The following is a 461,373-nucleotide window of genomic DNA, read 5'->3' on the forward strand; positions in this document are numbered from 1 at the left end:
TGCCGCTAACGTCGAATCGACGTTTTACTAGCGACTAAAGTAGTGCCTTTTAAGCAGATCTTAAGCACTAAGAGAGGGCTTTATTTAAGGTAGCAAACATTGCTTTTAAGCGAGCCATAGACCATCGTCCCATCCCTCCTGAGCGAACATCAAAAGATCATAAAAAAACTAGAAAAAATAAGCATTTCCGCGTATAAAAACCTATGAATTGCTGCTTACATAGCGGCCTGATACCAAAGTCTGGGATTTATTTTTTGCATTTATTGACCAGTATTACCTGTGAAACAGTCAGGGTAATCAAATTCACTAGCCAAATGCTTTACCAGATACCAATAAGCCTTCTTTGCTTTGCTCAACTCGGTCACTCTTGGTTAGCATTTAAACAGGTTAACGCTGTAAAAATAACACGGTAAGCAGCGCGTAAAATGACGCACTGACTTACACATAAAGCGGTATCCATCGTGCGATTGCCTTGATGAATCACACGCTACTTTGAGTTCACTTTCCAACCCTAAAAATCACAAGTGGAGAGCAACACAATGGCAGACGACAAAACCAATGCTGCTGAGTACTGGAAAGCCAACGTCCGTTTAATATTTGGATGCCTAGCGGTTTGGGCATTCGTTTCTTATGGATGCGCTATCCTCTTTCGCCCACTACTGGCGGGAATTCCGGTTGGTGGAACCGACCTGGGGTTCTGGTTTGCACAACAGGGCTCAATTTTGACCTTCATTGTTTTGATCTTCTTCTATGCATGGAAGATGAACAAACTTGATGAAAAATTTGGCCTTGGGGAGTAAGCCAGCATGAGCCAGTTTGCAATTAACTTATTATTTGTTGGCGCCTCCTTTGCGCTCTATATCGGGATTGCGATATGGGCGCGTGCCGGCTCCACAAAAGACTTCTATGTCGCCGGCGGCGGCGTTCACCCAATTACTAACGGTATGGCAACGGCTGCCGACTGGATGTCAGCGGCATCGTTTATCTCTATGGCGGGTCTGCTCGCCTCCGGCGGTTATGCTAACTCTACCTTCTTGATGGGTTGGACCGGCGGCTACGTTATCCTTGCGATGCTACTCGCCCCGTACCTGCGTAAGTTCGGTAAGTTTACCGTTCCCGACTTCATTGGCGACCGCTTCTACAGCAACACCGCCCGGTTTGTGGCGATTGTCTGCTTAATCGTGGCATCGGTAACGTACGTTATCGGTCAGATGACCGGTGCCGGCGTTGCGTTCTCACGCTTCTTGGAAGTCAGCAATACTTGGGGCATCTGGATCGCCGCGCTGATTGTTTTCCTATACGCCGTATTTGGCGGCATGAAAGGCATCACGTATACCCAGGTAGCGCAGTACGTCGTACTGATTATTGCCTACACCATCCCTGCGGTCTTTATCGCCATGCAGCTTACCGGCAACCCGATCCCAATGTTCGGTATGTTTAGCACGCACACGGAATCTGGCCTTCCCCTATTAACTAAGCTAGACGAAGTGGTCAACGCGTTAGGCTTCCGCGACTACACCGCCGATGTGGATAACAAGCTGAACATGGTACTGTTTACCCTCTCGCTCATGGTGGGTACTGCGGGCTTACCCCACGTTATCATTCGCTTCTTCACGGTGCCGAAAGTTGCTGATGCACGCTGGTCTGCAGGCTGGGCGCTGGTGTTTATCGCACTGCTGTACCTCACCGCTCCTGCGGTAGGGTCTATGGCACGTCTGAACCTTGCCACCACCGTCTTTCCTGACATGGCGGGTCAAGTTGAAAACTACGACGAAGCTCTTGATAACCCGATTCTCTACGAAGATCGTCCTGAGTGGTTCCGCACCTGGGAAGAAACAGGCCTCATCGTTCATAATGATCTAAACAACGATGGTCGTATCCAGATGTACAACAACGCTGCTGACTTCTCTGACCGTGGTTGGGCAGGTAATGAGCTTGAAGTTAACAACGACATCTTGGTACTCGCTAACCCTGAAATTGCGAACTTACCAGGCTGGGTTATTGGTTTGATTGCAGCGGGCGGTATTGCGGCAGCACTCTCAACGGCTGCGGGTCTACTGCTGGCCATCTCGTCTGCGATTAGCCACGACTTGATCAAAACCATGATCAATCCAAAGATCTCTGAAAAAGGAGAAATGCTCGCGGCGCGTATTTCCATGGGTGGTGCGATTCTGCTAGCAACCTACCTGGGGCTGAATCCACCAGGGTTTGCGGCACAAACCGTGGCACTTGCCTTTGGTATCGCGGGTGCCTCCCTGTTCCCAGCGCTGATGATGGGTATCTTCTCTAAGCGTATGAATAGCAAGGGTGCTATTGCCGGCATGCTGGCAGGCCTGATCTGTACGCTGCTTTACATCTTCACCTACCTTGGCTGGCTGTTTATTCCAGGCACCAATATGCTGGCTAACACACCAGACAACTGGATCCTAGGTATCTCTCCGCTCTCCTTCGGTGCAGTAGGTGCGATGATCAACTTTGCAGTTGCGTTTGCAGTCTCCAGCGCAACGGAAGAGCCTCCTCAGGAGATTCAAGACCTGGTGGAAAGCGTTCGCTATCCGAAAGGTGCTGGTGTAGCAGTTGATCACTAAGTCATAATCATTCCTTCTATCAGGCATACGGCCAATAGAGACGTGGAATGACAGCTTACCATCGGGCTTCCTCAGGGAAGCCCGATGGCTTTTAGAAAGGATATTGTATGATTTGGCACTTAGTAGCCGCCGTATTTGCCGGACTTGCCGCCGCGGGTATTGGCTTGATACTCAGAACCCTCAGCGGCAAGCGCCTTCCCAAGTGGATTGTTCCTGTCTGCGGTGGATTAGGCATGCTGGGTTACCAGATTCAGGTGGAGTACTCCTGGTTTGACCATAAGCAGGCACAGCTGCCGGAAACGGCCATCGTGATTTCCAGCGATACGTCCAGTGCGGTTTGGCGTCCATGGACCTTCGCCTTTCCAATGACGACCAAGTTTAGCGTGGTCGATAGCAGTAACGTGCTTGGAACCAACACTGACGACGGGCTGGTGGCTGAATTTATTCTCTACCAATTCGAACGACAGCACACCGACATCCTGACCACTCAGCCCTACGTGCTGAACTGCACAAACCGTGAGCTGGCACCTATCCACCCCGACACCCAAGACGTGGAACTTAGCCAGCTGCGTAGGCTGCGTGAATCTTCGCCGCTATTGGAGCGTGTTTGCCAACTCGCTTTGGAACAGCAGACGTAACCTCTTCCTTCGCCTAGAATAGGGCACTTTGCACGCGTTAAACGCTAAGCGCAGCACTCTACATGGGGAGAGATTATGTTTCATGGCGGGCTGCTGATCGCGGTATCACTGCTCTATATTGCGATTTTATTTGGGATTGCCTGGCACGGGGATCGGCGCGCCCGCACTCACGGTGCCAGCCGCCGTCGGCCAATCATCTACAGCTTAGCGCTAGCGATTTACTGCACTTCCTGGACGTTTTATGGCGCGGTAGGTCAAGCAGCCACCGCTGGCTGGTCATTTGCCAGCATTTTCGTCGGCCCTATCCTAACCTTCCTGCTGTTCTGGCCAGTGCTGGCTAAGATGATTCGCGTGGCGAAGCACCAGAACGTTACATCGATCGCCGACTTTATTGCGTCTCGCTACGGTAAAACCCAATCCCTTGCCGCCTTTGCCAGCCTCGTCGCGCTAATTGGTACCCTGCCCTATATCGCGCTTCAGCTTAAAGCCGTCTCCACTACCTTTGGTGTACTGACGGACGCCTCGGATATGACCCATACGCCGCTGTTTGGCGACACGGCTTTTTACGTTGCCATTGTGATGGCGATTTTTGCCATCCTCTTTGGTACCCGGCACACCGATGCCACTGAGCACCATGAAGGACTTATTCACGCCGTTGCCTTTGAGTCGCTGATAAAACTGCTCGCCTTCATCATCCTGGGGATCTTCGTTACCTGGGGAATGTTTGATGGCCTTGGTGAACTGATGGGTCATGCGGAAAGCCAGCTAGAGCTTCAGCGCCAGCTCGCCAACCAGGATTTCGGCCAAAGCTTTTGGGCACAAACCCTGCTCGCCATGCTGGCGATTCTCTGCCTACCGCGCCAATTTCACGTCGCAGTTGTCGAAAACATCCACCCAGACGATGCCAATAAGGCCCGCTGGCTGTTCCCGCTCTATTTGCTGGCCATTGCGTTTTTCGTAGTACCGCTAGCCGCCGCGGGCCTGCTGCTTTTCTCTGAAAGCGGCGTAGAACCTGATACCTATGTATTAGCGCTTTCTATGGCATCAGGGCACGAATGGTTGATGCTACTCACGTTTATCGGCGGCTTCTCCGCTGCTACCGGCATGGTCATTGTCGCGGCAGTGGCCGTTTCTATTATGATCTCAAACGAGATCGTGATTCCGGCGCTCTTCAGGTTGCGCTGGTTTGATACCAAAGCCCGTGATTATGGCCGCCTCGTACTGCGAGCACGCCGCTTAACCATTGTGGCTGTACTGGCGATGGCGTACGGCTTTTACCAACTGATTGCTGAATTCACGTCGCTGGCGTCTATCGGCATGCTCTCCTTTGCCGCCGCAGCTCAATTTGCCCCCGCGCTGATTGGTGGGCTTTACTGGAAGCGCGGCAACCGCTTAGGCGTTATTGTCGGGATGAACGCGGGCTTCGGCATTTGGGCCTATAGCCTTCTGATGCCCGCCATGATTAATGCGGGTGTATTGCCCTCGGAATGGCTAGCAGGCGGCCCCTTAGGGCTTGCCTGGTTATCGCCCACGGCGCTGTTTGGCCTCAACCTAGGCGACACTTTTACGCATGGCGTTATGCTCTCACTGGGCCTTAACCTGTTTTGTTACATCTTTGTTTCCCAGATCACCTCCCAGCGCGTGGTCGAGCGCATCCAGGCATCGCTGTTTGTCGATAGCGTCGAAACCCGTCAAACCTCGGTTAACCGCCCTTGGACGGGGGCCACCACGGTGGGCGACTTAAAAGTACTCTGCGAACGATTTCTGGGTGCTGGCCAAGTAGATCGTGCCTTTGAAGACTATGCACGCCGGGCAGGTAAGCCGCTAGACGACGGCACCCGTGCCTCCATTGACGTTATCCAGTTTACCGAGCGTTTTTTGGCCTCAGTCTTAGGTGCCTCCTCCGCGCGGATCGTCGTCAACTCGGCTCTTCAAGGGCGCGGCATTGGCATTTCAGATGTTATCTCCATCGTCGATGAAGCCTCCCAGGTACTGGAGTTTAACCGCGCCCTGCTCCAAGCCACGATTGAAAATATTAACCAAGGCATTAGCGTTGTTGACCAAAACCTCAGGCTCGTAGTGTGGAACCAGCGCTATTTGGAGCTATTTCGCTTCCCTGACCATTTAATTCGGGTGGGTGCGCCCATGAATCGCATCTTCCGCTATAACGCCCACAACGGCGAGTACGGCCCAGGAGACCCCGAAGAGCACGTCCAACTTCTGTTGGATAACATTCGCGATGGTCAGCCCCATCGCTACGTACGCTATCGTCAGGATGGCAGCGTACTGGAAGTTCAAGGCAACCCGATGCCCGGCGGCGGCTTTGTCTATACCTACCAAGACATTACCCAGCAAAAGCGCATCGAAGAGGCGCTGATTCGCTCTGAAAACAATATCCGCATTTACACCGACAATGTGCCAGCGTTAATCGCTTACTTCGATAAAGAGTGTCGCTACCTATTTACCAACCGCGCGTATGAGCAGGCGTTTAACATCGATCGAAATGCTGTCATTGGGCGGCGTTACGAAGAGGTTCTTCCCGTAAAGCAAGCTGAAGAGCGCCTGCCCTGGGCCAAGCGTGCGCTAACAGGGGAGCGCGTCAGTTTTGAAGTCTCGATGCGCGTGAACGAAGCAATGCGCTATATGCTGGTGACCTACACGCCCCACTTTGGCGATAGCCAGTCAATACTGGGCTTTTTTGCGCTTTATCAGGATATTACCGAGCGCCGCCAAGCTGAAATTGCGCTTAAAGAGACCAACGAAACCCTTGAAGAGCGTGTCCGAGAGCGCACTCAGGCACTCTCTGAAGCCAATGCGGCACTACGCCAAGAAAACCGTGTGCGTGCAGAGGCCGAACAGGCGCTGCGCCAAGCCAAACAGCTAGCCGAAGATGCCAATGCCTCCAAAACGCGCTTCTTGGCTGCCGCCAGCCACGACCTGCTGCAACCGCTCAACGCTGCGCGCCTGTTTACCTCTGCGTTAATGCAAAACGTCACGACGAGCGATACCCAGCGCATTGTCGGGCACATTGATAACTCCCTTCAGGCCGCCGAAGAGCTGCTCGGCACCTTGCTGGATATTTCCAAACTGGATGCCGGCGCACTCACCCCGCGGCGCAGCCACTTTGCACTGGCAGATATTATCCGCCCGCTACGCGCTGAGTTTGAAGTAATGGCTGATGATCGCGGCCTGGATCTCAACGTCGTGCCGACAAAGCAGTGGGTCGACTCTGACCCACAAATGCTGCGACGTATTGTGCAAAACTTCCTTTCCAACGCGATTCGCTATACCCAGGAAGGGCGCGTGCTGCTGGGCTGCCGTCGTTACGGAGACCGCCTCTCCATTGAAGTTTGGGACAGCGGCCCCGGCATTCCTGAATCGAAACTATCGGAAATCTTCCAAGAGTTTCGCCGCTTGGATCAGGTATCGCGCCATAAAGAGAGCGAAAAGGGATTAGGGCTAGGGCTCTCTATTGCCGACCGCATGAGCCGGGTACTGGACCACCCCATTAAGGTACGCTCCTGGGAAGGCGTGGGTACCGTGTTTGCGGTAAGTGTACCTGTCGTGGCAGCACGTGAAACTTTGCCCACCGACCAAGAACCTCAAGGGCGCCGTGGTGGCAATAAGCTGTCGGGCACGCGAATAGTATGTATCGACAACGAAACGCTGATTCTTGAAGGCATGACTGCCATGCTAAGCGGGTGGGGGTGCGAGGTGTTTACGGCCACCAGTATTGGCGGGGCTAAATCGATCCTGCGCAATATGGATGGCGACCCGGACGCTATTTTAGCGGATTACCATTTGGACAACGAAGTAACGGGCTTAATGGCTCTGGAAGCCCTCAGCGATCGGCTCACAAACGCTGTACCCGGCATTGTGATTACGGCTGACCGAACCGAAGCCGTGGCCGAAGAGATTAAACGGGCGGGTTATCAACTGCTATTGAAGCCGGTTAAGCCTGCAGCGCTGCGTGCCCTGTTAACACGCACGCTTCAAGCTAGCCGAGCCGCTAACTAAGTGCATAGCAAGAAGTAGCCAATGATAGCTCTCTTTATAAACGACAGCGCCGCGCTTACGTTCCCATAAGCGCGGCGCCAACCCGCAATCTAAAGCGCGTTACGACTCGACTTTAGGCGGTTCTACTTCCAGTTTTTGCGCAGCAATAACTGCTTGAGTACGCGAGTGTACGCCCAGCTTGCGCAAAATCGCGGTAACGTGGGCTTTAATCGTTGCCTCAGAGACGCTCAGCTCATAAGCGATCTGCTTATTTAACAGGCCTTCGGTCAACATATTGAGCACGCGAAACTGCTGTGGCGTTAGCGAAGCAATCGCTTCTGCAAAACGCGACTCCTCTTCACTGGTCTCTTCCAATACGTTGGCTAACGCTTCAGGTAGCCATACCTCACCCTGCAGAATTTCTCCAACTGCTTCAGCGATTAACTGTAGGGAGGAAGACTTAGGAATAAACCCGGACGCACCATAGTCGATGGCGCGACGCACCACGTAGGGCTCATCGCTACCGGATACAACGGCGACCGGGATATCCGGCATCTGGCCGCGCAGCTGAATCAAGCCCGAGAAGCCGTGGGCACCGGGCATATGTAAATCCAGCAAAATCAAATCGGCATCAGGATGACGATTCACAACGTCATTAGTGGCGGCCATCGTGTCAGCTTCGACAATCTCAGCCTGAGGGGCCAACTGGCGTAACGCCTGGGTGAGCGCTGCACGAAACAGTGGATGGTCGTCAGCGACGATAAACTTATGGGCTACTGCCATGGATATTCCTCCGGTTCCTCGAGCAGCGGGGTTGCCTGCCGCCGCGACGCTAGGCTCTTACGGTTGAAGCATGGTACCCCATGGGCTTCGTCATGCCCAAGCATCACATGCACAATTTGTTATCTATAGGTTATCCGATTAAAAACAGCAGTGCCGGCTCCACGGCCGGCACTGCTACGAATTAGCGTAATGTGACAGATACAACATAGCAATCGCTTAACTCGTTCGTTCAAAATAAGTGTGTTGAAAAGCAGCCCCTGCGACCCACCAGCAGGGGCACGCAGCGCTACTGATTAGCGCGATGCTCAATCAGCTCATCCACCACCGATGGGTCGGCCAAGGTGCTGGTGTCTCCTAAGCCATCGCACTCATTCGCGGCGATCTTGCGCAGAATACGGCGCATGATTTTACCAGAGCGCGTTTTGGGCAATCCAGGCGCCCATTGGATCACGTCCGGCGAGGCAATCGGCCCGATATCTTTACGCACCCACTGGGTCAGCTCTTTTTTCAGCTCGTCGCTTGGGTCGATGCCATCATTGAGAGTGACATAGATATAGATGCCCTGCCCTTTGATATCATGAGGGAAACCAACCACCGCCGCTTCAGCTACGGCAGAGTGTGCCACGAGCGAGGACTCGATCTCTGCAGTACCCATGCGGTGGCCAGAAACGTTGAGAACGTCGTCCACACGGCCGGTGATCCAGTAGTAGCCATCCTCATCACGGCGGCAGCCATCGCCCGTAAAGTACATGCCATCATAGGTAGAAAAATAGGTCTGTACGAAGCGCTCGTGATCCCCCCAGATAGAGCGCGCCTGACCTGGCCAGGAGTCTAGGATAACTAGGTTCCCCTCAGCAGCCCCTTCCAACTGATGGCCTTCGTTATCGACCAGTGCGGGCTTAACGCCGAAGAAAGGCACCGTGGCAGAGCCTGGCTTAAGGTCAATGGCGCCAGGCAGCGGCGCAATCATGAAGCCACCGGTTTCTGTCTGCCACCAGGTATCCACAATGGGACACTTCTCGTTACCAATGACGCGATAGAACCACTCCCAAGCCTCAGGGTTGATTGGCTCGCCCACAGAACCCAACAGGCGTAGCGAATCACGTTTACTGGAATCCATAACGCTATCGCCATGGGCCATTAGGGCACGCACAGCGGTAGGCGCGGTGTAAAGAATGTTGACGTTGTGCTTATCGACGATTTCGCCCATACGGCCATGGGTGGGATAGCTAGGCACCCCTTCAAACATCAACGTAGTCGCACCGTTAGCCAGCGGCCCGTAGACAATATAGCTGTGGCCTGTCACCCAGCCTACATCAGCGGTACACCAGTAGATCTCGCCTTCTTGGTAGTCGAAGACATATTGGTGGGTCATTGCCGCATACGTGAGATAGCCACCGGTCGTGTGCTTTAAGCCCTTTGGCGCGCCGGTAGAGCCGGAGGTATACAGAATAAAGAGAGGATCTTCAGCGCCCATCGCTTCTGCAGGGCATTCGGTGGACTGTTTGTCGACCAACTCATCAAACCAGAGATCGCGACCATCCTGCCACTCAATATCGCCGCCGGTGCGTTTCACCACGAGGACGTTTTTACATACGTCCGTTCCTTCACGCTTGAGCGCTGAGTCAACGTTCTCTTTCAGCGGCACATGCTTGCCACCACGTACCGACTCATCAGCAGTGATCACCAGCTTGGAGTCGGCGCCAATCACCCGTTGAGCAACCGCATCTGGCGAGAAACCGCCAAAAATGACCGAGTGAACGGCACCAATGCGGGCGCAGGCAAGCATTGCCACCGCCGCTTCCGGAATCATGGGCATATACAGCGTAACAGTGTCGCCTTTCTTGATACCCAGCGACTTCAACCCGTTGGCTAACTGGTTAGTCCGCTCATAAAGCTCACGGTAGCTAATATGCTTTGAATCATTGGGATTATCACCTTCCCAGATGATGGCGGTTTGGTCACCACGCTTTTCTAAATGGCGATCCAGACAGTTAGCACTAACATTCAGTTGGCCATCTTCGAACCAGCGAATATCAACGTTATCGCGTGCAAACGATGTATTTTTAATTTTGGTGGGCGTTTTGATCCAGTCGAGACGTTTAGCCTGCTCGGCCCAGAAACCATCCGGGTCATCCATCGACTGTTGATACATGGCTGCATATTTATCTTTATCTGCCCACGCACTGGCGGCGATGCTATCGCGTACCGGGTAGACGTTTTTATGTTCGCTCATGAAATTGCCTCTATCCGTGAAAATGCACTCTCTGGAAAATGGTGTCGGCATTATTATTGGTCGCACCGACTCGTTTAATATTTACCTAGCATAAACCTACCTGAGCCGGCTTCCTCTTAGACATTGGTATTAACATTTTTAATATAAAAAACAAAAGGTTAAAACTGTTTCAAGGTTTACTAATAGTGCAGTAGACCAAGGTCTGATCACATTCACGGCAGCGGTAACGACGCCCCCTTACCACTAAAGAGTGACGCCGCTTGGTAAAATAGTGTATCTGGCAGTCACACCGATATGCGTAAGGCCGTGACTGCGCCTGCTGAATATCAAATTGGTGAGTTACTTTGGGCGCTAAACCAAACAAATCGCGCATCACCGACTGCCACTCGCGCCCATGAGGTTTTAAACGCGATCCGTTTGCCAAGTGAAATACTAGCCAATGGGCCATTTCATGAGGGATGACCTCATCAAAATATGCGCTGCGATTACCCTCTAACAGCACTGGATTAAAGCGCAGCCCTCCTTTACCAAGGTGCGCTTGGCCTGCAGAGGCCCCTTTTAGGTCAAACCATACCCTGGGTGCTGGCAGTTCTGGATACACTTCTTGGCAGCGCGCTAACGCTTCGTGTACCCGTGACCGGGCCGCTTTATGCAACGCTTGAGTCGATAACGCTGCTAATTGCTCAGGTGGCCAAGTGGGCAGTGGTGAGGTCTTCATTAGTGATAAACTAGCCGTTAATAACGTTGCGAACGATTGTTACCGATCAGCATCCGTTTCACAAAGACGACTTTATAAAACGAGGCTCCCCATGGCAGAGCGCAATAACGTGCCAGCAGAAAATTCGTCCGAAAACGTCCCACCTCAACCGCTGCTGGAGGATGAGCAGCTGGATAGGCTGGATGACTTTTTAGATTCCGAGCAGGTGGGGGAAGATGCTCTCGACCTCATTTCTGCGCATGGCTTTTTAGTCGCGTTGGCAGTCGCGCCTAGCGAGCAGCCTACCGCACAGTGGCTCGAAGAGCTGTTTCAGGGTGAGCCTAGCTACCGCAATGACGCCGAACGCGATGACATTATTCATCTGCTCACCCTGCTGCGGGACAACGCGATGGCAGTGCTGGAGCAAGGCGGCTTACCCGAGCTGCCCTTTGAGCTCACCTTGGATGGCCTACCCGCTGAAGAGACGCCGATTGGCGATTGGTGCGCGGGCTTTATGGAAGGCGTCTTCAGCGATGAGAGCGCCTGGTTCCAAGATGACGAAGAAGCGGCGGCCACTCTGCTGCTACCCTTCATGCTGCTGTCCGGGCTATTCGAAGACGAGCCAGACATGGCGGAAATGGCCCAGGATCAAGCTAACCAGGAGAGCTTGGTTGCTCAGCTGCCTGAGCTAGTGCTTGACCTCTACTTGCACTACCGTGTACCGCCGGAAACCGCCAAACCCAAACCGCGTAAGAAAACGCCGGCGAAAGGCAAAAAACGCAGGTAAGCGCCTGCAAGGCAGCTATTTAAGACGGGTAACCATCGCGTCCATCAAACCATAGATCCACTCTCTAGCGCGCTGCCCCCAGGGGCGCGCAGCCCAGGCGGCAGGATCGACCTCCTGGCTGACGGCAAAATTTCGCTCAAACAGCGCACGCACGTCGTCGGCCACGGTTTCAGACTCCAACTCTTGGTTCGCTTCAAGATTCCAATGCAAATTCCAGTGGTCGAAATTACATGACCCCACGCTGACCCAATTATCTACCAGTACAAATTTGGCGTGGATAAAGGTAGGTTGGAATTCAAAAATGCGCACGCCCGCTTTAAGCTGCGCCTGATAGTAACGCTGTCCGGCGTAGCGCACGCCGGGGTGGTCATGCTCGCAGCCTGGCAACAGCAGACGCACATCAACTCCCCGCCGGGCCGCCTTGATCAACCGACGCCGCAGCGAAAAGGTAGGTACAAAATAGGGGGTGCACAGCCACAGGCGATCATTCGCTTGGTTGATACGTCCATACAGTGAGTGACGAATAGCCTGGTAGCGATACCCTCTAGCGGATACCACCCGCCCCGACACACCATCAGGATAGCGTTCAGGCGGTCGCTGCGTAGCGAGCCCTGTTGTCGTTAAATTACCTTTCTCAGCACGGGTTAACCGTGAGCGCCACAGGCGACGGAACAACGTTTCCCAATCCGCCACTACCGGGCCTTCCATTCGCACCGCAACTTCGTACCACGCATCCAGGAACTCATCCACCGCCCCAAAGCCACCGGTAAAGGCAACCTTGCCATCTACTACGACAATTTTGCGATGATCACGGCTTAAATTACGGGCCAGTGAATGAAAACCAATCGGATTGAAAAGTCGTAACTGAATGCCCGCCTGCTGCAGCCGGTTACGCTCAGCGCTGCCCAAGCCCATCGCGCCATAGCCATCCAGCAATAGATAAACGTTTACCCCACGCCGAGCGGCACTCATCAGCACATCGCACACTTGGTCCGCAAGCTTGCCCGACTCCATTAGATACAGCTCGACCAGCACGTAGTACCTGGCCTGACTGACCGCCTCAAACATGGCCGGCAGAAAGCACGACGCTTCTGGCAGCAGAGTAACGCGATTCCCTTCTCGCCACGCATGCTGCATACAGGCTCCTTTTTGCGTTGAGAAACGTTAACGGGTTAGCGAACGATGCACGTAAAGATCGTAGCGGCTCGTTTTCCCCTCAAGGGTATGCTGGGGAGCAGGCCCGGCAATGGGCGGCGCCTTACGAGGCCGCTTAACCACAACGCGATGCGTTGCCACATCCAACGCTGCCTCCAGCAGCCTAGGAGCGTCATTATCGTCGCCGGCCAGCTCTCGAAACAGGCGCATCTCTTTTTTCACTAGTGCAGACTTTTCGCGATGGGGAAACATCGGGTCAAGATGAATAACCTGGGGGGCAAATTGCGCATCGGCCACCAGCTCAGCCAGGGCATTGGCGGCATCACCATGGCGCAACTGCATACGTGCCGCAATCGCGGCTGTCTCTTCCGCTTGCGCCGCTCTAGAAAGGCCATCGTTTAGCAGCGCAGCAATGGCCGCTACGCGCTCTATTAACAGTACCTTTGCGCCTAAACTTGCCAGCACAAACGCATCGCGTCCTAGCCCTGCAGTAGCATCCACGATGCTTGGCGTTGCCCCTTTAGCTAAGCCACAGGCTTTGGCCACCAACTGCCCTCGGCCGCCCCCAAACTGGCGTCGATGAGCCGCCTTTCCCGCGACAAAATCAACGCTTAGCGGCTTACCATACTGCTGCTCGCTTCCGACAAGGGCTAGCTGGCCTTCATGCTGGGCCAAGGTAAGCCCAGCAGGCAGCACTAACGCTTCAGGCAGTGTGCGCCACGTGCTATCGCTCATGCGGGCTTTTTCCACGCCACATCGTTACGTAGGTACACCGGCTGGGCGTCATGGGCCGCCTGTCCCAAACCAGTCTCCAAATCACGCAAGCCAAGCCACGCCATCTCTTCGGCCCTCGGTTCAAGGTCACTAAGGTACTGAGTCATGTTGGCTTGCACATCGGCAGTAAACTGCTCCCATAAGCTAAACCCTGAACCAACGCCCACCCAGTCGGTTTCATCTGAGGGCAGATGCAACCTTTCCGGTGCCATCACGACCTCATTGCTTTGGCGGCTAACGCTATCGTTTAAACAGTGCCACGTCGCCACGTAGATTTCCCCCATACGCGCATCCAACGCGGTGACGACATGGCGAAAATGGTAGCGCCGGTGAACCTGAAGCGCGAGTGCTTCCAACGTGGAAATGCCCAGCAAGGGACGATCCAACCCAAATGCCAAGCCTTGGGCCGTACCTGCTGCGATGCGCAGGCCCGTAAACGAGCCAGGGCCACGCCCAAACGCCACCGCGTCTAACTGCTGGGGAGAGACTTGCGCCTCTGCCAGCACGTCATCCACCATGGGCATCAGTCGGCGCGTGTGGGCGCGCGGGGTTAGCTCAAAACGCGCAATACACTCACGCTCTGCTCCCTCTTGACGTATTAGCGCGGCTGAACAGGCGCTGGAAGAGGCGTCCAGCGCGAGTAAGAGTGATGGCATAGCAGTTTCATACTCAGGAGAAATAGAGAGGCATTATACCGCTGCAGAGCCTTAACGACGATGGCCCGCACAAGGCGGGCCATCGTCGTTAATACAGGGCACATATCGCTTAATTTAGCGCTTCTTTTACCTGACGAGTAATATCAGCAACGCTGCCGATCCCCTCAACGCGATGGTACTGGGGAGCGGTTTGCGGATCTTCTTTAGCCCACTGCTGATAGTAATCAACTAACGGGGCGGTCTGGTCGTGGTACACCGATAAACGATTACGCACGGTAGACTCTTGATCATCTTCACGCTGAATCAGCGCTTCACCGGTCACGTCATCTTTACCCGGCTCTTTAGGCGGATTGTGTTCAACGTGATACACGCGACCTGACGCCGGATGCACGCGGCGACCCGCTAAACGGTTAACAATTTCTTCATCAGGGACGGCTATTTCCAGCACATGGTCAAGCTTTACGCCGCCCTCTTTCATGGCATCCGCTTGCGGGATCGTGCGGGGAAAACCATCGAATAGAAAACCATTGGCGCAGTCTGGCTGGCTAATGCGCTCTTTCACCAAGTCAATAATGATGTCATCGGAAACAAGACCACCGCTATTCATGATCTCTTTTACTTTTAGGCCCAGCTCAGTGCCATCTTTGATTGCCGTGCGCAGCATATCCCCAGTGGAAATTTGGGGAATCTTATACTGCTCACAAATAAACTGAGCTTGAGTTCCCTTCCCCGCCCCTGGGGCACCCAATAGGATTAAACGCATGGCACTGCTCCTTGAATGATCGCAATAGAATAAAATAATGAGTCGACAATAACCGTGCCGTAAAGACGACACAACTCTCCAAAAGCCTGAAAGACGCTTTTTTTAGTACTTTTTTAAGTTAAAACAGCAAAGTGGCCGTTTCTTGTACTTTGGTCACCCCTGTTTTGGGGCGCTAATAGGCTACAAACACACACGGCGCCCCAATGGGCGCCGTGTGTCGTTCTGCTTTATAACGGTTTACAGCAACAACCGTCGAATGTCGGTTAGCACATCCGCCAGGAAAGCGGTAAAGCGCGCCGCATCGGCACCGTTAATCGCCCGGTGATCGTAGGAGAGCGAGAGCGGCATCATCAAACGCGGCTGGAAGGCACTGCCATCCCACACCGGTTTCATTTGCGCTTTCGATACGCCCAAGATCGCCACTTCCGGCGCATTAACAATCGGCGTAAATGCCGTGCCACCAATCGAACCCAGGCTCGAAATCGTGAAGCAGCCGCCGGTCATCTCGTCACGCTTGAGCTTCTTGGTTTGCGCTTTCTTGCCCAGCTCCGCCATCTCCTTGGCAATCTCAATCAAGGATTTTTGGTCGGCGTTGCGCACTACCGGCACCATCAGGCCCTCCGGCGTATCCACCGCGATACCGATATGCACGTAGTTTTTCCAGACCAGCGTATCGCCATCGCCTTTCAGGCTGACGTTAAACTGGGGGAACTTACGCAGCGCAAAGGCACACGCTTTGACCATAAACGGCAGCGGCGTGAGTTTTGCGCCCTGCGCTTCCGCTTCGGCCTTCATGGCTTTGCGGAAGGCTTCAAGCTCAGTGATATCCGCTTCGTCGAACTGGGTCACGTGGGGGACGTTGAGCCAGCTGCGGTGCAGGTTGGTCGCGCCCATCTTGAGCAGGCGGCCCATGGGCTTCTCTTCCACCTCACCAAACTGGCTGAAGTCGACCTCGGGAATCGCAGGAATACCCGCCCCGCCCGTTGCTGCCGGCGCGGCTGCTGACGCGCTGCCTTGGTTAGCAATCGCTTGCTTGACGTACGCCTGCACGTCCTCTTTCAGCACGCGGTCCTTCGGGCCACTGGGCTTCACTAGGCCAAGATCAACGCCCAGTTCGCGGGCTAACATACGTACCGCCGGGCCTGCGTGAACCAGCTTGCCATCACGTGGCTTATGCGCGGCCATTTGGGCTTCAGGGCTTGGCGTACCGCCGCTGGCGGCAGGCTTAGCACTGGATGGGCTACTAGCGCTGCTTTGCGGTGCCTTTTCAGGCGCCGCTTTTTTCGGCGCCGCCTTTTCGGTACCGGCGACTTCGATATAGCCGATCACGTCGCCTTCAGAGACGGTGTCGCCCTCTTTCACGGTCAGCTCTAGGAGCTTGCCTTTATAAGGGCTTGGCACGTCCATCGACGCTTTGTCAGATTCTAAGGTGATCAGCGGATCTTCTTCGTTGATCTCGTCACCGGCAGCCACACCGATTTCAATGATCGGCACATCAGAAGAGCCTGACAGATCCGGGACGCGAATCTCTTTACGCTCGGGTTCGCCGCTGCCGCTCGCTTCTTCGGCACTCTCTTCCTCAACCGCTTCTTGCGGCGCACTGCTGGCGGCGGATTCAGCTTCCTGGGCAGGCGCCTCGTCTTCGTCACCACCGTCGCCCGCGATCTCCATCTGGCCGATGACGTCGCCTTCCGACACCGTGTCGCCCTCTTTGACGGTCAGCGCCACGATCTTGCCGCTATGGGGGCTGGGCACGTCCATGGAGGCTTTGTCCGACTCTAGCGTGATCAGGGTGTCTTCGGCTTCGACCTCATCGCCTTCGCCTACGGCCACCTCGATGATCTCGACGCTGTCCGAGCCGCCAAGATCGGGCACTGTGATATCTACCGTCTGCTTACCACCGGCGGACTTTTTAGCCGCAGGCTTCTGCTCTTGCGGTTGCTCTTTAGACTGTTCTTGAGAAGGCTCTTTGGGTGTTGCTTGCTTGGCTGGAGCCTCTTCAGGCTGGCTGTCAGACGAGCTCTCTTGCTGCTCGTCGCCGCCACCCTCGACTTCCAGCTCAACGATGTCGTCGCCTTCGGAGACGCTGTCGCCTTCTTTGACCAGCACTTTGAGCACCTTGCCGCCTTTCGGGGCGGGGACGTCCATGCTGGCTTTGTCGGATTCCAGGGTGATTAGGGTGTCTTCCGCTTCAATGACGTCGCCTTCTGACACCGCAATCTCGATGATTTCGACATCGGTATCGCCACCGATGTCGGGAACTTTGATAATTTCGCTACTCAAGGTCGCGCTCCTTCCAAATCGGATCGAGCCGGCGGGCACCTGCCCGCCGGGCAGCGTTTAGCTGGTCAGCGGGTTGGGCTTGTTGGCATCGATGCCGTACTTCTTCAGCGCCTCGCCGACGTGCTTGCGGTCAAGCTCGCCCCGGTCGGCCAGCGCTTTCAGCGCGGCCACGGTGACGAAGTAGCGGTCGACTTCGAAGAAGTAACGCAGCTTCTCACGGGTGTCGGAGCGGCCAAAGCCGTCGGTGCCGAGCACGGTGTAGTCATTCGGTACCCAGGCACGCACCTGATCCGCGTAGAGTTTCATGTAGTCGGTGGAAGCAATCACCGGCCCATCGCGGCCTTCCAGGCATTTCGTGACGTGGGGCTTGTTGGCCTCGGCGTCCGGGTTTAAGAAGCCTTCACGCTCGAGCAGCAGCGCTTCGCGGCGCAGCTCGTTAAAGCTGGTGACGCTCCAGATGTCGGCGCCAATGCCCCAGTCGTTGGCCAGAAGCTCGGCAGCGGCTTCGACTTCGCGCAGGATGGTGCCGGAGCCCATCAGCTGCACGCGGCCGTTGTCGCCCTTCGTTTCGTTGAGCAGGTACATGCCTTTGATGATGTCGTCCGCGGGCACCGTCTCCAGGGCGGGCTGCTCGTAGTTTTCGTTCATGACGGTGAGGTAGTAGAAGCAGTTCTCTTTGTCGGTGAACATGCGCTTCAGACCGTCTTGAATAATCACCGCGACTTCGTGGGCGTAGGTCGGGTCGTAGCTGCGGCAGTTGGGGATGGTGGAGGCCTGAATCAGGCTGTGGCCATCCTGGTGCTGCAGGCCTTCGCCGTTGAGCGTGGTGCGCCCGGCGGTGCCGCCGACCATAAAGCCGCGGGCTTGCAGGTCACCGGCGGCCCAGGCTAAGTCACCAATCCGCTGGAAGCCGAACATCGAGTAGTAAATGTAGAACGGCAGCAGGGTGACGTTGTTGTTGCTGTAGGACGTCGCCGCGGCAATCCACGCGGACATGGCGCCGGCTTCACTGATCCCCTCTTCGAGAATCTGGCCTTTCTGATCCTCGCGGTAGAACATGATCTGGCCTTTATCGACCGGCTCATACTTCTGCCCTTCGGAGGTGTAGATGCCGAGCTGGCGGAACATGCCCTCCATGCCGAAGGTACGCGCTTCGTCGGGGATAATCGGGACGACGTGCTTACCGAGTTTCTTATCCTTCACCAGGCCGTTGAGCACGCGCACAAACGCCATGGTGGTGGAGACTTCACGGCCTTTGGAGCCGCCCATTTGCGAGGCAAAGGTTTTGTCTTCGAGGCTGGGGATCTCTAGCGCCTCAAAGTCGCTGCGCCGGCTCGGCAGGTAGCCGTTTAAGCGCTCGCGCTGCAGGTGCATGTACTTAAGCTCGGGGGAGTCCTCTTCCGGCTTGTAGTAGGGCACCTCTTTGAGCTGTTCGTCGGTGAGCGGAATGCCGAAGCGGTCGCGGAATTTACGCAGCGCTTCGTACTCCATGCTCTTGACCTGGTGGGACTCGTTGGCGGCTTCGCCGTCGCCGCTGCCCATGCCGTAGCCTTTGACGGTGTGCGCCAGGATGACCGTGGGCTTGCCGTTGGTTTGGTTAACGGCTTCGTGGTAGGCCGCGTAGACCTTGAACGGGTCGTGGCCGCCGCGGTTGAGCTTCCAGATATCCTCGTCGGAGAGGTCTTTGACCATCTCTTCGGTTTCGGGGTACTTACCGAAGAAGTGCTCGCGGGTGTAGGAGCCGCCGTTGGCCTTGTAGTTCTGGTACTCGCCGTCGACCGCTTCGTCCATGCGCTTTTGCAGGACGCCCTTCTTGTCTTTCTCGAACAGCGGGTCCCAATGACGGCCCCAGACCACCTTGATGACGTTCCAACCGGCGCCGCGGAACACGCCTTCGAACTCGTCCATGACACGGGAGTTGCCGCGTACCGGGCCGTCCAGGCGCTGCAGGTTGCAGTTGATCACGAAGATCAGGTTGTCGAGGTTCTCACGACCGGCCAGGGAAATCGCGCCCAGGGATTCCGGCTCGTCGCACTCGCCGTCGCCCATAAAGCACCAGATCTTACGGTCGTGCATGTCTTTGAGCTCACGGTGATGCAGGTACTTCATCACGTGGGCTTGATAGATCGCCTGAATCGGGCCCAGGCCCATGGAGACGGTGGGGAACTGCCAGTAATCCGGCATCAGCCACGGGTGCGGGTAGGACGAGAGACCATCGCCGTCGACTTCGCGACGGAAGCGGTCCATCTGGTCTTCGGACAGGCGGCCTTCCAAATAAGAGCGCGCGTAGATACCCGGCGCGACGTGGCCCTGGATGTAGATCAGGTCGCCTTCAAAGTCGCCCTTGGGGGCGCGGAAGAAGTGGTTAAAGCCCACGTCATACAGCGTGGCGGACGACATGAAGCTGGCAATGTGACCACCGAGCCCTGGGTTCGCGCGGTTGTTGCGAATCACCTGGGCGATGGCGTTGTAGCGAATCAAGGAGCGAATGCGACGCTCCATAAACAGATCGCCGGGCATGGGGGCTTCGCGGTGAACCGGAATGGTATTACGGTGCGGGGTTGTCACCGAGAAGGGTACCTTCATCCCATCCCGACGCAGGCGATCCGCCAGGCGGGTCATCAGGTAACGGGCACGATCTTCGCCCTCACGATCCAGTACCGATTCCAGGGAGTCCAGCCACTCCGTGGTTTCGACCGTATCGAGATCTTCTCTTGTCTCCAGACTCATAGAGGTCTCTCCGAATGACGATAAATGACAATGAGCCCCGCTAACCCATGGGGCCTGGGGCAGCTGCGGTGTTTAGCCACCACAAGCCAATAAACAGCCGACGCATGTGCGCCGTGCAGGGGTTTTCGTTCTACATTCAATGAGCTACATGCTTTTAAATGTAGTAAAGCTACAAAAATGTCGTAAAAGTTAGCCTTTTGTATATGCGAAGATACCGCAAAGTCGTCACTCTGCCAATTCCAACACGCGGGAAAAGTCTATCGAAAACAAACTACTGCACCGCAACATAAGAAAAATTCTATGCTTTAGTCGCAGCTAATTGGCGCGCAAAAATGTAGCCAAACTACCGTTTGTTTTACTTGCAGGTGAAGTACTTAATTAATTTTCCAACGTTCCTAAGCCTATTTATAAAACAACATTACAGCACGCTCTTTGGCTCTAGCTGCTGGTAAAAATAAGCCCAATCAAACGTTGGACCGGGGTCCGTTTTTCTTAGTGGGGCGACATGCGCATGACTGGTAATGCGCGATCTATCCAATAATGGGTAGCGCAACATCAGCCAATGGGACACAGCCACCAACGTTTGATACTGCGCCTGAGTGAAAGGTGTTAAGTCATCACCTTCCAGCTCTATGCCCACTGAGAAATCATTTAATGCGGTTCGCCATTCGTGTTGGCGCCTGTCCCACCAGCGTGAACGCCCAGAATGCCAAGCGCGATGATCCGTATCAACAAACTGTACACAATGTCCATCGCGACGAATTAAAAAGTGCGCGGAAACGCGCAGGTGAGCAATCTCCGCAAAAAAAGGGTGCTCGTCCGGTACTAATTGATTGGTGAACAGCGCTTCAATCGCACCACCGCTAAACTGGCCTGGCGGAAGGCTAATCGCATGAATCAACAGCAGCGATACCTCATTGGTTGGCCTGCGATCGTAGTTTGGCGATGCCACCTGTCTCGCCGTTTCCCAGCCACCAGTGGTTTCATTATTCATCACGGGCACACGCTCCTCTACGTTGACGCTGACTTTCACTATAATGCGGTTCACACTTGATGACGCCCAGAGACCCCCATGCATTATCAAAACGCACTTGCCGAAGAGATCCGTTCCAGCGCCGCGCACCTGTTGGCCGAAGACGTTGGCCCAGGCGATATTACCGCGCAGTTAATTCCTGAGAACCAGTGGGCCACCGCTAAAGTGATATCCCGAGAGACAGCGGTGCTGTGCGGCGTCGCCTGGGTGGATGAAATATTTCGCCGCTTGGATAGTCGTGTCACCCTGCGCTGGCAAGCGGCAGATGGGGACACGCTCGTTGCAGAGCAATGCTTTTTAGAGCTGGAAGGCCCCGCCCGCAGTCTGCTCACCGGCGAACGCGCCGCGCTTAACGTCCTGCAAACGCTCTCCGCCACGGCAACGGCAACACGCCGTTACGTCGACTTAATTGAAGGCACCGGTGTCCGTTTACTCGATACCCGTAAAACGCTACCCGGCATGCGACTTGCCCAGAAGTATGCGGTTACCTGTGGCGGCGGCCATAACCACCGTCTCGGTTTATGGGATGCGTTTTTAATCAAAGAGAATCACATTGCTGCTTGCGGGGGCATCCAAGCTGCCGTTGCACAGGCCCGCAAGCTGGCAAGCGATATTCCCGTTGAGGTGGAAGTGGAGACCTTTGAAGAACTCGATCAGGCATTGGCCGCCGGCGCCGATATTATTATGCTCGACAACTTCGCCTTGGAAGATTTGCATGTTGCAGTGGAAATTAACGGCGGCCGCGCAACGCTGGAAGCATCTGGCAATGTGGATGCGACGACCTTAAAAGCCATTGCTGACACAGGCGTAAACTGCATTTCCAGCGGCGCCCTGACCAAAGACGTGCAGTCCATCGACCTCTCCATGCGGATTACCCAAACCTTTAACGTCTAACCCGCTTAGGTTTCCACCGCGTTTAACGGTTTTGTCATGCGGTAACGTTTTAGCCGCTCACCGCTACGCTCAACCCACTGCTCGCCGTGGTCGTTAAACCCTCGGCGAAGCAACCGCTCATAGAGCACCAAGCTGGCTTCAATTTCCACATGGGATTGGCCCTGCTCCAACAGGAGGCGCTCGGCGTGAATCAGCAGCGTCGTGCCAATCCCCCGCCCGCTCAGCGAAGGCCAAACGTAGAGCGTTTCGATACGCCCGGTGGTTAAACCCAGCTCTAAAAAGCCCACACAGCGTCCGTCGCAGGTTGCCACCAAGGTGGTATAAAGTGCCTGGCGAGCAGCCCAAGCGCTCGCTTCCCGTGGCAGCGCATTCGCCCAGGCACGGCGCTCGCTCAGGTCATAATGCGTGGCGGCTCCCTGCATCACTGCGTGATAAAACACCTCAGCTTGATCGGCAGCGTCTCGCGCTAAACCCGCGCGATATACGATACGCGTCTTCGAGGCAGGCGCTTTAGACTCTTCCATTTTCGTCATGCGTTACCTCTGAGCTGTTGAGCTATCGTTCGGTGCATCATTCAAGCAGGCTTAGGCCATTGAGCTGCTTTATACTACGCCCACTACTTCTCAATCTACCCTTACAAAAGGCAATCATGATGGATGACGGCCCGCACGGCGAACACTTTTCGATCACGCCCATTGGCTATATCGAAAGTGACTACCCCGATAAATTCGGTGTTCCCCGCCAGCCAGGGCTAGCGCCCGACGCTCATGCTAGCCTCGTACTGATGCCACCTTACAACGACCCGCTTACTGTGCGCGGCTTAGAAGACTTTAGCCACCTATGGGTCTCGTTTATTTTCCACCAAAGCCCGACACGTTGGACGCCATTAGTGCGTCCACCCCGCTTGGGCGGCAATCGTAAAGTGGGCGTGTTTGCCAGCCGCAGCACCCACCGGCCGAATCGGTTAGGCCTTTCGCTGATCGAACTAGGTAACGTCGACACATCTGACGGGGTGCGCCTGCAGCTTGTAGGCTGCGATTTAATCAGCGGCACCCCCGTGGTCGATATTAAACCCTACCTACCTTGGGCAGAGGCAAAACTCGATGCAAAAGCAGGCTTTGCGCCGCATGCTCCCGACCGGCTTTCCGTGTGTTTCAGCCAAGCCGCCCAGATAAGCCTCGCCGCCCGGACCGACGGCATATCACTCCACGCGCTCATCGAGCAGGTGCTGGGGCAAGACCCACGCCCTGCCTACCAGCGCAATGGCGCCAGCGAGCGTACTTACGGCGTACGGCTGCGGGATGTCGATGTAAAGTTTCGCGCTATTATAAAACCAGGTGCTAAAAACAGTGCCACCACCTTAGAGGTGGTGGCAATCGACCCATTTTAGGCATAGCTATCGCTATGCGGGAAAGGTAATCCCCAAGCGGCGACCCACTTCTTCGTAGGCTTCAATAACGCCCCCCAACCCCTGGCGGAAGCGGTCTTTATCCAGCTTCTCGCGGGTGTTGGCATCCCACAAGCGGCAGCCATCTGGGGAGAACTCGTCACCCAACACCACCTCACCTTTGAACACACCAAACTCAAGCTTGTAATCCACCAGGAGCATATCGCCCTCAGCAAACAGCTGTTTGAGGATGTGGTTCACTTTAAAGGTTAGCGCTTTCATTTTTGCCAGCTGCTCGGGAGTCGCCCAGCCAAAGGTTTCCGCCAGCGACTCGTTAATCATCGGGTCGCCCTTCTCATCGTTTTTCAAAAACAGTTCAAAGGTCGGCGGGGTCAGGGCAATGCCCTCTTCAACGCCTAAACGCTTAACCAGGCTGCCAGCAGCGATATTACGTACAACACACTCAACCGGGATCATCTGCATTTTTTTAACTAAGCTTTCGTTGTCAGAAAGCTGCTTTTCAAAATGCGTAGGGATTCCCCCCTCTTCCAAGCGCTGCATAATGAACGCATTGAAAATGTTGTTCACCATCCCCTTACGGGCTAACGCCTCTTTCTTTTTGCCGTCAAAAGCGCTGGTATCATCACGAAAGTGCAGTACCAGTACGTCAGGGTCGTCAGTGGTGTAAACAGATTTTGCCTTACCGGCATAGAGCTCTTGGCGCTTTTCCATGGGGACTCCGAAAAGGGTGCAGCATTAAAAATTAACGTAAATAGCCGGAGACACGCTCAAGCAACTCGCGCTGATCATCGGCACTCAAGCGACGCTCGCTGGCATTGATCGCACGTAGTATGGTCTGGTCACCATTCGGCTGCAGAGCTAGGCGAATTTCCTGAGACATACGGCGCACATCTGGGCTAAAGACGATTTGCAGCGGGTTGCGACCACGCTCGCTTTCCGTCATATATTCAACTAAGAACTCATAGTTTTCCGCAGAGGTGTCAAGTAAATCACGCTGGCCTTCAACGCTAAAATCGAGCGCCAAATAGTGATTTAGCTCGGCCCAAACACGGTCAACAGGCTGGGGTATCACTACTTGCCACTCGTCGTCTTGCTGACGTATCTGTAGCGTTTGCTGACTGGCCAAGCGCTGAGCTGTCCACGAGGAGGATGCACTGGCGCTCGCGCTGCGCGCACCTAAGTACTGCTCTAACGCGTCAAGGCAGTTGGCCTGGGTTTGCCCGCCTTGCTCGCAGCGGACTTCACTGCTGCCAGCACGTAACGCGCTTTGCAAACGCAGCGTCGCCTGAGAGGTTTCAATAACGCCTTGGTTGGCATTACTCTGCTGCACGCCTAGCTGGCGGCTGCGTGCAAAAGCTTCTAACTGCGGCCACACGGCACCGGTTTCAGCGGCGATGACTAGCCACGACTGATTACCTACCTGACGGCGCTCCACGTAATCGGGCTCTAAACCGCTCCCCACCGTCAACGACTGCGGTGGCGCGATGTCGGCCGCGCTCTCAATCCGCGTGCCTTGGGTCGCGGCTTGTGGCACTGGCATGACATCACGATAACGCTGGGTATTACGAGTTTCAGGCAGCACTAAGGGCGGGGCAGGGGCAGCTTCGGTGTAATCCAGGTTACGATCGTGGTAGTAACCATCTCGCGCGCAGCCAGCAAGCGCAACCGCCGTTGCCAGTGCCAGCGGTATCCATTTAAGCACGCGTTTCTCAAGCACAGGTTTTTTAAGCACAGGGCTCATCAAGCCACCTTAACAGTCAACAAATTAGATACTCGGCGGGCCAAGGCAACGCCGAGTAGCAAGGGGTATCGCGCCGTGTTACTCCTCTACAACGCCCGCAAGCTGCAGCGCCTCGCTGACGGTGCCATGGTACTTCTCCGACAGCCATGTCAGCGGCAGGCGAATACCCGCGTCCATATAGCCCATACGATGCAACGCCCACTTTACTGGAATCGGGTTGGACTCGATCCCCAAATTCGTATGCAGCGGCATCAGGCGCGTGTTGAGCTGGTGCGCTTTATCGGCATCACCCGCAATGGCTGCTGCACATAAATCGTGCATCGCTTGCGGGGCAACGTTGGCGGTCACGGAGATATCACCATGCCCCCCCATCAACATAAAGTCACACGCCGTCGCATCATCGCCTGAGTAGAGCATAAAGCCACTGCCTTTCAAGCGATTGATTAGATCTTCGGCACGCTCAAGGTTCCCGGTGGCATCTTTTAGACCGATGATATTATCCACCTCGGCCAAGCGCAAAACGGTCTCGTTGTAGAGATCCGAGCAGGTGCGGCTGGGCACATTGTAAAGAATTACCGGCAGCTTGCTGCCCTCAGCCACTGCCTTGAAGTGCTGGTAGAGGCCTTCCTGGGTGGGCTTATTGTAGTAGGGGCAAACCGACAAGCAGTAGTCAGCGCCCACTTCACCGGCGTAGCGCGCCAGCTCAACCGCTTCAGATGTAGCGTTGGCACCGGTGCCTGCAATGACAGGAATCCGGCCATTCACCTCTTCAACCACGCTACGAATCACGTCAAAGTGTTCAGCAAATGACATGGTAGTTGGTTCACCCGTGGTGCCCGCTGCGACAATGGCATCGGTACCGTTGTCGAGGTGGAAATTCACCAGACGACGAAGCGCCTCCCAGTCGATGTCACCATTGACCTTCATCGGCGTCGCCAGGGCGACAATGCTACCTGTGATCATCCGTTTTTCCTCACCTGCAAAATGTTGAAATCAACCAACCGCATGCGACGCGATAACGTACATAGCGCTAAAACGCAGCATTGACACGTTTAGGAGCATGGTCAGCCCCGCCCATAAACACCAAATGGTACTCAGGCGACCCAAGCCTGTACAGCGTAAAGCACAGTGAGTTTGCTTACCCTGGGCAATCAGCTTTGACAGGCGGGCTGCACTTGCGTGTAATTCTTATTGAACGTTACCCCACATCAGGAGCTTATATGTCAATTGAACTTGGCCAACCCGTCACCAACTTTTCCGCCACTGCCACGGGCGACACCACCATTACGCTTTCAGAGCTTAAAGGCAAGCAAGTCGTCATCTACTTTTATCCTAAAGCCAGCACGCCGGGTTGCACGACGGAAGGAGGTGATTTTCGCGACCGTAAACACCAGTTTGATGCGGCTAACACGGTCATTATCGGTGTTTCCCGGGACGGCATACGTGCCCAAGAGAACTTCAAAGCCAAGCAAAACTTTAACTTCGAACTCATTTCCGACAAAGATGAACAGGTTTGCCAGCTGTTTGACGTCATCAAGTTAAAGAAAATGTACGGCAAGGAGCATTTGGGCATTGAGCGCAGTACGTTCTTAATCGATAGCGAAGGTAAACTCGCCAAAGCGTGGCGTGGTGTCAAAGTGCCGGGCCATGTTGATGAGGTGTTAGCCGCTGCTGAGACTTTGCACGCCGAGCACTGAGAAGACGTTTCCTAGCTAGCATATGCGCCCCTCTCTCTTAGCGGGCAGGGGCGCCAGCCTTCCGTCAAGGCAGCTCTTGTTCCGAGCGATTTATGTGTCCCGAATGTTGCAACAAGCGGTTCTCCTCTTGCTCCTTGATGCCTCTTGGCCAAGCATACACCAATGCCTTAAGCAGCGTGGCTAGCGGTATCGCAAAAAAGATACCCCAAAACCCCCATATACCACCGAAAAACAGCACGGCAACAATAATCGAAACCGGGTGGATATTGTTGGTTTCTGAAAACAGTACAGGCGCCAGAACGTTACCGTCCAACGCTTGAATCACTCCGTAAGCTACCAGTACGTAAGCAAACTGTTCGCTGATTCCAAAATGAAAGCCCGCAACGGCAGCCACCGGAAGCGTGGCAACCGCCGCACCAATGTAAGGAACCAATACCGAAAGCCCCACTAACACCGCCAGCAGCGCCGTATATGGCAAGCCAAAGAAAGCAAAGGTAAAAAAAGCCACACTGCCCACAATGATAATTTCGATAAATTTACCGCGGATGTAGTTGGCAATCTGAGTGTCCATCTCATGCCAAATGCGTGTCAGCAGCGTACGCTTTTGCGGCAGTAATGAAAGCGTAAAACCCACTAACGTTTCGCGGTCCTTAAGCATAAAGAACACCAAGATGGGCACCAAGACCAAGTAGATAATCAGTGCCATTACGTTGCCCAGCGACGCCAACGAAAGCGTTAACGCACGCTGCCCAAGCTGGCTGATCTCACGCCCAGCAACGCCAATCCAGCTCTGCATTTGGTCAGGGGTAATTAAATTTGGATAGCGAGCCTGCAGTTCATCCAGCCACCCTTGGCCGCTGGCAAACATGCGCGGTATCTCCTGAACAAGCCCAACCAGCTGGTTCCAAATCAGCGGCATTAAGATAAATGCCAGCGTTAGCAGCACACTGATAAAACCTAAAAACACAATAATCACAGATAAAAGATGCGGCACGCTTCGTCGGGTTAATCCGTTCACCACGCCTTGCAGCAGAAATGCCAGCACGAGCGCCGTAAAAAACGGTGCCAGCATGCGGCCAAACCAGATGATGGCCGCAAAGCCCGCCACTAGAACCAACAGAAGAATTAACGCCTCTTCGTCTGAAAAGTAACGCTCAACCCAACTTTTCAGAATCGTGCGCATGGTCATGAGTGTGTATTCCCTGCTTTACGTATCCAAAAAATGTACACATCGTCTCGCTGTTCACGCTGCTCAAGCACGTGGGCGCTTTGCTCGGTAAAGGATGCCATATCCCGCCAGGCACCTGCATCGGTCGCACGCACCTCTAACAGCTGACCCGGCGCAAGCCCTGAAAGCGCCTGTTTTGCCTTCAATAACGGTAGCGGACAATGCAGTCCACTTGCATCCAGTATTAAATCAGGGGTTTGCCCAGCCATAACCTCTCCCTCAAAATGCTGCCGAAATATGGCATTGTTACATAAACTATTTTTTCGTGATGCCCGCCGTGGAGTTGATTTAACGGCACTTCCCTGCCTGAATCAATGTCACAGGCTGTTAGCTGCGCCTAATACATGACGCCAGATTCACTAATGAGGATGCCATGCCGCACCTTCGCACGATTTATCCACGCTGGGCCTTAGCACTTTTTTTTGCGCTCAGCACAGCGGCTGTTACCCCACCGGGGCATGCCATTGATGACTACCAACTGCCTAGCTTGGGCGGTGCCTCCACCTCAGTAAGTAACGAAGAGTACCGTTTAGGTCGGGCGTGGTTACGCCAGTTCCGTGCCCAGGCCCCTCAGTGGCAGGACCCTATCGTTAATGACTATGTGCAGGGCCTCATTGCCCGCCTCGCGCCCCACAGCCAACTCGGCAACCTGCAAACGACGATTGTCATGGTCGACAACCGCTCACTGAATGCGTTTGCGGTTCCCGGTGGCGTGGTAGGCATCAACTCGGGGCTGTTTGCTTTTGCTGAAGATGAAGGCGCTTTCGTGTCAGTACTCGCCCACGAGCTTGGTCACTTATCTCAGCGCCATTATGCACGGGGCAGTGCCCGTGCCGAGCAGACTCAACTGCCCGCCATGGCCGCTATGCTTGCCGGCATGTTAATAGCCGCAAGCGGCGGTGGCGATGCAGGCCTTGCCGCCGCGATGGGTTCCCAAGCAGCACTGATTCAAGACCAGCTTAGCTACTCCCGCCGTTTTGAGCAGGAAGCCGACCGGATTGGCCTTCAAGCCATGGCCAATGCAGGCTACGACCCGGAGGCGATGGTGCGTATGTTTGGCGCCATGCAACGCATGGCGCGCTTGCAAGGAGGCACGCCGCCTGAGTTTCTGTTGAGCCACCCGGTCTCCGATAGTCGCTTAAGCGACGCCCAGGTTCGCGCATCACAGCTCCGCGTTGCTGACACTTACACTAGCAACACGTTGTACGACATGATGCGCGCCCGAGCACTGCTGAGCATTTACCACAACACGCCTCAGCAGGCCGCCTCCCGCCTTGATCAGGAGAACGCCGGAGAACCAGCACAGCGCTATCTAGGCGCACTCATCGCGGCACATAACGGACAAACAGATAGCGCCCTTAATACTCTCGACCAGTTAGCCCGTGAGCTGCCAGATTACAGCATGCTGCCCGCATCGGCCGCTAGCATAGCGCTTGACGCTCAGCGCTACGACGACGCCATTACCCGTAGCCAACGGCTGCTACGGCTATCGCCCAACTACTTACCTGCTCAGTTAGTGCTGGCTGAAGCTCAACTCCAGAGAAACCCAGAGGCCGCTTACAATCTGCTCAGAGAGATAACCGCACGCCACCCAGAAAATCCCCAAGGGTTTAGCCTACTGGCAGAAGCCGCAGGCCGCAGTGGCGATAACGGCTGGGGGCACCTAGCGCGAGCAGAGCACTTACAGCTAACAGGAAGAATTGATAGCGGCATTCGCCAGCTGAGCATTGCAAAAGATGCCGCTCGGCAGGAGAACGATCAGCAGGCACTGGCACGTATCGAACAGCGCCGTGAAGCGTTCTTAGAATACCGTGAGGCACTAGAGAAATTTTAAGGCCGCTAACAACACAGCCCGAATGCTTATCGCATTCGGGCTGTAATATTCAAACGGTCATAATCAGCTAAACGTTAGGCGTTAAAATTCAGCATACGCTCCAGCGGCTTTAACGCCTGCTGACGCAGCGCTTCATCTACAAAGATTTCCCCACTGCCATGGCGCAGCGCACCGGCTAAGTTATCCAGGGCGTTCATTGCCATCCACGGGCAGTGAGCGCAGCTACGGCATGTCGCACCATTGCCAGCAGTAGGTGCTTCAAACAGCGTTTTGCCCGGCACTGCTTGCTGCATCTTGAAGAAAATACCGCGATCAGTGGCCACAATTAGCTGCTCATTGGGCAGCGTTTGGGCGGCTTTGATCAGCTGAGAGGTCGACCCGGCCACATCCGCCAGCTTGACGACCGCATCCGGAGATTCGGGATGTACCAGCACGGCAGCATCAGGGTAGAGGCGCTTCAGATCCTCGATACCTTTGGCCTTGAACTCTTCATGGACGATACAGGCGCCGTCCCACATCAGCATATCGGCGCCAGTTTTCTTCTGAATGTAGCCACCCAGGTGCTTATCTGGCGCCCAAAGAATCTTCTCGCCCTTCGCCTGCAGGTGTTCAATCACCTCCACGGCAATGGACGATGTAACCACCCAGTCGGCGCGCGCTTTTACAGCGGCGGACGTGTTGGCGTACACCACCACCGTGCGGTCTGGGTGCGCATCGCAAAAAGCGCTGAACTCATCGATGGGGCAGCCAATATCCAGCGAGCAGGTGGCTTCCAGCGTGGGCATTAACACGCGTTTTTCTGGGGAAAGAATTTTTGCCGTCTCGCCCATGAAGCGAACGCCTGCGACGACTAACGTAGTAGCATCATGGCGAGCGCCAAAGCGGGCCATTTCCAAGGAGTCAGCGACACAGCCGCCGGTCTCTTCTGCTAACTGCTGAATGGCGTCATCGGTATAGTAATGAGCAACTAACACGGCGTTATTCGCTTTAAGCAGTTGCTTAATTTCATCAACCCGGACCTCGTCTTCCGCAGGAATACGAGTGGGGCAGTATGGGCTGGGGAGCGGAGCATCAAGCTCAGCTTGGGAAGTCATAATAGTCATCGTGTCTACCACTGTGACGAACAGGGAATCCCCCTGTTAAACATCAGTCGCGGCGTATGCACTCCGCACGCGCCGCTCTCGATGCGACGGGCCGCTGTGTCTCTCACGGTGGCACGCCGCTCTGGTCTTAGTAATGTGACCAGCGCTACCGTGGTGTCGCCGGCAGCTGAAGCTTTGACTATTGTGGTGGACAATTGTTGCCCACTGCAAGCAGAAAGTTCGTTTCGCACGCTACCCCTCTGCATAGCAAAACGCCCCTGACAATAAGCTGCCAGGGGCGTTGAATTTGGTGGGTCGTGTAGGATTCGAACCTACGACCAATTGATTAAAAGTCAACTGCTCTACCAACTGAGCTAACGACCCAAATTTTTGCTGCGTAACGGCGTTTAACTTAACGCTATATCTGTGTTCGAATGGTGGGTCGTGTAGGATTCGAACCTACGACCAATTGATTAAAAGTCAACTGCTCTACCAACTGAGCTAACGACCCCCTCGAACGGATGCATATAGTACGGATACAGTGCTTCGATGGCAAGCGTTTTTTATCTTTGGTCTATAAACATCCGTTACTTAAACGCGACTAACGACGCTTGGGCTTGCGCATGGCCTGCACCGGGCGACGCTTATGCTTGTCACGGCTCCAACGATTTTTCTCATCCGGGGTTAACTCCGGCACTTTGCGCGTTTCTAAATTCGCCAGTGTTGCCAGATCATCCACTTCATCCTGAGAAAGCTCTACCCACTCACCGGCTTTCGCCCGCTTATCCAGGAAGATATTGCCGTATCGCACGCGCTTTAGGCGGCTCACCGTCAGCTCCTGGGATTCCCAAAGGCGGCGCACTTCGCGGTTGCGGCCTTCTAGAATGACCACGTGGAACCAGGTATTAATGCCTTCGCCGCCGAACTCCTGCACGTCGGTGAAGCGAGCGGGGCCATCTTCCAGCATCACACCGTCAACCATCGCCACAATGTGTTCGCGCTTAACGTCGCCCATCACGCGCACTGCGTACTCACGCTCTACCTGGGTGGAGGGGTGCATCAGGCGGTTGGCCAGCTCACCGTCGGTGGTGAACAGCAGCAAACCGCTGGTGTTGATGTCCAAGCGGCCAATGGCAATCCAGCGTTCGCCTTTTAAACGCGGTAGGCGCTCGAAGACCGTGCGGCGTCCCTCAGGGTCTTTACGGGTACACAGCTCACCTTCCGGCTTGTTGTACATAATAACCCTGCGCGGCACTTCCTCTTCCGGGCGCAGCGTGACCGGTCGGTCATCAAAGCTGACTTTATCTCGCGCCTCTACCCGATCGCCAAGCTTCGCTACTTTACTATTGACCTTCACACGGCCATCGGAAATAGCGGTTTCCATTTCACGGCGGGAGCCAAGGCCTGCGCGGGCGAGGACTTTCTGCAGCTTTTCGCTGGTAGGGGGCGTGGTGTTGTTACTCTGACTCATGGTCGTCTGACCTCACATCGTTGGTCTGCGTGCGTGCGTCATGTTGGCGCTGCGCACGTGCCGCAAGCCGTGCCTCTAAATCGGCAAAACTCAGCGGCTGGGTTAACGCCGTCTCGGCGTGGGGGTCGGCTGATTCAGCCGAGGTAGTGTCTTTACTCTGGGGTGGCGCATCCTGCACGCTTTGCGCCGTTTCGTCCAGTGCGGATGGCAGATTTTGTTCGGCTGACGCCTCCTCCAGAGGCAGCGCTTCGTGGTCTTCGCCATTGATTAAGGTATGCATGGGCGGCAGCGCATCCAGCGTTTTCAGGCCGAAGTCATCCAGGAAGCTGCGCGTGGTGGCATACACGGCGGGGCGACCTGGCACGTCCCGGTGGCCCACTACACGTATCCAGCCGCGCTCCATGAGCGTGCGCACAATCGAGCTACTAACGCTCACACCGCGCACTTCTTCAATATCACCCCGCGTGACCGGCTGGCGATAGGCAATCAGCGCCAGCGTTTCCAGCAGCGCCCGGGAGTAGCGCTGAGGGCGCTCGTCCCACAGCCGCGACACCCAGTGAGCCAGGCGGGGGCGAATGCGTAGCTGGAAGCCAGAGGCGGTCTCTACCAGTTCCAGCGCGCCGTTATCGTGGCGCAGCGCCAGCCGCGACAGCGCTTCTCGTAGTGCTTTTCTCGATGGGCACTCATCGGCCAAAAACAGTGTTTCAAGGCGTTCCACGGGCAGCGGCTCTCCCGCGGCCAGCAGCGCCGCTTCAATAATATCGTCTAACGTGGTGTCTCTCACCGCGACTCCTCGTCAGGTTCAAACGCAGACTCTTCGAATGCCGAGGCGGCATTGCCCTGGTCCTCTTGCGCGCGCTCGAAAGCATCCTCTTCCTCATCGGTCAGCGCCGCTTGGCGGGCGCGCACGTGAATGGGCGACAGCGGCGCGTTTTGAACAATCTCAATCATGGCTTCTTTCGCTAGCTCTAAAATGGCCATAAAGGTCACCACCACACCGGCCCGGCCCTCTTCCAGGGTGAACAGCGCTTCAAAGGGGGTGTAACGCCCGCTCGCACTATCTTGGCTAAGCTGCTCCATGATATGCAGCATCCGTTCGCGGGTAGAGAGCACTTCTCGGCTGATCTGATGAGCCTGGGCCAGCTCTGCGCGCTTGAGAATATCGGAGAGCGCACCCAGCAGCTCATCCAGCTCCACATCGGGATGAATCATCCGGGTTTCCAACGGCGGCAGGCCCGCCTGCACGCTAAACCAGTCCCGCCCTACCCTGGGCAGCGTGTCCAGCGCTTCAGCAGCTTCTTTAAGGCGCTCGTACTCTTGCAAGCGGCGAATCAGCTCGGCACGGGGGTCTTCTTCCTCCTCGTCCTCCGCTTTTGGCGGGCGCGGCAGTAGCGTGCGGGATTTAATCTCTGCCAGCATAGCCGCCATCAGCAGATACTCTCCGGCCAGCTCAATCTCCATGGCTTTCATTAATTCCACGTACTCGATGTACTGGTGGGTAATGGTCGCCACGTTGATGGTCAGAATATCCAGGTTCTGGCGTCGAATTAAATATAGCAGCAGGTCCAGCGGCCCTTCGAAAGCCTCCAGAAAGACCCGCAGCGCTTCGGGCGGAATGTAGAGGTCTTCAGGCAGTTGCGTGATGGGCTCATCGAACAGACGCCCAAGCGCCTCCACTACCGGCTCGGCGGTCGATTGCACGTCTTGGTCTGGCGCTGCGCTAGGCGTCTCGCTCACGCGGGTCGTATCCTTGGTTGATGGCTCAGTGGTTGACTTAGTTGATGACTCAAAAAATGGCAGTGTAGCAGCGCATCCAGGGCGCGGCATCTAGCCAGCATCGGCAGCTTTGCGATAGCGTCCTTGATAGTCGAACAGCTTATCGCGGATTTGAAAGTGGCGACCCACCTTTCGGCCCACCACAAAGTCCGGATGACGCAGGCGGCGCTGCTCGCCCGCTACCTCATCAGGCGTCGTCGGCTGCCATTGGCCGCCTGGCGCTCGAAGGTGGGCACGCAGAAACACGGCATAAAACGCACGGCGCTGGGCCGGGGTTTCCAGCGCAAACCACTCGCTAAGGCTGGCACCATCTTCGTCGTAATAGGTCGCTTTCAGGCGCGGCAGGCCGCGACCGTTGGTGGTCGCCTCTAACTGCATACCGCTGACCCGCAACACTTTTGCGTCTTTTAGCTTCAGTGCATCTTTGAGCTTGTCATCGGCGTCCACCAGCAGCGTCTCGCAACCGTGGCAGCGGCGGGCGGCAATATCGTTTTCAGCGCCGCACTCGTCACACACTTTAAAGCGAAAACGAAATTCGCACTGACTGCGTCGCACTGTGTCATCCTCAATCAGCCCCTGGCAGCGGCGGCCAAAGTGCTCAATGACCAGCTCGCCGTCGCGCTTGCCCCAAAACAGGTTGGCGTGACAGCAGTCCGGGCAGGCTACCTGCACCGGTTCGCTGTCGCTATCCGGCTTGGGCTCGCCCACTTCCGGGGCATAGAGATCCCACGGGTTGCCCGCGTAGTCGAGGATCAAACACTCCTCTTTGCCGGGCGAAAGCCGCAGCCCGCGACCCACAATCTGCTGATAGAGGCTGACCGACTCTGTGGGGCGCAAGATCGCAATCAGATCAACATGGGGAGCATCAAAACCTGTCGTCAACACCGCAACGTTCACTAGAAACTTCAATTGACGCGCTTTAAAGGTATTGATGAGCGCAGTGCGCTCGGCAGAGGGCGTCGCGCCGGTAATCAGCGCCGCCTGCTCGGCGGGCAAATAGCCCATGATCTCTTCGGCATGGGCCACCGTGGCGGCAAAAATCATCACTCCTTGGCGATTGTCAGCATGCTCAACCACCTGGGCAATAATACCCGGCGTCGCACGACTCCCAGCCACCACGCGATTAAGCTCCTCCTCCCGAAACAGCCCGCTGGAGGCGGGCGCAAGCGTTGAGAAGTCGTAACCCTCGATGGCCATATCCAGCCGTTTAGGCGCGGCCAAAAAGCCCTGTTTGACCATCAGGCGCAGCGGCTGCTCAAACACACAGTCGGCAAAGAAACTCTCTTCCGAGCCACGCACCATGCCGTGGTGGTGGCGATGGTAGATAAAGCCCTGCCCCAAACGAAATGGGGTGGCGGTTAAGCCGAGGATTTTGAGCTGCGGGTTCTGACTTCGCAGGTGCTCGATCACCTTCCGGTAGCTGGAGTCCTCCTCCAACGACACGCGATGGCACTCATCGATTACCAGCAGGGTGAAGCTGGCATCGTTGAACTGCTCCAGGTTACGAACCACCGACTGCACCGAACCAAATACCACTTGGCGACTGGCTTCTTTGCGCTTTAACCCCGCGCTGAAGATATCCGCCTTAAGCCCGTAGGCTTGGTATTTAGCATGGTTTTGCTCCACCAGCTCGCGCACGTGAGCCAGCACCAGCACGCGCCCACGGGCTAGCCGGGCCAGCTCAGCAATCACCAGCGACTTGCCGCTGCCGGTGGGCAGCACCACCACACCTGGGTCGCTGGTGGCCCGAAAGTGGCTGACCACCCGCTTTACCGCCTCCGTTTGATAGGGGCGCAAGCGGGGTGGTGAGCCAGAGCCAGAGCCAGAGCCAGAGCCAGAACCCGTACCGGCGGAAGCGTTTAAGTGAGGCATATTAGTCAAAACGCGGCGCGCGACGCTCCATGCGTGCGCTCACCGCCTCGCGCTGCTCAGCGCTGGCCAATAGCTGCCGCTGCAAATGGGCTTCAAGCGCCAGCCGATCACGGAGATCCAAGGCTGGACCACGGGTAAATAGCTCACGCGCCGCCGCTACGGCTTGAGGCGAGCGTGACGCAATTAGCGCGGCGGTCTCCCGCGCCGTCGCCAGCGGCGTTTCGCTCAGGCGAGTGCCAAGCCCAAGCTGGTAAGCCTCATCTCCTGACACCTTGCGCCCGCTGATCGCCAGTTCATACAGCACATCCTGACGCAGCCACTCTCCGGTCACGCTTATTGCCATATCGGGGATGATGCCCCAATCAATCTCCAGCAGCCCCAGACGTGCGCCCGGGTGGAGAATGCGTATATCGGCGCCCAGGGCTATCTGCAGGCCGCCACCGTAGACATGCCCGTGCAGGGCAGCCACCACGGGGACACCCGCCTCACGCCACCCCAGGGCCAGACGCTGAACCGGATTGACACCCGTAGCGTCGGGTGCCAGCAGAGTAGGCAACCGCTCTGCCTCACCCATGATCGACGCCATATCAAGACCGGCGCAAAAGCTGTCGCCATCGCCGCGCAAGATCACAGCACGTAACCCCGCAAGCTCGGCTAGGTGCTGCTGTGCCGCCAGTAGACCGTCGATCATGGCCCAATCCAAGCCGTTGAGGTGATCGGGTCTCGACAACGCCACCTCCGCCACATGGTCGGCAAACGACAGCGTCACGCGCTCATTGAAGGTTTGATGCATTCCAGCTCCCAGAATTTTTGGCTCGCCACCGATTGGCGACCGCTGCACTTGTGAACTGAGTGTGGCGCGAGGACGGCCCATTTTCAAACAAACGTTTCATCTCACCCAAACCATCACCGCAACCACTTCTCTGTCATAAGCAAAAAGCGGCCCGCAGGCCGCTTTTCATTCGCAATGGCAGGTCTTAACCCAACCACACACGAGCGTTACGGAATAAGCGCAACCAAGCGCCATCTTCGGTCCACTCAGCGGGGCGCCAGGAGTTGGTAACTGCGCGAGTCACTCGCTCCGGGTGAGGCATCATGATGGTGACGCGGCCATCCGGCGTGGTTAAACCGGTAATGCCCGACGGCGAGCCGTTGGGGTTAGCCGGGTAGCGGGTAGTCACCTGACCGTAGTTATCAATATAACGCAGCGCAATCTGGCTGCTGGACTGCATGGTACGAAGGTGCGCTGTATCACGGAACTCGGCGCGGCCTTCACCGTGGGCCACGGCAATCGGCAGCTTGGAGCCTTCCATACCCGCTAACAGAATCGAGGGGCTTTTCTCTACCCGCGCCATGGCCACGCGAGCTTCGAACTGCTCGGACTCGTTGCGTACAAACGCAGGCCACTCTTCGGCCCCTGGAATGAGAGACTTCAGCTGCGAGAGCATCTGGCAGCCGTTACACACACCCAGGGAGAAACTATCGTCGCGGGAGAAGAACGCGGCAAACTGCTCGCGGGCGCGCTCGTTAAACAGCACCGACTTCGCCCAGCCGCCGCCGGCACCTAGCACATCGCCGTAGGAGAAACCGCCACAGGCGACTAGCCCTTTGAACTCCTCCAGGGAGACACGGCCTTCCAGGATGTCGCTCATGTGCACATCCACCGCGTCGAAGCCCGCTTTATGGAACGCCCAAGCCATCTCGACCTGACCATTAACGCCCTGTTCGCGCAGGACGGCCACTGCTGGCTTCGTCGTATTGATATACGGCGCGCTGATGTCGTCATTAATATCAAAGCTGGGCGCGGCACTCAGGCCAGGATCGCGCACGTCGAGCAGGTTATCGAATTCGTTTTTGGCGCACTCGGGATTGTCCCGCAGCGCCTGCATGCGGTAGCTGGTTTCCGCCCAGGTGCGCTGAGTCAGCTGGCGCGTGGTTTCCAACAGCGGCTCTTCAAACAGCGTCACGCGTACCTGGTCGTCGTAGCGCGGGCGCGCAATAACGCCACAGGTCTCGATCCCTGCCATAGCAAATTGGGTTAGCACTTCTTCAGTGTCGGCCCGGTTCACCTGAATCACCGCGCCCAGCTCTTCTGAGAACAGCGCGTTAAAAGCTTCTACCGGCTCATCAATCAGCCAATCGAGTTTGATCTCAAGACCGGCGTGGGCGGCAAAGGCCATTTCCAGCAGCGTCACCAGCAGGCCACCGTCACTGCGGTCGTGATAGGCCAACAGCTTGCCATCACGGTTTAGGCCTTGAATAACTTCAAAAAACGCTTTCAGGTCTTCGGGGTCGTCTACATCCGGGCAGTCGTTGCCTACCTGGCCATATACCTGCGCCAGCGCCGAGCCACCTAAGCGGTTTTGACCGTTACCCAGATCAATCAGAATCAGGTCAGACTCCTCTTGCTCCAGGTTGATCTGCGGCGTCAGCGTCGCTAGCGCATCGGTTACCGGCGCAAACCCGGTCACCACCAGGGAGAGCGGCGAGGTGATGCTCTTCTCTTCAGCGTCGTCGCCTTCTTGCCATGCGGTGCGCATGGACATGGAGTCCTTGCCCACCGGTATGGCAATGCCGAGCGCCGGACAGAGCTCCATTCCCACTGCGTGTACAGCGTCATAAAGCGCTTGGTTTTCACCGGGGTGATCGGCGGCGCTCATCCAGTTAGCCGAGAGCTTAATATCCGAGAGCTTGGCAATGGGCGCGGCGGCTAAGTTGGTAATCGCTTCGGCAACGGCCAAACGGGCACTGGCCGCAGGGTTAATCAGCGCGACCGGCGGGCGCTCGCCCATGGCCATCGCTTCACCGGCATGGGTGTCGAAGCTTGCGGTGGTCACCGCCACGTCTGCCACGGGCACCTGCCAGGGGCCCACCATCTGATCACGGGCCACTTGACCAGTAATCGAGCGGTCGCCAATGGTAATCAAGAAGCTTTTAGACGCTACCGCGGGCAACCTCAGCACGCGATCAAGCGCTTCACGAAGGTCTAAGTTGTCGAGCATCACACCGGAAAGCTCAAGCGTTTGGCGCTCAAACGTGCGGGTCATCTTAGGCGCTTTACCAAACAGTACGCTCATCGGCAAATCGACAGGCTTGGTGTCAAAATGACCGTCACGCACTTCCAGATGATGATGCTCCAGGGCTTCACCTACCACCGCGTAGGGGCAGCGCTCGCGCTTACACAGCGCGTCGAAGGTCTCTAAATCTTCCGGCGCCACCGCCAGTACATAGCGTTCCTGGGCTTCGTTACACCAGATTTCCAGCGGGCTCATGCCGGGTTCAGCGTTGGGCACGGCGCGCAGGTTGAACAGGCCACCACGATTGCCGTCTTTGACCAGCTCTGGCAGCGCGTTGGACAGCCCGCCTGCACCTACATCGTGAATAAAGCGGATGGGGTTTTGTAGGCCCAGCGTCCAGCAGCGGTCGATCACCTCTTGCGCACGACGCTCAATCTCGGGGTTTTCCCGCTGCACCGAGGCAAAGTCCAAATCGGCACTTGAAACACCTGATGCCATGCTGGATGCCGCACCGCCGCCCAACCCAATCAGCATCGCCGGACCGCCCATGACAATCAGCTTACCGCCAACGGGAATCTCGCCCTTTTGCACGTGCTGCGCGCGAATATTGCCATAGCCACCGGCCAGCATAATCGGCTTATGGAAACCACGACGCTCGATGCCACCCTCACTCAGCGTATCCTGCTCGTAGGTGCGGAAGTAGCCGGTTAGGTTGGGGCGGCCAAACTCGTTGTTAAACGCGGCGCCGCCAATCGGGCCATCCAGCATGATGTTCAGCGCCGACTGCATACGCTCGGGCTTGCCGTAATCAAAGGCTTCCCAGGGCTGAACAAATTCAGGAATCCGCAGGTTAGACACGGTAAAGCCTGATAGGCCTGCTTTGGGCTTGCCGCCGATGCCAGTGGCCCCTTCATCACGAATTTCACCGCCGGAGCCTGTAGCGGCACCGGGGAACGGCGCAATTGCCGTGGGGTGGTTGTGGGTCTCCACCTTCATCAGAATATGGATGGGTTCTTGGTGGGCGTCGTAGCTGGCGCGCTCGTCATCGGCACCTGTCAACGGCGTGGGAAAGAAACGTCCGCCGTGGCTGCCCTTAATCACCGCCGCGTTGTCGCTGTAAGCGGAAAGCACGTTATCCGGCGACGTCGCGAAGGTGTTCTTAATCATCTTAAACAGCGAATAGGGTTGCGCTTCGCCATCAATCACCCAGTCCGCGTTAAAGATTTTATGGCGGCAGTGCTCCGAGTTTGCTTGGGCAAACATCATCAGCTCGACATCGCTGGGGTTGCGGCCAAGCTCAATAAACGCAGCCACCAAGTAATCAATCTCATCGTCCGCCAGCGCCAGGCCCAGCTCACGGTTCGCCGTCACGAGGGCGTCGCGGCCACCGTCTAAAACATCCACACTGCCCAGCGGTGCAGGAGTATGGTGGGCAAACAGTTTGGCGGCATCAGCCACATCATCCAGCACGGTTTCAATCATGCGATCATGCAGCAGTGCGGCGATGGCCTGCAGGGTGTCGGCGCTAGCCTCTCCACGCAGCCCTACCCGATAATCAATCCCGCGCTCGATGCGGCTAATTTGACCCAGCCCACAGTTATGGGCGATATCGGTTGCTTTAGAGGACCAGGGAGACTGAGTGCCTAAGCGCGGCACCACCAGAAAACGCTGGGCGTTTTCCGGGGCGTCTTGGCTTTCGTGGCTACCATAGTCGAGCAGCTGAGCTAAACGCTCTTGAGCGGCGTTATCGAGCTCTTCGTGGTGATCAATGAAGTGGACGTAATGGGCGGATAGCGCCTCCACCTCCGGAACACGTTCACGCAACACCGTTAGCAGCCGTTCATGGCGGAAGGCAGAAAGGGCGGGTGCGCCTCGCAGTTCGAGCATATCTGGGAGCCTCTAAAGCAGGAAGAGTTCGAGCAGGAAATCACCAGGCCGCAATGCGACCCCTCTTTATGATACCAATAAGCGCCTATGATACTGGAAAGCGTCGGCCACACGAAATCAACAAGGTGACAGCTTCTACAAGCCTGGGTATCGTAACAACATGTTTCACGTTGAACAGACGCTATGCTAACGCCTATTTACCGACACATTGCTACCTATTCAAGCACCTACAGGGCGTTAGCCATCACTGTTTTACTGGTCATGCTGACGCCGCCTGCCTGGGTACCGCCCAGCGAGCATTTAACCCATATACAAGCAAAAGACTTTATTACGATTCATACCCGTAATACGCCAACAACCTATTATGAGGGCCGCCAAGGCCCAACCGGGTTTGAATACGAGCTAATGCAGCGGTTTGCTGACCACCTGGGGGTCAGCTTAAACCTCAACGCCAGCCATCACCCTGAAAGCGTACTCCCCGCCGTGCGCGAGCAAGGCGATTTAGGCGCGGCGGCCTTGCCGTTACTGCCCAACACCCCAGGCATCCACTACACCCGATCCATTATTCAGATGCAGCCGCTGGTCGTCTATCGACGCGGCTTGCACGGGATTGCTGCTCCAAAGGACTTGGTCGGCCTTGAACTTGGCACGTTAAGTGGCGCGGGTACCAGCCAAGCCCTGCTCGCCCTTCAGCGCGACTATCCGCAGCTGAGCTGGAAAGAGTCCCATGAGCTCGAAGTGGCCGAACTGCTGGCACGAGTCGAAAACGACACGCTGGATGCAGCGATCATTTTTGACCATCAGTTCCGGCTTAACCGGCTGTTTTTTCCTAATGTAGAACGGGGTTTTTTCCTGGGCGAGCCTCTCTCCATGGCATGGGCCGTGCCCAGCCAACGTGGCTTAGGGTTACTGGAAGCCGCCAATCAATTTCTCCAAACGCTGCAAGAAGACGGCACGTTAGCGCAACTGGTTAACCGCTATTTTGGCCACGATGATTACCTGGAGTATGTGGGAACGCGCACCTTTTTAGCCCATTTAGACGAACGACTGCCCACCTACACCGGGCTCTTCAAACAGGCAGCGCTTGAAACAGGCTTTGACTGGAAGCTGCTGGCGGCCGTGGGCTACCAAGAGTCTCACTGGGACCCTGATGCCGTATCACCGACCGGCGTGCGCGGCTTAATGATGCTCACTAACCCAACGGCCAGTGAGATGGGCGTCGCTGACCGCACCGACCCAGCGCAGAGCATCGACGGTGGTGCCCGCTACCTGCGCAGCATTAAAGACCGCTTGCCAGAAAGCATTACCGGCGATGACCGGCTCTATATGGCCATGGCGGCCTACAATGTCGGTCTTGGGCATCTTTACGATGCCCGCAAAATCGCAGAAACACGCGGCGGAGACCCCGATAGCTGGCAAGATGTGCGTACCGCCCTGCCGCTTCTCCAGCAGCGCGAATGGCACAGCCAAACCCGACACGGCTATGCCCGAGGCGGCGAACCGGTTATTTATGTGCGCAACATTCGCCGCTACTACGAGATGATTGAGTATGTGGAGCGCAGCCGGCAGCAGTTTTTTCAACTGTCCCAAACGCCTATGGACGATGAGTCCTTGCTACTATTCGAGCTAATACCGCCGCTTAATTGAAGGAATCAGTCTTTATGCCCATTGCACGAGCTAAGCACTGGTTACCCATAGCGGCTGCCTGCTTGGCTATCGCGCTGGTGGTCATGCATCCCAGCGCCACCTCTGTAGGGCTCGTACTGTTAGCGCTCGGCTCGCTATGCGCTCAAAAGGAGCACTGGCTATTTGCGCGCCTGCTAAGCGTGGTGACGATTGGCCTCTTACTACCGGGCCTGATCAGCTATCTACTACCAGAAAGCTGGGTAACAACGGCCCGCTGGGAAACCCTGGCGGCTTGGATATACCCTGGCAGCATTGAGCGCTTCCGGGCACCGCTGCTGATGACGTTGGCTCTGCAACTAAGTGCATTAGCGCTTCTGCTGGGTCACCGAGCTCGCTTAGGCGCGCCGCTGCTTCTGGTCATGGCCCTCCTGCTGTCCGGTTTACAACTCATCTATCATTACTCGACGTTTACCCCCCTTATTCGCTACGCGGCCTCCTGGCCTAGCCTGATAATCTTTAGCATCGTTCTACTTGGGCAATATCTTTCCTCAGCACCATACTGGCGAGGCCGCCGCTACCGGTCGCGCGCGCTTTGGCCAGCCTGTGGACTCCTAATGTTGGCACTACTGCTTTGGGGACAGGTACATCATGAAGCGGAACAAAATTTGCACCGCCAAGTTGAAGCGCGCGCCTGGCAAGCAACAATGCGGCTCTCTCATGAAATCGATAACCATTTAAATACCATGCGTCGCTTTGCGGGCATATGGCAGCTACAAACAGCACCGCCAAACCATCAACAGTGGACCGACCAAGCCGCGAGCTATCATCAAGATTTTAGGTATTTGATTAATATCGCATTTATTTCGCCGGATAGCGGCATACGCCACGTCTACCCGTTCACAGAAACTAATTTAATCAACATTGGGCTACGGCTTTTCGACGTCCAGCCAGAAGGACGCACCGCCCTTGAGCCAGCGTTAATGGGGCAGCAGGAAGGCAACACAGATATCATTGAGCTACTGCAAGGCGGTCCAGGTATCGTGCACTACTTCCCCGTATTCAATGCGGATGGCGTTTCGTTAGGCGCCTCGGCAATGGTGGTCAGCCTCCCCTTATTTGCTGCAGAGCTATTTGCCCAACAGCCTGCGAGCCAAGGGGTAATACAGTGGCACGATGGCGCCCATATATTAGCTAAGCACGGCGATACGACTGACCCAGGCCCCTGGGCTTACCACCACCCCATCTATTTACTCGACAAAACACTGACGCTTTCTTATCAACCACGGCGTCAATACCTCATTAGCCAATTACCGCGCTTACCCTCTATCAGCTTAGTCACGGGCTTAACCCTTGCTTACCTGCTCTACCTCGTGCTTTACACGTTTCAGCGCATCGGACAACAACATAGCGCGATGCAAAAAAGTAACATCGCGCTGCAGCAAGAGATCAAAAAGCGCAGCAAACTACAGCAAGAAGTTGAGTGGCTAGCGCGCCACGATGAGCTCACAGGCATTGCCAACCGTCGCTACTTCCTGGAACAAATGGAGGCTTCCCAGGCGGTTCGTCCTACTAGCTTAATCCTATTCGACATCGACCATTTCAAGCGGGTTAATGACCAAATGGGGCACCTAGTCGGTGATGAGTACTTATTTACTTTCGCCAAGCTGGGTGAGGCTGCCATCGAGACGCACGGCGGCATCTTTGCGCGTTACGGTGGAGAAGAGTTTGTTGCATGGCTACCCGGCCACACCCTCTCTTCGGCTTTTAACGTAGCGGATGAACTACGCCAACGACTAGCCGCATCCAATCTCACCCATGCCGATGACACCCCGATCACGCTCAGCGCAGGCGTGGTCACGCTGAATCATCCCGAAAATCCAGATATGGCACGCATGATGCAAGCTGCTGACGAAGCGCTATATAACGCTAAAAACAACGGCCGCAATCGTATTGAGCGTGGCGCGCTTAATGCTCGTGAAGATGTTTAACGCCTACTTATTACTAGGTCTTATCACCAAGTCATAGCCGTCGATCGCTGAAAAAGCGTTTTAGCAGCTTTTTTGCAGGCGTCGCCAGCACACCGGATGTCACCGCCACTTGGTGATTAAACCAGGGCTGGGCCAGCAGGTTAGCTTTTGATTCGACCATGCCGGTGCGCGGTTCAGCGGCGCCGTAGACTAAGCGGCTTAAGCGTGCGTGCACCATGGCACCCGCACACATCATGCAGGGCTCTAACGTCACAAACAGCGTACAGCCTTCTAAACGATAGTTACCCAGCTGCTGTCCCGCCTCACGCAGCGCGCGAATTTCGGCATGGCTACTGGGGTCACAGCTCGCCACTGGCGCATTACAGCCCATCCCAATAATATTACCCTGAGCGTCAATCACCACGGCACCCACCGGCACTTCACCCGCTGCATAGGCCAGATGCGCTTGGTCTAGCGCCCGGTGCATATAAAATTCATCGCTGCGTATCAAGGCAAACTCCGCTAAGGTAGCAAAACGATCGTTTTAATCATTGGATAGCCGCACCAGGTACGCTTTCGGCCATCGGCGGCATAACAGACAGCACCAAGGACACTGAGCATGAATGATGCGCTGAATACGCTGGTAAGTTTACTAGAGTTGGAGCCCCTCGAAGAGACGCTCTTCCGAGGCCAAAGCCAAGACTTGGGCTTCCCCCAGCTTTACGGCGGCCAAGTATTAGGCCAAGCACTAGCAGCGGCGGCTCGAACGGTACCCAATGAACGCCGCCCCCACTCCCAGCACGGCTACTTTCTTCGCCCAGGCGACCCCCATCGCCCGGTTGTCTACCAAGTAGATACCATTCGTGATGGCGGCAGCTTTACCACTAGGCGGGTAACGGCGATTCAAAAAGGCCGGCCTATCTTCTTCTGCAGTGCCTCGTTTCAAAGCGAGGAAGCCGGGATCAGCCACCAGCGGACTATGCCAACAGTACCGACACCCGAAGCGCTGATTGAAAGCGGCGACGTTAAGCATGCCCGCTTTCCTGGCCACCCCATTGAATTTTTACACTTACCGGAAAATCCGGATAATGGTGCGCCTGCAGGTCAGTGCCTGTGGTTTCGTTTAGCGGGTGGCACGCTGCCTAACGACCCGGCACTGCATCGCCACCTGCTCTCCTATGCGTCTGATTTCAACCTGCTCACCACGGGGCTAATCCCCCACGGCATTAAATACACCGACCCGAAGCTGCGCATCGCCAGCCTCGATCATGCGCTATGGTTGCATGAGGATACACGGCTGGACGAATGGCTGCTTTACGTCATTGACTCCCCCTGGGCAGGTGGCGCCCGCGGCTTGGCACGTGGCCATATTTACCAGCGCGATGGCCGCTTAGTGGCCTCTACCGCCCAAGAAGGGCTGACACGCTACCCGCAAGCCTAGACACTCTCCTTCACACTTTCCTCTGCCCTAAAAACAACTACGCCCGCTGGTTAGCGGGCGTAGGCTTAACGCGTATAGCGCAGCAGCTTACGGTTACTTAGTTGCCGTAAACATCGTTAATGGTTTTCAGCGGGTAGTGAGCCGGGTAAGGCTTACGCGCCACACCGGAATCAACGGCTGCCTGGGCGACAGCAGAGGAAATACGCGCTAGCAGGCGAATATCCACCGGTGTGGGAATAATGTACTCACGACCAAAGCTCATTTCAGTGCGCTCGTAGGCATCCAATACTTCCTGGGGTACCGGCTCGCGGGCCAGGTCTTTCAGAGCGTGCACGGCAGCCAGCTTCATCGCTTCGTTAATACGCGTAGCGCGAACATCCAAGGCGCCGCGGAAAATAAACGGGAAGCCCAGCACGTTGTTTACTTGGTTGGGGTAGTCTGAGCGGCCAGTGGCCATAATCACATCTGGCCGTGCTTCGCGGGCAACGTCCGGGTGAATTTCCGGATCAGGGTTGGTGCAAGCAAAAATAACCGGGTCGGCGGCCATTTTCTTCACCTGCTCGGCGGAGAGTAAGCCAGGCCCAGAAAGACCGATAAACACATCAGCCCCGTCGATAGCATCATCTAGCGTGCGCATATCAGTGTCGAGGGCAAACTCAGCCTTATACTCATTGATACCGTCGCGGTGAGTGTGGATAACCCCACGACGATCCAGCATGACTAAGTTCTCTTTTTTGGCACCACAGGATACCAACAACCGCATACAGGCAATCGCAGCGGCACCTGCACCCATGCAAACGATCTTCACGTTATCAATCGACTTGCCCGCGATATCTAAGGCATTCAGCATGCCCGCCGCAGTCACAATCGCAGTACCGTGCTGATCATCATGGAAAACAGGAATGTTACAGCGCTCGATCAAGGCCTTTTCGATCTCAAAGCACTCCGGCGCTTTGATATCTTCCAGGTTAATGCCACCCCAGGTATCGGCAATACGGGCAACCGTATCAATAAACGCCTGCGGGCTTTCGGCATCGACTTCGATATCAACAGAGTTAATACCAGCAAAGCACTTAAACAGCACGCCCTTGCCTTCCATTACCGGCTTACTCGCCAGCGGCCCAAGATTCCCCAGACCCAATATCGCAGTACCGTCGGAAATAACGGCGACGAGATTCCCTTTACCGGTATAGCGGTACGCATTTTCCGCATCGCGGGCAATTTCACGCACCGGCTCAGCAACGCCCGGGCTGTACGCCAGCGCCAGATCCCGTGCCGTCGCGGTCGGTTTAGTTAACTCCACAGAAAGCTTACCGGGAATCGGTTTAGCGTGATAATCCAGAGCCGCTTGCTTGTTTGCATCCGTCATGGTCAGGGTCCAATTAGCCTAAAGTAGTTAAGTCACTTCAGAATATAGAAAAAACCCAAGGGTCTCAAGCGCATAGTCAACCTGCCGGGAAAACGGCCGTTTTAGCGAATTTTAACTCACGTTCGAAACTTTTATCAGCCATTTGCTGCAACTTATACATCAGGCAACCAGCCATAAAGGTTTACTTATTGATGCACCGCAGCATCTCAATGACCTTTTTGCGCGCCTCATCACTACCATCTTTTTAACAGCCAACAAAAAAGCCCACGCCAAGGCGTGGGCTTTTGCGCAAAGCACATAACGTGCCTGCGAAGCGCAAATCCGTTAGGATTAGCCGCGCTTAACAGCAGCACCAAAGCGCTTGTTGAAGCGCTCTACACGGCCACCAGTGGTCGCTTGCTTCTGCTTGCCGGTATAGAACGGGTGGCAGTTGGAGCACACGTCCAGAGAGAAGTCCTGACCAGAGGTAGAACCAACCTGGAAGTTTGCACCGCAAGAACAAGTAGCGGTGACCGTGTTGTAATTCGGGTGGATACCTTGTTTCATCTTGAGCCTCATGAGCGGTATGCCGCCACCTGATCCGTTGCCAGGCACCGCATACGGGTGTGAAAAACTACTAACCGGTTAGTCGCTCGATCCGATAGATTCAAAGCGGCCGCGCATTTTAGCAAACTTAACGCCGGAGGCCAATTGCCCGATTCTGTTTCTTATCAGGGAGGCTCACAAAAGCCACCTCAAGCCTCCTGCTGCCAGGTGCTTAAAGTTGCCCTGCCATCTCCCTTGCGACGCTTATTTGATTATCTACCCGGCCGCGAAACGCCAACATCCGGCTGGCAGCCGGGGTTAAGAGTGCGCGTACCCTTTGGTCACCGAAACGTCGTTGGCGTTGTTGTGGCACTCGCCACTGACAGCGAACTACCGCGCGCGCAGCTGCGTACGATTAGTGACGTACTGGATGACGCGCCGCTGCCCAACGACTGGCAGTGGCTGTGCCACTTTACCGCTCGTTACTACCAGCACAGCCTGGGCGACACCATGCAACTTGCGATGCCCGCCAGGCTGCGCCAAGGCCACTCTATGGCCGGGCGAACGCAAACGCTGTGGCTTCCCATCGAAACGCCTGATGCATCCCCCCTGCAGCGCGCGCCTAAACAAGCCGAGCTTTATGCCCTACTTCGCCAGCATCCGCACGGCCTGGCCGCGCGCGCAATCAGCGCCCATGGCTTTACCCGCGACCAGCTGTTAGCGCTGCAAAAAAAAGGCTTTACCCACGCTGAAGAGCGGATTTTAACGGCCCCCAAACCGACGGGCGGTAGCCTGCTGGCCTCGCCCTCACTGCCGCTGAACCGTGAGCAAGCCGCCTGCCTTGCGGCACTGCATGAAAAACTCGACAGCTATCACCCATGCTTGTTAGAAGGTGTCACCGGTAGCGGCAAAACCGAAATTTATCTACAGCTCATCGAAGCGCTGGCCGCCAAAGGGAAGCAGTCTTTAGTGCTGGTACCGGAAATCGGCCTAACGCCGCAAACCCTAGCGCGCTTTAGAAGCCGCTTTCGCGTGCCGGTGGTGGCACTGCACTCCGGGTTAACGGACCCCGAGCGCCTGGATGTTTGGGAAGCCGCCGCCAGCGGCCGGGCATTGGTCATCATTGGCACCCGCTCAGCGATTTTCACCCCGCTCGCCAATCCGGGGGTGATTATCGTCGATGAGGAGCATGATGGTTCTTATAAACAGCACGACGGCCTGCGCTACCACGCCCGCGACCTCGCCGTTGCCAGGGCACATTACCACGATATTCCGCTGCTGCTGGGCAGCGCCACCCCTTCGCTTGAGAGCTTACAGCAGGCGCTTTGCGGCACGTATCGTCATTTGCGGCTGACCCAACGTCCCAGCCGCCACCCACCTGCCAAGTTAGAGCTTATTGACCTACGCCACCAGCGCCGTCAGGGCGGGCTACTGCCAGGCGCCATCAAAGCCATCAAGAGCACCCTTAATGCAGGTAAGCAGGTACTGGTCTTTATTAATCGTCGAGGCTTCGCACCCACGCTTGCCTGCCACGCCTGCGGCTGGATAGCCGATTGCCACCAGTGCGACGCCCGTATGACGCTGCACCGCCAGCCACCGCTGCTGGCCTGCCACCACTGCGATAGCCGCCGCGCACTGCCGGACGCTTGCCCAGAGTGCGGCAGCGGCGACCTGCGCGCACTAGGCAGCGGCACCGAACGTACCGAGGAAACCCTGCAAGGGCTTTTCCCAAGCGTTACCGTTCACCGCATTGATCGCGACAGCACGCGTAAAAAAGAGAGCTTTGAGCAGATACTTAAAGAGATTCAGCGCGGAGAGCCTTGCCTGTTAGTGGGTACCCAGATGCTCGCCAAAGGCCACCACCTTCCCCATGTCACCCTCGTGGTCGTGGTCAATGCAGATGGCGGCCTTTATGCCGCTGACTTCCGCGCTCTGGAACACAGCGCTCAACTACTGGAACAGGTTGCCGGTCGTGCTGGTCGCGCCGCTCACCCGGGTCGGGTGTTAGTTCAAACCCTGCACCCGGATGACCCACACTTGGGCCAACTTGCCGAACACGGCTACAGCGCATTGGCACGCAGTCTGCTAGAAGAGCGCCGCATCGCTAAGCTGCCACCGTTCTGCTTTATGGCGCTACTGCGCTTTGAGAGCCCTAAAGAAGAGGCGGCCCTTGCCTTGGCGCAACAGGCTACCCAGGCACTTCGCCAGTGGTTAAAGGAAGCAGAGGTGCCGGTACGCTGTTTAGGCCCAGTGCCCGCCCCTATGGAGCGGCGCCAAAACCGTTACCACCTTCACGTAATGCTGGCGGCCGATAAACGCAGCCAGCGGCACGCCGCTGCCAACTGGCTGGTACAGTGGCTTGAAGCTAACCGCGAGGCGCGTAAAGTACGCTGGTCGATTGATATCGATCCGCAAACCCTCGCTTAACAGCGCCGCACCCGTTACCGTCTGCGCTACCCTACTCAGCAATACGGCTTTGAAACTGCGCGCCAATTGCCGATAATGGCCGCCTTGACGCCGCAAAACTGCGCGCATGCACACGCCGCGATCGACGACACCCGGATATTTAAATGAAAGATACGATTATTTCTCTGCTCGAAGGCGCGGTAGACGCGCTTAAGCACCAAGGCGTGCTGCCCAATGATTTAACGCCCGCGATCAAAGTGGACCCCACCAAAGATAAAGCCCACGGCGACTACGCCACTAATTTGGCGCTGATGCTGGCCAAGCCCGCAGGCATGAAGCCCCGCGAGCTGGCCGACACCCTGGTGGCAGCCCTGCCCGCCAGCGACGCGATTCAAAAAACCGAGATTGCAGGCCCTGGGTTTATCAACTTTTTCGCCGCCGCCGATGCCGCTGCGCAAATCGTCGCCCAAGCGCTGGATAGCGGCGACGCCTTTGGCCGCAGCCTGATTGGTAAAGGCGAAAAAGTGCAGGTGGAGTTTGTTTCCGCCAACCCCACTGGCCCGCTGCATGTGGGCCACGGCCGGGGGGCAGCGATTGGCGACTGCCTATGCCGCTTGCTCGAAGCGACGGGTTATGACGTGACCCGTGAGTTCTACTACAACGACGCGGGCGCCCAGATCAAAAACCTCGCGCTTTCCGTGCAGGCGCGCGCGAAAGGGCTAGGGCCTGATGATGCTAGCTGGCCGGCAGACGGCTACCGTGGCGAGTACATTACCGATGTGGCCAACGACTACATGGCCGGTAAAACCGTCACCGCCGACGACCGTGAAGTCACCGCCAAAGGCGATGCGAATGACTTGGACGCCATCCAGGCCTTTGCCGTTGCCTGGCTGCGTCGGGAGCAGGATCTAGACCTCAAAGCCTTCGGCGTTGAATTTGACGTCTACTTCTTAGAATCATCGCTTTATGAAGATGGCAAAGTCGACGCCACCGTCGAGAAACTGGTCGCCAACGGCCACACTTATGAAGAAGATGGCGCCATGTGGCTGCGCACCACCGACTTTGGCGACGACAAAGACCGCGTCATGCGCAAGCGCGAAGGGGGCTATACCTACTTTCTGCCCGATGTGGCCTACCACCTCAACAAGTGGCAGCGCGGCTTTAAAACTGTGATTAACGAGCAAGGTGCTGATCACCACTCCACCGTCACCCGTGTACGCGCTGGCCTGCAAGCCCTGGAAGTGGGGATACCTAAGGGCTGGCCCGACTACGTACTGCATCAGATGGTCATGGTGACTCGCTCAGGCGTTGAGGTAAAACTCTCCAAGCGCGCCGGTAGCTATGTGACGGTGCGCGACCTGATTGATGAAGTAGGCCGCGATGCCACGCGCTTCTTCTTGGCGGCGCGCAAAGCTGATTCACAGCTGACGTTTGATATCGACCTCGCCCGCTCCCAGTCAAATGACAACCCGGTTTACTACATCCAGTACGCCCATGCCCGTGTGTGCAGCATGCTGCGCAAAGCCGAAGATGCAGGTCAGCCTTTTGATCATGGCCTCGCCATGGCTAACTTAGCGCTACTGGATAGCGACCAGGAGAAAGCCGTTCTTAACCGCCTGGCTCGCTACCCGGAAGTAGTTGAAAACGCCTCTAAAAATCGCGAGCCTCAGCAAGTCGCTCAATACCTGCTGGATTTAGCCGGTGACTTCCACACCTGCTACAACGCCGTCAAAGTGATGGTGGATGACGACACCCTGCGCAACACGCGCTTAGCGCTTGGCTTAGCCACTCGCCAAGTGCTGCGGAACGGGCTTGATCTCATGGGGGTTAGCGCCCCAGAGGAGATGTAAACAATGGCAAGCCCACGCAAAAAGCCTACTCGCCGTGGCGCCACCACGCAGCGCAAGCCTGCCCGTCGTGGTGGCGGGTGGCGCGTCCCCGGCTGGCTGTGGGGGCTAGCTGGGGTGGCCGTCGGTTTTTTCCTAGCGCAGCACCAACACGGCACCGCCCCCTGGCAGGAGCCGAGCACCACCCCGCCTCAAGCGACCGTGCTCCCCAAGCCGCCGGGAAGCGATGAACGCAGTGCCGCCCGCCAAACAGAGAGCGCAGCAGAACCCTCAATGCCTACTTTTGAGTTCTATACACTGCTGCCTGAAACCGAGGTCATTGCGCCCGGAGTCACACTCCCCTCTACGGTGACGCGACCAGACGTTAGCGAACAGTCTGCCGACAGCGCCACGGACAGCAGCGCCAGTAACGACCCCATCGCACAGGTTATCGCGGCTAATACGCGCCCCAGCGACCAAGCGGCGGCGGTTCAGCAGGTGCCCGCTAGCGCAGCCAACCGCTACATGCTCCAGGCGGCGTCATTCCGTGAATTTAGCGATGCCGAGCAGCTGCGCAGCCGCCTGCGTAACTTGAGCCTGCTGGCGCAAATCAGCGAAGTGCAGGCCGGGGGCGACACCTGGCACCGCGTCCAAGTCGGCCCCTATGAAGATACTCGGGAACTAAACCGCGCTCAGGATTTGATGAGCACTCAAGGTATTGAGCCGCTGCTGATTCAACTGCAAAACTAGCGGTCGCGGCGCCTCAAAACGACCCAAACACGCTTTATCTAACGGCTTTATCATGCGGGCGGTTGATTTTTTATCTGCCGCCCGCATTTTGTTGGGAATCGCTTTTTGTGCGGCCGCTGTAGCCGGCCCATCAGTCATCGGGAGCACGCCTCCCCCCAAGGAGTTATCTCCATGACCACGATTGTTTCCGTACGCCGCGGTAACCACGTTGCACTCGCTGGCGACGGCCAGGTTTCGTTGGGTAATACCGTTATGAAAGGCAATGCCAGCAAAGTACGCCGCCTCTACCGCGGCAAAGTGCTGGCAGGGTTTGCCGGTGGCACCGCTGATGCGTTTACGCTGTTTGAGCGTTTTGAAGCACAGTTAGAAAAGTACCAAGGCCACCTCACCAAAGCCGCCGTTGAGCTTGCCAAAGATTGGCGCACCGACCGCGCACTGCGCCGCCTTGAAGCGCTGTTGGCCGTCGCCGACCACAGCGCCTCGCTGATCATTACCGGCAACGGCGATGTCGTCGAACCTGAGCGCGGCATTATTGCGATTGGCTCTGGCGGTAACTACGCCCAAGCCAGCGCCCGGGCGCTGCTCGAAAACACTGAGCTTTCCGCCCGCGAAATTACCGAAAAATCCCTGCAAATCGCCGGTGACATCTGCGTATTTACCAATCATCACGTGACGCTTGAAGAGCTGAACATCAACGACCGTTGAGGCCAACTTTATGACCCAGATGACACCCCGCGAAATTGTTCACGCCCTGGATCAATACATTATTGGCCAGCAAGACGCTAAACGCGCCGTCGCCATCGCGCTGCGTAACCGCTGGCGTCGCATGCAGCTCGATGACGACCTGCGCCCCGAAGTGACGCCCAAAAACATTCTAATGATTGGCCCTACCGGCGTGGGTAAAACCGAAATCGCCCGCCGCTTGGCCAAGTTGGCGCGCGCGCCGTTCATCAAAGTAGAAGCCACTAAGTTCACTGAGGTGGGCTACGTGGGCCGCGACGTTGAGTCGATTATTCGCGACCTAATGGAAGCCGCCATTAAAATGGTGCGCGAGTACGCCAAAGAAGAAGTCGGCCATCGCGCCGAAGACGCCGCCGAAGACCGCGTACTCGATGCGCTGCTGCCGCCGCCCCGCGGTCAGGAAGATAAACCTCGCGAAGATAGCGGCACTCGCCAAACCTTCCGTAAAAAGCTGCGTGAAGGCCAGCTTGACGATAAAGAGATCGACATTGAGGTCTCCTCCCAGGGCCAGGGCATCGACATCATGACCCCGCCGGGCATGGAAGAGATGACCAGCCAGCTGCAGAGCCTGTTCTCCAATATGGGCCAGCAAAAACGCGAGCAGCGCCGTGTGACGGTGAAAGAAGCGCTGGTACTGCTGCGCGACGAAGAAGCCAGCAAACTGGTCAACGAAGAAGAGATTAAAGCCCGCGCCGTTGAAGCCGTTGAACAGCACGGCATTGTGTTCCTGGATGAGATTGACAAAGTCGCCAAGGGCAGCGGCCAGTCCAGCGGCGGCGAAGTCTCCCGCGAAGGCGTACAGCGCGACCTGCTGCCGCTGATTGAAGGCTCTACCGTTTCTACCAAGTACGGCATGGTAAAAACCGATCACATTCTATTTATTGCCTCCGGTGCTTTCCACCTGTCGCGCCCTTCAGACTTGATTCCTGAGCTGCAGGGACGCCTGCCGATTCGCGTTGAGCTAGACGCGCTGACACCGGGCGACTTCCAGCGGATTCTCACCGAGCCATCCGCTTCGCTGACCAAGCAGTATCAAGCGCTACTGGCGACGGAAGGACTGGATATCGAGTTCACGCCAGACGGTATCGAACGCATTGCCGAGATTTCGTGGCAGGTCAACGAAGGTACCGAAAATATCGGCGCGCGCCGCCTGCACACCGTGTTGGAACGCTTGCTGGAAGAAGCCTCGTTTAAAGGTGGCGACATGGATAGCCCCCTGGTCATCGATGCTGATTACGTCAATGCCCAGCTAGGCGAACTGGCGGTCGACGAAGACCTGTCGCGCTATATTCTGTAAGCGCTACTCTCTGTAAGCGATACAATTAAAATAGCCACCGGCAGCTTGCTCGCGTTTCCGCGGGCAGGCTGTTTTTGCTACTTATCGTCACGAGGTCTCCGTATTCATGAACGCTCCAACGCCCATACGAGTGCACTACCATAAGCAGGCCCGCGAGCTGGAGCTTGGTTATGCTAACGGCGAAAACTACCGCCTCCCGGTCGAATTTTTACGGGTCTACTCCCCCTCGGCTGAAGTGCGCGGCCACGGCGGCGACACAGCGGTGCTTCAAGTTGGCAAAAAGGATGTTGGCCTACAAAACATTACCCAAGCGGGTAATTACGCGCTGAAGCTACACTTTGACGACGGGCATGATAGCGGCCTTTACAGCTGGAACTACCTGTTTGACCTTGCCCAGCATCAGGATGCCTACTGGCAAAACTACCTCCAGCGATTAGAGGAAGCAGGCGCCTCCCGCGAACCAGCCAGCATCCAATTTAAACAGCTGTGACGCTGCGCCCCAGGTGAAGCGCAGACAAATTGGGGCAGAGAAGGCTACAATATCGCCAATCTTTTTAATGCGACGACCACTCGGTCGATTATTACCGCCTCGAACTCGGGAGCTACCGCCCCATGAGCCCCACGGATAAACGCACGACCCACTTTGGCTACCAAGAAGTGCCCGTTGACGAGAAAGCCTCTCGCGTGGCCGACGTGTTTCACTCGGTTGCCGCTCGTTACGATGTGATGAATGACCTGATGTCCATGGGCATTCACCGCGTTTGGAAGCGCCTCACCATTGAGCGCGCAGGCGTTCGCCCTGGCCATCAGGTCTTGGATATTGCTGGCGGCACCGGCGATTTAACGCTTAAGTTTTCACGCTTAGTTGGCCCTAGCGGCAAAGTCGTGCTCGCGGATATCAACGCTTCCATGCTAAAAGTAGGCCGCGACAAGCTGATGGATAACGGCGTTGGCGGTAACGTTGAGTACGTTCAGGCGAATGCCGAGTGCCTGCCGTTTCCTGATAACAGCTTTGACTGCATTACCATTGCCTTTGGCCTGCGTAACGTCACCGATAAAGACGCTGCGCTTCGCTCCATGGCGCGGGTACTGAAACCCGGCGGCCGGTTATTAGTGCTTGAGTTTTCCAAACCCAGCAACCCGCTGCTTTCCAAAGCCTACGACGAGTACTCCTTCCGCCTGTTACCCAAAATGGGCGAGCTAGTAGCAGGCGACGGCGAAAGCTACCGCTATCTAGCGGAGTCAATCCGCATGCATCCAGACCAGGAAACCCTGAAAGGGATGATGGAAGCCGCAGGCCTTGAACGGGTTGAATATACCAACCTGACCGGTGGTATTGTTGCCCTTCACCGTGGCATCAAATTATGAAGTCACTGTAAACCATGATGTTACTGAACAAGAGGTCAGCATGCTGGTAACCCCAACCCTACTGCTGGCCGGATGTGAACGCACGTTGAACGCCCTCCTCGCTCGCGACCCAGCGGCTCCTCATCGGCTTGCTCAGCTAGCGGGAAGCCGTTTGCTGGTACGCCTAGAGAAGCCTCATTTAGCGCTGCTGCTGTGCTACCACGCTGCGGGTATTGACCTGCAGTATGGCGATGAGGTGGCGGAGAGTGATGTCGATGCCGTGGTGGAGCTTACCCCTGAAACCCTCTCCGAGTGGCTTAGCGGCGCCTCTATAGAGCGGCTGATGTTTGACGGCAAACTGGCTGTACGAGGCCGTATCCATCTATTAGAAGCCACCCGCGACCTGCTCTTTGACCTGGATATCGACTGGGAGGGCGAACTAGCTGGCTGGCTGGGCGATCTACCGGCACACTCGCTGGCGGAGGGCATACGCCGTGCTGCCCGCTGGGGGCTTCGGACCAAAGACGAGCTACTTCAAGACGTTTCAGAGTATGTGTTTGAAGAAGCCCGTCTGCTCCCGGGCCGTCAACAGCGCAACGTATTGCGTGACCACTTAACGGAACTTGAGGTGGCCACCGACCGCCTTGAGGCGCGCCTAAACCGTTTACAACGCCGTTTGCATCAGCTAGCGACGCCAACGAATGTGCCTGTGAATACCAAGGAGCAGCGCCCATGAGCCTGCGGCTGTTCAAAATTGTCTGGGTGGTGGCACGCCACCGTCTGGACACCTTGATCCCCATTGAACGACTGCCGCTATGGCTACGCACGCTAATGTGGTTTTCCCCGCTGCGCTTAGTCCCGGTAGGGAATCGCTCCCGAGGCGAGCGATTACGGCTGGCGCTTGAAGCGCTTGGGCCTATTTTTATCAAGTTTGGTCAAATGCTCTCCACACGGCGCGACTTGCTGCCTGAAGACATTGCCGATGAATTGAAGCGTCTGCAAGACCAAGTACCCCCCTTCCCCGGCGAAAAGGCGGCGGCAAGGGTGGAAAAAGCGCTAGACATGTCGCTAACCGAAGCGTTTGCGGCATTTGACAGGGCGCCGCTCGCCTCCGCTTCGATTGCTCAAGTACACGCTGCAACGCTGCATACCGGTGAAGACGTCGTGGTGAAAATCATCCGTCCCGGCATTGATCGAATTATGCGCCAGGATATGGCGCTCATGTATCACGTCGCTAGGCTATTCGCTAAAGTGCCCGAAGCCAAGCGACTGCGCCCGGTGGAAGTCATCCGCGATTATGAAGCCACGCTGTTTGACGAACTCGACCTCTACAAAGAAGCCGCCAACACCTCACAGCTAAAGCGTAATTTTAAAGACTCACCGTTGCTGTTTGTGCCGACCATTTATTGGCCCTTCACTCGTCGGCATGTCATGGTACAAGAACGCATTCGCGGCGTACCGGTCGCTGACCTCGACACCCTGATAGCCCGGGGCACTAACCTGAAAAAACTGGCCGAACGCGGGGTAGAGCTATTTTTCACCCAGGTGTTCCGCGATAATTTTTTCCATGCCGATATGCACCCCGGCAATATTTTTGTTAACTGTGATAACCCTGAGGATCCGCAATATATCGCCATCGATTGCGGTATTGTGGGTAGCTTAACCCGGGAAGACCAAGACTACTTGGCACGCAACCTTCTGGCGTTTTTCCATCAGGATTACTACGAAGTGGCGGCGCTGCACATTGAATCCGGTTGGGTAGGCGAAAATACCCGCGCCAATGAGTTTGCCGCCGCTATTCGTACCGTTTGCGAACCAATTCTAGAGAAGCCGCTAAAAGATATTTCTTTCGGGCAGGTGCTGTTGGGGCTGTTTCAAACCGCACGGCGTTTTAATATGGAAGTGCAACCCCAGCTGGTGCTACTGCAGAAAACATTGCTTAACATCGAGGGCCTAGGCCGCCAGCTCTATCCAGACCTGGATTTATGGAGCACCGCAAAACCCTACCTTGAGCAGTGGATGAAAGACCGAGCCGGGGTAAGCGGCCTTTGGGAGTCCTTAAAGCGCCAAGCGCCTGAACTTTCCCATCAGTTACCGGAGCTTCCGGTATTGGCGCACCAGGCGCTCAGCCGCATGGAGCATGAGCATCGCCAGCGCCACCAACAGGTCAGCGCGCTAAGCAACATGCGCAGCCAGTTAACGCGCCAAGGCAAACGTCAGTACCGGCTACGAGTAGGTTTAATTTTGGTGGCCATAGCGCTGGCATGGCAGCCGCTCAGCAGCTGGGCGGCCACCCAAGAGTGGCCCGTCTTAGCAGCGGCTGGCCTGGGGCTACTGCTACTGTTATGGCAATAACCCCTTACGAACGCCTGCGCGAAACGTAAACGCTCTGCCGATCAACAAAGGAACACCATGAGTACAACCGCTAACCCAACGCCTGTCCTGGATGCATTAGCCGAGGTATTGAAGCAGCGCCGCCACGCGTCAGCAGAAGATTCTTATGTTGCCTCCTTGCATCATAAGGGTTTGAACAAGATACTCGAGAAAGTCGGCGAAGAAGCGACCGAAACGCTGCTCGCAGCAAAGGACGCCGAACACGGCGACGCTCAAGCGCGTCAAGCGCTGATCGCTGAAACCGCCGACCTGTGGTTTCATAGCCTGGTGATGCTGTCGCACCTCGACCTGGATCACCACTGCGTACTCGATGAGCTGGCACAGCGGTTGGGTATTTCTGGTCACGATGAAAAAGCGTCTCGCACACAACGTTAACCTGCACCGATGAGGAAATGCATATGTTAGGTGGTATCAGTATTTGGCAGCTGCTGATTGTTCTGGGCATTATCATCCTGATTTTCGGCACTAAAAAGCTGCGTAATGTGGGCACCGACCTAGGCGGTGCAGTCAAAGGCTTCAAAAAAGCGATGCACGAAGAAGAGAAAGACGGCGATAAAAAAGACGCAGACCAGCCCCAGGCAAAAGTAAGCCATGAAGAGGCTGGCAATACCTACGATGTGCAGGCCGAAGAGAAGCGTTCGGCACACGAGGAAGAGAGCCGCCCTGCCGACAGCCACCAAGAGCGCAAATAACCCATGCTGGATATCGGCTTCCTTGAACTCATGCTTATTGGCATCGTTGCGCTGTTGGTTCTTGGCCCTGAGCGCTTGCCCAAAGCAGCGCGTACTGCGGGTATGTGGATTGGCAAGATCAAGCGCACGGTATCCGGTATGCAGCGTGAAATTAGCGCCCAGCTGGAGGCAGAAGAGCTGCGCCAAAAGTTAAACGAACAGCAGCAAAAGCTTGATGACAGCTTAAAGAAAGCTAAGCAGGACGTTGAGAGCATTGCTGATGCACCGTCGGCAAGTACCTCAACGCCCGCCGCGCAGCACGAAACCAAACAGCGAGCCGTCAGCGCCAGCGCACGATTAGACGATGCCCTGCAAACGGTACGCGAAGACGCTAGTACCGTTGATCCAAACGCTGGCACGGTCGCTGAAAACGCCGACGCCAAACAGACTAATGGTAAAAAGGCCGATCTTAAAAAGGATAGCAATCCCCAATGAGCATGTCTGGCGATTCACAGGAGCCGCGAAACGAGCAAAGCCAAGCCCCGCTTATTGAGCACCTGATAGAGCTACGAACGCGCCTCATGAAAGCCGTGGTCGTCATTCTGGTGATCTTCCTCGGCCTTTATGCCTTTGCTAACGACATTTATACCTTTGTCGCCGATCCATTAATGGCCCTGCTACCTGAAGGGTCACAGATGATTGCCACCGAGGTAGCGTCTCCTTTCCTTGCCCCCTTTAAACTGACCTTAGTGGTGGCGGTGTTTATCGCAATCCCCTTTGTGCTCCACCAGGCATGGGCGTTTGTGGCACCGGGGCTGTACGACAATGAGAAAGCGCTGGCGATTCCTATCTTGGTGTCTAGCGTTGCGCTTTTTTACGCGGGCGCGGCGTTTGCTTATTACGTGGTGTTTCCGCTGCTGTTTGAGTTCTTCACCCAAACAGGCCCAGAAAACGTCGCGGTAATGACGGATATCAATCAGTACCTTAACTTTGTGCTGAAGCTGTTTTTTGCATTCGGCGTGGCGTTTGAAATTCCCATCGCTACCTTCTTGCTGATTCTTTCAGGGGCGACCACCGTTGAAAGCCTCTCCAAAAAACGCCCTTATATTGTGCTGGGCTGCTTTGTCGTGGGGATGCTATTAACGCCCCCCGACATTATTTCCCAGAGCCTTCTCGCTATCCCCATGTACCTACTCTATGAAGTGGGGCTACTGTTTGGCCGCTTAGTGCGCAAGCGCAGCCACGAAGCAGCCGATGAAGAGAATGAATAGCGATTACGCACTAGCAAACGCTTACTAAAAAGCCCCTGCCATCTTAGATAGCAGGGGCTTTTTGCTCTATTTGCCCAACCGAGGAGAGCGTTCGTTTAACCCATCATTTCATCAATACGATCCACCAATTTAAAGATACCCGTGGCGGCTTCGCTAATCCGCGTGGCAAGCATATAGGCAGGCGTTGTCACAACGCGATGTTCTAAGTCCACGACAATGTCTTCAACACTACAGCTACGATGTAACCCACCCATCGCACTGATCGCACCCGACACGCTAGGCTCATTACCTATAGTGACCGCAATACCATCACCTAACAGGCGAGGCACCATCACCGGTGCAATACACATCAAGCCGATGGGTTTCGCTTCTTGCTTAAATCCCGCCAACGCGTCTTTTAAGCTCTCTAACACCTGCATGTTATCGCCTTGTGTCGCGAAGTCAGACAGGTTCTTGGCGACGCCAAAGCCACCGGGCACAATAACCGCGTCAAACTCATCGGCGTTTAGTTCAGTGATCGGACTGATCTCACCACGGGCTAGACGGGCCGACTCTTGCAGTACATTGCGCTGCTCTCCTTCAACAGGAGTCTGGGTGATATGGTTAATCACATGATGCTGCTCTACATCCGGCGCAAAACAGCGGTAACCAATGCCTAACTGATCCAGGCGCAGCAGGGTTAGCGTGGTTTCATAAATTTCTGAACCATCAAAAACGCCGCAGCCCGCTAGTACGATTGCTACCTGTTTGGTCATGCCTATCTCCTTATGGTCGCTATTATTTTCACCACTTGCGTAGCGACTTAGCAAACATTCTACTTTAGTCAGTCCGCCTAACCGCCACAAGGCGGCTTTCGCCGCAGGTGATGGCTGATATACTCACGGTAAGCCTACGGGCACCCCCTATTAAGCGTTTTGCGGAGAACTCCTTTGAGCACACCAAGTCCCCGTCACTTCCCCGCCACCCGTATGCGCCGCATGCGCCGTAACGACTTCTCTCGCCGACTCATGCAGGAGACAACGTTAACGCCTGCCGACCTTATTTTACCGGTGTTCGTCCTGGAGGGTGAAAACCAGCGTGAAGCGGTGGCCTCGATGCCCGGCGTTGAGCGCTTATCCATCGACCTGCTCATTGAGCAGGCCTGCGAAGCACACGCACTCGGCATCCCAGCGCTTGCACTGTTCCCCGTAGTGGGCAAAGAACAGAAGAGCGAACTGGCGGAAGAAGCCTACAACGCAAACGGTCTCGTACAGCGCTGCGTACGCGCGCTCAAAGAAGCGCTACCAGAGCTGGGTATTATTACCGATGTTGCCCTTGACCCTTATACTATCCACGGTCAGGACGGCATTATTGATGAACAGGGCTACGTACAGAATGACCGCACCGTCGACACGCTGCTCAAGCAAGCACTCTCTCATGCTGAAGCCGGTGCTGATGTCGTAGCGCCTTCCGATATGATGGATGGCCGTATTGGCGCCATCCGCCAGGTGCTAGAGCAGGAGCACCTGCATAATGTGCGCATTATGGCCTACAGCGCCAAATATGCCTCACACTACTACGGGCCCTTCCGTGATGCTGTTGGCTCTGCTGCCAACCTGGGCAAAGCAGATAAACGCACGTACCAGATGGATCCTGCCAACAGCGATGAGGCACTCCATGAAGTTGCCATGGATATTGCTGAAGGTGCTGACATGGTCATGGTCAAGCCCGGCATGCCTTACCTAGATGTAGTACGTCGCGTCAAAAGTGAGCTGCAAGTGCCTACATTTGCCTATCAGGTGAGCGGTGAGTACGCGATGCATCGCGCCGCTTTCGATAACGGCTGGTTAGAGGCAGAGCCCGTGATACTTGAATCGCTGATGTGCTTTAAGCGCGCGGGTGCCGACGGCATTTTAACTTACTTCGCCCTTGAAGCTGCCAGACTGCTTCAGCGTTAGCCCCTACCGTTTCGTTGTTACGCTGCCAAGATGACAAACAGGTGACACTTGTTTGTCATCTTCTTTCTGCATACTGCCGCTCATCAGCATTATCACGCTATGCTTAAAAACAAGTCATTGATGCGGGGCAGCCATGGACAATCAATCTTCAGACTCAACGCCATTAGCACTAAGCGATTCGTACAGTGGCGAAGGGGAAAATTTGCCACTGCGCATCAACCGAACGCTTACCGGCATACAGGCACGCGAGGCCCATTCAGAAACGAACCTGGACGACCCGCAGCTCTACTTCAACCGCGAACTCTCACACCTACAGTTTAATATTCGGGTATTAGAGCAAGCGTTAGATGATGCCCACCCCATTCTTAACCGCCTGATGTTTTTGCTGATTTTCTCATCCAATATGGATGAGTTTTTTGAAATTCGCGTGGCCGGCCTAAAGCATCAGCTAGCACTGGGTGACGACACCACCGCTGCTGACGGCCGTCTGCCCAAGGCTGTGCTCGCTGAAATCTCCGAGACGGCCCATCAGCAAATTGAGCGCCAGTACCACATCTTAAACGAGACGCTGCTGCCAGCGCTTGAGGCCCAGGGACTACGTTTTCGCCGCCGAGATCAGTGGACAGAGGCTCAAAAGGAGTGGGTTCGCGAATTTTTCGAGCGTGAAATTATGCCGGTGATTAGTCCTATCGGCTTAGACCCCTCTCACCCCTTTCCCCGCTTAGTGAACAAAAGCCTAAATTTTATCGTAGAGCTAGAGGGCAAAGATGCGTTTGGTCGCGCAGGGGGCATGGCCATCCTGCCCGCCCCGCGTTCACTGCCTCGGCTCATGGCGCTACCTAAAGAGCTCAGTGCAGAGGGCTTTTCAGAGTATGTGTTTTTATCCTCCATGATACACGCCCACGCTGAGGAGCTTTTCCCTGGCATGCGCGTACGTGGCTGTTACCAGTTCCGGCTGACGCGCAATGCGGATATGACCGTTGACCCGGAAGAAGTCTCTGACCTTGCCTCGGCGCTGCGCGGTGAGCTCTTGGCCCGGCGTTACGGTAACGGCGTTCGTTTAGAAGTGGCCGATAACTGCCCTGATGATCTAAGCAGTTTTTTACTGCGTCAGTTTGAGCTGGAACCCAGCGACCTTTACCGCGTACAAGGCCCCGTTAACTTAACCCGTATGATGGCAGTGCTAGGCGATGTAGACCGTCCGGAACTGCTGTATCGGCCCTTTACACCCAGCGTACCGAAAGTGCTCAAAGGCGGCAGCCTGTTTAACGCGATCGCTAAAAGCGATATTTTACTGCATCACCCGTTTCAAGCTTTTTCACCGATTGAAGATCTGCTGCGCGAAGCTGCCAGAGACCCTGATGTGCTAGCCATCAAGCAAACGCTTTACCGCACAGGGGCGGACTCCTCTATTGTTAATGCCTTGGTAGACGCCGCCAGTCACGGTAAGGAAGTGACGGTCGTTATAGAGCTGCGGGCGCGCTTTGACGAGGCGGACAATCTTCAGCTAGCAGCAAGGCTACAAGAAGCTGGAGCCATTGTGATTTACGGCATTATGGCCTATAAAACTCACGCCAAAATGCTGCATATCGTACGCCGAGAAAAAAACGAGCTACGCTACTACGCTCACTTAGGAACCGGTAACTACCACGCTAAAACCGCCAAACTGTATACCGACTACAGCCTGCTCACTTCGAACACAGCGCTGTGCGCCGACGTGCACAAAGTCTTTCAGCAGCTTTCCGGTATGGGCCGCGCGCGCAAAATCGACACCCTGCTCCACGCACCGTTTACGCTGCATGAGCGTTTGATAGAAATGATCGAACGAGAAGCCCTGTTAGCTCGCAAAGGGAAACGCGGGCATATCATTATCAAATGCAATTCATTGACAGAGCCTAAGCTGATTAAAGCACTGTACCGCGCGTCCCAGGCAGGCGTGGAGTGCGACCTGATTATTCGTGGGATGTGCTGCCTTAAACCAGGCATTGAAGGTGTTTCAGAGAATATCCGCGTGCGTTCTATTATTGGCCGCTTTTTGGAGCACACCCGCGTATTCCACTTCCACAACGACGGCAAGTCAGAAACCTGGTGCTCAAGCGCTGATTTTATGTCGCGCAATATGTTCCACCGAGTTGAAACCTGCTTCCCGCTGCTGGATAAGAAGCTTGCTAACCGGGTCCGCAAAGATCTTGAAACCTATCTAGTAGATAACTGCCAAAGCTGGCTGCTGCAAAGTGACGGCAGCTATCAGCTACAAAGCCCTGGCAACAGCGACGCCATTAGCGCTCAGGAAACACTGCTTTACGCCTACGCGTCAAAAAGCTAGCTCTATATCCACAAACCCCATCAAAAACCCCCGCTGCCTAGTGCAGCGGGGTAATGCATCAACACTCACTCTTCACCAATGCTCGCTCTTTACGCGTAGCGCTGTCTTAATATCTTGGCGGCCTCTACCATGTTTGCCAAAGCCGGCTCTACTTCTGCCCACCCACGGGTTTTTAAACCGCAGTCGGGATTCACCCACAGCCGTTCAGCGGGGACCTTTTCCAACGCTTTCTCCATTAAATCAACCATCCAGCTTACTTCAGGAGTGTTCGGGGTATGAATATCATACACACCCGGCCCAATTTCGTTTGGATACGCAAAATCCTGGAACGCATTCAATAACTGCATATCTGAGCGAGAGGTTTCAATGGTGATCACATCAGCGTCGAGAGCCGCAATCGCACCGATGATGTCATTGAACTCCGAATAGCACATATGGGTGTGAATCTGTGTGCTATCGGCGACGCCCGCAGCGCTGAGCTGAAAACTTTCGACCGCCCAATCCAGGTACCCTTGCCATTCGTGCTGCCGCAGCGGTAACCCTTCACGCAGCGCGGGCTCGTCGATTTGAATCACTTGAATACCGGCTTTTTCCAAATCCACCACCTCATCGCGTAGCGCCAGAGCAATTTGACGGCAGGTGGTGGCACGAGGCTGGTCATCACGCACAAAGGACCACTGCAGAATCGTCACCGGCCCGGTTAGCATGCCTTTCATCGGCTTTTGGGTCAGGGTCTGGGCGAACTCGCTCCAGCGTACGGTCATCGGCGTCGGACGCGTGACGTCACCAAAAATAATCGGCGGCTTAACACAGCGGGTACCGTAACTTTGCACCCAACCAAAGCGGGTAAAGGCAAAGCCCTCTAGCTGCTCACCAAAATACTCCACCATGTCATTACGCTCGGCTTCGCCGTGCACCGGCACATCCAGCCCTAACGCCTCCTGCCGCTCAACGGCGTAGACGATCTCTTCACGCATACGCGCTTCGTAGTCAGCTTGGCCAAGCTCACCTGCTTTAAACGCCCGTCGTGCCGCGCGAATATCATTGGTTTGTGGAAAAGAGCCAATCGTGGTGGTGGGAAATAGCGGCAGAGAAAGCGAACGACGCTGAGCCACAGCGCGCTGCGCGTACGGCGAACGGCGCTGACTATCGTGATCGGTAATCGCTGCTAGGCGCTGGCTAACCGCCGGCTGGTGAATGCGCGAGGACTCCCGGCGGGCATCTAAGGCACGTGTTGCTTCGCTCACCCTCTGCTCGTCTACGGCGGTGGCACGATTGTCGACGAGGCGTGCCAGCGTGACGACCTCATCCAGTTTTTGTCGGGCAAAGGCCAGCCAGCTCACCAAGTCGCTATCCAGCTCGGTTTCTTGGTTCAGATCTACCGGCACATGGAGCAGTGAGCAACTGGGCGCTAGCCATAAACGCTGCCCAAGTCGGACTTTGAGCGGCAATAAACGCTCACGCAACGCGGCTAAGTCAGCGCGCCAAATATTACGTCCATCCACAAAACCAATGGAGAGCACCTGATGGGGGCTTAAACGGTCAATGACGCTCTCAACCTGCTGGGGCGCACGCACCGCATCAATATGCAGGCCAGCCACAGGCAAGCGGGTGGCTAACGAAAGATTGTCACCCAGCGCACCAAAATACGTAGCGACCAGTATTTTAACCGGGGCCGACTGAAGGCGATGGTAAGCGCGCTCGAACGCTTGCTGCCAAGCAAGAGGTAGATCTTGCACTAACGCAGGCTCATCCAACTGAACCCACTCAATGCCCTGGGTTGCCAAACGGGCGAGAATATCGCTATAGACATCCAGAACGCGATCCAACAGCGTTAAACGGTCGAAATCGCTGCCTTTGGTTTTACCCAGCCATAACCAGGTCAGCGGCCCCGTCAGCGTTACTTTGGGGGTAAAGCCCGCTTGTAACGCTTCGTCGACTTCATCAAAGAGACGCTTAGACGCTAGCGTAAACGATTGCCCTTCGTGTAACTCTGGCACCAAGTAGTGGTAGTTAGTATCAAAGTATTTGGTCATTTCACAGGCGGCAGCGGGCTCACCGCTGGGCGCGCGGCCACGTGCCATGCGAAATGCAGTATCCAACGCTATATCTCCTGCAGAAATCTCTTGCTGAGCGCTAAATCGTCTTGGTACGGCGCCGAGCATCACTGAAACGTTAAGCACCTGATCATAAAAAGCGAAATCACCCACGCTGACAACATCCAGGCCTGCATCTTGCTGCGTCTGCCAGTGTTGTAAACGCAACGTCTTACCGGCTGCTTCCAGCTCTTCACGGGTGACTGAGCCACTCCAGTAGGCTTCGGTGACTTTCTTGAGTTCGCGCTGGGCGCCAATGCGGGGATAGCCGAGAATATGAGAAACTGTCATGATGAATCCTTCCAACGTGAATGATTTCACACAGTCTGACCACCCCCGAAAGGTGAATCAAACTAAAGTTTCTAATACCCAACATGAAATAAAATCACAATGATTGAATTACGCCACTTACGCACGCTGCTTGCCCTGCGGGAAACAGGCTCCCTGGTGGAAGCCGCCGAGCGCGTACACCTTACCCAGTCCGCGCTCTCGCACCAGCTGAAAGACTTGGAAAGCCGAGTCGATAGCCCGTTGTTCGCGCGCAAAACCCGTCCTGTTGAATTTACCCGGGCAGGGCTGCGCCTACTGTCACTAGCCGATGAGATTTTGCCCGCAGTGCGCAAAGCCGAGCGCGACTTGGCCCGCTTGGCGGGCACCGAGCAGGGAAGGCTGCATATGGCCATTGAGTGCCATAGCTGTTTTCAGTGGCTGATGCCCACGGTGGATTATTTTCGCGATCACTGGCCGGAAGTGGAAATTGACATTCCCAGTGGCCACCACTTCGATCCGCTACCCGCCCTCGCTCGCGAGCAGCTGGACTTAGTGATTACCGCCGACCCGCAGCCGCTAGAGGGCATTCACTATGCGCCACTATTTCGCTACGAGGGGCTGCTGGCCGTTGCCCGGCAGCATGCGTTTGCGGGGCAGGCGTTTATCGAACCCCAAGCGCTGGCCGAAGAGACGCTGATCACCTACCCGGTGGAACATACGCGGCTCGATGTGTTTAGCCAGTTTTTGTCGCCCGCTAACGTACGGCCGAAAGAGATCCGTACTGCAGAGCTAACCATCATGATGATGCAGTTGGTGGCCAGCGGGCGCGGCGTCTGTGCGCTGCCAAACTGGGCGCTGACAGAGTATTTAGAGCGTGATTACGTATGCGCCGTGAAATTAGGCGAAAATGGTATTTGGAGCACGCTATACGCCGCTATTCGTGAAGACACCCTAGAAGCACCGTGGATGCAGGACTTTTTACGCACTGCGCGCGAAACCTCCTTTGCCGTGCTAACCGGTATTAAGCCGGCAAGTCGCGACGAGGAATCAGCAGCGTAAAGCGTGCGCCCCCGAGCGTAGGGCTGGTATCAACAGTGACGCTCCCCCCGTGCCCGGCCATTATTTTTTGAACAATGGACAGCCCCAGCCCATAGCCACCGGAGCTACGGGCACGGCTATCGTCTAGGCGTGAGAAAGGTTTAAAAATATCGCTACGCGCTTCAACAGGAATACCTGGACCATCATCTTCAACATCAATACGCACAAGGTTCGGTTCATCGCACAGGCGAATCACCACCTGGGATTTACCATAGCGGCACGCGTTCCCCACTAGATTTTGCAGCGCTCTTTGCAGGTAACGGGGCTCAGCATACAGCTCAATCTCCGCACCAGGCGCTAGCGTTAAGCTTAGCCCTTTATGCAGTGGCGAGAGCGTATCAATGACGCGCTCAGCCATGGCCCGACACTCCACCAGCGCCATCTCTAACTCAGCGCCGTTAATGGTTTCGCCGCCCAAACGCGCATAGGTGAGAATCTCATCGACAAGTTCATCAAGCTCTGAGATGTCGGCATCAATTCCCTGAAGCTGGCGCCGAATCGCAGGTTGGTCGGTCATATCTTCGACCATTTGCACCGCAAAACGAATACGCGCGACAGGGGTGCGCAGCTCATGGGAAACGGCGCGGATCATCTCCTGCTGCCCACGCAATAAGGTTTGCACTTGATTAGCCATGCCGTTAAACGCCATACCGACACGGCCTAAAAAGTCGCCGCTCTCTACCTTCACGCGGGTTTCTAAACGTCCGCTTGCAATCCGCGTGGCCGCTAACTCCAGTCGCGCCATGCGGGCTTCAATGCTGCGCATAATTAGGTAGATAATCAGGCTCAAAATGATCATTAAGCCCACTAGCAGCGGCAAATGTAAGTTCACGGGCAGCGTATCCCCACGTGAAATAGGCCCTGCCTGAACCCACTGGCTTTCCCCGTGAAGCTGATAGAGCAAAGTAATCGCCAGCTTGTCAGTCGCAAGCCGGGTGAGCACCCCACCCAGCGTAAGCTGAAACTGCTGCTCGATAGTGAGATCTTCAGGCAGCGTGGAAAGCAATGTCAGAGGCCAGCTGCCTACTCTCAACGCTGCAATAGTGGTTGCCCGTTCATTCGCGGGTGTATCGGCAAGCCACTCACCTAACAGCACGAGGCTGCCCTGCCACTGGCGCTCGCTCCAGGTCGCCATGGTGGCCTCTAGCATCCAGCTATCATCGTTCTCGCCCGCGGGAAGCCGCTGACGAAGCAGCCAAGGCGACTCAGTCACAACGACGTTGCCTCGCTCCAGGCGGCTTCGCTCAAAATAACCCAGCTGCGCCTCTTGCAGTGGGCGTAACGATAGCTGCATCCCTAACGCTTCGGAAAAGCGGTTAAGGCGCTCTTCACGCTGGTCTGCGGGTACATTGGCCAGCTGCTGGGTCATTAATGACATGGGCAGGGCGGCGAGCTGCTCCCGATAATCCTCTCGGCGAAGTTGCTCAATAAACGAGCGCCCGCCTAACGCAATCAGGAATACTACGCATAATGCCAGCCCCAGCAGTACATAGAACCTTAAAAAAGAGCCGTGGCTGAGCACTCGCCGCATAAGGCGAACCTCTCTCGTTAACTGTCTTTAACAAATAGATAGCCCTTACTGCGCACCGTTTTGATACGGTGGGGCTGATTAGGATCATCGCCAATTTTAGGCCGGATACGCGACACACGAACATCAATGGAACGGTCTTGACCGTCGTATTTAATGCCACGCAGGTCACTAAAGATCTCTTCTCGGGTGAGTACACGGCCAGCGTTACGGGCCAATAACCAGAGAAGATCAAATTCAGCGCTGGTGAGGTCGATGCGCTCGCCGGATAACCACGCCTCACGGGTCGCATTATCGATTTCCAAATGCTCAAACTTCAGGCGCATTTCGCCATCAGCGGTAGGTCCATCAGCGCGCCGTAACAGCGCCCGCATACGCGCTAACAGTACACGCGGCTGAACCGGCTTGGGCACATAATCATCTGCCCCCATCTCCAACCCTAACACCTGGTCTAAATCATCGGTACGGGCGGTTAACATCATGATAGGACCAGCAAAATTGGGCCTTACACGCCGACAAATAGCTAACCCATCTTCCCCTGGCAACATCAAGTCGAGAATGACGAGGTCAGGCTGTAAGGTCAAAATACGATCAACACCTTTAGCACCGTCGGATTCTAACGTGACTTGAAAGCCGTTAGCTTCCAGATAATCGCGCGTCAGTTCTGCCAAGCGCTGGTCATCTTCAATAATGAGCACATGGTCTTGATCGGGATAGTCCGGCACCGCTGGCTCTTGTGACCCAAGTGCTTGAAATTGCTGCTCCAAGTGATCTGCCATCCTTTTTCTTCACTCCGCTTAGGTCGTTTGTATTAGCACCCGCTTCCCTTTGCTAAAAGCAGGTTGTGATAGCCACCAGGATACCTCAAAACCACGCCAACGCCTGCTTCTTCCTACTTATCTTGTTGAACCTTTGAGAGCATCTTGATTATTCCATCGTCAAGCGCTAATGTGAATTCAGGCTAACTGTCGACAACTTGACAGGAGGAGAGAGCGATGGACAGTGGCAAAGCTAAAAGTGTCATCAAGCGTGTTTATGTGCCTACTCAAGTGCGCGACTTGCCCAACGGGGAGCGATTAAAAATCCCTGGGCATTACCGGGCACCCTCCAACGGCAAGACTACATAACCTCATTGTATTTCTGAGACTCCTCTTTTTAACCTACTGTTTCGTATAAAAAACAGCTAAAGAAAAGGCAGGCTTCAGTAAGCCTGCCTTTTTATGTTTTTATGCTCAAACACTTAATTTCGCTACCCTTTGGGGCCAAGCAAAAACCAGGCAATTAATCCAACCAATGGAAAGAACAGTAAGACTAAAATCCACAGCAGCTTTGCCAAGCCGCCCGCCGAACTTTTGGCGACCTTAACAATGGCCCAAATCACAATAATGAGCCAAATAAGACCTAATAAACCACCGACTTCAATACCCATAGCAACTCCTTAGCATGTTGGCATCCATGAGTTTCCAGCTAATCACAACCGATCGTCACTGACAAGGTTGTTCCACTGTCAAGGTAGTCTCAGCACCATTTCACCACCCCGTATTTCAATGTCTAGCAGGTTTAGAAAACTCATGCCCAGCAACACCGTATCGCGCTCCATCCCTGGGCTAATCGACCCCTGTACGTTGTTTGCGCGTATGCCACCTAGGGTGACTTCCTCTAACATCGTTAAACTGCCTTCGACCCGTCCATTCGCGGTATTAAACCAAGCGCTGCGATCAGGCTCTAAGCCTAAACTGGCGGCTAAATCTCGGGGAACTGCCACATAGGTAGCGCCGGTATCCAACAGAAACGTAACCGGTTCACCGTTAATCTGGCCTGGCGCTTCAAAGTGTCCCGAGCGGCTTCGCTTTAGAACGACGGGGCCATCATCAAGAGCGGTGTTCATAATATGCGCATTGGGCGTCATGATGTTGTCAAAACCGCCGTCAACGAGCCACGTGCCCGCACCAATCAGCAACACCCAAAAAAGCAGCATCATGACGATACCACCGCGCTGCGCTGTGTATGGAGTCATGTGCCTCCTTAGGCCTTACGCATCTCTATGTGCTTTTCCATGCGAGCGCGGCTTCGCGTCCACGCCGCTCATTAACGCCCGCACAAATCAGCATGGCGATCATAAATAGCCCTACACACAATAGAATAGACGCTTGCAGGCCAATGAGCGTTTGTAAAACACCCAGCATGACGATCCCCAATACGCCAGCCAGTTTGTTGGCTAACCCCCAGAAGCCAAAAAACTCGGCTGACTTCTCAAGCGGCGAAAACAACCCTACAAGCGCTCGGCTCGCAGACTGGCTAGAACCCAAACTAAGGCCTGCTAAACAGCCCACCACTAAAAACACATGCTGTGCCTGCCAGTGCCAGCCAAAGCGGCTATTGGCCCACACGGTTAACTCGGGCGTTCCCCAAATAGCCACTATCGCCGTTACCCATAGCGCCAGGGTCATTTGATACGTGCGCTTTGCACCCAGCTTATCCTGAAGAAACCCAAACCCAAGCGCCCCCACTGCTGCGGTAATTTGCACGATGATAAACATGATATTGCGAACGCTTTCATCCCAGCCAATTACCTGGGCGCCATAGATAAAGGCAAAGGCGATAATGATGTAAACCCCCGCCATCGAAAACAGCAGCGACACCAGAAAAATGCTCAAATCCTTGAAATAGCGAAGCTCATGAAACGTCGTCAGTACACGCTGCTGAGCGATGTGCCGGTAGGCAACACCACTCGGCTGGGGTGTACCTCGCTCCTTCAGCCATAAAAACGTAGGAATCGCTGCCAATAGGAAAAAACCGGCAGCAAAAGGCCCCACCCAGCGAATACGCTCAAAATTATCCGCCGTTGCCTCACCGAGCACGACCAGCGTAAACCCCGCTGCGAAAAGCCCCCCTATGTAGCCTAGCGCCCAGCCAAAACCAGAAATTTTACCCAGTGCGCTCGGCGGCCCCAGTTCCGGTAAAAACGCGGCAATAAAGGACTCCCCCATTGAGTACGCATAGTTTGAGAGCACAATTAACAGTAACCCCACCACCACAAAACCTGGCTCCACAAAATAGAGCATCGCGGTTGTGGCCACCGTGGCCAGATAACTGATCAGTAAAAAGCGCTTTTTTTCAGCACGGTAGTCCATGACTGCGCCACACAATGGGGCTGTTACGACCACCATCAAATAGCTAGTGGCCAGCGCCAAGCTCCATAGAAAGTTGGCCAGCCGGAAACCATCTCCTCTATCCCCTACAATGACGGTGGTAAAGAGCTCACCGAACACAACGGTGATGATCAGTAAGGTGTAGGCCTGATTGGCAAAATCGAACATCGCCCAGCCAAAAATCTCACGGCGCGATGCGTAGGTAGCAACCGGTGTGGCAGAAGCAGGCAGCATTAATGAATCTCTCTAAAAGGGTGGCAGTCAACGGGCAGCCGGTTGGCCCTTAATCAACGACGAACGCCCGGCAAAGCCGGGCGTTCGCGTAGTGACGTGGTGCAGTTACAGCAGCCAGTGCGCAACAACGGCCGACAGCCCCACCACGATAGCGGTCACAACGGCGACGGTGACAACACGATCTAGCCAGCGGTCAAACGCCGCATGTTTAGACGACCGTCGCGTCGCACCGTGACGTCCCTGCCGGGCCATTAGCACGCTCGTTCCATGTGTGCGCTCTCCCACAAATGAGGCTGGTAGTAGCGTAAGGCTAGCTATTGATACGCCGGTTAATAACGCTCGGTGAGCGCCGTAAACGCTCTTCTTCACCTAGTTGTTCGGCTTCAAACGCGTCTGCGCCAACGGGCGTATCGCCATGACGGCGATAGAGCTGTGTCAGCATTGCCTTTCGATCTGCTCGTAGTTCGCGTATTAGTACAAAAATCATCATATACAGAATAAACGTGAACGGAAGTGCCGAAAGCACCGCAGCTGACTGTAAGCCCGACAAGCCCCCGGCCACAATGAGTGTGAAGCAGATAGCCGCAATTAACACCCCCCAGATCACCCGTTTGTAGAGGGGTGGGTTGATCGAACCGTTATCGGTCATTTGTGCCACGATATAGGAGGCCGAGTCCGCCGAGGTGACCAGGAACACAAAAATCAGCAGCATTGCGACGACCGATAGCACATTTGAGAAAGGCATAAGCTCAAACATCTCAAACAGGGCAACGGTGATGTTGGCTTGCGTCGCCGCAGCGAGCCCTACGTTATCGCCATTTAGCTCCATATGAAGTGCCGCACCGCCAAAGACTCCCATCCATAGGCAGGCTAGCAGCGGCGGCACTAACAAAACGCCAAACACATACTCTTTGATGGTACGGCCGCGGGATACTCGCGCAACGAAGGTACCGACAAACGGTGACCACGCAATGACCCACGCCCAGTAAAAAATCGTCCAGCTACTAGCCCACTCATTATCGCTATACGGTGAAATACGCAGGCTCATACCGATGAAATTTTGTAGATAGTCACCAATCCCCAGCGTGATGGTTTCGAGAATGGCAATGGTCGGCCCCGTTACCAGTACATAGAGCATTAAGCCAATACACAGGATCATATTTAAGTTCGACAGGCGCTTAATCCCTTTATCAAGCCCCGACCACGTGGACAACATATAGGCGCAGAACATCACAAACAGAATAATAAACTGCCACAAGCCATTCTCTGGCAGGCCGAAGACCGCGTTAAGCCCACCGTTCATCTGCAAAACACCTAGCCCCAAAGAGGTCGCCACCCCCATGACGGTGGCAACAACGGCAAATACATCTAACCAGGATGCGTAAGGGCGAATCTGGGGATTTTTTGCGGTAACCGATGACAGCACCGAAGAGACAAGCCCCGCTTGGCCTTTGCGAAATTGAAAGTAGGCAATGATTAACCCCACCACGGAGAAAGCAGCCCACTGATGGATGCCCCAATTAAAGTAGCTGTACTGGATGGCATAGCGCGCGGCGGCCTCGGTTTCTGCGGGCATATCCCTATAAGGCGGGTCAATATAGTGGCTCATGGGTTCGGCCATGCCGTAAAACACCAAGCCCACACCAAACCCCGCAGCCAGCAGCATGCTTATCCAGGAGAAAAACGTATAGTTCGGCGTACTGTCTTGTGGGCCTAGGCGCACTTTGCCGTATTTGCTCAGCGCTAGGCCGAATAAAAAAACGACAAAACCAAAAACTGAAAAGAGATAAAACCAGCCAAATAGCCTAGTAACCGTGGCTAGTGCGGCTTCCGCTGCGCCACCAAAGCCAATAGGAAACGCCGCCCCCACTATGACCAGAGCGAAAATAATAATCGTTGACGCAATAAAGACTGATTTTCCTCCATGGCTTGCCATAGAACCTCCGTGTTAGATAAGCATTATGCGCAGCAAGATTGCCTGTACAGAGAAACCCTAACATTTGCCCATACTCATCGCATTGTGCTGCCCGCATAGATACGTCTTCAAATGAACTTGCTAGCGCCACTATGTTCCAATGGGGCAAATGAACGATGGAGATCTGTATGCCACACATGAATCGTGACCAACGCAATGCCGCTTGGCAGGCTGCCAACCAGTGGCGTGCGAGGGCAACTCAAGCACAGCCTACCGGACTGCTCGGCAGTTTTAAGCTGCTGTTGACTTGGCTGGCCTTTGGCGCCTTGATGGTTGTTGGCGTCGTACTCGGCCTATTTTTCTTACTGATTGGCTGGGCCATGATGCCGTTTGTACGCCATAAGATGAAAAAGCGTATGGAACAAATGCGCGCCGAACAAGCGCAAGATATTGGAGGCGGCTATGCGGGTTCGCCGCACCAGCGTCACCAACACGATGCGCTAGAAGGGAGTTACGAAGTTAAAGATGACGCTCCCCGCCGTTAACTCTTTATTCATACTCTTCTACGTCGGCGCATAAATCCAGGCAAACGCAGCAGCCAGCGTTAGTGGCATAACCACGAGGCTTCCCAAATTGCCTATAAGCACCAGCGATGCCACCTTCTGAGGCTCCAGGTGGTACTGCTCGGCAACGAGATAGTTAAGCACCGCTGGTGGCAACGCTGCAAACACCAACAGAACCGCCGTTTGCAGTGGGTTAATGGGTAACAACCACATAAAGGGTAAGGCAATGACAATGCCGGAGAGCGGACAAAGCAGCGCCCCCAACAACCCCGTTCGCCAATCGCTAAAGTCAATTTCCAGCAAACGCACACCTAACGCAAACAGCATCAGCGGGATACACACCCCTCCTAACGTATGCATCGCTTCCAACAGCCAGCCGGGAAGCGGTAATCCACCGACATTAACCACTAAACCCGCGATACTCGCCGCGACTATCGGCATGCGCAGAAGGCGCCATAGCGACGTGCGCGGGTCGAGCATGTAAAGCCCCACCGAAAAATGGAGCAGCATTTCGACGATAAACACCACGACTGCTGCAGGCAGTGCTTCTGGCCCAAAGGCAAGCACCAGCAGCGGTACCCCCATGTTGCCCGAGTTGTTAAACATCATCGGGGGCAAGAAAACTTTTACATCCAGCGACAGCCATTTAGCCACGGGCCACAGCAGCAAACCAGAGCCTAAAACAACCGCCACTGCGGCGGTGGCAAGCCACGCATAGTCGGCTAACGGGGCCTGGCGGTCGGCGAGTACCGCAAACACTAAAAGCGGTACAAAAAGCTCCATATTTAGGGTATTGAGGCTTCTAATATCCGGCGTGCGGAAGTGCCCATACGCCGCGCCACACCCCGCAATAAGAAACACTGGCAGTAGCGTTGCCAGGATTTGTCCGATCATCGCCGCGTGACTTCCACACGCACGGCAGCATCATGCAACACCAGCAACATCTTGCATATCCTTATGGTTATTCTGAATGATTTGTTATCAGGCTATCTTCCCTGTCGATGCTACTGAAAAAGTGCCAAGCCGCCAATCACGACTCAAGAAAACGCTGCCAAAGTGCAATAACAACGTCACGCTGCGCTTTGAACTCGTCTACTTTCACCGTGTTTTTTTCACCGGTGAGCGCGACGCGATGGGTGCGGCTGCGATACGCTAAGTAGGCATCTCGCAGCTGATCAGCTTCTGACGGGGACAGGTGCCCACTCTCAGCCAGCGTTTCTAAAATGCGGATATTATCGCTGTAAGTCATCAGCGACGGGGTTTGGTGCGCCAGCGCCAGCACGGCGTACTGGCAGATAAATTCAATATCGACCATGCCGCCAGCATCTTGTTTTAAATTAAACTGTGCTGTTTCATTCTCACTATCCGCCCCTGCACTCACCTGCCCTCGTGCGCCGGGCCCTTTGGTGCCTAAATGGTCGCGCATTTTATGGCGCATTGTGACCACATCGTGACGCAGGCTTTCACGGTCACGTTCACGACACAAAATATCACCACGTAGTGCATCAAACTTGTCCGCCAGCACCTGGCTACCTGCTACCACCCGGGCACGCACCAAGGCTTGATGCTCCCAGGTCCAAGCATTTTGCTGCTGGTACTCGGCAAACGCCGCCAGAGAGGTGACCAGCAGGCCAGCGTTGCCCGAAGGACGCAAGCGCATGTCCACTTCATAAAGGCTGCCTGCGGGTGTAACGGCAGTTAATAGGTGAATAATGCGCTGGCCTAAGCGGGTAAAGAATACCGGCGTATCCACTGGCCTGGGGCCATCGGTACTGCCTTTGCCATCGCTATCGTGAAGAAACACCAGATCCAAGTCAGAGCTGTAGCCAAGCTCGATCCCTCCCAACTTGCCGTAACCCACAATAACAAACGCCGGTGTTTGGGCATCCAAGCCTGCAGGCACGCCATGCTTACGGGTCACATGCTTCCAGGCCATCGCCAGCACTGCATCTAGAATCACTTCGGCAATGTAGGTTAAGTAATCGCTGACTTTCATAAGATGCCGAGTACCTGCCACATCAGAAGCGGCAACGTGCAACATTTGCGCGTGTTTGAATACCCGCAGGGCTTCCAATTGCGCTTCATCGTCATCTTCTGGTAGCCGGTTGAGCGTTTGACGCAACTCATCGGCAAGGCGTGCTTTGTCTGCAGGGGTATAGAGCGTTTCTGGAGTAAGCAGCTCATCCAGCAGAATCGGGTAGCGGGCCAGCTGCTCGGCAATCCAAGGGCTTGCCGAACACAGGCGCATTAAATGCTCAAGCGCGTGGGGGTTTTCACGCAGCAGTGCCAGGTAAGCCGTGCGGCGCAACACCGACTCAATCAACGGCTGCACTCTGGCAAGCGCAGTATCCGGCGTTTCGCTCTCCGCCACGGCATCCAGCAGTAGCGGCATTAGGGCGTCTAACCGCTCAAAGCCGATGCGCTGCATACTTTGTACTTGGCGGGAGTGATAGAGGCTATGCAGCCGCTTGAGCGCCTGTTCAGGCGCATTAAAACCAGCCTCAGTCAGATGCGCCAACGCCTCTTCCTGCTCTAGCTCGCCCCGCCACATTAAGCGCCACTCTTCTAGGCTAAGACTCGCGTCATCATTGCCCTCTTCAACATCGTCCTCTGGGTCTGCAATCACCGCGTCAAAGTGTTGGCGCACCCGCTGGCGCACTTCATCTAGCTGCGCCACTAACCCTGACCAGTCTTCATGCCCCATAGCAAACGCAACGCGCTCACGGTCGATATCATCGATTGGCAGCGTTTGGGTTTGGCGGTCTTCCAGCGCCTGGAGAACGTGCTCCACATCGCGCAAGAAGGCATAATCCGGCAGGAGTTCATCGACTACGCGTTGGGGTAACAAGCCCAATGCCGGAAGACAGTTAAGCGCTGTTTTTAGCGAGCTCACCTGGAGTTCGGTATCCCGGCCACCACGAATGAGCTGAAACGCCTGAACAACGAACTCCACTTCCCGGATACCGCCAGGGCCCAGTTTGATATTGCTCTGCATCCCTTTGCGCTTAACTTCGCGATTAATCATCGCTTTTAGCTCACGCAGCGACTCAATCGCGCCAAAATCGAGGTAGCGGCGATAAACAAACGGACGAAGACTGGCTAAAAGCTCATGGCCTGCCTCGACGTCGCCGGCAACAGGCCGCGCTTTCAGCATGGCGTAGCGTTCCCATTCTCGCCCCTGATCTTGATAGTAACTAGAAAGCATCGCGAAACTACCCACCAAGGGTCCACCATCGCCTAAGGGCCTTAGGCGCATGTCTACCCGAAAGGCAAAGCCATCGGCGGTCATGGCATCTAACGCGGCAATTAAACGCTGCCCTAGTTTGGTGAAATACTCCTGATGCTCTAGGGGTTTACGCCCACCTTCGGTGTCGCCTTTTTCTGGAAATGCGAAAATCAGATCAATATCCGAGGATAAATTCAGCTCGCCGGCCCCCAGCTTACCCATTCCCAACACCACCAGCCGCTGGGGGTCGCCGTCATTACGTGGAGCTGGAAGCCCCCACCGTGGGGCATAGAAATGTTCAAGCCACGTCAATGCAGCCTCAATACAGACTTCGGCTAACCACGAGACGGATTGAGCGGTATCCCACATGCTGTAGCCAGCAGGCCGGTTGAGGTCGCGCCACACGATACCCAGCATACGGGCACGACGAAAGCGGCGAATAACGCGCTGCATAGCCTCCTCATCGTCAGCGCTTTCCAGCGCTTCTTCCAGCCAGCACGACTGGTCATCTTTACTGGGTGCCGCGTCTAACTCACCGGCAACATCCAGATCCACCAGCCAGTGAGGGAAGCGCGTCAAGGTGTCTAACGCAAAGGTCGATACGCTCAGCACCTTGGTAAGCGCTTCTCGACGCGATTCGGAAAGCGCCTCCCAACTGCTCGAGGGCAGCGGTTGCTTGGCCATCTCAGCCACATTATCGGCTTGGCTAAGCGCTTCACTCAGCCGTTGCCACGCTTTTTTTGCCACCGGCTTCAGCGATAACGGCAGCACTTCCCTCGGTAAAAACGCATCGTTCAATTGCATAACCACCTCGCTAACCAAAGAACTTCTGCCAACCCAGCAGGCCCCATGTCAGACCCGCCATCATCAGCGCAAGCATCACCGCCGCCGAGCCAATATCCTTGGCCCGCCCGGAAAGCTCGTGGTGCTCCGTGCCAATGCGATCGACCACGTTTTCAACGGCGCTGTTAAGCAGCTCCACTATTAGCACCAGAAACAGACTGCCTACCAGTAGCAGCCAGCTGATTGATGTCTCGGCAATCCACCAGGCTAAAGGTAGCAAAATAGCGGTAATCACGACCTCTTGGCGAAAGGCGGTTTCGTTTCTAAACGCTGCTTTCAGGCCTTTCCACGAATAGCGTGTGGAGTGCACTAAATGGGTTAGACCGGTATGTCTTGGCTTCATGCACGTTTCCCACCCTGCAAATTGTTCTTCATTAGTTAGCCAGTATCATGGCGTCTAGATCCAGCGACAGCGGGTCAAGCACTTCCGACCAGCTAAGATAAGGCGTGCTGCCACTGCCGTTTACTAACACGGTAAACACACCCCACCGCCCCTGAGCGGTACGGAAATACCCCGCGATAGCGCGCACCGCAAAGGGTTGATTGAGTGTGCCGGTTTTCACCATGACATTGTTCTGAAAGGTAGGCGAGCCACGGCGTATAAATCGCATGACACCGTTGGCCGGGGACTGGAAAGACGCCACAAAGCTTGGAAACAGCGCACTTTGGCGAAACATCCCTTCCAGCATTACGTTCACACCTTGGGCAGACGTGCGGTTGTCCGTGGTTAAACCGCTGCCGCTGGACAGTGTCAGCGGGCCGTGCCCTGGCAAGCTCTGGGCGTAGGCTTCAATGGCTTGACCCGCTTGGCGCAGCTGTGCCTGAGGGGTTTCCACCAGGTTCAGTGCCAGCACATCGGCCATGTAGTTATTGGAGTAGTTCATGGTGCGCAGCAACAGCTCTTGCAGCGGCATGCTATCCACCGCGGCTAGCCGCTTGGCGCCTGCTGGGCGGGTACTGCTGACTCGCCACGGGTCGCGTACGGCAATACCCGCCTGGTTGAGCATACTTAGCAGCACTTGGGCGGTTTTTTCGGCAGCATCCCCTGCGCCGCGATAAACGTCTCGGGCGGATGCATTGGTCGAAATTTGCCCCGTCAGGCGCATCACATCGCCACGCTCATCGGTAATACGCTCAGCACTAATTTCCGTGCCGCTATTGGCTGGCTGAGTCACCACCTGATTATCGATCGCAATCAACGGTTGCGGGCTGTCACATAGCCCCACCCGGGCGGGCTCTCCCGCGACGTTAGCAGGCGCTACGTTGACACACCAGGTACCAAAGTTGACCCCCGCCGAGGTAAGCGGCGCGCTATAGGCATTGGCTACCCGATTGCGTGCATTACAGCGATCGGTCGTAAGACACTCCACCGGGCCAAAGCGCCACTGACTAATCACTAAAGCGCCATCGACCTCGCGCACCCCGGAAAGCTGAAGACGCTGTACAAGGCGCCATAAATCTTCGGTGGTCAGGCCCGGGTCTCCGCCGCCTTCAAACACCAAGTCACCGCGCAGCACGCCGCTATCCACAGCGCCCGCGCTCACCAGTTGGCTGGTAAAGCGATGCTGAGGGCCATAGCGATTAAGCGCCGCCGCTGCTAAATACGCCTTGGTAACCGAAGCAGGAGAGAGCTGCCGCTCGGGATTAAGGCTGCCCAACAGAGCATTACTGCCAGTGTCTGCATCCAGCAAGCGCGCTTCAGCACTGATCGAAAAGCCTTTATTTTGTAGCTGGCTTAAGCGGCTAAAGTCGGCGAACAGCGTGGTGCTGACGCTCAACGTCGCTACGGCGACGCTAGCCACCATTATCCCCCGCAGCCAGCCTGCGGGAGAGACCAACAAGCGCTTAGCTCGGCCGTTAACACGGTAGTTACCCATCCAGTAGGTCACGTTCAGCTACCTCAATGCACGTTCATTTTGGAGAACACTTGCAGCGTGACAACGCCCGCTACAATCAGGCTAATCCCAATAACGGCAGGCACGTCAGGCTTTTCACCGAAGGCCACTATGCCCACAAGCGTCACCAATACAATACCCAACCCCGCCCAAATGGCGTAAGCAATGCCCACTGGCAGTGTGCGTAGCACTAAGCTCAGTAGATAAAACGCCACGCCATAGCCTACCACTACGAGTAAGCTAGGCAGGGGGCGTGTAAACCCCATTGAGGCTTTTAGCGCGCTGGTTGCCATCACCTCAGCCATAATAGCCAAGGTTAGAAAAATAAAGGTCATGTCCGCTCCAGTTCAATGCATAAACGCCATAGCGTTTGGCCACTTTGATGGTACTTCGCTTCAAAGGGGGTCAAATAATCGCTGTTGGGTGAAAAAACACTCACCGCAGCTTGCCGCCCTGTTACTTGCGCTACTGCCAACGCAAACTCCTCCACATAGAGCCGCCAGTTAGAGCGCACTTCTAATACGCCTCCTAATGCCAACACGGTGGGCAGCACGGGGTGCCCATGCCAGCGCATTTTTAAGTGCGCCCCTTTTGGGTAGGGGTTGGGGTAAAGCAAATAGTGGCGCTCAGGCGCCCAGCCTGCTTGCTCGGCTAGGCGCCAAAAATCGACGAGATCCGCTCGCACCAACCGTGCGTTAGCCGGCAAGTCACCATGATCACGCCCTAAACGATCCTCGCTACGGTCAACGCCAATAACAGCATGCTGAGGATAGCGTTCTGCCAAGCGGCGAGTAGATAATCCAACGCCACAACCGGCATCTAATATCAGCGGCGATTGGCGCTGCTGATACCAAGCCTGCACATCTTCGAACGCCTGATGGGTATGCGCTGCAATCGGCTTGCGCAGCGGATTCTCCAGCGCACGGGCCACCCGACGCGCCAAATCGTGATGCGGGCCTGGCTGATTGGAAATCACTGGTCGCGAATTGTGCTGCATGCCATCCCCTGCTGGAAAAAGGCGTGATTCTACCAGTCTGCAACGCATGCGGCATGACGCCGTTGCACGCCCGGTGCTATGATCACGTCTGAGATATCTAATTAAGCGCGGATGAACAGCCTGTTTCGGTGTGCATCTGCCAATAACTGTTACTACAAACCACCGCACCACGAGGAATCCGGCTTGTCACACTTACCGGTGATTGTCGGCATGGGCGGCATCAATCCCGCCGGCAGAACCTCGGGCCACCAGGCCTTTCGCCGCACCGTGCTTGATGCTCTTCCAGCTGACCAGCAGCGCAACACATTGGAAGGCTTAGCCGCGCTTATGCGCCTTGCTGAGCATTCTGAAAACGGCTGGCAAGACAGTACAGGCCAGCCCCTAGACGATCCGGCGCTCACGTTGCGAGAACAGGTGCTTAACCACACCCTCATCCGGCGCAATGAAGACCCGCGTTTTCTCGCACCCGGCTTGCCTGCCAACCGTCAGGCAAGCATGATGTTAGCAGAGCCGCTGCGCTTCTCATTACGCCGTCGCCAGCTACCCGAACACCTGCCGTCCCATTGGCAAGTCACGGAGTTGGATGCCCGGAGAGTCGACGTGACCGTGCCGGCAGGAACGCTTGACGTACTGCTGCCCGATGCCCATGAACCCAAAGTGCGCGCCGCCGCGCAGCTGCCCAGTGGCTTTGAACCCGCGAGCCTCTACCGTAGCGTACACCACCCGCGTGGGCTATCGATGGCGGTATTTGGCGCCAGCGATTGCCTGGGCGCCAGTGGCCTCTCTTGGGAAGACCTTCGCCAACAGCTAAACCCGGACCATATTGCGGTTTACGCGGGCAATTCCATCGGCCAGCTGGATGAACCAGGCTGGGGAGGGTTGCTAAAAAGTTTGGTAAGCGGCCAGCGCGCCACCTCCAAGCAGATGCCCCTTGGCTATGGTCAGATGCCCGCCGACTTCCTTAATGCCTATGTGCTGGGCAGCGTCGGCAGTACCGGCGCGGCGCTCGGCGCCTGCGCCAGCTTTCTTTACAATCTGCGCTTGGGTGTTGACGACATTCGCTCAGGGCGCCGTCGAGTAGTGATGGTAGGCACTGCCGATGCACCGATTACGCCCGAAATCATTGAAGGGTTCCGCGCCATGGGGGCGCTGGCCGACGATGCCAGCCTCAAAGCACTGGATGCGCTGGAGCTACTCACCGACGCCGACTATCAGCGTGCTTGCCGCCCTTTTGCCCGCAACTGCGGCTTTACCATGGCGGAAGCCAGCCAGTTTGTGCTGCTGATGGACGACACGCTAGCCCTAGAACTGGGGGCTGACATTTTAGGCGCGGTGCCGGATGTCTTCGTTAATGCAGACGGCTTTAAGCGCTCTATCTCTGCGCCCGGCATTGGTAACTACATCACCCTCGGCAAAGCCGCCGCGCTAGTCAGTGACATGCTAGGCGATAAGGCGCTCAAAGAGCGCACTTTTCTGCATGCCCACGGCACCAGCACGCCGAAAAACCGCGTGACCGAATCCCACGTATTTGATGAAATTGCGCGGGCTAATGGCATTCGCGACTGGCCAGTGGTCGCGATTAAAGCGTTTATTGGCCACTCCCAGGGCTCTGCTGCAGGTGACCAGTTGGTAAGCGCACTCGGCAGCTTTGCCCACGACTTGCTACCGGGCATTCCGACGCTGGATGCAGTGGCCGACGATGTTTACGCCGAACGGCTGCGGCTCTCTGCTTCCCCTCAAGCGTTTAAGGCGGATGCCGCCTTCATTAATGCCAAAGGGTTTGGTGGCAACAATGCCACCGGCGTTGTGCTATCGCCCAAGGTGACCGAGCGGCTACTCACCCAGCGCCATGGCAAAGCGGCCATTGATGCCTGGAAAACCCGCCGCGAAACGGTAAGAGCCAACGCCGCGGCCTATTTAGCCGAGGCAGATAAGGGACACTATGCCCCCCGCTACCAATTTGGCGAGGCCGTATTGGAAGGCCCGGAGCTTGAGATTCACGCCGACCGCATTCACATCCCCGGCTATGCCCGGGCGGTCTCGCTGACCGCTGACAACCCTTTTGGCCAGCTTGACGAGGAGGCACCGGAATGATCGCCCAACGCGTTAATATCGCGGTCTACCCAGGCACCTTTGACCCCATTACTAATGGCCACTTTGACTTAATTGAACGCGGCGCGCGGATGTTCGATAAAGTGGTAATCGCCGTGGCCGAAAGCCCCGGCAAACGCCCTAGCCTCGACCTTGAGACCCGCATTGCGCTGGCCCGAACCGTTTGTGCGTCGCTCCCCAACGTGGAGGTCATCGGCTTTTCATCGCTGTTGACCACCATGATGCACGAGCAGGGCGCAACGATTATTCTACGCGGCCTCCGCGCGGTCTCGGATTTCGAGTACGAGCTGCAGCTAGCGAACATGAACCGCGCCCAAAACCCTGAGCTTGAAAGCGTATTCCTCACCCCGGCGGTAGAGAACTCATACATCTCGTCGACCATTGTGCGGGAAATTGCCAAGCTGGGCGGCGATATTTCTCCGTTGGTTCATCCGCAGGTCGCAGAGGCGCTTCGCAAGCACTACACTACCTAACTACTGACATTGTTGAGTAAAACACTCGGGTATTGGCCTACCCGAGTGAATTGCCATTCGTGAGGTATGCCCATGGCCCTGATGATCACCGACGAATGCATTAACTGCGACGTCTGCGAACCCGAATGCCCTAATGACGCGATTTCTCAAGGTGAAGAGATTTACGTCATCGACCCGAACTTATGCACCGAGTGCGTGGGGCACTTTGATGAGCCACAGTGCCAGCAAGTCTGCCCGGTAGACTGTATTCCCCTGGATCCAGAACGCCCTGAAACCCAAGAGCAGCTCATGGAGAAGTACCGCATTATTACCGCTGCCTAACGCCACCTCGTGCGTATTTGGACCCTCGCTTGGCCCATCATTCTCTCCAATATCACTGTTCCCTTACTGGGGCTGGTGGATACCGCCGTGGTGGGGCACCTGCCCGACTCCCGCTATCTCGCCGGGGTTACCCTCGGCGCTACGCTGTTTAGCTTCCTCTATTGGGGCTTTGGGTTTCTGCGCATGGGCACCACCGGCCTTGTGGCCCAAGCGATTGGCCGCGAAAGCGACAGCGATGTGCGCAACCTACTAGGCCAATCGCTGATCATGGCGGGTGTTATTGGCACACTACTTATCGTGCTGGGTTCACCGCTGATTTCCCTGGGGCTTTGGCTACTCGATGGGAGTGACGCAGCCACGCCTCTGGCGCGTGAGTATGCTGAGATCCGCCTGTGGTCGGCGCCAGCAGTGCTGGCTAACTACGCGATTCTGGGCTGGTTTTTGGGCCAGCAAAACTCGCGAGTCACGCTGATGATCTTGCTGCTCACCAATAGCGTTAATATCGTGCTCGACCTGTGGTTTGTGATCGGGCTGGGCATGACCAGCAACGGTGTTGCGCTGGCCAGCGTGATTGCCGATTACAGCGCCCTCGCCTTTGGCGCCGCTTTGGTGCTGAACCAGCTTGGCCATTTAGAAGGCGCCTTTCAGCGCCAGCGGTTGTTGGTGCTGTCAGCGTACTCGGCGCTATTCAACGTTAATGCCAACCTCTTTGTGCGCACCCTGGGCCTTTTATTTGCTATGGCGTTTTTTACCGCTCAAGGTGCCCGCCAGGGCGATACGGTACTCGCCGCCAACGCTGTATTGCTGCAATTTATTATGCTCACCAGCTATGCGCTGGATGGTTTTGCCCACGCTGCAGAGTCACTAGTGGGCCGCGCCTATGGGCGGCGTAACTGGCAAGAATTTGCCAACACGGTGCGCGCAACCGCCCGGTTCTCGTTCTGGACGGCTGCGGCGGCCGCGCTGGTCTTCGCCTTCGGCGGCAATAGCCTTATTGCACTGCTCACCGGGCTAGAGGAGGTACGCGCCACCGCGGCTAGGTACCTGCCCTGGATGGTGGTCATGCCGCTGCTGGCAGTCTGGAGTTATCTACTTGACGGGGTGTTCATTGGCACGTCTGCCGTGCGTGAAATGCGCAATAGTATTTTCATTGGCCTAGCGATTTATCTGCCTACTTGGTGGCTTACCCTAGGCTTAGGCAATCACGGGCTATGGCTCGCTTTTACCCTTTTCACCCTGGCTCGTTCTGCTGTACTCATTGGCTACTATCGCCACTACCGCCATACCCGCTGGCGCTCTGAATCTGCTTAATTAACCGACCGTTGAAGCCTGCAACGTTTGGTTTGCTCTGGCTGCGCTAACGTAACGTTAGGCGTCTGTATATGCTACCTGACGATAGATGAAAAATACGGCACGCCCCCGTATATTAGCATCGCACTTCCTAATAACGATTATAGCGAGCACTCCATGTTAAAATTTATCTCCAAGCCAGCGGTGAAACTGGTCGAGCGCTATTTGCCCGACCCCTATATCTTTGTCCTTCTACTAACGCTGATCGCAGCGATTGCCGCCATCGCCGTGGAACGCCAAACGCCTCTGGCCGTTCTGCGCATGTGGGGTGACGGTTTCTGGAACCTGCTCACCTTCTCTATGCAGATGCTGCTAGTGTTGGTCACCGGCTTTATGCTGGCTAGCTCCCCCCCGATCAAACGCTTCCTGCAAAAAATTGCCAGCACCGCCAAAAGCCCGGGCGGCGCAATTATCTTGGTGACGCTGGTATCGCTTGCGGCTAGCTGGATCAACTGGGGCTTCGGGCTGGTGGTTGGCGCCCTATTCGCCAAAGAATTGGCCCGCGTGATTCGCGTCGACTACCGCCTACTGGTTGCCAGTGCGTACTCAGGCTTTGTGGTATGGCACGGCGGTTTAGCCGGCTCGGTACCTCTCACCATTGCCACCGAGGGTCATTTTTCGGCTGACCAAATTGGCATTATCGGTACCGGCTCGACTATTTTTGCCTTTTTTAACTTAGCCATTGTGCTTTGCTTGTTTATCGCGGTTCCGCTGGTCAACCGTATGATGCTGCCCGATGAAAAAGACAGCGTTTATATCGATACCAAGCTGCTTGATGATGAACCAGAGACGCAGGGCCGTATTACCCGCCCGGCAGAAAAACTTGAAAACAGTATGCCGCTTGCCCTCATGGTAGGCGTCCCTGGTTTGCTATTTCTGCTGGATCACTTTTTATTACGTGACGGCGGCTTAAACTTAAACGTTGTTAACTTCCTGTTTCTCTTCTTAGCGATTGTGCTTCACCGCACGCCGCGCAACTTGCTTAACAGCCTGAATGAAGCGATTAAAGGCGGGGCAGGTATCGTCATTCAGTTCCCGTTCTACGCGGGCATCATGGCGATTATGGTGCAGTCCGGTTTAGCACAAAGCATGTCTGAGTGGTTGGTCTCCTTTGCTACTGCTACCTCGCTGCCCTTCTGGTCGTTCCTAAGCGCTGGCATTGTGAACCTGTTCGTCCCTTCCGGTGGTGGCCAGTGGGCGGTGCAAGCTCCGGTGATGCTGCCCGCGGCAGAAGCGCTAGGCGCTGATATTCCACGTATTGCCATGGCAGTGGCCTGGGGCGATGCTTGGACCAACCTGCTGCAACCTTTCTGGGCCCTACCGGTACTGGCGATTGCGGGATTGAAGGCCAAGGACATCATGGGCTTCTGCCTGGTTCAGCTATTGATTACCGGCATTATCATCTCGGTTGGCTTAGTCTGGTTCTAAGCTCTATACCTTTAAAGGCCCCTTTCACTATCATGCCCGCCCACTCATGGGCGGGCATTTTCAACTGATAAGGCTCTACCATGTCGACAACACCGAACTCAGAACACAGCGCCCTACCCGGCCAGCATGAGCTCTCTATGACGGTGCTTATGACACCCGATATGGCAAACTTCAGCGGGAAAGTGCATGGCGGTGCTATCCTTAAAAAGCTTGATGAAGTGGCCTACGCTTGTGCCAGCCGCTACTCTGGTCATTATGTCGTTACGCTCTCGGTGGATCAGGTGCTGTTTAAACAGCCTATTCACGTCGGCGAGTTAGTGACCTTTCTCGCTAGCGTTAACCACGTGGGACGCTCCTCCATGGAGATAGGCGTTAAGGTCGTAGCTGAAGATATACGCCAAAAGCTGATTCGCCACACCAATAGCTGCTACCTCACCATGGTAGCGGTCAATGCCGACGGGAAACCCGCTAAAGTACCGCCTTTAGCGCTGGAAACCTCATTACAGAAACTACGCTTTGACAAGGCAGCCCTGCGTAAGAAGCTGCGCAAACAGGCAGAAAAGGAAGAGCTACTAACCCAACAGCATCATCATCAGCTGAATTCCTAGCCCCTTGTTCACTCCCTTAATGTTATGACAAGGAGTCTCTATGCCTGCCAAGGAGCGCTACCCAAACCTGCCTAAAGCCGTTGAATATGCGCATATCGGCTGGGATTTTTTAATTCTTGCAGCGGTTATTATTAATTTAAGCCTACTGTTATTCGACTCACTGTTCCTACTTGATCCCATCAACCAAACCATTGCTTCTATTGCGCCAGGTTTCCACACTTTTTACGATACGGCGATTCACAGTCGCTTTATTGCGATTGACCTCTATTTTGTGGCTTTTTTCGTCGCCGACGTGCTGCTGGGCTGGGCAGTCGCCATTGCCGAGCGACGCTATCATCGCTGGTTCTTTTACCCCTTCATTCATTGGTATGACGTACTTGGATGCATCCCGTTAAGTGGCTTCCGCTGGCTGCGTGTCCTGCGTGTGGTATCGCTACTGAATAGGTTGCACCGCCTGCGGATCATCGATGTTACGCGCTGGACGAGCTACCAGTTTGTCGCTAAGTATTACGATATCTTGTTAGAAGAGCTTTCCGATCGCATTGCACTGCGTCTACTGGGTAACGTTCAGCATCAGATTGTCGCCAGCGACTCGCTGACCGAGCAAGTCATCGACCGAGTTGTAATGCCCCGCAAAGACCAACTCATTCGCGAAATTTCCCAACGGCTGGAAAGCACTGTCGGCCAAGCCTACCAACAGAACCGCACCGCCATTATGAAGGCCATCGATGAGCTGGTGAGCCGCACACTGCGGGAGAGTCCCGAAATCCAGAAACTGCACCGCCTGCCCATGGGGCAAACGGCGTCCAACGCCATGCAGGCATCACTCAGCGGGGTTGCCCAACGCCTCGTGGATGAGCTGGCCTTGGGCATTCACTCGCCGGAATTCCGCCAGCTTATCGAACAAACCGCAGAGAGCGGCTTTGAGAGCTGGCTAACCGTCGATGAAGGCAGCGCCCATGTCACCGAGCAAGTGCTTTACGACATGATCGAAATGCTCAAAGAACAGGTCCGTCTCCAACGCTGGAAGGGACGCTATGAGTAACGAATGGCTGATTCTTGGCCCTGCAGCGCTTTATATGATGTCGATGACCCTAACGCCCGGGCCTAACAACATCATGCTTACCGCCTCGGGCGCTAACTTTGGCTTTCGACGTACACTGCCGCATATGTGGGGAATTTTGGGGGGCTGCTTTTTACTGTTTGCCAGCATTGCACTTGGGCTTGGCGTACTGTTTGAACGCTTTCCGGTGGTACAAACTACGCTTCGCTGGGTGGGTAGCGCCTACTTGCTCTACTTAGCGTGGAAAATTGCCACGGCGCCACCGCCCAACTTACAGAGCAGCCTTCACGCCGTGCCACTGACGTTTTGGCAGGCGGCCATGTTCCAGTTTGCCAACCCAAAAGCGTGGGTAATGGGGCTGGCACTAATGGCAGGCTTCCTACCGGAGAGCGGCCAGCCAGTGCTCAACGCGCTCGTACTGGCCGGTTTCGCGGAACTGGTGGCCCTGCCCTGCATTGCCCTATGGGCCGCCTTTGGCAGCGCCATCGGGCAATGGATCAGAAGTGACAGGGCATGGCGCGGGTTTAACATCACGATGGGCGTACTCACCGCCGCCTGCGTGTGGCTGATACTGCGTTAGCCACAACGTAGCGCTTCAATAGTATCGTCGCTGCCTAAATGGATATTTAGGCGATCTTCCCGGTAGTCCAAGGTGGCAGCGCTGCCGGGGCGAAGCACTCGCACTTGGCGAGCACCGCTCTCGCTTTGTAGCAGAGAGGCACTGGCTTCATTAAATGGTTCGCCCAGGGCATGCGCAACGGCACTGGCATCGCATGCCTGGGAGCCCGGCGCGGTTTGCTCTACCGAGGGTGGCTGTGGTGCGGCAACGTCATTGGGTGCGCTGGTACAGCCAGCCAACAGCAGTATGCCTAGCGCCCCACCTAAGCGTTTCATATGGCGTCGCATGATTGCCGTTAAGGCGTATCTTGACTTCATTCGTGATCTACCTCATGTGTCTCTTGTCTAATAGCAATGTGGGCTAGGCATTGCTGCCTAGCCCACATGCTTCATAGCAAACCGCTAGACCGAATCTTAGCTTGCGGCGTCCTGTACCGCTTTGCCACCCTCTTGAACATCCTGTCCTGCTCCTGCAATAGTATTACAGCCTGCTAGAGCGCCCGCAGTCATAAGCAGAATAAAGCTCGTCGCCAGTAATTTTTTCATCATGTTCTCCTTAACAGGTTATTCAACATCGGGAAGCTCCGACGGCAGCCTTATCGCCTAGGAGTGTTTTCAGCGTAACAGATTTTGATAGTTTCGCTTGTTTTCCCTGAGTTATCCGCTGCCTGCTATGATGGTAACCATATCGGTTAGCTTAGGAGCACTAAACTTGGCAAGCTTTGAACTCGACGCACGCTTAGCAGCAGACACCCTGCCCATCGCAGACCTGCCGCTCTGCCGAGCGCTGTTGATGAACGATGCCCGTTATCCCTGGGTCGTGCTCGTACCGAGAGTAATCTCGGTCAGTGAAGTGTTTGAACTCAGTCCAGAGGAGCAGGCACAGCTCTGGCAGGAAGCTACTCAGCTGGGAGCCGCTATGAAAAAAGTCTTCCACGGTGACAAACTCAACATTGCCACGCTGGGCAACGTAGTCCGTCAGCTACATATCCATTTAGTTGTGCGCTATACCGATGATGCAAGCTGGCCCGCGCCGGTGTGGGGCAACGGCGCGCCAGAGCCTTATGAGTTAGACCAGCAAGGGGAGCGCCGGGAGCAGCTACTTGCCCAGATTGAGGGGCTGGCGCTACCCACTTAGCCGCCCAGCAGCGAGCCACGCGCAGGAGGCTCATTGAGCAACGGCCCGCTAGCTGGCTGGGCAGCCCCAGCGAGGGAAAGCGACACCCCAAGCGCAATGATCAGTGCCCCGCCTGTCAGTGCTACCCACCCAGCTACTTTCTCGACTAACTGCTGACTGCGCTGCTTCTGTAGACGCTTCGCCGCCCAGCCTCTGGCCACAATGCTGGCAATCGCTAGAAAAGAAACCGTTATTCCCGTGCCCAGGGACATCGCCATCACTGACGCCACCCCCACATAAAACTGTCCTAGCAAGCTTGCCGCCCCCAGCATAAGCACCGCTCCCGTGCAGGGACGCATGCCAATCGCTCCTACGGTCATCAGCGCAGTGCGCCAGTCAAGTGCCTGCTGTGGTTCGATATGGTGGGCACCGCCGCAGCAGTGGGCATGGTCGTGGCTGTGGTGCTCATGGCTGTGGTGGTCATGGCTGTAGTCGTGCCGGTGATTAGCAGAGCGAGGCTGCATGTCCTCTGGCGAATGGGGAGCAGCGTAAACATGGCGCAGCTGTTTCACCGCCCGCCAGCAGAGCCAAGCACCTAACAGCGCTACCAGCAGAAAGCTGGCCTGCTCGACCCACACCACGCTGCCCATGGCTTGCCGCGTCACCCAGCCCAACCCATGCACCAGCACGGCCACCATGGCAATGGCCGTCACGCCCTGCAGTAACGATGCCGCGAAGGAGAGCCCTAGTGCCCGACGGGTGGCCCCACCATGCGAGGCTAAATACGTCGCAAGCACCGCTTTGCCATGCCCCGGCCCCGCCGCGTGGAACACACCGTACGCAAAGCTCACACCTAACAGTGTTAGCCAAGTCCCTGCGGTAGGTGTGCGGGAAAGTTCGGTAATGGCCAGCGTCAAGCTACGGTGTAAATCCCGCTGCCAGGCCAGCAGTTGAAAGCTTGCGCTCTGTAGGTTGGCCTGAACGACAAACACAACTAGCGCTGCGCCGAATACGGCAATCGCGCCCCAGACCATTTGGTGCCGCGTTAGTGGCATCATCCCCTCCGCCAAAAGTTATACAGTAACACTTTATACACGACTCCCCCCGGCATCTGCTAGAGGCACGCGACGCGTCCTGTTTCAGCGAAGTGTCTTCCTAAACCTGGCTCGCCCTGCTCATCAACGTCTAATAACGCCGCCTGCATAACCAGCTCTGGATCAGGATCGGCGGGCAAAATAGTGAGCTCGCAGCTCGGCTCACCGTGAAGAATAAGTGCCTGCTCAGAAGGTGAACCGTCAACGTCCTCATGCACGACTTCGAGGTAGTAGGTAGGATCAAACACTTGATACTCAAGCGTGCGGCCTGCTAGCGGCTCGGGGGTCGATAAGGGCAAAATGAACATAAAGGTTAAGCGGCCATCGCGCTCCATCGCTGTATATTCAGTCACTTCGCCTAGTGCTTGCCGCTGCCCATCGAGACGCACTTCAGTGAAATAGTGCTGTTGAGACAAGTTCTGACGAATCTCACTCCCCAACTGATCAAGCCCCTGGGCAAGATCCGCTCCCGGCACCTGCTGAAGCTCTTCAAATACCACTAGGCTGTAAAAAGGATCCATTTGCCAAGTTTGGTGCAAACCGCTCACCACGCCCTCATCATCGGTGATTACCCGCACATTTAAATCTATCCAGCCGTGAGGGTGGGCTAACACGCCAGGGCTTATCAATAGGCCCGTAAGGCCAAGGACAAAGGCGCCACTCCAGGCACACGCCTTATTTTTCAAACTGGCCCAAAAGGGGGTTACTGCTGTCACGGTGCTTCTCCCAACGTATGTTGCAGCTCGACTAGCCATGGGTCTAACACATAGGGCGGCAGCGGTTGATTGCCACGCAAGGCTGAAACCCTTACGCGACTGCCGCCACCCTCTTCGCTCACCTGAAGCCGCAAACGGTACTCCGGCCAGCGTGCCAGGGCTGCTTCTGCGCGTCCTAAGGCTAAATCCGCATGCCTGACCACATACCCTTGAGCGATCATCAGTTCAACAGCGTGACGAAACGTTTGCTCTGCTGGCGCGGCGTAACGAAGCTCACGGGATTCAAGTGGCTCTCGGGTAGCGCAGCCTGCCAGCACCATCAGGGCACTGACGACCAACATATAGCGAAGTACTTTCATAGCGCACTCTCACCGGAAATAGGTAACAGCGCTGCCTGAAAGCGCTGGCAAAAATCCTCATTACTGGCACTGTAGGACTCACGTAGATCTCTCAAGTGATCAAAACGGCGAATATCCCGCGAGATGCGAACATAGCCGTCGTTGACGAATAGCGAAACCCGTTCAACCTCCACTGGTTGCTGACCAACGCCGCCACCGAATCCTCCCCCAATCCCTAAACCGACGCTAGAACCGCCGCGGCCCAAACCAATACCTCCAAACACTCGCATTCCCTGCCCATATCCGTAAGCGTTATCGTAAGGATCATAGTAGCCAATCAGATCCCGCTGGCGGCTAGCGCTGACAAGTCCCAAACGCGTATCTGTCGACACCAGCTCAAATCCCCACGCTTCCAACACCGCAACACTTTGGGTCAGCACGTCTTGCGCTAGCGCGTCTGGGGTGGTCACTGCTACGGTTGTCGACGCGCCTATGGGGAAGTAGCACGAGGCAGCCGGAGCGGGTTCGGCTTGAGGCAGCCTGTCGGGTACCGTCTGGCAGCCCATCAAGAGCAGCAGACAACTCATACCTAGCGGTACTGTTTTCATGTTCGATCCTCTAACCGTCATCATGGCCGAACTGGCACCTGGCAGCGTATTAAGCCCCCGTAAAGATCACTATATAGCGGCCAGCAAGGACGATATTCTAAATCACGTATGCAATAGACCGTCATTAACGGAGGTTGTGCGATGAACGTACTGCTTTGCCCCGATAGTTTCAAAGATGCACTGAGCGCCGAACAGGCGGCTCAGGCAATGGCCTGCGGCGTTAAGCGCGCAACACCCTCTGCCACATTAACAGTGTGCCCGCTGGCCGATGGCGGAGAAGGCAGCCTTGAGGCCCTGGTCGCGGCCACCGGCGCCGAGCGCCGCCAGCTAACCGTCCAAGACGCCTTGGGACGGCCACGCCAGGCTTTTTGGGGCTGGCATCGTGAACAGCGTACCGCGTTTATCGAATTGGCAGAAGCCAGCGGGTTACAACACCTGTCGGCTCAAGAGCGCAACGCCCTTCATACCTCCACTTACGGCGTGGGCGAACTGTTTAAAGCCGCCTTAGATGCGGGCGCCGAAAAGGCCCTGCTGCTGCTCGGCGGAAGCGCCACCAATGATGCCGGTGCGGGCATGCTTCAAGCCTTAGGCGCCCAACTGTTGGATCAGCAAGGTGCCCCGCTACCGCCTGGCGGCGCAGCGCTTCAGGAACTGGCTACCTTAGACCTTGCGGCGCTAGACCCACGCCTTGCCAAACTCCAGGTCGAAGCAGCGGTCGATGTGGACAACCCGCTGCTGGGCGAACGAGGCGCCAGTGCGGTGTTTGGCCCGCAAAAAGGTGCTTCTCGTGACGACGTCGCTCAGCTAGATCGCGCCCTAAGTCACTTTGCTGATCTGTGTGCAGACGCGCTTGGCCGCGATGACCGGGAGCATGCTGGAGCCGGCGCGGCGGGTGGCATGGGGTTTGCGGCGCGCACGTTTTTAAACGCCACGCTTACGCCGGGTATTGACATTATTATGCAGCAAGCCAAGCTGCCTGACCTGCTAGCCGAGGCTGACTTGGTCATTACCGGTGAAGGCCGCTTAGACGGCCAAAGCCTCGCTGGCAAAACGCCGATTGGCGTGGCCCGCGCCGCCCACCAACAGGGTAAACCCGTCATTATTCTAGCCGGTAGTTTAGGCGAAGGTTGGCAGGCCTGTTTTCAAGAGGGCGTTACCGCTGCCTTTGCCCTTGCAGATGGCCCTATGAGTCTTGAGCAAGCCTTGCCACGCACAGCGGAATTGCTAGCGGCACGCTGCGAGAGCATTGCCCGGCTATGGATAGCCAGCGCTAAGCAGTGAATAGGCAGTTACTAAAGAGCTGGGCGTTAGCCCTTGAAAAACACCGTAAGTGCCTGCATCTCTTAGTTAGACATAAACCATTTCAGCTTACTGCCAGCGTTATATCATGGCGCTATGGCTACGATGCAGAAAACTTGTTTTGCCGCTTCCAAAAAGCGTTTTAAGCTAAATCAAATGATTTGATGGCCGCTCAACGTTAACGCGGCTCCAACCATGGAGGAGCACCACATGACCGATATGAACAGCATTGGCCTACACGAAGGCAGCGCTAGCCAACTGGCCGAAAAACTCAACCACCTGCTGGCCAACTACCAAATTTTTTACATGAACGTCCGTGGCTACCACTGGAACGTAAAAGGCAGCGACTTTTTTGAGCTTCACGCGAAATTCGAAGAGCTCTACACCGACCTGCTGACCAAAGTAGACGAAGTCGCTGAACGTATTCTCACCCTGGGTCACAAGCCGGTTCACGCTTATAGCGACTACATCACGCTGTCGCACATCAAAGAAGATAAAGATGTGCACGACGGCAATACCTGCGTGAAAGGGGTGCTTGCCGGTTTCCAAACGCTCATTGAGCTACAGCGTGAGCTACTGTCCCTTGCCTCGGATGCTGACGATGAAGGCACGGCCTCCCAGGCAGGCGACTACATTCGCGAGCAGGAAAAAACCGTCTGGATGCTCAATGCCTATTTGGGTAAGTAAGCGTTAATCGAAAGCCCAAACACAAAAACGGCACCTACACGGTGCCGTTTTTGATGGCTAGCGAACAAGGCCGTTAACGCGGCGTCGCCAGTTGCTCAATCAACGCCCGCAGCATGTCCCAAAACTCCCCTACCGAATCAAGCTCGACGCGCTCGTCCGGTGAGTGGGCACCGCGAATCAGCGGACCAAACGAAATCATATCTAAATGCGGATATTTACTGCCTAAAATACCGCATTCAAGCCCCGCATGAATCACCTTAACCTCAGGCTCACGGCCAAGCAGCTCGGTGTGGCGCTGTTTAAACGTCGCCAGTAGCTCGCTTTCGGGGTTAGGCGCCCAGCCAGGGTAGCCATTTTCTACCTTCACCCGTGCGCCCATCAGCCCAAACAGCGCTTGAAAGCGGTCGGCCATCGCGTCAGTCGCACTATCATGCAGCGATCGCACTAGCGCGCACAGATGAAAACGCCCGGCTTCCAGGCTCAACACCCCTAGGTTGTTCGAAGTTTCCACCACGCCCGGCACATCGGCGCTCATACGCTCGACACCACAAGGAGCCGCATGGAGTGTCGCGAGCAGCATAGCGCTGGTGTCACGGGTGAGTGGCTCTGTTCCGCTGGGCGGAGTGATACGTTCGGCCGTTAGCGTTAGGCCGCTGTCACCACTGCCAAGCTCTGCTTTTAAGGTACCCTCTAGGCTTGCCACGGTGGCGAGCGCTGCCTCTACGTCGTCAGAAGGCAGTGCCACCTGGGCAAATGCCTCGCGAGGGATCGCATTGCGTAAGGTGCCGCCTTGATAGCGGATGAGACGCGCATCAAAGATTTCCAGCGCGCGGAGTACCCGCACCAGCAAGCGGTTGGCATTGCCCAACGGCTTATGAATATCCATACCCGAGTGGCCGCCCTTCAGGCCAGTCAGCGATAGCGATACGACTTGCTCATCTTCATGCAGTTCGGCGCTAGGCAGCTGGGCATCGACGACTACATCGGCACCGCCTGCGCAGCCGATATACACCTGGCCACGGTCTTCGCTGTCCAAGTTAAGCAGTAACGACCCTTCTAACCAATTGTCGGCCAGATTTAACGCGCCCCCCATGGACGTTTCTTCTTCCAAGGTAAATAGCGCCTCAAGCGGCCCGTGGGTAAGCGCGGGATCTTCCAACACGGCAAGAATCGCCGCGACGCCCAGTCCATTATCAGCCCCTAGGGTGGTGCCATCGGCATGCAGCCAGCCTTCTTTAATGTAGGTGCCGATCGGGTCGCGGGTAAAGTCGTGATCCTTATCCGCATTTGCCTGGGCCACCATATCCAAATGCCCCTGTAACACCACGCCAGGCGCCTGCTCGCAGCCCGGCGAGGCCGGTTTGCGAAGCCGCAGATTACCAAAGGCATCACGATCATGGGTTAGCCCTTGGGCGTCGGCCCAAGCTTCTAGAGTCGCCACCAGCGCGGCTTCATGGCCCGATGGGCGCGGCGTGTTGCATAGCGTACGGAAATGGCGCCAAACAAGGTTTGGTGCGAGCGCTTCTAAATGTGCGTTCATGGTAACTCTTCAGTATCGATAACCGCACTATCCTAACGCTCAGAACCACGCCGGGAAAGCGCGTGCTTGCCATCTCTACATCCGTTTGACTATCTACTTACCTCCTGGCGCTTGGCGGAGTATGCATTGAATAGCCTGTCGCAGTCGGCTAATCGCCTTGCTGTGGGCGCTTGCCAATGGCTGATTTTGAAACGCCCACGCGGCCAGCTGCTGGTGAGCTAAGCGTGCCTGTTCATCCAACGGCCAGTGGCTGGCTTCCCGGGCCAGCGACTGAAGCGCCGCCCGAGCAAGCGCAGGGTCGCGGTGAGCGTACGCCACATCATCAACCGCCTGCCGCTCCGACGTGCTGAGTGGCGCGCTAGGTAGCGAAGGCAGCATCAGCACCAGTACCGCAGCGGGCAGTGCGTGCAATTCAAACGCCAAGAGGCCTGGAAGTGACGCTGCAAACTGACGCCGCAGCGCCTCAAGCACCACTTTGCCCTCGGCATTTAACGCCTGCGCCACCATCACCGCATACTCGCCGGTGGCGGTTTCGCGGGTAACGCCCAGGCGCACCGGTACAAACCCCAGCGCCAGCCAGAAGCGCAGCAGTGACGCCTCGGCGCCAAAGGTGGCGCCATAAAGGGCGACCCCTTGCTGGGCAGCACACGCAACATCCTCGTTTACCAGCCGCCGCGCGAGCCCCTCGCGACGCCGTTCAGGGTGAGTCGCGATTCGTGATACCCGACGCCAGCGGGCGGTCAGCGCTTCCCTGCTCCCGCTGTGCGCGGCTAGCGACTGAGCCAGCAGATGCCCCTGAGGACGCCGCTCGCCACGCGCCACCTGCTCGGCAAGCTCCGCTGTAAAACCGCCCTCTTCACGGGTCACTAAGACTGCCTGGGGCTCATCGTCATGGATGATGATACGCAGCCCGGTGCTGGGGCCATCCAACAGCTGACGTAGATCGCTCGGCGTGGTGCGGTAGTGTGACTGCACCAAGAGACCAAACAATTTTTCAAGCAGCGTTTCTTGCTGGGCCAGCTGGGCTTGGGCCAAAAGCACGCTTCTCCCGGCGCCCTGCTTGGCCTGAGGCAGCGGCGCCTTTAGCAGCAGCAGTTGTTGAATGGCCGCTTCAAGGGGGTCATCTGGCGACCAGCGGACAGGCTCGGTGAGTTCAAGGGCTCGCCACTGTGGCGCTTGGCGATCGAGCACGTCACGAAAGCGCAATGCGAAACCTCGCCCTGAACCCTCATAACCATGCACCGTGGTCGCAAAGGCAATGCGCGGAAACGCCGCTAACCACTGCCCCAGCAGCCCGGCTGGCATGGCGGCCGCTTCATCCACCAGCAAATAGCTACCGTCACCGCCCACCCGCTGGTCATTCACATACTCCGTGAGCAGGTCTGGCGGCAAAAAATCCAACGCGGCGCCATCGGGCATTACAAAGCGTCCTGGCGTTTCTTGCTGCCCCAAGGGGCATAGTGCGACTAACCGGGCAAAAAAGCTTTCCAGGGCGCTTAACCGAGGGGCGGTTACCACAATACGACTGATGCCTTTAGTTAGCAGCCGCGCGCAGGCGATCCCCAACGCGGCACTTTTACCGCGCCCGCGGTCAGCGGTGATAACCAGCGGCCGACGTCGTTTAAGCCCCACCAACCCGGCAACCGCCTTGGCCTGGTCGCGCGTCAGGCAGTCTGCATCATCAACATACGCAGCCCGCTGAGGGCGCATAGGTAGCTTGGGAAGCGTCAAGGCACCCTTGGCTGACCAATGGATAATGCTGGGAGACGACAGCAAGCGCGCCATACGCGCTAAGTAGTGCGCAGTGAGCGACTCCCAGCGCCAGGGATGATCGGCAAAACGGGCGTAGTCGGGGTCAGGGTGGGCACCAACGCGCTCAGGCGTAATCACGATGCATAGCCCGCCGGCGGTCACGGTGCCTGCGAGGGCGCCTAGGGCATCTGGGTCTAGTCCTTGGGCGCCGCTGGCATCGATCACCATCAGCTGATGTTCAGCGCCTAACCGGGTACGCGCTTTGCGCGCCGTTAAGCACGCGGCAACCGGCGCTTCCTCTGCATCGCCTATCCATAGGGGTGATTGCCAACACGCCGCTTGCCAAAGCTCCAGGGCCTGCTCGCGGCACTCGCTGGGCGGCCCAACTAACCACACTAGCTGCCGCCAGCGGCGACGCTGCAAACGCGCTGCGTGCCAAACCAGCGCATTAACATGACGCGTGCGCGTCGTACACGATGAGGCCATATCAGCTCCCAGACGAGCATTGTGCTTACAACTTTGGTATGGGAAATACTGCTTTTCAACGGTCAACCGTGACTTGCTTTCGCCATAAAAAAGTCATAACTATTTGTTAAAATTAACAATAACAACTAAACCGTTAATACGCGTGTGGCTAGTTTCCGCTAAACACTGATATTGCGCCGCAGCGGGTAGATTATGATAGCTTAAGTCTGTAGCGGAACGGGAACATCGCTTACGTAAACGTCACCTACCGCTCGTTACTTTCCTGTCTCAAGGTAACAAACACTAATAAATTCGTACGCCAAACCAGGAAATCATCATGAAAAAAATGGCAAAATTCGCCCTTACAGGCCTCGCGGCTGGCGTTGCCCTCGCCGCACTCACCACCACCGCTCAGGCCCAAGAACAGTGGACAATGACCTCCACTTGGCCCGACAACCTGGACCTTATTAAAATCGATCAGCACTGGGCTGATTTAGTCAACCAACTGGCCGGGGATGAGCTGCAAATCAATTTCCGTGCTGGCGGCACGCTGATGCCTGGCACAGAAGTATTCGATGCCACTGAGACAGGTGCTATCCAAGCCTCAGGCGACTGGCCCGGCTACTGGGCTGGTTTGAATCCTGCCTTCTCGCCTCTGGCCACCACCACGAGCCTGTTCAACGGCGTGGATTATCTAAACTGGATCCAGCAATGGGGCGGTTTTGAGCTCTACCAAGAGATTTACGGCCAGTACAATATGGTCTATTTGCCTTACGGCATTACCAACAACGAATCAGGCTTTATGGGCCGCACGCCCATCGAGAGCATTGCCGACTTAGAGGGCAAGCGCTTACGCCTTTCTGGTCGTGACCAAGGGCGCGTGCTGGAAGAGCTAGGCGGCTCACAAGTCACCCTCGCCGGTGGCGAAGTGTACCAAGCGATTGAACGTGGCGTTATTGACGCTGGCGAATTCTCAACGCCCGGCGTTGACTTCAAGGCAGGCTTCGCAGAAGTAGCTGATTACTGGGCGACCCCCGGCTGGCACCAGTCGGCGAGCGTTTTTGGCGTCATGATCAACAAAGATTCATGGGACGCCCTCTCAGAAGAGACGCAGGCGAAGCTAAGAATTGCGGCTGAAGCTACCATGGCTTGGTCACTCTCTTGGTCAGAGCGTGAATCCACTGAAGCCACCCAGAACTTTATTGATGCGGGTGTCACCATCAACCAGTTCTCCGAAGAGGATCTGGCGCGCATTCAAGAAATCACTAACGACGTGATTGTGCGCGGTGCCTGTGAGCATGCCGACCACGCGAAGGTCTACCACTCCATGATCTCCTACCTCCAAGAGTACGCTGCATGGCGTGATGTCACCGTGCCGTTCAACATGAGCCGTACGATGGACAACCTGCCCTCACTGGAAGAGATTGAAGCCTGCCTGTAAGGCGCTTCTGTGCCGCCCCGGTTCGCCGGGGCGGTTTTTTGTGCTGACCGCGGAGATCTTCCATGAATGCGATTGCCAAGGCGATCGATGCGATTAACGAGCTATTCGGGCGAATTATTGCCCCGTTAATTGCCATCATTACCCTGATTGTTCTTTATGACATTGCGTCACGTTTTTTCTTTGGCCGCCCCAGTGACTGGGCGTTCGATGTGACCAAAATGCTGTTTGGCGCCCACTTCATGCTGATGGCCGCTTACGGGCTTCGTCACCATGCCCACGTAGAAGTTGACGTTATAAAGCGCTTGTTATCGCGTAAAAAGCAGGCGGTACTCGATCTGCTCGGCTACCTGATCTTCTTTGTTCCCTTCATTTGGTTACTGTTGACCTACGGTTGGCGTTTCTTTGAGCGCTCATTCAGCCGTGGAGAAACCACCTACGGCATGGTCTCAATTCCGGTATACCCGGTAAAAGGCGTTATCGTAGTAGCCGCCGTACTTATCTTATTGCAGGCGATTGCTATCGTTCTGCGCGCTGTTATGCAGCTGCGTGAGGAGAAATCCGCATGAGTGCAGAACTACTAACGCTGGTGATGTTTGGCGGGCTTCTGGTGGGCCTGTTTATGGGGCATCCGCTGGCCTTTGTACTGGGCGGCATGGCCGTCATCGGCGCCTACCTAGGGCCAGGCATCAATACGCTGGGCATTATTATTAATAATGTCTATGGCAACGCCATGGATAACTACGTACTGGTCGCCATTCCACTCTTTATATTGATGGCGCGCTTTCTTAACGATTCGGGCGTCACTGAAAAAATGTTTGATGCCATGCGGCTGCTATTGGCGAACCTTCGCGGCGGCCTGGCACTCACCGTTGTGGTTGTATCGGTTCTGCTGGCAGCCACCACGGGCATTGTGGGTGCGTCCATTGCGGTAATGGGCATGATCGCGTTAGTGCCAATGCTCAAGTATGGCTACAACAAAGAGTTAAGTGCTGGCGTGATTATGGCCAGCGGCTGTCTGGGTATTTTGATCCCCCCTAGCATTATGCTGATCCTAATGGCCAGCTATTCACCTGTGTCAGTCGGCGCACTCTTTGCTGGCGCATTGGTGCCAGGCCTGATGCTAGGGGTGATGTATGCGGTATACGTTTTGGTTATCTGCTGGCTAAAGCCGAGCTATGGCCCGCGGGTACCTGCAGCAGAGCGTGCAGAAGTCAGTACCAAACAGCTGCTGATCATGCTCGCCAAGTACGTCGTACCTCCGATGTCCTTGATACTGGGCGTGCTGGGTGCTCTGTTCACCGGCGTCGCCACGGCGACAGAAGCGTCAGCGATAGGTGTCTTCATTGCTTTCCTGCTGTTTCTAATCTTTGGTGATCGCAAAATTTCAACCTGTTACAACACGCTGATCGAAGCGGGCAAAACGACCACGATGGTGATGTTAGTACTGGTAGGCGCCACGGCGTTTACGGGCGTGTTCTCGATTGGCGGCGGTATGACGGTGATCAGCGACTTTGTATTGGCCGTGCCGGGTGGCACCGTGGGTGCGCTGCTGCTGATGCTCTTCCTGGTCTTTATCCTCGGTATGTTCCTCGACTGGACCGGTATCGTGTTACTGAGCTTCCCAATTATGCTGCCGATTATTGCGCAGATGGACGTGGACGTACTGTGGTTCGTCGTCATGGTGGCCGTTGTGCTTCAAACGTCGTTCCTCACCCCGCCATTTGGCTATGCGCTGTTCTATTTAAAAGGCGTGGCGCCGCCAGGGGTAGAGATCGTCGACCTTTACAAAGCGGTTATCCCCTTTGTTGCCATCATCATTTTTGCCTGCATACTGATGGCCATATTCCCCGGATTAATAACCGGGCTGCCCAGCATGATGGTGGGCTATTAGAGATCGTACCTTTCTCACGCTAAACACCTTCTCCCCCCGCTATGCGGGGGGATTTTTTTTAACGCTGTTATGTTGGCTGCAGCCAACATGCGCAAGTGATACTATTTGCACCCGTTACTTTTTCGCATTGACGTTCGCATTTGCAATGCCGTCACTGCCCGCCTCGACCTAGGAGACAACGACGTGTCGCTATCTGCTCGCCGTTCACCGCAGGCTCTATTTTCAGATTTGGCCTCGCGTTTTAGGCTGTCGCTGAACCCTTGGTCGATTGCGCTATTCTTGATAGCCCTGTCGGTAGCGCTACCTATCTTGGTGGTGTTTGGACATATCGTGGTTCCCACCGAGGGCGTGTGGCAACACCTCGCCAGCACGGTGCTTCCACGCTATCTATCCAATACCTTTTGGCTAGTGCTATGGGTGGGGCTGGGTACGCTGATTATCGGCGCAAGCTCTGCCTGGCTGGTGGTGATGTGCCGTTTCCCCGGCAAGCGGATCTTTGAGTGGGCGTTATTATTACCCTTAGCGGTGCCAACCTACGTGATCGCCTACGCCTATACCGATTTTTTACAGGTTGCCGGGCCGTTGCAAAGCGCGCTGCGGGAGTGGTTTGGCTGGCAATTTGGCGATTACTACTTTCCAAATATACGCTCCCTCGGTGGAGCAGCGACGCTCATTACTTTTGTACTCTACCCTTATGTCTACCTGCTCGCTCGCGCCTCGTTTCTTGAGCAGTCGGTGTGCGTGCTGGATGTGGGCCGCACGCTAGGCCGTGGGCCGTGGCACCTGTTTAGTAGCGTTGCCCTACCGCTCGCTCGCCCCGCATTAGTGGGCGGGGTGTCGTTGGTACTGATGGAAACACTCAATGAATTTGGCGCCGTGCAGTTTTTCGGCGTGGATACCTTTACCACCGGCATCTACCGAACATGGTTTGGCTTAGGCGAGCCGGTGGCCGCCGCTCAGCTTGCGGCTTGCCTACTGACCTTTGTGATTGTGTTGGTACTGCTAGAACGCTATTCCCGGGGTAAACGGCGCTATTTTCACACCACCAACCGTTATCAACAGCTGCCAGAGTACCGCCTCCACGGCTGGCGGGCATTCGGCGCTACGATGGTATGCTTTTTGCCCATCTTAGTTGGCTTTTTACTGCCCAGCGGCATTTTGCTGGAAATGGCCATTACCACTGGCGACAGCCTGTTTGGCACGCGCTTTGTCGGCTTTGCAATCAATAGTTTAAGCCTAGCTGCGATAGCCGCGCTGATTGCCGTGGGGATGGCCGTGCTGCTGAGCTACGGCGTGCGGCTGCATAACTCGCCGAGCGCGCGGCTGTTTACCCGCATTGCAGCCATGGGCTACGCGATTCCTGGCTCGGTGGTAGCCGTAGGGATTTTAATTCCCTTCGCTTGGCTGGATAACACCCTTAACACCTGGCTACATGAGCACTACGGAAAAATCATTGGCCTGGTGTTTAGCGGCTCGGCATTTATTTTAATTTATGCCTACGTGGTGCGTTTTTTGGCGGTTTCCTTCAACGCGGTTGAAGCAAGCCTGGGAAAAGTCACTCCCAGTATGGACGCCGCTTCACGCACCTTGGGCCAAACCGCAGGGGGCACGCTGCGTAAAATACACACGCCATTAATGCGTAGCAGTTTGCTGGCGGCTGGTATTTTGGTCTTTGTAGACGTCATGAAAGAGCTACCCGCCACGATGATTCTACGACCGTTTAACTTTGATACGCTGGCAGTGCGTGCCCACAGCCTGGCCTCAGACGAGCGTTTGGCCGAAGCATCAACAGCCTCACTGACGATTGTGGTGGTAGGCATATTGCCGGTCATACTACTCAGCTTGGCAATGCGCCGGGCGCGGCCCGGCAGCCAAGCGGAGTAGCCTGCCGTAGGAAGGGTTAGCGCGGAAAAATGAACACCTGGGAGTGGTCCAAGTCGATATCGATCGGCTGGCCCTCCTCGGGAAGAAACACACCGGGCACACGGGCGTGCAGGTGCGCTTCCTGACCATCCTCTCCGTGGGCACACAGGTGGATGAGGCTCGTCCGACCTAACAATTTCGCCATGATCACGTGGCTATGGCTATGCGCCTGCGCCGGCAAATCGCGCTCTTTAATGCGCAGCGCCTCGGGGCGAATCATGATTTGCGCCTCACTCCCCTCCTCTAGCCAACTGGCATCTACCGCGCCGACCGGAGTCTGCACTTTGCCATTGTGCACCGTGCCGCTAAGTTCGTTAACCTCGCCAAAAAAGGTCACCACAAAAGGGTCTATCGGAGCGCAGTAAAGCTCACGTGGGGTGCCCGTCTGGATGATTTTGCCATCGCGCATTAGCGCAATACGATCCGCCATAAACATAGCTTCTTCAGGATCGTGGGTAACCAGCAAGGTGGCGGACCCAAGCTTCTTAAGCACGTGGAGGGTATCGTCGCGAATGCGATCTCGCAGTCGTGCATCCAAACTAGAGAACGGCTCATCCAGCAGCATTAACTTTGGCGTGGGCGCCAAGGCACGCGCCAACGCCACACGCTGCTGTTGCCCACCCGACAGCATATGCGGGTAAGTGTCAATATAGTTCGCCATGCCTAGCTGGGTGAGAAGCCCAACTGCACGCTCGCGACGCTCTTTGCTCGGCAGGTGTTTGAGGCCAAAGGTCACATTTTCCAGCACGCTTAAATGGGGAAACAGCGCAGAGTCTTGAAAGGCGAGGCCGACGTTACGCTTCTCGGGTGGCACGTGGCGCTTACCGGGCGCCGCGATAGGCTTGCCATCCAGGCTCACCGCGCCATCCTGTAATACCTCCAACCCCGCCGCAATGCGTAACAAGGTGGTTTTACCACAGCCCGACGGCCCCAACAGGCAAACCACCTCTCCGGGCGCGATGTTTAAATCTATCCCCTTGACCACGTGGTTAGCCGCAAACGTATGGTGGACATCACGTAGAGCCAAGGCCGGTGCGGGTGCCGCAACGTCGGTAAGTGACACAGTTGCCGTCATTTTTTCACCATTGTTTCGTTCGACGATAGCACTGCTAACGCAATACAGTTACGAACACGGTTGAAAGTTATTTGCATTCTAATTTCTATTGCAGCGAGATGCACGTCTCATCCATACGTTGAATGATTTTAGTTACCATTTGGCTTGACGTCGGCACAAAGAAACGCTTGAATATCCACCACGATAATGCAACTTATTATCATACACATTTAGGGGATATTTTAATGAACAAAACACGTCTTGCTCTATCCGTTGCGGCCATCATGGCGGGTTCTGCCTTTGCTAGCAGCACCTTGGCTAATGAGGTCAACATTTACTCTGCGCGCCACTACGACTCAGATGAAATCCTCTACAGCGCATTCACCGAAGAAACCGGTATTAAAGTGAACGTGTTGGAAGGCGACGCAAACCAGTTGATGGAGCGCATGCAACGTGAAGGCGTGGCGAGCCCTGCCGACGTCATGTTAACCGTGGATGCGGGCAACCTGTGGCGCGCTGAACAAGATGGCCTGTTCCAGAGCGTCGAGTCGGACGTTCTCAATGAGCGCCTGCCAGAATCCATGCGTCATCCAGAAGGCATGTGGTTTGGTTTTAGCCAGCGTGCGCGGGTCATCTACTACAACCGCGAGAACTTCGACCCCAGCCAAATCTCTACCTACGAAGACCTGGCCGACCCGCAGTTCGAAGGCCAAGTGTGCATTCGCTCCTCCAACAACATCTATAACCAGTCCCTGTTGGCTTCGATGATTGAACACCATGGCGAAGAAGGCGCGCAAGAGTGGGCCCAAGGCGTTGTGAATAACATGGCTCGCAACCCCGAAGGTGGTGATACCGACCAAATTCTTGGCGTGGCGAGCGGCGAGTGCGACCTTGCTGTGGCCAATCACTACTACTATGTACGCCTACTGCACTCTGACGATGCCGCAGATCGTGAAGCCGCACGTAAAGTTGGCGTGATTTTCCCCAACCAAGATGACCGTGGCACACACGTAAACGTGGGTGGTGCTGGCCTCGTTTCTAACGCACAGAACCCGGAGAACGGCATTCGCTTCCTGGAGTTCCTGGCGTCTGACGAAGCGCAAGAAGTGCTGGCTGAGCGTAACTACGAGTTCCCAGTGGTAGCAGGCGTTAAGCAAAATCCGGTGCTAGAGTCTTGGGGCGATTTCGCCAAAGATGACATCAACATCAGCATCCTGGGTGAGAACAACCCAGAAGCGGTACGTATTTTCGACCGCGTTAGCTGGCGTTAAGCCTAGCGGCCTAGGAGTAGGCTTAAAGGTAATACGGCTTTAAACAATCACCCGCAGCTTGGCTGCGGGTGATTTGCGTTATGGCGTGGAAAACATAAAGTAACTTTGCGGCCGGCACCCAGCGCTAGTGCGCTTCATCCCAGTTAGCACCGCTTTGAGCCTCTACAATCAGCGGCACACTGAGCGAAGCAGCTGCCTGCATGCGTTGTTGCACTTGCTCGATAAACGCCTCGACCTGCTTTTCGGCCACTTCAAACACCAGCTCATCGTGCACCTGCATCACCATTAGGGCATCGAACTCGCTCTCTGCCAGCCACGCATCCACATCAATCATCGCCTGTTTAATGATATCCGCCGCCGTGCCTTGCATGGGTGCGTTGATCGCGGTGCGCTCAGCGCCCTGGCGACGGTTGCGGTTTTGCGAGTGAATTTCTGGCAGATAAAGGCGCCGCCCCAAAACCGTTTCCACAAAGCCATCTTCCGCCGCCTGGGTGCGGATACGATCCATATAGCGGGCAACACCGGGGTAGCGATCAAAGTAACGGTCGATGTAGGTTTGCGCTTGATTGCGATCAATATGCAACTGACGCGATAACCCCCAAGCGCTCATGCCATAAATCAGGCCAAAATTAATCGCTTTCGCGCTGCGCCGCTGGTCGCTCGACACCTTGTCTAACGACGTACCGAAGACTTCCGCCGCCGTAGCGGTATGGATATCGCGCCCGGCGGCAAACGCATCTAACAGCCCTTTATCTTCAGAAAGATGCGCCATAATGCGCAGCTCAATTTGCGAGTAGTCGGCCGCGACAATACGGTAGCCAGGGCGAGCGATAAACGCCTGACGAATTTTGCGCCCCTCTTCGGTACGAATAGGGATGTTTTGTAAGTTCGGATCAGATGAGGACAGCCGCCCGGTGGCGGTCACCGCCTGATGGTAGCTAGTGTGCACCCGGCCAGTGGCTTTATTGAGCAAGCGCGGTAGCTTGTCAGTGTAAGTAGATTTTAACTTGGCAAGTCCTCGGTGCTGCATAATGACTTTAGGCAGCGGGTAATCCAGCGCCAGCTCTTCCAGCACCGCTTCCGCCGTGGAAGGCGCGCCTTTCGGGGTTTTTTTAATCACCGGAATCTTCTGCTCTTCAAACAGAATCTGCCCCAACTGCTTGGGCGAGCCAAGGTTAAACTCCCGGCCTGCCAGCTCAAATGCTTCACTTTCAAGTTCACGAATACGGCGTTCAAGCTGCTGGCTGTGCGCGTAAAGAAGCTCGGCATCCAGCGCTACACCGTTGCGCTCAATGCGCGACAGCACGTTGATTAAAGGCAATTCAAGGTGATCTAACACCTCGGCAAGGCGCCCTTCCCGTTCGACCTGGGGCCGCAGGGTTTCCTGAAGCCGCAGCGTAATATCGACATCTTCACAGGCGTAAGGGGCCGCTTGCTCTAAGGCAATTTGGTTAAAGGTGAGCTGCTTGGCACCTTTACCAGCGATCTCTTCAAACGAGATGGTTTTCTCGCCCAAGTACTTAAGCGCCAGCGAATCCATATCGTGGCGCGTAGCCGTTGAATTCAATACATAAGAGGCCAGCATGGTATCGGCCAACGGCCCCACCACAGCAATGTCATAATTGGCCAGCACAGAAATATCGTACTTCAGATTTTGACCAATTTTAGTTTTGCGAGGGTCTTCCAGCAGTGGTTTTAGCGCTGCCAGCACGGTTTTGCGATCCAACTGCTTGGGGGCATCCAAGTAATCATGGGCCAGCGGAATATACGCTGCTTCACCGGCTTGCAACGCAACACCAATGCCCACAATGTCGGCATCCATGTAGTTGAGGCTGGTGGTTTCCAGGTCAAAACAGAAACGCTTGGCGCAGTTTAAACGATCAAGCCACGCCTCAAATTCGCTCTGTTCGAAAATAACGCGATCGTGACGTTCAGAAGGCGCAGCGGCGGGGCTATCCCCAGCCGTATCGTCAGGCTTATTTTCAGGTACGGGCGCGCCACCTTTTACATCATCCACGCCTTCGTCGTTACCTTCCAGCAGCTCGGCTAGCCACTGCTTAAACTCCATCTCTTTATACAGCTCAACCAGCGCTTCCCGGTTGGGGTGGGCAATATACAGGTCATCTAAACCTACCGGAAGCTCACAGTCTGTTTTGATGGTGGCTAATTGATAGGAAAGAAACGCCTGCTCGCGATGCTCTTCAAGCTTTTTCGGCAGCGTTTTCGCGCCTCTAAAGGTCAGGGTTTTTACCCGCTCTAAGTCGCCGTAGATAGTCTCTAATCCACCGCCCATGCCTTGCAGCAAACCAATGGCGGTTTTTTCACCGACCCCCGGCACACCGGGGATGTTGTCCACTTTATCGCCCATCAACGCCAGGTAGTCGATAATCAGCTCCGGCGGTAAGCCGAACTTAGCTTCTACGCCCGCTTCGTCCAAGGTTTCATCTTTCATGGTATTGACGAGTGTGATGTGGCGATTAACCAACTGCGCCATGTCTTTGTCGCCGGTTGAAATCACCGCATCGCGCCCGGCTTGCGTTGCGTGGTGCGCCAGCGTGCCGATGACGTCATCCGCCTCAACGCCTTCAATACACAACAGCGGCAACCCCAGGGCTTCGACACACGCATGCAGCGGTTTGATTTGGCTGCGCAGGTCGTCGGGCATGGGCGGCCGGTGTGCTTTGTAATCGCTGTACATCTCATCGCGAAACGTTTTCCCCGGCGCATCAAACACCACCGCCATGGGGCTTTCAGGATAGTCCTTGATTAGCCGCTTTAGCATATTGATAACGCCTTTCACCGCACCGGTCGGCTGTCCGTTAGAGGTGGTTAGCGGCGGCAGCGCATGAAACGCGCGATACAAGTAGGAAGAGCCATCGACAAGCACGATAGGGGCACGGGCCATAACCAAATTCCATTGTTAGCAAAACAGGTAAACGTCTAGTGAGATGATACGCGTTCATTGCCGCCGCTGCAGAAACAACCGCTGCTAATAACCGCTTTGAAAGCGTTACAACGCTGCCAACTAGGCCAGCAAGCCGCTACAATAACGGGCTTAGCAACCTGGGCGAGACTCTAATGGCTGTATTCACCCCGCTTAGCGACGCACAGGTCGCTGCGTTTTTAGAAAAGTTTGATGTAGGTAGCTTCGTTTCCCTTCAAGGGGTGGCGGGCGGCACAGAGAATTCCACATTTTTTGTAACGACCGACCACCGCGAACTGGTGTTAACGCTGTTTGAACAGGGCGAACATGAAGAGCTGCCGTTTTTTGTTGAGTTACTTGATTATCTAGACGAGCACCGCCTGCCGGTGCCTGGCACCATTCATGACCGTGAAGGTATTGCGCTACACAGCTTGGCGGGCAAGCCGGCGCTGCTGTTTCCGCGACTGCCAGGCCGTCATCCTGAAGCGCCCAATGTGACGCAATGCAGCGTGCTAGGTGAAACACTTGGCCGCCTGCACGTAGTTTCTCAGCGTTTTCAAGGGCACCGCCCCAACCCACGCGACCTGCATTGGCTGCGGGCAGTACATCACAAGGTACTCACCTACCTAAGCCCGGAAGACCAGGCACTGATGAAGAATGAAGTGGATGACTTCGAAAGTGCCTTTAGTCAGTATGGCGAGCTGCCCCAAGGCGCGCTGCACGGTGATCTATTCCGTGATAACACCTTGTATGACGGCGACCAGCTGGGCGGCATCATTGACTTTTACAATGGCTGCACGGGGGATTTGCTGTTCGACCTAGCCATCGTTATTAATGATTGGGCAACGAACGAAGATGGTTCACTCAATGAGCAGCGCCATGACGCCATTCTTAGCGCCTATCAAACACGCAGACCCCTCACTGCCGACGAAAAAGCATTATGGCCAACAATGCTACGCATGACGGCGCTGCGTTACTGGCTTTCACGCTTACTGGTGGTTTACGTGGATCCGCCAGCCCACGACTTAACGCCCCACGATCCTGAGCGTTTTCGAACTATTTTAAAGGCGCGCATCTTATTGGGTGCGTTACCGCTTCCAGAGGCTTCTTAATGAGCGAATCGGTTACCAGCAGCAGTCCTGCGCTTCGCGCACGCCGCACGTGGAATATTGACCAGTGGGGCAGCGGCTACTTCGATGTAGATGATCACGGCCAAGCGTTAGTACGTCCGCTTGGTAAGGATGCCGACGGCCCTGCGCTGCCCATTAGCGGCTTGGTGCGACAGCTTCAGCAAGCCGGGCTACGTTTACCCGTATTGGTGCGCTTTAGCGATATTCTCCACGACCGGGTAGAACAGCTTTGCGGCGCCTTTGACGCCGCTATGCAGGACGCCGAGTATCAGGGTGGCTACACGGCGGTTTACCCCATTAAGGTCAACCAGCAGCGCCGCGTGGTAGAAGAAATTCTCGCCACGGCAGAGCGCGGCAATGGCCGCGTAGGGCTGGAAGCAGGCAGCAAGCCGGAGCTTCTGGCCGTGCTCGCCCTATCAGACGGCGGCTCTTCGCTGATTGTGTGCAACGGCTACAAAGACCGTGAATACGTCCGCCTTGCCCTGTTAGGTGAAAAGCTTGGGCACCGCGTTTACCTCGTGGTCGAAAAACTCTCTGAGTTAACGGTCATTCTTGAAGAAGCCCGCGAACTAGATGTGATGCCGCGTATTGGCCTGCGCGCACGGCTTGCCTCGGTGGGCAAAGGCAAGTGGCAAAATACCGGCGGCGAAAAGTCTAAATTCGGCCTAACTGCGAGCCAGATTCTTGAGGTTGTGGAAACGCTTCGCGCCCAGGATGCCCTGGCAAGCTTACAGCTAGTGCACTTTCATCTTGGCTCTCAGATTGCCAATATCCGCGATATTCAACGCGGCCTGCGGGAATGCGCACGCTTTTACCAAAACCTGATTACCCTCGGCGCGCCCATTGACACCGTCGACGTGGGCGGCGGTTTGGGTATCGACTACGAAGGCACCCGCTCGCGCAGCTACTGCTCCGCCAACTACTCCATGCGTGAATATGCGCGCAACGTCGTCAGCGCGTTTGCTCAGCTCTGCCAAGAGGCCAACCTGCCCCAGCCTCACTTGATCAGTGAGTCTGGCCGTGCGCTAACGGCGCACCATGCGGTTCTAGTGACCAATGTCATTGGCGAAGAGCGTATTGATGATACCCCCCCAGAGCATATCCCTCAGGAAGACCCGCAGGTAGAAGCACTGTGGCGGGTTTTCGAGCAGTTGGCCGAAGTCCAAGAGCCGCGGGTGCTAGTGGAAGCATGGCACGATTTACTCCAAGCCGTAAGCGAGCTGCAAGATCGTTTTGTACTAGGGCTAAGCGATATTAATGCCCGCGCCATAGGCGAGCGGCTCTACATGGCCGCCTGTGCAAGACTTCGGGGCCAGCTAGACACCCGCAATCGCGCTCACCGTGAAATCCTGGATGAGTTAGCCGAAAAGCTCGCCGACAAACTGTTTGTGAACTTCTCGCTCTTTCAGTCGGTGCCTGACGTGTGGGGAATTGAGCAAATCTTCCCCGTACTACCACTCAGCGGGCTAGACCAGGCGCCGACGAGACGCGCCGTTATTCAGGATATTACCTGCGACTCCGATGGCCGTATCGACAGCTATGTGGATGGTCAAGGCGTGGAAAGCACGTTACCGCTACCCGAGTGGAAAAGTGAGGATGAGCGCTGGATCGGCTTTTTCCTGGTAGGTGCGTATCAGGAAATTCTTGGCGACTTACACAACTTGTTTGGCGATACCGACTCAGTAGACGCCGCCCTCGATGCCGATGGCAACTGGGTAATCTCCAACGCCCAGGCCGGTGATTCGGTGGCTGATGTGCTGGCTTACGTCAATTTTGACGCCAAGGTGCTTCAGCAAAAGCTGTTTGCACAGCTTGAAGCGAGCGGCTTCTCCTCCCAAGAGCAGGAGCACTTTGCTGCAAGCTTAAATGAGGGCCTTGAGGGCTATACGTATTTAGAGTAAAGCAACGCTCCTACAGGGCGCTGCAACGCGTTCTCAAGCACTATTTTACGAACCATCTTCACAACCATCTTCAAAAACGCTATTCAAGAACGCTCTTTTAATAACCACCCTACACAAAAAATGCCCCGGTACTGGATATGCACCGGGGCATTTTTTTATCGCTAATTGAAGGAGTAGCTCAATTAGCTAGGTAGCCAAGGGTATACGGCCCACCTGTTCACTTATTGGCTCACTCTACCACGCTCGTCGTGATGTCCAGCCCGCCGGTCAGCGTTAAACGTAGCTTGGCACCCCGTGGCAATACCCCCACACCAGCAGGCGTGCCGGTGAGAACAATATCGCCAGGCTCTAAGGTAAAATGACGGCTCATTTCCGCTACCAAGGTGGGGATAGCAAAAATCATGTCAGCGCCTTCACCATGCTGGCGCTCTTCCCCATCAAGCTCAAGCGTAAAGCTCAGCGCATTCCAGTTAGGCACGCGGCTTAGCCGAAGAAACGGCGACAGCGGGCAAGCGCCATCGAACGCTTTAGCGATTTCCCAAGGGTGGCCTTTCTCTTTTAACTGGGTTTGCACATCACGAAGCGTGAGATCCATAGCAAGTCCGATACCGGTAATCGCACGCTCTGCCTCGTCTTGCGTCGCATGGGTAAGCGTTTCACCGACGAGAAGTGCTAACTCAACTTCATAGTGCACATCGCCCCTAGAAAAAGGCGGGGCCAGCGGTTTGGTTAAATCGACAACACTCGTCGCTGGTTTGATAAATAGCAGTGGCTCACTGGGAACAGGGTTATCCAGCTCTTTGGCATGGTCGGCATAGTTGCGGCCGACGCAAACGACTTTGCCCAGCGTGTGGGGAAACTCCTGCCCATCGGTAAATTGTGGAACAAAACGCATGGCGGGTGCTCTCCTTCTCATTATGCGTGCCGCATTCGCAACGACAGGCGCAATAGTCTACCCCACCTATACCTATGTTCCACAACCTAACGCAGGCTTTTTACTCTATGGCGGACTTTCCGCCTAAACAACTACCCCTGCTCCGGACCGTGGGCTAGAAAATCTGGACGCTGTTTGGGCGCCGCAAACGGCTTAACGCAGCGGTTATCAGGACGATTAAACACGAAAAACACGTTGCTACGCGGATCGGGTGAAAGATTTGCGTTTGACGCATGCAACGTATTGCAATCAAACAGTAACAGCCCACCCGCTTTCCCCTTCGGCGCTTTAATGCCGTGCTTCTCCACCAGCGTTGTTAACACTTCGGGGCTTGGGACACCTACTTCTTGCGCTTTGAGCGAGCTTTTGTGGTTATCCTCGGGGGTTTCCCCCAAGCAAGGCACAAACTCTAAGTGCGAGCCGGGAATTAGCATCAACGGCCCGTTAAACTCATGATTATCCGTAAGAATCAACGATGCGCTGACGGCGTGCATATGTGGCATGCCATCTTCTGCATGCCACGTTTCAAAATCAGAGTGCCAGTTAAACCCTTTACCAGCGAAACCAGGCTTATAGTTAATCCGCGACTGGTGCACATAAGGGTCATCACCAATAATCTGCCGTGCGGCACCGGCTAAGCGCTCATCCTTTGCCAGCTTTTCAAACCGTTTAGACAGCTTATGAACCGCAAAGAGCGAGCGTATCTCGTGGCTTGCGGGCTCCGTGACGCTAAACTCTTTATCCCGGTAGGTATCATTATTCATCAGCTCGCTCATCTCTTGGCACAAAGCACTTAGCTCTTCGCCACTAATGAGGTTAGGAATAAATAGAAACCCGTTACGCTCAAACTCATTGAGCTGCTCTTGAGATAGCGGACCTGATAAATCACGTCCTTTGACCACCGCGTCACGTCGTGGTTGGGTAAGAGCGACTGGCGCTGTTGCTAAGCGAGTAGGGTACATGTCGTCTACCTTCGCACGCTGGGCAGACGGCATATCGGTCATTTCGCTGTATTGCTTATGTGCGGTGACCATATTGAAAGGGGTACTTTTGACTGTCATCTAATCCACTCCTTGTATGATTAGGTTTCAGATCTACGCCATGGCAATTTCAACCGCGAAGGGCCAAACCACCATGCAGTAGAGAAGATAGACAATCTAGGCAGGCCTGCAAGCAATAACCAATCGCATCATAACGTGTGTTATCACAAAAGCGTTCAGCTGAGCTTTTTTACAAAAACTGGAAATAACACTCTGCTTCTCACTCGGCAGGAGCAGCAATGAAAAAGACATATCCGCTGTGTAGACACTTTGTTGACACATACGAAAAAGCCGCCCCGAGGGACGGCTTTAACATGTTCTCTAACGCTTTGCTTTATAACCACTTTAAGTGGTGCCGACACCAGGAGTCGAACCCGGGACCTACTGATTACAAGTCAGTTGCTCTACCAACTGAGCTATGTCGGCGCTTCGCATTTTCTTGAGAATTTGATGGGCTTGCTATTACACTAGCCGATCAACAAGAAATCTTGTTGGCAATGGCTGGGGTACCAGGATTCGAACCTGGGAATGCCGATACCAAAAACCGGTGCCTTACCACTTGGCGATACCCCAACGTTTGGTGGCCAGAGACGGAATCGAACCGCCGACACGGGGATTTTCAATCCCCTGCTCTACCAACTGAGCTATCTGGCCGCTGCCAACGGTGCGTATTAAACTAAAAAAGCCGCTTTTCGTCAACACCTTTGTGAAACTTTCTTTCTAGTCACACGGTTAGGGCTGTCTTGTGGCTGAGCCAAAAAGGCTAAAAGCCACGCCATTCGTGGCTTTTAAGGCCTTACGTTACCGTGGCATTGATCGTATTAGGCTTGTGAGGGCGGTACGTAGCCTTCTGCTTGGTCGGTTGTTTCGTTATTCAGGTAGCGCTGCATTTGATCCATTAAGTAAGCACGCGATTCGGGTTCTAACATATTCAGGTGCTTTTCGTTGATGAGGCGCGTCTGTAGCGCCTGCCACTCTTCCCACGCTTGTTTGGAAACCGTGGCCTGGATCTCTTGGCCCTGTTTACCTGGGAGCGGTGGGAATGGCAGCGCGGGCAGCTCTTTTTGATACTTGCGGCAGAAAACCATCTGGCTCATTGCGTGCTCCTATAGAGAAGTAGAGAAATGAAGGTCATAACACAACGCAAACGCGAGGGGCATTAGCGTGACGGCCCTGGCGTTGGGTCTAGCGTAAACGGAGCGAGCTGGCTAAGCAGCGCTTTTACCGGTGCCGCTAAGCCTAGCGAAGGCGGATCGTTAACGTCATACCATACGCCTTTTTCTCTTATACCCCCTAGCCTATCGCAAGTGACCGGCTGTGGCGTAATAGCTAGCCGAAAATGGCTAAAGGTATGTGTAAAAGAGGGAAGCGCTGAGTGACGTGTTGGTGCAACCACATTATCGTCCAGCCAGTCATTCAGTGCTTGTGGGTGCTCAAACTGCGGCAGACTCCATAACCCTCCCCACAAACCGCTCGGTGGCCGCTGTTCTAACCATACCCGCCCCTCTCTATCGCGCAACATCAGCATAATGGTGTCACGCTGGGGCAGGGCTTTTTTAGGCTTGGACTCTGGAAAGCGCTGCGGCTCGCCTTGAGCGTAGGCACGGCAAACGTCGTTAAAGGGGCAGATTAAGCAGTCTGGCTTGCTGCGCTTACACAGCGTTGCGCCAAAATCCATCATTGCCTGGGTGAAATCAGCCAGTCGCGTATCTGGCGTGTAGTACTCGGCAAGTGACCACAACTGACGCTCTACCGCAGGCTTGCCCGGCCATCCGGAAAGGGCATGAAGGCGAGTCAGTGAGCGCTTTACATTACCGTCTAAAATGGCTGCTCGCTGACCGGTGCTTTGAGCAATGATGGCACCTGCCGTAGAGCGTCCGATGCCGGGCAGCGCCATCAGCGTTTCAACACTGTCAGTAGGCAGCGCACTGCCATGTTCTTCCATCGCCACCTGGGCAGCTTTGTGCAAGTTGCGCGCACGCGCGTAGTAGCCAAGCCCCGTCCAAAGATGCAGCACCTCATCTTGGGGTGCTGTGGCTAACGCTTCCAGGGTGGGAAAACGGGCCATAAAACGTTCGAAATAGGGAATCACCGTCGCCACTTGGGTTTGCTGCAGCATAATCTCAGAAACCCATACGCGGTAAGCGCTACGTGGCGACTGCCACGGCAAGTCATGACGGCCGTGCTGGTCGAACCAGTTGAGCAGACGGCGTTGAAACGTTTCTGCCGCTAGGCACGGCGTCGGTGCATCAGCCATACAAATTCCTTGGAGCAATAACGATGAAAAACGCCGGCAGGGTTAGGGCCGGCGCGGTATAGGTTGCTTTCCTACTAAGGCTCGTTTGAAAGCTTAATCAAACAGACGGCGAATACCGTCACGAAGCTCCTGGCCTGCCCCCTCCCCTAGGCGCTGGTCAATACGATCAAGGGAGTCGCCTAGCCGCTCTTCTAGCTCTTCCGACACTCGGCCGCTGGCTTCATCACGCAGTAGGCCGGCTATCGAGGACTGGAAGGCGTCACGGTCAAAGCGGCACCATTGAGCTTTATCATCGCCTACGTGGCCTTCACATAGCACCGGCAGAGGCAACTCTGTTAAACGCGGGTTCACTTGGCAGGCGGCGTCGGCAGTGTCGACCAAACGAGCATTCGCTCGGGTAACGAAATCCATGCTAGTAAGGTTGAACTCACCTTCACCTTGGACGTTAATCCCCGGCAGCGTGACCAGCAGGTCATCGCTGGTGATCAGGCCATTACGCACGTGCAAGGTGGCGTCAAAGCGCTCAAAACGCGTATCGGGATGCCAATCGCGTAGCGTTCCTTCGCCCTCTAACTGAGCGACCAGCTCGCACATTTCCTGTGAAACGTTGGTGTCTAAAATGGCACCGTCGTTTAGCCTTGCAGTTAACTGACCGTTGAGATTGCTTGTCAATGTTTCGTGGGTGTTGCCTTGAGTGGTCAGCGCGCCCTCCAATGTAAACCGCCCGCGCAGCGGTGAATCCTCTTCGCTAAAGGTTTCAATAAGCGGTGCAACCTGCACGTTGCTCACCTGGGGGGAGAGCTGCCACTGGAGAATGCTTTCGCTGGCATCAATACGCCCGGTGGCGTTAAGTTCTCCTCCGTAAAAGCGCGATTCGAACGCCGATAGCTGATGGACGCCATCGGCACCACGTAGCTGTAGACGCGGCTCATCAAACGTGAGCCCTGCCAGTTGAAGCTGGTCAAGCTGCAAATCACCTTCTAAAGACAGCGTGCTTAACCATTCTTGCGGCAGCAGCGCACCCTCGGTTTGCGCAAAGGCGTTACGTAGCAAACCACGGCTGGCCTGCTGGGCGGTCACCCGTCCTGGCAGGTAGTGATCCAGGTTGAGCTGGTCGCCTTCTAAATTGAAGTTTAGCTGCGTGCCGTCAAGCGCCGCAGATGCCGCGCCTGTAAAGGTGCTGCTATCCACCACCAAAGAGAGCCGTGGCAGAGAAATTTGTTGCCTATCACCCTCAACCGGGCTTGTCATTGCCACATCGCTGAGCGCCGCTTCATTGGTGGTATTTAGCGCTATACCAGCCCGCGACAACCAGGGCCGCAGAGTGAAAGGCGCCGCGTTAAGCTGGCCGCGGTACTGCGGGGCATCCAAAAATTGTTCGACATTTAGATGGCCACTCACTCGCAAGCCATCAGGGCCGGTCAGCTGAGCATCTTTTATTTGGGCCGTCTGTGCGCCCCAGTTACTCTCCAGGCCAAAAGCGAGCGAAAGCGCTAGGCTGCCTTGCCAGTGTTCTGGGTGACGCAGCCCTGTCTCTAACACGCCGTCTTTAATCGTGAGCTGCTGCTCACCTATGCGGGCCACCATTTCCGACGCTTTGAGACTTAACTGCTGAGGGTCACTCTCGCCTAGGCGTTGCGTTCGCGTCGTCAGCTGAGTGCCTTCAAACACTAATTGCTCGTCCTGCAAACCTAAACGGAGACGCGTTTCAAGATTCACTTCGCTGGTCAGATCCGGCGCGCGCTCCAATGCCTCTGCATCTAAGCGATTATGCTTCGTCAGGGTAAACATCGTTTTTAAGGGGAAAGAGCGCACGGGGTTCACGTTACTTCCGGAAACATTCAGTGGCTGCAAACGCCAAACCGCTTGGCTTTGCTCATCCCGGAAGCGTATATCGGCACCTTTAACGTCTACGTTTGCAATATTAAGCACCACGGATAGGCTGCCCGCATCGGCATGAGGGCCAGCGCTTGCCGGCGCCAGCACCGTTTCAGCAGCGTCGTTATCTTGCTCGGCCAAGCGCTCCAACAGCGGCTGCCAGTTACCCTCGCCGTCTGCATTGCGCTCAAGGTTGAGCCGCATACCGTCAAGCGTTAACCCGTCGACGGCAATCTCACCTCTTAGCAACGGCGCAAAGGCAACACTCACTTCCGCTCGTTCAATGGCGGCAAAGGCAGCATCATCGGGCAACTGCTCTGGCAGCCACGCCCGCGCGCGCTCAACGCTCACGCCAATACGAGGGTAGAACGACCAGGTAATCGGGCCTTCAAGCGAGAGGTTAAGCCCGGTCTGCTCTTCCACAACAGCGGTCAACCGAGGCTTGAAGTCCTCTGGATCAAGAAAAGTCGTGACATACACCACGGCAGCCACTGCAGCGATGGCGAGAATACCAATCGCGGCCAGTAAAATACGTAATAGCTGTCTCATTTACCCTTTTCCTTGTGGGTCTAGCTCAACAAAATCACTGGTGGCCGGGGCGCCTAGCTCAGTGGCCTGATCATTAGCCACTGGTCGGTAGCCCATCTTGGAGAGCAGCACACGGTCAGCAAGTGGAAGCGTTGTGGTCGCAATACGCAACACCATGCCCTGCTGTTTGGCTTGCTCGCCTAACAAAGCCATCAAGCGTGTACCTACACCTCGACGCCGAGTCGTTTTGCGTACACACAGCTCGGACAGCCACCACGCACGGTCCGCCGCCTCTTGTACAGCGACTGCCCCTAACAGGCGGTCGTTGAAGTGTGCGCAGGCAAAAAAACGCGGCTCTTTTAAATACTGTTCTATAAAAGGCATGACCGATGGGGCGGGCATACGCTCTTTGGGGGCATCTTCATAAATCCGCACCAAGTCGATCCGCACCTGCTCTTCAGCTTCCCAACGGGCCTGGTCGACATACTTCAGTGTCACCGGCATGGTGAAATCCTCTTTGCCATTGCAGCAAGGCTGCTATTCTACCGCCGTGAAAAGCGGTTACATTTCGCGCATTGTAGCGGATGGGGCCGCCGATTCTCTATAATGCTCGCTTTGGCCGCAGGTTATGCCTTGATTATATGGCGGTGAAGTCGCCTACTAGCCACTAATTACCCCTTCAGAGTGCGCCCCAGCGCAGGAGATGCAACATGTCAGCGCGTATTGCCACGGTAAGCCGTGACACCAACGAAACGCAGATTACGGTCAGCGTCAACCTTGACGGTGAAGGCCGCCTCCGCTGTGAAACAGGCGTCCCGTTTCTTGACCACATGCTTGACCAAGTGGCGCGGCATGGAATGGTAGATCTCGATATTCAGGCCAACGGGGATCTGCATATTGATGATCACCATACCGTTGAAGACCTGGGCATTACCCTAGGCCAAGCCTTTCACCAAGCAATCGGTGATAAGCGTGGCATTTATCGCTACGGACACGCCTATGTGCCGTTAGATGAAGCACTTTCGCGGGTGGTGATCGATTTTTCTGGCCGACCAGGCCTTTTCATGAATGTCGACTTTACTCGAGATACCATTGGCCGCATGGAGACCCAGCTCTTCTGGGAGTTCTTCCAAGGCTTCGTCAACCATGCTCGTGTCACGCTGCATATCGACAATCTAAAAGGCTTTAATGCTCACCACCAGGCTGAAACTATTTTCAAAGCCTTTGGGCGAGCGCTGCGTATGGCGGTGGCAGAAGACCCACGCATGGCGGGCCAAATGCCGTCGACCAAGGGAAGTTTATAAGGAGCGCTTCATGACCATTGCGGTAATCGATTATGGAATGGGCAACCTGCACTCGGTGGCCAAGGCGCTTGAACACGTCACCCACGAAAATGTCGTTATCACTCGCGACCCGCGGCGGATTCTTGGCGCCACTCGCTTGGTACTCCCCGGCCAGGGCGCGATTCGCGACTGTGTGGGCGAGCTTGAGCGCACTGAACTGCGCGGTTTAGTTGACGATATTCTAAGCCGCCAAGCCAAACCTTTACTGGGCATCTGCGTGGGCCAGCAGATGTTGATGGAGCGCAGCGAAGAGAACGGCGGCGTAGACTGCCTGGGCTTTTTTCAAGGTAGCGTTGACCGTTTCCCCGCCAATATGCGCGACGAGCATGATCAGCGCTTGAAAGTGCCTCATATGGGCTGGAACCTGGTGGCCCAGCATCATGAGCACCCACTGTGGGAAGGTATTGACGATAACGAGCACTTCTATTTTGTACACAGCTACTACGTCAATGCGGCGGACGATGCACAAGTGTTCGGTACCACCCAGTACGGTAAGGTTAATGCCCACGTAGCGATTGGCCGCGATACTACCTTTGCCGTGCAGTTCCACCCGGAAAAAAGCTCCCGTGCAGGCCTTCGTCTGTTGGAAAATTTTGTCACCTGGACGCCCTAAGAGGTTTCATTATGTTGGTAATTCCCGCGATTGATCTCAAAGACGGCCAGTGTGTGCGCTTAAAGCAAGGCCGTATGGAGGACTCAACCTCCTACGGCGACGACCCCGTAGCAATGGCTGCCCGCTGGGTGGAAGCGGGGGCACGACGCCTGCACTTGGTTGACCTAAACGGTGCCTTTGAAGGCAAACCGGTTAACGGCGATGCGGTGACGGCCATTGCCCGCGCCTACCCCCAGCTGTCTATTCAAATTGGCGGTGGTATTCGCACGGCAGAGACCATTGAGCACTACCTGAGCGCCGGTGTTTCTTACGTAATTATCGGCACCAAGGCGGTCAAAGAGCCTGCGTTTGTCAGCGAGATGTGCCGAGCCTTCCCCGGCCATATTATTGTGGGCTTAGATGCAAAAGATGGCTATGTGGCCACCGACGGCTGGGCGGAAGTCTCCACTATTAAAGCGACAGAGCTGGCCAAACGCTTTGCCAACGACGGCGTTTCCAGCATCGTCTATACCGATATTGCGCGTGACGGCATGATGCAAGGCGTTAACGTTGAAGCGACCGCCGCACTTGCCCGCGACGGTGGCTTACCAGTCATTGCGTCTGGTGGCGTGACTAACCTGGATGACATTCACGCGCTGTGCAACGTGGCCGATAGCGGTATCTTAGGCGCCATCACTGGCCGTGCCATTTATGAGGGCAGCCTGGATGTAGCCGAGGCTCAGCGCTTAAGTGATCAACTGACGGGAGGCCACCAATGAGTTTAGCCAAGCGCATCATTCCCTGCCTGGATGTGGATGCCGGGCGCGTGGTGAAAGGCGTGAACTTTATTGGCATTCGCGATGCAGGTGACCCCGTTGAGATTGCTCAGCGCTACAACCTGCAAGGCGCTGATGAAATTACGTTTTTAGACATTACCGCCAGCCATGAAGATCGTGCCACCACGGTAGATATGGTGGAGCGTATCGCAGGCGAGGTATTTATCCCCCTCACTGTCGGCGGCGGCATCCGTACCTGTGACGATATTCGCACCATGCTGAACGCAGGCGCCGACAAAGTCTCAATCAATACCGCCGCGGTGACCAACCCAGAATTTGTTCGCGAAGCCGCCGAGCGCTTTGGCAGCCAGTGCATTGTGGTGGCGATTGATGCCAAAAAGGTCTCCAAAGACGGCGAACCGGACCGTTGGGAAATTTTTACCCATGGCGGACGGCGACCTACTGGGCTGGATGCCGTTGAGTGGGCCAAAAAGATGGTCGACTTTGGCGCAGGCGAACTGTTGCTCACTAGCATGGATCGCGATGGCACCAAGATTGGCTTTGACCTGGGCGTTACTCATGCGATTTCCGAAGCGGTGAGCGTTCCGGTGATTGCGTCAGGCGGGGTAGGCAATTTAGATCATCTCGTAGACGGCGTGCTCAAAGGCGGTGCTGATGCGGTACTCGCAGCCAGCATTTTTCACTTTGGCGAGCACACTATTCCAGAAGCAAAACGCTATATGGCGGAACGCGGCATCGAAATGCGGCTCTAGGAGTTTGTCATGCCCCGCGTTTATCCATGGATAGGAGGATGGGTAGGGATTTGGTTGAGCGCATCTGCTTCCGCCTTTTCTCTGCCCGACTGGCCCCCCGAACTGGAGCTTGATCACACCCTGGTACAAACCAGTCTATTAACCCGCCATTTTTCTCCCGACCCAGAGCATACGAATCAGCAAAACTTAGTCAGTATTGAACTGCATAACCCGGATGATTGGCTCGTCGGAGCCGCCTGGTTTAAAAACTCCTTCGACCAGCCAACGTGGTATTTTTATGCGGGTCGAGAATTTCCCCTAGGGCAGCTAGAGGACGCTATCAATGTGCGCGCTAAACTTACAGGCGGATTACTACGCGGCTATAAGGGCGAATATCGCGATAAAATCCCCTTTAACCAATATGGAGTTGCGCCCGCTTTGTTGCCTAGCATTGGCCTGCAGTGGGGGCCTTTTGAGTCGGATCTTATCGTTTTTGGCACGGCTGGTATGATGATAACGGCAGGCTGGCGCTTTTAGTGAACCGGCTACTCGTCCTCTTCATCAAGCGACAGTCCTAGGTTACTGATGCCGCCGTTGCGGCCCAACTGGCGAATCTCTTTCAATGAGGCTTTGGTGATGGGTTCGCTTACGGCATCGAGCACCGCATCCTGATAGTCGTTCTCGTCGGCCATTAGCGGGTGGTCACGAGTAATCAGTGCAAGCGCCTGGGCATCCTCTTCACCTTCAGTAAGCTCTATAAAGGCGCGCACCCCAGCCCGCGAGGTACGGCTAACATCCAGTACGGCCTCAACGGATTCGCCCTGCAGGGTATCCAGCAGTGCAGACACCGAGACGACAGCGTCTAGCGCACGTCGTGCACCAAAGCTATCGTCCTCTTCGGGAGGCTCACATTCGGCGAGCTTCTCTGCTTGGCGGGCGAAGTCGATACTCGCATTAGGCACACTGAGCCGCTCCCATACTAAACTAAGCACTGTACGCAAGGTGTGGCTATCGCCATGGCCCGTGGTTTGCTCGTACAGCGCATAATTGGGCAATAGCCGTTCACAAAGTGCGGCCATAAAAGCTTGTTGAGCGGGCAGCGGCAAGAGTTGCAGACGCTGATAAAATCCAAGAGGTTTAGCCACCATGCTGATTTCCTGATTCACTATATTGGTGAAATGAACGCGATACGTTATCGTCATATAGTTGCGGTGGAAAAACTCACCGCCGTTGATTTGCCGGCCGTCGAGGAGATTATCATGCATATTCATCTGCTACAGCACGGCCCTGAACACGGTCCCGCCCGTTTAACCGACTGGCTAGAGAGCATGGGCCATAGTTACACCGTTTTTCATCTCTATGAAGGCGAGCTTACGCCTCGTTTAGGTGAATGCGATGCGCTAATTGTACTCGATGGCCCAGAGCAGTTGTTAAATGAGCCTCCCCGTTGGTTTAAAGCTGAGAATAAACTGATCAATCGCTATTTGGATGGCCAAAAGCCCCTGTTAGGGATCGGCTTGGGAGCGCTTTGGACAGCAGAGGCGCTAGGAGCGGTAGTGGCGCCAGGCACCTACCCTGAAACGGGTTGGCACCAGATCACTCTGGCGCCAGAGAGTAGCATTGACTTGCCTGATCAGTTCGAGGCGTTTCTGTGGCATCGCTATGTATTCAGCCTGCCGGATGAGGCGCTGCCCTTAGGGGGTAGCGCGGCGGCACCGCTACAGGGGTTCTCATGGGATGCCGGTCGGGTGGTGGGTCTGCTCTGCCATTTAGAGGTCACACGCGCCAGCGTAGAAGCACTGCTTGAACATGCTCAGCGCCCACAGCCAAGAAGCGGAGCGACTGGCTATTTTATCCAAACTGACCAACAAATATTTGAAGATCCCACCCGCTTTCTACGCTTAGCACCTCTGCTTGATCGCGTCATGACGCAGTGGCTGAAAGCCGCCTAATCACTCGTTTCAACCGACTCAGCACCTTACTACGCTACTCCCCACTGCTTAGCGGCTTCTAAACAGCTCTCCCAGTCCCCCACATGCAGCTCGACAGGAGAGCTGCCGCGTTTTTTTTCAAGGTGATAACGATAAAGGGGGTCGTAATACTCGGTGAGCAGTGGGGCCAACCACGCTTCGTGCGCCTGAATATTGCCGGCGGCATGGGCTTGGAAGGCCATGGCCTGCAGGCGCTGTAGGCGCTGCAAGCGGGCATTTCCCAGACGCTTTGCCAGCCGATCTAAGGCATTAGCTAGCTGGCGCTGCATGCGCTGCCAGCCCTCCTGCGGGCCAAATCGGTCGGCGTAGCCCTGCTCTAGCGCTTCAATATAATCGCGGCGCAGTTGATCAAGCCGCCAATCCAACGGCATTTCGATGCGAATACGCGGCGCACGCTGTAACGCATGCCAAAAATCGAGCGGAATGTTGGCATGGCCTATCTGGCGAGACTCATCTTCCAGCACAAGCTTACCCATCTGGCCTATCAAGCGTTGGCCCAGCGCGTGCTCAAAGTCGATTTGTGTGGTGGGATCATCCGGCTGACGTCCAAACGCAGAGCCTTTATGATTGGCGCAGGCTTCTAAATCAATCCCATTAGGCAGTTGGCTAATCAGCTGCGTTTTAGCGCAGCCTGTCAGCCCTGCCACCACCAACATGGGTTGACGAGCGGCGTCATCAATCCGCTGGCAAAGCCGCTGGCGCAACGCTTTCCAACCGCCCTCAATACGCGGCCGATGCAGCCCCGCATCGGCAAGCCACTGCTGAGCAATTTGTGAGCGCAGGCCACCACGAAAGCAGTAAATAATTGCATCCGGGTACTGAGCTAAATATCGCTGCCACGCGGCAACACGCGCTTGCTTTACGTTACCGCTGACTAATTGCTCACCGAGTGCGATGGCAGCCTGCTGTCCTCGCTGCTTGTAGGCAATGCCCACCTGGTGGCGCTCTTCATCCACCATTAACGGTAAGTTGACGGCCCCTGGCAGGCTGCCTTGGGCAAACTCTACAGGGGCGCGCACATCAATCAGCGGCGTTTGTGCTGCAATCATTTCAAGAGAGGCAGGCGTGGTCGGCAGGGTCATCCAATCATCTCTATCAGCGCTTCGCCTTGCGTCGCTTTCATTTCACCAAAGGGAGTCAGCGTTAGGCCATACTCACGGCCAATGCGCTCCACATCATCCTCCCAAGCGGGGTCGACGCTAATCAATAGCCCGCCGGAGGTTTGCGGGTCGCACAGCCACTGCCAGTGAGCTTCGTCCATCGCGGGTAGCATGGCACCTAAGGCGTCACGGTTACGCAGCGTGCCGCCGGGCACTGCCCCCTGGCGGCGATAGCCTTCCGCCTCAGCAAGCCGTGGCAAGCGGCGAAAATCAACATGGGCCATCACGCCGCTGGCACTGCACATCTCGGTTAAATGGCCGGCTAAGCCAAAGCCTGTGACATCGGTCATCGCATTGACGCCCTTCACCTTGGCTAAATCAATGCCAATGCTGTTGGCCTTGAGCATCGTTTTGCGGGCGAGCCCGTGGTGCCCTGCTTCTAACAAGCCGCGCTTTTCAGCGGTGGTCAATAGTCCAACGCCCAACGGCTTGGTGAGAAACAGCAGATCGCCGGGTTTGGCTTGGCTATTGAGCTTTAAGTGCTCAAGATCAATCAGCCCATTAACGGCTAGGCCAAACATTGGCTCTGGAGCATCGATGGAATGGCCTCCTGCCAGGGCAACCCCTAGCTCTCGGCAGACGGCCTGGGCACCCGCTATGACATCTCCGGCAATTTCGGGGCTGAGCTTATCCAAGGGCCAGCCTAAAATACCCAGTGCCATGACCGGCGTACCGCCCATGGCGTACACATCACTAATGGCGTTGGTCGCGGCGATACGACCAAAATCAAAGGGATCATCAACAATAGGCATAAAGAAGTCGGTCGTTGCAATCATGCCTCGACCATCCCCCAAGTCATACACGGCGGCATCTTCACGTCCTTGGTTACCTACAATGAGTCGCTTATTGCAAGCCCCTGGCCCAGCCTTCGCCAGGATACTATCCAGTACATCAGGAGCGATTTTGCAGCCGCAGCCTGCTCCGTGGCTATATTGGGTTAACCGAATCGTACTCATGATGCCTCTCCTTATTCTTTTGCTTAATCCGTATCTTACTGAAGGCCACTACTAATAAGGCTGTCACATTTAGCATAGCTTACGCTACAGCGCTTCTAGGGCATCGCTCAATTTATCGACAGGGATTACCTCCATACCTTTAGGTGCCTGCTTAGGTGCATTCGCCCGTGGGACAATAGCGCGCAAAAAGCCGTGCTTGGCAGCCTCTGCAATACGCTCTTGGCCGCTGGGCACTGGGCGTATCTCACCGGAAAGGCCCACTTCACCAAACACGACTAGCTCTTTGGGCAGCGCACGGTTCTGCAAACTGGAAACTACCGCCAGTAGAACAGCAAGGTCGGCACTGGTTTCCAATACTTTGACACCACCCACCACGTTGAGAAAGACGTCTTGGTCGCCCGTAAACAGCCCGCCATGACGATTAAGAACGGCTAACAGCATGGCTAAACGGTTTTGATCCACCCCTACGGCAACTCGGCGGGGATTGCCCAAGGCCGACTCGTCCACCAGCGCCTGTACTTCAACCAAAATAGGCCGGGTGCCTTCCCACACCACCATCACCAAGCTACCCGGCGCTTGCTGCTCCGGGCGAGAAAGAAAGATTGCACTGGGGTTTTTTACTTCTTTTAGGCCTTGCTCAAGCATGGCGAACACACCCAGCTCGTTCACTGCACCAAAACGGTTTTTTTGCCCCCTCAGAGTCCGAAAGCGTGAGTCGGCACCGCCTTCCAGCAGCAGCGAAGCATCAATCATATGCTCAAGTACTTTGGGCCCAGCGAGCGTGCCATCCTTGGTGACGTGGCCCACGAGTAGCAGTACGGTATTAGTTTGCTTAGCAAAGCGAGTAAGCGCAGCAGCGGATTCACGCACCTGGGCCACGCCACCCGGCGCTGAACTAATATCTTCCAGATGCATGGTTTGAATGGAGTCGATCACTAATATTTCGGGCTTTTCACGACCGGCAACGGCCAAAATCGTTTCGACGCTAGTTTCAGCCAGCATTTGCAGCCCGTTAGTAGGTAACTGCAGACGGTGTGCCCGCATGGCCACCTGGGAAAGTGACTCTTCCCCTGTGACATATAAAATACGGCGCTGTTGAGCCAGTTTGCAGGCCGTTTGAAGCAGCAGTGTGGATTTACCCGCCCCAGGATTGCCCCCCAGCAGCACTGCAGAGCCAGGCACCAAACCACCGCCCAAGACACGATCAAACTCGGCAAAGGTTGATGACAAGCGAGGCACTTCGCTGAGATCCACATTGCTTAGATCGACGACGTCTCGGGATAAGTCACCCGCGTAACCGCTTCTGCCTGTGGCAGCACCGCTACCAGGCCGCGCGCTGGCCAAACGAATCTCGCTTAGCGTATTCCACTCCTGGCAGCTGCTGCATTGGCCCTGCCACTTTCGATACTCAGCACCGCACTCGGTGCATACAAAGGCACTTTTCGCTTTCGCCACCGCCTCGTTGCTCCCATCGCATTCATTACAAGCAGAAAAACAAAAGGCGGCCAGTGGCCGCCTTTGCGCGTTACGAGTGTGTTATTGACGCTGCAGTTGCAGCATCTCGCCGTTTTCAAAACGACGGCGCTCAGGATCGATCAGCTCAAGCGTGCGCTCATCGATACGCTGGAAGTAGTAGATCTGACCGTCGCCGTTTGGCGTTAGCTCATATACCGTGGCATCTGGGTCAGAGGGGGTTCCGGTCAGCACTTCCCAGTTACCGGCATAGTTTTCATCTGGCGGTGTTTGAGGGTGATTACGGTAAGTGGCATCCAGCGTGAATGTACGCTCTTCGGGGGCGCTCATTTCTTCGCCTACCAACGTGACATCCAGGTCAATACCGTCACAGTTACGACAAGGCAGGGTGCCCTGATAGTTAGCCTGTGATGCGGTCATGCCTGCATCTTCGCGCTGATCTGTTGGGCCAGCGGCACAGCCCGCCAACAGTGCCAACATAGCCGAGCCGGCTAGCAAACTCCTGAATTGCATGGGGTGTCTCCTTATCGTGTTGGACATACTTTTTTCGCGCGCTTATGACAGCATAACCGCTACAAGGTGCAACGCACACCCCCGGCCAGGTTAGATAAGAGGCTGCGGTGCTTCCAAGAGCAGAATACTTGCGCTCTGACAGCCGTCAGGCGACCATGGTGTTATCACCGCTAGGATAATCAGGTTACCCTTATGAGCCAATACTGGAGTCCTGCCGTTAGGGCTTTAACCCCTTACGTGCCAGGCGAGCAGCCCCGTGAACGCGTTATTAAACTCAACACCAACGAGAACCCTTACCCACCTGCTCCCGGCGTCAGCCAGGCACTGCGCGAGTATGCCACTGATCACCTGCGCCTTTATCCTGATCCCACCTCAAAAGCGCTGCGCGAAGTCCTCGCTACGACCTATGGCGTAAGTCTAGAGGAAACATTCGTTGGTAATGGCTCGGATGAAGTACTGGCCTTTGCCTTCCAAGCTTTTTTCTGCCATGACGCACCACTGGACGTGCCCTCCATTACTTATAGTTTTTATCCAGTGTATGCCAATCTGTACGGCGTGGCATTGCGCAAGCATTCGCTCAATGACCAATGGGAAGTCGATATAGAAGCACTTGGCAACGCTTCTGAGCGTAGCGGCGTTATTTTTGCCAATCCCAATGCTCCCACAGGCCATGCTCACTCGTTAGCGAGCATCGAGGCACTGCTGCAGCGTGTGACGGATCGCGTGGTGTTAGTGGATGAGGCGTACGTGGACTTTGGCGCTGAGAGCGCGGTGGCACTGGTTGGCCGCTACCCGAATTTGCTGGTCACGGGCACCTTTTCTAAATCCCGAAGCCTGGCTGGCCTGCGTTTAGGCTATGCCATTGGCTCACCTGAGCTAATTGAAGGTCTGCAGCGGGTGAAGGACTCGTTTAACTCCTACCCGGTAGATAGCCTAGCCAGTGTGGTCGGCATAGAAGCACTCAAAGATACGCAGCACTTTAATGCCTGCCGAGATAACGTCATTACCACCCGAGAGCGCACCCGCCAGCGCCTGGAAGGGTTAGGTTTTGAGGTACTGCCCTCTAAAGCCAACTTTCTGCTGGCTCAACATCCACAGTTTGCAGGAGCCCAGCTGTTTGCAGGCCTGCGTGAACGCGGCATCTTAGTGCGCCACTTCAATACCGACCTCCTCAACAACTTCCTGCGCATTTCTATTGGCACTGATGACGAGATGGATAGCTTTATTGAAGCCTTAGAAGCCCTGTGCGGCTGATGGCTCATTCAGCTCTCTAAAGCCTAAAAGTAAAAACCCAGCCATTTGACTGGGTTTTTGTTAGATACAACTTTGTCTGTTGTTCTTTTAGGCTATCAGTCTTTCAAACAATACTGATAGCGCGCCTTTTCGAGCACGCAACAAAAAACCCAGCCGGTTGGCTGGGTTCTTTGCGGTATAAGTGCCTGACGATGACCTACTCTCGCATGGGGAGACCCCACACTACCATCGGCGCTAAGCGGTTTCACTGCTGAGTTCGGCAAGGGATCAGGTGGTTCACGCTCGCTATGGTCGTCAGGCGTAACTTGTCATGTACATCATGCTGTGTCGTCGTTGACGTGTTTTGTGATCGTCTCTTGTCAGCAAGCGGCGTGGCTTGCCGCTGCGTATCCGGTGTTCGTTATCACTGCGACCAGACCCCTTGGGTGTTATAGGGTCAAGCCTCACGGGCCATTAGTACACGTTAGCTCAACGCCTTGCAGCGCTTCCACACCGTGCCTATCAACCAGCTGGTCTCGCTGGGCCCTTTAGGAGGCTCAAGGCCTCGGGGATGTCTCATCTTGAAGGGGGCTTCCCGCTTAGATGCTTTCAGCGGTTATCCTGTCCGACCATAGCTACCCGGCAATGCCACTGGCGTGACAACCGGAACACCAGAGGGTCGTCCACTCCGGTCCTCTCGTACTAGGAGCAGCTCTTCTCAAACATCCAACGCCCACGGCAGATAGGGACCGAACTGTCTCACGACGTTCTAAACCCAGCTCGCGTACCACTTTAAATGGCGAACAGCCATACCCTTGGGACCGACTTCAGCCCCAGGATGTGATGAGCCGACATCGAGGTGCCAAACACCGCCGTCGATGTGAACTCTTGGGCGGTATCAGCCTGTTATCCCCGGAGTACCTTTTATCCGTTGAGCGATGGCCCTTCCATACAGAACCACCGGATCACTAGAACCTGCTTTCGCACCTGCTCGACGTGTCTGTCTCGCAGTCAAGCACCCTTATGCTCTTGCACTCACTGCACGATGTCCGACCGTGCTGAGGGTACCTTCGTGCTCCTCCGTTACTCTTTGGGAGGAGACCGCCCCAGTCAAACTACCCACCACACACTGTCCTCGATCCGGATAACGGACCTGAGTGAGAACGCCAATGATGCCAGGCTGGTATTTCAAGGTTGGCTCCACTCGAACTGGCGTCCGGGTTTCAAAGCCTCCCAGCTATCCTACACAGGCAACATCAGCGTCCAGTGTGAAGCTATAGTAAAGGTTCACGGGGTCTTTCCGTCTAGCCGCGGGTACACCGCATCTTCACGGCGATTTCAATTTCACTGAGTCTCGGGTGGAGACAGCGTGGCCATCATTACGCCATTCGTGCAGGTCGGAACTTACCCGACAAGGAATTTCGCTACCTTAGGACCGTTATAGTTACGGCCGCCGTTTACCGGGGCTTCAATCAAGAGCTTCGCCTTACGGCTAACACCATCATTTAACCTTCCGGCACCGGGCAGGCGTCACACCCTATACGTCCTCTTACGAGTTAGCAGAGTGCTGTGTTTTTACTAAACAGTTGCAGCCACCTGGTATCTTCGACCGGTTCGGGCTGAGAGAGCAAGTCTCGTCACCCTACGCCGGCGTGCCTTCTCCCGAAGTTACGGCACCATTTTGCCTAGTTCCTTCACCCGAGTTCTCTCAAGCGCCTTGGGATTCTCACCCTGACCACCTGTGTCGGTTTGGGGTACGGTCGCACATGATCTGAAGCTTAGAGGCTTTTCCTGGAAGCGTGGCATTGATGACTTCGACACCGTGGTGTCTTCGTCTCGTGTCTCGGCCTTAAAGGGTCCCGGATTTACCTAAGACCCCAGCCTACTCACTTTCACCAGGACAACCAACGCCTGGCTCACCTAGCCTTCTCCGTCCCCCCATCGCAATCATGTCCGGTACGGGAATATTGACCCGTTTCCCATCGACTACGCCTTTCGGCCTCGCCTTAGGGGCCGACTCACTCTGCTCCGATTAGCGTCGAACAGAAACCCTTGGTCTTCCGGCGAGGGAGTTTTTCACTCCCTTTATCGTTACTCATGTCAGCATTCGCACTCGTGATACCTCCAGCGAACTTCTCAATTCACCTTCATCGGCTTACACGACGCTCCTCTACCGCGCATTCCTAAGAATGCACCCGTAGCTTCGGTACCTGGTTTAGCCCCGTTACATCTTCCGCGCAGGCCGACTCGACTAGTGAGCTATTACGCTTTCTTTAAAGGATGGCTGCTTCTAAGCCAACCTCCTAGCTGTCTGAGCCTTCCCACATCGTTTCCCACTTAACCAGGATTTGGGGACCTTAGCTGACGGTCTGGGTTGTTTCCCTTTTCACGACGGACGTTAGCACCCGCCGTGTGTCTCCCACGCTCGCACTCACCGGTATTCGGAGTTTGCCTCGGGTTGGTAAGTCGGGATGACCCCCTAGCCGAAACAGTGCTCTACCCCCGGCGGTGATACGTGAGGCGCTACCTAAATAGCTTTCGAGGAGAACCAGCTATCTCCGAGCTTGATTAGCCTTTCACTCCGATCCACAAGTCATCCAAATCTTTTTCAACAGATCCTGGTTCGGGCCTCCAATTGATGTTACTCAATCTTCACCCTGCTCATGGATAGATCGCTCGGTTTCGGGTCTATATCCAGCGACTGTGTCGCCCAGTTAAGACTCGGTTTCCCTACGGCTCCCCTAAACGGTTAACCTCGCCACTGAATATAAGTCGCTGACCCATTATACAAAAGGTACGCAGTCACAGAACAAGTCTGCTCCTACTGCTTGTACGCACACGGTTTCAGGATCTATTTCACTCCCCTCTCCGGGGTTCTTTTCGCCTTTCCCTCACGGTACTGGTTCACTATCGGTCAGCCAGGAGTATTTAGCCTTGGAGGATGGTCCCCCCGTCTTCAGTCAAGGTTTCTCGTGCCCCGACCTACTCGATTTCACATGATCAGATTTTCGACTACGGGGCTATCACCCGCTACGGCCACGCTTCCCAGCGTGTTCGCCTAATCAGTCTCATGCTTAAGGGCTGGTCCCCGTTCGCTCGCCGCTACTAGGGGAATCTCGGTTGATTTCTTTTCCTCAGGGTACTTAGATGTTTCAGTTCCCCTGGTTCGCCTCTTACGCCTATGTATTCAGCGCAAGATACTCAGCTTATGCTGAGTGGGTTTCCCCATTCAGAAATGCCCGGGTCACAGGTTGTTTGCCACCTCGCCGAGCCTTATCGCAGGCTACCACGTCTTTCATCGCCTCTGGCTGCCTAGGCATCCACCGTGTGCGCTTCATTGCTTGACCCTATAACCCGAAGGAGTCTGGGATTCACAATGATAACGATTGCCGGATACGCTTGAGACGTATCACAAAACAATTTACGTATAAACACTTCTTAGAAGTGTTTATGTCAGCATGATATACATTGTTAAAGAGCAGCTGTTCAATGAACAGTGATAAAGCAGTGCGTTAAAACACAGTGACTTATCAGTGGTCACAAAACATTCACAAACGGTCGTTAAGGTACTATAAAACGATACATATAAAACAGTACGTAATGGTGGAGCCAAGCGGGATCGAACCGCTGACCTCCTGCGTGCAAGGCAGGCGCTCTCCCAGCTGAGCTATGGCCCCATCGTTTTTGCTGACCTTACCTCTTGCCATTAATTTCTGTGAGACAAGGTAAAATGCAATGACGTATAGCCTGCTATACGAGGAGCATTTTAACGTAGTATCGCAGGAATTTGGTGGGTCTGGGCAGACTTGAACTGCCGACCTCACCCTTATCAGGGGTGCGCTCTAACCAACTGAGCTACAGACCCAAGAGGGGATCGTGCTTAAACCGTTTGCTCTACTATCTGATCAGGTAATTCATTGTGAGCGCTTACCGCGAGGATGATGCATCGTTTAAGGAGGTGATCCAGCCGCAGGTTCCCCTACGGCTACCTTGTTACGACTTCACCCCAGTCATGAACCACACCGTGGTGATCGCCCTCTTGCGTTAGGCTAACCACTTCTGGTGCAGTCCACTCCCATGGTGTGACGGGCGGTGTGTACAAGGCCCGGGAACGTATTCACCGTGACATTCTGATTCACGATTACTAGCGATTCCGACTTCACGGAGTCGAGTTGCAGACTCCGATCCGGACTGAGACCGGCTTTTCGGGATTAGCTCACTCTCGCGAGTTGGCAACCCTTTGTACCGGCCATTGTAGCACGTGTGTAGCCCTACTCGTAAGGGCCATGATGACTTGACGTCGTCCCCACCTTCCTCCGGTTTGTCACCGGCAGTCTCCTTAGAGTTCCCGGCATTACCCGCTGGCAAATAAGGACAAGGGTTGCGCTCGTTACGGGACTTAACCCAACATTTCACAACACGAGCTGACGACAGCCATGCAGCACCTGTCTCTGCGTTCCCGAAGGCACCAAGTGATCTCTCACAAGTTCGCAGGATGTCAAGAGTAGGTAAGGTTCTTCGCGTTGCATCGAATTAAACCACATGCTCCACCGCTTGTGCGGGCCCCCGTCAATTCATTTGAGTTTTAACCTTGCGGCCGTACTCCCCAGGCGGTCGACTTATCGCGTTAACTTCGCCACAAAGTGCGCTAGGCACCCAACGGCTGGTCGACATCGTTTACGGCGTGGACTACCAGGGTATCTAATCCTGTTTGCTACCCACGCTTTCGCACCTCAGTGTCAGTGTCAGTCCAGAAGGCCGCCTTCGCCACTGGTATTCCTCCCGATCTCTACGCATTTCACCGCTACACCGGGAATTCTACCTTCCTCTCCTGCACTCTAGCTTGACAGTTCCGGATGCCGTTCCCAGGTTGAGCCCGGGGCTTTCACAACCGGCTTATCAAGCCACCTACGCGCGCTTTACGCCCAGTAATTCCGATTAACGCTTGCACCCTCCGTATTACCGCGGCTGCTGGCACGGAGTTAGCCGGTGCTTCTTCTGCGAGTGATGTCTTTCCTAGGGGGTATTAACCCCTAGGCGTTCTTCCTCGCTGAAAGTGCTTTACAACCCGAGGGCCTTCTTCACACACGCGGCATGGCTGGATCAGGGTTGCCCCCATTGTCCAATATTCCCCACTGCTGCCTCCCGTAGGAGTTCGGGCCGTGTCTCAGTCCCGATGTGGCTGATCATCCTCTCAGACCAGCTACGGATCGTTGCCTTGGTGAGCCATTACCTCACCAACTAGCTAATCCGACATAGGCTCATCCAATAGCGGGAGCCGAAGCCCCCTTTCTCCCGTAGGACGTATGCGGTATTAGCCTGGGTTTCCCCAGGTTATCCCCCACTACCGGGCAGATTCCTATGCATTACTCACCCGTCCGCCGCTCGTCAGCATCTAGCAAGCTAGATCTGTTACCGCTCGACTTGCATGTGTTAGGCCTGCCGCCAGCGTTCAATCTGAGCCATGATCAAACTCTTCAGTTTAAAATCATTGTGATGCTTACCTGTCACTCGAAAGCAACAGAAGCGCATCAAACTTGGCTCAAGGTTCAAACGAATTCAAAAGATGTGAACATCTTTCTTGTGCGCCTGCCTTGATATTTGGTGATTTATCACCCTCATCGGCAAGCGCCCACATGAATTACCTGATCAAATTGTTAAAGAGCTGTTTCGCTGTGCTGGCTCGATGACCTGAACCGTGTTGCCTCAGCGAGGAAGGCGTATTCTACGCATTTCCTGGTGATTGTCAACCGCTGTTTTCAGTGACTGAATTCAGCGAACGAGGCGAGCCAAACAACTGCTCTAACCTACTGACAAACCGAAGGTTTTCACCTTCATGCACCGCTGGTAACGCTTGGCGTCCCCGGCAGCGGATGCGTACTTTACGGATTCGCGGCCGGGTTGGCAAGGGCTAATGTGAAAAAGTTTTAAAAGGTTCAGGGCTTAGGTTTTGCCTTACGCATAACGGCGAGTACCGGTCCGGAACATACATAAGCTGCAAACAGCAGCAGCAGCATCACTGAAGGCTCTACTGAAATCATTACGAACCCTAAGACAACCGCCAGCAAAACCACAAAAGGTACGGGTTTCTTGAAGTCCAGATCCTTGAAACTGTAGTAACGGATATTGCTTACCATCAAAATACCGGCAGCTCCTACTACGACTAGCATTAGCAGCTTAAAGCCGAACGCATCGGCATCAAAACTATGAAAGGTCCAAACACTGGCAGCGACTAAGGCAGCCGCGGAGGGGCTTGGCAAACCAATGAACCATTTTTTATCAGCACTGCCGATTTGTACATTGAAACGCGCTAGGCGCAATGCCGCGCAGGCAACGTAAAGAAACGCCACAACCCAGCCTGTTTTGCCGATATCTTGCAAAATCCAAGTGAAAGCGACCAGCGCAGGGGCCATCCCAAACGAGATCATGTCCGCAAGGCTGTCGTACTCCGCGCCAAATTCGCTTTGCGTATTGGTCATGCGCGCAACACGCCCATCTAGGCCGTCCAGCACCATGGCAATGAAAATAGCCACTGCGGCTGACGTGAACTCACCGTTTATCCCGGCTACCACGGCAAAAAAGCCAGAAAAGAGTGCGGAAGTCGTGAACAGATTAGGTAATAGATAGATCCCCTTACGGCGAATCTTCTTGCCATCTTCGACGGCCTCCTCAACAACCTCGGTTTCACGCAAAAATGCGGCAGCGAGATCTTCATTGCCGACAACATCGTCTTTTGACGATGTTTGCTGAGAGGACTCACCGCTGGCCGACGTTTCGGAAAGCTGCGTATTTTCGTGCTCTTGGTCGCGAGCATCCTGGGTCATAAGTGTCATCCATTTGAAGTGAAGTCACATAAACAGTGATCTCTTCTCATTCTACACGGTGACGCCCAGGCAGCCAGCCAATTGCCATGGACGACGAAAAACGCCCCGAGGTAGAACCTCAGGGCGTTAGCAGCTCAGTGAACCGATTAGTTTTTGGACTTATCAACCAACTGATTGGCCGCAATCCAAGGCATCATGCCACGCAGCTTGGCGCCTACCTGCTCGATTTCGTGCTCGGCATTTAGGCGACGACGCGCCGTCATGGACGGATAGTTGGTGTTGCCTTCCTGGATGAACATCTTGGCGTATTCACCGGTCTGGATGCGCTTGAGTGCGTTACGCATGGCAGCACGGGACTCATCATTGATCACTTCAGGGCCGGTCACGTACTCACCATACTCTGCGTTGTTAGAGATGGAGTAGTTCATGTTGGCGATGCCGCCTTCGTACATCAGGTCGACGATCAGCTTAAGCTCGTGAAGACACTCGAAGTACGCCATTTCCGGTGCATAACCCGCTTCCGTCAGGGTTTCAAAACCGGCTTTTACTAGCTCAACCGCACCACCGCAAAGTACCGCTTGCTCGCCAAACAGGTCGGTCTCAGTCTCATCTTTGAAAGTCGTTTCGATGATGCCACTGCGGCCACCACCTACACCGGCAGCATAAGAGAGCGCCAGCTCTTTGGCACTGCCAGACGCATCCTGGTGGATGGCGATCAGATCAGGAATACCACCGCCTTTCACGAACTCAGAGCGAACTGTGTGGCCCGGCGCTTTTGGCGCGATCATGATCACGTCGAGATCTTTACGCGGCTCGATCTGGTTGTAGTGAATGTTGAAGCCATGGGCGAACGCCAGTGTCGCGCCCTCTTTAAGGTTCGGCTCGACTTCTTGCTCGTAGATAGCCTTTTGGTTTTCGTCCGGCGCCAGAATCATGACCACGTCAGCGGTTTTGCACGCTTCCGGTACGCTAGCCACTTTTAAACCAGCCGCTTCTGCTTTGGCAGCGGAAGAGGAGCCTTTGCGCAGCGCGACGGTGACGTCAACGCCAGACTCTTTCAAGTTATTGGCGTGGGCATGACCTTGAGAGCCGTAACCAACGATGGTGACTTTTTTGGCTTGGATCAGGGACAGGTCGCAATCTTTATCGTAATAAACGTGCATGGCGAGACTCCAGAAGTCGGTAATAACAAATTTTTATAGCGTATAGGTCAGCGTTGATGGCCACCCGTGCCGTCTTTTGCAGCACTGGGATTCGGCATTGAGGTAACTCTACGACAGCGCGCCTGTTGCGTAAAACGCTATGTTTGCAACATACTATTTCATATTATGAAATTACGACCGACTTGAAGGTTACTATGGACTTCCGCCTACTTAAACACGTGGTCACCCTGTCCGAGACGCTACATTTTGGCCGCGCTAGCGAGCTTTGCCATATCAGCCCTTCGACGCTTAGCCGCTCTATTCAGCAGGTGGAAACTGAGCTAGGCACTCGCCTGTTTGAGCGGGACAACCGGCATGTGACGCTCACTTCTCAAGGCAGTACGTTCCAACACTACGCCAGAGAGACGCTAGAGCAGTGGGAAACGCAAAAGCGCACACTGGCAGCCACCACGGCGCAGCTGAGCGGCGACATCAGCATTTACTGCTCGGTGACAGCCAGCTACAGCTTTTTGTATGAATTATTAAGCGATGTACGCACACGCCATCCCGGCATTGAACTCAAACTGCATACCGGCGACCCCGCTGACGCCATGTCACGGGTACTAGAAGGCGCAGACGATATGGCGATTACCCCTCGCCCGCGCATTCCGCCTAGCGCATTGGCTTTCAAGTCGCTGACCCGCTCACCGCTGCTGTTTATTGCCCCCACTGCCCCTCATCCGTGGCTCCCGCCTCAACCCGAAAGCTCGACCGCCGCGCAGTGGCAGCACGTGCCGATGATTTTGTCGGAAGCGGGGCTTTCCAGAGAGTTCGCTAATACGTGGTTCAAAGCGATGGGCATTTCACCGCGCATTTATGCCCAGGTAGCAGGACACGAAGCGATCGTGAGCATGGTTGGACTGGGGTTTGGCGTAGGGGTAGTTCCGAAGATAGTGCTAGATAACAGCCCGCTGGCCGAACGCGTGCAAGTGCTCAGTGTAAAGCCCGAGTTACCCCACTACGATGTAGGGCTTTGCGTACTCAATCGGCGGTTAAAAAACCCGATCATTGATGCTTTTTGGGCAGCGGTAAACGCGCGTTAACGCGCTTGATGGCAGGGCATTACGCATAAAAAAGCCGCCCGACAAAGGGCGGCTTCTCACTGGTACAACGGACAACGACAGCGGCAAAGCGCGGCTTACAGCGACAGCACTTTATCGCCCCGGGCAATACCAGAGACCCCGGTACGCGCCACTTCCAGAATGCCTACCGGCGCCATGGCCTGCAGGAAAGCATCCAGCTTGCCCGCATCGCCGGTAATTTGCACCGTGTAGAGACTTGGCGTGACATCGACAATCTGCGCACGGAAGATATCCACCGTGCGCTTCACTTCATCGCGGGCAGCGCCTAACGCTTTTACCTTCACCAACATCAGCTCGCGCTCAATGTGGTTACCTTCGGTGAGATCCACCAGTTTGACCACATCGATCAGCTTATTAAGATGTTTAGTGATCTGCTCGATCACTCGATCATCGCCAATGGTAGTGACCGTTAAGCGAGACAGCGACGGATCTTCCGTCGGTGCCACGTTCAACGTTTCGATGTTGAAGTTACGCTGGGAGAACAGCCCGACCACACGTGACAGCGCACCCGGTTCGTTTTCCATCAGAATCGAGATGATATGACGCATCAGGTACGCTCCGTTTTAGACAGCAGCATGTCACGCATAGCACCTAACGGCACCTGCATCGGATAGACGTGCTCAAAGGGATCAACCTTCACATCCAGGAATACCAGCTCATGCTTGTTGGCAAAGGCGCGCTCTAGCGCCGGCTCCAACTCATCCAGAGTATTCACGGTGATCGCGGTAAATCCGTAAGCCTCAATGAGCATATGGAAATCCGGCAGCGACTCCATGTAGGAGTGCGCATGGCGGGATTTATAGTTCAAATCCTGCCACTGCCGCACCATACCCAACGATGCGTTGTTGAGATTTACAATCTTGACGCCTATGCCGTACTGCTTACAGGTCGAGAGCTCCTGCATCATCATCTGGAAGCTGCCTTCACCGGTCACACACACGACGTCGTCATCCGGGAAGTTCTGCTTGATGCCCATGGCGGCCGGGAAACCAAAGCCCATGGTACCTAGCCCGCCAGAGGTAATCAGGCGGTTCGGCTTATCGAACTTGTAGTACTGCGCCGCAAACATCTGATGCTGACCAACATCCGTAGTGACGTACGCTTCGCCTCGGGTGACACGACATAGCGCTTCGATGACTTCTTGCGGTTTCAGCACCTCGCCCTGCTTGGAAGGCTCGTAGAGCTTCCCTTCGCGCTCGGCGCGCCAGCCATCGATCTTTTGCCACCACTCGCTCAGCGCTTCTGGCTGCGCAATTGATTGGCCTTGGACCAGGCTGATCATTTCATTAATGACGCTAGAGGCTGGCCCAACAATAGGCACATCAGCCCGCACAGTTTTAGAGACTGAGCTTGGGTCCACATCCACGTGAATAATTTTTGCCGTGGGGCAGAATTTCGACGTGTTGTTGGTCACTCGGTCATCAAAACGCGCGCCAATGGCGATAATTAAATCTGCATGGTGCATGGCCATATTGGATTCATACGAGCCGTGCATCCCTAACCAACCCAGGCACTGCCGATCACTTTGCGGGTAGGCACCAATGCCCATCAGCGTTGTAGTAATGGGGAAGCCGAGCTGTTTGACCAGATCGGTCAGCCCTTCACTCGCCTTGCCCAACACCACGCCGCCGCCGGTATAGAATACTGGGCGCTTGGCTTTCAGCATCAGCTCAACGGCTTTTTTGATTTGGCCGGTGTGTCCCCGAGTCACCGGGTTGTAGGAGCGCATCTTGACCTTTTTCGGGTAGACGTACTCATAACGCTCGGTGGGCGCGGTCATGTCCTTAGGTATATCGACGACCACGGGGCCAGGACGACCGGTAGCGGCCAGATAGTAGGCCTTTTTAAGCACTTCTGGAATTTCAGACGGATGCCGTATTGAGAAGCTGTGCTTCACAATCGGACGCGTCACACCGACAATATCGGTCTCCTGGAAGGCGTCGTCGCCAATTAGGTGGCTCATTACTTGGCCGCATAGCACCACCAATGGAATCGAATCCATGTAGGCGGTTGCAATGCCGGTGACCGCATTAGTAGCACCAGGACCAGAGGTCACCAGCACGGTTCCAGGCTTGCCGGAAGCGCGGGCGTAACCGTCAGCCGCGTGGGTTGCTGCCTGTTCGTGACGCACAAGAATGTGCTTCACCTTGTCTTGACGGAACAGCGCATCGTAAATGTGCAGCGCCGCGCCGCCAGGATAACCATAAATGTACTCTACGCCCTCATCTTGTAAGAAGCGGGCGATCATATCTGCGCCGGAAAGCAGTTCCACTGTATTTCTCCCCTAGAGGTCTCGAGTGCGATCGCAGGACATCCTGCGGTGTCGAGTGCGGCGGTATGCCGCTGCCGGCCCAAGCCGGCACCTGATGCCAAACCCTGGCATATGGCCCGGTTAGGGCCTGCACTCTCATCGGAAGCACTCATTTATTGCGATATAAATCAGTGGCTCCCTCACACGGCGGTTTGCCGTGTCGGGGCGTTGGCCAGGTTGGGCGGTTAGCCCAAGCCCGGAAGTCCTTCGGCGGGTAAAGGCCGTTGCCTACCCTTCGCGCGGGGATTAGGGGTTGCCCGTTGGTTCCGCGCCCGCAAATCAGGAACCCACAAGATTCCATTAGCGCCCTCGGCCTGTCAACCTCCGATCAAGACAAACGCAACAAACGTTGCAGGAAGCCATTAAAAAAGCCCCGCTAGCCGAGCTAACGGGGCTTTTGCCCTATTCAATTGCACAGCATACCGCTTGCGCTCACGCACTAAATTACCACTAGGTTACCAAGCTTGGATCATTCAAAAACCAATTTCCCTTCGCTTGCACTCACATGGATAGTGTCGCCAGGGGCATACTTGCCTGCCAGCAGGTCTTGCGCCAGCGGGTTCTCGATACGGCTTTGAATCGCCCGCTTGAGCGGCCTTGCCCCATACACTGGATCGAAACCGACGACCGCCAGCTGGGCCATGGCGTCATCGCTGATCTCAAGGCTCAAATCATGTTCCGCTAAGCGCGCTTTCAAACGCTCCAACTGAATACCGGCAATGGCCTGAATTTGCGTTTGACCCAGCGCGTGAAACACCACCACTTCGTCAATACGGTTAATCAGCTCAGGGCGGAAGTGATTGCCCACCACCTCCATGACCATGCTCTTCATGACCTCATAGTCGTTATCGTCCCCGCCCATACGCTGGATAATATCCGAGCCCATGTTGGAGGTCATGACGATCACGGTATTACGGAAATCGACCGTACGGCCTTGCCCATCGGTCAAGCGGCCATCTTCGAGCACTTGCAGCAGGATATTAAACACATCCGGATGCGCCTTTTCCACTTCATCTAGTAACAGCACCGAGTAGGGCTTACGGCGCACCGCTTCGGTTAAGTAGCCACCCTCTTCGTAACCCACGTAGCCTGGGGGTGCACCAATCAAACGCGCCACGGAGTGCTTCTCCATAAACTCCGACATGTCGATACGTACCATCGCTTCTTCCGTATCGAACAGGAAGTTAGCCAGCGATTTACATAGTTCTGTTTTACCCACCCCGGTGGGGCCGAGGAACAAGAACGAGCCGTTGGGTCGATTGGGGTCGGCAAGACCCGCCCGGGAACGGCGTACGGCGTTAGCCACCGCCTCTACCGCTTCATGCTGGCCAATCACCCGCTCATGCAGCGCCTCTTCCATGCGCAACAGCTTATCCCGCTCGCCTTCCAACATTTTGGAGACGGGAATACCTGTCCAGCGGGAGACCACTTCGGCAATTTCCTCTTCGGTGACGTTAGAGCGCAGCAGCTGATGGCTGGCCGTATCTGCCTCGCCCTCCCCCGCTTCGCTAATCTTTTTCTCAAGCGCTGGAATTTTGCCGTATTGAATCTCGGACATACGCCCTAGATCGCCCTGACGACGCGCTTGTTCAAGGTCAATGCGCGCCTGCTCCAGCTCCGCCTTAAACTGGGCAGCCCCCTGGATACTGGCTTTTTCGGCTTTCCAGATTTCATCCAAGTCAGCGTATTCACGCTCTAACTCGTGAATCTGATTGTTCAGCGCTTCAAGGCGTTTCTTAGTCGCCTCGTCGGTCTCTTTCTTAAGCGCTTCGCGCTCCATTTTCAGCTGGATTAAGCGACGATCCAATCGATCCATCTCTTCAGGCTTGGAGTCCAGTTCCATGCGGATACGTGACGCCGCCTCGTCGATCAAGTCGATCGCTTTGTCGGGCAGTTGCCGATCCGTGATGTAGCGGGTAGAGAGTTTCGCAGCCGCAATAATCGCCGAGTCGGTGATATCCACACCGTGGTGGACTTCGTAACGCTCTTTTAAGCCGCGCAAAATGGCCACCGTATCTTCTTCAGATGGTTCATCGACCAGCACTTTCTGGAAGCGACGCTCTAGCGCAGCATCTTTCTCGATGTACTTACGGTACTCATCCAGCGTTGTGGCGCCTACGCAGTGCAACTCGCCACGGGCCAACGCAGGTTTAAGCATGTTGCCCGCATCCATCGCGCCTTCGGCCTTGCCCGCACCCACCATGGTATGCAGCTCATCAATAAACAGGATGACCCGGCCTTCTTCCTGGGAAAGCTCTTTAAGCACGGCTTTCAGACGCTCTTCAAACTCGCCGCGGAACTTAGCGCCTGCCAGCAGCGAGCCCATATCCAGCGAGAGGACGCGCTTATCTTTGAGGCCTTCGGGCACTTCGCCGTTTACAATACGCTGCGCCAGCCCTTCAACAATGGCGGTTTTCCCCACCCCTGGCTCACCGATCAGTACCGGGTTGTTTTTGGTGCGCCGCTGCAGCACCTGGATCGTGCGGCGGATTTCGTCGTCGCGACCAATCACCGGGTCCAGCTTGCCGTCTAGCGCACGCTGGGTAAGGTCCATGGTGTATTTGTTAAGCGCTTCACGCTGGTCTTCGGCGTTAGCATCGTCGACGGTAGCACCGCCGCGCAGGCTGTTAATCGCCGATTCAAGAGATTTGCGGTTAATTCCTGCCTCTTTAAGCAGTTTGGTAATCGCTGAGTTCATTTCCAGCGCCGCCAGGAGTACCAGCTCAGAGGCGATGAACTGGTCACCACGCTTCTGCGCCTCCCGGTCGGTTAAGTTGAATAGCTTGATGAAGTCACGGGAGGGCTGAACATCCCCGTCGAACTGGCTGACCTTGGGCAAGTTGTCTAACTGCTGCACCAAACCTTCGCGCAGGCGCGAACTGCTGCCCTCGGCTTTTTCAACCAGGGCTTTAACGCCGGTGTCTTTGGTATCCAGCAGTGCCAGCAGCAAGTGCGCAGGATCAAGCTGATTATGGCCGTGCCCAACTGCAAGGGACTGCGCCTCAGAAATAGCGGCCTGTAACTTGGCAGTAAATTTATCGAATCGCATGGAATGCCTCCTGGGGGTGCCGAGCGTTTGGACGCACGGTATTTCCCAATAACTTGTCTTAAATGTGCTAAAAACGTTTAGCTTGACAAGTTAAATGGCGTCAGTTCCACACATTTCAAGAGGTACGCATCACAAGCACAAAAGAATAGCGCTACTTAGTTGATCCAGATCACACTGGCCATGCGCCCGGTGTTGCCGTTGTCACGGCGGTGGGAGTAAAAGCGCGACTCGCAGGCAGTGCAGAAGTGACCGCCGCTGATGTGGTGAATCCCCAGCGCCTCTAAACGAAAGCGGGCTAACCGATATAGGTCTGCCATATAGTGGCCCAAGCGATAAGGGCTGTGATCAAACGCGTCGGCCGTATCAGGGTGCACAGCGACAAACGCGCCATATACCTCAGGACCTACCTCGAACTGTGCATTTGAAATAGCGGGGCCTAGCCACACTAAAATATCGTCGGGGTCACAGTTCATCGCAGCAACGGTAGCTTCCAGCACACCACCTGCCAACCCTCGCCAGCCCGCGTGGGCCACCCCCACTTGCGTGCCTTGGCGGTTACACAACAGTACCGGTAAGCAATCGGCCGTCAGTACCACACAGGCGTAGTCGTTGCTGCTGGCAACCGCCGCGTCGGCTTCCGGTGTGTCGCCTTGATACGCCTGTAAGACACGTGCGCCATGGGTTTGGTTGAGCCACAGCAGTGGGCGATCGTCGCCGATCTCTTTGTGCATCAACCGACGGCACAGCGCGACGTGATCTGCGTTGTCGCCTACGTGGGTCGCTGGATTGAACGCTGCAAAATCATCTTGGCTTGGCCCTGTTTCCCGAGTGGTGACAAACGCCCGCACATTAGCAGGCGCGGGCCAATCAGGCAGCAGCAGCGTGGGCTTTAGATCAATGGCATCGCTCATCGCATAGTCTCGTTGTCTTCGCGCAGGTAGTCCAACAACATTAGCAGATCGTCGGGTAGATCAATTTGAAAAGTAGCCGTTTCACCGCTCACTGGATGCACAAAACTGAGTTTGCGTGCATGTAGTGCCTGACGCGGAAATTCACGCAGAATCTCTTTTAACGGCTCGGCAGCGCCCGGTGGCAGCTTGGCACGACCGCTGTAGAGCGGATCACCAATCAGCGGGTAACGCGCGTGGGCCATATGGACACGAATTTGGTGAGTACGCCCAGTTTCAAGCGTACAACGCACGTGCGTATGGGCACGAAAACGCTCCACTACTCGATAGTGCGTCACCGCTGGTTTTCCTGACGCCGTGACCGCTTGGCGCTTGCGGTCTTTCGGATGCCGACCAATAGGTGCATCAATCTTGCTGCCCGCTACCGGCTTACCAATCACCACGGCATCGTACTGACGCGATACGCTGCGCGCCTGGAGCTGTTCGACCAGCGCCGTTTGAGCAGGCAGGGTTTTGGCGACCATCATCAACCCAGTGGTGTCTTTATCCAAGCGATGGACGATCCCCGCTCGCGGCACCTCCGCTAACGCCGGATGATGATGCAGCAGCGCATTCAACAAGGTGCCATCGGGATTCCCCGCCGCAGGATGCACCACCATCCCTGCCGCTTTGTTGATCACCATCACCGCCTCGTCTTCGTACACGATATCGAGGGCAATATCTTGGGGTTCAAAGCGCGTATCTTCCTCAATGGTCGCTTTAAGCACCAGCATTTCGTGGCCGTGCAGCTTCGCTTTGGGTTTTAGTTTTGCGCCATCGACCGTTAATTCACCGGCGTTGATCCACGCTTTTAGGCGTTCGCGAGAGTAGTCACTGAACAACTCTGCTGCGACTTGGTCAAAGCGTGCGCCGGCTAACGTGGCTGGCACCCGCTGCGTAGCTTCAACGATACGAGACATTCAGCACCTCTTCGATACGCAAAAAACCTAGCCGTGGCATGAAAACGTTTCCTTTGACTGCACCCGACAAAACGTTACTTAGGCGTCGCTAAGCCTGCGTTTTGCGCCGAGGTGATTTATAGTGGGCTAACTGCGACCTATTCTACCATTTCTACTTATGGCCATCGTCGCTTTTCGGTGATTGAGGCTTGTTTGCAACGAGGATGATGATGCGCGTTTTTTCCGCTGCCAACCGCTTTGGCGCCCTAGCCTTGAGCCTTGCCCTGTTAGCAGGCTGTGCCAGTAATGACACGACCCCTGATGAGGATGATGAGTTCGCGGGCGTACAAGAGCGCGAACTCTACGAGTTAGCGCGCACGGCGCTAGATAGCAACCGCTTCCCTATCGCTATTGAGCGCTTAGAAGCACTCGACACGCGCTACCCCTTCGGGCCGCATGCCGAGCAGGCGCAACTTGAGTTGATATACGCCTATTACGAAAACAGCAACTGGGAAGAAGCCCGGGCCGCGGCCAGCCGTTTTATCCGCCTGCATCCGGATCACCCTCAAGTGGATTACGCCTACTATCTGCGCGGCCTTTCCGCCTGGCAAGCCGGGCGCTTTAGCCTGGAGCGGCTTCGTCTAATCGATATCTCCAAGCGCGACCTGGGCGCGTCACGGGATGCCTACAACGACTTCCGCGAGCTAATCCAGCGTTTCCCGCAAAGCCAATACGCTCCCGATGCTCAACAACGCATCGTTTACCTGCGCGAGCTGCTCGCCCAGCATGAGCTTCACGTTGCCGATTACTACCTGCGCCGCGGCGCTTACTTAGCCGCCGTCGAGCGGGGGCGCTGGGTCGTGGAAAACTACCCTGAAGCGACTGCCACCCGCGACGCCCTCGCCACGATGATTGAGGGTTACCAGGGGCTGGGGATGAATGACCGCGCCAATGAAGTGCTCGACGTGCTGCGCGAGAACGCACCCAACCACGCGCAATTGCAAGGTAGTCGCTTCATACCCAAACACGGCGGCAACTAAGCGCTGTCGTCCTTTGCAGGTATTTTAGACGACTAGGCTGTACAAGCCGTATAGCTTCAAAAACCACGCTCCGGCGTGGTTTTTTATTTTCTACAAAAACAACTTAATTAACAAAATCTTAAATAAATAACTCTCAAGATATCTCAAAAAATTATTTACACAAAACCTGTACAATTAGCGAACCGCAAACCTATACTCCTCAACACTACATGATAAAGCGCCTTCACGGCGCCTAAGGAGCAGGCCCAATGTTGTCTTCAGCATCTCGTTTTAGCGCCATGAAAATTAGCACCCGCCTTACTCTCGCCTTTTCAGCACTGCTGGCACTGCTAGTGATCCTAACGGGTGCGGGTATTTACCAAGTGAACAAAATTGACCGTAGCCTAACGGCCATTAACGATGTAAACGGCACTAAACAACGGTTTGCGGTGGACTGGCGTGGCAGCGTGCATGACCGCGCGATTGTGCTTCGCGATGTAGTCATTACCGGCGGTGACGGCAACCTCAGTGCGCTAGAAGGCGAGATTGAGCGTTTGCGCGATGCCTACGACGCAGCGTCAGCCGGCATGACACAGGTGACTAATGAACACGCGGGAAGTACACAAGAGCAGAATCTGCTTAGTCGCATTAGCGAACAAGCAACGGTCACTCACGCCCTAAGCGATCAGGTGGTTAACGCTCGCCAAGCGGGCAATTATGAGCGCGCTCAACAGCTAATGCTGGAACAGGCAGGTCCCGCTTATACGGAGTGGTTGAGCCGTATTAATCAATTTATTGACCTACAAGAACAGATTAATAACACCACGACGGCAGACGCTCGTGATACCGCATCAGGCTTTCAGCTACAGATGCTAGGGTTAACGCTATTCGCACTGTTAGTAGGCGGTCTCATTGCAGTGTTCTTGTCACGCCAGCTATTACGCGAGCTGGGTGCCGAGCCGCAGGAAGTCAAAGCCTTTGCCGAAGCCATTGGCCGCGGCGAGCTCGCCACCAAAGGCCAGCTTAAGAAAGGCGACACCCGCAGCATCATGGCGTCTCAGGTCGTGATGGCCAAACAGTTGCAGGATATCGTGACCCAGGTGCGCACTTCTGCCGAAGCGGTTGCCTCCAATAGCGAGCAAATTGCCGAAGGCAACAACGATTTAGCTTCGCGTACCGAACAGCAAGCCAGTGCGCTAGCAGAAACGGCCTCGGCGATGGAAGAGCTAAACAGTACCGTAAAACTCAATGCGGATAACTCTGCTCAAGCCAGTCAAGAAGCATCGAGCGCTTCTAAAACGGCCACCCAGGGTGGCGAAGCGGTGCATCAGGTTGTTGCCACCATGAATGACCTGAACAAAAGCTCACAGGAAATAGCGGGCATTATTTCTACCATTGATTCGATTGCTTTTCAGACCAACATACTGGCGCTGAACGCTTCGGTAGAAGCAGCGCGTGCCGGCGAGCATGGCCGCGGCTTTGCGGTAGTCGCCGAAGAGGTGCGAAAGCTCGCTCAACGTAGCGCCGACGCCGCACGCGAAATTAACCAGCTAATTTCCAGCAACTTAGAGCGTGTGAATCACGGCAACGAACGCGCCGAAGAGGCCAGTAAATCTACCGAAGAAATTGTGGCGGCCATTGCACGCGTCACCAGCATTATGCAGGAGATCAGTCACGCCAGCGCCGAACAGAGCGCCGGGGTTCAAGAAGTTGGCCAAGCCGTCACAGAAATGGATCAAGTTACCCAGCAAAACGCCGCGCTGGTAGAGGAGAGTGCGACGGCTGCCAACAACCTACGCCAAAATGCCCACCAGCTGCTTAACGCTATGGAAATCTTCAAATTACCCAGCACTCAACGTCAGGCGTCTATCGCTCAGAGCAGTCGCTCCTCTTCTCCGCGTCAGACAACCAACCCCGCGCCCGCAGCGCTGCCATCGACTAAGAGCCGTGCGGTTGAGCCTGAATGGGAAAGCTTCTAAATACAGACGTCTCATTTGTCGTTCACTATTTAGGAAGGCCGTGGCGTGACCCGCTACGGCCCGCTGCCTTTCCCTGAGGTTGCTATGAAACCTTCGCAAAGCCTGTTCATGGTGTTCTTACTCCCCATCCTGATGGTGGTACTGCCCGTTCTGTTGCTGCTGGGTCTCGCCACTCAAGCAATTAAAGCCCAGTCGCTGCAAAACTATCAGCTTCAGTCCAACGACCTGGATATCCTCGTTCAGATGGCAACCTTTGATCGCCAGTTAGGCGATCTCCATCAGCGTATGAGCAAGGTGTTCACCCGAGCGGAAGAGACCGATCTTGGCGCCATGCAACGCTACTCCGAATACGGCCTCATTAACCAAGAGTTGTCACGCATTGGTGAAAGTATCGATCAGCTGGCCACCTCTCCGCTGATCTTTGATCTGAGCCAGGAGAGCGCCGATACCCTGCAACGCGCTTTTCACGCGTATCGCCGGTTTGTCAGCATGGCGAACGAGGCAGCCACGCTGAACCAGGGAGACCCAGGATTTTATCTGCAAGAAGCCCAGCGCCACTTCACGACGTTCAACCTCTTCTCGCAGCAGATTTTTGAAGCACTTACTCAGCGCGCTAGCGACCGTCATCAGGAGTCCTACGCCGACCTTACCCAAGCACGCAACTCCACGCTGTGGCTAAGCCTTGGGCTCCTTACTCTGTTGATCGGCGCGGCTTTTCTGGCAGCGTGGCGCATCAATCGGCGACTCGTCACCGTGGGAGACGCCATTCTGGCCCTGTCAGATAACCGTCAAGCGCTACCTGACATGCAGGCGGTCGAACGCTTAAGTCAGCAGCATAACGGCCCGCTACAGCGCATTGCGCTCTCGTTGCTCTCTTTCCGCGACGCCGAGCAACAGCGCCGTGAGGCAGAGCGCCAAGTACATCAACTGGCCTACTACGACACGCTCACCGACCTGCCCAATTGGCGGTTAATGAAGGAGCACTTACAGCACTCTCTGGAAACCAATAGCCAAACCAACACCTTTGGTGCGCTGGTGTACGTAGATGTGGACGAGTTCAAGCGCATTAACGATGGCATCGGCCACCGGGCGGGAGATAACCTGCTTAAACAGATGGCTACGCGGCTGCAAACACTGGAGCCGCAAAGCTGCACCATTGGCCGTCTGAGCGGCGATGAATTTGTATTAATCGTTGACGGTTTGGATAGCGATAAGCTAAAAGCCGCTGAAAAGGCCGAGTTCTTTGCCCAACAGATTAACCATGCGCTCACCCAGCCCTACTGCTTGGACGGGCATTACCAATATTTGAATGTCAGTCAGGGGCTGGTGCTGTTCAAGGGCGTCGACGATAGCGTGGACCAGCTCTTCCAGTACGCCAACTCGGCCGTTCACCTCGCCAAACGCGATGGCCAGAATACGATTCGCTTTTATGACCCAGTAGTGCAAGCGCAGTTAGAGGCCCGCACCGAGCTAGAGCGGGATCTGCGGCTGGCCATCGAGCGGAAAGAGTTTGTGCTGGTGTATCAGATGCAGGTGGATTGTAAAGGGCGCGCCATTGGGGCAGAAGCACTCATTCGTTGGCAGCATCCCACCCGTGGGTTTGTGTCGCCCGGTACGTTCATTCCACTGGCTGAAGAGACAGGGCTCATCGTTCCCATCGGCACCTGGGTACTGCAGGCTGCCTGTGAGCAGCTGGTGATGTGGCAAACGGCAGCGCATACCAATGACCTGGTACTGGCCGTGAATGTTAGCGCGAAACAGTTTCAGCAGCCGAATTTTGTTGAAGAAGTGGCAAACGCCCTGGCGCTAAGCGGTGCCTCGCCCCATAAGCTAAAGCTTGAACTCACCGAAAGCACGGTGATCGGCAAAGTAGAGGATACCATCGCCCGCATGCACCAGTTGAAGATGCTGGGCGTTAGTTTTGCCATGGACGACTTCGGCACGGGCTACTCATCGCTACAGTACCTGAAGCGTTTGCCGCTGGATCAGATCAAAATCGATCAATCCTTCGTGCGAGACCTTCACCAGGATGAGGAGGATATGGCCATCGTTGAAACGATTATTGCCATGGGACACTCGCTGGGACTTAACGTCATTGCGGAGGGAGTGGAGACCGTGGAGCACTGGCGTTATCTCAACGAGCACCAGTGCCACGCCTACCAGGGCTATTACTTCTGCAAACCCGTTGCACCGGAGGAGATGGCCAAGCACTGCCTAGCCCCTCCCCCGGTGTTGTCCTAAAGAAGCGTAATCGTAAAACGCGCTTTCTTAGGCCCGGTTGCGCCATTAGTCACCGGGCTGCCAACCATTGACGATGGGGTAGCGCCGGTCACGCCCGAAACCTCGTGGCGTGACCCGCACCCCTACCGGTGCTTGGCGACGTTTATATTCACAGCGGTCAACAAGCTTGACGACTTTATACACGTCTTCATGGTCAAAACCTGCCGCAATAATCGCCTCAGCGCTCATATCACCTTCAATGTAGCGCACTAAAATAGCGTCCAGCACGTCGTAATCGGGCAGCGAATCGCTGTCCTGCTGATCCGGCGCCAGCTCAGCGCTGGGCGGGCGCTCAATCACACGCTCAGGAATCGCCGGTGATTGAGTATTGCGCCAGCGCGACAAGCGATACACCCACGTTTTATACACATCTTTAATCGCGTTATAGCCGCCGACCATATCGCCATAAAGCGTCGCATAGCCCACTGCCATTTCGCTTTTATTACCCGTGGTTAATACCATTAAGCCTTTTTTATTGGAGATGGCCATCAACAGCACACCGCGGCAGCGTGACTGCAGGTTCTCTTCGGTGGTATCTCGTTCGGTGCCCGCAAAGCTTTCCGCCAGCGTCCCCATAAACGCTTCGACCATTGGCTCAATAGGCATGACATCGTAATGCACGCCCAGCATCTCAGCCTGCTCTGCGGCGTCCTGCTTCGAAATATCCGCTGTATAGTGATACGGCATCATCACCGCCTGCACCCGCTGCGGGCCAAGCGCATCGACAGCAATCGCTAGCGAGAGCGCTGAATCAATGCCGCCGGAAAGTCCCAGCACCACCCCTTTAAAGCCACTTTTATTGACGTAATCCCGTAGGCCAGTGACCAGTGCGCAGTAGAGGCTCTCTTCTGGCTCCACATCGGGTTCAATCTCTCCCGCCTGGGGTTCCCAAGTGGTCGTGCTGGTTTGCAACAGCTGAACTGGCATCAGCCCCACCTGCCAGTAGGGGGCAAGCACCTTTAACTGACCTTGCGCATCCACACAACTGGAGCCGCCGTCGAATACCAGCTCATCCTGGCCACCGATGGTGTTCACATAAATAATCGGGCGCTGAATATCCTGGGCACGCTGCTCTAATAACCGTAAACGCTCTGCGGGCTTATCCTGATGATAAGGCGAGGCGTTTAAGCTGATCAGCACCTCAGCGCCTGCGTCTCGCGCGGCCTGAAGCGGCGAGCCTTCCCATAGGTCTTCACAAATTAACAGCCCAAGCTTGGCGCCCTTATGCTCATACACCAAGGGTTGGGAGCCCGAAGTGAAGTAGCGCTGCTCGTCAAACACTTGATAGTTGGGCAGCGCCTGCTTGGCGTACTCCGCTTCCCACTGGCCGTTATACAGCACACCCGCTAAGTTGTAGCACTTACCTTCCCGCACGCCGGGGTAACCGATAATCACTAGCACATCGCGGGAGATCTTTTCCGCCATTTTAGCTCGCGCTTCTCGCAGGCGGGTTTCCATGGAGGGGCGCAGCAGCAAATCTTCCGGCGGGTAGCCGGATAAAAACAATTCTGGAAAAACGACAATATCCGCCCCATGCTCGATCCTCGCTTCACGCACGGCTTCGATTGCACGGGCAGCATTGCCGGGAATATCTCCCACCAAGGGGTCGAGTTGGGCCATAACCAGCGTTAAGTCTTGCATGGGCGTTAAAATCTCTTGAGAATCTTTAAGACAGAGTGGCACCTTACTAGGTGCATTGTCCCGCAAGGCTCGCCAACTGGCAAAGGCCGCGCGGTGTAGGTATGTTGCATGCCCTTGTCACATCCCACCACGGGAGCAGAAAAAGGATGAACCTTTTGATCATTCGGCTGATTATTTTTGCCGTTATTTTTTACGCAGGTTTAAAACTTTATGGCCTCTACCGCGAACGGCGGCTCTCCCACGAGCAAAGCTCCCTAAAGCGTCATGAGGGGGGGCAAATGGTGCGCTGCCGCTGGTGCGAAGTACATGTGCCAGAGGATGAGGCGCTACGCGACAAGGAGCAGTGGTTTTGCTCCAGCGCCCATCGTGACCGCTTCCTGCAAGAGCAACAGGACAAAGAGAGCCGCGACTAGCGCGGCAAAAATAGCGTTGACGGTTTAAACCGTTAACCGCTCAGCGGTGGGCTGAAAGGGCGTTGGATCGATCAAGGCGTCGCGCCCCAGTAGCTGGTCAACCAGCAGATGGGTCGATGCGGGGGCAAGCACCAAGCCGTTACGGTAATGCCCCGCATTCACGTAAACATTGGGCCAGCCGGGTAACGCACCGATAAAGGGTAGCCCCTCGGGCGAACCTGGCCGTAGGCCTGCCCAGTGGTGGGCCACGGGAAGCTTGGCAAGCGCGGGCACGATGCCTTCGGCACTTTGCTTCAGTGAGGCCAATGCCTCGGCATCAGTGGTTTTATCAAACCCAGCTTCTTCCAGGGTCGACCCTACCAAGATCAAGCCATCACTGCGCGGAATGACGTAGCGGCCATCCTTTAAAATAACCCGCTGTACTAACCCGGGCGGTGCTTGATACGCAATCATTTGCCCCTTCACCGGGCGCACCGGTATCTGAACGCCTAGCTCAGCTAATAAGTGGGCCGTCCAAGCACCGCCGCACACCACCAATCGCTCGGCTCGCCTATCGCCCTGACGAGTGGCCACGCCGACTACGTTGCCTTCGTGCTTAATGAACCCGCTTACCGCACACTGCTCAACGAGCGTTACGCCGGGCATTGCGGCTAAACGCGCCCGCAGCGCCTGCCCCAAGCGCGGATTACGCACGCTACCCAGGGTCGGCATCCAGAGTGCATTCCCCTTAGGTGCGGCTGCCTGAGGCTCTTTTTGGCGAACAAAAGCAGCGTCGACGCGCTCAAGGGGCTTGCCTAGCTGACGCGCCCAGCGCAGCGCGGCGTCATCGTCGTCCACATTCAGGTACAGCAGCCCTTTTTGGCGATATTCGGGGTCAATGCCCGTCTCTTCTAGTAAACGCAGCGCTAGTGTTGGATAGACCCCTTCCGACCACCGCGACAGTTGGGAAACCGGCGGTGCATAACGCCAGGGGTACAGCGGTGATACAATACCGCCACCGGCCCAGGAGGATTCTTGGCCACAGGTACCCCGCTCGACTAAGGTTACTTTTTGGCCCGCATCTGCCAACTGCAGCGCGGTCATCATACCGATGACCCCGCCACCAATAATAAGAAAATCACTCACGCGCGTTGCCCGTTATTATTAGAATGAAGCCAGCTCTTAGCCAGCCAAGGAAAGCCAGCATAACGACGGGAACCATTAGGTCAAGCCACTGAGAGACGTCATGCCGCATATTCGATCCCAATTACACGCTAAAACAGCAGGGTTTACGCTCATAGAGCTACTCATCACATTAGCTTTAATGGGAATACTGGCAGCTTGGGGGCTACCCAATTTTCAGGCATTAGGTGAACGCTCAGCGGTCGCCAGTGAAGTAAACCGCTTACAAACAGCGTTAACGCTGGCGCGTAATACAGCCATTACGCAGCGTGGCGATGCTACTTTGTGCCCTATCAACAGCGATAGAAGCGCTTGTTTATCAGGTACAGACGACTGGAGTGGCGAATTGGTAGTATTTGCAGGAAAACCCTCAGAAAGCATACCAACTCAAGATATCGTACGCTTTTTCCCGGCTACATCGGGCGCCACGTCAATTAGCAAAACAAACGCTAGCATAAGCTATCTTTACTATACATATTTGGGAAGAGTTGGCTACGGGGCACGGACACTCGATATTTGTCCTGCTAATGAATCGACACAAACATCAGGTAAAAGCTTAGTAATTAATCCCCCCGGCCGAGCTAGGGTGGATGAAGATCCCATTAGCTGCGCTGACTAATGGAACCTTCCCCATCGCGCATATGATCGGTTAAGCAATACCGTCCAGATAGCGTTCAGCATCCAAGGCCGCCATACAGCCGCTGCCTGCCGAGGTAATTGCCTGACGATAGATATGATCCATCACATCGCCACAGGCAAACACGCCGGGGACGCTGGTGGCAGTCGCATTGCCTTCCAGGCCAGAGTTCACCTTGATATAGCCGCCATTCATCTCCAGCTGGCCTTCAAAAATGCCGGTATTGGGGCTATGACCAATCGCGATAAACAGCCCAGGCGCGTGAATCTCTTTGGTAGCACCATCTTGGGTCGATTTTACCCGCACACCGGTCACGCCGCTGTTATCCCCCAGCACCTCTTCCACTTCATAAAACCATTCGAGGGCAATTTTGCCAGCTTCCGCTTTCTCAAATAGCTTATCCTGAAGGATTTTTTCTGCCCGTAGCGTATCGCGGCGATGTACCAAGGTGACCTTTGAAGCGATGTTGGAAAGGTATAATGCTTCCTCAACGGCGGTATTGCCGCCACCCACCACAATCACTTCTTGGTTACGATAGAAGAAGCCATCGCAGGTTGCGCAAGCAGAAACGCCTTGCCCCATAAACTGCTGCTCAGTGGGCAAGCCGAGGTAACGCGCGCTGGCACCTGTGGCAATAATCAGCGCATCGCAGGTGTAAATACCGCTGTCACCTTTCAAGGTGTACGGTTTTTCACCTAAGCTGACCTCATTGATATGATCAAACAGCACCTCGGTATTAAAGCGCTCGGCGTGCTGCTTCATACGCTCCATCAGCTCTGGCCCTTGCACACCCTGGGCATCGCCAGGCCAATTATCCACGTCAGTGGTGGTCGTCAACTGGCCGCCCGCCTGCAAGCCGGTAATCAACAGCGGCTTTAAGTTAGCGCGCGCTGCATACACTGCCGCAGTATAACCAGCAGGGCCGGAGCCTAAAATAATCAAACGTTCATGACGCGTTTCCATGACACCACCTTTAGTCACAATTGAGCAGAGTTCGTTGCCAGAATTTGTTGAAAGAGAGTCTGCCTGAAATGGCGTCAAGTACAAGCAATTACAAGGGTTAACCTAGGCCATTAGGCGAAGATGGCTTGAAAGGCATGGATGAAACACCATGTACTGGGGATAGGAGAAGACACCAATGAAAACACTATTATTAAGGTGAGCCATACTTTATGTGAGCCATACTGGGAAAAGTAGAGACCGTCGCGCATCGTCAGTGTGAAGGCGCTACGCTAAGCAATCAGAGGAGAAGGCAATGAGCAAGATACCCGATACGCAACATACGTTAGAGGTGGGCAGCCAGACGTACCACTATTACAGCCTGCCCAAAGCCGCTGAAGCCCTCGGCAATATCGACCGGCTTCCCAAAACGCTCAAGATTCTACTCGAAAACCAGCTACGCTTTGCCGACGATGAAAGCGTCAACGCTGACGACATGCAGGCGCTAGTAGATTGGCAAAAAGAGGGTAAATCAAGCCGTGAAATTGGCTACCGCCCGGCCCGGGTATTAATGCAGGATTTCACCGGCGTCCCTGGCGTGGTGGATTTAGCCTCTATGCGCGCGGCCGTTGAAAAGCTTGGTGAAGACCCGGCTCGCATCAACCCCCTTTCCCCCGTCGACTTGGTGATCGATCACTCCGTCATGGTCGACAAGTTTGGCAACCCCGCCGCCTTCCAACAGAACGTCGACATTGAAATGCAGCGCAACCGCGAGCGCTACGAATTTCTGCGCTGGGGTCAGCAGGCGTTCGACAACTTCAGCGTTGTGCCCCCCGGCACCGGCATTTGTCACCAGGTTAACCTAGAGTATCTGGGTCGCACCGTCTGGACTAAAGAGGAAGACGGCAACACCGTCGCCTACCCGGACACCCTCGTGGGTACCGACTCCCACACCACCATGATTAACGGCCTAGGCGTGCTCGGCTGGGGTGTGGGTGGCATTGAAGCTGAAGCCGCCATGCTGGGCCAACCGGTCTCCATGCTGATTCCTGAGGTTATTGGCTTTAAGCTGACCGGCAAACTGCGCGAAGGCATTACCGCCACGGACCTAGTACTCACCGTGACCGAAATGCTGCGCAAAAAAGGCGTGGTCGGTAAATTTGTCGAGTTTTATGGCGACGGCCTAAAAGACCTGCCGCTGGCCGACCGCGCGACGATCGCTAATATGGCTCCCGAATACGGTGCTACCTGCGGCTTCTTCCCGGTAGATGAAGAAACACTCAACTATCTGCGCCTAACCGGCCGTGAAGATCAGCAGGTCGATTTGGTAGAGGCGTACAGCAAAGCACAGGGCTTATGGCGCGAGCCAGACGATGAGCCAATCTTCACCGACACACTTAGCCTGGACATGAACGAGGTGGAAGCAAGCCTCGCAGGCCCTAAACGCCCCCAAGACCGGGTGGCTTTAAAAGATATGGCAGCAACCTTTGATAAGTTCATGCAAGAGGACAGCAAGGCAGACTCAACGGCCAAAGGAAAGCTCTCCTCAGAGGGCGGCCAAACCGCAGTGGGCGCTGCACGTAGCTTTAAGCACGACACCAGCCAAGACGTTAAGCTCAATGACCAAGATTTCCACCTTGATCCGGGCGCGGTCGTGATTGCCGCTATCACCTCCTGTACTAACACCTCTAATCCCAGCGTGATGATGGCGGCGGGGCTTCTGGCCCGCAACGCGCGAGAAAAAGGCTTAACCACGAAACCTTGGGTAAAAACCTCGCTCGCGCCCGGCTCTAAAGTGGTCACCGACTATTTAGCCGCTGCCGAGTTAAGTGATGACCTAAACGCGCTAGGCTTTAACCTGGTGGGCTACGGCTGTACAACCTGTATCGGCAACTCCGGGCCGCTGCCCGATGAGATTGAAACCGCCATTAACGACGGTGACTTAGCCGTCGCATCGGTGCTTTCTGGCAACCGCAACTTTGAAGGCCGCGTTCACCCGCTAGTTAAAACCAACTGGCTGGCCTCACCGCCCCTGGTGGTTGCCTACGCGCTGGCAGGCAACGTACAGTGCAACTTAACCACCGATCCGCTGGGCCAGGATAGCGACGGCAACCCGGTCTACTTAAAAGATATTTGGCCCTCCCAGGCCGATATCGCCAGCGCCGTTGAGAAAGTCAATACCGAGATGTTCCGTAAAGAGTACGGCGAAGTCTTTGAAGGCGACGATACCTGGAAAGCCATCAAGGTACCCGAAAGCAAGGTCTACCAGTGGCCGGAGTCAACCTACATCCAGCACCCGCCCTTCTTTGAAGGCATGCAGCGTGAGCCAGACGCTATTGAGGATGTGAAAGACGCGCGTGTACTCGCCATGCTCGGCGACTCCGTGACTACCGACCACATCTCACCTGCCGGTTCTATCAAGCCTGACAGCCCTGCAGGCCGCTATCTACAAGAGCACGGCGTGAAGCCCGTCGACTTTAACTCCTACGGTTCGCGTCGTGGTAATCATGAAGTGATGATGCGCGGCACCTTCGCCAACGTACGGATTAAAAACGAGATGCTGGACGGCGTGGTAGGCGGCGAAACCCGCCACGTGCCCAGCGGCGAGCAGATGGCAATTTACGACGCCGCCATGCAATACAAAGAGGAAGGTGTTCCGTTAGTGGTGATCGCCGGTAAAGAGTACGGAACCGGCTCCTCGCGGGATTGGGCGGCCAAAGGCACGCGCTTATTAGGCGTGCGCGCGGTGATTGCCGAATCCTTTGAGCGTATTCACCGCTCTAACCTAATCGGCATGGGTGTCGTACCGCTGCAGTTCCCAGAAGGAGAAAGCCGCGAAACGCTAGGTCTGACCGGTGATGAAGAGGTTTCTATCGCCGGATTAAGCGATTTGAGTCCCGGCGGCACCGTGCAAGTAGTGATCAAAAACGGTGATAGCGAGCGTACCGTTGATGCCAAGTGCCGAATTGATACGGTCAACGAACTGGCTTACTACCGCCACGGTGGTATCCTTCACTACGTGCTGCGCAAAATGATCGGCGCAGCCTAAGGGTAAAACCTACCAATGCTTGCATGCCCCCACCTCGGTGGGGGCTTTTTTTGTGCTCAGGCTTAGTGAGTTGACTCAGAATGCACGACGGCGGTAAGTACGATACTCCGGCGACCAGCTCGCGCTTTCAATACGCTCACGCAGCACCGTACCGCTAGTTTTCAGCGCCACGCCGTTTTGCTGTGCTTGCGCTGCCACCTCAAAGGCAATCGATTTACTGATCTCGCGGATACGCGACAGCGGCGGCAACAGAGCACCTTTCCCCTCTTTTACCAACGGCGCCTCGCGGGCCAGCGCACGGGATGCACTCATTAACATCTCATCGGTCACGCGATTTGCTCCCGCCGCTACCACGCCTAGACCAATACCCGGGAAGATATACGCATTATTGCACTGGGCAATAGGATAGGTGCGGCCATTGTGCACTACCGGTGCAAAAGGGCTACCTGTTGCAACCAGCGCTTGGCCATCGGTCCAGCGAATAATATCTTCCGGCACCGCTTCCGCCTGGGAGGTGGGGTTCGAGAGCGGCATAATCACCGGGTGCTCGCACCCTGCGTGCATGGTGCGCACCACCTGCTCAGTAAAGATACCGCGCTGACCACATACACCAATCAAAATAGTGGGCTTAATGTGCGCAATGGTCTCTTCCAAACCTTGATCACTCCACTCGGCCACCAGTGCTGGGTCGTGGGCTAGGCGGCGTTGGAAATCCCGCTGCCAAGGCTGATCCGACGTCATTAAGCCTTCACGATCAACGACAAAAATGCGTGCGCGCGCCTCGCTTTCCGTCAAGCCTTCGGCTTGCATTGACACAATTACCTGTTCAGCAATGCCGCAGCCCGCTGAACCACCGCCGACAAACACCACACGCTGCTGAGCGATTGTTTCTTCACGGGCTTGGCAGGCCGCCATGAGCGTACCCACCACAACGGAGGCGGTGCCCTGCACATCATCGTTAAAACAGCACAGCTCATCACGGTAGCGCTCAAGTAACGGCACCGCGTTTGCTTGAGCAAAATCTTCAAACTGAAGCAACACGTTAGGCCACCGACGCTTCACCGCCGTAATAAACTCTGCCATAAAGGCATCGTACTCGTCTTGACCTACCCGCTCATGACGCCAACCCATGTACATCGGGTCATCCAGCAGCGCTTTATTATTAGTGCCCACATCAATCATGATCGGCAGCGTATACGCCGGGCTTATGCCACCGCAGGCGGTGTATAGCGCCAGCTTACCAATGGGGATCCCCATACCACCGATTCCCTGATCACCTAAGCCTAGAATCCGCTCGCCATCGGTCACCACGATAACTTTCACGTTATCTTTGGTGGCACTGCGCAGGATATCGTCCATATGCTCGCGATCCGGGTAGCTGATAAACAGCCCCCGGTGGTTGCGGTAAATATTAGAGAACTCCTGGCATGCCTTGCCCACCGTCGGCGTGTAGATAATCGGCAGCATCTCTTCTAGATGCTGAGAAACCAAACGAAAATACAGCGTTTCATTATCGTCTTGGATAGCGCGCAGATGAATATGCTTTTCAAGATCACTATTACACTGACGGTATTGGCGGTAAGCCCGCTCTAGCTGGTCATCAATGGTTTCTACTTTTTGGGGCAACAAACCAATCAAATTAAATGCTAGCCGCTCCTCATGGGTAAAGGCACTACCTTTATTCAATAGCGGCATTTCAAGCAGTGAGGGGCCAGCATAGGGAATATAAAGGGGACGTTTCTCTTGGGGGATCATGGCACTCTCTACTTTTATATCAATACACTGTTTTCGTGTTTTATCTGAGCGCTCTTTTAGGCGCCCTTTCGCACATACGGTTGGCACATATTTCTGACACATACTGTTGGCGCCCTATGGCGAACAGATGCTGCGCCGCAACAATGTCAAGCGCCTACAGAATATGTAGTAATGTAACACGGAGCGACTATAAACGTAGGTCATGTTGTGTTTTTACAACAGGGCTACGAATAAAATCTGCCGTTTTTCGAGTATCTCTCAGCCGGCCATATAACGTGATGTGGTGAACGAAAAAGCCCCAGCACTGTGGATACAGCGCTGGGGCTTGGCGATTAAGGCATAACCGCCTTTAGCAGGTTTTTGCCACGGGCTTACGCGCAGCCTCGCCGGTAAAGAAGAAAGGCCGAAGTTGGACCCCTACCATATTCCCCGCAAAGGCCGCGACCATCCATACCCAGCCGTGTAAGCTGCCGGAAGCAATACCGCTGAAGTACGCCCCGATGTTGCAGCCAAATGCTAAGCGTGCGCCGTAGCCAAGCAGGATACCGCCGATCACAGCCGCCAGCAGGGACTTAAAAGGAATACGGAAGTTAGGCGCAAAACGACCTGCCAAACTTGCCGCTGCCAATGCGCCTAACATAATGCCCACATTCATTACCGTGGTGATGTCACTCCATACGCTTGCGTCTAACGCAGCTGCATTACCCGGTGACTGCCAGTAGCCCCACTGGCTAACATCACCACCCACTAGTTCAAAGCCTTTGGCTCCCCACAGCGCAAACGCTGCCGTGATACCCCAAGGACGGCCGGCCAACGCCAACGTAGCAAAGTTAAGCAGCGCGAGGGCTACCGCACCCGCTACGAGCGGCCACGGGCCAGTCAGCCATCGCTCTACGCCGGGCTTGTCTACTCTGGGGGCCTGCTCTAGATGGCCGTGGCGGCGTTTTTCCATGATCACGGTAAACACGGTAATAGCGGTGAACAGCACCAAGCTAATACCAATACCCCCGCCTACCCCTGCCACATTCACTAGCGATACCGGTTGAAATGCGGGCAGGCTTTGCCACCAGGTAAAGTGCGCTGAGCCAATCACCGAGCCGACAATAAAGAACAGTAGCGTGACCAGCATACGGGCATTACCACCACCGGCGGTAAACAGCGTGCCCGACGCACAGCCGCCGCCTAGCTGCATACCCACGCCAAAAATAAACGCCCCAAACAGCACTGAAATGCCAATAGGCGCTACAAACCCTCTTACATCGGTACCAAACAGCGACCCCGCACCGAGTGCCGGGAAAAACAGCACCACCGCAATCGCCAACATAATCATCTGCGCGCGCAAACCACGCCCACGCCTTTCAGTGATAAACACCCGCCATGCAGAGGTAAAACCAAATGCCGCATGGTAGAGCACCATGCCAAACAGGCCACCGACAATCATCAGCAACCCAGTATTAGCGCTGAACACCACGCCAATGATCAACGCGCCCAGCACAATGGCCGCCGTGGCGAGTATTGGTACGCGATAGTTCATGGGATTCGCAGCAGAGGTTATAGCCATAACTCACCTTTTTAAAACGCCAAAAGCGCCTGCTAAAAGCAGACGCTTGACCGGAGGGTACAATGGATAAAGCCTACCGTTGGCGGTAAAGCGCTGGAAATTCTTTATTTAGCAGTTAATATACCAAAAATGCATATAAAGCATATTGACACCACATAGACATTACGCCAAATGCCTCTAGAACGCTTTGCGTGATGTTAGCTATTAAACTCTACCATCAAACGTATAGGCCACTAGGCGGCCAAATGGCTACCTGGTGGAAAGACAAGCACGTCATCCTCAACATCTTCGTAACGGCTAATCTAAAATGAAAGATGGGTATACTCAGTATTACCTTTTACGCCCCAACTGAGCATCCAGCGCATCGAACTGCTGGGTAAGATAGCTACTCATACTATTCATCTGTGCGATCATGCCATCTAGCTGGCTGAACTGTTTGCGGTATCGAGCAATGGTGCCCTCAATACTTTTTTCCATACGTTCAAATCGATCGTCTAGACTTTTGACGCGATTTTCAGCACCGCTAATCGCCAGCTTAACCACGCCATTGTTGCCCAGCATCTGCTCTATGCTAGTAGTTAGCTTGCCTGCTAAACCGTTGGCTTTTGTATCGCCAGCAAAGAAGTCTTTAAGCGCCTGGGGGTTGTTAGCAACCAAGTCATTTAACTTATCGTCATCTACTTTTAGCTTACCGTCCCGCTGCAGAGTAATGCCTAGCTGGTTGAGAGTGGAAAGCTCGCCACCCTCTGCCCCCCCGGTCAGCACGCTGCGCAGGCGTGATTCAATGGTGCGCACGGTGTTATCGCCGACTAGTTCACCTGCGGTTTCACTGTCGCCACTGAAGCTCGTCAACTTACTGATGGTGCCTTTTAAGTCGTTATACGCTTTTACAAAGCCGTTAATCGCTTCGCGCTGCTTTAGCGTATCGCGCTCTACGTTAATGGTGCTGGCGGCGGCTTCACCTTCGGCAATGCTTAACTCGGCCAAGTTGAGGGTGACGCCCTGAATGGCCCCTTCAATCTGATTTTTGGCACTGGTAATGGTAATGCCGTTTACTTTTAGCTCGGCGTCTTTACCACTGTTCTGGGTGCCAGCACCTTCTGTGAAGGGGCCTGCCACCGCTGCCACAGGGTCTTGGCTAGCATCAATAAAACTAAAGCCATCAATAGAAGCTTTTTCCCCCGTCTCTTTAGAACTTAGCGCCAGTCGGTAGCCTTGGCCGTCGTTGATAATAGTGGCGTTAACACCAGACTCTTTGTTGGCGTTAATGGCATCACGAATCGCGGAAAGGCTGCTGCCGGGGGCAATGTCGATATCGACAGAATCGCCGCTACCAAAATTGAGCCGCATCGCGGTGGCGCCTTGCAGGTCTAGCGCTTCATCTTTTCCTTCAGTAATCCTGCTAGAGGCTAGCGTGCCGGAGGTAGCAAGTTGCGAGACTTCCACCCGGTAGCTGCCAGGCAAGGCACTAGCCGTGGTCGTCGCTTTAACAGCATCACCCCGCACGCTGGCAGAAAGGCTTTGGTAAAGCTTAGGGTCGTTGATTTTCGCAACCGAATCTTGAAACGCATTCAGCGAGGTTTGCAGCTGTCCAAAGGCAGAAATTTTCGCCTGCTGCTGTTTTTTCTGAAGTGTTATCGGCGCGAGTTTGCCCCGCTCAGCCGCTTGAAGCTGATCAAGCAGCCCTGTTAGATCAAGGCCAGAACCAACGCCAAGAGAGGTTATTGTCGCCATGCAGGGTTTCCTCAGTGCAAAAGCTAAACCACGGCTAAGTCAAAAAGCCATTTTCAACAACTAAAACGGCGCACGCTGTCATATTGCGTGCGCACCAGAAAGGCAGATAGTATCTCTATCGACCGAAACGCGTACACCTTTAGCGCTTTTTCAGGCTTTCAAAGAAAGAGTTAAGTCTATCAAATAAAAACGCCTGCTTAGCGCAGGCGTTTCAGATGATGGCTAGCCGCGATTAACGACGGCCCAACTGCGCATCTAGGGCGTCAAACTGTTGAGTGAGGTAATCACTGGTTTGATTCATTTGGGCAATCATGCCATCCAACTGACCAAACTGAGTACGGTAGCGTGAAATGGTCTGCTCGATGGATTGCTCCATACGCGTGTAACGCTCTACCAACGACTCCGAACGGTTTTCAGCGCCAGAAATAGCGCCTGTCACCGTTCCGTTAGAGCTTAACAACTGCTCAAGGGTTTGGTTAACCTGGCCTGCCATGCCCTCATTATCCGCACTACCTGCAAAGAAGGCCGAGAGAGCATCCTGATTGTTAGCAATGGCATCGTCTAGCTTGCCGCTATCAATTTCCAGCGTGCCGTCTCGCTGCAGCGAAATACCGATATCAGTGAGCATGGAGAACTGGCCTTCTACACCGCCACTCAGCACGCTACGTAAACGAGACTCTACCGTGCGCACGGCACTATCACCTAAAAGCTCGCCTGCAGCACCTGTTTCTGCGTTAAAGCTGGTGAGTTCGCCCATGGTGCCTTTCAGATCATTGTAGGCATCGACAAAGCCGGTAATCGCTTCACGCACAGCGCGAGTATCTTGCTCTACCGCTACGGTGCTATCACCTTCAGCCTGAAGATTGAGCGTCACGCCTTGAATCGCTCCGTCAACTTGGTTGGTGGGGCTTGTGATAGTAATGCCGTTAACATTTAATGAGGCATTTTGGCCAGTCTGAATGACCTCAGTATCAGTGGGGGTAACATTGATAACATCATTGAAATTGCTGCTTGAAATCGATGCATCAGCACCGGTTTCAGACGAACTAAGAGTCAAGCGATAACCTTCACCATCATTGATCACTGACGCCAAAACGCCACTGCCCTCCTTGGCATTAATGGCATCGCGGATATCTTCCAGACTATCGCCCTGTTTAACGTTGATATTGACGCTATCTTGCTCTTGGCCTGTGAAATTCAATGTCAGAATGGTGTCAGCATCAACTAACTGAACATCTGATGCATTGATACGCCCCGTGGCTAATGTGCCCGCCGTCGCTAATTGATCGACCGTTACGTTGTAGCTGCCGGGCTGCGCTTCACCATCTGCTGTGGCGGTAATGGCTTCTCCGCCTACATTGGTAGAGAGGCTCTCATAGAGCGAGCTATCATTTAGCGCCGCTGAGGCCGTTTGAAACTGTGAGAGCGCGCTCTTTAGCTGCCCATAGGCAGAAATTTTCGTTTGCTGGGTTTCCAGTTGACGCTCTATGGGTTCCAGCTTGCCCCGCTCAGCCTCCTGCAACTGATCCAGTAAACCATTTAGGTCTAGCCCTGAGCCAATGCCAAGTGATGAAATGGAAGCCATACGATATCGTCCTTTTTTTAACGCCCTCTACTGCTTTGACGCTACTTATATGTTGAAGTCGAGTAATAACTTAATATATCGGCTATTAAACCCTAAACTTAAGCAGTAAAGGCAAATTTTAAGCATTTAATAGTTACCGTATGTAAAGCACAGCCTTGCAGCCTGCTATTTTTAGACCTTGGTCTAACACTCTGATTGCTTTATAATGCACTGCAGCAAGCCCGTTTTGGTTCTGTTTGCAGGAGAAAACTATGTCCTCCCCGGTGTTTCAGCCCGCCCCCCCAGTGGCAACAGCCGCTTACCATGTGCAGCGCAGCCTTCGCCATTGTCTCTCCACCGTTGCCGAACTGCTTTACGACAACGGCTATGTGCTTGAGACCCTCACTTTACCTCAACGCGGCCTCACTCAGCGCGAGCTTAATCAACTGAGCGCGCAGCATGATAACTGGCAAACTTGCCAGCAGGTGCTGACAGAGAGCGAAGCAGCAGAATTTAATGATTATCAGCGTTTTGTGCTCACCGCGATGGGGCGGGAGATGATGTTCGATATGTTTGGTCAAGGCGCGGCAGATTGTGCTTAGCACTTACTGGCTGGATGTCAGTATGTAACGCCGTTTCTACTAAAAACGTTATTTAGTATGCAAAACGCCCGCAGATACTAGTTAAAATCAACTAGCTGCGGGCGATTAATTAATGGCTTAAACAGAACGTACTAAGTTAACGCAGGCCGAGCAGCGACAGAATAAATAAAACCACTACAACTAAGCCTACGATATAAATAATGCTACGCATGACGGCACTCCTTGCTTATTGCGTTTCCGATAAATCAAAAGGTTGCTTACTTTGAAGCTGACTCCCAAAGGCTAGCAGGCTTTTCCGCTTTTTGCGTAATACTCACCCTTTTCGTGATGGAACCTCTTTGACATCTTAGCCTCGAACCTTTGCTTGCTCCGCCACTTGTCTTATCGAGGTGCTACGATGCGTTTATTTTGTCAGGTGATTTCCTGTGGCGCTATTTCACTTTTGTTAAGCGCTGTGGCGGCAGCTCAGGCACCTAGCGCCAGAGCGCTCAACACGCTCGACCAGCAAACGGCGGCGCTAGACCGTGTGCATGCGGTTGTTGTCGCTCACCAGGGCCGCATTGTTCACGAACGTCATCAGGGTGGCCCTGGCGTTTCTGCACCTACCAATATCAAATCGCTTTCCAAAACCGTACTCGCAGCGGTCACCGGCGCGGCCATTGAGGCAGGGGTGATTGAATCTACCGAGCAAACCATGGTGGCACTGCTAGGCCAGTTGCCAAATGGCGTTGATCCGCAGGTGAATGAGATTACCGTGGCGCACTTGCTGGCCCAACAAGCCGGGTTGGAGCGCACCTCAGGTAGTAACTACAGCGCTTGGGTCGCTAGCAACAACTGGGTGAATAACGCACTCTCCCGCCCGTTTGTGGATGAACCCGGCGGTCGCATGCTGTATTCAACAGGCACCAGCCATTTGCTTTCTGCCGCGCTTACCCAAGCGAGCGGTGATACCACCCACGCCCTTGCGCAGCGTTTGTTGGGTGAGCCGCTAAATATTGCCATTCCTCCCTGGCTGCAGGATCCCCAGGGCATTTACTTTGGCGGCAACGATATGCAGCTTTCGCCCAGGGCATTAATAGAGATCGGCGAGCTATATCGTAACGATGGCATGGTCTTTGATGACAGCGGAGAGGGACAGCGGGTGCTGCCGGAAGGCTGGGTTGAAGACTCTTGGACAGCCAGAGGAGAATCTCAGTGGACAGGTGATGGTTACGGCTTTGGATGGTTTATTACGACGCTTGCGGATGTACCGGTGTATTACGGCAGGGGCTACGGTGGTCAGGCGCTCTATGTAATCCCCGAGCGGGAAATGACGGTGGTCATGACGTCTGATCCAACGCCACCCTCTCCCGGCGGGCAGTTTCAGCAGCGGCTAAACCAGCTGTTGATTGGCCTATTGGAAGGGGAGTAGCTACTCGTCTTTATGTCCCAAACTCATTAAGTAAAGCGCTGCGGCGAGGGCCAGCACCGAAAGTGCCAAGTAAATTGCCTCCAGCGGCGTACTAAAGCGGATATCAACTACCGCTCGGAAAAACTCGATAATCACTGCCAAAATCACCACACGAGCAATTTTGTCCTTGAGTTGATCCAGCGAGCCTACGTTAAACGGATGCATTGGAGAACGGACTTCTGCCTGGTCGATACGAGAGACAAATAGACGATAGATGCCCAGCCCGAAAATGAGCAGCACAATCGCAATTAAATAAACATCAACAGCGATAATTATGTCGGGCACCAAGGTATCGTGGATATCGATAGAGCTATCAACTAGGTAGTAGCGGAATACGTCGCCCACCACGGTTAAAATATCCAGTGTGCCGACTATAAACAACACTAGCGAGCCCAATAGGCTTGGTACCACTGCCAGCATGACAAGAAAACGCGAGTTCCATAGCGCGGTTTCAATGCGCCGCTCCCAGCGCTTCTGCTCATCCGGCCGTTTAGGGGGTGTGGGTGGTGAAGCATCAGCCATGTCAGGCTCCTTATTAAACATTCATCGCGATTAATGTGCAGGTAGCGCCAAACAGCGCCAATCCCAGCAGTAACACGAGGCCATCACGCGCGACCAGCCCTAACCCGAGCAGCACCAGCGCCAAGCCAGCGCCGTTGGCAGAGAAGGGAATGAATTCCATTGGGGGCATCGCTAAAGCAATCATTAGGCAAACCAGGGCCGTCACGCGAATGCCGATATAGCCTGTGAGCCAGGGTAAACGCACGCGCAAAAGGCCGTCCACCCAGCGGGCAGGCTTCTTCATCAGTTGAAGACCCTTGTTAAATTTTTGCCGAGAAAAAGAGCGTTTTAGCAGAAAACCGGGCAGCCAGAACGCTTCACGTCCAGCCAGTAACTGTACCGAAACCAGCAGCACAAGGACGGCCATCAGTGTCGGCATGCCAGGTATATCACCGATAATCGGCGCTAACGTAATTAATCCCGCGACAAGTAATAACGGCCCAAAAGAGCGTCTGCCTACGGCACTCACCACATCGTCGACGCTGACCCGGGAAGCTCCCTTTTCCAGCGTTTCTATGGATTCAATTAAATCCATTAACGTCGTGTCTTCGCTGCGGTTATACATTGTGGTTATGCTGCTCCTGCGCCTGTAATTTGAAGCGAATAAAGTCGCTATGGCTCACGTGCAGCAGATCTGCAAGCCGCCGTATACGGTGCTCTTCAAGCGGGTCGATATTGCCGTCTGCCCAGGCTAACTGCCACATTAACGCCACCAGCTCGCAGCGCTGTTCGTAGCCGTAGTGCTGCTTAATCAGGCTAACGAACTGATAGTGATCCACCGCGTCGTCAACCTCCGCTTCCGCCAGCGTCATTAACTCGGTGACTTCGCTGTTGCTTAACCGGTAGCGAGTGGTGAGCATCTGTTTGAGCGCGTCGCGCTCGGCATCGCTTTGGTCGTAATCAGCACGCATCACTTCGCAAAACAGCGCTGCGGTGGCCAGCTCTAACGTCATGGTGCGATTTTCGCGCTGCTCTGGCTCCGCTAGCGCCCGTTGAAAAAATTGACTAATGGCATCCAGCACGGCGTCTCTCCTGTAAACCAACTTATCGCTTCGACTTGTGAGGTAGCGCTTAGTGCCCACCCAATGAAGGCTAAGGCAGTGCCTCACTCTTTACGCTTGGCGAGCTGCTCTTTGAGCTGTTTGGGCACCTGCTTGATGATCAGACGATCCTGAGTTTCATCGTACTCAATGCTAGACCCCAGCAGGTGTGAATCGAAGCTGATCGAGACACCGCCAGAGCGGCCGGTGAAGCGGCGAAACTGACTGATGGTGCGTTTATCCGGCGGGATTTCCGGCGAAAGGCCGTAGTCGGCATTGCGAATATGGTCGTAAAACGCTTTAGGCTGTTTCTCATCCACGAGCCCGGAGAGTTCTTCCAGCGTCATCGGCTCGCCGCGGCGCAGCTGCTCGTTGGCGTAATCGACCAAGGTATCGGTTTTTTCACGGCTGGCGTCGTCGTCTAAATCCTCTTTTTCGACGTAGTCGCTAAACGCTTTCAGCAAGGTGCGGGTTTCGGCGGGGGCATCAATGCCCTCCTCCATGCCCAGTAGCGCCACCACGCCATCGGCCAGTTTTTTACCGCCCCGGTCTTTTAAAAACGAGACGTACTGGGTGCTTTGCGCGCCGCTCTGCCACTGGGTCAGGTTAATTCGGGCCGCCAGGGTAAGCTGGCTGGTATTCAACTGGACGGCGGGCACCGCTTGGTGCGCGTCGTTAAAACCGATGCCTTCCCGCTGATGAATTAACCCCATCAACAGCGTTTCAGTGTCACCCTGGCGTAGATGGGCGATCACCAAGTAACCGCTCACCGAGAGCTGGCCTTGCAGTGTTTGAGCCAAACGCTCGGCAATGGCGTTGGCCAGTTCGGCAAAGGTTTGCTCTTCCGCGTGGTACGCCGTAAGCCACGCCACCAGAGGTCCCGCCTGCTCGCCCTGCTCGGCAAAGCGCCCCCAACCTTTTGCCTTGGTGTTGTAGGTATCGTTTAGCGCGTTCACCAAGGTGCCCATCACGGCATCATCGCTTTCAGTACGGGCGGACTCAGGCGGAGCAATCACGCTTAAGCGCTCGCCGTCTATCGACGGTTCAATACGGTAGGCAGTGCTTTGCAGTAGCGGCATAAACAGTCGTCACCTTTGGAATAGATACGTCTAATCGATCAGTTAAGCGTCAGGGTTTTAAGCGATAGCCGGTGCGGAAAATCCAGGCAATGGTGGCAAGGCTTGCTGCCAAAAACAGCAAAATCATCGCCACGCTGGCACCCAAGCTGACATCGCTAATGCCGTAGAAGCTCCAGCGGAACCCGCTGACGAGATACACCACCGGATTCGCCAAGGTCACACTCTGCCAAAACGGAGGGAGCATATCGATGGAGTAGAAGCTGCCGCCTAAAAACGTGAGCGGGGTAATCACCAACAGCGGCACTAGCTGCAGCTTGTCGAAGCCATCCGCCCAGATGCCGATAATAAAACCCAGCAGGCTAAAGGTGACGGCGGTCAGCACCAGAAACGTCAGCATCCAGAACGGGTGTGCGATCTCAAGCGGCACAAAGAAGCTAGACGTGCCGAGAATGATCAGCCCCAGCAGTATCGATTTCGAAGCCGCCGCCCCCACGTAGCCCACGACAATCTCTAGATAGGAGATTGGCGCCGAGAGAATTTCGTAGATACTGCCGGAGAACTTGGGGAAAAAGATGCCAAACGAGGCGTTCGAGACGCTCTGGGTCAGTAGCATCAGCATAATCAGGCCAGGAACAATAAACGCACCGTAGCTCACTCCCCCAATCTCACTGATCCGCGAGCCAATCGCGGCACCAAACACCACAAAATAGAGTGAGGTGGAAATCACTGGCGAGACAATACTTTGCAGCAGCGTTCGGCGGGTGCGGGCCATTTCTGCCATATAGATGGCACGAACGGGATAGAGGTTCATGAGCGTTCCTTCACCAGGTCAACGAAGATATCTTCCAGCGAGCTCTGCCGGGTGTGCAGGTCTTTAAAGCTAATGCCCGCCTGCTCTAGCTGGGTTAACAGGGCAGAGACCCCTCGCCCCTCCTCTTCCTGGCGGCCATCGTAGGTGTACACCAGCTCATAGCCGTCGGCGGTTAGGCTAAGCTCCTCTTGGGCCAGCTCGGGCGGCAGCGCTGTCAGCGGGCTGTGTAACTGCAAGGTAAGCTGCTTGCTGCCCAGCTTTTTCATCAGCGCGGCTTTCTCTTCCACCAGCACGATCTCGCCGCGATTGATGACCCCGATGCGGTCGGCCATCTCTTCGGCTTCTTCAATGTAGTGGGTGGTAAGAATAATCGTCACACCATCGTCGCGCAGCCCGCGCACCACGCTCCACATATCCCGCCGCAGCTCAACATCCACACCGGCGGTCGGCTCATCCAAAAACAGAATGCGCGGCTCGTGGGAGAGTGCTTTAGCAATCAGTACCCGCCGCTTCATGCCGCCGGAGAGGGTCATTAGGCGGTTGTGGCGCTTATCCCAAAGCGAGAGCGACTTGAGCACTTTTTCGATATGAGCGGGATTAGGAGACTTACCAAACAGGCCACGGCTAAAGCTCACCGTGTTCCACACCGTTTCAAACGCTTCGTTGGTCAGCTCTTGGGGCACCAGGCCGATACGCTCGCGAGCTTGGCGATAGTCGCGCACGCTATCGAAGCCGTCGACGATAACATGGCCTGCCGTTGGATTGACGAGGCCGCACACCACGCTAATCAGCGTGGTTTTACCCGCCCCGTTTGGGCCGAGTAGCGCAAAAATTTCGCCGCGCTGGATAGTGAGATCCACACGGGTCAGTGCCTGAAAGCCACCTTCGTAGGTTTTGTTCAGGCCATCGATGGTGATGATGGGGTCGTTCAAGGCGTGCTCCTTACATCGCAGGGCCAACGCAGAGCTCGCGCAGCGCGATGCCAATGGCACCGCGACATCGCTGTCGCGGTGCATGACGGCCTTTCAAAGGGTATTAAGTGCGGCTAGTGATTTCGAGCAGGTGATAACCAAACTGGGTCTGTACCGGCCCGTGAACCTTGTTGAGCTCACCGCTGAAAACGACTTTGTCGAATTCCGGCACCATTTGACCGGGGCCAAAGCTGCCCAGGTCACCGCCTTGGCGGCCAGAAGGGCAGCTGGAATGCTGCTTGGCCACGTCCGCGAAATCGCGGCCGTTTTCGATCTCTTGTTTCAGTGCGTTGCACTGCTCTTCACTGCTTACCAAAATATGACGAGCGCTGGCGCGTGACATAACAAACTCCTTGATGAAAAACCCAATACGGCAGGCCAGTTTATCACGCTCATCGCTCCTCGTGACCCAGAGCGCCGCTGTAACGCAGCGCTTCGCCCACGCTCGCCAGGGCACGCTCATGGGCTTGCACGGCGAGCGGCCCACGCGTACAGGCCACGACTACCCACGGGCCGTCTTCGGCGCCTCTCTCTTGGGAGGCAAGAGAGGCGCGGGAGGCAATTCCTGCATCGCAACTGCGTCGATGCTGCGTGCCCGTTTTGTGCGCAAAGGTGAACTCGCTGCCCATACCTTGTTTCAAACGGCGCTCGCCGGATGTAGTTCGCTGCAGGATCGCCAACAGCGTCTGGCGCTGCTCGGCATTCACCTCCTCCATGCCGCCGTGATGCAAGCTGGCCAGCAGGTCGCCATAGGCGCGCAGCGTGCCAACATTTTCACCGGTGGCTTCGTAGGCATCAAAAGCATGGTCGTAGTCGGGCTGCTCGAAGCTATCTTCACTCACTCCCAGCGTGCGGGCCAACGCAGCCGAGCGCTGAGAAGCGCGGTGTTGGCGCAGGGCCATAAAATCTAATCCGCTTAGTTGGCGTGCTTCTGGATGCAATTGGCCATAAACGCCTTGGCGCACGCCCACCAGCTTACTGATGGTGCCTAGATCCTCTGGCCGGCCGTTACTCGCCGCGACCATACGCTGGGCGCGGGCGTTCACCGCATCCAAGCCGACGCGGTCAATCAACATATCGGTGGCGGTGTTGTCGCTGACGGTGAGCATTTGCTCAAGCAAATAACGAATCGAGATGGGCGTTCCAGGGTCGTGCCAGTTAACGGGCCCTGCGCCATCAACAAAATCGCTGCGGGCTAGCGTGAGGCGATCATCCAACGAGAGCCTGCCAGCCTGGCGCTCGGCCAGCACCTGAGCCGCCACGGGCACTTTAATAAGCGATGCCAAATACCAGGGGGCATCTGCCTGCCAGGCGTACGCTTCGCCGGTTGAAAGGTTCTGTACATAAACGCCTAATGCGCCGCCAAACACCTCTTCAATAGCGCGCATACGGGCGTCTAAATCGCCTTGCCAGGTGCTCTGTTTGTCGACCTCGTAGTACCAGTTCGTTTGTGCCAATACCCCTGCGCTGGCGGGCAGTAAAGCGCACAGCAGCGCTCCGGCTAGCCAGCGTTTAAAATGTCGCACTCTTACCTCCTACGGATACTTATGAGGGGTTATTTGTAACGGGCGATCCAGCGGGTGAGCCAAATCCACAGGGCAGCCCCCAGAATTAACAGGCCTCCCACGCCAAGCGCCTGTGGATAGGTGTACATGCCCTCGCCTTCCAGCAGAAACCGCAGCACCAGAAAAATCATCACAATGTGGAAAATAAACGCTTTAAGCGCGTCACTACCCACCATGGTTAATGGCCGTAGCGCCTTAGCTGCAACGGCCCCACCGGCCAGCGTAGCCCCTAGAATCACTAGCGCTCCACCCACGCTGAACAGCGTGAATTTAAGCCCAGGCGGGTGTTTGCCATCGTTATTCGCCACCGCCAACATGGCGGCGGAAACATCGCCTTCGGCAAAGGCCAAGCCGTAGAACGCGGCCACCATCACGGCCCCAGCCCCCACCAGCGTTAGCACCAGCTTGCGTCTTAGTGCTGTATCAAAGTAGCAACGTAGCAAGGCTTCACCGATCAATAAGCCCGCCAAAATCAGCGGCGCTCGGCTAAGCTGGCCCCAGGTATAGTGATCCTCATGATCCACCAGCAGCGCTTTTAATGTGTCGTTACCGCCAAAGCTCAACCCCTGCAGCCAAGCGGAGAGCGCGGTTAAACCGATAATAAGCCCACACCGCCCCCAGAGAGGCGTTCGCGCCCATAGTGGCAGTATCAACGGCACCCACAGCAGAGCAATGGCGTAAAAACCGAGAATTTCTACCCAAATCGCAAAGCGCTGATAGAGCAGCGCATCGACAATATCGCCAGGAGCGTAATACGGCAGCATCTCGACAATGGTCAGCGCTTTGTACCAGAACCATACCTCAATCGCGCGTACCCATAGTTTTAGCCGCCGCTTTGGCCATGCGTCCGTGTGGGTAGAGGCTAAAAATGCCACGGCCAGCGCAATACCGAAGACTAAAATAAACAAAGAAGAGGAGAACTTGGTCAAAAAGTGGACGGGCACCATCCCCCAATCGGGCACATTGCGTATACCAATCAGTCCACTCACCGTATGGCTGATAATCATCAGACCAATGGCGATGCCACGGGCGAGATCAATCGCTTCAATGCGCCCTTCCGCTTTAGGAAGTTTGGGCACTTCCTTCCAATTGAACATGCGAACGTCCTTGTGGCTGAGCTATTTAACGAGCCCTGGTGGCCGTATCATAACCATAGACGAAACCTTAACGGCACAAAAACAAATCGCCCCCAAAGCCTAGGGCTAAGGGGGCGGCAGTATGCCACTTACCAGCAACATACTTAACGAGCCAACGTTACCGGTGTTACTCGGTGACTTCCTCGTCGGCAGCGGCAAACGCCGCTTTCTCTTCTTCGGTGATCTCTTTAATCGAGAGCTTCACGCGGTTGCGGTTGTCAATATCCAGCACTTTAACGATCACATCGTCGCCTTCGTTTAGGAAGTCGCGAACGTTGTTAACGCGCTCAGCCACAATTTGCGAGATATGCACCAAGCCATCGGTACCCGGCATGATGTTCACAAAGGCGCCGAAGTCAGCGATGCGAACCACTTTGCCGTTGTACAGCTTGCCAATTTCCGCTTCTGCAGTAATCGCCAGCACGGTATCAATGGCGCGTTTCGCGGCGGCTTTGTCTTCCGCGTAGATGCGCACAGTGCCGTCATCGTCCAGGTCGATAGAGGCACCGGTGTCTTCGCAAATTTTACGAATGGTGGCGCCGCCCTTACCGATAACATCGCGGATTTTATCCGGAGCAATCTTGATAGTGGCCATGGAAGGGGCATTTTCCGATACATCGGTGCGGCTCTGGCTAATCACGGCGTTCATCTGTGCAAGAATGCTGATGCGCGCTTCATGCGCCTGCTGCAGAGCCTTCTCCATGATCTCTTCGTTGATGCCTTCGATTTTGATGTCCATCTGCAGAGCAGTCACGCCCTCTTCAGAACCGGCTACTTTGAAGTCCATGTCGCCCAGGTGGTCTTCGTCACCGAGGATATCGGTGAGTACCGCGTAGCCGTCTTCATCTTTGACTAGGCCCATGGCAATACCCGCCACCGGCGCTTTCAGCGGCACACCAGCGTCCATCAGCGCAAGCGAGGAGCCACACACCGACGCCATGGAGCTTGAGCCGTTGGATTCGGTAATTTCCGACACCACGCGAATGGTGTAGGGGAAAGCGTCTTCCGATGGCAGCATGGCTTGCACGCCACGGCGCGCTAAACGGCCGTGACCGATTTCACGACGCTTCGGGCCACCCATAAAGCCTGCTTCACCGACGCAGTAAGGGGGGAAGTTGTAGTGCAGCATAAAGCGATCTTTACGCTCACCTTCCAGCGACTCGATCAGCTGTGAGTCGCGCAGTGTACCCAGAGTAGCAATCGCAATGGCCTGGGTTTCACCACGGGTAAAGACAGCTGAACCGTGGGTCTTGGGCAGTACGCCCACTTCGATATCCAGCGGACGCACCGTAGCGTTGTCACGGCCGTCGATGCGCGGCTCGCCTTTAACAACGCGCGAGCGTACAACGCGCTTTTCAAGGCCCGCAAAGGCACCTTTCACGTCATCTTTGCTGAATTTGCCTTCTGTTTCTTCGCCTTCCACCGCCGCAAGCTGCTCAACGGCTTCGTCTTTCAGTGCAGAAAGCGCATCTTGGCGCGCCATTTTGTCGGTAATGCGGTACGCATCGCCTACTTTGGCTTCAAAGGCGTCGGCCATGGCGGTTTTCAGCGCCACGTTTTCGGCCGGAGCCTGCCACTCCCAGCGCGGTTTGCCTGCTTCGGCAACCAGCTCTTTAATGGCACTCACCGCGACCTGCATTTCCTGATGGCCAAAGAGGACGGCCCCTAGCATTTCGTCTTCGAGCAGTTCTTGCGCTTCAGACTCCACCATGAGTACGGCATTTTCGGTACCGGCAACCACCATATCCAGTTCGGAGGTGGTCAGTTCTTCAACGGTGGGATTCAGGAAGTAGCCCTGCTCTTCGTTGAAGCCAACGCGAGCTGCGCCAATCGGGCCATTGAACGGCACACCCGCAATCCCCAGCGCAGCAGAGGTGCCCAGCAGGGCTGCGATATCTGGGTCGTGATTACGGTCGGTCGAGAGAACGGTACAGATCACCTGTACTTCGTTCATAAACCCTTTGGGAAACAGCGGGCGGATCGGGCGATCGATCAGGCGCGAGGTAAGGGTCTCTTTCTCAGTCGGGCGACCTTCACGCTTGAAGAAGCCACCGGGGATTTTACCGACGGCATAGGTTTTCTCTTGGTAGTGCACCGAGAGCGGGAAGAAGGGTTGGTTTGGATTGGCTTCTTTCTTCGCCACCACCGTACACAGTACGACGGTTTCATCCATGGTCACCATCACGGCGCCTGTGGCCTGGCGGGCAATGCGGCCAGTTTCTAGGGTGACGGTGCTACGACCGTATTGAAACGTTTTTTTTACCGGATTCACGGCGACTTCCTTTAACATTAATATCTACTTGTCTTTTCGCTTGGGTCGTTTTGACTCGCCACCATTCTAGGCGCTGTGGCGCCGTAGGGCTACCACAAACAAAAAAACGGGCAGCCCTTGTGGGCTGCCCGTTTTTGATCGTTGCCGCTAGTACTTAGCGACGCAGACCTAAACGCTGAATCAGAGACTGATAGCGTTCAAAATCTTTACGCTTCAGGTAATCCAGCAGTTTACGGCGCTGGTTTACCATGCGGATCAGACCACGACGAGAGTGGTGATCCTGCTTGTTGGTTTTGAAGTGGTCCTGCAGGCCGTTAATGTTGGCGCTCAGCAGTGCAACCTGAACTTCAGGGGAACCGGTGTCGTTGTCGCCGCGGCCGTATTCGTTGACGATCTCGGCCTTCTTCTCAGCGGTTAATGCCATCTGTCTCTCCAGTAAGCAATATGCCTAACAATGAATGGGGTGAGACCACGCATATTTGCAGTCTCAGGCTACTCTTTTTCTACTAGCGATCTTTTAATTGCTAGTAGCTATTTTCGCGCAAACGGCTGCATCCTTGCAACGCTGGTTACGAGATAGCGACCGTACTTAACAGTCGCTTGGGTGCCACTTCCTGGGCACTTTTTACAACGCCAAGGCCGATAAACGTCTCGGCGTAATAAAGTCTTGCTAGCGCATCGGGCGCAAGCGCTTCGATGGCTAAGGTGGCTGACTGGCCGTGAGCAAGGCAGCCGTAGCCGGTTTCGTCTACGCTTAGCGACGGCAGATGGTCAACCAGTACATCCACAGGCATTAGCTCTGCCTCGCGGTTGGCTTGGGTTTCCAAGGCCTCTAATGCTTCCAGCGTCCACATTGCATCACTGGTAAAAGGCCCCGTTTTGAGCCTTCTTAGCTGGCTAATATGGGCGCCGCAGCCCAGAGCTTGGCCAATATCTTCAGCCAAGGTGCGGATATACGTGCCTTTGCTACAGCTGACTTCCAGCTCGAAGGCGGTGCCCTCAACCTGAAGCAGCCGCGCATCATACACGCTTACCCGCCGCGCTGCACGCTCTACGTGCTTGCCCTCACGAGCGAGTTCATAGAGCTTTTTGCCTTGATGCTTGAGCGCCGAGTACATCGGCGGAACCTGCTCAATCTCGCCACGAAAGCGCGTTAAAACAGACTCGATGTCTGCCGGCGTGAGACTTGGCACCTCACGACGTTCAATAACGTTACCTTCTGCATCGCCGGTGTCAGTGATCACGCCCAACTCTACACGGGTGCGATACATCTTGTCGGCTTCCAACAGGTGCGCGGAAAACTTGGTGGCTTCCCCTAGGCAAATGGGCAGCAAGCCCGTTGCCATGGGGTCCAGCGTCCCGGTATGCCCCGCTTTTTGCGCCTCAAACAGACGACGCACGCGCTGTAGCGCGTGGTTACTGGAAACGCCTTTCGGCTTATCCAGCAGCAGCACGCCATTAACCGGTAATCCGCGACGGCGACGAGCCATTAGCGCGTCTCCTCACCGTTTTCGTTGTCGCTACTCTCTTCATCATCCTGTTGACGAGCACGGTCAGTGGAGACCGCTTCCTCAATCAGCGAGGAGAGGTGCTGACCACGCACCACGCTTTCATCGTAATGAAAGCGCAGTTCAGGCACGTGACGCAGCTTGATACGCTTGGCAATTTGGCTGCGTAAAAAACCAGCGGCACGTTTCAGCACCTGCAGGTTCTCTTTGATACGCGCGGGGTCTTGTTCACCCAGTAGGGTGACATAGATATCGGCGTAACCCAGGTCACGGCTAACGGTGGCACCGCTAACCGTAATCATGCCTAAACGCGGGTCTTTCACTTCGCGTTGAATAAGTACCGCCAGCTCCTTTTGGAGCTGGTCGGCTACTCGGTCGGTACGCTTAAATTCGCGCATGGTTGCTCCTCGCGGCCTTAGAGGCTGCGCTCGACCTTCACTTGGTCAAAGACTTCAATCTTGTCGCCGACCTGGACATCATTGTAGTTCTTCACGCCGATGCCACACTCCATACCGTTGCGCACTTCCTGCACATCGTCTTTGAAGCGGCGCAGCGATTCGAGCTCGCCTTCGTAGATAACAACATCATCACGCAGTACGCGAATCTTCTTATTACGATGCACGCTGCCTTCGATGACCATACAACCAGCGATGGCACCAATCTTCGGCGCGCGGAAGACGTCACGCACTTCGGCCACACCAACGATCTCTTCTTTCCACTCAGGTGCGAGCATACCGCTCATCGCCTGCTTAACTTCGTCGATCAGTTGGTAGATAACGCTGTAGTAGCGCAGATCCAGGCCTTCACGCTCAATGATCTCACGGGCCGCGGCGTCTGCACGGACGTTGAAACCAACCACGATGGCTTCAGACGCTAGCGCCAAGTTGGCATCGGTACCGGTGATACCACCGACACCCGAGGAGACCACGGCCACTTCAACTTCACCGGTAGAGAGCTCTTCCAGGGCGCCTTTGATGGCTTCCAGCGAGCCTTGAACGTCAGCTTTGAGGACGATGTTGACCTTCGCCACTTCGTCTTGGCCCATCTGGCTGAACATGTTCTCCAGCTTGGCTTTCTGCTGACGCGCCAGGCGCACTTCGCGGTATTTACCCTGACGGAAGTTAGCCACTTCGCGGGCTTTCTTCTCGTCGGCAACCACCATGAAGTCATCACCGGCATCCGGCGTTCCGCCTAAGCCTTGAATCTCGACAGGCATCGCCGGGCCAGCCGAATCAACTTGCTGGGCAAGTTCGTTGGTTAGCGCACGAACACGACCGTAGTGCAGACCCGCGAGAACAATATCGCCTTTTTTCAGCGTGCCGTTCTGAACCAGTACGGTAGCCACAGGACCGCGGCCCTTATCCAACCGTGATTCGACGACCACACCTTTACCAGGCGCTTCGGGCACGGCTTTAAGTTCGAGCACTTCGGAGGCCAGCTGAACCGCTTCCAGCAACTCTTCCATGCCTTCACCGGTCTTCGCTGACACATGAACAAACTGCGTGTCACCGCCCCACTCTTCTGAAATCACGCCGTGTTGCGAGAGTTCATTACGAATGCGGTCAAAGTCGGCACCGGTCTTATCGATCTTATTCACCGCGACCACCATGGGTACTTCAGCGGCCTTGGAGTGCTCGATCGCTTCAATGGTCTGAGGCATCACGCCGTCATCGGCGGCTACGACCAGGATAACGACGTCGGTTGCCTTGGCACCACGGGCACGCATGGCGGTAAACGCCGCGTGGCCTGGGGTATCCAGGAAGGTAACGCCGCCGTGCTCATCCTCAACGTGGTAAGCACCGATGTGCTGGGTAATACCGCCAGCTTCGCCAGTAGCTACTTTCGCTTTACGGATGTAGTCCAGCAGCGAGGTTTTACCGTGGTCAACGTGACCCATAACGGTCACAACCGGCGAGCGGGTGATCTCTTCGCCTTCGTAGGAGATGCCTTCCAGCATTTCCGTTTCCAGCGCGTCATCTTTTACCAGCTTCGCCTTGTGACCCATTTCTTCCACAACGATAGCCGCTGTATCTTGGTCAATCGTCTGGTTGATGGTTACCGCTGCGCCCATGTTGAACATGGCTTTAATAACTTCATTCGCCTTGATCGACATTTTGTCAGCCAGCTCAGCAACGCTGATTGACTCAGGGATCGAGACTTCACGCACGATGGGCTGGGTCGGCTTTTGGAAAGCGTGCTTGCCATTGCCGCTTTGGTTGCCACCACGGCGACCGCCGCGACGCTGTTCGGCACGTTTTACCTTCTTACCGCCACCGCCACGTTTACGCTCTTCGCGATCACCACGATCGTCTTCATCGTCACGACCTTTCTTCTTCGCAGCCGCTTTTTTAGGCGGTGCGGTACGACGGTCGGTACGGCCTTCTTTCGGCGGCGCCGGGGGCATATCGTCACCGGACGGCGTGTCGTCGATTTGCAGCTCAGGTACGGGAATCTTCGGCGTTTCTGCTGCTTTTGTCTTGGCTTTTTCTTCCGCTTCTTTACGTGCGGCGTCTTCGGCGGCCTTGGCTTTAGCAGTAGCGGCTTTCTCTTCCGCCTCACGGGCATCACGGGCTTTACGCTCGGCTTCCGCTTCCGCCATATCACCTACCAGTTGGCGCGGGCCAGAGTGCTTAGGCTCAGCAGCTTTCGGCTTCTCACTTTCAGCGCTTTTAACGTAGGTTTTTTTCTTACGTACCTGCACTTCAATAGTTTTGCCGCGCTCGCCCGTTTTAATACGGCTGCGGGTTTTACGGGTCAGCGTAATGCGGTTTTTGCCTGCATCCGTTTCACTGCCACCGTGGCTTTTCTTCAGAAAGCTAAGCAGCTTTTGCTTATCTTCTTCTGACACCGCATCGCCCTCTGAGGCGTGCTGCAAGCCAGCTTCTTTCATCTGTTCCAATAGGCGGGGCACATCACGGCCCACCTTTACTGCAAAATCTTTAACTGTCATATCTGACATAGTGACCCTCCTAAACCCGTGACCTGTTTACTGTGTGTTTGAATCCGATGCGTTATCGTCTTCAAACCAGGGCGCACGGGCAGTCATGATCAGTGCCGCTGCGCGCGCTTCGTCCAACTCCTCGATATCGACCAGATCGTCGACGGACTGCTCGGCGAGATCTTCCATTGTAACGATACCGCGGCTGGCCAGGATGAAGGCCAGGTGGCGCTCCATGCCGTCCATTTCCAGCAGATCTTCTGCCGGTTGGGCACCGTCTAGCGCTTCTTCCGAGGCAATCGCCATCGTCAGCAGCTCGTCTTTCGCACGTGCACGCAACTCTTCTATCAACGCTTCATCGAACTCTTCGATTTCCAGCATCTCTTCAAGCGGCACGTAAGCAACTTCTTCCAGGGTGGTAAACCCTTCTTCTACCAACAGGCGGGCAACGTCTTCGTCCACTTCTAAATGCTGCACGAAAGAGTCCACCAAGCTGTCAATCTCTTGCTCGCGCTTAGACTCAGCTTCGTCTTCGGTCATGACGTTGATACGCCAGCCAGTCAGCTCTGAGGCTAAGCGAACGTTCTGCCCACTACGACCAATCGCCTGTGCGAGATTATCCTGAGCCACCGCGACGTCCATTGCGTGGGCGTCTTCGTCCACTAGAATAGACGCTACGTCGGCAGGCGCCATGGCGTTAATCACCAGCTGAGCGGGGTTATCGTCCCACAGCACGATATCGACACGCTCGTTTTGTAACTCGGACGATACGGCCTGAACGCGAGAACCGCGCATACCCACGCAGGCGCCAACAGGATCGATGCGGCGGTCGTTGGTTTTCACGGCAATTTTAGCCCGTGAACCTGGATCGCGGGCGGCGCCCTTAATTTCGATGAGCTGCTCGGCAATTTCCGGCACTTCAATTTTGAATAGCTCAATAATGAAGTCAGGGCTGGTGCGCGATAGCTGAAGCTGGGCACCGCGAGCGTCTGGATCAACTTTAACCAGCAACGCACGAACGCGTTCGTTCATGCGGTAGCGTTCGCCGTGAATCATCTCGTTACGCGGCAAAAAGGCTTCGGCGTTTTCGCCCAAATCAATGATCAGCCCGTCGCGGGTCGTCTTTTTGACGATACCTGCCACCAGCTCGCCTTCGCGATCAGCGTACTGGCGTACGACTTCGGCGCGCTCAGCTTCACGCACTTTTTGCACAATCACCTGTTTGGCCGTTTGCGCAGCAATGCGTCCAAACACAGCGTTTTCAATCTTTTGCTCGACAACATCGCCTAGCTTCAGCGGCGGGTCACGCTGCTCGGCGATAGTTTCTTTAATTTCGTAATCAGGCGTTTCAAACTCGTCGTCTTCGACAACGGTCCAAATGCGGAATGTATCGTAATCGCCTGTGCGTCGGTCGATATGCACCCGCACGTTGGCTTCTTCTTGATCAAAGCGTTTACGTGACGCGCTCGCCAACGCGGCTTCTACCGCTTCAAAAATAACATCGCGGGGAACGCCTTTTTCGTTAGAGATCGCGTCCACGACCATTAAAATTTCTTTACTCATGCGTCTGCCTCGCCAGAAAACCTGTCCTTTTGTGCATCACCCCGGCAACCGCCGGATGCCGCCACCCGTTTAATCCTCGAACTGCGGGACAACCTGCGCAGAATCGATGCTTTCGATGGGGAAGCAGTACTCTTCACCATCCAGCTGTAGCAGCACTTCATCACCGTCAACACCGGCGAGAAGCCCTTGATACTTGCGCCGTCCATCAAAAGCAACCCGCAGCTTGAGCGCGACCTGGTGGCCTTGATAACGGATGAAGTGATCCAGGGTATACAAGGGGCGCGCCATGCCGGGGGAAGAAACTTCCAGCCGGTATTCGCCAGGGATGGGATCTTCTACATCCATGACGGCACTGACTTGGCGACTGATATCAGCGCAATCCTGCACGCTAACACCATTTTCGTGCTCAATATAAATCACTAGCCGCGAGTGCTTACCCTGGGAGATATGGTCGATACCCCATAGCTCAAAGCCCATGGCGGCAACGACAGGTTCGATAAGCGCGTGAAGCGCAGCGTGTTTTGTGGCCACAGACAAAGCTCCTATAGCCGTTGCATCAGGCACCTGGCCAGGAGTTAAAAGAAAAGCTAGGTGGCTGATTGGCGTTACCCGGAAATGTGCCTCTGGCTACTCGGAAAACATCCGCTCTTGAGACACGCTTGGCTCGCAAAAAGCTTTAACAAAAAGCGATTAAAAAACTTTGTTCGCAAAACCTTAACGAAAAAGCTACTAACAAAAAGCCCCTTCACTGGAAGGGGCTTTTTGAAAGAAACCTGTAATACCACATCAACATCAGGCTTCGGCGTTCTTGCCGTTTTAAAGCTCAGTGTAGATCGCTTTAAAACATAAACCATGGTGCTAATTAAATGGTAGCGGGGACCGGATTTGAACCGATGACCTTCGGGTTATGAGCCCGACGAGCTACCAGACTGCTCCACCCCGCATCAATCTAGGTCGACGATAATAGACACTTGAAGGACTTACGTCAAGAACTCATTTTCAAGAACTTGCTTCAAGTACTGTTTCCGTCTCAGGTGCCAACCCCTGCTTTCTTTTACAAAAGCGTTTTGGGAAAAGCTCTGGAAAGCTGATTAATCAGCAAAACAGATGGTGCCGAAGGCGGGACTTGAACCCGCACGACCATACGGTCACTACCCCCTCAAGATAGCGTGTCTACCAATTCCACCACTTCGGCAACAGGGGAGGCTAAAGAAAACAACATCAATACGTTATTCGCTGCTTTCCTCTAGCACTGGCGCGGTATTATCCATACTTGCAGGCTCGTCGTCAAGCGTTGGGATGTTCCGCTGCTGCTCGATGAGGCGAGAGTCAGGAATACCTGCTTCTGGTGCTTGGCTCGCCTGGGTTGCGAAGTAAGCAAGCGCCATAGAGGTAACGAAGAAACCCGCCGCTAACAGTGCTGTAGTGCGGGACAAGAAGTTGCCGCTACCTCGCGAACCAAAAACGGTTTGCGATGCACCACCACCAAAGGCGGCTCCCGCTTCGGCACCTTTACCCTGCTGAAGCAGGATGAGTACAACCAAGGCGATCGCAATCACCACGTGAACCATAAGAATTGCAACTTGCATGGCGTTATCCTGCTGACTGACAAATGGCGTAAAAATCGTTGGTTTTGAGCGAAGCGCCGCCCACTAAACCACCGTCGATATCCGGCTGTGCGAGTAGCTCAGCCGCATTACTTGCGTTCATGCTGCCGCCGTATAGCAGCTTAAGCTGCTCGGCAAGCGAGGAATCAAACCCAGCCTGATAGGCGCGAATGCCCGCCATCACCTCTTGGGCCTGCTCAGGGGTAGCCGTGCGCCCGGTGCCAATGGCCCATACCGGCTCGTAGGCAATAACAACGTGAAGGCGTTGGGCAGGTTCCAAACGAGCCATTACATGACCAACTTGGCGGAGCACGATATCCATCGTATTGCCCGCATCACGCTCTTCAAGAGTTTCGCCAACGCAAAGAATCGGTGTTAGGCCGACATCCAAAGCAGCCACCAAGCGATCAAACACCTGCTCATCGGTTTCGCGATAGAGCTTGCGACGCTCTGAGTGGCCGACCAGCACGTAGCCAACCTCAAACTCTTTCAGCATCCGCCCGCTAATTTCACCCGTGTGCGCCCCAGAGTGCTGGGGGTTGAGCGTTTGCGCCCCTAATTGCAGCGGCGTGTTTTTAAACGCATGACGGGCCGCATCCAAATACGGAAACGGCGGTATGATAACAACGTCTACATTTGCAGACAGTGTCGCTGCCGCAAAAGCGTCGCCAAACGCTTGAATCAATGCCGTCGAACCGTTCATTTTCCAGTTACCGGCAATTAATGGCGTGCGCATTGACTATCCTCACTCTAGGTGGAGCGAAATGGTATAGGAGCAGCCTTGTCAAGACAACCGCTGTTGGAAGCATCGTGCGGTTTGTTATGCTGCTTACTAATGGGTTCGAAAGTAAGCGAACATCATTTATAATGTAGGCTCCGTTCGCCAAGCTTATCGGATATTTACACACATGCGCCACGATGACGGTCGTAAACTTGATCACAAAACATTAGAAGCCATTCGCGTTCGCGCCGTTCAACGGGTCATGGATGGCGAGAGTCCAGAAGTCGTCATCAAAGCGCTGGGGATGAGCCGAGCACGAATCTATGAATGGCTGGCTGCCTACCGCGAGGGTGGCTTTGACGCGCTCAAGGCCAAGCAGATTTCCGGTCGTCCCAAGAAACTGAGCGGTGCTCAGATCCGGGAGCTGTATATCTGGATAACGACCTTTACGCCGGACCAGTTGAAGTTTGATTTTGCCCTGTGGACTCGGGGCCGAGTGCGTGAGCTCATCCGGCAAAAGTTCAACGTCCGGTTAAGCGATGTCTCGGTCGGTCGTCTGCTTCGAAACCTGGGGCTGACGCCTCAGAAACCCCTGCATCGGGCCTACCAGCAAAAGCCAGAGGCCGTGAAACAATGGAAAGAAGAGACCTACCCGGAAATTCGCAAGGAAGCAAAAAAAGTCGGCGCCACCATCTATTTCGGCGATGAAGCCAGCATTCGGTCTGATTATCACAGTGGCACCACCTGGGCACCCAGGGGTGAAACTCCGATCATCCGTAATACGGGCAGTCGCTTCAGCATCAATCTGATCTCGGCCATCTCGCCTCGCGGCGAGCTTCGCTTTAAGACCATTCAGGGCAACATGAACACCGATGCGTTTCTTGGTTTCCTCAAGGCTCTGGTGCAAGACGTTGACAAGCCGGTTTTCCTGATCCTCGATAACCACCCGGTTCATCATGCTCGTCGGGTTCGAGACTATGTTGAGAGTCTCGACGGCAAGCTCAGGTTGTTCTTCCTGCCGCCGTACTCGCCGGAGCTGAATCCTGACGAGTCTGTTTGGGGCTATATCAAATACCATCACGTCGGTAAAAAGATCATTAACAGCAAAGAACAACTTCGGAGCACTGTTTACCGGCAGCTTCGACGTTTGCAAAAATTGCCACGACTATTGAAATCGTTTTTTGGCCATCCGGATTTGGCTTATATCTCCGGGTAATGTTCGCTTACTTTATTTCGAATTAGTAACTCAACAGCGCCTGCACCTGATTAGCAAGGTGGCTGGCCAGCTTATCCACATCCAGATGGGCGCGACCTTCAACCATTACTCGGATGAGCGGCTCAGTGCCAGAGGGTCTCAATAGAACACGCCCCTGATCGCCCAGCTCTTTCTCAAGGGTGGCAACCGCTTGCTGCAGCGGCTCAGAAGCCATGACCTCTTTAGCACTAGCGCCTTTTGGCAGCCTAACATTCACCAGCGACTGCGGTACTTTCTCCAGCCCTTTAAGCAGCGTGGGCAAGGTTTTTTGTTCGCGCATCATTAGCGCTAACACCTGAAGCGCCGAAACAATACCGTCTCCTGTCGACTGGACATGCCCGCAGACGATATGCCCCGAGGACTCGCCGCCAAGCTCCCACCCCTTTTCAGCCATCATCTCCATCACGAAGCGATCACCGACCTTGGCCCGGGCAAAGGGAATACCTAGCCTTTCCAGCGCCATGGCAAGACCAAAGTTACTCATCAGCGTACCCACTACGCCGCCTTCCAGCAGCCCACGCTCATGACGATCCCGGGCAATCAGGTAAAGAATATCGTCGCCATCCACCTCACGACCATCGGCATCGACCAACAGCAAGCGGTCGCCATCGCCGTCAAAGGCAATGCCTAAATCGGCCGCTTGCTGAATAACTGCCGCCCGCAGCGCTGCAGGGTGGGTAGAACCTACCTGTTGATTAATATTCAGACCGTTCGGAGCCGCCCCGATGACGCTGACATCTGCCCCCAACTCGCGGAACACATTGGGGGCAATGTGATACGTTGCGCCGTGGGCGCAATCGAGCACCACTTTGAGTCCATGCAGGCTTAAACGATCCGGCAACGTGGATTTACAAAATTCAATATAGCGGCCGGCAGCATCCTCAATCCGCGTTGCTTTGCCTAGCGACGCTGCTTCCGCAGTGGTTAGGGGGGCGTCCAGCATTGCCTCAATGCGATCTTCGATCTCATCGGGCAACTTTTTACCTTCTGCAGAGAAGAATTTAATGCCGTTATCGTCAAACGGGTTGTGCGAGGCAGAAATGACAATACCGGCATCCGCACGAAAGGTCCGCGTCAGATAGGCAATACCAGGCGTTGGCATTGGCCCTAAGAGGGATACATCTACCCCCGCCGCTGAAAGCCCTGCCTCCAGCGCGGACTCAAACATATAGCCAGAGATACGTGTATCTTTACCAATTAAGACGCGCGTGCGACCTTTTTCGCGACGCAGCACTTGCCCCACAGCCCAGCCCAGCTTGAGCATGAAATCGGCGGTAATCGGTGCCTGCCCAACGGTGCCACGAATTCCATCTGTACCAAAATAACGTCGTGTCATGCGCCAGACTCCTTGTTTAACGGCGTTTCACAGCCTTCTTGCAAGACCGCCCACGCCATATTAACGGCATCGACCGTCGGCCCTACATCATGCACGCGTATGATATTAGCCCCACGCTCAACCGCCATGGCCGTTAGCGCAAGCCCACCTGCTAAGCGCTCCTCAACCGGGCGGCCCAATACTTTACCAATCATGCTTTTACGCGACATACCTACCAGCAGGGGCAGCTCTAACGACTGTAGCGCTTCCATATATTTGAGCAAACGCAGATTGTGTTCAACAGTTTTTCCAAAGCCAAAGCCAGGGTCGAGAAGCAGTCGGTTGCGACGTAGCCCCGCCGTTTCACAGGCGGCCACACGCTCAGCCAAATAAGCGACTACTGCACTTTCCACCGGCTGTTCATAGCGGGGTGACTGCTGCATATCTTGGGGTTCGCCCTGACGATGCATCAGGCATACCGGTAAACCGCTGCTCACGGCAGCGGCTAAGGCACCCTCACGCTCTAAGGCGCGCACATCATTAATCATCCCCGCGCCGAGTGCGCTGGCCTCGCGCATGACCACTGGGCTGCTGGTATCGACCGACACCAGCGCATCTAGCTCACGCACCAGCGCCTCTACCACGGGAGACACGCGATCCAGCTCTTCCTGCTCAGAAACGAAGGGCGCACCTGGGCGCGTTGACTCACCGCCAACATCAATCATTACCGCCCCTTCAGCCAGCATGCGCTCCCCATGGCGAAGCGCATCATCCAGCGCAACATGTTGACCGCCGTCAGAGAACGAATCAGGGGTTACATTGAGAATACCCATTACACGGGGAAACGAAAGATCTAGCAAATGGCGCCCACAGCGCAGCTGAAAGGCGCTGCCTGCTGTCTTTAAAGAGTAGGAAGGGTCAACTGTCGATTTCATTCGGTAGCCTGATTAAAAGGAAATGTTGAGGCTTGTTGACCACAGCATAACAAAAAGGCGCCCCATAATGGGACGCCTTTGATAGCACTGACCAAGGTACTTGAGATCCTGGTACTTAGAATCCAGCCATCAAGATCCAGCAGGGCCGCCTAACGGATCAGAGGGACGGCGACGAGGTTCATCGTCATCTTCTTCACCGTCATCTTTGGCCGAGGTGCCATCGACCGGCGCATCAGCGTTGGCTTCGGGCTTCTCATCATTGACAGGCATGCCACCGCCTGAGGAATCACCATCATCCCAGCCTTCCGGTGGGCGAGGGTCACGACCTTCCATAATATCTTTCAGCTGGTGAGCATCAATGGTTTCAAACTTCATTAACGCTTCAGCCATGGCGTCTAACTTATCGCGATTATCATGCAGAATCTGACGCGCTTGCTCGTAGCATTCGTCAATAATCTTGCGCACTTCTTTATCAAGACGCGTGGTTGTTTCGCCAGACTTCAGTTTACCGCCTTGACCAGGACCACCGAGGAACTGATGAGACTCATCCTCGTCGTACATGATCGGGCCCATTGCGTCAGAAAGCCCCCACTTAGCCACCATATTATGGGCAAGCTCTGTGGCACGCTTAATGTCATTCGAAGCACCGGTTGTCACACCGTTAGGACCTAGCGTCATTTCTTCAGCAATACGTCCACCAAACAGTGAGCAAATCTGGCTGAGAATTTGCTGGCGAGAGAGGCTGTAGCGATCCTCTTCCGGCAAGAACATCGTCACCCCCAGCGCACGGCCACGCGGGATGATCGTAACTTTATATACCGGGTCATGCTCGGGCATCACCAAACCGATAATAGCGTGACCTGATTCATGATAGGCCGTATTCAGCTTCTCTTTATCGGTCATCACCATGGATTTACGCTCAGCGCCCATCATAATCTTATCTTTGGCGAGCTCTAGCTCTTCCATAGAAACTAAGCGCTTGTTGCGACGAGCGGCGAAGAGTGCCGCTTCGTTAACCAAGTTCGCTAAATCTGCACCGGAGAAACCAGGGGTACCACGAGCGATCAGCTGCGGCTTCACATCATCGGCCAGCGGCACTTTACGCAGGTGAACACCCAAAATATGCTCGCGACCGCGGATATCAGGCAAACCGACGGTAACCTGACGGTCAAAACGGCCTGGGCGCATTAACGCAGGGTCAAGCACGTCAGGACGGTTAGTCGCGGCGATAACAATAATGCCTTCGTTCGCTTCGAAACCATCCATCTCTACCAGCAGTTGGTTCAGTGTCTGCTCACGCTCGTCGTTACCACCGCCCATACCGGTACCACGAGAGCGGCCAACCGCATCGATTTCATCGATAAAGATAATGCAGGGCGCCTGCTTTTTGGCCTGTTCGAACATATCACGGACACGAGATGCACCCACACCGACGAACATCTCAACAAAGTCAGAGCCGGAGATCGAGAAAAACGGTACTTTTGCTTCGCCCGCAATCGACTTGGCCAGCAGCGTTTTACCGGTACCCGGCGGGCCCACCATTAATACGCCGCGGGGAATGGTGCCACCCAGGCGCTGGAACTTAGTGGGGTCGCGCAGGAAGTCGACCAGCTCTTCAACCTCTTCCTTCGCTTCGTCACAGCCCGCCACGTCAGCAAAGGTCGTTTTAATCTGATCTTGAGAGAGCAGTTTCGCCTTGGATTTACCAAAGCTCATCGGGCCGCCTTTACCGCCGCCAGCGCCACCCTGCATTTGGCGCATAAAGAACATGAAGATAGCCAGAATCAGCAGAATCGGGAAGCTGGCAATCAGCAAGCGCATCCAGATGCTTTGTTGCTCGGGCTCTTTACCAACAACGGTGACGTTGTTGCTCAACAGATCGTCCATTAGCTTAGGGTCTTCTGCCGCAGGACGAATAGTTTGAAACTGCGACCCATCCGTGCGCTCACCGGTGATGGTATAGCCATCAATTGTGACGCTACGCACCTGTTGATTTTGCACCTGCTGCACAAACTGTGAGTAGTTAGTCGCTTGCGGTGCGCTTTCCGTACTGAAATTATTGAACACTGTCAGCAGAACGGCCGCGATGACCAACCACAGAATCAGGTTCTTCGCCATATCATTCAAGGGGCTACCCTCATTACAAGAATCCGTCAGTTAACCGTCAATACTCAGACATTACACTAGAGCTTAACGTTCAACCATTGCCAAAGCACATATGGCTTTGGGCCATCTGTGTCACGTTCGTCCAATATGCACAATGTGACACACCTACGTCTGCCTGTCTGGCAATCGAGGTGATAAAACTTTGCTATCGCGCCAATGAGCCATGCTGCTGGCTAGCCACGAAACCCCTCCGCCAGGAAATACACTTCACGAGAACGCGCCCTGGAGGCATCAGGCTTACGCGTCACCACCCGATTAAAACTTCCCCGCAGCTCTTTCAAATAAGCGTCAAAGCCTTCTCCCTGGAACACCTTAGCCAGGAAGCGCCCGCCGGGAGGTAAGGTTTCACGGGCAAGCTCTAAGGCTAATTCTACCAGATACATGGCCTGAGGCTGGTCAATCGCTGCCATACCACTCATATTGGGGGCCATATCGGACATCACAAGATCTACCGGGCGATTTCCCAGGCGCTCAAGAATCGCATTAAGCACCTGCTCTTCGGTAAAGTCGCCCTGAATAAAATCCACACCCGCTAACGCATCCATTTCCAGTATATCAGAGGCAATGACCACGCCTTCCGGCCCGACTTTTTCTGCGGCAATTTGACTCCACCCGCCGGGCGCCGCGCCTAAATCGATCACCGTCATGCCTGGGCGAAAAAGCTTGTCCTTTTCGTCTAACTCTAACAGTTTATAGCTCGCCCGGGAGCGATAGCCATCCTGCCAGCTTTGCTTTACATACTGGTCGTCAAAATGTTCCTTCTTCCAGTTATTGCTGGTCTTACTCACTGAGTGTTTACGGCTTTGGGGCTTTTGCTGCATGTGGGAATCTAACACTGAATAGAAGAGATGGGCGCATTGACGTGATCGCTTTCACTTAACGGCATTTCACCGTAAGATGGAACGTTAAGCGCTAACCGGGATACCGCAAGATACCATGAGCTTGTCACAGGCACAAAAGAAAGCATTTCGTAGCATTGGCCACCATCTGAACCCGGTGGTTACCGTTTCTGAAAACGGCGTCTCCGAAAATCTGCTCGCAGAACTCAACCGCGCGCTCAATGATCACGAGCTGATTAAAGTAAAGCTCGCTTTGCCCGAGCGCGACGACCGCGCTGCAATGATCAGCGAGCTGCTGGCCGACAGCAAGGCCGAGCTCGTGCAAACCATTGGCAAAATGGCGCTACTTTACCGCCGCAACCCTAAGGCGAACCCAAAGCTCTCTAACGTTACGCGTTTCGAAGACCACCATGGTCGGCACTAGAGCTTGCTCAACGCCTAATCGCGACGAGCGGCGTTAAATGCAAAAAGCCCGAGACAGTTAACTGTCTCGGGCTTTTTTACTGCCTCTTTTCAGCGACCAAGGCGCGGGCGCAATTAACGCCCGCAGTGGCATTGAGCTAGAGGTGTTCTACGCTTTCAATTTCATACTCAACATCTCCACCGGGGGTTTTCACCACCACGATGTCGCCCTCTTCTTTACCAATCAGCGCGCGGGCAATCGGTGACGTTACGGAAATGCGACCCTCTTTAATATTGGCCTCATCTTCACCCACGATGCGGTAGGTTACGCTAGCATCGCTATCCAGATTTAGCAGCTCGACGGTAACGCCGAAAATTACCTTGCCAGTTTTAGGCAGTTTCGTTACGTCGATTACCTGTGCACCAGAAAGCTTGCTCTCAATTTCCTGAATACGGCCTTCAATAAACCCCTGCTGCTCACGGGCAGCGTGATACTCAGCGTTCTCCTTAAGATCGCCATGCTCACGCGCCTCTGCGATAGCAGCAATCACTTGAGGACGCGCCTCACCCTTCAAGTGAGCCAGCTCATCACGAAGGCTTTTCTCTCCCGCTACCGTCATCGGGACTTTGTTCATTGCGTTGCTCCTGCATGCAGATCCTGAAGGCGCCGCACCGTAATCTCCCTACCGTACTCAAGCGCCATGCAAACAGCATTAGCGCCCGCCAAGGTGGTCGCATAGGGCACCTTGCGCGCGAGAGCAGTACGGCGAATGACCGAAGAGTCGTTAATCGCCTGACGACCTTCGGTAGTGTTCACAATGTAGGCGATTTCGTCGTTCTTGAGCAGATCGACGATATGGGGACGGCCTTCGTAGACTTTATTGACGTGCTCCACGTCGAGTCCGGCAGCTTCAAGCGCCGCTGCCGTTCCGCGCGTTGCACAAAGTGTAAAGCCCAATGTTAGCAGAGAACGGGCGACTTCGATAATCCCCTGCTTGTCCGGCTCACGCACCGAGAGAAACGCTTTACGGTCGCCCTCTAGCGCGGGAATTGCCTCACCTGCACCTAGTTGCGCCTTGAAGAAGGCTTCGGCAAAAGTATCGCCTGATCCCATGACCTCACCGGTCGACTTCATCTCGGGCGAGAGAATCGGGTCTACGCCCTGGAACTTGTTGAACGGGAAAACCGCTTCTTTGACGCTATAGAAGTGCGGCACGATTTCACGCTCGAAACCCTGCTCGGCCAACGTTGTACCGGCCATGCAGCGGGCGGCAATTTGTGCCAACGACGTGCCAATGCACTTGGACACAAACGGCACCGTACGTGAGGCACGGGGGTTCACCTCGATCACGTAGATCTCGCCATCCTGCCAGGCCAGCTGCACGTTCATTAAACCTTTGACGCCCAGCTCCACAGCCATCTGTTTAACTTGGTCGCGCATCGCATCCTGCACATCGGCAGGCAGCGAGTAAGGCGGCAGTGCGCAGGCGGAGTCGCCGGAGTGAACGCCTGCTTGCTCGACGTGCTGCATGATGCCGCCGATCACCACCTGCTGACCATCCGAGACGGCATCAATATCGACCTCTACCGCGGCACTCAAGAAGTGATCCAGCAGCACCGGAGAGTCGTTAGAGACTTTCACCGCGTGGGTCATGTAATTTTCAAGCTCAGAGGCGTCGTAGACAATTTCCATCGCACGGCCACCCAGTACGTAACTGGGGCGAACCACGAGCGGATAGCCAATCGCTTCTGCCTTAGAAAACGCTTCTTCAAAGCTGCGCGCCGTGGCGTTGGGTGGCTGCTTCAGGCCTAACTTATCGATCATCACCTGGAAGCGCTCGCGATCTTCGGCGCGGTCAATGGCATCCGGCGTGGTGCCAATAATCGGCACGCCTGCGGCTTCCAACTCGCGGGCCAATTTCAGCGGGGTTTGGCCGCCAAACTGCACAATCACGCCCACCGGCTTCTCTTTGTCGGCGATTTCGAGCACGTCTTCCAGCGTCACCGGCTCAAAGTAGAGGCGATCAGAGGTGTCGTAGTCAGTAGAAACGGTTTCCGGGTTGCAGTTGACCATGATGGTTTCGTAGCCGTCGTCGCGCATGGCGAAGGCGGCGTGAACACAGCAGTAGTCAAACTCAATGCCCTGGCCGATACGGTTCGGGCCACCGCCTAGCACCATGATTTTCTGGCGATCCGATACGTCCGCTTCGCACTCTTCTTCGTAAGTGGAATACATATACGCAGTATCGGACGCAAACTCAGCCGCACAGGTGTCCACACGCTTATAGACCGGGCGAATCCCTGCCGCCTGACGGGTTTTGCGGAACTCTTTTTCCGACACGCCCAAGAGCTTGGCCAAGCGCGCGTCGCCAAAGCCCTTGCGCTTAAGCTGGTAAAGCTCACGGGTGGAGAAATCGGACAGCGCCCGCTTGGCCACCGCGTTTTCAGTCAGCACCAGATCTTCCAGCTGGACCAGGAACCATGGGTCGATATTGGTCAGCGCAAATACCTCATCGACGCTCATGCCTGAGCGCATGGCATCCGCCACGTAGAAGATACGCTCGGCACCGGCGGCCTGCAGCTCGCCCTGAATGATCGCCATATTGTCCGGCGTGAAATCAGTGATGATGGGGTCAAGGCCATCGTTACCGGTTTCCAGGCCGCGCAGGGCTTTCTGCAGCGACTCTTGGAAGGTACGGCCAATCGCCATCACCTCGCCCACCGACTTCATTTGTGTCGTCAGGCGGTCGTTAGCCTGGGGGAACTTCTCGAAGGTGAAGCGCGGGATTTTGGTGACGACGTAATCGATGGACGGCTCAAACGATGCCGGTGTACGACCACCGGTAATATCGTTCTGCAGCTCATCCAGGGTATAACCCACCGCCAGCTTCGCGGCGATTTTAGCAATCGGGAAACCGGTCGCTTTTGATGCCAGCGCAGAGGAGCGAGATACGCGGGGATTCATCTCGATAACCACCAAGCGACCGGTTTTCGGGTCCATACCAAACTGTACGTTGGAGCCGCCTGTCTCCACGCCGATTTCACGCAGTACCGCGAGGCTCGCGTCCCGCATGATCTGGTACTCTTTATCGGTCAGCGTTTGCGCAGGGGCCACGGTAATCGAGTCGCCGGTGTGTACGCCCATGGGATCGAAGTTTTCAATCGCGCAGACGATAATGCAGTTATCGTTTTTGTCGCGCACCACTTCCATTTCGTACTCTTTCCAACCCAGCAGCGACTCATCAATCAGCAGCTCGTGGTTATTGGAAAGTTCGAAACCGCGGGTGCAGATCTCTTCGAACTCTTCCTTGTTGTACGCCACGCCGCCGCCGGAGCCGCCCATGGTGTAGGAAGGACGAATAATGGTCGGGAAGCCCAGCTCTGCCTGAATCTCCCACGCCTCATCCATGGTGTGCGCCACTTTGGCTTTCGGGCACTCAAGGCCGATGCGCTTCATGGCTTGGTCAAACAGGTCGCGGTCTTCGGCCATATTAATGGCATCGGCATTCGCGCCAATCATCTCAACGCTGTACTTGGCCAACACGCCGTGCTTTTCAAGATCTAGCGCGCAGTTCAGCGCGGTTTGGCCGCCCATGGTCGGCAGAATGGCATCGGGGCGCTCAGCTTCAATGATTTTCTCAACCGCCTGCCACGTAATCGGCTCGATGTAAGTGGCATCGGCCATGGCGGGGTCGGTCATGATGGTGGCCGGGTTGGAGTTGACCAAAATAACCCGGTAACCCTCTTCACGCAGCGCTTTACACGCCTGGGCGCCAGAGTAGTCGAATTCGCAGGCCTGGCCGATGACAATCGGGCCAGCGCCAATGATAAGAATGCTGTTGATATCGGTACGCTTAGGCATAACGGTTCCCGCAAAAAGTGGTGACGATGAGCATCAAAACGGCGTAACTAGGCAATGAGAGGCCGCGCGGCTAACTTAGCGGCGCGCCTGCATCATGGCGATAAAGCGATCAAACAGCGGCGCTACATCGCGCGGGCCGGGGCTGGCTTCCGGGTGGCCCTGGAAACTAAACGCCGGGCGGTCGGTACGCTCAATGCCTTGCAGGGTGCCGTCGAACAGCGAACGGTGCGTGGCGCGCACGTTGCTGGGCAGCGTCGCTTCATCGGCCGCAAAGCCGTGGTTCTGGCTGGTGATCATCACCGTACCGGTGTCTAAATCCTGTACCGGGTGATTGGCACCGTGATGGCCGTGACTCATCTTGACCGTTTTGGCACCGGAGGCCAGCGCCAGCAATTGGTGGCCTAGGCAAATACCAAACACCGGGGTGTCGGTTTCCAGCACTTCTTGGATCGCTTTAATGGCGTAATCGCAGGGCTCGGGGTCACCCGGGCCGTTGGCCAGGAACACGCCATCCGGATTCATCGCCAGCACTTCTGCCGCAGGCGTTTGCGCGGGCACCACCGTTAAACGACAGCCGCGTGCCGCCAGCATGCGCAGGATGTTGAATTTGACCCCGTAATCAAACGCGACCACGTGGTAAGGGCGCTCCCCTTGGGTGGTATCGGCGTAGCCTTCGCCTAGCGTCCACTCGCCTTCCGTCCACTCATACGCTTCTTTACAGGAAACTTCTTTGGCTAAGTCCATGCCTTTCAAGCCCGGAAATGCTTTCGCCGCTGCCAGCGCCCGCTCGACAGCATCATCGCCTTCTGCATCGGCACCCGCCAAAATCGCACCGTTTTGCGCACCTTTATCACGCAGAATGCGCGTCAGGCGACGGGTGTCGATATCGGCGATGCCCAGCACGTTTTGGCTCTTCAGGTAATCAGAAAGGGTTTGCTCAGAGCGGAAGCTGCTGGCTAACAGCGGCAAATCGCGGATGACCAAGCCCGCCGCCGCAATAGAAGCAGACTCAATATCTTCAGAGTTAATGCCGGTATTGCCGATATGAGGGTACGTCAGCGTGACGATTTGGCGGGTATAAGAGGGGTCAGTGAGGATTTCTTGATAGCCGGTCATGGCTGTATTGAACACCACCTCACCGCTTGTCATTCCCTCCGCGCCAATGGCCGTTCCATGAAACACACTGCCATCTTCCAAGGCCAATATCGCGGGTTTGCTCAATGCGGGGTTATTCAAAACACGTTCTCCCATGCTGGTGGGAGCCTGTGGGCGCAGGCTCGGCGATCCGGTTACGGCGTTTATAAGCAAACGTCGGGTCGTAAAAAAGCGGGACGAAGCCGATAGTGAAAAAATCGGTTTCATCCCGCTTGTTGTTCTCTTTCCATGGCGTTTGTGACGGTGTTGACCATGGCGCAGCTTTTAGCTGACTATTTTTTTCCAACGTAACGGCCAGTGCAACAAGCGCGGTGCTTTTTTGCAGACTTTCCTGCAGATATTTTGCTGCTTTTTGCAGCCACTGGGCCAAAATTTTTGGAATGTTACAGGATTTACCGACTTTCGGCTAGCCCTTTATGATCAGCGCTGCGCCAAAGGCCGCTTTGCTGATTAATCCAGCCCCAACACATCCTGCATATCGTAACGGCCCGCCTCTTTGCCTGCGACCCAGCGGGCGGCGCGCACTGCGCCCTTAGCAAAGGTCATACGACTAGATGCCTTGTGGGTAATCTCGATGCGCTCGCCTTCGGTGGCAAACATCACCGTGTGCTCGCCGACGATGTCGCCCGCACGCACGGTAGCGAAACCGATCTCTTTATCCGTGCGCGGGCCGCACTGCCCTACCCGCTCAAACACGCCGTGCTCTTTTAACGTTCGACCGATGCTCTCTGCGACAACTTCACCCATCTTAATCGCCGTACCGGAAGGCGCATCGACTTTATGGCGATGATGGGCTTCGATGACTTCAATATCGTAGCCTTCATCACCCAGCGCCTTGGCTGCCGTTTCCAACAGTTTTAGGGTCAGGTTCACGCCAACGCTCATGTTCGGCGCGAATACCATCGCAACTTTATCGCGGTAGCTATCAAGCTGGGCCAGTTCATCATCGCTCATGCCGGTGGTGCCAATCACCATACGCTTGCCGTGCTCGGCGCAGAATGCCAAATTGGCCAGCGTCACCTGAGGCGCCGTGAAGTCGATCAGCACGTCGAAGTCGTCCACAATCGCGCTTAATGAATCCACTGCTGCTATACCACGTTTTCCCACCCCTGCCAGCTCACCAATGTCGGCACCAGCGAGCGAGCTACCCGGCTCCACAATACCGCCTGCAAGCGCGGCATTTTCCTCTTGCTCAACGGCGTTGACTAACGTGCGGCCCATACGGCCTGCTACGCCCACAATGGCTATTCGGGTCATGGAAACTCCTACGCGTGCGCTGTTTGGCATCAACTAGAAACAAAAAAGGTGGCCGCGATTATAGCAGACCACCCCTATGGATGCGGCGATAAAGGCAGCATCCACAACGCACACTTAGTTCTCCCAAACGATCTCCAGCGGCTCGTCGTTTGCCATACGTACTAGATGGCTCTCCACCACCCCTTCCAGTTGATCCAGATGCTCCTCTTCCAGCGTTTCGATGGACACCAGCAGACGCTCAGGCTCAGCGTGAAGTAAACAGGTGCCGGTCTCAAAAGTGATCGTTGCTTGCTGCTCGCTTTGCTCAACGTTCAGCTTATGCGCCCAGTGTTTGCAGAGACGGTTGATCAACCGCTCACCAGAGGGGGTAACAATTTCAGCGCGGGATAAAGGCATAGAGATCTCTCCATATAGGTGGCGGGTGAGTACCCACTAGCCTAATCCCCACCGCGATAAGAGCCAAGCGTTGAATGAGAATTCATTGCAACGGTGTGTTCAGCTATCTTCCCTCAGGCGCACTTCATACTAGGACGCTTATAACCAAAAAAGCCAGCACCCTTGGGCACTGGCTTTAGCATCGCTACACAAACGACATAGCGTTAGATGACACTTATTACGGCTTCATCTCTTCAAAGAACTTCTTCACGCTGTCGAAGAAACCGGTCTTCTTCGGCGAGTGGCTGTGGCTGTTGCTGCCATCGAAGCTCTTTTGCAGTTGGCGAAGCAGGTCTTTCTGCTCGTCGTTGAGGTTGACGGGCGTTTCCAACACCACTTTGCACAGCAGGTCGCCGGGGGCACCGCCGCGTACCGGCTTCACGCCTTTGCCGCGCAGTCGGAACAGCTTGCCGGTTTGCGTTTCCGGCGGAATTTTCAGCTTCACGCGGCCATCAAGCGTAGGCACTTCCAGCTCGCCACCGAGGGCTGCATCAACAAAGTTGATCGGCACATCACATTGGAGGTGCTTACCATCCCGCTGGAAGATATGGTGCGGTTTAATGGCCACCTGGACGTACAGATCGCCAGGCGGGCCACCATTCACGCCACTCTCGCCTTCGCCGTTTAAGCGAATGCGATCACCGGTATCCACACCCGGTGGAATCTTCACGGACAGCGTGCGGGTTTCGCGAACGCGGCCTTCACCGTTACATTTGTGGCACGGCACTTTGATGTGCTGACCACTGCCGTGACAGGTAGGGCAGGTTTGCTGAACCGCAAAGAAGCCCTGCTGCATACGTACCTGGCCGTGACCATGGCAGGTGGGGCAAGTCTCTTTAGTGGAGCCAGGCTCGGCACCGCCGCCATCACAGCGGTCACACTCGATATGACGCGGCACGCGAATATCGACCGTGGTACCAGCTACCGCGCTCTCTAGATCAAGCTCTAGATTGTAGCGCAGGTCTGAGCCACGGGCGGGTGCGTTAGGCCCACGACGACGGCCTCCGCCACCACCGAAAATATCGCCAAACACATCGCCAAAAATGTCGCCGAAATCACCAGCGCCACCACCGAAACCACCACCGCCAAAGCCGCCGCCCTGGCCATCCACACCGGCATGACCAAATTGGTCGTAGGCCGCGCGCTTTTCGCCATCGCTTAATATTTCATAGGCTTCTGACACTTCACGGAATTTTTCCGCTGCGCTGTTATCGTCCGGGTTTCGATCAGGGTGGAATTTTTGCGCCAAGCGGCGATAGGCCTTTTTGATCTCTTTCTGATCGGCCCCTTTTTCGACACCCAGGACTTCGTAATAATCGCGTTTGGACATGGGTCCTACGCCTCCTGGTTAGCTACGCACTGAATAGGCGTCTCGGCCCTGGAAACAGCAACGCGGGAGTTGCCTCCCGCGTCACCGCTTTCCTTGGCAGAAAGAGGTTAATTACTGCTTTTTCTGATCGTCGTTGACTTCTTCGTACTCGGCGTCAACTACATCGTCTTCCTGCTTGGCATTGGCGTTTTCCGCGCCTTCGCCTTCTGCCTGCTGGGCGGCTTCAGCCTGCTCGGCATACATTTTCTGGGCCAGCTTGCCAGAGGCTTCGGTCAGTGCATCCAGCTTCTGCTGAATAGCGTCCTGATCGTCAGTTTTCAGCGCTTCTTCCAGCTCGGTGATAGCGGTTTCGATGGCCTGTTTCTCGTCATCGGTCGCTTTGTCACCTGCTTCTTGAACGGTTTTGCGCGTCGCGTGAATCATGCCGTCCGCTTGGTTACGCAGCTGTACCAACGCTTCGAATTTTTTATCTTCGTCCGCGTGGGCTTCGGCGTCGCGCACCATTTGTTCGATCTCATCATCCGTGAGGCCGCTAGACGCTTTAATGACGATAGACTGCTCTTTACCGGTCGCTTTATCTTTGGCCGATACGTTAAGAATACCGTTGGCATCCAGGTCAAACGCTACTTCAATTTGCGGCACACCGCGCGGTGCCGGCGGAATGTCAGCGAGGTCGAAACGGCCCAGCGACTTGTTCTGCGACACTTGCTTGCGCTCACCCTGTACGACGTGAATCGTTACAGCCGTTTGGTTGTCATCCGCGGTTGAGAAGGTTTGTGTCTTCTTGGTCGGGATGGTGGTGTTTTTGTCGATCAGCGCGGTCATCACGCCACCCATGGTTTCGATACCCAGGGTCAGCGGCGTCACGTCGAGCAGCAGAACGTCTTTCACGTCACCGCCCAATACGCCGCCCTGAATCGCCGCACCCACGGCCACTGCTTCATCCGGGTTAACGTCTTTGCGTGCCTCTTTACCGAAGAAGTCAGCGGCTTTCTTCTGCACCATCGGCATGCGGGTCTGACCACCGACCAGAATCACTTCGTCGATTTCAGAAGCCGACAGGCCCGCGTCTTTCAGCGCTGTTTTGCACGGCTCAAGCGAACGCTGCACCAGCTCTTCAACCAGTGATTCCAGCTTGGCGCGTGTCACCTTCACATTAAGGTGTTTCGGGCCAGTGTTATCCGCCGTGATGTAGGGCAGATTCACGTCGGTCTGCTGGGCGCTGGAAAGCTCAATCTTGGCTTTCTCGGCAGCTTCTTTCAGACGCTGCATGGCGAGGTTGTCGCCAGACAGATCCATACCGCTGTCCGCTTTGAACTGGTCAACTAAGTAGTTGATCAGCGCCAGATCGAAATCTTCGCCGCCCAGGAAAGTGTCGCCATTGGTGGCCAACACTTCAAACTGGGTTTCACCGTCAACGTCAGCGACTTCGATGATGGAGATATCGAAGGTACCGCCACCCAGGTCGTAGACCGCGATGGTTTTATCACCGCGAGACTTGTCCATGCCGTAAGCAAGCGCAGCTGCGGTCGGCTCGTTGATAATACGCTTAACATCTAAGCCAGCAATGCGGCCCGCATCTTTCGTTGCTTGGCGCTGGCTGTCGTTAAAGTAAGCCGGCACGGTGATGACCGCTTCAGTCACTTCTTCACCGAGATAGTCTTCGGCGGTTTTCTTCATTTTCTTCAGCACTTCCGCGCTTACCTGCGGCGGTGCCATTTTTTTGCCTTTTACTTCTACCCACGCATCACCATTGTCGGCTTCGGCGATTTTGTACGGCACCATTTTGATGTCTTTTTGTACAACGTCGTCTTTGAAGCGACGGCCGATCAGACGCTTGATCGCGTAGAGCGTATTTTCCGGGTTAGTAACGGCTTGGCGTTTTGCCGCCTGACCTACCAGTGTCTCACCGTCGTCGGTGTAGGCAATAATGGAAGGCGTGGTACGACCGCCTTCGGCGTTTTCAATAACTTTAGCGCTATCACCATCCAGCACGGCCACACAAGAGTTGGTGGTGCCTAGGTCGATACCAATAATGCGTCCCATAGCAAAAACCTCGAATTCAGTTGTTACAAAACTAAAAAATTTGTTCTTTAAACAAGTTGCGGGCTTATCCCGCGGGATTGACCTTTATCTGGGGGCCGCCAGCAGCATTTCAAGGGCTTTTTTACGCTTAGCGGCAACCTTTTTTTACTTAGCTTTTTGACTTACGACGACCATGGCTGGACGCACTAGGCGTCCGTTCAGCAGATAACCCTTCTGCATCACGTCCATCACCGTATTGGGCTCAAGCTCCGGGTTCGGCACCATCGTCATTGCTTCATGCACCTGCGGGTCGAAGGGCTCGCCCTGGGGTTCAATACTTTCAACGCCAAATTTGTTCAGCACGTCTAACTGCATTTTTAGCGTCATGGAAACCCCTTCGCGGTGAGCGTCGGAAGCGCCTTCCTGCATGCTTTCCTGGGCTTTTTCCAGGCTATCTACGACAGGCAGAAGCTCTTTAACAAACTTTTCGAGCGCAAACTTACGCGCTTTTTCAGCTTCTTGCTCGGCACGACGGCGAACATTTTGGGCTTCCGCAGCAGCACGCAAGGCTTGGTCTTTAGCCTCTGCCAAACTTAACTCTAGCTCTTCTACCTTAGCTGCCAACACGTCGGCTTCAGGGTCGCCCTCTTCATTTTCCAACGGCGCTTCATCGTTAATCAGGCCGTCTAATTCGCCATCAATCAAACGCTCTTCTGCCGCCTGCTCCGTCATTTCGGCTTCTTGCTCACGGCGGGCCAACTCATCGTCCATGGGGGTTTGCGGTTCTTTAGCCATGCCTTGCTCCTAAACATATACAGCGGTGCCTGAACGCGGCACATCAGAATTAAAGATGGAGTATTAACTACGTATGCACGCTATATGGGGGCCATAAAGAGCATCTCAAGAGGGGCATTGAAGTGAGTTATCGACTACTGTATAAAACAACAATTATTGGATAAGTATCCAGCTTCTGTGCCGCACCGCCTCAGGAGGCCCTATGCTTACGCAGCTAGCGATTCAAGATTACGCTATTGTTACCCGCCTTGAACTCGACCTCACCCGCGGCATGACCGCGATTACCGGCGAGACCGGAGCGGGAAAATCGATCCTACTAGGTGCCTTGGGCCTCTGTTTGGGCGAGCGTGCCGAGGCGGGCAGCGTGCGCCATGGCTGCGAACGCACCGATCTTTCAGCCCGCTTTGATATTCAGCATCTTCCTGGTGCCACAGAGTGGCTTAACGCACGCGACCTCCCCTCCGAGGAGTGCCTGCTGCGCCGTGTCGTGACGGCTAGCGGCCGTTCTAAAGCGTGGATTAACGGCCACCCTGCGACTATCGCTGATCTAAAATCGCTGGGCGAACAGCTGATCCAAATTCATGGGCAGCACGCGCATCAAGCCTTGATGCGTGAAGAGACCCACCTTGCGCTGCTGGATGACTACGCCGGATTGCGCGAACGCAGCCAGCAGCTCGCCGAGACATTCCGTGAATGGCGCAGCGCTCGACGCCGCTTAAAAAAGCTCAGCGAAGAAGGCAGCGAAGTGGAGGCCAAACGGCAGCTATTGCGCTATCAAGTAGAAGAACTCGATCAATTAGGCCTCGCAGAAGGCGAGCTGCAAACGCTTGAAGAGGAGCAGCACACGCTTGCCCATGCCGAAGAGACGCTGCGTGAAACCCAGTTTGCGGCCGACTGCTGCGAAAGCGATGAAGGCGGCGCGCTATCGCTGTTGAACCAAGCGTATGCCCATTTAAGTGCTTTACCTGGCAGCGATAAGGGCACGCTCGCCAATACATTAGCGATGTTAAGCGATGCGCGCATTCAGGTTGAAGAGGCCACCAGCGAGCTTAACCGCCTGGCCAGCACAACCGAACTAGACCCCGAGCGCTTGGCTTGGGTGGAAGAGCGTATGGGCGATGTTCATCGTGTTGCCCGTAAGCATCACGTTGCCCCAGAAGAAATTTGTGCGCTGCACACTCAGTTGCAGCAGGAAGTAGCCCAGCTCGAAGCCAGCGACGACGATCTTGAATCGCTGAGCACCCAAGTGGCTGAATACCGAGAACGCTATCGCAGTGAAGCGAAACAGCTCAGCGAGGCACGCCAGAAAGCCGCGCTGCGCTTGGGTAAAGAAGTGCAACAACAGCTCGCTTTCTTAGCCATGGGTAAAGCGCGCTTTGAAGTTGACGTGACCCCACGCGAAACGCCGACGCCAGAAGGCTTGGATCACGTGCAGTTCTTAATTAGCGCCAACCCCGGCCAGCCTGCTCGCCCGCTTACTAAAGTCGCCTCAGGCGGTGAGCTGTCGCGCATTAGCCTGGCCATTCAGGTGGTAGCGGCCTCCCACTCGACCATTCCAAGTCTTGTGTTTGATGAAGTGGACGTAGGCATTTCGGGGGCCACGGCTGAAATTGTTGGCCAACTGCTGCGCAAGCTAGGGGAAAATGGCCAAGTGATGACGGTAACTCACCTGCCCCAAGTGGCCGCCCAGGCACACCAGCATCTGCATATTGAAAAGCGCTCCAAGCGGGATACCACGTTGACTCACATGGCGCTGCTGGATGAGCGTGGGCGCATTAGCGAGCTGGCGCGCATGCTAGGCGGCATAACGCTTTCAGACCAAACGCTCGCCCACGCCCGTGAAATGCTCCATGCCAGCCAACGCCCACCGCATTAGGCGTGCCACAAAGCAGCGCCCTCACTCTTGGGCGCTGCTCCGTTAACGTAATACTTGGCAAGCATAATTCATAACGGCGTGCCTCAACGCCGTCAGCGATGCGCTCTCTGTTTGCCAGAAGTGCCAATGCAGCGGTACATCCAGTATAAATTCTGGCCCCACATCCACTAACCCTCCGTTGGCTAGGTACTCCTCTACCTGAAGCTCTGGCAGCATGCCGTACCCCAGGCCCTGCAACGCCATCTGAACGAATCCTTCAGAAGAGGGAACGCGATGTTGACGGGCAGGCGGAGGCAGCCCCTGCGCCTCTAAAAACTGGTGCTGCAAGCGGTCATCGCAATTAAAAATCAGGCAGGGCGCATCAACCAGCCGGGCAATGTCGATACGCGTTTGATAATGCTCAACAAAGGCGGGACTCGCCAGCGCCCGATAGCGTAAAACGCCCAGCGGGCTGACCGCCCCGCCATTAACCGGCTGCGCTTCAGCGCAGATACACGCCATCACCTCGCCATTGCGCATTCGGCCAAGGCCCACTTCTTGATCTTCCACCACAAGATCAAAATCCATTTGGTGGCTTAATGGGCACGCCGCTAGCGCCTGCGCCAGCCATGTGGCCATTGAATCCGCGTTGACCGTTACACGCACCTTAAGTGGCTCGCCCTGCGCTTCGTCTAACAATCCCAACTCTAACTGTTTGACCTGCTGCAAGTGGTTATTCAAACGGCGTCCCAGCGCGGTCGCCACTGGCGGCGAACGCCTTAGCAACACCGGCTGGCCTAAGCGGTGCTCCAACTGGCGAATACGCTGACTAACCGCTGACTGCGTGATATGCAGCTTCTGGGCGGCTTTTTCGAACCCCCCTGTTTCAATAACAGCACTCAGCGCTTCCAATAGCCGGTAGTCCAGCATTTCGTCATCCTCTTCACAGCACATTGAGAAAGCATAAGTTCAGCACACCTTTTCACCAGCTTGCTCACCGGCTGCACACACACTTAGTCACAAACTTATCCACAACCGATCTCTGTATTGAGAAAGCGTTCGCAGCCATTACCCATGCGCTTAAAGCCGACTTACCCGCTGCATTGGCCCATCACTTCATAAGCCTTGCTTATGTCACATAAATATTATTCGTTAGATTAATAAACAAACTCGCCTTTATTGTAAAAAGCTCATTTACCTGCACGAGAGGCACCCAGCATGACAGCATCGCTACTGACGGGCTTTGGCATTTCTCTTGGTTTGATTGTGGCCATTGGCGCCCAAAACGCCTGGGTACTTAATAAAAGTATGCGCCGAGAGTATCCCTGGGTAGTGGCGGCTATTTGCGCCAGTCTCGATGCCGTCTTGATTACGCTAGGTGTTTATAGCATCGATTCACTTCAACAACGGCTGCCCACGCTGGTCCCTGTAATGACATGGCTAGGCATCGCCTTGTTGTGCTGGCTGGGTGGGCAGGCTTTCAAACGCGCTTGGCAAGGTAACAGTGGATTATTAACCAGCCAACAGCGTAGTGTTTATAACGGGTGGCAAATTGCGGGCCAAGCTATTGCTATTTCGCTTCTCAATCCACATGTCTACTTAGACACCGTTGTGCTGATTGGCAGCGTCGGCGTCCAGCAAGCCAACACGGTTGCGTTCGTGGTGGGAGCCGCTTCTGCATCACTGCTGTGGTTTTTCTCCCTGGCAGGCTTCGGGCGTTTCCTTGGTCCCAAATTGCAATCACCTCGCGCGTGGCGAATCTTCGACACACTAATTGGCATGATTATGCTGCTGGTAGCGATATCACTTGTTTCCACTGCAACGAGTTGACGTAAGCATAAGGTGCTGGATATAAAAACGCCCCCAAGACGCCAGTGACATGCTACTGACGACCAGAGGGCGTTTTTAAGCGAAGTGGACGACTACTTTTTGTTGGTAGGGCCACTATCCTGGCGCGTAATGTCCGACCCGCGAGGGCGCACATACAGCACAAGGGCGTGATCCACTAGCTCGTAGCCGTGCTCTTCCGCTATTTCTTGCTGGCGACGCTCGATGATGTCATCAAGAAACTCGATGATTTCACCGCTTTCTAAACACACCATGTGGTCATGGTGATCTTCTTGGGTCATCTCAAATACCGCATGGCCACCGTCAAAATTGTGACGAATCACCAAGCCTGCTGATTCAAACTGAGTCAGCACGCGGTAGACAGTAGCCAAACCAACATCCTCGCCCGCATCTATCAGTGTTTTATACACTTCTTCTGCGCTAAGGTGGTGTTGGCCCGAAGCATTTTCGAGAATCTGCAGGATCTTGACGCGCGGCAGGGTCACTTTCAGCCCGGCTTTGCGCAGTTCATGGTTCTGATCGGCCATGGTTGCTCTTCGCAGTGACAGGTTAGGTCGGGTATCATCGACCGAAACCACGATAGTGAAGAACAGGCTCAAATGCAAAAATTGACTCGTATCATTACTCTTTCCGTTGCTCTAACCGTTGTTAGTGGCTGCAGCTACGTTGGCGTTTACAAGCGCGACATTCCCCAGGGCAACCTGATCACCCAAGAAATGGTAAGCCAGCTGCAACCGGGGATGACCCAGGAACAAGCAGCCTACATCATGGGCCGCCCGTTGCTGGAAGCGCCTTTCGACTCTCGCGAGTGGGATTACGTTTACCGCCTCGACAAAGCTTACGGCGATGTTGAACAACGCCGCGTGACTCTTACCTTTGATAACGCAGGGCGGCTGGTCAATATTGATCAGCAGGGCGATTTATCAGGCGACATTCCAGTCAGCACCGACAGCGGCGTAGGCCCGGCAGTAGAGGGCACCGACCCGCTAGATGCACTGCCGGCACCTACACAGCAAGCCACTACCCCTGCACAGCAAGCCACTACCCCTGAAAACGCCCCAACGCCGCAGCCAGTGATTATGGCCGAGTAAGGCGTATTATTGGCCCTTGGCTTGGCGCTTTGCGCGCTCAAGCCTTGCGGCTTTGGGGTCAATCTGCAGCGGGCGATACACCTCTATGCGGTCGCCCGCGCGTACTGTTTCTTTTTCAGGTTGGCGCAGCGCTTTGCCAAAAATGCCCAGCGGCGCCTGTTCAAAGGTAGTGCTAGGCAGCTCAGGAAACAGGCTTGGCAAATCAGCCGCAGCAACGGCTTGGCGTGCCGTTGTCCCTTGAGGCACTACAACTGCCACAAGGCGCTGCTTTTGCGGCAACCCAAAGGCAACCTCTACGGTAAGCGTCTCAACGTCCATAGAGATCGTTGGCACGCTTAGTAAAGGCATCCACCAGCTGCCCGGCAATTTGCTGGAAGAGCTTGCCAAACGCCATGCCTAACAGTCGATTGGCGAATTCAAAATCCATTTCCAGGCTAACTTTGCAAGCGTCCTCCCCCATGGGAGTAAATAGCCAGCGACCTTTAAGCCGTTTAAAAGGCCCTTTAACGAGAGACATCTCGATCCGCTCCGGCTCAAACAGGTCGTTGCGGGTGATAATAGTTTGTTCAACACCAGCGCGCCCGAGGGTCATTTCGCCGATTAAGTGAACATTATCGCGCTCATGCAGGCGCGCGCGGCGACACCCCGGCAGAAATTCAGGATAGCGTTCGAAATCATTGACCAAATCGAACATTTGTTGGGGGGTGTGCCGCACCAAGGCGGTACGATTAACGGTTGGCATTGACCTCTCCGCTGACTTCACAGTGCCCAAAGCGTATCATGGGAAATATTTTTTAGATTTTAAATGGTATCACGCCTCCTCCGATAACGAAGGAGCTGCTACCGACAGATTAATAATGAGGTTCCATGGCCACTAAGAAAGGTAAGAGCAAGGGCCCCAGCAGCAGCGTAATTGCCCAAAACAAGAAGGCGCGGTTTGAGTACCACATCAACGAGGTGCTTGAAGCCGGTTTGGTGCTTGCTGGCTGGGAAGTAAAGAGCTTGCGCGCCGGTAAGGCGCAGCTGACGGATACCTATATCCTAGTGCGTAACGGCGAGGCATTTCTGCTGGGTAGCCACATCATGCCGCTTAATACGGCAAGCACCCACGAGATTGCCGATCCCACTCGCACCCGCAAACTGCTGCTTCATCGCAAAGAGATTGCTAAGATTTTTTCGGTGACTCAGGACAAAGGCCATACGTGCGTACCGCTTAAGCTCTACTGGAAACGCAATAAAGTAAAATGCGAGCTAGCCTTGGTAACCGGTAAACAGCTGCATGATAAACGTGCAACAGAAAAAGACCGCGATTGGAGCCGTCAAAAAGGCCGAATTATGCGGGAACATAACAAGGCATAGCTGGTCAATTAGCAACGAGCACGTTAGAATACTTGCTGCAATCAGGGGGCGACATGGTTTCGACGCCGGTAACAACCCTTGCGGTGCATGCCGAGAGCGTGATGTATCTCGTAAATCCCACATCACGATAAAATAGTCGCAAACGACGAAAACTACGCTCAAGGCGCGCTAGCAGCTTAAACACTGTTAGCTTCTTGTCTGGCCCCAAGGTGATGTGCCTATTCATCACTGCGGGGATATGAGCTAAAGCTGATAGGACCGCGGTTGGTGGTGTCTTCTCGTCAACCGTTAAACTTTAGAAGGCTCGCGTGGCTGAATCCTGACCGTCGGAGTCAGTCGCGCTAAAGCAAATGACGGAATCTAAGCATGTAGAGCCAATAGGCGCGTGCTGGCGGACGCGGGTTCAATTCCCGCCGCCTCCACCAGACACCCCACAAATCAAGCACCTCCGGGTGCTTTTTTTGTGCCATCACTTTGATGCCATGTCTCCTCCACGGCTGCATATTGCTCTTAATAAGTCTCAGCATTGCGAGCAATCTTCTTATGCATCCAGACAGTATTGCTTCACTTTTTAGCGTTGGCTGCTCAGATTTCTCAGCTAACAGGCAACACGCAAAAACGATAACGCCCATTGAAAAATTCAATGTTTGGCAATCAGAGAATAACGATACAATAGAAACGAATAAAAAAATCAACTGGTTACAACAAATCAGTGGGCATACCAGCCCGCCCCCTCCCTGGCATTTGCAGCAAGCCGTTAACTACTCCCTCACTCCTAGGAAGTTTGGATGTCCCTTACTATTAAAGCGCGCCTGATCCTTTTGATCGCCTTGTTAATTGCCCTAATTGCCGTTGTTGGCGGCTTTGGCATACGCGGCATGACCGCCATGGACGGCGCCATAGAAACTATTTATGAAGATCGGTTAGTTCCCGTGCAGCAGCTCACCCGCATTGATGAGTTAATGCGTGACAGCATCATAGAGCTCAACCAAATCAGCTTGACCCATGAGGCCGCTAGTGGTGAGCCTACCCACAGCGCTAACCGTCAGTCCCACTTAGACACCGTAGCCGCCAACACTGAGACGATGGAGCAGCTTTGGTCAGCTTATATGGCTACCTTCTTAACCCCCCAAGAGGCAGAGCTAGCCGAACGCTATAGCAACCAACGTCGTGCTTTCTTTCAGCAGGGTATCGCGCCAGCCATCGCTTTCTACGAGGCAGGTCGTATTGATCGCGCGACAGCCCACATGGTCGAGGTCGCCCGCCCCGCGTTCACGTCTGCCAACCAAACGCTGCACAATTTGATTGACCTACAAAGCGAAGTAGCACGTAGCGAGTATGCCTCGGCACAGTCAACGTTTACCTTTATGCGCACGCTAACCGCCGCCATGATCATTCTGGCGCTGCTGATTGGCTCCCTGGGCGGATGGCTGTTGATTCGTGTTATTACCCACCCCCTCGGCCGGATGATTGGCTACTTTAAGGCGATTGCCGCTGGCAACCTGAATAACCATATTGAGATCGAACGCCGTGATGAGCTCGGCCTTGCCCTTGAATCGCTGAGCGAAACACAGGTGCAGCAGCGCGAGCTGGTCTCGCGGATTCAGCACGCTTCCAACGCTATCCATACTGCTTCTGGTGAGATTTCCTCAGGTAACTACGACCTCTCTCAGCGTACTGAAGAGCAGGCCGCCAGCCTTCAGGAAACCGCGACTAGCATGGAGCAGGTTGCCGCAACGGTTAAACAGAACGCCGACCATACCCGTCAAGCAAACGACCTAATACTCAGCGCTCGTCAGTTGGCCGATAACGGAGGCGAAAAAACCGCCCAGGCCATGGGCAAAATGAATGAGCTGGAAGAGAGCGCCGCGAAAATAGGCAGCATCATTTCGGTCATCGACAGCATTGCCTTCCAAACAAACATATTAGCGTTGAACGCCTCAGTGGAAGCTGCCAGAGCGGGCGAACAAGGGCGCGGTTTTGCCGTGGTTGCCAGCGAGGTTCGCAACCTTGCCCAGCGCTGCGCTTCGGCGGCTAAAGAGATTCAGACACTCGTTACTCACGACGGTGAACTGGTCAAAGACGGCAGCGCCTTAGTGCAACAGGCTGGCAAGGCAATGGAGCAGGTGGTTGGCAGTGTGCGGCAGGCCTCCGAACTGATGGCGGACATCAACGCCGCCTCAGAGGAGCAGTCCCAAGCGGTCGAGCAAGTCAGTGTCGCGGTGAGCCAAATGGATCAAGTCACTCAGCAGAATGCTGCCTTGGTAGAACAGTCTGCAGCGGCAGCATCGGCACTGAAGTCCCAGGCAGACCTGCTCGCCGACACGGTGAGCGCATTTCGCATGAATAATCATACGACGGCGCTACCCGCAAGCGCTGCTGTATCACAAACCTTGACCACCGCTAGCCGCCTTGCCGTCCCGGTGGCAGCCGATCCCTCGGCCGCTCGTGCTAATCACTACCGCAAGGTAGTCGAAGCAGAACCCGAATGGGAAGCCTTCTAGGCGCTGGCGATTCTGACAAGCGCGGTGGGTGGCTATCGGTTTGAACCTTGCGGTATGAATCGAGCAGGCTTATCAGTTAGGATACATTCAATAAACGACACGGGGTGTCCTGGCGTTACGCCAGGGCTGAGATAAGACCCGCTGAACCTGATCCAGTTCATACCGGCGAAGGGATGTCACACTCATGACCCGCAATGGGGTCGGTATGCATCCCTCGCTTTTACGAGGGAACTACCACAATGCCAACAACACCCACCGCACTTCCGCTTTCCCAGCAACTTGTATTGATTACCGGCGCTAGCCGTGGACTAGGCGAGTGCCTAGCGCACGCCTTTTTAGCCCAAGGCGCGCGGGTTGTCGTAAACTACTTAAACAGCGCTGATGCGGCGAAAGCCCTAGCGGCAGAAACTCCTGACCACGCTCTGGCGATACAAGCAGACGTACGTGACCCTGACGCCGTGAAAGCGATGTTCGCCACCGCGCAAGCCCATTTCGGCATGCCGGTGACAACACTTATCAATAATGCCCTGCCAGATTTTTCGTTTAATGGCGATGCGCGCCCCTCTCCGGACACCCTTACCTGGGAAAACCTCGACCAGCAGTTGCAAGGCGTGGCACGCGGCGCCCTCAATACTATTCAAGCAGCACTACCTGGCATGCGTGAACAGAGGTTCGGACGGATCATTAACATTGGCACTAACCTGTTCCAAAACCCGGTCGTGCCGTATCACGATTACACCGCTGCCAAGGCGGCACTGCTGTCGCTCACCCGTACTTTTTCTAACGACCTGGGGCCTGACGGCATTACGGTGAATATGCTCTCGGGCGGGCTGCTGCGCACCACTGATGCCTCAGCGGCGACGCCTGAAGCGGTGTTTGATCTCATCGCGGCCAATACGCCGCTGCGCCGTGTCACTACCCCTGAAGAGTTTGCGGATGCAGCACTGTTTTTCGCATCGCCTTGGAGCCGGGCTGTCACCGGCCAAAACTTAGTGGTCGATGGCGGCCTGGTTAAAAACTGATGGCTACTCAGATGCATCTCAATCTTTTTATCATGGGCTGCGGCCACCATAAGGCAGCCTGGCGCGAGCCAAACTCAGCCGCTGAGCGCATGGGGGATATTGGCTACTACGAGTCGCTGGCACGTACCGCTGAACGCGGGAAGCTGGACGCCGTCTTCTTTGCCGATGGCCATGCCGCAGGCAACGTAGCCGGAGGGCCGCAGTGGTTTTTAGAACCGTTGACGGCGCTATCCGCTATGGCGCGGGCTACCGAGCATATCGGCCTGATCTCTACCATATCCAGCACGTTTTTTACCCCGTTTCATGCGGCCAGGATGCTCGCTTCGTTAGACCATATTTCTAACGGCCGTATGGGGTGGAACTTAGTCACCTCAATGTTTGATAGCGAAGCGCGCAACCATGGTTGGGAGGCTATGCCCCCTCAAGAGGTGCGCTATGCGCGGGCCGAAGAGTTTGCGCAAACGGTGTTAGCGCTATGGGATTCGTGGGCGGATGATGCGCTGCGCTGCGACCGCCAGGGCCAGTTTGCCGATCCCAGCAAAGTGCGGCCGATTGATCATTATGGCGCACACTTTTTGGTGGATGGCCCACTCACCGTGCCACGCTCTCCCCAGGGGCACCCCGTCCTGTTTCAAGCGGGAGCTTCTGAACCGGGGCGCAACTTAGCAGCGCGGTATGCAGAAGCGATTTATGCGGTGGCCTACGACCTCCCCTCGGCGCAAGCCTACTACCAAGATATTCAAGCCCGCGTCCGCGCCGCTGGCCGCGCGCCCGTGGCGATTATGCCTGGGTTGGTAACGTATGTAGCATCCACCGAGGACGCCGCAAAGGCGAAGCAGCGCGAACTGGATGAACGCTTGCCCACCGAGGACTCGCTGCATCAGTTGAGCCAGTTTATCGGCCAAGATTGCCGTCACTGGGAATTGGATGCACCACTACCAGAATTGCCACCGCTAGAGGCATTCGCGGGCCCTAAAGGTCGCTATGCCACTATTTTGCGCATTATCGAAAGTGAAACACCCACGCTACGACAACTCTTAGGCAGGCTCGCGGCGGGCGGGGGCCACTGCACCATGGTCGGCACGCCAGAGCAGATCGCTGACGAGATGCAGCGCTGGGTAGAGGGAGGTGGTGCCGACGGCTTCAACCTGATGCCGCCGACGCTGCCAGGCAGCATTGAAGACTTTATTGAGCAGGTCGTCCCACTGCTACAGGCACGCGGGCTATTTCGCCGCGAGTATACGGGTAGCACCCTGCGTGATCATTTGGGGCTGGCACGCCCAGCAGCGTAAGCGATGCCGGGCGGCTATATGATGAGCGCGTATTGCTAGCCCGGCACTTACCCTTTAAAGCGGCGCACCGCCGTATGTAACAGGCCAAAATCGTAGGCTGGGCGTGACGGCAGTATACGCAGTAGCAGTAACGAGGCCGCCACGGGCACCAGTGCCGCCAGCAGGAAAGACTCCAACAGTGTTGCCGTACTTCCACCGGGGGCAGGGAACATCGCTAGCCCCGCCACCAGCCCCAGCGCGGTGCTGATGACGGCATTAAGGCCCGTGTAACGGCGATAAAAAAGCCCGAAAAACACCGGAAACGCCGCTGCCGAACAGAGCAAATCAGCCAGCAAAAATAGGTAAAGCACGCTATAGCCCTGGGAGGCGACCCAGGTAATGGGGATAGCGGCTAACACAATTAACCAACGCGCCAAACTCATCAAGGTGGTATCGCTGGCCGTGGGAATCAGCCGCCCCATATCCACGGCGATAATGCTGGATGTCGCGCTAATGGTGGAGTCGGCGCTGCTCATCACTAACGCCAAGCCTAGTGGCACCAACGCTAACGCGAACCATAACGGCACATCCGTCAATAGCACGCTGAACAGCGCCACAGAGCCATCGCCTTCAAGACCCAGCCCCACAAACGCCAGCCCAAACAGCCCCATCAACGCCACCACGATGAAGCTACACACGCCGCTAATCCAGAAGCCACGGCGCAGCACTTGGGTGTCTTTAGCCGCATAAATACGCTGCCACGTGCCTTGATAAAAGAGCCCGGTAAGCGCGACGGCAAGAAAGAACGTTAACCCCGCGCGGATACCGCCTATATCGCTCACCTGCAGCAGCTGGGGCGCACTGTCAGCAAGCCCTGCCAGCGTCGGCGCAACGCCGCCAGCCGCCTGCCAGCCAAACACCAGCAGTAGCCCCAGCAGCGGCATAATCACCAGCATCTGGAGCTTGTCAGTATAAATAGACGCGCGCAGCCCGCCATAAAAGGTGTAGATCAAGGTAGCGATCATGACCACGCTGGCGGTTAACCACAGCGGAATAGGCGCAAGCAACCCCACCATACGCGCCACGGCGGTCAGCCCAGCGGCCAGCAAAATGAACAGGTAAAACAGCATAATCACCAGCGTAAACGCATACATAGCACGGCCGTACCGATGGATCACGAACTCCGTTAAGCCGTGGCCTTCGGGAATCAGTTCACGCATGCGTCGGCCAAGGGGAATCATCACTAGCCTGGGAACCATCGAACCAAACGCGTAGCCGAGTATCGCCCCAATCCCCCCCCAGGTCGCGGCCTGAGCCGGGCCAAACAGAATCCAAGTACCCAGCGTGGTGGCCACCAGCGTCAGCACCGTGGCGCGGGTATTCTGGCTATTGCGGGCAATGATGTAATCTTCAAGATTATCGCGATGGCGACGAGCATAAAGCAGGCCGGGGAGAGCCAGCGCAATGGCGCATAGCGACAGCCACAGGCCAGTCCAGATAGGGTCAAGCATCATGAAAGCGGATCCTCTTTGCCTGTATTGTTAGGCCGGGGTGTGCGGTGAGCGCACGGCAGGCAGGCGAAAGCAAAGAGGGTGTATTGGTTGGCTACATCCTTCCCTTCGCCGGCATGACCCGGATCAGGTTCTAAGGGTTACCAACGCCAAATGGCGGTGGAGTCTCAGCCAGTGCAGGCTCCCCTAGGACAGCCGCTACCGTAGGTGCTGAGCCGGGCGTTGTCAATTGGTGCTACTGATGAAACACCTTCCAACGACCGACACAGCGACGCTTCACGTAGGCGTCACTACCCCAATATTCGCTCGATAAGATAGTGATAAAGAGGAATGCCCAGCATAACGTTGAGCGGAAAGGTGACACCGAGTGATGCCAGCATCGCGAGACCAATATTGGCTTCGGGAATAGCGGCACGCATCGCTGCCGGGGCGGCAATATAAGAAGCGCTTGCCGCCAGTGCTGCCAAAATAACCACTGAGCCTAACGGCAGCCCTAGCGCAGCACCCAGGCCTATGCCGAGGAGCGACAACAACACTGGCATCACCAGGGCGAATGTCACCAAACGCCATTGATGCCAAGGCATCGGCCGTAAGGTTTGCGCAGCGGTAAGCCCCATCTCCAGCAAAAATAGCGCCAGTACGCCTTTGAAGGCGCCGGTGAAGAGCGCGGTGACCTCCTCTCCTTGAAAAGGCCCATAAAGTGCTCCGATCACCACCCCGCCTGCGAGCAAAATCACGCCCCGATTGGTCAACGTTTCATGCCAGAGCTTGCGGGTGCTCTCTTTAACCGCAGCACCTTGGTAACGCCTATAGAGCGCGATAGCCACCATAATCGCCGGCAGCTCCATAGCCACTAAATAGAGAGTGACCTCGCTACCGACCGCTAGCTGGCGCGCTTCCACATAGGCCAGCGCCACGGCAAACGTACCTGCACTTACCGAACCATAGTGCGCGGCAATACTCGCACTATCCGCCGCAGAAAGGCGAACCCAGCGCCGCAGTGCAGGCATCAGCATTAGCGATGTGATTGCCGAGAGTAGCGCGACGCCTAACAGTTCGGGCACCAATCCCCAATGAATATTACCGTGCAGCGCCATGCCCCCCTTTAAGCCAATCGTCAGCATTAACAGTAGGCTTAACGTATCGTAAGTCGCTTTGGGCACCTGCAGGTCGGACTTCACCGCGCCTGCGATGAGCCCCAGTAAGAAAAACATCACCACAATATCTGGCATTGCCGACACTCCACAGCTTTTAAAGAGGCTGCATTTTGCGAGGATTTACGTGAGACAACTAATAATAACTTGTAAGATAGTCATAGATAATCATCTATGCGAGTCGCTATAAAAACGCGTGCTTCAGGAGAAGTTGGGTTCATGAACATCCGCCATCTAACCTTTAGGTTGCTACAAGTTTATGTCACCGTCGTGCGCTGCGGGTCAATCAGCGAAGCTGCAAGACAGCTGCATCTCACCCAGCCGACCGTATCACAACAGTTAAAACGACTGAGCGAAGCGGTTGGCATGCCTTTGCTAGAGCACCATTTACAAGGGTTGACGATGACGGCCACTGGGCAGGCGCTGTATCACGTTAGCCGCGATGTATTAGGCCGCTTTGATGACTTTGCCGATCAGCTAAGTGAATTTCAGCAAGGCAGCAAAGGCCGCTTTAGCATTGCTCTAGTGAATACAGCTCAATATGTGTTGCCACGTTTGTTAGGCCCGTTTAGCCAAGCGTTTCCCGACGTAGATGTCACGGTTCACATTGGCAACCGCCGCCAAGTGTTAGCAAGGTTTGAACGCCAAGAAGACGATCTTTATGTCTTTAGCCACCCACCAGCGCTCGCCCATGCAGTGGCAGCACGCTTTATGCGCAATCCTCTGGTGGCCATCGCGGCGACAGACCACCCGCTTACACAGCACGCCACCCTATCCATGGAACAGTTGCTAAATGAGCGCTTGCTGCTGCGCGAACCAGGCTCAGCCACGCGCATGCTATTAGAAAGTTGGCTTCAAGAGCATGGTTTAACCATGAAAAAGACCCTGCAAATGGCCAGCAATGAAGCGATTCGCGTGGGCGTCGCAGCAAGAATGGGGGTCGCTGTCTTATCCGAGCATGTGCTGCCCAAAGAGCACCCTGAAATTTCGATACTGCCAATCGAAGGGTTCCCGATTGAAAGCCACTGGCAGATGATTGCGCGCAACGACCAGCGGCTTCCCCAGTCTGCTCAGCGCTTTCTCCACTATGTGCACGAACATCTCGTCCATTGGATTGAACCACGCTTTCTCTGCAATGAATTAGATACGTTGCTTTCAAAAAGCGCATAAACATGGATAAAGGACATAACCATAGGCTTAGCTAGCCGCAGCACACCGTCAGCCGCCGCTATTTGAATAAAAATTATCTTTACTATTAGCGAAATGGGTAGTTTCTAAAAAAAGACGTAATCACTTGCTTATTAACAGTTTTCATTCGTTTTTATTCCGTATTGCAATGCAATACAGATTGTTAAACTAGCCGCGATTTAAAACCCTCCTCTTCTCATCATTATTAGGACAAAGCCCATCATGTTGATGTTGCATCAATCCCCTGGCCAGCCACGAGTCTCTCGTCGCTGGCTTTTTCTGTTTGCTGCTTTATTACTCGGCATAAGCCCAGCGACGTTCGCCGTGACGGGTGATATTGACTTAACCAGTTCAGCCGTTGGCTTTTTTGCGCTGGCGATTTTCGTTTTGGCCTATGCATTAGTCATGGCTGAAGAGAAAATTCACATGCGCAAGTCTAAGCCTGTACTGGTCGCAGCCGGTATCATTTGGGGACTCATTGGCTGGGTGTACGTCCAAAATGGCATGTCGGAAACATCAGAGTATGCGTTCCGCGTGACCCTTTTAGAGTTCACCGAGCTAATGCTGTTCCTGCTGGTCGCGATGACCTATATCAACGCCATGGAAGAGCGTCGCGTATTCGATGCGCTGCGCTCGTGGATGTTGCGCAAAGGCTTTAGCTACCGCCAGCTGTTCTGGCTGACGGGTGGGCTCGCATTTGTGCTATCACCGATTGCCGATAACTTAACCACGGCGCTACTCATGTGCGCCGTCATTACTAAAGTGGCAGAGGGTGATAAGCGCTTTATTAATCTCGCCTGTATTAACGTTGTCGTGGCCGCCAATGCCGGCGGCGCCTTTAGCCCCTTTGGCGATATCACCACACTGATGGTTTGGCAGGCGGGGCTTATTCAGTTCCAAGAGTTTTTCATCCTGTTCTTACCCTCGCTGGTTAACTTCTTGATTCCTGCTGTCATCATGAGCCTCTTTATCAAGGATCAGAAACCCAGCAGCGTTTATGAAGATGTGTGGTTAAAGCGCGGTGCTCGGCGCATTATTGCGCTATTTTTGATCACCATCGCCACGGCGGTTATGTGTCACACGTTGCTGCATTTGCCGCCGGTACTCGGCATGATGACCGGGCTTGGCTACTTGCAGTTCTTTGGCTATTACCTGCGTCGGACGCTCCCCCGCTCGCTGGAGCGTAAACGTGAGCGCTACAGCCGCCGGGGCGACAATAAGAAGCTTGAGCAACTAGGTGGCGTCGTACCGTTCGATGTGTTTAACCGCGTAGCGCGAGCCGAGTGGGACACACTGCTGTTCTTCTACGGGGTGGTTATGTGCGTGGGCGGGTTGGGCTTTATGGGCTACCTAGGGCTGCTTTCTGAAGCGCTCTACACCGGCTGGAATGCTACCTGGGCCAACATCGTACTCGGGGTTGTCTCAGCGGTCGTGGATAACATTCCCGTAATGTTTGCCGTGTTGACCATGGAACCAGAAATGTCTCACGGGCATTGGCTGCTGATTACACTAACGGCTGGCGTAGGGGGTAGCTTGCTCTCTATTGGTTCTGCAGCAGGGGTCGCCGTTATGGGCCAAGCCCGAGGCGCTTACACCTTTATGGGCCACCTGCGCTGGGCGCCGGTGATACTTCTAGGCTACATCGCCAGCATCATTGTGCATATGTGGCTGAACGCCGATAGCTTTACTGTCTTTAGTTAATAAACGGCTGACTTAAAAACCGCAGGCCCGCGTATAGCGCCCACTGGCGCTGCGCGGGCTTTTTAGTACTCCTCAAACAGATATTCAATGGGGGTTGGCCTACCCAGCAGATACCCTTGGTAGCGGTAACATCCATGACCGCGCAGCCACTCTAACTGCTCTTTCTTTTCGACACCCTCGGCTACCACGGTTAAACCTAGGCTTGCGGCTAGCAGAATGGTCGTATCGACAATCGCTGCGTCGGTCTTTTCGGACAGCAGCTCACGGATAAATGATTGGTCAATTTTAAGCTCATCCAGTGGCAAGCGCTTTAAATAACTTAACGATGAATAGCCCGTGCCAAAATCATCCAGCGCGAAACGAATGCCTTGGGCACGCAGTTTTAGCATGGTATTGCGTACCCGGGTCGGTTCTCGCATCAGCAAGCTTTCCGTTACTTCCAACACCAAACGGTTTGGCGGCGCCTGGGTTTCGGCTAATAGCCCTTCTAAATCCCGCACAAACTCAGGCTGTTGAAATTGCACCGAACTGACGTTGACCGAAATCGTCAGTGATGCATAGGCAGGCTGAGAGGCCCACTTGGCCAACTGCTCACAGGCCGATTTAAGCACCCAATAGCCAATCAGCAAAATGAGGCCATTCTCTTCGGCAATAGGAATAAAGGTGGCGGGCGATACCCAGCCGCGCTGGGGGTGGTACCAGCGTAGCAGCGCTTCCACTCCGACCGTCTCGCTGCGGTGGTCAACTTGCACCTGATAGTGAAGCGCCAACTCATTGCGCGCCAACGCATGGTGAAGGTCGCCTTCTAAACTAGCGCGTTCTAGTACGCTGGTTTGCATATCGTGGTTAAAGAAACAGAGCTTATTACCACCCGCCACCTTAGCCTGCTGCAGGGCGATATCCGCCTGCTGTAATACGCTATTCATACTGTGGCCTGCCCCTTTAAATAGCGTAATACCAATACTTGCACTGACCGGCAGCGCCCGGTCATTGCGCAGTTGCGACACAGCATCCAGCAGTTTACTCGCGACACGCTCGGCGCTCATCGCGGCCATTTCTTGCTGCTCGCCCAGCGTATTTAACAGTACAACAAACTCATCGCTACTCACCCGTGCAACGGTCGTTTCGTGAGTGGAGTTATAAAGCGACTCCTGCAGCCGCACCGCGACATTAATCAGTAGCTGATCGCCGCTTTCATGGCCTTGGATATCATTAACCAACCGGAAGTTATCCAGGTCAATAATCAGCACGGCACTAAACGTCGATGCGTTGCTCTCTTGCTCAGTGACCAGCGCGAGTGAGTCCATCAACAGGCGTCGGTTTGGCAATCCCGTCAAGGCATCGTAAAAAGCCAAATGATGGGTACGCGACTGCATCTCCAGGTATTCCGTTAGCTCGGTTGAAATACCACAGATGCACGGCGCTTCCCCCTTGCGCATCACAAGAGGCATTTTTATGGATAAAAACGTACGCACCTGCTCTTCACCTTTGAGCAGGTTGTGCTCTTCCAGCGTCGTTTTTTTGCCCGATGCTAATACCTGACGATCTATTTGATGCATTTCCGCTGCGCTTGCCGCATCAAAAAATGCTTCGTCACGCTGGCCAATAATTTTCTCAGCAGGGATGCCAAACAGCTCGCTAACTTGACGGTTAACGAAACGATACTCTAAGGAAGGCGATTTGATATAAATATGCGCATCGACACTGTCTAAAATGGTGGCCAAGAGCGCCTCATGAGCAACAAGCTGCTCGTAGTTGTCCGCTACGCGGCGCTTTAATAGCGCATTACGGCCCAAAGCGAATGCCAGGAAAAACGCAAGCAGACCAACGCCCCACCACACCCAGGTAGGCACCAGGGGAGAAGATGGCGTTGAGACGCGCCAAGCACGTAATATATCAAAATAGAGCGAATTACTATCTTGCTTCCACGCTCTGAGCGTTGTGTCGACAGGCTCTAATACACGATCGGCAGCCTGATAAGATACGGCATAAAATAGCTGCGCTGGCTGGAAAACAATCGGGGTCTCACGCAGGCCATATTCGCGCGCTCGCCAATCACCGTATAAGTGATTGGACGCCACCAAATCCGCCTCATCACGTGCAACGGCTTCAAAGCCCTCTGAAAAACTATTAACAGAGACCCACGTCACCGGGACATTAAAGCGCTCAGTAACGGCCGCTAAATAACGTTGCTGTATCGCATCTTCAACCACCGCCACCCGCATCTGGGCCAGATCTAAAATCGCCTCAACGCTCATTTCTTCACGCTGATAGAGCAGTGACCAGCTATGCAGCACCGGTTCATTATGGAAAGCAAAGCGCTGGGCACGCTCTTCACTCCACGCAACGTCAGGCAGCAGGTCAATCTCGCCCTGCTCTAGCAGCGTTAAGCAGTGTGAAAACTCACAGTGAAGGGTCGCTAACTGCCACTGCTGCTGCTCAGCGATCGCGTTAAGCAGCTCACCCAACACACCGCGCAGCTGGCCTTGGCTATCAGCAAATAGCTTCGGCGGATTATGGTAAACCCCAACACGCAAAGCGTCATTCGCGAGGCTAGCAGAAGCCCACAAACAGGTGCTTAGCGCCATGGCGCCGGTAAGCCAGCGGCAAGGTAAACACCGGGCCCCAAACCTAGTGTGCGAAACGCGAACGCCGAAGGGTTGCCGCCTGCGCGATATCATCGACCCTACCCACCGGGCATGGTAAGCGGGCCAGCTCGCGTTACGACGCGTTGCCAAGCAGCGTCATGCTCGATACGGTCCACAAAGGCAGCAATATGCGGATACTTTTCCAACGATTGTGTAGCCGCCACCGCTTGCAGTGGGAAACTCATTTGAACATCGGCACCACTTGGCCAGTCTCCAGCAAAGTTACCCTTTGACCCCAGATGCGCGTTAATAACATCTAAATGCTGATTCATTTGTGGCTGAATAAAACGCTGGCGCACCGTTGAGCTAATGCCTTTCGCCAGGGGCTTGATTAACCATGGCGACTGTTTCGGGATTTGGCTAAATACTAAGCCCATCACTAGCAGCGGCATCAAGGAGCCTTCTGCATAGTGCAACCAGTAACGATAATCTACCCACTGATGGGTATCCCCCTCCGCAGGCTGCAAACGCCCTTCACCATACCGGCCCACAAGATAATCAATAATAGCCCCGGACTCTGCAACGGTAAGATCGCCATCGGTAATAACAGGAGATTTACCCAGCGGATGGATTTTTTTCAGCGCATTTGGCGCCTGCTGGGTCTTACTATCGCGTTGATAAAAATGAACTTCATACGCAACGCCTAATAGTTCAAGAAGCCATAAAACTCGGTGGGAACGGGACTTTTCCAGATGGTGGACGTGAATCATAAACACTCCATAGGGCGACTTGTCACGCAGGCAAATGGCCAGCGCCAGTTATCCTTTTACTGCAAGCTTATATAGCGTAGCACCCTTGCAGCGTTGAACCCTATGGAAGTGTTAAGCAAAGCTTAGCTTTTGACTAAAGACAACTATTTGCACGATATAAGTGCAAATAGCGCACCACTTTGGCCATATTGACGACCTACTCGCTTATGCTTTGTGCTCGTGCCGCCACTTTGCCAAGAGGTCCGCGAATGACCACTTACCCTGCAGCCAAGGCGCCAATAAACGCATTGAAAGCGGGATAAACACAAACACCATCACCGGGGTCAGCATCAGCGTGCTAACGACAACTCGGGGAACGAGCGCCCACTCAGCGATCACACCTCCGAATAGCAATTGAAACAGCAGTGAGATGGGGAAAAATGCCAGCCAAACAGCCACCGCCTGTTTCCAACGCGGTGGCGTGATACCTGGATTCACCTGAAACCAAGCATCCAGACCCGTCGCGCGATGCTCGTGAGGCGCGTCATAAAGGTCTTTTCCACGGGCAAGCCACGCGTGGCGTGAAGCGGAGTGTTCCCAGGCGTTTAGCGTATCGCTACTGCTAAAGCGGAAAATAATTTGATACTCATCGTCATCTTTTGGCGGTGCCAACACGCCTGACCCCAGGTATCCCGGAAAGTCAGCCGCTAGTTCACGGCCTTCATTTAACCAACGATTAAAATCCTGATAGCGGCCATTTGCCACGCGGCGGGCCACCATTAAAGTGACAGGTGAGGCAGACATGGTATATCTCCTAAAAACACGACGGCCGTTGCCGGGTAGGCAGGCCGTTTACGGGAGGGCGGGTAAGCCCATTACATACACCTCAGTATACATGCAATGTTAATGCCATGTGAGCACTGATAAGATGCTTAGCTGCTTGGGAGGCGCCGAATACTAACAAAGCGCCCCTGATCCGAAAATTCAAGTCGATAGATGCCCTGAACCCCCTCTCTTGTCACAACACGGCGCAATGCATCAGCAGGAAAGACCACCCAGCGGCCATCCACGCTTCGGGTCCGCACATTAGCGTAGCGCCCTTCGTAGTGGGCTAGGCATTCACTTTCAGAAAGATGTATCACCACATCGATGGCAGGCATAGGCACTCTTAAACAAGTAGCACTCAAAAATGATAAAGATAATAATAGAGCAGCTCTTGAGAGGACAGCACTCACCAAGCTAAGGCGGCTAGATAACGCAGGCGATGGCAGAGAAAAATAGAGCGCTATATTTGCGTACCCACGCTGGCTCGCTAATACTCAAGACTATCTGACACCTTTTATACGCCGGTAACTGCTTATGGAACTCTCCTCAATGAGTGCGTTCTCTGCTTCGCACATTTCTGCTTCTCCCATAGCGGCTAGAGGCTCATCAGCACCCGCTGTTAATGACGAAGAGCCGCAAACCAGCAAGCAGGCCGACGACACCTTACAGGTGAGCGAGGACGATCACAGCACTAACGATACCGCTGGCCCTACTCGGGCAGACGGCACGCCGATGGCGCCTGAAGAAATTCAGTATTTAGAGCAGCTAAAGCAGACAGACCGAGCAGTGCGCCAGCATGAAATGGCCCACCAGATAGCAGGTGGCGCTTATACCGGTGGCGCCTCTTATGAATACGAGGTAGGGCCCGACGGAAAACGCTACGCGGTGGCGGGCGAAGTCCCCATTGACTATGGCCCCGTGCCTGGTGACCCACAAGCCACGGTGGAAAAAATGCAAACGGTGATTGCCGCCGCCCTAGCACCTGCCGACCCTTCCCCTAAAGATTTGCAGGTGGCTGCCCAAGCGCGGCAGTACCTGCTGGAAGCAAAGCTAGAAGCAGCGATGGAACAGAGCGAAATGAACCAAGCGCGTGATTCTGGCGCCGCCACCAGCCCACCAGAGGAAGCGGCTTAAGGCTTAAATAGGCCCTCATATACAGAGCGCCGCAGTAAAGCAGTGCTATTTAATGCGTTGCCAATGAGTGCCAGTCACTGCGTTGTGGCCACCGCTCCAACCACGCGGGCATCTCACACGGAGGCATGGGGCGGGCAATACCGTAGCCTTGGGCCAGCTCGCAGCCCAGCGACATTAACGCCTTCGCATGCGCTAGCGTTTCAACCCCTTCAGCCAACATCGGCCGCTTAAAGCGATTGGCCATGTAGATCACACTTTCTACGATCGCCATATCATCCTGATCGCTAAGCATATCGCGGACAAAGCTCTGGTCGATCTTGATCAAATTTACCGGCAGTTGGCGCAAGTGCGTTAGTGACGAAAAGCCCGTGCCAAAATCATCAATGGCAAATCCAACTCCCAGGTCTTGGCAATGTGCCATATTTTTCAGCGCTGCCTGAATATCGTGCATCGCCGCACTCTCGAGCACCTCAAGCTTCAGCATGGCAGGCGCAACCGTTGGGTAGCTTGCGAGCAGCTCGGCCAGCCGCTCGCTAAACCCCTTACCCAACAAGTGCGCAGGGCTGATATTGACGTTGATAGGCAGGGCAATACCCACGTTTTGCCACTCCGTCAGCTGCTGCAACGCCTGCTTAATCACCCACTCGCCAAGATCAACTTCTAGCGGCGTGGCGTCAATAATGGGTAAAAATTGAGCCGGTGAGAGCAGTCCTTCGTCTGGGTGCTGCCAGCGAATTAATGCCTCAACACCCACCACGCGTCCGCTGGCCATATCCACCTGAGGCTGATAAAACAGGCGAAGCTCGTCGTGGTTAAGGGCATCCATAAAGCGCTGACGCTGCTCATGGCGCACTTGTAACAGCCGATCTTGGGTGGGGTCAAAAAAGTGGTAGGTATCCCGCCCCCGCTGCTTTGCTCGGTACATCGCTTGGTGCGCATGGCGCAGCAGCACATCGCCCTGAGCATGATCATTCGGGTAGCGTGTGATGCCCAAACTCGCGGTGAGGTAGATACTTTGACCATCGATGAGTAGCGGTTTCCGGATTGTGGTCAGCAGTTTCTCAAAAAAGTGCTCGTCATCGCCGTGATGCAGTAGCAGCACGAACTCATCGCCCCCCACCCGTGCCAGCACGTCATCGCCAAACAGCAGATGGCTAATACGCTGTGCGAAGGTGGAGAGTATGCTATCGCCGACGTGGGAGCCTAGCTGGTCGTTAATTGTTTGAAAGTGGTCGATGTCCAGCGAGCATATTGCCAGCGGTCGCTGCTTGGCTTCCGCATGCTGAATCGACTCCTGAATTAACTGGGTGAGTAACTGAAGGTTGGGTAGCCCGGTCAGCGCATCAAAAAAGACCTCGCGCTTTAGATGACGCGCGTGGGCCGGAATGGCAGACAGATCAGCCAATACAATCACGTGGTGGTCGACGTGACCCTGCTCGTTACGCACGCGATTTATCGACATCATGCCGGGGTAAAATTGACCATCGTGGCTGCGGTAGCTCACTTGGCATTTACTACGATCCCGCAGCTGCTGCTCATCACGCATAAAGCGCGTAGTGGGGCTGTTGTCGAGGGATAAAATGCTAAACGCCTCTAAGGATTGACCGAACACCTCTGCAAGGGTTAAGCCGGTCAGCTCACAAAACGCAGGGTTGACGTCCGCTACGCAGCCCTGGGCGTCAGTAATAATGATGGCCTCGTTGGCAAAGCTAAACGCTGACTCAGCGCGAAGAAGCGGTGCTCCGGAGGCGGTATTCAATATTGGGGTCGTCGACATCGTATTTATCGACCTTGCGGTAGTGCTATCCATTTCAGGAGCATCATGAGTAGTGTGCTGAGGCAACGCCAGCTCCTTAGGCAGACTCAGAGGCCGGCACCTGAACGCGTGCTCTCTTCATCTAACTCGGTATAGGTTTGATTACATTTAGTCATACTACCACCACGCACAATCGCTATGTTTTACATGACACAGCGATTAGTCAACGCGACAGGGGTCAAGAAAATGTAAAAAACCTTGCTCCACTGAAAAATGCTTGGCTCGTTAAGGTGCAGGCGCCGCGGCTCCCAGAAAGCGCTGCTGCCAGTAGTCGATATCCAACGGCACGCTAACCACGGCGCGACCGCTGCCGGGAGCGTGAATCATCTGGCGGTTACCGCCATAGATGCCCACGTGGGTGGCTTTGCTGCCATCGCCAAAAAACAGCAGATCGCCGGGGCGAGGCGCGTTGACCTGGGGAAGCGCGCGAAACTGGGCGTCGGCGGTGCGGGGCACACGAATGCCTGCGGCACGGTAGGTCATTTCAACTAACCCAGAGCAGTCCAAACCATCCGGCGAGCTGCCGCCAAAGCGGTAGGGGGTGCCAATCGCCTGCTGGGCATGGGAGAGAATCAGCGCGCGCTCCATCGAGATGCCTGTTGACGGGCTAAGCGCGGGCGTCATAGCAACGTCTTTGCTAGCACATCCGGTCAAGAACAGCAGGGTAAATAGCGCAAAAAGCGGTGAGAAATGGGTGAACGGCATGGCAACGCTCCAAGTCAGCCTAGTGCTCTTATCATGGCCTAAGCGCCGCTGACCCGCTACTGCTTACCGAGAACGTTAACGCCCTACCCACTCGATAAAAGTGCTTTCGCCCAGCGCATGGCGCTCATGGCGTAGTCGGCTCATCGCCGCGTAGGGCAAATCCATCACCAAGCCGTTGCAAAGCGGCTGCTCCAACACTTGGCGCAGCAGCGCGTTGCACACAAACAGGTGCGCAACCACCAGTACATGCTTACCAGGGGGATTGGTCAGCAGCTGCTGCCAGGATTCGCTAACCCGCACATCTAGCTCGGCGAGAGTTTCACCGCTGGGTGGCGCACCGCGAGCGGGGTCGTACCAGAAAGCACTCATCTGCTCGCTGCCTTCCTGTTCGTACACCTGGGCGTAGGTTTTGCCTTCCCACCCGCCCAGGTGCAGCTCGGCCAGGTCGTCATCGATTTGTACCGGCACATCAAACTCTTCACCTAACCACAGCGCAAATTCTCGACACCGTAGCAGAGGTGAGCTGATCACCGCATCGTAGGGCGGCCTGCCATCCACAGTGTGGCGCATCACCGCATCGGTCATCTGCTTCCAGCCCACTTCACTCAGCGGATGGTCAGTGCTGCCACGCAACATGCGCCCGCCCACCGGTTCACCGTGGCGCATAAGGTCAATGGTGGTGATGTCGGCATGTGGAAAGCGCATGGCGGTTCTCCTGTCTTGAACGGGTTAAATAATGGCGTGACGCACGCGAGCAGAGACCCACTCCGATACCAGCACCGTGGCGAAAATCAGCGCGAAAATCACGCTGACCTGATTCCAGGCCAGGCTGTTGATCGAGGCATTCAGCTGCAAGCCAATGCCGCCCGCGCCGACCAGCCCCAGCACCGTCGATTCGCGAATATTGATGTCCCAGCGGTACACGCTGATCCCCGCAAAGGCGGGCATAACTTGCGGCAGCACGCCGTAGTTCATCACCTGCAGGCGGCTAGCACCGGTGGCGCTGATGGCTTCCACAGGCGTGGGGTGAATCTCCTCGATGGCCTCGTAGAGCAGCTTGCCCACAAAACCAATCGAGCGCAGTGCGATGGCAATAATGCCCGCCAGTACGCCAGGGCCCAGAATGGTCACCAACAGCATGGCCCAAATCAACGAGTTAATGGAGCGCGAGGAGACAATGATGGTCAGCGCCAAGCTGCGCACGAGCGGATGCGGTGTGGTATTACGCGCGGCCAAAAACGCCACGGGAAATGCCATCATAATGCCCAGTGCCGTGCCCAGCGTGGCAATATTAACGGTGTCCCACATCGGCTTCCACAGCACGCTGGCATACTCCCAGCGGGGCGGCATCATACGGCTAATCAGGTCGCTGCCCTGGCGGCCAGCGTCTTCGACAAACACCCACATGGTGTTGTCAGAGATCACTTTCCAGCAAAGCAAGAACAGGCTAATGCCCGCCAGCCAGCCAAGATACTGCAGCCACTGGGCACGGGTGGTGCGCCGCTGCCACTGCGGCACGCCTTGGGGGGAAGTTGAAACCGGCATGGAGAATTCCTTTGGCTTAAAGGCCGTACAAAAAGGGTTGGCAACAGGCGTGCGGCGCTACTGCGTCCAACGACGCACATGGCTCGACGCATACTCACTCATCAACACAATCGCGATGATAATCAGCAAGATGGCGGCCGACGTGCCGTACTCGTAGCGGCTGAGCGAGGTGTTGAGCGTGGCGCCAATGCCACCGGCCCCGACAATGCCAATCACCGATGACTCGCGGAAGTTGATATCCAGCCGATACATGGAAAGCCCAATCAAGCGCGGCATTACCTGCGGCTGTACGGCATGATTCATGGTTTGCCACCAGCTCGCGCCGGTGGCGCGCACGGCTTCTACCTGCTTCCAATCGAGGTCTTCAATATCTTCCGCCAGCAGTTTGGCCATAAAGCCGATGGTGGCAAAGGCCAATGTGAGCATGCCCGCAAAAGGGCCAAAACCGAACATCACCACAAACAGAATGGCGATAATGATCTCTTGAAAGGTACGCGAGACGGCAATGATGGCCCGGCAGACGGCATAGATTGGCAACGGCGCAATGTTTTTGGCAGCCCCTAAGCCCACGGGAATGGCCAACAACACGCCGATCACTGTGGACGTCAGCGTCATGGTCAGACTTTCCATCAAGCCCGCCAGAATATCGTTTTGACGGCTGAAAAAATCCGGCTGCAAAAACGCGCCGAGAAAGTTCAGCGCCCGCCCCGAGCCTTCCGCGACGCGCGCCCAGTTCACTTCCACCGATGCCAGCGCCAACACCAGGTAAACCACGCCACCCAACACCAGCGCCCAACGCAGCCGAGGGCTTTCAATCAGCGGCAGCCGCCGCCACTGGCCTTGACGGGCACGCTGTTGTCGCGCTGAAGAGTTCGCCATACTCATTGTGCGCCTCCACTCGCCAGCAGGCTTTGGCGCGGCGAGGGATGAGAGTGGGACGCACGCAACGGCTCAGCGGAGTGCTTCACTTGCTCGCCATCTTCTTCCTCATCGGCGGGTTCGGGCGTGGTGTCCCAATCTTCCTCACCGTAAATAGTGGTGAGAATATCGCTGGTGAGTTCACTGGGCTTGCCGTCGAATACAATTTTCCCGGCGCGCAGGCCCACAATGCGATCCGCAAACTGCTGGGCCAGCGCCACATCGTGAATATTGATAATGGCGGCCAGCTCGCGTTCGGCGCACAGCTCGCGAATCAAACGCATAATTTGGCGGGATGTTTTCGGGTCCAGGCTCGCGGTGGGTTCATCCACCAACAGCAGTTTGGGGCTTTGCAGCAGCGCACGGGCAATGCCTACCCGCTGGCGCTGGCCACCGGAGAGCGCATCGGCGCGCTTATCAATGGCGTGAGGCAGGCCAACACGCTCCAACAGGCGAAACGCTTCTGCCACGGCTTCCTGGGGGTAGCAGCGCAAGAAGCTGCGCCAGAACCCTACATAGCCCAGCTGGCCAGAGAGCACGTTCTCCATCACGCTCAGGCGATCTACCAGCGCGTACTCCTGGAAAATCATCCCCATGGAGCGGCGCGCATGGCGCAGACGGCTGCCGGAGAGCTTGGTCAGCTCTACCTCTTCCAGACGAATGCTGCCTTGGGTGGGTTCGACCAAGCGGTTCACGCAGCGAATCAGGGTGCTCTTCCCTGCGCCAGATGGGCCAATCAGCGCCATAACCTGCCCTTTCGGCAGCGAGAGTTGGATATCGGTCAGCGCACGGTCGCCGGTGGGGTAACGTTTTCCAACGCCGGTGAGTGTCAACATGGGAAGTGCCTCAGTGTCTGATACTCAAGTGCTTATATGAATAAGGACTTATGTATTGAGCTACATAGCGGCTCGGCCAGAAGGTCGCCCTCCTGGCCGAGAAAACTAACGGGATGACCGATCGATTAATCGCAGTCGTACGTCACACCGTTGGCATCGGCGATAGTACGAATGACCGACCAGTTTTCCTGATAGGTGATCGGAATAAACTGCGCTTCGCCGGAGTTAGCGAACTCGGCTTCCAGCGCAGTGCCTTCCCAGTCGTAGCTGAAGAACGCATCCTGAATCTGCTGGGCAAGCTCTGGGTTCAGGTTGTGCGCCAAGCCGTAGGCCGTGGTGGGGAAGGTTTCCGAGGTGTAGATGACGTTGTAATCGCCTTCGCTCACCACATCGCGTGACAGCATGCGCTTGGCCACAGAGTTTGCAATGGCGGCCGCGTCGTAGTCTTTGTTCACCACGCCCAGGATGGAGTTGTCATGGGAGCCAGAGAAGGCCGTCTCAAAGTCTTCGCCCGCTTCCAGGCCGTACTCAGAGCGCAGCAGCGCGGAGGGGGCGCGGAAGCCCGAGTTGGACGTTTCCGAGGTAAACGCCAGCTGACGACCGGCTAAGTCTTCTACCGACTCAATGCCACTATCGGGGTAGGTGATGATTTCCATCTCGTAACCGAAGCTACCGTCTTCAGCAGCCATCATGGCGAAGGGACGGAAGCCACCGCAATTGACCGCCACCGGCACACCGCCGGTATTGAAGCCCGCCACATGCAGACGGCCCGCGCGCAGGGCTTCCTGCTGGGCAGCGTTAGACTGCACCGGGAAGAACTGGACGTTTTTACCGGTCGCATCGCTCAGGTGATCCAGGAAATCGGCCCAAACGTCGGCATAAACCGCGGGGTCTTCTACCGGCGTGTAAGCAAATACCAGCGTATCCGGGTCGGCCCACTGCGACTCGTCGCTGGGTATGTCGGCGATCATGTCACCGTCGTTATCCGTATAGCGCGAGGAGAGATCAGCAGAGGCCGTCACCGCTGCCAGCGCAAACGTGCCTGCCACGGCGGTGCTCAGCAGCGTACGAGAGAAAGGGCGGGTGTGTATGAGAGAGTGCATGGATCACCTAAACGGGTTGTGAAACGTTAGGCGTCATCATGATGCCAAGATATGACAGCGGCGGGACACTCTTATGACGGCTAGGTGACGAATAAGTGACGCGTTAATGACACTCCCCCACGCAGCAGCCGCGACGCTCTACAAATAGGCTATTGCCCGTGATTTTCTTGGCTTGATGCTTGAGCTCTGACAGCTGTGCGGCGATATCCAGCGCCTTGCAGGGGGCGGGGTCAGTAATCGGTTTGACCGCAATCGAGACGCTCACAAAGGGGAAGAACGTCACACCTCCCTGGCGGCTCTCAATGGAAATTCCTCCCAGCAGGCGGTCATGCTCTTCGTAAAAACCAGGCGCCATCACTGCAAACGAGTGGAGAATCTGCTGGCACACGCTTTCCCAGTGCTCCAGCGGCAGCAGCATCATAAAATCGTCGCCGCCGATATGGCCGATAAAGCCCCCCGCGCTCTCCACCTGGGCCTGCAGCAGGCGCGATAGCGAAATGATCACGTGGTCGCCACGGGCGTAGCCATAGGCATCGTTAAACGCTTTGAAGTTGTCCAAGTCCACGTAGGCCGCCGCAAATCCGCGGCCTTGAGCCAAATAGGAGGCCAGGGTTTCGTTGATCAGTATGTTGCCGGGCAGCCCGGTGAGCGGGTTGGCATGGCGCGCTTGGCGCACTTGAATCGCGGTAATTTCCCGCAGCAGGTCGACGATATTGCCCATGCCAAGGTAGTGACCGTCGCTGTCGACGATGACGAAATCTTCCTGTTCGATATCGCGGCTGTCGGTGAGCTGCTGGCTCAGTGCCTCCAAGGAGAGCTCCGCCTCCGCCACGATCATTTTGGGGTCGGCAATCTCCAACACGCAGCGCTTCGCGTACAGCGCGTGGCTGTACTGGTTGGTGAACAGCGTTAGAAAAGCGTTGCGACGCACCACCGCCACGGGCACGCCCTTTTCAATCACCGCCACGCAGCGCAGGCGGGGGTCTTCGCGAAAACGCTCAGCCAGCGCCGGTACCGAGCAGGTAGCCGACACACTCTCAATCGGGCGCAAAATAGAGTGCGCGGTGCGCCCCGCCGGGCTTTTGAGCTGAGTAGTCGCAGGCAGTAGCGTATTGAGCTGCATGGGCGGCTGAAGGCTTGGCCGGGCAAAGTAGAACCCCTGCAACAGTGCCAGCCCACGATCTAGCTCCCACAGGCAGAGATGCTCGGCGGCTGTCTCCACCCCTTCTGCAATCAGCTGACAATCTAGGCTACGTGCGACATCTAAAATGGAGCGCAAAAACTCCCGCTTGGCAGGCTCTTTATCGATCCCCGAAATAAAGTGGCGGTCGAGTTTAACGAAATCGGGCCGTAGCTCCGACCAGTGGCGCAGGCTCGAATGCCCGGCACCCAAGTCATCCAGCGCCACCTGAAACCCCATATCGCGGTAGTGGTCTACCGCTTGGCGCATCAGTTCGTAGTCGTGAATTGGCACATGCTCGGTCAACTCAATGACCACACGCTCAGGGGGCAGGCCGCTCTCTTGAATAAAGCGCATCGTCAGCCCCTCGCGGAAGTCGCGCTCCACGATGGTCAGCGGCATCACGTTGAGAAACAGCAGCCCCGGCAGCTCAAGCTCGGCAAATCGGCGAATGGCGAGCCGCCGACAGAGCAGATCCAGTTCGACCAGCAGCCCCGCCTGGGTGGCCACCTCAAATAACCGCAGCGGCGAGTGAAGCGGGGACGTTTTTGGCCCGCGAATCAGCGCTTCATAGCCATATATGGCCTGCTGGGTGGCGTCTACAATCGGTTGGAACAGCACGTGCAGCTCTTCTGCCGCAATAATGTGATTTAGCCACTGCGCTTCTTGTGCGGTCATATACTTGCTGCCCTATCAAACGTCGACTATCCCTATGATGTGTAACGCGCCATAAGGAAGGTATTTGGGCGGCAAGCGTGCGTTATTTTTGTGACATCAATGTGACAACCCTCTGCGCAACACCCCGTTTAGCGCTCAAACGCGCATCACGACGTGAAACTGCCATCCCTAATCGATGATTTAAGCGTTAGTTAACGCAAGCCTTAGCAACAACGTGTTATTTAATGCGTTGTATTCTTGCTATATGCAAACTAACGGTTTAAATTTTTAAAAAATTATACAAAAGCTCCCTCCCCTGGAAACTCGTGTCACTTAGAGATAGCTCTAAGGAATAGCCCTAAGGAATGGTTCTATGCGCGATAACGAGCTGGTTAGCCAGCGGGAGTACCCTCTCGATGAGGATGCAGTCTTAATTTCAAAAACGGACATAAAGGGGCATATTCTTTACGCTAATCAATCCTTTATTGACGTTAGCGGATATGAGTACGAAGAGCTTTATCGAGCGCCCCATAAGATTGTTCGCCACCCGGATATGCCCGAGCTTGTCTTCAAGGATATGTGGGATAACTTGAATGCAGGTCAATACTGGTCGGGACTGGTTAAAAACCGGCGTAAAAACGGTGACCACTACTGGGTTCGCGCCAACGTGGTGCCGCTTCGGGAAGCCGGCACAGTAACGGGGTTTTGCTCAATACGCGTCAAGCCTGAGCGTGACGACGTTGAACACGCTGAAGCCGCTTACCGTGATATACGCGAACAACGAGGCCACTTTTTCGTTAAGCACGGGGTGGCTTACCGCCGAACGCTTCGCCAGCGCTTACTACCGATTAACTTCGCGAGCATGCGCGTCCGCACAGCACTGTTTAGCCTTGTGAGTGCAGGCGTGGTGAGCGGTTTAGGTATTGGCGCGGCGGCCACGATTTACTCGCTCTCACCAGGAAGCGTCGCTGCCCCCGCCTTTTTAACCCTTGGCCTGGGTGTTGGGTTGATGGTGGGCGCATACCAATGGCTAAGCGGTTTACGTACTCGCCGCTTTATGTATAGCGCCAACGACTTTGCGCTTCAGCTTGCAGCCGGCAATCTCGCGGCGGATATTCCTACCATTGGCCACCGGGAGATGGACCAAACGCTTAAAACCATGAACTTTATGCGGCGCTCGTTAGACGCTCTTATTGGCGACCTTAATACGCGCGTTAGTCGGGTCGGTCCTGCTGTGGAGAGCATTGCTCTGGGTAATGATGATATGGCCTCGCGGCTTGAGCAGCAGGCCAGCGCCGTACAGCAAACCGCCGCCAGCGCAGAGGAAATTTCCTCGACAGTGGCACAAAGTGCTGACAACGCCATACAGGCTAGCAATGCCTCCATGGGCAACGTAGGTGAAGTCGATCACACCAGCCAAGTGATGAGCAGGCTGGCCAGCGCTATGGACGATATCACTCAGCACGCGGATAAGATGGCAGGCATTGTCAGCACCATTGACACCATCGCCTTTCAGACTAATATCCTTGCACTCAACGCATCGGTAGAGGCCGCTAGAGCAGGCGAGCATGGGCGTGGCTTTGCGGTAGTCGCCGAGGAGGTTCGTAAATTAGCACGCCAGTCGGCTGAGGCGGCGAAACAAGTGCAGTCGTTAATCGACCAAGCGCGTGACAGCATCCACGGTGGCCAGGCGCAGGCCAATGAAGCTACTGAGGCCATGGAGAAAATTCGTACGGCCAGCCATCAGGTCAATGATTTGATGGGCGAAATTACGGCGGCAGCCCGTGAGCAGAGCCAGGGGATCAGCCAAATTAGCAGTGCTATCAATGAGATTGACCAAAGCACTCAGTCAAGCGCAACCAGCATGGGCAGCTATAAAGACGCAACCTCCGAGCTGACCGAGCAGATCCGCGGGCTTTCTCACAGTGCGATGGCTTTTTTAAACGAACAGGAGCGAAATAGGTACTCACAGGCACTGCCCAGTGACAGCCATTCGCACAGCACACCCCGCTTAGGCAACACTCCCCGCCCGCTTAAGCAGAGCACCCAAAAGGCACTGGGCGCTGCCCAAGAAAGCCAAACGCCGTTAACACACGAATGGGAAGCTTTTTAGCGACGGTTACTCACGCCTGGATGGGCTATACCCACTCTCGGTCGGCGGCGGAAACACCACATCGCCGCCGCTCGCATCGAGCTGGCGAATGTCCGTTGGGTGACCCTGTTCATCCAGGCTTACCAGCCCAATCCCACTGGCATTCCATAGCCGCTCTCCGGCGCTGGCCCGGTCCGGGTCGCGGGGGTGAATACTCAGCTTGCGGCGCTTGGTGAACCAGTTAAGTGGCGACAGCGGCGCGTAGAGCCAACGGTTTAAGCGGTCAAAGGTGTTCAGCAACTGTTTGGGGAACGTATTTTTGATTCCACTGGAGGTCACTTGCCAAAGGTGTGGTGCCTGCTTTTGCCGACGCACCACAATATCGTAGGCAAACGAGTAGTGGACGTCGCCCGATAAGATCACGTAGTTACCCGGCGTTTTTGAGTGCCGCCAAATATGCAGCAGCACATTGGCAGCCCCGCGATGCGCCATCCAATTTTCTGCGTCCACCACCAACGGTTTGCCCGCCAAGGTAAACAGCTTTTGTATGATTTCTATCAGCTTGACCCCGAACATCGGGGCTGGGGAAACGATAATGGCGCTTTTAGTCCCCAACAGCGCCTGCTGCATTTCCATCAGCGCTTCCCAGTCCATCAAGCCCGAAGGGCGGTTGGGGTTTCTTTCGCTGCGCCAACGTCGGGTGCGCGTATCCAGCACGATTAATGCAGGCGTACCCGGCACCTGGTACTCCCAGCCCTGAAAGCGCAGCAGCTGTTCGATAAAACGATCCTGAGCGCTCGCGTTAAGCGGGCCCGCCCCTTCAAAAAGGGTCGACGCTTGCTGCAGCAACGGATTGAGTTTCTCCGGGGCGTTGCCCCATCCCTGACACAATAGATAGGCCACCAACGCATTACCGATAATCCGCTTTGAAAACGGATGGCCATAGGCACAGCGCTCCCAGTCAGCCGTCAAGTTCCAGTCATCGGTGACATCATGATCATCGAAGATCATCAGGCTGGGAACGTGAGCCATTAGCCGTGCGCACTGGGGCAGACCGGCAACAAAGTCATCAATCACTGCCTGCTCTTGCTGGTAAGTACCTGCTTCTTTGTCACCCAGCGCTGGCGGTTTAACGGCTACAAGTTGCCAGGGCGTCGGCGACCATACCAAGCAGTACATGGCGAGCATTTCTGCCAGTGTCATCAAGTGGTTTTGCGCATTGGCAGAGGTAAACACGGGCTTTTTAACGCCGCCAAAAAAACGCTCACGCAGCGCAGCATTGCTGGTCACATCCGGTAGCAGCGCTTCACGGTGATAATAGCTTTCAGGAGCGGCGTAAAGCGCCTGACTGTTATCTACCGTGGCGCCTTCCAACCGCTCATCTACCAATCCCAAACGCTCAATCAGTGCGTGTACGGCGCGCAGCATCGGGCCGGCAACATCATCAACATAGACTTGATCTCCGGTCATCAGCAGCCAAGCGGGCCACTCCTCTGGGGTGGATTGGCGCTCGGCCAACCACGCATCTGCCCGCACCAAGCCATCGGCGCTGTTGTGATGGGGCTTACGGCACGAACCGTGCATCAAGCGGTGATGCCGAGAGGCCAGCACAAAGCCTGGGTACGACTCTCCCTCGTGGCATAACCAGGGCGCCCAATCCGGCAGGCGTTGCCATTCGCCTTGCGCATCCTGTACCTGCAGATCGTAGGCAATTCGCTCATCGGTGGGCAGCGCGCTCGGCAAGCTCAGGTCAATAAAATAGAGATAGGCGTGCTGGCCAATCGCCACACATTGATGAGACCCATCGAGTGGATGCGTCTGGGCATCCGTTTGCTCAGGGTAAAGCACCAGTTGCATGGTGAGCGGACGCGACGCGACTAGCCACAGCACTAGCCGCGTAGGCGAAAGGCGGCGCAGCAGTGGCCCCACCAGCACGTCTGGCAATGTCTTGGCGGTTTGCGTCATGTCATCGTCTCTTTGTTGGGTCATACGTTGCGACCACCGGCAGCTCAACCTCCCCATGAGTGCGGCTTTCACTGGGCCATTGCTTAACCAGGCTCGGAGGGCGTTTCAGCGCGTAAGCGATACCCTTGGTCACGCAGCGTAGCAATCCGCCACGCACCTAGTTTACGCCGCAGCCAACTCACTTGAACATCAATTACACGACGTGCATAGGCACTGCCTTACGCAGACGCGTACGTTTTAGGCGCTGCCAATAACGTGAAAGGGTTAGCATGAGAGGCATATTGCTCATCGTACTAGAATGCCAAAGCCATCATGAACGTTATGAAAAAAATGCCGCTGATCCCGACTTATGCGTTGCTGTTTGCCGCAAGCTGATTCACTGCCCATCGACCAGATTGATAGCGTACTAACCCATGCCACTGACTATGGGTTCACCCATTACGAAGAGATCAGCATTAAACGCCGTGGCAGCGCCGAGGTAGGGCTGGCTTGACGACGAATGGTGCGCTGACATTGAGTTTTCTATCGATAGTGGCGAAACACTGCAAGAAAAACGTGAGCGTCTTATTACCGGCGCCTGGGGCATAATCGATGTGGAAGGCCGTGATGAAAATGGCCGTGAGCTAGAAATAAGCCTACGCCAAGGCTCTTTTCAAGTGAGCGAAATGGATCGCGACTAACTGGATAGCGCATTCCCCGCGTTAGCCAACGCCAAACATCATGCGGGCCACTACGGCCCGCTTTTTTTTGGGCTTTTCATAATGATGGACGCGACAAATAAGCAACGTAAGTGACGTTTTTAATTAGGTTAAGAGGGACATTGCTAACAACGCGTTGTAAGGTGGTATACGTCATCAATCGTCATTGACTGTGTACCTCTGGGAGATGCCTTTGACGCTATCTACCACCGCAGAAGGCGTCAGCGACCGCTTAGAACACGCGGTACTGCGTGATCTTGCGTGGTTGCTAGCCACGCCTGATTTAATTGAACTACCGGGCCCTAACGCCTACCCAGGCAGACCCACTCGCCAGGAGCTGGGCTTAGTCGATTCAGTTGATGAGTGGCTGGCGCGCATTTCGCCACTGGTGAATGCGCTAGATGGCAAACTGGCAACGCGTATGGGGCACTACCATGAGCGGCTGTGGCACCTGATGTTAGATAACGCGCCCAACACGCGCCTACTCGCCAAGAATCTGCGTATTACTCAGCGGCGCAATACCCTGGGCGAGCTGGATATGCTCTATCGAACACGTAATAACCCTGACCCTGTTCATCTCGAAGTGGCGATAAAGTTCTATCTTGGCCTACCCGAAGGGCCTGGGGAAGCGACCAGCCAAAGCCGCTGGATTGGCCCTGGCGGGCTAGACAGTCTAGCGCTGAAATGCAGCCATCTGCGCCATCACCAGCTGCCCATTTCGCGCACCGCCATCGCGCAAGCACTTATCACCCAATGGCTAGCGCCAAGAGATTTAGGCCCCCTCCCGCCACTTAACGGTCAGCTCACCCAACGCCTAGCAATGCCTGGCGTACTGTTTTATCCCTGGCACACGACGATGCCGCCGCCCATCGGAGCAACGGTCAATCATCGGCGCGGCACGTGGTGTTATTTAAAGGATTGGCCGACACTTGCGAACCAAAGAAGTGAGTCACTACAGATGGTGTGGTTGGAGAAACCTCACTGGCTGGCTCCGCCACCCCAAGCCGCGTTCCAACCCGCCAAGCAGGAAATGGCAATAGTGAAACCACTCATTGAACGCTATGGCCCGCAGCAGGTGATGCTTTACGACCCAGAAGTAGATACCGAAGCACAGCCAATAGAACGTCTTATCATTGTACCCAATGACTGGCCACGACAAGTGCCGCTACCGCCTCACGCTCGCGATTAAATAATCAACTGATTAAACAACCACCAAGTTATCGCGGTGGATCAGCTCGTGCGCTTCCACATAGCCGAGTATTGCCTCAATTTGATGGCTCGGCTGGCCCGCTAACTGGCGGGCTTCATCAGCGCCGTAGTTAACCAACCCTTTAGCCACACGTGCACCCTGCTCATCCACGCACAGCACCATGTCCCCACGTTTAAAGCCGCCCTGCACGTCACGCACCCCCACTGCAAGCAGGCTAGAGCCTTTGCCACGCAGCACGTTTACCGCCCCGGCATCCAGCACTAAGGTGCCACGCACCTGCAGCTGGCCTGCTAGCCAACGTTTGCGAGCAGCGATGGGCGCTTGATCTGGCCGCAGCAGAGTGCCCAGTGCCTCACCCCCCATAACGCGAGCAATAACCTCTGGCTGGCGGCCACTGGCAATCACGGTGACCGCGCCAGAACGAGCGGCGAGCTGCGCCGCGCGCACCTTGGTACTCATACCACCGCGCCCCAGCACCCCGCCACTGCCCGCCACGGCTGCTAAGCGTGGATCATCAGCGCGGCCTTCGGCAATCATCTTGGCATTGGGGTCGTGACGAGGGTCAGCGTCAAACAACCCCTCCTGATCGGTGAGCAGCAGCAGTGCATCGGCTTCTAACAAGTTAGCGACCAGCGCGCCGAGGGTGTCGTTATCGCCAAAGCGAATCTCATCGGTGACCACGGTATCGTTTTCGTTGATTACCGGCACTACGCGCATTTCAACCAACGTGCGCAACGCCGACAACGCATTGAGGTAGCGTTTTCGGTTAGAAAGGTCATCATGGGTGAGCAGAATCTGTGCCGTTAACATACCGTGGCGAGCAAAGTGCTGCTCATAGCACTGGGTGAGGCCGTTCTGGCCCACCGCCGCCGCCGCCTGCAGCTCATGAACGGCACTGGGACGCGCTTGCCACCCCAGGCGAACCATGCCTGCCGCTACGGCACCGGAGGAAACCAGCACTACTTCTTTGCCCTGCTGATGCAGTGCGGCAATCTGGTCGACCCAGCCACCAATCGCCGCTTCATCCAAGCCGCGACCATCGTTGGTAAGCAGCGCGCTGCCAATTTTGACCACCACCCGGCGGGCGCTGCTTAACGCCTCTCGGCCCGGCAACTGCTCATTGCTTTCCACGTCGCGACTCTCCCAAGCCATTTTGCTCACGCGTTCAATTCCGTTATCCCTGCGGACGCTTCCCCTGCAACCAACGGACGATTACGGGGCGTACTCTACTTCGACATCGTAATCATCGTCGTCGAAATCGTCATCGTCTTCTTCATCGTCGTCGCGTTTACGGCGACGGCCAAGGCGCGCTTCAGTACGGGCCACTGACTCCTCTTCCATGCGGCGGCGCATTTCCTGCTCGCGGGCATGGGCCTCTTCATCTTCATTTTCCAGGCGCTGCTGCTCGGTGAGCCAGCGATACGCCGCCTGTACCAGCTTGTCAGTACCGTCGCTGCTGATGGCCGAGATGCGGAATACCGGGCCATCCCAGTTCAGGGCATCGATAATCGCCTGAGCGCGGGCTTCGCGCTCATCTTCCGGCAGCAGATCAAACTTATTCAGCACTAGCCAACGCGGCCGCTCGGAAAGCGCCGGCGAGAACTGGCCTAACTCATGAATAATCGCCTGGGCCGCTTCCACGGGGTCAGACTCATCAAACGGCGCCACATCCACCACGTGGAACAATAACCGCGTACGCGTCAGGTGCTTCAAGAAGCGCAGCCCCAGGCCCGCACCATCAGAGGCACCTTCAATCAGCCCCGGCACATCGGCCATCACGAAGTGCTCGTGCATACCCAGCTTCACAACACCCAGGTTAGGCACCAAGGTGGTGAACGGGTAGTTCGCCACTTTCGGTTTGGCCGCAGAGACTGAACGGATCAGCGTCGACTTGCCTGCATTGGGCATGCCCAACAGGCCCACATCGGCCATTACCTTCATTTCCAGGCGCAGGTTGCGGCGGTCGCCTTCAGTGCCCGGCGTGGTGCGGCGCGGTGCACGGTTGGTCGAAGATTTAAAGTGGATATTGCCCAAACCACGACGACCACCTTCGGCCACCAGTACTACTTGGCCAATATCGGTAACGTCAGCGATCACCTCAAGGGTGTCTTCGTCAATCACCGTGGTGCCCACCGGCACCTTCACGTGCAGGTCTTCACCCGCCTTGCCGCTCATCTGGCGGCCCATGCCGCCTTGCCCATTTTCAGCTTTGTAGAAACGCTGAAATTTGAAATCAATCAAGGTGTTGAGTGAATCATCACCAATCAGGTAAACGCTGCCACCATGGCCGCCATCGCCACCATCAGGGCCACCCTTGGGCACATATTTTTCGCGGCGAAAGCTCAGACAGCCATTGCCGCCTTTACCTGCCTCAACAATGATCGAGGCTTCATCGACGAACTGCATTGGATTCTCCCGGCCGCTTCCGCCGCCCTAACTGCAATATCCCGCCCGTTGATAACGGGCAAAAGGGATCGAAAAGACAAAAAAGCCCCGCCATGGCGGGGCTTTTACTTCGTCATCTTCATCCTGCGCAACGGGTGTTGCTTAGGCAGAAACGATGCTAACGAATTTACGGTTGTTCGGACCTTTGGTCTCGAACTTCACGAAGCCGTCGTTCAAAGCGAACAGCGTGTGATCACGGCCTAAGCCAACGCCAGTGCCTGCGTGGAAACGCGTGCCACGCTGACGAACGATGATGCTACCCGCGCTGGCCGCTTGGCCACCGAAGAGTTTCACACCTAAGCGTTTGGACTCGGAATCGCGACCGTTACGCGTGGAGCCGGCTGCCTTTTTATGTGCCATTGCAAAATCCTCCTAAGGGAATTGACCGCTTACGCAGAAATTCCGGTAATTTTGACTTCAGTGAACCACTGACGGTGGCCCTGACGCTTCATGTGGTGCTTCCGGCGACGGAACTTGATGATCGTTACTTTATCGCCACGGCCGTGGGAAACGATCTCAGCGGACACTTTGGCACCGCTAATGAAAGGTGCGCCAATGTTGACGTCATCGCCGTCTGCAACCAGCAGCACTTCATCTAACTCAATCGTTTCGCCGGTAGCGACTTCGATTTTTTCGAGTTTGAGGGTTTGACCTTCTTGAACGCGGTACTGTTTGCCACCGCTTTTAATAACTGCGTACATGTCGCTCTCCGGACTTGTCGTTAATGCCGGTTACGCCCCGCGTAACCAACGCTCATCGCCTTCCGCTCTTATCGACCTGCTGCGAGTGGCGCCCCTTTTGGCAGCCATCTGACAGGGAGCATGATGAGTGGGTCGCGAATTATAGCGACTATCACGGCTTACCACAAGATGAGAGGGCATTGTCAATCACACCTTACGCCATGAACGCCTTCCACTACCTTGACGCCTCACAGACAGCCCCATAGCATGGCCTCAACTACCCCACCCCCGCGATGAACGGAACCCATGACAGCCAACGTCTCTCAAACCTCGCCTGCCAGCCCAACGCCTTCACCGCTGCACGCCGTGGTGGCTGATGACTTTGACGCCGTAAACCGCACCATTGTCGCGCAGCTGAACTCCAAGGTACCGCTGGTAGAAACCATCGGCCAATATATTATTGAAAGCGGTGGTAAACGTCTGCGCCCGCTGCTGGTGCTTCTGGCGGCCCGCTCGTTGGGCTATGAGGGCGACAAACATATTACGCTCGCTACGCTGATCGAATTTATGCACACCTCGACGCTGCTGCACGACGACGTGGTCGATGAATCGCATATGCGGCGCGGCAAAAAAACCGCCAACGACGCCTGGGGCAATGCACCTTCTGTGCTGGTGGGCGACTTCCTATATTCACGCTCGTTTCAAATGATGGTAGACGTAGGATCGATGCGCATTATGGCCATTCTTTCCGGCGCGACCTGCGTGATTGCCGAAGGTGAAGTACTTCAGCTCACCAACATCGGCAACCCGAGCATTTCTGAAGCGGACTACTTTGAAACCATTCAAGGTAAAACAGCCATGCTGTTTGAAGCCGCCTCCCATAGCGGTGCCGTGCTTGCCAATGCCACACCGGAACAAGAGCGCGCCCTGCAGTATTACGGCCGCTATTTAGGCCTCGCTTTTCAGCTCATTGACGACCTGCTGGATTACCAAGGCGATGCCGAAACCATGGGCAAAAATGTTGGCGATGACCTAGCGGAAGGCAAACCTACCCTGCCGCTGATTCACGCAATGGAGCGCGGCACGCCGGAACAAGCAAAGTTGATCCGCCAAGTAATTCGCAAGGGCGGGCTAGAACAGCTCGACGACGTGCTGGAGATTATCAATACCACCGGTGCACTGGAATACACCCGCGCACGGGCCGTAGAGATGGCCGATAAAGCCCTGGCCGAACTTGATAGTCTGCCACCCAGCCCCTATCGAGATAGCATGGCGAACATCGCTCGTTTAGCGGTTGATCGCAAAGCATAAAGTCTGCACAACAAAGCAACCCAGCGCGCAAAAAGGGGCTTGAAAAACCCCCTTCGCCTGCGTATGATTCGCTCCGTTGTTAAGCACTGTCCAGCATGCTTTTAACAATCCACGGAATATAGCTCAGCTTGGTAGAGCGCTGCCTTCGGGAGGCAGAGGTCGTAGGTTCGAATCCTGCTATTCCGACCAAAAATTCTATGAAAACGGCCACTTAGCTTTTAAAGCAAGTGGCCGTTTTTGTTTGGGCTAAAAGCATAGAGAGATCGACCAATAAACAGGTTTGAGATGGTAGCCATTAAAACCTAGTATCTAAAACCTAGTGTCGTGAGGCATGGTATCAGCGGCCTAGTAGAACCCACAAACCGATGAAAGGGCATGCGTAGATGACCGCTAAAGAACGCCAGATAACCCTGCTCGATGGCGGCATGGGGCAAGAGCTGCGCAGACGTAGCCGCTACCCCGCCTCGCCCTTATGGTCGGCACAGGTCATGCTCGATGAGCCGCACCTGGTCACCGCGGCTCATCGCGACTTCATCGAGGCCGGGGCAGACATCATAACGCTTAACAACTACAGCGCCACGCCTCAACGGCTAGCGCGGGATGGCGACCCAGCGCTGTTTGCAACACTACATGGGGCGGCACTTGCCTCAGCCCGACAGGCGCAGCAAGAGAGTGGCCGTGCTGTCCTTATTGCTGGCTGCCTGCCGCCTCTGGTGGCAAGTTACCATCATGCGGCAGTGCCTGATGACAAGACTTGCCTGGATAGCTACCGCCAGTTAGTGGGTGCCCAAGAAGGCGTAGATCTTTTCATTTGCGAAACCATGTCGCTGGCGCGGGAAGCGCTGGCAGCCACCACTGCGGCGGTGGAGCGCGATACCCGGGTATGGACAGCGTTTACGGTTGACGATAGTGACGGGACACGCCTGCGGTCTGGCGAACTTCTGGCTGACGCGGCGCAGGCCATTATGGCTGCAGGCGCTGAGAAAATATTAGTGAACTGCTCCGTCCCCGAAGCCATTACCACGGCAATGGGCGTGCTTGCAGCCGCCAACATCCCCTTCGGTGGCTTTGCCAATGGGTTCACCTCTATCGCCGCACTTCAGCCAGGGGGCACCGTGGACACATTAACGGCGCGAGAGGATCTTGGCCCACAGGCATATGCTGATTACGCGCTTCAGTGGGTGGAACAAGGCGCGACGGTGGTCGGTGGCTGCTGCGAAGTCGGCCCTGCCCATATTGCGGCCATCGCCACCCGCTTAATCAATGCCGGGTACACGCTGGCAACCCCCTAGGAGCCTAGCCCCCACCAACGGGGCAGCAATGCCCGCACCTTGGGCTGGGCAAAACGATCATCCATTAACACCACCACCCCTTCATCCTCGGGGCTGCGGATCACCCTTCCGGCGGCTTGCACCACTTTGATCATGCCAGGTATGCGGTAGGTGTAATCTTCCCCCTGGCCGAAGCGAGCGTTCAAACGCTCTTTCAGTGCTTCGTTAAAATCATTAAACGGTGGTAGGCCTAAGGTGGCAATAAACGCGCCGATTAAGCGCTCGCCAGGAAGGTCGATTCCTTCGGCGAAGGCCCCACCTAGTACGGCAAATCCAATTCCTTTACCGCCCGGAGTAAAGCGCGCCAGAAAGGCGTCGCGCTCGGCTTCCTGCATACCGCGGGCTTGGGCAAACACCGGCACGCCGGGGTGTGCCTGCTCAAACGGCGCCATCACTTGCTCCAAGTAAGCAAAGCTACTAAAAAATGCCAAATAGTGGCCAGGCTTGCGCTGATACTGTTCGGCTAACACCTTCACAATCGGCGCTACAGAGGCTTCACGGTGATGATAGCGGGTAGAGATATCCGCGCGAATACGCACGTCCAATTGACGGGCGGCAAACGGCGACGCCACTTCCCGCCACACGCTATTGTCTGGCAACCCCAGTAAATCGCGATAGTAATGGAGAGGGCTTAGCGTGGCCGAAAATAGCACAGCGCTGTGGGCTGCCTTGAAGCGTGCCGCTAAAAAATCTGCTGGAATAACATTGCGCAGCCCCAGTAAAGCGTTGCCTCGGCCATCAAGGGCGAAGTCGCAAAGTGAGTGATCGCCAAACCGCTCCGCCAAACGGCAGAAAGCCAAGGATTCAAACAGCAGCTCTTGAAGCTCAACGCTAGCAGTATCGGGGTGCTCAACCAAATAATCGGTGATCGCGCCCGCCAGCGTTTGCAGTGCGCTCATTAGCTTGTTGGGCAGCGCATCAAGCAAATGGTAACGCTGTGACGCCGTTGCCTCGGTGGTCACGTCTTTCGTTAACGCCTGCCACTGCCTGCCCACCCGGGCCAGCGGTTTGGCAAGCGCGGGAGGTGAACGGCGCCGCAACCTGCTCAAGCGCTGCTGGGAAAGCTCGGCGCTGTACATGCCCCGTGCGCGCTCAACTAAGTTGTGCGCTTCATCGACCAGCAGACCGACCCGCCAGTCGTTGGCTTGGGCCAATCCATGCAGCAGCGCATGGCTGTCAAACCAGTGGTTCACATCGCCCACTACTACGTCGGCCCAGCGGGCTAACTCTTGGCCTAGATAATACGGGCACACCTTGTGGGCAAGCGCCACGTTGCGTACGCCCTCGCGGTCAAGCCAATGTCGTTCTACAGCAGCGTGGCGTGCAGCAGGCAAGCGGTCATAAAAGCCTGCTGCTAACGGGCAAGCATCGCCCTGACAGGCGGTGCCCGGGTATTCACAGGCCTTATCGCGGGCCACCAATTCCAGCACCCGCAACGGCTGCGAGGGGGCACCCAGGCTGATCAGGGCATCCAATGCTAAGCGGCGGCCAGGGGTTTTCATCGTCAGAAAAGCCACCCTATCCAACGCCTGGCGGGGCATTGCAGACAGCATCGGAAACAGCGTGCCGAGGGTTTTGCCAATACCGGTCGGCGCTTGAGCGAGGAGGCACCGCCCAGTACTGGCGGCTTTGTAGACATCTTCCGCCAGCGTCCGTTGGCCAACGCGAAAATCCGGGTAGGGAAACGTGAGCGTCGCCAGCCACGCATCACGCCGCTGACGATGGGCAGACTCCTGTTCTGCCCAGGCCAAAAAGCGCTGGCACTGCTCGGTAAAAAACGTCTGCAATTCGGCTGCACTAGCCTCGTAGGTCAACAGCGTTTCCTGGCCACTAGCGATGTCCAGATACACCAAGGCCAGCGTCAAACGCTCAAGATGCCGTTCGGCGCACAGCAGCGCGCCATATATTTTCACCTGCGCCCAGTGCAATGCACGCTGATTGGCCGCCATGCGCTCTAAATTGCCACGATAGGTTTTAACCTCTTCCAGCCGGTTAGCGCTGGGGTCAAAGCCGTCAGCGCGACCCGCCACGCGAAGCGCCTGATACTCACCGGAAAGCGGCAGTTCAGCTAGGTAATCCTCGCCCCGACGGCTAGCCACTAACCCATGCCCTTCGATACCTTCCTGAGCGCTGGGGGGTGGCGTAAAGCGGTGATCAAGATCGCCCTGCCGTGCGGTGAAATCACACAGCGTACGCACCGCTACCCGATAGCGATTCATTGTTTCCCTTCTTGCTGCCAGCGCACATGGCATACCTCAACGGGTATGCCGTGGCGGCAAAAGAAGTCGATCCAACGGCGCTGGTTATCTTGCAGACGATCGCCCGGCCCTTTCACTTCTATCATTTTGTAGCGTGGCTCGCCGGGCAGTGCCTCCGGCATCAGCTGAATCAGGTCAGGCAAGCCCGCACGATTATGCTTAAGATCATCTAATAGCCGCATAAAACAGGCACGCAAATGGGCAGGCGGCAAACACTTAAGCGCCAGCGTTAGCAGGTCCTCACTGACGATACCCCAGTGTACAAACGGCGAGGTAATGCCTTGCTTGGCGTGCCACGTGCGCAGGATCGTGTCCTGATAGCGGCCGTCATCCAGCTGGGCCAAGCAGGCGTCGATATCGACTTGGCGATGATGGACAAAATCTTCGCGGTATAAATCCGCTGGCCCGCTGTGAAACGGATGAAAAAACGCCCCTGGCAGCGGTTTAAAAATAGCCGGCCAAAGCAGCAAACCAAACAGCCCTGTCAGGAGGCTATTTTCCACATAAAACACGGGGGCAGTTGCCGCAGAAAAGTGCTCGGCGACAGCACGCTCCACCGGCTGAGGTCCGGGGAGTTCTAGCATATAGGTGGGCGCATCAGCCGCGTTAGAGGTATGGGGCACAGGCTGGTTCAATTTACGCGCCAAACGCGGTAACAGCCGCCTAAGCGCTTGCTGCTCGCCGTCGTTTGGCTGCGCGTCAAGCGCGCTGATGGTGAGCTGATAGGCCTCAGAATAACGACGCAGACGCTCCAATACCCGCAACCTGCGAATGCGTGCCTCGCTGTTGTTCGACTCAGCGTAAAGTGAAAGCGCCAGCTCCGCGTCACCGCTGCGCTCTGCCGTGCGACCGAGGTTAAGCAGCAGCCGCGAACGACGGGCGTCTAGCCAGCGATTGCCGAACGTGCCGGGTACTTCTTGCGCCAGCAGGTTAGGTGGTTCGCCGTCTACCAAGCGTTCGCGCAGGCGGTGCAGTGTTAAGTAAGTAGTCACTTCATCGCGATGTTGGAACGCGCGCGAGGCTGCGGTAATCGGCACTTGCTCAAAACGCTGCAGGCCAAGCTCCGTTAGCACAAACTCTGCCCAGTCCTGGCGCAGGTTGCCAAAAAACATCAACCGTAGGCGGTCGCAGAGCGCCATCACCGTTAGCCGCACAATCTGTGTTGTCGCCGTTGGCCACCACTGCTGAAGGGGCGCGGGCGCTTGCAGCCGCTCTTCCAAGTCTGTTTGAAGCGCGGCTTTCGTGCTGTTGCGGGCTAGTCCTGCCCGGGTGATTTCGCCTGCCAATGCCTGGCGCAGCTCACTCAGCCGCAACAGGCGAAATAGCTCGCGACTGTTTAACTGAGGTGCGCTGTCCACCCAGCCCATCGCGACCAACGGCGCCAAGGCCTGCTCGGTATCACCGATTTCCGCATAGGCCAGTTTGTCCAGACGAAACAATTCCCCTTTGCGCATCACCATGCGCACCAATAGCGCCTGAGAGGCTTGGGGTAACGTTTCAAAATGACGAATCGTGTTGCGTTCGGAAGCGCTTAAGAGATCGTGATGGCGGGCTTCTACCCACGCCAATACGTAACGAAAATTCGTCAGGTAGTAGAAAGGATCATCTAGGGAGGCGGTCGCTGACGCGACAGGGGCACTGTTCATTTATCCATTGTAACAGCGCTTGATGGACCAGGTTAACCCACCCGGTGCTGATAGAGCACGTCCAGCGCATCCTGGTCATCGGGCTGCTGAGCGGGAGCCGGCACATCTACATTAGAAGAGGGCTTGAAGACAGCAGGCTTGCGGCCACCCACCAGCACATACCACTCCGCTTCTGTCAGGTAGTGTTGGCACCAGCGGCTTAAGCCAGCGGCTACGTCATCGCGAATACGTTCACCGCTCCGAAAAGCGTGGGCGAGATGCAGTAAGTCCTGGCGGGCAGTGCGGGCACGGGCGTTGCCGCCGTGCACTTTGGAAAGTGGGCAGCGTCGATCATAGGCCGCGTTGGTTAATGCATTTAACCAACGCTCCAATTCATGCGCCTGAATACCGCCGTAAACTGCCACACTGCACTCCATGCTGAATGCTTAAAAGAGAGATCATAAACCATTAGCGCTTACTAAATGGGCATTAGACTGCCCGAATCTGACGCCACTGTCATCTTCTTGTCATGCCACTAGCCCCGCGCTTGCTGAAAGCCCTGCAATACATTCACCACATTGACACCAATATCCTCAACGGCATAGCCCCCCTCCATCAAAAACACGCTGGGCAGCCCGGCATCGGCCAAGCGTTTTCCTAAAGTGATAAAGTCAGCGTGTTGAAAGGTAAAAGCGCTAATGGGATCGCCTTCAAAAATATCCACGCCCAGCGAGACCACTAGCAGGTCACACTCTGCTTGCTGGATGCGGGCCAGCGCGTCATCCAAGGCCGCCATCCATGTCGCAACGGAAGTGCCTGGCGGCAGCGGATAGTTAACGTTGAACCCAGCGCCAGGCCCTTCGCCAGTCTCATCAGCGTAGCCCGAAAAATAGGGAAACGTAACGTCGGGATCGCCATGTAACGAGGCAAAAAGGACGTCCGCGCGGCGGTAGAAAATTTGCTGGGTGCCATTGCCATGATGAAAATCTACATCCAGCACCGCTACCCGCCGCTTGCCTGCATTCAGTGCATGCTGGGCGGCAATCGCTGCATTGTTAAAAAAACAGTAGCCGCCAAATTGATCCATCGCAGCGTGATGGCCCGGTGGCCGACACAGGCCAAAAGCGGGCTCTCCAGAGGCTAGGGTATGCTCTACCGCCGCCAGCGCGGTATTTTTACTCGCCATGGCCGCCGCAAAGGTACCTTCGGTAATCGAGGTTTCTGCTGCCAGTGCGTAATAGCCTAACTGGCCACTCACTGATTGAGGGATGCGGTCGCCGCGCATCGTTCGGGCTGGCCAGATGTTAGGGATTGCTTCACCTTGGCGCCCGGTTGACTGCCACGCTTGCCAACAGGTTTCTAAAAAGGCCACGTAGCCTGCGTCGTGGACGGCCAGCACCGGCGCTAAGCCATACTCTTTGGGCGCCTGCACCTCAACACCTGCCTGATTCAAGGCGCTTAGCACAAGGTCCATGCGTTCAGGGCATTCAAAGGGAGCGACTAACGCGCCATCGTGTAGCTCACTCCGCGCTTGGCGACGACGGCTATCTTCTGAAAAAAACGTCCGCATATCGTTTCCTTATTTATAGAGAGCAGTGCCACTGGGCGGCCCATTGGCGTTTTTGCGAAGGCGATCGCTGCTTCAATTGATACTCTGCCCGACTGGCCGTGGCACGGTTGGGGAAGGGTTGTGCCCCTAGGAGTGCGATGGGTGGGTTCGCTCGCGTGTAGCGTGCACCTTTGCCGTCGCAGTGTGCTTGGTAACGTTTGGCCAGATTATTGGTAATCCCTACATAGGTGCCGCGTTTGCACTCGAGTAAGTAGACGTACCATGAAGCCGCTGCCGCTGGGTGTAACGCCGTTACCATATTCACTCGCTAAGGCATGTCGGTTGAGGAAACCGCATGAACGGTTATTAAATCTTCCAACGCGGATAGCGGCATTGGCTTTGCTAATCCAAAGCCCTGGAAAAAATCGCACTGGTAAGTAAGTAGCCGTTGATACTGCGCGTCGGTCTCGACGCCTTCGGCCACCACGCTTAGTCCCAAGTGGTGCGCCATGGAAATAATCCCCTGAACAATGGCGGCATCGTCGTTTCGATGGGTTAATTCGTTAATAAAGCTGCGATCAATTTTAACGGCACTAATCGGCAAATGCTTCAAGTAACTCAAACTTGAAAAGCCAGTACCAAAATCATCAATGGAGACGCGGATCCCCATACTGCGTACCGAGTGCAGCGTATCAATGGCATTCGCCGTATTATCCATCAGGATGCCTTCGGTTAGTTCCAGTGTTAGCTGGGCTGGTGGCATCCCGGTACTTTTAAGCGTTGCGCACAGCGTCTCCAGGAAGCTCGCGCGATGAAACTGTAGAGGCGACAAGTTTACCGCCACGCATATCGCTCCTAGCCCTTTATCGTGTAACTGCTGCATATCCCTGCACGCGCGTTTCAGCACCCACTCGCTAATAGGCATAATTTGCCCCGTCGCTTCTGCCAGCGGGATAAATCGTTCGGGAGAGATATAGCCCTGGATAGGGTGAGGCCAGCGCAGCAAGGCTTCTACACTGGCAATTTGACCATCGCGGTTAAAGATCGGCTGGTAGTAGAGTTCAAACGCTTGGCGCTCAATAGCGTCTTGCAGGTCATTGCGTAGCGTCACTCGCTCGCTGGCAATATCGTTGCCATTGTGATGAAACCAGGCGTAAGCATTGCGGCCCTGCTGCTTGGCCCGGTACATGGCGATATCGGCTTGTTGTATCAGCGTGTGCGGCTGGGGGGTGTCTGGCTGACTCATTGCGATACCGACGCTGGCACTTAAATGAAGCTCGCGCCCTTCGATACAGTAAGGCTTTGCCAACGCGAGCAACAAACGTTCAACGACCTCTTCTGCCTGGGCCTCATGGGGCGTGTTGGTCAGCAGCAGGACAAATTCATCGCCACCCAAGCGCGCTACCGTATCCTCTTGGCGTAGCGTATCGCGTAAGCGCTGGGCCACTTCCACCAGCACCTGATCTCCTACCGCATGGCCTAAGCTATCGTTAATCGGCTTGAAATCATCTAAATCAACAAACAGCACGCTGATACGCTGATGATGCGTATTGGCTAGCGCAAATTGCTTACACAGCGTTTCCTCAAACAGCATACGATTGGGCAGCCGCGTTAGGTCATCGTGACTCGCGTAGTAAGATAAGCGCGCTTCAGACGCTTTCTGCTGCGAGATATCGTGCTGAATGCCCACAAAATGCGTTACGTGTCCTTCTTGATCTCGTACAGGCGATATATAGAGTTCATTCCAAAAGGGAGTACCGTCTTGCCGATAGTTGCATATGGTAACGTGCGTTTCGCGCTGCTCTTGGATACCGCGCCTGAGCTGGGCCACTACGTCAGGGTCACTATCAGGCCCTTGTAAAAAACGGCAGTTCCGCCCAATCACCTCTTCTTGAGAGTAACCCGTCATCCTGGCAAATGCCTTGTTGGCGTAGACGATCGGTGTATCGGGCTGGCTGGCATCCGCAATCAGCACGCCGTTCACGCTGGCTTCCACACTGCGTTCCAGTATCCGTAAGCGAACCTGCTGTTCACGGCTGGCAGTCACGTCCTGGGCAATACAATGCACGCCCACAAAACTGCCATTGATACTGATCGGTAAGGCGACTAAGTCGAGAAGGTGGGCTTGGCCATCACGGTCTTTAAGAGTGAGCTCAAACCGGGCACTGTTGCCCGTCACCACATGTTTAAAATATTCACCCACACGCTCAACATCAGCCACCTCGATGAAGTGCGTAAAATGCTGGCCAATGATTTCAGCGTTGGTATAGCCGGTGATGGCGCCACAGCTATTATTCGCCGTCACAAACTGCCCCTCGGCATTCAGAGAAAACACGGCATCCGGGTGGTGTATAAACAAAGAGCGGTAGTGCTGTTCGCTCTGCTCTAATGACTCACGCGCCAGGGAAAGCTCTTTAGTACGGCTCATGCTAACGATGACGACGCCCACGCTAAACGCCAGCAACCAGCTCAGCAATAGCCCCCCTAGGGCCACCCCCACCGGTATAACCCCGACTATATACCAATTATGATGCTCGCCGGGATACGCATGGAGCGTTACGTTTATGCCACCGGGCAGCCCAACATGGCGCGACACTATGGCCTGTGCAGGCTCCAACGTCTCATTCGCACTAAAACCAGCGGGATGAAGCACCATTAGTGTGTCGGCACCGCGGTTTATCCCCACTTGAAAAGGTCCCAGGCCTAGCCGCAGCTCATTACCTAGAAGCGTGCGCAGATCAAAGGCCGCCAGCAGCTGCTGTTCACGGCTCGCAATGGGTACCACCATCACCACCACGCTGTCCTGCGTCTCATCGGGCTGAAATAAACGAGGGCGACTAAAGGGGACAGCTAGCCACGACTGAACCAAGGACTGGTTCAGCTGCTCGAGAAGCCAAGCATCACCGTCGTTGCTGCGCCCTTGCGACCAAACTGCCTCGCTCTGGGCATTCACTAACGCTATCGCTTGCAAGCTGGGCGTATCAAGGAAGTAGCGCCGTGCGTCGCTCTCATGTAGCACCAGCCCCTGCTCAGCGGGTACTACATCCAAACGGTTTGCCATTCGCTGCATTAGCTGTAACCGCGCAGTCATCACCTGCTCAGCATTGAGTTGAACACTATCAAGCAAGTAGCCAGCCTGCTGCTCAATATCGTTGCGCTGGTTGATGCTCAACAACAGCCAGGCTAGGCAACTGATCACGACGCCCCCCAGCGCGACGATCACCGTGTGTTTGCCTGGGCTTAAGCGTTTAGTGTGTTCACGCCAGCTCGCCACCAACAGGGCCGTCCCGGTTAGAAACACAAACACCAGTGCCGCAAGGGGTGACGAGCTAAAAGGCGGACGATAAGTCACGCTTGCTTGCCACATCAACACAATGACAACGCCACCAAACAGCCATAGGCCTAGCCCCACCGTGAGCCAAACCACACGGCTACGGGAAGACGCAATACCTAGCCAACAGCAAAGATTAATCAGCAAAAGCATGACGGCAGACAGCGACGTCATGCGCGACTCGCCGGTTATCAAGGAGGCGCTAACGCCGTTATCCGCCTGGTTGTGTAATAAGGTATATATCAGCAATATGGATAACAGCGTAGCGCTGGCGAGCCTGACAACGGGGGCGTGAAAAAGCGTGGCCACCAGAGCACTGCCAATCAGTACAGTGACGATAGACGCGTCGGGCACTAACATGGGCCCACCCAGAATGCCCGGAAACATCACCCAGCCGATTAATCCCGCACACCCCATCACTAGAAGCGTTGCCGCCGCCATCAGCAACAGCGTTTGTGCTGCTAAGTCTCGCGTATTTAATGGCATGAAACGCACTTACTCCTTTTCAACGCTTGCACGCGACTAGCGCTGAAACTGTATCGCGCCGGCAAGGGCCTGCAGTTGCTGATACTGCTCTTCCAAGTAATGCTCGTAGGCATCTAAGGCTTTAAAATCAACGAAAGAGCCGTACGTTTGCTCTAGCGTTTGCACCAAATCGGGCGCTGTCAGCGCTTGCTCGAATGCCTTCGTGACGACTTCCAACCGCTCTTTAGGTGTATTCAGCGGTGCAAATAAGCCACGGTCAGTGGTGTTTACCAGCTCAATGCCCTGCTCATGCAGTGTAGGCACATGGGGTAAATCAGCCAGGCGCTGTTCACTAGCCACGCCAAGGGGTAATAATGCGCCCGCATTAAATAGCTCGCGCGCAGACGGGAGATTCAGCATAGCAAAGTCCAGCTCGCCTCCCAGTAATGCTTCCACTTGGGCGCTGGTGCCCGGATAGTGAACAAATTGCACATCCGCCGCTGAAATGCCTTCTTCGGCAAAAAAGTGCAGCCAAAAAAAATGGTCCGTCGAGTGAGGGATAACGCCAAACGACAGCGGCTCGCTGTGCTGATGAATCAACTCCTTAATGTCCGCGGCCCCCATCGCAGCGTGGCCTGCCCGGGTAGCAGGAATGTTGACCGTTCGAGTAAGCAGTGCCACCGGCGCAAACGCTTGGTGAGAGTACGCGGCGACTCCCGAGAGGTAGGAAAGGTCGATGGTTTGATGGCTGCCTAGCAGCGTATAGCCATCGGGGGCACTCTCTTTGACGAACTGAGAACCCAGAATCGCCCCTCCTCCCGGCATGTTAACGGTGATGATAGGCGCGTCAAGATACGCTTGCGCTCGGCCAGCCACGGCACGAAAAATCACATCGGTTGCCCCACCCTCGCCGTAAGGCACCACGATGGCTACCTCAGCGGAGGGATAAGGCTCATCGGCCAGTAAAATCGCGCTCACACTAAATCCCATCACCCCGATGCCAATCACGCTAAGCCAACGCAACAGCATTGACCAAACCCGGTAAAAGCACCTCAACCCGCGATGGCACACGCAGGCGGAATAATAGATGGGTAGTGCGTGCTGCTCGCTCATGGCTTGGCATGCCTCATCCTGCTTAGCGTTAGCTACTCACCGCAACATACCTTTAATTTGCGCCCGCTACCACATAAGCAACGCTCATTTCGACGAGGCTTCAAACGCTCGACCCGAGGCTCGCCATCCAAATACCACCAGCGCCCCTCTTCAAAACAAAAACGCGAGACTTCCTCCAACACATGCCAGCCCACTGAATCACGAAAAAAAGCCCGAAAATGTACGCTCCCCGTGGTACCGCTCGGCGGAGGTGCAGCCACAATCACCAGCGACGCCCACTGTGTATCTAGGTCTGGCGGCAACTGTGCTGGCCGCGTGGTGGTATGCCACGTGTCTAAAAGATACCCCGTTTGGTTCAATACAAAGGCCGTGTAACGTGAACGCATCAGCACTTCTGGGGTGGGCACTTTTGCCCCTTGAAGGTACGGCTGACAGCACTCTTTTAGCGACGTACTGCGACAACAGGGGCAACTCTCGACGGTTAGTGGCATCATAATAGTGCTCTAGCGTTTTATAGAGGGTGGGCGCAGTCAATAACTTGTTTCGGTATCGCCTAGCGTAGGTGTATCGGTGCCGCCCTAGAGTGGGTATAGTAGCAAAGCAACATCACCAGACAGACGGAGTACGTAACACGATCGATCATTCTTTCCAAACGCAGTGGAGGTTCTCCTATGAAGGTTTACAAACCCGAATGGCAGTGCACGTTTAGCGTAAACGAAGGCGCGGAAGAATCAGCAACCTGGAAAGAGCGAATCGCGTGGCGGCTAAGAGCGTTTGCCGACCGCCTTGAAGGCGGTGGCCGCACGGTGAAGATCAACTGCAATGTCTCTCCCCACGTTAGCCGAGACGAAGTTGATACCTGTTTGGGAAAAGGGTTTGAGGTGACTCAGCGGCTGCTGACCCAACTTGCCCGCCAACAGGCCTGCGAAGATGTGATGCGCCATGTGAAAGCAGAGCTTTACGAAGAGCAGCATCAGCACTAACAGCTAGACCGTAAGCGTCTCAAGAAAACACCCGCCTCTTTAACCATTGGCGGGTGTTTTTTGGCGTATTAAGTGCTTTTTCTATGCGAATAACGCGTCGTCACCTTTCTGAATATGACGTTTCCAACGCTTGGCCTAAGCGTTGCATAAACGCCGTACATGTTTGTAGCTGGGCCGTTTCAATATACTCATCCGGCTGGTGCGCCTGGGCGATACTGCCCGGCCCCAAAATAATCGTTTGCAACCCCTGCCCCTGGAACTGCCCTGCTTCTGTAGCGTAAGCCACCGCGTGGCTGCAGCAGGCATCAGGCAAATGGTCTTTGGCCAAGCGAAGCACCTGATCGTTATCGCGGTCGGCTAGGCCCGGCACCGTGACGTTTAACGGTTCTGTGACTATCTCAACCGTTTTGCCTTTCGCGATTAACTCCTCGCTAAGCTGTGCGCAGTACGCCTCAAAACGTGCATATATTTCGCTGAACGACTCCGTTGGCAGGTGGCGAATTTCCCACTCAAACTGGCACTCCCGCGCCATAATATTGATCGCCGTACCGCCTTTAATTTTGCCTACATGCAAACTGGTATGGGGCACATTAAATGCCTCATCGACGCGGCCCTCATCGACCAATGCCGCCATGGTGTCTTCAATAAACGTCACCAGCCTTGCCGCGACGTGGATAGCCGACGTGCCTTGATTCACCTGACTGCTGTGCGCTTCACGGCCAATGACGGTAGTCCGAAGGTTGGTCGCGCCTTTTTGCGCCACCACCGGCTGCATGCTGGTGGGTTCCCCCACAATGACGTGGGCCGTCGTGGTGTAGTGTTCGTAGAAGCGTTTAATCAGGCTAGGGGCACCGACGCAGCCAATTTCCTCGTCGTAAGAAAACCCAAAATAGATAGGCTGCTTAAGGGGCGCCTTCACCCAGGTGGGCACCATGGCGAGGGCACAGGCAATAAAGCCTTTCATATCGCAGGTGCCACGTCCGTACAAGCGGCCATCGCCGCCGTCACGGAGGGTAAACGGGTCGCTCGACCATGGCTGGCCTGCCACCGGCACTACATCGGTATGGCCAGAAAGCATGACACCGCCAGGGGCATCGGGGCCTACGCGGGCAATCAGGTTGGCTTTGGTGCCGCAGGGGCTCATGACGCGCTCTGAGCTAACGCCGTAGTCTGCCAAATAACGCTCAACAAACTCAATTAAGGCCAAATTGGAATCGCTGGAGGTGGTGTCAAACGCTACTAGTTTCGCCAGCAAGGTGGTCACGTCCGTCATACTGCTCTCGTTAGTTAGTCGCTCAATACACCCTATTGCAGCTAACCCTATCACCGTCATTCGCCTTTTCCTACTAGGCCGGTTTACTGACCGTTAAACGTTGACTGTCACGTCGAGTTCATCGTGCATTCATGAAAACGTCATCTACACTTTCTACTGTTCAGTGCACCCAACAACTTAATAAACGTACTGCGCACGATCCACAAGGAGCCGTTATGTCTCGTTTCACGTTGCACGCGCTTGCCCTAGGGGTGGCTACCGCCACGTTTAGCCTTTCTGCCCATTCCGCGACCGAAGTCACTTGGTGGCACGCCATGGGAGGCCAGCTTGGTGAAATCCTTGAAGAAATGACGGAGGAGTTTAATGCCTCACAGGATGATTATCGCGTAACACCCAGCTACCGTGGTAATTACACCGAAACGATGACCGGTGCGATTGCGGCGTTCCGTGCGGGCGAGCAGCCCCATATTTTACAAGTGTTCGAAGTCGGCACCGGCACCATGATGAATGCTGACGGCGCCATTTATCCGGTATATCAGCTCATGGAGGATCATGGCCGCGCATTTGATCGTGACGCCTTCCTGCCTGCGGTGGTCGGCTACTACACCGACACAAACGGCAACATGCTGTCGTTCCCGTTCAACTCCTCAACCCCGATTATGTATTACAACCGTGACGTGTTTGAGGAAGCCGGTTTAGACCCTGAACAGCCGCCACAAACTTGGGATGAGGTCGCAGAGTACGCCACTCAAATCACCGAGTCGGGCGCTGCCAACTGTGGTTTCACCACCTCATGGCCTAGCTGGGTGATGCTGGAAAACTTCTCTGCCATGCACAACTCGCCGCTTGGCACGCTAGAAAACGGTTTTGGCGGGATTGAAACAGAGTTCAATTTCAACAATGAATTGGTTGCCCGCCACTGGGATAATTTGAAGACGTGGCAGGATACGGATGCCTTTAAGTGGGGCGGCCCTGGTTCCGGCCCAGACTCCGAACCGCTGTTCTACTCACAAGAGTGTGCGATTTTCTTTGGCTCTTCTGCATCCCGTGCGGATGTCGCGGCTAATTCCGACTTTGAAATCGGCTTTGGCATGCAGCCCTACTATGACGACGTAGACGGTGCGCCACAGAACTCCATCATTGGCGGCGCCACCCTGTGGGCACTTCAAGGTCACACCGATGACGAGTATGAAGCCGTTGCCGCCTTCTTTGAATACCTCTCGCAGCCTGAAGTACAAGCCCAGTGGCACCAACAAACCGGTTATCTGCCCATCACGCAAGCGGCGTGGGACTTAAGCGAAGAGCAGGGCTACTACGACGAGAATCCAGGGGCCGATATTTCGCTGAAGCAGATGACGCTGAACGAGCCGACGGAAAACTCCAAAGGCCTGCGCTTTGGCAACTTCGTACAGATCCGCGACATTATCTCTGAAGAGATGGAAGCGGTGATGACCGGCAGTAAGTCGGGCCAGGAAGCCGCTGATTCAGCCGTTGAACGTGGTAATCGATTGCTACGCGACTTCCAATCAGCCAACCAGTAAGTAAGCACCCGCTCCGCCGCCTGCCCCTGGCAGGCGGCGAGCCTGTTTTTAAGTGCCCCACTTATTGGTGCCGTTTATAGACGCAGGATACGTCGCCTATGCAAACCAAACGCATGACCTTCCCAGGGCGTTTTTTGCCCTACGCCCTGCTGGCTCCTCAGGTCATTGTCACGCTGATTTTCTTTATTTGGCCTGCCGGTCAAGCGCTTTACCAATCACTGCTGCGGGAAGACGCCTTTGGGCTACGCACCACCTTTGTGGGCTTGGAAAACTTTGCGCGACTCTTTCGCGATGGCGCTTATCTTAATTCGCTCTCAGTGACAGTGGTGTTTGCGGTAGGTACCACGCTGCTTTCCATGTCCGTTGCGCTGCTGTTAGCGAGCACGGTTAACCGCATGATCCGCTCACGCAGTACCTATACCACGCTGCTGGTATGGCCCTATGCAATTGCACCTGCCATTGCCGGTGTGCTGTGGTGGTTTATCTTCAACCCGTCGATTGGCATTGTGCCTTACATACTGGACATGGTCGGCTACCAGTGGAACCACCGTAATTCGGGCGCAGACGCCATGATGCTGGTGATTTTTGCCGCGGCCTGGAAGCAGATTTCTTATAATTTCCTGTTCTTCCTCGCTGGCTTACAGTCGATCCCTCAATCACTGATCGAAGCCTCGGCTATTGACGGCGCAAGCCCCATGAAGCGCTTCTGGACCATTGTTTTCCCGCTGCTGACGCCAACGACTTTCTTCTTGATGGTGGTTAACGTGGTTTACGCCATGTTCGATACATTCGGCATTATTCACGCGACTACCCAAGGCGGCCCTGCTCAGGCGACCAACACACTGGTCTATAAGGTCTACGCCGATGGCTTCGTAGGCTTGAACTTAGGTTCTTCGGCCGCTCAGTCAGTGATTTTAATGGCCATTGTGGTCGCACTTACGGTAGTGCAGTTCCGCTTTATTGAGCGCCGCGTGAACTACTAATACCGCTGGCTAATTGTTTGGGAGACTTTCAATGGTTGAAAACCGACCCTGGGCGAATTTTTTTGCTCACCTGACGTTAATGATTGGTGTCGCAGTGGTAGTGTTCCCTGTGTACGTTGCACTCGTGGCGTCTACCCAGGCACCGGGCGATTTGCTACGCGGCACGCTGCCGATGCTACCCGGCGCTCATGGTATCGAGAACTTTACCCGCATGTGGCAGTCCGGCGTTTCCAACGCAGGTGCCCCACCAGCAGGCATGATGCTATGGAACAGTTTTGTTATGGCCATGGCGATTACCATAGGAAAACTGTCGATCTCGCTACTGTCGGCGTTTGCGATTGTTTACTTCCGCTTTCGTTTTCGGATGTTCTTCTTTTGGCTAATTTTTATCACGCTGATGCTGCCCGTCGAAGTACGCATTATTCCGACGTTTCAGGTCGTCGCAGATCTCAATATGTTGAACAGCTTCGCGGGTCTCTCAATCCCACTGATTGCCTCGGCAACGGCGACGTTCCTATTTCGTCAGTTCTTTATGACGATTCCGGAAGAGATGCTGGAAGCGGCCCGAGTCGATGGTGCTGGTCCACTCAAGTTCTTCAAAGACATCCTTATGCCGCTATCCGTTACCAATATCGCGGCGCTGTTTGTGATCATGTTCATTTATGGCTGGAACCAATACCTGTGGCCACTGCTGATCACCACCGACCCAGACTACTACACCATTGTGATGGGCATTCAGCGCATGACCTCAGAAGAGAATCCCCAGTGGCATTTGATTATGGCCGCCGTGGTAATGGCCGCCCTGCCGCCGGTACTGGTGATTTTGTTTATGCAACGCCTGTTTGTAAAAGGCCTGACCGAGACGGAGAAATAACGATGGCCAGCATTACCCTGGAAGGGCTAAAAAAAACCTATGCGGGCAACGTCGCTGCGGTCAAAGGGATCGACTTACAGATTGAAGACGGTGAGTTCGTGGTACTCGTTGGGCCATCCGGTTGTGGAAAATCGACCCTGCTACGGATGGTCGCTGGTCTTGAAACCATCACCGAAGGCACGCTCAAAATTGGCGATCGGGTAGTGAATAAGCTAGAGCCCGCTGAGCGCGATATCGCCATGGTGTTCCAAAACTACGCGCTTTATCCGCACATGACCGTCTACAACAACCTCGCTTATGGCTTAAAGAACCGAGGTTTCAAAAAAGATGACATTGATAAACGCGTGCGTTTAGCGGCCAAGATTCTGGAGATTGAAGACTTCCTGGAGCGCAAACCCCGCAAGCTTTCCGGCGGCCAGCGCCAACGTGTAGCGATGGGCCGAGCACTGGTCCGCGAGCCTTCAGCCTTCTTGTTTGACGAACCGCTTTCCAACCTAGACGCCAAGCTGCGTGTACAAATGCGCGTCGAGATCAAGCAGCTTCAGCGGCGCTTAAAAACCACCAGCCTGTATGTCACCCACGACCAGCTTGAAGCCATGACCCTGGGCGACCGCCTGGTGGTGCTGAACGCTGGGCAAATCGAGCAGGTAGGCACACCCATGGAAATCTACGCTCGCCCCGCCACCATGTTTGTGGCGGAGTTCATTGGCTCCCCGGCAATGAACATGTTGCCGCTGGCCTACCTTCAGCAGCAAAATACCCAAGGCGTGCTGAACCATCTTCCCCAGGAGACCGATACCGTCGGCATACGCCCCGACGACATGCAGCTCACCGCGCCAGCCGAACCCTACGTCACGCTGGATGCCACTCTGATGCTGTTTGAAGCCGCCGGTGCAGAGAGCCATCTCTACGTCAACCTGGCAGGCAGCGAGCAGCCCACGGTGATTCGTGCGCAGGGCCAGCCGCCGGTAAGTGAGGGCGAAACGCTGCAAGTGTACGTGACCGAAGAGGCGCTTCACCCATTTAATAGCAAGACCGGCCAACGCACAGAGCAATAGTGCTTAAACATGAGGGCTTAAGCGCTTCAACTGGCTGAGCGGACGGCCCTCATTACCAAGGCAGCTTTTCACCACTGCTATGCCAAAACCCACCGCTGTTCTCTAATGTTAGCGCATCAATACGCGCCTTGATGCCAGCAGCAGCTTCCTGGGGTGAAATATGGCCACCAAAGTTCACCATACGGGTTTGGACATAGCCTGGATGCAGCTGGGCTACGGCAATACCTTGTGGCTTAAGATCCAATGCCAACGATTTTCCAAATGCATTGAGCGCTGCTTTGGACGCGCGATATCCATAACGACCGCCAGAATCATTATCCGCAATGGACCCCATTCGGCTGGTGATATTGGCAATTTTGCTGCCCTTTTTCAGTAACGGTAACAATGCTTCACATACGCGTAATGGCGCGTAAGCGTTGATCTCCATCTGAGTACGGATGCTGTCAAAGTCCAGGCTGCCTAGTGATTCATCCTGCAAAAGCCCTGCATTATTGATCAGCACATCGAGCGTTTCGCCTTGCAACGCGTTAGCCAGCGCAGCAACGCTTTCTGGCTGTGTTACATCAATACCTTCGATGATGCGCTCTGCCGCCGCTTGCAGTGCGCTCGACGACTCACGGCAAACACCGATTACCCGCCAGCCGGCCTGACAGTACTGATCGGCTAATGCGAGACCTACACCTCGGTTCGCGCCCGTAATCAAAACAGTTGCTTTCATTTTGGCCCCCTGCTGATTTTCTTAATGATGACAAAGAGGATAGAACTTCTATACACGTTCAGTTTAACAGGCCCTCGGCAGGCTTTTTGTAACGCCTGTCGTATCTACGGAGTAGCCTAACGCACGTCTGTCATCAGTTCTTCATCCTGCTGTCTTACCAGTGTCACCCGCACGGCCCATTGTGTTGTTAAACGTGATGAAGGGATGAATCGCACATGCGGCTCTGTATCGTCAGCGAAACATGGTCACCCGATGTTAACGGTGTAGCACACACCCTGGGCAGGTTATGCCGTGAACTAGCACGCCAGGGCGTCTCCGTCGATGTGATACGCCCACAACCCAACGTTGCCGGTAGCGCATCCAGGGTGGATAACGAGCTGCAGGTGCGGCGCCTTGCGTTACCTGGCTATGCAGAGGTGCAGGTGGGGCTTGCCACGCCCGCTAGAATAGGTCGCTTTTGGCAGCCACACCGGCCTGATGTAGTGTATTTGGCTACCCAAGGCCCACTAGGCTGGGCGGCGCGTCAAGCGGCTCGTCGGTTAAAAATCCCGCTGGTAGCGGGGTGGCATACTAATTTTGACCATTATTGCCACGACTATGGCGTGCCCTGGCTGTCAGCCATTACCCGTCGTTACCTGAACTACTTCCATAATGGCTGTGCGCTCACGTTGGTGCCTACTCACCAACAGGCAAAGACGCTGCAGCAGCAGGGCATTCACGATGTGAACGTGCTGTCTCGCGGTATCGATGGTGAGCACTTTTCACCCGCACACCGCGACGGCCAGCTGCGCCGCCAGTGGGGCGTTACCGACCATCAGCCTGTTGCCCTTTATGTGGGACGTTTAGCGCCTGAAAAAAATTTAGCGCTGCTTCAAGAAACCCTACAGGCCATGCGCAACGTTCGCCCAGACATGGCACAGGTGATTGTGGGCGACGGCCCAGGTCGTGCCCAACTGCAAAAGGCACTACCCGAGGCGCACTTTACCGGCTTTGTCGATAAGACCACCCTGGCACGTCACTACGCCAGCGCCGACATTTTTGTGTTTCCTTCGCTGTCTGAAACCTGGGGCAACGTGGTGAGTGAAGCGATGGCCAGCGGGTTGGCAGTTGTTGCTTACCAACACGCCGCTAGCGCTGAGCTGATCCAAAGCGGCCACAACGGCATTACCGTTGCCCCGGGCGATACCGCTGCCTTTTCACAGGCGGCCATTGAGCTATGCCAACACCCCGCTGATTACGCGCGCCTAGGCCGTGTTGCCCGGCTACGAGTGTTAGAACAGAGCTGGTCAGGCATTGCTGAACAGTTTACGCGTTACCTTCATCAAGCCCAGGAGAGCCATCATGCGTCCACGCCCGCTTGCCGTATTCGACCGTCTTGACCTCTGGGAGTGGCGGTTTTGCCAGCGTATTACGCTGCTTAGCCTCTACCGCCCATGGCGCCTTCTGCTGCAAATAGCTAGCCGATTAGGCGACTGGCCGGTGTGGGTCGCGCTGATTGCCGCCCAGCCGTGGCTGCAGCCTCAGCATAGTTGGCGGCTGGTACAATACGCAGCGACAGCTTGTCTGGCGATTGTGGCTTACCGGTTGCTTAAAACGCGTCTATGCCGCGAGCGGCCCTTCATCACCTATCGCAATGGCGTACACTGCGGCGAACCTGCCCGCGACCGTTATAGCTTCCCCAGCGGCCACACCATGCATGCGGTTATGTTTTGCGTTTTAGTCGCCGCACATACCCCGTGGTTACTGCCGATTGTGCTGCCACTTTCACTGCTGATCGCCGTATCAAGGGTGGGCCTGGGGCTGCACTACACCAGCGATGTGGTGGCAGGCGCTGCTATAGGCTATGGGTTTGCGCTTTTAAGCCTTTATGTGATGGGCTGAGCATAGCGATAGGTGGGAGATTTTTACGCTTAGCAGGTAAAGGTTTGAATAGCCCTATTATGTTGGGTAAATGCTGCCTATTGAAACACCAACGCCCGCAGTTGCGGGCGTTGGTGTGATAGCAAGGCAGGGTCACCGATCAGGGGGTATGTCTTCCAGATCATCAACAGTCGCCAAGAATGATGTTTTAAACATCATGTAAATCCCAAGCCCTGAGAACACTAGAAACAGCACAAACATACATAACATCAGTACCATGGCCATAACGCTTGTCCCTGAAGATGTGCGGCAGCTGCATTGACGTTTTGTAACCGCAGATAATTGCTCATCCCGCAAGAATAGACCAAAAACCCTGCACCATCTTTACAAAAGCCGAGTGCTGCGCACGGGCATTGCTAAAAAACATTAATTATCAATATGTTAAAAAATTTAAAACACGCAAAAAAACCACCTCAATTAAATGAGATGGTCGTTTTGCATCGCTGCCACTCCATGGCCTTGATGACCAGCGCCTCCATGCGTTGGTAGTAACGAGCAAGCTGAGTGTCCTCGTAAGTCCATTTCAACTGCTGGGCCTCATGCCTTCCTGTTTTGCCGGTCAGCTTACTCGCACTGTTTTCTGTCACAGCCAGTCGTTCTGCATCCTTACTGACGTTTTGCCGCTAGAGGCTACTCCGTTAGCGATAATCCTTTCGCTGTTGGCGTGAGATGACAGCTTTTCTTCAGGGTACATTTAGTACCTGCAAGCTGTAGGCCACCACCTACCAATAAACATAAAGACACTAAAAAACAAAAACTTAAATAACAAAAAGGATGCCATACTTTTGAGCAGATCAATTCAAAGATCGCTTTTATCATGTGTACAACTGACACATGGGACAAAAAATCTCGTTAAACACCTGCGATGTGTCCTACTAAACCGATGGCATCACACGCCAACTGAGCTTATTTTACTCATTGACCCTCATTGCCCGTGACGGGCCATTTTGTTTAAGGAATTTGCTATGAAACGTACACTTTTCTTTGGCATGCTCGTACTGGCGATGCTGCTTGTAATCAGTGGCTGCAATACAGTTCGCGGCATTGGGCAAGATATTGAACAGGGCGGCGAAGCCCTCCAACGCTCAGCGAGTCGCTAACCATTATGATGACCGTCTACCTCTCCCACGGTTTAGAAAGCGGCCCAGGCGCGTTAAAGATCCAGGCGCTAAACGGCATTGCTGAACAGCTAGAGGATTGTGAACCGGTGGTGATGGACTACCGAGGAATGCCGGAACCAAAACAGCGTTTACAGCACCTGCTGGCCACCATGTCATCCCGGCGCGACACACCAGCACGCTGTGTCTTGGCAGGTTCAAGTATTGGAGGCTGGTTAAGCGCGTCTGTAAGTGCGCAACAGCCGGTGCTTGGCTGTTTTTTACTGGCTCCTGCGCTGGGCTTACCCGACTACCCCGAAACATCGCCCACTATTCAAGCAGCCGTTACGCATATTATTCATGGGTGGCGAGATGATGTGGTTCCGCCCGACCCGGTGATTGAACGCGCCCGCCTGCAGCGGCTATCGTTACGCTTGGTCGATGACGACCACCGTTTACACGACAATCTGGACACTATTCTTGCTGATTTTGAGCGCTTTTTAGACCAATGCGCGGCCTTTAACCGATCACGCTAGGCAATCTTCTGGGCGGTATCTCAACAAATATTCGACATACACCCCACAAACCTATACAAATAGTATACGCCAATCAGGAGAGTGCTCATGTTCGGATTATTTAAGCGCGACCCCAAAAAGAAGCTACAGCAAGAGTATGAACGCAAGCTGCAGGCGGCTATGGAAGCCTCTCGTAATGGTGACATGCGAGCTAACGCCACCTTAACCGAAGAAGCCGAAGCCCTGCTGGCCGAGATCAACCGGCTCAAAGCGACTGAAAAGTAGGCGCCCCTATGCGTTCACAATGGATAGCCGCCTCGCTAGCAGCGCTTAGCTTAATGCCGCTGAGCGTGAATGCCAGTTGCCCCAGCCCAGGGGAGTGGTGGCAAGCTCGCCAAGCGGTGCCCACTAGCGAGCTTCTTGTGCAGGCTGCTCAACAGCAGGTCGTGCTATTGGGCGAGCGGCATGACGCCATTGACCATCACCGCTGGCAGCTAAGTACACTGGCGGGGCTTTATGCGCTGCGTAATGAGATGATTATCGGGCTGGAGATGCTGCCACGCCATGCGCAGCCGGTATTAGATAGTTGGGTAGCAGGCGCGCTGAGTGAAGATGAGCTGTTAGAGCAGACGCAATGGCAAGAGACGTGGGGCTTTGACCCTGCGCTTTATCTGCCTATTTTTCACTTTGCGCGGTTACAGCAGATCCCGCTCATTGCTTTAAACATTACCCCGGCATTGCGCCAGCGCTTATCATCCGAGGGTTTTGATAACATTCCCGCTGACCAGCGCCACCATATTCCCGCCCCACAAGATGCTCCCGCATCCTACCAACAGAGGCTACAAGCGGTATTTGATCAACATCCCATGGCGTCAGACGACGCTGACCAGCTAACGCGCTTTATGAATGCGCAACTAAGCTGGGACGTTGCCATGGCACATGGATTGGCCGAAGAAGCACAGCAAGGGTATTTAGCGGTGGGCTTAATGGGCCTGGGCCATGTTATGTATAACGAAGGCGTAGCTCATCAGCTTCAAGGGATGGGCGTAGAACGCACATTGAGCCTGCTCCCTTGGGAGCTTAATGGCTGCGAGCCGCCTGACCCCACCCTGGCTGATGCCGTTTTTATCTTGAATGATAGCGCTAAATAACCCGACGCCTCGCCAATCAACGCTAGGTAGGATGGGTTATTCGCTGTTACTGACCACGCAATTACGCCCCTTGGCCTTGGCGCGATAAAGGTATCCATCTGCGCGCTTGAGAACGTCTTCGCTGGTCTCCCCCGCCTGGGGGCAGGCTACTCCAACACTGGTAGTGACGGGCACTGGGTAACCATCGTGGTCAAACAGCATGGCGCTTTCAACGGCGTGACGAATACGCTCAGCAATGCGCGCAGCGTTGATGATATCTGCTCCCATCATCACGACCACAAACTCTTCCCCACCAAAGCGTGCCACCATATCGCCTGTGCGCACTTGCAATGCGATTACCCGAGCAAATTCACGCAGCACTTTGTCACCAACTGAGTGGCCGTGGGTATCGTTCACTTGCTTAAAGTGATCGATATCCATCATGAGCAGCCCATACGGGATCACTTTGTCCGTGCGCGCAGCTTCGCGCTCAAGCTCTTCAAAGCGGCGCTCCAACGCGCCGCGGTTCAACAGCCCCGTGAGTGCATCGTGGGTCGCTTGCCGATAAAGCCTGAGCAGCAGGCTGAGCTGAAAATGATTTGCCGTCAGAGCAACAACTAGCAGTGCCGCTAATAGCCACTGTTCCTCTAAGCCGACCGGCGTTAGCCACGTGCCTGCTACTTGCTGAGAGTATGTTAATAAACCTTGGAGTAGCACGCCCGCCAGAAGTGACTCTACCAACGTAAACGGAAAAATACTCAGCGATGCGACCAAAAGAAAGGGTATAAAGCTATAGCCGATCAGCGCTTGGCTATCACCGGGTGGGACCAAACTTAGCACCAATGCATAAAACAGCGCGGGTAACGCAATCAGCGTACCGGTACTAAACCGTATCCGGTGTATCTGCTCTTCACTGCGCCACGCCCACCACACTACCAGCGCAAACCCCAGCATCATCACCACACGCCCCACCAAGGTATAGCGGTGCAGTGGCTCGGGTAGCATCATCGCATCAATCAATAGCCATAACGGTGAGAGCAGTAAAAAGATAAATCCCATGGCCATTACCCGGCTGCGCAGATAATGACCATAGGCATAGATAAAATCGCGGCTGTGATGACGTGCCGTCAGCGTATCGCGCAGCGCACTCACAGTATTTGAGAGCCAAGCGGTGTTGGCCAATTGTGTGGAACTGACTTGACGGCGGCGTTCTAAACGCGAAGACATAGCAGTGAGCACTCTGATGTATACACAGAACGTGTATATACGATTTATTATTGAGATCGCTATGCTAACGTTAAACCATCTTATACGTAACCAGCGTGATATATGTCATGCGAAGACGCTTAAACGTTTAACTTAACCGGGTGCTTTACCCCTCGTCGGCCAATGCAGGCAATAACGTTTTAAGTTTCCGTGTTAGCGTATTACGCCCCCAGCCCAGCAGCTCTGCCGCCTCCCCTTTTCGGCCCCCAGTATGTTTAAGCGCCGTTTCTATTAAAATGCGTTCAAAATCAGGTACGGCTTCTTCCAATAAATGGGTATGCCCTTCCGCCAAGGCGTGGTCGGCCCACTCCCGAAAGGCGGAGCGCCAGTCGCCGTGAATACTGTTTTCTGTCGCGTTTAACGTGCGTAGCTCCGGCGGCAGATCTTCGATGAGAATCTCACGCCCTGAGGCCATCACCGTTAACCAGCGGCAAATATTTTCTAACTGCCGCACGTTGCCCGGCCAAGGCAACCGGGTAAGATGAGCCTCCGCTTCTGCGGTGAGCACTTTGATATCCGTTGACAGCTCTTTTGCCGCCTCAGCTAAGAAGTGGCGCGTGAGTCGTGGGATATCTTCTCGACGCTCCGCGAGGCAAGGTAAGTGAACGCGGATAACATTTAAGCGGTGAAACAAATCCTCCCGAAAGCGCCCATCGTCAACGAGCGATTCAAGGTTTTGGTGCGTGGCGGCAATAATACGCACATCCACTTTGACCGGCGTATGCCCCCCCACGCGATAGAACTCACCATCGGCCAGCACGCGCAGCAGCCGTGTTTGCGTTTCAGCGGGCATGTCACCGATTTCATCCAAAAACAGCGTACCGCCGTTGGCCTGCTCAAAGCGTCCCTGACGCTGCTGGGCAGCACCCGTGAAAGCACCTTTTTCATGGCCAAACAGCTCAGACTCAATTAAGTCACGCGGAATTGCCGCCATGTTCAGCGCGATAAACGGCTTACCCGCCCGGGGGCTGTGCTGGTGCAACGCCTGGGCAACGCGCTCCTTGCCCGTGCCCGACTCCCCGTTAATTAACACCGTAATGTGCGAATGCGATAGGCGGCCGATGGCGCGAAACACTTCCTGCATAGCGGGCGCTTCGCCGATGATTTCAGCGCTTAAGCCTTCTGGAACCGTGACCGGGCGCTGACGCTCTCGGGCATGGGCCACCGCGCGGCGCACCAGTGCCAGCGCCTCGTCGACATCAAACGGCTTAGGCAAATATTCAAACGCCCCACCCTGATAAGACGCCACCGCACTATCCAAGTCTGAGTGGGCGGTCATCACAATAACGGGTAAATCCGGATGCGCATCACGCACCCGCGACATCAGGTCCAACCCATCGATCCCCGGCATGCGAATATCGGTCACCAGCACATCCGGGGGGCTTTCTAGCAAGCGAGCCAGCGCCGTATCGGCTCGCTCAATACACTCTACCTGCAGGTCTGGCTGCGCCAGCGCGCGCTCAAGCACCCAGCGAATGGCGCGGTCATCGTCGACAATGACCACCCGTGCAACATCGGTACGTGTCGCCTCAGTCATGACGCTTCTCCGGTAAAGTTAATAACTAATGGAATCAATAAACGAAATTCGGTGTGGCCAGGGCGTGAGTCGCACTCAATCAATCCTTGGTGTTGATGCAAAATGGACTGGGCAATGGAGAGCCCTAAGCCGCTGCCTTCCGCGCGGCCGGACACCATGGGGTAAAAAAGCGTTTCGCGTAGTGCATCAGGAATACCGGGGCCGTTATCAATCACGCCAACCTCACTCACTAACCGATGGCGTTCGGCCCCTAGGGTAAATTGGCGCTTGGCGCGGGTTCGCAGGATGAGCTCTGGCGTGGGGGTGCCTGCATCGCTCATGGCCTGAACCGCGTTGCGGGCGACGTTCAGCACCGCCTGAATCATCTGCGCCTCATCGCCGGAAAGGTCGGGCAGGCTGGGGTCATAGTCACGGCTTATCGTGACGTGTGGGTGCTCAGCGATGAGCAGCGCCCGCACCCGCTCCAGCACTTTGTGAATGTTGACCGGTTCATGTTTAACAATACGGTTTGGGCCAAGCATAGAGTCGACCAAGTCACGCAGGCGATCCACCTCTTCGACAATGATATGCGTGAACTCGCGCAGCGCCGGGTCGTCTAGGTCGCGTTCCAGCAGCTGTGCAGCACCGCGAATCCCTCCCAAGGGATTTTTGACCTCATGGGCCAGGCCACGGGCTAAAATTTTGATGGTTTCCTGCCGAGTGGTCAGCGCTTCTTCCCGGGAAATTTGCATTAGGCGGTCGCGGGGCTCTACCTCCAACAGCAGCTCATTTTCTGACAGCGGCGTGACCGTATAGTCAACGGTTAACGGCTCACTATTGAGCGGGGTAATACGCGCCTCACGTTGGGTGAAGGGGTGAAACGCATCCCGGGCTTTGGCGAGTACGTCATCAATGCTATCGCCACTGCCTAGCAGAGTATCCAAACTGATGTTCTGTACACGGCTGAGGCTTACCGCCAGCAACGCTTCAGCAGCAGGATTCATCCAGCGAACGCGCAAATCGCCATCCAGCAACAGCACTGCCGTTGTGAGATGTTCTAGCAAACGTTGATACATGGCATACCCTGAATAAGTAAGCTGACGTAATAAACTGAGACAGTAAGCTGACACAGTGTGCTGAACAGGCGCTTCAGTCATCGTAAATGATGCCACTAAAAAGGCACGCTGCCCGCCGTGCAGGAAGCGCTGCAAAAAGCACGCCAATTATCGGCAAGCGCCGAGTTGCACGGCATAAGGGCACTGTTTGCCAACATGGCGAGACGTTCTAGCGCATTAAAGCGGCGTCTTTACCAGCCAAATGCACCATTATAGTGCAACGCTACTCATCAGCGACGGTAATACTCACTGGGTCAGTGCGATGTTGCACTCGACCGCTGCTATCTAATAACTCCGCCTGCAGCCGATGTTGGCCGCGCGGCAGCCCCGTTAGCCAAAAGGCATCGCTATGCAGCGCTGTCTGGCTTAGCTCACCGTTCACGAGTAGCTGAACCTGGTGATCCTCCCGAAGCGGAGGCGACACATGCAGCTCAACAGCGGTCATGCCATCGCGAATAGCAGCCCCGCGAAGGGGTGCGCTAATCGTAAAGCGGTCGTAAGGCATAAAGGGTTGCCCAGGGCTAGCCTGGCGACGCGGGGTAGGAGGGGTAGCAGTACGGGGAGATGTGGAAACGCTAGGCAGCGGGGCGAGCGTCAACGCTTCGCCGCCGCGCTCCGGGTTATCGGTAAACGTGACCCTACCCTGCTCATCTAACACCCGGTAAACCGTTTGTGACTGCACAGCGCTTACCCACAGGCATAACGCCAGTAAACCACCTGTGAATAACACACCTTTTGCGTAAAAACGTCGTCCAATCGCCATTGATTAACGTCCCATACGTTGTTTGCACTCATAAAAAAACCCCGCCGAAGCGGGGTTTTCAGGCTAATCACACCGCGAGGGTGATGTTAGCACCGTCCTTACAGATCGTTCTTAGCAAGAATCGTTCTTAGCAAGAGTAGTACATGTCGAACTCAATGGGGTGAGTCGTCATGCGGATACGCTCAACGTCTTCCATCTTCAGCTCGATGTAGGCGTCGATCATTTCGTCGGTGAACACGCCACCTTCGGTTAGGAACGCGCGGTCAACATCGAGTGCTTCCAGCGCTTGATCCAGGCTGTTTGCAACGGTCGGCACTGACTTGCCCTCTTCTGGCGGCAGGTCGTACAGGTTCTTATCCATCGCATCGCCAGGGTGGATCTTGTTCTTGATACCGTCGATACCCGCCATCAGCATCGCTGCGAACGCCAGGTAGGGGTTGGCGGTCGGATCAGGGAAGCGAGTCTCTACACGCTTGCCTTTCGGGCTAGCAGTGTAAGGAATACGGATAGAAGCAGAACGGTTGCGGGCACTGTAGGCCAGCATAACCGGCGCTTCAAAACCTGGCACCAGACGCTTGTACGAGTTAGTTGAGGCGTTGGTGAAGGCGTTCAGCGCACGGGCGTGCTTGATGATGCCGCCGATGTAGAACAGTGCCATTTCAGACAGGCCTGCATACTCGTCGCCAGCAAACTGGTTCTGACCATCTTTCCAGAAGGACTGGTGGATATGCATACCGGAACCGTTATCGCCCACCAGCGGCTTCGGCATGAAGGTAGCGGTTTTGCCGTAAGCGTGCGCCACGTTGTGGATCACGTACTTCATTTCCTGCACTTCGTCAGCTTTCTTCACCAGCGTGTTGAACTTAACGCCGATTTCGTTCTGACCGGCGTTCGCCACTTCGTGGTGGTGAACTTCGACGGTCTGGCCAATCGCTTCCAGGGTGTTACACATCGCGCCACGAATGTCATGGAAGCTATCCACCGGGGGAACCGGGAAGTAGCCGCCTTTCAAGCGCGGGCGGTGACCCAAGTTGCCGCCTTCAACCACGTTATCAGTGGCCCAAGCGCCCTCATCAGAGGTGATTTTGTACATAGAGCCCTGGATATCAGACTTCCAGTGCACTTCATCAAAAATGAAGAACTCTGGCTCAGGGCCGAAGAAAGCGGTATCGCCCAGGCCGGTCGACTGCAGGTAGGCTTCTGCACGCTTAGCGATAGAGCGCGGGTCGCGATCATAACCCTGCATCGTCGCAGGCTCGATGATGTCACAACGCAGGATCAGGGTAGCGTCTTCGGTGAAGGGGTCGAGGAAGGCTGTACCGTCTTCCGGACGCAGAATCATGTCGGATTCGTTGATGCCCTTCCAACCGTTGATGGAAGATCCATCAAACATTTGGCCGTTTTCAAAAAACTCCTCGTCCACGTCCCGAGCAGGAACCGTCACGTGCTGCTCTTTACCGCGGGTGTCGGTGAAACGCAGGTCTACCCACTTAACATCATGTTCTTCAATTAGCGCGAGAGTCTTGGCTGACATAGTGTCCTCCGGAATGAGCGTGGCTTAAAGCGTAAAACAGAAAGCAATCGATAAAAATGTTATCCGACAAAACATCCAACACGCTAAGGGCACGTGCCATGTTTGTCATTCTTCTTTGCTCAACGCTTGTTTAGATAGGGAGTACAAAGCGCCCAGCAATTATTCCAAACCGGCTGTTGTGGCAGCACCCAGCAGGGCATCTATCGACGACCCATTAGCCGCTGAACAGCTGTTTGCGAAATATAAAGCACAGAGCATGCCAACCTTGCACCAATATGGCATCAAAATTAAGCAACTCATTGTATTAATTAATTTAAAAATCACACCCACATGCATCCTCATGTGGCATCACACCTACCAGGGTAAGCCTACACGGCAGGCAATGCAGCAAAACGCACCAAAAATAAACAACCAACACACCATTTGCATTATTTTGGTGCACAAAAATCCGGCAACCGCTATTTGCGTTAAACAACTTTCTCTTGCTACTTAAAGAAACCAAGAACTACAATAAATTACAAACTTGGCGGGTTTCATAACATAGGAAGCCAATTTCATGGGTAGGGTCTGCTTTATTGTTGATGCGCTTGTAACGGGTGCACGCTTGCCGCGTCACCTCTACTCCATTCGGCAGTCCGGCCGTGCAGATCATCGAGTGCCTATTATTGTCACCCACACCCGTACGGATAACCGCTTAACGGAAATAGAGCAGCGCTACCAAGTACACTGCGTGATTACGCCATCACGCCCGCTGGGCGCACGCCTGAATCAAGCCGCCTATATCAGCCAAGCAGAGTGGTTGTTTATCGCGCTAAAGAAAAAAACCATCGACCCAGAGCAGTGGGACGACATTATTCCCATGCTAGATACCGCTTCACTCGACGCGTTAATCATTGTGAGCGCGCCACCACGCTTTAGCTCGCGTTTACTGCAGCGTTTAATAGGCTCAGCCATTACGGTACCGCCCTACATTGCCATTCGCCGCGCGTGGCTAGAGCGTATCGGTGGGTTTGACCCCGAGCTCGACGAGTCAGCCGTCAAGGATTTACTGCAGCGCCTCTATGCATGCCCAACACGACTGAAAACCATCACGATCAAAACGCTACGCCTAGCCTGCTACTCATTAGCCGCGGCTAACAGCGAATGCCCACCTTCCCCCTCCCACCTACCCCTTTTTGCAAGGCTTTTTACGACTGCACGTTGTTCACGTCCACGCTGAGCCTGACCGACACCGCTCCCCTGGGTGACGCGTTACCCACGCAACGCAACAAAATAGTGTCTTAGCAGGTGATTACAAAGGTTGGCTGAATAGCCCCCAGGCCATCTACACTAAAAGCACTCTGATTTCTTTAATCACTTCACGTAAGGATACTGAGATGCATCGGCATATTGAGTGGGACAACCCAGGCAGCGCCAGCGTAGCGGAACACTTCAAAAACGATCCCGACCACATGCCGCCCTACCCTGGCGCCATTCTCTCCGCCCGCTACATGGGTAAAATTGTGCGTGTCAAAGTGGAAGCCTACCGCGAGGAGGAAGCCGTCAGCATTGGCAGCGTTGCGGCTATTCTCGACAAGCATGGCCACCGCTTTGAGACGCATCAAAAACTCAACCTTGGCGACATCGTCCGCCTACCCGACGACAAACGCGCTATGGAGCACTGGCAAGAGGATGACGAGGAAGACGATAACGCTTAAACCCAACCGCCTACCGCCCAGCGCTGCCTGGGTGGCAGCGCACTGAATACTGACCCGCTTAACAGCCGAGCGCTGTTTCTGAGCTGCCTGGGCGGCAGCGCACCGGTGCTGGTCACCGATATTTACCGCGCCATTTTTCTGAGCTGCCTGGGTGGCAGCGCACGGCTGCCAGGCGTAGTAGCCGCCCGCCGGTTTTTTCTGAGCTGCCTGGGCGGCAGCGCACCGGCCAACGGCGGCCCCCGCTGGACCATATAATTTCTGAGCTGCCTGGGCGGCAGCGCACTGCGTGATTATCCTGCGCAGAACTATCACACATTTCTGAGCTGCCTGGGCGGCAGCGCACTGAGTCCTGCTGAGCGGGAGCTCCGCCATCCCTTTCTGAGCTGCCTGGGCGGCAGCGCACTAGTCGGACTCCCCGCCAGTGCTCCAAAGCATTTTCTGAGCTGCCTGGGCGGCAGCGCACAGGTGCACGACCTTTACGGCTCTACTATTACGTTTCTGAGCTGCCTGGGCGGCAGCGCACGGGCTCAGTGATGCGTGGCAGCACCTTTTGTATTTCTGAGCTGCCTGGGCGGCAGCGCACGCCTGGGTCGTTTAAATCTGCCGCTGCTGTATTTTCTGAGCTGCCTGGGCGGCAGCGCACAGGATGGCGACGATGGCGGCGATACTGACGGCTTTCTGAGCTGCCTGGGCGGCAGCGCACCCGCTGTCACCCTCGAAATGGCGAAGCTGGAATTTCTGAGCTGCCTGGGCGGCAGCGCACGTCAAGGGCGTGAGGTTTTTACTAACGTTCGCTTTCTGAGCTGCCTGGGCGGCAGCGCACGTACCCAGCAGCGTATCCTCGCGGCCCGCTTTTTTCTGAGCTGCCTGGGCGGCAGCGCACTCTTCTAGCTCCATGTTGTCCATGGCGCTGGGTTTCTGAGCTGCCTGGGCGGCAGCGCACCACTAGCAATATGAATAATAGATTTAGAGTAATTTCTGAGCTGCCTGGGCGGCAGCGCACGTATTAAGGGATAAAATCAAGCGCCGACGAAATTTCTGAGCTGCCTGGGCGGCAGCGCACATGGCGCGCAAACCGGATGGGGAGTGGGGAATTTTCTGAGCTGCCTGGGCGGCAGCGCACTACCACCAGCGCTTAATGTATTAGCCTGTGAATTTCTGAGCTGCCTGGGCGGCAGCGCACTCATGGCGGTTCCCCTCAATCGTTATCGTATATTTCTGAGCTGCCTGGGCGGCAGCGCACGTTCCATAAGGCTACGTTTATCCCTACGCTTATTTCTGAGCTGCCTGGGCGGCAGCGCACGCTAACCCGTTTGCGTGACGAATGCCCAGGTATTTCTGAGCTGCCTGGGCGGCAGCGCACAGTGATAACCGCGCGGCCCAACTGGCGCTACTTTTCTGAGCTGCCTGGGCGGCAGCGCACACCACCATCACCACCAAAGACCGGCTGGCGTTTTTCTGAGCTGCCTGGGCGGCAGCGCACCTGACGCATGAACTTGCGGGCGTTCTTACTGCTTTCTGAGCTGCCTGGGCGGCAGCGCACCTCCATAGCGGCCAATCTCGTGGCGATGAACTTTTCTGAGCTGCCTGGGCGGCAGCGCACCACCTGCGGAACTTTATTCGTTTCCTGATTTTTTTCTGAGCTGCCTGGGCGGCAGCGCACTTTTCTGGGCCCTTGGCTAATATCGCGTTGGATTTCTGAGCTGCCTGGGCGGCAGCGCACATGCCCCTACGGCCAGCCCGGTGATCGGCTTTTTTCTGAGCTGCCTGGGCGGCAGCGCACTGCTATAAGAGCCACGCGCAGGACGTGCGGATTTTCTGAGCTGCCTGGGCGGCAGCGCACGTTGCCATCGCCGAACAAGTTAAAGTCTTTGATTTCTGAGCTGCCTGGGCGGCAGCGCACTGGCAGCAGTCCAAGGGTAATCCGTATTCGATTTTCTGAGCTGCCTGGGCGGCAGCGCACAATTGCGATTGCTGCGATGGCGAGGAAACCGATTTCTGAGCTGCCTGGGCGGCAGCGCACTCTGTGGCCTCCACTGCGGTTGATAGCGCCAATTTCTGAGCTGCCTGGGCGGCAGCGCACAGGCCATGTCCTGCCAAGTAGTGAACGTTCACTTTCTGAGCTGCCTGGGCGGCAGCGCACTTGAGGTGGCCACCGCCGCAGGAAGCATCGGATTTCTGAGCTGCCTGGGCGGCAGCGCACAGGCGTCGTTAAACATATGTCCCAATTATAATTTTCTGAGCTGCCTGGGCGGCAGCGCACCTGCTACGATTGCGAGCTATACCGGGTTTTGATTTCTGAGCTGCCTGGGCGGCAGCGCACTGTAGTCGATCTGCGTGGGCAACGCGACCGTTTTTCTGAGCTGCCTGGGCGGCAGCGCACACTAATCCGTCCGGGCTTGCGCCTAACCAGTCTTTCTGAGCTGCCTGGGCGGCAGCGCACCAGATACGCGATATTTTCTACCCGACCATTGATTTCTGAGCTGCCTGGGCGGCAGCGCACCTGCACTCACTCAAATGCTGAGCCGCGCGGCTTTTCTGAGCTGCCTGGGCGGCAGCGCACTAAGCCCATTCCTATCTTTGTGGTCAATCTGATTTCTGAGCTGCCTGGGCGGCAGCGCACTGAAAAGGGGACGGGCCGCTCTGCTGAGTCGTTTTCTGAGCTGCCTGGGCGGCAGCGCACTAGCGCAATCCTTTATCAAGCACATTTCAGCATTTCTGAGCTGCCTGGGCGGCAGCGCACATCAAGTGAAGAGAATCTTTGGCGCTCGCTTTTTTCTGAGCTGCCTGGGCGGCAGCGCACATATCTGGCTACGTCGGCGGCGTCGAGAACATTTTCTGAGCTGCCTGGGCGGCAGCGCACTAATAACCGCTGTGCCTGATATCCGGCTACCTTTTCTGAGCTGCCTGGGCGGCAGCGCACCGCTTATATCGCGGCTGGCAGTTCGTTATCAATTTCTGAGCTGCCTGGGCGGCAGCGCACAGTCACCATTGCGCGCAATCCACTATCGCTGATTTCTGAGCTGCCTGGGCGGCAGCGCACTGTTTCTGTAGGCATTTCGCCTAGCGGCAACTTTTCTGAGCTGCCTGGGCGGCAGCGCACGACGAGACGATCAGCGGGCGGGCTTATCGCCATTTCTGAGCTGCCTGGGCGGCAGCGCACGCGCGGCGCTTCATTGATTGGGTGTTCTTTTGTTTCTGAGCTGCCTGGGCGGCAGCGCACATGATCTTCATGCGTCGACGCTCCTCACTGACTTTCTGAGCTGCCTGGGCGGCAGCGCACATGCCATCGAGGAGCAATACCGCTTATCGTTATTTCTGAGCTGCCTGGGCGGCAGCGCACATAAACTCCACCAAATCACCCGCCTTCCAGTTTTTCTGAGCTGCCTGGGCGGCAGCGCACCAGATACGCGATATTTTCTACCCGACCATTGATTTCTGAGCTGCCTGGGCGGCAGCGCACCTGCACTCACTCAAATGCTGAGCCGCGCGGCTTTTCTGAGCTGCCTGGGCGGCAGCGCACTAAGCCCATTCCTATCTTTGTGGTCAATCTGATTTCTGAGCTGCCTGGGCGGCAGCGCACACGTTATCACCCTAAAAGCCAAAGGCGATGACTTTCTGAGCTGCCTGGGCGGCAGCGCACTTGACATTGTTCGTCATCAAGTTTTGGGAGTATTTCTGAGCTGCCTGGGCGGCAGCGCACTGATAAAAGTAAGATTAATGGATCATCACTATTTTCTGAGCTGCCTGGGCGGCAGCGCACTCTCCAAAGGTCAATTCATACCCGTTCTCATATTTCTGAGCTGCCTGGGCGGCAGCGCACGCTATTGACGAGAACGCCCAAGCGATATCTGATTTCTGAGCTGCCTGGGCGGCAGCGCACCGCTATACTGGAACCGCTATGCCCACGTTAATTTTCTGAGCTGCCTGGGCGGCAGCGCACACCTGGGTCTCGAAAGTCGGCTGCGCTTTTGCTTTCTGAGCTGCCTGGGCGGCAGCGCACAGAGGCGTCTGCTGCCAAAGGAGTTGATGAATTTTCTGAGCTGCCTGGGCGGCAGCGCACGCGGCATCGACACCCAAGACGACCGTTACGAATTTCTGAGCTGCCTGGGCGGCAGCGCACGCCCAGCCCCAGCGCATGGGCCTTCTGCAGCTTTTCTGAGCTGCCTGGGCGGCAGCGCACCCGGGCGGGGTGAAGTACATCATTGATTTTGTTTTCTGAGCTGCCTGGGCGGCAGCGCACTTAGCAGAACCGCACCAGAGCAGGGCGGGAAATTTCTGAGCTGCCTGGGCGGCAGCGCACGCCCTGTGGTAGTCTTAGCGCTTTTAGGAGGTTTTCTGAGCTGCCTGGGCGGCAGCGCACATTGGGATAAGCGCCGCAGCGCGGAGGGCGAATTTCTGAGCTGCCTGGGCGGCAGCGCACTAGTAGAGCCATAAAGATCATGAACCTTTACATTTCTGAGCTGCCTGGGCGGCAGCGCACTTTCGCTGTTTAACGTCGATAACCTGCTGGCATTTCTGAGCTGCCTGGGCGGCAGCGCACTAGAGCATATCAAAATTAATGTGCTGATTGTTAAAGAGCTTTAGCCGAAAAAAGCGGTATCACCCTTTTCGGAGCGATACCGCTAAGTGGTTGATTATTGGTGGCCTATTTTGATGCTAAAAAAAAGGGTCAAAACCAGGGCACCGTGGCGTTGGGGCTTAGTCCGTAATGGCTAAACGCGCCCTCCGTTGCAGAAGCGACAGGTTTACCATGTGCAATAAACAGGCTAAAACGCTGTTGGGTGGAGCGGCTATTGATCTGCACAAACGGTAGCTCAATTCGTCGAGCCGCCACCTTGGCGTAAATACCCCTCGCCTCCTCTTCGCTAATGCTGTGGCGTTTGGCGTAGCGTTTGACCCTGCTTTCACTCCCCGTATTAAACTGCTTACGCGCCACGTTGATATGCCGGACACTCTCGGGCACCGTAAGCACTTCACTCACCTGGGTGTGGTCGCGCATGCCCGTTAGCCAGTCCGCACTCATTAGCTGCTGCAAACGTGTTTGCGAGCCATGTAGGCGAAGGTACTCACCTAACGTCCGGGCTCGAACACCGTGCTTATGGCCAGGAAAACTGACGCCTACATCCACAGCCTGTAAATCAAACAGCGCCCGGTGTAGCTTGTTGTAAAGCGCGCCCATTAACATTGCCGGGGCAAAGTCAGGGTCGGGCCTTAAACGAATGTCGATATAGTGATCCATGGTTTACCCCGCTTCGCCGAATACACCGCCGCGAATCAGGGTCGCCATGACAAAGTGCTGCTGCTCAGTGGATGGCACTGAATCCTTAATCATCCAGTTATCCAGCAGTGAGTAGAAATCCGCCTTTTGCTTTGGCTGGCGATACGCTTTGCCCTGGGTAGTTACTGAACCATAAGGCTCAACGGCAATAGGGCCTAAATCTTCATCGTTCTCATTGGGATACCAGGTGTCGATGGTACGAATGGCGTTACCCAGCTTCTGCGAGTGAATACCGGCAATATCGCTGACGTGGTAAAGCGTTTTGCTTTTGTCGCCTCGGCCCCGATCAAGAATCAGCTCTTGAGAAGGGAACACTTCTTGTCCGCTACCCATGCGGACATAGGCCATCACTTCTAGCAGTAAGTGCTGCTCACCGGCCAACGCGGAGGAGATAACTCCGGCGAGTTCTTTAAGCTCGGCGGTGTCCTCAAAGGCCCGCAACGAAAGTGACAGTGCATCAAACGTCCACTCTTTGGTGGCTTTACCCTGCGCCAATTGGCGCACGCTGACTTCAACTTGCTCTGCCCCCATGCGGTTACGCCACAGAAAGCGACCATTAGCGAGGTTGTTGGCATAGCGATGCGCCAGCTCGCCAAAGCCTTGCGCTTGTTTATATTCGGCAACGGCTTGTTCCAGTTTGGCCTGATACTCAGCGTTATTACAGGCCGAAGGCGTTCCGGCACCAGCCAGTACGCGCAGGGTAAAGCGAGCAACCAGGGTATCCGCATCGTGGGGCAGCGTGGCGACATCGACCGTTTGTAGGTTGGGGTTTTCAATGGCGGCGTCTAACTTGGCGGGGTCCTGGTCTTTGGCTTTCAAGCGGTTGGAAATAGTGCCGCGTACTGACTTTTCACGCACCTCAACCGGCTGCCATTGCTGTTCATCTTGCCGCTTATCCCAGTTGCTGGCGTACAGCAGCGCATCGGAAGGGTCGAGCTTGCGCTCAAAAGCGAGGACGGAAGCAGTTTTAAGGGAATCGTTTTTAGCCATGATAAAGCTCCTTGTTTACTGTGCTGAGGCGCGAAGGTGATAGTCGTTATTAAGACGGTAGAGGCCCGCTTCTTCGTCGTTATCAACGTACCAAAGCAGGTCTTCAGGTTGCTTCATGCGGTGCGGGCTAACCCATTCACCCATGGAGTAGAGACTTTCGACAAAGCGGAACGGGGTCTTGGTATCACGGGCGTTGGCGACTTCACTTGGCTGGAAAAGATCTGAAATAGCGCCATAACCCACTGGAATGGGCACCAACCAGCCGCGATAGGGCCGCTGCGCTTGCCAAACAGGCTTCTCGTTGGGCTCGCCTTCATTTTCTAACGTGCACACATGGTTAAGACGGGAGAGGTCTAACCATGCATCCAGTAAACTGGCGTCTGGATTTTGCTGTTGCAGTGTTTGAAGGTGCTCGGTGAGGTAGTCATCCCGCAGCGTGAGGGCAAAGCCCGGCAGCCAGCGCCGCTTTAAGCGCGCGAACTTTTTTTGCCGTTTTTCTTCATCGTCATCAAATGCAACCCATTGCGGGTGTTGTTTATGGCTCGGCACGTTGCGATTGGGCACCACACTGCCACCGGCAATACGCATGCCCGATACCATCTCACTGATTTGGTGGGCGATATCCTCATGCTCGCTTTCTGCAGCGCCGGTATCAATCGCGAAGATCAGCGTGATATCCAAATGGATACGCCCTTCTTCTACAATCGCTGCCGTGCCACCTGATTTATCCACCGGGTTACGGGTCAGGTGAAAGCCACGAATGTAGCCACCCTCAGTGGCCTGGGCTTCAAAGTCATGGCAAATAACCCCAACGCGGCCTAACGAAATGGGAAGACTCGCCTCTACCAGCTTCCGTTCCAGAGCATGCATCAAGCCTACAAATGCACTCATGGCAGGAAAGCCCCAGGTCATTGGGCTGGAAATCGCGTTGGCGTTTTGCACGCGCAGGCGCGGCAGAACCAGAAGGTTTTTTACTTTACTCATCGTCATCACCACCTGGCAGGTTGGTTAAGTCTTCCATTAGGCTTTCCATCCATCGACGGTCACGATCCAGCATGGCTTGATGGGTAGCATCTTTTGCGAGTGTTTTCTGCCAGTGTCGAAATTCCACATCGCCTAATGGGAGCTTTTCACCCAACGCCGCATTGAGCCAGTTAGCAAAGCGGTGGCGAACCTCGTCTGCCCACTCCACGCTGTTTCGTGCTTCACGAAAAGCGGCATCTTGCTCGGCACGCCCCGGATCTAACCAGAAGGCTTCTTCGGCGGCCAATTCGCATTTGTCATCCGCACTCCACCCGGCGGGTAGGCTGTGCATCTGCATGGCAAACAGCGCCAGCTCATCCATCAACATGGCGGTGTAGTCATCGCGCAGGTCGCGGGTGTGCATGTCCGTGGAGGGGTTGGTCTCAAGAAACTGCTTTAGGTCTTTAACCAAACCTTTTACGCCGCCTGTGTAATAGAAAATACCAAACGGTTTAAATACTGAATCCACTTTCATCGGCAGTCGGATGTCACGCACATTCCAACTAGGTGGCATTGAGGCTAATAGATAGTTATTCCCACCCCGCTCACTATTCAGCTGTGAGATATTTTGCGGCTTGGTGCCGCCCATTTTCTGTACGGCTAGATTGGGGTAGCTGTGCACGGGTTGCTCGGCGTATTTGCCTTCCCGTTTTGCCTTACGTGTTTCTTTGGCCTCTTCGCTAAAGCGGTCATGGTTAATGGTTTGAAATACGCGGTGGGCCAGCGAGGTGGCATAGAGTGGGGCTAGTAAACGGAAGTTATCTGCGTCATTTTCTAGGTCTGCTGCATCCTCCCCCACCAGCCAATAGAGCTGTTTGCCTCGAGTATGTGAGGCGTGCTCACCCCGCGGTTCGGTAATTGCCGCAAAGGCGTTGATCCATTCTTGGGCTTGTTCGGGGTTATCGCTTAATGCTTTTGCCAACTCAGTGTCATTTTCCAGCGCACGCTCAAGCAGTGATTTCCCCTCAAATTGCAGCTTCAAGAACTTATAAACATCCAAAGCCGCGGCGTTCCCCACGACATCGCCCGTAAAATCAGCGGATAGCGCGTGGCTGCCGACAAGACGATGGTTGTTTAGCGATTCAGGAGGGGCGTAAAGATTGGAGCCTTTGGCATCCGGGTGAATAGGTTTGAGAGAATGGGTAACGACTTGCAGTTGACCAACGCGCCTTGCTGCATCGTTGATCCAGGTATCGAATTGGAACTGCTCAACCAGTGCTTGGTATTTCGGATCGTCAGGAGCTAGCTTTTCTGCCTTGGTATCGAAGCGCTCTTTTAAGAAGGCTTCGACCAATGTTCGAAGTTGCTGCCAGCTTCCGCTAGGAATGTTAGGCATTACACATCCTTTCAAACTCATATTTGGGAAACACGATAATTCGTGCCAATATAAGCCCCGAGGCAAGACACCTCGGGACGAGTTGTAAAGCGCTAAACTCTTCTAACGGAGCAATAGCCAACCACTCTCTCACCTCCTTACTGCTTCCAGCAGTTACCAGCCTGATTTTTGCCTCACCACTCGGCAGTGCCAGCTGCCGAGTGATTTCAAGAATAGACCCATCCTATAAAAATATCAACGCCTATCAACATTCACTTTTTTACATAAAAAAATAACCAGCAGCACCATCATTGAAAAATCTATAAAATGGGTTTGTAGGTTAATGATCTTGACTGCTGGAAAAGCAGCTCAGAAATATCATCATTCGCTTTATTCATGGATAAGCATCATCTGCCGCACAGGCAGCGGGCCGGTGTCTATTACCGGCCTTCATTTGCTCCGCCAAAACCCCAATACCGGGTGATACCCCCAACGCTGGTTTCTAGCCGAGGCTGTCACCGTGCCGAAGGTTCGGGCGGCACGATCAAGGGAGATATCCAAGCCTTCTGCTAAGTCCGCTAGGGCTGTTAAGTAGTCGCTGGCACCCCAAGGCTGAATCCGCTCGCCCTGCTCTTTTTCTAGCGCTACCCGCACCAGCAGGCTCTCCTCCACCGGCACGTAGAGCTTTTCGCCCCGCCTTGCGCCATCGTCTACGCGGTGTAACGTCCAGGTTTCGCCGCCTTCATCGGGCAGCAGCGCGAGGGTTATTTCAGGTTCAAGCTGCTTGCGAAACGGATCACGCTGAATCAATACACCGGTTAAATGCAGTTGCGGCATCACATGCCAGCTATAGGCCCCTAAGGGCGGCGGCTTAGGTGTTTTGCCGATTCGGAGCTCTTTTTTGGTTAACGGCTCGGCGGGCTGTTCAATCATTAACTGGTGTAGCCGCTCATGCTCTAGATCAACAAGGCTATCCTTGGCGTGAAGTGTTTCTCGCGCCAGCACGCGGGGGCGGGCATCAATTACCTTGTACTCATCTTCCGTTAATAACTCACTAAGCGAGTGGCTACTTAATCGCCATTGAAGATCTGTTTCAAAGCCAGGTTTGTGAAAGGCAGGCTTTCCAGATTGCTCTAAATGTTTGAGGTTGGTATCGAGCAGCAAAATATTGGGCGAATCACACGCCTGCTCGCGGTGTCGGCGTACACGGCCCGCTAGCTGGATAATCGAGCGCATGGAAGAAGGCTCTACTATCGCCCAGTCGTAATCGTGGTCGCGACCCACTTCAGTGACTGGCGAGCCCAGCACAATTAACAGGTGGTCGCTTTCTTCACTGCTATCCAATAGGCGGCGGATATCAGGCTGCTGAAACACGCGCTCGGGTTCGGCCCGTTGCAGCGTTTTATCTAACCGGCGCTCAATCTCTGAGCGCATCACCAACGGGTGGCGGGAGTGGTAAACGCAGAGGTGAATGCGCACACCTTCTGGCGCGCCCTGCTGAAACAGAGCCCTGGCGACATCCACTAAGGGATCAATATTAGCCATGCGAACCAAGCCAAAGCTGACGCGTTTACCCGAATGCGGGTCAATGGAGTGATGCTGCTGGTGCAGCGCCAGCGCGTGCTCGCGTAGCAGCGCTGCAACCGCGGGCCTGATCTCTTCTGGGCGTTTACCTAACGCTGGCAACGCTAAAATATCGCCACGGCGGCGCACCGGGCTAGTGGCTAAGCGCTCTAACCGGCGCTTGGCAAACGCCTGATGCGTCGTTTTGAAGGTCTCGCTGCTGGCGCAGTTTTCATGCTGGCGGTCGTGCTCGTCGAACCAGGCGCAGCAGATATCCACCGCCAAGCCCGGTTCGCCACGGTGGCGTTGAAAAGCTTCACGACCGCTGCGGTAAGCTTCATACAACCCTTCGACCAACGCAGGCGGCAAGGTGGCCGATGACAGCAGCACCCGCGATCCCAACAGCCCCGCCCAATTCACTAACCGAGTAAGCGCAGGCAGGTCGTTGATATCGAAATCGTCGATTTCGTCGAGCACTAAATCACTGCTCATTAGCCGCAGCATAGGCACGATTTGCCGTCCGCCGCGTGTGCTTTCCGTGGCGGGCACTAGATGGTCAACGGTACATACCAAAATGGGCGCAGCGATCAGCGCGCGAGTGCCCGGCTCATCGCTCAAGCGGCGCAGCACCGGGTGATTATCAAAATTACCGTCGAACACCACGTGGGCATCTTCTTCGATCAACGCCTGTTGCGACGCCGAGCCTCGGGCTTCAGCCTGCTGCTCATAGTGTTCGAATAGGGCTTTATTGGCACTTCCCCCCACGCGTACGGCGAGTTCGTCTTCTCCCAAATTCAAGCGATCTCGTAGGGCCTGGCCAGTTTGAAGCGTCAGGGTGCGTAGCCCCAGCGCAATGCTAAACCGCGCGCCCTGCTGAGGGTCAGCCAACGCATACATGATGCGCCCATTGGCGAGGGTTTTACCGCACCCGGTGGACGCCATATTAATGCCAAAAAAGCCTTGCCGTTGGCTGCGCTCCCTTAGCGATTGGGCCAGGTCAAAGGCTTTATCTTGCCAGCGAAAACGTGGGTGGCTACTGCGCTTACGGAACCCTTTGTGGCGCGCTAAACGGGGTAAGTGGCTGTCGACGCTGGGTAGCGCGCGAGCAACCGCCGCCGCATGTTTCTCAACCCCCAGAATATGCTCATCCAATGGCTGGTTGGGCTTGCCGGTTTTGCGCACAGTATTGGCAATTAACGGGTAGTTGGGTTCGCCGCGCACGCGGTGCTGGAGGTCTTCTAGGCTTGAGTAGTGGTGGTCGGCGAGCATCAGGCTTAGCCGCGCCAAGTGCATGACGTAAGGACTATCAAGCCAATGGCGTTCATTCTCCAGCCGCAACTGTAACCGCGTGGCAAGTTTGGCGGCACGTTCACGCCAGCGGGAGGTACTCAGCGGCAACCCACCGCTGAATTTCCAGTACGGTGCGATACGCTTAGGGTCTTGGGTTTCGGGAATCTCGTTCCACTCGGCATGGATAGAAGCAAACAGTCCGCCCAGCTGCTCTGCCTGAAGTGGCGCCTTTCCCCTGCCCCAGCGCCTTTCAGTATTGCCATCCTGTTCCGGCGGTTTTAACGGCAGGCGGTGGTGGCTGAGCACTAGCCAACCAAGTGCAGCAGCCAGCGGCGGCAAACGACTAAACACCGCCGATGTGGGGCTATCTAATCCGTCACGCTCTAACCCATCCAGCCAGTGCTGCTCTTGGTAGTCACCTTTAACCAGTCGCGCCAGCCAGGTGGCGTCGTCGTCACTGCCTACAAATGCTTGGAACAGGCGAAGCGATATCCACTCATGGCGGTATAAGTTGCGACCTTCCAACTTGCCTTTAAGCCGTTGCTGAAAGGCGTCGCAGGCTTTGCCCAGGTCGTGTAGTAACGCAGCAAAGGCGGTGAGCAACAGAATATCCTCGCCGTTGTGCCAGTCGTTTTCATCGCGGCGGCGCAGGATATCTCGGGCAGTGGTATTGGTGGGCACCGCGCCATTGATATTAAACCGCGAGGCATCACCCACCACCCACACCAGCTCGCTGTGGTCGTGACCCCGAATCCAGTGGCAGGCAACAGCAGTATTTTTGCGGGCGGTTTTACGCAGCAGCTTACGCAGCGTATCCAGCCCGGCCTGGGTAATCGGTGTTTGCCACGTGCGGTCGCCCCGCCGTTCGGCAAACTGGTCGAGGATACGGCGCGTTTCTTTCAGGGCATTTTTATTGCACTGGGAAATCAGCAGCACGTTCATGAATCGCCGCTCCTCAGTTCTTGCCCCAGCGCCTGGGCGATTTCCTTGAGCGTATCAATCATAAAATCGAGGGATTCGGTGCGGGTCAAGCGTTCGATGCAGGCTTGGCGGAACTCCTGCTCTTCATCGCCGCGCATGGCGGAAATGAACGCTTGGGGCAGAATCACCGCGTCTTTCACCAGGTCCGCCACATCGAACACTAGCCCACCTCGGCGGGTTTTACCGTGGAGTACCGCCAGGCCGTGGGGAATGCCCAATACCCAAGTGGCGGTCGCCGCCAAGCCGTAGGCTAAATAGTTGCCGTGATCGAGGAAGCGGTTGGCTGGGTCGGTACCCGAGCCTCGCTTAGCACGGGTGAAGTCGCCGTAGTCAACGGCGTTCACCGCCAGCTTAAACAGCGTTTTGGCTAACCGCGCTTCCAAGGTGAGCAGATCAACGGTGCTGGGGGCTTTTTTGATTGCTTCGCGATGGTGATTCAGTGCGCTATGCAGGTGGTCGGTAGAAATACTAAAGCCTGCATCTTTCATCACTCGGCTTGTCCACAGCGCTTCGATACGGGCAAGGCGGGCTTGCTGAAAGGCGCGGGCAGCATCCAGGCGTTTTACATCGTCAAACCAGAAGCGTACCCAGTATTGCAGGTACTCAGTGGGCCGATACTCGCTTTGTGGCGTCAGCCAAGCGACATCCACATCAACTTCGTTGGCAGCAAATAGCGGTGTACCGCCACCGCCACAAAATCCAACCAGTACACCGGCTTTAGCCAGCTCGCGCATGGCCGCTTGGGTAATTGAGGTGCCGGTACCTAGCAATATCGAGGTGGTGTTAGCGATGGGAATATTCCAGTAGCGCGACTTACTCCCTTCATCGGTCACGTATTCCACCCGCCCACCATTCACCAATACTCGGCAGTGCTGCAGATAGTAGAGATTCGCACGTTTAGAATGCAGGATGGTTTTAAGGTCTGACGATGCGAAATCATCCATGATTACACTCCTATTTGGCTTCACCTCATCTAATCATTCTTCATCCTGGAAGGCTATTGACCTTAGTCATACTTAGCTGACTTCAACTCCACGCAAGCCACTTAGGCTCACCGTGATACGCTTCGCGAAAATGTTTGCTGCGTAACGCTATTAGACGCGACTTGATGGCGGTTCATTGCCGCGACGTTATGAGGCAGGTTTATACGCGCAATTCCCGTGTCAGACGATTTAGCATTGTCAGTACAACCGGAGCGCGTAAAATATCGGCCTCTTTTTTTGGTTTTACCAATTGTTATGTTATAACTTATTTATTGGCTAGCGAGGACACTCTATGAGTGAGCACATGCATCGCCATAACAAGGAAGGGCCTTGTCATTTTTCGCTGATGTCGTTATCGGTCGCGAAACGCTTGGGTTTGGTGGCACTGCCGCTGGTGGGGTTATGGGGGTTGGTGATATGGGCAAGCGGGTGGCCGCTATGAGCGAGCGTTCACTCTCACGCCTGCAATTGCATGATCTACATCTTGCCCAGGGCGGACGCACGGTGCTTGAGCATGTAGATGGGGACATAAAGCCGGGTGCGATTACCGCGTTAATTGGCGCGAACGGAGCCGGCAAAAGCACGCTGATACAGGCCATTATGGGGGAGTTGCGGCCTATTAGTGGCAACGTGGTGTGCACGGTAGATAAAGCGCGCCGTGCCTGGTTGCCGCAGCAGTTAGCCCTGGATCTTACCTTTCCCATGAGTGTGGAGGAGCTGGTAATGACCGGCAGTTGGCCAAGCCATGGGGCAATGAAAGGCTACTGCGCGGCGCATTATCGCAAAGGTCGCGACATCATGGCGCGCTTGGGCATTTCCCATTTGGCCCATCGCCCGTTGGGAGAGCTTTCCGGCGGCCAGCGCCAGCGCGCGCTGATAGGCCGAACGCTGATGCAGGAAGCGGAACTTCTGTTACTGGACGAGCCGTTTGCCAACGTAGATAGCGAAACCGTCGATATTTTGATTCGCATTTTGCGCCAAATGGCTGATGAAGGCGTCACCATCATTATTGTTCTGCACGACATGGATCACCTACGCCGTCTGGCCGATGAGGTACTCATGCTTAACGGTGGCCATGGCCGATGGGTCGCCCCCAGCGCGCTCAACCACCAGCATGCACCGGCCCAAGTGGTGCCGTTTACTTTAGGAGGGCGTCATGCTGGCACTGCTTGATGCGTGGTTTGTCGCACCGTTTGATTACGGCTTTATGCGCCGCGCGGTTGTCGGCGGGCTGGCACTTTCATTGGCCGCGCCACCCCTTGGGGTTTTCTTGGTACTGCGGGGCATGAGCCTGATTGGCGATGCTATGGCCCACGCTATTTTACCTGGAGTCGCCATTGGATTTTTGCTGGCGGGCTTTTCACTGCCGGTGATGAGCGCTGGCGGTGTTCTGTTCGGCGTGATGGTGGCGCTACTGGCAGGGGCAGTATCAAAAATGGGTGGTCAGCGTGAAGATGCGGCCATGGCAAGTTTTTTTATTATCTCGCTAGCGGCGGGGGTATTGCTTATCTCTATGGGTGGCAGCAGCGTGGACTTAACCCATGTGTTGTTCGGCTCCATTTTGGCGATTAACTCCACTGCCCTGCTGTTAATTGCTGGCATTAGCACGCTGATTGTCATCACCCTGGCGATTATTTTCCGCGCGCTGGTGGTGGAGTGCTTAGACCCACTGTTTTTACGTGGGCAAAGCCGGCGTAGTAGCTGGGTACACAGCATTTTTTTAGGGTTGCTGGTGCTCAACTTAACGGCGGGCTTCCAAACCTTGGGCACATTAATGGCCGTGGGGCTAATGATGCTTCCCGCTACGGCTGCGCGGTTTTGGAGTAAGCGGCTGGAAGGCTTGATTGGTATTGCCGTGGTATTGGCCATGGTCGCCAGTACCGGTGGTTTATTAATTTCGTTTCATCTTGATACCCCCTCAGGGCCGAGCATTATTTTGCTGGCCGGGGTGGGCTATCTACTGTCGGCACTGTTCGGCCGCTACCACAGCTTAGCCGCTAAGCTGCGGCGTAAAACAACGCCGCTTGCGCTTGAATAGATGCCGTCACGTTTATTACTTAAATCGTAAGGAGTGTTGTATGTCGCTTTCCTCTTCCTCGCGCTGGCTCGTAGGTGTTTCTGCCATGCTGGCATTACCTGCTGCCATTGCTAACGAGCGGGTTAATGTTGTCACCAGTTTCTCTATTTTGGCTGATATGGTCGAAAATGTCGGTGGCGAGCACGTTAACGTTACCTCGTTGGTCGGCCCCGATGGCGATGCTCACGTTTACTCCCCTCGGCCTGGCGATGCCCGCGCGTTAGCCGAAGCAGATGTGGTCGTTTTTAACGGCCTGCTGTTTGAAGGCTGGATGGAGCGATTAATCGACGCAAGCGACTACTCGGGGGTTTTGGTAACCGCCACCGAGGGTATTAACGCCCTTGCATATAACGAGCACGATGAGCATGGTCATGACGATCATGGGCATGGACACGATGATCATGGCCACGACGACCACGGTCATGACGATCATGGGCACGGTCATGACGACCACGCAGGCCATGATGACCACGACCACGGCGATAATGACCCCCACGCGTGGCAGGACCTACAGCAAGCCAAGGTGTATGTAGCGAATATTCGTGATGCATTAATGGAAGCCGATAGCGCTAACGCCGATACTTATCAGGCCAATGCCGAACAGTACCTCGCTGAAATGGCAGAAACAGATGCAGAGATTCGCGCCCTGATTAGTGAAATACCCGCCTCTGCCAGCGTAATCACCGGGCACGACTCGTTTGGCTACTTTTCTAGCGCTTATGGGGTGAACTTCCTCTCGCCGGTTGGTCTTTCTACCGAAGCTGACCCCAGCGGCGCCAGCATGGCAGCGCTGGTGGACGTGATTGAGCAGGAAAATGTGAAGGCGCTGTTTCACGAGAATATGACCAACCAAGCGATCATCAACCAGCTTGCCGAGGAAACAGGCCTGCCCATTGCCGGTACGCTGTATGCCGACGCCCTGGCCAGTGAAGGCGAGGCCAGCACCTACTTAGGCATGATGCGACATAACGCGGATGTGCTGCATGCAGCATTGGCTGAGCCGGGTCACGACAATCATGGTCATGATGACCACGACCACGACCACGACCACGACCACGACCACGACCACGACCACGACCACGACCATCATGGTCATGATCATTAAGCCAAAAAGCTAACGACAGAATACCGCCGCTAGGCGGTATTTTTTTGCGTTGCATTTTTCCCCAGGGATGGGGAGACTTGCAGAATATTCACCCCTGCAAAGAGCCAACACCATGCGCCTAAACGCCAATTTTAGCCACTTTGCCTGTATCACCCCGGAACAGTACCGCTGGGTTGCCTCCCCCAGCGCAGGCGTGGAACGAATGATGCTGGATCGTATTGGCGACGAAGTGGCTCGCGCCACTAGCCTGGTGCGCTATGCGCCCAACAGCCAGTTCAGCCGCCATATCCACGACGGTGGTGAAGAAATTTTGGTGCTGGAAGGGGTTTTTGCCGATGAGCATGGCCGCTACCCTGCTGGCAGCTACTTACGCAACCCCATTGGAACGGGCCATACCCCACAAATAGGCGAAGAAGGCGCACTTATTCTGGTTAAACTACACCAGTTTGATGAAAACGATATATTACAGCTGGCCATACCTGCCCACCGCTTGCCCTGGCAGCCTGACCGTCGGTCGGGGATCACTTATAAAATGCTGCATACCTACCAAAACGAGCGGGTCAGTCTCGAGCGCTGGGAAAGCAATATCGCCATTGATTACCCAGCACTAACGGGCGGTTTGGAGCTGCTGGTGCTGGAAGGTTCGCTGTGCGATGAGAGCAGCGAGTACCCGGAAGGCAGCTGGTGCCGCTACCCACCAGGCGCAACCCCGCAACTTCGTGCAGGCCAGCATGGAGTTAGGATGTACGTGAAGCGTGGGCATCTTTTTGATGCCCTCTCCCACGCTAGCGCGCCAACCCCATAAATGGCAGCAAGGTGAGCAGCGCAATCAACACCACAGCCACCATGACAAGCGTGACCTGAAATGGATTGGCTATTAAGCGCCGCCATAACGTTGGCGCATCGCCCCTGGCCACAGCCTCTTCGTGCTCTTGGCGTGCGTTGGCTTGACGGTTTTTTTGATAGGCCGCCAACGCGGCCTCAGCGGCCCCCCGCTGAGCAGAGTTACGCAGCCAAATGGCATCGACTCCCAGGCGGAAAAACCCCGCCTGGGTTTCGTAAACGTCAAAGCCTTGTTCATCCAGCAGTTGGCGAACTTCCACGGCTTCTTCATCGGTGACATTTCGCAACCGAAACAGCAAATGAGCCATCGTTAGTCGCCCATGGCCGCCATGCGGTCTGCCTGAATCACTTCGATCCAGTAGCCATCCGCATCTTTTACGAAGATGACGTCCTTCATCTTGCCTTGGTCGGCACGCTTAACGAAGGTAACCTCATGCTCGTCAAACCACGTCTGGGCGGCTTCTAAATCCGGCACATGAAAACAGATGTGGCCAAACCCCTGCGGCTCGGCGTTGCCATCATGGTAGGCAAAGTCCTGCTCATTTTCGGTGCCCCAGTTGTGGGTCAGCTCCAGCAGCCCTTTCTGGCTAAACGTCCAGGCGGTGCGGTCTTGAGTCTCTTCCGGCACGCTGTCGCTTTCTTCTAGGTTGGCTAAGAAGTAGAGTGAGAACTTCATCTCTTCGAAATCCAGCCGACGCAGCACCTGCATGCCAAACACTTTGGAGTAAAACGCCAGAGCACGCTCAGGGTCTTTTACCCGCAGCATGGTGTGGTTTAAGCGAAACCCTTGGGTCTGGGGTGCGATAGGCGCAACGCCTGGGTGCTGTTCGCCTTTAAACGACATAGATCTCTCCTGCTGCTGAGTGTATGAATACAGAGTACCTTCATGGCGTCTATATTTTGACGAAGCGATGGCTTTATATAAGGCTTTAGAGTGCTGAATATCTACCCACGATAAAGCGCGGTACTGTCTTGAACGATGCTTCATGAGGGCAGCGCTTTACGAATTCTAGTCTTTACCAATGGAGTCCGCATGTCACGCGATCGTAATGTATTAGGCGAACCGCTAACGCCTTGCTGTCACTCCCCTAAAACCGGCTTTTACCGCGACGGTTTTTGCCGGGTAGGGGCCGAGGATGCAGGCGTTCACGCCGTATGCGCCATGGTGACCGAGGAGTTTTTGGCATTCTCACTCGCCCAAGGGAACGACTTAGTTACCCCACGGCCTGAGTATGCGTTTCCTGGTTTAACGCCCGGCGACCGGTGGTGCCTGTGCGCTCACCGCTGGGCCGAAGCCGCTCAGGTAGGGCTTGCGCCTCCGGTGATTCTCTCCAGCACCCATGAGCGTACGCTGGAGATTATTCCGCTAATTAAGCTACAGCAACACGCCTTGGATGCAGTGCGGTGACCCTAAAACAGGAAACTGGTCTCGCACCACTGGTAATTCTATGCAAAAACTCTACACTTACTTATCAAATGCTTTACAAAATAGTTGAGTCGCCTTTTAAGCGACTCGGAACGTTCTTAACGAAAGCGTTCTTAATTAGATAATTCTTACCGAAAACGCGTTTATCGAAACTCGTTAGCTGCCCCGTAGGCGGGGTCAATCTGGAGCTTGTCATGACTGCAATCGATATGACCCTGGGCGATCGCCTGACGCTAAAACAATTATCCTATGCGCTGCAAAATGGCTTTTCACCGATCGTGGAAGTTGAATCAATGGACGGTATTTATAAAGTCCGCTTTCATCACGCAAACGGTGTGTCTGATTTATGCAACAGCGAAGGGCGCGTTAGTACGTTTTTAGGTACCGGTGAAATACGCGACACCCTCGGGCAATTGGGATTAACTCACGGTGTGCTCACTTTTGCCGATCAGTGCGGCGACGAGATGATTGGCGTAGAAGGCAAAGCGATAACGCCAGACGAAATGCTGACGTATGGCACTCGCATTTCCTTTCGATAATTCCGCTACCGGCTTTTTTGGAAAACACTTCCGTTCATCCAAGGCTTTACAGACGCTATCAAGCCAAGGATAGTAGTCATCACGACAGGGGCGCCGTTATCACGGCTGAGAAGCACCCTTTGGGCTGAGAAGCACCCTTTGAACCTGAACCGGATAACACCGGCGTAGGGAGTCGTGGTGCCTCTGCACCACCTCCCTCCCGGGAGGATGCTATGACCCCGCACTCCTTAAACGAGTACCCGTTAAATGAATACCCGCTAGGCGATCATCTTGAATCGCTGCGCCATTCAACACCGCTTGTTCACTGCATCACCAACTATGTAGCCATGAACAGCACTGCTAACGTGCTGCTCGCCATCGGCGCATCGCCTGCCATGCTGCACGCTATTGAAGAAGTCGCCGACTTTACGGCAATCGCGGGCGCCCTATCTATCAATATTGGCACTCTCTCCTCGCCCTGGGCGGAGGCCATGCTCGTGGCTGCAAAAACAGCACGCCACCAAGCAATACCGTGGGTACTAGACCCAGTGGCCGTAGGCGCCACCCGCTTTCGCCAGACGCTATGCGCTGAGTTACTCGCCCACCAGCCGACCGTCATTCGGGGTAACGCTTCAGAAATCCTGGCACTGATGGGTCTCGCTGGCCAAGGCCGCGGGGTAGATGCCACCACCTCAATTCAAGACGCGGTTAGCGGCGCCATTGCGCTTGCCCAACGCCATGGCAGCGTAGTAGCGATGACCGGCGAAGAGGATTTTATTACCAACGGTCATCAACATGTTCGTCTTAAAGGCGGCCATCCCCTCATGCCTAAAGTGACGACACTCGGCTGCGGCCTTAGCGCTTTGGTCGCTGGTTTTGTAGCGTGCAACCGTGAACACCCTTTTGAAGCCAGCACCGCTGCACTCGCCTGCTTTGCACTGGCGGGCAGCCGAGCGGGAGAACAGGCGACAGGGCCTGGCAGCTTTCAAGTCGCGCTATTAGATGCACTGTATCAACTCACCCCCAATGACCTTTCTACCGCTACTCACCTGGAGGCCGTGCATGTCGTTTGATCTCTCGCTTTACTTAGTAACCGACGCCAAGCTTTGCGCCCCTTTTGGCCTAGAGGCGACAATCGCGGCCGCGGTGCAGGGCGGTGTCACTATCGTGCAGCTACGCGACAAGCACGCCAGCGACGCGCAGATGATTGCCCAGGCTAAACGCTTAAAAACCCTGCTTGCAGGTAGCGGCGTACCGCTGATTATCAACGACCGCCTTAACGTGGCCATAGAGAGTAAAGCCGATGGCCTGCACGTTGGCCAAAGCGATACAGCAGTTCATGAAGCCCACCAAGCGCTCGGCCCTAATGCTATCATCGGCCTCTCCATTAACACGCGTCCCCAACTCAATGCCGTGCCGATTGAGCTACTGGACTATGTAGGCTTAGGGCCTGTCTTTGCCACAGGTAGCAAGCAAGACCACGCTCAACCAATTGGCTTTGATGGACTGGCACAGTTGGCTGAGGTGTGCCCGCTGCCCAGCGTGGCGATTGGTGGTCTAAAGGTAGAACACGCAGCGCGTGTTAAAGTGGCAGGTGCCCACGGCCTAGCGGTAATTTCAGCTATTTGCGGTCAACCAGACCCGCGCCAGGCGGCGCAGGCCTTTTCTGAAGCGTGGCACACTCAGGAAGCAGGCATTCCCAGCTGAACGGTGGGAATAGACGCCGCTGGCTTGAGGTCACGCATCAGCAGCGCAAACTCAAGCTGTTCGGGCTGAATGTTCATTCCAGGTACCGGGACGCGAACTCGGTGCCCGGAACCAGGTGCCGCGTGTACGCCTTCACCACGCTGATTTTCAATATGCGCTAACGTAAAGCGACGATTACCGCCGGGCAGCATTAGCTCCATGCTATCCCCCACTTCAAAGCGGTTTTTAACCTCTATGTCGAGCACTTCCCGTGAGGCATCGTAGTCCAGCACATCGCCGACAAACTGCTGGTGCACACCAATAGAGTTGCCCTGCTCGTAGTTCTGGAATTCATCGTGAACATGGCGCCGGTAAAACCCTTCGGTGTAGCCTCGATTGGCCAGGTTCTCAAGCTCATCCATCAGCCCCATGTTAAAAGGGCGCCCAGCAACCGCGTCATCAATCGCCTGACGGTAGACCTGGGCCGTCCGCGCTACGTAATAGTAGGACTTGGTTCGCCCTTCAATTTTTAGCGATGAGACCCCCATCTCCGCTAACCGGCCCACGTGCTGAACAGCGCGCAGGTCTTTCGAGTTCATGATGTACGTGCCGTGCTCGTCTTCATAAACAGGCATCAGCTTGCCTGGGCGCGTCACATCTTCAATCAATGCCGACAATTCATCTTCATCCTTCGCCGTAGCGGTCACCCCCTGATTGGCAGGCACCAAATCGCCCGTCTCATCGTGAGTCGCCGCCACCGTGTTGTACTTCCAGCGGCACGCGTTGGTACAGGTGCCTTGATTAGGGTCACGGTGATTAAAATACCCCGATAGCAGGCAACGGCCTGAATAAGCAATACAGAGCGCTCCATGCACAAAGGTTTCAATTTCAAGATCCGGACACTCGGCACGTATCTCGCCAATCTCTTCCAGCGATAGCTCGCGGGATAAAATAATCCGGCGAATGCCCTGGCGCTGCCAAAACTTAGCGGCCGCCCAGTTCACCACGTTGGACTGTACGGAGAGATGGATCTCTTGTTCTGGCCAGCGATCACGTACCATCATAATCAAGCCTGGGTCCGACATAATCAGCGCATCCGGCCGCGCTTCAATCACCGGCTCCATATCCCGCAGGTAGGTTTTTAGCTTGCTGTTATGAGGGGCAATGTTGGACGCCACATAAAACCGCTTACCGCGTGTATGGGCATATTCAATGCCACGGTGCAGGTTATCGACCTTAAAATCGTTATTGCGCACGCGCAGCGAGTAGCGCGGCTGCCCGGCGTACACCGCATCCGCCCCGTAAGCAAAGGCGTAACGCATGTTGTTGAAGGTACCCGCAGGGGAGAGCAATTCAGGGGCTTGCATAAACAGTCACCGTTATCAGGACGATGGCCCGCGCGTCAGTAACGACCTAACGCGAACAGGCTAAAAGGGCCGGATTATAACCAGCCCAAACGTACTGTCTTGCTCAGCTAACGACTTTGCTGATCTGGATCAAAAAGTGGCGAGAACTTGGGCTATTTAAGCGCTCGGACGGCGCTTTAGCGTTGTGCGTCGATCATGGTAGGCGATCGCCAACCCACTGCCAATAATCAGCACGCTACCTACCCACACCCACAGATCCGGCAGCTCTCCCCAGAACCACCAGCCCAGCAGAACGGCCCAAAGCATCGCGGTGTAATCAAACGGTGCGGCGATGGCCGCCGGCGCGAAGCGGAACGCCAACGTAATAAACGCAGTGGCGCCAATACCCAGTACCCCGGCTGCTAAAAAACCAAGCCAATGCCAGGGCTGCGGCGTTTGCCACACCCAGGGTAAACTGACTGCTGTGATAACAAAGGGCACTAATGTCATATAGAACACCATTGCCCAAAGGTGCTCTCTGGCACCATAACGACGCGCCGTAATCATCATGAGGGCATAAAAAAAGGCGGCCCCTAATAGCGTTAGCGTGCCTAGCTGGAACGCATCTCCCCCCGGGCGTACCACAATCAGCACGCCCACAAAACCTACCAGCGAGGCGATCAGCACAGGTGTGTCAATACGTTCACCCAGTAGTGGCACCGACAGCAGCGTGACAAAAAGCGGTGCGACAAAGGCGATGGCCGTCGCTTCCGCCAGGGGTAGCAAGGTAAGCCCCCAGACGAAAAAGACCATCGTCGCGGTATAGATAAGTCCTCGTACCAAGTGCACGCCTGGTCGCTTCGTGCCTAACTTGCGTAGCCCACCCGCGAAGTAGGCCAGCAACGCAATCAGCGGTAACGACACCAGCGTACGAAAGAAAATGATCTGCAGCGGTGAATGCACTTCGCCAAGCCATTTGGAAACAGCATCGCCTGATGCCAAAAAAAAGACGCCGAGGCACATGCAGAGTATGCCCTTTAACGATGTGGTCATTCATGACTCCTCTGTTCATCCACCACGTCCTCAAGGCGCAGTAAACCACTAGCCAAAAAAAACCCGCCAATGCTGCATTGGCGGGGGACTATGTCGTCTTGGAACGTTTACAAACTCGCGTTCACCACCATGCAATCCATGCCTTGGGCCTGCAGTGATTGGCAAGCTTGTCGTGCTCTCCCTTCATCTAATGCCACTACGCGGGCGCGAAATACGGGGGAATGCCCCCCCAGCGTATCAATGGCTACTCGGCCACCGACACTCTGAGGCAAACGCTGCGCTGCCTGCTGGGCTAACTGCTCAGCGCGAGAGGCCTGACTAAATGCACCCACTTGAATACCCCAAACACCACCAGGAGCGGAATTAGATACTGGAGAAGTAGCAGCCATCACCCGCTCTCGATCAATAAACGCCTGTAACGGGTCTGGGTCTGCCACAACAGCAGGTTGTGAGGGCTGCTCTAACGAGCGAGCGAGCTGCTCTTCTACCGCGACTGCTGGCGTGCGAGCGGGGGATAACGTCGTTGTTACGCTGGCAAGCATAGGTTGGCTGGGCATGGTGGGCGGGGTGAGCGGCTGCCCCCTCTCTGGAAACGCCATAAACTCACGTGAAAAATTGGTATTAGCTAACCATGTGCGTTCGTCACGCAGCGCTGCACGGCTAAAGCTGCGATCTAGTAAATTGGCCATATGAGTATCCCGGGACGCGCCGGTAAACCCGCCCATCACAACGCCCACCAAACGCCGGTCATTATGCACCGCGGTTGTGGCAACGTTAAAACCTGAAGCACGAATAAAGCCCGTTTTAAGTCCATCGGCCCCCGGATAATTGCGCACTAATCGATTATGACTGGTATGACGCGTGCCGCGGTAAGTGAACTCTTGGAGGCCAAAATAGTGGTAATACTGAGGAAAATCCTGCATTACACGCACCGACAGTATCAGCATATCCCGCGCGGTAGTAATCTGCTGATCGTCCGGCAAACCCGAGGCATTTCGAAAGGTCGTCGAATTCATGCCCAGTTCGCGAGCTTTGGCCGTCATTAAGTGACTAAACCGCTGCTCACTACCACCTAGGGCTTCGGCTACTACCACTGCTACATCGTTAGCTGAGCGTACCGCTAATGCGCGAATCGCGCTGTCGACAGGAATCGAACTACCTGCCGCCAACCAAAGCTTAGTAGCCGGCATCGCAGCCGCCTGGGCGGAAACCGGTAAAGCCTGATTGAGGCTAAGCTCACCCTTTTCCAATGCTTCAAACGTCAGATAAAGCGTCATCATTTTGGTCAGCGAGGCAGGGTAGCGTCTTAGGTCGGCATTTTCCGCATACAGCACTTCACCATTTTCAAGATCCACCACAATGCCAGCGTAACGAGGATTGGCTTGCGCCTGCGTAAACGCCCCCAGCACCAGCAAAAAGAGTGTGAGCGGCACCCACCATAGCGCCACACCCCTTGCATACATTCCCATTGTGGCCATACATGCCCCTTGCTTATTAGACGTATGTGAACACTCAATAGCAGCTTAGTAATCAATAAAAACAGACTAGCACGATCGCCCCTTAAATTAACGCTTATAAAAAGAGTATATAGACTAACTATAAAACTGCAGGCATAAAAAAACCGACCCAGATGGGTCGGTTTTCATTTTGCGTGAAAAAGAGTGCAGACGTTACTCTGCAGCGGCTTCTTCTTCAGCAATAGGACGATCAACTAACTCAACGTATGCCATAGGCGCGTTGTCACCAGTGCGGAAACCGCACTTGAGAATACGGATGTAGCCACCCGGACGCTCGGCGTAACGCGGACCTAACTCGTTAAACAGTTTACCGACGGCTTCTTTAGAGCGCGTACGGGAAAATGCTAAACGACGGTTAGCGACGCTATCCTGCTTAGCTAAGGTGATCAGCGGCTCGATAACGCGACGCAGTTCTTTAGCCTTAGGCAGGGTTGTCTTGATAACTTCATGTTCGACCAGCGAGACAGACATGTTCTTGAACATGGCCTGACGATGCGAGCTGGTACGATTCAGATGACGACCACTCTTACGATGACGCATGGTTGTAATTCCTTACCAAACTGGGACTCAAATCGACGCTTACGCGGAGGCTTTATCGTCCTTCAGGCTAGCGGGTGGCCAATTTTCCAACCGCATACCAAGGGACAGACCGCGCGCTGCCAATACATCTTTGATTTCATTCAAAGACTTTTTGCCGAGGTTCGGGGTCTTCAACAGCTCAACTTCTGTGCGCTGAATCAGATCACCGATGTAGTAAATATTCTCGGCTTTTAGGCAGTTAGCGCTGCGTACGGTCAACTCAAGATCGTCTACGGGGCGCAATAGGATCGGATCAACGTGATCCTCTTCCTCTTCGACTTCCTGCTCTTTATCAGCTTCCAGGTCGACGAAGGCGGCCAGCTGCTCTTGCAGAATGGTCGCACTGCGACGGATAGCCTCTTCCGGATCCAGGGTACCGTCCGTTTCCAAATCAATAATTAGCTTATCGAGATCGGTGCGCTGCTCAACGCGAGCGGCTTCAACCGAATAGGAAACGCGACGGACAGGGCTGAAGGTAGCATCCAGCTGCAGGCGGCCAATGGCACGCGTCTCTTCATCAGAGCCACGCGCGTCAGCCGGCTCGTAACCACGACCCAGCGCGACCTTAAGCTGAATTTTCAGCTCGGCACCTTCATTAACATGCGCAATGATGTGGTCCGGGTTGACGATTTCGACGCTATGATCAAGCGCAATGTCGCCAGCGGTGACGACGGCTGGGCCCTGCTTGTTCAGCGAGAGCACCGCCTCATCGCGGCTGTGCATCTTAATCGCAACATCTTTCAAGTTCAGGAGGATTTCGATGACATCTTCCTGCACCCCTTCGAGCGCACTGTACTCGTGCTCTACACCAGCAATCTCAGCCTCTACCACGGCAGCGCCGGGCATGGATGATAGCAGAATGCGACGAAGTGCATTCCCCAGGGTGTGGCCAAAGCCGCGCTCGAACGGTTCGAGAACGATCTTGGCATGATGTGCGCTGATTTCTTCGACCTTGATGTCGCGAGGACGAAGAAACTCTGTCACTGAACGCTGCATATGAACACCTTTCTTCAGGCTGCCAAACGGATACTGAGTACTCTAAAGTATGATACTTAAGAGCATCTGGGCGGTTAGCATTGCTATCCCGCCCAGGCCTCAAGAAGCAGAAACTAAGATCAAACTGCTTACTTGGAGTACAGCTCGACAATCAGGTTTTCGTTGATGTCGGCAGTCAGGTCACCGCGTTCAGGCAGAGCCTTGAAAGTGCCTTCCATCTTCTTGGCGTCGAGTTCGATCCAAGCGATGTCGCCACGGTTGGCCGCAATGGTCAACGCGTTTTGAATGCGCGCTTGATTCTTCGCCTTTTCGCGGATAGACACAACGTCACCGGGCTTCACTTGGTAAGAAGCAACGTTAACAGTGCGGCCATTCACGGAAATCGCCTTGTGGCTGACCAGCTGACGTGCTTCAGAGCGCGTCGAGCCAAAGCCCATGCGGTAGACGACGTTATCCAGTCGGGATTCAAGCAGCTGCAACAATACCTCACCCGTCGCACCTTTCAGGCGAGCGGCTTCTTTGTAGTAGTTGCGGAACTGCTTTTCGAGTACGCCGTACATACGACGAACTTTCTGCTTCTCGCGAAGCTGCAAGCCGTAGTCTGAAAGACGCTGACGGCGCTGGCCGTGTACACCCGGGATCTGCTCGGATTTACACTTTTTCTCGAAGGGAGTCACACCACTCTTTAGAAAGAGGTCGGTGCCTTCGCGACGAGACAATTTGCACTTCGGTCCAATATAACGAGCCATGAATCTGTCTCCTTAAACGCGGCGTTTCTTAGGCGGACGGCAGCCATTATGGGGAATGGGCGTCGCGTCTACGATGCTTTGCACGCGGAAGCCGGCGGCATTCAGAGCGCGCACGGCGGATTCACGGCCGGGACCGGGGCCCTTGACCAGCACGTCTACGTTTTTCACACCATACTCGGCTGCAGCAGTTGCTGCACGTTCACTTGCCACTTGAGCAGCGAACGGGGTGCTCTTGCGAGAACCACGAAAACCCGAACCACCGGCAGTCGCCCAAGAAAGAGCGTTGCCCTGGCGGTCTGTGATCGTCACGATCGTGTTGTTAAAAGAGGCATGGATGTGCGCTACGGCGTCCACTACCTGCTTTTTAACCTTTTTACGGTTACTACGCGGGTTAGCCATGTTGATGTCTATTCCTGTCTTAACGTCAGCTCTCTATTAAAGAGCCTGCGTGTTATTTGCGGATCGGCTTACGCGGGCCCTTACGGGTACGCGCGTTAGTCTTGGTCCGCTGACCACGCAGCGGAAGACTACGACGATGACGCAGACCACGGTAGCAGCCTAAGTCCATGAGACGCTTAATGTTCAGCGTAACATCACGACGAAGGTCGCCTTCTACGGTGTACTTACCAACTTCAGAACGCAGGGTATCCAGCTCTTCGCTAGACAGCTCCTGGATCTTGGTAGTAGGCGCGATACCAGCGGCGGCACAAAGGTGCTGCGCGCGAGTACGGCCAATCCCGAAGATATAGGTCAGCGAGATCGCCGCATGCTTGTTGTCCGGGATATTGACGCCTGCAATACGGGCCATCAGCTTACTCCGAAATTTGAGCGGCTTGCTCGTTTATTCATCTACAAAAGGCGCAATAGCATACCCCTTTATGAACCTATTGGCAAGGGGTATGCTTACGCCCGCTTAAAACAACCCAGGATTAACCCTGGCGCTGCTTGTGCCGCGGTTCGATGCAAATAACGCGAACAGCGCCATTGCGACGAATGATCTTACAGTTACGGCACATCTTCTTTACGGAAGCTCGAACTTTCATCGTTCTTTCTCCAAAAACGGCTCGCGGCACGCCAATCAGTAAGGCGACGCCTTAGCGCATTATGCCGCCGCTACCGTAGCCTTTCAGGTTGGACTTCTTCATCACCGAGTCATATTGATGCGACATGAGATGCGACTGCACCTGAGCCATGAAGTCCATGATGACCACAACTACAATCAGTAACGATGTTCCGCCAAAGAAAAATGGCACGTTCCACGCTACGATCAAGAACTGAGGCATCAAGGAAACCGCAGTGATATACAAGGCACCGAACAAAGTAAGACGGGTCATTACTTTATCGATATAGCGAGCGGTCTGCTCGCCGGGGCGAATGCCCGGCAGGAAGGCGCCTGACTTTTTAAGATTGTCAGCCACATCCTTAGGGTTGAAGACCAGCGCTGTGTAAAAGAAGCAGAAGAATACCACTGCCGCCGCGAAAAGCAAGATGTAAAGCGGTTGGCCAGGGCCTAACGCTTGTGATGCACGCTGCAACCACTCCATCCCTTCACCAGCACCCACCCACTGACCGATCGACGCCGGGAAGAGCAGAATACTGGAAGCAAAAATTGCCGGAATAACGCCGGCCATATTCACCTTCAGGGGCAGGTAGCTACTTTGGCCTGCATACATCTTATTGCCCACCTGACGCCGTGGGTAATTCACTTTCAAGCGGCGTTGGCCGCGCTCAATGAATACCACAAACGCTACGGTCGCAATACCTAGCACTGACAGCGCTAACAGCGGGAGAACATTCCAGGCCCCTTCATTGCGAGCAAGCTCAAACGCTTGCCCCACGGCACTGGGCAGCCCAGCGACGATCCCCGCGAAGATCAGCAGCGAAATACCGTTGCCGATGCCCTTCTCAGTGATCTGCTCACCTAGCCACATCATAAACACTGCGCCCGACACAAACGTGACGATAGCGGTGAAATAGAAGCTGAAGTCAGCGCTGTACGCGATGCCTTGGCTAGCCAGGCCGACGGACATGCCGGTAGCCTGGACAAATGCCAGTATCACCGTGCCGTAGCGGGTGTACTGGCTGATCTTGCGGCGGCCAGCCTCACCCTCTTTCTTGAGCTGTTCAAGATGAGGGGAGACCGCAGTCATGAGCTGCATGATAATCGACGCCGAAATATAAGGCATAATGCCCAAGGCGAGGACGCTCATGCGCTCCAGGGCGCCACCCGAGAACATGTTAAACATGCCCAGGATGGTGCCCTGTTGCTCCCTAAACAAGGCAGCAAGCTGGTCAGGATTGATACCGGGAACGGGAATGTGGGCACCAATACGGTACACCACGATGGCGAGGAGCACGAAGCGCAAACGCGCCCACAGTTCACTCAGACCGCTGCCCATCGCCGGCATATTTCCTGACTTGGCCATTTAGTCCTCTACCTTGCCGCCGGCGGCTTCGATCGCTTCACGGGCACCTTTGGTGACCTTGATTCCACGAACGGTAACCGCCTTTTTCAGTTCGCCGGAAAGGATGATCTTCGCATGCAGCGTTGCATCCTTTAGCACGTTGGCTTGCTTTAACGTTTCCATAGTGACTTCGTCACCGGCAACTTTAGCAAGTTCAGCCAGGCGTACTTCTTCAGATACCATTGACTTAGCGGACGTAAAACCGAACTTCGGCAAACGGCGCTGCAACGGCATCTGACCACCTTCGAAACCAGGCTTGACGCTACCGCCACTGCGTGATTTCTGACCTTTGTGGCCACGGCCGCCAGTCTTACCAAGACCGGAACCGATACCACGACCAACGCGCTTCTCAGCGTGTTTGGAGCCCGGTGCCGGACTCAGGGTATTGAGTTTCATGGATTACTCTCCCTCAACGCGCACAAGGTAGTTAACCTTGTGAATCATGCCGCGTACGGCAGGGGTGTCTTCCAGTTCAACCGAGTGACCGATGCGACGCAGACCCAGGCCCTTCATAGTAGCCTTGTGCTTGGGTAAAACGCCGATGGTGCTGCGGATCTGGGTAACCTTGATCGTTGCTGCCATGGTGCCTTACCCCGTGATCGCTTCGACAGACAGACCGCGCTTAGCGGCGATGTCTTCCGGTGCTTGCATGGCGGAGAGACCTTTAACAGTCGCTCGTACCACGTTAACCGGGTTGGTGGAACCGTAGCACTTGGCCAGTACATCGTGGACGCCAGCAAGCTCTAATACAGAGCGCATAGCACCACCAGCGATGATTCCGGTACCTTCAGAAGCCGGCTGCATGTAAACCTTAGAAGCACCGTGACGGGCTTTCACCGGATACTGCAGCGTGTGGCCAGCAAGGTTAACCTTGACCATGTTGCGACGAGCTTGATCCATCGCTTTCTGAATCGCGACCGGCACTTCACGCGCCTTGCCACGACCAAAACCGACACGACCTTTACCATCACCAACGACGGTCAGCGCGGTGAAGCCGAAAATACGACCACCTTTGACCACCTTGGCGACGCGGTTGACCTGCACTAACTTCTCTTGCAGATCACCGCTTTGCTGTTCGTTCTTCGCCATCGTAAAACCCTTTAGAATTCCAGGCCGCCTTCACGAGCGGCGTCGGCCAGAGCCTTAACGCGACCGTGATACTTAAAGCCAGCACGATCGAAGGCCACCTGGGTGATGCCTGCTTCTTTAGCGCGTTCGGCAATCAGTGCACCGACCTTAGAGGCCGCGTCTGAATTACCGGTCGCACCCTCACGCAGTGCTTTGTCCAGCGTAGATGCGCTGGCCAACACTTTGCCACCATCCGGCGAGATAATCTGCGCATAGATGTGACGCGGGGTACGGTTGACGCACAGGCGATACACGCCCAGCTCGCGGATCTTGGCGCGAGCGCGGCGGGCACGACGGAGACGAGATTCTTTCTTCGCGTTCATAACCCTGCCTTACTTCTTCTTGGCTTCTTTGCGACGCACCTGCTCGTCGGCGTACCGTACACCTTTGCCTTTATACGGCTCTGGCGGACGGAAGGCGCGGATTTCCGCGGCGCACTGGCCGAGCATCTGCTTGTCCGCGCTTTTCAGCACGATCACGGTGTTTTTCGGCGTTTCCGCTGAGACACCCTTAGGCAGTTCATAGTCGACCGGGTGCGAGAAGCCCAGTGAAAGATTGAGCGTCTGGCCCTTAGCTTGGGCACGATAACCGACGCCTACAATTTCGAGAGTTTTTGTGAAACCCTCGGATACGCCCGTAACCAGGTTCTGAACCAAGGCGCGGGTAGTACCGGCCATTGCCCAGCTCTTGGCAGACTCACTTGGGGCGAAGGTCAGCTGGCCATCTTCTTGGCCAATCACCACGTCTTGGTGAATGGCGAGAGACAGCGTGCCTTGGCCGCCTTTGGCGGTCAGCTGACCAGCGTCGATTTTGATCTCGACACCGGCAGGCACTTTAACCGGATATTTCGCTATGCGGGACATTCCAGCCTCCTAGAATACGGTGCAGATGACTTCGCCACCGACGCCTGCTTGGCGCGCGGCACGATCGGTCATGACACCATTAGAGGTGGTGACAATCGCGATACCCAGACCATCGGCGACCTTAGGCAGGTTGTCCTTGCCCTTGTACTGGCGCAGAGACGGCTTGGAAACCCGCTGAATGTGCTCAATTACCGGCTTACCCTCAAAGTACTTGAGCGTAATGGTGAGCTCGGGCTTAACGCCTTCAGCCACCGAAAAGTCGGCAATGTAGCCTTCTTGCTTTAGCACTCGGGCCACTTCAACTTTCAGCTTGGAGGACGGCATGGTAGCCGTCTCCTTGGTGGCCATCTGCGCATTGCGGATACGGGTAAACATATCCGCCAGAGTGTCTTGCATGCTCATTTAATGTGCGCTCCTGATGATTCTACGTGGCGTTACCAGCTGGACTTTTTCAGACCAGGGACGTCGCCACGCATGGCGGCTTCACGCAGCTTGTTACGGCCGAGGCCGAACTTGTTGTAAAAACCGTGCGGACGGCCAGTCACGCGGCAGCGGTTACGCTGACGCACCGGGCTTGAGTCGCGCGGCAGTTGCTGCAGCTTCAGCGTCGCCTCGAAACGATCTTCTTCAGAAGCGTTCACGTCCGAGATGATTTTCTTGAGCTCTGCGCGCTTAGCCGCATACTTCTCGACTAGCTGAGTACGCTTGAGCTCACGCTCTACCATACTTTTCTTAGCCATGATCCAACCCTTATTTCTTGAACGGGAAGTTCAGCGCTGCTAGCAGCGCACGACCTTCCTCGTCGGTGTTGGCGGTAGTAGTGATAGTGACGTCCAGCCCCCGAACGCGATCGATTTTATCATACTCGATCTCCGGGAAGATGATCTGCTCACGCACACCCATAGAGTAATTGCCGCGACCGTCAAAGGACTTCGGGTTGAGACCACGGAAGTCACGCACGCGGGGAATTGCGATGTAAACCAAGCGGTCTAGGAAGTCCCACATACGCTCAGCGCGCAGCGTTACTTTAATACCGATCGGCCAACCTTCGCGCACCTTGAAGCCCGCGATGGACTTGCGTGCCTTGGTCACCAGCGGCTTTTGACCGGAGAGTTTCTCCATGTCGCCGATGGCATTGTCGATCAGTTTTTTATCGCTGACCGCTTCGCCGATACCCATGTTCAGAGTCACTTTCGTGATCCGGGGTACCTGCATTACGTTGGCGTAGCTGAACTGCTCTTTGAGCTGAGCTACAACCTCGTTTTGATAACGTTCTTTCAAGTTCGCCATTGTGCTACCCGACTCGCGTTAGGCGTCGATCTGCGTCTGCGTCGACTTGTAGATACGTACCTTGGTACCGTCTTCCTTAACTTGGAAGCCGACGCGATCCGCCTTACCGGTCTCCGAATTGAAGATCGCTACGTTGGACGCGTGAATCGGAGCCTCACGCTCGACGATACCGCCCTGATTACCCGCCATGGGATTCGGCTTGGTGTGACGCTTAATCATGTTCACACCGGACACCAAGAAACGGTTTTCTAATACCCGCTTAACGGTGCCACGCTTGCCTTTATCCTTCCCGGCGATGACGATGACTTCATCGTCACGTTTGATCTTTTGCATATCCGCCTCGCTCCTTACAGCACTTCAGGCGCTAGGGAAATGATCTTCATAAACTTCTCGTTACGAAGTTCACGAGTAACCGGCCCGAAGATACGCGTGCCGATCGGCTGTTCGTTGGTATTATTCAACAAAACTGCCGCATTTCCATCGAAACGGATCAGCGAACCGTCACTACGACGGACGCCACTACGGGTCCGAACGACAACCGCTTTCAGCACTTGGCCTTTTTTGACCTTACCGCGCGGAATCGCTTCTTTCACCGTTACTTTAATGACATCACCAACGCGGGCGTAGCGACGGTGTGAACCGCCTAGCACCTTGATGCATTGCACCCGGCGCGCTCCGCTGTTGTCGGCGACATCCAGCATTGTCTGAGTCTGAATCATCGGTTTTCTCCAAACCTAATCTGACTGCACTGGTTGGACAGACCTAGGGATTAACCCTTGGCCTGCTCGACCACCTCGACCAGCGTCCAGGCTTTCTTCTTGGAAAGCGGACGGCACTCCTGAATGGAAACCGTATCGCCTGCCTTAGCCTGGTTCGCCTCATCATGGGCGTGCAGCTTGGTGGAGCGCTTAACGTATTTTCCGTAGATCGGGTGACGCTCACGGCGCTCGATCATAACGACGATGGATTTATCCATCTTGTCGCTCACCACCTTGCCGGTGAGCGTACGTGCTTTCTTTTCTTCGGCCATCTCAATCACCTGCCTTCTCGTTGAGCATAGTCTTCACGCGGGCGATATCCCGACGGACCTGCTTGAGCAGATGAGTCTGGCTCAGTTGGCCAGTGGCCTTCTGCATGCGCAGGTTGAACTGCTCGCGGAGGAGCTCGAGGAGCTGCTCTTGGAGCTCTCCTGCGGACTTTTCACGAATTTCCTGGGCTTTCATCACATCACCGTCCGTTTTGCAAAGGTGGTGGACAGGGGCATCTTTTGGGCGGCCAGCTCAAATGCTTCACGGGCCAGCTCTTCGGATACACCTTCAATTTCATACAGGACCCGACCCGGTTGGATCTGGGCTACCCAGTACTCAACAGAACCTTTACCTTTACCCATACGAACTTCGAGCGGTTTTTTGGAAATCGGCTTATCAGGGAAGACGCGGATCCAAATCTTACCGCCACGCTTAACGTGACGTGTGATCGCACGACGGCCGGCTTCGATCTGGCGCGCAGTGATGCGGCCACGACCGGTTGCTTTGAGACCGTACTCCCCGAAGCTGATCTTGCTTCCGCGATGTGCTAAGCCACGGTTGCGGCCTTTCATCATCTTACGGAATTTCATACGCTTGGGCTGTAACATCGACTCGCTCTCCCCTTACCTGGAACCTTTCTTCTTGGGCGCGTTGCCGGCAGGCTGCTGTTGCTTAGCCTTGGCACGAACTTCCTCGATACCGCCGAGGATTTCACCCTTGAAGATCCACACTTTGACGCCGATAACGCCGTAGGTGGTGTGAGCTTCGTAAGTGGCGTAGTCGATATCCGCACGCAACGTGTGCAACGGAACGCGACCTTCGCGGTACCATTCGGTACGTGCGATTTCAGCACCACCCAGACGACCTGACAGCTGAATCTTGATGCCGCCAGCGCCAAGACGCATTGCGTTCTGTACCGCGCGCTTCATAGCACGACGGAACATCACGCGACGCTCAAGCTGGCCCGCTACGTTAGCAGCGACTAGCTTGGCATCCAGCTCCGGCTTGCGAACTTCTTCAATGTTCACATGAACCGGAACACCCATCATCTCGGCGAGATCACGACGCAGACGGTCGACATCTTCACCTTTCTTGCCAATCACGATACCCGGACGGGCAGTGTGAATGGTGATGCGGGCATTATTGGCCGGACGCTCGATGTGAATGCGGCTTACGGAGGCGTTTTTCAGACGCTCTTCCAGGAAGCTGCGCACTTCGAGATCGTTATTGAGCTTATCGGCATAGGCGCCGCGCTCGGCATACCAGACAGAAGCATGGTCTTTGACGATGCCCAGTCGAATGCCTGTTGGATTGACTTTCTGACCCATCTGGTCGACTCCTACTTCTCGGCTACCTTGACGGTGATGTGGCAGGTGCGCTTCAAGATACGATCCGCACGCCCTTTGGCACGCGGCTTGATACGCTTGAGCGTCATGCCCTCATCGACGCAGATGGTCGAGACACGCAGCTCGTCGATATCCATGCCGTTATTTTCTTCCGCGTTTGCAATGGCGGACTGCAGCACTTTTTTGACCAATTGAGCAGCCTTCTTCGGTGAGAAGGTCAGCAGGTCGAGTGCTTCGGCGACCGGTTTACCGCGCACCTGGTCAGCCACCAAACGGGCCTTCTGGGCGGATAAACGAGCGCCACGCAGCTTAGCTGTGACTTCCATCTCTCAATCCTCTCTGGCTTACCGTTTGGCTTTCTTGTCCGCCACATGCCCGCGATATGTACGGGTAGCAGCGAATTCGCCCAATTTGTGACCAACCATTTCCTCGGAAACATGCACCGGGACGTGTTGGCGACCATTATGGACCGCGATAGTGAGGCCTACCATGTTTGGCAGGATCATCGAACGACGCGACCAAGTCTTGATCGGTTTGCGATCGTTCTTCTCCACTGCAGCCTCTACCTTCTTCAAAAGATGAAGGTCAATGAAGGGACCTTTCTTTAGTGAACGTGGCACAGCCGTTACCTCTTAATGTCTTGGCAATTTAGATTAACGCGTCTTATTACGACGACGAATAATCAGCTTGTCGGTGCGCTTGTTCTTACGCGTCTTATAACCCTTAGTCGGCACACCCCATGGGGTAACCGGGTTACGACCACCACTGGTGCGGCCTTCACCACCACCGTGCGGGTGATCGACTGGGTTCATCGCGACACCGCGAACAGTCGGACGCACGCCTCTCCAGCGCTTCGCACCGGCCTTGCCAAGTTGACGCAGGCTGTGCTCAGAGTTGCTCACCTCACCCAAGGTCGCGCGGCACTCAGCCAACACTTTACGCATTTCACCAGAGCGAAGACGTAGTGTGGCGTAGTTACCTTCACGAGCAACCAGCTGGGCGCTTGTACCGGCACTGCGTGCAATCTGCGCGCCTTTACCCGGCTTCAGTTCGATACCGTGAACGGTAGAGCCAAGCGGGATGTTACGCAGCGGCAATGCATTGCCTTTTTTAATGGGCGCGTTAACACCAGATTCCAGCACGTCACCCGCGCTGACACCTTTCGGTGCGATGATGTAACGACGCTCGCCATCGGCGTACTTCAACAGTGCAATGTGCGCACTGCGGTTCGGATCGTGCTCCAGACGCTCAACAGTGGCAGGAACGCCATCTTTGGTGCGTTTGAAGTCGATCAACCGATAGTGATGACGGTGACCACCGCCCACGTGGCGGGTGGTGATGCGACCGTTATTATTACGGCCACCGGACTTGGACTGCTTTTCCAAAAGCGGTGCATAAGCACGGCCTTTGAACAGTTCCTCACCAACGATCTTAACGACGTGGCGACGACCGGCGGATGTGGGTTTGGTCTTGACGATTGCCATTATCCGTACTCCTGCCCTTATTCGGCGCCAGAGAAGTCTTCGAGCGTTTCACCCGCAGCCAGGGTCACATACGCTTTGCGGTAACCCTTACGCAGGCCAACGCCGTGAGCAGTACGCTTGGTTTTACCCTTGACGTTCAACACTTGAACGCCACCGACCTTCTTGCCGAAGAGTGCTTCAACGGCCTTCTTGATCTCGGGCTTGGTAGCATCAGATGCCACCTTGAAAACGTACTGGTTACGCTCTGCTGCCATCGCGGCCTTTTCGGTCACGTGCGGTCCAAGCAGAACCTTGAATACGCGTTCCTGGTTCATGCCAGCTTCTCCTCGAATTTACGCAGGGCGGAGACGGTAACCAGGACCTTATCAAAGGCTACCAGGCTTACCGGATCAGCTGCCGCGACATCCACCACGTCAACGTGGGGAAGGTTGCGTGCGGCCAAATAGAGCTTTTCGTCCATGTCTTCAGTGACGATCAACACTTTCTCAAGGTTGAGCTCTTTCAGCTTGGCAGCGACCTGCTTGGTCTTCGGCGCTTCTACGCTGAACTCTTCAACAGCGACTAAACGCTCTTGACGAATCAGTTCGGACAGGATGGAACGCATCGCCGCGCGGTACATTTTGCGGTTAACTTTCTGCGAGTGGTCCTGAGGACGCGCTGCGAAAGTGACACCGCCGCTGCGCCATAGCGGGGAGCGAATGGTACCGGCACGTGCACGACCGGTGCCCTTCTGACGCCATGGCTTTTTACCACCACCACGTACGTCGGAACGGTTCTTTTGAGCGCGAGTACCTTGACGACCACCGGCCAAATAGGCAGTGACAACCTGGTGAACCAGCGCTTCGTTGAATTCTTTGCCAAAAGTGGCGTCGGCTACTTCAACGGTACCCGTGCCTGCAGCAAGATTCAGATTCATTGGTAATTATCCCCTTCAGCCAGCTTTCACGGCGCTGCGAACGATAACATCGCTACCGGTCGCGCCCGGAACAGCACCTTTGATCAGCAGCAGGTTACGCTCGGCGTCGACACGGACGATCTCAAGGCTCTGTACGGTGCAGCGGGCGTTACCCATCTGACCGGCCATCTTTTTGCCTTTAAATACGCGACCCGGTGTCTGACACATGCCGATAGAACCCGGCGCGCGGTGCGACAAGGAATTACCATGCGTCATGTCTTGGGTACGGAAGTTCCAGCGCTTAACAGCACCCTGGAAGCCTTTACCCTTAGAGGTGCCGGTCACGTCGATCATTTGACCAGCTTCGAAGAGGGATACGGTGAGTTCGCCACCCACTTCAGGAGCTTCTTCGCCTTCTGCAAGACGAAATTCCATCAGTGAACGACCAGCCTCAACACCCGCCTTGGCAAACTGACCCGCTTGCGCTTTGGTGAGGTGCTTGGCTTTACGAGAACCTGTCGTCACCTGAACCGCTGCATAACCGTCAGACTCAAGGGTCTTAACGCGCGTTACACGGTTAGGATCAACTTCAATAACGGTCACGGGCACAGAAGCGCCGTCTTCGGTAAAGACACGGGTCATCCCGGCCTTTTTACCGACTAAACCGATAGTCATACTCAGTCTCCTATAGTGTACGGGGCTATCACCCGCTATGGCTGCCCTTTCCAGAGCATTCCACTAGCACATTGTGTGGCGCCTCACGGCGCGGCGGCTGCTGCTCACGAACATTGGTGAGCGCTGGGCCGCGAAGTGACTAGTGTAATTAGTCGAGCTTGATTTGCACGTCTACGCCAGCGGCGAGATCGAGCTTCATCAGCGCATCAACGGTTTTTTCAGTTGGCTCAACAATGTCGAGCACACGCTTGTGAGTACGAATCTCATACTGATCGCGCGCATCTTTATTCACGTGCGGTGAAATCAGGATGGTATAGCGCTCGCGGTTGGTCGGCAGCGGAATGGGACCACGAACCTGAGCACCAGTACGCTTAGCGGTTTCGACGATTTCCGCTGTGGACTGATCAATCAGGCGATGGTCGAACGCTTTCAACCGAATGCGAATCTTTTGGTTCTGCATTTGCCCTAAACTCCAATGGATGTCGACGGCGCGAGCCGTCTACCCACGCATTCAAAGGATGCGCATTATAGGCACGCCAAAAGCCCATGTCAAACATTTGCTATTGGTGCGCAGAAAAGGGGGCTCGTAAGAGCCCCCTTGATCAATCAATCAAGCAAGCTTACTTGATGATTTTTGCAACAACGCCAGCACCAACGGTACGACCACCTTCGCGAATAGCGAAGCGCAGACCGTCGTCCATAGCGATCGGAGCAATCAGGGTAACAACCATTTTCACGTTGTCGCCCGGCATAACCATTTCAACGCCTTCCGGCAGTTCACAAGTACCGGTTACGTCGGTGGTACGGAAGTAGAACTGAGGACGGTAGCCCTTGAAGAACGGCGTGTGACGACCACCTTCTTCTTTGGACAGTACGTAAACTTCTGCTTCAAACGTGGTGTGCGGGTTGATGGTGCCCGGCTTGGCCAGTACCTGACCACGCTCGACGTCATCACGCTTAGTACCACGCAGCAGGGCGCCAACGTTCTCACCTGCACGACCTTCGTCGAGCAGCTTACGGAACATTTCAACACCGGTAACGATGGTTTTAGTGGTGTCGCGGATACCCACGATTTCCACTTCTTCGCCTGCTTTAACGATACCGCGCTCTACACGACCGGTAACAACAGTACCGCGGCCAGAGATAGAGAACACGTCTTCGATCGGCATCAGGAACGGCTGGTCGATAGCGCGCTCCGGCTCAGGAATGTACTCATCCAGAGCCTTGATCAGGTTAGCTACCGCAGTAGTACCCATGCCGTTCTCATCTTCACCGTTCAGCGCCATCAGGGCAGAACCAGTGATGATCGGCGTGTCGTCACCCGGGAAGTCGTACTCGTCGAGAAGTTCACGGACTTCCATTTCGACCAGCTCAAGCAGCTCTTCGTCATCGACCATGTCCGCTTTGTTCAGGAACACAACGATGAACGGAACGCCAACCTGACGAGACAGCAGGATGTGCTCGCGGGTTTGCGGCATCGGGCCGTCAGCGGCAGAACATACCAGGATCGCGCCGTCCATCTGCGCAGCACCGGTAATCATGTTCTTGACGTAGTCAGCGTGTCCTGGGCAGTCGACGTGCGCGTAGTGGCGCTCTTCAGACTGATACTCAACGTGAGACGTTGCGATAGTGATACCGCGCTCACGCTCTTCAGGAGCGTTGTCAATGGTGTCGAACTCGCGCCAGTCACCGCCGAAAACTTCGGCAGATACGCGGGTCAGGGCCGCTGTCAGAGTCGTTTTACCGTGGTCGACGTGACCAATGGTGCCGACGTTGACGTGCGGTTTGGAACGTTCAAATTTTTCCTTAGCCACTGCTATAACCTCTTTACGTTAGCTAACGGTTAACCGTTTTGGTTGATGACGGCTTCTACGACGCTGGAGGGCGCCTCGTCGTACTTCGCGAACTCCATAGAGTAGCTCGCACGGCCCTGGGACTGAGAGCGCAGATCGGTTGCATAACCGAACATCTCACCCAGCGGCACCGTTGCGCGGATGACTTTACCAGAAGAGGAGTCATCCATGCCCTGCACCAGACCGCGACGACGGTTCAGGTCACCCATGACGTCACCCATAAACTCTTCGGGGGTCACGACCTCGACCTTCATCACCGGTTCCAGCAGCACGGCCTTGGCCTTCCTGGCACCTTCTTTAACCGCCATGGAAGAAGCAATCTTAAACGCAGTCTCGTTAGAGTCTACGTCATGGTAAGAGCCATCAAACAGCGTCACTTTCACGTCGATCATCGGGTAACCCGCGATAACCCCGTTCTTCAGCTGCTCGTAAGCCCCTTTTTCTACCGCCGGGATGTACTCTTTAGGGACAACACCGCCGACGATTTCATTGATGAACTTGAAGAAGATTTCATCATCACCTTCGCCCTTCTCTTCCGCGGTCAGCGGCTCGATACGCAGGTGTACATGACCGTATTGACCACGACCACCTGATTGGCGTACGAACTTACCTTCTTGCTCGACGCTGCCACGAATCGTTTCGCGATAGGCTACTTGCGGCTTACCGATATTGGCTTCGACCTTAAACTCGCGACGCATGCGGTCAACGATGATATCCAGGTGCAGCTCGCCCATACCAGAGATGATAGTCTGGCCGGTCTCCTCGTCGGTCTTAACCTGGAAGGAGGGATCTTCCTGAGCCAGCTTGCCCAGCGCAACGCCCATCTTCTCTTGGTCAGCCTTGGATTTCGGCTCTACGGCAACCGAGATTACCGGATCCGGGAACTCCATGCGCTCAAGAACGATCTTGTTGTCGATGTCACACAGGGTGTCACCTGTGGTCACATCTTTCAGACCGATACAGGCAGCGATGTCGCCCGCCAATACTTCTTTGATCTCTTCGCGTGAGTTGGCGTGCATCTGTACGATACGACCAACACGCTCTTTCTTCTGTTTAACGGAGTTATAAACGCCGTCACCAGACTTCAGAACGCCCGAGTAAACGCGGATGAACGTCAGGGTACCAACAAAGGGGTCGGTGGCAATTTTAAATGCCAGCGCCGCGAACGGTGCACTATCGTCTGCTTCACGCGTTGCAACCGTACCATCTTTGTCGTCCAACTCACCTTCGATTGCCTTAACTTCAGTCGGAGAAGGCATATACTCGATAACACCGTCTAACACTGCCTGGACACCTTTGTTCTTAAAGGCAGAACCACAGGTAACCAGGACAATCTCATTAGCCAGCGTACGCGCACGAAGACCCGCTTTGATTTCTTCAATGGTCAGCTCCCCACCTTCGAGGTACTTATCCATTAATTCATCAGAGCCTTCGGCGGCGGCTTCAACCATCTGCTCGCGATACTCTTCAGCCTTCTCCTGCAGCTCAGCTGGAATATCAACAAGCTGGTAGTTCATACCCAGACTTTCCTCGTCCCACAGGATAGCTTTCATCTGGATAAGATCGATAACGCCTTTGAAATCTTCTTCCGTGCCCCAGTTAATCTGGATAGGCACAGCATTAGCATTCAAGCGCTCTTTAAGCTGATCAACGACCATAAAGAAGTCTGCGCCGGTACGGTCCATCTTGTTGACGAACACCATGCGCGGAACTTCATACTTATTAGCCTGACGCCATACAGTTTCAGTTTGCGGCTGAACGCCTGACGAGCCGCACAGTACAACAACTGCGCCATCAAGAACACGCAGAGAACGCTCGACTTCGATAGTGAAGTCAACGTGCCCTGGGGTGTCGATGATATTGACACGGTGCTCAGGAAACTGCTTGTCCATGCCCTGCCAGAAACAGGTAGTCGCAGCAGAGGTAATGGTAATACCACGCTCCTGCTCCTGCTCCATCCAGTCCATGGTAGCTGCACCGTCATGCACCTCACCTACTTTGTGGGAAAGGCCGGTATAAAAAAGCACACGCTCTGTTGTCGTGGTTTTACCCGCGTCAACGTGAGCGACGATACCGATATTACGATAGCGATTTAGTGGAGTCTTGCGTGCCACGGTGAAACTCCCGTTAGTTGGCGATGCTCGTTAATCCAGCGGTGCGCTTCCTGCCCATGCCGCCGCTGCCATCGGCAACGATAGCAGCGGTGTGTTGCAGCCAGGCGATAAAACATGTTAACGCAGCGCAACCGGCAGAAAGAAACACAAACTTAGAGACGCCGAGCTTAGAAGCGATAGTGAGAGAAGGCCTTGTTGGCTTCTGCCATGCGGTGCACGTCTTCACGCTTCTTAACAGCAGAGCCTTTACCTTCAGCGGCATCCAGCATTTCACCCGCTAGGCGCTGAACCATCGTTTTTTCACCGCGACGACGCGCTGCGTCAACCAGCCAGCGCATTGCTAGCGCCTGGCGGCGTGACGGACGAACTTCAACCGGCACCTGATAGGTCGCACCACCTACGCGGCGCGACTTGACTTCGACCATCGGCTGGATAGTTTCCAGCGCCTTGTCGAAAATCTCCAGCGGCTCTTCATTACTACGCTCGGCAACCTTGTCCAACGCACCATAAACGATGCGCTCAGCTATGGACTTCTTGCCGCTGATCATCAGGTGGTTCATGAACTTCGCCAGACGCTCACTTCCGAACTTAGGATCCGGCAGGATTTCGCGTTTAGCTACAACTCTTCTTCTAGGCATGATAAGCCCTCAATTAAGGATCCTTCAGGTAAACCCGGAACTCTCGCACTTAAAGTGCTGCCCGACCTTACTCTTATCAGACCGTCATATTCGCATTAAAGGTAACAACGCATTTACATCATGCGCTACGGATCAAGACGCCTTAGGACTTAGGACGCTTGGTACCGTACTTAGAACGACCCTGCTTACGATTCTGAACGCCAGAGGTGTCAAGGGCGCCACGAACGGTGTGATAACGCACACCTGGCAAATCCTTTACACGACCGCCGCGAATCAGAACAACAGAGTGCTCCTGGAGGTTGTGACCTTCACCACCGATGTAAGAAGAGACTTCGAAACCGTTGGTAAGGCGCACACGGCAAACCTTACGCAGGGCCGAGTTCGGCTTCTTCGGGGTAGTAGTATAAACGCGCGTACAAACGCCACGCTTTTGCGGGCATGCCTGAAGCGCAGGCACGTCACTTTTAGTGACGGGGCGCTTGCGCGGCTTACGCACTAGCTGATTAATCGTTGCCATGGTGTTTAGCTGACTCCAATGGTTGCCTTAGCCTTTAACAAGTACTAGCAGCGGGTGCGGGCGCACCCGCCCCACTGTTAAAGGCTGCGCATTCTAAAGGCTGACCCTAGGTGCCGTCAAGTCTTGCTGGCGGATTCGCCAGTAAGACCGTGCCATTTGGGTCAGCCACTCGTTTTAACTCGTTGCCTACCGGTGATTACAGATCGTCGTCTGAATCAAGGGCCGTCAACTGAGCACCAAGCTCCTGCTCTACCTCGGTAGCCGAGGGGTTGAACAGACGCTCTACGTCTTCGCGTTTGCGACGACGCTCTGCGTGGTGAGTCAGGCCGGTACCTGCCGGAATCAGACGCCCAACCACCACGTTTTCTTTCAGGCCGCGCAGATAGTCGCGCTTGCCGGTCACCGCTGCCTCAGTCAGTACGCGTGTCGTTTCCTGGAACGACGCCGCCGAAATGAACGATTCAGTGGCCAAGCTGGCCTTAGTGATACCCAGCAGCAAGCGTTGATACTTGGCGGGGAATTTATCTTCTTTTTCAAGCCGTGCATTCTGCTCAAGCACACGCACTAACTCAGCTTGATCGCCGGTGATGAAGTCAGAGTCACCGGAATCCGTGATTTCTACCTTACGCAACATCTGACGCACGATAACTTCAATGTGCTTATCGTTGATGCCTACACCCTGTAGACGATAGACGTCTTGTACTTCGGCAGTGATGTATTTGGCCAGCTCCGCCACACCCAGCAGACGCAGGATATCGTGCGGGTTGCTTGGGCCATCGGAAATCACCTCACCCTTCTCAACCGCTTCCCCTTCGAAAACGGCAATTTGACGCCATTTCGGGATCAACGCTTCGAACGGATCGCCAGATTCCGGCGTAATCGTCAAACGGCGCTTGCCTTTGGTCTCTTTACCAAAGCTCACCACACCGCTGATTTCTGCCAAGATAGACGACTCTTTTGGCTTACGCGCCTCAAACAAGTCGGCAACACGCGGCAGACCACCGGTAATATCTTTATTAGCCGATGCCTCTACGGGAATACGCGCAACCACCTCACCCACGCCAATGGTCGCACCATCGTCGACAGAGATAATCGAGTTACCCGGCAGCAGGTACTGTACCGGCGTATTGGAACCGGACACAGAGACATACTCGCCCGCCGCGTCCTTGAGCATTACCATGGGACGCTTATCACGTCCCGCCATTGGGCGTGCTGCGGCTTCAATAACCTCGATAGATGAAAGGCCGGTCATCTCATCGACGGTGCGGTGCATGGTGACACCTTCGTCAAGATCAATGAACTGCGCTTTACCTTCCACCTCGGCAATAACCGGGTGAGTGTGCGGGTCCCATTTTGCCACTATCGCACCAGCATCAACGACGTCGCCGTCGCGCACGGAGAGCTCTGCACCGTAAGGCAGCTTGTAGTACTCACGCTCACGGCCGTGGTCATCGGCGACGGCCAAGGCGCTTGAACGAGACACCACCACCAGCTTGCCATCGGCACGCTCTACGTGCTTGATGTTGTGCAGACGTACTTTACCGCCGTGCTTCACCTGAACGCTATCAACCGCAGATGAACGCGATGCCGCGCCACCGATGTGGAACGTACGCATGGTCAGCTGGGTACCCGGCTCACCGATGGACTGGGCAGCGATAACGCCGACCGACTCACCGATATTCACCTGGTGGCCACGTGCTAGGTCGCGGCCGTAGCAGGAGGAACACACGCCATGGGCGGTTTCACAGGTAATGGTTGAGCGAACGATAATTTCGTCGACGCCCATGGTGTCCAGCTCGGCACACCATTTCTCATCCAGCAGCGTACCGCGCGGAATCAAAATGTCATCATTACGGGGATCCACAACATCAATGGCGACCACACGACCCAACACGCGCTGGGACAGCGGCACGATGATGTCACCACCCTCGATAATCGGATGCAGCGTTAAGCCTTTTTCGGTGCCACAGTCGGTCTCGGTGATGACCAAGTCCTGTGCCACGTCAACCAAACGACGAGTTAGGTAACCGGAGTTAGCCGTTTTAAGGGCCGTATCTGCCAGACCTTTACGCGCACCGTGGGTCGAGATGAAGTACTGGAGTACGTTTAGACCTTCACGGAAGTTAGCAACGATCGGCGTTTCGATGATCGAGCCATCCGGTTTAGCCATCAAACCACGCATACCCGCCAGCTGGCGAATCTGGGCAGCAGAGCCACGGGCACCAGAGTCGGCCATGATGAAGACGCTATTGAAGGAGTCTTGCTCAACTTCGTTGCCTTCACGATCGATAACCGTCTCTTTCGAGATACCGACCATCATCGCTTTAGCCACTTTATCGTTGGCCTTCGACCAGATATCGATAACCTTGTTGTATTTCTCACCTGCCGTTACCAGGCCAGAAGAGAACTGGTCTTCGATCTCTTTAACTTCTGCTTCTGCTGCGTCAACAATTTCGGTTTTGGCATCGGGGATAACGAAGTCGTTGACACCGATCGAGGCACCCGACCACGTTGCTAGGCGGAAACCGGTGTACATCAGCTGGTCAGCGAAGATGACGGTCGGCTTCAGGCCTGCACGACGATAAACCTCGTTGATCAGGCTGGAGATCGCCTTCTTCTTCATTGGCTGATCGATCAGCTCAAACGGCACGCCTTCCGGAAGGATGCGGAACAGTAGCGCACGGCCAACCGTCGTATCGTAAATACGGCGATGGAAGCTGCGCGCACCGGTTTCTTCTTCGATATCAATTTCGTCTAGACGCACTTTGACGCGAGCGTGCAGCGACACAGATTGCGTACCAAACGCGCGCTCTACCTCATTGAGGTCAGAGAACACCATGCCTTCGCCTTTAGCGTTGATCTTTTCGCGGGTCATGTAGTACAGACCCAAAACAACGTCTTGCGACGGCACGATGATCGGCTCACCGTTGGCAGGCGACAGCACGTTGTTGGTCGCCATCATTAGCGCACGGGCTTCAAGCTGTGCTTCCAGCGTCAGCGGCACGTGTACCGCCATCTGGTCGCCGTCAAAGTCGGCGTTGTAGGCCGCACAAACCAGCGGGTGCAGCTGAATCGCTTTACCTTCGATCAACAGCGGCTCAAACGCCTGGATGCCCAAACGGTGCAGCGTCGGTGCACGGTTAAGAAGTACCGGGTGTTCGCGGATAACGTCCGCCAGGATGTCCCACACTTCCGGCAGTTCGCGCTCAACCATCTTCTTCGCGGCTTTGATCGTGGACGCATGGCCCAGCGACTGCAGCTTGGAGTAGATGAACGGCTTGAACAGTTCAAGCGCCATTTTCTTCGGCAGACCACACTGGTGCAGGCGCAGAGTCGGACCAACGGTAATCACCGAACGGCCTGAGTAGTCTACGCGCTTACCCAACAGGTTCTGACGGAAACGACCCTGCTTACCTTTAATCATATCGGCAAGCGATTTCAGCGGGCGCTTGTTAGAGCCGGTAATAGCACGGCCACGGCGGCCGTTATCCAGCAGCGCATCGACCGCCTCCTGCAGCATACGCTTCTCGTTGCGCACGATGATATCCGGCGCATTGAGGTCCAGCAGACGCTTCAGACGGTTGTTACGGTTGATCACACGACGGTAAAGGTCGTTCAGGTCAGAGGTCGCGAAACGGCCACCGTCTAGCGGTACCAGCGGACGAAGATCCGGCGGCAGCACGGGCAGCACTTCCATGACCATCCACGCCGGCGCATTGCCGGAGTGGTAGAACGCTTCCAGCAGCTTCAGGCGCTTAGAAAGCTTCTTGATCTTGGTTTCAGAGTTGGTCTGCGGAATTTCTTCACGCAGGTGGTTAATCTCTTCTTCCAGATCAATGTCTTTCAGCAGTTCTTGAACGGCTTCAGCACCCATACGGGCGTCGAAGTCATCGCCGAACTCTTCCAGTGCTTCGAAGTACTGCTCGTCGTTCAACAGCTGACCACGCTCCAGCGTGGTCATGCCTGGGTCGATAACCACAAAGCTTTCGAAGTAGAGCACGCGCTCGATATCACGCAGGGTCATATCGAGGAACATACCGATACGCGACGGCAGCGATTTCAAAAACCAAATGTGAGCGACGGGCGATGCCAGCTCAATATGGCCCATGCGCTCGCGGCGCACAGCGGCCTTGGTGACTTCAACGCCACACTTCTCACAGATGATACCCCGGTGCTTCATGCGCTTATATTTGCCGCATAAGCACTCGTAGTCTTTAACCGGGCCAAAAATCTTGGCGCAGAACAGACCATCCCGTTCCGGCTTAAAGGTACGGTAGTTGATGGTCTCGGGCTTCTTCACCTCGCCAAATGACCAGGAGCGAATCATGTCCGGCGACGCCAGGGTAATCTTGATCGCGTCAAACTCTTCGGACTGAGATTGCGATTTGAGTACTTTCACCAAATCTTTCATGGAACGGCTCCTAGCTCTCTAACTCGATATCGATGCCCAGCGAGCGGATTTCCTTCACGAGTACGTTGAAGGATTCCGGCATGCCTGCCTGCATGGTGTGGTCGCCATCCACGATGTTTTTATACATCTTGGTGCGGCCTTCAACGTCATCCGATTTGACAGTGAGCATCTCTTGCAGCGTATAGGCTGCACCGTAGGCTTCTAGCGCCCACACTTCCATCTCACCGAAGCGCTGACCACCGAACTGCGCCTTACCACCCAAGGGCTGCTGAGTTACCAGCGAGTAAGAGCCGGTAGAACGCGCGTGCATCTTATCGTCTACCAAGTGGTTGAGCTTCAGCATGTACATGTAGCCAACGGTGACGGGGCGGTCAAACGCATCGCCCGTACGGCCATCATACAGTGCCATTTGGCCCGACTCGGGAATGTCCGCAAGCTTCAGCAAGTGTTTGATTTCGTGCTCTTTAGCACCGTCAAACACAGGCGTGGCCATCGGCACACCACCCTTGAGGTTTTTCGCCAGCGCAATGACTTCATCATCGCTAAGCGAATCAATATCCTCAACACGGCTACCCGGCGTATTGTAAATCTGGCCCAGGAAGTCACGGATCTCAGCCACCTGCTGGCCGCGCGCATCGCGCAGCATCGCTTCAATCTTCATGCCTAAACCACGTGCCGCCATGCCCAGGTGGGTTTCCAGGATCTGACCGACGTTCATACGCGATGGTACGCCCAGCGGGTTTAGCACCACATCAACCGGCTCGCCCTTCTCATCAAACGGCATGTCTTCGATAGGCATAATCGCGGAGATAACACCTTTGTTACCGTGACGACCGGCCATCTTGTCACCGGGCTGAATGCGACGCTTCACCGCCATGTAGACTTTGACGATTTTCAGCACGCCCGGCGCGAGATCGTCGCCCTGGGTTAGCTTGCGCTTCTTATCTTCAAAGCGCTCGTCCATCTCTTTACGACGGTTCTCGAGCTGCTCATCGGCCTGGGCCAGCAGTTCGTTGTAGGCTTCATCCTGCATGCGCAGTTTGAACCACTGCTGACGCGGCAGCTCGTCGAGGTAATCCTCGTCCAGCAGGTCGCCTTTCTTAAGGTTCGGGCCGCCGTTGACTGTCTGGCCTTCCAGCGTACGCTTGAGGCGCTCAAAGGTAGCGTCTTCTGCAATACGATACGTTTCTTGCAGATCCTTACGCACCTCATCCAGCTGCATCTGCTCGATGGCCAAAGCACGGGAGTCTTTCTCAACGCCGTCACGAGTAAACACCTGAACGTCGATAACCGTACCTTTCATGCCCGTCGGGGCACGCAGGGAAGTATCTTTAACGTCAGACGCTTTCTCACCGAAGATGGCACGCAGCAGCTTCTCTTCTGGTGTCAGCTGGGTTTCGCCTTTGGGCGTTACCTTACCCACCAGAATGTCGCCGGGGCCTACTTCAGCACCGATGTAAACAACGCCCGCCTCGTCCAATTTACCCAGCGCGGATTCACCGACGTTGGGAATATCAGACGTAATCTCTTCCGGGCCTAGCTTGGTGTCGCGAGACACACAGGTCAGTTCCTGAATGTGAATCGTGGTGAAACGGTCTTCTTGAACAACCCGCTCTGACAGCAGGATGGAGTCCTCGAAGTTGTAGCCGTTCCAGGGCATGAACGCGATGCGCATGTTCTGGCCAAGGGCCAAGTCACCCATATCAACAGACGGACCATCGGCAAGAATATCGCCGCGGGCTACGTTGTCACCAGGGCGCACGATGGGGCGCTGGTTCATACAGGTGTTCTGGTTAGAGCGGGTGTATTTGGTCAGGTTGTAGATATCAACACCGGCTTCACCGCCGATGATTTCATCTTCATGAACCCGAACAACGACACGACGCGCATCAACGGAGTCGATTACACCGCCGCGCGTCGCGACGGCACAAACGCCGGAGTCGCGGGCAACGAAGCGCTCCATACCGGTACCCACTAGCGGCTTATCAGCACGCAAGGTGGGAACCGCCTGACGCTGCATGTTCGCACCCATCAAGGCGCGGTTAGCATCATCGTGCTCTAGGAACGGAATCAACGCGGCCGCTACCGAGACTACCTGACGTGGCGACACGTCCATTAGCGTCACTTGCTCAGGACGCATAAAGGTCGTTTCACCACGGTGGCGTACCTGCACCAAGTCATCGCTTAGCTTGTTAGACTCATCGACCGCAGCAGATGCCTGGGCGATAACAAAGTCGCCCTCTTCGATCGCTGACAGGTGCACGATATCGTCTGTCACCTGGCCCGCATTCACCTTACGGTAAGGCGTTTCTAGGAAGCCGTAGCTGTTGGTGTGACTGTACGTTGCCAGTGAGTTGATCAGACCGATGTTCGGACCTTCCGGCGTTTCGATCGGGCACAGACGGCCATAGTGCGTGGCGTGTACGTCACGTACTTCGAAGCCAGCACGCTCACGGGTCAAACCACCCGGGCCGAGTGCAGAAACACGACGCTTGTGGGTCACCTCGGAAAGCGGGTTGTTCTGATCCATAAACTGTGAAAGCTGGCTGGAACCGAAGAACTCTTTCACCGCCGCCGCAACCGGCTTGGCGTTGATTAAGTCTTGGGGCATCAGGCCTTCGCTTTCCGCCATGGAAAGACGCTCTTTCACTGCGCGCTCAACGCGCACCAAACCAACGCGGAACTGGTTTTCCGCCATTTCGCCTACGCAGCGAATACGACGGTTACCCAGGTGATCGATATCGTCCACGTCGCCGAAGCCGTTACGAATATTGATCAGCTCGCGCAGCACATCCAGAATGTCTTTGCGATCCAGAACGCCAGAGCCTGTGTCGGTGTCCCGACGCAGACGACGGTTGAACTTCATCCGGCCAACGCCCGATAAGTCGTAGCGATCTTCACTGAAGAATAAATTGTTGAACAGCGTCTCAGCAGCCTCTTTAGTAGGCGGCTCACCAGGACGCATCATGCGGTAAATTTCCACCAAGGCTTCAAGCGCGGAGTTTGTTGCATCCAGCTTTAGCGTATCGGAAATAAACGAACCGCAGTCCAGATCATTGGTATAGAGCGTTTCGATATCAGTGATACCGCCCTGCGCCATACGCTCAAGGACTTCCGGAGTGATCTCGGTGTTACACGGGCAGATCAATTCGCCGGTTTTGGTGTCAATCTGATCTTTTGCCAGCGTTTTACCGAACAGGTACTCCATCGGCACTTCCAGACGCTCAAGGCCAGCTTTTTCAAGCTGACGAATATGCTTCTGGGTAATCCGACGCCCCTCTTCAACAATAACTTCGCCTTCGCCATCTTTGATGTCAAAGGTCGCGGTTTCACCGCGCAGGCGTGAAGGTACCAGCTCTACAAAGAAGCCAGTTTTCTCGATATGGAAGACGCTGGTTTCAAAGAACTCGCTAAGGATCTCTTCGGTGCTCATTCCCAACGCACGCATCAGTACCGAGGCCGGCAGTTTGCGGCGACGGTCAATACGTACAAAGACGTTGTCTTTGGGGTCGAACTCGAAGTCTAACCAGGAGCCACGGTAAGGAATAACCCGTGCAGAATAGAGCAACTTACCAGAGGAGTGGCTCTTGCCTTTGTCATGATCGAAGAACACACCGGGCGAACGGTGGAGCTGGGAAACGATAACCCGCTCAGTACCATTGATAACAAAGGTACCGTTCTCGGTCATCAGGGGGATTTCCCCCATGTAGACTTCCTGCTCTTTAATATCCTTGATTGCCTTGTTCGAGGAGTCGCGATCATAAATGATCAAGCGAACCTTGACGCGCAGCGGAGCGGAATAGGTCACGCCACGCAGCTGACACTCCTTCACATCGAACGCCGGCGTACCAAAACGGTAGCTGACATATTCCAGCGCCGCATTACCGGAGAAACTTTCAATCGGGAACACGGACTTAAACGCCGCGTGCAGGCCGATTTCGTGACGCTCGTCAGGCGAACGATCCTGCTGGAGAAAGTCGTAGTAGGAATCAAGCTGGATGGCCAGCAAGTAAGGCACATCCATCACTTGGGGCAGTTTGCCGAAATCCTTGCGGATGCGTTTTTTCTCAGTATATGAGTAAGCCATCTGTATTCCCCAGCTTGTTCACCATGGGTGACCGATGCGTGGTCATCTGCCCCGCGGGCGTTTCAGACGCAGACAGCAAGCTCCTAAATCGGTAGCTCGCCGTCAAAAATCTTGATAGATAACAGTGTTACAGTAGTGCTGTTCACGCTTCGCTATCGCTTACGCTTACCATCACTCGCGCTTCACAACTTACGCTTCACAACAACGGTCTTACTGTGTTCGCTGCTATTTCGCAGCGTTTCTGTTAGTGCTGCACTGCGCGAGCAGTACATTACAACAGAAAAAGGCCGACAGCGGGATATCCCGCCGCCAGCCGTGGAAGCTTACGCAGCGCGTAAAGCCGTCCGCACAAGAATTACTTGAGCTCGACGCTTGCGCCCGCTTCTTCCAGCTTAGTCTTAGCTGCTTCAGCGTCTTCTTTAGACATTGCTTCTTTGATGGTCGCTGGCGCGCCGTCAACGGCACCCTTGGCTTCTTTCAGGCCAAGACCGGTGATTTCGCGAACCGCTTTGATGACGTTAACTTTCTTGTCACCAGCAGAGGTCAGAACCAGGTCAAACTCAGTCTGCTCTTCAGCAGCTGCTTCGCCGCCGCCAGCCGGGCCAGCCATAACGGCTGCCGCTGCAGAAACGCCGAATTTCTCTTCCATCGCTTCGATCAGCTCGACAACTTCCATTACGGACATGTCGGCTACAGCATTGATGATATCGTCTTTGGTCAGTGCCATTGTTTCATTCCTAACTTTGCGGGAGGCTCGGTCTACCGAGCGCTCGGGGTTCATTGCTTGATTCGAGCAACATTATGCTGCCGACAAAAAGATCTGCTTATGCAGCTTCTTCTTGTTTCTGGTCGCGCAGGGCGGCCAGAGTACGAACCAGCTTGCCAGCGGAAGCTTCTTTCATTACCGACATCAACTTAGCAATTGCTTCGTCGTAAGTCGGCAGGGTTGCCAGACGGTCGATGTCAGCAGCCGGAATCAGCTCACCTTCGTAGGCCAACGCCTTCACTTCGAAGTTCTGATCTTGCTTTGCGAACTCTTTGAACAGACGGGCAGCAGCGCCCGGATGCTCAGTAGAGAAAGCCAGCAGAGTAGGACCAACAAAGCTCTCGTTCAGACACTCCCACTGAGTACCTTCGAGGGCGCGGCGTGCCAGCGTGTTACGAACAACACGAATCTGGACGCCATTCTCACGCGCTTGCTTACGCAGATCGGTCATTTTACCGACCGTTACGCCGCGAGAATCGGCAACTACGACGGAGAGTGCGCCTTTGGCCGACTCACTGACCTCGGCAACAATCGCTTTCTTGCCTTCAAGTGCTAGTGGCACAGTGATCACTCCTTCGTGCCGGAACCCACAACAGGCTCCGGTGGTTACCATCTCTTCCAGGCTACTAGTTGCTTAGCTTGGAAGCCTTAGGGGATGGTGCACACCAGAAAGCGGTTAGCTAAAAAGCGTTAACCCACTGGCGGCCACACCATCTGCGCAGGCGCTGTTAAGGCAATTAAGCCGCGCTAAACAACTGCGCGGCACCTGCGGTCTTTGACGATGCCCCGTTGGGCTTAAACCTAAACGGGGGACCGCAAAGTTTTTGCTCGACTCTTACTCAAACCGATTACTACCAAAACCTATCAACGACTCGCTTATACCAGCGCAGAGTGGTCGATGGTCAAACCCGGGCCCATGGTAGTGGACAGGGTAACTTTCTTGAAGTAAATGCCTTTAGAGGAACTCGGCTTGAGCCTCTTAAGGTCAGCAACTAACGCTTCCAGGTTGCCCTGAACGGCGGTTGCCTCAAAATCAACCTTACCCAGCGTGGTGTGGATAATGCCGTTTTTGTCGGTACGGAAACGCACCTGACCTGCTTTGGCATTTTTAACCGCCGTCGCCACGTCAGGCGTTACGGTGCCAACTTTCGGGTTCGGCATCAGGCCGCGCGGACCCAGGATCTGGCCCAGCTGACCCACAACGCGCATCGCATCCGGAGAAGCGATAACGACGTCAAAGTCCATCACGCCTTTCTTGACTTGCTCAGCCAGCTCTTCCATACCCACGATGTCAGCGCCTGCTTCTTTAGCAGCGTCGGCGTTTGCACCCTGGGTGAAGACCGCTACGCGTACGTCTTTGCCAGTACCGTTAGGCATAACGGTGGCGCCACGTACAACTTGGTCAGATTTACGCGGGTCAACGCCAAGGTTGATCGCAACATCGAGAGACTCTTTGAACTTAACAGTCGACAGCTCAGAAAGCAGCGCAACAGCTTCTTCCAGAGAGTATGCTTTGTTCGTGTCTACTTTCTCGCGAATAACTTTCGCGCGCTTAGACAATTTAGCCATGATCAGAGACCCTCCACGTTTAAGCCCATGCTACGAGCGCTACCAGCAATGGTGCGCACCGCGGCATCGAGATTAGCAGCCGTCATATCCGGCTCTTTGGTCTTGGCGATCTCTTCAAGCTGCTCGCGGGTCACGGTGCCGACCTTCTTCTTGTTCGGCTCACCAGAACCTGACTTGATGCCCGCTGCTTTTTTCAGCAGTACGGCAGCAGGCGGCGTCTTGGTGACGAACGTGAAGCTGCGGTCAGAATAAACAGTGATCACGACAGGCGTCGGCAGGCCCGGCTCAATTTCTTGAGTCGCTGCGTTAAACGCCTTACAGAATTCCATGATATTCACGCCGTGCTGGCCCAGTGCGGGGCCTACGGGCGGACTCGGATTGGCTTTACCTGCAGCAACCTGCAGTTTGATATAAGCCTGTACTTTCTTGGCCATGGTAAATACTCCAGTTGGGTAGTAGCGCCTCTCGGCTCCCCGGTACTTATAAAGCAGCGATTGGCCGCTTCACATAATGCAGGGATGGCGTGCAGTGCATACCATCCCGCCACTTAATTCGGTTTACTCTTTCTCTACCTGTGAGAACTCAAGCTCAACAGGCGTTGCACGCCCGAAGATTAGTACGCTGACCTGCAGACGGCTCTTGTCGTAATTTACCTCTTCAACAACCCCATTGAAGTCGGCAAAAGGCCCGTCGATAACGCGAACCGACTGACCCGGCTCAAACATTGTTTTAGGCCGCGGCTTATCAGTGCCGTCTTTCACGCGACGAAGGATTGCTTCAGCTTCGCGGGTAGTGATAGCAGCTGGCTTCTCTTTCGTTCCACCAATGAACCCCATCACACGAGGCGTTTCGTTAACGAGATGCCACGTTTCGTCTGCCATCTCCATTTCGACCAGCACATAGCCGGGATAAAACTTGCGCTCACTCTTGCGGCGCTTTCCGTCGCGAACTTCAACCACTTCTTCCGTCGGCACTAAGATTTCACCAAAGCGATCTTCCATGCCATACATCTTCACGCGCTCAATCAGCGAACGCATGACATGCTTCTCAAAGCCGGAATAGGCGTGGACGACGTACCAACGTTTGGACATGAATGCTCCTAACCAATGACGCCGGACATTGCCCAGCCAAGAAGAGTATCGATCAACCACAGCATCAACCCGACCACTAGCACCGCGACCAGCACAATAGCGGTAGTCTGAACGGTTTCAGGACGGGTTGGCCATACAACGCGCTGAATCTCTTTCTTGGCGCTTACGGCAAGCTCTACCAAATCACGACCCTTTGTTGTAGTCAGCGCAATCAAACCCGCAACCACACAAAGCACCACCACACCTAAGACGCGGTAGAGAAGGCCAATATCAGCAAAATAGGTATTACCAACGACGGCAACGACAAGTAGCGCCACAACCGCTGCCCACTTGAGCCCGTCATGACGCGACTGTTGCACCTCTGCGCCATGTTTTAAAGAACTAGGCTTCATAAAAACGAGACTCCCAAGGGTGCAGCGAGCGACAAAGGAATTCTTGAAAAGACATACCAACCTGGGGAAGGTTGGCAGGCCAGGAGGGAATCGAACCCCCAACCTGCGGTTTTGGAGACCGCTGCTCTGCCAATTGAGCTACTGGCCTGTATCGTCATATGCGCAAACAATCGCCTACGCAATAGCGGGCGTCATAGTAGCGGAGAACATACCGCCTGACAACCCCTACTTCCCACCTTCTGCACAACACAGAAGGCAAAGACAAAAAAAGCGAGCTTCGCTCGCTTTCTTCGCAATATGGAGCTCATGGACGGAATTGAACCGTCGACCTCACCCTTACCAAGGGTGTGCTCTACCCCTGAGCTACATGAGCCAAAACACATCAAACTGGAGCGGGCGGCGGGAATCGAACCCGCACCATCAGCTTGGAAGGCTGAGGTTCTACCATTGAACTACGCCCGCCGAACTTGCCTTTAGAATGACAATCCGCTGCACGAGACACAATAGCTACACCCGCTTACCGGCTTTTCATTCCCAATCGCCGAGCAACTCAACGATTGATAAATCTGGTGGAGAGGGAAGGATTCGAACCTTCGAAGCTTTCGCGGCAGATTTACAGTCTGCTCCCTTTGGCCACTCGGGAACCTCTCCAGCTGTGGCGGCACATTATGCCAACCTCCAAAGCAGTGTCAAGCAAGCAATTTCTTTATTTATCAAGACTTGCAGCTTTGCTCTGCACACCTTGTGCGCAAGTTCTGCTCTGGAACGCGCTGCATTCTGTCAAAGCAGCATGGAGAATGCAAGGCCTGCGCGAATTTTTTCTAAGGAAGCCGGCTCAGGCACCCCTGGCGCGCCTGACATTTTCCCAGCACGCTCCGCAAAAGTCAGCGGAAAACTAGCCTCTAAGCCACCGTACACCATATCTGGCCAGACTGCGTGGGGCACCTGAACACCGCGAGAAATCACCCGCGCATCGCCACCCGTCAGCAGTACCGGCAATGCAATGCCTTGCTGATCACACACTTCGCTGTAAATACGATTAATGGCACTAACGGCTGCCATATAGATCCCGTGGTTAACCGCATCCACCGTACGGCGACCCGGCTCCAATAACGCATCCGCTTCACTTTCGGGGTCAATGGCGACGTTGCGAGTGCCTAATTTCAGGCTCTCTTTCATCAAACGTAACCCTGGCACAATAAATCCGCCTAAGTGAAGACCACCCGGCAATACAAAATCAATCGTAATCGCACTTCCACAATCCACTGCACAACAGCCGCCTGCTAGCTGATACCCTGCTAGCGCGCCCATCCAACGGTCCACCCCCAAACGTCCAGGCTCGTCATAGCCATTAACCACACCTAGGGCTTCAGTCGTAGAGCGCGCCACGTACACCTGCCGCACTTGGCGCCGCAGCAAGGCAACGGTTTCCTCCAGTACGGCCGCCCGCGCAACGCTGGAAATACGCACCGCCTCGACGACGTCAAGATCTGGAATATCCGCCCCTGGCCGCCACTCCTCTCGCGTCCACACCGCACCTCGTGAACGTATCTCACTACTTTCGGCATCTTTTAACCGCCATTTCGATAGCGTATTGCCGATATCCAAATCCAAAATCATAGGCGCCTGCGTACACTGATCTCACCGCCCGACAGGCGTCGCGAGTGATCATTTTCGGTAACCCAAAGATTACCACTCTCATCTACCTCTCCAGCAACTGCATCACTTGATCGCTCACCCTGAATAATGCGGATCGGCAGCCCTGCATAAGCATGACGGCGATTCCATGCGTCTCGCCAAGGGGCAAATCCCTCATTTTCGAAACCTGCCAGCATATCCAGTAAACCAGACACCATATCAGCGGCTAACTGATTTCGCGAAAGGCCCGCTTTCATATCAAACAGCGCAGCAACCGGCTGATCAATGGTGGCACGCAGACTATCCGGTAGCGATAGGTTCATACCCATACCAATAACTACCTCACAAGGGCCTGCCGCATCCCCGGTGACTTCGATAAGAATACCGGCCAGCTTACCCAACTCATCGTTGTTCTCAGCCAGTAAAATATCGTTGGGCCATTTTAATTTTGGCGAAACGCCATACTGCTCCAACACTTGCGCCACCACGACGCCCACCGCAAGGCTCAATCCTTCCAAAGCGTTTATGCCAGAATCAAAACGCCAGCCAAGCGACAGCATCAAGCTTTGCCCCCACGGCGTGGACCATACGCGCCCACGGCGGCCACGCCCGGCGGTTTGCAGCTCCGCAAAACATACCTCGCCATGCCCGGCCCCCTGAGCAAACCGCTCGCGCACATACTCATTGCTGGACGGCAGCTGATCTTCAATGAATAGCCTGGTTAGTAAATGCCGTGCATTTGCAGGCAAACGCTCAACAATGTTTGCTCCATCAAGAGGCTCAAGCGAATGAGCAAGGCGATAGCCTCGACCCTTCACCGCCACAAGCTCCACGCCCAGTGCGTCTAATTTTTTTAGCTGTTTCCATACGGCGGCTCGGGAAACGCCTAACGCTTCACCTAATTGTTCACCGGAATGAACCTCGCCATCGCTTAACAAACGCATCAGGTTACCGATGGTCATGTGCTTGCCCCAACTGGGAAAACGCCTATCTTAACGGATGCATGTCAAAGGCGAAAACTGCCGCGTTTAGGTTATTGACTTGATGCTTTATTTAAGACAGCGCTGGTAGTGGACCATGCCCAGACCCTATAATGCCGCCCTATTTTTCTAGCAGGATCGCGTCGTGATCGAGAATCTTCGCAACATTGCCATCATCGCCCACGTTGACCACGGTAAAACTACCTTGGTTGACAAACTGTTAAGCCAGTCTGGCACGCTCGACCGTAAGGCCGAAGGCCAAGAGCGCGTCATGGACTCTAATGACCAGGAAAAGGAGCGCGGTATTACCATCCTGGCCAAAAACACCGCTATTCAGTGGCAGGATGGTAGTGGCAAGGATTACCACATCAACATCGTGGATACCCCTGGGCACGCCGACTTCGGTGGTGAAGTTGAGCGCGTTATGTCCATGGTGGATTCGGTGTTGCTGCTGGTGGACGCGGTCGACGGCCCAATGCCGCAAACCCGTTTTGTGACCCAGAAGGCGTTTTCCCAGGGCCTCAAGCCGATTGTTGTCGTCAACAAGATTGACCGTCCCGGCGCACGCCCGGATTGGGTTATTGACCAGATTTTTGATCTGTTTGACAACCTAGGCGCCACCGATGAACAGCTCGACTTCCCGATCATCTACTGCTCGGCGCTGAACGGTATTGCCGGTATGGACCCGGAGGCGCTGGCTGACAACATGGACCCGATGTTCCAGGCGATTGTGGATATCGTTGAGCCGCCCGCAGTTGAGATTGATGGCCCGTTCCAGATGCAGATTTCTGCCCTGGATTACAACAGCTACGTTGGCGTTATCGGCCTTGGGCGCATCAAGCGTGGTTCGGTGAAGCCTAACCAGCAGATTTCAGTCATCAGCGTTGACGGCACTACTCGTAAGGGCAAAATTGGTCAGGTCATGACCCACATGGGCCTTGAGCGGGTACAAACCACCGAGGCGACTGCAGGTGATATCGTCTGTGTAACCGGCATCGAAGATCTGTCGATTTCCGACACGCTATGTGACCCAAGCACCGTTGAAGCGCTGCCGCCGCTATCTGTCGACGAACCGACCGTTTCGATGACGTTTCAGGTCAACGATTCGCCGTTTGCGGGTAAAGAAGGCAAATTTGTCACCAGCCGTAATATTAAAGATCGCCTCGATCAAGAGCTTATCCACAACGTGGCACTGCGCGTTGAGCAGGGCGACACCCCGGAGAAGTTTAAAGTCTCTGGCCGTGGCGAACTGCATCTGTCGGTACTCATCGAAACCATGCGCCGTGAAGGCTTCGAGCTGGCCGTTGGCCGCCCGGAAGTCATCATCAAAGAGATTGACGGCGTGAAGCAAGAGCCTTACGAAGAAGTCATCATCGACTGTGAAGAGCAGCACCAGGGCGCTATCATGGAGGAGCTTGGCTATCGTAAAGGCGAGATGACCAACATGAACCCGGATGGTAAAGGCCGCGTTCGTTTGGACTTCATCATTCCTGCGCGTGGCTTAATCGGCTTCCGCGGCCAGTTCCTGACACTGACCTCCGGCACCGGCATCCTGACCAGCCGCTTTGATCATTACGGCCCGCTGAAGCCGGACGCCTCTATCGAGCGTCGTAACGGCGTCTTAGTCTCAATGGTAGGCGGTAAAGCGCTGGCCTACGCTCTCTACGCCCTTCAAGAGCGCGGCAAGCTGATCATCGATCACGCGACTGAAGTGTACGAAGGCATGCTGATCGGTATTAACAACCGTGCCAACGACATGGTGGTTAACCCGACCAAGGGCAAAAAGCTCGATAACATGCGCTCAACGGGTAACGATGAAAACATCGTACTGACGCCGCCGATCAAGTTCACCCTTGAGCAGGCCATTGAATTCCTCGATTCCGATGAGCTGGTAGAAGTCACGCCGACGCACATCCGTCTGCGTAAGAAGCACCTGACTGAAAATGAGCGTAAGCGTAGTAGCAAGAAACAGGCTTAATACACACGCTTTCCTCACAATACCAGAAACCCGCCCTAGTGCGGGTTTTCTGCTTTTTACACCAATACTCCCTAAATTATTCCCACCCTTCCTCCACATCGCCCGCCAAGCGGCTCCATTAACGCAACCTAAACGCTAGCGGGCTGGAAAGCGCGTGCGTTCTATCGCAAAGTAGCGCTAACTGCAGCGCGGCCTCGGCCCACCTGCACCCCTCAATTCATACAGGTGTTTGGCTTATGACGTCTACCCAAGCACCAGCACATGGGCACTTCTCCACATGAGCGGTCACAACGTCTGGACTCACAAAGGCACCTTTTTATTGGCGGCAGTCGGTTCTGCCGTCGGCCTTGGCAACCTATGGCGGTTTCCCTACCTTACCGGCGAAAACGGCGGCGGGGCATTTATCTTGGTCTACGCCTTAACGATTTTTGCTGTCGGCATCCCCATTTTAATTGCCGAAACCATGCTCGGACGCACCAGCCGCCAAAGCCCGATTATGGGTATGCGTCACCTGACTAAAACTCATAAAACCTCTCGCGCCTGGGAGTCAATCGGCTGGTTAGGGGCGGCTTCCGCCTTCCTGATTTTAAGCTTTTATTCAGTCATCGCGGGTTGGGCACTGCACTACACCTGGCTGATGCTGACAGGCGAGTTAGTAGGTGCGGATGCACAGACCATCGGCGACGGCTTTAACGCGCTGCTGGCCTCTCCAGGGTTAATGACGCTCTACCACACGCTGTTTATTGCCGCCTCGGCTCTGATTGTCGCGATGGGTATTCACAAAGGCATTGAGTCAGGCCTACGTATCATGATGCCCGCACTGTTTGCCATCCTCATCCTGGTACTCATTTACGGCATCATTAACGGTGATGTGGGCGCTGCTGCCAGCTTCTTGTTTACCTTTAATATCGGCGATCTCAGTCTTGAAGGCTGGTTGCAGGCCATGGGCCAATCGTTCTTTACGCTGAGCCTGGGCATGGGCATGGGCGCCATCATGGCGTATGGCGCTTACATGTCGAGTGACGCCTCGCTAACCCGCACCGCCATTGCGGTTGCGTTTGTGGATACCGCCGTTGCGATGGTAGCTGGCCTGGCGATCTTCTCGCTGGTATTTGGCGCAGGCCTGGAAACCAGCCAAGGCCCTGGGCTGATGTTTGTCACCCTGCCACTGGCATTTGCCGACATGCCGTTTGGTGCCTTAGTGGGGGGCGTGTTCTTTATTCTGGTACTGGGTGCGGCGATCAGCTCGTCGATCTCACTGATTGAGCCAGTCGCTGCCTTTTTGGTCGAGCGTTTTGATATGACCCGCCCGCAAGCGGTGACCATTATGGTCGTTGCCGCCTGGGCAATGGGCCTGCTGACGGTGGTGAGCTTTAACGTGTGGGCGGAAGGCACTCTTTTCCACACCCTGTTCGGGCGCAGCGCGTTTGACTTTATTGAGCTACTCACCAATATCTTTATGCCACTGGGCGGCCTGATGATTGCGCTTTTTGCTGGCTGGGCGCTCACCCAAAGCGAAGTCAAGAAAGAGCTGGGCACTAACCAAACGTGGTTCAAAACCTGGCGTTTTTTAGTGCGCTTTGTTGGCCCGGCCGCCGTGTCGTTCGTTTTCCTACGGACCATTCCTTACGTGGACGGCTATGTCATTCCCACGCTGGGGGCGCTCATCATTGTAGGTGCATTTGCTCTTAGCCAACGCCTGGGTAAATCCACCTCCTAACATCATGCGAATAACGCAGGCGGCCTCAAAGCCGCCTGCTCCGCGAGGTCACCATGAAACCGCTTATCGAAGTACAACACGTTAATAAAGCGTTCGGTGGGCTACACGTCATCAACGATTGCTCTATACGCGTTGAGAAAGGCTCTATTACCGGCATGATCGGCCCTAACGGTGCGGGTAAATCGACCCTGTTTAACCTCATCGCTGGCGCCTTGACGCCTGACAGCGGCGCTATTCTGCTGGATGGTGAAGACATCACCTCGCTCAGTGCCGACCAGCGCTTTCATAAAGGCCTGCTGCGCACCTTTCAAATTGCCCACGAATTCAGCCAAATGAGTGCGCTGGAAAATTTGATGATGGTGCCGCCTCAGCAAGCGGGTGAAAGCCTGTTCAATACGTGGTTTAAGCCAGGCCTTGTGCGCCAGCAAGAGGCCGAGGTGCGCCGCCGCGCGCTTGAAGTGATTGACTTTGTGGGCCTTCACCACGTGCGCAACGAACTGGCGGGCAACCTTTCTGGCGGCCAGAAAAAGCTGCTTGAGCTTGGCCGCACCATGATGACCGATGCCAAGGTCGTTCTACTTGATGAAATTGCCGCTGGGGTAAACCGCACCTTGCTCGGCGATTTAATGGGAAATATCGAGCGGCTCAACCGCGAGATGGGTTACACCTTCTTAGTGATTGAGCATGATATGGACATGATCTCGCGACTCTGCGACCCGGTAATTGTGCTTGCCCAGGGCAGCGTGATGGTCGAAGGCCATATTGAAGAGATACAGAATAACCCAGCGGTCATTGAAGCCTACTTCGGCTCAGATGCCGCTTAGTAAGCAACTATATAATCAACAACAGCGGCCTAGGGTAGCCAAAAATGGCTATCCCTAGGGGCTAAAATAATATCGTTGCGGCTACCAACCTAGCACAACGTTTGCTGAGACACCTTTATGCCATCCACACCTGCATCCCCCCAGCCACTGCTTGACGCACGCGACGTGCACGGCGGCTATGGCAGCATGAATATTTTAAACGGGGTCAATATGACGCTGTATGCCGACGAGGTCGGCGTTATTGTCGGCCCCAACGGTGCGGGCAAGTCCACCATGCTGAAAGCGGTGTTTGGATTGCTCAATGTGAACCAGGGCGAGATTCTGCTCAACGGTCAGCCGATCCACAACCTGCCCCCCAACCAGCTGGTGGAGCGCGGCATGGGCTTTGTGCCCCAGGAAAAAAACGTCTTTCCCAGCCTTTCCGTCAAAGAGAACCTGGAAATGGGCGCCTACCTAAAGCCGCAGAACGTTAAGCGTATGCTGGAGCAGGTCTACGACTTCTTCCCTCCGCTAGTGGAGAAGCGCCATCAGCCTGCTGGCGAGCTCTCCGGTGGGCAGCGCCAAATGGTCGCCATGGGGCGTGCCTTAATGGCGGAACCTAGCCTGCTACTGCTGGATGAGCCAACCGCAGGCCTTTCACCGCTGTATATGAATGAGATTTTTGATCGCGTGAAGAAGATCAACGCCGCAGGCGTGGGCATTTTAATGGTCGAGCAGAACGCCAAGCAGGCCTTGGCCATTGCCGATAAAGGTTTTGTGCTGGCAGCGGGCCAGAACCGCTTTACGGATACCGGGGCGGCGCTGCTTGCTGACCCTGATGTCGCCAAAAGCTTTTTGGGCGGCTAGCCCGGGGGAGAAGCACGTGAACGAACTGGTCTTTTTTATTAATAACGTGGTGATTGCGGGCAGCGTTACCGGCTCGATTTATGCCATTGGTGCGATTGGCGTCACGCTGATTTTTAGCATCATGCGCTTTGCCCACTTTGCTCATGCTGACATGATGACGTTCGGGGCCTTTATGGTGTTGCTGCTCACCACTGCCTTCCCGGCGGCAGGTGCTAGCATCGGCGTACCCACAGCGCTGATTATGCTACCGCTCGCTATGCTGCTCACCGCTCTACTGGCAGTGGGTATCGATAAGGCGTTCTACAAGCCGCTGCGCGCCCACGGCGTAAAGCCTATTGTGATGGTGATTGGCTCGCTGGGCGTCACACTGATGCTTCAAGGGCTTATCCGGCTATTTTCCGGCACCGGGGGGCAGAGTCTCTACGTCGACGACCGCAAAGAGATCTTCCGTATAGCAGTGCCTTTTGAGGGTGTTAGGGCACCTATCGTGATTACCGAACCGCAGATTTACCTGTTTGTGATCACCCTGGTAGCGGTTGTTGCGCTCCATCTGTTCCTTAACCGTTCTCGGTTAGGCAAAGCAATGCGCGCCATGTCGGATAACCCTGAACTGGCGCAAGCGTCAGGGATTAACACGAACACCATTGTGGCCGTTACCTGGGTAATTGCGGGCGGCCTGGCGGCCATTGCAGGCACCTTGCTCTCCCTAGACGTCACCTTCAAGCCAGACTTGAGCTTCTTCCTGCTGCTGCCGATTTTCGCTGCAGCGATTGTCGGTGGCGTCGGCCACCCGTATGGCGCGATTGCCGGAGGGTTTGTGGTGGGCTTTGCCGAAACCCTGGCGGTATTTAACTGGAACGTGCTGCTGCGACCTTTCCGCGACAGCTTCCCAGCATGGCTTGAGCTGCCTAGCAACCTCGCCTTTGTGGGCACTGAATATAAGATTGTAGTGCCATTCTTTATTCTGGTGGCCATCCTGGTGTGGCGCCCGACCGGCCTGTTTAAAGGCAAGGTGATCTAATGAGCCAACCAACGAATAATCGCAACCCGACCTACACACCGCAAGACGCCACCCCGCAGCGCCGCTTCCCGCTCCGCGAGCTGGTGCTGTTTGGCGCGCTGTTTGCTGCCGTGCTGGCGGTCTACGCCCTAATGGGCGCCGCCTACAGCACCCGTATGCTGGTAGAGGCCGCCTGTTACGCCATTCTGGCCTTGGGCCTGACGATTCAGTGGGGTTACGCCGGGCAGTTTAACGCCGGGGTGATGGGCTTTGTGGCCCTCGGTGGCTTCTGCGCCATGCTGTTTAGCGTGCCGGTAAATGATGCCTTTTGGGGCACGGAGCTGCCGGGCGAGCTGGGCCAAGTGCTGCTCTATGGCATCGCAGCGACGCTGTTGGTCATGGGGGCCACCAAACTTGACCGCCTGGGCGTGCCAAAGAAATTGCGCACGGTCATCGCGGTGGTGCTGGCGGTCGTGCTTTATCTGGTGGTGATTAGTTTGCTGCGCGATGTGACCAGCCAAATTCAGTCCCAGGCGGGCTTTGTAGGCGGCTTTGGCTTACCTGCCTGGGTGGGCTGGATTGTCGGCGGCGCGTTGGCCGGTGGCGTTGGCTACTTGATTGGCCATGTGTGCCTTGGGCTACGCAGCGACTATCTCGCCATCGCGACGCTCGGCATTGCCGAGATCATTAAGGCATTTTTGAAAAACTCCGACTGGCTCACTCGGGGTACCGCCACCGTCTCCCCGCTGCCCTGGCCAACCCCTGGCCCCGCCGAGTTGGGGTTTACCCTCTCTAGAGCCATCTACCTATCGGTGACGGCGGTGGTGATTGCGGTGATCTTCTTTCTGCTGCACCGCGCTTACCACGCCCCTTGGGGGCGGATGATTCGTGCGATTCGCGATAACGAAGTCTCCTCTGCGGCCATGGGTAAAGATATCAACAAGCGTCGCCTGGAGATTTTCGTACTGGGCTGCATTTTGATGGGCTTAGGGGGCGGCATGCTGGGCACGTTTAACAGCCTGTTCGACCCGCAGGGCTATCTGCCCCTGAATCATACCTTTCTGGTGTTGGTGATGGTGATTCTGGGCGGCCCTGGCAATAACCTGGGCACCATCTTTGGTGCGGTCGCGGTCTACATTATTTGGATTATGTCAGAACCGTTAGCGCTGTTTTTAATGCAGCTAGCCGTCGCATTTGGCGAGGGTGCCTTTGGCTGGGAGGCGCCCAGCAATATGGATAGCCGAGCACTTCAAGCGCGGGTGCTGGTCATTGGTATGCTGATTACGTTGGTGCTGCGCTTCGCGCCCAAAGGGCTGCTGCCTGAAAAAATATCGCAACATGGTTAACAAGCACCATCGTTAACAAGCAACAGGGTTAACCAGCGTATTGACCCATAAGTAAAAACGCCCTTAAGCATAGTGTTAAGGGCGTTTCCTTTTAAACATACCTTTCGAGCTACCAGTGCACTGCGCGGCTAGAAGTCGTCAGTCGCCAGCACCCCATCCCTTTTTTGTACGGTGCCCGCTAACGCCTTAGGTGAAGAGGAGCCATGTTTTGAAAGCTGGTCTACCGTTGGCACGGCGTCGCCTAATATAAAACCGCTTATCAGGCGATTAAGCTGCTCGGCCTGCTGGCGCATGCGGCTGGCGGTGGCGGTACTCTCCTCCACCAGTGCGGCGTTTTGCTGGGTCATACCGTCGAGCTGAACTACCGCCGTATTCACTTCGCTCACCCCCACACTCTGCTCTTTAGAGCCCGCACTAATATCAGTGATAACCTGAGCCACCTGGTGCACGCTGCCTAGAATCTCTCGCATTGTGTTACCCGCCCGTTGAACGATTTGACTCCCTTTCTGTGAGTGCTCCACCGAGGTGGCTATTAGCGTTTTAATTTCCTGGGCGGCCTCTGCAGAGCGCTGAGCCAGCTTCCTTACCTCCTGGGCAACCACCGCAAATCCTCGCCCGTGCTCACCCGCGCGGGCAGCCTCTACCGATGCATTAAGTGCCAGAATATTGGTCTGAAAAGCGATCGAGTCTATGAGCGTGACAATTTCACTGATTTGCCCAGAGGAGGCCTTGATATCGGCCATCGTCCGCTCGACATCCTCCATCGCCGTTTGCCCTTGGGTGACCACGCTCGCGCTCTCTTGCACCATGCGGTCAGCGGTTTGAGCGTGCTCCGCATTATGCTCAACGGTTGACGTGATCTCTTCCATGGCTGACGAGGTTTGCTGCAAGCTTGCCGCGGCCTGGTCGGTGCGCGTTGCTAATTCTTCACTGCCCTGGGCGATATTATCCGCCGCTTGATACACCGTTAGGGCGCTGCTTCTAACGTCGCTCAGCATGGACTGGATGTGCGCCAGAAAGCTGTTGAAATCCTCGGCTAGTTCGCCAACTTCGTCACGACTAGTTACCTGCAGACGCTGCGTAAGATCGCCACGGCCAGAAGCCACTTCCGCAGCAACGGCTTGGATGTGGTGTGAGGTATGGCGAATCCGCTTAACTGTGCGCCGCGCCAACCAGATAGCCAAAGCGGTAATCGCAAGGTTGATAAACGTGGCAATAACCCAAAGCCGCATAAAAGCCATTTTGAGATCTGCCGTCGCGGCTGCTTCGATGGCTTCCATCGTCGCATCGATATCCGTCACATAAACGCCTGCGCCAATCACCCAGCCCCACTCATCAACGGCTTCGGCATAGGAGTATTTGGGCTCGGCGTTGCCCGTCACGGGGTGCGGCCAGTCATACTGGTAGAAGCCACCGCCTTGCTGTGCCAACACGGCCATGTCACGAATCATTTCGCGTCCGCTTGCATCACGCGCGCCCAGCATGTTTGTCCCTACACTTTCTGGCACGGCCGGCTGTACCAACATGGTGCCGTCCATCTCATAGACAAAAATGTAGTTATCATTTTCAAACCGCATGCCATTCAGAAGCTGAACCGCTTGCGCTTGAGCGCGCTGTGTATCGCCTTCTGTCGCTTGAAGTTCACGTATCATTGAGCTTGCGAGCTCAACGCTGCTGCGGACTCCCTGCTCGCGAGCTTCCACGAGCAAGGTACGCTGCTGCTCGATCTGGACTTGGTTGTTGCGGTAGCGATCAATGCCCTCTAGAAGGAGAAGACAGCTGGAAGAGAGTACCAGCGGCATGAGGACGAGCAGCATAATTTTGAACTGTAGGCTGCCTTCCAAATAGTGGAAGAAGCGGGTCAGTGGACCCCGTGTTGTCGTCATTATTATTTTCCCCAGTGAAGGTCGTCAGTATTGTTAGGTCAACGCGATTTCTGAGACGAGAGAATAGCGTGCCTGACACTGCCAACAGGTGATCTTCATCAAGTCTATGCGACATAAGCGCCTAGCAAGGAAAAGGCGTGTGAAAGACAGCAGCAGGCAGTAAAAAGCCCTCGACGCCTGACGGCGCCAAGGGCTCAGCAAAACAACAGACCGTTTGTTTAGAGGTCGACCAACCCCTTGCTGGTAAAGGCGCCATTCTCGACGACCATCTCCACCACTACGCCGGGTACATCACCGTTTTCATCAAACTCATGGGAGCCAGAAGCGCCTTCGTAGTTGATCTCGGTGCCTGCCGCAATCAGCTCTACCGCTTTTTCCCACTCACCCGGTAAGATGATCTCGCCTGGCGCGCTGGAAACACTCCGCAGCGCTTCGCTTAACCCCTCGCGTTCAGCGCTGCCATTTTGCTCGATGGCCAGTGCCACCAAAAAGGCAGCGTCGTAGGCTTGAGCGGCAAATACGGCGCTGGGATCGATGTTGGCGGCTTCTGCAGCGCTGTTAAAAAGATCGGTACCAGGCAGGTCGGGGCTGCCGGGACGAGTAGCGATCATGCCGTCCAAAACATCAGCACCAATCGCGCTTACCAGGCTATCGCCCACCATGCCGTCGGCGCCCACGTACTGAGTAAACATACCGCTTTCATAGGCTTGGCGAAGTACCGTTTGGCCCGAGGTGTCAGCATACGCCAGCACCACAAGCGTATCCGCGCCGCTCACCGAGAGAGACCCTAGTTCGGAGCGGTAGTCTGCACGGTTATCTTCATGGGCGAGATTTTCCGCGATCTCACCGCCGCCCTCTTCAAAGGCTGTGCTAAACGCATCAGACAGGCCGCGTCCGTAATCGTTGTTGACGTAGGTAACGGCAACAAAATCGATACCTTTATCCAACAGCAGTTTGGCCAGCATTTCACCCTGGAAAGCATCAGACGGAACGGTGCGGAAGACCAAGTCATTGTCGTCCAGCTCAGAGACCGCCGGAGCAGTGGAGGCTGGCGAAACCATTAACACGCCGCCGGGGATAGCCGCATTGTTCGCCGCCGCAATGGTGGCGCCGGTGCAGAGTGCGCCGACAATCGCCGTGACTTGCTCCGAGTTCACCATGCGGTCAGCCGCGTTGGACGCCGCAGAGGCATCCGAGCAGGTGGTGTCACCAGAAGGCATCACTAACGTCTGCCCGCCTAAAATACCGCCCTGTTCGTTCACCTGCGCTACCGCCAGCTGCGCACCTTCAAAAATCGGTGGCGTCAGGCTCTCGATCCCACCGGTAAAGCCACCTAAGAAGCCAACCTTGACTTCATCTGCTTGAGCCATGCCCGTTAAGGCCAGTGACGAGACCGCCACAGCAGTGACTAATGCGCGCTTATTCATCATATTATTGGTCGCTCCCAGTATATTAAGTGTCTCAATCGTCCAGCGTGAGACTCCTCTTAATCTGGAACCAGAACGCAAAAAAAACAAGCAACGCTTTCTAACGTTTCCTTACCCTGCTCCTAAAGCCATCGCTCGAAGCGCAGCGTATGGCTTAACCATGCACTCAGGTGCCGCCACCAGCTGCCGGGTTCGTCGGTTAACACCTCAGGCTGACCGTCTCGTTCCAGCAGCCAGTTCAACCTGCCGCTGTCATCAAGAACGACCTGATAGCTAATGGAAGGCTCTCTGCCTATCTCAACTAGCTCGTCAAATGCCTGCATCAGCGATTCGCTGCTCACTAATACCCCAACTTCGGTGTTCCACAGCACTGAACGCGGGTCAGCATTGAACGAGCCAATAAACAGCTGATCATCAAAGCGAATCGCTTTGATGTGCAAGGCCGAAGCCGAGGCGCCCGGCACGCGCATTTCGTGTTCATCCGACGTTGAGGATGACTCCTGCTCTGGGCGTAACTCGTAGAGTGCTACACCGCTTTCAAGTAGCGTTGATCGCCAAGGGGCATACGCACCGTGCACCACGGCAGCGTCGGTAGCTTCCAGCGAATTAGTGAGGATATCCACCTCCACGCCTTGCTCGGCCAGTGCCACCAAACGTTCAACGCCTTGTTGGGTGGGGACGAAGTAGGCGGAGATGAGCACTAGGCGCTCATCTAGCGTTGTAGCGGCGGTCAAATCACCCAGCAGAGTGGACTGCCACTCGGGAGTGCCCGACTGAGCCAGTTTGCCCGGCGCATCCCACAGAGCCACGCCCTCCCCCCAGTGGAGGGTTTCCCAGGGTGGCGCATTGCGGGTCTGACGACGCAGCTCATTGAAGTACGTCGAGTCTGCGTGGCTATCCAGCCAAGTGTCTACATCCGCTTTTAAAGGCTGCCAAGCGTTAACGGCAACGTGATGGTAGCGTTCAATCGGTTGCGCTAAGCCGTGGTTCCAGTACAGATCAAAACTGCCGGATAGCATCGGCACCACCTCGCCCACGCTAACAAGGTCAAGATCGGCAAAGTTACGCGACGCATTGGCATCAAAGTACTCATCCCCCAAGTTACGGCCGCCCAAAATCGCTACGCTGCCGTCAGCGATCCAGAGCTTGTTATGCATGCGCCGATGCTGCTGAGCTGGATTCACTACCGACGCTAATACCCGCGTCACTATATGCCCCCGCCCAGCCGAGAGTGGGTTGTACACCCGCACATAAATATTGGGATGGCTGGCCAGCGCTGCTAAGCGTTCGCCTTGACCAACGGCGCCGATATCATCGACCAGTAATCGAATTCGTACGCCTTGTGCGGCAGCCTCAACCAGTTGAGAAAACACCAATTGCGTGGTTTGGCCGCCGCCCAACAGATAGGTTTGAATGTCTAAGGTTTTCTGCGCTTGACGAATCAAACCCACACGTACGGCAAACGCCGCTTGGCCGTTGGCTAACAGCCCAAAGCCATCGGGTTCAGATTGCGTATCCAGCGCTTGGGCAGCCTGCTTACCCAGCCATGTTTCCCGTGCCTCCATCGATTCGAGGCTGGTGTGATGCTCCCGCACCACAACATGCGTACAGCCCGTCAGCAGGAGGAGAACCATCGCCAGCGGTAGCCAGCAGACACGGCGCCCAGTGTTAGTCATCGTCGTGATCAGCAAACCGCTGCGCCTGCTGCTTACGCAGGCGGTTTCGGCGGTAAAGTCTTACCAACGCGATAGCCAGCGCGGCGGCCACCATAAGAGCAAGCACAATCCCCTGCCAGGGGCGGGCGGCATCGCCCATCACCGTTTCCAAGGTAATAACCAGCATTAATCCCAGCGCTTGCGACCCAATGGCAAGCGCCCGCAGCATGTCAAAGGCGGATTGCGGCATAGATATCTCCGTCATGTTTAACGTACATAATGAGGTTTACCAGTGTACCTGCTTAACGGGATAACCCTGAATGCGGCAGGTCGCTACTTCCACCAGCCAAACCCTAATACCGGCATGGCAAGCGCCAATACCGCTACACAGATAACTCCAATAGCAACCAGGCTCATTACCGCCCCGGCACGCAGCATGTCACTCACTTGCACTTTACCGCTGCCGAAGACAACCGCATTGGGCGGCGTCGCGACCGGCAGCATAAAAGCACAAGAAGCTGCCATGGCAACCGGTACGGTAAGCAGGAGTGGGCTTTGCTCCATGCTCACGGTTAGCGCCGCCGCTAGCGGTATAATCGCTGCGGCGGTAGCGGTATTACTGGTCACATGGCTCATTAACATGACGGTAACGACCACCATAAAAATCATCGCCCAGATGGGCCAGCTTGCAAACACTGCCAGCAGATTAGCCACGCTTTCCGCCAACCCCGAGCTTTCGATAGCGCTGCCCAGGCTGAGCCCACCACCGACAAGCAGTAATACGTTCCAGGGAAGGTTTTGTGCGCTTTTCCAGTCGAGTAAAAACTGGCGTTCCCTCCAACGGGCGGGAATCACAAACAGTAGCAATGCTCCCATCACGGCAATGCCGCCATCGCTGAGGGTAAGGCCGGTTAGATTTTCCAACAGTGGACGCCCGATCCAAGCCAGCGCTACCAGGATAAAGACGGCGGCCACCCGTTGCTCAGGACGGGTCATTCGGCCCAGGTCCTCCTCCTGCTGCGACAGCACCGACGCGATACCTTCCAGCGGTAAGCGAGGAACAGGATAAATCCAGCGGGTGAGCAGCCACCACCCTACCAACAGCAGCAGCGCCGCAGGCGGCACACCGACCAGCATCCACTGAGCAAAGCCGATCTCAATACCATAGTTATCCGCCATAAAGCCGGCCAGTAACGCATTGGGCGGCGTCCCTATCAGCGTACCCATGCCACCAATGTTGGCGGCCAACGCGATGCCCAGCAGCAGACAGAGCTGCATAGGGCGCTGCTCTAACGCACTGCCCTGACGTTCAAGTAGCGCTAGAACCGACAAACCTATCGGCACCATCAGCGCCGCCGTCGCGGTGTTGCTGACCCACATACTCAGAAACGCCGTTGCCCCCATAAAACCGGCGACGAGCTGATCTGGACGCTTTCCCGCCACGGTCAGCACACCCAACGCGATCCGACGGTGAAGATTCCAGCGCTGTATCGCCTCCGCCAACATAAAGCCGCCTAAAAATAGAAAAATAAGCGGATTGGCATAAGGAGCCGCCGCTGCATTGACGTCAACCACACCTAACAGCGGTAATAACGCGACGGGCAGCAGTGCAGTTACCGGCATCGGCACCGGCTCCAGAATCCACCATATCGCCATCCACGCTGTCAGAGCGACGACACGCCATGCGTCGATAGGCATCTCGCCAGGCGCCTCTAACATCAGCAATACCACCGCTAATAGGGGGCCTCCCACTAGCCCTACGGTAATTTTGCGTCGTTGCCAATGTAGGGCCTTTTCAGGCGCATCCATAGGTATCATCTCCTTGATAAAACGGCGCACATGGGTACTTGATACGCTTCTCCATCCGCTAGCCTCTGCGCCTGTATATGCTGACGTCGCAACGCGGCCTCGACATCTGCGGAATAGGTAACGTGCATGGTATGGTTAGCCAGTGTACCTATTTTAATGGGAAAACCATGAACGCGATTGCCCTGGGCCCACTGCTCATTTCACTGCCAAGGCTCTATGCCATTAGCTGTGCACTGCTACTACTGCTAGCCAGTCGCTATTTGCTTGGCGTGTCAGCGCGTCAGCATGGTCGTTGGTTTAATGGGCTACTGTTTGTCTGGCTTGTGGGTGCGCGGGCAACGTATGTAGCCCTCAACTGGGAAAGTTTCAGTGCCGACCCGCTAGACGCCCTAAAGCTGTGGCAACCTGGCTATCACGGCCTCGGCGGACTGCTAGCCGGGTTACTCTGGACAGCGTGGTCGCTGCGCACACACCTACTCTCGATGATCGGCGCACTGGCGCTACTCGTCGGCGCTTCTAGCCTGTGGCTGGTGGTGGTAACACTCGCCCCCCTTGGCAATCAGTTTGCCGTTAAGGCGCTGCCGGATGTCACCTTGGAAGATGTCGACGGTAAGCCGGTGCATTTGCCATCGCTGACCGAAAGCGGCGACCTGATTATCGTTAACCTATGGGCGACTTGGTGCCCACCCTGCCTGCGGGAAATGCCGCTTTTGGAAGAGGCCGCCCAACGTGACGACGTCAGCATTGTTATTGCGAATCAGGGCGAGGATTTGCTACCGATCGTGCGCTACCTGGATGAGCAGGGGCTAACATTTCGCTACGCGCTGCGCGACCCAAGCCAAACCTTAATGGCGCAGTTCCAGGCGCCTGGCCTACCCACCACGGTGTTGTTTGATCGACAGGGCAACACGCTGGATGTCCATGTGGGCGAACTCACGCGTACGCAATTAGCCCGCTGGTTGGAAGATTGACGCCAATAGACCTTAATCCCCCCGCTGCTTTGCGTTAGAATCCCCCGCCCTGTGTTGCCACCGGTGAATATTCCCGGTGGCATGCGCCCCCGTTTTGAAGACTTCCCTGAGGCATCATGAGCGATTTTTCTCCCGGCCAGCGCTGGATTAGTGACGGCGAGGCTGAGCTTGGACTCGGCACCGTGCTTAACTGCGACGCCCGTAGCGTTACCATTTTGTTCAGTGCCAGCCAGGAAACCCGTACCTACAACACACGTCAAGCACCGTTAACCCGCGTGATGTTCGGCAGCGGCGACCGCGTGCTCTCCGCCGATGGCTGGCAGATGCTGGTGGATGACAGCAAAGAGTCTGGCGGTTTAATCACTTATATTGGCGAAGACAGCGAAGGTAACCCGCGTGAACTGCCGGAAGCTAAGCTGGCCGATACCATGCAGTTCGATCAGGCCCGGGATCGCTTACTGACCGGCCAGGTCGACCGCAACGACTGGTTCGACCTACGTTTTCGCACCCTGCACCACTACCAGCGCATTGAGCAGCACAGCGCGTTAGGCTTTGCTGGGCCGCGCATCGACCTGATTCCCCACCAGCTCTATATTGCAGACGAAGTCGCTAGCCGCCACGCGCCTCGGGTACTGCTGGCTGATGAAGTCGGGCTAGGTAAAACCATCGAAGCCGGCCTGATTCTGCACCGCCTGCTGCTCACCGGCCGCATAGAACGGGCGCTGATTCTGGTGCCGGACAGCCTAACCCACCAGTGGCTGGTCGAGCTTTTACGCCGTTTTTCGCTCAACGTTAGCCTGCTCGATGAGCACCAAAGCCAAGCCCACGGCAGCGCTAATCCGTTTGAGAGCGCCCAGATCGTGCTGGCGAGCCAAGGCTGGCTGTTTGCCAACATTCACCGCCAGGACCAGGCGCTGGCCAGCCGCTTTGACCTGCTGATTGTGGATGAAGCGCACCATCTGGACTGGAGCAGCGAAGGTAGCGGCCCCGGTTATCAGTGCGTTGAACAGCTCGCCGCCGAGATTCCCGGCCTGCTGCTACTCACCGCCACGCCAGAGCAGATGGGCGTAGAGAGCCACTTTGCCCGCCTACGCCTGCTGGATGCCGAGCGCTACCACGATATCGAACGCTTCAAAGACGAAGAGCGTCACTATATTGGCGTGGCCAGCGCCATTGATGCTCTGGATGAGTTACCCAGTGCCACGCAAGCGCGCAGCCGCGTAGAAGCCGTCGCTGATGACCGCGACAGCCAAGCCCTGCTAGCAACCCTATGTAACCCAGAAGCCAGTGCCGAGCAGCAGGATGCCGCCCGCGCCCAGCTGCGCGACGCGCTACTTGACCGCCACGGCACGGGCCGGGTGATGTTCCGCAATAGCCGTCGCCATGTGGGAGGCTTCCCCGAACGTCGCATGCACCTTGAGCCGCTTGAGCTGCCTTCCGCCTATCGCCGGGTAATGCGCCGCCTTGAGCGCGATGAGGATTATCTGGATGAACTGCTGATCGAAACCGGCATGGATCATCCCGATGTGCTGATCTACCCAGACGCCATGTACCGGGAGTTGAGTAACGACCCGCTGAACAGCGAGCCCTGGTGGCACATTGATCCACGCGTCAATTGGCTGCTTGAGAAGCTCAGCGACGATAGCGAAACGGGCTTTGCCAACGACAAAGTACTGGTGATTGCCCACCACCGTGAAACGGCAGAAGGGCTTGCCGAGGCGCTACGCGTACTCGGTGGCTACCAGGCCCCCGTCTTCCACGAAGGATTATCGCTGGTGGAGCGCGACCGCGCCGCCGCCGCGTTTGCCGACGAAGAGGAAGGCTGCCAAGTGCTGGTGTGCTCTGAAATTGGCTCCGAAGGGCGCAATTTCCAGTTCTGCCGCCACCTGGTGATGTTTGATATGCCCCAACACCCCGATCAGTTGGAGCAGCGCATTGGCCGCCTAGACCGTATTGGTCAACGCCACGCTATCGAACTCCATGCACCGACGTTTACCGGCAGTCCCGGCGAGCGGCTGCTGCGCTGGTACCACGAAGGTATGGATGCGTTCAGCGCGCCTCACGGTATCGGCAGCGAGTTATTTGATGCGTTTGGCGATGCCCTTGCCGACGCCCTGCTCGACGATGAAATGCTCGATGAAATCATCGAAGAGACGCGGCAAATGTTCACCGCCAAACTGGCCGAACGCGATGCCGGTCGCAACCGTCTGCTTGAGCTAAATGCCTGCCGCCCTGCCCGCGCTAAGCAAGTGAGTGACGCGGTGCGCGAGCTTGATGAAGACCCCGCATTGCCCAAGTTTGTGGAGCGAGCACTGGATATTTTTGGCGTTGACAGCCAGGAAATCGGCAACGGCTTGCTTCACCTTCAGCCAAGCCAGCACATGCTGGATGGCCTGCCCGGGCTAGTGAAAGGCGAAGAGGGCTTCTCAGCGACCTACAGCCGTGCCCAGGCGCTGGCGCGGGACGACGTGCAGCGGCTCTCCTGGGAGCATCCGCTGCTGCGCGAAATGATGGAGCGCATTCTAGATGGCACCATGGGCAACACTGCGCTGGCGCTGCTGCGCCATCCAGCGATCCCCAGCGGACGACTAATGGCCGAACTGGTGTTCCGCACCCACTGTCCGGCGCCAAAATCGCTGCACCTTAACCGCTTCTTACCGCCGACCGCGATCCGCGTGCTGCTGGATGAGTCGGGCGCCAATCTGACCAGCAAAATTTCCTTCACGGGACTGGGCAAGAACCTGCAGAAGGTCAATAAATCGCTGGCGCGGGACCTAATCAAGAGCCGCCACGACCAGCTGCGTGATCTGTTGATTCAGGGTGAAGGCGAAGCCGAACGTGAGCTGCCGAGCATTATAGAAGCAGCCGAAATCCGCATGCGCGCCCAACTGGACAGTGAGCTTGCCCGCTTGACGGCCTTGGCGGAGCACAACCCAGCGGTGCGCACCGAGGAGCTTGAGGCGTTAAAACAGGAGCGCCAAGCATTGAGCGACGCGATTGAAAACACCCGCCTGCGGCTGGACTCCGTGCGGGTTGTCATCACCGTTGACCCCAATGCCTAACGCCTCCTAAAACAGCCTGCGTTAGAAGATGGCGGCTAACGCTTTGTCGAGCGTCGGATACTGGAAGGTAAAGCCGGCCTCGACAAGGCGCGTGGGGCGCATATCAGCACCGGAGAGCAGCAACTGCGACATCTCACCAAAACCTGCTTTAAGCACAAAGGCAGGCACCGGAAAAATGGCGGGGCGATGCAGCTGTTTGGCCAGCGTCTGGGTAAACTCCGCATTCGTCACCGGGTGCGGCGCGCTGCCGTTGAAGGCCCCAGAGAGCGCTGACTCATTTAGCAGGAAAATAATCGCAGCGACCAAATCATCGCGGTGAATCCACGGCATAAACTGTTTGCCATCGCCAAAGCGTCCCCCCAAGCCCAGCTTAAACGGGGGCACCATCTTCTGTAGCGTGCCACCGCCAGCATCCAGCACCAGGCCAATGCGCAGAAGCGCTAAGCGAACACCAAGCGCCTCAACCGGCTTCGCCGCGGACTCCCACTGTTCGCACAGCCGATGGGCAAACTCGTCATTGGGCGGCGTTGTTTCATCCACCACCTTACTACCCTGGTTGCCGTAATAGCCCATCGCCGAGCCGCTCACCATAACGCTAGGTACCGACTGGCCATTGGCTTTCAACTGCTCGCAGAGCATCACTAATTGCGCGGTACTCTCCACACGCGACCGTATCAGCTCATTTTTTTGGCTATCGCTCCAGCGCTTCGCAGCAATCGACTCACCTGCCAAATTCACTAGCGCATCCGGCGGCGTATCCACAAATGCCTGGGCACTATCGCGGATATCGCAAGCCGCTGGCAAACGATCGCGTACCTTGTGCGGCGCGCGGGAGACCACCTGAACGTCATGGCCTAACGCTACAAGCTGCTCAGATAAACGTTGACCAACAAAACCGCTGCCTCCGGTTATTAATACCCGCATCGTGTCGCTCCTGTGGAAGAAAGGAAGTAAGCGCCGCCTGATTGAACACTGGTTGAGCTAACAAACTTATTGTACGATATTTATACACAAGTGCTACAATCAAATACTCAAAAAGACTTTCAAGCTTTTAGCGAGCGTTAGTTCACTCTTTTTTATTCGCTTTATCATCTTTAGCGCTACGAGGCTTTATGGCTGCATCACCGTCGCTTCATACTCTTTCGGCCCCTTGCGCTGTCGCCGTTATCGGTGCAGGCGTGTCGGGACTTGCCTGCGCCCATGAACTGGCACAAGAGGGGCTTAGCGTCTCACTATTTGATAAGGCGCGCGGTCCCGGCGGCCGTATGTCTAGCAAGCGACGGCCTCAGGCAACGCTCGATTTGGGTGCCCAAGCTTTTACCGTGCGCGACCCACGTTTTGCGCAAGCGGTAAACGAGTGGCAGCTTGCTGGCTGCGCAGTCCTTTGGCCCACCCATCGCTATCAGGCTAGCTCAAGCGGTTGGCAAACGCATAACGATGATCAGCGGCGCTACACCGGGGCGCCTCGTATGAGTGCCATCACGCGCCACATGACCGAAGCGCTCTCCGCTTTACCCGGCGTAAACATGGCTTTTGAAACCCCCATTGTCGCGTTAACAAAAGGGGAAGCTGGCTGGCTGCTCACCGACCAACACGGCGCCACCCATGGGCCGTTTGCAGCGGTAGTCGTCAGCGCCCCACCCCCGCAAGCCTACTCACTTATCGCCGATTGGGATGACGCCCTGGCAGCCGCCTGCCAAGCCGCTCCACAGCGCGGCTGCTGGGCGGGCTGGGCCATTTTTGCCCAGCCACTCCCGCCCATTGAAGGTGTCGTACCTAACTGGCACACCGTAGAGACAGGCCATGAAGCGCTGCGTTTAGCCACACGCAATAGCAGCAAACCTGGCCGTGAGGAGCAGCCTGAGAGCCTTAGCCTACTGGCGCAACTTGATTGGAGTGATGACCATATTGAACTCGCGAGTGACGATGCGGCCCAGCAGCTGCTCGACGCTTTCACCTCGCTGTTCCCAGAAGGCACGACGCTGCCTGAACTGATTGACCTAGGCGCTCACCGCTGGCGGTATGCCCAGCCCGCCAATGCTGGGCGCCAATCATACTTATACAGTGAGCAGGGCCTGGCGCTCTGCGGCGATAGCTTTCGCGGCAGCCGCGTAGAAGATGCATGGCTTTCTGGGTACGAGCTAGCACAAGCACTATTAGGCCGGTCGGTTTAAAAACAGCGCGCGATCATATTTGCCCGAAATCACAGCAAAGGTTGTACCTAATAGCTACAAGTTGTACAAAGAGGCATATAATAGCGTGTCCCTATCTAGTCGATTAAGCGCTATCCGTTTTTGTGACCAGGACACCGTAGCAACGTGCTACAACCTCGTCATAGCAATTACAGACAGACCCCTGCAGCATCGGCTGCAGGCAACCAAGAGGCAATGGCGCCCATGAGCAACAAGGCGACCCACCCACCCGACACTCCTCTCTATCCGATCCGGGAAGTTTCCCGTCTAACGGGTGTGAACTCGGTCACCCTACGTGCCTGGGAGAGACGCTACGGTTTAATTCGCCCCCAACGTACCCCTAAAGGCCACCGACTCTACGCTCAAGACGACATCGCGCGTATTGAGCGTATCTTACAGTGGCTCAACCGTGGCGTGCCGGTCAGCCAAGTGGTTGACTTGCTTGACCAGCCTGAAGCGATAGAGACGCCCGCGCCAGCCGCAGGCGACTGGGCCAGTCAGCGCCAGCAGCTGCAAGCCGTCATCGAAGCGGTCGACCTGCCCAAATTAGAGGCGATGTATCATCAGAGCCTAGCACTCTACCCGCTTAGCGTGGCTATTAATGAGCTGTGGCAACCGGTTATTTTGTCCTTGGAATCAAAGTGGGCAACCCAACCTGATGACCTTGTTCGCCGCACGCTTGAAGCCTTTTTACGTAGCCAAGTAGGTATTCGACTTTACTACGCTAACCAAGCTACCCGCGGGCCGCTGATTTTGCTGAGCGCAATGCCCGAGGACCCAGGTCCCTTATGGGTATTGATGTGCGCCCTGATGGCCAGTGAGCAGGGCTATCGAGTGCAGTTGCTTGACCACGCCCTAGCACTGGCCGACCTTCCCCAGGCAGTGGCGAGGCTCCACTCGTCCATGGTGCTGCTCTCTAGCGGGCAGCGGGAAAGCGACGCTTATATCCGTCACGCACTCCCTCAAGCGGCCCACTCGCTGAACGTGCCCATTGGCGTATGCGGCGAAGTGGCTCGGCTAAGAGAGGGCGAATTAAACGATGGCCCTGTGCATATGCTAGGCGATGACCTACCCCAGGCAATCGCGCGGCTTCGCCCTCTGCTACGTGAATCGGGCACTCTTTAAGAGAGTGCCTGTCGCGCTGAGGTGCTATTAACGACGTACCGGTAAAAATGATTTGGCCGCTTTCCCTTCAGGGCAGCGGCCAATTTTTTAGCACACACTTTAAGCCCTTTGCAGGAGTCGCCATGAACTTACAGCTAGTATGGTTGCGCAGCGATTTGCGCATTCACGATAATTCGGCGCTCGCGGCGGCGGCGGCCAAGGGGCCCGTGATAGCGGTTTTTTTACGCAGCGTTGCCCAGTGGCAAGCCCACGGTCACGGCGCGAATAAAATCGACTTTTGGGCACGCGGCGTAGCGGCCATCAAAGCGTCACTTAACGGGCTTAACATTCCCCTCCTACACCGTGACATTGACCATTTTGATGAGGCCCCCCAGGCACTGCTTGAGATTGCCCGCGCCTATGGCGTCAAGCAGCTCCACTTTAATTACGAATACCCGCTCAACGAACAGCACCGCGATCAGGCGGTGCTAGAGGCGTTCCAGCAGGCCGATATCGCCGCCCACGGCCATCACGACGCCATTGCCTTTGCACCTGGCAGCCTGCTCACCGGCAAAGGCGATTACTACGGCGTGTTTACGCCCTTTTCAAAAGCGTGGCACAAGCAGATAACAGCAGAGCAGCTTGCCCTTCGCGACACGCCCAAAGTGCAGTCACCACTCGATATCAAAAGCGACCCGCTCCCGTCACTGCCCTCCCTCGACGACGAGCCGCTGGATGGCCGCCACTGGCCCGCAGGCGAAAGCGCGGCTAGCGATAACCTAGAGCGCTTTTTACGTTTTCGTGGACGCCACTACAAAGATCAGCGCGATATTCCCAAGGTGCGAGGCACCAGCGAGCTCTCTCCCTACTTAGCGCTGGGGATGATCTCCTACCGGCAGTGCATGCAAGCAGTAATGAGCGAAAACGACGGCCATCTTGCCGACGGCGATGCTGGCCTAACAACCTGGGTCAACGAGCTGATCTGGCGTGAATTCTATCAACACGTGGCGGTAGGCTTCCCCCAGGTGTGCCGCTACCAGCCGTTTCAATCGCACACCCAGCAGTTGCAATGGCGCGATGACGACGACGGGTTTGCCGCCTGGTGCGAAGGCCGCACCGGCTATCCCATTGTGGATGCCGCCATGCGCCAGCTCGTCACAACCGGCTGGATGCATAACCGACTGCGCATGATTACGGCGATGTTTTTAAGCAAACATCTGCTGATCGACTGGCGCCGAGGCGAGGCATTTTTTATGCGTCACTTGGTCGACGGTGAGTTTTGCGCCAATAACGGCGGCTGGCAGTGGGCGGCCTCAACGGGCACCGATGCGGCGCCTTATTTCCGTATTTTCAACCCGACCACCCAGTCCACGCGCTTTGACCCAGACGGTGAGTTCCTGGCTCAGTGGCTACCCGAACTAAAAACCCTGCCCACCAAAGCGCGCCATGCACCGCCTCGGGACATGCTCACTCCTATCGAATACCCAGCACCGATCGTTGACCACAAAGCGGCGCGCCAGCGCGCATTGGATGCCTTCAAAGCGCTCTCCAAATAACAACCACTCGAGCGACAGGTGTTACCACACCGTCAAAAAGGAGTCCTGCATGTCTAACCCGCCAGCGGTGGAGAATTTTTGTGCTTTTTTCAACAAACTAGACAAAACATGTACAGAAAAGCTATACGAGGTATATACTGAGGAAGTTGTCTTCAACGATCCGCTACATCACATTGAAGGACGCAAAGCGCTTGAACGCTATTTTGCCGCCATGTACGAGAACGTTGAGCGCTGCTGCTTCACTTATCACACGCAGCAGCAACAGGGAAATCAAGCGTTTGTGACGTGGACCATGGAGTTTGTGCACCCACGTTTAGCCCACGGCAAGCCGGTCAGTGTTGAGGGCTGCAGTGCCTTAACTTTTGCAGAGGATGGCCGGGTATCGCAGCACCGCGACTACTTCGACGCGGGGGCCATGCTGTATGAACACCTTCCTGTGATGGGGCGTGTCATACGCTGGTTAAAGCAGCGCCTTGGCTGAGACAGTGTGACCTCGTTTATGTGCGCGCACGTTGCGTGCTAACAGGCCGCTATAGGAGAGCAGAATGAGCACATGGAAAACGCCCCAGCGCATCTGGTTAACCGGCGCGACCTCCGGCATTGGCGAGGCGCTAGCCAAGCAGCTCATTGCCGAGGGCCACACCGTGGTACTCAGCGCCCGCAATGAAGAGGCCCTGAACGCGCTCTGCGATGATCATGCCAATGCCTACCCACTGCCACTGGATGTGAGCGATCATCAAGCAGTGCTGGCTGCGGGTGAACAGATTCGCGAGTGGCTGGGCGCGCTGGACATTGCGCTGTTCAACGCTGGCACCTGCGAATACCTCGATGCACGCCACTTTGATATGGCGCTCGTTGAGCGCGTCTTCACGCCGAACCTGTTTGGCACGCTGTACGGCGTCGAAGCCGCGCTTCCGCTGCTGCGTGCCGCTCGCCAAGAGGGCAAGCCAGCCCGACTGGCTGCAACATCAAGCGCGTCGGCCTACCTGCCGCTGCCGCGAGCAGAGGCTTATGGTGCCTCGAAAGCGGCAGTCAGCTACTTCTTGGAGTCGCTGCGCCTGGACCTTCACCAGGAAGGGATCGACGTGAGCCTAATCCACCCTGGCTTTGTCAAAACACCGCTAACCGATCGCAACGATTTTCCAATGCCCATGCAAGTCTCTGCCGAAGATGCGGCCGACGCCATTATCACTGGCCTGGTTAAAGGGCGTCTGGATATTCATTTTCCCCGTCGTTTTACTTACATCGTTAAATTTCTGGGCATTCTACCGCCCGCACTACGGCGCTACATCGGCCTACGCATGACGCGCCGTCAAGAGGAAGCACAATGAGTGGTACAGCATCCCAGCGTATTGCGATTATTGGCAGCGGTATTAGCGGCATGGCAGCAGGCTGGTATCTCTCCTCTCAGCATGAGGTGACGCTATTTGAAGCCGATAGCCGTTTAGGGGGCCACACTGCCACGATGGACGTTGAAGTCAATGGCACCCCGTATGCCATCGATACCGGCTTTATCGTCTTCAACGACTGGACGTACCCGCACTTTCAGCGCCTGTTAGAAACGCTCGGCGTGCCCAGCCAGGCCACTGAGATGAGCTTTTCAGTGCATGAGACTGACGTCGACTTTGAGTACAACGGTCATACGCTGGGCTCGCTGTTTGCCCAGCGCCGTAACCTGCTGCGCCCGGCGTTTTATCGCCTGCTCAGAGATATTTTGCGTTTTAACAAACAGGCCACCGCCGACTTAGAAAGCCAGCGTCTGCCCAGCGACATGACTTTAGGCGAATATTTGGATCAAAATGGCTACGGCGAAGCGTTTCAGCGCCGTTACCTGCTACCGATGGGGGCCGCGATCTGGTCGGCGAGCATTGGTGATCTCCGCGCCTTTCCCTTAACCTTTTTCGTGCGCTTTTTCCGCAATCATGGGCTACTCTCGGTCAATCACCGCCCGCAGTGGTATACCTTGGTGGGTGGCTCCAAGCGCTACATTCCCAACCTGACAGCCCCCTATGCGACGCGCATCCGACTCAACACGCCTGTCAGCAAGATTACCCGAAGCGATACCGGCGTGATGATTACGACCGCTCAGGGGACAGAGCGTTTTGATCAGGTCGTGCTAGCCTGCCACGCCGACCAAGCGCTGGCCATGCTGGGTGACGCAACCCCCGCTGAGCGCGATATTCTTGGCGCGATGCCATATCAGGATAACGAGGTGGTGCTGCACACCGACACATCTCTGCTGCCACGCCGTCAGCGCGCCTGGGCGAGCTGGAACTACCGGCTAGATGGCCGTGGGACGGAAGAACGTGTTTCGGTCACCTATGATATGAATATTTTGCAGCGTTTAGAGAGTGATACAACCTTCTGCGTAACGCTAAATGATTCAGAAAGCATCAATCCCGAGAAAGTATTAGGGCGCTACACCTATGCGCATCCACAGTTCACCCTGGCGGGCCAGGCCGCCCAGCTACGTCATGATGAGATCTCGTCGGTAGCTCGCCGCACGCATTTCTGCGGTGCTTACTGGCGCAACGGCTTTCATGAAGACGGCGTTTGGAGCGCGCTGCGCGTGGCCCAAGCGTTGGGCTGTGATGAAGCCGCCGAGCCGCCCGCCATGCCCACTGCACTGCCTGCCCACGAACTCGTACCCAACAGCAGCGTTGGGGAGGGTCTGGGATGATAACGTCGCCCCGCTCGCGTATCTATCGTGGCACGCTGCGCCACCGGCGCTTTACACCCCAAGCGCACGCCTTTAGCTACCAGGTTTGGATGGCATGGTTAGATTTAGACGAGCTGCCCACCCTGTTTGATAACGTGCCCGGCTTCAGCGCACGCGGCCCTGCCTTGGCGCGCTTTCGTCGCGAAGATTATTTAGGGCCGACGGACCGCCCGTTACGGACTGCCGTCCGCGAAGAGTTAACCCGCCAACTAGGCAGCGCACCAGACGGCAAAATTTACGTGCTCACTCAACTGCGCACCTTTGGTTCGGTCTTTAACCCTGTTTCGATGTACTACGCGTACGACCACGTAGGCAGGCTCTCGGCGGTGCTCGGCGAAGTAACTAACATGCCGTGGAAAGAGCGCACCTGCTACGCATGCCGCGTCGACACCGCTCGCCATAGCCACCACGCAAGCTTCGAGAAAGTGATGCATGTCTCGCCCTTTAATCCCATGGAGATGACCTATCACTGGAAATTTAACCCGCCAGGAGAAACGCTCTACCTGCATATGGAAAACTGGCAAGACAGCGAGCGTCATTTTGATGCCACGCTCACCTTAGAGGCCGCGCCGGCGACCCGCAAAGTGCTGCTGACGACGCTGGCACGGCAACCCTTTATGAGCCTCAAAACAGTCGCGGGAATCCATTTTGAAGCGCTTCGCCTGTGGCTTAAGCGCATCCCCGTTTATAACCACCCCAAGCGCTAGGAGACTTCAAAATGACGACCCTGCGTACCACGCCCCCTGCGAGCAAACCCGCTCGCCAAGATCGCATCACCCGCTGGATCAAACCGCGCTTAATGGCTCAGTTGGATGCTTTCCAGGGTGGCCGCATCACACTGATCGAGGGTGACCAGTGTCACCATCTTGGCCAAGCTGGGCCCCTGCAGGTGACGGTCGTCATACGCCACTCCCGTGCCTGGAAACGCCTTGCGTTTGGCGGCACCGTGGGCGCTGCAGAGTCCTACATGGATGGCGACTGGGATGCCGATGACCTCGTCGCTCTGGTACGCCTATTTGCCGCCAACTTAGAACAAGTGAACGGTAAAATGGAAAACGGCAGCGCTCGCATAGCACGCTGGCTGTTAGGGTTCGCCTACCGTTTTCAGCGCAATAGCATCACAGGTTCTAAGCGCAATATTTCGGCTCACTACGATATTGGTAACGACCTGTTCGCCACGTTTTTAGATCAGCGTCACTGGATGTATTCCAGCGCCGTCTTCCCCTACCCAGAAGCCAGCTTAGAAGAAGCCTCCACTTATAAGCTGGATATCATGCTCGAAAAGCTGGATGTGCAGCCCGAGCATCACCTGTTGGAAATCGGCACCGGCTGGGGCGGGCTTGCCATCCACGCCGCTAAAACCCGCGGTTGCCGGGTCACCACAACAACAATTTCTGAAGAGCAGTATGCGCATACTGCACGACGCGTTAAAGAAGAGGGCTTAGAAGAGCAGATTACCCTCTTAAAACAGGATTACCGTGCGTTAGAAGGACGTTACGACCGACTCATTTCGGTCGAAATGATCGAAGCCGTCGGCCACCAGTACCTCAACACCTACCTGGAGAAGGTCGACAGTCTGTTGACCGATGATGGCCAAGCCATGCTCCAGGCGATCACCATACGCGACCAACGCTTTGAAGAAGCCAAGCGGGAGATGGACTTCATCAAGCGCTACATTTTCCCCGGCGGCTTTCTCCCCTCGCATCACGCCATGCTCGCCAGCGTCACGCGTAAAACGTCGCTTAACGTGGTCGCCTTAGACGAAATTGGTCAGCACTATGCCCGCACCCTACGCGAATGGCGCCATCGGTTTGAGGCAAGCCTCGAGCAGGTGCGCCAACAGGGCTACGACGAGCGTTTTATCCGCATGTGGCGCTACTACCTCTGCTACTGCGAAGGGGGCTTTATCGAGCGCTCCATTGGCACCTGCCACCTGCTGTTAGCAAAACCGGCCGCCAAGCCAGTGCCACTAATGGGAGCGCTGTAAGTGGCCGCACAGAGCTGGCGTCATCTACTGTTTAACGCGCTGCGCTTTGAGGCGGGCTGGCTGCTTTGCGTCATAGGTGGCTCGTGGGTAGCTGCCGCGGCGGGCCTCGCCCTGCTTGGCTGGCATTTTTGGCACTGTGCCAAGCCCGGTGAATGGCGTTTTATTGGTGTCTTTGCACTACTTGGACTAGCTATTGATGGCAGCTTGCACCTAGCCGGAGGGTTTGATTTTGGCGAGCATGCGCTAGTGGCGGGCTTATTACCACTGTGGCTGTGGATGCTGTGGCCATTGTTTGCCACGCTCGTGTTCCACTCGCTTGCCTGGCTATGGCGCTATCCGTGGGTAGCGGCGCTCTGCGGCGCTGTTAGTGGCCCGCTCTCTTACCTAGGTGGCGCCGCCATTGCCGATGTCAGCTTAGCGCCGTGGCTACTCCCTACCCAGGCAGCCATTTGGGCGCTGCTCTGTTTAGGAATTAGCCACTACGCGGCCCGCACGGTGGCGCCACATTTGTCTAGCCGCTAACTTAACAGCGCTGGTTTTAATTGGCTCCAACCGCTTGCGGCAACGACGCCCAGCGCTTCTCCAATTCGCTGGCAGGTAAAGGGCGTGCAAAATAGAAACCCTGCACCTCTTTACAGCCCGCATTAACCAAAAACTCGCACTGCTCTTTGGTTTCCACGCCTTCAGCCACTACCTCAAGCCCCATGCCCGCCGCCATGGCAAGCACTGCCGTTACAATCGCCGCATCGGCTTGGTCATTGGGTAGTTCGCGAATAAACGCGCGATCCAGCTTAATTTTATCCACCGGCAAGCGCTTTAAGTAGCCAAGCGATGAATAGCCGGTGCCAAAATCATCAATCGCGATGGCATAACCCAATCCACGCAAGGTTTGTAGTCGTGGCCCCATATCGCCGGCACGCTCGTCCAGCAGTACCGATTCGGTCAGCTCCAGGCCAATTTGCGCCGGCTGAAGTCGGTAGCGCTCTAAGCAGGTCGCCAGCTGTGTTTCTAGGTCACCTTGAAAGAGCTGAAGCGCCGAAATATTGATCCATACGGTAATTTTCGGCATGCCGCTGTGTTGCCAATGCGCCTGTTGGGCACACGCTTTTTCAATTACCCAACTGCCAAGCTCGGCCATCAGGCCGTGACGCTCAGCCAGGGGAATAAAATCTCCTGGCGATATCATGCCATCGCTAGGGTGGCGCCAACGCAGCAGCGCCTCCATCCCTACTAACTCGCCACTGCCTGGATCGTGCTGAGTTTGATAGTGAAGCTCTAACTGGTCACCCGACACCAGCGCTGCCCGCAAATCGCTCACCAAGGCGAGCTGGGGGTTATCCTGTTTATCCAGCGCTGGGCGAAACCGCTGGCTATTATTACGACCTAGCCGTTTAGCGCTATAGAGCGCGGACTCTAAGCGCTGAAACAACACAGCCGAGTCGCGACCATCCTCAGGCGCTCGGCACGTACCAAACGTTAGCCCCAAGCGCAGCGACTGTTCGTTAATTTCAAACGGGCGGCACATGTGATCCCGTAAATTAGCTACCCACTTATCGTGATCGTCAAAAGTCGTTGTGCGAATGACCATGAACTCATCACCGCCTAACCTACCTACAACGCTTCCCGCCATATAACTCGCCAGCCGCTGGCCAAAACGCGCCAGTAGGCGGTCGCCCTGTTCAACGCCTAGGCTATCGTTAATCGATTTAAGCCCATCAATATCGATCAGCACCATGTCCAAACTCTCGCCAGCACGCAAACCACGCAGTCGCGACGACATCAGGTCATGTAGGCGACGCCGATTGGGCAGCCCCGTCAGCGGGTCTTCATAACCGATGCGACGCAAATCGTGCTCACGGGCTTTTTGTGCTGAAATATCAGTAAACAGGCTGATAAAATGGGTGATATTGCCGCGTTTATCCGTAATGGCTCTTACTTTTAACCACTCAGGATACTCATCGCCGTGTTTACGGCGGTTCCACATCTCGCCTTCCCAGCGGCCCGTGGCTTTTAACGTGCTCCAAAAGCTTTGATAAAACGCTTTATCGTGGCGAGGCGCCGCTAGCGTTTCTAGTTTACGACCAACCATCTCCTGGCTGTCGTAACCGGTAATATCGGTAAATGCGGGGTTCACAGCGACCACACGGTTCTCTACGTCGCTAATCACCATGGCATCGTTGGCCAGCCCCATGGCATCTTCGGTAAGGCGCAGGCGCAAACGTTGCTGACGCACTTGGCGCCAAGCATCCCATAAGCCCAACGCCACTAAACTGGCCGCGACAATACGCAGCGCAGCATCGGGGATCCATACGCAGGCAGGCAGAGCCACCAGCGCCATCCACATTAGCGGTCGATTAAGAGAAACAGGCAGCCACATGGAAATTTATTGTGTCCTATAAATGAGCAAAATAGAGATGAGAAGCAGGCACGCTCACCTTGCTGCTCAGTCAAAAAACCTGCGTGCTACATATTACGTCAACAGGACGTTTATTGTGCAAATTCGCTAATTATGAAACAAAACACCTTGTTATGACTTATCGGCCGCTAAACAAAAAGCTGTAGAAATAGACGATAAGTCGCCTACGACGTGCATTCATCGGTTTCGAGAAGTAGACTAGGCATAACCACCATTTTAATATTCGGAACGATTCAGTGACCAAGCAACACTCTTTTGATCGCGAAGAACTGCTGGCTTGCTCGCGTGGCGAGCTATTTGGCCCCGGAAATGCACAGCTTCCGGCCCCTAACATGCTCATGCTTGACCGTATCTCGCATATTCACAAAGAAGGCGGTGAGCACGGCAAAGGAGAGCTGATTGCGGAGCTGGATATCACCCCTGACCTGTGGTTCTTTGACTGCCACTTCCCAGGTGATCCGGTGATGCCTGGCTGTTTGGGGCTAGACGCCATGTGGCAGCTCGTGGGCTTCTACCTTGGCTGGCTTGGCCACCCCGGCCGTGGCCGGGCACTGGGCTGCGGCGATGTTAAATTTAGCGGCCAAATTCTACCCGACGCGAAAAAAGTGACGTATCACATCAACGTGAAGCGCATTATTACCCGCCGGCTTATTCTAGGCATCGCCGACGGCACTGTGTCCGTCGACGGTCGCGATATTTACCAGGCTAATGATCTACGCGTTGGCCTATTCACCTCCACTGCGAATTTCTAACAGGAGGCTCCCATGCGACGAGTGGTAGTCACCGGCCTTGGCATCGTGTCGTGTTTAGGCAACGATCAGCAACAGGTCTTAGACGCGCTCAGAAACGGGCGCAGCGGTATTCGTTTTAAGGAAGAGTACGCCGAACGCGGCTTTCGTAGCCATGTAGCGGGCAGCGTTGATATCGACCTTGATGCCCTTATTGATCGCAAACTGCGCCGTTTTATGGGCGATGCTGCGGCGTATGCTTACGTTTCCATGGCTCAAGCCATCGAGGACGCAGGCCTAACGGAAGAGCAGGTCTCCAACGAGCGGACTGGGCTTATTGCCGGGTCTGGCGGCGCTTCTAGCGCCAACCAAGTGGAAGCCGCCGATGTTATGCGCGAAAAAGGCTTACGCCGCGTAGGGCCTTACCGCGTTACCCGCACGATGGGCAGTACGGTATCCGCTTGTTTGGCAACGCCGTTTAAAATTAAGGGGGTTAATTACTCGATCTCCTCCGCCTGTGCGACCTCTGCCCACTGTATCGGCAGCGCCATGGAGCAAATCCAGCTGGGCAAGCAGGATGTAGTATTTGCCGGCGGTGGTGAAGAAGAGCATTGGACACTCTCCTGCCTATTCGACGCGATGGGCGCTCTTTCGACGCAGTACAACGATACCCCTGAGAAAGCTTCCCGCCCTTACGACCAAGCGCGTGACGGATTCGTCATTGCAGGTGGTGGCGGCATGTTGGTACTTGAAGAGTTAGAGCACGCGAAAGCGCGAGGCGCCAAAATCTACGGCGAACTCGTAGGCTATGGCGCAACCTCTGATGGTCACGACATGGTGGCACCATCAGGTGAAGGCGCTATGCGCTGTATGCGCCAGGCGATGGCAACCGTTTCGGGAGATATTGATTACATCAATACTCATGGCACCTCAACGCCGGTCGGCGATGTCGCCGAGCTCAAAGCCATCCGCGAGGTGTTTGGTAATTCAACCCCCGCGATGAGTTCGACAAAATCACTCACCGGGCATTCGCTAGGCGCGACAGGCGTTCAGGAAGCGATCTACTCGCTCCTAATGATGCAGCAACGTTTCGTCGCCGCCTCTGCCAATATCGAGCATCTCGATGAGCAGGCGGATGGCTTTGATATCGTTACCCAGCGCCGTGATGATGTCACCATTGAGCGCGTGCTTTCCAACAGCTTCGGCTTTGGCGGCACCAACGCGTGTTTGGTTTTCCAGCGCTTTAACGATTGATCGAAACAGGTGCGTCTTCGGACGCGGAAAGAAACAGTAACGGCGCCTGATGGCGCCGTTACTGTTTCTTACTAGATAAAAATAGCGAAGTGACTTAGCGAGTAGCGGGCCTTGGCACGTCGGAAATTTCCTGCAACTGCCCTTCTATCCACGCTTCTACATCAACTAGTACCTCATCAGAAGTGCGCCCTGCGGTTTCAATCGGCCTACCTATACGCACTCGCAACACCCCAGGCTGCTTGACCCAATGCCGTCCGGGCCAGCGCTCACCCGCATTATGCGCCACCGGCAGTACCGGCACCCCTGCGCGGCACGCTACCACGCTACCGCTTTTGTTGTAGCGCTTACGAACGCCAGGATCAACGCGGGTGCCTTCTGGAAAAATCAGCACTGAAAGCCCGGTACCGAGACGTGCGACGCCTTGGGTTAGCACCTGCTTCATGGCGCGGGCAGGCTTTGAGCGGTCTAAGCTAATGGGCCGCAGCAGACGCAATCCCCAGCCAAACACTGGTATTTTCAATAGCTCTTGTTTCAGCACCGTGCACACCGGCGGTTTCATGACCTGCAGGAACACTGTCTCCCACTCGCACTGGTGATTGGCCTGAATAACGCAAGGCCCCTCGGGAATGTTCTCACGGCCCTGGATGTCGTAGCGCACGCCGCAGGCAATTTTGAACCACACCATCAAAAAATAGTTATAAAGGTTGAGCAAGCGGTAGCGGGCGGCAAGCGGCAGGAAAGGGGCTATCGGCAAAAAAAGCACACCAATCACTAGCATAGCCAAGAAATACCCCAGATAAAACAAAAGGCTGCGAACCACACTGATCAAGCCGTCTCTCCTGTTTCAGCGCCGCTTTGGCTGTCGCGGGTCAAACACCACGCATCCAGCATGCGGCCTACTTCAAGCCGCCACGGCTTTTGGTGCACTCCAAACACTTCCAAAACACGGCGACAGTTTAAAACACGGCGCAGCTTGGCATCATGGTGATGATTTAACGCCTGCACATTGCCGAGGCTGATCGACTCCCCACGCCCTTCCAAGTGGGTGGCCAGCTGCGTTCGTACCATGGAGGTAAATGTGAAGGCGCTGACCGGTTCAGTACCTGCCAAGTGATACGCTCCCCAGGCTTCAGCGCCGCAGACCTGCTGCTGTAGCATACCAATCAAGGCCATGGCGACCGCATCCGCTGAGGTGGGGCAGAAGATGACATCTTCCGCCGCGCGGACATCCTGCCCCACAATCAGGCTATCGATAATTTCGTTTAACCACGCATGGCTTCCTTCGAGCGCAAACAACGGCCCTAATCGCACAATCAAATGGCGATGGTACTGGGCCCGAATACGGTCGCCAGTTTCTACCAAACGCCGCAAGCACTCATCCCGAGGTGCGGGCACCACGTGTTCATCAATCGGCACATCAAAGCCGTCTTCGTAAAGCTGGTCGGAGACGCACCATACGAGTGCCACTTCCTGGGCTTGGCAGGCTGCGAGACAAACGTCTACCGCATCCGCATGCGCCTTAACCGCCGCTGGCGTCATACTAAGAGGATGCGCCAGCGGAGGCATAATGACCGCATCGGGAGCGGTTGCCTGTAATTGCTCCGCCGTTACGGTCACGCTTTGTTCAATAACAAGCTCCGCGTCGGTGCGGCGGCTCGCCTCGCGGGCGAGTGCCAAGCTTAGGCAGTGCCCGGCATCTAATATCAGCAGCTTCACGGCAGACTCTCTCCCTCAACCCAGGAACATGCTAGTGCTTACCAGCTCAGAACGGGATTTCGTCATCAAAATCGTCGAAGTTACCCGGATCCGGCGCGCCGTAGTTGCTGTTTTGATTGCCGGGCGCAGGCTGATTTTGCTGTGGAGTCGGCTGTGGCCCGCGCTGAGCACCGCCTTGCTGTGGGTAGCCACCCGGCTGTTGCGGCGCGTTTTGAGCAGGCGCACCCTGCCCTGGGTTGTGTTGCCCGTAGCTATTTTGGCCAGGAGCATTTTGCGGCTGGCCACCCGGTGCAGTATTGCCCTGGGCATAGTTATTTTGGGCATTATTACCTTGAGCGTAATTACCCTGCGGTGCGCCGCCGCCTTGGAAATCACCGCTACGACCATCAAGCATCTGCATGTCATTGGCAACAATTTCAGTGCTGTAGCGATCCTGACCATTCTGGTCTTGCCACTTGCGGGTTTGCAGGCGCCCTTCAATGTAAACCTTGGAGCCTTTTTTCAGATACTGCTGGGCAATCTCGGCGGTTTTATTGAACAGTACAATACGGTGCCACTCGGTACGCTCTTGTCGCTGGCCACTCTGACGATCCATCCACGTGTCGGAGGTCGCAAGGTTCAAATTAGCCACGGCGGTACCTGAGGGCGTAAACCGCACTTCCGGATCCTGCCCTAGATTGCCAATCAAAATGACTTTGTTAATGCCGCGCGCCATAGCTCGCTCCTTTAATAATCAATCATAAAAATAATTAGCCGACGATATACCAGGACCATCGGCCTCACTGCCTGCTGCCCCATGCTGAGCAGCTTAGCAGGGTTAAGTCTTAGGCGGCGAAATCAACTTAGTTAAAGCCGCCCGATCAAGCTGCTGACGATTCACTTTTAAGTACATAAGGCGCTCTTCAGGCACCACCATCACGTCCTCAACCCCTACAACATCCGCGAGATGCTCCATTAAAAGATCTAACGTGTCGGGCTGCGTATCGTGTAGCGCAACGACCTCGCTGGATAATGGCGGCGGCGATGGCATACGCAACATAGCCAGCCACCATACCAGTGCCAAGCACGCGCAGCCTATAAACACCGCATTAAGGCCCCAGTGATGCGCCAGCACTCCACCAAGGGTGCCCCCCAAGAACGCACCTAAAAACTGGCTAGTGGAGTACACCCCCATGGCAGTGCCTTTCGCACCGGCCGGGGCTAGCTTACTCAGCATTGAAGGTAACGTTGCTTCCAGCAGATTAAACCCGGTAAAGAACACAAACAGCCATACGAATAGCCAGTGCCCTTGAGAGAGCGGCAATCCTAAGCTTCCTAAGCTAATCCCGATAGCGCCGATGGCAAGCAAGCACATCAGCTTCATCCGCTGGCGCTTTTCAGCCACAATCACCAGCGGCACCATGGCGACAAAAGAGAGCGCCATGACGACCAAGTAGGCCAGCCCATGGTACTCAACAGCGACCCCCGCATTGAGTAGCCGAAACGGAATCGCCACAAAAATGGCCATCAGCACCAGATGCAGAGCAAAGATGGAAAAATCTAAGCGCCATAGGTCAGGACGAGTAATAACACACTTCAACTGCTGACGATCCAACCCGACATCGCGGTGACGCAAACGGCGTGGCGCGGGTGGCACCCAGCGCCAAAGCACGAACAGGCTCACTAGGGTGAGCAGGGCGGTAAACCAAAACACCGCCGACAAGCCTGCCCAAGCCGCTAGCCACGGGCCTAGTACCATAGCGATCGCAAACGACACGCCAATCGATAAACCGATAGTGGCCATTGCTACGGTGCGCACGTGTTCCCGCGTTTGATCCGCGAGCAGCGCCATAATCGCTGCGGCGACGGCCCCACTGCCCTGGAGCGCCCGGCCTAAAATAACACCCCAAATGGTGTCCGCCATGGCCGCCACAACGCTACCTAGCGCAAAAATGACCAGCCCCATGGCAATGACACGTTTACGCCCTATGCGGTCGGAGAGCAGGCCAAACGGTATTTGCAGCGCCGCCTGGGTCAGCCCATACATGCCCAACGCCACGCCTATTAATAGCGGTGTCGACCCTGCAAGCGTATCGCCATACAGCGCCAACACGGGCAACACCATGAAAAGCCCCAACATACGAGACGCATAGAGGCCAGCCAAGCCGCTGATTGCACGGCGTTCAGTGGCCATCAGCAGTGCAGAAACCTTGCGCATAATGCCCTTGTGTATGGTGGATGGGCCGAACGGCCTAAGATAACCGCCCATTCTAGCGCTTTGTACCCAGGCTGGAAACGCCCAGTGCCGCCGTTTCGCTGCAAGCAGTTTTGCCGGGAGGGGTACCGGAAACGTATAATTACGCTTTTGCCATGCGATTCGAGGTGTTGATGGACAGCATTCTGGTCAGGGGCGCCCGCACCCACAACCTCAAGCAGATCGATGTGGAGCTGCCCCGTGACAAACTGATTGTCATTACCGGGCTCTCCGGTTCCGGCAAGTCATCGCTGGCGTTTGATACGCTCTATGCAGAGGGGCAGCGCCGCTACGTGGAATCGCTCTCCACCTACGCGCGCCAGTTCCTATCTATGATGGAGAAGCCCGATGTAGATCACATTGAAGGGCTCTCTCCGGCGATCTCCATCGAGCAGAAGTCCACCTCACACAACCCCCGTTCGACGGTCGGTACGATCACCGAAATTTACGATTACCTACGTCTGCTGTTTGCCCGCGCCGGCACACCTCGCTGCCCGGAGCATGGCGAAGACCTGGAAGCCCAAACCATTTCGCAGATGGTGGATCAGGTGATGAACCTCGCCGAAGGTACCAAGCTAATGCTGCTTGCACCGGTGGTGAAGGGGCGTAAAGGCGAGCATCTGCAGCTGCTCGCTGAGCTGCGCGCCCAGGGCTTTGTGCGGGTGCAAATCGACGGCCAGGTGCTGGAGTTAGACGATATCGCGCCGCTGGATAAACGCAAGAAGCATGATATCAGCGTCGTGGTTGACCGCTTTAAAGTGCGCGATGACATCGCCCAGCGCTTGGCGGAGTCGTTTGAAACCGCATTAAACCTGGCTGACGGCACGGCAATGATCCATTTTATGGATGGCGAACAGGAAGATCTCGCTTTCTCATCGCGCTTTGCCTGCCCGGTATGCGGCTACTCACTCTCTGAGCTTGAGCCGCGCATGTTCTCCTTCAACAACCCAGCCGGCGCCTGCCCTACCTGTGACGGCTTAGGGGTTGAGCAGTTCTTCGATCCTGACAAGCTCATTAGCCACCCGGAGCTCTCACTGGCTGAAGGGGTGATTAAAGGCTGGGATCGGCGCAATATTTACTACTTTACTCAGCTACAGGCACTTGCCAAGCACTACCGATTTGAGCTGGAAACACCGTGGAGTGAGCTTGCCCGCCACGAGCGTGAGATCATTCTTAACGGCAGCGGCAACGAGCAAATTCCGTTTGTGTACGTCGGCGATCGTGGCCGCAAAGTGACGCGCGAACACGCCTTTGAAGGCGTGCTCCCCAATATGCAGCGGCGCTACCGTGAAACCGAGTCCAATATGGTCCGCGATGACCTCGCCAAGTATATTGCGGTGCAGCCCTGCGCTACCTGCGACGGCTCACGATTGCGCAAAGAGTCCCGCCATGTTTATGTCGATGACCACAATATCGCTCATATCGTGCGCCTGCCCATTGGCGACGCGTGGCGCTACTTTGCAGACCTAAGCCTACCGGGCCGCAAAGGCGAAATTGCCGATAAAATCGTCAGTGAAATCCATGCCCGCTTAGAGTTCTTGGTCAATGTTGGGCTGGATTACCTGAATTTAGAGCGCAGCGCCGACACCCTCTCCGGTGGTGAAGCCCAGCGGATTCGCCTGGCCAGCCAAATCGGCGCGGGGCTTGTGGGCGTGATGTACATTCTTGACGAGCCATCTATTGGTCTTCACCAGCGGGATAACGACCGCCTGTTGAAAACCCTGGAGCGGCTGCGCGACCTAGGCAATACGGTGATCGTTGTGGAGCACGACGAAGATGCCATCCGTGCTGCAGACCACGTACTGGACATTGGCCCTGGCGCTGGCGTTCACGGCGGTGAAATCGTCGCCCAAGGCACGCCTCAAGATGTGATGGACAACCCCAACTCGCTCACGGGCCAGTACTTATCCGGTACGCGTGAAATCGCCGTACCGCCCTACCGGATACCCGGCAACCCGGAAAAGCAGCTGGTACTGCGCGGGGCCACGGGCAACAATTTGCAAGATGTTACCCTCAGCCTCCCTCTGGGACTTTTTATCGCGATTACCGGCGTATCCGGCTCGGGCAAATCCACCCTGATCAACGGCACGCTGATGCCGATTGCGGCGCGGGAATTAAACCGGGCGACCACGCTGACCGCCGCGCCTTATGAGAAAATAGAGGGGCTAGATCAGCTAGATAAAGTCATTGATATTGATCAAAGCCCGATTGGCCGCACGCCGCGCTCTAACCCTGCGACGTACACCGGGATTTTTACGCCCATTCGTGAACTGTTTGCGGGTACCCAAGAAGCGCGCTCACGGGGCTACAAGCCGGGTCGTTTCAGCTTTAACGTCAAGGGAGGGCGCTGCGAAGCCTGCCAAGGCGAAGGCATGATCAAGGTCGAGATGCACTTTCTACCAGATATTTACGTGCCCTGTGATGTGTGTAAGGGCAAGCGTTACAACCGTGAAACGCTGGACATTCACTATAAGGGCAAGACTATCCATGAAGTGCTGGAGATGACGGTGGAAGATGCGCTGGAATTCTTCAGCCCGGTGCCCGCGATTGCCCGTCGCCTGCAGACCCTTTTAGATGTAGGGCTTTCCTACATACGCTTAGGGCAGAGCGCGACCACTCTATCGGGCGGTGAAGCGCAGCGGGTGAAGCTTGCCCGCGAGCTGGCCAAGCGCGATACCGGCAAAACGCTGTATATTTTGGACGAACCTACCACCGGCCTGCACTTTGAGGATATTCGTCAACTGCTAACCGTGCTCCACCGGCTGCGCGATCACGGCAACACCATTGTGGTGATTGAGCATAATTTAGACGTTATCAAAACTGCAGACTGGCTTATTGACCTTGGGCCTGAAGGGGGCTCTGGCGGTGGTAAAATTATTGCCGAAGGCACCCCAGAGCAGATTGCCAAACAAGAGGTTTCTCACACCGGTCGTTTCTTGGCCCCGCTACTGGCCCGCCGACACCGCGCCGCCAAAGGCGCCTAAACCACATCGCTCGGGCAGGCTAACGCTTGCCCTGCTAACCTTTAGGACATTTAAAAGAGCGAGCAAAATTAGTGCGCTGTGTTTATATTATTGAGCATAAGACGCAATAGGGACAGTTAACACCTGAGGAGAACGTAAGCTGTGGAAGAGAATAAAAGCTGTATTATTCGCCACTTTAGTCACTACTGCTCGCTGACGGAAGAGGAAAAACAGTTACTGGACTCCCTAGAGCAGAGCCCGACCGACATCAAGGCGGGTGCCTTGCTTTGGGAGTCCGGTGCTTCGGCAGACGAGTTCTGCACGATCAAAAGCGGTTGGGCGTACTCCTTTCGCCATCTTGAAAACGGCGACCGGCAGATATTAGAAGTCTTTCTGCCCGGCGATATTATTGGCCTACGCGAATTTGCTTTTTCGCAGCGGCTAGACAGCGTCCGTATGATTACGGATGGCGTAGTGTGCCACTTCCCCCATAGGCGCATGCTGGATATATTTCGCCAATCGCTGACCTTGACCTCGGTGCTCTTCGCCATCAGCAGCCGTCAACAGGCACTGCTGACCGAACGCCTCGTCAATATAGCAAGACGAACCGCAAAGCAGAAAATGGCCCACTTCCTCCACGAAATGTACCTTCGTCTGCGCCAAACCAACCGCGATATTGGCGGCCAGTTTCGCTTACCCCTCTCACAAGAGCAGCTCGCCGATATCTTAGGGCTAAGCCCTGTGCATGTCAGCCGTACATTTAGTGTGCTAAATGAGGAGGGGCTGGTATTCCGTGATCGCCACCATGTCACTATTCCTAACCTGGATGCCCTAGCCACAGAGGGCGAGTTTGACGACTGTTACCTGACTGATAGCGTAAGGCCTCTACTTGAGCAGCCCGTATAAAAAAAGCCGCAGGCCCTAGGCCCGCGGCTTTTTAGTGACCTCTTGTAAGCCACCTACCTTTATTAACCACACTTAGACCAACCGCAGCCTGCGTAGCAGGTAGGGCAGCCGTCCATCATGATCAGTTCGCCGCGACACTCCGGACAGTTGCCCACCGTTGCCGGGCCGCTGCCTTCAGGCTTTTTTACCGCCGCACCAGAGCCATCAATCGCTTCCACCGCGCCCTGCTCTACGGGAGCGGCTTCGGTTTCTTCAGGCTGCCAGGCATGACCATGCTGCATGCGGTGCGCATAGCGCTCCACCAGTGTTTCCACCGGCACTTGGCTGCCATCCTGATCAAGAAAACCACGGCGATAGAGAATTTGCTGAATCGACCATGCGATGGCGGCGACTTCTGAGTCGTGAAACATCGGTTTATTCCAGCGGTTCATCCCGCAGCGCACTAAACCTTTATCCCATGCCACTTTACGCAAGTCAGCCACCGCCTGAGTGACATAGCCACCGCGGGCGGCCAGCGATAGGCTGCGCATCGTCGCCGTGATCCACTGGTGCTCGCTGGAAAGCTGGCCAGAGGGAAAGAAAAACTCAACGGGCCGCTCAATCACCACCTGGCGCCCACCCACCACACCCTCTACGGGCATAAAAGAGACCAGTAAATAAACTTTTTTACGCCCTTCAGCGCCTACGTAAGAAATCTTTTCTGACACGGCTTCCAACGTGCCTTCCGGGCGCGAGGGTATACGCACCGTAAGCGGGTCTTCTTCGAGTAGCTCAGGAGTAGGTGCCGCCTGCTCCTGCTGCTTAATGCGATAACCAACGATTTTTGACGTAATTTCAACAGCCATAATGTTCTCCACTTAGCAAAGGTGTGCGTGGTGTTGTCAGTAAAGTGCTGCCCGCACTTACCATTTGCCGTAGGTGCCCTCTTTTAAGCCATCAAACAAGTTGGCGGCATTATGCTCTTCACCGTCGTAAATCACCGTTTCATCGCCGGTTAACTCAAGGGTTTCGCCGTTTTCCAGCTCAAACACATAGGTGGTGTTTTTAAGGTCATCTTCGCGAACTAAGACGCCCTGGAAAGCTTCCGGGTTAAAGCGGAAGGTGGTGCAGCCTTTCAAACGGCTTTCGTAGGCTTGCAGGTAGAGGTTCTGGAATTTCTCAAACGGAAACTCAGTGGGTACATTCACCGTTTTTGAAATAGCCGAGTCAATCCACTGCTGGGCGGCCGCCTGTACGGCGACGTGCTGCTCAGGTGACACGGAGTCAGCAGTAATGAAGTAGTCGGGTAAATCACTCTCTACCGCATCGGCGGCGATAAAGTGACGGTAGGCCGCCAGCTCAAACGACACCACTTCGACCTGCTCTTTGGTCTTCTTGCCTGACTGAATAATATTGCGGAAGTAGCGGTGTGAGAACGAGGGCTCGATACCGTTAGAGGCATTATTACCCATGGAGAGTGAAATGGTTCCCGTCGGCGCAATCGAACTGTGGTGGGTAAAGCGCGCGCCGTGCTCGGCCAGTGCCGCCACTAACTCGGGTTCTAACTCGGCAACTTTCGCCATGTACTGGCTGTAACGCGCATGGAGTATGCGCCCAGGCACCTTATCACCCACTTCATAGCCGTCGCTGGCCAGCTGCGGGCGCTCACGCATCATCTTTGGCGTAATGGTGTGCTCCTGCGCTAGCACCGGTGCCATGCCTTTCTCTTTAGAAAGCTCTAACGCTTGTTTCCAGCCTTCCAGGGCAAGGTGACGGCTGACCTCTTCGGTGAAGGCCAGTGACGCTTGAGAGCCGTAGGGGATCTTCAGCATTGTCAGTGTCGAGCCTAGCCCCAGAAAGCCCATGCCGTGGCGGCGTTTTGCTTCGATTTCGCGCTGCTGCTGCGGTAGCGGCAGGCCCGCAATTTCGACCACGTTATCCAGCATGCGGGTAAAGATGGCCACCACCTTACGATAGCGCTCCCAGTCAAAACGTGGCTTATCACTAAAGGGTTCGATCACAAACTGAGTCAAGTTGATCGACCCTAGCAGACAGGCGCCTTCCGGCGGTAAGGGCTGCTCACCACAGGGGTTGGTGGCGCGAATATCTTCGCAAAACCAGTTATTGTTCATGCGATTCACTTGGTCAATCAGTATGAAACCCGGCTCGGCGTAGTCATAGGTGGAGGACATGATGGTGTCCCACAGCTCGCGGGCTTTGATGACTTCCACAATACGACAGGCTACACGCCCTTGCGCATCCACCGTATACCCCTCTTCAATCACAGGCCAGTCACGGTAAATGAGATCTTCCGACTTAACGTCCTCTTTTTCACCGGGGTGGAGCGGAAACGCCAGCGGCCAGTCGGCGTTGTTTTTCACCGCTTCCATAAACTCATCGGTGATTAATAGGCTTAGATTGAACTGACGCAGGCGGCCCGCTTCCCGCTTGGCCTGGATAAACTCACGCACATCCGGATGACCGACATCGAAGGTGCCCATCTGCGCACCACGACGCCCGCCGGCAGAGGCGACGGTGAAACACATCTTGTCGTAGATATCCATGAACGCCAGCGGGCCGTTCGTGCCTGCACCCGCACCAAACACAAAGGCGCCTTTATGGCGCAGGGTTGAAAAGTCGTAGCCAATGCCCGCGCCGGACTTCAGCGTCATGCCTGCATCCACCACGGAGTCGAGAATGTCGCGCATGGAATCGCGAATAGTGCGTGATACCGTGCAGTTAATCAGGCTCACCGCTGGCTTGTAGGCTTCGGCACCGGCGTTAGACAGAATCCGTCCGGCGGGAATGGCGCCATTTTCCAGCGCCCAGCGAAACTTGGGCAGCCACTCTTGCGCTTTGTCACCCTCGACGGCGGCAAGCGCCCGTGCAACCCGCTCGAAAGTAGCCGCTACGTCTTGATCAACAGGGCTGCTATGACGATCTTTAAGGCGATACTTGGCATCCCATATCTCCCGCGAAGGTGCCTGCATCGGAACATCATTGGAGGTCTTCATAGCCTTAGCAGCGGTGCTCATGTCGCAAAACTCCTTCACAGCGGGGTGAGTACAGCACTCAAATGGGGCGATTATACGTGGCATCGCAATGAAGTATAGACTTGACTTCACACTATATACGCCACTTTATGTAAACTTTTCTACCATATATAGGAAAATCAGCGCGTTAGCTTTTGTTCTCTGCGCACACGCTATAGGCTAAGGTTTTTCTTATGTGAAACGCTCCATGCAAACGCTCCGATCTCTACTAACGCCTGTCATTCGCGGTATGGCAAGCAGCGCTTTTTGGCTTGTCGCCCCCTTAGCAACGGCAGCAACCTTTAACATTGAGCAGCCTGAACATCATGGCCACTGGCAGTCGATGGTGCTTGCGCTCGGTGACGAACGACATGTTCGCGCAGTGGAAACCCACAGCTACTCGGATGCCACTTTCAGCCTTAACGCGACGCGGGGCGTCTGCGACCTGCCTTGGCTGGAGATGCGTGTGACCCTGGAACAGCAGCAGGGCGAAAGCAAAGCGGTGAACCTCGTTCCGGCGCGGCTACGCATTGATGAGCAGCCCATCGTAGAGACCATGGCCGAGTTTATTACCGAGCGCGGCGACGATGGTTTTTACGCACACTTCTATCTCAGCGACATATCGACCCTGATAGACGATATGCGCCAGGGCGAACAGCTATTTATCGGCTTTGAACAAGAAGCCAGCGAGCCTTGGTACATGACGTTTAGCTTGGAAGGCGCCGATGGAGCGATTGCGCGCATGCAGTCACTGTGTGAGCGGCCCTTAGCTACCGAGACACGCTATTAATGCCTATGCGGTCTCTGGTAGCTGTAAATATTCAATCGGCTGAGGCCGTGAGAAGAAGTAGCCCTGATAGGCAAGACACCCTTGCGCGTTCAGCCAGTCGCGATGTGCCTGGGTCTCGACCCCTTCGGCAATGAGCTCTAATTCTAGGCTGTGGGCCAACGCAATCACCGTCCGCACAATCGCGGCATCAGCCGGATCTTCTAGCACGTCTCGAACAAAGGACTGATCAATTTTAAGCTGATCCAAAGGGAGCTGTTTGAGGTAGGCCAAGGAGGAGTAGCCGGTACCGAAATCATCCAGCGAGAAACGAATACCTAACTGCCGCAACGCCTCCATGCGGCAGCGCACTTCTGCGATGTCCTCCATTAGAAGCGACTCGGTCACCTCTAGCTTTAGCCGCTGCGGCTTTGCCCCAGTGCGTGCCAACACGGCTTTGACTTGCTCAACAAAGCCCTCCTGGCGAAACTGGTTAGGGCTAACGTTAACCGCAGCACTCAGCGCTGAGGTATGCGGCTGCCGCGACCACTCGACTAGCTGCCAACAAGCAGTTTCCAACACCCACTCGCCAATCATGCCAATAAGGTGTGTTTCTTCGGCTAGTGGAATAAAAACGCCCGGCGAGACAACCCCACGCTCGGGATGGCACCAGCGCACTAGCGCCTCAACGCCCACCACCTGTCCATGTTCGTTTACTTGCGTTTGGTAATAAAGCGATAGCTGCTGTCGCTCAACCACATGGCGCAGGTCGGACTCTAACTGTGCACGCTCCATGATGGCGGTCTGCATAGAGGGGTCAAAAAAGCACAGGGCGTTACGACCAGAGGCTTTGGCTTGGTACATCGCCAAATCTGCCTGCTGTAAAATTTCGCTGACGCCTACCTCCTTCCCAGCAAATAGCGTCACGCCAATGCTGCCTGAAATTTGTAGCGGGTGGTCATCAATGACCAGCGGCTCCCTGAGTGCCGCCAGTAGCTTATAAGCCACGCCTTCTGCATGCTGTGCCGCCGTCGCAAGGTCACTTCCCAGCTCATGCAGCATCACCACAAACTCGTCACCGCCTAGGCGAGCGGCGGTATCGCTATCACGTACGATCCCTGCTAGCCGCTTAGCCACCGATACCAGTAACGCATCGCCTAAATAGTGGCCTAGGCTGTCGTTAATGGTTTTGAAGTTGTCCAGGTCAATAAACATGACCGCGCTGTAATGAGACTTCTGGTGTGTCTCCTGCTGACGCGCCTCAATACGATCAATTAAGAGACGTCGGTTGGGCAGTCCGGTAAGCGCATCAAAAAACGCTAGCTGATGAATTTCCTGCTCCGCGGCTTTGCGCTGGGTAATATCGCTTAACGTGGCGACATAGTGGGTAATCGCCCCGTCATCGTTACGCACTACGCTGATGGTCAGCCACTGGGGATAAATTTCGTCATTCTTACGCCGATTCCACACTTCGCCTTGCCAGCTATCTTGCTGATTGAGTGATAGCCACATCTGACGATAAAACGCCGCATCATGGCGACCAGAATTCAACATGCTGGGCGTATGTCCGACTACCTCGTGCTCCGCGTAACCGGTAATCTGACTAAAGGTGTGGTTCACCTGCACAATGCGGTTATCCGCATCGGCAATAAACATGCCCAGGTGGGTTTCAAACGCCATAGCCGCGATTTTGAGCTGAGCAGCCTCAAGCTCGGTGGCTTGCTGCGCTTTCTTTCGTGCCGCCACTTCCTGGGTCAGTTGAAAACGGTGTTCACGTAAGCCTTGCTCTGCCGCGTAAAGGCGTCGATAGTGATGAAAAGCCGTTGCCCCTAATGCCGCTAACAGCCCCACAATCACTAAGATAATCCAAAAGCGACGCCACCAGTCGGATAGATAAAAGGTCGTGTCTTCTCCACTAATCACTAACCAGGGTGCATCGCTCAAGCGCCGCACGCTAAACAGTCGCTGCGTGTTATCTAGCGGTGAGACGCGTTCCCAGGTGGCCTCTATGTCACCACTGGCTAAAAAATGCGCCAACTCAGGCGTACTGACCTCACGGCCCAGCGTGGCAGGCACTTCCGCGCCTCTCTGGGAACGCTGCATAATAACGCGGGGCGTTGAATCTAATAGCGCTAGGCTCGCGCCGTCGTTCAGAGTCAAACGCCCCATCAGCTGCACAAAATAAGCCGGATCTAGCCGTGCAACGATATAGGCCTGTGGCTCATCAGCGCTGCTTTCTACACGTAATACGTGCAGCAAGCGTAGCCCACCTGCTTGTTCTGACTGATAAAGGCGCGTGACGGCATCGCGGCGGTCGCCATGCTCGGCTAACGCAGCAAAAACATCGTGTACCCCCACCTCAAACCGTGTGTTCTGACGCGAAAGCGTTGAGGCTAATACGTTACCGCGCAGATCCACCAGCCCCACTTCGTCCCACAGGGCGACTTGGTCGCGTTGCTGCGTCAAATAGTCAGTCAGCACGGTGGTGGCCAGGCGCTCCTCGCGCGCAAGCCGATAGAGCGCTTCTACACTTTCAAGGGCATGGCGCGAGGTATCAAGGGCGCTGCCTAGCCATTCCGCCACCACATCGGCACTTGCGCCGGTGCGCGACTGCGCAGAAGCCCGCTGATCGAGGTAGTAGGTGCGCATCTCCCATGCCACCAGCGAAATGATACTTAACAGTAATAAGCCTCCCAGGCACCCTACCCATCGCGGTGAGAGGTGCCGCCACTTATCATTCCAATACCTCAAAATGGCTCCTTAATCGCAACTTCAACGCGATTACGCCCGGTGCGTTTTGCCTGATACATCGCCTTATCGGCTTGGGCGACGATGGTTTTACAGCTATCACCGGGGTGCCACGCCGCCACGCCTACACTAACCGTGACCGGCTGCGTTAACCCGTCAACTTCTAGCGTCGTCACGAGGTGGCGTAGCCGCTCGGCCAACCCGACTGCCGCGTCAATATCGGAGTGCGTCGCAAGCACGACAAACTCTTCGCCGCCCCAGCGACCAAGATGATCACAGCCGCGTAATGACCCTTCCACTAAGCGGGCAAGCGATACCAGCACGTCATCGCCTAGGCTGTGGCCATGGTTATCGTTGATCTGCTTAAAGTGATCGACATCGAAGAGCAAAACAGCAAAGACCGCGCCGTAACGTTTAGCCGCCACCAGTTCAGCATCGATGGCTTGCTCAATGCGGTAGCGGTTCCACACCTGGGTCAGCGGATCAAAATGCGCCAGCTGCTCTAAGCGCTGATTGGCTTCGGCCAGCGCTTTGCGTTCGCACTCCAGGTACATATTAAGCGTGCTGATTTCGTAAGCCGAAATTGCCAGCGTTAGGTCTTCACCCAAGTCCACCGCCGCCAGGCGCTCAACCCGCTGCCACGCCTCGCTTTTACCCACCACTTCTTCATGCCATGCCGACGAGGGGGTGGCCAACGCCGCCTCCTGCGGAAACGTTTTAGGCTGCATTGCCCAGTAGAGACTTTCTATCTGTTCCGGACGAAAAAACAGCAGCCAACCTCGTTGAGCAGGATTAACAGGCAGAGGAACCGCGAGCACACCACACTGCTGGGGCATGGACAGCGACGCGGTGAGCGGCTCTTTCGATATATGACGGGTGCACCACGGCCCGCTGTGGGCATGGGCTTTATCCAAACGCTTCACTAGCTGGCTAATGGTCTCTGGAGCCGGCGTATTGCCGGCCTGAAAAACGCTGCTCTTCGCCCATAGTGCCACGCCGTGGGAGCGAAACAGGGCCATCCAGGTATCCGCCTGGTCAGCTAACAGCTGCTGTGGGCTTTGCGGCTCGACGCGCGCCTTCGTTGAAAGTGCCAAACTATCCTGCACGCGCTGTAAATAGCGGGCTTCTTGACGTGCCCGCAGCAGCAGCAGGCGCTGAGTCGCCATTTGCACCAGCATGCGCACCGCATCCCGCACGGGAGGGGGTACCGGATGAGGCGTCGCCGAATGACAAAACAGCAGCCCCCATAGCCCCGTATCACTCTGCATAGCAACGCTTAATGTTCCGCGCACGCCGAGACGTCGAAGATAACGTTGACGCTCTGGAGCAGGCGCACGCAAAAAACTGTCGTTAAGAGCAACAGGGCAGTCCCTGGGGACTAAATGCTCCCCCGGCGCAGCGACATCTTCAATGAGGCGCACCGGATGGCGCTCATAGGCAAGACGTAGAGAAAGGGGGAAATCACTGGCGGGAAAACGTTGGCCAAGCAGCGTCGGTAGGTTGTCATCGCGCGCTTCGGCGACAATAAGACCGTGCCAGTCGCTGTCAAAATGGCAGATCGTCACACGGTCATGACCGGTCAGCTCTTGAACAGTCCGCACCAGGTAGTCGAGCAGCTCTTCTTGGTGGCTCGCTTCTGTCAGCCTCAGCAAGCGATCATTCACGGTGCCTAATAGACGCCGTTTAGCGATAGGTGTGAGTGGTTCAACTTCCACCACAACGTAGGCGCCTGAACGGTAGGCATAAAGCTGAAAACGCGTTGCACTCGCCGGACGCGTAAAGGTTAACGGCCCAGCTAGACGTTGTTGGCCTTTTAGTTCCCGGCGCAGCCGCTGGCTCAAGCGCTTACCCAGTACACCCGACAGCGTTTGAACACGGTCGTGGGTAACGGCCGTGCCAACGAGTGCCGCCAGGTTGCTACTGACAGCTTGAATCCGCCAACTGTCCGCATCCAGCACCAGCAGTGCGCCAAACGACTGAAGTAAAGGGTGATACTTCGACACAAAAATAGCCTCGAAAAAATCTATTCACCCTCAAGCTGCTGTTTTAGCAACAGCTCAACGCGACGATTGGCTGCTCTACCTTCTAGCGTCGCGTTGCTTTCCATGGGTTGGGTATCGGCATATCCGACCGCCCGCATTCGTGAAACAGCGATTCCCTGGCGTTCAAGGTGGCGAACAACCGCAATCGCGCGACCTACAGAAAGCTCCCAATTCGACGGGAATCGTGACGTAGCAATGGGTATATTATCAGTATGTCCTTCTACCGAAATTTGACCTTCAAAAGCCTCAAGCGTGGCTGTCAGGCTTTCTAGCACATTTTGCCCTTGGGGCGTGAGCACAGCATCGCCACTGGGGAACAAAAGGCTATCATCGATACGCAGGGTGACGCCTTCCCGGCCCTGGGAAACGCTGACACCAGGAATGTTTAGCCCCGCCATTTGTGGCCGCAGCCCTTGATGACGCGGCTTGATACCCGTGGCCAGGGTCGCAAGGGGCAGCGATGTAATCGCGCTGGCCAAGCGCATGTTGTCGCTATCCGATGCCTCCCCGCCCCCTGGTGGCGTTAACGCCAGCAGTAGCACAAACAGGGTGATCAACAGCGTTAAAACGTCCAGATAGCTCGTTAACCAGCTCTCATCCCCCTCGCCTTCGGCAATGGGCATTTCCAGCGCATGACGGGCTTCACTATTCAGCATGGCGCTACCCTTTTGTCGATGGGCTAGGCGCTTCGCGCGGCTTCACGTTAGCGTCGCGGATTTCATCGTGGTAGTTAGCAACAAATGAGTTCAGTGTTTCTTCAATAAACGAAGGCAGGCGGCGCTTGGTAATCAGCGATATGCCTTCGAGCACCATGTTCATGGTGATAAGGCGCTCTTCGGTGCGCCGCTCCAGCTTAACGGCAACCGGCTTAAACACTAAGTTGGCGAGCAAAATGCCATAAAACGTGGTGAGCAAGGCAACGGCCATGCGCGGTCCAATGACTTCTAGGTCGCCTGCATCCATGACTTCAAGCATATTGACCAACCCCACCAAGGTGCCAATCATGCCAAAAGCAGGCGCATAGGTGGCCATCGTGCGGAAAATTTGTGCCTCTGCATGTTCTCGCGCTTTTAACCGTGCGATGCGCCAGCGCAGCATATCGAAAATCTCATCCTCTTTGGTATTCGCAATCACCAGCTGAATACCCGTGCGTAGAAATGGATTTCGGGTATGTTCTAGCTCTTTTTCCACCGCTCGCACGTCGCCTTTAAACCATAGCCGAGACATCGATACCAGCTCATTAATGTCGTCTCGCACGTAGGTGTTTTCACGACGAAACACTAAACCGACCAAGCGCACGACCCTGAGCACTTCTTTCAGTGGGTAGCTGATAAACGTCGCCGCCAGCGTGCCGGTGATGACAATCGCAAGGCCTGGCAAATTCAGAAAGCTTTCGGGGGACTCTGCGGTAAAAAACAGTACGCTGACAAGCAGTAGGATGCTGGCAGATATACCGATTAGCGTAGATGGATTCATCAACGGCTCCTCGCCGGGTTCAAATACGTGAGTGAGAGATTAATGGGCATCGTGCAGGCGGGCGCGTAAACGGCTAACAGCCTGACTATGCAGCTGGGAAACACGCGACTCCGTCACGCCCAGCACAGCACCCACCTCTTTTAAATTCATCTCTTCTTGGTAGTACAGCGCCATTAACAGCTTTTCTCGCTCGGGCAGCGCCTCAATCGCTTCAATCAGGGCTTGCCGCTGCTGGGCACCCAGCAGCTGGTCAAACAGCCTATTGCCAGCGTCGCCGCCGCTAGGCTCTCCACCCTCTCCGACAAGCTCTTCAAACGGCAGCAGCTGGCCGCTATTGGTATCATTAAGCAGCTGCTGATAGTCGCTAAGCGGCATCCCTAAGTCACGGGCAATCTCCCCCTCGTCGGGCGCGCGGCCTAGCTGTTGCTCTAGCCGACGCACCGCCTCATCCATTGCCCTAGCCGAACGCCGCACGCTGCGGGGAAGCCAATCGCGCGTGCGTAGCTCGTCCATCATCGCGCCACGGATTCGCTGGCTAGCAAAGGTCGCAAAAGTCGCGCCCTGGGCCGCATCAAAACGCCCAAGGGCTTCTAATAACCCCACCATCCCCGCCTGGATCAGATCATCTAGCTCGATACTTGCGGGCAGTCTCACCTGCAGCGTTAAGGCCTGACGTCTCACCAGCGGCATGTATTGCGTTAACAGCTCACTCTGTTTGATCCTGCCTTGTGCTGTATACATCCTCGTGCCTCGCGGCTGAACTACTTGTTACTGGTAATTCACGATTGCTTGTAGCCCCTGTATCCGCACCGGCCGCTGGCCAGGCATTAAGGCAAAACGAAAATACAGCGGCGCATCGGCGTGCTTACCTGCCAATGCCAGGGTAGTGCCTCGCATGCTGTTCAGTGGAACGCACTGTTCTGGGTGGCATAGCCACGCATTGACCAGCGCCGCGGGTGGTGCCTCATACCGCCATTGAATCCTGTCGATGACGGCATTGCCCACTTGCGCTGCATTCGGTGCCACGATGGGGCCGCTGCTGCTGACCCTATCGCTCATGGCAACCATGACGCTGGGAACGTGACTGCTCCAACTGCCAGGCGCTGCCTGCACGTGACTGGCTAGCGCCATGGCGCTAAGCATTATCAGCAGAATCAGCGCGACAATTTTTAATTTCATTCTGCCTTGCTGGCGTTGTCGCTGCATAGGTTCCCCCGGTAACGCTGATAGGCAGTGGCCTCTGCCAATACCCGCTGACTTATGAGCGCTGCGGCTCCCTTATCGAGCAAGCAACAGCAGCTCGGTGTCTAAATAACTTGCGGCTGCTTCTCGCAAGTTATCGAGTAATCCTTGGCGTGGCAAGTGAGGTTCATGTAGCGCCAACAGGCGCTTTGGGCCTTTGTTGTCATGCACTTGCCGCAAAATTCGATACATGGACATAAACGCATCCGCATCGCTATTAACCCACAATGCCCAGCGTGAATAACGGGCCGATAGCAATGGGAGGTTAGCGGTTGCAGGATCAACCAAATGTATGTCCCAGTCATCAGGGTTTCCAGCCCAGCGACGCCCGAGCGCCGACCATTGGCTGAGGCGACTTTTGACTTTATTCACCTGATATTGATGGGAGGATAAGCCCACCACAACTAGCGGCTGCTTCACCGCTGGCGGTACCTCTACGGTAGGCTGCATCGCGGATACAGCATAAGCAGAAGCCGCTTCCTGTGAGACAGGTGCGGCGGGAGATGCCTCAGCCATTAGCGTATCTTCAGGCATTTCTCCACGCTGCTGGCGCTGTAAATCTGCCCATTTACGCAGCCCTGCCGCCTGATCCTGGCTGCTCATACCACGCCCTCTCGGCTAACGCTGCCTAGCTGGCGAATCGCATCACGGGCCATAAAGGCATGAATTAAGCCATCAAGCAAAGCGGTATCTCGCCGCTTCCGCTGGGTACCTAGCAGCAACATAATATCGGTACGCAGCGCCAAAGCAGCGTCATCGTCAGCACTGTCTAAATGCCCTGCCACGGCAGCAGCGCCGCTGGCCATTAGCAAGCGCACTTCTGTACTGATATCACCGCTATCGGCTTCTTTAAGCTGCTGCCATGCGCGCTTGGTCAAGGCAGTGACGCCTTCGCCTTGCAGCTGGGTCGCCAGCAGAGAAACTGCTTCTGCTCCCAACCGCACGGGGGTCACCCAATACCTTCGGGCAACGCGCTTAGCGCTTTCGGGGTCACGTATTTCACCGTACCAAGCGAGTAGCGCATTGCCCGCAGCGTCGGTCACCTCGGCGTAAGCACTCCATAGCTGCATCGGCTGACCACGGAAACGCACGCTGATATGGTGCGTCAGCGTGCTGTCGATAAACAGCTGGCGCTGAGCATAACGCGCGCCCTGGGAGTATACCCGCTGTCCGGCAGGCACTAGGCTGACCCAGGTCAGATGTTGGGCTTCAAGCCATGCCAGCGCCTCGGCATCAGGGAGTGCAGGCAGTAGATGAACCGCTACGCCGAGCGCGTCGCCTTGCGCTGCCAGACGGGGCTGCCAACCCGCGGGTTGACGATGCTGTAAGTATGGTAGCGCCGCCCAAGCCCCGTTGGCGTCTAGCCCCATATCGGGCATTGACCAGTCACAGCCCCGCTCATTGCGACGAGGTGACCATGCCATCCCCAGGATGTTATCTGCTGCGGATGGACCCGCCAGCAAACGATCAAGCCGCTCATCCTGAACGGCGCTTGGCAACGCCGCTATATCCCATACCGCCTCTAAGCGCGCAAAATCCGCTACCCGTTGGCGGAGCCTCGTCAGTACCGATGACAGCCGACGCCCCTGCCCCAGCACATCCCGCGACCAGCGTGGCAAACTGAGCGACGCAGCAGCAGGCTGGCGAGCTGATGTTGCTTGGCTGCTCAGCGCCTGATCGATAAGCGCTGCCGGATTCGCCACCGCCATATCTTCGGGTACCTGCTGTCCATGGGAACCAAACAGCACGCGCATTCCATGACGCATGATAATATCGAGCACCGGTGCTAGGCGTCCGGCTTCATCCTGTTTGGTGATAATACAGTCGTCTAGCTCGGCGCCCGCTGCTCGGGCCGCTTGACGGTAGCGTAGTACGACTTCTTCCAGGGTTTCTGGCTGGCTGGCGGCATTTAATAACAGCACCAACCGCACCGACGACTGCCCTCCCTGTAGGTGGGCAATCTGTTCAATCACCCGCTGGTCACGCTGGCTCATACCGACAGTATCGATAATCACCCACTGTTTACCCTGCAACCGACCTAAGAGATCGTCAATCGGCTGCTCAGCATCGAGGGCATACATGGGTGTATCCAGCAGCCGTGCATAAATACGCAGCTGCTCATGGGCGCCAATACGGAAGCTATCGGTAGTGACAAGCGCCACCGGACGCGTGCCATGGCGCATCACGAAACGTGCCGCGAGCTTGGCGGTGGTAGTGGTTTTACCCACACCCGTTGGCCCCACTAGTGCAACAATGCCCGTTTGGTCGAAAAAGCTGTTTTCCTGGGCCAGTACGGGTAAGCGGGCCATCAGCTGTTCGCGCAGCCAGACAAGCGGCTGATCGCTATCATCGGCGGCGGTTATAAGCGCGTCGGGTAGCCCCGCCAGCACTTCGCTGCTCAACTCATCGCTAAAACCGACGCGAGCAAGTAGCTGACGCAGCCTTGTAGACGTATCTCCTGCTACGGAAGCGCTAGTTGCTTGCTGCTGGCGGGTTAACAATTCCCGCATATCCTGCATTTCACGCAGCAAGCGCTCGCTCATGGCCTGAAGCGGATCAGCGGTGGGCGCTGAGAACGCAGGCGTAGCGGCGCGTTCCGGCTCTGGCGTGGGGGATGGGTCAAAATGGTCGACCGCCTCATCTGCCATGGCCAAAATCTCAACGCCGCCCTCGGTGCGTCGGTTAGCGAGGATCAGGGCGTCATCGCCCAGCGCCTCACGCACCTGGCGCATCACATCACGGCTATTTGCTCCGACAAAACGTCTAACACTCATGCTTTACCTTTTGCCTCTGCTTGAATGGCTGCCACCGCTTCATCGGCGTTTATGGCTATCTGCGCTCGCTAGCGCCCACCCACAATGGTGGTCACCCTTAGCGTACGGTCATCCGGCACCTCCGCCTGAGACATCACCACCATATGGCGCATGCGGCGACGCAGGAAGCGCGACAGCACCGCGCGTAACGAGTGTTGCACCACCAATACAGGGGCTTCACCACTGGCTTCGTGCTGCTCTAGCGCTTGCTGTGCCTGGTTCATTAAGGTCTCTGCTAAGCCAGGCTCCATAGCCCCGTTGCCGTTCATCGCCTGAATAAGCACTTGTTCTAGCTGAGCATCCAATCCCATCACATGGAGTGTTTCCTGACCAGCAAACCACTGTTGGGTAATAGCCCGGCCTAGCGCAATGCGTACTAACGCGGTGAGTTCATTGGGGTCTTTCTGCTGCCCCGCATGCTCCGCCAAGGTATCCAACACGGTACGCATATCACGGATAGAAACATCTTCATCCAACAGGTTCTGCAGAATACGCTGGAGTACCGTCAGAGAAATCGCTTTTGGCACCACCTCTTCCACCAGCGATTTCTGCTCATCCCCCAGCTTGTCTAGCAGCTTCTGCACTTCCTGGCGGCCAAGCATTTCCGGCGAGTGGCGGTGCAACAGGTGATTTAAGTGCGTGGCAATGACCGTGCTGGCATCCACTACCGTGTAACCATACACCTGCGCATGCTCACGCTGACTGGCATCAATCCAAATGGCTGGAAGCCCAAACGCAGGCTCTTGAGTGGGCGTCCCCTGCAGCTCGCCGGACACCTGCCCCGGATCAATGGCTAGCCACTTGCCGGGCTGTGCCTCGGCACGCCCGATCTCCGCCCCTTTCATCGAAAGAACATAGGTGTTGGGAGAAAGCTCCAAGTTATCGCGTATATGCACGACTGGAGGTAAAAAACCTACTTCCTGGGCAAACTTTTTGCGCACACTTTTGATCCGGCCCAACAGCTCCCCTTTTTGGCGCGAATCCACCAGCGGAATCAAGCGGTGTCCCACCTCCAGGCCCAGGGTATCGACTAGTTGGACATCTTCCCAGCTCGCTTCGGGGGTTTCCTGCACCGGTGGAGGGGCCGCGGCAATTTCCTCCTTGACCAGTGCCTTGTCTTTTTGGCGGATCAACACCCATGCCAGCCCCGCAAGTACCCCTGTAAAAATCAGGAAAACAAGATTAGGCATGCCGGGCACCATGCCCAGCAGCCCCATCACAATGGCGGCCAGAATCATCACTTGGGGGTTAACGAACAGCTGGCTGATCATTTGCTGACCAACGTCCTGGTCGGTATTGACCCGCGAGACCGTGACACCCGCTGCGGTTGAGATCACCAGCGCCGGTATCTGGGCGACCAAACCGTCGCCAATGGTCAGCAACGTATAGGTGCGGGCCGCATCGGCAAATCCCATATCGTGCTGCATCATGCCGATCAGCAGACCGCCGATAATATTCACCACCATAATGACCAGGCCGGCCATAGCGTCACCGCGAACAAATTTACTAGCACCGTCCATTGAACCGTAAAAATCAGCCTCTTGGGCGACTTCGGCACGACGCTTTTTAGCGTCTTCTTCGCCAATCAAACCCGCATTCAAGTCGGCATCAATGGCCATCTGCTTGCCGGGCATGGCATCCAGCATAAAGCGGGCGCCCACTTCGGCAATCCGCCCGGCCCCCTTGGTAATTACCATGAAGTTGATAATCACGAGGATTAAAAAGACCACCAGACCAACCGCAAAGTTACCCCCTACCAAGAAGGTACCAAACGCCTCGATGACTTTACCTGCCGCATCGCCACCTTGGTGCCCTTCCATGAGAACCACGCGGGTAGACGCAACGTTGAGCGACAGACGCAGCAACGTGGTAAACAGCAGCACCGCCGGAAACGCCGCAAAATCCAGCGGCTTTTGCGCAAACATGCTGACCAACAGCACCATAATGGCCAGGGCAATATTGAAGGTGAAGAGTAAGTCCAGCGCAAACGGCGGCAGGGGCAGAATCATCATGCCCAAAATCATTAGAATCAGCAGCGGCCCAGCGAGCAGCTTCATGCGGACATCGCCCATCCAGTCACGCTGATTGATCAATTGGCCTAAGCCTTTCATGACTGCGCCTCACTGCCACCGGCGCGGGGGCCGGGACTATCCATATCCGGGGGAACCGGCAAATTATCGGGGGTGGGGGGCACCTCGCCTCCTTGTTGTGCAACATGCTTCAGACGGTAAGCCCAGGCCATCACTTCGGCGACGGCGGTATACAGTTCCGCAGGCACTTCGGCTTCTAAGTCCACATGATGATACAGGGCACGGGCCAAGGGTGCTGCCTCCAATCGTGGCACACCCGCCTCTGAACCAATTTCACGGATGCGCGCCGCCACCGCATCGGCCCCTTTGGCAACGAGCCGGGGCGCACCCATACTGCCCTCCTGGTACGACAGTGCGACCGCATAGTGGGTAGGGTTGGTAATAATAACGTCAGCATCCGGCACTTTGCTCATCATGCGGCCACGCGCCATCGCCTGCTGCTGCTGACGAATGCGGCCTTTGACATGCGGATCACCCTCGGACTCTTTATGCTCTCGCTTTACCTCTTCTTTGCTCATGCGCAGCTTTTTGGCATTGCTCCATAGCTGAAAAGGTACGTCGATGAGGATAACCACCACCAGTGACAACACAATTAGCCCAGCGGCTAAGGCGGCCATATTGAGCGTGCTGACCAGCGCCTGCTGGATAGGCTGATCCATCAGCCCCATAAACCTACCGATATTAACGTACAAAAAAGCCGCCGCGACGCTACCTACGAGTACCGATTTGGCAATCGCTTTGGCTAGCTCAACCAGCGCCTGAGGCCCGAATAAGCGCTTCAAACCTTTGACAGGGTTGAGTTTTGAGAGCTTGGGCTGCATCGATTTTGCTGATACCAGCCACCCTCCCAGTAGCGCAGGCGCCACTAGCGCCACAACGGCAAGCAGTAGAAAAAGCGGAATCATGGCAAATAGGGTGCGCTGGCCAAGATCCAAGGCGTTCACCAGCATCGGAGTACTCTCCATCACCTGGCGACGCTCAAACAAAAACGCCTGCTCCATCACCATGCCTAACTGGTCATAGAGCATCTGCCCCATGCTCCACAGGCCTATCACACCCCCTAATAGCAGCATAAAGGTAGTGAGCTCTCGGGAACGAGGCACCTGCCCCTCTTCACGCGCTTTATCTAAGCGCCTGGGGGTGGCCTCTTCAGTTTTTTCCTGATCGCTGTCGTTATCTGCCATGCTACTACCCGGCCTGTCGTACGCGGCTCACCATAAATTCAGCCGCCCTAGAAGGCGGCTGAACAAAAGCCTATAGTGCCAGATGCGGCTTGTTACAATGTCTTAATAACAACGCATTAAAAGCCTAATTCGTCCAATAAGTCATCTACCTGATCTTGGCCTGTGACGATATCCGGGGCATTCTCCTGCACTTGAGGGCCGTTGAGAAGATCCTCGTTACGCCGCGCATTTTCGTTTTTCCACTGATCTTCGGCCTTACGCTGCATGTTTTCGCGCGCTTGTGCGCCCGGCACGTTGTCAATCAACACCTGCACCAGCTGATGTTCGATCTCGCGAATCACATCCATCATTTTCTTGATGACTTGGCCGGTCAGATCCTGGAAGTCCTGTGCCATCATGATTTCCAGCAGCTCTTTATTGGTGTCTGCGGTTATGGTGGGCACATCGCTTAGGTAAGTGCGCGTTTCTTTTACCAGCGCCTTAGCGTCATCAAGCTCCTGGGGGGCCTCAAACCAAGCCTCCCAACGCTTATCTAGCGCTTCAGCGCGCTCAGACAGCTGATCCTGCAGCGGCTGTGCGCGGTCAATAGCGTTTAGTGCTCGGTCGGCCGCCTGCTCCGTCATGGTCGCCACGTAGTGAAGACGGTCACGCGCGTCAGGAATCGCTTCCGCCGCTTTTTCAATCTCTTTGTCTAGCCCCAGCTCACGCATATTATCGCGCAGCATACGGGTCAGCTTGCCGATGCGATGGATAAGCTCTTCAGCGGCTTCTTCAGGCAGTTGGGCAGTGTTTTCCTGCTCATTCTGGCTCATTGTCGTGTCTCCTTGCTCACCGAGCCACCAAGGCTCAGCCGCATTATTTACCCATCTTGTCGAAGATTTTATTCAGCTTCTCTTCTAGGGTAGCGGCAGTGAACGGCTTAACGACGTAGCCGTTAGCGCCTGCTTGGGCAGCGGCAATAATGTTCTCTTTTTTCGCTTCAGCCGTCACCATCAGTACCGGCAAATCTTTGAGCGCCTCGTCTTGGCGAATCTCTTTGAGCATTTCCAAGCCGTCCAGGTTGGGCATGTTCCAGTCAGAGACCACAAACTCAAAGTTGCCTGCTCGCAGCTTATTCAACGCGTCTTGACCATCCTCAGCCTCATCCACGTTGGTAAAGCCCAGCTCTTTTAACAAGCTGCGGACAATCCGACGCATGGTGGGAAAATCGTCAACTACCAGAAAACTCATGTTCTTATCGGCCATTGGTCATCCTCTCATCAAACACATGGGTTAGGGTGACTGGAAATTCAGTCAGGGTTGATTACGGTTAAAACTCTTCCCACTCATCGTGGTGATTTTTCTGAGCCGTGCCTCTCTGGGCGACAGGCCGTGCCGCTGGTGCCAGCTGCGCCGGCGCGGTAGACCGCGGCAACTCATAACGCTGCCCTTCAGCTTCCAGCAGCTTAAAGACAGCCACAGCTTCTTCTAGCCTGCTCGCTTGCTCTTCAAGCGAGGAAGCAGCCGCGGTGGCTTGCTGAACCAAGGCGGCGTTTTGCTGGGTCACTTCGTCCATTTGCCCCACCGCTTGGCTAACCTGCACAATACCGTCGCTCTGCTCCTGAGACGCTGCGGAGATCTCATCCATGATGTCGGTAACCCGGCGCACGGCAGTAACCACGTCGCTCATTGTGCTGCCCGCCTGCTCTACCAGGGTAGAGCCTTGCTTTATTTGCGAGACCGAGGCATCAATCAGCGTTTTGATCTCTTTAGCCGCATCCGCGCTACGGCTCGCCAGGTTGCGCACTTCACCTGCGACAACAGCAAAACCGCGCCCTTGCTCACCGGCACGCGCTGCTTCTACCGACGCGTTCAGGGCCAATATATTGGTTTGAAAGGCAATTGAGTCAATCACGCTAGTGATGTCAGCGACTTTTTGCGAGCTGGTGGAGATACCATGCATCGTTTGCACGACCTGCTCGACCACTTGCCCGCCCTGCTCAGCGGTGGTGGATGCATCTGCCGCCAGGGTGCTCGCTTGGCGTGCATTATCGGCGTTCTGCTTCACTGTCGCGGTCATCTGCTCCATGCTGGCAGCAGTTTCTTCAATGGAGGCTGCCTGCTGTTCGGTACGCGATGATAAATCGGCATTACCACTGGCAATTTCTCGGGTGCCATGATGAATTTCGCTGCTACCCTCGCGCACTTTAGACACGATACCCGTGAGGTTTTGCTGCATCACCGCCATGGCAGCAAACAGTTGCCCTATCTCGTTTTTGCCTGACGCTGGCAGCGGTTCGGTTAAGTCGGCCTCAGCAATTTTATCCAAGCGGCGAGTCGCATCAGTCAGCGGTGAAATCACCGTACGGCGTAGCCCAATGTAAATCAGCACCGTCAGCAGCAGCGCAAAAAACGTCGCAATCGCGTTAATCAGGGTAAAGAAATTCCCCTGCGCATCGGCATCACTGCGAATCTCCCTGACAAGCTGAAACGCGTAATTAATGAAGTCAGTTGAGCTATCGGACAAATTTGCCAGCGGCCCCACAAGTTCGCCACGTAGGCGGTTATAAGTAGTGATATCCATTGCTTCGAAAGTAACAAGCTGCTGTTTTAAAAGGATCAGCACGTCCTCAAAATCTTCAATCAAGACATTAGCAAACGTATTGCCTTGCGATGTTATCCGAGGTGTCGCGACGAAATTCGCAAAACGCTGCTCAGAGCGCTCAATCCGATCGGCCGCAAGGGCTATCTGCTCATTCGACTGACGCGTCTGCCCCACCATCAGATAGTTTGAGGCTGTTTCCATCGCGTACATTGCTTCGTTTAACAGCGAATCGGCACGGTTTATTTCGTTGAGCTGATCACTACTGATGCTGTCTAGCGTGGCTATGTTGTGCTGCGCACTGCGGTCTGAGACAAAGCTGATGCTTGCCAAAACTGCAACGATAGCGACAAAACTAATGAGTGCAGCAATCACTACTGCGTGAATACTCATATTGCGAAATAAGCGAGCCATAAACTTTCCCCCGTTGCCCTTATTGTGTTGATGGTGCGTTTTTTTAATAACGTATTGTTTTAATTATTACCGCTATACCCGCTGGGCGCGGCCAGACGACGCGACCAGCGCCATCAAGCGCGCTGGTATATCGTCTAACGCGACAACATCAACAGCGCCCCCAACGGCAATCGCCTCCCTGGGCATTCCAAAGACCACGCAGCTCTCTTCGTTTTGTGCAATGGTCGGCGCACCCGCTTGGCGCATCTCTAATAGCCCTGCAGCGCCGTCTTTTCCCATCCCGGTCAGGAGGACCCCAATGGCGTTCTTGCCGGCATGTTTTGAGGCCGAGTGAAACAGCACATCGACCGATGGCCGGTGACGATTAACCGGCGGGCCATCGTTGAGTCGTGCCACATAGTTAGCGCCGCTGCGGACGAGTTCAAGGTGCTGATCACCCGGTGCGATATAGGCATGGCCGGGCAGCACACGCTCACCATCAGTGGCTTCTTTCACGGTAATCCGGCACAGCCGATCCAACCGTTCAGCAAACGAGCGGGTAAAACCGCCCGGCATGTGTTGGGTGATTAAAATAGCAGGCGCATTGGCGGGCAAGGGTTCCAACACGGCACGTATAGCTTCAGTACCACCGGTAGAGGCGCCAATGATGATCAGCTTCTCACTGGTGACTAACGGTGCTTTCAACTGTGCAGGAGGCGGCGTGTTTTTATGACGGGCCTGGCGGGGGCGGGAGCGTGCCGCAGCGCGCAACTTTTCAGCAATTTCGTTGGCGTACTCCATCATCCCGTTGCGAATGCCTAGGCTCGGCTTCGCGACAAAGTCCAAAGCTCCTAGCTCAAGCGCCCGCAGGGTGATTTCAGAGCCGCTTTGTGTCAGTGATGACACCATTAGTACCGGCATGGGACGCAGACGCATTAGCCGTTCAAGAAAGTCCAAGCCATCCATCCGTGGCATTTCCACGTCGAGCGTCAACACATCGGGGTTGTGCTGCTTGATCAAATCCCTGGCCACAATGGGATCGGGCGCAACGGCAACCACTTCCATGTCTGGCTGTGAATTGATGATTTCGGTTAATAAATCACGAATCAGCGCCGAGTCATCGACACATAAGACTTTGATCTTGGCTGCGCTCAAAGCACGCCTCCTTTTACGGTAGCTACCTACTGTGCCATCTCGCATCCGCGCTAACACGGTCTGTTAACGGAGCGTACGCACATAAACGGTTTTATTTTTTAGCGAGGGTGTAAACCGTCTGCCCACGCAACTTAAATGCATCACTGATATAGGAGAAGTTTTCAGAGTGCCCGGCAAACAGCAAACCATCTGGCTTCATGAGCGGCGCAAACCGCTTTAAAATCTTCGCCTGGGTATCTTTATCAAAATAAATCATGATGTTGCGGCAAAACACAGCATCAAATGGTCCCTTTATCGGCCACTGGGGTGCTAGCAGGTTAAGCGGCAAAAACTCTACTAATGCGGAGACTTCAGGGCGAATACGCGCAAGCCCGATATGATTGCCGGTACCTTTCTGAAAAAACCGTTTTACCCGCACTTCATCCAGCTTGCGCACCTGCTCTTGAGGGTAAATACCCGCGCGGGCTTTGCTGAGCGCTTCGGTATCAATATCGGTTGCGATGACCTTCGCTTGTGAGGCTTTAGGGCCGAGCGTTTCCAGCAGCGTCATGGCGATCGAGTAAGGCTCCTCCCCCGTTGAAGCTGCAGAGCACCAAATAGTGACCGGTTCCTGCTTATGTTTAATGTGCTCAGCTAACAGGGGGAAGTGATGCGCCTCACGAAAAAATGCGGTTAAATTCGTCGTCAGGGCATTGGTGAAGGCTTCCCACTCTTTAGCATCCGGCTGGCGCTCTAAGCGTGACAAGTAGTCGGTAAAGTGCGTTATGCCATGGTGGCGCAGCCGCTTAGCTAAGCGGCTATAGACCATTTCACGCTTGTGCTCGGCAAGCACGATACCAGCACGCTGGTAGATCAGCTCTCTGATGCGTGAAAAATCGGCGTCTGTGAGCAGCAAGTCGCGCTCAATTTGACCACTCGATGCCCATTGGCCGGCATCAGCTACCCGTTCGCGTTGTCCGCTCAAAACTCTTCCCACTCCTCTGCAGAGGCCGATTGTCGCTTCACAAGCGGCGCTGGCGATGTCGTGCTATTTGGCTTCGCAGACAGTTTGTGCGCAGCAGCAGGTGCCCCAATAGCGGCGGGCATGGGCTGTAGCGATCGTTGATGGTTTAACCGAAAGGCTTCCACGGATAGCGCCAGCAAACCCGCTTGATGCTCTAACGCCGCTGCCGCTCGCGCGGTTTCCTGCATGCGGCTCGCATTTTGCTGGGTCGTTTGATCCATTTCCGCTACGGCTTGGTTCACTTCTGCAATACCGCTGCTTTGCTCTTCTGAAGCCGAGGAAATCTCGTGCATAATTTGCGTTACATTACGCGCCGCTTCAGCCACCTCACTCATGGCCATTTCAGCTTTTTCCACTAATCCGGCGCCTGCGCTCACTTCCTGACTCGAACCATCAATTAATAGGCGTATCTCTTGAGCGGCTCCTGCACTGCGCCCCGCCAAATTACGCACTTCTTCTGCCACCACCGCAAAGCCGCGCCCATGCTCCCCTGCCCTGGCCGCTTCAACCGACGCATTAAGCGCTAAAATATTGGTTTGAAACGCAATAGAGTCGATAACATTAATAATCTCAGTCATTTTGCGAGAGCTTTCGGTAATACGCTGCATGTTGTCGACTAATTGCGTCATTAGCTCGCCGGTTTGCGTGACCCGTGTAGCATTGTTATCGGCCAAGCGGCGGGCTTCTTGAGCGTTATCGCTATTTTGACGAACGGTGGTGGTGATCTCTTCCATGCTAGAGGCCGTTTGCTGCAGCGAAGCTGCCTGCTGCTCCGTACGCGATGAAAGCTCTTCATTGCCACTGGCAATATCCTGCGCCGCAGGGGTGACCACTTCAATGCCGCTTTTGACCTCACCGATAATGCTGCTGAGGCTTTTACGCATGGTATTGAGCGAATCTAACAGGATGCCAATTTCATCACGACGACGCGCAGGCACAGGAGCCGCCAAGTTGCCCCCCGCTATCTGTAGCGTAAAGCGCGAGGCGCTTTTTAAAGGCCTGACAATGGCACGTAGCGTAAGCACACCAATCAGAATGAGTAGCAATAACCCTGTTGCCAACACGCCCGCCTGGGCGCTCAGCATCGTGGTTTGCCCCTGTTCAGCCTCTATCGCCATGTCTTCCGCAGCAGCCTGCTTTTGCGCAATCAGCTGATTCACCATGCCTGACAGCGCTCGTCCATCGGTATTCATCACGCGGATGACGGCATCTAAACCGGTAAACGCTTCATAGGTATCTTCCGCCTGTAGCACATTAGCCGCTTGCCTCATACCATTAGCTAAGAAGGCTTGGAGCTGCTGATTAAAGGTATCTGCCAGCGGGCTAGCGTTAACGTCACGCTGGTAGTAGGCCTCCCAAACCTCAGCCACCTCAGCGGCACGTTCAGCCACGGTTTCGCCTATCTCAAACCGCTCGCTGATAAGCTGCATACGCTCTGGCTCAATCATCGACTGGCGCGTCTGGGCAATGGTCTGGTCGATCTGCTGTAAACGAATAACATCGCGCAACCCATCATTATTGAGTCGGTCTAACCGTTCACTGGCAATATTTAGCCCGTAGAGTCCTAGCCCACCACTGACCAGTAGCAGGATGCCTGATACGGCAATCATGCCCACCAGCTTGGCGCGAATAGTATCCAGGCGCACCCGCTTAAGGCGCTGAATCAGCCCTTTATAACGTATACGCCCTTTATCTAAATAAACCTGTTTCAGGCGGCCCTCACGGATGCCTGCATAAACATGCTCGGCATGAGCAATTGCCTCCCGCGATGCCTGAACCCGCACCGAGGTATACCCCACCACCTGCTCGTTTTCTACAATCGGTGTGACGCTGGCATCTACCCAGTAGTGATCCCCGTTTTTGCAGCGGTTTTTAACTAACCCACGCCAGGTTTCTCCGGCCTCAACGGTTTGCCATAAATTGGCAAACGCCGCTGGCGGCATATCGGGATGCCGGATCAGGTTATGGGGCGCACCAATGAGTTCGTCATGACGAAAGCCGCTAATCTGGATAAACGACGGGTTAGCATACGTAATGCGGCCTTTAAGATCCGTACGCGAGACAAGAAAATCATCTCCCTGTAGCTCAACTTCGCGCTGGGAGACTGGTTGGTTGTTACGCATTAATATGCCTTATTGTCAGGAGGGTATTGTTATTAGTTCACAGAGCGATACGCAATGTGGAGAGTGGTTTAGAACGCTTCCCACTCATCTACCGACGCCGTTGATGCAACTGCTTTAGACGGTCGCGGCGTGGCATTGGGCAAGGGGGTATGAGTAGCTATCGGCACGGCGCCCTCTGATACACGAAAACGTTCAACTGCCTCGCGTAGGCGTGCGGCCTCGCTCTCTAGCTCATTGGCACTGCGCGCAGCCTGCTGCACCAGCTGGGCATTCTGCTGAACTACCTGATCCATTTGAGCAACCGCTTGATTGACTTGACCAATGCCATTGCTCTGCTCTTCTGAGGCGGCAGCAATTTCATCCATAATATCGCTAACACGCTGAACCGCCGCGACGAGGTCTTGCATGGTCTGTCTTGCTTGGTTCACGCGCTGCGTTCCGGTATCAACTTTCCCCAGCGAGGCGTCAATAAGCGTGCGTATTTCTTTTGCGGCATTGGCACTGCGGCTCGCTAGGCTACGAACTTCCTGCGCCACGACCGCAAACCCTTTACCATGCTCACCCGCCCGTGCGGCCTCGACCGAGGCGTTCAGCGCTAAAATATTGGTTTGGAAAGCGATGGTGTCGATCAGCGTAATTATGTCAGCCACCTGATGGGAGCTAGCGCTGATTTCTTGCATCGTTTCAACAATATTGCCGACCTCTTCACCGCTACGCCGGGCCGTTAGTGTCGCGTCACCCGCCAGCTGACTCGCTTGACGCGCGTTATCAGCGTTATGGCCTACCGTAGACGCTAATTGCTCCATGCTAGAAGCCGTCTCTTCCAACGAGGAGGCCTGTTGCTCCGTACGTGAAGAGAGGTCGTTGTTACCGCTGGCGATATGCTGTGAGCGCTCAAAAATCGAGGCGCCGCTTTGGCGAACGACCCCTACCGTCTCGGAGAGTGAACGCTGCATATGCGCCATCGCACTATACAGTCGGCCTATTTCGCTATTACCCGGCGAAGTAATTTGCTGATTCAAATCGCCTTGCGCCATACGCTCAAAATAACCCACCAAGTTATCCAGCGGGCGCAAGACGTTCGCCGTCACCCCCCAAATAACCGCCACAACGGTGAGCACCGTCATGATGACCACACCAACAAGTATCCAGCGGATGGGGGTTGCAAATGCTGCAAACGCGGCCTGCTGCGACGGTAAGTCGCTGGTCGCTTGCACAATGGCAGCGCCATGGTGAAGTGCGTAAAGGCCTATGCCGCACGCCAGGACAATGAGGAGTGAAAACGTAGCAAGTACCAGTCCCCAGCTTAAACGGACGGTCATATTGCCCATTATTTGACGCACTAGCTGTGTCACACGCATTACTCCAAGCACAACCCAATAGGCCACAGCACTCCATCGCTCGGGGCTTGGCTGTTTAGCTCCAACTAGGCACACTCCTTGTGCCTAGCGATCTACTATTAAGATTGGCTAGTGCTATCCACTAGCGCCATTTCTTCGCTGGTCAGAAGCTTATCAATATCCACTAGCACCAGCATTCGGTCGTCAAGGCTGCCTAGCCCGCTCAAGAAATCAGACGAAAGCGTCACCCCAAACTCGGGTGCAGGCTTAATCTGCTCTGGCGTTAGGGTCATCACATCGGAAACACCGTCGACCACAATCCCAACGATACGGTCGGCGACATTCACCACGATCACCACGGTTTGACCGCCATACTCGACATTTTCCAGATGAAACTTAATGCGCAGATCAACAATCGGCACAATGACGCCGCGTAGATTCGTCACACCTTTTATGAAATCCGGTGCGTTGGCTATACGCGTTACATTTTCGTAACCACGAATTTCCTGCACCTTCAAAATATCAATGGCGTACTCTTCTTCGCCTAACGAAAACACTAGGAATTCGCGATTTTCTGCCTCTGCAGCGGCTAGCACCGCCTTATTAGCTGCTTGACTCATGACGGCTCAGCCTCCTTGTAATAAGCGAGATGGGGATGATGGGTTACTTTACCTGCTTCTTTTTTGGCACGGCTCAAACGATGCAAACCCGTGATGTCCAAAATCAATGCGACACTACCATCGCCAAGGATCGTAGCCGCAGAAACGCCCGGCACTTTGCGGTAATTATCTTCAAGGTTTTTAACGACCACCTGCTGTTGGCCAATCAGTTCATCGACCAACATGGCATAACGACGCCCTTCGCCTTGTACGATAACGGCAATGCTCTTCGTCGGGTCAGTAATCGCATTTTCGACGTCTAGCACTTCATGAATGGCGATAACAGGCAGGTATTCATCGCGTACCTTAATGACCACATCGTCGCCTGCCATGGCATACATATCCTCTTTGGCAGGCTGAAGCGACTCAAGCACGGTAGAGAGCGGTAAAATGAACGTTTCGCCACCTACTTTGATTGACATACCGTCAAGAATCGCCAGGGTCAGCGGCAGCACAATGCGCGTATTGGTGCCTTCTCCTTTCTTGGACTGTATTTCAACACGCCCGCCCATGCCTTGAATGTTACGCTTTACAACATCCATCCCGACACCGCGCCCTGACACGTCGGTCACCTCTTTGGCGGTCGAAAAACCCGGGGCGAAAATCAGCTGAAAAACGTCTTCATCGCTCATTGAGTCGGAGACGTTCAGTCCATTTTCGCGGGCTTTATCTAACAGCCGATCGCGGTCCATGCCCGCCCCGTCATCGCGCACTTCAATCAGGATATTGCCGCCTTGGTGGCGCGCCGAAAGCGTCAGCTTACCCACCCGGGGTTTGCCAACCGCCTCACGCTCATCGGGCATTTCAATGCCGTGGTCTAAACTGTTGCGCACTAAGTGTGTGAGCGGGTCGGTGATACGCTCCACCAGACTTTTATCCAGCTCGGTGGATTTACCTTCGGTAATAAGCTCAATCTCTTTATTCAGCTTACCTGCGGTATCGCGCACCACGCGGGGGAAACGGCTAAAGACAAATTCCATAGGAATCATGCGGATCGACATCACCGCTTCTTGAAGGTCCCGGGCATTACGCTGAAGCAAGCTCATGCCGTTTTGGAGCGAGCTATTGCCTACAGAGTGATCATCAAGGTCACTCACCGTTTGATCGAGCATTGATTGAGTAATAATCAGCTCGCCGACCAGGTTGATAATTTGGTCAACTTTGTCAACGGAGACGCGGATTGAGGAGGACTCAGCGGCGGCTTTTTTGGGCGCGGCTTTATCACTCGGCTTTTCAGGCGCGGGAGAACTGCTCTCTTGTTTGGCTGCGGGGGCCTGCTCTGGCGCAGAAGCAGCGGCGGGGGCCTCAGCTTTCTGGGGCGATGCTTGCTCACTGGCTGCGACGCTGCTGATAGCGATCTGCTCAGGCTCAATGATAAAGCACATCACCGCCTCAATATCATCGGCGCTAACGTTACCTTTGAGAACGACCTCATAGCGCTTGTCATCGCCTGACTGCGACTGAATATCACCCAGTTGCTCCAGCTCTTCCACCAACAATGTGCGATCTTTATCGTTGACGTTCAGCAAGGCGACTAATAAGTGTGTTTCGCCCGCTTCCGGGGCATCGCTCTGACTCGTTTCTGCCTTGCTTGGCTGCGGCATGGTTGGCTCGGGCACTGCAGGTGCGTCGAGCGTTTGACCAATCTCTTCTAGCGCGATCTTTTGTAGAACTTGGCAAATTCGTTCATACGCTTCTTGGTTGGGTTCTTCCTCGTTGCGATAGGCATCGAGTTGCTCATGCATGATGTCTTTAGCCTCTAAAAAGGTGTCAACGAGGTCCGCGCGCAGGGTCAGTTCGCCTTTGCGTGCATGGTCCAGCAGGTTTTCGAAAATATGCGTGGTCTTTTGCAACACGCTAAACCCAAACGTTCCTGCACCGCCTTTTATAGAGTGGGCCGCACGGAAAATAGCGTTTAACTGCTCGCTATCCGGATCATCGACATCCAGTTCCAATAAGTGCTGCTCCATATCGGCTAGCAGCTCTTCCGCCTCTTCAAAAAAGGTGTCAAAAAAATCCGCTATATCCATGCACCGCTCCACATTATCATCATATTTTTGTGACCAGCTTCGCTCATTCGGCTATGTCGGCCTGTGGCATGTCTGGCAGTAAGGCCTCTTCGGGCACTTCGGCCTCAGGTAACGGCACATCAGTGCTAAGAATACCTGGGTCACGAATCGTCTCAGCAATTTCGGGCAACAGTACTAAAAGCTCAATACGCCGATTAATCGGGTCTGAAGGAGCAGTGTCAGGCAGCAGCACCCGATCAGCAAAGCCTGATACGCGCAGTAGTTGATCTGGGTCAAGTCCACCCACCACCAGCTCGCGCCGCGAGGCATTAGCGCGGTCACTGGATAGTTCCCAGTTGCTGTAGCCTCGATAGCCACCCGCATAGGGCACGCTGTCGGTATGGCCACTGATACTAAGGTCATTGGGCAATTCATTGAGTAACGGCGCGATGGTGCGTAACAGGTTGCGCATGTAGGGCGCTACCTGATCACTACCCAGTTGGAACATGGGCCGCTGCTCCGTGTCGAGCAGCTGTATACGCAACCCTTCGCGCGTAAGGTCAAAGCGCATTTGGTTGCGCAGTTGGCGCAGCTCTGGATCTAGCTCTATGGCCCGCTCTATACGCTGTTGTAAGTCAGAGAAAAACCGCTGTTCCTGCAAACTAGGTCGCGGCTGCAACGACAGATCTACACGGGCGCGCTCTCCATCGCTATGCGCTGGATCAGGCCCGCCACCAGGGATAACTCGCGTACTGCCGCCGCGATCGCCGGTCATCGCGGTGATCAGCGGCGTGCTAAAGTAATCCGCCACGCCTTGGCGTGTTTCATCACTGGAAACACTTAAAATCCACATCACCAAAAACAGCGCCATTAGCGCGGTCATAAAATCGGCTAATGCGATCTTCCATGCCCCGCCATGGTGGGCATGAACTACTTTTTTACGCCGAATAACGATCGGGCGTTTATCACCGCCCTTACTCATGCATTACCGGCCTTTTTTGAATCACGCACATACTCTTCAAGCTCTGAGAAGCTCGGCCGCTCGGCGGTATGCAGCGCTTTACGACCAAACTCAACGGCTAACTGCGGCGCATACCCATGTAAACTCGCCAACAGCGTGACGCGAATGCACTGCAACATTTTTTCGGCTTCTTTTGCTTGCCTATCGGCATAGCTCGCGATTGGGCTAATAAAACCGTATCCCATCAAAATACCCAGGAAGGTACCCACCAGTGCCATTGCGATCATTTGCCCCATTTGCTCGGGGCTGGCATCGGCATAGGTCAGCGCTTTAATAACCCCCATAACGGCCGCCACGATACCAAACGCAGGCATGGCATCGCCCACCTTTGCTATCGCATCAATGGGAATATGGGCTTCTTGCTCGAAGACTTCGATTTCGTGCAGCATCAGCTCATCGATTTCCATCGGCTCCATGCCGCCGCTCACCATTAAACGTAGATAGTCGGTCAAAAAGTCCATGATGTGGGGATCGGCAAGTACCGCCGGGTGCTCTTGGAACAGCGGGCTTTCCTGGGGGTTATCGATGTCGCGCTCGATACCCAACATCCCTTCGCGACGAATTTTAGAAAGTAGCTTGAACTGGAGCGCCATGAGCTCCATGTACAGGGCCTTATTATATTTTTTGGTGCGTTTGAGCCTAGGTAATATTTTAAACGTGGCTTTAATTGCCTTGCCGTTATTGGCAGCGATGAATGCGCCTACGCCCGCACCGCCAATAATGAGCAGCTCTAAGGGTTGATACAGGGGGCCTAAGCTACCGCCTGCCAGCACATAGCCGCCAAATACACACAATATTACGACCACATAACCTAGGAGAATCAGCACAAGTAGTGTCCTTGCGATAGCAATTTTTATATCAACGGAATGCCATCCCCTGCTTCATCATTATGAAGACATTGGGAGGCCCCATCCCAAGTGAAGCTTAGCCGTATCATACTCATTCACAGGCAATGTTTAATGGAAAAGTACCACTGCCTTTTAACGCTAACTATGGAGTAACGGCTGTTGCTATTAGCGGTACGCCTACCTTTAAGTAGAGCAGGACTATATTTCTATACCGGGCGCTCCCGGGTCTTGCGTGTTTTTCCGGCACGCGAAGGTGGTTGGCAGATACCGCACACATAATCATGTGACGGGCTATGCGCATGAGCCACAAAGCGTCCACCGCACCGAGTGCATGTATTTAACTGCAGCAAGTCACTCTCAAAGAAGCGTACCAGTGTCCATGCCCGCGTTAACCCCAGCACTGGCTCCACGTCTTCAAGTGCTATTTGTTCTTCATAAAGCCGATACGCTTTAACGAACGCATCAATACGCTCGCAGCAAGTATCTTGTTGTAAACTTGCATAAATATTATAAAAAAGGGATGAGTGAACATTGGGTAACCATGTAACAAACCAATCTGCCGAAAAAGGCAACATCCCTTTAGGAGGCGACATGCCGCGCACTTCCTTATACAGCTTAATTAGGCGGGTACGGCTTAGATCCGTTTCCGTCTCTAACACCTGTAAACGTGCGCCTAATTCAATCAACTCGATTGCCAGCTGTACTTGATGCATTTCATCAACCAAGCTTTTCTGGCTCACTCTGCCCCTCCGTTGGGTAATGAATCAAACGATTCGCAGGCTGATAATAGCGATGCATGCAAACCCGAAAGCCCTTGATCCCTGGGGTTTTCCATAATTTGCCGCAAACGCTGCCCGCTAGTTTGACTAAACCGACACACTAATTGATTAGTGCGTGCCAACTTTGTCAGCTGCCATGCGTTAAGTGAAACGAGTAAATCTGCCAGTTCGCCATCAACTTTCAGGCGAAACATGGCGGCTTCTCGATCTTCACTTAGTAGACGCTGGGCAAGAAGCAAGTACGCTAAGTTTAATTCTTCAATTTCATCAAGAAAGTTTGATTGGCTCATAGTGTTCCATCGAACGACACAGGCGCGGTTTTATAAACTTTATAATGACGCCATGGGTGACTTTTTCCATAAGCCTCATGGTTGCACACAACGTCTACATTGGCTACTTGCTCTGCTCACGATGGCTTATTGTCCCCTCAGAAAGCTCAAATACCCACACTAGCAACTCCGCCACAACCTGATATAGGCTCGCTGGCACTTCAGCATCCAAATCTAGCTGCATCAACAGCGCCACTAGCTCAGGGGCATCGTGCACGTAAATTCCTTGCCGCTGCGCTTCTGCCATAATCCGCTCAGCCAGCTCTCCATACCCTTTTGCCACTACCCGGGGAGCCTGATCCCCCTCCTGGTAGGCCAGCGCAACAGCTTGGCGACGACGATCACTGGGCGTCCTCATAGCTGCCCTCCCCACTGATGTGACGGGCTTTTACCTGTACTTTCCGAAAATCCAGGGCGCCCAACCGCTGCTCTAATGCGCCGCCCCCCTGCTCAAGCTGTTGATAAGTCGCTAGGTCTTCCGTCGAAAGATCTATACTGAGAACTGCTTGATAGAGCGATAACGCAATACTAAACGCCCCAACATTAGGCACCTCAAGCTGCATTTCAGAGCTCCATCCCTCCTCTGCTTCCGCATCACCCTGGGCTTCCTCGCGCCCCTCATCCCGCGTCGGCAGGTGAATTACTAACGCCATAAAAATCCCAGCCCATACGTCGCCTTCCCAACGTATGGTCGGCATAACGAGCATTTCCAACTGCTGACGTACCAGGCTCTGCAGGTTTTCATGCACAATCTCACGCCCACCACGCTGGATGGCGATGTCCGTTAGCTCGCGTACGCCGCCTGCATCTACTCTGGCCTGGGCTGCCTCAGGCCTCTCTGCCGGCAAGGCAGCAGCAGAAGAGGTTGGCGTACTAGCAACAAGAACCGCAGGACGCTCAAGCATGGGCTTATCGCTTGCTACCGGCACCAGCGTGGTATTGGATAAAATAGCCACGTTATTCGCTACTGCTGACGCAGAGGTTCCCACTACGAAGGCTGTCGGCACTTGCGCAGACGGGCCCGCTTGGAGCGGCGTCGATACGGGGATGGGCATCGGTAAATTAGCAGGCGGTAAAGGCCGTGAACCCAATTGCATCTGTGGCTCACGCAGTAGCTGTTGGCGGGAAACATCCCCCTGAAACCAGCGTTTTAGATGCGATTCATAAAATAAACCGCTATCGCGTATGCTCGACTCTAAACGCGTCGCTAGCGTGGTCGCCGCCGGTGCATCCTGAGCACTCATGAGCGGCGCTTCTGCGCGCATCACGGTAGGCGGGGCGGGAAAACGTAGCAGCACATCCGCAATGGAGCGTGCCGCAGGACTTAAGTGTGTTTGAGTAGAAGTCGGCCCCGCGTTGGCGCCGCTTTGAGCAGGTAAACGCTGCCCATCCGGAGCGGTTGGCAAGCGCTTAAGATCGCTTAACGGCGGCGACATGGGGCGCCCGTCTAAGCTAGCATCGCCTTGTAATGCCCGCGGCCCTTCGCCCGGAGGAACAGGCTGCACTGGGGCGTTTAAGGAGCGCTGTAACGAGGCTTCTCCTTGACGCCCCAGCACTTGGTGCATGAGGGTATCGATAAGTGGATTGATGCCACTCACGGAGCGCCCTTACCTTCTTCTGCGCCATCAACGTTTTGACTGCCTTGCTGAGGCGCATAGGCACGGTGCAAATCACGCTGGCGCTGGGATACGCCAATCAACTTGCCTAGTTCTTCGCGCCGCGCGACTAATCGACGTCGAATTTCTACATCGTGTTCCAGAATACTTTCCAGAAGCTCAGCCTTTCGGGTTTTGGCAGAAGCATCTAACGTGACTTTTTGATCACGCTCACGCAATTCTTCTACTAAGGTCACGTAATGCGTGCGCTGCTCAATAAGTTCCGGCCACTGCTCTGCATCAGCCAGCTCGTGCATGTGCTTTGCACGTACAAGCAATTTGGCATAGGCCTCTAACAGCGCGTGCTGCGCAGTGCTTTGGAACGCTTCAGAACCCGACATAATTGCCTCACGCACTCTGCTGTTGGCCGATTTCACGCCATGCTGAGGCGATATCTTCCAATAGCCGCTCCGCCTGATTTAGGCTCTCTTCGTCATTACGTAGATTCGCAGTCAGAAGCAAGCGAGCAATATAGTCATACAGCGAGGCAAGCCGTTCAGCAATATCTCCGCCTTGCTCTTGATCCAATGCCGCCGCTAATCCATTGTTAATAATATCCAGTGCTTTGGATATCGATTTTCCCTTTTCGGCCGTGTTGCCTGCCCGCAAGTGAATACGCGCCGCTCGGATAGCGGCCTGGGCGCCATCAAATAGCATGACGATAAGCTGGTGTGGGTCAGCTGACATCACGCCGCTTTCTACGCCGACACGGGCATATGCCTTAGCACCACGGCCATAGGCGGCGCCACCGCGAGTGTATGTCATAAGCGGGCACTCCTTTACTAGGTAACACAACAGCCGTGATAGCAGGGCCAACACATGCTGCTAATGGTTCAAAATATGCGCTTTCGCGCTCAGCTATGTAGTTATATCGGCGCCATAACCTCCGACTTTAACCCTCAAACACGCTTTATCTCATAAAAGTAATGTTCATGTAGTAGAGGGCTGTCTAGCGGTTAGATAGCCGTGCGCCGCAGCAAGTTACGTGGACACTGCCACTTCTTTAACGGGCCGGCCCAATCTCTCAAGAACATCACCTCGCACGGATACCCCCAGCGTGTCGCGCAGTGGCGGCTCAGCGCCTTCGGCAAGCACCACCTCAGCAGGCGTTCCATCTTTATTAAGACGCACAATCCACGCCAGCTTCTCACTTGAAAAATAGGCCAGCGAGCCAACTGGGAGCGCTTTAAAGTGCTCGATATAGCGTTTGATCCAATGGGGGTCAAACTGGTGAGGGTGGCGCAGCAAGTGCCTATAAATCTGTTGTGCCGTTTTTGCCGGACGGTCGGCCCGGTCACGACGCATTGCCTCAACCACATCAACAATCGCACTAGCCTTGGCCAACTCATTGATATCATTTCCGGATAACCCCTCCGGATAGCCGCTACCATCAAGCCGCTCGTTAATTCCCCCAATGACCGCCTGAGCAACTGAGGCTGAGAGCCATTGGCAGCTGTGCAGCCGATCCATCAGCAAAGACACATGCTCCTGCATCGCCTGACGATGAGTCGCTTCAAAGTTAGGCGCCTTAAATACCACCTGAGGAATAAGCGCTTTGCCTAGATCATGGATCAAACTACTGGCCACAACGGCCTTTTGCACATCGCGCGGCATGTTGCTTCCCACAAGATCCAACAAGTGCACGGCTACGGCGATACCATGACGCACCAGAAGCGGTTCAGGCGATAAACAACGCGAGGCAAACAACAGCGCTTCACGATCCTCTTCATGCAGCATTAGTATTCTGTCTGCGTTGCGTGACAGTTGCCGCGAGTCGATATCACTCCCCTGCTGAAGCAGCAATAACTGGGCATCAAGGTAAGCTGCCACTTTCACCAGGCGCCGTGCCGTTGGGGTGGCGTAACGCCGGATATCACGGCGCCCAACAAGCTCTGTACCTTTTGCGCGCCTATCGGGTTGCTCAAAAAGCGGCGACGGCTGCCGCTCCTCTTGCGTCTCTTTTTTATAGCGCGCCGCTTCACGCTCTATTTCGCAGACGAAGTACCAAATTTGGCGCTCTTGATCCGATGTACAGTTGGCAAAACGGAACCCCACGCGCAAAATATGGCGCTCAGGGTCTGTTTTTTGGTGCCGAGGTATACCCTGTACCTCAAAGTAAGTCCCATCAGGAAACGTATAGGTAAGCTTAAGAGGCCTGTCCGCCTCAGCAAGCACACCACTCGCCGTTAAAGGCAGCTCTATCTGACAGCCATCCTGGGACAGATCACGCAGCTCTCCCTGAACACTCTCTCCGTCGGCACCCACCACAGCGGCAGGCACCACCATGCCCATACGCAGCTCTGCGCGAAACGATTCGCGCCGCTGAAGCACATCCACAGTGGTGGGATAGTCACTACAGCATAGAAAGCGCCCGCCGGAGCGTCGCGTTTCAGTTAACGAAAGCAACGGCGTACGCAACACCTTGCCCTGCGACTGACCGCGTAGAAAAAATTGCTCCCCCTGCTGCAAACGGCCTAGCAAATAGTCAACGGAAGAGAGATCCATCACCAGGGTTTCACCCACGTGCTGCTCCATTAACACGATAGGCTCAGGGCGCGCATCCGACGCAGCCAAGCAGAGCGAGACGCCACCACTTTCAATCATGGCATTTAAATAAGCGCTTATCGTTGAGGCACTGGTAACGCTTTCATATTCATCTTGCTGAACGGCCATGCTCGTTTCGCCTTCCCTACCACGTTATTGTTTGACACCCAACCCGAAGCGGCAGAGCATAACAGAAGCTTTCAGCATGCCACATACGCCCATCATGCTACTTCGGCATTTCTTTTTGCTCATATACAAAAGAAATACCGCTGACCGCTATGCACGTATAAAGATTAATGGATAACAGCCGATAGCTACCAAAGAGGCTAATAATTAAGCAACAAACCACCTCTTTGATATTGCAACGTTACCTGGCCATTAGGCTTACTTACCTTTGGAGGAACGTCTCTTATGGGCCCACTGCCATTAGATAGCGCGTCTGCTGCGCTACCCACCCTGCCAACGCAAACGCTTACGCCGCGCCAAGAGCTTGAAAACAAGCTGAGCTTGCTGACAACAGCAGAAAGCCAAGCCCCCGCAAGCAGCACAATCAAAAAAGAAGAGCTCATTGAGCCAATAAAACGTATTAATGATGTTATGCGACCACGCGGCCTGGAATTTGATGTTAGCGAACAGTCGACGCGCATCATTACACGCGTGGTGGACCGCGATACGGGCGACGTAATTCGCCAAATACCCGCTGAAGAAGTATTGCTGCTCGCCGAAAAACTAGAGGAAATGCAAGGCCGACTTATTTCCGTAGATGCGTAAGGCAGTCATAGACAGCAAGCGAACGCTAAGCAGCATACTGCAACGTCTAAAATGTGGTTTAGATGGTCAGTCAGCGTTCGCCATGCCGCGTTTCATACGACGCATGGCTACCCATACCTACCACTTGCCTATACCTGCATATTCATAACGTCTCGATAGGCCGAGACCAGACGATTACGCACTTGCAGCCCCATTTGGAAAGCAACGCTCGCTTTTTGCATATCTACCATGACGTCGTTTAACTCGACGTTAGGCTCGCCTGCCTGAAATGCCATCGCCTTCGTATTAGCGCTTTGCTGAAGACGATTAATGCGCTGTATGGAAGCCTGAAGCTCGCTACCAAAACCGCCTTGGCCAACAGCGGTAGAGACTTGCTCGCCCTTGATGGGCTGAGCCGCCTGAGTAGCCATAGTCTGCATCTGCTGCAGGGCAGCCTGAATCGGGGGAGAACTCATACGTATGCCTCAGTCGCATGAAAGTAAAATAATACCAGCAGCCTATCACTGGTAGGATAGGACTCATACGAACAAATAGGTACGAAAAGCCAAGCTTTTCGTTCATTTATGGTCGACGCGCGCCGGGATAATGGCGTTCATCATAATTCCGCTTACTACTTTCAGCGGATAACCGCGATTGACGGATATAGCCTATGCCTTCTTTGGTGATGCGCCTGGGCCGTCATCAGTTTTGCCTGCCCTCTAGGAGGGACGCATGAGCGAAACTGGTGCTACGGCAGGCCGTCAAAACAGTACGACACAAAACGCCCCACACAGTGAGACTAAAAACACGCCCGCGGTTGAGCGCATGCTGAAGCAGCTGCGCGGCAACCCTCTGGTCGTGCTATTGGTCGCCGCTGCTGCGTCTATTGCTATTATTGCGGCTCTGTTCATGTGGGCCAGCAGCCCTGAATACCGCGTGCTCTACAGTAATCTCAGCGAAGCCGACGGCGGACGAATCATTGCTGAACTTGATAGCCGAGGCATTCCCTATCAATTCAGCGAGGGCGGCCAAGCACTATTAGTACAAGGCGAACAGGTTCACACACTTAGACTTCAGCTTGCTGAGCAAGGCCTGCCTCGTGGCGGCAATATTGGCCTTGAGCTGATGGATAACCAAGCCTTCGGTATTAGTCAGTTTGCTGAGCAGGTCAACTTTCAGCGCGGCTTAGAGGGCGAATTAGCACGCTCCATTGAATCGCTAGGCCCCGTAGAAAACGTTCGTGTTCACCTATCCATGGCCAAGCCGTCAGTCTTTATACGCGACAGAGAGCCTGCCAAAGCCTCTATTGTATTGACACTCTCACCCGGCCGGGTATTAGGTGAAGGTCAAGTCAGCGCCATTGTGCACATGGTCTCTAGCAGCGTACCCGAGCTATCGACCGAAAACGTCACCGTTGTCGACCAAAACGGCCGTTTACTGACCGCTAATTCTGCCCAGGGCAGTGACCTTGATGGCACACAGCTGGCTTATATCACCGAAGTAGAGCGCTCCTACCAGCGCCGTATCGAAAATATCCTTTCGCCCATTCTAGGCAGTGATAACGTGCGTGCCCAGGTAGCCGCACAGATCGACTTTTCACGCCGTGAAGAGACGTCAGAGCGCTATGGCCCTAACCAAGCGCCCAATGAGTCAGCCGTGCGCAGCCGCCAATTAAGTCTTTCTTATGACGGGGAAGACCCCTTAGCCACGGGTATACCCGGCGCACTTAGCAATACGCCGCCCGGGGTAGCACCGGCTCCTATTAATCAGCCAGACGCTGAGGAGGGAGAAGAAGACCTACCAGACAACGCGCTGCGCAACCTGCGCCAAGACGATGTCGTTAACTACGAAGTTGATCGTAGCATTGAGCATATCCAGCATCGGCTAGGGCAGGTTCAGCGCCTTTCTGCGGCGGTGGTCGTCAATTTCCGCCGTGTTGTTAATGAAGAAGGCGAAGTAGAACAAGTCGCCTTAAGCCCTGAAGAAGTTGCCCAGCTTGAGCGCCTTGTTCAACAGGCAATGGGCTTTTCGTTGGCAAGGGGCGACCAAGTCGAGGTCGTCAACACGCCCTTTGCCAGTACTGACGAGGCGACAGAAGAAGCCGAGTGGTGGCAACGGCCCGAGGTACTCTCGCTTGCCTCCACGCTGGGGCGCTACCTACTTGTCGCCATGGCTGCGCTGCTGCTTTATCTGCTGATACTGCGTCCGCTGATCAAGCGCTACACGCAGACACCGGTCATGGCCCCCGCCATGCCTGGCACTGGCACTGGCAGCACCTTTAGCACCAGCGTCGGCGATGAAAATGAGGATCAAGAGGAAGAAGCGTCGTCAGAGGAAGATGACACCTATAGCAATAAGCCAAAACGTCGCCGTAAAACGTCGCTGTACGAACACAATCTTAACGACCTGCGAGAAATGGCCCAGGAAGACCCCCGTATGGTCGCGATGATTATCCGCAGCTGGATGAATTCTCATGAGTAGCTCTATTGCCGAAATGAGCGGATCGCGTAAAAGCGCCATCCTCTTGCTTGCCCTTGATGAAGATAGCGCCGCCGAAGTGTTTAAGTTTCTGAGCGCCGGCGAAGTGCAAGAGATCAGTATGGAAATGGCGCGCTTACAACAAGTCTCCCACGAGGATATGAAGGCGGTCTTAGAAGCATTCCATCGTGAGACTGAAGAGTTTGTGGCGCTCAACCTCAACTCTAGCGAGCATATTCGCTCTGTGCTTACCAAAGCCCTTGGCAGTGAGCGCGCTACCAGTCTCATTGAGGACATTCTTGAGACGACAGGGGGGAACTCAGGTATTGATGCGCTGAACCTGATGGAAGCCTCCATGGTGTCAGAGCTTATTCGCGATGAGCATCCACAGATTATTGCCACCATTTTGGTGCATTTGGATCGCCATCAGGCTGCCGACATTCTCGAACTGTTTGAAGAGAAACTGCGCAACGATGTGGTGCTACGTATTGCCACCTTCAGCGGTGTTCAGCCAGCGGCTCTGCAAGAGCTGACCGAGGTACTCACCAGCATGTTGGATGGTCAAAACCTCAAGCGCAGCAAAATGGGCGGCGTAAGAACAGCGGCCGAAATTTTGAACCTGATGAACTCTTCTCAGGAAGAAGTCGCCATCGAAACCGTGCGTTCACACAGCGAAGACCTTGCACAGAAAATTATCGACGAAATGTTCCTGTTCGAGAATCTGCTCGACCTGGACAACCGTGCCATCCAGATGGTGCTGCAAGAAGTCGAAACCAACTCCCTGGTGGTGGCTCTCAAAGGCGCTCAAGATGCGCTGGTCGACAAGTTCCTGCGCAATATGTCTCAGCGGGCAGCGGACCTGGTACGCGAAGATATGGAAGCGCGCGGCCCCATCCGGGTGTCTCAAGTCGAGACCGAGCAAAAAGCCATTCTGCAAGTGGTGCGCCGCTTAGCGGACTCTGGCGAGATCGTCTTGTCGGGTGGAGATGATGAGTATGTCTAATACTCACGCACCCGAATTTGATCGCCATGGCGCTTGGCGGCGATGGCAAATGGACGAGCTAACACAGCGCAGCGCCCATCCCCAAGAGGGCGGCGCTACCGCGCCCTCTGCACAGCAACGCAAAGTAGAGGCCGCGAAGCGCGCTGCAGAACAAGCGCGCCAGCGTGAAGAGCAAGAACGCCAGGCGCTCTATGAGCGTATTCGTCAACAAGCGGAAGAAGAGGGCTATCAGGCGGGGTTAGCGCGTGGGCACCAAGAGGGGCTAGAAAAAGGCCTTCAAGAGGGACATGCCCAGGCCGAGGAAGCACTGAAACAGCAAGTTCATAAAACGGTCACCCCGCTTCAGGCACTCGCTAAACAATTTTCAGATGCCCTTGAGCGCATTGACGAAACCATCGCCCATGACCTTACCGAGCTGGCTCTTGCCACGGGAAAACAGCTGGCAGGTAATGCCCTTCAAGAAAAACCTGAGCAGATTCTGGCCATTGTGCGCGAGCTCCTGCACACAGAGCCACCGCTAGTTGGGCAACAGCGCTTATGGTTAAGCCCGGACGATCATGCATTGGTAAAAGAACATCTGGGCAGCGAGCTCAGCGCCGCTAATTGGCAGCTCCAACCTGACGACCAGCTCGCGCGAGGCGGTTGCCGTGTTACCAGCGCTCAAGGCGAACTTGATGCCACCTTCGAAAGCCGCTGGCTAGCCGCCCACGCCCAACTTCGCAAGCGCCATCACGGCAACGACCCTTCGACCTCTTCGTAGGTACTACTATGAGCGATGCCACATGCCCACACCACCACCGCTGGCGTAAAGCACTGAACCGCACCACGCAGCGCGTTGGCCATTTACCCCGTTACCGCACGAGCGGCAGGGTAATTCGCGCCACAGGGATGGTAATCGAAGTAGTGGGCCTACGCGTCGCGGTAGGCAGTGCATGCCGAATTGAGTTACCCGGCACCGATGGAAGGCTTAACGACAGCGAAAAGCACGCAGAAGCGGAAGTGGTTGGTTTCTCAGGCGATAAACTGTTTCTTATGCCACTGGAAGAGATCACCGGCTTGATGCCTGGGGCCAGGGTAACCCCCCTCAGCGATGGCAGTGGCCATAGCGCACGGCGCTTCCCGATTGGCGACGAGCTTTTAGGGCGCGTGCTGGATGGCAACGGCAATCCGTTAGATGACAGAGAAAGCATTGACGATGCACCCCGTGCCACTCTTCAAGCGACCCTATTGAACCCTCTCTCCCGCGCACCTATCGATGCACAGATCGATGTGGGCATCCGCGCCATTAATGCTTTGCTAAGCGTTGGCCGCGGCCAGCGGATGGGGCTATTCGCAGGTTCTGGGGTCGGTAAGTCTGTGCTGCTTGGCATGATGGCGCGCTACACCCAAGCGGATGTCATCGTGGTCGGTCTCATCGGCGAGCGGGGCCGTGAAGTACAGGATTTTATAGATAATATTTTAGGCCCAGAGGGCCGCAGGCGTGCCGTTGTCGTTGCTGCTCCTGCTGATACATCGCCGCTGCAACGCCTCCAAGGAGCGGCGTACGCAACACGGCTAGCAGAAGGGTTCCGTGATGCGGGTCGCAATGTGCTCCTCATCATGGACTCATTAACGCGCTATGCCATGGCGCAACGCGAGATTGCTCTGGCGATCGGCGAACCGCCCGCTACCAAAGGCTATCCACCTTCAGTATTTGCCAAACTGCCCGGTCTAGTAGAACGGGCAGGTAATGCCGAGCGCGGCGGCGGCTCCATTACCGCTTTTTATACCGTGCTAACCGAAGGTGATGACCAACAGGACCCTATTGCTGATTCAGCAAGGGCGATTCTGGATGGCCATATTGTGCTCTCCCGGGGGCTTGCTGAGGCTGGCCACTACCCTGCTATTGATATTGAGGCGTCTATTAGCCGCGCCATGACTGCCATTGCGACGCCCGAGCAGCTACAGGAAGCACGCACGTTTAAGCAGCTTTTTTCACGCTACCAGCGTAATCGTGACTTGATCAGCGTCGGCGCTTACAGCCCAGGTCACGACCCAAAACTTGACGAAGCGGTGAACCGATTTCCAGCTCTGGAACGCTTTCTTCAGCAAAATATTGATGAATGCGCAACGCTTGAAGCGTCACGCCAAGCGCTGCATGCCACCGTGGGAGGCTAACCATGAGTCATTCGCAGCTCGATATATTAACCGGCTTAGCCCGAGATGCCAGAGACCAAGCGGGAAAACTACTGGCTGAAGAGCGCCAAACACAGCAACAAACACAGGCTCAGCTGGAGTCACTTAGTCGCTACCGCACCGAATATGCCACGCGTTTACAGCAAGCGATGCGCGATGGCATTGACCCAGCCACCATGTACAATTACCAACAGTTTCTGGCCTCGCTAGACACCGCCCTTAGCCGTGCGAGGCAAGCGCTGGCTGCGCAACAAAAACGTGTTCAACAAAGCCAACAACATTGGCAGCAAGAGCAGCGTAAGCTCTCCTCCTACGATACACTGGCCTCGCGCCGGTTATTAGAAGAGCATCGCCGCCAAGAGCGCCACGAGCAAAAAGCTAGCGATGATTTTGTCACTGGCCGTCTGGCTCGCCAACTAACTGATAAAACGCACTAACGTCGCGCCGGGGAACTCTACTTATGAATATTCAGCTGCTGCTTTCAGCGAATCAGAGTCAAAGCGCTCTGCCGTCCGCCCCGGCACAGATGCTGGGCGCCAAAGGGACGCCGCAAGCCCTTTTTCAACAGGCATTAACGCAAGCAAGCAGCACGCAGTTGCAGCGGTTAACCAGCACGCCAGCTGACGTTACCGCGCCTGAGCCGCTAACGCGTTTTGCCGAGCTGTTAGCGTCGTTAGATATCGAACTGAACGAGGAGGCATTGGCGGACTTACTCGCTCAGTTACAGGGCGCAGGCTCAGACACTCTTCCTACCATCGCACTAGAAGGTGCGCTAGGGGAAGGTGACGCTCCTGCGCTCACGCCCCTTGATGAGATCGCAGCACGTTTATCGCTAGTCGACGCCTTCTCGGGCACTGCGACCCCCCCCCCAGGGCTTGAAGCAGCTCCCCAAGTGCAGAATATTGCCCAACAGCTCGCTATTAGCGAACGTCAAGCCACTGAGCTGTTGGCCTCATTTAATGCTCTTCGCGCTGCCGCCCCAGAGAGTACAGTCCTTGCAAATATCCATCGCCAAGTCGCAAGCCTACTGCCCAGCGCTAACATACCGGAAAATAACCCGTCATTAACCCGAGCTTTGCCTGTCAATGGCCAACAGCCATCTATAAACCTGACGTCTGATTTTGATAGCCAACAACTTGCTGCCTTCTCACACAGCGCCATGGCCCCCCCTGTCGATGCCAATGCTAGCCCGCTGCGTATTGGCAGTGAAATGTCGAGCATTGCATTAGCGGAGCTTGCTCAAGGCGCTAGTCGAGGTGGCGAGCCGTCCTTTTTCTCTCCGTCTGGCACCCTGACGCCAGCGACAGGGAGTTTGATGTCCTCAGCCTCAATCGCTACGCCCGTCAGTAGCCCCGCATGGCCCTCCCAGCTTGGTCAGCAACTTATACAGTTTGCCCAGCGCGGTGGTGAACACGAAGTTAAGATGCAGCTTCATCCCGCAGAGCTAGGGCCACTCTCTATTTCTCTTAAAGTAAGCGAACACGGCACGCAGGCGCACTTTTTATCGGCCCACGCCCAAGTCCGCCAAGTGCTTGAACAGGCGATACCTCAGCTGCGTGAAGCCCTTGCTGAACAAGGGATCTCACTGGGTGAAACATCGGTAGGGGAGCATAACAACCCTAATGATCAGGCCTTTGCACAACAAGGTTCCGGCAACCCCAGTGGTGTTGGCAACAGCGGTAGCCAAGAAGAAGGCGACGGCGTACTCACGCCCTCAGAGAATAATAACCCTTTAGTTCTTGATGGACGGGTCGATCTATATGCTTAAGCCATCACCGAGTGGCTCGTATGAAAATACTGGCATCAAGACGATTAGATAGCTAAACCAAAAGATAGACTCCCCAAAGGAGTCTGTTCATTTCATCATCAGCATCTGCGTTAGGCATAATGCTTGGCTAGCGTCATGCGTCAAGATCACGGGAACAGTAAATGGCAGAAACAAGCAGCGGATCCAAAAAACTGCTCTGGATAATGATTATTCTAGTAGTGCTGTCGTCTGCGGGCGCAGCAGCAGCGATATATATGGTGTTAGACCAGCGGGGAGGCACAGAAGGCGGCGAAATACAGCAGGTAGTGGAGCGCGAAACACCGGTCTTTACCCGCATAGAGCCCTTTACTGTCAATCTCGCAGATGACCGCTACGGCTCACGCCTTCTGTACACGGGTATTACGCTGCTTGTCGGCAACGAGCAAAGCAAAACCATTATTGAAGAGCACATGCCACAAGTGCGTAGCCGTTTGCTGATTTTGTTGTCAGGCAAACAGGCGAGTGAGCTGACCTCTACTGAAGGAAAGGAAGAGCTGGCGCAGGCGATTATTGGCCGGCTTACTGTACCTTTGACAGACAATCAGCCGCCTCTCGATTTGCGAGAAGTGCTCTTCACTGAATTCATTGTGCAATAACCTCGGGAACTGGAGCCGTTCATGTCACAGGACGATCTACTGTCCCAGGAAGAAATTGATGCCCTTCTTAAGGGCGTCAGCGGGGATGACGAGCCATCGGCTTCGACATCCCATGCCGAAAGTGAAGCGCGTATTCGCCCTTATGATCCGGCTACACAGCACCGGGTCATCCGCGAACGCTTACATGCGCTTGATTTTATTAACGAGCGCTTTGCACGTTACTTCCGTAACAGCTTATTTAACTTGATTCGCCGTAGCGCCGATATCACCGTTGAATCAGTGCGCTATCAAAGCTTCAGCGATTTTTCGCGTAATGTGCCTGTGCCCACCAACTTGAACTTGGTGTCCATGAAGCCGCTGCGCGGATCCGCACTGGTGGTCTTTCCCCCTAATCTTGTCTTTATGGTGGTGGATAACCTGTTTGGCGGAGACGGACGCTTTGTCACCAAATCCGATGGGCGCGAATTCACCAATACGGAACAGCGAATTATTCAACGGCTTCTGAACCTCGCGCTTGAAGCCTATCAAGAAGCGTGGAAAGTGGTTTACCCTATCGAGGCACATTTTTTACGCTCTGAAGTGCAGTCAAAGTTTGCCAACATCACTAACTCGCCTAATGAGATTGTGGTCAATACCAAGTTCAATATCGAGGTTGGCAACCTGTCCAGCAACTTCCAGGTATGCATGCCCTACGCGATGATTGAGCCGCTTCGTGACTTGCTGGTCAACCCTATTAACGACAGTAACCATGACCACGATGGTACATGGTCGCGCCGTATGGCTAGCGAACTACGACACTCAGAAGTCGAGTTAGTGGCAGAGTTTGCTCAGATACCTAGCCGTATTGCCCATGTGATGGGGCTGAAAAAAGGTGACGTGCTGCCCATGGATATTCCACAAACCATCACTGCGCGTGTGGATGGTGTACCGGTTATGGAGTGTGAGTACGGTAGCCAGCTTCAACAGCGCGCGTTACGTGTCCTGCGTATGATCGACCATGCCGCATTGAATAACGTGTCGTCCAAGGACTTTATTAAAGGTTCAACGCGACAGAAAGCCAAGGAACCCAAAGCATGACTGATCCTAACAAACCCGATCAAAAAATTTCTACTGACGATTGGGCGGACGCCATGTCTGAGCAAGAAGAACCAAAGGCCAACGCCGGTGAAGACGATCTCTGGTCCGCCGCGATGGCAGAGCAGGAAGAGGCCGACGCTACCAGCAATGATGAGGATCCTTGGGCGGCTGCCATGGCTGAGCAAGAGGCGGCAGAGCAAACAGAGGCCGCCGCTGAACCCGAGCCGGAAGCGCCGGTAGCCAAGTCCGCGAGTGACGAGGTCTTTCGCCCGCTTGGCCCTGAAAGCGGCAATGCCCAGTCGCGTGATCTTGAAATGATCATGGATATCCCGGTTAAGCTCACCGTAGAGCTAGGTCGCACTAAACTGACGATTAAGCAACTGCTTGAGCTTGCCCAGGGGTCGGTTATTGAGCTTGAGGGGTTGGCTGGCGAACCGATGGATATATTGATCAATGGCTACTTAATCGCGCAAGGCGAGGTGGTGGTCGTCGAAGATAAGTATGGCATTCGTATTACAGAGATCATCACCCCCTCTGAGCGTATACACAAACTAAATCGATGAGCGTTGCTACCTCTACCACACAAAGCACGCCCATTGACGCCCTAGGCGGCAGCGGTGACGCCCTAATAGGGATGGCAATGCTCGGCAAAACAGCCGCCGCGCTTGCGCTTGTTATAGCCATTATCCTGCTATGCACCGCATTATTGAAACGTTGGCAAACTGTGCGTCACCATCAAGGTGCCCGCTTACGCATTGTGGACAGCACTGCGGTGGGCAGCCGCGAGCGCGTTGTTGTGGTCGAGATCGAAGACACATGGTTAGTCTTAGGAGTTAGCGGCGGACGTATTACTAAGTTACACGAGCGTGATGCCCCCACTGATCGCCCAGCCGCCACCTCACAAGCACCTCAGAATCGTTTTTCGAACCGCTTAGCTCAAGCGCTAGCAGGCCATCGTGGTAAGCGGAGCAGTGAAGCTCCCACCTCTTCTGATCCAAACAGAACATGAGATATGCAATGCACCTCTCCTGGCCCTACCGGCATCGCTGGTGGCTGTTAAGCGCTATTGTTGCTGGCTGTTTAACAGTCGCTTTTCCTGCTCAGGCGCAACAGTTACCAGGACTCGTATCGCAGCCGCTGGAAGATGGTGGCCAGCAATGGTCGCTTTCACTACAAACGCTACTCTTTTTAAGCTCGCTAGCGTTTTTGCCGGCGATGCTGCTCATGATGACCAGCTTTACGCGCATCATCATTGTGCTTAGTTTGCTGAGAACCGCAATGGGTACACAGGCCACACCGCCTAACCAAGTGCTATTAGGCATTGCCCTGTTTCTAACGTTTTTTATTATGTCTCCTGTCTTGGCCCAGGTGTATGACAATGCTTGGGTGCCGCTCACAGAAGAGACCATCAATTTTGAAGAGTTTTTACTACTTGCCCAAGACCCTTTCCGCGAATTTATGCTCGCGCAAACCCGTGAGCCTGACCTAGCGCTCTTTGTGCGCCTAGCCGATGTTGGCCCTATGCAAGGACCAGAAGAGCTGCCCATGCGCGTACTGCTACCCGCTTTTGTGACCAGCGAATTGAAAACTGCGTTTCAGATTGGTTTCACCATTTTCATCCCGTTTTTAATTATCGACTTGGTCGTTGCCAGCACCTTGATGGCGCTCGGTATGATGATGGTACCCCCCATTACTATTTCACTACCTTTCAAGTTGATGCTGTTTATCCTGGTAGACGGCTGGCAGTTAATTATTGGCTCACTAGCTGAAAGCTTTTACATGATTTAACTGTCGCAACAGACGACAAGGAGCAGACCATGACCCCAGAAATGGTAATGAGCATTGCTTACCAGGGCATGCGCGTAACCCTTTTTCTTGCTGGGCCAATGTTACTGGCCGCACTCTTCACCGGCCTGCTAGTCAGCTTGTTTCAGGCCGCTACACAAATCAACGAAATGACGCTGACCTTCATTCCCAAAATATTGGCCGTTTTTGCTGTGCTGGTACTCGCTGGACCGTGGCTACTTGGGTTAATTACCGACTTTACCCACCGCTTATTCACCAGCATCCCTAGTATGGTGTTGTAAATCACATGGTTGAGGTCACATTCGCCCAGCTACAAGGCTGGTTAGTGGCATTTCTTTGGCCATTCGCGCGAATTACTGCCTTTATGGCGGCATCCCCACTATGGGGACACTCCAGCATTCCCAATCAGGCAAAAGTGGGCATAGCCGCGCTTGTTGCGGTGGTAATCGCCCCTGTTTTACCTGCGATGCCCAGTGTGCCCATTATGTCTTGGGCAGGGGTAGGTATTATGGTGGAGCAAATCTTAATTGGCCTGGCGATCGGCTTGGTAATGCATATCATTTTTGCGGTCGTACAGGCAGCCGGGGAGTTTATTGGTTTGCAGATGGGCTTAGCGTTTGCGAGCTTTTTTGACCTCTCCAGCGGCACCAATATTATGGTGCTATCGCGCATTCTATATATGATTACGCTGCTGATGTTTGTGGCGCTTAACGGCCACTTGATGGTGTTAGAAACTCTGGTCATGAGCTTCCAAACCCTGCCAGTCGGCATCGGTACGCTGAACCCCAATGCCTTTGAGCTGTTGGCACGCTACGCAGGGACTATTTTTGCGTCTGGCATGCTGCTCGCCTTGCCGCTCGCCGGTTCCTTATTAATTATTAGCCTCTCGCTGGGCATCCTTAACCGCTCTGCACCGCAGCTCACGGTCTTCAATATTGGCTTTCCCACCTCATTGACCGTTGGGCTCATCTTATTAATGGTGCTAATGACTGATATTGGTCGCTTCTTGCAGCGGCTATTTAGCCAAGGGCTAACTTTTATGCAGAGCTTGATTGAAACCATGGCACCCTTAAGCTAAAAACCCCCTGCGCCAAACGGCACAGAGGGTTTTAGTCTACACTCGCTTGGCTTAACGCATAAAGTCAAACAGCGACATGCCTTTTACATCGACAAAGGCTTTCTGGGCAGCCTGCAGACCAATTTGACGCAAGCTGTACTCGGAAATCGCCGATGCGTAATCGAGATCAACCAAGTCCGACAGCGTCTGCTCGTAGTTCAACATCCGATTGCCGCCGACTGCGTCAATCACATCTAGCTCGTTCAAGCGCGCACCTGCCGAGGCACGTACGGTAAGTACGTTATCCAACGCATTGTCTAAATCACGCATTGACGTGTTGAGAGTGTTGCGTAAATCGGCTTTTTTAGTGTCGTTATCAGCGGGATTTTCTAAGACGCGAATCGCCTCTTCCATGGTACGGAAGAGATCCGGCTTACGCTGCTCGCTGCCTGAGCGCGCAATCAGGACTTCATCACCAGCTTCAGGCTGGCCTTGCAGCGAAACTGAGATGCCGCCGAAGGATAGCTGTTGGCCTTCGCCTTTATACTCACCCGTCTCCACCAGATCAGTAGCGCTATCAAGCCAAGCACCATTTTCAAAACGCTGCACCTGATAAATAAAGTCATTCTCTGAAGCTGGATCAGGATTGTCAGCAAACACTAGGCGATAACTTTGACCATAGTCATCGTCAGTAACATCGGTAACCTGTGGGCCGCTAAACGTCACACTACCATCGTTTCTCGCGCTCTCACCTACTAAACGATTACCGTTGTTGTCAGTTTTAACCGCTTCAGCAGCATAACCTGCGCCGCTAGGCACGCTTTGGAAAATAGACTTACCGTTTTCCGTAACGGGCATTAATCGCGAGGCATCCACACGCTGCTCACGGGCGTTACTGTCACCCTTATACTGCACATTACCATCGGCATCTTTAACGAAGGGCGGCGCGTTGTCTGCGTAGCCACCAAACAGATAGCGGCCGTTGCCATCGGTGGCATTGGCCTGGCCGATCATCGTTTCATAAACGCCCTTGAGTTCACTGGCAATGGATTCACGGTCCACATCGCTCAGCGTATCGCTGGAGGCTTGTATGAGCAGCGTCTTAGCGCTAGTCACCGCATCGCTAACACTGTTTAGTATGCTTTCGGTTTGCGCAAGTGAGTTACGGGCGGACACCCGCGAGTCCGTATACTGCTGCGTTACTGCTTTGGATTGATCAACCCCCACAGCACGCGAGGCCGCTTGCGGGTCATCCGAGGGATTAACCACTCGCCGGCCGCTGGCAATTTGCTGGCTAACTTTTAAAAAATCGCCCTGCTGACGGTTAAGAGACGCGGTGCTCTGCTCAAACATAGTGACGGTGCTAATTCGCATGTCGCGGTACTCCTAAACGTTAGCTGCGCAGGCCAAGAATCGTATCGAAAATATTAGAAGCCGTATCAATCACACGAGCATTGGCTTGGTAAAACTGCTGAAAGCGAATCAGATTGGCCGCTTCTTCATCGAGATTAACGCCGGACTCAGACTGCTGCACAGCGCGCAGCTGATCGGTCAAACCCTGGCGCGCATCTAGGTTCACCTGGGTAATATTAGTACGGTTACCCACATCGCTAACCATCGCCCCGTAGGCACCGCTGAACGAGGCGTTGCCACCCACGATTGATTCAGCTTGGAGGTTTTGTAGTGCTAAGGCGTTGCGGTTATCGCCGGAAGCGGTGGTTGCTTGAGAAAGGCTTAAAGTCGAATCACCAATTTCATTAATCGTAAATGACACTCCATCTATAGTGATGACGCTCTCTTCTGTAATCACGAGTGGATCATCATTTTCATCTACAACAACACCTGCGCCATTGATTGAACGTGTCTCACCATTGACTTGAATCGTAGCTCCGTTAAAGTTTTCTATCGTAAGTACGCCGCTATTATCTAAGCTAAATTCAAGTGGCGGTTCTGAGTTAGCGAAGGCGTTAGCCCCCGATACCTGTAAACCACTTATATCCATATCGCTGCTTAAACCAATTGCGATATCAAAGCTACCCGCCGCAATCTTATCCAAATCACCAATATTCGCTTCCATGCCTGCGCCAGCGCGACGAACGGGCTGAACCTCAAAGCGGTCACCGCTTTCGAGATCGCCGTCAAACGTCATCGTCACGCCACCAAAGGAGAGCGTTTCTTCATCTGCATCCCACACGGCATTTTCAACAACCGAGCCGTTATCATTGCGTGTTACGACAGGCTCAGCAGGAGTACCCTCAAAACGCACGGTGTAGTCGGTCGCCCTTAGCTGGTCAATATTGGCGGTATCGAATTCAATAGAGGCAACTTCTGCACTATTGTTGGTATTGCCATACGCTTGAGGCGTGCGAACCGTGAAAAAATCTTCACCCTGCTCACCGTTAAGATCCACGCCCTGCTTATGCTGCTCGTTAAACGCCACCGAAAGTGAAACCGCAAGCTGACCGATTTGGTTCTGCGTTTTATCGAGGGTTTCTGAGCGGAAGGACATCAGCCCACCTAACGCACCGCCTGAAATTACTTTTTCATTCAGTGCTGAGGGATTACCTCCCCCGTCTCTGTAACCTACTACGATACGCTGAGGATCACTGGGAGACTCCATAGCCTCTAACTTGAAAGAGTCGGCTCCGGTCACCAATGGCTGGCCATTGGGCAAACTTATATTATAAGTTTTACCATCTTGGATATTAAGACGGAGATCCATACGCTCGTTCAGCTCAGATACCAGCTGATCCCGCTGATTCAGCAAGCTATTAGGCGCTTCGCCCGTGCGCGCGCGCGCCAGCGCTATTTCTCGGTTTAAGCCCGCGATCTGCTCGGTGGTGTTATTAACTTGGGTAATTTCATCTTTAATCTGATTATTGATGTTTGTCTGCATATCCTGCAGATAGCCATCAAAAGAGCGGAACTGGGCGCTTAATGTGTTCGCTGTACCCAAGACGCCCTGGCGGGCAGCTGGGTCTGAAGGGGCACTTGCCAAGTCTTCTAACGAAGAGAAAAAATTCTGCATTAGCGGCGCAAGTCCAGCTTCGCGGTCCGCCAGCAGGTTGTCAATTTGCGACACCTGATTGTAGTAAGTACTTAACGCGCTTGACTGGGTTTTGGCACTATTCAGCTGGGCAGCCACGTACTGGTTAAACTGGCGCTCAATATCATTGACCTGGACGCCTCCCGTTGACGCAAAACCTTCGCCCAGTTTAGTGATTTCCCGGTTATAGCCAGGCGTATAAACGTTGCTGATATTATTACTGGTTGTGTTCAGGGCGCTTTGTGCAGCATTGAGACCGCTGAGTCCTACTGAAAACATGCTCATGATTCACTTCCTTAGGCCGATAATTTCCTATCGGCAACGAGCAGAAAAACTTGAGTGCCTAATGGCGTTAACGCGCATCTGCCAATAGATGACGCCCTGAGCTCAACGGCCCCATCGTATTCATGATAGCCACCAGCTTATCCGCATAGCGGGGGTCTGTCGCATAGCCGCCCTGCTGAAGCTCGCGAGCCGCCTGCTCTGCGTTGGCTGCTTGCAACACACCGGCATAGCGGGGGTTATTGCCAATCAAGTTTGCATAGTCGGTAAACGCGTGCTCAAACGAGTCATAAACGCGGAACGTATCAACGACCTGGGTACGTTGGCCATTAATATATTCATGAGTCACCACATCGGTGGTCTTGCCCTGCCAGTGGCTGCCTGCCTTGATACCGAATAAGTTATGACTGTTACTGCCTTGGCGGGTAGCAATTTCATGACGCCCCCAGCCTGTTTCCAGCGCTGCTTGCGCCAAAATCAATTCCGCAGGTACGCCACTCGCCTGACTTGCCGCCTGTGCAGGTGCGGAGAGCTGTGTCAGAAACTGCTGAACATGGTCGGGCGCGTTGGAGAAAACAGCTACATCAGCGCCTGGCGCTGCGGTTGATTCAGTATGTGCTTCTTCAGTGCTAGCCCCCGCCGTAGCGCTCTGTCTGATGGCCTCTAGCTCAGACAGGAAGCGACCGCCGGTTTCACTCTGCCCTTGTGGCTGTAAAGCGCCATCCAAGACGCGCGGTGTGCCACGGGGAATACCCGCAATTAGCGCCTGTAACTCCTGATCCGCACGGTTCCCCGTACTACCAACAGCTCCTTGACGTTGTAGCTGTTCCACCAGCATGTCCGCTAGCCCCATCCCTTTAGATGAGACTACCTGTGACCACTGCTGATCCAGCATTTGCTGATAGGTATCCGTTGTCGTGCTGTTGAACAAATCCGAGGAGGGCACCGCATCGCGCATACTTTTCATCATCATCTGTACGAACAGTGCTTCAAACTGCTGAGCGGCGCCCTGCACCCCGGCTTCTGGGTCGATTCGCGCATTGTGCTGAAGACGCTGAAAGCCATTCATATCAAGCGCAAACTGACTGGACATATCGTTCATGCTCATCAGATAACCTCCAGTTCAGCTCGCAGCGAACCTGAGGCTTTTAGCGCTTCTAAAATCGACATTAAATCTTGAGGGGTTGCCCCCAGCGCGTTCAATGCGTTCACCACCTCGTTGAGCTGCGCACCTTCAACAATCTGAAGAAAGGCTTCTTGCTGCTCAATCTCTATATCCGTGTTCGGGACCACCACCGTTTCGCCTTCGCCAAAGGGTGCTGGCTGGCTAACCCCAAACTGCGTATCAATCATAATGGATAGATTGCCATGAGCAACGGCGGCCTGGCGCAGCGTGACCGCGCTATTCATCACCACGGAGCCCGTACGCGCATTAAGCACAACGCGTGCAGGCGCATCCATCGGCGTGACGCGTACATTTTCTACCCGCGCCATAAAATTGACCCGGGCATTTTCGTCCATGGGGCCGTCCAAAGCGATCACACGCCCATTGCGCGCATAGGCAACGGTTTGGCCGAACTCGTTATTAATCGCCGTTACCACACGCTGTGCCGTGCCAAAATCTGACTCGTTTAGCTGCAGCTCTAGTACACCGCCATTGCCGCCTAAATTAAGCGGCACTTCACGCTCCACCAGCGCGCCATTAGGAATACGTCCAGAGGCCTGCTGGTTCACCTGAACACTGCTACCCCCCGCTTGGGCACCCGCACCACCGACCAGCATATTGCCTTGAGCAATCGCGTACGTATCGCCATCAGCCCCTTTCAAGGGCGTCATTAACAGCGTGCCACCGCGAAGGCTGCGGGCATTGGCTATGGACGAAACCACTATGTCCAAACGCTGGCCCGGGCGGGAGAACGGTGGTAAGTCAGCCGTCACCATCACCGCCGCCACGTTACGCAGCTGCAAGTTAGTGCCAGGCGGTACAGTGACACCAAGCTGCGACAGCATATTGGTCAAACTTTGGCTGGTAAACGGCGCCTGCGTGGTTTGGTCGCCCGTGCTATCAAGGCCCACCACCAAACCGTAACCCACCAGCTGGTTATCTCGAACGCCTGCAAACCCGGCTAATTCGCGCACTCGCTCTGACGCAGAGACCGAGGTAACTACAAAGAGCAACAGTAGCGTTACTAACCGCAACCCCCACCGCTTGAATGTCTGTTGATTGCTTTGCTGCTTAGCCATTTTAAGCCTCTATTTGTCGGGCCTTGAACGCGCCTAGAATGGCGACACATTGATGAAGAAACGCTGCAACCAACCCATATGTTGCGCCTCATTGATATAGCCATCCCCTACATACTCTATGCGGGCATCGGCTACCTGAGTAGAAGGCACAGTATTTTGTGCGGTGATCGTACGCGGGTTCACCACCCCAGAGAAACGAATAAATTCAGTTCCCTGGTTAATCGCGATTTGCTTTTCGCCACGCACGCGCAAGTTGCCATTATTCATCACTTCCAAAACAGAGACCGTAATCGTGCCGGTAAATGTATTATTCGCTTGAGAGCCACCGCCGCCCGCAAAGTCGCTCTCCCCCGACACATCAAAACCGTACTCCGCCAGGGTGTCTAGCACATCTGGCAGTTGCGCCAAGTTAAGACCTGCGCTGCCCGAACGGTTCGCATTCGATTGCGCGTTTTTACTCGCGCTCACCTCTTCGTCCAGCACAATGGTTAAAATATCGCCGATAGCCCGGGGTCGGCGATCTTCAAACAGTGGCTGGTAACCGCGGCGCACTTGATAAATCGAGCCATTGGCGACCGGTGGTGGCCGATCCACAATGGTAATCTGCTCTTGCTCTCCCACCACAGAAGCACGGGGGATTTGTGCGCAGCCTGCAATAAGCACAATAAAAAACGCTAAACCAATTAACGTTATCCGGCGAGAAATAGCGTGCAGTTCCAGCATGGTACGCCCTGTGAAAAAAGCCCTATGAATTAACAGTGTTAGAGCTGACTGAGACGCGCCAACATTTCATCACTGGTCGATACTGCCTTACTATTAATTTCATAAGCCCGCTGGGTCTGAATCATATTGACCATTTCTTCAACAACGTTCACGTTGGACGTTTCTACATATCCCTGAAACAACCGGCCTGCCCCGTTATTGCCAGGTACGTTTTGGTTAGGGGCACCCGATGCGCCTGTTTCCAGATACAAGTTTCCCCCCACACTTTCCAGGCCAGCGGGATTAATAAACGAGGCAACATTGATTTGGCCAATGTCCGCATCCTGAGCAATACCAGGCTGACGCACACTCACCGTGCCATCTTCACCAATCGTTACAGACAGCGCGTTTTCTGGAATAAAAATAGCGGGCTCTAACGGGTAGCCATTAGCGGTTACCATCTGGCCGTTCTCATTTAGCTGAAAGCTGCCGTCTCGGGTATAGCCAACCGTGCCGTCAGGCAGCAACACTTGGAAAAAGCCTTCACCATTAATCGCTAGATCACGGGAGTTACTGGTCTCTTCCAACCCACCCTGGGTGTGCAGACGCTCAGTGGCAACGGCCCGGACCCCTGTGCCAATTTGCATCCCGGAAGGGAGCCTGTCCTGAATATTGTTCTGTGCGCCGGGTTGGCGCATATTTTGATAAAGCAGGTCTTCAAACACCGGCCGCGAACGCTTAAAGCCGTTGGTACTGACGTTAGCTAGGTTATTGGAAATAACGTCTAGCTTAGTTTGCTGAGACTCAAGCCCCGTCTTAGCGGTCCACAAGGACGAAATCATATTCGTGTTCCCTTAACTGAGAGGCGTTAATCAGCCTTGAATAGATAGAATGCTATTAGCCCGCTGAGCATTCTCATCGGCGGTGCTGAGCATTTTCATCTGCATATCGTAACGGCGCGCCACGTCAATCATCGACACCATGGCATCCACAGCGCTGACGTTGCTTCCCTCTAGCGCACCGCTGACGATCCGCGCTTCGTCATCTGCCTGCAGTACCCCAGGCGCCCCCTCTTCATTAACAGGTGCACGAAAGAGGCCATCATCGCCGCGTGTTAGCCCTTGCTCATCCGGCGTTACTAGCTTAATACGGCCAACATCAACCAGCGCCTCTGGCCCTTCGCCTTGGGGAATCGCACTAATCGTGCCGTCGGCACCAATCGATATTTGCGCCCCTTGCGGCAGGGCAATGGGGCCACCGTCGCCCATCACCGGCCGGCCTACGCTTAGCAGCACACCGTCGTTGTCTAACTGTAAGTCGCCGCGTCGGGTATAGGTCTCGGTGCCGTCATCCGCTAATACCGCCATCCAGGCATTGTCCTGCATGGCGACATCCAGGGAGCGACCCGTTCGCTCAATAGGGCCTTGGGAGAAATCGGTGCCAGGCGTCGTCGTCACCGCCGATACGCGGGTTGCCAGTGCGCCATCCCCCATCACCGGCACTGACCGCGCCGCCTGCAGCTGGGCACGAAAACCTGCGGTAGATACATTCGACAGGTTTTGGCTAATGACGGACTGCTGATCCATCGTGTGCTTAGCACCGCTCATGGCGGTATATAGCATGCGATCCATAGAAAACTCCCTACGCCGCCATTAATTAAATATTGATAATGGTTTGCAGGAGTTCATCCTGGGTGCTGATGGTTTGCGAGTTGGCCTGATAGGCACGCTGAGCGACGATCATATCCACCAGCTCGCGGGCTAAATCCACGTTTGAGGTTTCAATCGCGCTCGCCTGAATCAACCCCCGCTGTCCGGTTCCCGGGGCACCTACCAGTTCAGGGCCAGAAGAGGCGGTGGCGGACCAAAGGTTGTCGCCTGAAGGGTTTAATCCTTCTGGGTTACGGAAGCTCACCATCGCAATCTGGCCAGCCGCGCGTGACTGCTCGTTGGAGTAGTTCATCATCACAGTGCCATCTTCTTCGATGGTGGTGCCCACTAATACACCGGAGGTATAGCCAGTTTGCTCAATATTATTCACGGTAGAATTATTTGAAAATTGGGTAGTGCCATTAAAATTGAAATCTATATTCAAAGCCTCGAACTGCGCGCCTGCGGCAAACTCTTGGGTATTTAGTGCTAAAGCAGTCGAGTTATCGCCAGCCAGGGTTCCGTTTTGGTTAAATTCAAGAGTACCTAAATCTATATTGTTGTACTCTTCTGCCCCGTCCGGGCCGCCACTGACTCGCCCGCGAATTTCCCAATCATTTACCTCATTTATATCTTTTATAAAATAAAGCGTCAGGTTGCGAGCATTCCCTTGGGAATCATAAATAGTAGCATTGGTGGAATAATTGTAAGTAGAAACATTTTCAGCATCGAACCCATTAGGATCAAGAGCTTCTACACCTGCATCCAAGTTTAACGAGATACTAGCCTCATCGGTTGCATTGGCCTCTAAATCGCCTGCCGGCACATTTAAAGGCTCTACATCTCCCCCTCCTTGCACGTTACCGTCATCATCCGCAGGGAAACCCATAATCTGAGCGCCCTGAGAGTTCACCAGACGACCATCGGCAGTCAGGTTTAGCTGGCCGTTGCGGGAGTAGCCAATATCGCCATTGGGGAGCTGGAAGCGGAAGAAGCCTTCACCGGCAATCGCCAAATCCAAGTTACGGCCTGATGCCTCGATATTGCCCTGGGTGAAATCCTGCATAGTCGCTGAAACCCGCGTACCTAACCCAATCTGCTGGGCATAAACATCAGCAAACTGCACGTTAGAGCCTTTAAAGCCTACCGTTTGCGAGTTAGCAATATTGTTGCCGGTAACGGCAAGCTTAGATTGCTGTGCGTTTAGACCACTGAGTGCTTGTGAAAAACTCATACTATTCCCCTGAATTTAGTCATGTGATGCGTTGTTACATGCTTAGTGCAACGCCATCAAAGAATTTGCTTCACTTGGTCGAGTGTCACCTGACCATATATGGCGCCTAAATCCAGGCGCACCTCTTGACCTTTCTCTTGTGGCGTCACGCCTTGCACCAGGGCATAGTTCAGCGGCTGTGTGCTTATCTCATTGCCTTCTGCATCTTTGGCGGCATAGCTAACGCGGTAGTCGCCAGCGGGTAGCGCTTCACCATCGTTAGTTTTGCCATCCCACTGGAAGGACTCAACGCCCGCTTTCACTCCACTCACTTCGTTGCGGTATACCACCTCTCCGGCGCGGCTGCGGATAACAATTTCGACGCTCTCAGCTGGCTTTGCAAGCTCAATACCAAACGGCGTGGCAAAGCTATTACCTTCATCATCAACATTGACTTTAACGTTGTTACCCGGCACGAGCACAGCGTTACCAATTAAGCCAGACGCCTGAATCATCTGAGAAGCGTTCATCTGTTCGGTAATGCCGCTGAGCGTATCGTTGAGCTGCTCAATCCCGCTTACTGTATTAATTTGTGCCAACTGCGAGGTCATTTCCGCATTTTCCATCGGATTAAGCGGATCTTGGTTCTGAAGCTGCGTAATAAGCAGCGTCATAAAGCTATTCCGCAGCTCGTCAGACTGGCTTTGATTCAGCTGTGCGCCACCTCGACTACCATTGATGTTGCTTAACGTAGAGGTATCAATACCGTTCATCATGGCTTAGCCCTCTCCCAGCGAGAGTGTTTTCATCATCATTTGCTTGGTTGTGTTGAACACTTCAACATTAGCTTGGTAGGAGCGGGAGGCCGAAATCATGTTGACCATTTCATGCACTGGCTCCACGTTAGGCTTGGCAACGTAGCCCTCTTCGTCAGCGGCAGGGTGATTGGGCATGTATTCCAGCCGAAGCGGGGAGTCATCTTCCACAACCTCTGTAACACGAACACCACCAACACCGTAGCGGTTATTTTGTGCCTGAGTTTGAAACATAACTTGCTTAGCTCGATAGGTTTCCCCATCCGGCCCTGCAATGCTGTCGGCATTGGCCATATTGCTAGCCGTAACGTTCATCCGCTGCGCCTGGGCGCTCATCGCGGAGCTAGCAATATCAAAGGCTGAAAACATCGACATAAGTTACTTTTCTCCTACCGCTGGGTTATTCCGGCTGCATCGCATTCTTCAAGCCTTGAATTCGGCGGTTCATAATTGTTAGTGCTGCTTGGTAGCGAACGGCATTATCAGCGAACTGGGTACGCTCACGGTCCATATCCACCGTATTGCCATCTAGACTTGGCTGGTCAGGAACTCGATAAAGCAGATCCGCACTGCCTGCTCCACGCCATGCAGCGCCCTGGCCTTCCAGATGACGTTCAGAGGTACGTGCCAACGCGACACCACCGCTTTGCTGAGGAGCTGAACCATTGCCTACCGCTTTTTTAAGCTCACTCGCAAAATCGATATCCCGCGCTTTGTAGCTGGGCGTATCGGCATTCGCTATATTAGCGGCAAGCACATCGTGACGTTCTTGCCGTAAGTTCAGCGCCTGCTGATGAAAATTAAAGGCGGAACTAAGTTGGTCAATCATGCCGTCCCTCGCTCGCTGAGAGGCAAAAAATAAATCGGAAATTGTTGATGATGAATAATAGGCGTTGCTAAGTCAGCCTAAAGCATGGAACAGCTGCTGTTTACACCAGCATTTCGCATGATGCCTAGGAAGCTTTTGCACTACACTTTCTAGTCGATGTTTATCATCAGCCTTCAAGATTGAGCGATTCGCATATGCCCAGCCCCTCGCGCCCAGTATTACGCTGTTTGGCAGTTTTAAAACGTTTTCTATTCGTCTGTTTTGTCACCTTTTTTACATCTCTCCAGGCGCAGGCTAACGACCAGGAGCTAGTAGACGCTGTACAGCAGTTTCTGTATAGCCATTCTCATGCGCTGGGGCAGGAAGTTGTTATCGATATCTCCCCACCCTCGCCCCACCTTGCTGCCTGCGTAGCGCCTGAGCCTTTTTTCCCTAATGCGAACCAAACACCGATTGGGCGTGTCTCTGTGGGTGTGCGGTGTGGTGAGGAACGGCGACAGGTACGCTATATCCAAGCTCAAATCGATATCATCGGCAGTTATTCAGTCGCTAATAGAGATATCGCGCGGGGCACGTTAATCACCCGCGATATGTTAAGCCAGCGCGAAGGCAATCTTGGGGATCTAGCAGCGCAAGCACTCACTGAGCCAGACGGTATTATAGGCATGGTTGCCCAGCGTCCTATTCGCAGCGGCAGCACCTTCCAAGCCCACTACCTGCAAGCACCTCACCTAGTAGAAAGGGGGCAGCGCGTTACGGTGATTGCCCAAGGCACGGGCTTTCGTGTATCCCGTGAAGGTGAAGCACTCGCTAACGGTGCTCAAGATGAGCGTATTCGGGTTCGCTTCGACACACGTGAAATGGTGACAGCACGCGTGGTTGGTCAAGGAGTTTTGGTCGTAGATTTTTAACACAGCGCCTAAAGTCTGTTCCCGACTGGCCGATAGTTAACACTATAGCGCATGCCGCCCCAACGTTGACGATGAGGCAAACAACGTGAAAATCGACAATATCAATCCGCTGCTCCGTTCTAATCAAGCCCAGCAGCGTGATGACGTTCAGAAAACAAATGAAGCTAAACCGCTAGACACAGGCAGCGCGACTCGAGAGTCTACGCAGCTGAGCCAGTCTAGTGTTGATAGCTCTCAAGATGTTGACACGGCGAAAGTCCAAGAAATTCGCGATGCTATTCGAGAAGGTCGGCTTGAAATACGCGCTGATCGCATTGCAGATGGCTTAATTGCTAATTTAAACGAGTCTTAAGAGGCAAATAATGAGCCTTGAACGTTTACTCAATGACCAGAAAAGCCGCCTTGATGAGCTAGAGGCTCTGCTCTCTAATGAGCACACCCAGTTAACGAAGGGCGATATTGATGGTGATGCGCTAACCAATATTGCGCATACCAAGCAAGTCCTGCTTGGCGAGCTGGAACGCATTGAGGGAGTGCGCCGCTCTGTACAAAAGCGGCTGGGATATGATGATGGTGCTGCTGGCGCGCTTGCGGCAGCGACTGATGCAAACTGCAAAGCGGCTTGGGAAAGCCTGATTGATAAAAGTGCACGTGTTGCGCGTATGAACGAGCTGACAGGGCAAATGCTTTCTCTACGCATGAAGCACAACCAGCAGATGCTGGATTATATTCGACAAATTGCTGAAAAAACCCTCTATAAGCCCAATGGCCGGAACAGTGCACAGCCGGGACGCATCAATGCTTCGGCTTAGTAACCCAGTCCGTAATTAAAACGATCCTCAATTAAAACATAGACAAAAGCTGTACAAGGCGCTTCAATGAGAATCAGACTGTTCTCTTTTTGGAGTATGCCCATGCTTTCCCACCTTCCCAATGACTTCACTGCTATTGTTACTGGCGCCGGTGGCGGGATTGGTAAGGCAATCGTTAAAGCCTTACTCGCCTCTGATCAAGCCGGTGAAGTGATTGCGGTAAGCCGTTCTCTATTTCCGTATGATGCACCCCGTCTGACAGCGCTTACTGCTGATGTCACTACCGAGCGTGGCATTGAAGAACTTGCTCAGCTGGTAAACAAACGTCCTGTACATTTACTGTTCAATTCAATCGGCACTCTTCACGACGATGACCTTCAGCTTCAGCCAGAAAAACGCCTTGAACAATTTAATGCCGCCTCGTTTGCTCACGTTATGCATATTAATGCTGCTACGCCTGCGCGACTCATTACCGCTCTTAAGCCATCGCTGCAAGGTATACATCCAGCGATTATTGCCAGCTTGTCTGCCCGTGTTGGCTCGATTACTGATAACGGCTTTGGCGGCTGGTATAGCTACCGTGCCAGTAAGGCAGCGCATAATATGCTGATGAAAACTGCCTCAATTGAATTGGCTAGACTGAACAAACAGTTAATCGTGCTATGCCTCCATCCTGGCACTACCGACACCGCGCTTTCAAAGCCCTTTCAGGCGCGTGTTCCCAACGAAAAGTTATTTACGCCTGACTTTGTAGCAGAACAGTTGCTACAGGTAATGTCCAAACGCACGCCAGACGATAGCGGCAGCTTTTGGGACTGGGCAGGGGAGCCTATCGAATGGTGAATAACACGATCTTTATGGTCATTATCCCTAGTGGATGTGACCTGTTTCTTCCAGACAAACAAAAAACCCAGCCGGTTGGCTGGGTTTTTTGCGGTATAAGTGCCTGACGATGACCTACTCTCGCATGGGGAGACCCCACACTACCATCGGCGCTAAGCGGTTTCACTGCTGAGTTCGGCAAGGGATCAGGTGGTTCACGCTCGCTATGGTCGTCAGGCGTAACTTGTAATGCATATCATGCTGAACAGGCAATGCGTGTTTTGTGATCGTCTCTTGTCAGCAAGCGTCTTGGCTTGCCGCTGCGTATCCGGTGTTCGTTATCACTGCGACCAGACCCCTTGGGTGTTATAGGGTCAAGCCTCACGGGCCATTAGTACACGTTAGCTCAACGCCTTGCAGCGCTTCCACACCGTGCCTATCAACCAGCTGGTCTCGCTGGGCCCTTTAGGAGGCTCAAGGCCTCGGGGATGTCTCATCTTGAAGGGGGCTTCCCGCTTAGATGCTTTCAGCGGTTATCCTGTCCGACCATAGCTACCCGGCAATGCCACTGGCGTGACAACCGGAACACCAGAGGGTCGTCCACTCCGGTCCTCTCGTACTAGGAGCAGCTCTTCTCAAACATCCAACGCCCACGGCAGATAGGGACCGAACTGTCTCACGACGTTCTAAACCCAGCTCGCGTACCACTTTAAATGGCGAACAGCCATACCCTTGGGACCGACTTCAGCCCCAGGATGTGATGAGCCGACATCGAGGTGCCAAACACCGCCGTCGATGTGAACTCTTGGGCGGTATCAGCCTGTTATCCCCGGAGTACCTTTTATCCGTTGAGCGATGGCCCTTCCATACAGAACCACCGGATCACTAGAACCTGCTTTCGCACCTGCTCGACGTGTCTGTCTCGCAGTCAAGCACCCTTATGCTCTTGCACTCATTGCACGATGTCCGACCGTGCTGAGGGTACCTTCGTGCTCCTCCGTTACTCTTTGGGAGGAGACCGCCCCAGTCAAACTACCCACCACACACTGTCCTCGATCCGGATAACGGACCTGAGTGAGAACGCCAATGATGCCAGGCTGGTATTTCAAGGTTGGCTCCACCCGAACTGGCGTCCGGGTTTCAAAGCCTCCCAGCTATCCTACACAGGCAACATCAGCGTCCAGTGTGAAGCTATAGTAAAGGTTCACGGGGTCTTTCCGTCTAGCCGCGGGTACACCGCATCTTCACGGCGATTTCAATTTCACTGAGTCTCGGGTGGAGACAGCGTGGCCATCATTACGCCATTCGTGCAGGTCGGAACTTACCCGACAAGGAATTTCGCTACCTTAGGACCGTTATAGTTACGGCCGCCGTTTACCGGGGCTTCAATCAAGAGCTTCGCCTTACGGCTAACACCATCATTTAACCTTCCGGCACCGGGCAGGCGTCACACCCTATACGTCCTCTTACGAGTTAGCAGAGTGCTGTGTTTTTACTAAACAGTTGCAGCCACCTGGTATCTTCGACCGGTTCGGGCTGAGAGAGCAAGTCTCGTCACCCTACGCCGGCGTGCCTTCTCCCGAAGTTACGGCACCATTTTGCCTAGTTCCTTCACCCGAGTTCTCTCAAGCGCCTTGGGATTCTCACCCTGACCACCTGTGTCGGTTTGGGGTACGGTCGCACATGATCTGAAGCTTAGAGGCTTTTCCTGGAAGCGTGGCATTGATGACTTCGACACCGTGGTGTCTTCGTCTCGTGTCTCGGCCTTAAAGGGTCCCGGATTTACCTAAGACCCCAGCCTACTCACTTTCACCAGGACAACCAACGCCTGGCTCACCTAGCCTTCTCCGTCCCCCCATCGCAATCATGTCCGGTACGGGAATATTGACCCGTTTCCCATCGACTACGCCTTTCGGCCTCGCCTTAGGGGCCGACTCACTCTGCTCCGATTAGCGTCGAACAGAAACCCTTGGTCTTCCGGCGAGGGAGTTTTTCACTCCCTTTATCGTTACTCATGTCAGCATTCGCACTCGTGATACCTCCAGCGAACTTCTCAATTCACCTTCATCGGCTTACACGACGCTCCTCTACCGCGCATTCCTAAGAATGCACCCGTAGCTTCGGTACCTGGTTTAGCCCCGTTACATCTTCCGCGCAGGCCGACTCGACTAGTGAGCTATTACGCTTTCTTTAAAGGATGGCTGCTTCTAAGCCAACCTCCTAGCTGTCTGAGCCTTCCCACATCGTTTCCCACTTAACCAGGATTTGGGGACCTTAGCTGACGGTCTGGGTTGTTTCCCTTTTCACGACGGACGTTAGCACCCGCCGTGTGTCTCCCACGCTCGCACTCACCGGTATTCGGAGTTTGCCTCGGGTTGGTAAGTCGGGATGACCCCCTAGCCGAAACAGTGCTCTACCCCCGGCGGTGATACGTGAGGCGCTACCTAAATAGCTTTCGAGGAGAACCAGCTATCTCCGAGCTTGATTAGCCTTTCACTCCGATCCACAAGTCATCCAAATCTTTTTCAACAGATCCTGGTTCGGGCCTCCAATTGATGTTACTCAATCTTCACCCTGCTCATGGATAGATCGCTCGGTTTCGGGTCTATATCCAGCGACTGTGTCGCCCAGTTAAGACTCGGTTTCCCTACGGCTCCCCTAAACGGTTAACCTCGCCACTGAATATAAGTCGCTGACCCATTATACAAAAGGTACGCAGTCACAGAACAAGTCTGCTCCTACTGCTTGTACGCACACGGTTTCAGGATCTATTTCACTCCCCTCTCCGGGGTTCTTTTCGCCTTTCCCTCACGGTACTGGTTCACTATCGGTCAGCCAGGAGTATTTAGCCTTGGAGGATGGTCCCCCCGTCTTCAGTCAAGGTTTCTCGTGCCCCGACCTACTCGATTTCACATGATCAGATTTTCGACTACGGGGCTATCACCCGCTACGGCCACGCTTCCCAGCGTGTTCGCCTAATCAGTCTCATGCTTAAGGGCTGGTCCCCGTTCGCTCGCCGCTACTAGGGGAATCTCGGTTGATTTCTTTTCCTCAGGGTACTTAGATGTTTCAGTTCCCCTGGTTCGCCTCTTACGCCTATGTATTCAGCGCAAGATACTCAGCTTATGCTGAGTGGGTTTCCCCATTCAGAGATGCCCGGGTCACAGGTTGTTTGCCACCTCGCCGAGCCTTATCGCAGGCTACCACGTCTTTCATCGCCTCTGGCTGCCTAGGCATCCACCGTGTGCGCTTCATTGCTTGACCCTATAACCCGAAGGAGTCTGGATGTCGCAATGATAACGATTGCCGGATACGCTTGAGACGTATCACAAAACAATTACGTATAAACACTTCTAAGAAGTGTTTATGTCAGCATGATATACATTGTTAAAGAGCGACTGCTATGCGCAGTGATAAGCGTTCTTTCACGTTAAAAAAAGAGAGAAGACCTTTCTTTTTCTTTTAATGTGAAAAAAGCATTCGCTTATCACTGCGTATCAACAGCATTCTGATCAGGCAATTCATTGTGAGCGCTTACCGCGAGGATGATGCATCGCTTAAGGAGGTGATCCAGCCGCAGGTTCCCCTACGGCTACCTTGTTACGACTTCACCCCAGTCATGAACCACACCGTGGTGATCGCCCTCTTGCGTTAGGCTAACCACTTCTGGTGCAGTCCACTCCCATGGTGTGACGGGCGGTGTGTACAAGGCCCGGGAACGTATTCACCGTGACATTCTGATTCACGATTACTAGCGATTCCGACTTCACGGAGTCGAGTTGCAGACTCCGATCCGGACTGAGACCGGCTTTTCGGGATTAGCTCACTCTCGCGAGTTGGCAACCCTTTGTACCGGCCATTGTAGCACGTGTGTAGCCCTACTCGTAAGGGCCATGATGACTTGACGTCGTCCCCACCTTCCTCCGGTTTGTCACCGGCAGTCTCCTTAGAGTTCCCGGCATTACCCGCTGGCAAATAAGGACAAGGGTTGCGCTCGTTACGGGACTTAACCCAACATTTCACAACACGAGCTGACGACAGCCATGCAGCACCTGTCTCTGCGTTCCCGAAGGCACCAAGTGATCTCTCACAAGTTCGCAGGATGTCAAGAGTAGGTAAGGTTCTTCGCGTTGCATCGAATTAAACCACATGCTCCACCGCTTGTGCGGGCCCCCGTCAATTCATTTGAGTTTTAACCTTGCGGCCGTACTCCCCAGGCGGTCGACTTATCGCGTTAACTTCGCCACAAAGTGCGCTAGGCACCCAACGGCTGGTCGACATCGTTTACGGCGTGGACTACCAGGGTATCTAATCCTGTTTGCTACCCACGCTTTCGCACCTCAGTGTCAGTGTCAGTCCAGAAGGCCGCCTTCGCCACTGGTATTCCTCCCGATCTCTACGCATTTCACCGCTACACCGGGAATTCTACCTTCCTCTCCTGCACTCTAGCTTGACAGTTCCGGATGCCGTTCCCAGGTTGAGCCCGGGGCTTTCACAACCGGCTTATCAAGCCACCTACGCGCGCTTTACGCCCAGTAATTCCGATTAACGCTTGCACCCTCCGTATTACCGCGGCTGCTGGCACGGAGTTAGCCGGTGCTTCTTCTGCGAGTGATGTCTTTCCTAGGGGGTATTAACCCCTAGGCGTTCTTCCTCGCTGAAAGTGCTTTACAACCCGAGGGCCTTCTTCACACACGCGGCATGGCTGGATCAGGGTTGCCCCCATTGTCCAATATTCCCCACTGCTGCCTCCCGTAGGAGTTCGGGCCGTGTCTCAGTCCCGATGTGGCTGATCATCCTCTCAGACCAGCTACGGATCGTTGCCTTGGTGAGCCATTACCTCACCAACTAGCTAATCCGACATAGGCTCATCCAATAGCGGGAGCCGGAGCCCCCTTTCTCCCGTAGGACGTATGCGGTATTAGCCTGGGTTTCCCCAGGTTATCCCCCACTACCGGGCAGATTCCTATGCATTACTCACCCGTCCGCCGCTCGTCAGCATCTAGCAAGCTAGACCTGTTACCGCTCGACTTGCATGTGTTAGGCCTGCCGCCAGCGTTCAATCTGAGCCATGATCAAACTCTTCAGTTTAAAATCATTGTGATGCTTACCTGTCACTCGAAAGCAACAGAAGCGCATCAAACTTGGCTCAAGGTTCAAACGAATTCGAAAGATTCGAAAATCTTTCTTGTGCGCTTGCCTTGATATTTGGTGATTTATCACCCTCATCGGCAAGCGCCCACATGAATTACCTGATCAAATTGTTAAAGAGCTGTTTCGCTGTGTTGGCTCGATGACTTGAACCGTGTTGCCTCAGCGAGGAAGGCGTATTCTACGCATTTCCTGGTGATTGTCAACCGCTGTTTTCAGTGACTGAATTCAGCGAACGAGGCGAGCCAAACAACTGCTCTAACCTACTGACAAACCGAAGGTTTTCACCTTCATGCACCGCTGGTAACGCTTGGCGTCCCCGGCAGCGGATGCGTACTTTACGGATTCGCGGCCGGGTTGGCAAGGGCTTTTGTAAAAAAACACCACCACTGTTCTATCAAGCAGGCTGCCGACTATCTAATAGGATGCTCAAACTCTTTCATAGCGCCCGACACCAACGATTCTGGGCTAAGGTCGGCAATCGTTCGCGCGCCGGTCAATGTCATCGCGACCCGCATCTCTTTATCGAAAAGCTCTAGCAGATTGGCAACACCCGCCTCCCCAGCAGTGGCCAGCGCATAGATGAAGGCACGGCCAATCAATGCTGTATCGGCCCCCATAGCAATCATCCTTACTACATCCAAACCGTTGCGCACTCCGGAGTCAGCCAGGATAGTCAGATCGCCCTTAACCGCATCCGCAATAGCAGGAAGGGCACGCGCAGTAGAGGGAACGCCATCTAACTGACGACCACCATGGTTGGAAACCACAATCCCATCTGCACCGAAACGCACAGCATCACGCGCATCTTGAGGGTCGAGAATGCCCTTGATGATCATCGGGCCATCCCACTGCTCACGAATCCAATCCAGGTCTTTCCAAGAGATAGAGGGGTCGAAGTTGTCACCCAGCCAAGCTATATAGTCCTCAAGCTCTGTAGGCTTACCACGATAATCAGACACGTTACCTAGATCATGTGGACGACCATGAATGCCCACATCCCAAGCCCATAAAGGATGCAGCGCGGCCTGCAGCATACGCCTCATTGGCCCACTCTTACCGCTCATGCCTGAATGGGCATCGCGATAACGCGCCCCTGGAACCGGCATATCGACGGTAAAAATCAGCGTCTTAACGCCTGCGGCCTTAGCACGCTCCAGCACGTGCTTCATAAAGCCGCGATCTTTTAGCACATAAAGCTGGAACCAGATGGGGCGATCAACCGCCGCGGCTACTTCCGCAATAGGGCACACCGATACTGTCGAGAGCGTAAACGGTATGCCTTTTTTAGTGGCCGCCCGAGCCGCCTGAACTTCACCACGCCTCGCATACATCCCCGTCAAGCCCACCGGCGCCAGCGCAAGAGGCATCGCCATTTTTTCGCCAAACAGCTCGGTTTCGAGTGAGAGCGATGACATATCGTTCAGCACACGCTGCCGCAATGCGATACCTGCGAGGTCTTCAACGTTTCGTTTCAGCGTATGCTCTGCGTATGACCCACCATCAGCATAATGAAAAAGAAAGGGAGGAATACGGCGCTTGGCAGCTTGGCGGTAGTCCGTAGGTGCTGAAATAATCATGGCAGGCCCTATGCAATAAATAGATGCACTATCTAGTAAGCACTATCTGACAAGTACTATTTAGTAAGTACTACTTATAAACGGTCATCGAAGCGTTGGTATTAAGCGCCTCAGATTAAAATTGGTTTTACCAATTTACAAAAAATAAGACTCAACATTAGTGAGAGGCTACCGCTATGTCAAACCAGCATCACGCTCTATAGCGCTTTTCAGCTATATACTTTAGTTTCAAACCGCATAAACAGTAACGCTAGCCATTAATTTGTTAGCTTTTTACTCTTGAGACAAACCATCGAAGCCCCTACTATTGGTCTTACCAATTACGGGGACTCTCACTAATGACTTACCCACCGCTCCGCCAACAGCGCTTAGCCGATGTAATTACTGAACGACTTGAAGCGATGATCCTGGAAGGCAGCCTGAAGCCTGGGCAGCGCTTGCCACCAGAGCGCGAGCTTGCCGAACGTTTTGGGGTATCTCGACCCTCGCTTCGAGAGGCAATTCAAAAGCTTGCGGCCCGCGGCCTGCTCACCAGCCGCCAGGGTGGCGGCACGTTTGTCAATGAAACGCTAAATAATGGTTACACGGACCCGCTATTAGAGATGATGTCTCGCCACAATGAGTTTCACCTCGATCTGCTGGAGTTTCGCGACGCCATGGAGGGTATTTCTGCTTATTATGCCGCTCTTCGCTCGACACCTGCAGATAAAGCCGTCTTGATTCAGCGCTTTGAAGAGCTTGATGGAGGCTTCGTGGGCACTAACCCAGTCCAAGAAGCCAAGTTAGACGCCGCCTTCCACCTAGCCATTGCTGAAGCGGCCCATAACGTACTGCTACTCCATACAATACGTGGAATTTTCCACTTGTTAGAGCAGAGCATCGTGGATAACTTAGCGCATCTGTTTGCCAAGCCAGACTCCCGCACCCAATTGATGAAACAGCACCGCGCCCTACTGGATGCGATTTTAGAAGGGCGAGCCGAAGATGCTCGCGCACGTGCCCACGAACATTTGGTATACGTTGAAGAAGGTCTACTGGAAATGGCCCGTGCAGAAACCCGCGCCCAGCGAGCCCTACGCCGTGCCCAAGGCACCAGCACGCCCGCATGACTCGCCCGCCGCTACGTTGGCGTTTGCTGTGGGTGATAGCGATCCCCCTGGGGCTGCTCGTCTGCATGTGGCAGGCATCGCTGCTGGCCCGTGATCAGGCGCTAAGCACGCTACAGAACGACGCAGAAAACGAGCTGCGCTTATCAGCCGCCAACCTAAATGGCTACCTGCTGCGCTATGACTACCTGCCCCAGATGCTCGCCACCCGGGAAGGGATTCAGCGCTTTCTTGCCTCTCCAGAGAGCCAAGACCCAATGCCGCTCAACCTGCTGCTTGATCGCTTTCGCTTCACCGCTGGGGTGTCAGATATCTATCTACTCGATCGAAACGCCGATACTCTCGCCGCGAGTAACTGGCACCGCCCCAATACGTTTATTGGCCAAAATTACGCGTTTCGTAGCTACTACACGGATGCGATTAAGGGCGGGCAGGGTCGCTTTTACGGGCTAGGCGTCCAATCCCTTGAGCGCGGCTACTACTTTTCCTCTCCGGTCTGGCTAGATGACACGTCACCGGATGCACAGCCCGACGGCGTGCTGGTCATTAAAGTTTTATTGGATGATGTCGAAGCCAGCTGGGCCGAACAAGATGCTGAACTGCTGGTGACCGACAGCGACAACATCATCTTCATGGCTAGCCACCCAGCGCTGCGTATGAATGCTCTCCACCCGTTAAGCGATGAAGAGCGTGACGCATTAAGAGCCACGCGGCGCTACGCTATGGAGCCACTGGTGCCTTCCGGCATTGAAATGGGCATGCCCTACGGGCCAGGCAGCAACCTCGTCAGCTTCTCCCATGGGCCGCTAAGCGGTGAGCGCTATTTAAGTCTCACACGCCCTATTCCTGAGTTTGGCTGGCAGATGCATATTCTCAAACCCTTAACACCGGTCATCAGCGCCCAGTGGATAGCAGCCTTAATGGCCGGCGGGCTTTACGGCATTGTTGCCCTGGGTGGTGGTATTGGCTGGCAACGTTTGCGGTTACGCCGTGAGCGAGAGGCCTTTGCAGAGCGTGAACGACAAACCTTGGCCCGAGTACGTGATGAGCTTGAAGTGAGCGTTGAACGCCGCACTCGGGATTTAGTCGCCAGCAACCAGCGCTTATCCGGCGAAATTGAAGAGCGCCGCCGCGCTGAAGCAAGCCTGCGTCAAACCCAAGATGAACTGATTCAAGCAGCCAAACTGGCCGTGCTCGGCCAACTAGCTGCGGGTATTAATCACGAGCTCAACCAGCCTTTAGCGGCCATTCGCGCCTACGCTGAGAATGCTCGGCGGTTTATTGAGCTTGCTCGGGTTGAAAAAGCCGACGCCAACCTAGAACAAATTGTCGAGCTTACTCAACGGATGGCGGACATTAGCGCCCAGCTACGCCAATTCTCCCGCAAAAGCAGTGAGCGGCAGGAGACCATCTCCGTACAAGCCTGCATCGAATACGCCTTACGCCTGTTTCACAGCCGTTTGAAAGAGGGTAGCGTCCAGGTGCAACAGTACTGGCCGGAAGAAACACTTTGGGTAAACGCTGATTTAGTGCGCCTGGAGCAAGTGCTGGTTAACCTTATTGGCAATGCGCTGCAGGCCATGAAAGAGACCCCATCGCCAGTACTCATGCTTAGCGCTGAGGTGATCAGAGAGCAGGTGGTCATCAGCGTTGCCGATAATGGCCCTGGTATTGCCACGCAGCATATAGGGCAGATTTTTGAGCCCTTTTTTACCACCAAGGCGCCGGGCAGCGGATTAGGGCTAGGACTTTCCATCTCCTCACGTATCATGGACGACCTAGGAGGCAAGCTGCAGGCCAGCAATCACACTACTGGCGGCGCATGCTTCACTGTCACACTGCCTTACTCGTCGCCGCCTGACTCGTTTACGGCCCCAACAGTGAAGGAGAATAATAACCATGCATGAGCCGTCGACGCTGCCGGTGATGGTGATTGACGACGAACCGCACCTGCGCATCACCGCCAGCCAAACACTCGAACTTGCTGGTTATACGCCCTACTGCTTTGAGTCCGCCGAACAGGCGCTTGCCGCGCTGCCGAATGATTTTCCTGGGGTCATTGTGAGCGATATTCGCATGCCAGGAATGGACGGTATGGCGCTGTTGCATGAGCTACACAGCCGCGACGCCACGCTGCCGATTATTCTGATTACCGGTCACGGCGATATTTCGACCGCCGTAGAAGCCATGCGCGCAGGTGCCTGGGACTTTCTAGAAAAGCCCTTCGCGGGCGATCAGTTATTGGATGTGGTAAGACGCGGAATCGAAAAGCGCCAGCTAAGCCTCGAAAACTTACGCCTTAAAGCGGAGCTGGAAGTTCAGCAAGCCGCTCTTGGTCCTCGACTGGTCGGCCGCACGCCGGTCATTTCACGCCTTGCCGCGATGATTCAGCGCATTAGCCAAGTCGAAGCCGATGTGCTGCTGTTTGGCGAAACCGGGACTGGAAAAGACCTCGTGGCCCGTGCGATTCATGAGCGTAGCGCCCGGCGCAACAGCCCATTTATGGCCATCAACTGCGGCGCGGTGCCGGAAAACACCATCGAGTCCGAGCTGTTCGGCCATGAGAAAGGCGCGTTTACCGGCGCGGTTGAACGGCGTATTGGTAAGTTTGAGCACGCTAACGGCGGCACCGTCTTTTTAGATGAGATTGAGTCCATGCCACTGGCACTTCAGGTCAAGCTGCTGCGGGTGCTTCAAGAGCGCAGCGTGGAGCGGCTAGGCGCCAACGAAGCAGTGCCACTCAATATTCGCGTGATTGCCGCCACCAAAGTCGATCTTAAAGTTGCCGCTGAGGAGGGGCGCTTTCGCGAAGACCTCTACTACCGACTAAACGTGGTCACCCTACCGCTACCAGCCCTGCGCGAACGGCGAGAAGACATTCCCCTACTGTTTCAACACTTTGCCGTGGTGGCCGCTAACCGCAGCGGGCTTGAAGCGCCCACTTTAGACAGCCACGCCATTGCCGCCCTCTTAGCCCACGACTGGCCTGGCAATGTGCGTGAGCTACGCAACCTAGCTGAGCGCTATGTACTGCTGGGAGCCGCGTTTGATTATCGCCTTGATGCTCTGCTGGAGGGTGTCGCCGCCGATACCCAAGAGCCAACGCTACCCCGCCAAATAGAGCTATTTGAAAAGAGCCTGATTAGCCAGTCGCTAGCGCGACACCAAGGGCGAGTGACGGATGTTTGCCACCACTTAGGCATCCCCCGCAAAACGTTTTACGACAAGCTCAAAAAACATGGCTTAAACGCTGGTGACTACCGCCACAATAGCGAGCCTTGATGAAACAGCTCCGCTAACACTCCCCAGGGCGGAGCCCAGGGCACCAGGGTGAGCATGGCGATCAACATTAATAGGTTGGAAAGCGGACGGCGGCTATCACCCAGCTTTAGCGCGGTGCCAAAAGAGCGCTTTAAACGCGCGCCTTCCAGGTCAACGCTAAACAGCTCATCCAAACTCAAGTGAATAATAAACCCGAACAGTACCGCTGCCCCATGGCTCCACGCTAACCAGGCTGGCTGGGCAAGCAAATGAAAACTCAGCGCAGCCGTGGCCAGCGCGCACAGCCCTGCCGCCATGAGTGAATGCCAGATACCTCGATGCACCGTAAAGCGTGAAAACAGCACCGCGGCTAAATAACGTACACAGAAGTAAATCCCGCCGCAGGCAACCAGCAGTAACCCGGGTGTTAGCCAAGGCTGCAACAGCAGCACGCCCAGCACCAGCGAAGGCACCGAAAGTAGATTAAAAATCAACCGAATAGAGCGGGAACGGTCAGCATCGATATCGGGCAAAATGCCGCCAAACGCGACCAGCGCAATCACCAAAAGCGCCTGACTGACGGGCCACCACTCTGCTTGCCAGCCCATATAAGCGAGTAGCGTGCCGCCCGCTGCTGCTACCGTTATATGCGTGCGAAAGTTAGCCATAACGCGGCACCCTAGAAAACTGGATAAATTAACAGATTCTCGGCTGCCGCAACACGATTGCGTTAGAAAAAAGAGTGGTTAGCCAACTATTTAGGCCTTCTGATTAGTCTGCCGCCTGGGCAAGAAACGACTCCTTTAACTTTACATAGTTACCTGCCGTGTAGGGGAAGAAAGCGCGCTCTTTATCTTTAAGCGGGCGCAGTGCTTTAGCGGGGTTACCAGCATACACATAGCCACTCTCAAGCCGCTTACCTGGCGTTACCACTGCGCCAGCGGCAATAATCACCTCATCCTCAACCACTGCGCCGTCCATCACAATGGCGCCCATGCCTACCAGAATGCGGCTGCCCAGGGTGCAGCCGTGCAAAATGGCCTTGTGGCCAATGGTCACATCGTCGCCAATAGTGAGCGGAAAACCCTCAGGATTAAAATCGCTGGCGTGGGTAATGTGCAGCACGCTGCCATCCTGCACGCTGGTTCGCGCACCAATACGAATCCGATGCATATCACCGCGGATAACGGTCATCGGCCACACCGAGCAGTCATCACCCAACACCACATCGCCAATCACGACGCTTGCTGGATCAATATAGACACGCTCGCCAAGTTGCGGCGAAACGCCTTGATAGGGTCGTAAGGCATGGCTCATGGTTATCTCCTTAACGGGATAAAAGGGCTGGAAGGCGCACTATAGCAACCCTCCTAATAAGACGATAAATGTCAGCGGAATCGACACCCAGCGAATCGTTGTACGCCATAGTAAATAGCCGCGCTCCCCCGTGCCCAAGGCGCTGATAACACGCGCTTGTGGCATCACCCATGCGGCAAAAATCGCGATCAACAGCCCCCCCATGGGGAGGAAGATATCAGGGGGAATACTGCTTACCAGCTCAAATACGTTACGTCCAAACAGCGGCCTGAAGTCTGCCAGGGTTGAAAACGAGAAAGCTGATAGCAAGCCGATCAACCACACGCTGAGCGCGACCGCCGCCGTTGCTATACTTCGCCGCCAACCAAGGCCCTGCAGCGTGGACACCATAGGCTCAGCCAGGTTAATCGCCGATGTCCAGGTGGCAAGCAGCAGCAGTAAGAAAAACACGCTTAACCACAGCGACCCCCAAGGTAGCTCAGAAAACGCAATGGGGAGCGTAACAAACATGAGACCTGGGCCATCCGCCGGGTCTAAGCCTTGGGCAAACACCACCGAAAAGATGGCAATACCCGCTAGCAACGCCACGCTAATATCCAGCACCGCCACAGCGAAAGCCGCCTTGGGCAGGCTTTGCTCATCGGGCATATAAGCGCCATATGCCATTAAGGCACACGCCCCAACCGCAAGCGTGAAAAAAGCATGGCCCATGGCATGGAGTATAACGCTGGTCGTGACATCACCAAACGAGGGCAAAAACAGCCAAGCGAGCGCAGTACCAAACCCGTCGGTGGTGGTTGCATAAACCGCCAGCAGCAGCAACAAGCCGTATAGCAGTGGCATTAATAAGTTATTTAATCGCTCAAGCCCTTTGGCAACACCGGCAGCTACTACCGTCATGGTCATGAAAAGAAACAGCGAGTGGTTAAAAACCAGCAGGCCAGGGTTGGCTAAGAAGGCCTCGAATCCGGCGCCAACATCCGCAGCGCTTGCTCCCTCAAAATTACCGTTTATCGAGGTCACTAAGAATTCGATCGACCAACCCGAGACCACCGAATAAAACGACAAAATACAGAACACCGTAAAGGCACCAAATAACCCCAGCCAACGCCAGTGGCGAGAAGCCCCCGCCTCAGCCGCGAGCGCGCCCAGCGATTGCATGGGGCCACGCCGGCCTGCGCGACCAATTAAAATTTCCGCCATCATCACCGGAATACCCAGCAGCAGTACAAACGCGACATAAATCAATAAAAAAGCCGCGCCACCGTTTTCGCCGGCCACATAAGGGAAGCGCCAGATGTTGCCTAGCCCCACCGCCGCCCCGGTTACCGCTAAGATAAAGGCCCGATTCGACCCCCAGCGCTCTAGCGTTTCACTCATTGTATGCTCCTGCCGTTAGTGGCACTAAAAGGCGGCAAGACTAGCAGGCGCTTTCGCCCAGGCCAAACCTTGGCATTGAAAGAGCGCTCCCCTGCCCACACTGTGTCATCATTATCGCGCGTTTGATGCGCCCCCTAAACGTTTTACAACGATGCCATTGAGGTGCCTATGTCCCGCAACCCGCTGCTAGAGAGCCATGAACTCCCCCCTTTCGCCGAGATTCGCGCCGAGCACGTGGTGCCCGCCATAGAAGCACTGCTTAGCGAAAGCCGTGAAGCGATCGACCACCTTGCCCAACAGGCAGCGAGCACCCCGCCCACGTGGGAAAATTTTGCGGCGCCGCTGGAAGCGGTGAATGATCGCCTTTCCAAGGCATGGTCACCGGTCTCGCACCTTAATGGCACCATGAATACGCCTGAACTGCGCGACGCCTACCAAGCGTGTCTGGAGCAGCTGTCAGCCTTTAGTACCTGGGTTGGCCAGCATGAAGGGCTATTTCACGGCTGGCAGTCGTTAAAAGAGCATCAATGGGCACAGCTTGATACCGCGCAGCAGCGCACAGTCGATAACGCCCTACGCGATTTCCGCCTAGCGGGTGTCGATCTACCTGCTGATAAAAAAGCCCGCTATGGTGAGATTCAGGCACGCCTCTCAACCCTTTCTAACCAGTTTTCCAACAATGTCCTGGATGCCACCCAGGCATGGCATAAAGATATTGAAAATCTGCATGAGCTATCCGGCGTGCCGGAAAGTGCGCTTGATACGCTAAAGGCGACCGCTGAAGCAAAAGGCGTGCAGGGCTACCGCATTACGCTTGATTTCCCCAGTTTTTTTCCTGTTGTCAGCTATGCCGATAACCGCGAGCTGCGCCGTGAGGTGTATACGGCGTTTGTTACCCGCGCTTCAGCCCAAGGCCCGGACGCTGGCAAGTTCGACAATGCGCCAATTCTGGAAGAGATTCTGGCCCTGCGCCATGAAGTCTCCGAGCTGCTAGGCTTTGATACCTACGCCGATTACTCGCTAACCACCAAAATGGCAGACTCACCCGAGCAGGTGCTTACCTTCTTAAACGACCTTGCTCGCCGCGCGGTTCCTCAGGCGAAAGAAGAGTTTGCCGAGCTGAGTACTTATGCCCGCGAGGAGCTTGAGATCGACACCCTTGAGCCATGGGATGTGGCTTATGTGAGCGAGAAACTGCGTGAAGCGCGTCATGCTATTTCCCAAGAGCAGTTGCGCCCCTATTTTCCAGCGCCACGCGTGGTAGACGGGCTCTTCCAGGTCGTTGAGCGCCTTTTTGGCGTTCAAGTTAAAGAAGACAACACCGCACCGAGCTATCACAGTGACGTGCGCTTCTTCCGAATTACCGAGCAGGGCAAGCCCATTGCAGGTTTCTACCTGGATCTTTATGCCCGCGAAGGTAAGCGTGGCGGCGCCTGGATGGCCGACTGCCGAGTGCGCCGCCAAATGGGCGACGGCCTACAGCTACCCGTTGCGTTTTTGACCTGTAACTTTACCGCACCGGTGGGCGGCAAACCCGCACTGCTCACCCACGATGAAGTGACGACGCTTTTTCATGAGTTTGGTCACGGCTTACACCATATGCTGACCAAGCAGCAGATTGCCGATGTGTCGGGTATTAACGGCGTCGCCTGGGATGCCGTTGAGCTACCCAGCCAGTTTATGGAGAACTACTGCTGGGAGCGTGAAGGATTAGACCTGCTCGCCCAGCATGTCGATACTGGTGAGCCGCTACCGGCGGAGCTCTTAGCGCGCCTGCAGGCCGCTAAAAACTTCCAGTCGGCGATGAGCATGGTGCGCCAAATCGAGTTTTCGCTCTTCGATTTACGCCTTCACCATGAGCTGACGGCGCCCAGCGCCAGCGATGTGCAGACGCTGTTAGATGAGATACGCAGCCAAACGTCCGTTGTCCCCGTGGTAGGGTTTAACCGCTTCCAGAATAGCTTTAGTCATATTTTCGCCGGCGGATACGCAGCAGGCTACTACAGCTATAAATGGGCGGAAGTACTCTCCGCCGATGCCTGGAGCGCTTTTGAAGAGGCTGGAATTTTTGACCCTGACACAGGCCAACGTTTTCGCCAAGAAATTTTAGAACAGGGCGGTGCCCAGGATGCGGCAGAGCTATTCCGCCGTTTCCGTGGCCGCGAGCCCAGCGTTGAGCCGCTGTTGCGCCATAGCGGGATACGAGCGGCTTAGCCAGTACCTTTCCTGTCATTGCCCAGCGCGACGGCCCGAATGCCGTCGCGCGCTAATGGAGTTTACTATGTCAAGCGTAAAACGTTTTATCGCCGGGGTAACCTGCCCACGCTGTGCCGCGATGGATCGAATCCGCGCCTGGGAACAAAACAACATCCGCTATCGGGAATGCATTAACTGCGACTTCTTCGAACAGTTACCCATTGAGGATGAATCGGCACCCGAGCTGACCACACGCGTGAACCAAGTGCGTGACGAGCAAAAAACCCAGGATATTCAACCGGTACGCATTCTAGACCCTGGCAAGAAACGCTAAGACGACCTAATCGCCCGTTCTCTGCTACGGTACAGTGGCCTCTTAATCTAAGAGGCTGCTTGTGCGTAGCGGGATGTTAAAGGCTTTATATCTTTAGCCACCCTCTCTATGTGTGAAAAACCGCACAGCCATCCATCGATGTGTGCGTGAAACCAGACACTCTCCGCGATTTGAATTTCTACCAAAGTTTAATGCAAAAAAATCAACCCGTTGATTAATAAAAGATAAACGGCATGTGGCATAACTCTCGCTTCCTAAAGACTGCTTAACGATAAAGCTACTGGCGTTGCATACCCGCCAGACGATAATTCAATAACAGCTTAGGAAACCTCGCCATGCGCAACATGATGCCTAAAACGTTTGCTCTTCTTGCCAGCAGCGCGCTACTGGCTGCAGGCTCTGCCCACGCAGACCGCTCCGATTGGCCCAATAACTTCACCGTAGGTACCGCAAGCCAAGGCGGTACTTACTTTGTTTATGGCTCTGGCTGGGCCAACTTCATTTCAGACGAACTGGGTGTTTCCGGTGGTGGCGAAGTCACAGGCGGCCCTACGCAGAACTTGGCGCTGGTACATAGCGGCGACATGGCCTTTGGCCTCACCACGATGGGCCCAGCGTCCGACGCTGTTAACGGTGAAAGCCCCCTCGCGCCAGGCCTTCAGATGGACAATGTTTGTGCGCTATTCCCCATGTATGAAACGCCGTTCTCCATTACTGCGCTTTCAAGCTCCGGCATCCAATCTATTTCTGACATTCCGGCCGGCGCTCGCATTGGCTTTGGCCCGGCAGCGTCTACCTCAGACACCTACTTCCCGGCTATTCTCGAAACGCTGGGCGTAGAGTTTGATCGCCGTAATGGCGGCTGGTCTGACTTGGGCGGCCAACTTCAAGACGGCTTGCTTGATGTTATCGCCTTCGCTGCGGGCATTCCGATCCCTGCGGTTAGCCAGCTAGAAGTTCAAACCGATGTCAACATTATCGAGTTTACCGAAGAAGAGATGAACACGGTGCTGGAGAACTTCCCCGTCGCTGAGTTCTCTATTCCCGCTAGCACCTACACCACGCTTGAAGAAGATGCTCGTGCCGTTTCCATGTGGAACTTTGCCATTGCGGGTTGTGATCTGCCGGAAGACTTCGTTTATGAAGTCACCAAAGCCACTATGGAAAACAACGACCGCATGCGCTCTGTTCACCGCAGCGCTGAAACCACCATTCCGGAAAACATCGTGCACAACACCGTACTGCCCTTCCACCCGGGTGCTGCACGCTGGTACGAAGAGAATGGCTACGAAATCGAAGATGACATGATTAACTAAGCCATACGTCTCTTCCCGCTGCCCTGTTTCCCGATAGTCGGGCGGGGCAGTATTTTTTCCCTTTTCCCTGCTTTTGCTGTGAGGGTGACCTCTGATGAGTCACAAAACCGACCAAGATCCCAGCGGCTTCAAGGATGATGCCCAGACTGCTTCATCGATACCCGAGTCAATCGCCGAGGGTGTCGATGAAGAGGTTGTCGAGTCCAACCGCCGTGTGTTTGTTGGTTGGCAGTTCTTTTTATTCGCCGCTTTAGCCATTGGCTATTCCGGCTTTCACCTGTTTTCGCTCAATGTGTACCCAATGGAGACTTGGTCGTTTCGCATCGTACACATTGCCGGTGCGCTGATTTTAGGGTACGGATTGTATGCGGGCGCCCGCTTCGCTGAAGATGACCAGCAGGCTTCTCCTGCCTGGCTCAAGTGGGTGAGCTATGCACTACTAATCCCCGCCATTTATTCCCTGGTACAAGTGTTCTTGATGCAGCAGACACTGAGTGGCGGCGCTATGCGCATCGACCCAAGCATTGAGACCCTGCACTACGGCTACCCGCTAATGGCTACCACCGCAGGGGCGATTGTACTGTCCTGGTTCTATCGTCAGGCGCGTCACCGCTTCAACCCGGCTGACTTAGTGCTGATGGTGTGCGCTATTGCCAGTGCAGGCTATTTATTAATGGCCTTTAACACCAATATGCGCATGTCGACCGGCACCTCGTTCGCACCTCCTGGCATTTCATGGGCGGCCATTGCGGGGTCACTCTTGATTCTAGAACTTACTCGCCGCGTGGCCGGTTTGGCACTGGTGGTCATTTCCGCGGTTTTTTTGACCTACGTTTTTACAGGTCAGCACCTACCGGGTTTTTTAGGCTACCCCGGTTTGTCTGTGCAGCGCTTTTTCAGTCAGGTGTATACCGATGCGGGTATTCTTGGCCCCACCACCGCCGTATCGTCAACCTACATCATTCTGTTCATTATTTTTGCGGCGTTTCTACAGGCCTCTAAGGTAGGCGATTACTTCGTCAACTTCGCCTTTGCAGCCGCTGGCCGTGCCCGCGGAGGCCCCGCTAAGGTGTCTATCTTTGCGTCTGGCTTAATGGGGATGATCAACGGTACCTCTGCAGGGAACGTTGTTTCTACCGGCTCACTTACCATTCCATTAATGAAGAAAGTGGGTTACCCAGCGCGCAGTGCAGGTGCCATTGAAGCAGCAGCCTCTACCGGTGGACAGATTATGCCTCCCATCATGGGGGCAGGTGCCTTCATCATGGCGGAGGTCACCGGCATTCCATACACCGATATCGCCGTTGCCGCCTTGATTCCTGCCATCCTTTACTTTGCCTCTATCTACTTCATGGTGGATTTTGAAGCTGCGCGTAAGGGCATGCGGGGAATGCGTAAGGATGAGATTCCGCTATTCTCGAAGCTGGTTAAACAGGTCTACCTGTTTGCGCCGATTATTATTCTTATTGCCGCCCTCTTTATGGGCTACTCGGTGATTCGCGCCGGTACGCTAGCCACCGCTTCAGCGGCGGTCGTTAGCTGGATCTCGCCTAACAAAATGGGCATTCGCGCTATTTTAAGGGCCCTTCAGCTAGCCGGTACGATGTCCATCCAGATCATCGCGGTGTGTGCCTGCGCGGGTTTAATTGTAGGCGTTATCTCGCTCACCGGCGTTGGCGCTCGCTTCTCATCGCTGCTGCTGGGCCTTGCCGGTGTTAGCCAACTGCTGGCACTGGTGTTTGCCATGCTGATCAGTATCTTGTTGGGAATGGGTATGCCTACCACCGCGGCGTACGCCGTGGCGGCCTCGGTCGTGGCACCGGGTTTGATCAACATTGGTATCGAACCACTCGTCGCCCACTTCTTCGTGTTTTACTTCGCAGTGGTTTCAGCAATTACCCCGCCTGTGGCGCTTGCGTCTTACGCAGCCGCCGGTATCTCTGGGGATAATCCCATGGGCACCTCGGTCGCTTCGTTCAAGATTGGTCTGGCAGCGTTTATCGTGCCGTTTATGTTCTTCTATAGCCCCGCCATGCTGATGGAAGGTTCGCCCCTGCAGATACTTCGTGTTGGTGTTACCGCAACATTGGGGATCATCTTGCTTTCAGGCATGGTGCAAGCATGGTTCTTTGGGCCGGTTAACACGCTACAGCGTGTGGTCATGCTGGTCGGTGCGATGTTTATGATTTATGGCGGCATATACAGCGATATTGCAGGCCTTGCCATTGGCGCGGCGCTCTTCATTATGCAGCGTAAGCAGCATGGCAATAAGGCAACACCCAGCACCACGTAACGGCTGAATCTGCTATTCACTTAACGACTGGCCGTTAATAGCCCAACGAAAACGCCCGCTCGATAGTATTCGAGCGGGCGTTTTTTTGATTGTCAGACCCAGTGCTTTAAGAGGACATTAGCCTCCCACGCTATCAACAATTTTCAGTACCGGTGCAGACTGGTTGAGCGTGTAGAAATGTAGGCCCGGCGCACCACCATCTAACAAGCGCTCACATAGGCGGGAGACAACATCGGTACCAAAAGCGGCAATGGCTTCGCTATCATCGCCATAGGATTCTAACTGCTTGCGAATCCAGCGCGGAATCTCTGCGCCGCAGGCATCGGAAAACCGCGCCAACTTGGTGTAATTGGTAATCGGCATGATGCCGGGAATAATCGGCTGCTCGACGCCTAGCGCCCGCGCTTTATCAACAAAGTGGAAGTAAGCATCGGCGGTAAAGAAGTACTGGGTAATTGCCATATTGGCACCCGCGCTCATCTTACGGGCAAAGTTTTCCACATCCTTATCAAGGTTGGGGGCCTGTGGATGAGACTCAGGGTACGCTGCCACGGCAATTTCAAAATGATCGCCGGTTTCTGCGCGAATAAACTCCACCAGTTCATTGGCATAGCGCAGTTCACCGATACTGGCCATCCCAGAAGGCATATCACCACGCAGGGCCACTAAGCTATCTACGCCCTCTTCACGATACTGCGCCAGTAAGTCGCGCAGCTGGGCTTTTTCACTGCCGATACAGGAGAGGTGCGGTGCCGTGGTAATTCCGCTTTGGCTAACGGTGCGAACAATATCCCGCGTACGCGCCTGGGTGGAGCCACCCGCGCCGTAAGTAACCGAGAAGAAGCGCGGGTTACGCGCAGCCAGCTCATCACGCACGTGAATTAGCTTCTCCCGGCCAGCGTCGGTGTTGGGCGGAAAGAATTCAAAGCTAATACCTAACGGATGCTCTTGGCTGCTCATGGTTTATCCTCGCAGTGCGGTAACGTGATCATTATTTGAGGTATTCTCGCTGCTTCGTCGCGCAGCGGCTAATGAAAGATTCCACGGTCGACCTTCAATTCGGCTCATGTTGGCACTACCGCGTCTATCAAGGAGGAGAAATGGACTTAGCACCCAGCGCTTTAATGGGTCCGCTGCTGATGCTGTTAGGGTATGTGGGGCTGGGCTTTATTGCCGCTCAGCGGTTGAAAATAGACCCCCGCCCCATCGCCACGCTGCTGGTGTACCTGATTGCGCCGCTGACGATTTTCCGCGCGCTAATGAATGGCGGCCCCACCGCCGAGTATTTGGTGCTAACCTTCGCGATGTTCCTGTTAGTCAGCGGTATGTCGCTGGCGGTGCGCTGGGCGACCCAACACCGCTTCGGGCCACAGGAGGGAGCACTGCTGGCGTTCTCTTCTGGCACCGGCAACACCGGCTACTTCGGGCTGCCGGTAGCGCTGATTTTGCTCCCCCCCGAAGGCGTGACGCTGTATCTCTTCTGTATGCTAGGCATTAATTTATATGAGTTCACGGTGGGGTTTTACCTGAGTGCTAGGGGCCACTTCTCGGTGCGCCAGAGCCTCGCCAAAATTGCCCGCCTGCCGCTGATTTATGCGTTTATCTTGGCGCTGCTAATCAGTGCGCTCAACGTCACGCTGCCTGAGCCACTGATGAGTTCGTTAACCGTTTTTCCCGCCACGTATACACTGCTGGGCATGATGATTATTGGCATGACGTTAAGCCAAGCCACCCTCGCCGCCTGGGACACGCGCTTTGTGGCAACCTGCGTGGGACTTCGCTATTTGCTGTGGCCGGGGGTCATGCTGGGTGCGGTGCTGGTGCTGCAACAGTTCATACCGCTGGCACCAGAACTGGCGATGGCGCTGCTGCTGCTGGGTGTGGTGCCCATGGCCTCTAATGTGGTGGTGGTGGCCATGGAGCTAGGCATTCAGCCCCAGAAAGGCGCGCTAGCGGTATTGACCACCACGCTGCTGGCACCGCTGTTGATTCCGCTCTATTTGGGGTTGATGCTGCGCTTAACGGGACTTGCTTAAAAACCCGTCGACGCCCGCCTGCTGCAGCTGGTTCGCCATGCGCTGCACGTCTGGATGGCTGAAAAAGGCCACGAGCGCTTCGCCGCGAACCGGCCCAACGCCGGGTACGGCTTGCCAATCCGCCCGGGAGTACCCTGTTAGGGTGTACCAATCCCCCAGTCGAGCATCGCCCCCAGGCGGCATGCCTAGTGCCGAAAGCCATGCTGCATACGGCGCTTGGCGGGCGGCATTGAACTGTGCCACCAGCGCTGTAGCACTCGTTTCACCAATGCCATAAGCTTGCTGTAGCTGTTCCGGCGTCAGCGCTAACCAGCCCAGCAGTTCGGTCACGACACCCGCCTCTATCAGCGCCTGCCAAGTACCTTCGCCGATCCCTCGCATGCCCAACTGTTCGCCAAGATAGGTTAATCGGGCAAGCAGCTGGGCACTGCACTCTGGTGTTCGTTCTGATGCTCGTTCTGGCGTTAGCGTAAAGCAGCTCAAGAGATGGTAGCGCTCGGGCGGGGGTGCGCTCAGAGCAGCTCTTTCGCGCGTCTGCCACACCACGCTGGATACCTGAGGAATGGTCAGGCCTGCCAGCGTTACTGCCACCTGATCTCCTGGCCGCACGTCCCACGCCTGCCAGCGCTCCAGCGAACCAAGCGATACGCGGCTGATGCGCCGACCTTCCAAGGAGATAGGATGGAGCCACACTAGTGGCGTCACGCGCCCTGTTCGCCCCACGCGAAACTCAACCCCGCGCACCTGGGCTAGGGCCTGCTGGGACGGATATTTCCACGCTACCGCCCATTCAGGCGGCGACGATGACCAGCGGCGCACGCCAGGGCGCTCGGCCTGTTTCAACACCACGCCATCCGTGGCAAACGGCAGCGGTGCGTTAAACCACCGATCGCGCCACTCGGCGGCTGCCTCCTGGCCGTTGACCGGGTGGGTGTAGTCGGCCGTATCGAACCCCAGCGCCGTCAGTTGCGCTAGCCGTTCAGTCATTTGCGTTGGGCCATCCGGCCAGTCCCATACGAACAAAGCGATGCGGTTCAGCGTCTCTTGGCCGGGCGCTTTCTGCGCCATGGCACCGGCCACCGCTCCACGCGCTCCCGAGTCGGGCTGGCGCACTTGAACGTGGCTA

The 461,373-nt window shown here is 55.2% G+C and carries 408 protein-coding genes, 14 tRNA genes, 6 rRNA genes, 1 other RNA gene, 1 pseudogene, 1 CRISPR repeat array and 3 riboswitches (1 of these 434 cut by a window edge); of the genes and pseudogenes, 153 read left to right on the forward strand and 277 right to left on the reverse strand.

Annotated elements, in window-relative coordinates; all coding sequences use genetic code 11:
- The first annotated feature begins 539 nt into the window (after positions 1-539).
- The 4 genes from LOS15_RS11555 (at position 540) to LOS15_RS11570 (ending at position 7,243) form a co-directional block, all read left to right on the forward strand.
- Positions 540-800, forward strand: coding sequence for a DUF4212 domain-containing protein (locus tag LOS15_RS11555; RefSeq protein ID WP_176302347.1), 261 nt, complete (start codon positions 540-542; stop codon positions 798-800).
- Between the two features lie 6 nt (positions 801-806).
- Positions 807-2,588: a sodium:solute symporter family protein gene (locus LOS15_RS11560; protein ID WP_263066099.1), complete on the forward strand. Its 1,782-nt coding sequence runs from the start codon at positions 807-809 to the stop codon at positions 2,586-2,588.
- A 107-nt stretch (positions 2,589-2,695) separates the two neighbouring features.
- Complete coding sequence (locus LOS15_RS11565; RefSeq protein WP_263066100.1) at positions 2,696-3,226, forward strand: hypothetical protein; 531 nt, start codon at positions 2,696-2,698, stop codon at positions 3,224-3,226.
- A gap of 75 nt (positions 3,227-3,301) precedes the next feature.
- Complete coding sequence (locus LOS15_RS11570; protein WP_263066101.1) at positions 3,302-7,243, forward strand: NahK/ErcS family hybrid sensor histidine kinase/response regulator; 3,942 nt, start codon at positions 3,302-3,304, stop codon at positions 7,241-7,243.
- Between the two features lie 99 nt (positions 7,244-7,342).
- Here the strand turns inward: LOS15_RS11570 and LOS15_RS11575 are convergent, their stop codons facing one another.
- The 3 genes from LOS15_RS11575 to LOS15_RS11585 all read right to left on the reverse strand — a co-directional run bounded on the left by LOS15_RS11575 (position 7,343) and on the right by LOS15_RS11585 (position 10,959).
- Positions 7,343-8,005 carry a LuxR C-terminal-related transcriptional regulator gene (locus LOS15_RS11575; protein WP_263066103.1) on the reverse strand — a complete coding sequence of 221 codons (663 nt, stop codon included), beginning with the start codon at positions 8,003-8,005 and terminating at the stop codon, positions 7,343-7,345.
- 286 nt (positions 8,006-8,291) lie between these two features.
- Positions 8,292-10,241 carry an acetate--CoA ligase gene (gene acs, locus LOS15_RS11580; protein ID WP_263066104.1) on the reverse strand — a complete coding sequence of 650 codons (1,950 nt, stop codon included), beginning with the start codon at positions 10,239-10,241 and terminating at the stop codon, positions 8,292-8,294.
- A gap of 169 nt (positions 10,242-10,410) precedes the next feature.
- Entirely contained in the window at positions 10,411-10,959 is a 549-nt protein-coding gene (locus LOS15_RS11585; RefSeq protein ID WP_263066105.1) for a SprT-like domain-containing protein, read from the reverse strand.
- Positions 10,960-11,050: 91 nt separating this feature from the next.
- On the opposite strand from LOS15_RS11585, the gene LOS15_RS11590 reads away from it, so the two are divergent.
- Positions 11,051-11,725 carry a YecA family protein gene (locus tag LOS15_RS11590; protein ID WP_263066106.1) on the forward strand — a complete coding sequence of 225 codons (675 nt, stop codon included), beginning with the start codon at positions 11,051-11,053 and terminating at the stop codon, positions 11,723-11,725.
- A 15-nt stretch (positions 11,726-11,740) separates the two neighbouring features.
- Here LOS15_RS11590 and LOS15_RS11595 read toward each other — a convergent pair whose 3' ends face one another.
- The 7 genes from LOS15_RS11595 to ampD form a co-directional block, all read right to left on the reverse strand.
- Positions 11,741-12,862: a phospholipase D-like domain-containing protein gene (locus LOS15_RS11595; RefSeq protein ID WP_263066108.1), complete on the reverse strand. Its 1,122-nt coding sequence runs from the start codon at positions 12,860-12,862 to the stop codon at positions 11,741-11,743.
- 27 nt (positions 12,863-12,889) lie between these two features.
- A complete protein-coding gene (locus tag LOS15_RS11600) occupies positions 12,890-13,615 on the reverse strand; it encodes a class I SAM-dependent methyltransferase (protein WP_263066109.1) in 726 nt (241 codons plus the stop codon).
- Positions 13,612-14,310 carry a tRNA (adenosine(37)-N6)-threonylcarbamoyltransferase complex dimerization subunit type 1 TsaB gene (gene tsaB / locus LOS15_RS11605; protein ID WP_263066111.1) on the reverse strand — a complete coding sequence of 233 codons (699 nt, stop codon included), beginning with the start codon at positions 14,308-14,310 and terminating at the stop codon, positions 13,612-13,614. Before tsaB ends, LOS15_RS11600 begins: the two co-directional genes overlap by 4 nt.
- Before the next feature lie 109 nt (positions 14,311-14,419).
- Positions 14,420-15,073: an adenylate kinase gene (gene adk, locus LOS15_RS11610; protein ID WP_263066112.1), complete on the reverse strand. Its 654-nt coding sequence runs from the start codon at positions 15,071-15,073 to the stop codon at positions 14,420-14,422.
- 237 nt (positions 15,074-15,310) lie between these two features.
- Entirely contained in the window at positions 15,311-17,356 is a 2,046-nt protein-coding gene (gene aceF, locus LOS15_RS11615; RefSeq protein ID WP_263066114.1) for a pyruvate dehydrogenase complex dihydrolipoyllysine-residue acetyltransferase, read from the reverse strand.
- 57 nt (positions 17,357-17,413) lie between these two features.
- The gene (aceE, locus tag LOS15_RS11620; RefSeq protein WP_263066115.1) at positions 17,414-20,086 is read right to left on the reverse strand and encodes a pyruvate dehydrogenase (acetyl-transferring), homodimeric type; all 2,673 of its coding nucleotides are present in this window, start codon (positions 20,084-20,086) and stop codon (positions 17,414-17,416) included.
- A gap of 418 nt (positions 20,087-20,504) precedes the next feature.
- Positions 20,505-21,080, reverse strand: coding sequence for a 1,6-anhydro-N-acetylmuramyl-L-alanine amidase AmpD (ampD, locus tag LOS15_RS11625; protein WP_263069705.1), 576 nt, complete (start codon positions 21,078-21,080; stop codon positions 20,505-20,507).
- 78 nt (positions 21,081-21,158) lie between these two features.
- Between ampD and nadC the strand changes: the two genes are divergently transcribed.
- Positions 21,159-22,013: a carboxylating nicotinate-nucleotide diphosphorylase gene (gene nadC / locus LOS15_RS11630; RefSeq protein WP_263066117.1), complete on the forward strand. Its 855-nt coding sequence runs from the start codon at positions 21,159-21,161 to the stop codon at positions 22,011-22,013.
- A 5-nt stretch (positions 22,014-22,018) separates the two neighbouring features.
- On the opposite strand, the gene LOS15_RS11635 is transcribed toward nadC, so the two are convergent.
- Complete coding sequence (locus tag LOS15_RS11635) at positions 22,019-22,546, reverse strand: GNAT family N-acetyltransferase (protein WP_263066120.1); 528 nt, start codon at positions 22,544-22,546, stop codon at positions 22,019-22,021.
- 119 nt (positions 22,547-22,665) lie between these two features.
- On the opposite strand from LOS15_RS11635, the gene tsaA reads away from it, so the two are divergent.
- A complete protein-coding gene (gene tsaA / locus LOS15_RS11640; protein ID WP_263069707.1) occupies positions 22,666-23,403 on the forward strand; it encodes a tRNA (N6-threonylcarbamoyladenosine(37)-N6)-methyltransferase TrmO in 738 nt (245 codons plus the stop codon).
- Positions 23,404-23,415: 12 nt separating this feature from the next.
- On the opposite strand, the gene purC is transcribed toward tsaA, so the two are convergent.
- The 3 genes from purC to dapA form a co-directional block, all read right to left on the reverse strand.
- Positions 23,416-24,132 carry a phosphoribosylaminoimidazolesuccinocarboxamide synthase gene (gene purC / locus LOS15_RS11645; protein WP_263066122.1) on the reverse strand — a complete coding sequence of 239 codons (717 nt, stop codon included), beginning with the start codon at positions 24,130-24,132 and terminating at the stop codon, positions 23,416-23,418.
- A gap of 31 nt (positions 24,133-24,163) precedes the next feature.
- Positions 24,164-25,162: an outer membrane protein assembly factor BamC gene (bamC, locus tag LOS15_RS11650; RefSeq protein WP_263066124.1), complete on the reverse strand. Its 999-nt coding sequence runs from the start codon at positions 25,160-25,162 to the stop codon at positions 24,164-24,166.
- 78 nt (positions 25,163-25,240) lie between these two features.
- Positions 25,241-26,125, reverse strand: a complete 885-nt coding sequence (gene dapA, locus LOS15_RS11655) for a 4-hydroxy-tetrahydrodipicolinate synthase (protein ID WP_263066125.1) — start codon at positions 26,123-26,125, stop codon at positions 25,241-25,243.
- A gap of 257 nt (positions 26,126-26,382) precedes the next feature.
- Between dapA and LOS15_RS11660 the strand changes: the two genes are divergently transcribed.
- Positions 26,383-26,859 (forward strand): peroxiredoxin, encoded by a 477-nt coding sequence (locus LOS15_RS11660; protein ID WP_263066126.1) that lies wholly within the window; start codon positions 26,383-26,385, stop codon positions 26,857-26,859.
- A 64-nt stretch (positions 26,860-26,923) separates the two neighbouring features.
- Here LOS15_RS11660 and LOS15_RS11665 read toward each other — a convergent pair whose 3' ends face one another.
- Together LOS15_RS11665 and LOS15_RS11670 are read right to left on the reverse strand one after the other, a co-directional pair.
- Positions 26,924-28,048, reverse strand: a complete 1,125-nt coding sequence (locus LOS15_RS11665; RefSeq protein WP_263066127.1) for an AI-2E family transporter — start codon at positions 28,046-28,048, stop codon at positions 26,924-26,926.
- Complete coding sequence (locus LOS15_RS11670; RefSeq protein ID WP_263066128.1) at positions 28,045-28,296, reverse strand: sulfurtransferase TusA family protein; 252 nt, start codon at positions 28,294-28,296, stop codon at positions 28,045-28,047. The genes LOS15_RS11665 and LOS15_RS11670 overlap by 4 nt, the downstream gene beginning before the upstream one ends.
- A 164-nt stretch (positions 28,297-28,460) precedes the next feature.
- Between LOS15_RS11670 and LOS15_RS11675 the strand changes: the two genes are divergently transcribed.
- Complete coding sequence (locus LOS15_RS11675; protein ID WP_263066129.1) at positions 28,461-29,921, forward strand: M48 family metalloprotease; 1,461 nt, start codon at positions 28,461-28,463, stop codon at positions 29,919-29,921.
- Positions 29,922-29,995: 74 nt separating this feature from the next.
- Here LOS15_RS11675 and nadA read toward each other — a convergent pair whose 3' ends face one another.
- The 9 genes from nadA to purL form a co-directional block, all read right to left on the reverse strand.
- Positions 29,996-31,024 carry a quinolinate synthase NadA gene (gene nadA, locus LOS15_RS11680; RefSeq protein ID WP_263066131.1) on the reverse strand — a complete coding sequence of 343 codons (1,029 nt, stop codon included), beginning with the start codon at positions 31,022-31,024 and terminating at the stop codon, positions 29,996-29,998.
- A 287-nt stretch (positions 31,025-31,311) separates the two neighbouring features.
- Positions 31,312-31,387, reverse strand: a tRNA-Lys gene (locus LOS15_RS11685).
- Positions 31,388-31,438: 51 nt separating this feature from the next.
- Positions 31,439-31,514, reverse strand: a tRNA-Lys gene (locus LOS15_RS11690).
- 90 nt (positions 31,515-31,604) lie between these two features.
- A complete protein-coding gene (gene rluB / locus LOS15_RS11695) occupies positions 31,605-32,474 on the reverse strand; it encodes a 23S rRNA pseudouridine(2605) synthase RluB (RefSeq protein ID WP_263066132.1) in 870 nt (289 codons plus the stop codon).
- A complete protein-coding gene (gene scpB, locus LOS15_RS11700) occupies positions 32,461-33,258 on the reverse strand; it encodes an SMC-Scp complex subunit ScpB (RefSeq protein ID WP_263066133.1) in 798 nt (265 codons plus the stop codon). Before scpB ends, rluB begins: the two co-directional genes overlap by 14 nt.
- Positions 33,255-34,211, reverse strand: a complete 957-nt coding sequence (locus LOS15_RS11705) for a segregation and condensation protein A (protein WP_263066135.1) — start codon at positions 34,209-34,211, stop codon at positions 33,255-33,257. Before LOS15_RS11705 ends, scpB begins: the two co-directional genes overlap by 4 nt.
- A 90-nt stretch (positions 34,212-34,301) precedes the next feature.
- Positions 34,302-36,122, reverse strand: coding sequence for a DEAD/DEAH box helicase (locus tag LOS15_RS11710; RefSeq protein WP_411537026.1), 1,821 nt, complete (start codon positions 36,120-36,122; stop codon positions 34,302-34,304).
- A 1-nt stretch (position 36,123) separates the two neighbouring features.
- The gene (locus LOS15_RS11715; protein WP_263066136.1) at positions 36,124-36,915 is read right to left on the reverse strand and encodes a crotonase/enoyl-CoA hydratase family protein; all 792 of its coding nucleotides are present in this window, start codon (positions 36,913-36,915) and stop codon (positions 36,124-36,126) included.
- A gap of 184 nt (positions 36,916-37,099) precedes the next feature.
- On the reverse strand, positions 37,100-41,026 hold the full coding sequence (gene purL, locus LOS15_RS11720; protein ID WP_263066137.1) for a phosphoribosylformylglycinamidine synthase: 3,927 nt from the start codon (positions 41,024-41,026) through the stop codon (positions 37,100-37,102).
- 183 nt (positions 41,027-41,209) lie between these two features.
- On the opposite strand from purL, the gene mltF reads away from it, so the two are divergent.
- Together mltF and LOS15_RS11730 are read left to right on the forward strand one after the other, a co-directional pair.
- Positions 41,210-42,673, forward strand: coding sequence for a membrane-bound lytic murein transglycosylase MltF (gene mltF / locus LOS15_RS11725; protein WP_263066138.1), 1,464 nt, complete (start codon positions 41,210-41,212; stop codon positions 42,671-42,673).
- 14 nt (positions 42,674-42,687) lie between these two features.
- Positions 42,688-44,640, forward strand: coding sequence for a sensor domain-containing diguanylate cyclase (locus tag LOS15_RS11730; RefSeq protein ID WP_263066140.1), 1,953 nt, complete (start codon positions 42,688-42,690; stop codon positions 44,638-44,640).
- Between the two features lie 31 nt (positions 44,641-44,671).
- Here the strand turns inward: LOS15_RS11730 and tadA are convergent, their stop codons facing one another.
- Complete coding sequence (gene tadA / locus LOS15_RS11735; protein ID WP_263069710.1) at positions 44,672-45,106, reverse strand: tRNA adenosine(34) deaminase TadA; 435 nt, start codon at positions 45,104-45,106, stop codon at positions 44,672-44,674.
- A gap of 132 nt (positions 45,107-45,238) precedes the next feature.
- On the opposite strand from tadA, the gene LOS15_RS11740 reads away from it, so the two are divergent.
- A complete protein-coding gene (locus LOS15_RS11740) occupies positions 45,239-46,060 on the forward strand; it encodes an acyl-CoA thioesterase (protein WP_263066141.1) in 822 nt (273 codons plus the stop codon).
- A gap of 97 nt (positions 46,061-46,157) precedes the next feature.
- Here LOS15_RS11740 and LOS15_RS11745 read toward each other — a convergent pair whose 3' ends face one another.
- Positions 46,158-47,429 carry a malic enzyme-like NAD(P)-binding protein gene (locus LOS15_RS11745; RefSeq protein WP_263066142.1) on the reverse strand — a complete coding sequence of 424 codons (1,272 nt, stop codon included), beginning with the start codon at positions 47,427-47,429 and terminating at the stop codon, positions 46,158-46,160.
- A gap of 330 nt (positions 47,430-47,759) precedes the next feature.
- Positions 47,760-47,975, reverse strand: a complete 216-nt coding sequence (rpmE, locus tag LOS15_RS11750; protein ID WP_009099080.1) for a 50S ribosomal protein L31 — start codon at positions 47,973-47,975, stop codon at positions 47,760-47,762.
- 144 nt (positions 47,976-48,119) lie between these two features.
- Between rpmE and LOS15_RS11755 the strand changes: the two genes are divergently transcribed.
- The 13 genes from LOS15_RS11755 to tatC all read left to right on the forward strand — a co-directional run bounded on the left by LOS15_RS11755 (position 48,120) and on the right by tatC (position 60,657).
- Positions 48,120-50,381: a primosomal protein N' gene (locus tag LOS15_RS11755; protein WP_263066145.1), complete on the forward strand. Its 2,262-nt coding sequence runs from the start codon at positions 48,120-48,122 to the stop codon at positions 50,379-50,381.
- Positions 50,382-50,524: 143 nt separating this feature from the next.
- Positions 50,525-52,210: an arginine--tRNA ligase gene (gene argS / locus LOS15_RS11760; RefSeq protein WP_263066146.1), complete on the forward strand. Its 1,686-nt coding sequence runs from the start codon at positions 50,525-50,527 to the stop codon at positions 52,208-52,210.
- Positions 52,211-52,213: 3 nt separating this feature from the next.
- Positions 52,214-52,936 (forward strand): SPOR domain-containing protein, encoded by a 723-nt coding sequence (locus tag LOS15_RS11765; protein ID WP_263066147.1) that lies wholly within the window; start codon positions 52,214-52,216, stop codon positions 52,934-52,936.
- 171 nt (positions 52,937-53,107) lie between these two features.
- Positions 53,108-53,641 (forward strand): ATP-dependent protease subunit HslV, encoded by a 534-nt coding sequence (hslV, locus tag LOS15_RS11770; RefSeq protein ID WP_263066149.1) that lies wholly within the window; start codon positions 53,108-53,110, stop codon positions 53,639-53,641.
- Between the two features lie 10 nt (positions 53,642-53,651).
- Positions 53,652-54,974 carry an ATP-dependent protease ATPase subunit HslU gene (gene hslU / locus LOS15_RS11775; RefSeq protein WP_263066151.1) on the forward strand — a complete coding sequence of 441 codons (1,323 nt, stop codon included), beginning with the start codon at positions 53,652-53,654 and terminating at the stop codon, positions 54,972-54,974.
- 106 nt (positions 54,975-55,080) lie between these two features.
- Entirely contained in the window at positions 55,081-55,464 is a 384-nt protein-coding gene (locus LOS15_RS11780; protein ID WP_263066152.1) for a DUF971 domain-containing protein, read from the forward strand.
- A 122-nt stretch (positions 55,465-55,586) separates the two neighbouring features.
- On the forward strand, positions 55,587-56,342 hold the full coding sequence (gene ubiE, locus LOS15_RS11785) for a bifunctional demethylmenaquinone methyltransferase/2-methoxy-6-polyprenyl-1,4-benzoquinol methylase UbiE (RefSeq protein ID WP_263066153.1): 756 nt from the start codon (positions 55,587-55,589) through the stop codon (positions 56,340-56,342).
- A 40-nt stretch (positions 56,343-56,382) separates the two neighbouring features.
- Positions 56,383-57,057 (forward strand): SCP2 domain-containing protein, encoded by a 675-nt coding sequence (locus LOS15_RS11790; protein ID WP_263066154.1) that lies wholly within the window; start codon positions 56,383-56,385, stop codon positions 57,055-57,057.
- Positions 57,054-58,676 (forward strand): ubiquinone biosynthesis regulatory protein kinase UbiB, encoded by a 1,623-nt coding sequence (gene ubiB / locus LOS15_RS11795; protein ID WP_263066155.1) that lies wholly within the window; start codon positions 57,054-57,056, stop codon positions 58,674-58,676. Before LOS15_RS11790 ends, ubiB begins: the two co-directional genes overlap by 4 nt.
- A 57-nt stretch (positions 58,677-58,733) precedes the next feature.
- The gene (locus LOS15_RS11800) at positions 58,734-59,090 is read left to right on the forward strand and encodes a phosphoribosyl-ATP diphosphatase (protein ID WP_263066156.1); all 357 of its coding nucleotides are present in this window, start codon (positions 58,734-58,736) and stop codon (positions 59,088-59,090) included.
- A gap of 23 nt (positions 59,091-59,113) precedes the next feature.
- Positions 59,114-59,407 carry a Sec-independent protein translocase subunit TatA gene (gene tatA / locus LOS15_RS11805; RefSeq protein WP_263066158.1) on the forward strand — a complete coding sequence of 98 codons (294 nt, stop codon included), beginning with the start codon at positions 59,114-59,116 and terminating at the stop codon, positions 59,405-59,407.
- A 3-nt stretch (positions 59,408-59,410) separates the two neighbouring features.
- On the forward strand, positions 59,411-59,881 hold the full coding sequence (gene tatB, locus LOS15_RS11810) for a Sec-independent protein translocase protein TatB (protein WP_263066160.1): 471 nt from the start codon (positions 59,411-59,413) through the stop codon (positions 59,879-59,881).
- Positions 59,878-60,657, forward strand: coding sequence for a twin-arginine translocase subunit TatC (gene tatC, locus LOS15_RS11815; protein WP_263066162.1), 780 nt, complete (start codon positions 59,878-59,880; stop codon positions 60,655-60,657). Before tatB ends, tatC begins: the two co-directional genes overlap by 4 nt.
- A 95-nt stretch (positions 60,658-60,752) precedes the next feature.
- Here tatC and elbB read toward each other — a convergent pair whose 3' ends face one another.
- Positions 60,753-61,412 carry an isoprenoid biosynthesis glyoxalase ElbB gene (gene elbB, locus LOS15_RS11820; RefSeq protein ID WP_263066164.1) on the reverse strand — a complete coding sequence of 220 codons (660 nt, stop codon included), beginning with the start codon at positions 61,410-61,412 and terminating at the stop codon, positions 60,753-60,755.
- 174 nt (positions 61,413-61,586) lie between these two features.
- Between elbB and hemB the strand changes: the two genes are divergently transcribed.
- Positions 61,587-62,594, forward strand: coding sequence for a porphobilinogen synthase (gene hemB, locus LOS15_RS11825; protein ID WP_263066166.1), 1,008 nt, complete (start codon positions 61,587-61,589; stop codon positions 62,592-62,594).
- Positions 62,595-62,727: 133 nt separating this feature from the next.
- Positions 62,728-64,920: a polyphosphate kinase 1 gene (ppk1, locus tag LOS15_RS11830; protein ID WP_263066167.1), complete on the forward strand. Its 2,193-nt coding sequence runs from the start codon at positions 62,728-62,730 to the stop codon at positions 64,918-64,920.
- 89 nt (positions 64,921-65,009) lie between these two features.
- Here ppk1 and metE read toward each other — a convergent pair whose 3' ends face one another.
- Positions 65,010-67,307, reverse strand: a complete 2,298-nt coding sequence (gene metE, locus LOS15_RS11835; protein WP_263066169.1) for a 5-methyltetrahydropteroyltriglutamate--homocysteine S-methyltransferase — start codon at positions 67,305-67,307, stop codon at positions 65,010-65,012.
- A gap of 99 nt (positions 67,308-67,406) precedes the next feature.
- Here metE and LOS15_RS11840 point away from each other — a divergent pair, with 99 nt between their 5' ends.
- Positions 67,407-68,345 carry a LysR family transcriptional regulator gene (locus tag LOS15_RS11840; protein WP_263066171.1) on the forward strand — a complete coding sequence of 313 codons (939 nt, stop codon included), beginning with the start codon at positions 67,407-67,409 and terminating at the stop codon, positions 68,343-68,345.
- Here the strand turns inward: LOS15_RS11840 and LOS15_RS11845 are convergent.
- Together LOS15_RS11845 and LOS15_RS11850 are read right to left on the reverse strand one after the other, a co-directional pair.
- The gene (locus LOS15_RS11845) at positions 68,308-69,915 is read right to left on the reverse strand and encodes an ATP-binding protein (protein WP_263066172.1); all 1,608 of its coding nucleotides are present in this window, start codon (positions 69,913-69,915) and stop codon (positions 68,308-68,310) included. The genes LOS15_RS11840 and LOS15_RS11845 overlap by 38 nt on opposite strands.
- Positions 69,916-69,932: 17 nt before the next feature.
- On the reverse strand, positions 69,933-70,691 hold the full coding sequence (locus LOS15_RS11850; RefSeq protein ID WP_263066173.1) for a winged helix-turn-helix domain-containing protein: 759 nt from the start codon (positions 70,689-70,691) through the stop codon (positions 69,933-69,935).
- A 216-nt stretch (positions 70,692-70,907) separates the two neighbouring features.
- On the opposite strand from LOS15_RS11850, the gene LOS15_RS11855 reads away from it, so the two are divergent.
- The gene (locus tag LOS15_RS11855; protein ID WP_263066175.1) at positions 70,908-71,039 is read left to right on the forward strand and encodes a hypothetical protein; all 132 of its coding nucleotides are present in this window, start codon (positions 70,908-70,910) and stop codon (positions 71,037-71,039) included.
- Positions 71,040-71,161: 122 nt separating this feature from the next.
- Here the strand turns inward: LOS15_RS11855 and LOS15_RS11860 are convergent, their stop codons facing one another.
- The 5 genes from LOS15_RS11860 to LOS15_RS11880 all read right to left on the reverse strand — a co-directional run bounded on the left by LOS15_RS11860 (position 71,162) and on the right by LOS15_RS11880 (position 75,234).
- Complete coding sequence (locus tag LOS15_RS11860; protein ID WP_263066176.1) at positions 71,162-71,341, reverse strand: PLDc N-terminal domain-containing protein; 180 nt, start codon at positions 71,339-71,341, stop codon at positions 71,162-71,164.
- A 78-nt stretch (positions 71,342-71,419) separates the two neighbouring features.
- On the reverse strand, positions 71,420-71,929 hold the full coding sequence (locus LOS15_RS11865; RefSeq protein ID WP_263066178.1) for a TIGR02281 family clan AA aspartic protease: 510 nt from the start codon (positions 71,927-71,929) through the stop codon (positions 71,420-71,422).
- Between the two features lie 25 nt (positions 71,930-71,954).
- Complete coding sequence (locus tag LOS15_RS11870) at positions 71,955-73,298, reverse strand: MFS transporter (RefSeq protein WP_263066180.1); 1,344 nt, start codon at positions 73,296-73,298, stop codon at positions 71,955-71,957.
- A 105-nt stretch (positions 73,299-73,403) separates the two neighbouring features.
- Positions 73,404-73,550, reverse strand: a complete 147-nt coding sequence (locus tag LOS15_RS11875) for a hypothetical protein (RefSeq protein WP_263066182.1) — start codon at positions 73,548-73,550, stop codon at positions 73,404-73,406.
- Positions 73,551-73,608: 58 nt separating this feature from the next.
- The gene (locus LOS15_RS11880) at positions 73,609-75,234 is read right to left on the reverse strand and encodes a BCCT family transporter (protein ID WP_263066184.1); all 1,626 of its coding nucleotides are present in this window, start codon (positions 75,232-75,234) and stop codon (positions 73,609-73,611) included.
- Between the two features lie 167 nt (positions 75,235-75,401).
- On the opposite strand from LOS15_RS11880, the gene LOS15_RS11885 reads away from it, so the two are divergent.
- Positions 75,402-75,758 carry a hypothetical protein gene (locus tag LOS15_RS11885; RefSeq protein ID WP_263066186.1) on the forward strand — a complete coding sequence of 119 codons (357 nt, stop codon included), beginning with the start codon at positions 75,402-75,404 and terminating at the stop codon, positions 75,756-75,758.
- 18 nt (positions 75,759-75,776) lie between these two features.
- On the opposite strand, the gene LOS15_RS11890 is transcribed toward LOS15_RS11885, so the two are convergent.
- The 6 genes from LOS15_RS11890 to trmB form a co-directional block, all read right to left on the reverse strand.
- Positions 75,777-76,670: an AEC family transporter gene (locus LOS15_RS11890; protein WP_263066187.1), complete on the reverse strand. Its 894-nt coding sequence runs from the start codon at positions 76,668-76,670 to the stop codon at positions 75,777-75,779.
- A gap of 136 nt (positions 76,671-76,806) precedes the next feature.
- Positions 76,807-79,806 (reverse strand): bifunctional [glutamate--ammonia ligase]-adenylyl-L-tyrosine phosphorylase/[glutamate--ammonia-ligase] adenylyltransferase, encoded by a 3,000-nt coding sequence (gene glnE, locus LOS15_RS11895; protein ID WP_263066188.1) that lies wholly within the window; start codon positions 79,804-79,806, stop codon positions 76,807-76,809.
- 10 nt (positions 79,807-79,816) lie between these two features.
- Positions 79,817-80,188 carry a diacylglycerol kinase gene (locus tag LOS15_RS11900; RefSeq protein ID WP_263066189.1) on the reverse strand — a complete coding sequence of 124 codons (372 nt, stop codon included), beginning with the start codon at positions 80,186-80,188 and terminating at the stop codon, positions 79,817-79,819.
- 31 nt (positions 80,189-80,219) lie between these two features.
- On the reverse strand, positions 80,220-81,650 hold the full coding sequence (gene dacB / locus LOS15_RS11905; RefSeq protein WP_263069712.1) for a D-alanyl-D-alanine carboxypeptidase/D-alanyl-D-alanine-endopeptidase: 1,431 nt from the start codon (positions 81,648-81,650) through the stop codon (positions 80,220-80,222).
- 95 nt (positions 81,651-81,745) lie between these two features.
- Positions 81,746-82,075, reverse strand: coding sequence for a DMT family transporter (locus LOS15_RS11910; RefSeq protein WP_263066190.1), 330 nt, complete (start codon positions 82,073-82,075; stop codon positions 81,746-81,748).
- Entirely contained in the window at positions 82,072-82,737 is a 666-nt protein-coding gene (gene trmB, locus LOS15_RS11915; protein WP_263066192.1) for a tRNA (guanine(46)-N(7))-methyltransferase TrmB, read from the reverse strand. The genes LOS15_RS11910 and trmB overlap by 4 nt, the downstream gene beginning before the upstream one ends.
- 210 nt (positions 82,738-82,947) lie before the next feature.
- On the opposite strand from trmB, the gene LOS15_RS11920 reads away from it, so the two are divergent.
- From LOS15_RS11920 to LOS15_RS11955, 8 genes are all read left to right on the forward strand, one after another.
- On the forward strand, positions 82,948-84,831 hold the full coding sequence (locus LOS15_RS11920; protein WP_263069713.1) for a beta-ketoacyl synthase: 1,884 nt from the start codon (positions 82,948-82,950) through the stop codon (positions 84,829-84,831).
- Positions 84,828-85,322: a pantetheine-phosphate adenylyltransferase gene (coaD, locus tag LOS15_RS11925; protein WP_263066194.1), complete on the forward strand. Its 495-nt coding sequence runs from the start codon at positions 84,828-84,830 to the stop codon at positions 85,320-85,322. The genes LOS15_RS11920 and coaD overlap by 4 nt, the downstream gene beginning before the upstream one ends.
- 72 nt (positions 85,323-85,394) lie before the next feature.
- Positions 85,395-85,643, forward strand: a complete 249-nt coding sequence (locus LOS15_RS11930) for a YfhL family 4Fe-4S dicluster ferredoxin (RefSeq protein WP_263066196.1) — start codon at positions 85,395-85,397, stop codon at positions 85,641-85,643.
- A 9-nt stretch (positions 85,644-85,652) separates the two neighbouring features.
- Positions 85,653-86,954 carry an MATE family efflux transporter gene (locus LOS15_RS11935; protein ID WP_263066198.1) on the forward strand — a complete coding sequence of 434 codons (1,302 nt, stop codon included), beginning with the start codon at positions 85,653-85,655 and terminating at the stop codon, positions 86,952-86,954.
- 156 nt (positions 86,955-87,110) lie between these two features.
- Complete coding sequence (locus LOS15_RS11940; protein ID WP_263066199.1) at positions 87,111-88,421, forward strand: short-chain fatty acid transporter; 1,311 nt, start codon at positions 87,111-87,113, stop codon at positions 88,419-88,421.
- Between the two features lie 80 nt (positions 88,422-88,501).
- Positions 88,502-89,029, forward strand: coding sequence for an acyl-CoA thioesterase (locus LOS15_RS11945; protein ID WP_263066200.1), 528 nt, complete (start codon positions 88,502-88,504; stop codon positions 89,027-89,029).
- Positions 89,030-89,069: 40 nt separating this feature from the next.
- Complete coding sequence (locus tag LOS15_RS11950; RefSeq protein WP_263066202.1) at positions 89,070-90,074, forward strand: ion transporter; 1,005 nt, start codon at positions 89,070-89,072, stop codon at positions 90,072-90,074.
- Positions 90,067-90,672 carry a LysE family translocator gene (locus LOS15_RS11955; RefSeq protein WP_263066203.1) on the forward strand — a complete coding sequence of 202 codons (606 nt, stop codon included), beginning with the start codon at positions 90,067-90,069 and terminating at the stop codon, positions 90,670-90,672. The genes LOS15_RS11950 and LOS15_RS11955 overlap by 8 nt, the downstream gene beginning before the upstream one ends.
- On the opposite strand, the gene LOS15_RS11960 is transcribed toward LOS15_RS11955, so the two are convergent.
- Positions 90,669-90,986, reverse strand: coding sequence for an I78 family peptidase inhibitor (locus tag LOS15_RS11960; protein WP_263066204.1), 318 nt, complete (start codon positions 90,984-90,986; stop codon positions 90,669-90,671). The two genes, LOS15_RS11955 and LOS15_RS11960, sit on opposite strands and share 4 nt — an antisense overlap.
- Positions 90,987-91,124: 138 nt before the next feature.
- A complete protein-coding gene (locus tag LOS15_RS11965; RefSeq protein ID WP_263069715.1) occupies positions 91,125-91,256 on the reverse strand; it encodes an entericidin A/B family lipoprotein in 132 nt (43 codons plus the stop codon).
- A gap of 166 nt (positions 91,257-91,422) precedes the next feature.
- On the opposite strand from LOS15_RS11965, the gene LOS15_RS11970 reads away from it, so the two are divergent.
- The gene (locus LOS15_RS11970; protein WP_263066205.1) at positions 91,423-91,848 is read left to right on the forward strand and encodes an HIT domain-containing protein; all 426 of its coding nucleotides are present in this window, start codon (positions 91,423-91,425) and stop codon (positions 91,846-91,848) included.
- On the opposite strand, the gene LOS15_RS11975 is transcribed toward LOS15_RS11970, so the two are convergent.
- The 4 genes from LOS15_RS11975 to LOS15_RS11990 are packed head-to-tail and all read right to left on the reverse strand — an operon-like array spanning position 91,845 to position 94,583.
- Positions 91,845-92,882, reverse strand: coding sequence for a nickel/cobalt transporter (locus LOS15_RS11975; protein WP_263066206.1), 1,038 nt, complete (start codon positions 92,880-92,882; stop codon positions 91,845-91,847). The genes LOS15_RS11970 and LOS15_RS11975 overlap by 4 nt on opposite strands.
- Before the next feature lie 59 nt (positions 92,883-92,941).
- Complete coding sequence (locus LOS15_RS11980) at positions 92,942-93,637, reverse strand: DUF1007 family protein (RefSeq protein ID WP_411537027.1); 696 nt, start codon at positions 93,635-93,637, stop codon at positions 92,942-92,944.
- Positions 93,634-93,996: a hypothetical protein gene (locus LOS15_RS11985; RefSeq protein ID WP_263066207.1), complete on the reverse strand. Its 363-nt coding sequence runs from the start codon at positions 93,994-93,996 to the stop codon at positions 93,634-93,636. Before LOS15_RS11985 ends, LOS15_RS11980 begins: the two co-directional genes overlap by 4 nt.
- A complete protein-coding gene (locus tag LOS15_RS11990) occupies positions 93,993-94,583 on the reverse strand; it encodes a hypothetical protein (protein ID WP_263066208.1) in 591 nt (196 codons plus the stop codon). The genes LOS15_RS11985 and LOS15_RS11990 overlap by 4 nt, the downstream gene beginning before the upstream one ends.
- A gap of 141 nt (positions 94,584-94,724) precedes the next feature.
- Here LOS15_RS11990 and LOS15_RS11995 point away from each other — a divergent pair, with 141 nt between their 5' ends.
- On the forward strand, positions 94,725-95,864 hold the full coding sequence (locus tag LOS15_RS11995; protein WP_263066209.1) for a glycerate kinase: 1,140 nt from the start codon (positions 94,725-94,727) through the stop codon (positions 95,862-95,864).
- Between the two features lie 228 nt (positions 95,865-96,092).
- On the forward strand, positions 96,093-96,569 hold the full coding sequence (locus LOS15_RS12000) for a Dps family protein (protein WP_263066210.1): 477 nt from the start codon (positions 96,093-96,095) through the stop codon (positions 96,567-96,569).
- Positions 96,570-96,642: 73 nt separating this feature from the next.
- On the opposite strand, the gene LOS15_RS12005 is transcribed toward LOS15_RS12000, so the two are convergent.
- Together LOS15_RS12005 and LOS15_RS12010 are read right to left on the reverse strand one after the other, a co-directional pair.
- Positions 96,643-98,109 (reverse strand): aminoacyl-histidine dipeptidase, encoded by a 1,467-nt coding sequence (locus tag LOS15_RS12005; RefSeq protein WP_263066211.1) that lies wholly within the window; start codon positions 98,107-98,109, stop codon positions 96,643-96,645.
- 93 nt (positions 98,110-98,202) lie between these two features.
- Positions 98,203-100,347, reverse strand: a complete 2,145-nt coding sequence (locus LOS15_RS12010; protein ID WP_263066212.1) for a tRNA(Met) cytidine acetyltransferase TmcA — start codon at positions 100,345-100,347, stop codon at positions 98,203-98,205.
- 316 nt (positions 100,348-100,663) lie between these two features.
- Here LOS15_RS12010 and dctP point away from each other — a divergent pair, with 316 nt between their 5' ends.
- The 4 genes from dctP to LOS15_RS12030 all read left to right on the forward strand — a co-directional run bounded on the left by dctP (position 100,664) and on the right by LOS15_RS12030 (position 105,542).
- Complete coding sequence (gene dctP, locus LOS15_RS12015; RefSeq protein WP_263066213.1) at positions 100,664-101,767, forward strand: TRAP transporter substrate-binding protein DctP; 1,104 nt, start codon at positions 100,664-100,666, stop codon at positions 101,765-101,767.
- A gap of 62 nt (positions 101,768-101,829) precedes the next feature.
- The gene (locus LOS15_RS12020; protein WP_263066214.1) at positions 101,830-102,333 is read left to right on the forward strand and encodes a TRAP transporter small permease subunit; all 504 of its coding nucleotides are present in this window, start codon (positions 101,830-101,832) and stop codon (positions 102,331-102,333) included.
- The gene (locus tag LOS15_RS12025) at positions 102,330-103,658 is read left to right on the forward strand and encodes a TRAP transporter large permease subunit (RefSeq protein WP_263066215.1); all 1,329 of its coding nucleotides are present in this window, start codon (positions 102,330-102,332) and stop codon (positions 103,656-103,658) included. The genes LOS15_RS12020 and LOS15_RS12025 overlap by 4 nt, the downstream gene beginning before the upstream one ends.
- A 183-nt stretch (positions 103,659-103,841) precedes the next feature.
- Positions 103,842-105,542: an ABC transporter permease gene (locus LOS15_RS12030; RefSeq protein WP_263066216.1), complete on the forward strand. Its 1,701-nt coding sequence runs from the start codon at positions 103,842-103,844 to the stop codon at positions 105,540-105,542.
- A gap of 16 nt (positions 105,543-105,558) precedes the next feature.
- Here LOS15_RS12030 and LOS15_RS12035 read toward each other — a convergent pair whose 3' ends face one another.
- Positions 105,559-106,656, reverse strand: coding sequence for an ABC transporter ATP-binding protein (locus LOS15_RS12035; RefSeq protein ID WP_263066217.1), 1,098 nt, complete (start codon positions 106,654-106,656; stop codon positions 105,559-105,561).
- Positions 106,657-106,880: 224 nt separating this feature from the next.
- Here LOS15_RS12035 and LOS15_RS12040 point away from each other — a divergent pair, with 224 nt between their 5' ends.
- A complete protein-coding gene (locus LOS15_RS12040; RefSeq protein WP_263066218.1) occupies positions 106,881-107,906 on the forward strand; it encodes a Fe(3+) ABC transporter substrate-binding protein in 1,026 nt (341 codons plus the stop codon).
- Positions 107,907-108,030: 124 nt separating this feature from the next.
- Here the strand turns inward: LOS15_RS12040 and polA are convergent, their stop codons facing one another.
- Positions 108,031-110,811, reverse strand: coding sequence for a DNA polymerase I (gene polA / locus LOS15_RS12045; protein WP_263066219.1), 2,781 nt, complete (start codon positions 110,809-110,811; stop codon positions 108,031-108,033).
- 173 nt (positions 110,812-110,984) lie between these two features.
- Here polA and LOS15_RS12050 point away from each other — a divergent pair, with 173 nt between their 5' ends.
- The gene (locus tag LOS15_RS12050) at positions 110,985-111,941 is read left to right on the forward strand and encodes a homoserine kinase (RefSeq protein WP_263066220.1); all 957 of its coding nucleotides are present in this window, start codon (positions 110,985-110,987) and stop codon (positions 111,939-111,941) included.
- Entirely contained in the window at positions 111,941-113,860 is a 1,920-nt protein-coding gene (gene speA, locus LOS15_RS12055; protein WP_263066221.1) for a biosynthetic arginine decarboxylase, read from the forward strand. Before LOS15_RS12050 ends, speA begins: the two co-directional genes overlap by 1 nt.
- A gap of 229 nt (positions 113,861-114,089) precedes the next feature.
- Here the strand turns inward: speA and LOS15_RS12060 are convergent, their stop codons facing one another.
- The 9 genes from LOS15_RS12060 to LOS15_RS12100 form a co-directional block, all read right to left on the reverse strand.
- Positions 114,090-114,755, reverse strand: coding sequence for a fumarylacetoacetate hydrolase family protein (locus tag LOS15_RS12060; protein ID WP_263066222.1), 666 nt, complete (start codon positions 114,753-114,755; stop codon positions 114,090-114,092).
- Positions 114,756-114,886: 131 nt separating this feature from the next.
- The gene (gene thpD, locus LOS15_RS12065; RefSeq protein WP_263066223.1) at positions 114,887-115,855 is read right to left on the reverse strand and encodes an ectoine hydroxylase; all 969 of its coding nucleotides are present in this window, start codon (positions 115,853-115,855) and stop codon (positions 114,887-114,889) included.
- Positions 115,856-116,184: 329 nt separating this feature from the next.
- A tRNA-Thr gene (locus LOS15_RS12070) sits at positions 116,185-116,260 on the reverse strand.
- 72 nt (positions 116,261-116,332) lie between these two features.
- Positions 116,333-116,407: transfer RNA gene (locus LOS15_RS12075), tRNA-Gln, on the reverse strand.
- Positions 116,408-116,412: 5 nt separating this feature from the next.
- A tRNA-Phe gene (locus LOS15_RS12080) sits at positions 116,413-116,488 on the reverse strand.
- Positions 116,489-116,655: 167 nt separating this feature from the next.
- On the reverse strand, positions 116,656-116,931 hold the full coding sequence (locus LOS15_RS12085; protein WP_263066224.1) for an oxidative damage protection protein: 276 nt from the start codon (positions 116,929-116,931) through the stop codon (positions 116,656-116,658).
- A 62-nt stretch (positions 116,932-116,993) separates the two neighbouring features.
- A complete protein-coding gene (gene mutY / locus LOS15_RS12090) occupies positions 116,994-118,091 on the reverse strand; it encodes an A/G-specific adenine glycosylase (protein ID WP_263066225.1) in 1,098 nt (365 codons plus the stop codon).
- 93 nt (positions 118,092-118,184) lie between these two features.
- The gene (locus LOS15_RS12095) at positions 118,185-120,518 is read right to left on the reverse strand and encodes an AsmA family protein (RefSeq protein ID WP_263066226.1); all 2,334 of its coding nucleotides are present in this window, start codon (positions 120,516-120,518) and stop codon (positions 118,185-118,187) included.
- Complete coding sequence (locus tag LOS15_RS12100) at positions 120,519-121,001, reverse strand: PanM family protein (RefSeq protein WP_263066227.1); 483 nt, start codon at positions 120,999-121,001, stop codon at positions 120,519-120,521.
- A 206-nt stretch (positions 121,002-121,207) separates the two neighbouring features.
- On the opposite strand from LOS15_RS12100, the gene hisB reads away from it, so the two are divergent.
- From hisB to LOS15_RS12125, 5 genes are read left to right on the forward strand one after another with little or no spacing between them, the layout of a single operon-like run.
- Positions 121,208-121,801 (forward strand): imidazoleglycerol-phosphate dehydratase HisB, encoded by a 594-nt coding sequence (gene hisB / locus LOS15_RS12105; protein ID WP_263066228.1) that lies wholly within the window; start codon positions 121,208-121,210, stop codon positions 121,799-121,801.
- Between the two features lie 10 nt (positions 121,802-121,811).
- Positions 121,812-122,453: an imidazole glycerol phosphate synthase subunit HisH gene (gene hisH / locus LOS15_RS12110; protein ID WP_263066229.1), complete on the forward strand. Its 642-nt coding sequence runs from the start codon at positions 121,812-121,814 to the stop codon at positions 122,451-122,453.
- Between the two features lie 11 nt (positions 122,454-122,464).
- Entirely contained in the window at positions 122,465-123,211 is a 747-nt protein-coding gene (hisA, locus tag LOS15_RS12115; RefSeq protein WP_263066230.1) for a 1-(5-phosphoribosyl)-5-[(5-phosphoribosylamino)methylideneamino]imidazole-4-carboxamide isomerase, read from the forward strand.
- Positions 123,208-123,981, forward strand: coding sequence for an imidazole glycerol phosphate synthase subunit HisF (gene hisF / locus LOS15_RS12120; protein WP_263066231.1), 774 nt, complete (start codon positions 123,208-123,210; stop codon positions 123,979-123,981). Before hisA ends, hisF begins: the two co-directional genes overlap by 4 nt.
- 9 nt (positions 123,982-123,990) lie before the next feature.
- Positions 123,991-124,497 (forward strand): hypothetical protein, encoded by a 507-nt coding sequence (locus LOS15_RS12125; protein ID WP_263066232.1) that lies wholly within the window; start codon positions 123,991-123,993, stop codon positions 124,495-124,497.
- 8 nt (positions 124,498-124,505) lie between these two features.
- On the opposite strand, the gene LOS15_RS12130 is transcribed toward LOS15_RS12125, so the two are convergent.
- The gene (locus tag LOS15_RS12130; protein ID WP_263069719.1) at positions 124,506-125,108 is read right to left on the reverse strand and encodes a YjaG family protein; all 603 of its coding nucleotides are present in this window, start codon (positions 125,106-125,108) and stop codon (positions 124,506-124,508) included.
- Positions 125,109-125,219: 111 nt separating this feature from the next.
- On the opposite strand from LOS15_RS12130, the gene LOS15_RS12135 reads away from it, so the two are divergent.
- Positions 125,220-125,912 carry a type 1 glutamine amidotransferase gene (locus LOS15_RS12135; protein WP_263066233.1) on the forward strand — a complete coding sequence of 231 codons (693 nt, stop codon included), beginning with the start codon at positions 125,220-125,222 and terminating at the stop codon, positions 125,910-125,912.
- Between the two features lie 29 nt (positions 125,913-125,941).
- On the opposite strand, the gene mnmH is transcribed toward LOS15_RS12135, so the two are convergent.
- The 4 genes from mnmH to LOS15_RS12155 all read right to left on the reverse strand — a co-directional run bounded on the left by mnmH (position 125,942) and on the right by LOS15_RS12155 (position 130,053).
- Positions 125,942-127,033 (reverse strand): tRNA 2-selenouridine(34) synthase MnmH, encoded by a 1,092-nt coding sequence (gene mnmH / locus LOS15_RS12140; RefSeq protein WP_263066234.1) that lies wholly within the window; start codon positions 127,031-127,033, stop codon positions 125,942-125,944.
- Positions 127,030-128,067 (reverse strand): selenide, water dikinase SelD, encoded by a 1,038-nt coding sequence (gene selD / locus LOS15_RS12145; RefSeq protein WP_263066235.1) that lies wholly within the window; start codon positions 128,065-128,067, stop codon positions 127,030-127,032. The genes mnmH and selD overlap by 4 nt, the downstream gene beginning before the upstream one ends.
- 84 nt (positions 128,068-128,151) lie before the next feature.
- Complete coding sequence (gene radA / locus LOS15_RS12150) at positions 128,152-129,522, reverse strand: DNA repair protein RadA (protein WP_263066236.1); 1,371 nt, start codon at positions 129,520-129,522, stop codon at positions 128,152-128,154.
- An 81-nt stretch (positions 129,523-129,603) separates the two neighbouring features.
- Positions 129,604-130,053 (reverse strand): copper resistance protein NlpE N-terminal domain-containing protein, encoded by a 450-nt coding sequence (locus LOS15_RS12155; RefSeq protein WP_044630451.1) that lies wholly within the window; start codon positions 130,051-130,053, stop codon positions 129,604-129,606.
- A 192-nt stretch (positions 130,054-130,245) separates the two neighbouring features.
- On the opposite strand from LOS15_RS12155, the gene hisC reads away from it, so the two are divergent.
- Positions 130,246-131,307: a histidinol-phosphate transaminase gene (gene hisC, locus LOS15_RS12160; protein WP_263066237.1), complete on the forward strand. Its 1,062-nt coding sequence runs from the start codon at positions 130,246-130,248 to the stop codon at positions 131,305-131,307.
- Positions 131,308-131,490: 183 nt separating this feature from the next.
- Here hisC and rrf (LOS15_RS12165) read toward each other — a convergent pair.
- The 7 genes from rrf (LOS15_RS12165) to ilvC form a co-directional block, all read right to left on the reverse strand.
- Positions 131,491-131,606: ribosomal RNA gene (gene rrf / locus LOS15_RS12165) — 5S ribosomal RNA — on the reverse strand.
- Positions 131,607-131,739: 133 nt separating this feature from the next.
- Positions 131,740-134,633, reverse strand: a 23S ribosomal RNA gene (locus LOS15_RS12170).
- Positions 134,634-134,887: 254 nt separating this feature from the next.
- Positions 134,888-134,963: transfer RNA gene (locus tag LOS15_RS12175), tRNA-Ala, on the reverse strand.
- A 111-nt stretch (positions 134,964-135,074) separates the two neighbouring features.
- Positions 135,075-135,151, reverse strand: a tRNA-Ile gene (locus tag LOS15_RS12180).
- Positions 135,152-135,237: 86 nt separating this feature from the next.
- Positions 135,238-136,770: ribosomal RNA gene (locus tag LOS15_RS12185) — 16S ribosomal RNA — on the reverse strand.
- Together the 16S, 23S and 5S rRNA genes with 2 tRNA genes alongside form the textbook arrangement of a ribosomal RNA operon.
- Positions 136,771-137,222: 452 nt before the next feature.
- Positions 137,223-138,110 carry a CDP-diacylglycerol--serine O-phosphatidyltransferase gene (pssA, locus tag LOS15_RS12190; RefSeq protein ID WP_263066238.1) on the reverse strand — a complete coding sequence of 296 codons (888 nt, stop codon included), beginning with the start codon at positions 138,108-138,110 and terminating at the stop codon, positions 137,223-137,225.
- A 146-nt stretch (positions 138,111-138,256) separates the two neighbouring features.
- Positions 138,257-139,273: a ketol-acid reductoisomerase gene (ilvC, locus tag LOS15_RS12195; protein WP_062362822.1), complete on the reverse strand. Its 1,017-nt coding sequence runs from the start codon at positions 139,271-139,273 to the stop codon at positions 138,257-138,259.
- Positions 139,274-139,467: 194 nt separating this feature from the next.
- On the opposite strand from ilvC, the gene ilvY reads away from it, so the two are divergent.
- The gene (ilvY, locus tag LOS15_RS12200) at positions 139,468-140,355 is read left to right on the forward strand and encodes an HTH-type transcriptional activator IlvY (protein ID WP_263066240.1); all 888 of its coding nucleotides are present in this window, start codon (positions 139,468-139,470) and stop codon (positions 140,353-140,355) included.
- Between the two features lie 95 nt (positions 140,356-140,450).
- Here the strand turns inward: ilvY and ilvN are convergent, their stop codons facing one another.
- The 5 genes from ilvN to rluD form a co-directional block, all read right to left on the reverse strand.
- Entirely contained in the window at positions 140,451-140,942 is a 492-nt protein-coding gene (gene ilvN, locus LOS15_RS12205) for an acetolactate synthase small subunit (protein ID WP_009101679.1), read from the reverse strand.
- Positions 140,942-142,666 carry an acetolactate synthase 3 large subunit gene (locus tag LOS15_RS12210; protein WP_263066241.1) on the reverse strand — a complete coding sequence of 575 codons (1,725 nt, stop codon included), beginning with the start codon at positions 142,664-142,666 and terminating at the stop codon, positions 140,942-140,944. Before LOS15_RS12210 ends, ilvN begins: the two co-directional genes overlap by 1 nt.
- Before the next feature lie 508 nt (positions 142,667-143,174).
- Positions 143,175-145,754: an ATP-dependent chaperone ClpB gene (clpB, locus tag LOS15_RS12215; RefSeq protein ID WP_263066242.1), complete on the reverse strand. Its 2,580-nt coding sequence runs from the start codon at positions 145,752-145,754 to the stop codon at positions 143,175-143,177.
- Between the two features lie 155 nt (positions 145,755-145,909).
- Complete coding sequence (gene pgeF / locus LOS15_RS12220; protein ID WP_263066243.1) at positions 145,910-146,665, reverse strand: peptidoglycan editing factor PgeF; 756 nt, start codon at positions 146,663-146,665, stop codon at positions 145,910-145,912.
- Entirely contained in the window at positions 146,662-147,621 is a 960-nt protein-coding gene (gene rluD, locus LOS15_RS12225) for a 23S rRNA pseudouridine(1911/1915/1917) synthase RluD (protein WP_263066244.1), read from the reverse strand. Before rluD ends, pgeF begins: the two co-directional genes overlap by 4 nt.
- Before the next feature lie 209 nt (positions 147,622-147,830).
- Here rluD and LOS15_RS12230 point away from each other — a divergent pair, with 209 nt between their 5' ends.
- The 3 genes from LOS15_RS12230 (at position 147,831) to LOS15_RS12240 (ending at position 152,839) form a co-directional block, all read left to right on the forward strand.
- A complete protein-coding gene (locus tag LOS15_RS12230; protein ID WP_263066245.1) occupies positions 147,831-148,640 on the forward strand; it encodes an outer membrane protein assembly factor BamD in 810 nt (269 codons plus the stop codon).
- A 248-nt stretch (positions 148,641-148,888) separates the two neighbouring features.
- A complete protein-coding gene (locus LOS15_RS12235) occupies positions 148,889-150,598 on the forward strand; it encodes a methyl-accepting chemotaxis protein (protein ID WP_263066246.1) in 1,710 nt (569 codons plus the stop codon).
- A gap of 45 nt (positions 150,599-150,643) precedes the next feature.
- Positions 150,644-152,839, forward strand: coding sequence for a putative bifunctional diguanylate cyclase/phosphodiesterase (locus LOS15_RS12240; protein WP_263066247.1), 2,196 nt, complete (start codon positions 150,644-150,646; stop codon positions 152,837-152,839).
- A 45-nt stretch (positions 152,840-152,884) separates the two neighbouring features.
- On the opposite strand, the gene LOS15_RS12245 is transcribed toward LOS15_RS12240, so the two are convergent.
- The gene (locus LOS15_RS12245) at positions 152,885-154,519 is read right to left on the reverse strand and encodes an NAD+ synthase (RefSeq protein WP_263066248.1); all 1,635 of its coding nucleotides are present in this window, start codon (positions 154,517-154,519) and stop codon (positions 152,885-152,887) included.
- Positions 154,520-154,665: 146 nt separating this feature from the next.
- Here LOS15_RS12245 and LOS15_RS12250 point away from each other — a divergent pair, with 146 nt between their 5' ends.
- A complete protein-coding gene (locus tag LOS15_RS12250) occupies positions 154,666-154,932 on the forward strand; it encodes a PP0621 family protein (protein WP_263066249.1) in 267 nt (88 codons plus the stop codon).
- A gap of 24 nt (positions 154,933-154,956) precedes the next feature.
- Here the strand turns inward: LOS15_RS12250 and thiO are convergent, their stop codons facing one another.
- Positions 154,957-156,057, reverse strand: a complete 1,101-nt coding sequence (gene thiO / locus LOS15_RS12255; RefSeq protein WP_263066250.1) for a glycine oxidase ThiO — start codon at positions 156,055-156,057, stop codon at positions 154,957-154,959.
- Positions 156,058-156,157: 100 nt separating this feature from the next.
- Here thiO and LOS15_RS12260 point away from each other — a divergent pair, with 100 nt between their 5' ends.
- A complete protein-coding gene (locus LOS15_RS12260; RefSeq protein ID WP_263066251.1) occupies positions 156,158-156,712 on the forward strand; it encodes a GspH/FimT family pseudopilin in 555 nt (184 codons plus the stop codon).
- A 30-nt stretch (positions 156,713-156,742) separates the two neighbouring features.
- Here the strand turns inward: LOS15_RS12260 and trxB are convergent, their stop codons facing one another.
- Positions 156,743-157,693 (reverse strand): thioredoxin-disulfide reductase, encoded by a 951-nt coding sequence (trxB, locus tag LOS15_RS12265; RefSeq protein WP_263066252.1) that lies wholly within the window; start codon positions 157,691-157,693, stop codon positions 156,743-156,745.
- 292 nt (positions 157,694-157,985) lie between these two features.
- Here trxB and acnA point away from each other — a divergent pair, with 292 nt between their 5' ends.
- Complete coding sequence (gene acnA, locus LOS15_RS12270) at positions 157,986-160,718, forward strand: aconitate hydratase AcnA (protein ID WP_263066253.1); 2,733 nt, start codon at positions 157,986-157,988, stop codon at positions 160,716-160,718.
- A 75-nt stretch (positions 160,719-160,793) separates the two neighbouring features.
- Here the strand turns inward: acnA and LOS15_RS12275 are convergent, their stop codons facing one another.
- From LOS15_RS12275 to fliD (LOS15_RS12290), 4 genes are all read right to left on the reverse strand, one after another.
- On the reverse strand, positions 160,794-162,473 hold the full coding sequence (locus LOS15_RS12275) for an NAD-dependent malic enzyme (protein WP_263069720.1): 1,680 nt from the start codon (positions 162,471-162,473) through the stop codon (positions 160,794-160,796).
- A 349-nt stretch (positions 162,474-162,822) separates the two neighbouring features.
- Entirely contained in the window at positions 162,823-164,034 is a 1,212-nt protein-coding gene (locus LOS15_RS12280) for a YeeE/YedE family protein (protein WP_263066254.1), read from the reverse strand.
- A gap of 330 nt (positions 164,035-164,364) precedes the next feature.
- Positions 164,365-165,768 carry a flagellar filament capping protein FliD gene (fliD, locus tag LOS15_RS12285; protein WP_263066255.1) on the reverse strand — a complete coding sequence of 468 codons (1,404 nt, stop codon included), beginning with the start codon at positions 165,766-165,768 and terminating at the stop codon, positions 164,365-164,367.
- Between the two features lie 232 nt (positions 165,769-166,000).
- Entirely contained in the window at positions 166,001-167,353 is a 1,353-nt protein-coding gene (fliD, locus tag LOS15_RS12290) for a flagellar filament capping protein FliD (protein WP_263066256.1), read from the reverse strand.
- A gap of 251 nt (positions 167,354-167,604) precedes the next feature.
- Here fliD (LOS15_RS12290) and LOS15_RS12295 point away from each other — a divergent pair, with 251 nt between their 5' ends.
- Positions 167,605-167,934: a hypothetical protein gene (locus tag LOS15_RS12295; protein ID WP_263066257.1), complete on the forward strand. Its 330-nt coding sequence runs from the start codon at positions 167,605-167,607 to the stop codon at positions 167,932-167,934.
- Between the two features lie 397 nt (positions 167,935-168,331).
- Complete coding sequence (locus LOS15_RS12300; RefSeq protein WP_263066258.1) at positions 168,332-169,345, forward strand: serine hydrolase domain-containing protein; 1,014 nt, start codon at positions 168,332-168,334, stop codon at positions 169,343-169,345.
- Here LOS15_RS12300 and LOS15_RS12305 read toward each other — a convergent pair whose 3' ends face one another.
- The 16 genes from LOS15_RS12305 to rimP form a co-directional block, all read right to left on the reverse strand.
- Positions 169,346-169,906: a YqhA family protein gene (locus LOS15_RS12305; protein ID WP_263066259.1), complete on the reverse strand. Its 561-nt coding sequence runs from the start codon at positions 169,904-169,906 to the stop codon at positions 169,346-169,348.
- A gap of 13 nt (positions 169,907-169,919) precedes the next feature.
- On the reverse strand, positions 169,920-170,510 hold the full coding sequence (locus LOS15_RS12310) for an exopolysaccharide biosynthesis protein (RefSeq protein WP_263066260.1): 591 nt from the start codon (positions 170,508-170,510) through the stop codon (positions 169,920-169,922).
- On the reverse strand, positions 170,503-170,967 hold the full coding sequence (locus LOS15_RS12315; RefSeq protein WP_263066261.1) for a TerB family tellurite resistance protein: 465 nt from the start codon (positions 170,965-170,967) through the stop codon (positions 170,503-170,505). The genes LOS15_RS12310 and LOS15_RS12315 overlap by 8 nt, the downstream gene beginning before the upstream one ends.
- Before the next feature lie 83 nt (positions 170,968-171,050).
- Entirely contained in the window at positions 171,051-172,064 is a 1,014-nt protein-coding gene (locus tag LOS15_RS12320; RefSeq protein ID WP_263066263.1) for a nucleoid-associated protein, read from the reverse strand.
- Positions 172,065-172,113: 49 nt separating this feature from the next.
- Entirely contained in the window at positions 172,114-172,875 is a 762-nt protein-coding gene (locus LOS15_RS12325; RefSeq protein ID WP_062372851.1) for an ABC transporter permease, read from the reverse strand.
- Positions 172,872-173,807 (reverse strand): ABC transporter ATP-binding protein, encoded by a 936-nt coding sequence (locus LOS15_RS12330; RefSeq protein ID WP_263066265.1) that lies wholly within the window; start codon positions 173,805-173,807, stop codon positions 172,872-172,874. The genes LOS15_RS12325 and LOS15_RS12330 overlap by 4 nt, the downstream gene beginning before the upstream one ends.
- Positions 173,808-173,910: 103 nt before the next feature.
- Entirely contained in the window at positions 173,911-174,189 is a 279-nt protein-coding gene (locus tag LOS15_RS12335; RefSeq protein WP_263066266.1) for a peptidylprolyl isomerase, read from the reverse strand.
- 49 nt (positions 174,190-174,238) lie between these two features.
- Complete coding sequence (locus LOS15_RS12340; protein WP_411537028.1) at positions 174,239-175,372, reverse strand: serine hydrolase; 1,134 nt, start codon at positions 175,370-175,372, stop codon at positions 174,239-174,241.
- Between the two features lie 29 nt (positions 175,373-175,401).
- Positions 175,402-176,508 (reverse strand): DUF1624 domain-containing protein, encoded by a 1,107-nt coding sequence (locus LOS15_RS12345; protein WP_263066267.1) that lies wholly within the window; start codon positions 176,506-176,508, stop codon positions 175,402-175,404.
- A gap of 166 nt (positions 176,509-176,674) precedes the next feature.
- On the reverse strand, positions 176,675-178,837 hold the full coding sequence (gene pnp / locus LOS15_RS12350) for a polyribonucleotide nucleotidyltransferase (protein WP_263066268.1): 2,163 nt from the start codon (positions 178,835-178,837) through the stop codon (positions 176,675-176,677).
- A gap of 136 nt (positions 178,838-178,973) precedes the next feature.
- Positions 178,974-179,243, reverse strand: coding sequence for a 30S ribosomal protein S15 (gene rpsO / locus LOS15_RS12355; RefSeq protein ID WP_009723734.1), 270 nt, complete (start codon positions 179,241-179,243; stop codon positions 178,974-178,976).
- Positions 179,244-179,388: 145 nt separating this feature from the next.
- A complete protein-coding gene (gene truB, locus LOS15_RS12360) occupies positions 179,389-180,309 on the reverse strand; it encodes a tRNA pseudouridine(55) synthase TruB (protein ID WP_263066269.1) in 921 nt (306 codons plus the stop codon).
- Positions 180,309-180,725: a 30S ribosome-binding factor RbfA gene (gene rbfA, locus LOS15_RS12365; RefSeq protein WP_263066270.1), complete on the reverse strand. Its 417-nt coding sequence runs from the start codon at positions 180,723-180,725 to the stop codon at positions 180,309-180,311. The genes truB and rbfA overlap by 1 nt, the downstream gene beginning before the upstream one ends.
- Positions 180,726-180,742: 17 nt before the next feature.
- On the reverse strand, positions 180,743-183,286 hold the full coding sequence (gene infB / locus LOS15_RS12370; RefSeq protein ID WP_263066271.1) for a translation initiation factor IF-2: 2,544 nt from the start codon (positions 183,284-183,286) through the stop codon (positions 180,743-180,745).
- A gap of 27 nt (positions 183,287-183,313) precedes the next feature.
- The gene (gene nusA / locus LOS15_RS12375) at positions 183,314-184,828 is read right to left on the reverse strand and encodes a transcription termination factor NusA (RefSeq protein WP_263066272.1); all 1,515 of its coding nucleotides are present in this window, start codon (positions 184,826-184,828) and stop codon (positions 183,314-183,316) included.
- A 69-nt stretch (positions 184,829-184,897) separates the two neighbouring features.
- Complete coding sequence (rimP, locus tag LOS15_RS12380) at positions 184,898-185,359, reverse strand: ribosome maturation factor RimP (protein WP_263066273.1); 462 nt, start codon at positions 185,357-185,359, stop codon at positions 184,898-184,900.
- Positions 185,360-185,419: 60 nt separating this feature from the next.
- Here rimP and LOS15_RS12385 point away from each other — a divergent pair, with 60 nt between their 5' ends.
- The gene (locus tag LOS15_RS12385) at positions 185,420-185,677 is read left to right on the forward strand and encodes a hypothetical protein (protein ID WP_263066274.1); all 258 of its coding nucleotides are present in this window, start codon (positions 185,420-185,422) and stop codon (positions 185,675-185,677) included.
- 18 nt (positions 185,678-185,695) lie between these two features.
- On the opposite strand, the gene LOS15_RS12390 is transcribed toward LOS15_RS12385, so the two are convergent.
- The 4 genes from LOS15_RS12390 to tpiA all read right to left on the reverse strand — a co-directional run bounded on the left by LOS15_RS12390 (position 185,696) and on the right by tpiA (position 187,171).
- Positions 185,696-185,772, reverse strand: a tRNA-Met gene (locus LOS15_RS12390).
- Positions 185,773-185,936: 164 nt separating this feature from the next.
- Positions 185,937-186,023, reverse strand: a tRNA-Leu gene (locus LOS15_RS12395).
- Positions 186,024-186,057: 34 nt separating this feature from the next.
- Entirely contained in the window at positions 186,058-186,417 is a 360-nt protein-coding gene (secG, locus tag LOS15_RS12400; protein WP_263066275.1) for a preprotein translocase subunit SecG, read from the reverse strand.
- Positions 186,418-186,421: 4 nt separating this feature from the next.
- Positions 186,422-187,171 (reverse strand): triose-phosphate isomerase, encoded by a 750-nt coding sequence (gene tpiA, locus LOS15_RS12405; RefSeq protein ID WP_263066276.1) that lies wholly within the window; start codon positions 187,169-187,171, stop codon positions 186,422-186,424.
- Positions 187,172-187,343: 172 nt separating this feature from the next.
- Between tpiA and LOS15_RS12410 the strand changes: the two genes are divergently transcribed.
- Complete coding sequence (locus tag LOS15_RS12410; RefSeq protein WP_054645368.1) at positions 187,344-188,372, forward strand: IS630 family transposase; 1,029 nt, start codon at positions 187,344-187,346, stop codon at positions 188,370-188,372.
- A 22-nt stretch (positions 188,373-188,394) separates the two neighbouring features.
- Here the strand turns inward: LOS15_RS12410 and glmM are convergent, their stop codons facing one another.
- The 4 genes from glmM to rlmE form a co-directional block, all read right to left on the reverse strand.
- A complete protein-coding gene (gene glmM, locus LOS15_RS12415) occupies positions 188,395-189,747 on the reverse strand; it encodes a phosphoglucosamine mutase (RefSeq protein WP_263066277.1) in 1,353 nt (450 codons plus the stop codon).
- The gene (gene folP / locus LOS15_RS12420; RefSeq protein ID WP_263066278.1) at positions 189,744-190,661 is read right to left on the reverse strand and encodes a dihydropteroate synthase; all 918 of its coding nucleotides are present in this window, start codon (positions 190,659-190,661) and stop codon (positions 189,744-189,746) included. Before folP ends, glmM begins: the two co-directional genes overlap by 4 nt.
- A 129-nt stretch (positions 190,662-190,790) precedes the next feature.
- Positions 190,791-192,788, reverse strand: a complete 1,998-nt coding sequence (gene ftsH, locus LOS15_RS12425; RefSeq protein WP_263066279.1) for an ATP-dependent zinc metalloprotease FtsH — start codon at positions 192,786-192,788, stop codon at positions 190,791-190,793.
- 212 nt (positions 192,789-193,000) lie between these two features.
- Positions 193,001-193,648 carry a 23S rRNA (uridine(2552)-2'-O)-methyltransferase RlmE gene (gene rlmE / locus LOS15_RS12430; protein ID WP_263066280.1) on the reverse strand — a complete coding sequence of 216 codons (648 nt, stop codon included), beginning with the start codon at positions 193,646-193,648 and terminating at the stop codon, positions 193,001-193,003.
- A 115-nt stretch (positions 193,649-193,763) separates the two neighbouring features.
- Here rlmE and yhbY point away from each other — a divergent pair, with 115 nt between their 5' ends.
- Positions 193,764-194,090, forward strand: coding sequence for a ribosome assembly RNA-binding protein YhbY (gene yhbY, locus LOS15_RS12435; RefSeq protein WP_263066281.1), 327 nt, complete (start codon positions 193,764-193,766; stop codon positions 194,088-194,090).
- Between the two features lie 136 nt (positions 194,091-194,226).
- Here yhbY and greA read toward each other — a convergent pair whose 3' ends face one another.
- The 9 genes from greA to grpE all read right to left on the reverse strand — a co-directional run bounded on the left by greA (position 194,227) and on the right by grpE (position 204,927).
- Positions 194,227-194,703 carry a transcription elongation factor GreA gene (greA, locus tag LOS15_RS12440; protein ID WP_263066282.1) on the reverse strand — a complete coding sequence of 159 codons (477 nt, stop codon included), beginning with the start codon at positions 194,701-194,703 and terminating at the stop codon, positions 194,227-194,229.
- A complete protein-coding gene (carB, locus tag LOS15_RS12445; protein ID WP_263066283.1) occupies positions 194,700-197,930 on the reverse strand; it encodes a carbamoyl-phosphate synthase large subunit in 3,231 nt (1,076 codons plus the stop codon). Before carB ends, greA begins: the two co-directional genes overlap by 4 nt.
- 75 nt (positions 197,931-198,005) lie before the next feature.
- Entirely contained in the window at positions 198,006-199,151 is a 1,146-nt protein-coding gene (gene carA / locus LOS15_RS12450; protein ID WP_263069725.1) for a glutamine-hydrolyzing carbamoyl-phosphate synthase small subunit, read from the reverse strand.
- Positions 199,152-199,158: 7 nt separating this feature from the next.
- A complete protein-coding gene (locus tag LOS15_RS12455) occupies positions 199,159-199,455 on the reverse strand; it encodes a hypothetical protein (protein WP_263066284.1) in 297 nt (98 codons plus the stop codon).
- A gap of 80 nt (positions 199,456-199,535) precedes the next feature.
- Positions 199,536-200,342: a 4-hydroxy-tetrahydrodipicolinate reductase gene (dapB, locus tag LOS15_RS12460; RefSeq protein WP_263066285.1), complete on the reverse strand. Its 807-nt coding sequence runs from the start codon at positions 200,340-200,342 to the stop codon at positions 199,536-199,538.
- 114 nt (positions 200,343-200,456) lie between these two features.
- Positions 200,457-200,738, reverse strand: coding sequence for a DUF2218 domain-containing protein (locus tag LOS15_RS12465; protein WP_263066286.1), 282 nt, complete (start codon positions 200,736-200,738; stop codon positions 200,457-200,459).
- A gap of 217 nt (positions 200,739-200,955) precedes the next feature.
- A complete protein-coding gene (gene dnaJ / locus LOS15_RS12470) occupies positions 200,956-202,107 on the reverse strand; it encodes a molecular chaperone DnaJ (RefSeq protein WP_263066287.1) in 1,152 nt (383 codons plus the stop codon).
- A gap of 111 nt (positions 202,108-202,218) precedes the next feature.
- The gene (gene dnaK, locus LOS15_RS12475; RefSeq protein ID WP_263066288.1) at positions 202,219-204,153 is read right to left on the reverse strand and encodes a molecular chaperone DnaK; all 1,935 of its coding nucleotides are present in this window, start codon (positions 204,151-204,153) and stop codon (positions 202,219-202,221) included.
- A gap of 144 nt (positions 204,154-204,297) precedes the next feature.
- A complete protein-coding gene (gene grpE / locus LOS15_RS12480) occupies positions 204,298-204,927 on the reverse strand; it encodes a nucleotide exchange factor GrpE (protein WP_263066289.1) in 630 nt (209 codons plus the stop codon).
- Between the two features lie 202 nt (positions 204,928-205,129).
- On the opposite strand from grpE, the gene recN reads away from it, so the two are divergent.
- Positions 205,130-206,803, forward strand: coding sequence for a DNA repair protein RecN (gene recN / locus LOS15_RS12485; RefSeq protein ID WP_263066290.1), 1,674 nt, complete (start codon positions 205,130-205,132; stop codon positions 206,801-206,803).
- Between the two features lie 42 nt (positions 206,804-206,845).
- Here recN and LOS15_RS12490 read toward each other — a convergent pair whose 3' ends face one another.
- The gene (locus LOS15_RS12490) at positions 206,846-207,712 is read right to left on the reverse strand and encodes a LysR family transcriptional regulator ArgP (RefSeq protein WP_263066291.1); all 867 of its coding nucleotides are present in this window, start codon (positions 207,710-207,712) and stop codon (positions 206,846-206,848) included.
- A 288-nt stretch (positions 207,713-208,000) separates the two neighbouring features.
- Here LOS15_RS12490 and LOS15_RS12495 point away from each other — a divergent pair, with 288 nt between their 5' ends.
- The gene (locus LOS15_RS12495; protein WP_263066292.1) at positions 208,001-208,612 is read left to right on the forward strand and encodes a LysE/ArgO family amino acid transporter; all 612 of its coding nucleotides are present in this window, start codon (positions 208,001-208,003) and stop codon (positions 208,610-208,612) included.
- Between the two features lie 92 nt (positions 208,613-208,704).
- On the opposite strand, the gene fur is transcribed toward LOS15_RS12495, so the two are convergent.
- Entirely contained in the window at positions 208,705-209,157 is a 453-nt protein-coding gene (gene fur / locus LOS15_RS12500) for a ferric iron uptake transcriptional regulator (protein ID WP_263066293.1), read from the reverse strand.
- Positions 209,158-209,229: 72 nt separating this feature from the next.
- On the opposite strand from fur, the gene LOS15_RS12505 reads away from it, so the two are divergent.
- Positions 209,230-209,721 carry an outer membrane protein assembly factor BamE gene (locus LOS15_RS12505; RefSeq protein WP_263066294.1) on the forward strand — a complete coding sequence of 164 codons (492 nt, stop codon included), beginning with the start codon at positions 209,230-209,232 and terminating at the stop codon, positions 209,719-209,721.
- 6 nt (positions 209,722-209,727) lie between these two features.
- Here LOS15_RS12505 and LOS15_RS12510 read toward each other — a convergent pair whose 3' ends face one another.
- A complete protein-coding gene (locus tag LOS15_RS12510) occupies positions 209,728-210,039 on the reverse strand; it encodes an RnfH family protein (RefSeq protein WP_263066295.1) in 312 nt (103 codons plus the stop codon).
- Positions 210,029-210,463, reverse strand: a complete 435-nt coding sequence (locus LOS15_RS12515) for a type II toxin-antitoxin system RatA family toxin (RefSeq protein WP_263066296.1) — start codon at positions 210,461-210,463, stop codon at positions 210,029-210,031. Before LOS15_RS12515 ends, LOS15_RS12510 begins: the two co-directional genes overlap by 11 nt.
- Positions 210,464-210,588: 125 nt before the next feature.
- Between LOS15_RS12515 and smpB the strand changes: the two genes are divergently transcribed.
- The 5 genes from smpB to LOS15_RS12540 all read left to right on the forward strand — a co-directional run bounded on the left by smpB (position 210,589) and on the right by LOS15_RS12540 (position 215,898).
- Complete coding sequence (gene smpB, locus LOS15_RS12520) at positions 210,589-211,080, forward strand: SsrA-binding protein SmpB (RefSeq protein WP_263066297.1); 492 nt, start codon at positions 210,589-210,591, stop codon at positions 211,078-211,080.
- A gap of 44 nt (positions 211,081-211,124) precedes the next feature.
- Positions 211,125-211,505: a transfer-messenger RNA gene (gene ssrA / locus LOS15_RS12525) on the forward strand.
- 363 nt (positions 211,506-211,868) lie between these two features.
- Positions 211,869-213,584: a methyl-accepting chemotaxis protein gene (locus LOS15_RS12530; RefSeq protein ID WP_263066298.1), complete on the forward strand. Its 1,716-nt coding sequence runs from the start codon at positions 211,869-211,871 to the stop codon at positions 213,582-213,584.
- 90 nt (positions 213,585-213,674) lie between these two features.
- A riboswitch (TPP riboswitch) is annotated at positions 213,675-213,775 on the forward strand.
- A gap of 48 nt (positions 213,776-213,823) precedes the next feature.
- A complete protein-coding gene (locus LOS15_RS12535; RefSeq protein WP_263066299.1) occupies positions 213,824-214,606 on the forward strand; it encodes a 3-oxoacyl-ACP reductase in 783 nt (260 codons plus the stop codon).
- An 11-nt stretch (positions 214,607-214,617) separates the two neighbouring features.
- Positions 214,618-215,898 (forward strand): LLM class flavin-dependent oxidoreductase, encoded by a 1,281-nt coding sequence (locus LOS15_RS12540; protein WP_263066300.1) that lies wholly within the window; start codon positions 214,618-214,620, stop codon positions 215,896-215,898.
- Between the two features lie 47 nt (positions 215,899-215,945).
- Here LOS15_RS12540 and LOS15_RS12545 read toward each other — a convergent pair whose 3' ends face one another.
- Together LOS15_RS12545 and LOS15_RS12550 are read right to left on the reverse strand one after the other, a co-directional pair.
- Positions 215,946-217,391, reverse strand: coding sequence for a sodium:solute symporter family protein (locus LOS15_RS12545; RefSeq protein WP_263066301.1), 1,446 nt, complete (start codon positions 217,389-217,391; stop codon positions 215,946-215,948).
- An 83-nt stretch (positions 217,392-217,474) separates the two neighbouring features.
- A riboswitch (TPP riboswitch) is annotated at positions 217,475-217,586 on the reverse strand.
- Positions 217,587-217,678: 92 nt separating this feature from the next.
- The gene (locus LOS15_RS12550; protein ID WP_263066302.1) at positions 217,679-218,620 is read right to left on the reverse strand and encodes a sodium-dependent bicarbonate transport family permease; all 942 of its coding nucleotides are present in this window, start codon (positions 218,618-218,620) and stop codon (positions 217,679-217,681) included.
- Between the two features lie 141 nt (positions 218,621-218,761).
- Between LOS15_RS12550 and LOS15_RS12555 the strand changes: the two genes are divergently transcribed.
- Positions 218,762-219,712 carry a LysR family transcriptional regulator gene (locus tag LOS15_RS12555; protein WP_263066303.1) on the forward strand — a complete coding sequence of 317 codons (951 nt, stop codon included), beginning with the start codon at positions 218,762-218,764 and terminating at the stop codon, positions 219,710-219,712.
- 240 nt (positions 219,713-219,952) lie between these two features.
- The gene (nhaD, locus tag LOS15_RS12560) at positions 219,953-221,431 is read left to right on the forward strand and encodes a sodium:proton antiporter NhaD (protein ID WP_263066304.1); all 1,479 of its coding nucleotides are present in this window, start codon (positions 219,953-219,955) and stop codon (positions 221,429-221,431) included.
- 62 nt (positions 221,432-221,493) lie between these two features.
- Here the strand turns inward: nhaD and LOS15_RS12565 are convergent, their stop codons facing one another.
- The 4 genes from LOS15_RS12565 to LOS15_RS12580 all read right to left on the reverse strand — a co-directional run bounded on the left by LOS15_RS12565 (position 221,494) and on the right by LOS15_RS12580 (position 225,928).
- Entirely contained in the window at positions 221,494-224,019 is a 2,526-nt protein-coding gene (locus LOS15_RS12565; protein WP_263066305.1) for an EAL domain-containing protein, read from the reverse strand.
- 98 nt (positions 224,020-224,117) lie between these two features.
- The gene (locus LOS15_RS12570; RefSeq protein WP_263066306.1) at positions 224,118-224,789 is read right to left on the reverse strand and encodes a glutathione S-transferase; all 672 of its coding nucleotides are present in this window, start codon (positions 224,787-224,789) and stop codon (positions 224,118-224,120) included.
- A 204-nt stretch (positions 224,790-224,993) separates the two neighbouring features.
- Positions 224,994-225,572 (reverse strand): antibiotic biosynthesis monooxygenase, encoded by a 579-nt coding sequence (locus LOS15_RS12575; protein WP_263066307.1) that lies wholly within the window; start codon positions 225,570-225,572, stop codon positions 224,994-224,996.
- A 128-nt stretch (positions 225,573-225,700) separates the two neighbouring features.
- Positions 225,701-225,928 carry a DUF2835 domain-containing protein gene (locus tag LOS15_RS12580; protein ID WP_263066308.1) on the reverse strand — a complete coding sequence of 76 codons (228 nt, stop codon included), beginning with the start codon at positions 225,926-225,928 and terminating at the stop codon, positions 225,701-225,703.
- 214 nt (positions 225,929-226,142) lie between these two features.
- Here LOS15_RS12580 and LOS15_RS12585 point away from each other — a divergent pair, with 214 nt between their 5' ends.
- The gene (locus tag LOS15_RS12585) at positions 226,143-226,727 is read left to right on the forward strand and encodes a putative metalloprotease CJM1_0395 family protein (RefSeq protein WP_263066309.1); all 585 of its coding nucleotides are present in this window, start codon (positions 226,143-226,145) and stop codon (positions 226,725-226,727) included.
- Between the two features lie 49 nt (positions 226,728-226,776).
- Here the strand turns inward: LOS15_RS12585 and LOS15_RS12590 are convergent, their stop codons facing one another.
- The 8 genes from LOS15_RS12590 to LOS15_RS12625 all read right to left on the reverse strand — a co-directional run bounded on the left by LOS15_RS12590 (position 226,777) and on the right by LOS15_RS12625 (position 235,508).
- Complete coding sequence (locus LOS15_RS12590; RefSeq protein ID WP_263066310.1) at positions 226,777-228,504, reverse strand: putative bifunctional diguanylate cyclase/phosphodiesterase; 1,728 nt, start codon at positions 228,502-228,504, stop codon at positions 226,777-226,779.
- A gap of 264 nt (positions 228,505-228,768) precedes the next feature.
- Positions 228,769-229,248 (reverse strand): C40 family peptidase, encoded by a 480-nt coding sequence (locus LOS15_RS12595; RefSeq protein WP_263066311.1) that lies wholly within the window; start codon positions 229,246-229,248, stop codon positions 228,769-228,771.
- Positions 229,249-229,323: 75 nt separating this feature from the next.
- On the reverse strand, positions 229,324-229,953 hold the full coding sequence (locus LOS15_RS12600; RefSeq protein WP_263066312.1) for a histidine phosphatase family protein: 630 nt from the start codon (positions 229,951-229,953) through the stop codon (positions 229,324-229,326).
- 24 nt (positions 229,954-229,977) lie between these two features.
- A complete protein-coding gene (gene phnE, locus LOS15_RS12605) occupies positions 229,978-230,793 on the reverse strand; it encodes a phosphonate ABC transporter, permease protein PhnE (protein WP_263066313.1) in 816 nt (271 codons plus the stop codon).
- A 57-nt stretch (positions 230,794-230,850) separates the two neighbouring features.
- Positions 230,851-231,678 carry a phosphonate ABC transporter, permease protein PhnE gene (gene phnE, locus LOS15_RS12610; RefSeq protein WP_263066314.1) on the reverse strand — a complete coding sequence of 276 codons (828 nt, stop codon included), beginning with the start codon at positions 231,676-231,678 and terminating at the stop codon, positions 230,851-230,853.
- Complete coding sequence (phnC, locus tag LOS15_RS12615; protein WP_263066315.1) at positions 231,675-232,547, reverse strand: phosphonate ABC transporter ATP-binding protein; 873 nt, start codon at positions 232,545-232,547, stop codon at positions 231,675-231,677. Before phnC ends, phnE (LOS15_RS12610) begins: the two co-directional genes overlap by 4 nt.
- 125 nt (positions 232,548-232,672) lie before the next feature.
- Positions 232,673-233,650 carry a phosphate/phosphite/phosphonate ABC transporter substrate-binding protein gene (gene phnD / locus LOS15_RS12620; RefSeq protein ID WP_263066316.1) on the reverse strand — a complete coding sequence of 326 codons (978 nt, stop codon included), beginning with the start codon at positions 233,648-233,650 and terminating at the stop codon, positions 232,673-232,675.
- Positions 233,651-233,753: 103 nt separating this feature from the next.
- A complete protein-coding gene (locus tag LOS15_RS12625; protein WP_263066317.1) occupies positions 233,754-235,508 on the reverse strand; it encodes a bifunctional diguanylate cyclase/phosphodiesterase in 1,755 nt (584 codons plus the stop codon).
- A gap of 352 nt (positions 235,509-235,860) precedes the next feature.
- Here LOS15_RS12625 and LOS15_RS12630 point away from each other — a divergent pair, with 352 nt between their 5' ends.
- On the forward strand, positions 235,861-237,600 hold the full coding sequence (locus tag LOS15_RS12630) for a methyl-accepting chemotaxis protein (RefSeq protein WP_263066318.1): 1,740 nt from the start codon (positions 235,861-235,863) through the stop codon (positions 237,598-237,600).
- Positions 237,601-237,606: 6 nt separating this feature from the next.
- Here LOS15_RS12630 and LOS15_RS12635 read toward each other — a convergent pair whose 3' ends face one another.
- Positions 237,607-239,544 (reverse strand): alkaline phosphatase D family protein, encoded by a 1,938-nt coding sequence (locus tag LOS15_RS12635; RefSeq protein ID WP_263066319.1) that lies wholly within the window; start codon positions 239,542-239,544, stop codon positions 237,607-237,609.
- Positions 239,545-239,627: 83 nt separating this feature from the next.
- Positions 239,628-239,741: pseudogene (locus LOS15_RS12640) on the reverse strand (DNA-binding response regulator); the annotation flags it as partial.
- 164 nt (positions 239,742-239,905) lie between these two features.
- On the opposite strand from LOS15_RS12640, the gene LOS15_RS12645 reads away from it, so the two are divergent.
- Together LOS15_RS12645 and LOS15_RS12650 are read left to right on the forward strand one after the other, a co-directional pair.
- Complete coding sequence (locus LOS15_RS12645) at positions 239,906-240,037, forward strand: hypothetical protein (protein WP_263066320.1); 132 nt, start codon at positions 239,906-239,908, stop codon at positions 240,035-240,037.
- Between the two features lie 392 nt (positions 240,038-240,429).
- Positions 240,430-241,431 carry a DUF1853 family protein gene (locus LOS15_RS12650; protein WP_263066321.1) on the forward strand — a complete coding sequence of 334 codons (1,002 nt, stop codon included), beginning with the start codon at positions 240,430-240,432 and terminating at the stop codon, positions 241,429-241,431.
- Between the two features lie 12 nt (positions 241,432-241,443).
- Here LOS15_RS12650 and proB read toward each other — a convergent pair whose 3' ends face one another.
- The 4 genes from proB to rplU all read right to left on the reverse strand — a co-directional run bounded on the left by proB (position 241,444) and on the right by rplU (position 244,598).
- Positions 241,444-242,604 carry a glutamate 5-kinase gene (gene proB / locus LOS15_RS12655; protein ID WP_263069727.1) on the reverse strand — a complete coding sequence of 387 codons (1,161 nt, stop codon included), beginning with the start codon at positions 242,602-242,604 and terminating at the stop codon, positions 241,444-241,446.
- Between the two features lie 60 nt (positions 242,605-242,664).
- The gene (cgtA, locus tag LOS15_RS12660) at positions 242,665-243,858 is read right to left on the reverse strand and encodes an Obg family GTPase CgtA (RefSeq protein ID WP_263066322.1); all 1,194 of its coding nucleotides are present in this window, start codon (positions 243,856-243,858) and stop codon (positions 242,665-242,667) included.
- A 141-nt stretch (positions 243,859-243,999) separates the two neighbouring features.
- Positions 244,000-244,257 carry a 50S ribosomal protein L27 gene (gene rpmA / locus LOS15_RS12665; protein WP_009097313.1) on the reverse strand — a complete coding sequence of 86 codons (258 nt, stop codon included), beginning with the start codon at positions 244,255-244,257 and terminating at the stop codon, positions 244,000-244,002.
- Between the two features lie 29 nt (positions 244,258-244,286).
- Positions 244,287-244,598, reverse strand: coding sequence for a 50S ribosomal protein L21 (gene rplU, locus LOS15_RS12670; RefSeq protein WP_263066323.1), 312 nt, complete (start codon positions 244,596-244,598; stop codon positions 244,287-244,289).
- A 285-nt stretch (positions 244,599-244,883) separates the two neighbouring features.
- On the opposite strand from rplU, the gene ispB reads away from it, so the two are divergent.
- From ispB to LOS15_RS12685, 3 genes are all read left to right on the forward strand, one after another.
- Entirely contained in the window at positions 244,884-245,888 is a 1,005-nt protein-coding gene (gene ispB / locus LOS15_RS12675; protein ID WP_263066324.1) for an octaprenyl diphosphate synthase, read from the forward strand.
- Positions 245,889-246,000: 112 nt separating this feature from the next.
- A tRNA-Pro gene (locus tag LOS15_RS12680) sits at positions 246,001-246,077 on the forward strand.
- Between the two features lie 194 nt (positions 246,078-246,271).
- Positions 246,272-247,180, forward strand: coding sequence for a homocysteine S-methyltransferase family protein (locus tag LOS15_RS12685; protein ID WP_263066325.1), 909 nt, complete (start codon positions 246,272-246,274; stop codon positions 247,178-247,180).
- On the opposite strand, the gene LOS15_RS12690 is transcribed toward LOS15_RS12685, so the two are convergent.
- The 8 genes from LOS15_RS12690 to LOS15_RS12725 form a co-directional block, all read right to left on the reverse strand.
- Complete coding sequence (locus LOS15_RS12690) at positions 247,177-249,438, reverse strand: ATP-dependent DNA helicase (protein WP_263066326.1); 2,262 nt, start codon at positions 249,436-249,438, stop codon at positions 247,177-247,179. The genes LOS15_RS12685 and LOS15_RS12690 overlap by 4 nt on opposite strands.
- Positions 249,435-251,123: a VRR-NUC domain-containing protein gene (locus LOS15_RS12695; RefSeq protein WP_263066327.1), complete on the reverse strand. Its 1,689-nt coding sequence runs from the start codon at positions 251,121-251,123 to the stop codon at positions 249,435-249,437. Before LOS15_RS12695 ends, LOS15_RS12690 begins: the two co-directional genes overlap by 4 nt.
- Before the next feature lie 32 nt (positions 251,124-251,155).
- Positions 251,156-251,527, reverse strand: coding sequence for a hypothetical protein (locus LOS15_RS12700; RefSeq protein ID WP_263066328.1), 372 nt, complete (start codon positions 251,525-251,527; stop codon positions 251,156-251,158).
- Positions 251,528-251,637: 110 nt separating this feature from the next.
- A complete protein-coding gene (locus tag LOS15_RS12705; RefSeq protein WP_263066329.1) occupies positions 251,638-252,672 on the reverse strand; it encodes a histone deacetylase family protein in 1,035 nt (344 codons plus the stop codon).
- Between the two features lie 13 nt (positions 252,673-252,685).
- Entirely contained in the window at positions 252,686-252,970 is a 285-nt protein-coding gene (locus LOS15_RS12710; RefSeq protein ID WP_263066330.1) for a GIY-YIG nuclease family protein, read from the reverse strand.
- A 9-nt stretch (positions 252,971-252,979) separates the two neighbouring features.
- Positions 252,980-256,468 carry an EAL domain-containing protein gene (locus LOS15_RS12715; protein WP_263066331.1) on the reverse strand — a complete coding sequence of 1,163 codons (3,489 nt, stop codon included), beginning with the start codon at positions 256,466-256,468 and terminating at the stop codon, positions 252,980-252,982.
- Positions 256,469-256,504: 36 nt separating this feature from the next.
- A complete protein-coding gene (locus tag LOS15_RS12720) occupies positions 256,505-257,560 on the reverse strand; it encodes a Bug family tripartite tricarboxylate transporter substrate binding protein (RefSeq protein WP_263066332.1) in 1,056 nt (351 codons plus the stop codon).
- Between the two features lie 32 nt (positions 257,561-257,592).
- A complete protein-coding gene (locus LOS15_RS12725; protein WP_317629609.1) occupies positions 257,593-257,967 on the reverse strand; it encodes a YchJ family protein in 375 nt (124 codons plus the stop codon).
- 264 nt (positions 257,968-258,231) lie between these two features.
- Between LOS15_RS12725 and LOS15_RS12730 the strand changes: the two genes are divergently transcribed.
- Positions 258,232-258,543, forward strand: coding sequence for a hypothetical protein (locus LOS15_RS12730; RefSeq protein ID WP_263066333.1), 312 nt, complete (start codon positions 258,232-258,234; stop codon positions 258,541-258,543).
- 100 nt (positions 258,544-258,643) lie between these two features.
- On the opposite strand, the gene argE is transcribed toward LOS15_RS12730, so the two are convergent.
- Entirely contained in the window at positions 258,644-259,816 is a 1,173-nt protein-coding gene (argE, locus tag LOS15_RS12735; protein WP_263066334.1) for an acetylornithine deacetylase, read from the reverse strand.
- A 215-nt stretch (positions 259,817-260,031) separates the two neighbouring features.
- Here argE and ugpB point away from each other — a divergent pair, with 215 nt between their 5' ends.
- The 4 genes from ugpB (at position 260,032) to LOS15_RS12755 (ending at position 264,272) form a co-directional block, all read left to right on the forward strand.
- Entirely contained in the window at positions 260,032-261,357 is a 1,326-nt protein-coding gene (gene ugpB / locus LOS15_RS12740) for a sn-glycerol-3-phosphate ABC transporter substrate-binding protein UgpB (RefSeq protein ID WP_263066335.1), read from the forward strand.
- Positions 261,358-261,455: 98 nt separating this feature from the next.
- Positions 261,456-262,340: a sn-glycerol-3-phosphate ABC transporter permease UgpA gene (gene ugpA, locus LOS15_RS12745; RefSeq protein WP_083000538.1), complete on the forward strand. Its 885-nt coding sequence runs from the start codon at positions 261,456-261,458 to the stop codon at positions 262,338-262,340.
- A gap of 31 nt (positions 262,341-262,371) precedes the next feature.
- Complete coding sequence (ugpE, locus tag LOS15_RS12750) at positions 262,372-263,214, forward strand: sn-glycerol-3-phosphate ABC transporter permease UgpE (protein WP_030074162.1); 843 nt, start codon at positions 262,372-262,374, stop codon at positions 263,212-263,214.
- Between the two features lie 2 nt (positions 263,215-263,216).
- Positions 263,217-264,272, forward strand: coding sequence for a sn-glycerol-3-phosphate import ATP-binding protein UgpC (locus tag LOS15_RS12755; RefSeq protein WP_263066336.1), 1,056 nt, complete (start codon positions 263,217-263,219; stop codon positions 264,270-264,272).
- Positions 264,273-264,324: 52 nt separating this feature from the next.
- Here LOS15_RS12755 and LOS15_RS12760 read toward each other — a convergent pair whose 3' ends face one another.
- On the reverse strand, positions 264,325-264,990 hold the full coding sequence (locus LOS15_RS12760; protein ID WP_263066337.1) for an SDR family oxidoreductase: 666 nt from the start codon (positions 264,988-264,990) through the stop codon (positions 264,325-264,327).
- 215 nt (positions 264,991-265,205) lie between these two features.
- Between LOS15_RS12760 and LOS15_RS12765 the strand changes: the two genes are divergently transcribed.
- The 6 genes from LOS15_RS12765 (at position 265,206) to LOS15_RS12790 (ending at position 269,673) form a co-directional block, all read left to right on the forward strand.
- A complete protein-coding gene (locus tag LOS15_RS12765) occupies positions 265,206-266,369 on the forward strand; it encodes a glycosyltransferase family 4 protein (RefSeq protein ID WP_263066338.1) in 1,164 nt (387 codons plus the stop codon).
- Entirely contained in the window at positions 266,332-266,871 is a 540-nt protein-coding gene (locus tag LOS15_RS12770; RefSeq protein WP_263066339.1) for a phosphatase PAP2 family protein, read from the forward strand. The genes LOS15_RS12765 and LOS15_RS12770 overlap by 38 nt, the downstream gene beginning before the upstream one ends.
- 1,004 nt (positions 266,872-267,875) lie before the next feature.
- Entirely contained in the window at positions 267,876-268,010 is a 135-nt protein-coding gene (locus LOS15_RS12775; RefSeq protein ID WP_263066340.1) for an entericidin A/B family lipoprotein, read from the forward strand.
- 5 nt (positions 268,011-268,015) lie between these two features.
- Positions 268,016-268,543 (forward strand): YqiA/YcfP family alpha/beta fold hydrolase, encoded by a 528-nt coding sequence (locus LOS15_RS12780; RefSeq protein ID WP_263066341.1) that lies wholly within the window; start codon positions 268,016-268,018, stop codon positions 268,541-268,543.
- A gap of 87 nt (positions 268,544-268,630) precedes the next feature.
- A complete protein-coding gene (locus tag LOS15_RS12785) occupies positions 268,631-268,807 on the forward strand; it encodes a DUF6435 family protein (RefSeq protein ID WP_263066342.1) in 177 nt (58 codons plus the stop codon).
- Positions 268,808-268,815: 8 nt separating this feature from the next.
- Entirely contained in the window at positions 268,816-269,673 is an 858-nt protein-coding gene (locus tag LOS15_RS12790; protein ID WP_263066343.1) for a ChaN family lipoprotein, read from the forward strand.
- A 36-nt stretch (positions 269,674-269,709) separates the two neighbouring features.
- On the opposite strand, the gene LOS15_RS12795 is transcribed toward LOS15_RS12790, so the two are convergent.
- The 5 genes from LOS15_RS12795 to glnA all read right to left on the reverse strand — a co-directional run bounded on the left by LOS15_RS12795 (position 269,710) and on the right by glnA (position 275,846).
- Positions 269,710-270,879, reverse strand: coding sequence for a GGDEF domain-containing protein (locus LOS15_RS12795; RefSeq protein WP_263066344.1), 1,170 nt, complete (start codon positions 270,877-270,879; stop codon positions 269,710-269,712).
- Positions 270,880-271,024: 145 nt separating this feature from the next.
- On the reverse strand, positions 271,025-272,455 hold the full coding sequence (gene ntrC / locus LOS15_RS12800) for a nitrogen regulation protein NR(I) (protein ID WP_263066345.1): 1,431 nt from the start codon (positions 272,453-272,455) through the stop codon (positions 271,025-271,027).
- Positions 272,452-273,510 carry a nitrogen regulation protein NR(II) gene (glnL, locus tag LOS15_RS12805; RefSeq protein WP_263066346.1) on the reverse strand — a complete coding sequence of 353 codons (1,059 nt, stop codon included), beginning with the start codon at positions 273,508-273,510 and terminating at the stop codon, positions 272,452-272,454. The genes ntrC and glnL overlap by 4 nt, the downstream gene beginning before the upstream one ends.
- A gap of 262 nt (positions 273,511-273,772) precedes the next feature.
- Positions 273,773-274,312: a DUF4124 domain-containing protein gene (locus LOS15_RS12810; protein WP_263066347.1), complete on the reverse strand. Its 540-nt coding sequence runs from the start codon at positions 274,310-274,312 to the stop codon at positions 273,773-273,775.
- A gap of 127 nt (positions 274,313-274,439) precedes the next feature.
- On the reverse strand, positions 274,440-275,846 hold the full coding sequence (gene glnA / locus LOS15_RS12815; protein ID WP_263066348.1) for a glutamate--ammonia ligase: 1,407 nt from the start codon (positions 275,844-275,846) through the stop codon (positions 274,440-274,442).
- 556 nt (positions 275,847-276,402) lie between these two features.
- On the opposite strand from glnA, the gene LOS15_RS12820 reads away from it, so the two are divergent.
- Together LOS15_RS12820 and LOS15_RS12825 are read left to right on the forward strand one after the other, a co-directional pair.
- Positions 276,403-277,065: a hypothetical protein gene (locus LOS15_RS12820; RefSeq protein ID WP_263066349.1), complete on the forward strand. Its 663-nt coding sequence runs from the start codon at positions 276,403-276,405 to the stop codon at positions 277,063-277,065.
- 157 nt (positions 277,066-277,222) lie between these two features.
- Positions 277,223-277,543 carry a hypothetical protein gene (locus tag LOS15_RS12825; protein ID WP_263066350.1) on the forward strand — a complete coding sequence of 107 codons (321 nt, stop codon included), beginning with the start codon at positions 277,223-277,225 and terminating at the stop codon, positions 277,541-277,543.
- A 75-nt stretch (positions 277,544-277,618) separates the two neighbouring features.
- Positions 277,619-282,086: direct repeats of the CRISPR family, unit length 28 nt; unit sequence TTTCTGAGCTGCCTGGGCGGCAGCGCAC.
- Between the two features lie 129 nt (positions 282,087-282,215).
- Here LOS15_RS12825 and cas6f read toward each other — a convergent pair.
- The 6 genes from cas6f to cas1f all read right to left on the reverse strand — a co-directional run bounded on the left by cas6f (position 282,216) and on the right by cas1f (position 290,930).
- Positions 282,216-282,785 carry a type I-F CRISPR-associated endoribonuclease Cas6/Csy4 gene (gene cas6f / locus LOS15_RS12830; protein WP_263066351.1) on the reverse strand — a complete coding sequence of 190 codons (570 nt, stop codon included), beginning with the start codon at positions 282,783-282,785 and terminating at the stop codon, positions 282,216-282,218.
- Between the two features lie 3 nt (positions 282,786-282,788).
- Positions 282,789-283,814, reverse strand: coding sequence for a type I-F CRISPR-associated protein Csy3 (gene csy3, locus LOS15_RS12835; RefSeq protein WP_263066352.1), 1,026 nt, complete (start codon positions 283,812-283,814; stop codon positions 282,789-282,791).
- A gap of 15 nt (positions 283,815-283,829) precedes the next feature.
- Complete coding sequence (gene csy2, locus LOS15_RS12840; protein WP_263066353.1) at positions 283,830-284,798, reverse strand: type I-F CRISPR-associated protein Csy2; 969 nt, start codon at positions 284,796-284,798, stop codon at positions 283,830-283,832.
- Positions 284,791-286,173, reverse strand: a complete 1,383-nt coding sequence (csy1, locus tag LOS15_RS12845; RefSeq protein WP_263066354.1) for a type I-F CRISPR-associated protein Csy1 — start codon at positions 286,171-286,173, stop codon at positions 284,791-284,793. The genes csy2 and csy1 overlap by 8 nt, the downstream gene beginning before the upstream one ends.
- A gap of 429 nt (positions 286,174-286,602) precedes the next feature.
- The gene (cas3f, locus tag LOS15_RS12850; RefSeq protein WP_263066355.1) at positions 286,603-289,947 is read right to left on the reverse strand and encodes a type I-F CRISPR-associated helicase Cas3f; all 3,345 of its coding nucleotides are present in this window, start codon (positions 289,945-289,947) and stop codon (positions 286,603-286,605) included.
- Positions 289,944-290,930 (reverse strand): type I-F CRISPR-associated endonuclease Cas1f, encoded by a 987-nt coding sequence (gene cas1f / locus LOS15_RS12855; protein ID WP_263066356.1) that lies wholly within the window; start codon positions 290,928-290,930, stop codon positions 289,944-289,946. The genes cas3f and cas1f overlap by 4 nt, the downstream gene beginning before the upstream one ends.
- A 477-nt stretch (positions 290,931-291,407) precedes the next feature.
- On the opposite strand from cas1f, the gene LOS15_RS12860 reads away from it, so the two are divergent.
- The 4 genes from LOS15_RS12860 to LOS15_RS12875 all read left to right on the forward strand — a co-directional run bounded on the left by LOS15_RS12860 (position 291,408) and on the right by LOS15_RS12875 (position 294,956).
- The gene (locus LOS15_RS12860; RefSeq protein WP_263069732.1) at positions 291,408-292,142 is read left to right on the forward strand and encodes a metal ABC transporter ATP-binding protein; all 735 of its coding nucleotides are present in this window, start codon (positions 291,408-291,410) and stop codon (positions 292,140-292,142) included.
- Positions 292,126-293,007 carry a metal ABC transporter permease gene (locus LOS15_RS12865; RefSeq protein WP_263066357.1) on the forward strand — a complete coding sequence of 294 codons (882 nt, stop codon included), beginning with the start codon at positions 292,126-292,128 and terminating at the stop codon, positions 293,005-293,007. Before LOS15_RS12860 ends, LOS15_RS12865 begins: the two co-directional genes overlap by 17 nt.
- A 40-nt stretch (positions 293,008-293,047) precedes the next feature.
- Positions 293,048-294,151 carry a metal ABC transporter solute-binding protein, Zn/Mn family gene (locus tag LOS15_RS12870; RefSeq protein ID WP_263066358.1) on the forward strand — a complete coding sequence of 368 codons (1,104 nt, stop codon included), beginning with the start codon at positions 293,048-293,050 and terminating at the stop codon, positions 294,149-294,151.
- A 112-nt stretch (positions 294,152-294,263) separates the two neighbouring features.
- Positions 294,264-294,956 (forward strand): cupin domain-containing protein, encoded by a 693-nt coding sequence (locus tag LOS15_RS12875; protein WP_263066359.1) that lies wholly within the window; start codon positions 294,264-294,266, stop codon positions 294,954-294,956.
- Here LOS15_RS12875 and LOS15_RS12880 read toward each other — a convergent pair.
- Positions 294,937-295,302, reverse strand: a complete 366-nt coding sequence (locus tag LOS15_RS12880) for a DUF6164 family protein (RefSeq protein WP_263066360.1) — start codon at positions 295,300-295,302, stop codon at positions 294,937-294,939. The genes LOS15_RS12875 and LOS15_RS12880 overlap by 20 nt on opposite strands.
- 2 nt (positions 295,303-295,304) lie before the next feature.
- Entirely contained in the window at positions 295,305-295,838 is a 534-nt protein-coding gene (gene gloA, locus LOS15_RS12885) for a lactoylglutathione lyase (RefSeq protein ID WP_263066361.1), read from the reverse strand.
- 189 nt (positions 295,839-296,027) lie between these two features.
- Here gloA and LOS15_RS12890 point away from each other — a divergent pair, with 189 nt between their 5' ends.
- The 4 genes from LOS15_RS12890 (at position 296,028) to thiE (ending at position 298,645) form a co-directional block, all read left to right on the forward strand.
- Positions 296,028-296,402: a DUF2237 family protein gene (locus LOS15_RS12890; RefSeq protein WP_263066362.1), complete on the forward strand. Its 375-nt coding sequence runs from the start codon at positions 296,028-296,030 to the stop codon at positions 296,400-296,402.
- 212 nt (positions 296,403-296,614) lie between these two features.
- Positions 296,615-296,959 (forward strand): hypothetical protein, encoded by a 345-nt coding sequence (locus LOS15_RS12895; RefSeq protein WP_263066363.1) that lies wholly within the window; start codon positions 296,615-296,617, stop codon positions 296,957-296,959.
- Between the two features lie 76 nt (positions 296,960-297,035).
- Positions 297,036-297,147: riboswitch (TPP riboswitch) on the forward strand.
- A 24-nt stretch (positions 297,148-297,171) separates the two neighbouring features.
- Entirely contained in the window at positions 297,172-298,011 is an 840-nt protein-coding gene (thiM, locus tag LOS15_RS12900) for a hydroxyethylthiazole kinase (protein ID WP_263066364.1), read from the forward strand.
- The gene (gene thiE, locus LOS15_RS12905; RefSeq protein ID WP_263066365.1) at positions 298,001-298,645 is read left to right on the forward strand and encodes a thiamine phosphate synthase; all 645 of its coding nucleotides are present in this window, start codon (positions 298,001-298,003) and stop codon (positions 298,643-298,645) included. Before thiM ends, thiE begins: the two co-directional genes overlap by 11 nt.
- Here thiE and yegQ read toward each other — a convergent pair.
- From yegQ to LOS15_RS13150, 49 genes are all read right to left on the reverse strand, one after another.
- Complete coding sequence (gene yegQ, locus LOS15_RS12910) at positions 298,621-299,991, reverse strand: tRNA 5-hydroxyuridine modification protein YegQ (RefSeq protein WP_263066366.1); 1,371 nt, start codon at positions 299,989-299,991, stop codon at positions 298,621-298,623. The genes thiE and yegQ overlap by 25 nt on opposite strands.
- Positions 299,992-300,147: 156 nt before the next feature.
- Positions 300,148-301,023: a DMT family transporter gene (locus LOS15_RS12915; RefSeq protein WP_263066367.1), complete on the reverse strand. Its 876-nt coding sequence runs from the start codon at positions 301,021-301,023 to the stop codon at positions 300,148-300,150.
- Positions 301,024-301,130: 107 nt separating this feature from the next.
- A complete protein-coding gene (locus LOS15_RS12920) occupies positions 301,131-302,501 on the reverse strand; it encodes a D-alanyl-D-alanine carboxypeptidase family protein (protein WP_411537040.1) in 1,371 nt (456 codons plus the stop codon).
- Between the two features lie 192 nt (positions 302,502-302,693).
- Entirely contained in the window at positions 302,694-303,080 is a 387-nt protein-coding gene (gene rplQ / locus LOS15_RS12925) for a 50S ribosomal protein L17 (protein WP_263066368.1), read from the reverse strand.
- Positions 303,081-303,119: 39 nt separating this feature from the next.
- Positions 303,120-304,115 carry a DNA-directed RNA polymerase subunit alpha gene (locus tag LOS15_RS12930; protein ID WP_009099031.1) on the reverse strand — a complete coding sequence of 332 codons (996 nt, stop codon included), beginning with the start codon at positions 304,113-304,115 and terminating at the stop codon, positions 303,120-303,122.
- Between the two features lie 128 nt (positions 304,116-304,243).
- Positions 304,244-304,864 carry a 30S ribosomal protein S4 gene (rpsD, locus tag LOS15_RS12935; protein ID WP_263066370.1) on the reverse strand — a complete coding sequence of 207 codons (621 nt, stop codon included), beginning with the start codon at positions 304,862-304,864 and terminating at the stop codon, positions 304,244-304,246.
- A 12-nt stretch (positions 304,865-304,876) separates the two neighbouring features.
- On the reverse strand, positions 304,877-305,263 hold the full coding sequence (gene rpsK / locus LOS15_RS12940; protein ID WP_009099028.1) for a 30S ribosomal protein S11: 387 nt from the start codon (positions 305,261-305,263) through the stop codon (positions 304,877-304,879).
- A gap of 52 nt (positions 305,264-305,315) precedes the next feature.
- Positions 305,316-305,672: a 30S ribosomal protein S13 gene (gene rpsM, locus LOS15_RS12945; protein ID WP_009099025.1), complete on the reverse strand. Its 357-nt coding sequence runs from the start codon at positions 305,670-305,672 to the stop codon at positions 305,316-305,318.
- A 121-nt stretch (positions 305,673-305,793) separates the two neighbouring features.
- The gene (gene rpmJ, locus LOS15_RS12950; protein WP_009099023.1) at positions 305,794-305,907 is read right to left on the reverse strand and encodes a 50S ribosomal protein L36; all 114 of its coding nucleotides are present in this window, start codon (positions 305,905-305,907) and stop codon (positions 305,794-305,796) included.
- Positions 305,908-305,958: 51 nt separating this feature from the next.
- On the reverse strand, positions 305,959-307,290 hold the full coding sequence (gene secY, locus LOS15_RS12955; RefSeq protein ID WP_263066371.1) for a preprotein translocase subunit SecY: 1,332 nt from the start codon (positions 307,288-307,290) through the stop codon (positions 305,959-305,961).
- Positions 307,291-307,725 (reverse strand): 50S ribosomal protein L15, encoded by a 435-nt coding sequence (gene rplO, locus LOS15_RS12960; protein ID WP_263066372.1) that lies wholly within the window; start codon positions 307,723-307,725, stop codon positions 307,291-307,293.
- A 3-nt stretch (positions 307,726-307,728) separates the two neighbouring features.
- The gene (rpmD, locus tag LOS15_RS12965) at positions 307,729-307,911 is read right to left on the reverse strand and encodes a 50S ribosomal protein L30 (protein WP_087108933.1); all 183 of its coding nucleotides are present in this window, start codon (positions 307,909-307,911) and stop codon (positions 307,729-307,731) included.
- 6 nt (positions 307,912-307,917) lie between these two features.
- Positions 307,918-308,418, reverse strand: coding sequence for a 30S ribosomal protein S5 (rpsE, locus tag LOS15_RS12970; protein WP_078089853.1), 501 nt, complete (start codon positions 308,416-308,418; stop codon positions 307,918-307,920).
- 11 nt (positions 308,419-308,429) lie between these two features.
- Positions 308,430-308,780: a 50S ribosomal protein L18 gene (gene rplR / locus LOS15_RS12975; RefSeq protein ID WP_008959159.1), complete on the reverse strand. Its 351-nt coding sequence runs from the start codon at positions 308,778-308,780 to the stop codon at positions 308,430-308,432.
- Positions 308,781-308,789: 9 nt separating this feature from the next.
- Positions 308,790-309,320 (reverse strand): 50S ribosomal protein L6, encoded by a 531-nt coding sequence (rplF, locus tag LOS15_RS12980; RefSeq protein WP_096650777.1) that lies wholly within the window; start codon positions 309,318-309,320, stop codon positions 308,790-308,792.
- A gap of 9 nt (positions 309,321-309,329) precedes the next feature.
- Entirely contained in the window at positions 309,330-309,722 is a 393-nt protein-coding gene (gene rpsH, locus LOS15_RS12985) for a 30S ribosomal protein S8 (RefSeq protein ID WP_263066374.1), read from the reverse strand.
- A 32-nt stretch (positions 309,723-309,754) separates the two neighbouring features.
- Positions 309,755-310,060, reverse strand: coding sequence for a 30S ribosomal protein S14 (gene rpsN, locus LOS15_RS12990; RefSeq protein WP_044628827.1), 306 nt, complete (start codon positions 310,058-310,060; stop codon positions 309,755-309,757).
- A 10-nt stretch (positions 310,061-310,070) separates the two neighbouring features.
- On the reverse strand, positions 310,071-310,610 hold the full coding sequence (rplE, locus tag LOS15_RS12995; protein WP_009099005.1) for a 50S ribosomal protein L5: 540 nt from the start codon (positions 310,608-310,610) through the stop codon (positions 310,071-310,073).
- Positions 310,611-310,628: 18 nt separating this feature from the next.
- Entirely contained in the window at positions 310,629-310,943 is a 315-nt protein-coding gene (gene rplX / locus LOS15_RS13000; RefSeq protein ID WP_007111996.1) for a 50S ribosomal protein L24, read from the reverse strand.
- Positions 310,944-310,957: 14 nt separating this feature from the next.
- The gene (rplN, locus tag LOS15_RS13005) at positions 310,958-311,329 is read right to left on the reverse strand and encodes a 50S ribosomal protein L14 (RefSeq protein WP_009723896.1); all 372 of its coding nucleotides are present in this window, start codon (positions 311,327-311,329) and stop codon (positions 310,958-310,960) included.
- Positions 311,330-311,379: 50 nt separating this feature from the next.
- Positions 311,380-311,640, reverse strand: coding sequence for a 30S ribosomal protein S17 (gene rpsQ, locus LOS15_RS13010; protein ID WP_009099001.1), 261 nt, complete (start codon positions 311,638-311,640; stop codon positions 311,380-311,382).
- A gap of 1 nt (position 311,641) precedes the next feature.
- Positions 311,642-311,833, reverse strand: a complete 192-nt coding sequence (gene rpmC, locus LOS15_RS13015) for a 50S ribosomal protein L29 (protein ID WP_096276518.1) — start codon at positions 311,831-311,833, stop codon at positions 311,642-311,644.
- A complete protein-coding gene (gene rplP, locus LOS15_RS13020) occupies positions 311,833-312,246 on the reverse strand; it encodes a 50S ribosomal protein L16 (RefSeq protein ID WP_007112000.1) in 414 nt (137 codons plus the stop codon). The genes rpmC and rplP overlap by 1 nt, the downstream gene beginning before the upstream one ends.
- Before the next feature lie 15 nt (positions 312,247-312,261).
- Complete coding sequence (gene rpsC, locus LOS15_RS13025; protein ID WP_263066376.1) at positions 312,262-312,966, reverse strand: 30S ribosomal protein S3; 705 nt, start codon at positions 312,964-312,966, stop codon at positions 312,262-312,264.
- A gap of 11 nt (positions 312,967-312,977) precedes the next feature.
- Complete coding sequence (gene rplV / locus LOS15_RS13030; protein WP_009098995.1) at positions 312,978-313,310, reverse strand: 50S ribosomal protein L22; 333 nt, start codon at positions 313,308-313,310, stop codon at positions 312,978-312,980.
- Positions 313,311-313,328: 18 nt separating this feature from the next.
- On the reverse strand, positions 313,329-313,604 hold the full coding sequence (gene rpsS, locus LOS15_RS13035) for a 30S ribosomal protein S19 (protein ID WP_027337511.1): 276 nt from the start codon (positions 313,602-313,604) through the stop codon (positions 313,329-313,331).
- 33 nt (positions 313,605-313,637) lie between these two features.
- A complete protein-coding gene (gene rplB / locus LOS15_RS13040; protein ID WP_263066377.1) occupies positions 313,638-314,468 on the reverse strand; it encodes a 50S ribosomal protein L2 in 831 nt (276 codons plus the stop codon).
- A 17-nt stretch (positions 314,469-314,485) separates the two neighbouring features.
- On the reverse strand, positions 314,486-314,782 hold the full coding sequence (rplW, locus tag LOS15_RS13045; protein WP_009098989.1) for a 50S ribosomal protein L23: 297 nt from the start codon (positions 314,780-314,782) through the stop codon (positions 314,486-314,488).
- Entirely contained in the window at positions 314,779-315,384 is a 606-nt protein-coding gene (rplD, locus tag LOS15_RS13050) for a 50S ribosomal protein L4 (protein ID WP_263066378.1), read from the reverse strand. The genes rplW and rplD overlap by 4 nt, the downstream gene beginning before the upstream one ends.
- 15 nt (positions 315,385-315,399) lie before the next feature.
- Positions 315,400-316,038, reverse strand: a complete 639-nt coding sequence (gene rplC, locus LOS15_RS13055; protein WP_263066379.1) for a 50S ribosomal protein L3 — start codon at positions 316,036-316,038, stop codon at positions 315,400-315,402.
- A 148-nt stretch (positions 316,039-316,186) separates the two neighbouring features.
- The gene (gene rpsJ / locus LOS15_RS13060) at positions 316,187-316,498 is read right to left on the reverse strand and encodes a 30S ribosomal protein S10 (protein ID WP_009098983.1); all 312 of its coding nucleotides are present in this window, start codon (positions 316,496-316,498) and stop codon (positions 316,187-316,189) included.
- A gap of 160 nt (positions 316,499-316,658) precedes the next feature.
- Positions 316,659-317,852 (reverse strand): elongation factor Tu, encoded by a 1,194-nt coding sequence (gene tuf, locus LOS15_RS13065; RefSeq protein ID WP_263066380.1) that lies wholly within the window; start codon positions 317,850-317,852, stop codon positions 316,659-316,661.
- A 29-nt stretch (positions 317,853-317,881) separates the two neighbouring features.
- The gene (fusA, locus tag LOS15_RS13070; RefSeq protein ID WP_263066381.1) at positions 317,882-320,005 is read right to left on the reverse strand and encodes an elongation factor G; all 2,124 of its coding nucleotides are present in this window, start codon (positions 320,003-320,005) and stop codon (positions 317,882-317,884) included.
- 167 nt (positions 320,006-320,172) lie between these two features.
- The gene (gene rpsG / locus LOS15_RS13075) at positions 320,173-320,643 is read right to left on the reverse strand and encodes a 30S ribosomal protein S7 (RefSeq protein ID WP_263066382.1); all 471 of its coding nucleotides are present in this window, start codon (positions 320,641-320,643) and stop codon (positions 320,173-320,175) included.
- A gap of 142 nt (positions 320,644-320,785) precedes the next feature.
- Complete coding sequence (gene rpsL / locus LOS15_RS13080; protein WP_009098973.1) at positions 320,786-321,160, reverse strand: 30S ribosomal protein S12; 375 nt, start codon at positions 321,158-321,160, stop codon at positions 320,786-320,788.
- A gap of 196 nt (positions 321,161-321,356) precedes the next feature.
- Positions 321,357-325,571, reverse strand: a complete 4,215-nt coding sequence (gene rpoC / locus LOS15_RS13085) for a DNA-directed RNA polymerase subunit beta' (RefSeq protein ID WP_263066383.1) — start codon at positions 325,569-325,571, stop codon at positions 321,357-321,359.
- A 10-nt stretch (positions 325,572-325,581) separates the two neighbouring features.
- Positions 325,582-329,658 (reverse strand): DNA-directed RNA polymerase subunit beta, encoded by a 4,077-nt coding sequence (rpoB, locus tag LOS15_RS13090; protein ID WP_263066384.1) that lies wholly within the window; start codon positions 329,656-329,658, stop codon positions 325,582-325,584.
- 355 nt (positions 329,659-330,013) lie between these two features.
- A complete protein-coding gene (gene rplL, locus LOS15_RS13095; RefSeq protein ID WP_038480362.1) occupies positions 330,014-330,385 on the reverse strand; it encodes a 50S ribosomal protein L7/L12 in 372 nt (123 codons plus the stop codon).
- A gap of 97 nt (positions 330,386-330,482) precedes the next feature.
- A complete protein-coding gene (gene rplJ, locus LOS15_RS13100; protein ID WP_263066385.1) occupies positions 330,483-330,986 on the reverse strand; it encodes a 50S ribosomal protein L10 in 504 nt (167 codons plus the stop codon).
- Between the two features lie 314 nt (positions 330,987-331,300).
- Entirely contained in the window at positions 331,301-331,993 is a 693-nt protein-coding gene (rplA, locus tag LOS15_RS13105; protein ID WP_263066386.1) for a 50S ribosomal protein L1, read from the reverse strand.
- A gap of 2 nt (positions 331,994-331,995) precedes the next feature.
- Positions 331,996-332,427: a 50S ribosomal protein L11 gene (gene rplK / locus LOS15_RS13110; RefSeq protein WP_263066387.1), complete on the reverse strand. Its 432-nt coding sequence runs from the start codon at positions 332,425-332,427 to the stop codon at positions 331,996-331,998.
- Positions 332,428-332,550: 123 nt separating this feature from the next.
- Positions 332,551-333,084, reverse strand: coding sequence for a transcription termination/antitermination protein NusG (gene nusG, locus LOS15_RS13115; protein WP_263066388.1), 534 nt, complete (start codon positions 333,082-333,084; stop codon positions 332,551-332,553).
- 8 nt (positions 333,085-333,092) lie between these two features.
- Complete coding sequence (secE, locus tag LOS15_RS13120; protein ID WP_263066389.1) at positions 333,093-333,476, reverse strand: preprotein translocase subunit SecE; 384 nt, start codon at positions 333,474-333,476, stop codon at positions 333,093-333,095.
- A 72-nt stretch (positions 333,477-333,548) separates the two neighbouring features.
- Positions 333,549-333,624, reverse strand: a tRNA-Trp gene (locus LOS15_RS13125).
- Positions 333,625-333,774: 150 nt separating this feature from the next.
- A tRNA-Thr gene (locus LOS15_RS13130) sits at positions 333,775-333,849 on the reverse strand.
- A 15-nt stretch (positions 333,850-333,864) separates the two neighbouring features.
- Positions 333,865-333,938, reverse strand: a tRNA-Gly gene (locus tag LOS15_RS13135).
- 105 nt (positions 333,939-334,043) lie between these two features.
- Positions 334,044-334,127, reverse strand: a tRNA-Tyr gene (locus tag LOS15_RS13140).
- A gap of 129 nt (positions 334,128-334,256) precedes the next feature.
- Positions 334,257-335,096 carry a type III pantothenate kinase gene (locus LOS15_RS13145; protein WP_263066390.1) on the reverse strand — a complete coding sequence of 280 codons (840 nt, stop codon included), beginning with the start codon at positions 335,094-335,096 and terminating at the stop codon, positions 334,257-334,259.
- Positions 335,093-336,076: a biotin--[acetyl-CoA-carboxylase] ligase gene (locus tag LOS15_RS13150; protein WP_263066391.1), complete on the reverse strand. Its 984-nt coding sequence runs from the start codon at positions 336,074-336,076 to the stop codon at positions 335,093-335,095. Before LOS15_RS13150 ends, LOS15_RS13145 begins: the two co-directional genes overlap by 4 nt.
- A 163-nt stretch (positions 336,077-336,239) precedes the next feature.
- Between LOS15_RS13150 and typA the strand changes: the two genes are divergently transcribed.
- The 6 genes from typA to LOS15_RS13180 all read left to right on the forward strand — a co-directional run bounded on the left by typA (position 336,240) and on the right by LOS15_RS13180 (position 343,808).
- Positions 336,240-338,072, forward strand: coding sequence for a translational GTPase TypA (gene typA / locus LOS15_RS13155; RefSeq protein ID WP_263066392.1), 1,833 nt, complete (start codon positions 336,240-336,242; stop codon positions 338,070-338,072).
- 277 nt (positions 338,073-338,349) lie between these two features.
- Positions 338,350-339,792: a sodium-dependent transporter gene (locus LOS15_RS13160; RefSeq protein ID WP_263066393.1), complete on the forward strand. Its 1,443-nt coding sequence runs from the start codon at positions 338,350-338,352 to the stop codon at positions 339,790-339,792.
- Positions 339,793-339,845: 53 nt separating this feature from the next.
- Positions 339,846-340,616 (forward strand): ABC transporter ATP-binding protein, encoded by a 771-nt coding sequence (locus LOS15_RS13165; protein ID WP_263066394.1) that lies wholly within the window; start codon positions 339,846-339,848, stop codon positions 340,614-340,616.
- A 117-nt stretch (positions 340,617-340,733) separates the two neighbouring features.
- Entirely contained in the window at positions 340,734-341,462 is a 729-nt protein-coding gene (locus LOS15_RS13170; protein ID WP_263066395.1) for an ABC transporter ATP-binding protein, read from the forward strand.
- A 16-nt stretch (positions 341,463-341,478) separates the two neighbouring features.
- Positions 341,479-342,483 carry a branched-chain amino acid ABC transporter permease gene (locus LOS15_RS13175; RefSeq protein WP_263066396.1) on the forward strand — a complete coding sequence of 335 codons (1,005 nt, stop codon included), beginning with the start codon at positions 341,479-341,481 and terminating at the stop codon, positions 342,481-342,483.
- A complete protein-coding gene (locus LOS15_RS13180; protein WP_263066397.1) occupies positions 342,483-343,808 on the forward strand; it encodes a branched-chain amino acid ABC transporter permease in 1,326 nt (441 codons plus the stop codon). Before LOS15_RS13175 ends, LOS15_RS13180 begins: the two co-directional genes overlap by 1 nt.
- Positions 343,809-343,936: 128 nt before the next feature.
- Here the strand turns inward: LOS15_RS13180 and LOS15_RS13185 are convergent, their stop codons facing one another.
- From LOS15_RS13185 to LOS15_RS13205, 5 genes are all read right to left on the reverse strand, one after another.
- Positions 343,937-345,694, reverse strand: coding sequence for a methyl-accepting chemotaxis protein (locus LOS15_RS13185; protein ID WP_263066398.1), 1,758 nt, complete (start codon positions 345,692-345,694; stop codon positions 343,937-343,939).
- 218 nt (positions 345,695-345,912) lie between these two features.
- Complete coding sequence (locus tag LOS15_RS13190) at positions 345,913-347,124, reverse strand: ABC transporter substrate-binding protein (protein WP_263066399.1); 1,212 nt, start codon at positions 347,122-347,124, stop codon at positions 345,913-345,915.
- Between the two features lie 119 nt (positions 347,125-347,243).
- Positions 347,244-348,812: a phospholipase D family protein gene (locus tag LOS15_RS13195; RefSeq protein ID WP_263066400.1), complete on the reverse strand. Its 1,569-nt coding sequence runs from the start codon at positions 348,810-348,812 to the stop codon at positions 347,244-347,246.
- The gene (locus LOS15_RS13200; protein ID WP_263066401.1) at positions 348,790-349,026 is read right to left on the reverse strand and encodes a hypothetical protein; all 237 of its coding nucleotides are present in this window, start codon (positions 349,024-349,026) and stop codon (positions 348,790-348,792) included. The genes LOS15_RS13195 and LOS15_RS13200 overlap by 23 nt, the downstream gene beginning before the upstream one ends.
- Before the next feature lie 83 nt (positions 349,027-349,109).
- Positions 349,110-350,585: an SLC13 family permease gene (locus tag LOS15_RS13205; RefSeq protein WP_263066402.1), complete on the reverse strand. Its 1,476-nt coding sequence runs from the start codon at positions 350,583-350,585 to the stop codon at positions 349,110-349,112.
- Between the two features lie 167 nt (positions 350,586-350,752).
- Between LOS15_RS13205 and LOS15_RS13210 the strand changes: the two genes are divergently transcribed.
- On the forward strand, positions 350,753-351,556 hold the full coding sequence (locus LOS15_RS13210; RefSeq protein ID WP_263066403.1) for a TlpA family protein disulfide reductase: 804 nt from the start codon (positions 350,753-350,755) through the stop codon (positions 351,554-351,556).
- Between the two features lie 116 nt (positions 351,557-351,672).
- A complete protein-coding gene (gene rapA, locus LOS15_RS13215) occupies positions 351,673-354,618 on the forward strand; it encodes an RNA polymerase-associated protein RapA (protein ID WP_263066404.1) in 2,946 nt (981 codons plus the stop codon).
- A gap of 21 nt (positions 354,619-354,639) precedes the next feature.
- On the opposite strand, the gene LOS15_RS13220 is transcribed toward rapA, so the two are convergent.
- Positions 354,640-355,542 carry a TIGR01777 family oxidoreductase gene (locus LOS15_RS13220; protein WP_263066405.1) on the reverse strand — a complete coding sequence of 301 codons (903 nt, stop codon included), beginning with the start codon at positions 355,540-355,542 and terminating at the stop codon, positions 354,640-354,642.
- A gap of 188 nt (positions 355,543-355,730) precedes the next feature.
- Between LOS15_RS13220 and LOS15_RS13225 the strand changes: the two genes are divergently transcribed.
- The 9 genes from LOS15_RS13225 to LOS15_RS13265 all read left to right on the forward strand — a co-directional run bounded on the left by LOS15_RS13225 (position 355,731) and on the right by LOS15_RS13265 (position 364,698).
- Positions 355,731-356,792: an NAD(P)/FAD-dependent oxidoreductase gene (locus LOS15_RS13225; RefSeq protein WP_263066406.1), complete on the forward strand. Its 1,062-nt coding sequence runs from the start codon at positions 355,731-355,733 to the stop codon at positions 356,790-356,792.
- A 222-nt stretch (positions 356,793-357,014) separates the two neighbouring features.
- The gene (locus tag LOS15_RS13230; RefSeq protein ID WP_263066407.1) at positions 357,015-357,935 is read left to right on the forward strand and encodes a MerR family transcriptional regulator; all 921 of its coding nucleotides are present in this window, start codon (positions 357,015-357,017) and stop codon (positions 357,933-357,935) included.
- Positions 357,936-358,057: 122 nt separating this feature from the next.
- The gene (gene phrB / locus LOS15_RS13235) at positions 358,058-359,470 is read left to right on the forward strand and encodes a deoxyribodipyrimidine photo-lyase (protein WP_263066409.1); all 1,413 of its coding nucleotides are present in this window, start codon (positions 358,058-358,060) and stop codon (positions 359,468-359,470) included.
- 49 nt (positions 359,471-359,519) lie between these two features.
- A complete protein-coding gene (locus tag LOS15_RS13240; protein ID WP_263066410.1) occupies positions 359,520-359,951 on the forward strand; it encodes a nuclear transport factor 2 family protein in 432 nt (143 codons plus the stop codon).
- 64 nt (positions 359,952-360,015) lie between these two features.
- Positions 360,016-360,801 (forward strand): SDR family NAD(P)-dependent oxidoreductase, encoded by a 786-nt coding sequence (locus tag LOS15_RS13245; protein WP_263066411.1) that lies wholly within the window; start codon positions 360,016-360,018, stop codon positions 360,799-360,801.
- Positions 360,798-362,150, forward strand: coding sequence for an NAD(P)/FAD-dependent oxidoreductase (locus LOS15_RS13250; protein WP_263066412.1), 1,353 nt, complete (start codon positions 360,798-360,800; stop codon positions 362,148-362,150). The genes LOS15_RS13245 and LOS15_RS13250 overlap by 4 nt, the downstream gene beginning before the upstream one ends.
- Positions 362,147-362,896, forward strand: a complete 750-nt coding sequence (locus LOS15_RS13255; protein ID WP_263066413.1) for a DUF1365 domain-containing protein — start codon at positions 362,147-362,149, stop codon at positions 362,894-362,896. The genes LOS15_RS13250 and LOS15_RS13255 overlap by 4 nt, the downstream gene beginning before the upstream one ends.
- An 11-nt stretch (positions 362,897-362,907) precedes the next feature.
- Positions 362,908-364,176 carry an SAM-dependent methyltransferase gene (locus LOS15_RS13260; RefSeq protein WP_263066414.1) on the forward strand — a complete coding sequence of 423 codons (1,269 nt, stop codon included), beginning with the start codon at positions 362,908-362,910 and terminating at the stop codon, positions 364,174-364,176.
- Positions 364,177-364,698: a DUF2878 domain-containing protein gene (locus tag LOS15_RS13265; protein WP_263066415.1), complete on the forward strand. Its 522-nt coding sequence runs from the start codon at positions 364,177-364,179 to the stop codon at positions 364,696-364,698. It abuts the gene before it with no gap.
- A gap of 16 nt (positions 364,699-364,714) precedes the next feature.
- Here the strand turns inward: LOS15_RS13265 and LOS15_RS13270 are convergent, their stop codons facing one another.
- Positions 364,715-366,553: a putative bifunctional diguanylate cyclase/phosphodiesterase gene (locus LOS15_RS13270; RefSeq protein WP_263066416.1), complete on the reverse strand. Its 1,839-nt coding sequence runs from the start codon at positions 366,551-366,553 to the stop codon at positions 364,715-364,717.
- 275 nt (positions 366,554-366,828) lie between these two features.
- Between LOS15_RS13270 and fabA the strand changes: the two genes are divergently transcribed.
- Entirely contained in the window at positions 366,829-367,344 is a 516-nt protein-coding gene (fabA, locus tag LOS15_RS13275; RefSeq protein ID WP_009097700.1) for a 3-hydroxyacyl-[acyl-carrier-protein] dehydratase FabA, read from the forward strand.
- A gap of 12 nt (positions 367,345-367,356) precedes the next feature.
- Positions 367,357-368,574, forward strand: a complete 1,218-nt coding sequence (gene fabB / locus LOS15_RS13280) for a beta-ketoacyl-ACP synthase I (RefSeq protein ID WP_263066417.1) — start codon at positions 367,357-367,359, stop codon at positions 368,572-368,574.
- A 94-nt stretch (positions 368,575-368,668) separates the two neighbouring features.
- Here the strand turns inward: fabB and LOS15_RS13285 are convergent, their stop codons facing one another.
- The 4 genes from LOS15_RS13285 to LOS15_RS13300 form a co-directional block, all read right to left on the reverse strand.
- Positions 368,669-369,403 (reverse strand): lysophospholipid acyltransferase family protein, encoded by a 735-nt coding sequence (locus tag LOS15_RS13285; RefSeq protein WP_263066418.1) that lies wholly within the window; start codon positions 369,401-369,403, stop codon positions 368,669-368,671.
- Complete coding sequence (locus LOS15_RS13290; protein ID WP_263066419.1) at positions 369,400-370,290, reverse strand: sugar nucleotide-binding protein; 891 nt, start codon at positions 370,288-370,290, stop codon at positions 369,400-369,402. The genes LOS15_RS13285 and LOS15_RS13290 overlap by 4 nt, the downstream gene beginning before the upstream one ends.
- A 46-nt stretch (positions 370,291-370,336) precedes the next feature.
- Entirely contained in the window at positions 370,337-371,005 is a 669-nt protein-coding gene (locus tag LOS15_RS13295) for a single-stranded DNA-binding protein (protein ID WP_263066420.1), read from the reverse strand.
- 102 nt (positions 371,006-371,107) lie between these two features.
- Positions 371,108-372,487, reverse strand: coding sequence for an MFS transporter (locus LOS15_RS13300; protein WP_263066421.1), 1,380 nt, complete (start codon positions 372,485-372,487; stop codon positions 371,108-371,110).
- Positions 372,488-372,657: 170 nt separating this feature from the next.
- Between LOS15_RS13300 and uvrA the strand changes: the two genes are divergently transcribed.
- Together uvrA and LOS15_RS13310 are read left to right on the forward strand one after the other, a co-directional pair.
- Positions 372,658-375,507, forward strand: a complete 2,850-nt coding sequence (gene uvrA, locus LOS15_RS13305; protein ID WP_263066422.1) for an excinuclease ABC subunit UvrA — start codon at positions 372,658-372,660, stop codon at positions 375,505-375,507.
- Between the two features lie 141 nt (positions 375,508-375,648).
- Positions 375,649-376,392 carry a Crp/Fnr family transcriptional regulator gene (locus tag LOS15_RS13310; protein WP_263066423.1) on the forward strand — a complete coding sequence of 248 codons (744 nt, stop codon included), beginning with the start codon at positions 375,649-375,651 and terminating at the stop codon, positions 376,390-376,392.
- Positions 376,393-376,454: 62 nt separating this feature from the next.
- On the opposite strand, the gene LOS15_RS13315 is transcribed toward LOS15_RS13310, so the two are convergent.
- Both LOS15_RS13315 and LOS15_RS13320 read right to left on the reverse strand, forming a co-directional pair.
- Positions 376,455-377,237, reverse strand: a complete 783-nt coding sequence (locus LOS15_RS13315) for a ribonucleoside-diphosphate reductase (RefSeq protein ID WP_263066424.1) — start codon at positions 377,235-377,237, stop codon at positions 376,455-376,457.
- A 57-nt stretch (positions 377,238-377,294) separates the two neighbouring features.
- On the reverse strand, positions 377,295-379,406 hold the full coding sequence (locus LOS15_RS13320; RefSeq protein ID WP_263066425.1) for an adenosylcobalamin-dependent ribonucleoside-diphosphate reductase: 2,112 nt from the start codon (positions 379,404-379,406) through the stop codon (positions 377,295-377,297).
- Positions 379,407-379,611: 205 nt separating this feature from the next.
- Here LOS15_RS13320 and LOS15_RS13325 point away from each other — a divergent pair, with 205 nt between their 5' ends.
- The gene (locus tag LOS15_RS13325; RefSeq protein WP_263066426.1) at positions 379,612-380,193 is read left to right on the forward strand and encodes a hypothetical protein; all 582 of its coding nucleotides are present in this window, start codon (positions 379,612-379,614) and stop codon (positions 380,191-380,193) included.
- A gap of 3 nt (positions 380,194-380,196) precedes the next feature.
- Here the strand turns inward: LOS15_RS13325 and LOS15_RS13330 are convergent, their stop codons facing one another.
- The 28 genes from LOS15_RS13330 to LOS15_RS13465 all read right to left on the reverse strand — a co-directional run bounded on the left by LOS15_RS13330 (position 380,197) and on the right by LOS15_RS13465 (position 412,332).
- The gene (locus LOS15_RS13330; RefSeq protein WP_263066427.1) at positions 380,197-382,920 is read right to left on the reverse strand and encodes an EAL domain-containing protein; all 2,724 of its coding nucleotides are present in this window, start codon (positions 382,918-382,920) and stop codon (positions 380,197-380,199) included.
- Positions 382,917-384,920: a sensor domain-containing diguanylate cyclase gene (locus tag LOS15_RS13335; RefSeq protein ID WP_263066428.1), complete on the reverse strand. Its 2,004-nt coding sequence runs from the start codon at positions 384,918-384,920 to the stop codon at positions 382,917-382,919. Before LOS15_RS13335 ends, LOS15_RS13330 begins: the two co-directional genes overlap by 4 nt.
- Before the next feature lie 20 nt (positions 384,921-384,940).
- Complete coding sequence (locus LOS15_RS13340; RefSeq protein ID WP_263066429.1) at positions 384,941-385,615, reverse strand: flagellar motor protein MotB; 675 nt, start codon at positions 385,613-385,615, stop codon at positions 384,941-384,943.
- 4 nt (positions 385,616-385,619) lie between these two features.
- Positions 385,620-386,435: a motility protein A gene (locus LOS15_RS13345; protein ID WP_263066430.1), complete on the reverse strand. Its 816-nt coding sequence runs from the start codon at positions 386,433-386,435 to the stop codon at positions 385,620-385,622.
- 39 nt (positions 386,436-386,474) lie between these two features.
- Positions 386,475-387,176, reverse strand: coding sequence for an RNA polymerase sigma factor FliA (locus tag LOS15_RS13350; RefSeq protein ID WP_263066431.1), 702 nt, complete (start codon positions 387,174-387,176; stop codon positions 386,475-386,477).
- Between the two features lie 27 nt (positions 387,177-387,203).
- Positions 387,204-387,641 carry a flagellar protein FlhE gene (locus LOS15_RS13355; RefSeq protein WP_263066432.1) on the reverse strand — a complete coding sequence of 146 codons (438 nt, stop codon included), beginning with the start codon at positions 387,639-387,641 and terminating at the stop codon, positions 387,204-387,206.
- A gap of 72 nt (positions 387,642-387,713) precedes the next feature.
- On the reverse strand, positions 387,714-388,280 hold the full coding sequence (locus tag LOS15_RS13360; protein WP_263066433.1) for a hypothetical protein: 567 nt from the start codon (positions 388,278-388,280) through the stop codon (positions 387,714-387,716).
- Entirely contained in the window at positions 388,277-390,451 is a 2,175-nt protein-coding gene (gene flhF, locus LOS15_RS13365) for a flagellar biosynthesis protein FlhF (protein ID WP_263066434.1), read from the reverse strand. Before flhF ends, LOS15_RS13360 begins: the two co-directional genes overlap by 4 nt.
- 68 nt (positions 390,452-390,519) lie before the next feature.
- Complete coding sequence (gene flhA, locus LOS15_RS13370; RefSeq protein WP_263066435.1) at positions 390,520-392,601, reverse strand: flagellar biosynthesis protein FlhA; 2,082 nt, start codon at positions 392,599-392,601, stop codon at positions 390,520-390,522.
- Positions 392,598-393,764: a flagellar biosynthesis protein FlhB gene (gene flhB, locus LOS15_RS13375; protein WP_263066436.1), complete on the reverse strand. Its 1,167-nt coding sequence runs from the start codon at positions 393,762-393,764 to the stop codon at positions 392,598-392,600. The genes flhA and flhB overlap by 4 nt, the downstream gene beginning before the upstream one ends.
- 116 nt (positions 393,765-393,880) lie before the next feature.
- Positions 393,881-394,576, reverse strand: coding sequence for a protein phosphatase CheZ (gene cheZ / locus LOS15_RS13380; RefSeq protein WP_263066437.1), 696 nt, complete (start codon positions 394,574-394,576; stop codon positions 393,881-393,883).
- A 43-nt stretch (positions 394,577-394,619) separates the two neighbouring features.
- Positions 394,620-395,009: a chemotaxis response regulator CheY gene (cheY, locus tag LOS15_RS13385; RefSeq protein WP_249979001.1), complete on the reverse strand. Its 390-nt coding sequence runs from the start codon at positions 395,007-395,009 to the stop codon at positions 394,620-394,622.
- A 64-nt stretch (positions 395,010-395,073) separates the two neighbouring features.
- The gene (locus LOS15_RS13390) at positions 395,074-396,759 is read right to left on the reverse strand and encodes a methyl-accepting chemotaxis protein (protein WP_263066438.1); all 1,686 of its coding nucleotides are present in this window, start codon (positions 396,757-396,759) and stop codon (positions 395,074-395,076) included.
- 72 nt (positions 396,760-396,831) lie between these two features.
- On the reverse strand, positions 396,832-397,893 hold the full coding sequence (locus LOS15_RS13395; protein ID WP_263066439.1) for a chemotaxis response regulator protein-glutamate methylesterase: 1,062 nt from the start codon (positions 397,891-397,893) through the stop codon (positions 396,832-396,834).
- Positions 397,894-397,984: 91 nt separating this feature from the next.
- Complete coding sequence (locus tag LOS15_RS13400; RefSeq protein WP_263066440.1) at positions 397,985-398,857, reverse strand: CheR family methyltransferase; 873 nt, start codon at positions 398,855-398,857, stop codon at positions 397,985-397,987.
- Positions 398,854-401,019: a PAS domain-containing methyl-accepting chemotaxis protein gene (locus LOS15_RS13405; RefSeq protein ID WP_263066441.1), complete on the reverse strand. Its 2,166-nt coding sequence runs from the start codon at positions 401,017-401,019 to the stop codon at positions 398,854-398,856. Before LOS15_RS13405 ends, LOS15_RS13400 begins: the two co-directional genes overlap by 4 nt.
- A 68-nt stretch (positions 401,020-401,087) precedes the next feature.
- Positions 401,088-402,350: a methyl-accepting chemotaxis protein gene (locus LOS15_RS13410; RefSeq protein WP_411537763.1), complete on the reverse strand. Its 1,263-nt coding sequence runs from the start codon at positions 402,348-402,350 to the stop codon at positions 401,088-401,090.
- Between the two features lie 128 nt (positions 402,351-402,478).
- Positions 402,479-402,979, reverse strand: a complete 501-nt coding sequence (cheW, locus tag LOS15_RS13415) for a chemotaxis protein CheW (protein WP_263066442.1) — start codon at positions 402,977-402,979, stop codon at positions 402,479-402,481.
- Complete coding sequence (gene cheA / locus LOS15_RS13420; protein WP_263066443.1) at positions 402,976-405,048, reverse strand: chemotaxis protein CheA; 2,073 nt, start codon at positions 405,046-405,048, stop codon at positions 402,976-402,978. The genes cheW and cheA overlap by 4 nt, the downstream gene beginning before the upstream one ends.
- 43 nt (positions 405,049-405,091) lie before the next feature.
- Positions 405,092-406,009 carry a flagellar motor protein MotB gene (gene motB / locus LOS15_RS13425; RefSeq protein WP_263066444.1) on the reverse strand — a complete coding sequence of 306 codons (918 nt, stop codon included), beginning with the start codon at positions 406,007-406,009 and terminating at the stop codon, positions 405,092-405,094.
- Entirely contained in the window at positions 406,006-406,875 is an 870-nt protein-coding gene (gene motA / locus LOS15_RS13430) for a flagellar motor stator protein MotA (protein ID WP_263066445.1), read from the reverse strand. Before motA ends, motB begins: the two co-directional genes overlap by 4 nt.
- A 227-nt stretch (positions 406,876-407,102) precedes the next feature.
- On the reverse strand, positions 407,103-407,636 hold the full coding sequence (gene flhC / locus LOS15_RS13435; RefSeq protein WP_263066446.1) for a flagellar transcriptional regulator FlhC: 534 nt from the start codon (positions 407,634-407,636) through the stop codon (positions 407,103-407,105).
- Positions 407,633-407,965: a flagellar transcriptional regulator FlhD gene (gene flhD / locus LOS15_RS13440; RefSeq protein ID WP_263066447.1), complete on the reverse strand. Its 333-nt coding sequence runs from the start codon at positions 407,963-407,965 to the stop codon at positions 407,633-407,635. Before flhD ends, flhC begins: the two co-directional genes overlap by 4 nt.
- A gap of 103 nt (positions 407,966-408,068) precedes the next feature.
- On the reverse strand, positions 408,069-408,362 hold the full coding sequence (locus tag LOS15_RS13445) for an EscU/YscU/HrcU family type III secretion system export apparatus switch protein (protein ID WP_263066448.1): 294 nt from the start codon (positions 408,360-408,362) through the stop codon (positions 408,069-408,071).
- Complete coding sequence (locus LOS15_RS13450) at positions 408,346-409,602, reverse strand: flagellar hook-length control protein FliK (protein WP_263066449.1); 1,257 nt, start codon at positions 409,600-409,602, stop codon at positions 408,346-408,348. Before LOS15_RS13450 ends, LOS15_RS13445 begins: the two co-directional genes overlap by 17 nt.
- Positions 409,599-410,000, reverse strand: a complete 402-nt coding sequence (gene fliT, locus LOS15_RS13455) for a flagellar protein FliT (protein ID WP_263066450.1) — start codon at positions 409,998-410,000, stop codon at positions 409,599-409,601. The genes LOS15_RS13450 and fliT overlap by 4 nt, the downstream gene beginning before the upstream one ends.
- A gap of 7 nt (positions 410,001-410,007) precedes the next feature.
- Positions 410,008-410,424 carry a flagellar export chaperone FliS gene (gene fliS, locus LOS15_RS13460; RefSeq protein WP_263066451.1) on the reverse strand — a complete coding sequence of 139 codons (417 nt, stop codon included), beginning with the start codon at positions 410,422-410,424 and terminating at the stop codon, positions 410,008-410,010.
- Positions 410,425-410,640: 216 nt separating this feature from the next.
- The gene (locus LOS15_RS13465) at positions 410,641-412,332 is read right to left on the reverse strand and encodes an HD domain-containing phosphohydrolase (protein ID WP_263066452.1); all 1,692 of its coding nucleotides are present in this window, start codon (positions 412,330-412,332) and stop codon (positions 410,641-410,643) included.
- Positions 412,333-412,614: 282 nt separating this feature from the next.
- Between LOS15_RS13465 and LOS15_RS13470 the strand changes: the two genes are divergently transcribed.
- Positions 412,615-412,974, forward strand: coding sequence for a flagellar protein FlaG (locus tag LOS15_RS13470; RefSeq protein ID WP_263066453.1), 360 nt, complete (start codon positions 412,615-412,617; stop codon positions 412,972-412,974).
- A gap of 128 nt (positions 412,975-413,102) precedes the next feature.
- On the opposite strand, the gene fliE is transcribed toward LOS15_RS13470, so the two are convergent.
- The gene (fliE, locus tag LOS15_RS13475; RefSeq protein ID WP_263066454.1) at positions 413,103-413,429 is read right to left on the reverse strand and encodes a flagellar hook-basal body complex protein FliE; all 327 of its coding nucleotides are present in this window, start codon (positions 413,427-413,429) and stop codon (positions 413,103-413,105) included.
- A 256-nt stretch (positions 413,430-413,685) separates the two neighbouring features.
- Between fliE and fliF the strand changes: the two genes are divergently transcribed.
- The 13 genes from fliF (at position 413,686) to fliR (ending at position 424,973) form a co-directional block, all read left to right on the forward strand.
- A complete protein-coding gene (fliF, locus tag LOS15_RS13480) occupies positions 413,686-415,434 on the forward strand; it encodes a flagellar basal-body MS-ring/collar protein FliF (protein ID WP_263066455.1) in 1,749 nt (582 codons plus the stop codon).
- On the forward strand, positions 415,427-416,434 hold the full coding sequence (fliG, locus tag LOS15_RS13485; protein WP_263066456.1) for a flagellar motor switch protein FliG: 1,008 nt from the start codon (positions 415,427-415,429) through the stop codon (positions 416,432-416,434). The genes fliF and fliG overlap by 8 nt, the downstream gene beginning before the upstream one ends.
- Positions 416,427-417,194 carry a flagellar assembly protein FliH gene (locus LOS15_RS13490; RefSeq protein ID WP_263066457.1) on the forward strand — a complete coding sequence of 256 codons (768 nt, stop codon included), beginning with the start codon at positions 416,427-416,429 and terminating at the stop codon, positions 417,192-417,194. Before fliG ends, LOS15_RS13490 begins: the two co-directional genes overlap by 8 nt.
- Before the next feature lie 8 nt (positions 417,195-417,202).
- Positions 417,203-418,591 carry a flagellar protein export ATPase FliI gene (gene fliI, locus LOS15_RS13495; RefSeq protein ID WP_263066458.1) on the forward strand — a complete coding sequence of 463 codons (1,389 nt, stop codon included), beginning with the start codon at positions 417,203-417,205 and terminating at the stop codon, positions 418,589-418,591.
- A 2-nt stretch (positions 418,592-418,593) separates the two neighbouring features.
- Positions 418,594-419,046 (forward strand): flagellar export protein FliJ, encoded by a 453-nt coding sequence (gene fliJ / locus LOS15_RS13500; protein WP_263066459.1) that lies wholly within the window; start codon positions 418,594-418,596, stop codon positions 419,044-419,046.
- 23 nt (positions 419,047-419,069) lie between these two features.
- Positions 419,070-420,377 carry a flagellar hook-length control protein FliK gene (locus LOS15_RS13505; protein ID WP_263066460.1) on the forward strand — a complete coding sequence of 436 codons (1,308 nt, stop codon included), beginning with the start codon at positions 419,070-419,072 and terminating at the stop codon, positions 420,375-420,377.
- Positions 420,378-420,538: 161 nt separating this feature from the next.
- On the forward strand, positions 420,539-421,012 hold the full coding sequence (gene fliL, locus LOS15_RS13510) for a flagellar basal body-associated protein FliL (RefSeq protein ID WP_263066461.1): 474 nt from the start codon (positions 420,539-420,541) through the stop codon (positions 421,010-421,012).
- 21 nt (positions 421,013-421,033) lie between these two features.
- Positions 421,034-422,089 carry a flagellar motor switch protein FliM gene (gene fliM / locus LOS15_RS13515; RefSeq protein ID WP_263066462.1) on the forward strand — a complete coding sequence of 352 codons (1,056 nt, stop codon included), beginning with the start codon at positions 421,034-421,036 and terminating at the stop codon, positions 422,087-422,089.
- On the forward strand, positions 422,086-422,652 hold the full coding sequence (fliN, locus tag LOS15_RS13520) for a flagellar motor switch protein FliN (protein WP_263066463.1): 567 nt from the start codon (positions 422,086-422,088) through the stop codon (positions 422,650-422,652). Before fliM ends, fliN begins: the two co-directional genes overlap by 4 nt.
- The gene (gene fliO / locus LOS15_RS13525) at positions 422,649-423,098 is read left to right on the forward strand and encodes a flagellar biosynthetic protein FliO (RefSeq protein WP_263066464.1); all 450 of its coding nucleotides are present in this window, start codon (positions 422,649-422,651) and stop codon (positions 423,096-423,098) included. The genes fliN and fliO overlap by 4 nt, the downstream gene beginning before the upstream one ends.
- A gap of 8 nt (positions 423,099-423,106) precedes the next feature.
- The gene (gene fliP, locus LOS15_RS13530) at positions 423,107-423,877 is read left to right on the forward strand and encodes a flagellar type III secretion system pore protein FliP (RefSeq protein ID WP_263066465.1); all 771 of its coding nucleotides are present in this window, start codon (positions 423,107-423,109) and stop codon (positions 423,875-423,877) included.
- Between the two features lie 29 nt (positions 423,878-423,906).
- A complete protein-coding gene (gene fliQ / locus LOS15_RS13535; protein ID WP_263066466.1) occupies positions 423,907-424,176 on the forward strand; it encodes a flagellar biosynthesis protein FliQ in 270 nt (89 codons plus the stop codon).
- Positions 424,177-424,181: 5 nt separating this feature from the next.
- Positions 424,182-424,973, forward strand: coding sequence for a flagellar biosynthetic protein FliR (gene fliR / locus LOS15_RS13540; RefSeq protein WP_263066467.1), 792 nt, complete (start codon positions 424,182-424,184; stop codon positions 424,971-424,973).
- 51 nt (positions 424,974-425,024) lie between these two features.
- Here the strand turns inward: fliR and flgL are convergent, their stop codons facing one another.
- The 11 genes from flgL to flgB form a co-directional block, all read right to left on the reverse strand.
- Positions 425,025-426,326: a flagellar hook-associated protein FlgL gene (gene flgL / locus LOS15_RS13545; RefSeq protein ID WP_263066468.1), complete on the reverse strand. Its 1,302-nt coding sequence runs from the start codon at positions 426,324-426,326 to the stop codon at positions 425,025-425,027.
- A 19-nt stretch (positions 426,327-426,345) separates the two neighbouring features.
- On the reverse strand, positions 426,346-428,283 hold the full coding sequence (gene flgK / locus LOS15_RS13550) for a flagellar hook-associated protein FlgK (protein ID WP_263066469.1): 1,938 nt from the start codon (positions 428,281-428,283) through the stop codon (positions 426,346-426,348).
- Between the two features lie 67 nt (positions 428,284-428,350).
- A complete protein-coding gene (flgJ, locus tag LOS15_RS13555) occupies positions 428,351-429,388 on the reverse strand; it encodes a flagellar assembly peptidoglycan hydrolase FlgJ (RefSeq protein ID WP_263066470.1) in 1,038 nt (345 codons plus the stop codon).
- On the reverse strand, positions 429,388-430,524 hold the full coding sequence (locus LOS15_RS13560; protein WP_263066471.1) for a flagellar basal body P-ring protein FlgI: 1,137 nt from the start codon (positions 430,522-430,524) through the stop codon (positions 429,388-429,390). The genes flgJ and LOS15_RS13560 overlap by 1 nt, the downstream gene beginning before the upstream one ends.
- Before the next feature lie 33 nt (positions 430,525-430,557).
- Positions 430,558-431,247, reverse strand: a complete 690-nt coding sequence (locus LOS15_RS13565; protein ID WP_263066472.1) for a flagellar basal body L-ring protein FlgH — start codon at positions 431,245-431,247, stop codon at positions 430,558-430,560.
- Positions 431,248-431,285: 38 nt separating this feature from the next.
- A complete protein-coding gene (flgG, locus tag LOS15_RS13570; RefSeq protein WP_263066473.1) occupies positions 431,286-432,068 on the reverse strand; it encodes a flagellar basal-body rod protein FlgG in 783 nt (260 codons plus the stop codon).
- Between the two features lie 30 nt (positions 432,069-432,098).
- A complete protein-coding gene (gene flgF / locus LOS15_RS13575) occupies positions 432,099-432,857 on the reverse strand; it encodes a flagellar basal-body rod protein FlgF (RefSeq protein ID WP_263066474.1) in 759 nt (252 codons plus the stop codon).
- A gap of 25 nt (positions 432,858-432,882) precedes the next feature.
- The gene (gene flgE / locus LOS15_RS13580; RefSeq protein WP_263066475.1) at positions 432,883-434,109 is read right to left on the reverse strand and encodes a flagellar hook protein FlgE; all 1,227 of its coding nucleotides are present in this window, start codon (positions 434,107-434,109) and stop codon (positions 432,883-432,885) included.
- Between the two features lie 56 nt (positions 434,110-434,165).
- Entirely contained in the window at positions 434,166-434,864 is a 699-nt protein-coding gene (locus LOS15_RS13585) for a flagellar hook assembly protein FlgD (protein WP_263066476.1), read from the reverse strand.
- Between the two features lie 3 nt (positions 434,865-434,867).
- Positions 434,868-435,278 carry a flagellar basal body rod protein FlgC gene (gene flgC / locus LOS15_RS13590; RefSeq protein ID WP_263066478.1) on the reverse strand — a complete coding sequence of 137 codons (411 nt, stop codon included), beginning with the start codon at positions 435,276-435,278 and terminating at the stop codon, positions 434,868-434,870.
- A 25-nt stretch (positions 435,279-435,303) separates the two neighbouring features.
- Positions 435,304-435,732 carry a flagellar basal body rod protein FlgB gene (gene flgB, locus LOS15_RS13595; RefSeq protein ID WP_263066479.1) on the reverse strand — a complete coding sequence of 143 codons (429 nt, stop codon included), beginning with the start codon at positions 435,730-435,732 and terminating at the stop codon, positions 435,304-435,306.
- A 194-nt stretch (positions 435,733-435,926) separates the two neighbouring features.
- Between flgB and flgA the strand changes: the two genes are divergently transcribed.
- From flgA to LOS15_RS13615, 4 genes are all read left to right on the forward strand, one after another.
- Entirely contained in the window at positions 435,927-436,643 is a 717-nt protein-coding gene (flgA, locus tag LOS15_RS13600) for a flagellar basal body P-ring formation chaperone FlgA (RefSeq protein ID WP_263066480.1), read from the forward strand.
- An 85-nt stretch (positions 436,644-436,728) separates the two neighbouring features.
- Positions 436,729-436,995, forward strand: a complete 267-nt coding sequence (flgM, locus tag LOS15_RS13605) for a flagellar biosynthesis anti-sigma factor FlgM (RefSeq protein ID WP_263066481.1) — start codon at positions 436,729-436,731, stop codon at positions 436,993-436,995.
- Positions 436,996-437,005: 10 nt separating this feature from the next.
- A complete protein-coding gene (locus LOS15_RS13610) occupies positions 437,006-437,455 on the forward strand; it encodes a flagella synthesis protein FlgN (RefSeq protein ID WP_263066482.1) in 450 nt (149 codons plus the stop codon).
- Positions 437,456-437,557: 102 nt separating this feature from the next.
- Entirely contained in the window at positions 437,558-438,298 is a 741-nt protein-coding gene (locus LOS15_RS13615) for an SDR family NAD(P)-dependent oxidoreductase (protein WP_263069737.1), read from the forward strand.
- A 101-nt stretch (positions 438,299-438,399) separates the two neighbouring features.
- On the opposite strand, the gene rrf (LOS15_RS13620) is transcribed toward LOS15_RS13615, so the two are convergent.
- The 4 genes from rrf (LOS15_RS13620) to lldD all read right to left on the reverse strand — a co-directional run bounded on the left by rrf (LOS15_RS13620) (position 438,400) and on the right by lldD (position 445,008).
- Positions 438,400-438,515: ribosomal RNA gene (gene rrf, locus LOS15_RS13620) — 5S ribosomal RNA — on the reverse strand.
- A gap of 132 nt (positions 438,516-438,647) precedes the next feature.
- Positions 438,648-441,541: ribosomal RNA gene (locus tag LOS15_RS13625) — 23S ribosomal RNA — on the reverse strand.
- A gap of 294 nt (positions 441,542-441,835) precedes the next feature.
- A 16S ribosomal RNA gene (locus LOS15_RS13630) occupies positions 441,836-443,368 on the reverse strand.
- A 473-nt stretch (positions 443,369-443,841) separates the two neighbouring features.
- The gene (lldD, locus tag LOS15_RS13635) at positions 443,842-445,008 is read right to left on the reverse strand and encodes an FMN-dependent L-lactate dehydrogenase LldD (protein WP_263066483.1); all 1,167 of its coding nucleotides are present in this window, start codon (positions 445,006-445,008) and stop codon (positions 443,842-443,844) included.
- Between the two features lie 338 nt (positions 445,009-445,346).
- On the opposite strand from lldD, the gene LOS15_RS13640 reads away from it, so the two are divergent.
- The 3 genes from LOS15_RS13640 to LOS15_RS13650 are packed head-to-tail and all read left to right on the forward strand — an operon-like array spanning position 445,347 to position 449,396.
- Entirely contained in the window at positions 445,347-446,117 is a 771-nt protein-coding gene (locus LOS15_RS13640) for a GntR family transcriptional regulator (protein WP_263066484.1), read from the forward strand.
- A complete protein-coding gene (locus LOS15_RS13645; protein ID WP_263066485.1) occupies positions 446,114-448,021 on the forward strand; it encodes an ATP-binding protein in 1,908 nt (635 codons plus the stop codon). The genes LOS15_RS13640 and LOS15_RS13645 overlap by 4 nt, the downstream gene beginning before the upstream one ends.
- The gene (locus tag LOS15_RS13650) at positions 448,014-449,396 is read left to right on the forward strand and encodes a sigma-54-dependent transcriptional regulator (RefSeq protein WP_263066486.1); all 1,383 of its coding nucleotides are present in this window, start codon (positions 448,014-448,016) and stop codon (positions 449,394-449,396) included. Before LOS15_RS13645 ends, LOS15_RS13650 begins: the two co-directional genes overlap by 8 nt.
- On the opposite strand, the gene LOS15_RS13655 is transcribed toward LOS15_RS13650, so the two are convergent.
- From LOS15_RS13655 to LOS15_RS13665, 3 genes are all read right to left on the reverse strand, one after another.
- Positions 449,372-450,043, reverse strand: a complete 672-nt coding sequence (locus LOS15_RS13655) for a metal-dependent hydrolase (protein WP_263066487.1) — start codon at positions 450,041-450,043, stop codon at positions 449,372-449,374. The two genes, LOS15_RS13650 and LOS15_RS13655, sit on opposite strands and share 25 nt — an antisense overlap.
- A gap of 103 nt (positions 450,044-450,146) precedes the next feature.
- Positions 450,147-450,692: a gamma carbonic anhydrase family protein gene (locus LOS15_RS13660; RefSeq protein ID WP_263066488.1), complete on the reverse strand. Its 546-nt coding sequence runs from the start codon at positions 450,690-450,692 to the stop codon at positions 450,147-450,149.
- A 39-nt stretch (positions 450,693-450,731) separates the two neighbouring features.
- Positions 450,732-452,072, reverse strand: coding sequence for a sodium-dependent transporter (locus tag LOS15_RS13665; RefSeq protein WP_263066489.1), 1,341 nt, complete (start codon positions 452,070-452,072; stop codon positions 450,732-450,734).
- Between the two features lie 168 nt (positions 452,073-452,240).
- Between LOS15_RS13665 and prlC the strand changes: the two genes are divergently transcribed.
- The 4 genes from prlC (at position 452,241) to LOS15_RS13685 (ending at position 458,211) form a co-directional block, all read left to right on the forward strand.
- Complete coding sequence (gene prlC / locus LOS15_RS13670; protein WP_263066490.1) at positions 452,241-454,286, forward strand: oligopeptidase A; 2,046 nt, start codon at positions 452,241-452,243, stop codon at positions 454,284-454,286.
- Between the two features lie 67 nt (positions 454,287-454,353).
- A complete protein-coding gene (locus LOS15_RS13675) occupies positions 454,354-454,602 on the forward strand; it encodes a YheV family putative zinc ribbon protein (protein ID WP_263066491.1) in 249 nt (82 codons plus the stop codon).
- Between the two features lie 335 nt (positions 454,603-454,937).
- Entirely contained in the window at positions 454,938-455,918 is a 981-nt protein-coding gene (locus tag LOS15_RS13680; RefSeq protein ID WP_263066492.1) for a TAXI family TRAP transporter solute-binding subunit, read from the forward strand.
- Positions 455,919-456,012: 94 nt separating this feature from the next.
- Entirely contained in the window at positions 456,013-458,211 is a 2,199-nt protein-coding gene (locus LOS15_RS13685) for a TRAP transporter permease (RefSeq protein WP_263066493.1), read from the forward strand.
- A gap of 117 nt (positions 458,212-458,328) precedes the next feature.
- On the opposite strand, the gene metF is transcribed toward LOS15_RS13685, so the two are convergent.
- Positions 458,329-459,171: a methylenetetrahydrofolate reductase [NAD(P)H] gene (gene metF, locus LOS15_RS13690; RefSeq protein WP_263066495.1), complete on the reverse strand. Its 843-nt coding sequence runs from the start codon at positions 459,169-459,171 to the stop codon at positions 458,329-458,331.
- Between the two features lie 140 nt (positions 459,172-459,311).
- Here metF and LOS15_RS13695 point away from each other — a divergent pair, with 140 nt between their 5' ends.
- Entirely contained in the window at positions 459,312-460,247 is a 936-nt protein-coding gene (locus LOS15_RS13695) for an AEC family transporter (protein ID WP_263066497.1), read from the forward strand.
- Here the strand turns inward: LOS15_RS13695 and ligB are convergent.
- On the reverse strand, positions 460,230-461,373 hold the 3' portion of the coding sequence (gene ligB, locus LOS15_RS13700; protein ID WP_263066498.1) for an NAD-dependent DNA ligase LigB. 581 nt of this gene lie beyond the right edge of the window; 1,144 of the gene's 1,725 nt are visible here — the last part of the coding sequence; the start codon falls outside the window, past its right edge; the stop codon is at positions 460,230-460,232. The genes LOS15_RS13695 and ligB overlap by 18 nt on opposite strands.

Source organism: Halomonas sp. 7T (genome assembly GCF_025643255.1).
Taxonomy (GTDB): Bacteria; Pseudomonadota; Gammaproteobacteria; order Pseudomonadales; family Halomonadaceae; genus Vreelandella.

Coding starts and splice junctions, on each gene's coding strand:
- LOS15_RS13255 (WP_263066413.1), top strand. CDS start 362,147: ATGATAACGTCGCCCCGCTCGCGTATCTATCGTGGCACGCTGCGCCAC.
- pssA (WP_263066238.1), bottom strand. CDS start 138,110: ATGACCCAGGATGCTCGCGACCAAGAGCACGAAAATACGCAGCTTTCC.
- LOS15_RS11585 (WP_263066105.1), bottom strand. CDS start 10,959: ATGAAGACCTCACCACTGCCCACTTGGCCACCTGAGCAATTAGCAGCG.
- dapA (WP_263066125.1), bottom strand. CDS start 26,125: ATGATCACAGGTAGCATTGTCGCCCTGGCGACGCCGATGAAGGTCAAT.
- LOS15_RS13230 (WP_263066407.1), top strand. CDS start 357,015: ATGAGCAACAAGGCGACCCACCCACCCGACACTCCTCTCTATCCGATC.
- LOS15_RS11945 (WP_263066200.1), top strand. CDS start 88,502: ATGTCGACAACACCGAACTCAGAACACAGCGCCCTACCCGGCCAGCAT.
- LOS15_RS12555 (WP_263066303.1), top strand. CDS start 218,762: ATGAACATCCGCCATCTAACCTTTAGGTTGCTACAAGTTTATGTCACC.
- LOS15_RS13655 (WP_263066487.1), bottom strand. CDS start 450,043: ATGGCTAACTTTCGCACGCATATAACGGTAGCAGCAGCGGGCGGCACG.
- LOS15_RS12250 (WP_263066249.1), top strand. CDS start 154,666: ATGAACCTTTTGATCATTCGGCTGATTATTTTTGCCGTTATTTTTTAC.
- LOS15_RS12060 (WP_263066222.1), bottom strand. CDS start 114,755: ATGCGTTTTGTTCCACAATTTACCGATGGGCAGGAGTTTCCCCACACG.
- LOS15_RS11740 (WP_263066141.1), top strand. CDS start 45,239: ATGAATGATGCGCTGAATACGCTGGTAAGTTTACTAGAGTTGGAGCCC.
- dapB (WP_263066285.1), bottom strand. CDS start 200,342: ATGACCCGAATAGCCATTGTGGGCGTAGCAGGCCGTATGGGCCGCACG.
- LOS15_RS12595 (WP_263066311.1), bottom strand. CDS start 229,248: ATGCCGTTCACCCATTTCTCACCGCTTTTTGCGCTATTTACCCTGCTG.
- LOS15_RS12235 (WP_263066246.1), top strand. CDS start 148,889: ATGTTGTCTTCAGCATCTCGTTTTAGCGCCATGAAAATTAGCACCCGC.
- LOS15_RS13405 (WP_263066441.1), bottom strand. CDS start 401,019: ATGCGTAACAACCAACCAGTCTCCCAGCGCGAAGTTGAGCTACAGGGA.
- LOS15_RS13610 (WP_263066482.1), top strand. CDS start 437,006: ATGAGCCTTGAACGTTTACTCAATGACCAGAAAAGCCGCCTTGATGAG.
- LOS15_RS11575 (WP_263066103.1), bottom strand. CDS start 8,005: ATGGCAGTAGCCCATAAGTTTATCGTCGCTGACGACCATCCACTGTTT.
- LOS15_RS12020 (WP_263066214.1), top strand. CDS start 101,830: ATGAATGCGATTGCCAAGGCGATCGATGCGATTAACGAGCTATTCGGG.
- LOS15_RS12510 (WP_263066295.1), bottom strand. CDS start 210,039: ATGGACGTTGAGACGCTTACCGTAGAGGTTGCCTTTGGGTTGCCGCAA.
- LOS15_RS12820 (WP_263066349.1), top strand. CDS start 276,403: ATGGGTAGGGTCTGCTTTATTGTTGATGCGCTTGTAACGGGTGCACGC.
- LOS15_RS12920 (WP_411537040.1), bottom strand. CDS start 302,501: ATGGCCACAATGGGAATGTATGCAAGGGGTGTGGCGCTATGGTGGGTG.
- cas3f (WP_263066355.1), bottom strand. CDS start 289,947: ATGAACGTGCTGCTGATTTCCCAGTGCAATAAAAATGCCCTGAAAGAA.
- ubiE (WP_263066153.1), top strand. CDS start 55,587: ATGAGCCCCACGGATAAACGCACGACCCACTTTGGCTACCAAGAAGTG.
- hslU (WP_263066151.1), top strand. CDS start 53,652: ATGACCCAGATGACACCCCGCGAAATTGTTCACGCCCTGGATCAATAC.
- rlmE (WP_263066280.1), bottom strand. CDS start 193,648: ATGCAGCAAAAGCCCCAAAGCCGTAAACACTCAGTGAGTAAGACCAGC.
- LOS15_RS13325 (WP_263066426.1), top strand. CDS start 379,612: ATGCAAACGCTCCGATCTCTACTAACGCCTGTCATTCGCGGTATGGCA.
- LOS15_RS12635 (WP_263066319.1), bottom strand. CDS start 239,544: ATGACGCAAACCGCCAAGACATTGCCAGACGTGCTGGTGGGGCCACTG.
- rpoB (WP_263066384.1), bottom strand. CDS start 329,658: ATGGCTTACTCATATACTGAGAAAAAACGCATCCGCAAGGATTTCGGC.
- rplP (WP_007112000.1), bottom strand. CDS start 312,246: ATGTTACAGCCCAAGCGTATGAAATTCCGTAAGATGATGAAAGGCCGC.
- LOS15_RS13490 (WP_263066457.1), top strand. CDS start 416,427: ATGTCTAATACTCACGCACCCGAATTTGATCGCCATGGCGCTTGGCGG.
- LOS15_RS13170 (WP_263066395.1), top strand. CDS start 340,734: ATGCCATCCACACCTGCATCCCCCCAGCCACTGCTTGACGCACGCGAC.
- LOS15_RS13665 (WP_263066489.1), bottom strand. CDS start 452,072: ATGAGTGAAACGCTAGAGCGCTGGGGGTCGAATCGGGCCTTTATCTTA.
- argS (WP_263066146.1), top strand. CDS start 50,525: ATGAAAGATACGATTATTTCTCTGCTCGAAGGCGCGGTAGACGCGCTT.
- LOS15_RS12325 (WP_062372851.1), bottom strand. CDS start 172,875: ATGAACCTCTATCCCGTTCGTGCCATCTATATGGCAGAAATGGCCCGC.
- LOS15_RS11920 (WP_263069713.1), top strand. CDS start 82,948: ATGGGCGGCATCAATCCCGCCGGCAGAACCTCGGGCCACCAGGCCTTT.
- grpE (WP_263066289.1), bottom strand. CDS start 204,927: ATGGCTAAAGAACCGCAAACCCCCATGGACGATGAGTTGGCCCGCCGT.
- fur (WP_263066293.1), bottom strand. CDS start 209,157: ATGGCCGATCAGAACCATGAACTGCGCAAAGCCGGGCTGAAAGTGACC.
- folP (WP_263066278.1), bottom strand. CDS start 190,661: ATGAAATCGACAGTTGACCCTTCCTACTCTTTAAAGACAGCAGGCAGC.
- nhaD (WP_263066304.1), top strand. CDS start 219,953: ATGTTGATGTTGCATCAATCCCCTGGCCAGCCACGAGTCTCTCGTCGC.
- LOS15_RS12005 (WP_263066211.1), bottom strand. CDS start 98,109: ATGAACGCACATTTAGAAGCGCTCGCACCAAACCTTGTTTGGCGCCAT.
- LOS15_RS11865 (WP_263066178.1), bottom strand. CDS start 71,929: ATGACTCCATACACAGCGCAGCGCGGTGGTATCGTCATGATGCTGCTT.
- ugpA (WP_083000538.1), top strand. CDS start 261,456: ATGCAAACCAAACGCATGACCTTCCCAGGGCGTTTTTTGCCCTACGCC.
- LOS15_RS12875 (WP_263066359.1), top strand. CDS start 294,264: ATGCGCCTAAACGCCAATTTTAGCCACTTTGCCTGTATCACCCCGGAA.
- thiE (WP_263066365.1), top strand. CDS start 298,001: ATGTCGTTTGATCTCTCGCTTTACTTAGTAACCGACGCCAAGCTTTGC.
- LOS15_RS13645 (WP_263066485.1), top strand. CDS start 446,114: ATGACTCGCCCGCCGCTACGTTGGCGTTTGCTGTGGGTGATAGCGATC.
- LOS15_RS11975 (WP_263066206.1), bottom strand. CDS start 92,882: ATGCCACTAACGCGGCACCAAATGGTCTGGGGCGCGATTGCCGTATTC.
- LOS15_RS13190 (WP_263066399.1), bottom strand. CDS start 347,124: ATGATGAATAAGCGCGCATTAGTCACTGCTGTGGCGGTCTCGTCACTG.
- LOS15_RS11715 (WP_263066136.1), bottom strand. CDS start 36,915: ATGCATCAAACCTTCAATGAGCGCGTGACGCTGTCGTTTGCCGACCAT.
- fliJ (WP_263066459.1), top strand. CDS start 418,594: ATGAGTCATTCGCAGCTCGATATATTAACCGGCTTAGCCCGAGATGCC.
- phnE (WP_263066314.1), bottom strand. CDS start 231,678: ATGAGTATGGCGAACTCTTCAGCGCGACAACAGCGTGCCCGTCAAGGC.
- LOS15_RS12490 (WP_263066291.1), bottom strand. CDS start 207,712: ATGCTGGACTACCGGCTATTGGAAGCGCTGAGTGCTGTTATTGAAACA.
- hslV (WP_263066149.1), top strand. CDS start 53,108: ATGACCACGATTGTTTCCGTACGCCGCGGTAACCACGTTGCACTCGCT.
- rbfA (WP_263066270.1), bottom strand. CDS start 180,725: ATGCGCGAATTTAAGCGTACCGACCGAGTAGCCGACCAGCTCCAAAAG.
- LOS15_RS13250 (WP_263066412.1), top strand. CDS start 360,798: ATGAGTGGTACAGCATCCCAGCGTATTGCGATTATTGGCAGCGGTATT.
- LOS15_RS12335 (WP_263066266.1), bottom strand. CDS start 174,189: ATGTCACGCGCCAGCGCTCGTCATATTTTGGTAAGCAGTGAAGAGCAG.
- cheY (WP_249979001.1), bottom strand. CDS start 395,009: ATGGCCGATAAGAACATGAGTTTTCTGGTAGTTGACGATTTTCCCACC.
- LOS15_RS13685 (WP_263066493.1), top strand. CDS start 456,013: ATGAGTCACAAAACCGACCAAGATCCCAGCGGCTTCAAGGATGATGCC.
- LOS15_RS13320 (WP_263066425.1), bottom strand. CDS start 379,406: ATGAGCACCGCTGCTAAGGCTATGAAGACCTCCAATGATGTTCCGATG.
- acnA (WP_263066253.1), top strand. CDS start 157,986: ATGAGCAAGATACCCGATACGCAACATACGTTAGAGGTGGGCAGCCAG.
- LOS15_RS13585 (WP_263066476.1), bottom strand. CDS start 434,864: ATGATGAACGGTATTGATACCTCTACGTTAAGCAACATCAATGGTAGT.
- LOS15_RS11910 (WP_263066190.1), bottom strand. CDS start 82,075: ATGACCTTTATTTTTCTAACCTTGGCTATTATGGCTGAGGTGATGGCA.
- LOS15_RS12785 (WP_263066342.1), top strand. CDS start 268,631: ATGTTCGGATTATTTAAGCGCGACCCCAAAAAGAAGCTACAGCAAGAG.
- LOS15_RS11765 (WP_263066147.1), top strand. CDS start 52,214: ATGGCAAGCCCACGCAAAAAGCCTACTCGCCGTGGCGCCACCACGCAG.
- phrB (WP_263066409.1), top strand. CDS start 358,058: ATGAACTTACAGCTAGTATGGTTGCGCAGCGATTTGCGCATTCACGAT.
- LOS15_RS12545 (WP_263066301.1), bottom strand. CDS start 217,391: ATGATGCTTGACCCTATCTGGACTGGCCTGTGGCTGTCGCTATGCGCC.
- LOS15_RS12760 (WP_263066337.1), bottom strand. CDS start 264,990: ATGAAAGCAACTGTTTTGATTACGGGCGCGAACCGAGGTGTAGGTCTC.
- LOS15_RS11955 (WP_263066203.1), top strand. CDS start 90,067: ATGAGTAACGAATGGCTGATTCTTGGCCCTGCAGCGCTTTATATGATG.
- cheZ (WP_263066437.1), bottom strand. CDS start 394,576: ATGAGCCAGAATGAGCAGGAAAACACTGCCCAACTGCCTGAAGAAGCC.
- LOS15_RS12495 (WP_263066292.1), top strand. CDS start 208,001: ATGACAGCATCGCTACTGACGGGCTTTGGCATTTCTCTTGGTTTGATT.
- LOS15_RS12095 (WP_263066226.1), bottom strand. CDS start 120,518: ATGAGACAGCTATTACGTATTTTACTGGCCGCGATTGGTATTCTCGCC.
- LOS15_RS11990 (WP_263066208.1), bottom strand. CDS start 94,583: ATGAAAACAGTACCGCTAGGTATGAGTTGTCTGCTGCTCTTGATGGGC.
- LOS15_RS11930 (WP_263066196.1), top strand. CDS start 85,395: ATGGCCCTGATGATCACCGACGAATGCATTAACTGCGACGTCTGCGAA.
- greA (WP_263066282.1), bottom strand. CDS start 194,703: ATGAACAAAGTCCCGATGACGGTAGCGGGAGAGAAAAGCCTTCGTGAT.
- ntrC (WP_263066345.1), bottom strand. CDS start 272,455: ATGACTGAGGCGACACGTACCGATGTTGCACGGGTGGTCATTGTCGAC.
- phnD (WP_263066316.1), bottom strand. CDS start 233,650: ATGCACTCTCTCATACACACCCGCCCTTTCTCTCGTACGCTGCTGAGC.
- LOS15_RS13205 (WP_263066402.1), bottom strand. CDS start 350,585: ATGGATGCGCCTGAAAAGGCCCTACATTGGCAACGACGCAAAATTACC.
- LOS15_RS11790 (WP_263066154.1), top strand. CDS start 56,383: ATGCTGGTAACCCCAACCCTACTGCTGGCCGGATGTGAACGCACGTTG.
- LOS15_RS12345 (WP_263066267.1), bottom strand. CDS start 176,508: ATGTTCAATTGGAAGGAAGTGCCCAAACTTCCTAAAGCGGAAGGGCGC.
- secE (WP_263066389.1), bottom strand. CDS start 333,476: ATGAAGCCTAGTTCTTTAAAACATGGCGCAGAGGTGCAACAGTCGCGT.
- cheA (WP_263066443.1), bottom strand. CDS start 405,048: ATGGATATAGCGGATTTTTTTGACACCTTTTTTGAAGAGGCGGAAGAG.
- fliN (WP_263066463.1), top strand. CDS start 422,086: ATGACTGATCCTAACAAACCCGATCAAAAAATTTCTACTGACGATTGG.
- LOS15_RS12755 (WP_263066336.1), top strand. CDS start 263,217: ATGGCCAGCATTACCCTGGAAGGGCTAAAAAAAACCTATGCGGGCAAC.
- LOS15_RS12695 (WP_263066327.1), bottom strand. CDS start 251,123: ATGAACAGTGCCCCTGTCGCGTCAGCGACCGCCTCCCTAGATGATCCT.
- ilvN (WP_009101679.1), bottom strand. CDS start 140,942: ATGCGTCATATCATCTCGATTCTGATGGAAAACGAACCGGGTGCGCTG.
- LOS15_RS13565 (WP_263066472.1), bottom strand. CDS start 431,247: ATGCTGGAACTGCACGCTATTTCTCGCCGGATAACGTTAATTGGTTTA.
- rplO (WP_263066372.1), bottom strand. CDS start 307,725: ATGAAACTCAATACCCTGAGTCCGGCACCGGGCTCCAAACACGCTGAG.
- LOS15_RS12585 (WP_263066309.1), top strand. CDS start 226,143: ATGAGTGCGTTCTCTGCTTCGCACATTTCTGCTTCTCCCATAGCGGCT.
- flgK (WP_263066469.1), bottom strand. CDS start 428,283: ATGAGCATGTTTTCAGTAGGACTCAGCGGTCTCAATGCTGCACAAAGC.
- LOS15_RS12880 (WP_263066360.1), bottom strand. CDS start 295,302: ATGGCTCATTTGCTGTTTCGGTTGCGAAATGTCACCGATGAAGAAGCC.
- ilvY (WP_263066240.1), top strand. CDS start 139,468: ATGGACTTCCGCCTACTTAAACACGTGGTCACCCTGTCCGAGACGCTA.
- rpoC (WP_263066383.1), bottom strand. CDS start 325,571: ATGAAAGATTTGGTGAAAGTACTCAAATCGCAATCTCAGTCCGAAGAG.
- acs (WP_263066104.1), bottom strand. CDS start 10,241: ATGAGCGAACATAAAAACGTCTACCCGGTACGCGATAGCATCGCCGCC.
- rplF (WP_096650777.1), bottom strand. CDS start 309,320: ATGTCCCGCATAGCGAAATATCCGGTTAAAGTGCCTGCCGGTGTCGAG.
- tatB (WP_263066160.1), top strand. CDS start 59,411: ATGCTGGATATCGGCTTCCTTGAACTCATGCTTATTGGCATCGTTGCG.
- rpsG (WP_263066382.1), bottom strand. CDS start 320,643: ATGCCTAGAAGAAGAGTTGTAGCTAAACGCGAAATCCTGCCGGATCCT.
- LOS15_RS12720 (WP_263066332.1), bottom strand. CDS start 257,560: ATGAGCGAGCAGCACGCACTACCCATCTATTATTCCGCCTGCGTGTGC.
- LOS15_RS13200 (WP_263066401.1), bottom strand. CDS start 349,026: ATGCCGCAATCCGCCTTTGACATGCTGCGGGCGCTTGCCATTGGGTCG.
- LOS15_RS13315 (WP_263066424.1), bottom strand. CDS start 377,237: ATGGCTGTTGAAATTACGTCAAAAATCGTTGGTTATCGCATTAAGCAG.
- tatC (WP_263066162.1), top strand. CDS start 59,878: ATGAGCATGTCTGGCGATTCACAGGAGCCGCGAAACGAGCAAAGCCAA.
- LOS15_RS11845 (WP_263066172.1), bottom strand. CDS start 69,915: ATGCGGCGAGTGCTCAGCCACGGCTCTTTTTTAAGGTTCTATGTACTG.
- LOS15_RS12865 (WP_263066357.1), top strand. CDS start 292,126: ATGCTGGCACTGCTTGATGCGTGGTTTGTCGCACCGTTTGATTACGGC.
- lldD (WP_263066483.1), bottom strand. CDS start 445,008: ATGATTATTTCAGCACCTACGGACTACCGCCAAGCTGCCAAGCGCCGT.
- rluB (WP_263066132.1), bottom strand. CDS start 32,474: ATGAGTCAGAGTAACAACACCACGCCCCCTACCAGCGAAAAGCTGCAG.
- LOS15_RS13145 (WP_263066390.1), bottom strand. CDS start 335,096: ATGATTTTGGATTTGGATATCGGCAATACGCTATCGAAATGGCGGTTA.
- LOS15_RS12275 (WP_263069720.1), bottom strand. CDS start 162,473: ATGATCCCCCAAGAGAAACGTCCCCTTTATATTCCCTATGCTGGCCCC.
- LOS15_RS12100 (WP_263066227.1), bottom strand. CDS start 121,001: ATGCCGGTGACACTGAAGTATGTCGACCAGGCCCGTTGGGAAGCTGAA.
- LOS15_RS13660 (WP_263066488.1), bottom strand. CDS start 450,692: ATGAGCCATGCCTTACGACCCTATCAAGGCGTTTCGCCGCAACTTGGC.
- LOS15_RS13470 (WP_263066453.1), top strand. CDS start 412,615: ATGGGCCCACTGCCATTAGATAGCGCGTCTGCTGCGCTACCCACCCTG.
- purC (WP_263066122.1), bottom strand. CDS start 24,132: ATGGAAAAGCGCCAAGAGCTCTATGCCGGTAAGGCAAAATCTGTTTAC.
- LOS15_RS13390 (WP_263066438.1), bottom strand. CDS start 396,759: ATGGCTCGCTTATTTCGCAATATGAGTATTCACGCAGTAGTGATTGCT.
- dnaK (WP_263066288.1), bottom strand. CDS start 204,153: ATGGGACGCATTATTGGTATCGACCTAGGCACCACCAACTCTTGTGTG.
- ppk1 (WP_263066167.1), top strand. CDS start 62,728: ATGGACAATCAATCTTCAGACTCAACGCCATTAGCACTAAGCGATTCG.
- rpsN (WP_044628827.1), bottom strand. CDS start 310,060: ATGGCTAAGAAAAGTATGGTAGAGCGTGAGCTCAAGCGTACTCAGCTA.
- LOS15_RS11665 (WP_263066127.1), bottom strand. CDS start 28,048: ATGACCATGCGCACGATTCTGAAAAGTTGGGTTGAGCGTTACTTTTCA.
- secG (WP_263066275.1), bottom strand. CDS start 186,417: ATGCAAGTTGCAATTCTTATGGTTCACGTGGTGATTGCGATCGCCTTG.
- mnmH (WP_263066234.1), bottom strand. CDS start 127,033: ATGACCCTGCCGACCACGCCTGCCTCTCTTGAAATGATTGCAGCACAA.
- LOS15_RS12890 (WP_263066362.1), top strand. CDS start 296,028: ATGTCACGCGATCGTAATGTATTAGGCGAACCGCTAACGCCTTGCTGT.
- cas6f (WP_263066351.1), bottom strand. CDS start 282,785: ATGGATCACTATATCGACATTCGTTTAAGGCCCGACCCTGACTTTGCC.
- LOS15_RS11675 (WP_263066129.1), top strand. CDS start 28,461: ATGCCGCACCTTCGCACGATTTATCCACGCTGGGCCTTAGCACTTTTT.
- rplW (WP_009098989.1), bottom strand. CDS start 314,782: ATGAACCAGGAACGCGTATTCAAGGTTCTGCTTGGACCGCACGTGACC.
- fliO (WP_263066464.1), top strand. CDS start 422,649: ATGAGCGTTGCTACCTCTACCACACAAAGCACGCCCATTGACGCCCTA.
- LOS15_RS12565 (WP_263066305.1), bottom strand. CDS start 224,019: ATGGCGCTAAGCACCTGTTTGTGGGCTTCTGCTAGCCTCGCGAATGAC.
- LOS15_RS12810 (WP_263066347.1), bottom strand. CDS start 274,312: ATGGCGATTGGACGACGTTTTTACGCAAAAGGTGTGTTATTCACAGGT.
- LOS15_RS12540 (WP_263066300.1), top strand. CDS start 214,618: ATGCATCTCAATCTTTTTATCATGGGCTGCGGCCACCATAAGGCAGCC.
- thiM (WP_263066364.1), top strand. CDS start 297,172: ATGACCCCGCACTCCTTAAACGAGTACCCGTTAAATGAATACCCGCTA.
- LOS15_RS11730 (WP_263066140.1), top strand. CDS start 42,688: ATGCCCATTGCACGAGCTAAGCACTGGTTACCCATAGCGGCTGCCTGC.
- flhF (WP_263066434.1), bottom strand. CDS start 390,451: ATGAGTGTTAGACGTTTTGTCGGAGCAAATAGCCGTGATGTGATGCGC.
- LOS15_RS12915 (WP_263066367.1), bottom strand. CDS start 301,023: ATGACCACATCGTTAAAGGGCATACTCTGCATGTGCCTCGGCGTCTTT.
- LOS15_RS12040 (WP_263066218.1), top strand. CDS start 106,881: ATGAACAAAACACGTCTTGCTCTATCCGTTGCGGCCATCATGGCGGGT.
- motB (WP_263066444.1), bottom strand. CDS start 406,009: ATGAGTAAGGGCGGTGATAAACGCCCGATCGTTATTCGGCGTAAAAAA.
- ilvC (WP_062362822.1), bottom strand. CDS start 139,273: ATGCACGTTTATTACGATAAAGATTGCGACCTGTCCCTGATCCAAGCC.
- flgG (WP_263066473.1), bottom strand. CDS start 432,068: ATGATTTCGTCCTTGTGGACCGCTAAGACGGGGCTTGAGTCTCAGCAA.
- LOS15_RS11565 (WP_263066100.1), top strand. CDS start 2,696: ATGATTTGGCACTTAGTAGCCGCCGTATTTGCCGGACTTGCCGCCGCG.
- flgL (WP_263066468.1), bottom strand. CDS start 426,326: ATGCGAATTAGCACCGTCACTATGTTTGAGCAGAGCACCGCGTCTCTT.
- flhB (WP_263066436.1), bottom strand. CDS start 393,764: ATGGCAGATAACGACAGCGATCAGGAAAAAACTGAAGAGGCCACCCCC.
- fliT (WP_263066450.1), bottom strand. CDS start 410,000: ATGTCGGGTTCTGAAGCGTTCCAAAGCACTGCGCAGCACGCGCTGTTA.
- mutY (WP_263066225.1), bottom strand. CDS start 118,091: ATGGCTGATGCACCGACGCCGTGCCTAGCGGCAGAAACGTTTCAACGC.
- rpsK (WP_009099028.1), bottom strand. CDS start 305,263: ATGGCTAACCCGCGTAGTAACCGTAAAAAGGTTAAAAAGCAGGTAGTG.
- rluD (WP_263066244.1), bottom strand. CDS start 147,621: ATGTCTCGTATCGTTGAAGCTACGCAGCGGGTGCCAGCCACGTTAGCC.
- pgeF (WP_263066243.1), bottom strand. CDS start 146,665: ATGAGCGATGCCATTGATCTAAAGCCCACGCTGCTGCTGCCTGATTGG.
- LOS15_RS11660 (WP_263066126.1), top strand. CDS start 26,383: ATGTCAATTGAACTTGGCCAACCCGTCACCAACTTTTCCGCCACTGCC.
- trxB (WP_263066252.1), bottom strand. CDS start 157,693: ATGGAAACGCGTCATGAACGTTTGATTATTTTAGGCTCCGGCCCTGCT.
- csy2 (WP_263066353.1), bottom strand. CDS start 284,798: ATGAGTAAAGTAAAAAACCTTCTGGTTCTGCCGCGCCTGCGCGTGCAA.
- rpmE (WP_009099080.1), bottom strand. CDS start 47,975: ATGAAACAAGGTATCCACCCGAATTACAACACGGTCACCGCTACTTGT.
- csy1 (WP_263066354.1), bottom strand. CDS start 286,173: ATGCCTAACATTCCTAGCGGAAGCTGGCAGCAACTTCGAACATTGGTC.
- flhD (WP_263066447.1), bottom strand. CDS start 407,965: ATGAGCCAATCAAACTTTCTTGATGAAATTGAAGAATTAAACTTAGCG.
- LOS15_RS12465 (WP_263066286.1), bottom strand. CDS start 200,738: ATGCCTTTATCCCGCGCTGAAATTGTTACCCCCTCTGGTGAGCGGTTG.
- ugpB (WP_263066335.1), top strand. CDS start 260,032: ATGTCTCGTTTCACGTTGCACGCGCTTGCCCTAGGGGTGGCTACCGCC.
- LOS15_RS11555 (WP_176302347.1), top strand. CDS start 540: ATGGCAGACGACAAAACCAATGCTGCTGAGTACTGGAAAGCCAACGTC.
- LOS15_RS12010 (WP_263066212.1), bottom strand. CDS start 100,347: ATGGCCTCATCGTGTACGACGCGCACGCGTCATGTTAATGCGCTGGTT.
- tsaA (WP_263069707.1), top strand. CDS start 22,666: ATGGATGACGGCCCGCACGGCGAACACTTTTCGATCACGCCCATTGGC.
- LOS15_RS12575 (WP_263066307.1), bottom strand. CDS start 225,572: ATGTCTGCCTCACCTGTCACTTTAATGGTGGCCCGCCGCGTGGCAAAT.
- ispB (WP_263066324.1), top strand. CDS start 244,884: ATGACAGCCAACGTCTCTCAAACCTCGCCTGCCAGCCCAACGCCTTCA.
- rplL (WP_038480362.1), bottom strand. CDS start 330,385: ATGGCACTGACCAAAGACGATATCATCAATGCTGTAGCCGACATGTCC.
- LOS15_RS12305 (WP_263066259.1), bottom strand. CDS start 169,906: ATGGCTGATGCTTCACCACCCACACCCCCTAAACGGCCGGATGAGCAG.
- LOS15_RS13680 (WP_263066492.1), top strand. CDS start 454,938: ATGCGCAACATGATGCCTAAAACGTTTGCTCTTCTTGCCAGCAGCGCG.
- truB (WP_263066269.1), bottom strand. CDS start 180,309: ATGGCTCGTCGCCGTCGCGGATTACCGGTTAATGGCGTGCTGCTGCTG.
- LOS15_RS13350 (WP_263066431.1), bottom strand. CDS start 387,176: ATGTATACAGCACAAGGCAGGATCAAACAGAGTGAGCTGTTAACGCAA.
- fliD (WP_263066255.1), bottom strand. CDS start 165,768: ATGGCGACAATAACCTCTCTTGGCGTTGGTTCTGGCCTTGATCTAACA.
- LOS15_RS13240 (WP_263066410.1), top strand. CDS start 359,520: ATGTCTAACCCGCCAGCGGTGGAGAATTTTTGTGCTTTTTTCAACAAA.
- LOS15_RS12230 (WP_263066245.1), top strand. CDS start 147,831: ATGCGCGTTTTTTCCGCTGCCAACCGCTTTGGCGCCCTAGCCTTGAGC.
- rpsE (WP_078089853.1), bottom strand. CDS start 308,418: ATGGCGAAGAACGAACAGCAAAGCGGTGATCTGCAAGAGAAGTTAGTG.
- LOS15_RS12590 (WP_263066310.1), bottom strand. CDS start 228,504: ATGTCGACGACCCCAATATTGAATACCGCCTCCGGAGCACCGCTTCTT.
- LOS15_RS12050 (WP_263066220.1), top strand. CDS start 110,985: ATGGCTGTATTCACCCCGCTTAGCGACGCACAGGTCGCTGCGTTTTTA.
- bamC (WP_263066124.1), bottom strand. CDS start 25,162: ATGAGCCCTGTGCTTAAAAAACCTGTGCTTGAGAAACGCGTGCTTAAA.
- LOS15_RS12085 (WP_263066224.1), bottom strand. CDS start 116,931: ATGAGCCAGATGGTTTTCTGCCGCAAGTATCAAAAAGAGCTGCCCGCG.
- LOS15_RS11840 (WP_263066171.1), top strand. CDS start 67,407: ATGATTGAATTACGCCACTTACGCACGCTGCTTGCCCTGCGGGAAACA.
- elbB (WP_263066164.1), bottom strand. CDS start 61,412: ATGACCAAACAGGTAGCAATCGTACTAGCGGGCTGCGGCGTTTTTGAT.
- LOS15_RS11875 (WP_263066182.1), bottom strand. CDS start 73,550: ATGGCCCGGCAGGGACGTCACGGTGCGACGCGACGGTCGTCTAAACAT.
- LOS15_RS11590 (WP_263066106.1), top strand. CDS start 11,051: ATGGCAGAGCGCAATAACGTGCCAGCAGAAAATTCGTCCGAAAACGTC.
- LOS15_RS11965 (WP_263069715.1), bottom strand. CDS start 91,256: ATGAAAAAATTACTGGCGACGAGCTTTATTCTGCTTATGACTGCGGGC.
- flgE (WP_263066475.1), bottom strand. CDS start 434,109: ATGAGTTTTTCACAAGCACTCAGTGGTCTAAACGCACAGCAATCTAAG.
- flgA (WP_263066480.1), top strand. CDS start 435,927: ATGCCCAGCCCCTCGCGCCCAGTATTACGCTGTTTGGCAGTTTTAAAA.
- rpsO (WP_009723734.1), bottom strand. CDS start 179,243: ATGGCATTAACCGCTGAGAAGAAGGCCGAGATCGTCAACGAATACGGC.
- nusG (WP_263066388.1), bottom strand. CDS start 333,084: ATGTCCAAACGTTGGTACGTCGTCCACGCCTATTCCGGCTTTGAGAAG.
- fliR (WP_263066467.1), top strand. CDS start 424,182: ATGGTTGAGGTCACATTCGCCCAGCTACAAGGCTGGTTAGTGGCATTT.
- LOS15_RS13410 (WP_411537763.1), bottom strand. CDS start 402,350: ATGGGCAATATGACCGTCCGTTTAAGCTGGGGACTGGTACTTGCTACG.
- rpmA (WP_009097313.1), bottom strand. CDS start 244,257: ATGGCACATAAAAAGGCAGCCGGCTCCACGCGTAACGGTCGCGATTCC.
- LOS15_RS13640 (WP_263066484.1), top strand. CDS start 445,347: ATGACTTACCCACCGCTCCGCCAACAGCGCTTAGCCGATGTAATTACT.
- gloA (WP_263066361.1), bottom strand. CDS start 295,838: ATGTCGTTTAAAGGCGAACAGCACCCAGGCGTTGCGCCTATCGCACCC.
- recN (WP_263066290.1), top strand. CDS start 205,130: ATGCTTACGCAGCTAGCGATTCAAGATTACGCTATTGTTACCCGCCTT.
- csy3 (WP_263066352.1), bottom strand. CDS start 283,814: ATGGCTAAAAACGATTCCCTTAAAACTGCTTCCGTCCTCGCTTTTGAG.
- LOS15_RS13345 (WP_263066430.1), bottom strand. CDS start 386,435: ATGAATCCATCTACGCTAATCGGTATATCTGCCAGCATCCTACTGCTT.
- LOS15_RS11995 (WP_263066209.1), top strand. CDS start 94,725: ATGAACGTACTGCTTTGCCCCGATAGTTTCAAAGATGCACTGAGCGCC.
- LOS15_RS12730 (WP_263066333.1), top strand. CDS start 258,232: ATGAAGGTTTACAAACCCGAATGGCAGTGCACGTTTAGCGTAAACGAA.
- LOS15_RS11600 (WP_263066109.1), bottom strand. CDS start 13,615: ATGAGCGATAGCACGTGGCGCACACTGCCTGAAGCGTTAGTGCTGCCT.
- nadC (WP_263066117.1), top strand. CDS start 21,159: ATGCATTATCAAAACGCACTTGCCGAAGAGATCCGTTCCAGCGCCGCG.
- rplV (WP_009098995.1), bottom strand. CDS start 313,310: ATGGAAGTCACAGCTAAGCTGCGTGGCGCTCGTTTATCCGCCCAGAAG.
- LOS15_RS13295 (WP_263066420.1), bottom strand. CDS start 371,005: ATGGCGCGCGGCATTAACAAAGTCATTTTGATTGGCAATCTAGGGCAG.
- LOS15_RS12245 (WP_263066248.1), bottom strand. CDS start 154,519: ATGCAAGACTTAACGCTGGTTATGGCCCAACTCGACCCCTTGGTGGGA.
- LOS15_RS12775 (WP_263066340.1), top strand. CDS start 267,876: ATGAAACGTACACTTTTCTTTGGCATGCTCGTACTGGCGATGCTGCTT.
- fliG (WP_263066456.1), top strand. CDS start 415,427: ATGAGTAGCTCTATTGCCGAAATGAGCGGATCGCGTAAAAGCGCCATC.
- LOS15_RS12025 (WP_263066215.1), top strand. CDS start 102,330: ATGAGTGCAGAACTACTAACGCTGGTGATGTTTGGCGGGCTTCTGGTG.
- LOS15_RS13360 (WP_263066433.1), bottom strand. CDS start 388,280: ATGAGCAGCCAGGATCAGGCGGCAGGGCTGCGTAAATGGGCAGATTTA.
- proB (WP_263069727.1), bottom strand. CDS start 242,604: ATGGCTTGGGAGAGTCGCGACGTGGAAAGCAATGAGCAGTTGCCGGGC.
- rpsQ (WP_009099001.1), bottom strand. CDS start 311,640: ATGGCCGAAGAAAAGAAAGCACGTACGCTCACCGGCAAGGTGGTGAGC.
- hisF (WP_263066231.1), top strand. CDS start 123,208: ATGAGTTTAGCCAAGCGCATCATTCCCTGCCTGGATGTGGATGCCGGG.
- nusA (WP_263066272.1), bottom strand. CDS start 184,828: ATGAGTAAAGAAATTTTAATGGTCGTGGACGCGATCTCTAACGAAAAA.
- LOS15_RS13695 (WP_263066497.1), top strand. CDS start 459,312: ATGGACTTAGCACCCAGCGCTTTAATGGGTCCGCTGCTGATGCTGTTA.
- metE (WP_263066169.1), bottom strand. CDS start 67,307: ATGACAGTTTCTCATATTCTCGGCTATCCCCGCATTGGCGCCCAGCGC.
- LOS15_RS12895 (WP_263066363.1), top strand. CDS start 296,615: ATGACTGCAATCGATATGACCCTGGGCGATCGCCTGACGCTAAAACAA.
- yegQ (WP_263066366.1), bottom strand. CDS start 299,991: ATGCAAGCCCCTGAATTGCTCTCCCCTGCGGGTACCTTCAACAACATG.
- LOS15_RS11780 (WP_263066152.1), top strand. CDS start 55,081: ATGAACGCTCCAACGCCCATACGAGTGCACTACCATAAGCAGGCCCGC.
- carB (WP_263066283.1), bottom strand. CDS start 197,930: ATGCCTAAGCGTACCGATATCAACAGCATTCTTATCATTGGCGCTGGC.
- hisC (WP_263066237.1), top strand. CDS start 130,246: ATGAGCCAATACTGGAGTCCTGCCGTTAGGGCTTTAACCCCTTACGTG.
- glnL (WP_263066346.1), bottom strand. CDS start 273,510: ATGTATCAACGTTTGCTAGAACATCTCACAACGGCAGTGCTGTTGCTG.
- LOS15_RS12780 (WP_263066341.1), top strand. CDS start 268,016: ATGATGACCGTCTACCTCTCCCACGGTTTAGAAAGCGGCCCAGGCGCG.
- flgF (WP_263066474.1), bottom strand. CDS start 432,857: ATGGATCGCATGCTATATACCGCCATGAGCGGTGCTAAGCACACGATG.
- LOS15_RS12870 (WP_263066358.1), top strand. CDS start 293,048: ATGTCGCTTTCCTCTTCCTCGCGCTGGCTCGTAGGTGTTTCTGCCATG.
- tadA (WP_263069710.1), bottom strand. CDS start 45,106: ATGCACCGGGCGCTAGACCAAGCGCATCTGGCCTATGCAGCGGGTGAA.
- rpsC (WP_263066376.1), bottom strand. CDS start 312,966: ATGGGTCAGAAAGTCAATCCAACAGGCATTCGACTGGGCATCGTCAAA.
- LOS15_RS12685 (WP_263066325.1), top strand. CDS start 246,272: ATGACCGCTAAAGAACGCCAGATAACCCTGCTCGATGGCGGCATGGGG.
- LOS15_RS12320 (WP_263066263.1), bottom strand. CDS start 172,064: ATGCCGCTACTGCAAAGCACTGCCTACCGTATTGAACCGTCGATAGAC.
- mltF (WP_263066138.1), top strand. CDS start 41,210: ATGCTAACGCCTATTTACCGACACATTGCTACCTATTCAAGCACCTAC.
- cgtA (WP_263066322.1), bottom strand. CDS start 243,858: ATGCAGTTCGTCGATGAAGCCTCGATCATTGTTGAGGCAGGTAAAGGC.
- LOS15_RS13225 (WP_263066406.1), top strand. CDS start 355,731: ATGGCTGCATCACCGTCGCTTCATACTCTTTCGGCCCCTTGCGCTGTC.
- LOS15_RS11800 (WP_263066156.1), top strand. CDS start 58,734: ATGAGTACAACCGCTAACCCAACGCCTGTCCTGGATGCATTAGCCGAG.
- LOS15_RS13445 (WP_263066448.1), bottom strand. CDS start 408,362: ATGAGGACGCCCAGTGATCGTCGTCGCCAAGCTGTTGCGCTGGCCTAC.
- ampD (WP_263069705.1), bottom strand. CDS start 21,080: ATGAATAATGAAACCACTGGTGGCTGGGAAACGGCGAGACAGGTGGCA.
- rpmC (WP_096276518.1), bottom strand. CDS start 311,833: ATGAAAGCCCAGGAAATTCGTGAAAAGTCCGCAGGAGAGCTCCAAGAG.
- rpsL (WP_009098973.1), bottom strand. CDS start 321,160: ATGGCAACGATTAATCAGCTAGTGCGTAAGCCGCGCAAGCGCCCCGTC.
- coaD (WP_263066194.1), top strand. CDS start 84,828: ATGATCGCCCAACGCGTTAATATCGCGGTCTACCCAGGCACCTTTGAC.
- LOS15_RS12625 (WP_263066317.1), bottom strand. CDS start 235,508: ATGACCGCACAAGAAGCGCAGTGGCTAAATCACATTATTGCGGCAGAA.
- LOS15_RS12790 (WP_263066343.1), top strand. CDS start 268,816: ATGCGTTCACAATGGATAGCCGCCTCGCTAGCAGCGCTTAGCTTAATG.
- LOS15_RS11860 (WP_263066176.1), bottom strand. CDS start 71,341: ATGGGTATTGAAGTCGGTGGTTTATTAGGTCTTATTTGGCTCATTATT.
- LOS15_RS12300 (WP_263066258.1), top strand. CDS start 168,332: ATGCGTTTATTTTGTCAGGTGATTTCCTGTGGCGCTATTTCACTTTTG.
- LOS15_RS12570 (WP_263066306.1), bottom strand. CDS start 224,789: ATGATTCACGTCCACCATCTGGAAAAGTCCCGTTCCCACCGAGTTTTA.
- dnaJ (WP_263066287.1), bottom strand. CDS start 202,107: ATGTCCAAACGCGATTATTACGAAGTCCTGGGTGTCGAAAAAGGGGCC.
- hisB (WP_263066228.1), top strand. CDS start 121,208: ATGTCAGCGCGTATTGCCACGGTAAGCCGTGACACCAACGAAACGCAG.
- LOS15_RS12295 (WP_263066257.1), top strand. CDS start 167,605: ATGTCCTCCCCGGTGTTTCAGCCCGCCCCCCCAGTGGCAACAGCCGCT.
- LOS15_RS12705 (WP_263066329.1), bottom strand. CDS start 252,672: ATGCGGACGTTTTTTTCAGAAGATAGCCGTCGTCGCCAAGCGCGGAGT.
- rapA (WP_263066404.1), top strand. CDS start 351,673: ATGAGCGATTTTTCTCCCGGCCAGCGCTGGATTAGTGACGGCGAGGCT.
- hisH (WP_263066229.1), top strand. CDS start 121,812: ATGACCATTGCGGTAATCGATTATGGAATGGGCAACCTGCACTCGGTG.
- nadA (WP_263066131.1), bottom strand. CDS start 31,024: ATGACTATTATGACTTCCCAAGCTGAGCTTGATGCTCCGCTCCCCAGC.
- aceE (WP_263066115.1), bottom strand. CDS start 20,086: ATGAGTCTGGAGACAAGAGAAGATCTCGATACGGTCGAAACCACGGAG.
- flgC (WP_263066478.1), bottom strand. CDS start 435,278: ATGTCGATGTTTTCAGCCTTTGATATTGCTAGCTCCGCGATGAGCGCC.
- LOS15_RS12130 (WP_263069719.1), bottom strand. CDS start 125,108: ATGGTGGCTAAACCTCTTGGATTTTATCAGCGTCTGCAACTCTTGCCG.
- rpmJ (WP_009099023.1), bottom strand. CDS start 305,907: ATGAAAGTTCGAGCTTCCGTAAAGAAGATGTGCCGTAACTGTAAGATC.
- LOS15_RS12860 (WP_263069732.1), top strand. CDS start 291,408: ATGAGCGAGCGTTCACTCTCACGCCTGCAATTGCATGATCTACATCTT.
- dctP (WP_263066213.1), top strand. CDS start 100,664: ATGAAAAAAATGGCAAAATTCGCCCTTACAGGCCTCGCGGCTGGCGTT.
- tatA (WP_263066158.1), top strand. CDS start 59,114: ATGTTAGGTGGTATCAGTATTTGGCAGCTGCTGATTGTTCTGGGCATT.
- fliF (WP_263066455.1), top strand. CDS start 413,686: ATGAGCGAAACTGGTGCTACGGCAGGCCGTCAAAACAGTACGACACAA.
- speA (WP_263066221.1), top strand. CDS start 111,941: ATGAGCGAATCGGTTACCAGCAGCAGTCCTGCGCTTCGCGCACGCCGC.
- hisA (WP_263066230.1), top strand. CDS start 122,465: ATGTTGGTAATTCCCGCGATTGATCTCAAAGACGGCCAGTGTGTGCGC.
- LOS15_RS12410 (WP_054645368.1), top strand. CDS start 187,344: ATGCGCCACGATGACGGTCGTAAACTTGATCACAAAACATTAGAAGCC.
- argE (WP_263066334.1), bottom strand. CDS start 259,816: ATGACGGACGTGACCACCTTGCTGGCGAAACTAGTAGCGTTTGACACC.
- smpB (WP_263066297.1), top strand. CDS start 210,589: ATGGCCACTAAGAAAGGTAAGAGCAAGGGCCCCAGCAGCAGCGTAATT.
- rplN (WP_009723896.1), bottom strand. CDS start 311,329: ATGATTCAGACTCAGACAATGCTGGATGTCGCCGACAACAGCGGAGCG.
- LOS15_RS12035 (WP_263066217.1), bottom strand. CDS start 106,656: ATGACGGCAACTGTGTCACTTACCGACGTTGCGGCACCCGCACCGGCC.
- fliL (WP_263066461.1), top strand. CDS start 420,539: ATGGCAGAAACAAGCAGCGGATCCAAAAAACTGCTCTGGATAATGATT.
- rpsD (WP_263066370.1), bottom strand. CDS start 304,864: ATGGCTCGTTATATTGGACCGAAGTGCAAATTGTCTCGTCGCGAAGGC.
- rplD (WP_263066378.1), bottom strand. CDS start 315,384: ATGAATCTGAATCTTGCTGCAGGCACGGGTACCGTTGAAGTAGCCGAC.
- LOS15_RS12825 (WP_263066350.1), top strand. CDS start 277,223: ATGCATCGGCATATTGAGTGGGACAACCCAGGCAGCGCCAGCGTAGCG.
- LOS15_RS11855 (WP_263066175.1), top strand. CDS start 70,908: ATGGACAGTGGCAAAGCTAAAAGTGTCATCAAGCGTGTTTATGTGCCT.
- fliI (WP_263066458.1), top strand. CDS start 417,203: ATGAGCGATGCCACATGCCCACACCACCACCGCTGGCGTAAAGCACTG.
- LOS15_RS13160 (WP_263066393.1), top strand. CDS start 338,350: ATGAGCGGTCACAACGTCTGGACTCACAAAGGCACCTTTTTATTGGCG.
- LOS15_RS13355 (WP_263066432.1), bottom strand. CDS start 387,641: ATGCAGCGACAACGCCAGCAAGGCAGAATGAAATTAAAAATTGTCGCG.
- cas1f (WP_263066356.1), bottom strand. CDS start 290,930: ATGGATGATTTCGCATCGTCAGACCTTAAAACCATCCTGCATTCTAAA.
- LOS15_RS12260 (WP_263066251.1), top strand. CDS start 156,158: ATGCCGCATATTCGATCCCAATTACACGCTAAAACAGCAGGGTTTACG.
- LOS15_RS11885 (WP_263066186.1), top strand. CDS start 75,402: ATGCCACACATGAATCGTGACCAACGCAATGCCGCTTGGCAGGCTGCC.
- uvrA (WP_263066422.1), top strand. CDS start 372,658: ATGGACAGCATTCTGGTCAGGGGCGCCCGCACCCACAACCTCAAGCAG.
- LOS15_RS13220 (WP_263066405.1), bottom strand. CDS start 355,542: ATGCGGGTATTAATAACCGGAGGCAGCGGTTTTGTTGGTCAACGTTTA.
- fliP (WP_263066465.1), top strand. CDS start 423,107: ATGCACCTCTCCTGGCCCTACCGGCATCGCTGGTGGCTGTTAAGCGCT.
- LOS15_RS12690 (WP_263066326.1), bottom strand. CDS start 249,438: ATGAATCGCTATCGGGTAGCGGTGCGTACGCTGTGTGATTTCACCGCA.
- LOS15_RS13340 (WP_263066429.1), bottom strand. CDS start 385,615: ATGCTGAATAGTGAAGCCCGTCATGCGCTGGAAATGCCCATTGCCGAA.
- LOS15_RS13650 (WP_263066486.1), top strand. CDS start 448,014: ATGCATGAGCCGTCGACGCTGCCGGTGATGGTGATTGACGACGAACCG.
- rpmD (WP_087108933.1), bottom strand. CDS start 307,911: ATGGCAGCAACGATCAAGGTTACCCAGATCCGCAGCACCATCGGCGTT.
- LOS15_RS12770 (WP_263066339.1), top strand. CDS start 266,332: ATGCGTCCACGCCCGCTTGCCGTATTCGACCGTCTTGACCTCTGGGAG.
- LOS15_RS12630 (WP_263066318.1), top strand. CDS start 235,861: ATGCGCGATAACGAGCTGGTTAGCCAGCGGGAGTACCCTCTCGATGAG.
- clpB (WP_263066242.1), bottom strand. CDS start 145,754: ATGCGATTCGATAAATTTACTGCCAAGTTACAGGCCGCTATTTCTGAG.
- LOS15_RS11960 (WP_263066204.1), bottom strand. CDS start 90,986: ATGAAACGCTTAGGTGGGGCGCTAGGCATACTGCTGTTGGCTGGCTGT.
- rplQ (WP_263066368.1), bottom strand. CDS start 303,080: ATGCGTCATCGTAAGAGTGGTCGTCATCTGAATCGTACCAGCTCGCAT.
- infB (WP_263066271.1), bottom strand. CDS start 183,286: ATGTCAGATATGACAGTTAAAGATTTTGCAGTAAAGGTGGGCCGTGAT.
- rplE (WP_009099005.1), bottom strand. CDS start 310,610: ATGGCGAACTTGAAAGAACGTTATCAAAACGAGGTTGTAGCTCAGCTC.
- LOS15_RS11950 (WP_263066202.1), top strand. CDS start 89,070: ATGCCTGCCAAGGAGCGCTACCCAAACCTGCCTAAAGCCGTTGAATAT.
- yhbY (WP_263066281.1), top strand. CDS start 193,764: ATGAGCTTGTCACAGGCACAAAAGAAAGCATTTCGTAGCATTGGCCAC.
- LOS15_RS13180 (WP_263066397.1), top strand. CDS start 342,483: ATGAGCCAACCAACGAATAATCGCAACCCGACCTACACACCGCAAGAC.
- LOS15_RS11710 (WP_411537026.1), bottom strand. CDS start 36,122: ATGCCTCACTTAAACGCTTCCGCCGGTACGGGTTCTGGCTCTGGCTCT.
- LOS15_RS12580 (WP_263066308.1), bottom strand. CDS start 225,928: ATGCCTGCCATCGATGTGGTGATACATCTTTCTGAAAGTGAATGCCTA.
- glnA (WP_263066348.1), bottom strand. CDS start 275,846: ATGTCAGCCAAGACTCTCGCGCTAATTGAAGAACATGATGTTAAGTGG.
- trmB (WP_263066192.1), bottom strand. CDS start 82,737: ATGCAGCACAATTCGCGACCAGTGATTTCCAATCAGCCAGGCCCGCAT.
- LOS15_RS13615 (WP_263069737.1), top strand. CDS start 437,558: ATGCTTTCCCACCTTCCCAATGACTTCACTGCTATTGTTACTGGCGCC.
- cheW (WP_263066442.1), bottom strand. CDS start 402,979: ATGAGTCAAGCAGCTAATAAGGCGGTGCTAGCCGCTGCAGAGGCAGAA.
- LOS15_RS12715 (WP_263066331.1), bottom strand. CDS start 256,468: ATGCCATTAAATACGCGAGACTTAGCAGCACAAACGCTGTTGCTGATG.
- fliD (WP_263066256.1), bottom strand. CDS start 167,353: ATGGCTTCCATTTCATCACTTGGCATTGGCTCAGGGCTAGACCTAAAT.
- dacB (WP_263069712.1), bottom strand. CDS start 81,650: ATGGTGGCTAGCGTCGCCGTAGCGACGTTGAGCGTCAGCACCACGCTG.
- LOS15_RS12135 (WP_263066233.1), top strand. CDS start 125,220: ATGCATATTCATCTGCTACAGCACGGCCCTGAACACGGTCCCGCCCGT.
- LOS15_RS12710 (WP_263066330.1), bottom strand. CDS start 252,970: ATGGTAACGGCGTTACACCCAGCGGCAGCGGCTTCATGGTACGTCTAC.
- purL (WP_263066137.1), bottom strand. CDS start 41,026: ATGCTCGAACTGCGAGGCGCACCCGCCCTTTCTGCCTTCCGCCATGAA.
- LOS15_RS12515 (WP_263066296.1), bottom strand. CDS start 210,463: ATGCCAACCGTTAATCGTACCGCCTTGGTGCGGCACACCCCCCAACAA.
- LOS15_RS12650 (WP_263066321.1), top strand. CDS start 240,430: ATGCCTTTGACGCTATCTACCACCGCAGAAGGCGTCAGCGACCGCTTA.
- metF (WP_263066495.1), bottom strand. CDS start 459,171: ATGAGCAGCCAAGAGCATCCGTTAGGTATTAGCTTTGAATTCTTTCCG.
- tpiA (WP_263066276.1), bottom strand. CDS start 187,171: ATGCGCACGCCATTAATTGCCGGTAACTGGAAAATGAACGGTTCGACG.
- LOS15_RS12795 (WP_263066344.1), bottom strand. CDS start 270,879: ATGTCTTCGCGTTTAGAACGCCGCCGTCAAGTCAGTTCCACACAATTG.
- fliM (WP_263066462.1), top strand. CDS start 421,034: ATGTCACAGGACGATCTACTGTCCCAGGAAGAAATTGATGCCCTTCTT.
- LOS15_RS11985 (WP_263066207.1), bottom strand. CDS start 93,996: ATGAAAGTACTTCGCTATATGTTGGTCGTCAGTGCCCTGATGGTGCTG.
- LOS15_RS12550 (WP_263066302.1), bottom strand. CDS start 218,620: ATGCCAGATATTGTGGTGATGTTTTTCTTACTGGGGCTCATCGCAGGC.
- LOS15_RS11745 (WP_263066142.1), bottom strand. CDS start 47,429: ATGACGGATGCAAACAAGCAAGCGGCTCTGGATTATCACGCTAAACCG.
- LOS15_RS11570 (WP_263066101.1), top strand. CDS start 3,302: ATGTTTCATGGCGGGCTGCTGATCGCGGTATCACTGCTCTATATTGCG.
- rplC (WP_263066379.1), bottom strand. CDS start 316,038: ATGACTATCGGTTTAGTCGGTAAAAAGGCCGGGATGACCCGTGTCTTT.
- flgJ (WP_263066470.1), bottom strand. CDS start 429,388: ATGAGCATGAACGATATGTCCAGTCAGTTTGCGCTTGATATGAATGGC.
- LOS15_RS13210 (WP_263066403.1), top strand. CDS start 350,753: ATGAACGCGATTGCCCTGGGCCCACTGCTCATTTCACTGCCAAGGCTC.
- LOS15_RS11940 (WP_263066199.1), top strand. CDS start 87,111: ATGTTAAAATTTATCTCCAAGCCAGCGGTGAAACTGGTCGAGCGCTAT.
- LOS15_RS11880 (WP_263066184.1), bottom strand. CDS start 75,234: ATGGCAAGCCATGGAGGAAAATCAGTCTTTATTGCGTCAACGATTATT.
- ugpE (WP_030074162.1), top strand. CDS start 262,372: ATGGTTGAAAACCGACCCTGGGCGAATTTTTTTGCTCACCTGACGTTA.
- LOS15_RS13300 (WP_263066421.1), bottom strand. CDS start 372,487: ATGCGCAAGGTTTCTGCACTGCTGATGGCCACTGAACGCCGTGCAATC.
- secY (WP_263066371.1), bottom strand. CDS start 307,290: ATGGCCAAGTCAGGAAATATGCCGGCGATGGGCAGCGGTCTGAGTGAA.
- LOS15_RS12600 (WP_263066312.1), bottom strand. CDS start 229,953: ATGCGCTTTCCACATGCCGACATCACCACCATTGACCTTATGCGCCAC.
- flgB (WP_263066479.1), bottom strand. CDS start 435,732: ATGATTGACCAACTTAGTTCCGCCTTTAATTTTCATCAGCAGGCGCTG.
- rplK (WP_263066387.1), bottom strand. CDS start 332,427: ATGGCCAAGAAAGTACAGGCTTATATCAAACTGCAGGTTGCTGCAGGT.
- rplR (WP_008959159.1), bottom strand. CDS start 308,780: ATGAACGCGAAGAAAGAATCTCGTCTCCGTCGTGCCCGCCGCGCTCGC.
- pnp (WP_263066268.1), bottom strand. CDS start 178,837: ATGTTAAAGGAAGTCGCCGTGAATCCGGTAAAAAAAACGTTTCAATAC.
- LOS15_RS12765 (WP_263066338.1), top strand. CDS start 265,206: ATGCGGCTCTGTATCGTCAGCGAAACATGGTCACCCGATGTTAACGGT.
- LOS15_RS13245 (WP_263066411.1), top strand. CDS start 360,016: ATGAGCACATGGAAAACGCCCCAGCGCATCTGGTTAACCGGCGCGACC.
- tsaB (WP_263066111.1), bottom strand. CDS start 14,310: ATGCCATCACTCTTACTCGCGCTGGACGCCTCTTCCAGCGCCTGTTCA.
- rpsJ (WP_009098983.1), bottom strand. CDS start 316,498: ATGCAGAACCAAAAGATTCGCATTCGGTTGAAAGCGTTCGACCATCGC.
- LOS15_RS13260 (WP_263066414.1), top strand. CDS start 362,908: ATGACGACCCTGCGTACCACGCCCCCTGCGAGCAAACCCGCTCGCCAA.
- LOS15_RS11595 (WP_263066108.1), bottom strand. CDS start 12,862: ATGCAGCATGCGTGGCGAGAAGGGAATCGCGTTACTCTGCTGCCAGAA.
- ubiB (WP_263066155.1), top strand. CDS start 57,054: ATGAGCCTGCGGCTGTTCAAAATTGTCTGGGTGGTGGCACGCCACCGT.
- LOS15_RS12930 (WP_009099031.1), bottom strand. CDS start 304,115: ATGCAGCGTTCAGTGACAGAGTTTCTTCGTCCTCGCGACATCAAGGTC.
- rpsH (WP_263066374.1), bottom strand. CDS start 309,722: ATGAGCATGCAAGACACTCTGGCGGATATGTTTACCCGTATCCGCAAT.
- LOS15_RS13165 (WP_263066394.1), top strand. CDS start 339,846: ATGAAACCGCTTATCGAAGTACAACACGTTAATAAAGCGTTCGGTGGG.
- LOS15_RS11670 (WP_263066128.1), bottom strand. CDS start 28,296: ATGGCTGGGCAAACCCCTGATTTAATACTGGATGCAAGTGGACTGCAT.
- LOS15_RS12505 (WP_263066294.1), top strand. CDS start 209,230: ATGCAAAAATTGACTCGTATCATTACTCTTTCCGTTGCTCTAACCGTT.
- glnE (WP_263066188.1), bottom strand. CDS start 79,806: ATGCAATTGAACGATGCGTTTTTACCGAGGGAAGTGCTGCCGTTATCG.
- LOS15_RS11560 (WP_263066099.1), top strand. CDS start 807: ATGAGCCAGTTTGCAATTAACTTATTATTTGTTGGCGCCTCCTTTGCG.
- fabB (WP_263066417.1), top strand. CDS start 367,357: ATGCGACGAGTGGTAGTCACCGGCCTTGGCATCGTGTCGTGTTTAGGC.
- rplX (WP_007111996.1), bottom strand. CDS start 310,943: ATGCAAAAGATCAAACGTGACGATGAAGTCATCGTCATCGCCGGGAAG.
- LOS15_RS11890 (WP_263066187.1), bottom strand. CDS start 76,670: ATGATCGGACAAATCCTGGCAACGCTACTGCCAGTGTTTCTTATTGCG.
- glmM (WP_263066277.1), bottom strand. CDS start 189,747: ATGACACGACGTTATTTTGGTACAGATGGAATTCGTGGCACCGTTGGG.
- LOS15_RS13675 (WP_263066491.1), top strand. CDS start 454,354: ATGTCAAGCGTAAAACGTTTTATCGCCGGGGTAACCTGCCCACGCTGT.
- LOS15_RS13185 (WP_263066398.1), bottom strand. CDS start 345,694: ATGACGACAACACGGGGTCCACTGACCCGCTTCTTCCACTATTTGGAA.
- phnE (WP_263066313.1), bottom strand. CDS start 230,793: ATGCCGGTTTCAACTTCCCCCCAAGGCGTGCCGCAGTGGCAGCGGCGC.
- flhA (WP_263066435.1), bottom strand. CDS start 392,601: ATGAAAGGCTTAGGCCAATTGATCAATCAGCGTGACTGGATGGGCGAT.
- fliQ (WP_263066466.1), top strand. CDS start 423,907: ATGACCCCAGAAATGGTAATGAGCATTGCTTACCAGGGCATGCGCGTA.
- LOS15_RS12125 (WP_263066232.1), top strand. CDS start 123,991: ATGCCCCGCGTTTATCCATGGATAGGAGGATGGGTAGGGATTTGGTTG.
- prlC (WP_263066490.1), top strand. CDS start 452,241: ATGTCCCGCAACCCGCTGCTAGAGAGCCATGAACTCCCCCCTTTCGCC.
- LOS15_RS13150 (WP_263066391.1), bottom strand. CDS start 336,076: ATGACCATCGGTAACCTGATGCGTTTGTTAAGCGATGGCGAGGTTCAT.
- rplU (WP_263066323.1), bottom strand. CDS start 244,598: ATGTACGCAGTTATTAAAAGCGGTGGCAAACAGTACCGCGTTCAAGAA.
- thpD (WP_263066223.1), bottom strand. CDS start 115,855: ATGACAGTCAAAAGTACCCCTTTCAATATGGTCACCGCACATAAGCAA.
- LOS15_RS11870 (WP_263066180.1), bottom strand. CDS start 73,298: ATGCTGCCTGCTTCTGCCACACCGGTTGCTACCTACGCATCGCGCCGT.
- polA (WP_263066219.1), bottom strand. CDS start 110,811: ATGGCCCGTGCCCCTATCGTGCTTGTCGATGGCTCTTCCTACTTGTAT.
- LOS15_RS13560 (WP_263066471.1), bottom strand. CDS start 430,524: ATGGCTAAGCAGCAAAGCAATCAACAGACATTCAAGCGGTGGGGGTTG.
- LOS15_RS12530 (WP_263066298.1), top strand. CDS start 211,869: ATGTCCCTTACTATTAAAGCGCGCCTGATCCTTTTGATCGCCTTGTTA.
- LOS15_RS12535 (WP_263066299.1), top strand. CDS start 213,824: ATGCCAACAACACCCACCGCACTTCCGCTTTCCCAGCAACTTGTATTG.
- LOS15_RS12310 (WP_263066260.1), bottom strand. CDS start 170,510: ATGTATAACCGCAGCGAAGACACGACGTTAATGGATTTAATTGAATCC.
- LOS15_RS13465 (WP_263066452.1), bottom strand. CDS start 412,332: ATGGCCGTTCAGCAAGATGAATATGAAAGCGTTACCAGTGCCTCAACG.
- LOS15_RS11635 (WP_263066120.1), bottom strand. CDS start 22,546: ATGACGAAAATGGAAGAGTCTAAAGCGCCTGCCTCGAAGACGCGTATC.
- rpsM (WP_009099025.1), bottom strand. CDS start 305,672: ATGGCCCGTATTGCAGGCGTCAATATCCCGGACAACAAGCATGCGGCG.
- phnC (WP_263066315.1), bottom strand. CDS start 232,547: ATGTTGACACTCACCGGCGTTGGAAAACGTTACCCCACCGGCGACCGT.
- fliE (WP_263066454.1), bottom strand. CDS start 413,429: ATGAGTTCTCCCCCGATTCAGGCTGCCCTGCAGCAGATGCAGACTATG.
- rplA (WP_263066386.1), bottom strand. CDS start 331,993: ATGGCTAAATTGTCTAAGCGCGCGAAAGTTATTCGCGAGAAAGTAGAC.
- LOS15_RS13270 (WP_263066416.1), bottom strand. CDS start 366,553: ATGTGGCTGCCTGTTTCTCTTAATCGACCGCTAATGTGGATGGCGCTG.
- LOS15_RS12000 (WP_263066210.1), top strand. CDS start 96,093: ATGACCGATATGAACAGCATTGGCCTACACGAAGGCAGCGCTAGCCAA.
- fliS (WP_263066451.1), bottom strand. CDS start 410,424: ATGACATACACTCGCGGTGGCGCCGCCTATGGCCGTGGTGCTAAGGCA.
- selD (WP_263066235.1), bottom strand. CDS start 128,067: ATGAGTACGATTCGGTTAACCCAATATAGCCACGGAGCAGGCTGCGGC.
- LOS15_RS11900 (WP_263066189.1), bottom strand. CDS start 80,188: ATGAAGCCAAGACATACCGGTCTAACCCATTTAGTGCACTCCACACGC.
- rplB (WP_263066377.1), bottom strand. CDS start 314,468: ATGGCAATCGTCAAGACCAAACCCACATCCGCCGGTCGTCGCCACGTC.
- LOS15_RS12155 (WP_044630451.1), bottom strand. CDS start 130,053: ATGCAATTCAGGAGTTTGCTAGCCGGCTCGGCTATGTTGGCACTGTTG.
- LOS15_RS12280 (WP_263066254.1), bottom strand. CDS start 164,034: ATGGCTATAACCTCTGCTGCGAATCCCATGAACTATCGCGTACCAATA.
- LOS15_RS13505 (WP_263066460.1), top strand. CDS start 419,070: ATGAATATTCAGCTGCTGCTTTCAGCGAATCAGAGTCAAAGCGCTCTG.
- adk (WP_263066112.1), bottom strand. CDS start 15,073: ATGCGTTTAATCCTATTGGGTGCCCCAGGGGCGGGGAAGGGAACTCAA.
- LOS15_RS11850 (WP_263066173.1), bottom strand. CDS start 70,691: ATGGCAGATCACTTGGAGCAGCAATTTCAAGCACTTGGGTCACAAGAG.